Source organism: Exilibacterium tricleocarpae, from assembly GCF_007004655.1.
Lineage (GTDB): Bacteria > Pseudomonadota > Gammaproteobacteria > Pseudomonadales > Cellvibrionaceae > Exilibacterium > Exilibacterium tricleocarpae.
In genome coordinates this window covers 1-371513 of the sequence record NZ_ML660091.1, presented here as the reverse complement: position 1 = coordinate 371513, position 371513 = coordinate 1, and the positions used below count along the sequence as shown (strand labels likewise).

The 371513-nt window shown below is 57.4% G+C and carries 294 protein-coding genes and 3 tRNA genes; 157 read left to right on the top strand and 140 right to left on the bottom strand.

Annotation, left to right across the window (positions count from 1 at the left end):
- Positions 1-224: 224 nt before the first annotated feature.
- Positions 225-836: a hypothetical protein gene (locus tag FKG94_RS09805; protein WP_142904034.1), complete on the bottom strand. Its 612-nt coding sequence runs from the start codon at positions 834-836 to the stop codon at positions 225-227.
- A 105-nt stretch (positions 837-941) separates the two neighbouring features.
- Positions 942-2987: a transglycosylase SLT domain-containing protein gene (locus FKG94_RS09800; RefSeq protein ID WP_142904120.1), complete on the bottom strand. Its 2046-nt coding sequence runs from the start codon at positions 2985-2987 to the stop codon at positions 942-944.
- A 416-nt stretch (positions 2988-3403) separates the two neighbouring features.
- Between FKG94_RS09800 and FKG94_RS09795 the strand changes: the two genes are divergently transcribed.
- Positions 3404-5302: an ATP-binding cassette domain-containing protein gene (locus FKG94_RS09795; RefSeq protein WP_142904033.1), complete on the top strand. Its 1899-nt coding sequence runs from the start codon at positions 3404-3406 to the stop codon at positions 5300-5302.
- A gap of 34 nt (positions 5303-5336) precedes the next feature.
- On the opposite strand, the gene FKG94_RS09790 is transcribed toward FKG94_RS09795, so the two are convergent.
- Positions 5337-5783 carry a universal stress protein gene (locus FKG94_RS09790; protein ID WP_142904032.1) on the bottom strand — a complete coding sequence of 149 codons (447 nt, stop codon included), beginning with the start codon at positions 5781-5783 and terminating at the stop codon, positions 5337-5339.
- 230 nt (positions 5784-6013) lie between these two features.
- On the opposite strand from FKG94_RS09790, the gene FKG94_RS09785 reads away from it, so the two are divergent.
- The 4 genes from FKG94_RS09785 to FKG94_RS09770 all read left to right on the top strand — a co-directional run bounded on the left by FKG94_RS09785 (position 6014) and on the right by FKG94_RS09770 (position 10739).
- Positions 6014-6529 (top strand): hypothetical protein, encoded by a 516-nt coding sequence (locus FKG94_RS09785; RefSeq protein ID WP_142904031.1) that lies wholly within the window; start codon positions 6014-6016, stop codon positions 6527-6529.
- A gap of 602 nt (positions 6530-7131) precedes the next feature.
- On the top strand, positions 7132-9786 hold the full coding sequence (topA, locus tag FKG94_RS09780) for a type I DNA topoisomerase (RefSeq protein ID WP_142904030.1): 2655 nt from the start codon (positions 7132-7134) through the stop codon (positions 9784-9786).
- A gap of 59 nt (positions 9787-9845) precedes the next feature.
- Positions 9846-10349 carry a DUF6586 family protein gene (locus tag FKG94_RS09775; protein WP_142904029.1) on the top strand — a complete coding sequence of 168 codons (504 nt, stop codon included), beginning with the start codon at positions 9846-9848 and terminating at the stop codon, positions 10347-10349.
- A gap of 132 nt (positions 10350-10481) precedes the next feature.
- Positions 10482-10739: a hypothetical protein gene (locus tag FKG94_RS09770; RefSeq protein ID WP_142904028.1), complete on the top strand. Its 258-nt coding sequence runs from the start codon at positions 10482-10484 to the stop codon at positions 10737-10739.
- A 174-nt stretch (positions 10740-10913) separates the two neighbouring features.
- Here FKG94_RS09770 and FKG94_RS09765 read toward each other — a convergent pair whose 3' ends face one another.
- From FKG94_RS09765 to FKG94_RS09755, 3 genes are all read right to left on the bottom strand, one after another.
- Positions 10914-11339, bottom strand: a complete 426-nt coding sequence (locus tag FKG94_RS09765; protein ID WP_142904027.1) for a cell division inhibitor SulA — start codon at positions 11337-11339, stop codon at positions 10914-10916.
- A 29-nt stretch (positions 11340-11368) separates the two neighbouring features.
- Positions 11369-11974, bottom strand: a complete 606-nt coding sequence (gene lexA / locus FKG94_RS09760; protein ID WP_142904026.1) for a transcriptional repressor LexA — start codon at positions 11972-11974, stop codon at positions 11369-11371.
- Between the two features lie 404 nt (positions 11975-12378).
- Entirely contained in the window at positions 12379-12825 is a 447-nt protein-coding gene (locus FKG94_RS09755; RefSeq protein ID WP_142904025.1) for a pyridoxamine 5'-phosphate oxidase family protein, read from the bottom strand.
- 154 nt (positions 12826-12979) lie between these two features.
- On the opposite strand from FKG94_RS09755, the gene FKG94_RS29505 reads away from it, so the two are divergent.
- Entirely contained in the window at positions 12980-13276 is a 297-nt protein-coding gene (locus FKG94_RS29505; protein WP_142904024.1) for a DUF1801 domain-containing protein, read from the top strand.
- On the opposite strand, the gene FKG94_RS28725 is transcribed toward FKG94_RS29505, so the two are convergent.
- The 4 genes from FKG94_RS28725 to FKG94_RS09740 form a co-directional block, all read right to left on the bottom strand.
- Positions 13184-13465 carry a hypothetical protein gene (locus FKG94_RS28725; RefSeq protein ID WP_179957550.1) on the bottom strand — a complete coding sequence of 94 codons (282 nt, stop codon included), beginning with the start codon at positions 13463-13465 and terminating at the stop codon, positions 13184-13186. The two genes, FKG94_RS29505 and FKG94_RS28725, sit on opposite strands and share 93 nt — an antisense overlap.
- Positions 13462-13605: a hypothetical protein gene (locus FKG94_RS28720; protein ID WP_179957571.1), complete on the bottom strand. Its 144-nt coding sequence runs from the start codon at positions 13603-13605 to the stop codon at positions 13462-13464. The genes FKG94_RS28725 and FKG94_RS28720 overlap by 4 nt, the downstream gene beginning before the upstream one ends.
- A 361-nt stretch (positions 13606-13966) precedes the next feature.
- Complete coding sequence (locus FKG94_RS09745) at positions 13967-16582, bottom strand: TonB-dependent receptor (protein ID WP_142904023.1); 2616 nt, start codon at positions 16580-16582, stop codon at positions 13967-13969.
- Positions 16583-16851: 269 nt separating this feature from the next.
- Positions 16852-17694 (bottom strand): MurR/RpiR family transcriptional regulator, encoded by an 843-nt coding sequence (locus FKG94_RS09740; RefSeq protein WP_142904022.1) that lies wholly within the window; start codon positions 17692-17694, stop codon positions 16852-16854.
- 175 nt (positions 17695-17869) lie between these two features.
- On the opposite strand from FKG94_RS09740, the gene FKG94_RS09735 reads away from it, so the two are divergent.
- Positions 17870-18691 carry a hypothetical protein gene (locus FKG94_RS09735; protein WP_142904021.1) on the top strand — a complete coding sequence of 274 codons (822 nt, stop codon included), beginning with the start codon at positions 17870-17872 and terminating at the stop codon, positions 18689-18691.
- Here FKG94_RS09735 and FKG94_RS09730 read toward each other — a convergent pair.
- Positions 18669-18986: a DUF6763 family protein gene (locus FKG94_RS09730; RefSeq protein ID WP_142904020.1), complete on the bottom strand. Its 318-nt coding sequence runs from the start codon at positions 18984-18986 to the stop codon at positions 18669-18671. The two genes, FKG94_RS09735 and FKG94_RS09730, sit on opposite strands and share 23 nt — an antisense overlap.
- A gap of 435 nt (positions 18987-19421) precedes the next feature.
- Here FKG94_RS09730 and FKG94_RS09725 point away from each other — a divergent pair, with 435 nt between their 5' ends.
- The 6 genes from FKG94_RS09725 to FKG94_RS09700 all read left to right on the top strand — a co-directional run bounded on the left by FKG94_RS09725 (position 19422) and on the right by FKG94_RS09700 (position 24798).
- Positions 19422-20072, top strand: a complete 651-nt coding sequence (locus FKG94_RS09725) for a TetR/AcrR family transcriptional regulator (protein ID WP_142904019.1) — start codon at positions 19422-19424, stop codon at positions 20070-20072.
- Positions 20073-20082: 10 nt separating this feature from the next.
- Entirely contained in the window at positions 20083-21123 is a 1041-nt protein-coding gene (nagZ, locus tag FKG94_RS09720; RefSeq protein WP_246125064.1) for a beta-N-acetylhexosaminidase, read from the top strand.
- A gap of 396 nt (positions 21124-21519) precedes the next feature.
- Positions 21520-22719, top strand: coding sequence for a mechanosensitive ion channel family protein (locus tag FKG94_RS09715; RefSeq protein ID WP_142904018.1), 1200 nt, complete (start codon positions 21520-21522; stop codon positions 22717-22719).
- A gap of 194 nt (positions 22720-22913) precedes the next feature.
- Entirely contained in the window at positions 22914-23486 is a 573-nt protein-coding gene (locus FKG94_RS09710; protein ID WP_142904017.1) for a hypoxanthine-guanine phosphoribosyltransferase, read from the top strand.
- Positions 23487-23491: 5 nt separating this feature from the next.
- On the top strand, positions 23492-24238 hold the full coding sequence (locus FKG94_RS09705; protein WP_142904016.1) for an S-methyl-5'-thioinosine phosphorylase: 747 nt from the start codon (positions 23492-23494) through the stop codon (positions 24236-24238).
- Between the two features lie 344 nt (positions 24239-24582).
- Positions 24583-24798 (top strand): cold-shock protein, encoded by a 216-nt coding sequence (locus tag FKG94_RS09700; protein ID WP_142904015.1) that lies wholly within the window; start codon positions 24583-24585, stop codon positions 24796-24798.
- Between the two features lie 157 nt (positions 24799-24955).
- On the opposite strand, the gene FKG94_RS09695 is transcribed toward FKG94_RS09700, so the two are convergent.
- Together FKG94_RS09695 and mfd are read right to left on the bottom strand one after the other, a co-directional pair.
- Positions 24956-25909: a CsiV family protein gene (locus FKG94_RS09695; RefSeq protein ID WP_142904014.1), complete on the bottom strand. Its 954-nt coding sequence runs from the start codon at positions 25907-25909 to the stop codon at positions 24956-24958.
- Complete coding sequence (gene mfd / locus FKG94_RS09690; protein WP_142904013.1) at positions 25906-29376, bottom strand: transcription-repair coupling factor; 3471 nt, start codon at positions 29374-29376, stop codon at positions 25906-25908. Before mfd ends, FKG94_RS09695 begins: the two co-directional genes overlap by 4 nt.
- A gap of 330 nt (positions 29377-29706) precedes the next feature.
- On the opposite strand from mfd, the gene FKG94_RS09685 reads away from it, so the two are divergent.
- The 10 genes from FKG94_RS09685 (at position 29707) to sthA (ending at position 40335) form a co-directional block, all read left to right on the top strand.
- Entirely contained in the window at positions 29707-31161 is a 1455-nt protein-coding gene (locus FKG94_RS09685; RefSeq protein ID WP_142904012.1) for a glyceraldehyde-3-phosphate dehydrogenase, read from the top strand.
- A 502-nt stretch (positions 31162-31663) separates the two neighbouring features.
- Positions 31664-33007: a Na(+)-translocating NADH-quinone reductase subunit A gene (locus FKG94_RS09680; protein WP_142904011.1), complete on the top strand. Its 1344-nt coding sequence runs from the start codon at positions 31664-31666 to the stop codon at positions 33005-33007.
- Positions 33008-33010: 3 nt separating this feature from the next.
- The gene (locus FKG94_RS09675) at positions 33011-34213 is read left to right on the top strand and encodes an NADH:ubiquinone reductase (Na(+)-transporting) subunit B (RefSeq protein WP_142904010.1); all 1203 of its coding nucleotides are present in this window, start codon (positions 33011-33013) and stop codon (positions 34211-34213) included.
- A complete protein-coding gene (locus tag FKG94_RS09670) occupies positions 34206-34970 on the top strand; it encodes a Na(+)-translocating NADH-quinone reductase subunit C (protein ID WP_142904009.1) in 765 nt (254 codons plus the stop codon). The genes FKG94_RS09675 and FKG94_RS09670 overlap by 8 nt, the downstream gene beginning before the upstream one ends.
- A gap of 3 nt (positions 34971-34973) precedes the next feature.
- Entirely contained in the window at positions 34974-35630 is a 657-nt protein-coding gene (locus FKG94_RS09665; RefSeq protein WP_142904008.1) for an NADH:ubiquinone reductase (Na(+)-transporting) subunit D, read from the top strand.
- A 2-nt stretch (positions 35631-35632) separates the two neighbouring features.
- Entirely contained in the window at positions 35633-36241 is a 609-nt protein-coding gene (gene nqrE, locus FKG94_RS09660) for an NADH:ubiquinone reductase (Na(+)-transporting) subunit E (RefSeq protein WP_142904007.1), read from the top strand.
- 21 nt (positions 36242-36262) lie between these two features.
- Positions 36263-37486, top strand: coding sequence for an NADH:ubiquinone reductase (Na(+)-transporting) subunit F (gene nqrF, locus FKG94_RS09655; protein ID WP_142904006.1), 1224 nt, complete (start codon positions 36263-36265; stop codon positions 37484-37486).
- A gap of 67 nt (positions 37487-37553) precedes the next feature.
- On the top strand, positions 37554-38546 hold the full coding sequence (locus FKG94_RS09650) for an FAD:protein FMN transferase (protein ID WP_142904005.1): 993 nt from the start codon (positions 37554-37556) through the stop codon (positions 38544-38546).
- An 18-nt stretch (positions 38547-38564) separates the two neighbouring features.
- Entirely contained in the window at positions 38565-38798 is a 234-nt protein-coding gene (gene nqrM, locus FKG94_RS09645; RefSeq protein WP_142904004.1) for a (Na+)-NQR maturation NqrM, read from the top strand.
- Positions 38799-38916: 118 nt separating this feature from the next.
- Positions 38917-40335, top strand: coding sequence for a Si-specific NAD(P)(+) transhydrogenase (gene sthA, locus FKG94_RS09640; RefSeq protein ID WP_142904003.1), 1419 nt, complete (start codon positions 38917-38919; stop codon positions 40333-40335).
- A 107-nt stretch (positions 40336-40442) separates the two neighbouring features.
- Here the strand turns inward: sthA and FKG94_RS09635 are convergent, their stop codons facing one another.
- A complete protein-coding gene (locus tag FKG94_RS09635; RefSeq protein ID WP_142904002.1) occupies positions 40443-40754 on the bottom strand; it encodes a hypothetical protein in 312 nt (103 codons plus the stop codon).
- A gap of 68 nt (positions 40755-40822) precedes the next feature.
- A complete protein-coding gene (locus FKG94_RS09630) occupies positions 40823-41449 on the bottom strand; it encodes a PilZ domain-containing protein (RefSeq protein ID WP_142904001.1) in 627 nt (208 codons plus the stop codon).
- A 247-nt stretch (positions 41450-41696) separates the two neighbouring features.
- Between FKG94_RS09630 and FKG94_RS09625 the strand changes: the two genes are divergently transcribed.
- From FKG94_RS09625 to FKG94_RS09610, 4 genes are all read left to right on the top strand, one after another.
- Positions 41697-42950 carry a lipoprotein-releasing ABC transporter permease subunit gene (locus FKG94_RS09625; protein WP_142904000.1) on the top strand — a complete coding sequence of 418 codons (1254 nt, stop codon included), beginning with the start codon at positions 41697-41699 and terminating at the stop codon, positions 42948-42950.
- Positions 42951-43381: 431 nt separating this feature from the next.
- Entirely contained in the window at positions 43382-44092 is a 711-nt protein-coding gene (lolD, locus tag FKG94_RS09620; protein WP_142903999.1) for a lipoprotein-releasing ABC transporter ATP-binding protein LolD, read from the top strand.
- Between the two features lie 15 nt (positions 44093-44107).
- Positions 44108-45340, top strand: coding sequence for a lipoprotein-releasing ABC transporter permease subunit (locus tag FKG94_RS09615; protein WP_142903998.1), 1233 nt, complete (start codon positions 44108-44110; stop codon positions 45338-45340).
- 200 nt (positions 45341-45540) lie between these two features.
- A complete protein-coding gene (locus FKG94_RS09610) occupies positions 45541-47151 on the top strand; it encodes a S41 family peptidase (RefSeq protein ID WP_142903997.1) in 1611 nt (536 codons plus the stop codon).
- 332 nt (positions 47152-47483) lie between these two features.
- On the opposite strand, the gene FKG94_RS09605 is transcribed toward FKG94_RS09610, so the two are convergent.
- Positions 47484-48017, bottom strand: coding sequence for a DUF2062 domain-containing protein (locus FKG94_RS09605; protein ID WP_142903996.1), 534 nt, complete (start codon positions 48015-48017; stop codon positions 47484-47486).
- A 337-nt stretch (positions 48018-48354) separates the two neighbouring features.
- Between FKG94_RS09605 and FKG94_RS09600 the strand changes: the two genes are divergently transcribed.
- The 5 genes from FKG94_RS09600 to FKG94_RS09580 all read left to right on the top strand — a co-directional run bounded on the left by FKG94_RS09600 (position 48355) and on the right by FKG94_RS09580 (position 54217).
- Positions 48355-49122 carry a GntR family transcriptional regulator gene (locus tag FKG94_RS09600; RefSeq protein ID WP_142903995.1) on the top strand — a complete coding sequence of 256 codons (768 nt, stop codon included), beginning with the start codon at positions 48355-48357 and terminating at the stop codon, positions 49120-49122.
- On the top strand, positions 49119-50009 hold the full coding sequence (prpB, locus tag FKG94_RS09595; RefSeq protein WP_142903994.1) for a methylisocitrate lyase: 891 nt from the start codon (positions 49119-49121) through the stop codon (positions 50007-50009). Before FKG94_RS09600 ends, prpB begins: the two co-directional genes overlap by 4 nt.
- 90 nt (positions 50010-50099) lie before the next feature.
- Positions 50100-51224: a bifunctional 2-methylcitrate synthase/citrate synthase gene (prpC, locus tag FKG94_RS09590; protein ID WP_142903993.1), complete on the top strand. Its 1125-nt coding sequence runs from the start codon at positions 50100-50102 to the stop codon at positions 51222-51224.
- Positions 51225-51302: 78 nt separating this feature from the next.
- A complete protein-coding gene (locus FKG94_RS09585) occupies positions 51303-52787 on the top strand; it encodes a bifunctional 2-methylcitrate dehydratase/aconitate hydratase (RefSeq protein WP_142903992.1) in 1485 nt (494 codons plus the stop codon).
- 323 nt (positions 52788-53110) lie between these two features.
- Positions 53111-54217, top strand: coding sequence for a M14 family metallopeptidase (locus tag FKG94_RS09580; protein ID WP_142903991.1), 1107 nt, complete (start codon positions 53111-53113; stop codon positions 54215-54217).
- 155 nt (positions 54218-54372) lie between these two features.
- Here the strand turns inward: FKG94_RS09580 and FKG94_RS09575 are convergent, their stop codons facing one another.
- Positions 54373-55242, bottom strand: a complete 870-nt coding sequence (locus FKG94_RS09575; protein WP_142903990.1) for a hypothetical protein — start codon at positions 55240-55242, stop codon at positions 54373-54375.
- A 94-nt stretch (positions 55243-55336) separates the two neighbouring features.
- Positions 55337-55792, bottom strand: a complete 456-nt coding sequence (locus FKG94_RS09570) for a flavodoxin family protein (protein ID WP_142903989.1) — start codon at positions 55790-55792, stop codon at positions 55337-55339.
- Between the two features lie 108 nt (positions 55793-55900).
- Between FKG94_RS09570 and FKG94_RS09565 the strand changes: the two genes are divergently transcribed.
- From FKG94_RS09565 to FKG94_RS09480, 18 genes are all read left to right on the top strand, one after another.
- Positions 55901-58201, top strand: a complete 2301-nt coding sequence (locus FKG94_RS09565) for a DNA internalization-related competence protein ComEC/Rec2 (RefSeq protein ID WP_142903988.1) — start codon at positions 55901-55903, stop codon at positions 58199-58201.
- Between the two features lie 140 nt (positions 58202-58341).
- On the top strand, positions 58342-58935 hold the full coding sequence (locus tag FKG94_RS09560) for a MotA/TolQ/ExbB proton channel family protein (protein ID WP_425460042.1): 594 nt from the start codon (positions 58342-58344) through the stop codon (positions 58933-58935).
- A 16-nt stretch (positions 58936-58951) separates the two neighbouring features.
- Positions 58952-59374 carry an ExbD/TolR family protein gene (locus FKG94_RS09555; protein ID WP_142903986.1) on the top strand — a complete coding sequence of 141 codons (423 nt, stop codon included), beginning with the start codon at positions 58952-58954 and terminating at the stop codon, positions 59372-59374.
- Between the two features lie 81 nt (positions 59375-59455).
- Positions 59456-60514: a tetraacyldisaccharide 4'-kinase gene (gene lpxK, locus FKG94_RS09550; RefSeq protein WP_179957570.1), complete on the top strand. Its 1059-nt coding sequence runs from the start codon at positions 59456-59458 to the stop codon at positions 60512-60514.
- Positions 60511-61269, top strand: a complete 759-nt coding sequence (gene kdsB, locus FKG94_RS09545) for a 3-deoxy-manno-octulosonate cytidylyltransferase (RefSeq protein ID WP_142903985.1) — start codon at positions 60511-60513, stop codon at positions 61267-61269. The genes lpxK and kdsB overlap by 4 nt, the downstream gene beginning before the upstream one ends.
- A gap of 458 nt (positions 61270-61727) precedes the next feature.
- The gene (locus tag FKG94_RS09540; RefSeq protein WP_142903984.1) at positions 61728-62432 is read left to right on the top strand and encodes a sterol desaturase family protein; all 705 of its coding nucleotides are present in this window, start codon (positions 61728-61730) and stop codon (positions 62430-62432) included.
- A gap of 106 nt (positions 62433-62538) precedes the next feature.
- Positions 62539-62967, top strand: coding sequence for a hypothetical protein (locus FKG94_RS09535; RefSeq protein WP_142903983.1), 429 nt, complete (start codon positions 62539-62541; stop codon positions 62965-62967).
- 128 nt (positions 62968-63095) lie between these two features.
- A complete protein-coding gene (locus tag FKG94_RS09530) occupies positions 63096-63584 on the top strand; it encodes a low molecular weight protein-tyrosine-phosphatase (protein ID WP_142903982.1) in 489 nt (162 codons plus the stop codon).
- A 52-nt stretch (positions 63585-63636) separates the two neighbouring features.
- Complete coding sequence (gene murB, locus FKG94_RS09525) at positions 63637-64656, top strand: UDP-N-acetylmuramate dehydrogenase (RefSeq protein WP_142903981.1); 1020 nt, start codon at positions 63637-63639, stop codon at positions 64654-64656.
- A 35-nt stretch (positions 64657-64691) separates the two neighbouring features.
- Positions 64692-65336: an alpha-ketoglutarate-dependent dioxygenase AlkB family protein gene (locus FKG94_RS09520; protein ID WP_142903980.1), complete on the top strand. Its 645-nt coding sequence runs from the start codon at positions 64692-64694 to the stop codon at positions 65334-65336.
- Between the two features lie 129 nt (positions 65337-65465).
- Positions 65466-66122 (top strand): response regulator, encoded by a 657-nt coding sequence (locus FKG94_RS09515; RefSeq protein WP_142903979.1) that lies wholly within the window; start codon positions 65466-65468, stop codon positions 66120-66122.
- A 144-nt stretch (positions 66123-66266) separates the two neighbouring features.
- Entirely contained in the window at positions 66267-68123 is a 1857-nt protein-coding gene (gene uvrC, locus FKG94_RS09510; RefSeq protein WP_142903978.1) for an excinuclease ABC subunit UvrC, read from the top strand.
- Positions 68124-68257: 134 nt separating this feature from the next.
- The gene (gene pgsA, locus FKG94_RS09505; RefSeq protein WP_142903977.1) at positions 68258-68818 is read left to right on the top strand and encodes a CDP-diacylglycerol--glycerol-3-phosphate 3-phosphatidyltransferase; all 561 of its coding nucleotides are present in this window, start codon (positions 68258-68260) and stop codon (positions 68816-68818) included.
- A gap of 143 nt (positions 68819-68961) precedes the next feature.
- Positions 68962-69035 (top strand) — tRNA-Cys (locus FKG94_RS09500).
- A 288-nt stretch (positions 69036-69323) separates the two neighbouring features.
- Entirely contained in the window at positions 69324-69929 is a 606-nt protein-coding gene (locus FKG94_RS09495) for a hypothetical protein (RefSeq protein ID WP_142903976.1), read from the top strand.
- A gap of 414 nt (positions 69930-70343) precedes the next feature.
- Positions 70344-70430 (top strand) — tRNA-Leu (locus tag FKG94_RS09490).
- 513 nt (positions 70431-70943) lie between these two features.
- On the top strand, positions 70944-71357 hold the full coding sequence (locus FKG94_RS09485; protein WP_142903975.1) for a hypothetical protein: 414 nt from the start codon (positions 70944-70946) through the stop codon (positions 71355-71357).
- A 13-nt stretch (positions 71358-71370) separates the two neighbouring features.
- Positions 71371-71892 carry a MerR family transcriptional regulator gene (locus FKG94_RS09480; protein ID WP_142903974.1) on the top strand — a complete coding sequence of 174 codons (522 nt, stop codon included), beginning with the start codon at positions 71371-71373 and terminating at the stop codon, positions 71890-71892.
- 245 nt (positions 71893-72137) lie between these two features.
- Here FKG94_RS09480 and FKG94_RS09475 read toward each other — a convergent pair whose 3' ends face one another.
- The 4 genes from FKG94_RS09475 to FKG94_RS09460 all read right to left on the bottom strand — a co-directional run bounded on the left by FKG94_RS09475 (position 72138) and on the right by FKG94_RS09460 (position 79229).
- Complete coding sequence (locus FKG94_RS09475; protein WP_142903973.1) at positions 72138-75065, bottom strand: ricin-type beta-trefoil lectin domain protein; 2928 nt, start codon at positions 75063-75065, stop codon at positions 72138-72140.
- A 406-nt stretch (positions 75066-75471) separates the two neighbouring features.
- Positions 75472-76374 carry a helix-turn-helix domain-containing protein gene (locus tag FKG94_RS09470; RefSeq protein ID WP_142903972.1) on the bottom strand — a complete coding sequence of 301 codons (903 nt, stop codon included), beginning with the start codon at positions 76372-76374 and terminating at the stop codon, positions 75472-75474.
- Positions 76350-77351 (bottom strand): ketoacyl-ACP synthase III, encoded by a 1002-nt coding sequence (locus tag FKG94_RS09465; protein WP_142903971.1) that lies wholly within the window; start codon positions 77349-77351, stop codon positions 76350-76352. Before FKG94_RS09465 ends, FKG94_RS09470 begins: the two co-directional genes overlap by 25 nt.
- Positions 77352-78323: 972 nt before the next feature.
- Positions 78324-79229: a ParA family protein gene (locus FKG94_RS09460; protein ID WP_179957569.1), complete on the bottom strand. Its 906-nt coding sequence runs from the start codon at positions 79227-79229 to the stop codon at positions 78324-78326.
- Between the two features lie 364 nt (positions 79230-79593).
- Here FKG94_RS09460 and FKG94_RS09455 point away from each other — a divergent pair, with 364 nt between their 5' ends.
- Positions 79594-79974: a PH domain-containing protein gene (locus FKG94_RS09455; RefSeq protein WP_142903969.1), complete on the top strand. Its 381-nt coding sequence runs from the start codon at positions 79594-79596 to the stop codon at positions 79972-79974.
- Positions 79975-80009: 35 nt separating this feature from the next.
- A complete protein-coding gene (locus FKG94_RS09450) occupies positions 80010-80396 on the top strand; it encodes a RidA family protein (RefSeq protein WP_142903968.1) in 387 nt (128 codons plus the stop codon).
- A 23-nt stretch (positions 80397-80419) separates the two neighbouring features.
- On the opposite strand, the gene FKG94_RS29180 is transcribed toward FKG94_RS09450, so the two are convergent.
- Both FKG94_RS29180 and FKG94_RS09440 read right to left on the bottom strand, forming a co-directional pair.
- On the bottom strand, positions 80420-81400 hold the full coding sequence (locus FKG94_RS29180; RefSeq protein WP_246125063.1) for a helix-turn-helix domain-containing protein: 981 nt from the start codon (positions 81398-81400) through the stop codon (positions 80420-80422).
- 16 nt (positions 81401-81416) lie between these two features.
- Complete coding sequence (locus tag FKG94_RS09440; RefSeq protein WP_142903967.1) at positions 81417-82334, bottom strand: helix-turn-helix domain-containing protein; 918 nt, start codon at positions 82332-82334, stop codon at positions 81417-81419.
- A 441-nt stretch (positions 82335-82775) separates the two neighbouring features.
- Here FKG94_RS09440 and FKG94_RS09435 point away from each other — a divergent pair, with 441 nt between their 5' ends.
- Positions 82776-83042: a hypothetical protein gene (locus tag FKG94_RS09435; protein ID WP_142903966.1), complete on the top strand. Its 267-nt coding sequence runs from the start codon at positions 82776-82778 to the stop codon at positions 83040-83042.
- 9 nt (positions 83043-83051) lie between these two features.
- Here the strand turns inward: FKG94_RS09435 and FKG94_RS09430 are convergent, their stop codons facing one another.
- The 3 genes from FKG94_RS09430 to FKG94_RS09420 form a co-directional block, all read right to left on the bottom strand.
- Positions 83052-83513 (bottom strand): hypothetical protein, encoded by a 462-nt coding sequence (locus FKG94_RS09430; RefSeq protein ID WP_142903965.1) that lies wholly within the window; start codon positions 83511-83513, stop codon positions 83052-83054.
- A 96-nt stretch (positions 83514-83609) separates the two neighbouring features.
- Complete coding sequence (locus FKG94_RS09425; protein ID WP_142903964.1) at positions 83610-84533, bottom strand: alpha/beta fold hydrolase; 924 nt, start codon at positions 84531-84533, stop codon at positions 83610-83612.
- A 48-nt stretch (positions 84534-84581) separates the two neighbouring features.
- The gene (locus tag FKG94_RS09420) at positions 84582-86303 is read right to left on the bottom strand and encodes an N-acyl-D-amino-acid deacylase family protein (RefSeq protein ID WP_142903963.1); all 1722 of its coding nucleotides are present in this window, start codon (positions 86301-86303) and stop codon (positions 84582-84584) included.
- Positions 86304-86504: 201 nt separating this feature from the next.
- Here FKG94_RS09420 and FKG94_RS09415 point away from each other — a divergent pair, with 201 nt between their 5' ends.
- The 3 genes from FKG94_RS09415 (at position 86505) to FKG94_RS09405 (ending at position 89436) form a co-directional block, all read left to right on the top strand.
- Entirely contained in the window at positions 86505-87104 is a 600-nt protein-coding gene (locus tag FKG94_RS09415; RefSeq protein ID WP_142903962.1) for a TetR/AcrR family transcriptional regulator, read from the top strand.
- Positions 87105-87123: 19 nt separating this feature from the next.
- Positions 87124-87924 carry a glycerophosphodiester phosphodiesterase gene (locus FKG94_RS09410; RefSeq protein ID WP_142903961.1) on the top strand — a complete coding sequence of 267 codons (801 nt, stop codon included), beginning with the start codon at positions 87124-87126 and terminating at the stop codon, positions 87922-87924.
- A gap of 93 nt (positions 87925-88017) precedes the next feature.
- Positions 88018-89436, top strand: a complete 1419-nt coding sequence (locus FKG94_RS09405) for an HDOD domain-containing protein (protein WP_246125062.1) — start codon at positions 88018-88020, stop codon at positions 89434-89436.
- A gap of 37 nt (positions 89437-89473) precedes the next feature.
- On the opposite strand, the gene FKG94_RS09400 is transcribed toward FKG94_RS09405, so the two are convergent.
- Both FKG94_RS09400 and gloB read right to left on the bottom strand, forming a co-directional pair.
- Positions 89474-91126: a lytic transglycosylase gene (locus FKG94_RS09400; RefSeq protein ID WP_142903960.1), complete on the bottom strand. Its 1653-nt coding sequence runs from the start codon at positions 91124-91126 to the stop codon at positions 89474-89476.
- Between the two features lie 216 nt (positions 91127-91342).
- Positions 91343-92152, bottom strand: a complete 810-nt coding sequence (gloB, locus tag FKG94_RS09395; protein ID WP_246125060.1) for a hydroxyacylglutathione hydrolase — start codon at positions 92150-92152, stop codon at positions 91343-91345.
- 230 nt (positions 92153-92382) lie between these two features.
- Here gloB and FKG94_RS09390 point away from each other — a divergent pair, with 230 nt between their 5' ends.
- The 8 genes from FKG94_RS09390 to FKG94_RS09355 all read left to right on the top strand — a co-directional run bounded on the left by FKG94_RS09390 (position 92383) and on the right by FKG94_RS09355 (position 100733).
- Positions 92383-93285, top strand: coding sequence for a class I SAM-dependent methyltransferase (locus FKG94_RS09390; RefSeq protein ID WP_142903959.1), 903 nt, complete (start codon positions 92383-92385; stop codon positions 93283-93285).
- A gap of 54 nt (positions 93286-93339) precedes the next feature.
- Positions 93340-93774, top strand: a complete 435-nt coding sequence (gene rnhA / locus FKG94_RS09385; RefSeq protein WP_142903958.1) for a ribonuclease HI — start codon at positions 93340-93342, stop codon at positions 93772-93774.
- Between the two features lie 14 nt (positions 93775-93788).
- The gene (gene dnaQ, locus FKG94_RS09380) at positions 93789-94514 is read left to right on the top strand and encodes a DNA polymerase III subunit epsilon (RefSeq protein ID WP_142903957.1); all 726 of its coding nucleotides are present in this window, start codon (positions 93789-93791) and stop codon (positions 94512-94514) included.
- A 788-nt stretch (positions 94515-95302) separates the two neighbouring features.
- Entirely contained in the window at positions 95303-97012 is a 1710-nt protein-coding gene (locus tag FKG94_RS09375) for a FimL-related protein (RefSeq protein WP_142903956.1), read from the top strand.
- A gap of 5 nt (positions 97013-97017) precedes the next feature.
- Positions 97018-97839, top strand: coding sequence for an NAD(+) diphosphatase (gene nudC, locus FKG94_RS09370; protein WP_142903955.1), 822 nt, complete (start codon positions 97018-97020; stop codon positions 97837-97839).
- 9 nt (positions 97840-97848) lie between these two features.
- Entirely contained in the window at positions 97849-98502 is a 654-nt protein-coding gene (locus FKG94_RS09365; RefSeq protein ID WP_142903954.1) for a cation/multidrug efflux pump, read from the top strand.
- A 138-nt stretch (positions 98503-98640) separates the two neighbouring features.
- Positions 98641-99705: a protease SohB gene (sohB, locus tag FKG94_RS09360; protein ID WP_142903953.1), complete on the top strand. Its 1065-nt coding sequence runs from the start codon at positions 98641-98643 to the stop codon at positions 99703-99705.
- 11 nt (positions 99706-99716) lie between these two features.
- The gene (locus tag FKG94_RS09355) at positions 99717-100733 is read left to right on the top strand and encodes a YhdH/YhfP family quinone oxidoreductase (RefSeq protein WP_142903952.1); all 1017 of its coding nucleotides are present in this window, start codon (positions 99717-99719) and stop codon (positions 100731-100733) included.
- Here FKG94_RS09355 and FKG94_RS09350 read toward each other — a convergent pair.
- The 3 genes from FKG94_RS09350 to FKG94_RS09340 form a co-directional block, all read right to left on the bottom strand.
- Positions 100730-101896, bottom strand: coding sequence for a cation:proton antiporter domain-containing protein (locus FKG94_RS09350; RefSeq protein WP_142903951.1), 1167 nt, complete (start codon positions 101894-101896; stop codon positions 100730-100732). The genes FKG94_RS09355 and FKG94_RS09350 overlap by 4 nt on opposite strands.
- Positions 101897-102072: 176 nt before the next feature.
- The gene (locus FKG94_RS09345; protein WP_142903950.1) at positions 102073-102558 is read right to left on the bottom strand and encodes a DUF934 domain-containing protein; all 486 of its coding nucleotides are present in this window, start codon (positions 102556-102558) and stop codon (positions 102073-102075) included.
- On the bottom strand, positions 102542-104209 hold the full coding sequence (locus FKG94_RS09340; RefSeq protein WP_142903949.1) for a nitrite/sulfite reductase: 1668 nt from the start codon (positions 104207-104209) through the stop codon (positions 102542-102544). The genes FKG94_RS09345 and FKG94_RS09340 overlap by 17 nt, the downstream gene beginning before the upstream one ends.
- Positions 104210-104961: 752 nt before the next feature.
- Here FKG94_RS09340 and FKG94_RS09335 point away from each other — a divergent pair.
- The gene (locus FKG94_RS09335; RefSeq protein ID WP_142903948.1) at positions 104962-105441 is read left to right on the top strand and encodes a MarR family winged helix-turn-helix transcriptional regulator; all 480 of its coding nucleotides are present in this window, start codon (positions 104962-104964) and stop codon (positions 105439-105441) included.
- 127 nt (positions 105442-105568) lie between these two features.
- Here FKG94_RS09335 and FKG94_RS09330 read toward each other — a convergent pair whose 3' ends face one another.
- A complete protein-coding gene (locus FKG94_RS09330; protein WP_142903947.1) occupies positions 105569-105787 on the bottom strand; it encodes a DUF2970 domain-containing protein in 219 nt (72 codons plus the stop codon).
- Positions 105788-106046: 259 nt separating this feature from the next.
- Here FKG94_RS09330 and FKG94_RS09325 point away from each other — a divergent pair, with 259 nt between their 5' ends.
- Positions 106047-106457, top strand: a complete 411-nt coding sequence (locus FKG94_RS09325; protein ID WP_142903946.1) for a hypothetical protein — start codon at positions 106047-106049, stop codon at positions 106455-106457.
- Positions 106458-106832: 375 nt separating this feature from the next.
- On the opposite strand, the gene metH is transcribed toward FKG94_RS09325, so the two are convergent.
- Positions 106833-110537: a methionine synthase gene (metH, locus tag FKG94_RS09320; protein ID WP_142903945.1), complete on the bottom strand. Its 3705-nt coding sequence runs from the start codon at positions 110535-110537 to the stop codon at positions 106833-106835.
- Between the two features lie 180 nt (positions 110538-110717).
- Here metH and nfuA point away from each other — a divergent pair, with 180 nt between their 5' ends.
- The gene (nfuA, locus tag FKG94_RS09315; protein WP_142903944.1) at positions 110718-111305 is read left to right on the top strand and encodes a Fe-S biogenesis protein NfuA; all 588 of its coding nucleotides are present in this window, start codon (positions 110718-110720) and stop codon (positions 111303-111305) included.
- 268 nt (positions 111306-111573) lie between these two features.
- On the top strand, positions 111574-111810 hold the full coding sequence (locus FKG94_RS09310) for a GrxA family glutaredoxin (protein WP_142903943.1): 237 nt from the start codon (positions 111574-111576) through the stop codon (positions 111808-111810).
- A gap of 31 nt (positions 111811-111841) precedes the next feature.
- Here FKG94_RS09310 and FKG94_RS09305 read toward each other — a convergent pair whose 3' ends face one another.
- The 3 genes from FKG94_RS09305 to FKG94_RS09295 form a co-directional block, all read right to left on the bottom strand.
- Positions 111842-112912, bottom strand: coding sequence for a 3-deoxy-7-phosphoheptulonate synthase (locus tag FKG94_RS09305; protein WP_142903942.1), 1071 nt, complete (start codon positions 112910-112912; stop codon positions 111842-111844).
- 51 nt (positions 112913-112963) lie between these two features.
- Positions 112964-116473, bottom strand: a complete 3510-nt coding sequence (locus tag FKG94_RS09300) for a UvrD-helicase domain-containing protein (protein WP_142903941.1) — start codon at positions 116471-116473, stop codon at positions 112964-112966.
- Positions 116474-116552: 79 nt separating this feature from the next.
- Positions 116553-119261, bottom strand: a complete 2709-nt coding sequence (locus FKG94_RS09295) for a PD-(D/E)XK nuclease family protein (protein ID WP_142903940.1) — start codon at positions 119259-119261, stop codon at positions 116553-116555.
- Positions 119262-119621: 360 nt separating this feature from the next.
- On the opposite strand from FKG94_RS09295, the gene FKG94_RS09290 reads away from it, so the two are divergent.
- Together FKG94_RS09290 and trmH are read left to right on the top strand one after the other, a co-directional pair.
- On the top strand, positions 119622-120419 hold the full coding sequence (locus tag FKG94_RS09290; RefSeq protein ID WP_179957568.1) for an NUDIX hydrolase: 798 nt from the start codon (positions 119622-119624) through the stop codon (positions 120417-120419).
- A gap of 455 nt (positions 120420-120874) precedes the next feature.
- The gene (trmH, locus tag FKG94_RS09285) at positions 120875-121564 is read left to right on the top strand and encodes a tRNA (guanosine(18)-2'-O)-methyltransferase TrmH (protein ID WP_142903938.1); all 690 of its coding nucleotides are present in this window, start codon (positions 120875-120877) and stop codon (positions 121562-121564) included.
- Here the strand turns inward: trmH and FKG94_RS09280 are convergent.
- Together FKG94_RS09280 and FKG94_RS09275 are read right to left on the bottom strand one after the other, a co-directional pair.
- Positions 121561-121800, bottom strand: coding sequence for a helix-turn-helix domain-containing protein (locus FKG94_RS09280; protein WP_179957567.1), 240 nt, complete (start codon positions 121798-121800; stop codon positions 121561-121563). The genes trmH and FKG94_RS09280 overlap by 4 nt on opposite strands.
- A 692-nt stretch (positions 121801-122492) precedes the next feature.
- Positions 122493-122569 (bottom strand) — tRNA-Pro (locus FKG94_RS09275).
- Positions 122570-123065: 496 nt separating this feature from the next.
- Between FKG94_RS09275 and FKG94_RS09270 the strand changes: the two genes are divergently transcribed.
- From FKG94_RS09270 to FKG94_RS09260, 3 genes are all read left to right on the top strand, one after another.
- The gene (locus FKG94_RS09270; protein WP_142903936.1) at positions 123066-124562 is read left to right on the top strand and encodes a hypothetical protein; all 1497 of its coding nucleotides are present in this window, start codon (positions 123066-123068) and stop codon (positions 124560-124562) included.
- Positions 124555-125226, top strand: a complete 672-nt coding sequence (locus FKG94_RS09265) for a vWA domain-containing protein (protein WP_246125058.1) — start codon at positions 124555-124557, stop codon at positions 125224-125226. The genes FKG94_RS09270 and FKG94_RS09265 overlap by 8 nt, the downstream gene beginning before the upstream one ends.
- 105 nt (positions 125227-125331) lie before the next feature.
- On the top strand, positions 125332-126366 hold the full coding sequence (locus FKG94_RS09260) for a Gfo/Idh/MocA family protein (RefSeq protein WP_142903935.1): 1035 nt from the start codon (positions 125332-125334) through the stop codon (positions 126364-126366).
- Here FKG94_RS09260 and FKG94_RS09255 read toward each other — a convergent pair.
- Entirely contained in the window at positions 126363-126692 is a 330-nt protein-coding gene (locus FKG94_RS09255) for a hypothetical protein (RefSeq protein ID WP_142903934.1), read from the bottom strand. The genes FKG94_RS09260 and FKG94_RS09255 overlap by 4 nt on opposite strands.
- Positions 126693-126958: 266 nt before the next feature.
- Here FKG94_RS09255 and FKG94_RS09250 point away from each other — a divergent pair, with 266 nt between their 5' ends.
- The 3 genes from FKG94_RS09250 (at position 126959) to FKG94_RS09240 (ending at position 129023) form a co-directional block, all read left to right on the top strand.
- Positions 126959-127588: a TetR/AcrR family transcriptional regulator gene (locus FKG94_RS09250; protein ID WP_142903933.1), complete on the top strand. Its 630-nt coding sequence runs from the start codon at positions 126959-126961 to the stop codon at positions 127586-127588.
- 49 nt (positions 127589-127637) lie between these two features.
- A complete protein-coding gene (locus FKG94_RS09245) occupies positions 127638-128270 on the top strand; it encodes a DUF4823 domain-containing protein (RefSeq protein ID WP_142903932.1) in 633 nt (210 codons plus the stop codon).
- Between the two features lie 129 nt (positions 128271-128399).
- Complete coding sequence (locus tag FKG94_RS09240) at positions 128400-129023, top strand: DUF1285 domain-containing protein (protein WP_142903931.1); 624 nt, start codon at positions 128400-128402, stop codon at positions 129021-129023.
- Between the two features lie 3 nt (positions 129024-129026).
- Here the strand turns inward: FKG94_RS09240 and FKG94_RS09235 are convergent, their stop codons facing one another.
- Entirely contained in the window at positions 129027-130673 is a 1647-nt protein-coding gene (locus FKG94_RS09235; RefSeq protein WP_246125054.1) for an electron transfer flavoprotein-ubiquinone oxidoreductase, read from the bottom strand.
- Positions 130674-131175: 502 nt separating this feature from the next.
- Here FKG94_RS09235 and FKG94_RS09230 point away from each other — a divergent pair.
- Together FKG94_RS09230 and FKG94_RS09225 are read left to right on the top strand one after the other, a co-directional pair.
- Positions 131176-131925, top strand: a complete 750-nt coding sequence (locus FKG94_RS09230; RefSeq protein ID WP_142903930.1) for an electron transfer flavoprotein subunit beta/FixA family protein — start codon at positions 131176-131178, stop codon at positions 131923-131925.
- Positions 131925-132854: an electron transfer flavoprotein subunit alpha/FixB family protein gene (locus tag FKG94_RS09225; protein ID WP_142903929.1), complete on the top strand. Its 930-nt coding sequence runs from the start codon at positions 131925-131927 to the stop codon at positions 132852-132854. The genes FKG94_RS09230 and FKG94_RS09225 overlap by 1 nt, the downstream gene beginning before the upstream one ends.
- A 116-nt stretch (positions 132855-132970) precedes the next feature.
- On the opposite strand, the gene FKG94_RS09220 is transcribed toward FKG94_RS09225, so the two are convergent.
- Complete coding sequence (locus FKG94_RS09220; protein WP_142903928.1) at positions 132971-133357, bottom strand: hypothetical protein; 387 nt, start codon at positions 133355-133357, stop codon at positions 132971-132973.
- A gap of 264 nt (positions 133358-133621) precedes the next feature.
- Here FKG94_RS09220 and FKG94_RS09215 point away from each other — a divergent pair, with 264 nt between their 5' ends.
- A complete protein-coding gene (locus tag FKG94_RS09215) occupies positions 133622-133822 on the top strand; it encodes a DUF2788 domain-containing protein (RefSeq protein ID WP_142903927.1) in 201 nt (66 codons plus the stop codon).
- A 45-nt stretch (positions 133823-133867) separates the two neighbouring features.
- Positions 133868-136081, top strand: coding sequence for a response regulator (locus FKG94_RS09210; protein ID WP_142903926.1), 2214 nt, complete (start codon positions 133868-133870; stop codon positions 136079-136081).
- Between the two features lie 327 nt (positions 136082-136408).
- Here FKG94_RS09210 and xthA read toward each other — a convergent pair whose 3' ends face one another.
- The 3 genes from xthA to FKG94_RS09195 all read right to left on the bottom strand — a co-directional run bounded on the left by xthA (position 136409) and on the right by FKG94_RS09195 (position 141041).
- Positions 136409-137218: an exodeoxyribonuclease III gene (gene xthA, locus FKG94_RS09205; protein ID WP_142903925.1), complete on the bottom strand. Its 810-nt coding sequence runs from the start codon at positions 137216-137218 to the stop codon at positions 136409-136411.
- A gap of 146 nt (positions 137219-137364) precedes the next feature.
- Complete coding sequence (locus tag FKG94_RS09200; protein WP_142903924.1) at positions 137365-139464, bottom strand: carboxy terminal-processing peptidase; 2100 nt, start codon at positions 139462-139464, stop codon at positions 137365-137367.
- Positions 139465-139628: 164 nt separating this feature from the next.
- Positions 139629-141041, bottom strand: coding sequence for an aminotransferase-like domain-containing protein (locus FKG94_RS09195; RefSeq protein WP_142903923.1), 1413 nt, complete (start codon positions 141039-141041; stop codon positions 139629-139631).
- Between the two features lie 293 nt (positions 141042-141334).
- Here FKG94_RS09195 and FKG94_RS09190 point away from each other — a divergent pair, with 293 nt between their 5' ends.
- The 4 genes from FKG94_RS09190 (at position 141335) to FKG94_RS09175 (ending at position 145366) form a co-directional block, all read left to right on the top strand.
- Positions 141335-142123, top strand: a complete 789-nt coding sequence (locus tag FKG94_RS09190; RefSeq protein WP_142903922.1) for a PhzF family phenazine biosynthesis protein — start codon at positions 141335-141337, stop codon at positions 142121-142123.
- A 74-nt stretch (positions 142124-142197) separates the two neighbouring features.
- Positions 142198-143544: a class II 3-deoxy-7-phosphoheptulonate synthase gene (locus FKG94_RS09185; protein ID WP_142903921.1), complete on the top strand. Its 1347-nt coding sequence runs from the start codon at positions 142198-142200 to the stop codon at positions 143542-143544.
- Between the two features lie 147 nt (positions 143545-143691).
- Complete coding sequence (locus FKG94_RS09180) at positions 143692-144741, top strand: class I fructose-bisphosphate aldolase (RefSeq protein WP_142903920.1); 1050 nt, start codon at positions 143692-143694, stop codon at positions 144739-144741.
- Positions 144742-144793: 52 nt separating this feature from the next.
- Positions 144794-145366 (top strand): HD domain-containing protein, encoded by a 573-nt coding sequence (locus tag FKG94_RS09175; protein WP_218943489.1) that lies wholly within the window; start codon positions 144794-144796, stop codon positions 145364-145366.
- A 147-nt stretch (positions 145367-145513) separates the two neighbouring features.
- Here the strand turns inward: FKG94_RS09175 and FKG94_RS09170 are convergent, their stop codons facing one another.
- Both FKG94_RS09170 and FKG94_RS09165 read right to left on the bottom strand, forming a co-directional pair.
- Positions 145514-146596, bottom strand: coding sequence for a GGDEF domain-containing protein (locus FKG94_RS09170; RefSeq protein ID WP_142903919.1), 1083 nt, complete (start codon positions 146594-146596; stop codon positions 145514-145516).
- Between the two features lie 394 nt (positions 146597-146990).
- The gene (locus tag FKG94_RS09165) at positions 146991-147686 is read right to left on the bottom strand and encodes a Crp/Fnr family transcriptional regulator (protein WP_142903918.1); all 696 of its coding nucleotides are present in this window, start codon (positions 147684-147686) and stop codon (positions 146991-146993) included.
- A 378-nt stretch (positions 147687-148064) separates the two neighbouring features.
- Here FKG94_RS09165 and FKG94_RS09160 point away from each other — a divergent pair, with 378 nt between their 5' ends.
- The 7 genes from FKG94_RS09160 (at position 148065) to FKG94_RS09130 (ending at position 158411) form a co-directional block, all read left to right on the top strand.
- Positions 148065-150527: a TonB-dependent receptor gene (locus tag FKG94_RS09160; RefSeq protein WP_218943488.1), complete on the top strand. Its 2463-nt coding sequence runs from the start codon at positions 148065-148067 to the stop codon at positions 150525-150527.
- Between the two features lie 86 nt (positions 150528-150613).
- Positions 150614-152920, top strand: coding sequence for a TonB-dependent receptor (locus FKG94_RS09155; RefSeq protein WP_142903917.1), 2307 nt, complete (start codon positions 150614-150616; stop codon positions 152918-152920).
- A 449-nt stretch (positions 152921-153369) separates the two neighbouring features.
- Positions 153370-154803 (top strand): flavin monoamine oxidase family protein, encoded by a 1434-nt coding sequence (locus FKG94_RS09150; protein WP_179957566.1) that lies wholly within the window; start codon positions 153370-153372, stop codon positions 154801-154803.
- A gap of 139 nt (positions 154804-154942) precedes the next feature.
- Entirely contained in the window at positions 154943-156529 is a 1587-nt protein-coding gene (locus FKG94_RS09145; protein WP_142903915.1) for an FAD-binding oxidoreductase, read from the top strand.
- 4 nt (positions 156530-156533) lie between these two features.
- Positions 156534-157457, top strand: a complete 924-nt coding sequence (locus FKG94_RS09140; protein ID WP_218943487.1) for an alpha/beta fold hydrolase — start codon at positions 156534-156536, stop codon at positions 157455-157457.
- Positions 157458-157666: 209 nt separating this feature from the next.
- The gene (locus FKG94_RS09135; protein ID WP_246125052.1) at positions 157667-158032 is read left to right on the top strand and encodes a hypothetical protein; all 366 of its coding nucleotides are present in this window, start codon (positions 157667-157669) and stop codon (positions 158030-158032) included.
- Positions 158025-158411, top strand: coding sequence for a hypothetical protein (locus FKG94_RS09130; RefSeq protein ID WP_142903914.1), 387 nt, complete (start codon positions 158025-158027; stop codon positions 158409-158411). The genes FKG94_RS09135 and FKG94_RS09130 overlap by 8 nt, the downstream gene beginning before the upstream one ends.
- Positions 158412-158822: 411 nt before the next feature.
- On the opposite strand, the gene FKG94_RS09125 is transcribed toward FKG94_RS09130, so the two are convergent.
- Both FKG94_RS09125 and FKG94_RS09120 read right to left on the bottom strand, forming a co-directional pair.
- Complete coding sequence (locus tag FKG94_RS09125; protein ID WP_142903913.1) at positions 158823-159758, bottom strand: DUF1838 family protein; 936 nt, start codon at positions 159756-159758, stop codon at positions 158823-158825.
- A 65-nt stretch (positions 159759-159823) separates the two neighbouring features.
- Positions 159824-160732, bottom strand: coding sequence for a hypothetical protein (locus FKG94_RS09120; protein WP_142903912.1), 909 nt, complete (start codon positions 160730-160732; stop codon positions 159824-159826).
- A 280-nt stretch (positions 160733-161012) separates the two neighbouring features.
- Between FKG94_RS09120 and leuC the strand changes: the two genes are divergently transcribed.
- Positions 161013-162419, top strand: coding sequence for a 3-isopropylmalate dehydratase large subunit (gene leuC, locus FKG94_RS09115; protein WP_142903911.1), 1407 nt, complete (start codon positions 161013-161015; stop codon positions 162417-162419).
- Entirely contained in the window at positions 162416-163042 is a 627-nt protein-coding gene (gene leuD / locus FKG94_RS09110; protein WP_142903910.1) for a 3-isopropylmalate dehydratase small subunit, read from the top strand. The genes leuC and leuD overlap by 4 nt, the downstream gene beginning before the upstream one ends.
- Before the next feature lie 56 nt (positions 163043-163098).
- Here the strand turns inward: leuD and FKG94_RS09105 are convergent, their stop codons facing one another.
- On the bottom strand, positions 163099-164289 hold the full coding sequence (locus FKG94_RS09105; RefSeq protein ID WP_142903909.1) for a CaiB/BaiF CoA transferase family protein: 1191 nt from the start codon (positions 164287-164289) through the stop codon (positions 163099-163101).
- Between the two features lie 457 nt (positions 164290-164746).
- Here FKG94_RS09105 and FKG94_RS09100 point away from each other — a divergent pair, with 457 nt between their 5' ends.
- The 3 genes from FKG94_RS09100 to FKG94_RS09090 are packed head-to-tail and all read left to right on the top strand — an operon-like array spanning position 164747 to position 168225.
- The gene (locus FKG94_RS09100) at positions 164747-165682 is read left to right on the top strand and encodes a hydroxymethylglutaryl-CoA lyase (RefSeq protein ID WP_142903908.1); all 936 of its coding nucleotides are present in this window, start codon (positions 164747-164749) and stop codon (positions 165680-165682) included.
- A 24-nt stretch (positions 165683-165706) separates the two neighbouring features.
- On the top strand, positions 165707-166810 hold the full coding sequence (locus FKG94_RS09095; RefSeq protein ID WP_142903907.1) for a nitrilase-related carbon-nitrogen hydrolase: 1104 nt from the start codon (positions 165707-165709) through the stop codon (positions 166808-166810).
- A complete protein-coding gene (locus FKG94_RS09090; protein WP_142903906.1) occupies positions 166807-168225 on the top strand; it encodes an aldehyde dehydrogenase family protein in 1419 nt (472 codons plus the stop codon). Before FKG94_RS09095 ends, FKG94_RS09090 begins: the two co-directional genes overlap by 4 nt.
- 12 nt (positions 168226-168237) lie before the next feature.
- Here FKG94_RS09090 and FKG94_RS09085 read toward each other — a convergent pair whose 3' ends face one another.
- The 3 genes from FKG94_RS09085 to FKG94_RS09075 all read right to left on the bottom strand — a co-directional run bounded on the left by FKG94_RS09085 (position 168238) and on the right by FKG94_RS09075 (position 171619).
- On the bottom strand, positions 168238-169062 hold the full coding sequence (locus FKG94_RS09085; RefSeq protein WP_246125050.1) for a GntR family transcriptional regulator: 825 nt from the start codon (positions 169060-169062) through the stop codon (positions 168238-168240).
- 18 nt (positions 169063-169080) lie between these two features.
- On the bottom strand, positions 169081-170019 hold the full coding sequence (locus tag FKG94_RS09080) for a LysR substrate-binding domain-containing protein (RefSeq protein WP_142903905.1): 939 nt from the start codon (positions 170017-170019) through the stop codon (positions 169081-169083).
- A 217-nt stretch (positions 170020-170236) separates the two neighbouring features.
- Positions 170237-171619: a hypothetical protein gene (locus FKG94_RS09075; protein WP_142903904.1), complete on the bottom strand. Its 1383-nt coding sequence runs from the start codon at positions 171617-171619 to the stop codon at positions 170237-170239.
- A gap of 990 nt (positions 171620-172609) precedes the next feature.
- Between FKG94_RS09075 and FKG94_RS09070 the strand changes: the two genes are divergently transcribed.
- Complete coding sequence (locus FKG94_RS09070) at positions 172610-173170, top strand: carboxymuconolactone decarboxylase family protein (protein ID WP_142903903.1); 561 nt, start codon at positions 172610-172612, stop codon at positions 173168-173170.
- A gap of 209 nt (positions 173171-173379) precedes the next feature.
- Here the strand turns inward: FKG94_RS09070 and FKG94_RS09065 are convergent, their stop codons facing one another.
- Genes FKG94_RS09065 through FKG94_RS09055 form a run of 3 tightly spaced genes read right to left on the bottom strand, consistent with a single transcriptional unit; the run spans position 173380 to position 175918 of the window.
- A complete protein-coding gene (locus FKG94_RS09065; RefSeq protein WP_142903902.1) occupies positions 173380-174306 on the bottom strand; it encodes a polysaccharide deacetylase family protein in 927 nt (308 codons plus the stop codon).
- A gap of 2 nt (positions 174307-174308) precedes the next feature.
- Positions 174309-175229, bottom strand: coding sequence for a polysaccharide deacetylase family protein (locus tag FKG94_RS09060; RefSeq protein WP_142903901.1), 921 nt, complete (start codon positions 175227-175229; stop codon positions 174309-174311).
- Positions 175230-175231: 2 nt separating this feature from the next.
- Positions 175232-175918 carry an isochorismatase family protein gene (locus tag FKG94_RS09055; RefSeq protein ID WP_142903900.1) on the bottom strand — a complete coding sequence of 229 codons (687 nt, stop codon included), beginning with the start codon at positions 175916-175918 and terminating at the stop codon, positions 175232-175234.
- A gap of 383 nt (positions 175919-176301) precedes the next feature.
- On the opposite strand from FKG94_RS09055, the gene FKG94_RS09050 reads away from it, so the two are divergent.
- The 19 genes from FKG94_RS09050 (at position 176302) to FKG94_RS08955 (ending at position 201478) form a co-directional block, all read left to right on the top strand.
- Positions 176302-177012: an urease accessory protein UreH domain-containing protein gene (locus FKG94_RS09050; protein ID WP_142903899.1), complete on the top strand. Its 711-nt coding sequence runs from the start codon at positions 176302-176304 to the stop codon at positions 177010-177012.
- Between the two features lie 56 nt (positions 177013-177068).
- Positions 177069-177968, top strand: a complete 900-nt coding sequence (locus FKG94_RS09045) for an amidohydrolase family protein (RefSeq protein ID WP_142903898.1) — start codon at positions 177069-177071, stop codon at positions 177966-177968.
- A gap of 51 nt (positions 177969-178019) precedes the next feature.
- Positions 178020-179216: a CaiB/BaiF CoA transferase family protein gene (locus FKG94_RS09040; protein WP_142903897.1), complete on the top strand. Its 1197-nt coding sequence runs from the start codon at positions 178020-178022 to the stop codon at positions 179214-179216.
- A 110-nt stretch (positions 179217-179326) separates the two neighbouring features.
- Positions 179327-179617 carry a hypothetical protein gene (locus FKG94_RS09035; RefSeq protein WP_142903896.1) on the top strand — a complete coding sequence of 97 codons (291 nt, stop codon included), beginning with the start codon at positions 179327-179329 and terminating at the stop codon, positions 179615-179617.
- 47 nt (positions 179618-179664) lie between these two features.
- Positions 179665-180687, top strand: a complete 1023-nt coding sequence (locus FKG94_RS09030; protein ID WP_142904107.1) for a DUF4437 domain-containing protein — start codon at positions 179665-179667, stop codon at positions 180685-180687.
- A gap of 30 nt (positions 180688-180717) precedes the next feature.
- Positions 180718-181377: a glutathione S-transferase family protein gene (locus tag FKG94_RS09025; protein ID WP_142903895.1), complete on the top strand. Its 660-nt coding sequence runs from the start codon at positions 180718-180720 to the stop codon at positions 181375-181377.
- A gap of 33 nt (positions 181378-181410) precedes the next feature.
- On the top strand, positions 181411-182130 hold the full coding sequence (locus tag FKG94_RS09020; RefSeq protein ID WP_142903894.1) for a DUF3108 domain-containing protein: 720 nt from the start codon (positions 181411-181413) through the stop codon (positions 182128-182130).
- Between the two features lie 36 nt (positions 182131-182166).
- Positions 182167-182730: a VOC family protein gene (locus FKG94_RS09015; RefSeq protein WP_142903893.1), complete on the top strand. Its 564-nt coding sequence runs from the start codon at positions 182167-182169 to the stop codon at positions 182728-182730.
- Between the two features lie 12 nt (positions 182731-182742).
- The gene (locus tag FKG94_RS09010; RefSeq protein ID WP_142903892.1) at positions 182743-183747 is read left to right on the top strand and encodes an NADP-dependent oxidoreductase; all 1005 of its coding nucleotides are present in this window, start codon (positions 182743-182745) and stop codon (positions 183745-183747) included.
- 145 nt (positions 183748-183892) lie between these two features.
- Positions 183893-185041: an AraC family transcriptional regulator gene (locus FKG94_RS09005; protein ID WP_142903891.1), complete on the top strand. Its 1149-nt coding sequence runs from the start codon at positions 183893-183895 to the stop codon at positions 185039-185041.
- Between the two features lie 268 nt (positions 185042-185309).
- On the top strand, positions 185310-187112 hold the full coding sequence (locus tag FKG94_RS09000; RefSeq protein WP_142903890.1) for a glycoside hydrolase family 9 protein: 1803 nt from the start codon (positions 185310-185312) through the stop codon (positions 187110-187112).
- Between the two features lie 148 nt (positions 187113-187260).
- A complete protein-coding gene (locus tag FKG94_RS08995; protein ID WP_142903889.1) occupies positions 187261-189798 on the top strand; it encodes a glycoside hydrolase family 3 protein in 2538 nt (845 codons plus the stop codon).
- A gap of 789 nt (positions 189799-190587) precedes the next feature.
- Positions 190588-191616, top strand: a complete 1029-nt coding sequence (locus tag FKG94_RS08985) for a chromophore lyase CpcT/CpeT (protein WP_179957565.1) — start codon at positions 190588-190590, stop codon at positions 191614-191616.
- 290 nt (positions 191617-191906) lie between these two features.
- Complete coding sequence (locus FKG94_RS08980; protein WP_142903887.1) at positions 191907-192587, top strand: hypothetical protein; 681 nt, start codon at positions 191907-191909, stop codon at positions 192585-192587.
- Positions 192588-192939: 352 nt separating this feature from the next.
- Complete coding sequence (locus tag FKG94_RS08975) at positions 192940-194052, top strand: hypothetical protein (protein WP_142903886.1); 1113 nt, start codon at positions 192940-192942, stop codon at positions 194050-194052.
- Positions 194053-194070: 18 nt separating this feature from the next.
- Positions 194071-194877 (top strand): MotA/TolQ/ExbB proton channel family protein, encoded by an 807-nt coding sequence (locus tag FKG94_RS08970; RefSeq protein WP_142903885.1) that lies wholly within the window; start codon positions 194071-194073, stop codon positions 194875-194877.
- The gene (locus tag FKG94_RS08965) at positions 194874-195518 is read left to right on the top strand and encodes an OmpA/MotB family protein (RefSeq protein WP_142903884.1); all 645 of its coding nucleotides are present in this window, start codon (positions 194874-194876) and stop codon (positions 195516-195518) included. The genes FKG94_RS08970 and FKG94_RS08965 overlap by 4 nt, the downstream gene beginning before the upstream one ends.
- A gap of 42 nt (positions 195519-195560) precedes the next feature.
- Positions 195561-199892: an AAA domain-containing protein gene (locus tag FKG94_RS08960; RefSeq protein ID WP_142903883.1), complete on the top strand. Its 4332-nt coding sequence runs from the start codon at positions 195561-195563 to the stop codon at positions 199890-199892.
- 152 nt (positions 199893-200044) lie between these two features.
- Positions 200045-201478: an OmpA family protein gene (locus FKG94_RS08955; RefSeq protein ID WP_142903882.1), complete on the top strand. Its 1434-nt coding sequence runs from the start codon at positions 200045-200047 to the stop codon at positions 201476-201478.
- A gap of 255 nt (positions 201479-201733) precedes the next feature.
- Here the strand turns inward: FKG94_RS08955 and FKG94_RS08950 are convergent, their stop codons facing one another.
- The 5 genes from FKG94_RS08950 to FKG94_RS08930 are packed head-to-tail and all read right to left on the bottom strand — an operon-like array spanning position 201734 to position 206568.
- On the bottom strand, positions 201734-202132 hold the full coding sequence (locus FKG94_RS08950) for a DUF6746 family protein (RefSeq protein ID WP_142903881.1): 399 nt from the start codon (positions 202130-202132) through the stop codon (positions 201734-201736).
- Between the two features lie 31 nt (positions 202133-202163).
- Positions 202164-202430 (bottom strand): hypothetical protein, encoded by a 267-nt coding sequence (locus FKG94_RS08945; protein WP_142903880.1) that lies wholly within the window; start codon positions 202428-202430, stop codon positions 202164-202166.
- Positions 202427-204049 (bottom strand): PepSY-associated TM helix domain-containing protein, encoded by a 1623-nt coding sequence (locus tag FKG94_RS08940; protein ID WP_179957564.1) that lies wholly within the window; start codon positions 204047-204049, stop codon positions 202427-202429. The genes FKG94_RS08945 and FKG94_RS08940 overlap by 4 nt, the downstream gene beginning before the upstream one ends.
- 1 nt (position 204050) lies before the next feature.
- A complete protein-coding gene (locus FKG94_RS08935; protein ID WP_218943486.1) occupies positions 204051-204359 on the bottom strand; it encodes a hypothetical protein in 309 nt (102 codons plus the stop codon).
- A gap of 31 nt (positions 204360-204390) precedes the next feature.
- Positions 204391-206568 carry a TonB-dependent receptor gene (locus tag FKG94_RS08930; RefSeq protein WP_142903878.1) on the bottom strand — a complete coding sequence of 726 codons (2178 nt, stop codon included), beginning with the start codon at positions 206566-206568 and terminating at the stop codon, positions 204391-204393.
- Between the two features lie 652 nt (positions 206569-207220).
- Between FKG94_RS08930 and FKG94_RS08925 the strand changes: the two genes are divergently transcribed.
- Positions 207221-208945: an SLC13 family permease gene (locus tag FKG94_RS08925; RefSeq protein WP_246125048.1), complete on the top strand. Its 1725-nt coding sequence runs from the start codon at positions 207221-207223 to the stop codon at positions 208943-208945.
- Positions 208946-209008: 63 nt separating this feature from the next.
- On the opposite strand, the gene FKG94_RS08920 is transcribed toward FKG94_RS08925, so the two are convergent.
- The 4 genes from FKG94_RS08920 to FKG94_RS08905 form a co-directional block, all read right to left on the bottom strand.
- The gene (locus FKG94_RS08920) at positions 209009-209830 is read right to left on the bottom strand and encodes an RHS repeat protein (RefSeq protein ID WP_142903877.1); all 822 of its coding nucleotides are present in this window, start codon (positions 209828-209830) and stop codon (positions 209009-209011) included.
- A gap of 477 nt (positions 209831-210307) precedes the next feature.
- Positions 210308-211801 carry a flavin-containing monooxygenase gene (locus FKG94_RS08915; RefSeq protein WP_179957563.1) on the bottom strand — a complete coding sequence of 498 codons (1494 nt, stop codon included), beginning with the start codon at positions 211799-211801 and terminating at the stop codon, positions 210308-210310.
- Between the two features lie 36 nt (positions 211802-211837).
- The gene (locus FKG94_RS08910; protein WP_218943485.1) at positions 211838-212758 is read right to left on the bottom strand and encodes an alpha/beta hydrolase; all 921 of its coding nucleotides are present in this window, start codon (positions 212756-212758) and stop codon (positions 211838-211840) included.
- Between the two features lie 49 nt (positions 212759-212807).
- Entirely contained in the window at positions 212808-213641 is an 834-nt protein-coding gene (locus FKG94_RS08905) for an SDR family NAD(P)-dependent oxidoreductase (RefSeq protein ID WP_142903875.1), read from the bottom strand.
- A 181-nt stretch (positions 213642-213822) separates the two neighbouring features.
- Here FKG94_RS08905 and FKG94_RS08900 point away from each other — a divergent pair, with 181 nt between their 5' ends.
- Positions 213823-214488 carry a TetR/AcrR family transcriptional regulator gene (locus FKG94_RS08900; protein WP_179957562.1) on the top strand — a complete coding sequence of 222 codons (666 nt, stop codon included), beginning with the start codon at positions 213823-213825 and terminating at the stop codon, positions 214486-214488.
- A 14-nt stretch (positions 214489-214502) separates the two neighbouring features.
- Here FKG94_RS08900 and FKG94_RS08895 read toward each other — a convergent pair whose 3' ends face one another.
- The gene (locus FKG94_RS08895; RefSeq protein ID WP_142903873.1) at positions 214503-215264 is read right to left on the bottom strand and encodes a helix-turn-helix domain-containing protein; all 762 of its coding nucleotides are present in this window, start codon (positions 215262-215264) and stop codon (positions 214503-214505) included.
- Positions 215265-215639: 375 nt separating this feature from the next.
- Here FKG94_RS08895 and FKG94_RS08890 point away from each other — a divergent pair, with 375 nt between their 5' ends.
- Both FKG94_RS08890 and FKG94_RS08885 read left to right on the top strand, forming a co-directional pair.
- Positions 215640-216254: a TetR/AcrR family transcriptional regulator gene (locus tag FKG94_RS08890; protein WP_142903872.1), complete on the top strand. Its 615-nt coding sequence runs from the start codon at positions 215640-215642 to the stop codon at positions 216252-216254.
- Positions 216255-216856: 602 nt separating this feature from the next.
- The gene (locus FKG94_RS08885; RefSeq protein WP_179957561.1) at positions 216857-217270 is read left to right on the top strand and encodes an OsmC family protein; all 414 of its coding nucleotides are present in this window, start codon (positions 216857-216859) and stop codon (positions 217268-217270) included.
- Positions 217271-217477: 207 nt separating this feature from the next.
- Here the strand turns inward: FKG94_RS08885 and FKG94_RS08880 are convergent, their stop codons facing one another.
- The 5 genes from FKG94_RS08880 to FKG94_RS08860 all read right to left on the bottom strand — a co-directional run bounded on the left by FKG94_RS08880 (position 217478) and on the right by FKG94_RS08860 (position 226958).
- Positions 217478-220597 (bottom strand): efflux RND transporter permease subunit, encoded by a 3120-nt coding sequence (locus tag FKG94_RS08880; protein ID WP_142903870.1) that lies wholly within the window; start codon positions 220595-220597, stop codon positions 217478-217480.
- Between the two features lie 27 nt (positions 220598-220624).
- Positions 220625-221722 (bottom strand): efflux RND transporter periplasmic adaptor subunit, encoded by a 1098-nt coding sequence (locus tag FKG94_RS08875; RefSeq protein ID WP_142903869.1) that lies wholly within the window; start codon positions 221720-221722, stop codon positions 220625-220627.
- Positions 221723-222502: 780 nt separating this feature from the next.
- A complete protein-coding gene (locus FKG94_RS08870; protein WP_142903868.1) occupies positions 222503-222913 on the bottom strand; it encodes an efflux RND transporter permease subunit in 411 nt (136 codons plus the stop codon).
- Positions 222914-223330: 417 nt separating this feature from the next.
- Entirely contained in the window at positions 223331-224431 is a 1101-nt protein-coding gene (locus FKG94_RS08865; RefSeq protein ID WP_142903867.1) for a glycerol dehydrogenase, read from the bottom strand.
- A gap of 178 nt (positions 224432-224609) precedes the next feature.
- A complete protein-coding gene (locus tag FKG94_RS08860; RefSeq protein ID WP_142903866.1) occupies positions 224610-226958 on the bottom strand; it encodes an oxidoreductase in 2349 nt (782 codons plus the stop codon).
- Between the two features lie 192 nt (positions 226959-227150).
- Between FKG94_RS08860 and FKG94_RS08855 the strand changes: the two genes are divergently transcribed.
- Together FKG94_RS08855 and FKG94_RS08850 are read left to right on the top strand one after the other, a co-directional pair.
- Entirely contained in the window at positions 227151-227636 is a 486-nt protein-coding gene (locus FKG94_RS08855; protein ID WP_142903865.1) for a MarR family winged helix-turn-helix transcriptional regulator, read from the top strand.
- Positions 227637-227638: 2 nt separating this feature from the next.
- Positions 227639-228346: a Type 1 glutamine amidotransferase-like domain-containing protein gene (locus FKG94_RS08850; RefSeq protein ID WP_142903864.1), complete on the top strand. Its 708-nt coding sequence runs from the start codon at positions 227639-227641 to the stop codon at positions 228344-228346.
- A 69-nt stretch (positions 228347-228415) separates the two neighbouring features.
- Here FKG94_RS08850 and FKG94_RS08845 read toward each other — a convergent pair whose 3' ends face one another.
- The 6 genes from FKG94_RS08845 to FKG94_RS08825 form a co-directional block, all read right to left on the bottom strand.
- Positions 228416-228751: a hypothetical protein gene (locus tag FKG94_RS08845; RefSeq protein WP_142903863.1), complete on the bottom strand. Its 336-nt coding sequence runs from the start codon at positions 228749-228751 to the stop codon at positions 228416-228418.
- A 108-nt stretch (positions 228752-228859) separates the two neighbouring features.
- Positions 228860-228988 (bottom strand): hypothetical protein, encoded by a 129-nt coding sequence (locus FKG94_RS29360; RefSeq protein WP_281284228.1) that lies wholly within the window; start codon positions 228986-228988, stop codon positions 228860-228862.
- Between the two features lie 127 nt (positions 228989-229115).
- The gene (locus tag FKG94_RS08840) at positions 229116-229724 is read right to left on the bottom strand and encodes a GyrI-like domain-containing protein (protein ID WP_142903862.1); all 609 of its coding nucleotides are present in this window, start codon (positions 229722-229724) and stop codon (positions 229116-229118) included.
- A 102-nt stretch (positions 229725-229826) separates the two neighbouring features.
- Positions 229827-230522 (bottom strand): aspartate/glutamate racemase family protein, encoded by a 696-nt coding sequence (locus tag FKG94_RS08835; RefSeq protein ID WP_142903861.1) that lies wholly within the window; start codon positions 230520-230522, stop codon positions 229827-229829.
- 920 nt (positions 230523-231442) lie between these two features.
- Positions 231443-232219 carry an SDR family NAD(P)-dependent oxidoreductase gene (locus FKG94_RS08830; RefSeq protein WP_142903860.1) on the bottom strand — a complete coding sequence of 259 codons (777 nt, stop codon included), beginning with the start codon at positions 232217-232219 and terminating at the stop codon, positions 231443-231445.
- 10 nt (positions 232220-232229) lie between these two features.
- Positions 232230-233423 carry an acyl-CoA dehydrogenase gene (locus FKG94_RS08825; protein ID WP_142903859.1) on the bottom strand — a complete coding sequence of 398 codons (1194 nt, stop codon included), beginning with the start codon at positions 233421-233423 and terminating at the stop codon, positions 232230-232232.
- A 186-nt stretch (positions 233424-233609) separates the two neighbouring features.
- Here FKG94_RS08825 and FKG94_RS08820 point away from each other — a divergent pair, with 186 nt between their 5' ends.
- The 4 genes from FKG94_RS08820 (at position 233610) to FKG94_RS08805 (ending at position 237732) form a co-directional block, all read left to right on the top strand.
- On the top strand, positions 233610-234437 hold the full coding sequence (locus FKG94_RS08820) for an enoyl-CoA hydratase family protein (protein ID WP_142903858.1): 828 nt from the start codon (positions 233610-233612) through the stop codon (positions 234435-234437).
- Positions 234437-235606, top strand: a complete 1170-nt coding sequence (locus FKG94_RS08815; protein WP_142903857.1) for an acyl-CoA dehydrogenase family protein — start codon at positions 234437-234439, stop codon at positions 235604-235606. Before FKG94_RS08820 ends, FKG94_RS08815 begins: the two co-directional genes overlap by 1 nt.
- A 26-nt stretch (positions 235607-235632) precedes the next feature.
- Positions 235633-236028 (top strand): RidA family protein, encoded by a 396-nt coding sequence (locus FKG94_RS08810; RefSeq protein ID WP_142903856.1) that lies wholly within the window; start codon positions 235633-235635, stop codon positions 236026-236028.
- A 603-nt stretch (positions 236029-236631) separates the two neighbouring features.
- Positions 236632-237732, top strand: a complete 1101-nt coding sequence (locus tag FKG94_RS08805; protein WP_142903855.1) for a cupin domain-containing protein — start codon at positions 236632-236634, stop codon at positions 237730-237732.
- A gap of 62 nt (positions 237733-237794) precedes the next feature.
- Here FKG94_RS08805 and FKG94_RS08800 read toward each other — a convergent pair whose 3' ends face one another.
- Positions 237795-238544, bottom strand: a complete 750-nt coding sequence (locus FKG94_RS08800; protein ID WP_179957560.1) for an SDR family NAD(P)-dependent oxidoreductase — start codon at positions 238542-238544, stop codon at positions 237795-237797.
- 96 nt (positions 238545-238640) lie between these two features.
- On the bottom strand, positions 238641-239921 hold the full coding sequence (gene hisD, locus FKG94_RS08795) for a histidinol dehydrogenase (RefSeq protein WP_142903854.1): 1281 nt from the start codon (positions 239919-239921) through the stop codon (positions 238641-238643).
- Positions 239922-240240: 319 nt separating this feature from the next.
- On the opposite strand from hisD, the gene FKG94_RS08790 reads away from it, so the two are divergent.
- The 6 genes from FKG94_RS08790 (at position 240241) to FKG94_RS08765 (ending at position 248079) form a co-directional block, all read left to right on the top strand.
- Positions 240241-241386 carry an ester cyclase gene (locus FKG94_RS08790; RefSeq protein WP_142903853.1) on the top strand — a complete coding sequence of 382 codons (1146 nt, stop codon included), beginning with the start codon at positions 240241-240243 and terminating at the stop codon, positions 241384-241386.
- A gap of 1 nt (position 241387) precedes the next feature.
- Positions 241388-242377 (top strand): nuclear transport factor 2 family protein, encoded by a 990-nt coding sequence (locus FKG94_RS08785; RefSeq protein ID WP_142903852.1) that lies wholly within the window; start codon positions 241388-241390, stop codon positions 242375-242377.
- A 300-nt stretch (positions 242378-242677) separates the two neighbouring features.
- Entirely contained in the window at positions 242678-244960 is a 2283-nt protein-coding gene (locus FKG94_RS08780; protein ID WP_142903851.1) for a TonB-dependent receptor, read from the top strand.
- Positions 244961-245047: 87 nt separating this feature from the next.
- Positions 245048-246658, top strand: a complete 1611-nt coding sequence (locus tag FKG94_RS08775; RefSeq protein ID WP_142903850.1) for a sodium:solute symporter family protein — start codon at positions 245048-245050, stop codon at positions 246656-246658.
- A gap of 198 nt (positions 246659-246856) precedes the next feature.
- Positions 246857-247489 (top strand): helix-turn-helix domain-containing protein, encoded by a 633-nt coding sequence (locus tag FKG94_RS08770; RefSeq protein ID WP_142903849.1) that lies wholly within the window; start codon positions 246857-246859, stop codon positions 247487-247489.
- On the top strand, positions 247486-248079 hold the full coding sequence (locus tag FKG94_RS08765; protein WP_142903848.1) for an RES family NAD+ phosphorylase: 594 nt from the start codon (positions 247486-247488) through the stop codon (positions 248077-248079). Before FKG94_RS08770 ends, FKG94_RS08765 begins: the two co-directional genes overlap by 4 nt.
- Positions 248080-248091: 12 nt before the next feature.
- Here FKG94_RS08765 and FKG94_RS08760 read toward each other — a convergent pair whose 3' ends face one another.
- The 3 genes from FKG94_RS08760 to FKG94_RS08750 form a co-directional block, all read right to left on the bottom strand.
- A complete protein-coding gene (locus FKG94_RS08760; protein ID WP_142903847.1) occupies positions 248092-249099 on the bottom strand; it encodes an ester cyclase in 1008 nt (335 codons plus the stop codon).
- On the bottom strand, positions 249096-249644 hold the full coding sequence (locus FKG94_RS08755; protein WP_142903846.1) for an ester cyclase: 549 nt from the start codon (positions 249642-249644) through the stop codon (positions 249096-249098). The genes FKG94_RS08760 and FKG94_RS08755 overlap by 4 nt, the downstream gene beginning before the upstream one ends.
- Before the next feature lie 197 nt (positions 249645-249841).
- On the bottom strand, positions 249842-250630 hold the full coding sequence (locus FKG94_RS08750; protein WP_142903845.1) for an HpcH/HpaI aldolase family protein: 789 nt from the start codon (positions 250628-250630) through the stop codon (positions 249842-249844).
- Positions 250631-251267: 637 nt separating this feature from the next.
- Here FKG94_RS08750 and FKG94_RS08745 point away from each other — a divergent pair.
- Both FKG94_RS08745 and FKG94_RS08740 read left to right on the top strand, forming a co-directional pair.
- Entirely contained in the window at positions 251268-251864 is a 597-nt protein-coding gene (locus FKG94_RS08745; RefSeq protein WP_142903844.1) for an AHH domain-containing protein, read from the top strand.
- A 5-nt stretch (positions 251865-251869) separates the two neighbouring features.
- A complete protein-coding gene (locus FKG94_RS08740) occupies positions 251870-252472 on the top strand; it encodes an imm11 family protein (protein ID WP_142903843.1) in 603 nt (200 codons plus the stop codon).
- A gap of 131 nt (positions 252473-252603) precedes the next feature.
- On the opposite strand, the gene FKG94_RS08735 is transcribed toward FKG94_RS08740, so the two are convergent.
- The 8 genes from FKG94_RS08735 to FKG94_RS08700 form a co-directional block, all read right to left on the bottom strand.
- Positions 252604-253689: a LacI family DNA-binding transcriptional regulator gene (locus FKG94_RS08735; protein WP_218943484.1), complete on the bottom strand. Its 1086-nt coding sequence runs from the start codon at positions 253687-253689 to the stop codon at positions 252604-252606.
- A gap of 140 nt (positions 253690-253829) precedes the next feature.
- A complete protein-coding gene (locus FKG94_RS08730; protein ID WP_142903842.1) occupies positions 253830-254849 on the bottom strand; it encodes a nuclear transport factor 2 family protein in 1020 nt (339 codons plus the stop codon).
- Positions 254850-255046: 197 nt separating this feature from the next.
- Positions 255047-255760 carry an alpha/beta fold hydrolase gene (locus FKG94_RS08725; RefSeq protein WP_142903841.1) on the bottom strand — a complete coding sequence of 238 codons (714 nt, stop codon included), beginning with the start codon at positions 255758-255760 and terminating at the stop codon, positions 255047-255049.
- A 226-nt stretch (positions 255761-255986) separates the two neighbouring features.
- Positions 255987-257366: a cyanophycinase gene (locus FKG94_RS08720; protein ID WP_142903840.1), complete on the bottom strand. Its 1380-nt coding sequence runs from the start codon at positions 257364-257366 to the stop codon at positions 255987-255989.
- A gap of 196 nt (positions 257367-257562) precedes the next feature.
- On the bottom strand, positions 257563-258858 hold the full coding sequence (locus tag FKG94_RS08715; protein WP_142903839.1) for a cyanophycinase: 1296 nt from the start codon (positions 258856-258858) through the stop codon (positions 257563-257565).
- A gap of 762 nt (positions 258859-259620) precedes the next feature.
- Positions 259621-260814: a beta-aspartyl-peptidase gene (gene iadA, locus FKG94_RS08710; protein ID WP_142903838.1), complete on the bottom strand. Its 1194-nt coding sequence runs from the start codon at positions 260812-260814 to the stop codon at positions 259621-259623.
- A gap of 21 nt (positions 260815-260835) precedes the next feature.
- Positions 260836-262350, bottom strand: coding sequence for a putative basic amino acid antiporter YfcC (yfcC, locus tag FKG94_RS08705; RefSeq protein WP_246125046.1), 1515 nt, complete (start codon positions 262348-262350; stop codon positions 260836-260838).
- A gap of 54 nt (positions 262351-262404) precedes the next feature.
- Complete coding sequence (locus FKG94_RS08700; protein ID WP_142903837.1) at positions 262405-265215, bottom strand: TonB-dependent receptor; 2811 nt, start codon at positions 265213-265215, stop codon at positions 262405-262407.
- Positions 265216-265782: 567 nt separating this feature from the next.
- Between FKG94_RS08700 and FKG94_RS08695 the strand changes: the two genes are divergently transcribed.
- Complete coding sequence (locus FKG94_RS08695; protein ID WP_142903836.1) at positions 265783-267450, top strand: Na/Pi cotransporter family protein; 1668 nt, start codon at positions 265783-265785, stop codon at positions 267448-267450.
- Positions 267451-267493: 43 nt separating this feature from the next.
- Here FKG94_RS08695 and FKG94_RS08690 read toward each other — a convergent pair whose 3' ends face one another.
- From FKG94_RS08690 to FKG94_RS08675, 4 genes are all read right to left on the bottom strand, one after another.
- On the bottom strand, positions 267494-269257 hold the full coding sequence (locus FKG94_RS08690) for a Kelch repeat-containing protein (RefSeq protein WP_142903835.1): 1764 nt from the start codon (positions 269255-269257) through the stop codon (positions 267494-267496).
- A gap of 12 nt (positions 269258-269269) precedes the next feature.
- Positions 269270-270190 (bottom strand): peptidylprolyl isomerase, encoded by a 921-nt coding sequence (locus FKG94_RS08685; RefSeq protein WP_179957559.1) that lies wholly within the window; start codon positions 270188-270190, stop codon positions 269270-269272.
- A 54-nt stretch (positions 270191-270244) separates the two neighbouring features.
- Positions 270245-279421, bottom strand: coding sequence for a hypothetical protein (locus tag FKG94_RS08680; protein ID WP_142903833.1), 9177 nt, complete (start codon positions 279419-279421; stop codon positions 270245-270247).
- Positions 279422-279504: 83 nt separating this feature from the next.
- Positions 279505-281226 carry a hypothetical protein gene (locus tag FKG94_RS08675; protein WP_142903832.1) on the bottom strand — a complete coding sequence of 574 codons (1722 nt, stop codon included), beginning with the start codon at positions 281224-281226 and terminating at the stop codon, positions 279505-279507.
- 627 nt (positions 281227-281853) lie between these two features.
- On the opposite strand from FKG94_RS08675, the gene FKG94_RS08670 reads away from it, so the two are divergent.
- Positions 281854-282168, top strand: coding sequence for a hypothetical protein (locus tag FKG94_RS08670; protein ID WP_142903831.1), 315 nt, complete (start codon positions 281854-281856; stop codon positions 282166-282168).
- A gap of 117 nt (positions 282169-282285) precedes the next feature.
- On the opposite strand, the gene FKG94_RS08665 is transcribed toward FKG94_RS08670, so the two are convergent.
- Entirely contained in the window at positions 282286-283680 is a 1395-nt protein-coding gene (locus FKG94_RS08665) for a DUF6880 family protein (protein WP_142903830.1), read from the bottom strand.
- Between the two features lie 471 nt (positions 283681-284151).
- Here FKG94_RS08665 and FKG94_RS08660 point away from each other — a divergent pair, with 471 nt between their 5' ends.
- Positions 284152-284559, top strand: coding sequence for a hypothetical protein (locus FKG94_RS08660; protein WP_142903829.1), 408 nt, complete (start codon positions 284152-284154; stop codon positions 284557-284559).
- A 133-nt stretch (positions 284560-284692) separates the two neighbouring features.
- Positions 284693-286186: a cardiolipin synthase gene (gene cls / locus FKG94_RS08655; protein WP_218943483.1), complete on the top strand. Its 1494-nt coding sequence runs from the start codon at positions 284693-284695 to the stop codon at positions 286184-286186.
- A 1-nt stretch (position 286187) separates the two neighbouring features.
- Here cls and FKG94_RS08650 read toward each other — a convergent pair whose 3' ends face one another.
- From FKG94_RS08650 to FKG94_RS08640, 3 genes are all read right to left on the bottom strand, one after another.
- Positions 286188-288275 (bottom strand): alpha-amylase family glycosyl hydrolase, encoded by a 2088-nt coding sequence (locus FKG94_RS08650; RefSeq protein ID WP_218943482.1) that lies wholly within the window; start codon positions 288273-288275, stop codon positions 286188-286190.
- A gap of 423 nt (positions 288276-288698) precedes the next feature.
- Complete coding sequence (pulA, locus tag FKG94_RS08645; protein WP_246125067.1) at positions 288699-294602, bottom strand: pullulanase-type alpha-1,6-glucosidase; 5904 nt, start codon at positions 294600-294602, stop codon at positions 288699-288701.
- Positions 294603-294772: 170 nt separating this feature from the next.
- Entirely contained in the window at positions 294773-301918 is a 7146-nt protein-coding gene (locus tag FKG94_RS08640; RefSeq protein ID WP_179957558.1) for a SpvB/TcaC N-terminal domain-containing protein, read from the bottom strand.
- Positions 301919-302985: 1067 nt separating this feature from the next.
- Here FKG94_RS08640 and FKG94_RS08635 point away from each other — a divergent pair.
- Entirely contained in the window at positions 302986-303537 is a 552-nt protein-coding gene (locus tag FKG94_RS08635) for a hypothetical protein (protein ID WP_142903826.1), read from the top strand.
- A gap of 270 nt (positions 303538-303807) precedes the next feature.
- Here the strand turns inward: FKG94_RS08635 and FKG94_RS08630 are convergent, their stop codons facing one another.
- The 7 genes from FKG94_RS08630 to FKG94_RS08600 all read right to left on the bottom strand — a co-directional run bounded on the left by FKG94_RS08630 (position 303808) and on the right by FKG94_RS08600 (position 313528).
- Positions 303808-306384 carry a serine/threonine-protein kinase gene (locus FKG94_RS08630; RefSeq protein ID WP_142903825.1) on the bottom strand — a complete coding sequence of 859 codons (2577 nt, stop codon included), beginning with the start codon at positions 306382-306384 and terminating at the stop codon, positions 303808-303810.
- An 18-nt stretch (positions 306385-306402) separates the two neighbouring features.
- Positions 306403-307368 carry an FHA domain-containing protein gene (locus tag FKG94_RS08625; protein ID WP_142903824.1) on the bottom strand — a complete coding sequence of 322 codons (966 nt, stop codon included), beginning with the start codon at positions 307366-307368 and terminating at the stop codon, positions 306403-306405.
- 392 nt (positions 307369-307760) lie between these two features.
- The gene (locus FKG94_RS08620) at positions 307761-308510 is read right to left on the bottom strand and encodes a cytochrome b/b6 domain-containing protein (RefSeq protein ID WP_142903823.1); all 750 of its coding nucleotides are present in this window, start codon (positions 308508-308510) and stop codon (positions 307761-307763) included.
- Positions 308511-308694: 184 nt separating this feature from the next.
- Entirely contained in the window at positions 308695-311058 is a 2364-nt protein-coding gene (gene lon / locus FKG94_RS08615) for an endopeptidase La (RefSeq protein ID WP_142903822.1), read from the bottom strand.
- Positions 311055-311423, bottom strand: coding sequence for an Hsp20/alpha crystallin family protein (locus FKG94_RS08610; protein WP_179957557.1), 369 nt, complete (start codon positions 311421-311423; stop codon positions 311055-311057). The genes lon and FKG94_RS08610 overlap by 4 nt, the downstream gene beginning before the upstream one ends.
- A 124-nt stretch (positions 311424-311547) precedes the next feature.
- Positions 311548-311910, bottom strand: coding sequence for a DUF4405 domain-containing protein (locus tag FKG94_RS08605; RefSeq protein WP_142903820.1), 363 nt, complete (start codon positions 311908-311910; stop codon positions 311548-311550).
- Positions 311911-311965: 55 nt separating this feature from the next.
- Positions 311966-313528 carry a bifunctional aminoglycoside phosphotransferase/ATP-binding protein gene (locus FKG94_RS08600; protein WP_179957556.1) on the bottom strand — a complete coding sequence of 521 codons (1563 nt, stop codon included), beginning with the start codon at positions 313526-313528 and terminating at the stop codon, positions 311966-311968.
- A 284-nt stretch (positions 313529-313812) separates the two neighbouring features.
- On the opposite strand from FKG94_RS08600, the gene FKG94_RS08595 reads away from it, so the two are divergent.
- On the top strand, positions 313813-314265 hold the full coding sequence (locus FKG94_RS08595) for a CBS domain-containing protein (protein WP_142903818.1): 453 nt from the start codon (positions 313813-313815) through the stop codon (positions 314263-314265).
- An 89-nt stretch (positions 314266-314354) separates the two neighbouring features.
- Here FKG94_RS08595 and FKG94_RS08590 read toward each other — a convergent pair whose 3' ends face one another.
- Positions 314355-315125, bottom strand: coding sequence for a Crp/Fnr family transcriptional regulator (locus FKG94_RS08590; RefSeq protein WP_179957555.1), 771 nt, complete (start codon positions 315123-315125; stop codon positions 314355-314357).
- A gap of 232 nt (positions 315126-315357) precedes the next feature.
- On the opposite strand from FKG94_RS08590, the gene FKG94_RS08585 reads away from it, so the two are divergent.
- Positions 315358-317202 (top strand): PAS domain S-box protein, encoded by a 1845-nt coding sequence (locus FKG94_RS08585; protein ID WP_179957554.1) that lies wholly within the window; start codon positions 315358-315360, stop codon positions 317200-317202.
- The gene (locus FKG94_RS08580; protein WP_142903815.1) at positions 317189-317854 is read left to right on the top strand and encodes a response regulator transcription factor; all 666 of its coding nucleotides are present in this window, start codon (positions 317189-317191) and stop codon (positions 317852-317854) included. The genes FKG94_RS08585 and FKG94_RS08580 overlap by 14 nt, the downstream gene beginning before the upstream one ends.
- A 71-nt stretch (positions 317855-317925) precedes the next feature.
- Here the strand turns inward: FKG94_RS08580 and FKG94_RS08575 are convergent, their stop codons facing one another.
- The gene (locus tag FKG94_RS08575) at positions 317926-319434 is read right to left on the bottom strand and encodes a thymidine phosphorylase family protein (RefSeq protein ID WP_142903814.1); all 1509 of its coding nucleotides are present in this window, start codon (positions 319432-319434) and stop codon (positions 317926-317928) included.
- 36 nt (positions 319435-319470) lie between these two features.
- Positions 319471-320778, bottom strand: a complete 1308-nt coding sequence (locus FKG94_RS08570; RefSeq protein WP_281284230.1) for an MBL fold metallo-hydrolase RNA specificity domain-containing protein — start codon at positions 320776-320778, stop codon at positions 319471-319473.
- A 479-nt stretch (positions 320779-321257) separates the two neighbouring features.
- On the opposite strand from FKG94_RS08570, the gene FKG94_RS08565 reads away from it, so the two are divergent.
- Entirely contained in the window at positions 321258-322211 is a 954-nt protein-coding gene (locus tag FKG94_RS08565; RefSeq protein WP_142903812.1) for a ferredoxin reductase domain-containing protein, read from the top strand.
- A gap of 35 nt (positions 322212-322246) precedes the next feature.
- On the opposite strand, the gene adhP is transcribed toward FKG94_RS08565, so the two are convergent.
- The gene (gene adhP / locus FKG94_RS08560) at positions 322247-323284 is read right to left on the bottom strand and encodes an alcohol dehydrogenase AdhP (protein WP_142903811.1); all 1038 of its coding nucleotides are present in this window, start codon (positions 323282-323284) and stop codon (positions 322247-322249) included.
- Positions 323285-323457: 173 nt separating this feature from the next.
- On the opposite strand from adhP, the gene FKG94_RS08555 reads away from it, so the two are divergent.
- Positions 323458-325863 carry a PAS domain S-box protein gene (locus FKG94_RS08555; protein WP_142903810.1) on the top strand — a complete coding sequence of 802 codons (2406 nt, stop codon included), beginning with the start codon at positions 323458-323460 and terminating at the stop codon, positions 325861-325863.
- 3 nt (positions 325864-325866) lie between these two features.
- Positions 325867-326490 carry a response regulator transcription factor gene (locus FKG94_RS08550; RefSeq protein WP_142903809.1) on the top strand — a complete coding sequence of 208 codons (624 nt, stop codon included), beginning with the start codon at positions 325867-325869 and terminating at the stop codon, positions 326488-326490.
- Between the two features lie 55 nt (positions 326491-326545).
- Here FKG94_RS08550 and FKG94_RS08545 read toward each other — a convergent pair whose 3' ends face one another.
- The 3 genes from FKG94_RS08545 to FKG94_RS08535 form a co-directional block, all read right to left on the bottom strand.
- A complete protein-coding gene (locus tag FKG94_RS08545) occupies positions 326546-327793 on the bottom strand; it encodes an MFS transporter (RefSeq protein WP_142903808.1) in 1248 nt (415 codons plus the stop codon).
- 18 nt (positions 327794-327811) lie between these two features.
- On the bottom strand, positions 327812-329041 hold the full coding sequence (locus FKG94_RS08540) for an aminotransferase class III-fold pyridoxal phosphate-dependent enzyme (RefSeq protein WP_142903807.1): 1230 nt from the start codon (positions 329039-329041) through the stop codon (positions 327812-327814).
- A 539-nt stretch (positions 329042-329580) separates the two neighbouring features.
- The gene (locus FKG94_RS08535; protein ID WP_142903806.1) at positions 329581-330285 is read right to left on the bottom strand and encodes a class II aldolase/adducin family protein; all 705 of its coding nucleotides are present in this window, start codon (positions 330283-330285) and stop codon (positions 329581-329583) included.
- Between the two features lie 372 nt (positions 330286-330657).
- Between FKG94_RS08535 and FKG94_RS08530 the strand changes: the two genes are divergently transcribed.
- Positions 330658-331599, top strand: a complete 942-nt coding sequence (locus FKG94_RS08530) for a carbohydrate kinase family protein (protein WP_179957553.1) — start codon at positions 330658-330660, stop codon at positions 331597-331599.
- A 39-nt stretch (positions 331600-331638) separates the two neighbouring features.
- Positions 331639-332313 (top strand): TetR/AcrR family transcriptional regulator, encoded by a 675-nt coding sequence (locus FKG94_RS08525; protein WP_142903804.1) that lies wholly within the window; start codon positions 331639-331641, stop codon positions 332311-332313.
- A 59-nt stretch (positions 332314-332372) separates the two neighbouring features.
- On the opposite strand, the gene FKG94_RS08520 is transcribed toward FKG94_RS08525, so the two are convergent.
- Entirely contained in the window at positions 332373-334811 is a 2439-nt protein-coding gene (locus FKG94_RS08520) for a TonB-dependent receptor (protein WP_142903803.1), read from the bottom strand.
- Between the two features lie 833 nt (positions 334812-335644).
- Between FKG94_RS08520 and FKG94_RS08510 the strand changes: the two genes are divergently transcribed.
- Positions 335645-338917, top strand: a complete 3273-nt coding sequence (locus tag FKG94_RS08510; protein WP_142903802.1) for a glycoside hydrolase family 2 TIM barrel-domain containing protein — start codon at positions 335645-335647, stop codon at positions 338915-338917.
- Positions 338918-338960: 43 nt separating this feature from the next.
- On the opposite strand, the gene FKG94_RS08505 is transcribed toward FKG94_RS08510, so the two are convergent.
- From FKG94_RS08505 to FKG94_RS08495, 3 genes are all read right to left on the bottom strand, one after another.
- On the bottom strand, positions 338961-339371 hold the full coding sequence (locus tag FKG94_RS08505; protein ID WP_142903801.1) for a RidA family protein: 411 nt from the start codon (positions 339369-339371) through the stop codon (positions 338961-338963).
- Positions 339372-339550: 179 nt separating this feature from the next.
- Positions 339551-340225, bottom strand: coding sequence for a VOC family protein (locus tag FKG94_RS08500; protein ID WP_142903800.1), 675 nt, complete (start codon positions 340223-340225; stop codon positions 339551-339553).
- Between the two features lie 70 nt (positions 340226-340295).
- Positions 340296-341222 (bottom strand): alpha/beta hydrolase, encoded by a 927-nt coding sequence (locus FKG94_RS08495; RefSeq protein ID WP_142903799.1) that lies wholly within the window; start codon positions 341220-341222, stop codon positions 340296-340298.
- Positions 341223-341657: 435 nt separating this feature from the next.
- Here FKG94_RS08495 and FKG94_RS08490 point away from each other — a divergent pair, with 435 nt between their 5' ends.
- The 6 genes from FKG94_RS08490 (at position 341658) to FKG94_RS08465 (ending at position 345619) form a co-directional block, all read left to right on the top strand.
- Positions 341658-342047 (top strand): hypothetical protein, encoded by a 390-nt coding sequence (locus FKG94_RS08490; RefSeq protein WP_142903798.1) that lies wholly within the window; start codon positions 341658-341660, stop codon positions 342045-342047.
- Positions 342048-342333: 286 nt separating this feature from the next.
- The gene (locus FKG94_RS08485; protein WP_218943481.1) at positions 342334-342753 is read left to right on the top strand and encodes a cupin domain-containing protein; all 420 of its coding nucleotides are present in this window, start codon (positions 342334-342336) and stop codon (positions 342751-342753) included.
- A 65-nt stretch (positions 342754-342818) separates the two neighbouring features.
- Positions 342819-343274, top strand: coding sequence for an SRPBCC family protein (locus FKG94_RS08480; RefSeq protein ID WP_142903797.1), 456 nt, complete (start codon positions 342819-342821; stop codon positions 343272-343274).
- Between the two features lie 662 nt (positions 343275-343936).
- Positions 343937-344443 carry a T6SS effector amidase Tae4 family protein gene (locus tag FKG94_RS08475; RefSeq protein WP_142903796.1) on the top strand — a complete coding sequence of 169 codons (507 nt, stop codon included), beginning with the start codon at positions 343937-343939 and terminating at the stop codon, positions 344441-344443.
- An 8-nt stretch (positions 344444-344451) separates the two neighbouring features.
- Entirely contained in the window at positions 344452-344700 is a 249-nt protein-coding gene (locus tag FKG94_RS08470; protein WP_142903795.1) for a hypothetical protein, read from the top strand.
- A gap of 25 nt (positions 344701-344725) precedes the next feature.
- A complete protein-coding gene (locus FKG94_RS08465; protein ID WP_142903794.1) occupies positions 344726-345619 on the top strand; it encodes a hypothetical protein in 894 nt (297 codons plus the stop codon).
- A gap of 119 nt (positions 345620-345738) precedes the next feature.
- On the opposite strand, the gene FKG94_RS08460 is transcribed toward FKG94_RS08465, so the two are convergent.
- The 23 genes from FKG94_RS08460 to FKG94_RS08350 form a co-directional block, all read right to left on the bottom strand.
- Positions 345739-346293: a BMC domain-containing protein gene (locus FKG94_RS08460; protein WP_246125042.1), complete on the bottom strand. Its 555-nt coding sequence runs from the start codon at positions 346291-346293 to the stop codon at positions 345739-345741.
- 2 nt (positions 346294-346295) lie between these two features.
- Entirely contained in the window at positions 346296-347630 is a 1335-nt protein-coding gene (locus FKG94_RS08455; RefSeq protein WP_142903792.1) for a 4Fe-4S dicluster domain-containing protein, read from the bottom strand.
- 30 nt (positions 347631-347660) lie between these two features.
- The gene (locus FKG94_RS08450; protein WP_425460041.1) at positions 347661-347939 is read right to left on the bottom strand and encodes a BMC domain-containing protein; all 279 of its coding nucleotides are present in this window, start codon (positions 347937-347939) and stop codon (positions 347661-347663) included.
- A gap of 54 nt (positions 347940-347993) precedes the next feature.
- Entirely contained in the window at positions 347994-348650 is a 657-nt protein-coding gene (eutL, locus tag FKG94_RS08445; RefSeq protein ID WP_142903790.1) for an ethanolamine utilization microcompartment protein EutL, read from the bottom strand.
- A 255-nt stretch (positions 348651-348905) separates the two neighbouring features.
- On the bottom strand, positions 348906-349820 hold the full coding sequence (gene eutC / locus FKG94_RS08440) for an ethanolamine ammonia-lyase subunit EutC (RefSeq protein WP_142903789.1): 915 nt from the start codon (positions 349818-349820) through the stop codon (positions 348906-348908).
- Positions 349821-349831: 11 nt separating this feature from the next.
- On the bottom strand, positions 349832-351196 hold the full coding sequence (locus FKG94_RS08435; RefSeq protein ID WP_142903788.1) for an ethanolamine ammonia-lyase subunit EutB: 1365 nt from the start codon (positions 351194-351196) through the stop codon (positions 349832-349834).
- A gap of 55 nt (positions 351197-351251) precedes the next feature.
- A complete protein-coding gene (locus tag FKG94_RS08430) occupies positions 351252-352685 on the bottom strand; it encodes an ethanolamine ammonia-lyase reactivating factor EutA (protein WP_142903787.1) in 1434 nt (477 codons plus the stop codon).
- Positions 352675-353982 carry an ethanolamine utilization protein EutH gene (eutH, locus tag FKG94_RS08425; protein WP_142903786.1) on the bottom strand — a complete coding sequence of 436 codons (1308 nt, stop codon included), beginning with the start codon at positions 353980-353982 and terminating at the stop codon, positions 352675-352677. The genes FKG94_RS08430 and eutH overlap by 11 nt, the downstream gene beginning before the upstream one ends.
- Before the next feature lie 15 nt (positions 353983-353997).
- Positions 353998-355299, bottom strand: coding sequence for an iron-containing alcohol dehydrogenase family protein (locus FKG94_RS08420; RefSeq protein ID WP_142903785.1), 1302 nt, complete (start codon positions 355297-355299; stop codon positions 353998-354000).
- 1 nt (position 355300) lies between these two features.
- Positions 355301-356143, bottom strand: coding sequence for an ethanolamine utilization protein EutJ (gene eutJ, locus FKG94_RS08415; RefSeq protein WP_142903784.1), 843 nt, complete (start codon positions 356141-356143; stop codon positions 355301-355303).
- 9 nt (positions 356144-356152) lie between these two features.
- Positions 356153-357559 (bottom strand): aldehyde dehydrogenase family protein, encoded by a 1407-nt coding sequence (locus tag FKG94_RS08410; protein ID WP_142903783.1) that lies wholly within the window; start codon positions 357557-357559, stop codon positions 356153-356155.
- Positions 357560-357595: 36 nt separating this feature from the next.
- Entirely contained in the window at positions 357596-357898 is a 303-nt protein-coding gene (locus tag FKG94_RS08405) for a EutN/CcmL family microcompartment protein (RefSeq protein ID WP_142903782.1), read from the bottom strand.
- A 7-nt stretch (positions 357899-357905) separates the two neighbouring features.
- Positions 357906-358247, bottom strand: coding sequence for an ethanolamine utilization microcompartment protein EutM (gene eutM / locus FKG94_RS08400; protein WP_142903781.1), 342 nt, complete (start codon positions 358245-358247; stop codon positions 357906-357908).
- Positions 358248-358370: 123 nt separating this feature from the next.
- Complete coding sequence (gene eutM / locus FKG94_RS08395; protein WP_142903780.1) at positions 358371-358664, bottom strand: ethanolamine utilization microcompartment protein EutM; 294 nt, start codon at positions 358662-358664, stop codon at positions 358371-358373.
- 28 nt (positions 358665-358692) lie between these two features.
- Positions 358693-359673, bottom strand: a complete 981-nt coding sequence (locus FKG94_RS08390; protein ID WP_142903779.1) for a phosphate acetyltransferase — start codon at positions 359671-359673, stop codon at positions 358693-358695.
- Positions 359670-360491: an ethanolamine utilization cob(I)yrinic acid a,c-diamide adenosyltransferase EutT gene (gene eutT, locus FKG94_RS08385; protein ID WP_218943480.1), complete on the bottom strand. Its 822-nt coding sequence runs from the start codon at positions 360489-360491 to the stop codon at positions 359670-359672. The genes FKG94_RS08390 and eutT overlap by 4 nt, the downstream gene beginning before the upstream one ends.
- The gene (gene eutQ / locus FKG94_RS08380) at positions 360488-361147 is read right to left on the bottom strand and encodes an ethanolamine utilization acetate kinase EutQ (protein WP_142903778.1); all 660 of its coding nucleotides are present in this window, start codon (positions 361145-361147) and stop codon (positions 360488-360490) included. The genes eutT and eutQ overlap by 4 nt, the downstream gene beginning before the upstream one ends.
- Positions 361148-361598: 451 nt before the next feature.
- A complete protein-coding gene (locus tag FKG94_RS08375; RefSeq protein ID WP_142903777.1) occupies positions 361599-362186 on the bottom strand; it encodes a EutP/PduV family microcompartment system protein in 588 nt (195 codons plus the stop codon).
- Positions 362165-362527 (bottom strand): ethanolamine utilization microcompartment protein EutS, encoded by a 363-nt coding sequence (eutS, locus tag FKG94_RS08370; RefSeq protein WP_142903776.1) that lies wholly within the window; start codon positions 362525-362527, stop codon positions 362165-362167. Before eutS ends, FKG94_RS08375 begins: the two co-directional genes overlap by 22 nt.
- A 133-nt stretch (positions 362528-362660) precedes the next feature.
- Positions 362661-363398, bottom strand: coding sequence for a TorF family putative porin (locus FKG94_RS08365; protein ID WP_142903775.1), 738 nt, complete (start codon positions 363396-363398; stop codon positions 362661-362663).
- Positions 363399-363508: 110 nt separating this feature from the next.
- Positions 363509-365917: a phosphoenolpyruvate synthase gene (ppsA, locus tag FKG94_RS08360; RefSeq protein WP_142903774.1), complete on the bottom strand. Its 2409-nt coding sequence runs from the start codon at positions 365915-365917 to the stop codon at positions 363509-363511.
- Positions 365918-366198: 281 nt separating this feature from the next.
- Positions 366199-366657, bottom strand: a complete 459-nt coding sequence (locus tag FKG94_RS08355) for a CBS domain-containing protein (RefSeq protein ID WP_142903773.1) — start codon at positions 366655-366657, stop codon at positions 366199-366201.
- A gap of 5 nt (positions 366658-366662) precedes the next feature.
- Positions 366663-369059 (bottom strand): phosphoketolase family protein, encoded by a 2397-nt coding sequence (locus tag FKG94_RS08350; protein ID WP_142903772.1) that lies wholly within the window; start codon positions 369057-369059, stop codon positions 366663-366665.
- Positions 369060-369243: 184 nt separating this feature from the next.
- Here FKG94_RS08350 and FKG94_RS08345 point away from each other — a divergent pair, with 184 nt between their 5' ends.
- Positions 369244-369672 carry an Hsp20/alpha crystallin family protein gene (locus FKG94_RS08345; protein WP_142903771.1) on the top strand — a complete coding sequence of 143 codons (429 nt, stop codon included), beginning with the start codon at positions 369244-369246 and terminating at the stop codon, positions 369670-369672.
- 97 nt (positions 369673-369769) lie between these two features.
- On the opposite strand, the gene FKG94_RS28715 is transcribed toward FKG94_RS08345, so the two are convergent.
- Entirely contained in the window at positions 369770-369946 is a 177-nt protein-coding gene (locus tag FKG94_RS28715) for a hypothetical protein (protein ID WP_179957552.1), read from the bottom strand.
- A gap of 246 nt (positions 369947-370192) precedes the next feature.
- Between FKG94_RS28715 and FKG94_RS08340 the strand changes: the two genes are divergently transcribed.
- Positions 370193-370588, top strand: coding sequence for a response regulator transcription factor (locus FKG94_RS08340; protein WP_142903770.1), 396 nt, complete (start codon positions 370193-370195; stop codon positions 370586-370588).
- A gap of 103 nt (positions 370589-370691) precedes the next feature.
- A complete protein-coding gene (locus tag FKG94_RS08335; protein ID WP_142903769.1) occupies positions 370692-371210 on the top strand; it encodes a GNAT family N-acetyltransferase in 519 nt (172 codons plus the stop codon).
- Positions 371211-371513 lie beyond the last annotated feature (303 nt).

Here is a 371513-nt window from a genome sequence, read left to right as displayed (position 1 = left end):
TGGTGTGGTTCTCCTCGAAGGGGTCGGGGTGCTTGAATTTTAACCAGAAAAGACCTGGTCAAAATTCAAGCACCCCGACCCCGCACTCCCAGCGGCACGGTGCGGGGACGTAACTTCAGTTGCGTCCCCTTAGAATGGTGCCACTCCCTTCCTCAGGGCCCCCACCTCCGGCGGCACGGTCTTTAAACAATAAGAGCCGTCCCATTCAACGGGACAATCGCCGGCTAGAACAATTCCACTTCATCACCGTTATCCTCGCGCCCCACATCCTCGGCATCGAAGTGGTGACGGTAGATTTCCAACGCTTCCTTCACACTGGCGCCCTGCATAATATGCTCAAACATAATGCGCTCGGCTTCCATCGAGTAACTGGATTTTACCTCCGCCTGAATCTCCTCCCAGGCCTTGGGGTCGTGGATTTTATCCGTCGTACCCATGATCTCCGTCATCCGCTCCAGGCTGCGCGCCACATGATCGAGCCGCTGGCTGATGCGGTCATAGAACTGAAATGCGGTGACCGCCTCGCTGACCCGACCATCGGTTTCCTCGGCATTGAGACTCACAGAGTGTTTCAGTTGGCCCAGTTGGTCCGGTTCGGAAACCTCCTGCAAGCGTCGATTGACCTCCTTGGTATGCTGCGCCAGCTTGGTAAACGATAAGGTGAGTTGATCCATGGAGTCGCCACTCTCCACCACGGCCGTCTCGATCTGACAAACCGCCAGGTACAGCATGGTGATGGTTTCCTGTATGTGACACCAGTTCTGCTCCAGGGACTGGGTCGCCGACATTCCTGGGGCTGGGGTGGGGTTACCGCTTTCGACGATATTGGTGGCCATATTACATCCAACCGTTTGACTGTTTATTCAACAAGCATAGCAGGCAAATGCCGAGATGCCGCCCAGTTTGGCGGTTTCGGGCCTATCCGTGATTAAAAGCGGCGATTAAAAGCGGTGATTGGCTTCAGACGGGGTGATGAAGGGGGCTTCATTACCCAGGCGGTGACCGTAAATCACTGAAAATGCCAGTACGTTTTGCACGTAGTGGCGGGTTTCTTTGAAGGGGATGGTCTCGATCCAGATATCGTAGGGAAGCTGCCGATCGCTTTTCGCCAGCCACTGCTTGACCCGGTGGGGCCCGGCGTTATAAGCGGCGGCGGCCAGGATACGATTGCCGTCGAACTGATCCAACAGTTGGTTCAGGTAGCTGCTGCCGAGAGTGATATTGGGTTCCGGCTTCAGCAGATCCCGCTCCCGGTAACGCACCCCAGCACGGCGCGCGGTCTGGCGCGCGGTGGTGGGCATCAACTGCATCAGGCCCAGGGCGCCGGCCGGCGAGCGGACATCGGCGGCAAAGGCGCTCTCCTGGCGCGCGATGGCGAACAGCAGGGTCGGTGCGATCGAAGTGCGGCGGGCCGCCGCCTGCATCTGGTCGCGGTAAGCCAGCGGGAAGCGCACTTGCAGGTCATCCCAGTGGCGGGCGGCGATCATGGCCTGAATGCCCTTGTTGTACCAGCCCCAGGTTTCGGCCAGTTTGCCGGAGGCCACCAGGGCCGGCGCATCGAGATTGCGGGTGGCGAACAACCACTCGAGGCGCGCATGGTGGATTTCGCCCAGCTCGAACAATTCCCGTGCACGCTTAATGCCGGGGAGGTTGGCGACAGCGTTGATCAATTCCCGCGGGGGATCGACAGGACTGTTGACCAGCGTGTAGTCGCGCCCCAGGGTATCGGCGGACAGGAACCCGTAAAAGCTCCGTTTCAGCGCCAGGCTGGCGTAGATTTGCCGCGGTGTCGGGTAGGCCGGGTCATCCAGCCCCAAGGCCTCCATAGCGCGGGCGCGCCAGTAGATCCAGCGGTCGCTGCGTTGCACCTCGGCGGGCAATTGCCGCAACCAGCGGTAGACCTTGTCCCAGTCTTGTTGGTGCAGGGCGTCCCGCGCCAGCCATTCGATCAGGTCGAGACTGGTGATATTGCCACTTTGCAACAGCAGTCGCTCGGCGTCCTGCAGGTGACCGGCGCGGGCCAGCCGGGTGGCGAGGTACTGCTGGGTGGCGCTGCGCTCGGTGTCGGGGAACAGTTGCTGGGCATCGTAGCGTTGCCACTGGTAAAGCGCTGCCTGGGGATCGCGGCGGGCATAGCGGCGGATGCCGTGCTGGATGATTTCCTGCATCTCGGCACTCTGGTCGGCAAAGCGCCGGCGCTGCCCGATGCGTTGCGGGTAGCGGTCCACCTCCTGATAGAGTTGTGCCAGTCGCTGCTGCGCCGGCTCCATCAGTCCGGAGATATACTTGGCCAGGGCCCGGCGCCGGTTGTCCAGCGCCTTGCCGTGGCGCTCCCAGGCCACCGCCGGTGTCAGGCCGCCGGCCTTGAGCCAGGCGTTGAACAGCGGGGTGCAGGCGTCCGGTTGCGATTTGCCTACGTTCCAGAGTTCGGCCACCTGGTCCAGCGCCTCCTCTTCACCGTTGTTGAGACGCGCCTGCAAGTACTGGCAGCGCAGCTCAGTACTGCCCAGCCGGGGTTTGTAGTAACTCTGAAACTCATGCCAGCGCTGGCGCTTTGCCAGTACCGCCAGCCATTTTCGGAGCAACTGCCGGGCCAGATAACTGTGTTCGTAACGGTCCAGGAAGCGGTCCACCTCCAGGTAGGGCAACAGGTGCAGGCGGCGGGTCAGTTCACTGTATTCGAGATAGGGTTTGAGGGGGTAGTCACCCAGCTTGCGATAGTGCTGCCGATAGGTTTGCAGGTGGCCACTGCGCAATGCCGCCTTGGCAGCCCGGTAGTGCTGGCGCTGTTCTGTCTCGAAGTAGTTGCCGGTGGCGAGCAGCGCGGCGCCGGTGGTGGTGGCGCCGGGGTCGGCGACAGCCAGCGAGGAGAGACCGAGCCACAGCCAGCACCACAGTAACGGGTGCAGGGCTCGCTGGTGATGACCGGCCGACACCGCGCTAGGTGCCGGGGATGAGGGGGGAAACCTGCTGTTACTACTGAGCATCACCGGTTAGCCGTCTCTTCGCCGTTTCTTTAACCGTACCACTGTCATGACTTGCCCTGACTTCTAGTGACTGCATATTAATGGGTCGCTTATCGACTCGCTTGGTTCCGGCCCGTTTTTTCACTTTGCTGTCTTTGGCTGGGGCTGGCCGTTTTGTCGGCCAGTTGAGCCGCTGTCCGAATTCAGTGTCGCGACGGTTCATCGTTGAGACCGGATCGCGGCGGATTAATTTCACCGGGCCGGTCAGCGTTCATTATTAGCCAGCTTGCCGCGCTCGACTAGTCCAGATTGCCATTGCATCGACCAGTGGTCGAGTGACGGTTGTGACCTGGCGCAGCTTTGGGTTTATCATCCGCCTGCGCCGGCGTTGCCTCCGCGCCTCTCAACAATTACAACTGATGTTAAGTTATCTTTTTATGTCATTGATTTCAATAGAAAACGGTCATTTAAATTACGGTGAGCAGGTATTGCTTGACGGCGTTGACCTGAATATCGAGAAAGGTCGCCGGCTGTGTATCCTCGGGCGCAACGGCGCCGGTAAAACCTCACTGCTGAAGGTAATTGACGGCGAGTTGGAACTCGATGACGGCAGCTTGCGCCGCAGTGGCAGCCTGCGGGTGGCGCGCCTTGAGCAGGCATTGCCGCCGGCGGACGGGACCTCGGTCTACGATGCCGTGGCCGCCGGTATCCCCGAGGTCGGCGACTTGCTGGCCCGCTACCAGCATCTGGCGGGGGCGGCCGACGCGGCATCGCTGCGCCGCCTGGGCGAGTTGCAACAGGCGCTGGATCATGCCGGCGGCTGGGCCCTGCAGCAGCGGGTGGAGACCACTTTGAGCCGCCTGGCACTGCCGGCTGAGCGCACCATGGAGCAGCTTTCCGGCGGCTGGCGCCGGCGCGTAGCCCTGGCCCGCACTCTAGTGGCGGAACCGGATGTGCTGCTGCTCGACGAGCCCACCAATCATCTCGATATCGCCGCTATCGAATGGCTTGAGCAGCAGTTGCAAAACTTTGCCGGAGCCCTGGTATTTATCACCCACGATCGCAATCTGCTGGCGGCACTGGCCACGGATATCGCTGAACTGGACCGCGGTCACCTGCGCCTGTGGCGCGGCGATTACCGGAGTTTTCTGGATTACCGGGCCCGGCAACTGGCCGAAGAGGAGCGTCACAACCAGCTATTCGATAAGCGACTGGCGCAGGAGGAGACCTGGATCAGACAGGGGATCAAGGCCCGGCGCACGCGTAACGAAGGGCGTGTGCGAGCCCTGAAAAAGATGCGTGAAACCCTGCGCCAGCGGCGCGGGCAGGTCGGTAACGCCAGGTTGCGGCTCAGCGATGCCGAGGCGTCGGGCAAGCTGGTGGTCGAAATGAGCGGCGTCAGTTTTGCCTGGCAGGGGGCGCCGGTGGTGGCAGATTTTTCCGCGCTGGTATTGCGCGGCGATCGGATTGCCCTGGTGGGACCCAACGGCGCCGGCAAGACGACCCTGCTGAAGCTGATGCTCGGGCAGTTACAACCGCAGGCCGGTCAAGTGCGTCGCGGCAGCGGTCTCGAGGTTGCCTATTTCGATCAATTGCGCGAACAGCTGGCATTGGATAAGAGCGCGGCGGACAATGTGGCCGAGGGCCGCGAGCAGATTACCCTCGACGGCAAGACGCGCCACATCATCAGTTATCTTAACGACTTTTTGTTCAGCGGCGAAAGGGCGCGCACACCGGTGCGGGCGCTGTCGGGCGGCGAGCGCAATCGGGTGTTGCTGGCGAAACTGTTCAGCAAACCCAGCAACCTGCTGGTGCTCGATGAGCCCACCAACGATCTCGACGTTGAAACCCTGGAGCTGTTGGAGGAGGTGCTGTCGAATTACAACGGGACCGTACTGCTGGTCAGTCACGACCGCGCTTTTATGGACAATGTTGTCACCAGTACCTTTGCCTTTGAGGGTGAGGGGCGGGTGCGCCAGTACGTGGGCGGGTACGACGACTGGCTGCGCCAGGGCGGCGGCTGGAACAGCGGCGAGGAAGACAGTGGCCGGCGCCGGTCGGACCCTCGTGCCGAGAACCCGGCGGCGGGCGGCGCGAAAAAAGCCAAAAAACTCAGTTACAAACTCCAGCGCGAACTCGACCGCCTGCCGGCGCAGATAGAAACACTGGAACAGGAGTTGTCGCGCTTGCAGGAGGCGATCGCCGCACCGGCGTTTTACCAGCAGCCCCACGCCGAAACCAGTCGGGCACTGCAACAGTTGGCGGATGGGGAAGCGGCGTTAAATCAGCTCTACGAGCGCTGGGAATTGTTGGAAGCCGGCAGCAGTGCGGACTGATGCGCGGTGCCGCCGGCCGCCGGTGCCGTCGTCCTTACTCCGGGTCGGAGTCCCGCACCCGCACCGCCAGCACATCGCATTTGGCGCCGTGCAAAACACCGTTGGCGGTGGAACCCAACAACAGCGCCAGGCCCTGGCGCCCGTGACTGCCGACCACGATTAAATCGGCATGCTGTAACTTTGCCAGGTGGTGGATTTCGCTGGCGGGTTGTCCGATCACCACATGTTGTCGCTCCGGTGGTATCTGAGCTTTTGTGGCCAGGGTAGTGAGTTGTTCGGTCGCCTGTTCCTGCAGTTGGTCTTGTACCTCGGAGAGGTCCATGGGAATATCGCCGCCGTAGGCAAACGTCAGCGGCTCTATAATATGGGCAATGCTCAGGCGGGCATTGCAGGCCGCCGCCATACTCACCGCGCGATCCAGTACCTGCGCTGACTCTTCGGAGAGATCGACACCCACGATAATATGCTGGTAATGCGCCATATTTTTTGTCCTTTTGTGGCCACAATCTTGTAATGTTAAACCGAATTTGGGACCCTGCCTAGCGTCCGTTGACAGTGGCTGGACCGGTGCGCTTGCAAGCGCGTCTCCCGATGGAGTCAATAACCCGGTTGGCCAATGTCGCCTGGCGATGCAGCGGAGCCAACTCACTGCGTGTCCTCGGGCAGTATTCCCCAAACGGACACCTACAACAATTGACAGGGATCAACTGCATGTGGATACCGGTAATAATCGTCGCCCTGGCGGTGGTGATGGTGGTGGGACCGGTGATGCTGATGCGTCCCACCAACCTGCAACGACGCCAGAGCCGGTTGCGCGCTTACGCCGGCGGCAAGGGCCTCAGAGTTCGGCTGCAAGCTGTTCCCGAGGGGGCGAAGTCGCCGGATGCGCGACAACTTCTGCCGGTTTACATTCTGCCCGCAACGGATGCCGAGGCCGGCACTAAACCGCCACCGCCATGGTTACTGGTCAGGCGCAGTCTGAGTCACGAGATACATTTCAGCGGTCACTGGGACTGGCAGGGAGACCAGCGGGCCGCCCCCTGCTGTTGGGATGGTCTGCGCGAGACGCTCGAACGTCTGCCCGCTGACGTGATTGCTCTGGGAAGGGGCCCCCAGGGTGTCTATGTGTTTTGGGCGGAGGAGGGTAGTGAACAGTCGGTGGACCGGTTGTGTGATCTTTTGTTGCAGGTGAGTGAACTCCCGCACCGCGGAAACAGCCCGCCTTGAATTCCTTGTCTGTTTGTGGGCTGCGGCTCGTCCCCTTGGCTGACTGCTGTCCGTCTTCGAACTCGGGATTGGCGTGTCTTTATCAGTGGTTGACTGCGCTGACGCAGATCCGAAAGCGAAATTGTCAGCACAAAAAACAGTCAACATGATTTTTGAAGACAGCGTGACACTGGGTTTGGGGTGTGCCGTTGTTTTGTATTTTCTGAATATAGTGCTAATCCTATTTATCGAATATCCCCCGGCGGCAGGAATCCAATCGGCGCCGTGGCGGCGCTTGGCGCTACTGTGTAAGTGTATGAAAATCAAAGGGATAGAGGGTTTTTTAGATCGTGCTATGGGGTCGTCATGGAATTCACCGAGAGCCGATTCACGGGGGTTCGGCAATGTCTACCAGTCGAAATAATCGGCGGTTATTACTTGACCCTCGATCGAAACAGACTTATATATGCGCTCCGCGGGGTACTGACCCGATGGACGATCAGGCGGCCTCAGCCGCCACAGGATAAGCGACGGTAAAGTGTAAAACGGATTTGCTTTTAAGGCTTTTTTGAATTATCGATAGTGTTACCCACAGGTTATTGCAGAGGTTTTCAGAAGGAAGTATGGGCAAATCCTTAGTGATTGTTGAGTCGCCGGCCAAGGCTAAAACCATTAACAAATATCTGGGTAAAGACTACGTCGTCAAGTCCAGTGTCGGGCATATCAGGGATTTGCCTACCAGCGGTGGTGCCAAAAAACCGGTCGACGCCAAGGAGAGAGCGCGGCAGGCGGCCATTACCCGCAAGTTGTCGCCGGATGAAAAGGCCGCTCACAAGCAGCGCAAAGCGCGTGAACAACTGATCAACCGCATGGGCATCAATCCGGAGGATGGTTGGCAGGCGCAGTACCAGATTCTGCCCGGCAAAGAAAAAGTCGTGGACGAATTGCGCAAGCTGGCCGCCGATGCCGAAGCGATTTACCTGGCGACGGATTTGGACCGCGAGGGCGAGGCGATCGCCTGGCATCTGCGCGAAGCCATCGGCGGCGATGAGAATCGTTACCGCCGTGTCGTGTTCAACGAGATTACCAAGGGCGCCATTCAGGAGGCGTTCAAAAATCCGGGCCCGATCGACCACAACCGGGTCGATGCGCAACAGGCGCGGCGTTTTCTCGATCGGGTGGTGGGTTATATGGTCTCGCCGCTGCTGTGGGAGAAGGTGGCGCGAGGTTTATCCGCCGGCCGCGTGCAGTCGGTGGCGGTACGGCTGGTGGTGGAGCGCGAGCGCGAGATTCGCGCGTTTATACCGGAGGAATACTGGGACCTGTTTGCGGACCTGAAAACAGCGGCCGGCGATAAGCTCCGTGTGGAGGTCAAGAAGCAGGCCGGCAAGGCGTTTAAACCGGTCAATGAAGCCCAGGCCATGGCGGCGGTCAAAGCGCTCACCGATGCCCGTTACGAGGTGGCCAAGCGCGAGGACAAGCCGACCCAGTCCAAACCCTCTGCGCCTTTTATTACCTCGACTCTGCAACAGGCGGCCAGTACCCGCCTCAGTTTCAGTGTCAAAAAGACCATGATGCTGGCCCAGCGACTTTATGAAGCCGGCTATATCACTTACATGCGCACCGATTCCACCAACTTGAGCCGCGAGGCGGTGGATACCTGTCGCGATTACATTCTCGACAACTACGGCAAGCGTTATGTGCCGGCACAACCGAACGGCTACTCCAATAAAGAGGGCGCCCAGGAGGCCCACGAGGCTATTCGCCCGTCTGACGTAGCCGTTAAACCGACTCAACTGAAAAGCATGGAGCGCGATGCAGAGCGCCTCTATGCGTTGATCTGGCAGCAGTTTGTCGCCTGCCAGATGACGCCGGCGGAATTTACCAGCACCTCGATCGTGATCGCCGCCGGCGAGTTTGAATTGCGCACCCGGGGGCGGGTGATCCGCTTTGACGGCTACATGAAGGTGCAGCCGCCGGTGGCGAAAAAAGACGAGGACGTTGTGCTGCCGGAACTGAAGGTCGGCGATGTGCTGTCGCTATTGAAACTCGATCCGACCCAGCATTTTACCAAGCCGCCGGCCCGCTACAGTGAAGCCAGCCTGGTGAAAGAGTTGGAAAAGCAGGGCATAGGGCGGCCCTCGACCTATGCCTCTATTATTTCGACGATCCAGGACCGCGGCTACGTACATTTGGAAAACCGGCGTTTCTTTGCCAAAAAGATGGGCGACATCGTCACTGAGAGGCTGGTGGAGAGTTTCAGCGACCTGATGGACTATAGCTTTACCGCCAATATGGAAGAATCGCTCGACCAGGTCGCCGACGGGCATACGAGCTGGCGGCAATTGCTCGATGAGTTCTACCAGGGCTTTACCCAAAAGCTGACCCAGGCGCAGGCCGCGCAGGGCGGTATGCGCTCCAACGAGCCCACCGATACCGATATTGTTTGCAGCAACTGCGGCCGGCATATGCAAATTCGCACCGGCAGTACCGGTGTGTTTTTGGGCTGCTCCGGTTACGCCCTGCCGCCGAAAGAGCGCTGTAAAAATACCATGAACCTGGTCTCGGGTGACGAGGTCGTGAACGTCGAGGAAGACGATGAGGCGGAGTCTAAACAACTGCGTGCTAAGCGGCGCTGCAAGCTGTGTCACACGGCGATGGACAGTTACCTGGTGGATGAGACACGCAAGCTGCATATCTGCGGCAACAATCCGGATTGTCCCGGGTTTGAGGTGGAGCAGGGCACCTTCAAGCTGAAAGGTTATGACGGGCCGGTGATCGAGTGCGACAAATGCGGCAGCGAGATGCAGTTGAAGTCGGGTCGCTTCGGTAAATATTTTGGCTGCACCGGGGAGGACTGTAAGAACACCCGCAAGTTGCTGAAAAACGGCGAGGCGGCACCACCGAAAATGGACCCGGTGGCGATGCCGGAATTAGAGTGCCAGAAAGTTGAAGATCACTATGTGCTGCGAGACGGCGCCTCGGGGTTGTTTCTGGCTGCCAGTCAGTTCCCTAAAAACCGGGAGACCCGTGCACCGCTGGTGGCCGAAATCTTGCCGCATCGCAAAGAGATCGATCCCAAATACGAGTATCTGTTTTCCGCGCCCACCGAGGATGACAACGGTGTGCCGACACTGATTCGCTTCAGCCGCAAGACCAAGGAACAGTACGTACAGTCGGAAGTTGACGGCAAGGCCACCGGCTGGAAGGCATTTTACCAAAACGGCAAGTGGGTGGTTAGCGAGACGAAAAAATCCACCCGTAAAAAATCCGGCTGAATGCTTGAAGCCGGGGCGCTGTGCTGGCGTCAGGCACCGGGGTCGGAGGTAGCGAACCTATGTCAAATCCCTATCTGCCGCGGGTAAACCGCGCGCTGGCCTATGTCAAAGTGCAACTGGATGCCGTCGACCGTGCCGCTGCAACGCCGCCGGACCAGGGGCTGCACATCGAGGCGGCGCTCAATGCAGCCGTGTTGCAACTGTGGCTGGCGCTCCAGTTGTATTGGCACGAGATTGCCGGCAACTACCGCATCAGGGAACCGGTACCGACGCTGGAGGGCCTGCTTGTGCAACTGGACAGGGCTTCCCTGGCCGCTGCGGAGGCACATGAGCTACAGACGCTGGCCGCGACCGAGGGCTCCTGGCTTGCCGATTTAACCCGCTGGCAGCGCGAGCTGATACCTGGGAGTGAATCATCGCCTGCGGTGACGACCGGTGCAATAAAGACCATTGCGTCAGTAAATTTAGATCGGGCCCCACCCGAAGTAGCGCAATTGCGTCACTGCCTGGCAGCGATGAAAGAATTGTTAGAGCGCCAGCGTCAGGGAATGGCGGAATATTGACGTCTTCAGATCCCCGCTTTCAGTCGTCGTCCAAGGCGCTGTCGCCCGCAGGCATTCAATGGTAAAATACCGCGCCAGAGGTATCGAAAAGGTCCCGCATAGCGTATTGTCGGACCTCTGCGTGGAGTTTATATGCCGTCTTCTTTGTTTGAAATCATCGAGTTGCCCAACGGCGATATCGCGTTACAGCGCGCCGGGGAAGAAGGCGAGCCGGTAGTCTGTATACGTTTCTCTCAGGAATCTCTTTATTTTCTTCGTGAATCCAAGTTTGAAGTCGCCAAGGCCATGATCGAGGCCGGTCTGGAAGCGGCCAGTGAAATGGCCGAGCGCGACGAATCGACGATTGAATTTGAAGTTGATAGTGACAGTGATACGCAGACCATCCACTGACGTTGTGACGCCTCAGTAGTCTTATAGCGCTTTTTTATTACCCCAATATTTTCTCTCTGCCCCTTGTCTGCTCCTCGACGAGCCCCGGTGGCGGCGTATTTTATTCCGTTCCGGCGGGGACCCGATCTACATTTGCCGTCGCATCAGTCAGTACTGTGCCAACCATTGCAGTCCTTACCGCAACCGCAGCATGATCCCTCTGGCATCGCCGCGCTCGGCTGCCTCATCCAGTCTGCGAAAGTGGGCCTCGCTGATTTTACCGGGACTGGCAATAACAGTGTGGCTGTTGCCGGCCGCCAGGGCATCCCAGGTGATCCAGAGCACGTCTTCCGCTCGAGGCGGGTAAACCAGCCTGAGTTTGCGACTGTCGACGCCATAAGCGTCGAGCTGACGCCGGTCGAGCCGGTGGTCGCCGATCCAGGTAATCCAGCGGTAATCGTCGAGATGGCTCATATGGGCGAGCATCGGCAGTATCAGCTGTAATTGTGCCGGACTCTCGCCGGACAGGACCACTTCGGTGACGCCGCTGGGGGTTGGCGCGGGCTGGGGCCGCCGCGGCTGCTGATAAGCGGTGGCGGTTGCAGTTGCTCCATAACGCATGGGAATTCACTCCAAATCAGTCGGGAGTATCAGACGCCCTGGCGCAAGACACCGACACTCAAACCCTCGATATTGAAATCCTGGTCGCGCAAATCGACCTCGATCACGTCGAAATCCTGGTTTTCCGGCAGGAGTTGTACTTGATGACGATTGCGTTCGCGCTTGAAGCGCTTGACGGTGACCTCTTCGCCGATACGGGCCACCACGATCTGCCCGTTGCGCGCCTGGTTGGTTTTGTGCACGGCCAGCAGATCGCCGTCGAGAATACCGGCGTCTTTCATACTCATGCCTTTTACCCGCAGCAGGTAGTCGGCGCTGGGATGAAAGAAGTTGCTGGGAATATCACAGTAGTCCTCGATATTCTCCTCCGCCAAAATCGGGTTACCCGCTGCTACCCGTCCGACGAGAGGCAGGCCGTGGTACTGCTCCGGCAGCCGAATGCCCCTGGAGGCCCCGGCGATCATTTCGATCGCCCCTTTGCGCGCCAGGGCTTTCAGGTGTTCCTCGGCGGCATTGGCGGAGCGAAAGCCCAGTTCCCTGGCGATTTCGGCGCGAGTGGGGGGGTAGCCGGTGTCCTCGATATTGCTTTTGATCAACTGCAATACCTCTTCCTGACGTGCAGTAAGCTTGCTCATGGGGTTGCCTCTGTTTTTTTATACAGTAGCTGGGATTATATACAGTAAATCGATCAGTGCAAGTACTGGGTGAGGGGGAGGGCTCAGGCCTTGGGGCAGATTTGTCCACATTGAACTGAAAAATACAATGAATCAAGTAGTTACCGCAGAAAGTCGCGCCTTCTTTCTGCCAAATTAGGGTGATCAATTGCTAGAGAGGGATCGCCTGGTGGATGTACGACAGGAATTTCCCGCCCCCACTCCTTCCGAAAACGGGCAGGACGGCGCTGTTTCGGGTTGTTACCCCAATGGTATACCCGTGTCGCGATCGTAGCGATACCCCAAAAGACATCGCATTACACTTGACGCCAAAATCAATCGCGTTTTATTTCCGCCGGCAGGATGAACGGATAATCAGGAGGCCGCTACAAGCTGACCAGCTCCGTATGGCCAAAGCCCTTCCTGTAATCGAGTAGTGAAATCACCTTGGGCTCTACCCGAAAGAAAACGAGATCGAGGTTATCACCCATTTCATACTCCACTGCCTGCGGGAACTTTTCCATCAGTAGGGTTCCAATTTTTTCGCGTTCAGCCGGATCATCAACGGCGACCGCCAGGGCGCCCATGGATAGTGACTCGATATCGTTCCAGCTTTTGTATTCGCGGTTAATGGTCAGGGAAACCTTGTTGTTTTTCGCGATGTTTTGCGCCTTCTGGCTATTTGCCGGTGTTATAAAATAGACGGTGAGACCTTCACTGAGATAACTGACCGTTGTCGCTTGTGGAAAGCCATCCTCCCGGACTGTGGCAATTGTCATATCGTTTACATCAGTGATAATCGATGTGATTTGGTCGCGCAGTTGCCGGTCCATTGTATTCTCCCGCTGCGGATTTTAAGGCTTATGTTGATAGAAATTGAGGGCGGGGTATTGACGCAGGTCAAGTTGCCACCAGTTGGTAACCCTACTATAGCGGTGTACCGAAACAGGTAGGAAGCGAGACACGCATGGCAAAGCCGCACAGACAATGGACAGTTATATCGCCGCCCGAAATCCGGCGGTGCGCACCACGCTGGCGGCACTGCGAGCACTGGTTCAACCAACGCTGCCACAGGTCACAGAAGGTATGAAATGGGGCGCGCCCATATTTTTAGACCCGCAAGGGGAGCCGGTTGTCTATCTATATGGCGGTAAGGATCACGCCAATCTGGGGTTTATCCGTGGTGCGGAGTTAAGTGACCCCAAAGGTATTCTGCAGGGACGCGGGCACTTGGGACGGCACGTTGCGAGTATTGGCGATGCTCGGTGCCATGACGGCGGTTGAACTGTTGCGATGCCGCAGGCCGCGGGTATGCCCGTGCTCGTGTGCCCAGAGAATGCCCTCCAGGCTGGAGGTGAACCGCACCACCAGTATGCCGTTGCCGGGCGCCGGTGCGCAGCCGATGATATTGGGAGAAAACCCACCACACCAGTTAATACGATTGACCGCCTTGACAAAGCCGGGAGTGTTCAATCGATGCTGCCGTCACCCGTGCTGACGGTGCCGCTGCGGCGCAGCGTCAGATCGCAGGCGACATCGCCGAAGCCGTCGTTCGTTTTGAGTACGTTGCTGCCATTTCTAAGGATAGAATCAAAAGAATTATGTTTTAGCATACTGCTGATTAAACAGGTTCGTTGAAAAATCAGGCTGCGCAATCGATGTCGTTGCTAGCCTGAATGATTCTAGTACTCTGACCAGCCAATCTTTTCACCTGCAATGGGTTTTGGTGTCCGTAAACGGCCGGTCTCGATCCGGGCCTAGCCCTTTGGGACACGGGCTAGCCCCCCCCCCGATAAATACATTCCTGTGGGCTCTGCGCCAGCATCCCTGCTGGCGAAGGTCCCGAAGGGCTATAGGCTAGGCGCCCCCCCCTGATCGAGACCTAAGTGCCGCCGAAATAAAAACATTTTCTGGTCGAAGCACTAGCAGGGTATTGCAAAGAGAAGCCCGCCAAATCCCCTGTCCAGGGTGATATCAGAAATTGACTGTTAACCCCAGATAAAAAGTCTGACCGTACACTTCATAGCCGGTGTTCTGCCGTTCCCGCAAACCCTGAAACTCGGTGTTGGGCTCGTCGTTGATATTCTGCCATTCGAAAAACACCGAGTAGCGATCGTCAACCGCATAGCTCGCCTTGAAATCCAGGCGCCCGTATTCCCCATGTTGCAGGTCCTCCTCCCGCGAATCCAGAATGTCGGCCAGGAACGCGTCGGATTCATCCAGCGATAGCGACGCCTCAAAGCCGTGGGCCTGGTAGAAAAGGGTATAGCTGCGGGTCCAGTCGGGCTGCTGAATCAACGGCAGTTTATCATCGCGGCCTTCGATTTCGATCTCAGAATCAATCCACGCGAAAGACAGTGCTACACCGAAGCCGCTCCAGGGCGAGGGCAGGAAATCGAACTGTTGCTGGTAACTCAGCTCCACCCCCTCAAGTTCTGCCGCGGTGGCGTTTTCCAGGGTGGTAACGGTAAATTCGTCGAACAGCTCGCCGTTGAAGGTGAAGTCCCGTCGCTGTTCGCTGCGCTCAACGATAAAGTTGTCAATATCTTTGTAGAAAACGGCGAGAGATAAAAGCGCATCTTGCGCGAAGTAGTACTCGAGTGACAAATCGAAATTAGCCGACTCCCGGGCTTCCAGGTCCGGGTTGCCGATAAACAAAGCGCCCTCGCTGCCCTCGCGACTGAGTGAGGAGATGGGGGCGATTTGATTGAAGTCCGGGCGACCCAGGGTGTTGGTCCAGGCGGCGCGCAACACCAGGTCGTCCTCCAGATTGACCCGGTAGATGACGGCCGGCAACAGGTTAGTGTAGTTGCCGCTTTGGGAGATGGGAATCGCGGTGAGATTGTCTGCATCCCGTTGTAAGCCTTTCGAGTCCACCTCCGTGTGCTCCAGGCGCAGGCCGGCGATAACCTCGTGCTCACCCCAGGCCCATTCACCCATCAGATAAACAGCACTGATGTCCTCGGTGATATCGTAGTCGTTTTCGAATTCGTTTTCGAACGTGTCTTCGTCATCGAGTTCGAAAAACGCGGTGTTGTTGCGGTTGGCGTTTAGAAACGCCGTGGCGGCACCGATATCTACCGCCAGGTTGGGGAAGTCGACGCCGTCGATATCATTCACCAGCACTCCGCCGAAGTGACCAAAGTCAGACAGGAACCAGTCGTTGTCGCCCAGGTTATAGCGGGTATTGGCGGCGTCATTGGTGCGATCGGTGGCGGTGTATTTTACGCCGAATTTAAGCTGGCCGGCGTCGCCGAAGGCGGGCAGTTGACGGCGTGCGTTGAGCCCCAGAATCAGCGCGTCTTCCTCAGTCTCATTGTCCTGGAGTAACACCCGGCGAAAGCGCAGCCGCGCGGGGTCCAGTACGTCCGTCGGCCCCGATTGAATCAGCGCGAAGCCGCGACTGTTCAGGCGCCAGGTGTCCGGGCCGTAGCCGTCGCCGCGAAATTCCCAGCGACGGTTTGGCTCTGTTTGCCGGTTTTGGTTGTACTGCGCTACGTAGTCGAGCAGCCAGGTCTCACCGATGGCATTCTCCCCGCCGATGGCGATATTGAAAAACTCTTTATCTTTCTCCTCGTAGCGGGCGTCCTGTTCGCGGCGATTGTTAGTGCCGGAGGTGCCGCCGGTGGGGGTCAGGGCCGTGATATCGCGATTGAAGAAGTGCTCGTAGCGCTGGCGCACCTCCTCCTCTTCAAAGCGGCTGAAAAAGGCGCGCGCGTAGTAGCGATCGGCGTCGGTGGGGCGCCACTCCACTTGGGCGTTGACGCCGGTGCGGATGCGCTCCAGGGTATAGAAATTGTTCTTGGCGTTTTCCGGCAGGCGTGCGCTGACCCCGTCGAGGGTCTCCTCGCGCCAGTCGTCCTGAAATACCCCGCGGGACTCGAAGTCCCGGTAGGAGTAGGACGCACCGAGCAACCATCCCCAAGTGCGTGAGCTGTCGAGGCCACCGAGGGTAAACTTGGCGGCATAGGGGCTGTCCTTCGATAGGTCTTCATAGCCGAATTGCCCGGTAAAGGTGCCGAACAGGACCTCTTCCTGGTCGAAGGGGCCTGCGGTCACCACATTGATCGTGCCGCCTACGCCCTGGGCGTCCATATCCGGGGTTTGTGCCTTCACCACCTCGATCGCTTTTAGAAAGTCGCCGCCGATGACATCCAGCGGCGCCAGGCGGCCGCCATCGTCAGCTTCCGGCGAACCTGTGGTTACACCATTGATGGTGAGGTTGTTGAGCGCGGGGCTGATTCCGCGAATCGATACGAACCGCCCCTCGCCCTGGTCGATGCTGATGGAGACGCCGGGCAGCCGGTCCACCGCTTCGGCGGCATTTTTGTCGGGCAGTTTGCCGATGTCGTCGGCGGAAACGGCATCCACGATGCCGTCGGCCAGGCGTTTAGCCTCGATAGCGCGCCGCTGGGACAGCCGGGTGCCGGTGACCAGGATCTCCTCATCTACGCGGTCGTCCGTCTGTGACCAGACATCTGGGGCGGGCAGGCTCAATACCAGGGCGCAGAGTGCCGCAGATGTGCCAGGTCTGCAGATCGCTATTGACAGGTTGGTATTGCACTGTTTTTTAAATTTCTCAGTCTTCATTTTTGTCTCCCCAGTAATAAAAATTACAGCATCACGTAAAAAAACTCAGCCGCAAGGGTACGGTTGGAAAGTTACCGTGGTGTGTCAGTGCCCCTCAGGGCGGGCTGGCGGGTAAAGTGCGAGCCGGACAGCGCCCGCGACGGGCGTGTGGAGTGATAGAGAGGCAAAGCAACAGAGGGACAAATTGCCGGTTGAACAAAGCACCGGGTGGGCAGACAGGGGTTGAGGCGCGAGAGGAGTGCCGGACAGAGACGATCGCGAGCGGGGTTTTAGGTGTAGATCTGCCGCAACTCGCGCAGGCGCTGGTCGGCGGATCGGCCAATTAATCGTTGGGTTTCAGCAAGCAGGGCTTCGATCAGGCAGGTGATTGCCACGGTAGCGGCGTAATCTGCCGATGGCGCCGGCGTTGAGAATACGAACTTCGCCTGTCTGGCGACGGGCGGCGTTTCGCCATCGCTAAACAGAATGATCTGGGCGCCGCGTTCGGCCGCCAGACGCGTGAAGGCGCCCAGGTCCGAATCATAGGGCGATGGATCGAAAACCACCAGGGTATCGCGCCTGCCGGTGGTCATCAGCTTTTCGGTGCGTTCCAGCGGATCGGCGCTGAGCGGTGTGCACCCCGGGCGCAGCAGCATTAGGCGCCGGTACATGCCGTGGGCCAGGGGGGTAGAGACTCTGCCGCCGATAAGGGATACCTCGTTTGACAAGTCGGCGAGCATTCGTGCCGCTCCCACCAACTCAGCTTCTTGCAGTCGCGAGAAGCCGCGCTGTATATCATCCACCAGGTGTGTGCAGAGCCCGGTAATGCGGCCGGGAAGGTGGCGCACAGATGCGGCCGGTGCGCCGGGGGAAAACTTGTTGTCGAGGAGGTCGGCAATTTCCAGGTGCAGGGCTTTTTGAAATTCGGGGTAGCCGGCAAAACCGAGCTTTTTCACAAATCGCATCACGGTCGGCGAACTGACGCCGGCCTGTTCCGAGACCGCTGCCAGAGTCTGCAGCCCCGCCATGGGGTAATTGCCCAGCAGCACCCGACCCACTTTGCGGTCGGTAGTGCTCAGCTCTGCCCAAAGGCCGTTGATCGATTCAGAAATAAGTGTCTTGGCTCGGGTCATACCGTGTCGGTCCTGGGTGTTACCGCAGCACTATAGGTTTCCCGGCAGACTTGGGTGGAGCTGTCGGGACGAGGTTTACAGGCTTTCAAAGTCAAGTAGGATAGCCCTTTTGTAATATTATTTACAACAGAGATCGGTAGTATGGCGCGGTTAATCTAGATTGTTGGAGTACGATGTGACGGGTTCAGTATTGCCTGCAGGCGCACTTTTGCTGTTTGTCTGTTTATCGGTTTCGGTAGCTGCGGCGGACAAGTCTGTGGAGCCGCTCACCCAGTTTGTTGCCGAGGAGGCGCGCCAGGCGGTGGCCGTGGATGACAGTGCCGTCTATGTGATCGACAACCGGGCTATCGGCAAATATGACAAGCTGACCGGCAAGCGGTTGCGACAGTGGCGGGGTGAGAAAGCGGGGCCGATCCAGCATCTCAACAGTGGTGTGGTTATCGAGGGTCGGTTATACAGCGCCCACTCCAACTATCCCCGACAGCCGATGACAAGCACCATTGAAATCTGGGATACCGAGACGCTCGAGCATATCGGCACGCACAGCTTTGGTATTTATCTGGGATCGGCCACCTGGGTGGATTTTCACCGGGGGCACTGGTGGGTGGTTTTCGCCAACTACGGTACGCGAGGTGGGACGCCGGGCAGGGGGCCCGAGTGGACGCAACTGGTGAAATTTGACGGGCAGTGGCGGCGGCAGGCAGCCTGGGTATTGCCACCGGAACTGGTTACCCGGTTCTCACCCTACAGCAACTCCGGTGGCGGTTGGGGACCCGATGGCAGCCTGTACCTGACGGGTCACGATGAGGCGGCGCTGTTTCGTGTCGAGTTGCCGGCGGCAGGCGCCGCCCTGGTGTATAAAGGGCGTCTGCCGGCGCCGATAGAGGGGCAGGGTATCGCCTGGGAGCGCAATGCCGAGCGGTTGAGGTTGTACGGCATTCGCCGTTCATCGCGAACGGTAGTGGCGGTGAACCTTAGAAATCATCAAACCCGGTAAAACTCTCCGGTTCGATCGAGGCGAGGGGACTGGACCAGCTTTCCGGCACTATGGCCTGGTCGTTGTGCCAGTCGTCTTCGCGACTGAGTTCATAGCCGGCGCCGGCATCCTCCGGCGCCTCTGCGGTGGTCAACGCCAGTTGCGACCAGGCCTCCAGATCAAATTCACTGACTTCACCGCCGAGATATTGCACTTCGACAGTGCCGGCCTGTTCATCGACGGCCACAACCTCGAACATCTGGTCTTCCACCAGGTCTTGAAACCACGCCCCAACGATTGGAATCTGTGTTGCCATAATGCCCCATCCTGTGTCGCACTTCGACAGCCTGTTACATCGATCTCACCCAGCTTTCTGCATTGCCCGATACGCCTGTTGGTGGCGCCCCGACACTGGCCTGGTTCGAGACCCTGTAGCTCGAAACTATCACGCTGATCTGGTTTTGGCACTATCTAGACAAACGCCTCGATTTTTGGCAGGCTCCGCCGCCGGTGCAGAGGCGTGCCGCTAATACCTTAATTTATAAGGATCTTTGACGGCGGCAGTGGCCGGGTCTGTAGTACTTATCTATCCATCGGCATATTACGGTTTGGGGAAAGAAGGAATTAGTCTAAAAATAAAATACTTATCACCCGACCAGAGGTACCGCGGCGGCGCCTGCGGTTTCTTGACATCATCCGGTGGTAAACGTATGTTCCAAACGAGTGTTTAACAACCTGATGAGAAAGCGACATGGCGCAGAGCGACACCGTTGAACGGATTCTGGACGCGGCGGCGGCACTGTTTGCCGAGCGCGGTTTCGCCGAGACTTCACTGCGCACGATCACCAGCACCGCCGGCGTCAACCTGGCGGCGGTCAATTATCATTTCGGTTCCAAAAAGGCGCTGATCCAGGCGGTATTCGGCCGCTATCTGCAGCCGTTTTGTGAGGTGTTGGAGCAAAATCTGGATGCGCACATTGCCGCCAATAACGGCGTCGATCCCGATGTCGATCAGCTCCTGCAGTGTCTGTTCACCGCCATGTTGGAGGCTTCCGCCCGGGTCGGTGAGCAGCCGCAGCGCTTTATGCGCCTGTTGGGGCTCGCCTACAACCAGTCCCAGGAGCATTTGCGGCGTTTTATCGTGGCGGAATTCGGCGCCTATTACTCGCGCTTTACCGGGCTGTTGAAAGCGGCCCTGCCGCACCTGGACCCGGTGGCGTTTTACTGGCGGCTGTACTTTATGCTCGGCGCCACTGTGTTCACGCTGTCGAGTTTCGACTCGATACGCGCCATTCTCAACAGCGAGTTCGATCGCGACACCTCGCTCGACCAGGCGGTGGGTTTACTGGTGCCGGCCATTTCCGGCATGCTCAGCGTCGACAACAGCACTACCACCCACTGAGGTTCTATCCATGTCCGTTTCCCTTTCCGCCGCGGCGTCGGCGGCGCCCGGTAACTTGATGCTCGATATCGAGGGCACTGAACTCGATGCCCAGGACCGCGACGTTTTGCTCGATCCCCAGGTCGGCGGTGTCATTTTCTTTGCACGCAACTTTGTCAGTCGCGCACAGATTACCGCGTTGAGTACGGAAATTCGCGCCCTGCGACCGACGTTGTTGTTGGCAGTGGATCAGGAGGGCGGTCGCGTGCAGCGCTTCAAGGAGGGGTTTACCCGGCTGCCGCCGATGCAGTGCTTTCACCAACTGCACTGTGACGATACCGCCGCCGCCCTGGCGCTGGCGCGAGACAGCGGCTGGTTGATGGCTGCCGAGCTGATCGACAGCGGGCTGGACTTCAGTTTTGCGCCGGTGCTGGATGCCGACGCAGATCGCTGCGGGGCTATTGCCGACCGTGCGTTTTCAGCCGATGTCGAACGGGTGACGGCCCTGGCGGGGGCGTTTATAGAGGGGATGCATGAGGCCGGTATGGCCGCCACCGGCAAGCATTTTCCGGGTCACGGCGGGGTCGTGGCCGACAGCCATCTGGAGCTGCCGGTGGATGGGCGCTCCTGGGAGGCGCTGGCGACAGCCGACTTGGTACCTTTCGCGCGGCTGGCCGACAGGCTGGATGCCGTCATGCCCGCCCACATCCTATTCTCTGAAATTGACAGTCGCCCGGTTGGCTTCTCGCCGATCTGGCTGCAGCAGCGGCTGCGTGGTGAACTGGGTTTTACCGGGGTTATCTTCAGTGACGACCTGTCCATGGAAGGCGCCGGCGCCGCCGGCGGCTATGCCGAGCGGGCGGAGGCGGCGCTGCGGGCCGGCTGCGATATGGTTCTGGCCTGTAACAATCGCCGCGGCGCGCTGGAGGTCTTGCAGCATTTGCACAACCTGGACTGGCCAATACCGGCGCGAGTGGCTACCATGCGCACCGAGGGTCGTAACGGCCTCGCGCTGGCTGCGGCGCCGGCGCGCTGGGAGCGTACGGCCGCGGCCCTGGCGGTCCTGGGCTAAAACGCCGGAAGTGCTTGCAAGTGCCAGTGGTTCTGCCTGGCCTTATGGTTTATTGATAAAGGCGAGGGCTGTGGGCGGCGCAGGCGGCTTGGTGCTGACGGTAGAGGTTTTGTGCTGAAATGGACAGCGCTTGCCGGCGCTGGAGGCTCTTTGTTACCGCTGACGGCTCTATGTTGACGCTGATGGCTCTACGTTGACGCTGATGGCTCTACGTTGACGCTGATGGCTCTTTGTTGACGCTGATGGCTCTACGTTGACGCTGATGGCTCTTTGTTGACGCTGATGGCTCTTTGTTGAGGCTGATGGCTCTACGTTGACGCTAAAAGCCCTGGTTTACCGCTGGAGGCAGCGGTGTGGTGGTGCGGGTGGTGGACCCGCGGGACGAGGAATATTCATATGACGCTTCCATCCTGGCTCGAGCGCCTGACCGGCAAAGAGGATCTCTGGATCGTCGAAGTCTTTGTGGTGGTATTGCTCACACTGCTGGCGGCGTTTGCCGTCAAGGTGATACTGGGCCATCTGGTCAAGCGGGCGGAGAACACGAAGAACCTGTGGGACGACGCCCTGCTGTGCGCGGCGAGTCAGCCGTTAAAATGGTTTATCTGGCTGGTAGGTTTGAGCTGGGCTGCGGAAATCGCCGGTACCGTCTCCGAGAGCGTTATTTTTTCCGTGGTGGATACGGTCCGCCGCGTGGGCGTCATTGTTGTCCTCAGTTGGTTTATCGTGCGGTTTATCGTCCGTGCGGAAAAAAATCTGATGGACCCGGATTTTACCGCCAAGCCGATGGACGAAACCACAGTACTGGCGATCGGTAAACTGCTGCGGATTTCCGTGATCGTCACCGCCGGGCTGGTGATTCTGCAGTCGTTCGGCTACAGCGTATCGGGGGTGCTGGCGTTTGGCGGCATCGGCGGCCTGGCGGTGGGCTTTGCCGCCAAGGACCTGTTGGCCAATTTTTTCGGCGGCCTGATGATTTACCTGGACCGACCGTTTGCCGTGGGCGACTGGATTCGTTCCCCGGATCGGGATATCGAGGGCACGGTGGAGGATATCGGCTGGCGACTGACCCGCATTCGCACCTTCGACAAGCGCCCGCTGTATGTGCCCAATGCAACCTTTACCCATATCTCCCTGGAAAATCCCTCGCGCATGTACAACCGGCGCATCAAAGAGACCATCGGCATTCGCTATGATGACGCCGGCAAAATGGCGACCATTATCCCCGCGGTGAAGGAGATGCTGGCATCCCACCCGGAGATAGATACAGAGCAGACACTGATCGTCAATTTCAATAGTTTCGCACCCTATTCACTGGACTTTTTTATCTATACTTTCACCAAGACCACCGACTGGGTGAAGTTTCATGACATCAAACAGGACGTACTGCTGAAGGTGCTGGAAATTATCGAAGCGCAGGGTGCCGAATGTGCCTTCCCGACCTCCACCGTCCATATCCCCGACGATATTCACCTGCAAAATCCGGATCGCCACTCGGGCAACGCCCCTGGCGAAAGCAAAAAAGCCAGTGTTGAAAAGGTGAGTGCCGACCAGGCAAATCGCGATAAGGCAAGTACTGACAAGGCGAGTGCGGGTTAAGGCGATGCTGAAAGCCGGGCGTTGAAGACCGGCCATGGAATTGCGATCACTGAAAAGTGCGCACCACCCGTGAGCATCGAGAGACAAGCGCGCTGAAGGGCAGGTACTGAAAGGCGAGTACCACCAGCGACCGCTAAAAAGACGGCCACCGAAACTGCAAGTATCGAAACAGCCGGTAACAGGAATCACTGACATTGAAAACTCTGCAATCCGATATTGACGCCGTTTGGGCGGCGGCTGACTGCCTTTACACTGAGGCGCAACTTGAACCGGCGATCGAGCGTCTGGCGGCCTCTGTCGAAGCGCAACTGGGTGCGACCGACCCGGTGGTGATCTGCGTACTCAACGGCGGCCTGGTGACTACCGGGCGCCTGTTGCCGAAGTTTTCCTTCTCGATGCAACTCGATTGCGTTCACGCCACCCGCTATCGCAACGGGACCCGCGGGCACACTGTAGAGTGGTTGTGCAAGCCGCGCACTGAATTGGCCGGGCGCACGGTGCTGCTGGTCGACGATATCTATGACGAGGGTGTCACGCTGGCGGCGATCCAGCGCTACTGCCGGGACGCGGGTGCGGCCCGGGTCTACACTGCCGTGCTGGTGGATAAACAGCACGACCGCAAGGACCCGCAGGCGCAGGTGGACTTTACCGCGGTGAGCGTGCCCGATCGTTACGTCTTCGGGTTCGGCATGGACTACTGCGGATATCTGCGCAATGCGCCGGGGATTTACGCGGTCAATACCAATAACAACTGCGGCGGAGGTTGAAGTCCATGGCGCGCCTGGCAATAGTGGGGGGGACCGGATTATCCCAGTATCCGGAGTTGCAGCGTGTCGACAATGCGGCACTCGATACACCCTACGGAGCGCCTTCCGCCGCGGCTTTGATCGGCCGCCTGGGCGGCCACGAGGTCGTTTTTTTGCCGCGTCACGGTGAGGGACACACACTGCCCCCGCATCGCATCAACTACCGGGCCAACCTCTGGTGCCTGCAACAACTGGGCGTGAAAAAAATTCTCGCCGTCAATGCCGTCGGCGGTATTCACCCGGCCATGGGGCCGGGACATCTGTGCATCCCCGATCAGATTATCGATTACACCTACGGGCGCGAACACACCTTTGCCGACGGTACTGCAAAGACGGTACAACATATCGACTTTAGTTATCCCTACGACCCGGTCGCACGCCAGATACTGATCCGGCAATTAACGGCGCTGCAGATGCCTTACAGTGACTTTGGTGTCTACGGTTGTACCCAGGGGCCGCGGCTGGAAAGCGCCGCTGAAATTCGCCGCCTCGCCGCCGACGGTTGCGACCTGGTGGGTATGACGGGCATGCCCGAAGCGGCGCTGGCCCGGGAATTGGAAATTGACTATGTATCAATTTGTATGGTGGTTAACTGGGCCGCCGGGATCGAGGCGGCGCCAATCGATATGGCGGACCTGATGCGTACGCTCGAAAACTGTACCCGGGAGGTCAAGCGGTTGATCGCCGCGGTCGCCGGGGCGTTAATCGTCTGAAAAAGTTTAGAAATTCGCATTTGTCAACGTTTTTACTGGACACTGACGTTAATTTGGCTTAAAAATGTGCCGGTCGGCTGTTTCCAGCTGCAGGCATTGCGCAGTGCAAAATCCTGGCTGCGTATGGGTCGTTTATTATTTGCAGTGTAACGGTTGAGTGATAGCGGTTTAACAGATACCAGTGTTAACAGTTGTTGCTTCAACAGTTTTCTAATTAATAAATACAACAGTTGCCTGAAGTGTCGGAGCAGTCTTATCGGTTGGCGATCATAGATCAAAACAAAGGGTGAGATCGTCAGGTTTTCGATGGTTAGTACAACATAAAAATAATGAGGTAGTTGGTTATGACAGTTCGCGAGTCAGGCACCGTTAAATGGTTTAACAACGCCCGGGGGTACGGTTTTATTACCCGGGGGGAAGGCAGCGACGATGTCTTCGTGCACTATCGCAATATTCGCGGAGAAGGCTACAGGTCTCTCAATGAAGGGCAGGCGGTAGAATTTAATATTCTCGAAGGGGACAAGGGTCTCCAGGCGGAAGATGTCGAGTGTACCACCTAGATCGCTTTAGCCCGGATATCGCACCATTAACGCGATCTAACGGCCTAAAACTGCGCCCGGCGCACAATTTTAGACGTGTTATCTTCGCGCCAACTGGTTGGTTCGACACCTCGGCCGTATCCGGGTTAACGATCTAAACATTCAACATCGGCACGACTTATTGGGGTACTGCCGGCGTCGCCTCGACGCCGGCAGCGCTACCGCTGTTGGGAACGTTTTCCGGTGCAGGCTCCACCTCGGGCACCTCGTAAGGTTTCATTTTGATCAGCAGGCCCATCAACGGGTGGTCGAGGTAGTGTACTTCGCCGCTGCGAATACGGCCGCGTTTTTGCCGAAAAGTGACAACCTTGTTTACCAGGTAACGATTGGCCAGAATGCTCTCGTACTCGCCTGCGGGGTTGAGCCGGTTGTCCCACCAGTCCGCCGCTGTTTTGTCGGTTCCGAGCGCCAGTGCCGGGTCGGCCTGGCGCACGCTCGGCCGGCGCGGCAAATCCGGCCAGCCGCCGGCTTCCTGGCCGTAGTTGGCGCTGAATTCAGACAACCATAAATTGGTGTGCAGGTGCAGGTAGCGGGCGATGCTGATATTAATGCTGCCCTCCAGCTCAGTGTGCTCGTCGTAGCTGTTGCCGCCCTGAATCAGGATCGCCGGTGATTTTCTAATACCGATCATCGGCTGGCGCCAGGCCTGGTGGAACAGCACGCGGTAGCGGCCATCGCGACGCAGGTCCCGGGCCTGGGGTGCCAGTTCCAACTCGGCCGCCGGCAGCTTGTAATAAGGCTCGCGCGCCAGGTCCGCCGGGGTGGGCAGCGGTGCCGCAGTGTCCGGGGTAGCGGAACTGCTTACCAAAGCGGCCAGCGGCGCGTCCGGGTCTTTCAGTTCAACCCAGTTCGGCGGGTAGGCGAGGGGGATATCCCGTGGCCAGATTTCCTGGGGGGCGTTTTCGGGCAGGCGCTGGGCGAAAATAATCAGCTCGACCTGGTACCAGCGCGGCTCCTCGGCCGCGGCGCCGCCGGGGACACCCAGCGCGGTGCCGAATGCCAGCGCCGTCCAGGTCGCGGCAGTGAATCGTCGTGCCAGGCGGCGCAGGTAACTGCTGTGAATCTTCATCATGCGGCCTCTTCCTTCGGCGTTAGTTGGGTGAGGAGAGCGTCAACGGTTTCGATACGCTGCTCGCTATTTTCCATATCGAGCGAGAATTTTAAATGGTTGGCGCCTTCCAGGCGGTAAATCTGTGGCTGAGTTTGCACCATTTTAACAATAGTCAATGGATCGACGCGGGTATCCCTGGCAAATTCCATCCGTCCGCCGGCGGCAGACGCCTCTAATTTCTCGATACCGAGTTGCTGGGCCCGCAGTTTCAGCGCCGTCACCCGGAACAGGTTTTTGGTGGCCTCGGGCAACAGACCAAAGCGGTCGATCATTTCCACCTGCAGTTCCCGCAGGCCCGCTTCGGTTTCCGCATTGGCCAGGCGTTTGTACATAATCAGGCGAGTGTGTACGTCGGGCAGGTAGGCATCGGGAATCAGCGCCGGAATTCGCAGGTTCACATCGATACTGCCGTCCAGCGGCTGTTCAATATTGGGCGTCTTGCCGGCTTTGATGGCTTTGACCGCCCGATCCAACATGTCCATGTACAGGGAAAAACCGATCGCCTGCATCTGCCCGCTCTGGTCCTCGCCGAGCAGTTCGCCGGCGCCGCGAATTTCCAGGTCGTGAGTCGCCAGGGTAAAGCCGGCGCCCAGGTCTTCGGCTTCGGCGATGGCCTCCAGGCGCTTGACCGCGTCGGCTGTCATGGCCTTTGGCTGCGGCGTCAGGAGATAGGCGTAAGCCTGGTGGTGGGAGCGCCCGACCCGCCCGCGCAACTGGTGCAGCTGTGCCAGGCCGAACTTGTCCGCCCGGTTGATGACAATGGTATTGGCGCTCGGCACATCGATACCGGTTTCGATAATGGTGGTGCACACCAGGATATTGAAACGCTTGTGGTAGAAGTCCGACATCACCTGCTCCAACTCCCGCTCGCGCATCTGCCCGTGGCCGACGCCGATGCGCGCCTCGGGAATCAGCGCCTGCAGATCGCGGCCCGCCTGGTCGATGGTTTTGACTTCGTTGTGCAGATAGTAAACCTGGCCGCCGCGCAGCAGTTCACGCAAGATGGCTTCCTTGACCAGGGCGTTGTCGTGTTGGCGCACGAAGGTTTTCACCGATAAACGTTTTGCCGGCGGCGTGGCGATAATCGACAGATCGCGAATGCCGGCCATGGCCATATTGAGGGTGCGCGGAATCGGGGTCGCCGTCAGGGTGAGGATATCGACTTCCGAGCGCAGTGACTTCAGGCGTTCTTTCTGCTGCACACCGAAGCGGTGTTCCTCATCGATGATCAATAACCCCAACGATTTATAACTCAGGTCCGACTGCAACAGCTTGTGTGTGCCGATAATGATATCGATTTTGCCGTCGGCGAGTTTTTTCTGTACCGCCGTGCTCTCACGACCGGTTCTGAAACGCGACAGCACCTCCACGTTGACCGGCCAATCGGCAAATCGGTCTTTGAAATTTTCATAGTGTTGTTGCGCGAGCAGTGTGGTGGGCACCAGCATGGCCACCTGTTTGCCGGATTGCACGGCGATAAAAGCGGCGCGCATGGCGACCTCGGTTTTGCCGAAGCCCACATCGCCACAGACCAGGCGATCCATCGCCGCCGGCGAAACCATATCGGCGTAGACTGCGGCAATGGCATTTTGCTGGTCGGGGGTTTCCTCGAACGGAAAGCCCGCGGCAAAATTGCGGTAGGCCTCTTTGGGGTCGTCGAACGCGAAGCCGGCGCGGGCAGCGCGGCGGGCGTAGATATCCAACAGTTCCGCCGCGGTATCGCGGATCTGTTCGGCCGCTTTGCGTTTGGCTTTCTGCCACTGTTCGCTGCCAAGGCGGTGCAACGGCGCCAGGTCCGCCTCGGCGCCGCTGTAGCGACTGATCAGGTGCAGGTTGGCGACCGGCACGTAGAGCTTGGCGCCGGCGGCGTACTCGAGCATCAGCAACTCGTTGGGTTCGCCGTCGATATCCAGAGTTTGCAGGCCGCGGTAGCGGCCCACGCCGTGATCGACATGCACCACCGGGGCGCCGAGGCGCAGCTCGGTCAGGTTTTTGACGATCTGGTCGCTGCTGTCCTGGGCGCGCTTGCGCCGGCGCCGCTGCTGCACCCGGTCGCCAAACAACTGTGATTCGGCAATCAGTGACACGGCCGGTGTACCCAACTCCATGCCGGCTTCCAGCGGCGCCACAGTGATGGCGACGGCGTCGCTGCCGTCCAGGAACGCCTGCCAGCTATCGCACACCTGCGGCTGCACGGTGATGCGTTGCAACAGTTCGATCAGGGTTTCTCGCCGCCCGGCGCTCTCGGCGCAGAACAGTACCCGTTTACGGGTGTCCAGCAACTGTGCCTCCAGCGCCGCCAACGGCTGGTCCGCCTGGGCGTTTACCGGCAGGGCGGGTGGCGGCGCGGTGTCGAAGTTGGTGCGGCCGACCCCGGTTTCCAGTGGCGTCTGCTGTACCTGAATGCGGCGGTAGCGCTTGAGTGCGGCAAATACGTCGCCGACGCCCAGAAATACTTCCGCCGCCGGGACCAGCGGTCGCTGCGGGTCGACGCGGCGGCTCTCATAACGCTGGCTTAACTCGCGCCAGAAATTTTCCGCTGCACTGTCGAGCCGACCCAGGCTCAGCGCCAGGGTGGCTGCCGGCAGGTAGTCGAACAGGGTGCCGCACTGTTCGAAAAACAGTGGCAGGTAATATTCGATACCCGGCGGCGCTATGCCGTCGCTGATATCTTGATAAATAGGGCAGGCGCGGTGGTCGACATCGAAGCGCGCGTGCCACTGGTCCTTGAAGAACTTGATGCCGGCGGCATCGAGCGGATACTCCTTGGCCGGCAGCAGGTCGATGGCCCCGACTTTATCAATAGTGCGCTGGGTGTCCGGATCAAAGGTACGCAGGGTTTCAATATCGTCGTCGAACAGGTCGATCCGATAGGGCAGGTCACTGCCCATGGGAAAGATATCCACCAGCGCGCCGCGCACGGCGAATTCGCCATGTTCATAGACGGTGTCGACACAGCGATAGCCGCTGTCCTCCAACTGCCGGCGCATCAACGCCAGGTCGAAGCGCTGGCCGCAGCGCAGCACCAGGCTGTTGGCGGTCAGGTAGGCCGGCGGCGGCAGGCGCTGCAGCAGGGTGGTCACCGATACCACGAGGATGCCCTGTTTCACCGCCGGCAGTTGGTAGAGGGTGTAGAGACGCTCGGAAATGATGTCCTGGTGCGGCGAGAAGGTGTCGTAGGGCAGGGTTTCCCAGTCCGGGAAGTGCAGAATAGGCAGCGGCTGGTCGCGGTCGTTAAAAAACCCCAATTCGGTTTCCAACTGGCTGGCTTCGCTGCTGTTGGGGGCAACAATCAGGGTGAGACTGGGGTGGGCGCGTGCCGCCGACAGCAGGGCCAGGGCCCGGGCACTGCCGTGCAACTGGCCCCACTGGTGTTTATCGCCCGCGTTGGCGGGCAGGGGTGGGGCGCTGGGGTTTGATAACGTCATGAACAACAATCGATAACGGCAAATGAAGGTGGGCTATTGTACTGACCTTTGGCGCATTTGAGGACGGCTTGCGGTCGATTCCCTCGACTTTGTCATACAAATGGCCGGCGGCGGCGCCCGGCGGTGATTTTACCGCCGTTGTATTGCGTCCCGCTGGTTGAGTCACCATAATACCCCCGCCCACGGCGGTCGGGCCGGCTACTCTATTCATACTAATCATACTAATGCGGCATTGAACGCCGCGGCGGGCCTTAACGACGCGGGCTGAATGACGTCTTTAGATACGTCTATAAAATGTAGAGAAGCCACTTAAACACGAAGGGTAATGCTGTGAACCGACCTAAGCCGGATGATTTCTTCAAAGATTGGAAAGAGCGGGAGGCCTTGGCCGAGGCCATGATTCCGATGATTGGCAAACTCAATCGCGAGCGCAATGTCGCCGTCTATATATATGGGCGGCCGCTGGTGAATCGCTCGGTGATTGACATCATGAAAGCGCACCGGTTCGTGCGCCAGGTGGAGGCCAACGAACTGTCGGAGTTCGAGAGCTACCCGATTCTGGAAACCATCAGCCGGCTCAATATCGGCCCCGCCCATATCGACCTGGGTCAACTGGCCGTCAAATATATGAAGGAGGCCAACGGCCTGGATATGGAGGCCTTCGTGGCCAATGAGCTGCAGCACTTTGTCGGCAGCAGCCATAAGCCGCTGCCCAAGGCGCAGGATGTGGTGCTCTACGGGTTCGGTCGAATCGGGCGGCTGGTGACCCGACTGCTGGTGGAGAAGGCCGGCAGTGGTGACGTGTTGCGACTGCGCGCGATCGTGGTCCGCAAAGGCAAGGGCGCCGGTGATCTGGTCAAGCGCGCCAGTCTGCTGCGCCGCGATTCGATTCACGGCAGTTTCAAAGGCACCATTCGGGTCGATGAGGAAACCGATACGCTGGTGTGTAACGGTAATGAGATCAAAGTCATCTATGCCAACTCGCCGGCCGAGGTGGATTACACCCGGCACGGTATCCACGACGCCATAGTCGTGGACAACACCGGTGCCTGGCGCGACGCCGAGGGGCTGAATCAGCACCTGCAGTGCCCCGGCGCCGGCAAAGTCATTTTGACAGCGCCCGGCAAGGGCGATATTAAGAACATCGTCTACGGCATCAACAATGGCGACATCGAGGCGGGGGATAATATCCTCTCGGCCGCTTCCTGCACTACCAACGCCATAGTCCCGGTGCTGAAGGCGCTGCTGGATAAGTACGGCATTGAGCACGGCCATGTGGAGACGGTGCACGCCTATACCAACGACCAGAACCTGATCGACAACTATCACAAAGGGGAACGCCGCGGGCGCAGTGCGGCACTGAATATGGTGCTCACCGAGACCGGTGCCGCCAAGGCCGTGGCCAAGGCGCTGCCGGCGTTGAAGGGCAAGCTCACCGGCAACGCCATCCGCGTGCCGGTCCCCAATGTCTCCATGGCGATTCTGAACCTGCGTTTGGGCGCCGACACCACCGCTGCGGAACTCAATGAGTATATGCGCGATGTGGCGCTGCACTCGCCCCTGCAGCAACAGATCGACTTCACCAACTCGCCGGAGGTGGTGTCGACAGACTTTGTCGGTTCCCGTCACGCCTGCGTATTCGACAGTAAAGCCACTATCGTCGAGGGCAATAATGCGGTGCTCTATTGCTGGTATGACAATGAATTCGGCTACAGCTGTCAGGTGGTGCGCTGCCTGGAGGACATGGCGGGCGTCAGTTATGACGTCTACCCCCAGCCCGAATAAACCGGCGTTTTGAGTTAATAAACACGCCTGGGTTGTGTGTGGCACGACAAGGCGGCTGACCGCGGCTGTTAGCGGTAAGTCGCCGATTTCGCGGTTCGTCCTTGTCGCTTCGATCATCAACTGAGCACTTTGCCGTCCAGCCGTTCTAAGATCTTGAGATTCTTAGGTTTTTACTCGCCTAAATCAGTAAAAATCGCGTTTTTGCTCTGGTAAGGGGCCAGCCTCATCTTTATAATTGCGCCGGTTTGATCGCAGAGTGAGTGCGCTCCAGGCGCAGTCGTCTACACTAGTTAGGGAACTTTTGCTACCTGTTGGACAGGTTTTGGCTGATATTCCCCGAAATTTGACGGGTTTTTAACTTGGGGCCGAAAGGCTGACTGACAGCCGCGTGCCCGCCCGCCGTCAAACCGACACCTGGTCGCCTTACCGGGCCAGAGTGAGCAGATGCATGGGGTTCACTGCACAGCGCCCCTTATCCAACCAGTGATTAGGCAGAGGACGTATGATAAAGATCCGTCGGGGCTTGGATTTACCTATATCCGGCACTCCCGAGCAGGCCATCGAAGAGGGTCCCAAGGTTCGCTCTGTCGCCGTAATCGGATTCGACTACCATGGCATGAAGCCCACGATGGCGGTCCAGGTCGGCGACAAAGTGAAACTGGGCCAGTTGTTATTCACCGATAAAAAGACCGCCGGCGTCAGGTACACGGCACCGGCAGCGGGGACCGTAGCCGCCATCAATCGCGGCGCAAAACGGGTCCTTCAATCTGTTGTTATCGATGTAGAGGGGGACGAGGCCGAGCACTTTACCCAGTGCGACAGTGGCCAACTTGCCACCCTGGACAATGCGACCATCAGGGAAAATCTGATCAACGCCGGTCTCTGGACCGCACTGCGCACGCGACCCTACAGCAAGGTGCCGGCCCCCGAGGCCACTGCCAACTCCATTTTTGTGACCGCGATCGATACCAATCCGCTCGCCGCCGATCCGCAGCGGGTGATCGCCGCACAGCCGCAGGCGTTTGCCGACGGCCTGTTGCTGCTGAGTAAGCTTACCGAGGGTAAGGTTTTTGTGTGTAAAGCGACCGGCGCGGAGCTGCCGCCCGGCGGCGACGAGCGCATCGAGACCCACGAATTCGGCGGCGTGCACCCGGCCGGTAATGTCGGTACCCATATACATTTTCTCGACCCGGTCAGCACTGACAAGTCTGTCTGGACCATCGGTTATCAGGATGTTATCGCCATCGCCAAGTTGTTCACCACCGGTAAACTCTATACCGATCGGGTGATCTCCCTGGCCGGCCCGGCGGTGGAGCGGCCGCGACTGCTGCGCACCCGCCTCGGCGCCAATCTGGAGGAACTCACCGCCGGGCAACTCAACCCGGGCGATAACCGTGTGGTGTCCGGATCGGTGTTCGGCGGCCGCACGGCGCGCGGTGCCTTTGCCTACCTGGGGCGCTATCACAACCAGGTCAGTGTGCTCGGCGAGGGGCGCGACCGTCCCTTTATGCATTACCTGCGTGCCGGCTTTGACCTGTTTTCGACCATGGGTATTTATGTGTCGAGCCTGTTTGCCGATAAGAAGTACAGTTTTACCACCACCACCAATGGCAGTGAGCGCGCTATGGTGCCGGTGGGCAACTACGAGCGCATCATGCCGCTGGATATTTTGCCCACGCAACTGCTGCGGGCGCTGATTGTCGGCGACACGGAACAGGCGCAAAAGCTTGGCTGCCTGGAGTTGGACGAAGAGGATTTGGCACTGTGCACCTATGTGTGCCCGGGCAAATACGAATACGGTCCTATTTTACGCGATAACCTGACGCGCATTGAGAAGGAGGGTTAAAGCATGGCGTTGCGCAAGTATCTCGACAGTATCGAGCCCCATTTTCACAAAGGTGGCAAGTGGGAGAAGTGGTATGCACTGTTCGAAGCGGTGGACACCATTTTCTACCGGCCCTCGGACGTCACCAAAACCACCGCCCATGTGCGCGACGGTGTGGATCTGAAACGGATCATGATTACCGTCTGGATGTGTACCTTCCCCGCCATGTTCTACGGCATGTACAACCTCGGTTGGCAGGCCAATACCATTATGGTGGATATGGGCATTGCCGCTGTGGAGGGCTGGCGCGGCGGTTTGATCGAACTGTTTGCCGGCTACGATCCGAACAGCGTCTGGGATTGCCTGTGGCACGGTGCCGCCTACTTCCTGCCACTTTATATGGTGGTCTTTGTGGTGGGCGGTTTTTGGGAAGTGCTGTTCGCCATGGTGCGGGGACACGAGGTGAACGAAGGCTTCTTTGTCACCTCAGTGCTGTTTGCCCTGATCTGTCCGCCCGATGTGCCCCTGTGGCAGGCGGCGCTCGGTATCTCTTTCGGTGTCGTGATCGGCAAGGAAGTGTTTGGCGGCACCGGTAAAAACTTCCTCAACCCGGCGTTGACCGGGCGTGCGTTTCTCTTCTTTGCCTACCCCGCCGAGATGTCCGGCGATGCCGTTTGGACTGCCGTCGACGGTTATACCGGCGCGACGGGCCTGTCGGTTGCCGCCTCCCAGGGCATGGCCGAACTCCAGAGCCAAATGACTTGGCTCGACGCCTTTCTGGGTAAAATGCAAGGCTCCATCGGCGAGGTCTCGACGCTGGCCATTCTGGTGGGCGGGTTTTTCCTGATCATTACCCGTATCGCGTCGCTGCGTATCATCCTCGGCGTTATGCTCGGCATGTTCGTTACCTCGACACTGTTTAACTTCACCGGCGATGTCGACAGTAACCCCATGTTTGGTATGCCCTGGTACTGGCACCTGGTGATGGGCGGATTTGCATTTGGCATGATCTTTATGGCGACCGATCCCGTGTCCGCTTCTATGACCGACACAGGTAAATTGTGGTACGGCGCGCTGATCGGCTTCATGGTGGTGCTGATTCGGGTAGTGAATCCGGCGTTCCCAGAGGGTATGATGTTGGCCATCCTGTTCGCCAATCTATTTGCCCCCCTGATCGACCACTTTGTCGTTCAGTCGAATATCAAGCGGAGGCTTGCCCGTGGCTAACAACGACTCGATCAAGAAGACCATGTTGGTGGCGGTGTCACTGTGTTTCGTCTGTTCAGTGGTGGTCTCCACCGCTGCGGTGCTGCTGAGACCGGCGCAGGTTGCCAACAAAGCGCAGGACTTCAAGCGCAATATTCTCCAGGCGGCGGGCATGCGCGATGAGAGTGTGGCGGTCGAAGAGCAGTTTGCCGAGATCACCACCCGGGTGGTGGACCTGAGCACCGGCCGGTTTACCGATGCGGTGGACCCGGACAAATACGACCAGCGCAAAGCGGCCAAGGACCCGGCGCTGTCCGAGCGACTCAATCCCGATGACGATATTGCCAAGATTTCCCGCCTTGAGAAGTATGCGGAGGTGTACCTGGTAGAAGGTGATCAGGGATTGGAAAAAATCATTCTTCCCATTCGCGGTTACGGGCTCTGGTCGACGCTCTATGGTTTTTTGGCGTTGGACAGTGATCTCAATACCGTAGTCGGCCTGGGGTTTTACGAACACGGTGAAACGCCGGGTCTCGGCGGCGAAGTGGACAACCCCAACTGGAAAGCCTCCTGGCCCGGCAAGCAGGTGTATGGCGACGACGGCGGTGTTGCCATTGAAGTGGTCAAGGGTAAGGCCGACCCCGATGCCCGCTACGAGGTGGATGGGCTGTCGGGGGCGACTCTGACCGCGCGCGGCGTGCACAATTTAGTTCAGTTTTGGTTGGGCGAGAACGGCTTTGCCGAATTTCTCGACAACCTGAAAAGAGGGGAGGCCTGATTGATGAAGACAAAAGAACTCCTGTTTAACCCGATCTTTAACGACAACCCCATTGCCCTACAGATTTTGGGGATTTGTTCAGCGCTGGCGGTGACCAGCAGTTTGCGGGTCACACTGGTGATGTGTGTGGCACTGACCCTGGTGACCGGCTTCTCCAACTTTTTTGTCGCCCTGGTGCGCAACCATATCCCCAACAGCATTCGTATCATTGTACAGATGACGATTATTGCCTCCCTGGTGATTCTGGTGGATGAGGTGCTTAAAGCGGTAGCCTACGATATCAGCAAGGAGTTGTCGGTATTTGTGGGCCTGATTATCACCAACTGTATCGTCATGGGGCGCGCTGAGGCCTTCGCGATGAAAAACCCACCGCTGCCGAGCTTCATTGACGGGATCGGCAACGGCCTGGGCTACAGCGTCATCCTGATCGGGTTGGCGGTGATCCGCGAGTTGTTTGGCGCCGGCAAGTTGATGGGGTACGAAATTCTGCCCCTGGCCACCGAAGGCGGCTGGTTTGTCTCCAACGGCCTGCTGCTGTTGCCGCCCAGTGCGTTCTTCCTGATCGGCCTGTTTATCTGGGCGATCCGCGCCTGGAAGAAAGACCAGGTCGAAGAGCCCGACTTTAAAATGTCTGCCAATACTGTGGCGAAGGAGGCTTAATCGTGGAACATTATTTAAGCCTTTTTATCAGGGCCATCTTCACGGAAAACATGGCGCTGATGTTTTTCCTCGGCATGTGTACCTTCCTGGCTATTTCCAAGAAAGTCGAAGCTGCCCTGGGGCTGGGTATTGCGGTGATTGTCGTACTGACCATTACCGTGCCGGTGAACAATCTGCTGTATACCTACCTGCTGGCCGACGGCGCCCTGGCCTGGGCCGGCCTGCCGGAAGTGGACCTCAGTTTTCTCGGACTGATCAGCTATATCGGCGTGATCGCCGCGCTGGTGCAGATTCTGGAAATGGTGCTGGATAAATACGTGCCGGCCCTGTACAACGCGCTGGGTGTATTCCTGCCGCTGATTACGGTGAACTGCGCGATTCTGGGCGCATCGCTGTTTATGGTACAGCGCGACTACAACCTGGGCGAGAGCGTCGTGTTTGGTGCCGGCTCCGGGGTCGGTTGGGCGCTGGCGATCACCGCGCTGGCCGGTATCCGTGAAAAAATGAAGTACAGTGACGTACCCGACGGGCTGCGGGGACTGGGTATTACTTTTATTACGGTGGGCCTGATGTCTTTGGGCTTTATGTCGTTTGGCGGCATCGACCTGTAATCGGCGAGGTAAAGACGAAACATGAATATCGAGATTGTGTTCGGCGTCATTATGTTTACGGCCATTGTGCTGGCACTGGTGTTTGTGATCCTGAGTGCCCGCGCGCAACTGGTGAACACCGGCGAAGTCAGTATCGAAATCAACGGCGAGAAAACCCTCAAGGTTCCCGCCGGCGGCAAATTGCTGCAGACATTGGCGGGTAACGGTTTGTTTTTGCCGTCAGCCTGCGGCGGTGGCGGCAGCTGCGCGCAGTGCAAGTGTAAGATCAGCGCCGGCGGTGGCTCCATGTTGCCCACCGAGGAAGGGCATTTCACCCGTCGCGACGCCCAGGACGGCTGGCGTCTGTCCTGCCAGGTGCCGGTCAAGCAGGATATGGTTATCGAGGTGCCCGAGGATGTCTTCGGGGTCAAACAGTGGGAGTGCACCGTCGAGTCCAATCCCAATGTGGCGACATTTATCAAGGAGCTGACCCTGCGCTTGCCCGAAGGTGAGAACGTCGATTTTCGCGCTGGCGGCTATGTGCAGTTGGAGGCGCCACCGCACCATGTAAAATACAGCGATTTTGAGGTGGAAGAAGAGTACCGGGGCGACTGGGAACGATTCGGTTTCTTTAAGTTGGAGTCGAAGATCACCGAGCCGGTCATCCGCGCCTACTCCATGGCCAACTACCCGGAAGAAAAGGGTATCGTCAAATTCAATATCCGCATCGCCACGCCACCGCCGGGCAGCCAGGGTATTCCGCCGGGGCAGATGTCCTCCTATGTATTCAACCTCAAAGCCGGTGACACTATCACTGTATACGGGCCGTTCGGTGAGTTTTTTGCCCGGGACACCGATGCCGAGATGGTATTTATCGGCGGTGGTGCCGGTATGGCGCCGATGCGGTCGCATATTTTCGATCAACTGAAGCGGTTGCAGACCAAGCGCAAACTGTCTTTCTGGTATGGTGCCCGCTCGTTGCGGGAACTGTTTTACCAGGAAGACTACGATATGCTGGCGGCGGAAAACGACAACTTCGACTGGCATATCGCCCTGTCCGATCCGCAGCCGGAAGATAACTGGGAAGGCATGACCGGCTTTATTCACAACGTGCTCTACGACAATTATCTGAAGGATCACCCGGCGCCCGAAGATTGTGAATACTATATGTGCGGTCCGCCCATGATGAACGCCGCGGTGATCAAGATGCTGCAAGACCTCGGTGTCGAAGAAGAAAATATCATGCTCGACGACTTTGGTGGTTAAGCGCCGCCGCTTCTCAGCCGTTGCATTGTCAGTGATTACATTGTTAGCAGTTACGAGGGGGTCGGCAGTGCCGGCCTCGTTTTGGTTTTTGTGTGCGCTTTTGCTCACCGCCTGCGCCGACAGCGGGCCCGGTGTTACCAAGCTCGAAGGCAATACCATGGGCACCCGCTATCACATTACGCTGGTGGGACTGCAAGCCGATCGGGTGAAACTGCAAAAAGCCGTGGAGCGGGAGCTGGAAACTGTCAATCGGCATTTGTCCACCTACCGGCCGGATTCTGAACTCAGCCGCTTTAACCGGGCGCCGATCGACCAGTGGATTGAAGTGTCACAGACGCTGTTCGATGTCTTGCGTATCAGTCACCGCATCAGTGAACTCAGCGGCGGCGCTTTTGACCCGACGGTGGGTCCGCTGGTGGACCTGTGGGGCTTTGGACCCGAGCCGCGCACGCAGGTACCGGCGCCCCAGGCCGTTGCGCGGGCGTTACAGCAGGTGGGTTACCGCGCTGTTGCCATACACCCTGACAGGACCGCGCTGCGCAAGACCGCGCCGGTGTCGGTGGACCTGTCCGGCGTCGCCAAAGGCTACGGTGTGGATCGCCTGGCCCGCTTATTTGATACAATGGGCGCGTTGGATTATCTGGTGGAGATTGGCGGCGAACTGCGGCTGAAAGGGGTCAACGCCGGCGGCCGTCACTGGCGTATCGGTATCGAAACGCCGTCGCTGGCAGGTGGTGCGGGCAAAGCGTTTAAAGTGACCAATGCGGGTGTGGCCACCTCGGGTGATTATCGAAATTATTATGAGATAGACGGCAAACGCTACTCTCATACCATCGATCCGCGCACGGGATATCCCATCGATCACCCGCTGGCGTCGGTGACGGTAGTGGCACCCACCAGTGCCGAGGCCGATGCCCTGGCCACGGCACTGAACGTGCTCGGGCCGACGGCAGCCCTGGCGTTGGCCACCAAGCAGGATATAGCGGCATATTTTATTGAAAAGGTGGATGCGGGCTTTCGCGAGTATTACTCGCCGACATTCGAGCCGTATCTGCCGTGACCTGAGCGAGGTGTTGGTATGACTGTGATCATCGTGAGCTTCCTGGTGTTGCTGTTGATAGTGGCTGCCATGTCCATCGGCGTGATCCTGGGACGTAAACCCATCACCGGTTCCTGCGGCGGCGTGGGCGCGGCGCTGAAGGAAAAAGACTATGTCTGTGAACTCTGCGGCGGTGACGAGGCCAAGTGTGAGGAAGCACAACAACAGAACAAACCGGCGTCGACCGACCTTGCTTACAATGCTGATAAGTGAGTGCCGGCCAATAAGTTGTTGAGAAACGACTGGCCGGCAGACAAAGAAAAATTTGGAGAGCCCGTGATCACAGAGGATATGGCTGAAGCTGGAGTAAGCGGAGAGGGTACGAGCGCCAATGGCCGACTATAGCGGCAGCCCCGCATACAACTACGACGTCCTGGTTGTCGGTTCGGGTCCGGCGGGAGAGGGCGCCGCCATGGCCTCGGTAAAAAACGGCCTGCGGGTGGCAGTGGTGGAGGACCGGCCGCTGGTGGGCGGCAGTTGTGCCCACAAAGGCACTATTCCCTCCAAGGCGCTGCGTCATGCGGTCAAGCAGATTAGCCGTTTCAACGGCAACCCGTTGTTTCGGACCGTCGGCGATACCCGCTGGCTGAAGTTTCCCCAGGTGTTGAAAGCAGCGGTGCGGGTGATTCCCAAACAAGTGGCGCTGCACTCCGAATTCTATGCGCGCAACCGCGTAAAACTTTATATCGGCGGGGCCCGCTTTGTCGATGCTCACACCCTCGAGCTGCAACTCCCCGACGGCGGCACCGAGACGGTGACCGCAGCAAACATCATTATCGCCACCGGTTCACGGCCCTATCATCCCGACGATGTGAATTTCAAGAACCGTCGCATTTACGACAGTGACACCATACTGGATATGCAGCACACGCCCCGGCATCTGATTATTTACGGTGCCGGCGTGATCGGTTGTGAGTACGCCTCTATCTTTGCCGGATTGGGGATCAAGGTCGATCTGATCAACAGCCGCGAGCGGCTGTTGACGTTTCTCGACGATGAAATATCCGATGCGCTGAGCTATCACCTGCGCGAGATCGGTGTGATGGTCCGCCATTGCGAAGAGTATGAAGCGGTAAATGCCGATAAACACAGTGTGACCCTGCAACTGCAGTCCGGTAAACGCCTGCGCGCCGATGCCCTGCTGTGGTGTAACGGCCGCACCGGCAACACCGAAAAGCTGGGGCTGGATAATATCGATCTCAAGGCCGACCACCGCGGCCAGTTGCGGGTTAACCAAACCTACCAGACAGATGTCGAACATGTCTACGCGGTGGGCGATGTGATCGGCTGGCCGAGTCTGGCCAGCGCCTCCTATGACCAGGGTCGCAGTGCCGCGGCGGCGATACTCAAGCAGCCCTGCCGCTACGTGGAGGATGCTCCCACCGGTATTTATACGCTGCCGGAAATCAGTTCGATCGGCCAGACTGAAAGTCAACTCACCGCCGCCCGGGTGCCTTACGAAGTCGGCAGGGCGTTTTTCAAAAATACCGCGCGGGCGCAAATCAGTGGTGAAGATGTCGGTATGTTGAAGTTACTGTTCCATATCGATACCTGGGAAATCCTGGGGATTCACTGTTTCGGCGCCGAGGCCTCGGAGATCATCCACATTGGCCAGGCCATTATGGCGCAGGCGGGTGAGGCTAACGATATTCGCTATTTCGTGAATACCACGTTTAACTATCCGACCATGGCAGAAGCTTACCGGGTAGCGGCGTTGGATGGCGTGAATCGAGTGAATCGGTTGCAGTGAGTGTAGCTGGGGTTTAGTTTCCCCCGGTGGCACGGTGCGGGGACGTAACTTTAGTTGCGTCCCCGCACCGTGCCACCGGAGGAGTAGTGTCTGTAAGAGATGGCTCCTTACTGTGTCTGAGCCTCGCTCGACAGATGCTTCAGCACGGTGTGAATAACATGTTCGTACTCGAAGTAGACCACGAACTCGTTATACACCCAACTGGAAATCGGCGGATCACCGGTGGGATCATTCCACACCTGGGGGCGGCCAAACAGCGCTTCGACCTGCTGCTTGTTCATACCCTTTACCGGCCGGTCCAGCGACCACTTTTCCTGGGCCTGCTGCCCCACCGGAATTTCGATGGTCTCTGCCGTTACTGCCGCGCTGCCGGCCAGTATTGCGGCCAGTAGCAGGTTGGTACCTATGCGTTTGTTCACTGTTACCCTGTGCCTCCCATTGCTCGGCTTTTTATCTAACTCGCCATAAAACTGCTCGATAAACCCACCTAGTCAGACGCCTGCTGCCGGCGTTTTGCCTGTAACTGCGCCTGCATAATCTGCCTCGACAATACCTGCGCCTGCGCCTCCTGTACCCGCAAGAACTTGGCCACCAAGTGGTGGTGGTCGTCCGCTGTGGTTTCGCTGCGAATCACCTGCGCAAAGAGTACCACGCTCGTATAGCTGGGTAAAAACATCATACGCAGCGCGACAAAACTGCCTTTGTAAAGCGGCTTGTTGGTGGCAAAGGCAATACCCCCCTCACTGAGGTTGACACTAGTGGTGCGCACCGGCTGCTGTTGCGTCTCCCCCAGCAGAATATGCTGGGTCAGCAGCTCGAGTTTTTTGTTCAGATTGCTCAGATAGTCTGCGATTTGCCGATTATTTTCTGTGATGGAGTGCAATAATTGGCCTGATTCACTGTCGAGTCGGCGCAGACCGGACAGGAGATCGGTCAGTCGCGATGCCGGGAACAGGTCGGTGCTGTCCCCGCCTTTGGCGATGTCGGCACTGACCGCGCTATAGTCCAGCACGATATCCTGGTTGATGCGAAAGAAGCTGCGCCGCTCGGAGGTTTTACCGGCGCCGGTTGCGGGTGGGGGAGTGTCGTTTGGATTATTATTTTTCTCACTCATGGTCAACTTGTGTCCTTTGCTCGAGCCCCGGGGCTGTCTGCCCGGCTGCCGTATCAAGGCCGCGCAAACCGCGGCGCCGGCGGCGAGGGATATAAAAGAAAGTAGCGCATTAAGAATAGTCTAACAACACGGTTGCCGGTGTCCGCAGGCTCGGCGGTCGTGGCTCGATATCAATAAAAAACATGAATTTTCAATCCCTTAGCGAGCCGTGGTGGATTTAGCGGGGCAATTTAGGTTTAATGCGCAGATGCACAGTTCCGTACCCTTATTTATCGGTTTGCGTTACACGCGTTCAAAGCGTCGCAATCAGTTTATTTCCTTTGTCAGCGGGTTTTCCCTGTTTGGGATGGCGATCGGGGTGTTTGCCCTGATTGTGGTCCTGTCGGTGATGAACGGTTTTGACCGGGAACTGAAAAACCGTATTCTGAGTGTGATTCCTCACGGGTTTATCGATCAAACGCCGCGCTTGTCGGACTGGTCCGGGCTGGCTGACCGGGTCGCGGCACACCCGGAAGTGGTGGCCGCGGCGCCTTATATCGCCGGTTTCGGTCTGATCTCAAGGGATTACGGTGTGCAGGGGGTCAGTATTCAGGGCATACTGCCGGCGGCCCAGGGCCAGGTGTCGGTAATCGGCCGGCATATGGTGTTGGGGGCGGTGGAGGATTTGCAGCCGGGCCAGTACGGTATCGTCCTCGGCAACCTGCTGGCCCGCTATCTGGGCGTGGCGCGCGGCGACAAGGTGGCGCTGACACTGCCGGAAATTACGCTGACTCCGGCCGGGGCGTTTCCGCGTATGAAGCGCTTTACGGTGGTTGGGGTGTTTGAGGTGGGTGCCCAGGTCGATCAGAACCTGGTGATGATCCATCTGGCCGATGCACAAAAACTCTACCGTTACGGCGACGGGGTGCAGGGGTTGCAGCTCAAGGTGGACGATATTTACCGGGCCGGGCCGGTAGTCGCGGAACTGTCGCAGGCGCTGTCGGCCGAGGGCGCCGGCCGTTATGTCAGTAAAGACTGGAGTCGCACCCAGGGCAGCCTGTTTCAGGCGGTGAAGATGGAAAAGACGGTGATTACCGTGCTGTTGATGATTATCGTGGCGGTGGCGGCGTTCAATATTGTCACCAGCCTGGTATTGATGGTGGCGGACAAACGCAGTGATATTGCGGTGCTGCGCACCCTGGGTCTGTCGTCGCGTCAGGTGATGGCGATTTTCATCGTCCAAGGCAGCGCAGTGGGTGTGATTGGTGTGGTGATCGGGGCTGTGCTGGGCACGCTGGCGGCGCACTTTGTCGGGGACTTAGCCAATTGGCTGGAGCGGATACTGGGTTTGAGCGTGTTTGATCCGAACGTTTATTTTATTAGTCGGTTGCCGTCGCAGTGGCGCCTGGCCGATGCGGTTCTGATTGCCGGTTGTGGTTTGGTGATCAGTGTGTTGGCGACGTTGTATCCGGCGTTTCGGGCTTCGCGGATAGAGCCGGCTGAGGCGTTGCGGTATGAGTGAGGGGCGCTATGTCTAATGGCACTCGCCTCAGGTGCCTGCTTTTGGTGGTTCTTTAGCAAAAAGCGGTTAAGGGGACGGAGGGAATGGCACTTCCTTAAGCAAATGTGTGCCAACTGACCGGTCTGGCTCTGGCTAGGGCCTTCAGAAACACGTCGTGAACCCGTCAGTTTAAGGGGACGGAGGGATTATTTTTGGTTAAGGGGACGGAGGGATTATTTTTTATTCCCTCCGTCCCCTTAACCGTATTCCCTCCGTCCCCTTAACCGAACCGTCCCTTAACCGGTGCCGCCGGAGGCGGTGCCCTTAAAAAAGGGAGTGGCACCATTCTAAGGGGACGCAACTGAAGTTACGTCCCCGCACCGTGCCGCTGGGAGAGGTGCCCTTAAAAGAGGGGAGTGCACCCGGTTGAGCGCGTACTAAACGGAAACCAGATGAATCAGAAACCTATGCAGTTAGAAGTATTGTCGTGCCGGCAATTGAGTAAAACCTATACCCAGGGGCCGCAGGATGTGGTCGTGCTCGACAATGTCGACTTTGCCGTTGCCGCCGGTGAGAAAGTGGCTATCGTGGGCGCCTCCGGTGCCGGTAAATCCACGTTACTGAACCTGCTGGGCGGGCTCGATAAACCCAGCGGCGGCGAAGTTCTGGTCAGGGGACAGGCCTTCTCTTCTCTCACCGACAATCAGCGCGGCGCCATCCGCAACAGTGATCTGGGTTTCGTCTACCAGTTCCACCACTTACTGGGCGAGTTCACCGCGCTCGAAAATGTCTGCATGCCACTGCTGATCGGCAAAGTAACGCCTGCCACCGCTCGCCAGCGCGCCACTGAGATGTTGGCCCTGGTGGGGCTGGCGCCACGCCTGAGCCACAAACCCGCCGAGTTGTCCGGTGGGGAGCGCCAGCGGGTGGCCATCGCCCGCGCCCTGGTGAACCGGCCGGCCTGTGTGTTGATGGACGAGCCCACCGGTAACCTGGACAGCCATACGGCCCAGTCGATTCAACGATTGATGGACGATCTCAACCGCGAACTCAACACCAGTTTCATTGTGGTGACCCACGACGAACGTTTCGCCAGTAACATGCACCGGGTTTTACATCTGGAGAACGGGTGTCTGGGCGCCCGTCACCCGGCACCGGCATGAGCTGCGGAGGGGCAGGTGTTTAATCCGTTTCCACTGTTTATCGGGTTGCGCTACACCGGTTCGCGACGCCGCAACCAACTGGTTTCATTTATCTCCGGTATCTCCATTGCCGGTCTGGTCTTGGGGGTCGGTCTGTTGATCGTGGTGTTGTCGGTTATGAACGGCTTCGAGCGGGAGCTGCGCGAGCGAATTCTGGGCATTGTGCCCCAGGCTGCCGTCTATCACCGCGAGGGCGTGGCGGACTGGGAGGCCCTGCGACGCCAGGTGCTGGCGCAACCGGCGATTGTCGATGCGGCACCCTTTGTGCAACTACAGGGCATGGTGGCCCATCGCCGCAAGGCCACACCGGTGTTGCTTTACGGTGTGGACCCGGTGCGCGAGGCGGCTATATCCGTGGTGGAAAATTATCTGGACCCGGGACTGCTAAGTCGTCTGGAAAGCGACGGCGGCGTGATTCTGGGCGCGGGGGTGGCGGCGGAACTGAGTGCCGGTATCGACCAGCGGGTGAACCTGTTTGTGCCGGCATTTGGTGGTCAAAGCCGGACTCCCAAAGTGCTGGCACTGCCGGTGTTGGGAATACTGGAGTCCGGCACCGAGTTGGACAACAGTCTGGCACTGGTAAGTCTCGCCACCGCCTCGCAATTGTCGTCGTTTCCCGGCCGGGTTTCCGGCCTGCGGCTGCGTGTCGATAATCTGTTTCAGGCCGCCGTCACCATTCGCGATCTGGTGCGCAGTCTACCCGCCGGTTACTACGGGTCGGACTGGACCCGCACGCACGGCAATCTCTATCATGCGATTCAAATCTCCAAAAACCTGGTGGGATTACTGCTGCTTTTGATCATCGCCATTGCCGCCTTTAATGTGGTATCGACACTGGTCATGGTGGTGGTCGATAAACACGGTGATATTGCTATTTTGCGTACCCTCGGCGCCAGTAGCGGTGAAATCATGGCGGTGTTTATGGTACAGGGCAGCCTGATTGGCCTGGTCGGTACCGTGCTTGGGGTCGCGGTTGGCTTGGGGCTGTCGCTGTGCGTGCAGGACCTGGTGGCCTGGCTCGAGCAGGTGTTGAGTATCCAGTTTCTAAAATCCGATGTGTATCCCATCAGCTATCTGCCGGCAGAAATTCGCGCCGCCGACAGCGTTTTGGTGGCGGTGACTGCGTTGTCGATGAGTTTTATCGCCACGCTCTACCCGGCCTGGCGCGCCAGCAAAGTCAATCCGGCGGAGTCGTTGCGCTACGAATAACCCGCTGATTGTCACGTGTCTTATCAGTCACTCATACCGCTACCACCGAGGCGTCTATCGCCAACGGGTCTGTCACAAACCGTCACTAAAACCCCACTGATCATGACGGTCTCCCTGCCTACACTGGCGTCTTTCTGCAGGTAGCCGGGTTCTGTGGACCCGCGCCTCAATCGTATTACTAACAGTTCGAGGAAAGCGCTATGGGTACTCCGCGCCATTATTGTTACCGTTATTTGTCCTGGTTGATGTTATCGGCGGTGGTTGGCATTGCCGGCTGCGGCGACGGCGACAAGGATATTATTAATAAACTGACCGTTAAAAAAAATGGCGACGGCAGCGGCCGGGTAGTCAGTTCACCGCGGGGCATTAGCTGTGGCAACGATTGCTCGTACTATTATGCCGATGACAAGCGGGTAACACTGACGGCGAACGCGGCGGAGGGGTCCGTGTTTGCCGGTTGGGACCACGACGACTGCACCGGCACCGGTGTCTGTGTGGTCACGCTGGATGAATCCACTCGCGTGACAGCCAAATTCGATCGCAGCCTGGCCGGTGTCTGGGAGGTCAAGGGCAACGGTTTTGCTGTCGAGGTCAATGCGGCGGGAACGGCCTATGACTGGTATGAGTTTACGCCGCTCAGCCGACTGCGGGTCGGGCAGGGCACGATTGCTGACGGCAATATGTACTACCGCGACAATGTGGCGATCAGTTTTGCCGAAATGCTCGCGTTGTCGGAGGAGGCCGCCGCGCTGCCGGTGGCGGATGTTACCGGCCCGACCACCGACCCGGAAGTGAACTTTGAAATCTTCTGGCAGACATTCGAACAGTACTACGCGTTTTTTGATTTGCTGGAGGGCACTTCCTGGCAGGCGCTATACGATCAATACCGCCCGCAGATCGACCAGCACACTACTGCGGACGCTTTGTGGAGTGTGCTGGCCGCCATGATTGCCGAACTCAATGACGGTCATACACGGCTGTATGATTTTGCCGGCGAAAGAGTTGCGGTATCGCGAGATGTCGCGACTGCGCCGTCGCGCTGGATGATGGAAAACCAGGAGGCTTATCAGGGTGTTATCGCAGCGTATCTGGATAGTTTTGATGCCGATACTAACGTGCTTGGCAACGGCAATGTGGTGATAGGCACTGTCGATGAACGCATCGGTTACCTGAATATTTTTGCTTACGATGGTTACGCCGATACGCCCTTGGCGCCGTTTGAGTTTTCGCTGTTGTACCTGCTCAGTGCCGGGCGCAGGGATATCGAACCCTACGCCGATATGCTGGATACGGTGTTTAGCCGATTTGCGGATATGGATGCCCTGGTTATTGATTTGCGTTTTAATATTGGTGGTTCGGGGGATCTGACTAAGATGCTCGCCGGGCGCCTGACTGAAGAGCGGTTTCTCGCCCTGTCACATCGGGTGCGCGACGGTGGTTATGACGATTACCATGCGCCGGTGTCGCATTATATCGAGCCGGAGGCAGTGGCTTTCCTGGATAAGCCTGTGATTGTGTTGACCAGCAGCAATACGGTCAGTGCCGGGGATTGGCAGACGCTGATTTTGAAGTCGCTGCCGAATGTGACGGTCATGGGTGAGAAGACCTTCGGTATTTTTTCGGAGGGAATTCCAAGGCAGTTGCCCAACGGGTGGCAGTTCACGCTTTCCACTCAGCGGATTTACTCGGCCGAGGGGGAGTTTTTTGAGCAGAGAGGGATAGCGCCGGATATTGCGGTGACGCCCGATGCGGACCTGTTGGAGAGTGGACGGGATAATATGTTGGAGGCTGCGTTACAACGGTTGCGATAGGAGGCGCCGGGTCAATGGATTGGCTGGCTTGTTAGAAGGTCTTGTTATTGGCTGGGATTTTGGGGCGTGCCACCCGGCACGGGCCGCGCCGGTACAGGGTATTTTTCAGCCTTCCGGAACCGCGACCTCTGCCATCGGGCACTGCCTGCTACTACACCCTACTGTTGGCACGGGGTTGAAGTGTGGGGCTGAAAAACACCCTGCACCACCCCGTCCCTGATTGGGCAGATTGCTGCGAGTTAAAACCTCGATGGTGCCAGCGGACTAGGTTCACTTCCGGTGTGAACCGATCAGGGTGGCAAGGTCTTATACAGCTTGGACGGTGCAAGCCCTTAGCGATTCTCCCTGGTATCATTACGCATCTGCTGGCGCTTGCGCCAGTTGCTCACCACATGCCAGCGCCAGAACAGTTGCATGGTCACATAGCCCAAGGTGCCAAAAAATATCCCCGACAACAGCGATCCCACCAATAGCGGCTGCCAAAGTTTTACCAGTTTGGTGGTCACCCATTCCCAGGACAACTCAATGGAAAACTGGATTTCCGGCGTTTGTAAAATCCAGCGGCCAAGTTCGTAGGTAGCGAAAAAAATCGGCGGAATGGTCACAGGGTTGCTGATCCAGACCAACGCCACCGCCAGCGGCAGGTTGCAGCGCACCAGCAACGCGGCGATGGCGGCGATAGGCATTTGCCCGGGTATAGGGAGAAACGCGCAAAAAACGCCGACAAAAAATGCCACCGATACCGAGTGCCGATTGAGGTGAAACAGGTTGGGGTCGTGACGCAAATCTCCCAGAAAGTGCAGGGAGGGGTTCTTCTTTACATTCGTCGGGTCCGGCATCCAACGCTTGAGCAGCTTTCGGGCCATGCGTATTTGTCACTAACTTCTCATCGAAGGCCGGCATTATGCCTGTAAATGCCGCTTGGCTCCACCAGCGCCACCGCAGTTTGACCGCAATATATGACAGGTAGAGGCCGCCCCCTCCATGCCCGGGATAGCGACCTCTCTAATACCTGAGATGACGGCTCACCTAAACCTAAATAGACAAGCACTATAAGAGGGCGATTGCTAAGATTGTCGACATATAAAGGACTTTGTCGATTGACTGGAGTCTATATTGGCAATAGAATGGCTGCGCTTTTCCAGATTGTCGACAATTTAAACGCCGAAAGGGAAGTTTAAACCTATTTCCACAACCACTGAAATGCAGCAATCTGTGTCCGCCGACAGCGCCGTACCCGGGTCGCCGGTGACTATTGCCGACAAGGTCTTTGAGCAGATCGTCAGGGCCATAGTCGAAGGTGAGATCGCCGCCGGCAGCAAAATCAGTGAGCCGGAGCTGGCCAGGGCCTACGGTATCAGCCGCGGTCCTTTGCGCGAAGCCCTAAGCCGCCTGGAAGCCTGCCGCCTGATTGTGCGCAAACCGAATGTCGGTGCCCGGGTGATCGTGCTGAACACCACCGAACTGTTGGAACTCTATCTCGTGCGCGAGGCGCTGGAGGGCATGGCCTGCCGGCTCGCGGCCGAGCATATGAGCCAGGGAGAGATCGACGAGCTGCGGCGCCTGCTCGAGGCGCATATGCAAAATGCTGACTTACAGGAAGGGCGCGCCTATTTTCAGAAAGAGGGGGATCTGGATTTCCACTACCGGATCGTGCAGGGTTCCAACAATGCCAAACTGATCGGCCTGCTGTGCCATGACCTCTACCACCTGGTACGGTTTTACCGCTACCAGTTCGGCATGCCCAGTCCCCGCGCCCGCCGCGCCTTCAGTGAGCACAGCCAGATTATCGACGCCATCGAGGACGGGGACGGCGAACTGGCGGAAATACTGATGCGACGCCATATCCGTGCCTCCCGGCAAAATATCGAAAAACGCCTGCAATCCGACCCGCCCGCCGACGCCGCCCGCCTCGCGGACAGCGCACGGCCGGCCGGGCCCCGCAATGATCACAGAGGACTCGCTCAATGACACAACCGCTCAGCCCCGGCGCCAGGTTTCGACTGGCCCTGCGCAATAACAAACCCCTCCAGGTCGTGGGGGCCGTCAATGCCTACGCCGCCATGATGGCGCAGGCTATCGGCCACCAGGCCATCTACCTGTCGGGCGGCGGTGTCGCCAACGCATCCTACGGACTGCCCGACCTGGGTATGACGTCGTTAAACGATGTGCTCGAGGACGTGCGGCGCATTACCGCCGCCACGCCACTGCCGTTGCTGGTGGATATCGATACCGGCTGGGGCGGTGCGTTCAATATTGCCAAAACCATTCGCGATATGGAGAAGGCCGGCGCGGCAGCGGTACATATCGAGGACCAAGTGGCGCAGAAACGCTGTGGTCACCGGCCCAACAAGGAAATTGTCAGTCAGGCGGAAATGGTGGATCGGGTCAAAGCGGCGGTGGATGCCCGCACCGACAGCGACTTCTTTATCATGGCGCGCACCGACGCCTTTGCCCAGGAGGGACTGGAGAAGGCAGTGGAGCGGGCCCGCGCCTGTGTCGAGGCCGGTGCCGACGGCATCTTTGCCGAGGCCGTTACCGAAGAGCCGCACTACCGGGCGTTTCGCGCGGCGCTGGATGTGCCGCTGCTGGCCAATATGACGGAGTTTGGACAAACCCCGCTCTACCACAAGTCACAACTGGCGGACTGGGGTGTGGACCTGGTGCTCTACCCGCTGTCGGCGTTTCGCGCCATGAACAAAGCCGCCGAGCAGGTCTATAAAAACATTCTGGCGCAGGGTGACCAGACCGCAGTGGTTGACACCATGCAGACCCGCATGGAACTCTACGATTATCTCGGTTACCACGCCTATGAAGAAAAGCTCGACGAGCTGTTTTCCCAGGGTAAAAACAAGTAAACCCAATTAACAGGCTTCAGGGTCAGATCAAAGAATCCTGTTACAGCGCTTCATTCATACATTCAAACATTGACAGTCAGGAGAACTTCCATGGCAGAAAAACAACTCGGCGGCGCCGGTCTCAGAGGCCAGGTCGCAGGTAAAACGGCACTGTCCACCGTCGGCGTGTCCGGTTCGGGTTTAACCTATCTGGGCTATGACGTTAAGGACCTGGCAGAACACTGTGAGTTTGAGGAAGTCGCTTATCTTATCTTTTACGGCAAATTGCCCAACCGCGGTGAACTGGCCGACTACAAAGCACTGCTGAAAACCAAGCGCGGCTTGCCGGCGGCATTGCGCGAGGTGCTCGAGCGCATTCCCGCCGACGCCCATCCGATGGACGTGATGCGCACCGGCTGTTCCATGTTGGGCAACCTGGAAACCGAAGCGGATTTTTCCCAACAACTGGATCAGGCCAACCGGATGCTGGCGGCGTTTCCCAGTATCATCTGCTATTGGTACCGCTACAGTCACGACGGCGACCGCATCGAGACCGAAACCGACGACGACACGATCGGCGCGCATTTTCTGCACATGCTGCACGGGAAAAAGCCCAACGCACTGCATGAGCGGGTGATGAACGTGTCGTTGATTCTCTATGCCGAACACGAGTTCAACGCCTCGACCTTCACGGCCCGGGTCTGCGCCTCGACACTGTCGGACCTGCACAGTTGTGTGACCGGTGCCATCGGCTCGTTGCGCGGACCGCTGCACGGCGGCGCCAACGAGGCGGCCATGGCCATGATCCAGAACTGGACCTCGGTGGAAGAGGCCGAGGCCGGCATTATGGGCATGCTCGAGCGCAAGGAGAAGATTATGGGGTTCGGCCACGCCATCTATCGCGAATCCGATCCGCGCAACGAGATCATCAAAGGCTGGTCCGAGAAGCTGGCCAAGGAGGTGGGTGACGACGTGCTCTATCCGGTGTCAGTGCGCTGTGAAGAGGTTATGTGGCGGGAGAAAAAACTGTTTTGCAACGCCGACTTCTTTCACGCCTCGGCCTACCACTTTATGGGCATACCGACCAAATTGTTTACCCCGATTTTTGTCTGCTCGCGCTTGACGGGCTGGGCGGCGCATGTGTTCGAGCAGCGGGCCGACAACCGCATTATCCGCCCGTCTGCCGAGTACACCGGCGCAGACCTGCGCCCCGTGCCGCCGATCGAATCGCGCTGACGGCGGCCGCCGATCGCTATTCAAACCCCGTTGCACCGGAATTGTTGAACCCACAGTTAGAGGTTAGAAATCGTTACTATGAGTGCTAATGTTGATATCGCCAACCGTCCCGACTACGACCAGGTCATCCAGGATATTGCCGATTATGTGCTGAACTACAAGATTGAATCCCAGGAGGCGCTGGACACGGCGCGCAACTGCCTGATGGATACCCTGGGTTGCGGCCTGCTGGCGCTGCGGTTTCCCGAATGCACCAAACATCTGGGGCCGCTGGTGGACGGCACCCAGGTACCGCACGGCGCCCGTGTGCCCGGCACCCAGTTCCGGCTCGATCCGGTCAAGGCGGCCTGGGATATCGGCTGTATCATTCGCTGGCTCGACTACAATGACACCTGGCTGGCGGCAGAGTGGGGACATCCCTCAGATAACCTGGGCGGTATTCTCGCCGTCGCCGATTACCTGTCGCAGGTGCGGGTCGCGAACGGACAGGCGCCATTGACCATGCGCGATGTGTTGGAAAGCATGGTGATGGCCCACGAAATCCAGGGTGTGCTGGCACTGGAAAACTCGTTTAACCGGGTGGGCCTGTGTCATGTGCTGCTGGTGCGGGTGGCCTCGGTAGCGGTAGTGACGCGGCTGCTGGGCGGCGATCGGGAGCAGATCATGGCGGCGTTGAGCCAGGCCTGGGTCGACGGCTCGGCGCTGCGCACCTATCGCCACGCGCCCAATGCCGGCTCGCGCAAATCCTGGGCCGCCGGCGATGCCACCTCCCGGGCCGTGCGCCTGGCGGATATGTCGATGCGCGGTGAAATGGGTATTCCCGGCGTGCTGACGGCACCACAGTGGGGTTTCTACGACGTGTCTTTTTCCAAAACCAACGCCGATCAGCAGGTAAAAGCCGAAGCGGACCGCGTCTTCAAGTTCCAGCGCGACTACAGCACCTATGTGATGGAAAATGTACTGTTCAAAATTTCCTTCCCGGCCGAGTTCCATTCGCAAACCGCCTGTGAGGCCGCCGTTACTTTGCACCCGCAGGTGAAAGACCGCCTGGCCGATATCGATCGCATCGTTATCACTACCCACGAATCGGCCATTCGCATCATCTCCAAGGTGGGCACCCTAGCCAACCCGGCCGACCGGGATCACTGTCTTCAATATATGACGGCAGTGCCGCTGGCATTCGGCGATCTGGTGGCCGAGCACTATGAAGATGGTTTCCACGCCGCTAACCCGGTTATCGACGCGCTGCGCGAAAAAATGGAGGTCGTTGAAGACAAGCGCTACAGCGAGGAGTACCACGATCCCGACAAGCGCTCGATTGCCAACGCGTTGCAGGTCTTTTTCAAAGACGGGACCGCCACCGAAAAAGTCGAGGTGGAGTATCCCATCGGCCACCGCCGCCGCCGCGAAGAGGGTATTCCGGTGCTGGAGGAGAAGTTCAAGCGCAATCTGGCCACCCGCTTTCCGGCCGGACGCTGTGCGGCGATCTTTTCGCTTTGTAAGGATCAACAGGCACTGGAGGCGACACCGGTCAACGCGTTTATGGACTTGTTTGTTATTTAACCACCCGGCCTGGCGCCTGGTTGCCCACACGGGCGGCCGGGCCTCAAGCCAGACCGGCTCAGCCAAGTCGTGTTCTCTGTCATCTCCCCGCAATAGTGATGCTGCCCTGAGTGAGTTTCCACACGGCATTTGTCCGCGCTTGAGGTTGTGGCCTGTTAGCGGCTATAGTCTTGCCCCGGCAGTACCGAAGTTTACCGGGGTGAGGCGATCGTGAAAAATTACCCCTGTAACTGCCGGGGACAATTTGATTTTTTGCAATCCGTTTTGTTGCAGTTGTCTTTACTGTCCCGAACATCAATCCACAAATCCGGTAATCCCGTGTTATGAAAATCTCCAGTGATTTTACCAGTGGCAATATTCATTGTATCGCCGCGGCCGCGCCCGACAATATCCGCCTCAGTATCCTGCCCGACCACGACAGCAAGGAAATGCAGTGGTTTTATTTCTGCCTGACCGGGGCGGCGAACGCGTCCTGCCGCATGGTGATCGAAAATGCCGGGCAGGTATCCTACGTGGATGGGTTCCGGGACTATCACGCGGTTGCCTCCTACGATCAGGATACCTGGTTCAGGGTGCCGACCGATTTTGATGGCGAGTCCCTGACCATTCGTCATCAACCGACCCGGGACGAAGTTTATTACGCTTACTTTGCGCCTTATACGCTGGCGCAGCACCGCCAGCTTATCAACCGGGCCCGAGAATCCTCGCTGGTCAGTTATCAGAGTTTGGGAAAGACGCCCGACGGTCATGAGATCGAGTTGCTGACTGTCGGTGAGGCCGGCGCCGGTAAAAAAACCGCCTGGATCATCGCCCGGCAACACCCCGGCGAAACCATGGCCGAGTGGTGGATGGAGGGATGTATCGGGCGTTTGTTAGACAGCGACGACAGCGTGGCCGGTAAACTGTTGTCGCAATACGTTTTCTATCTGGTGCCGAATATGAATCCCGACGGCAGTGCCCGCGGCCATCTCAGAACCAATGCCTGCGGCCGCGATTTAAACCGCGCCTGGCTGGAACCAAGTGAAGCGGCGACACCGGAAGTTTTCGTCGTCAGGCAAAAGATGCAGCAGACCGGGGTGGATTTCTGTCTCGATGTGCACGGTGACGAGGCGCTGCCTTACAACTTTATCGCCGGCGCCGAAGGGGTCCCCGACTGGAGCCCGACCCGGCAGCAGGAACTCGATGGTTATCGCCATCACCTGGCTGAATTGAATCCCGAATTTCAAACCCGTTACGGTTACCCGGTCGCTGCGCCGGGGCAGGGTAACCTTAGTATGTGCACCAACTACATTGCCCAGCACTTCGGCTGCCTGGCGATGACGTTGGAAATGCCGTTTAAAGATGCCGCCAACGCGCCCGAGCCGCAACAGGGCTGGTCGCCGGCGCGCTGTAGAAAACTGGCTCGCAGCTGTTTGGAAGCCATGTTGTAAGCTAGTTATGTAATCGAGACTGTGCCACCCGCGCCGGGCGGCACCCCCTAAAACAACGCTTTTATCCCAACTTAACCCAAACACTAACCGCATCGGGTCACATGCGCTTGGAGGCAGCTCATCGAATTGAGCCGGGCTTGGCAAATGGCAGCGGTTCAGTGCAGGTGTTTGCGATCGTCGTCCAATCCTTTCCAGAAGGCATAAATCCCGTCGAGCATTTCGTAGCCTCTTGTCATATACAGTTGTTCGTCCAGGTTGTTGGTAAAGTAACTGTTCTCCAACTTTTCCTTATCATAGAAAGGCGTATCGTCGGCCAGCCGTTCGAACACGGCGGTCGGCAGGGACACACAACGGCTGGCCTGGTAGCGTGTCATGCCCTCGACCAGGTCGCGCCAGAAAACCGTCGTTGACCAGTTGTCGACGGCAAACGCCGCCGCCTCGGCGGTGGTGATATCGGTGCTGGCGTAAAGTCGCAGCAACTCGTCGCATAAAAACAGCGTGCCGGGAGTGCCCTGGTCGCGATGGCCGAGATCGCCACAGCTCAATCCCAGTTGTTCGGCCAGCGCTACCAGACCCTCGAACCGGCTGGTAGCGGGAGTGGCACTGACACCGGCATCACCGATCGACGGCGCGCCGGCGGGATGGGCCTTTGAATCTTCGCCCGGTACGCCCAACATCTCCAGCAATAGACACTGGCCGTCGCGCACCTGCTCTGCGGTGCCGGCATTGACGACCCGATGCGCGCGGGCGATCAGAAGCTGGTTGATTACCACCGAAAACTGCACCAAAAAGTGGCGCACTTGAGCATCGCGCAGGTCTGCCTGCCTGAACCAGGTCGTATAGGGATTGTTGGCGATTGCCGGGTGCGTCAGTAGTTCGGCCTCGATGCGGCGGTAGAAACGGATAAAGTCGTGGGCCTTATCGATACTGAAATTGCCGTCATAAAGATGTTTGAGGGTTTCGTCGGTCAGATCTTCCAGCGAGTGCCGGGTGGCGAATTGATGCATGACATCGGCGTATTGCATAACGGGACTCCACAGCGAGGTCCTGATGGCTTTTCAGCTTACACCAACGGGGAAGCCAGGCAACCGGAAATAGGGGGCGAGGCGGCGCCTGACGTCAAAAAATACCGAAGGCCAGGCCGGCGGCGAGAGTCAGCCCCAATTCCGAGGCTGCCGCCAGGTGCGCAGGGGTGATATCGCCTTTGGCAATGACCGGGTCGGCCACTTTTTTCATTGGATAGCCGCGCAGAATGCGGTCCATTTCCCGCACCGCCCCCGACCCGTCATTGCCGGCGGAGACAAACAGGGCGTAGGGCAATTGCAGGTCCAGCGGTTCGGCGTCGGTGTAGGTGCGATCGAAAAAATCCTTTATCGCGCCGCTCATATAGCCGAAGTTCTCCGGGGTGCCGAGCAGCAGCCCGTGACACCAGAGCAGATCGTCCAGCCCGGCATCAAAGGCCCGCAACAGCCGGGTCTCAGTGTCCGTCTCGGCACCGGCGCCGGCCAGCGCCGCTTCGGCCAACCTGGCGGTATTGCCGGTCTGGCTGTGATAGACGATCAACAGATGTTTCATAGCGGACCCGTCGGTGCAGCGGTCGGTGCCCGCAGCATAGCGGCTTTTTGACCCCGGCTCAAAAGCCCGGCAGTATGAGTGACTGTAACCACCTCCAGGGACGGAATTATGTTACTGATGCTAGCCGCTGCCGGCGGTATTGCTCTGATCGGTGTTTTACCGGCGCTGCCGCCGCCATGGGTACTGATACCCTTGTCTGTGCTGGCGGTTGTACTGTGGCTGGCGCCGTTGCTGCGGGCGCTGGCGACATTTGCCGCGGGACTCGGTTGGGGGTTGGCCAGCGGGTACCTGTTATTAGCGGATCAATTGCAACCCGCTGCGCAGGGGCGCGATATCAATGTTACCGGCGAGATCGTCGGTCTGCCACAGGCGCGCGAAACAGGACAGATGTTGCTCCTGCGACCCGACGCCGCCAGCGCCGCCACTCTACCTTCATTAATCCGCCTGTCCTGGTTCGGCGGCCCGCCCCTGGGCACCGGCGATCGCTGCCGGCTGACCGTCAGGCTGAAAGCGCCGCGGGGGCTGTCGAACCCCGGCGGTTTCGATTACCACACCTGGCTGGTGGGGCAGGGTATCGGCGCCACCGGTTATGTGCGCGACAGCCCCGATAATCACTGCAGCGGCACCGCGACGGCGCTGTCGGTGGGGCGCTGGCGGCAACACCTGGGCCGCTTTCTGGCCAGGGAATCCGGCCAACTCAACCATGTGGCGTTTCTGCAGGCACTCACCATCGGTGACCGGCAGGCTATCAGTGAAACCCAATGGCAGGTGTTGCGGCGCACCGGCACTCAACATTTAATGGCTATCTCGGGTCTGCATATCGGCCTGGTGGCAACGCTCGGTTATCTGCTCGGCGGATTGCTGGGTCGCGTGCTGGTGCTGTGTCGACCGCTGTCCGGTGCGGTGCGCTATACGTCGGTGGCCAGCTCCCTGTCACTGGCCGGAGTCTATGCGGCGCTGGCGGGGTTTTCCCTGCCGACGCAACGGGCGCTGGTCATGGTGGTACTGGTGCATATTTGCCTGTTGCGGCGCCGGCCGGTGCCGATCTTTCATATTCTTTCCCTGACATTATTACTGGTGTTGTTGTGGTCACCGCTGGCGGCGCACAGCGCCGGCTTCTGGCTGTCGTTCGGTGCCGTGGCGGCTTTGTTGCTGGGTTTTTGCGGGCGCCGGTTGGTGGCGACCGGCCGCGGTTGGCGTTACCTGCGGCAGACAGTGTGGTCGCAGTGGGTGGTGTTGGTAGGACTGCTGGTGCCACTCAGTTGTCTGGGGTTGCCGGCAGCACCCTTGGCACCGCTGGCTAACACTGTCGCGATTCCGCTGGTGTCCTGGCTGGTGGTGCCGCCCCTGCTATCGGCCTGTCTGCTCGCCGATATCGCCCCCGGTCTCAGTCGTGCGGCACTGGCGTCGGCCGATGTTGCTTTTGACGGTGTCTGGCGCTATCTGCTCTGGGTCGATGCCCTGGCGCCGCCGGTGCAACCGCTGGCTACAGGACCGGTGGTTTTGATGTTGGCCTTGTCGGGCGGCCTGCTGTTGTTGGGACCTCGCCACCTGCCGCTGCGCTGGCTGGGGCTGTGTTGTCTGCTGCCGCTCTGGCTGCCGCCGACCGGCGATCAACCGCCGCTGCGAATAACCGTGCTGGATGTGGGGCAGGGGCTGGCGGTGGTGATTGCCACCCCCGGCCGCACCCTGGTTTACGATGCCGGCCCCCGTTTCAGCGAACGCTTTGATGCGGGCAGTGATATTGTCGCCCCCTTTTTACAACACCGGCGTATCCGCACTATCGATCGGTTGATTGTCAGCCATGGCGATATCGACCACAGCGGCGGGGCGCGGGCACTGGTGGCGGCGGTGCCGACCGGTCTGGTGCTGGCCGGCGAAGCCGATCCCATGCCCGGGGCGGTACTGTCACCCTGTCGCGCCGGTACGAGTTGGCAGTGGGACGCGGTGACCTTTACCCTGCTGGCGCCGGCGCTGGCCTGGGACGAAGCCGATAATATCGGGGCCGGCAACGACCGCTCCTGTGTACTGCTGGTGGAATACGCAGAGCAGCGTATTTTGTTGCCGGGGGACATCAGCGTCCGCTCGGAGGTGAAACTGCTTGCTGCGGGGTCGGTGGCGGGGCCCCTGAGTGTACTGGTCGCGCCGCACCATGGCAGCAACACCTCATCGAGTCCGGCTTGGGTGGACGCGCTGCAGCCGGCGTTTGTCGTTTTCAGCACCGGCTACGGTAACCGTTACCGGCATCCCCACGCTGCGGTCGTGGAGCGCTACCGTGCCGGCGGTGCGGTGTTGTTGAATACGGCAGTGACCGGAGCCGTGGAATTCGTGTGGCATGCCGACACTGCCCCGGCGGTGATCCGCTACCGGCAGCGACAACGCCGCTATTGGTTTGCCGAGTCGCCCTGAGTGGCAATGATAACGACAGGCAAATTATGTGACAGGACCGATTTACTTCCGGTTGGCGGATTATGCTAAAGTTGCCCCCTGAAAGATTGGGTATATGGGAGCGGAGTGTGTTCGAAGTATTAGCGGCCGGCGGCTGGTTGATGTTGCCGATCATTTTGTGCTCGATAGCGGTTATCGCCATCAGCATTGAACGTTACTGGACTTTGAATCCTCAAAAAATTGCGCCCAAGCACCTGCTGGCGCAGGTGTGGGGCTGGATCAAGGGCAATCAACTGGACGGCAACAAGCTGCGGGAGTTAAAGCAGTCCTCGGAGCTGGGCAAGGTACTGGCGGCGGGGCTCAGTAACTCGCGTCACGGCCGCGAGGTGATGAAAGACAGTATTCAGGAAGCGGCCAACCAGGTCATTCACGATATGGAGCGTTACCTCGGTGCCCTGGGCACTATCGCCGCGACCGCGCCGCTGCTCGGACTGCTCGGTACCGTGTTGGGCATGATCAAGGTGTTCACCGCCATTATGTTACAGGGCACCGGTAACGCCGGAGTGCTGGCCGGCGGTATCTCCGAAGCGCTGATCACCACCGCTGCCGGTCTGTGCGTGGCCATTCCGGCGATGATGTTCCACCGTTTTTTTCAGCGCCGGGTCGATACGCTGGTGGTGACCATGGAGCAGGAAGCGATCAAACTGGTAGACGCGCTGCACAGCGACCGCCGCGTCGACGTAAAAGCCGTTTGAACGGCGGGCGGTTGCGGTGAAATTCAAACGTCAGTTGCGCACCGAGGAAGGCGTCAATTTAACACCCTTGATCGATGTGGTGTTTTTGTTGCTGATCTTTTTTATGGTTTCCACCACGTTTACCAAAGAAACCCATTTGAATATCGATCTGCCCGAAGCCAACGGCGAGTTATCGGTCGATGACAAGCAGCAGATCGAAATCTTAATCAATGCCGACGGCAGCTATGCCGTCAACGGCCAGAGTCTGATCAATAAAAAGCTGACCACCTTGATGGCGGCGCTGGAAGAGACCGCCGCCGGTAAAACCGATCGGCCGCTGATCATCACCGCCGATGCCAACAGTCCCCACCAGGCGGTGGTAACGGCGATGGACGCCGCCGGGCAGTTGGGATTTGTGAACCTGAGTATCACCACTATCAATCCCAAAGCGGATACCTGAACGCCGCCATGCCGTGCCGCCGCCCTCAGTTTCGACGCTGGCACCGACTCGCCGTGCGGCGCGGCGGAGTTTAAGCGCGTTTTGCCTGCCAAGACTGAAAATATCTGGTTGTCGGCCTGGTATCGGGGGCGCTGGTGGACCTGGTTGTTGGTGCCGGTATCCTGGCTGTTTCGGGGCCTGGCGCGGGCGCGCAAATTCTATCTGCAAAACCTGGCTCCACAGCGCAACAAGAGACCCGCGCCGGCGGTGCCCATTGTGGTGGTGGGTAACATTACGCTCGGCGGCACCGGCAAAACCCCGCTATTGATCGCTCTGGCACAACGATTGATGGCTGAAGGCTGGCGGCCGGGAATCATCAGCCGCGGTTACGGTGGTCGCGGGGGGGATTACCCGCTGGCGGTGGAGACTTCCACCAGCGCTGCAGTGGCGGGCGATGAACCGGTGTTGATCGCCCGGGCCACCGGTTGTCCGGTGGTGGTCGGCGCCGATCGTCGCGCCGCCCTGAAGCGGTTGCTGGCAGATTACCCGTGCGACCTGGTGCTCAGTGACGACGGCCTGCAGCACTATCAGCTGCCGCGCGATATTGAAATTGTGGTGGTCGATGGCCGGCGCGGTCTCGGCAATGGTCACTGTCTGCCGGCCGGCCCCCTGCGCGAACCCCCCGCGCGGCTGCGCTCGGCGGATTGGGTCGTGATCAACGGTGAGATTGCGACGCCGCTGGTAGCGGCTCCGGTGCCTATGCGTCTGGTACCACGCCACTTTTGCAACCTGGCCAGCGGCGCCCGGCGGGCGCTGAATGATTTGGGGGACTGGCGGCAGGTGAGGGCAGTGGCCGGTATTGGCCACCCGGAGCGGTTTTTTGACACGCTGCGCCAACTCGGCCTAACGGTGAGCGAACACCGGTTTGCCGACCACCACCGCTATCGCACTGAAGACCTGCAGTTTCCCGCTGATCAGCCGCTGTTGATGACGTCGAAAGACGCGGTCAAGTGTCGCGAGCTGGCAACCGTGTCCGATAACTGGTGGTATCTTGAAGTCGCTGCCGAATTGCCCGAGCGTTTCTATCTCGCATTCGACCAACAAATCCGCCGCCACCGCAGTCGTCTCGCCACTGATCGAACCGAGGTTCAACGCCGATGAAATTTTATATTGTGATTCCCGCCCGCTATGCCTCCAGCCGCCTGCCGGGCAAACCGCTGAAAGAGATTGCCGGCAAGCCGATGATTCAACATGTCTACGAGCGCGCGCAACAATGTGCTGCCGAGCGGGTGATCGTCGCCACCGATGACGAGCGAATCAAAGCCGCGGTGGAGGGGTTTGGCGGCGAGGCGGTCATGACTGCGGCGACCCACGCTTCAGGCACCGATCGCCTGTACGAAGTGGCGCAGGCGTTGAATTTTTTGCCGTCCGATATCGTCGTTAATGTACAGGGCGATGAACCGCTGATTCCACCGGCGGTCATCGATCAGGTTGCCGGACTTCTGGCCCGATGTGACGGCGCCAGTGTGGCGACTTTGAGCGAGTCCATCACGCGGCTGGATGATTTTCTCGACCCCGGCGTGGTCAAGGTGGTGACCGATGCACAGGAACACGCGCTTTATTTCAGCCGCGCACCGATACCCTGGCCGCGCGACGGTTTCGCCGCCGACAAGACCCGACTGCCCGACAGTCTCAATGCCCGGCGTCATATCGGAATCTACGCCTATCGCGTCGAGCTGCTAAACCGTTTTGTCAGTTGGCCGCTGGCGCCGCTGGAAGCGACAGAGAGTTTGGAACAGCTCCGGGTTCTATGGAACGGCGAAAAAATAAAAGTGGCCCTGGCAGCGGCAAGTGTGCCGGGGGGTATAGATACAGCGGCTGATTTACAGCGGGTTCAACGGCTGTTGGCGCCATAAATGTTTTGTGCGCCTATATCATGAATATTTGTTTCATAGCGTTAACATTTGGTTTTCTCCCTAATCTTTTTCTGTCACCTTGTTAAACCGGCATTGACATGACCGTGAAGGGAGTTTCATGTCGCTGTTAGGTGCATTTCAAGGTTAGGTTCCTTCCCCCGCTGCTCGGTCAGGAGTGGAATCTGTCGCTGGCTACTGGTCTCTGTGTGTCTCTAGTGAACTAAGTCTTTTTCAATCTTTCTCGGTATTTCATCCGCACCCGAAGCAATGCTTCCGAAGATAGGCCTGACAATCTGTCTGGCAGCGCTTCTGACCAATGCTTCTGATCAATGCTTCTGATCAGTGCTTCCGGTAATACCTCAAGCACTACCTCAGGTCAGTGATTCTGACAATACCGCGAGTCGGATTACCTCCACCTTCGTGGAGCGACCAAAGTATACCATTACGGAGAGATCATCATGCTACAGCAACTATTTATCATCCAAACTCTGGTGTTTGCCTTTTTTTTCATCCTCGAGCGCCTGATTCCCAATCGAAAACAAATCCGACCGCCTTTTTTCTGGCAGTGGTGGTTCGCCATAACCCTGTTTGCCGTTGTCTGGTTGCGGGTATTGGTCTACTACTGGGCGGATATACCCATTGCGGTCGTAGAACACAGCCTGTCCGATATACAAGCCGGTGTGGTGTTTTACATTTTTTATTCCTTTGGCAACTACTGGCTGCACCGCTGGAAACACGCCAATCGCTTTTTGTGGAAGTTTATCCACCGGTTGCATCACAGTCCCCCGCATATGGAAACCCCGGTAGCATTTTTTCGCCACCCCGGAGAGATACTGGTCAATACGATGTATCTGATACTGTTGGGCCAGTTGCTGGGTGTATCGGCGCTGGCCCTGTGCGTCGCCCTGACCATAGAGGGGTGCCTCGAGTGCTTTCACCACAGCAATATAAAGACACCTAAGTCATTGAGGTTTCTGGGGAATTTTATTCAGCTCCCGGAAATGCATCTGGTGCATCACGAATATGGGCTACACCGATACAACTATGCGCCCATATTCTGGGACGGATTGTTCGGCACGGCGCGGGTGCCCCGGGAGTGGCGCGGGCGTCTCGGTTTTGACAGCAGCCGCGACATTGCAGGCATATTTCTGTTCAAAAAATAGATAAACAATATATTCACTATATAGGCTGGCTACTCCAGTCGCCAATACCGGCGTGAATGTTGTAAATTATTGACGACTCAGAGTAGCCAATAACAAGGAGATTCTTATGGCTTCTACCAACGTAACACCGATAACTGCTGGGAAGCCCAAAAAAATAAAGAGCAGTGATGCACAGTTACGCGCTTCGATAACACCCTGCCAGCTCGATCAGGCTCTGTATGTGAAAATACAGCGCTATGTCGAAGAAAAATCCTGGCGACAGCTTGCTCAAAATCTTGAAAAAATGGTTCGCCATCAGTTTGCACCAGCATTGGAACTGGTGGATTCTGAGCGGATGTTGATTGAAGAAGTCGAGCGCCAGATCAAGCTTAATGTGCCATCCAAAAAGTACATTCAGGATTATGTACAGGGGCGCCCCATCTGCTATCGATACACCAATACACTGGCTAACTTTTTTGCCCACGAGTACTCCCTGCGCAATCACAATCCCTGTGACGACTACATCGCCAGGCTAACAAGCAAAGCCAAAACCTAAACAACACCGCCACAGGCCACGCAGGGTAGTCGGCGGTACAGGTTCCGCCCGGCTCGTTTTCTGGTGCTCGCCAGAACCTGCCCCGGCGTGTATAATCACCCGAAATTTATCATAAGTCATTGATAATAATGGAAAAAGTGAGTGTTCTGTTCGTCTGTCTTGGAAATATATGCCGCTCGCCTACGGCCCATGGGGTATTTCAGCACAAGGTGGCCGCAGCGGGGCTTGATCATGCCATCCGCGTTGACTCGGCCGGCACCGGCGCCTGGCACCTGGGTAATGAGCCGGATTCCAGGGCAGCGGCGGCGGCTCAATCCCGCGGCTACGACCTGAGCGGCCTGCGGGCGCGCCAGGCCGATGCCGGGGATTTTGACCAGTTTGACTATATACTGGCGATGGATCGGCAGAACCTCCGCGAACTGAAAAGTCTGCGCCCGGCGGCCTATGACGGGCGTCTGGACCTGCTGCTGAACTTCGGCAGTCACCCGGACTTTGCCGAGGTGCCGGACCCCTACTATGGCGGGGTAAAGGGATTTGAACTGGTGCTGGATCTGGTGGAAAACGCGGCGGATGGCTTGCTGGCGGATATTCGCCGTAATTTCTCCCTGGAGCCCTGAACACGGCGGCCGCGCCGCTGAACGCCAGCCCTGAACAGGCCCGACGCTGACGATGCTACAGATTATTCCGCAGGTTGACCTACAAAAGTACAACACCCTGGCCATACCGGCCAGTGCCGCCCACTTTGCGGACATCCATACACTCGAGGACTTACTTGAAGCGCTGGCCTGGAATAAAGAACGGCAGCTGCCGCTGCTGGTACTGGGCGGGGGCAGTAATATTGTATTGGGAGAGCATTTCCCGGGGTTGGTATTGCGTATCAGGCTGCCTGGTATCGAGGTTGTCGCCGAAACCGATGAACATGTGTTTGTGCGCCTCGGTGCCGGTGAAAACTGGCACCGGGTGGTGTGCCACTGCCTGGACTTTCACTATTGGGGGCTGGAGAACCTGTCGTTGATCCCGGGCACCGTCGGGGCGGCGCCGATGCAGAATATCGGCGCCTACGGCGTTGAATTGCAGGAGGTGTTCGCCGAATTACAGGCGGTGGAGATCGCCTCCGGGGTCGTGGTCACTTTCGATCGCGATGCCTGCCGGTTCGGTTATCGCGACAGCGTATTTAAAAACCGCCTGCGCGATCGTTATATCATCACATCGGTGACGCTGCGGCTCTATCAGCAGCCACGAATCAATCTCAGCTACCCGGCATTGCGCGATGCCCTGGGGGAGGGGGTGGAGACACCCACACCCCATCAAATCAGCGCGGCGGTGTGCGCCATTCGCAGCCAGAAGCTGCCCGATCCTGAAAAGTTGCCCAATGTCGGCAGTTTTTTTAAAAATCCGGTGGTCAGCGCCGATACCTTTGCCAGGTTGCAGGATGCCTATCCCGGTATTGTCGGCTTTGTGATCGATCCGTCTCAGGTCAAGTTGGCGGCCGGCTGGCTGATTCAGGCGGCCGGTTGGCGCGGCGTCGAGCGCGACGGTGTGGCCGTGCACGACCGCCAGGCGCTGGTGGTGACCAATCCGGGCGGTAAACCGGGTGGTGACATCTTGAATTTTGCGGCGGATATTGCGATGTCCGTGCGACAAAAGTTTAACCTGGAGCTGGAGATGGAGCCCCGTGTCTACCCCTAGACCCGCTGTCTCCAGGGCTTATCGAGGACCGGTCCGTGCAAGACTCACTGTTTGACGCCGCCGCCCCCGAGGTGCTGACTCCCGCCGACGCGGAAGTCAGCCTCTATCGCACCTGGCTCGACGCCGCGACGGCCGATGTCCTGTATGAACAACTGCGGCGGGAGTTGGCCTGGGAGCAATCGGTTATCCGCATCCACGGGCGACAGGTACCCATTCCGCGCCTTAATGCCTGGTATGGCGATCCGGGCAGTGACTATGGGTATTCCGGCATTGCCCTGGCGCCGCAGTCGTGGACTGCGTCTTTGCTGGAAGTCAGGGCGCGCCTGGAAGACACCCTCGGACAGCGTTTTAACAGCGTGCTGGCCAATTTGTACCGGGATGGTCGTGACAGTGTGGCCTGGCACAGTGACGATGAGGCGGAATTGGGCCGCAACCCGCTGATAGCCTCGGTGAGCCTGGGCGGCGAAAGACGTTTTGTTTTGAAGCACAAAAAACGCAAAGATGTGCCAAAATTAGAAGTGTGGTTACCGCACGGTTCTTTGTTAGTAATGAGTGGTACTACACAACATGCTTGGGTCCACCAGCTGCCAAAAACTGCCAAGCCGGTAGGGCCGCGAATCAACCTGACTTTTCGACAAATCGTCAAGTCACAATCGGCACCGCAGCGTAATGCAAAGTAGTGGTTTTTGTACTAGGAAAGTGTAATGGGGAGTGGTAAATTGGCGCCTTAGCCAGTTCCACCCCTGCCACAACAACGCTAACCATGAAAAAAACGCGATAGTGCCGGAGAGAGTTTTGGGGAGTCTGAAGTGATAAAGATTCTGGTTGTTGACGATCATGACCTGGTGCGCATGGGGATCGTTCGCATGTTGTCCGATGTCAAGGATTTCGATGTCATAGGCGAAGCCACCTGTGGTGAAGATGCGGTAAAAATGGCGCGTTCCCTAACTCCGGAAGTTGTGTTGATGGACGTGAAGATGCCGGGTATCGGCGGCCTCGAGGCCACCAAAAAACTCCTCGGTATCAACGCACAGATGAAAATCATTGCCGTTACCGCACTCGATGACGATCTCTACCCCGGGCGTTTGATGCAGGCCGGCGCGGTCGGTTACGTCACCAAGGGCGCTGATCTCGATGAAATGATTGATGCCATCAAGACCGTTTACCGCGGCGACCTCTATATGAGCAACCGTGTCGCCCAGCAGTTGGCGTTAAAGAGCTACGCCGGCAATAAAGGCAGTCGCTCGCCGTTTGAAAAGCTTTCTGAGCGGGAGTTGCAGACCGCCACGCTGATTGCAAACGGTCAAAAAGTGCAGGAAATTGCCGACACCTTTTGTGTCAGCCCGAAAACCGTCAACAGCTATCGCTACCGCATTTTCGAAAAACTCAATATTCACAGTGATGTGGAGCTGGCCCTGCTGGCCGTCAAGCACCACGTGCTGGATGTCGAATCCATGCCGGAATAAGGCGAACCCCACCGCCATCGCCGCCGGCAATCGTGACGAAACCGGGCGCTTGCTTCGCTCGCCGCCAACACAGAGGCGCTGACGCCGGCCCTGTTTGTCGCTACAATTACCTTTTTAGTTTTAGCGCCTATATTTCTATCCCCTATGAGTGCAGATAAAACCGCTACGGGTTTTGATTCCAAAACCTTTCTCAAGACCCTGACACGGCACCCGGGCGTGTACCAGATGTATGACGGCGCCGGCAAAATACTTTATGTGGGGAAGGCAAAAAACCTTAAGAATCGGCTGTCCAGTTACTTCCAGAAATCAGGCCTGCCGGTAAAAACCGCCGCCCTGGTCGCCCGTATTCATCACGTTGAAGTGACGGTGGCGCCCAGCGAGGCCGAAGCGCTGGTATTGGAACAAAACCTGATTAAGGCTCAGCGGCCGCCGTTTAATATTTTATTGCGCGATGATAAATCCTATCCCTATATTTTTGTCTCCAAAGGTGAAGACTTTCCCCGTATCGGTCTGCACCGCGGCGCCAAGAAACGCAAAGGTGAATACTATGGACCCTTTCCCAACGTCGGTGCCGTGCGGGAGAGCCTGAGTTTTTTGCAGAAGGTGTTTCGGGTACGACAGTGCGACGACAGTGTCTTTCGCAACCGCCAGCGACCTTGCCTGCAATACCAGATCAAACGTTGCAACGCCCCCTGTGTGGGCTTGGTGACGCCGGCGGAGTACGCCGAGGACGTGCGCCGCACGGAGATGTTTTTGCAAGGAAAAAACCAGGTGCTGATGCGGGAGATGGCCGATGCCATGGAGCGGGCGGCGGCCGAGCTGGCATTTGAACAGGCGGCGGTGCACCGCGACCAGATTGCCGCCCTGCAAAAGATACAGACCCAGCAAATTGTGGAGGAGGGCAGTGGCGATGTCGATGTGATTGCGCTGGCCCGCGAAGCGACGGTGGCCTGTGTGCAGGTGTTGTACATTCGACAGGGGCGCATACTGGGTAGCAAAAGTTATTTCCCGCAGCCGAAACTGGCCGAGAGCGAAGCCGAGGTACTGGCGGAATTTATCCCGCAGTTTTATCTGGGCAGTCGCACTCGCGACCTGCCCCGGGAAGTGTTGTTGAGTCACGATTTTGAGGGCACTGAAGTGATCGTGGAGGCCATTCGCCAACAGCGTCATAAAGTGCTGAGTTTCCATCACCGGTTGCGCAGTCATCGCGCCAAGTGGCTCAACCTGGCCGCCAATACGGCGCGCCAGAACCTGGCCGCTCATCTGGCCACCAAACAGTCCATGCTGCGCCGCTATGAACTGTTGCAGGACGCACTGGGTCTGGAGGAGATGCCGCAGCGGCTGGAATGCTTCGATATCAGCCATTCCGGGGGTGAGTTGACTGTTGCCTCCTGTGTGGTATTCGATCAGAACGGCCCTGTGAAGTCCGATTACCGTCGTTTCAATATCGACGGGATTATCCCCGGCGATGATTACGGCGCCATGGAACAGGCCCTGACCCGCCGTTACACACGGCTGCAGGAGGGGGAGGGGAAATTACCCGATATTCTGTTTATAGACGGTGGCAAAGGGCAGTTGAGCCAGGCGCAGGCGGTGCTGGCGGAATTGGGGGTCAGCGACGTCAACCTGATTGGTGTGGCCAAGGGCACCACCCGCAAGGCCGGCTTCGAAACCCTGTTTATCGACGAACGCCAGGGCGGTGGTCACTACCGGGAACGGGTATTGGATGGAGACTCCCCGGCATTGCACCTGATTCAGCAGATTCGCGACGAGGCTCACCGCTTTGCCGTTACCGGCCACAAGCAGCGGCGCGACAAACAGCGGCGCACGTCCAGTTTGGAGCAGATACCCGGGGTAGGGCCCAAGCGCCGCCGGGAACTGCTGCGCTTTTTTGGCGGTTTGCAGGAGGTGTCTCGCGCCAGTGCCGATGAACTCGCAAAAGTGCCTTCCATCAGCAAAAAAATGGCCGAAGATATTTACAGTGCCCTGCACAGCGAGTAAGTTGCACACTCCCGCAGGCGCCGGTCACAAGGGTGGTCTGGGGATTTGGCGGTTCAGGGCATGGGGCCGTATATAAAGTAGGTAGACGTGGTTTTTATCTAATTAATGACGAGTAGTAGAGTAAGCGCCTGTTTATGACCTTAGCCAACCAACTCACCCTGTTGCGGATTGCCCTGATTCCGCTATTGGTCATTGTTTTTTACCTGCCCTATAGCTGGGCTCACCCCGTCGCGGCGGCTATTTTTACGTTTGCGGCCATCACCGACTGGCTGGATGGCTATATTGCCCGCAAGTATGACCAGTCCACGGCGTTTGGTGCCTTTTTGGATCCGGTAGCGGACAAGTTGATGGTCGTGGTGGCTTTGGTGTTGTTGGTCGAGATGCATGCGTCGCCCTGGTTTGCAGTGCCGGCGGTGGTGATTGTCGGCCGTGAAATCGTCATATCGGCGTTGCGGGAGTGGATGGCGGAGTTGGGCAAGCGCGCCAGTGTGGCGGTATCCATGATGGGCAAGGTCAAGACCACGGTACAGATGATAGCGATTATCGTGTTGTTGGCTTTTTATCCACAGGTGGGTTCCTGGCAAACCACCCTGGGGTATATTTTGCTGTATGCGGCCGCATTGCTTACTTTGTGGTCAATGATAATTTACATCCGCGCGGCCTGGCCGGAACTGATGGCGGGCGAGGGTGAATAGCCAATAAGCGCTTGACTCCTGTGGGTCAGCCCCTAGAATAGCGGCTCGCTTCAGACGTTGAAGTGGTTTGTCCGAAATGGTGGTAAGTATCAGAAAGTCCTAGGATTTTTCGACTGTCTCCAGTAGAATTTCGGGCCTTGAAAGGCGCGGTGGCAGAGTGGTTATGCAGCGGACTGCAACTCCGTGTACGCCGGTTCGATTCCGACCCGCGCCTCCAACTTCTTAGTCCGATCACCCTCGGAAGAGGCAATCAGCACCGCAGGCGTACAGTACGCCGCCGGATGGCCGGCCCGTTCGATTCCGGTCTACCAACTTTCCTCAGTATGTTTAACACCCTATAGGTAACGCTGCGGTGGAATAGAGTGGAGATGCGGCTGGCCGGGAGACGGTTAAGCAAAACTCATGGGAACAGAGATCAAGCTCCTGGCACTATTATCTTCATGTAATATATGCTCCGTATAGTCTGTTGACAGAAAAAACACCAATAACAACTGGGAGTTAGACCATGGAAATAAATTTGTTCGAAAATGAATTTGGCTTTTCCGACAGCAAACTCAGCTTCCCAAGTATTTCTGCCTGCCGTGCCATCGTCTATCAGACTGCAAATGGCTTGTTTGGCGTGCACCAGGCTTCGGGGCCGAGTCCGGAGAAGTTCGAGGCCTTTGGCCGCAAGTTCGCCAAGTTCGTTAATGACCATCGTCTTGGCAATGGTGGGGGGGTGAATATGTATGGGATTACCTATCTAGGTATACCCAATACCGGCTATGGCCCCAGGGCCAGGCAGGAGCATTACGGCGAAATGGGAGCCATGGCCAAAGCGCTACAGTTTACGGGGTCGATCCGCAGCTACGACTTGTCCCCAGCGTTGGGTCAGGGCGAGCAGGGCAGCGCCTATGTCGAAGTCGTTGTCAACGGCGGCGGTTGCGACGTGTTTGTAAGCAAGTGGCCCACCACCAGTCCGGCTCAGGCGCCTTTTGATCCAGCTCGCCGCGATGATCATAAGTTCGGTTTATACAACAGAGATGACTTTAGCTCCCCAAAAACCATGTTGGTCAAGATGGACGCGGACAATCCGAAAAAGCTTGAGCCCTGGAGCGTGGTTACTGCTTAGCGGGAGTAACTCGGGGTTTGGACGGTTTATCTCCGAGCGATCACCGCAGGGCAGTAATGGGGGACCGATTGGCAGGAGCTGGAAGCTTATTTGAGCAACTGCTGATTATGGGTAGCGGTAGCGGGGTGTTTTATACGGTTCTGTAAATATAGCGCCGTGGCCCTGATCAAGTGCTTGATATCGTTCGGTATTGTCTGTAACATTTCGACCCTGTTGAAGGTCGCGAAAAGTATTTAACTGTTTGATTTTTATAGAAAAATACTGATTTAAAACAGACGGGTCAAAGCGGTCCTGGTTTCATCCATACCTTCAATGATTGTCTTCGGCTGCCGCGGGTAATAGGGTTGTGTCTACCCGTATCGGCTGGCCGAAAAACGGGGAAGCCAATCCCCGGTCAAAATTACCCCCCAATATGCCCGGGTGGTGGAATTGGTAGACACAGGAGACTTAAAATCTCCCGGCCTCACGGCCGTGCCGGTTCAAGTCCGGCCTCGGGCACCACTAAAAATTCCTATTTTTATAGTCTCAAATGCGCTTTTTAGGGTTTCGGAAAGGGCCAACCAAAACAGAAAAAGCGCAATGTCTCAACATTTCCTCAACGCAAATTTGTATTAGTCTCATAGACTTGTGTTTGAGGGCGTCCTGCGGGTAGTTGAGAGCCAGATAGGGCACAGCATTGTCATAAAGAAGGCCCTTCAATGAATTCATAACGCACTCCCGTGCCGTAAAAGGTTTTGCCGATGAAAGCATCACCCGCTTCTCGCAAATTATTATCGCGGCCTGATCACCACTGTGATGGGGCGTGAAATGGAGCCCCTTGCATCGTTCAGGGACGGTGAATTTGTACCCTTTGCCGACTGTTCAGATTAGTCTACGGCACGCCGAGAGCTGATGACCGGCGCGTCATCTCCGAGATTGTGCATCTGCTGAAGTCGGGTGCCGATGGTTTGACCTGTCTATAGCTTCATACTTTACCCTTCTTCTCTTTAACCACCGATGCTATTGGAGAGGAAAATGAGCTCACAACCTGTTTTATTGAGCGATACAGCGTTCATAGAACAATTCGAAAACAAGACACTTGATCCGGCACATTTTAACCACCTTGGCCACTTGCGCCTCGGCTGGCTTTATCTCAATGAAAATAAGCTGGATGTCGCCATTGAGCGTATTTGTCGCGGGATCAAGGCCTATGCTGAAAGCCTGGGCGCCAGCGAGAAATTTCATCTGACAATGACCGACGCTATCATGAGAATAATGGCCAGGCGAATAGACGCTATGGCAGATAAGAACTGGCACTTATTCCTACAGCAAAATCCTGATATCGTTGAAGACTTTAAATCTGTGCTGCATAACTATTACAGCAAGGGTGTACTGTCGAGCACGGCAGCGCGCACATCCTTGATTAGCCCGGATATTAAATCCATCTGAAACAGGTTTTGGTATGTACTCTATCGGCCAGTTGGTAAAAGAATTTTCGGTGTCTCGCAGTACATTGTTGTATTACGACAAAATCGGTCTGCTCAAGCCATCTGGCCGAAGTACGGCAAATTACCGGCAGTATACCCAACGCGATTTTGATCGAATGGCGCAAATAGCAACCTACAAGGAAGCGGGGTTACCGTTGGATTCAATTGCTGAAATTCTAGATTCAAGCAACAATGAACCCTCTGAAATACTTGAGAAAAGGCTCCGGCACCTGAATTCGGAAATAAGTAGAATAAGGCAACAACAGCAACTTATTATCCGGCTCTTAGGCAAACGTTCTCTGTTGAAAACTACAAAAGTGATGAATAAGCAGCAGTGGGTAAAAATTCTTAGAGCCTCCGGCATGGATGACCAGGCGATGCGTCAATGGCATATCGAGTTTGAGCGTGACCTGCCAGAGGTCCATTCAGATTTCCTTGAATCCTTGGGAATCGACAAAAAAGAAATAGCGGAAATTAAAGCATTTTCCCAAAATTAGGCATATGGATTGACCCGTTCTCCGGCTAATGACGGTAATATTGATGAAGCGATTGGATAGGTACTACGACGATAAACCACTCACCAGAAGCCGATGGGTTGCGACAGAACGCCAATGGACATTTTTCTGGATGATAAGCCTATTCGGGCTGGGCATATTCACCCCAAATTCAATCTGGCAGGCACCGGATAAAAACGAGTGCCTGCCAGATCACGTCTAAGCGACTAAAGCCTGGAACACCTTACTTACTGTAAGATAGTTTTCCAGCGCTGGTTACCGCCACCGTGGCTACTATAGATAACAATATTTTCGCTATTGGTAACATCCCAGACCTTATTGCTATCAATACGCGACCGGAATACACCGTTGTCAAAGTCCCATTGCTGGCTGATATCACCGTTGCAATCCCAGATAACCAGACGGTTTCCATTGGACACATTACCATTTGGAACCGTTACGCATTTGTTGGTATCCAACTTGGTAGTGACGGCGCCCGTCGCCGGGTTGTACAGAAACTGTTGGCCATCGATCGGATCACAGCGTTCAAACCTGAGAAAGGTTCCGTTTGCGGTGTTTTCGTCTTGCACATCGATGCATCCGTCACGATTGTAAGGCCTGAGCGTTATCCAGTTGTACACCTCTCTTTCAGTACGTAACTCCCAGTCTTGATTGTCCCGGCCATGGTATCCGTAGAGCAGCACATGACCCACTCTTTCCATTGCGTCCAATACCCAGGAACTGTCGACGGCGCTTCTCAGTGTGTAGTCAGCGTACAACCAGCGTGAATTATTGGTGTTTTCACAAGCGAGCAACCTTGGTATTCCGCCGCTAAACGCTTCTCTGGAATCGAGGCATAGGGAGGGGTTCGCACTATTTTTGAATGTGCCTTGTGCCCCGTCATAAATCCAGTGTTGATCAGCCTGCCGTGGCCTGCTAAAACAAGGCGCATGCCTGGCCGGTACCCCCGGCACAACGTCCTCGTCTCTACCGGCAACGCCCAGGCAATCACCATTGAGCTGCGTGACAACTTTTACTGTTTGCTCAAGCGAGTTGTGGTAAGCGCTGTTGTTTGCTGTGGCGCGTTCCCACATTTGCAAATACGCTTCTGTAGAGTTCATCACGGCTTCGTAAATTCGACTGGATGTCTGCTCGCGTATATCCTGCACATGATCGGCCAGCATACCGTAGTGAGCCATCCCTTCGGCATTGTAATCCAGTACTCGATTACCGGACTTTTGTTTATCAAAAACCAGTCCGAATTCATTCGTGAACGGGTATTGCAGTGGATCGGTTTGCGCATCGGCGCGAGGCCCGGGCTGATTGGCCAGGCCCGTCATATCAGTACCGAAACTCACACCATGAGCAAATGCTGTCGTTTCCACTTCGGATAAGTATTTGTCAATATCCTGTGCAAGATCATAAGCACTTTTGTTGTAGGGAGATACAAAACCACCCGTTTGCACCAGGCGTTTAAAGTTGACGTGCAAACCATTGTCCGGTCTAGCGGACAAGTGGCTATGGGCGCTTATCACGCCGCTATAATTGCGGGTTTCAACGATATCCAGAATACTGGCAGCCGTTTTTTCAGCGGCATGGTCCAGTTCAATCAGCATGCCCATATCGATCATGCGATTGATCAGGTACACACCTAATTCCGACAGCCCTTGTCGGTTACAGTGCCTGATATTAGGATCATAGTCAGGTGCGTTACTGATGCCACCAATAATATCACCTAACACGGGAATACCTTCAACGACAGGGAAACCCGGCTCGAGTTGGGCACCCCTGGTACCCGCATCGCACTCTTTAGTGTCAAAGAGGTACCCGGCTGACAACCACTGTCCGGCGTTAAGAAAACCACCTTCGAGCTTGGCGCCGCCGATCTTGTTGTCAAAGCGGTGCGTCGGGAATATCCCCCGAATGCCCAAATCGTACACTTCCTGCAGTTGCTGTTCGACGGAGTGACGGGTACAGCCGCCCTGTATACCGCAATCGAATAATTCAGAGACTTCGATACCCATGAACACAGCCAATTTGCCGTCGGCAATGACTTGCCTGGCCTCTAAAGGCGAGGTAACAATTCTGAAGAAGCCTTTACCCGGTCCACCGTGTTGCGCGTCGATATAGTCCTGCATTTCATGTAACCGCTGTACCTGCAGGCGAACGCTGTCCATTGCTTCACAACTGTTCGGGCTGTTTTGAGCAGCGGGATTGACCAGACTTTGTATGCTGCACAGCGCTTTGTTTTCAACCATATGGCTGACGACCATACGCAACCCGCCCAGGTACGCTCTTTCAATCCACTTGTAATAATAGCCGGTGTGGCTTACGTCCCGGTGGGTTGGCCAATGGGGAAAGTCGGGCCAGCCGCGCGTGTCGTAACGGAAACCGGGATCATCATACGCAAAAATATTGCCAAGTAAGTCAAGTGAGCCATTTTCCCCGTGAATAACAGCACTGTCGTTAAGGGCTTCGGTCACGCCAAATCGATGAAACGGATCGCCATGTACAAACTTCCCACCCATAAATTCATAGGAGGCGATATGTGCATGGGCATCGACAAAACCGCGCACAGGCAGGTTTGCGTTACCTTTGAGCAAATCAGGGCTGCCGGTGACATTTGTCTCTATTTCCGGATACGCCACACAGTTGGCAGCCGGAATAAGTTCAAAGGCGGTCTCGCTATCGTTATTCGGGTTTAATGTCGTAAAGAAAGTAAGGTCATCGGTTGCATAATTGTGGTGCAGCGTGCGGTTGAGTCCAATCGCCTTAAAGCGATACCGGAATTCATTTTCCCCTTGCTGAATCGCCTCAATGTTCCATTCGGCCGACTCTCCGGGCGAGGTACCGGCCGTCGAATTCGCCGGCGATGTCGTTGCCATGTAGCGACCATCGGCATTGGTCATCATAAAGTGCTTGAACCGGGTGGGTTTGAAAAAGAAACTGTTGGCTTCTGCAACACTGGCTGCCTTAAAGCCGAAGCGCTCGCCACCATTGGCAGTGCCACCCGATTGATATTGTTTGATGTATTTGTTGACCGTCGGGGACTTGATGACATAACAGCCCTGAGCCAACCCATCGACAGCCTCCGCTGCTGAGACAGCCGCCGCTTGGATTGAAACAGATGTCAGGCCGCAGAGAGTCAACATCGACAATAGATTTCTTTTTATCATCTCTATATCCTTTGATTATTATTTGAACACTGCTGCCGCTGTGTTGCTTATTCGGGCAATGCTTACCTTCTTGATGGATACAGTGCTGTTTTCCTCTTGCGGCGGATGCCCGCAATTTCTATCCCAACCAATGATAAAGCACCATAACCAGCGGCAACTGTGAGCCGATGGAGCGTTGAAAGTCCTACATATTTTGAAATTCGTCAGAGAAAAGTGTTATTAATCTGATAATTGTTGATTGGCCGTCGCTGGATTTAGAAGAAAATCATATAAAGCCGTGTTGTCTTATATTAGCGGACGCTAAACAACGTATTGATGTGAGGTCAACAGGCAGCCAGAAACAATGGGGGCGGCTATAGCCAGAGGTTGCCTGCCACTGTCATGGGTTTTACGCTAACGCCGGCTATTATTCCTTTAACTTTCTCAACAGCGTATTGCGCGAAATGCCCAGCATATTCGCCGCATGGGTCTTATTGCCGCCGCAGCGTTCAACAGCGTTTTTAATCACCTCACGCTCAAAAACGGCGCTGGCCTCTTTGAGATGCACAGGCCCATGGCCAAATATCAACGGGCTGATGATCCCGGCAGACCGATGCTCTTTGGTCGTCGGTATAATGGACAGGAACCGGAACAGCCGCTCGGTAGTTTCGGTATAGACCAATACCATCAACAGAAACGTTATTAAAAGCGAAACCAGCACGGCGGCGTTAAAATTGAACCCCACTTGCATAGCCGCTATGACCGCGACCACCATCAGCACCATGGGGCCGCTGCCAATCAGGAGCACGAAAGCCCGCCGCCGGCGCAACGGGTCCTGATTGCGCCGCCAGCAGTGGGCGAGAACCACGAGGCTAGACAGCAGCGAGACAACGGCGGTGATCTGCCAAACCCAATAGTAGGGACCTGCCACGCGGGTGACGGAGTAGCCGATACTCTCAACACCGGCAATCACCAACCCGGGCATTCCTACGACGACTGAGGCCAGCACACCATAAACGATTATGGGCCGATTAAAGTAGCGGGACGGGCAGCCGCTTACATCAAGCGACAAGCCCAACAGCGACAGGCAGGCTAGCAGGGCGCAGATATAATAGCCCAGCATATAGTAATAGGAAGGCGCGGGGTTATCGGTATAGTAAAACCCGGTTAACTCAGCAAGATTGGCCCCGAACAATGACAGCAGAAAGACCCACAACCAGGGTCTTATCTGCCGCAGTGAGTGCCGTGCCATCAGAAAGATGACGATCTTTAATGCCAGCGCCAATACACTGGGTATTGCGTAGACTAAAACACCATTCCCGCTTGACATACGCTAATGCCACTCCCCGCTCCAAAGATCAATAACCGGTCACCGCGCTTGGGGCGATTCAGCGCGATGTTGACCGGAATGGTTGCACTGGCCAGGTTGCCGTAATAGTCATAGGTGATGGGCGCATAGTCAGGCGCCATGCCTGCTACTTTGACCAGTTCCTGGTGAGGTCCGGCGCCGGCCTGGTGGCAGTACAGCCAGTCAGCGCTACCGGGTGACCAATCCAGTTTTTCATAAGTCGCGTCGATCATGCCGCGATGCAGGTCCACAACGGTTCGGGATATTCTGTCCATTACCATTTCACCTTCCAGACCGCCTTCCTCTTTGTGACGCCACCAGCACAGCTCCGCGTGCTCTCCCTGGGACTGGAAACCGACCCACCGGAGTCCGTCACCCGCCGCAGAGCGCTGTACCACCATGGCGCCCCCGGCGTCGCCAACCGTCAAGCTGCCAAGCCACTTTCTAAACTCTGCTTTACTGTTGGTATTTTTTATTCTTTCCATAAACGAGTACATGACATGACTCGTTTTCTCGCCGGTACACACCAGCGCATTGTCGATGCCGCCTTTGGCGATAAAGGCATCGGCTACCGAGAGCCCGTTCATAAAACCGTGGCAGGCGTTGGACAGGTCGAAGCAGGTGGCTTTTTCCGCACCGATGATCGACTGTACCCGGTGCGCTGTGGCAGGTTCCTGCCAGTCCCTGTCGATGCCGCAGTAGACAACCAGGTCGATATCACCAGGGCTGACCCCGGCATCCTCAAGCGCGTTTTCAGATGCCCTTATCGCCATGTCGGAAGGTAGCATATTTTCATCGGAAATGCGCCGCTCCTTGATACCCGCCAGTCGGTCTATATAGGTCACGGGGGTTCCGAATCTTGTCGAATTCACCTCCTCCATAAGCGAGCGGGACGTGACCCGGTTGTTGGGGAGATAGGCCCCGACGCCTGCGATACGTGAACTGCCTGAAAATTCCATGCTGTTAACCTCATAATCAATTTGTTGAACGGAAAAAACGAACCTACTTCAATTTTGAAGTGGCGCCCAATGAGGTTTAGATCGTGGCAGCAGTGAGAGCCAGGTAGTGGCGCGGGGAGGTGGTAACAGGGTTAGGACCAGACAGGGGGCGTCGCCACGCCGGTCAGTCGACTGGTGGTTTTCTGCGCGTTTTAGGGGAGGTGATTGGCCATTTTAGACCGAAGTGTACGGCCCTTTCTGAATCTGGTTACTACATTACCGGTCGCCGGGTACCGGGCATTGCAAGGCCCTATCAACCCACAGCGTCCGGTCGGTCTATCGCCGTTACCATCTACCATGCCGTTATTAAATTCTTGATGGCCGGCGTAGAGACCCAGGTAGTTTTCAGTGTCCGGGGCTTAGGCCATCATGATCGGTCATCCGGCAATTCGTTTTCTGGGCAGCATGGTGTAGTCGTGATGTTACCGTCTTAAAGCTGTCGGGCAATGACCGTCAACTTTACCCGACACCTAACAGCGTTTCGTTCACCAACGGGTTTGACTGTGCAGGTGCTGTCTGGCTTAGGTCGGCTCGACTGATCAGCCATTGCAGTCCGGCCTTCACTTGCATAAACTGATTGCACAAAAACACATATGACAAGTTTTATGTTTAAAGACAGTTTTCCGATTTTTCCGGTATGGATAGTGCTGATTATTGCAATGTTTGTACAAAAAACCGCTGCTTATATTTTTGCGCTTTACTTTTATATCGCCTGGCTTTTTATCGGTTTGCTGGTGGAGTTTAAACGCGGAGTTATTTATGACCGCTGGGGGAGGGAGGTGGTTTGCCGACGCAGTTTCGAGCCGGCAAAGTTTCACCGGTTGTTATTGCTTAGGTTTTGCCTGTACGCCTGCTTCGGGTTGTTTTTAAAGTTCTTTGTCTTTGACAATATGGCGACCAGCGCCTGGTAACGACCGCGATATGGCCGGTTTCTCAACGCTGTCCTCCGTGGCGCAGTGATCTTCGATCCTTGGTTGCCTCTTCCAGCCAGCTCGACAGTTTATCCCATTGTTCCGCTTCATAGCCGCCGCTACCGGACTGCAGCTCGTGAATGCCCAAGCCGATCTCCGCTGCGTTGAGGTAATTGGGATTGTCTTTGAACTGCACGACAAAGGGAATGTTCAACGCGCCCAGAAACGACTGCAATTTCTTATAGGCCTGGGTTTTTTTGGGCACTCGGTTGGCCACTATACCCACTGGAATATTGCGGGTCCTGACCTTGCCGATCAGCAGCAGATCCCGGATAAAGCGGGCGGTTGCATGCATATCGATGGAGGAGGGCAGTACCGGAATCACGACTGCATCGACATTTTTCAACAAGCCGATCAGCTCTGCGCCGTCGACGCCGGCGGGTGCGTCAATCACCACCCGTTGGGTGCCGTGGGGGATGCGCAGTTGCCAACTGCGAGTGACGGAACCACCGGCACTGGGATGCGCGGCAATGCCGTGAATGGACGGCGCGGTCCGGCTTTCCGCATCGCGCAGTTTCAACCAGGTCAGACTCGACTCCTGGGGATCGTAGTCCATGATGGCGGTTTTCAATCCCTGTACCGCAAAGTAGCTGGCGAGATTGGTGCTGATAGTGGTTTTTCCACAGCCGCCCTTGCCGTTGAGCACAAGAAAACGGCGGCAGTCGTCCCGGCCGGCAACCGACGTCACCCGGGTGGATGCAGCCACAGCTCTTCCAGGCGCAGGCGCGGCCAGCGGGTCGGGGCCGGTAGCGAGCGGGGTTGTCGATAAATCGCGGGCATAGACTAGATTACCTGTATCGGGCTGATAAACGGGCGGTACCGGCGGCAACGCAGGCCCGGCGTCCATTACCGAATGACGACACTTCATATCTGAGCCTCCCGGGGCTCCCATTAGAGACGTGACAAAGCCTTTCATGCTGTAGGGCACCGTTCTCAGTAAGCTCTGGCAGCCTAACAGCCTGAAATCCGGTCGGCGTTGAAACAGCTCACATAATTGATGCGATTATTTCCGTAAGTATTTGATATGGCTGAAAATGGCCAAATTTGAAGCAGCCGGCAAATTGGCTGAAACCGCAACCCCGGCCAAGCTTTCGGCCGGTACAAAGTATGACACCGTTTTTTTGGGCTAATCAGGTTTAATTTGTTAGGCTTGAGCGGTCATGGGGTTTGCGAAGTCCCGTATTCTCATGTCGACTATTCAGGCGTACGCAAAACGTTAGGGAGTTAAACAGGTGAGTTATGTAGAGGATTCACTGTCGGCCGGCGAAGAAATTCGGGCCGTGTTCCATCATCACTGGACGACTTATATCCCGGTTTGGGTGCTGGTATTGACAATTATCCTGCTCCCTTTCGGCCTGTATAAATGGCTGGCGCTGCGGGGTATTGAGCAGGCCGTTACCAACAAACGGGTGATTCGCAAAACCGGCATTATCTCCCGCAACAGTGAAGAGATGAAAATCACCTCCATCGAAACCGTGGAGATTCTACAAAGTATCTGGGGGCGGATAATGGGTTACGGAACCGTCAAGGTCACTGGCCGTGGTATCAGCGACGTCGTGTTTCCGAGGATAGACAACCCGATGCAAGTGAAACGGGCCATCGAGTCGGCTTGATCGGCAACCGGCTCTGTATTTGTGAGGTAGTCCACATGCCAATCATTGCACATAACCCCGCGGCGTTATTCCCGCGGTATCGAAACTATAGCCATGCCGTTGAAGTAACGGCGGATTCCCGCTTGCTGTTTATCAGTGGGCTGAATGGTTATCTCAAAGACGGTACCTCCATGCCGGAAACCTTTGAGGCTCAAGCAGAAATCATCTGGCAGCATATCGGGGCAACCCTGAAGTCGGCGGATATGGAGTACGGCAATATCGTATCGCTCAGGACCTATCTCGCGGACCCGCAATATGACCAGGAGAATGTGCGCTTGCGAGTCAAGTACCTGGGCGATAACCAACCGGCATTGACGGTGATTTGTTGTCGATTGCTGGAATCAAAATGGAAGCTGGAGATCGAAGCGGTGGCGGCGGCCTGAGGTTTCGAGGCGTTGCTCGAGATTTAGTCGCGGCGACCCTGGCGCGACTTGATATTGGCCTCGGCGTTTTTGGGCAGCTTTATTTTGTGCAGTTTTATCTTGTCCAGCAATGTTGCACGGGAAATGCCGAGTATTTCCGCGGCCCGGGTGTCGTTGCCATCGCAACGCGTCAGGGCTTCGCGCACCAATTCATTTTCAAACATCGTCCGTGACTCTTCCTGCGGCAGCGGTGTCGGGTTGAGAATCAACGGCCGCAGGTTGTTGATCGTTTTGTACTCCTCAGTACTGGGAATGACCGACAGGAAGTTGAACAGGCGCTCGCTCGCCTCGGTGTAAATCAGTACCATCAGCAGAAAGTTGATAAAAAACGAAATCAGCACGGCGGCGTTGATCTTGAGTCCCAATTGCATAGCGGCAATGATGATAACCACCATCGCGACCATGGGGACGTTACCCACCAGCAGCACCAGGGCGCGGCGCCGGCGCAACGTGTCCCGGTCGGTGGCGTAACAGCGGGCCAGTATCGCCAGACTGCTGAACAGGATACCGAGAATACTCACCGGCAGTATCCAGTAGAACGGGCCCGGGACCCGGGTCAGGTGGTAACCGATGCTCTCCACACCGGCCACGGTAAAGCCCGGCACCAGTAGTGCCAGGGTGCACAGGGTACCGTAGCCGATAATGGTCAGGTTCAGCGTGCGACTGTTGCAGCCGCTGGTGTCCAGTGACAGACCCAGTAACGCCAGACAGGCGCAGATGGCAAAGAAGTAGTAGCCAAGCAGGCAGGGCAGCGCATCCTCCGGTCGGGTCAGGTAGGTGAACGCGACCAGCTCCAACACATTCAAACCGCACAGAAACAGCAGCAGTGCCCGAAACCAGGGGCGGATATTTTTCAGGCTGTGCCGGGCCACCCAAAAGATCAACAGCTTGGTTGCCAGCGCGAGGATACTGGGCAGGGCGTACAACGACGCCAAATGTACCAGAGCACCATCCCCGTCTGACATACGCTTATCCCTGCCTTTAATAAGTCTGTGGCCGGCTTTTCAATTTGCGCAGCAAGGTTGCGCGCGAGATGCCGAGCATGTCCGCCGCGTGGGTTTTATTGCCGCCGCAGCGCTCCACCGCACCCCTGATCAACTCCCGCTCGAAAACCGCCTGGGCGTCTTTTAACGGTGTCGGTGTATGGCCGAACAGCAGCGGGCTGATGGTCTTGAAGGTACGGTACTCCCGGGTGGCGGGAATCATCGACAGGAAGTTGAACAGCCGGGCCTGTTTCTCCGTGTACAGCAGCACGATCAGCAGGAAGTTCATACTAAACGATACGAAAACCGCCCCGTTTATCTTGACGCCGAGTTGCATCAACAGGGCCACCAACAACACGATCGCTACTGCCGGTACGGTGGCGATCAGCAGTACAAAAGCGCGGCGGCGGCGCACCGGGTCGGCGTTGCAGCGGTAGCTGTACCACAGTACGCCGAGGCTGCTCGCCAGCGTTGCCAGGATAGTCACTTGCAGCACCCAGTACAGCGGGCCCGATACCCGGGTTATCGAATAACCGATACTTTCCACGCCGGCAACCGCAGCGCCCGGGATGATCAGCACCAGGGCGCAGGTAAAACCCAGCACCAGCAATACCTGACTCAAAAACAGGTTTAAATAGTTACCAATTTCCAGGGACAGACCCAGTAGCAAAATGCAGGCGCCCACCGCAAACAGGTAGTACAGGGTGAGGTAGCCGGCAGCGGCGTAGGGCCTGTCTACATAGGCGAAAGTGATCAATTCGATCAGATTGATGCCGCACAGGGCGATTAAAAACGCCAGAAACCAGGGGCTGAGCGACCTCAGGGTATGGCGTGCCATCCAGAAAATGATGATTTTTATCGCCAGTGCCGAAACACTTGGCAGTGTGTAAATTATTATTCCATCCCAGCCTGACATAAATCGACAATCCGCTGCCCGCCCCCCGTAGCCATAATCTCTTGCCTCGCTTGAGGCACTATAATGCCCTGAATAGCGCCATAAATTGACTAAAATAATGGCGCCGGTCAGGTTATCCAGATATCAGTAGATAATTGGCGCACATTTTACCCCTATATCCGCCAGGGTAGTCAATCGCCGGTATGTTGCAACAGACAACTGGTCGGCTGGCCCGGACGGGATCGCTTCATTAAGACCGTCAAAGGTGGTGTTGCAACTGAGGGTGCGCGCCGTGACAAATCTGGTGCACTCCTGTCGGGGCGGGGTGTTCAGCCGTACCAGAAATAAACAGTTGACGCCGAATTCAGGCCTAATATCTTGGCTGGCAGCAGCCGTTTCGGATCGCCTGTCGTTCCAGGTCGCCTGTCTTTAAAGGTCATATTCAGGGGAGGGGAATCGCCAGTGGGGCAGATTATCAACTTCAGTTTTACCGGCAAGCCCTGTGTCGGAAACAACAGCGACGAAAGCAGGTTGTCGCCGGCTTTGACAGACCGGCCGGCGGGTGTCATTGCAACCCACCCTGCTGGCGGACAACACAGCTGGAACGCTGCCGGTCGCACTGAGGTGCGCAGGCTCGGGGAGCGGCGCCGAAATCTCAACGAGCCGCACGTGAGGGCGTTTCGCAATGCCCACTACCGCGCGGAACTGGAAAAGCTGGGGCTGTTGTAAAAGCTTCTGTCACTGCTCGGGAAACAGATGGGGCTCGATGGGCGACCGGGTTTCCTCATAGTTGATCCGCAACGCAAAGTCCTGCTTTTTACCGAGATAGATAATGATACCGCTGCGGTTGGGATCGCGCGGGTTATAGATTTCGAAATTGCGAGGCTGTCTGGCGGCTTTCGCCTCGAGTTTCGGTTTGTTGGGTTTGGCAATAACCACCACTTCCTCGATTTCGGTGTCCGCTTTCGGGACCGTCAGTTGTATTTTGTAGACTTCTTCCTCCCCCTCAACTTTTTCCACCTTCATGACCTGCGCCCCCAGTTTCGACTCCTTGTGCCCGGCAACCGGTTCGATCCACAGCGTATCGGAGGCGTCCTGAGCGAGGGCGGCGCCGCTCAATAACAGCAGCCACAGGCCGCACCACAGCGGCAGGCGGTCGGTGCAGTCAGGTGTGCGACAAAGGCGTTTGATTGAAAACATGTTCGACTCCTCGGGCTGTTGTGACAGAGCAATTATGCTGCGAATCGCTAAGTATACTCCAACTGACCGCGCCGGTATTGCCGGCCCGGCAGGACTTTATGCCCTGGCTGCGAGTTCGGGCTCCGCGGTGCTGAGGCGCTGCAAAAATTCCGTGTAGGCCTCGAGTACCTGCTCCGGCGCTTCCACTTGGGGATAGTGACCGATGGCGGGCAGTGCCCGAATGAAGTGATTGTTGCCCACCAATTGTTCAAAGCGCGCCACCATATGGGCGCCGGAAACCGGATCGACAGAGCCGTTGATCAGCCCCAGGGGCACGGCGCTGTCGCGCAGCGCCTCCAGCCAGCGCTCGCGATGCTGGCGCCGGTCACGTATATAGGTGATGAGGTTGTGAAACAGGTGTTTGCCGTTCTTGGTGTTGATCAATTGCCAGAAACCGTCGAGTTCGTCGCGCGTGGCTTTGGTATCGGGACCGAACACACTGTTCATGGAACGTTCGAAGGCCGGTTTGGACAAGACCCGGTTGATAAGTGGGCCCAGCGGGCTCAACAGCAGTTTTTGGATCAAGCGGGCTCGGTGTGTTTCCGGAAACAGCCCCCCGTTTAAAAAACATACCGACAGCCAGTTGCCGCTGCCGGTGCCGGCGTTTTGGCGGGCGAGCAGCTCCTGTGCCACGGTATCGCCGTAATCATGGGCGAGCACGTGAAAGCGGCCCAACTGGAGCTTTTCGATCAGCCCTTCGCACAGGTCCGCCTGCTCCATAATGCTATAGGTGTGGGGATCGGGCTTGTCGCTGAAACCGAAGCCGAGCAGGTCCATGGCCACCAGGCGGTAGTGTTGGGCGAGGCCGGGCCAGATCTTGGTCCAGTCCCAGGACGCCGTGGGAAAACCGTGGATCAACAACACCGTGGGTTTGTCGTGGTCGTGGGTGTCCATGTAAAAGATTTCGTAGCCCCGCAGCCGGGTGAATTCGCCGTGAGCTTTCCAGGTATCGACGGATATCAAAGGTTTGTCTCCAGTCATATTTCCATCAGTGACGGTTTGCTTCAGCGCTGCCGCGGCCACCGCGATTCAGTGCAGTTGGCTGCGCAACAGGCGGCCGAAAGGCCGCTGTTCATAATCGTCGCAGAAACTGCCGTGACGGCACACCGGTTGTCCCCGCACGATTACCTGTCGCACTGCCGCGCCGGAGCCGCTGACCATGCGCATGTCGCCGTTGAAGCGCGGGTCGTTGATCTCGGTGGCGCCGGTCAGGTCCGTCGCCAGTGCAGCCGGATCGACCACGGTGATATCGGCAGGCTTACCGGTTGCCAGAACGCCGGTGTCCAGTCCCAGCCAGGCGGCGATGTCGCCGGTGAGCCGGTGAATGGCCGCCGCTACCGAAAGCCCGTCGCGGTATTGGTTGGCATCGCGCAGCAGACACAGGTGGGCGTTCTGAAAACCCATATTGCGATTGTGCGCGCCGGCGTCACTAAAGCCAATCTGATTGAACGGTCTTTTCAAAATTTTACGTAACACGGCGGGTCTGTCGTTGGCTACTACCGAATACCAGCGCAGCTTCTGGTCGTGTTCCGCCAGCAGGTCCAGCAGGCAGTCCACCGGGTCGCACCCCTGGTCTGCGGCGATATCGCTGAAGGTTTTGCCCACCAGTGAGGCGTCGGGGCAGGCGACCACGGTCATCTCCGTGAGGTCGCGGTGAAAGCTGCGGTTGAATACGCTCAGCCATTCGCGGCGAAACTGGCGGCGCCAGTCGGGGTCGGCAAACAGTTGTTGCCGCTGGGCCCGGGTATCGGCATTCATCAGCCGTGCGCCGGCGTGAAACTCCTCGAAAATGGGTGTGTTGTAGCCGTCGCTCCAGAGTTCGAACGGGCAGGCGAGGGATTGGAAGCGCAAATTGCCTCTGCCCAGACGGTTGATCACACTGCACAACAGTGCCGGCAACTGCCCGAGGGCACGGTTGCCCTTGAAGTCCAGCGACGCCAGCATCGATAGCTTGAGCGGCGCGCGCAACAACCCGGTGCTCAACAGTGACAGCAACAGAGTACTCGCTTTGCGGTTGGCGTTGGGCGTGGCCTGCATCACCCGGCCGTGGCGGCGCAGGATGCCGGCCAGGTAGCGATACTCGTCCATATGGGCATACTGGGAGGGGATGCTGGCGCCGTTGTATTTGTAACCCATCCAACGATGCCAGGGCAGCATATCGATACTCATCCCCAGGTAGCCCGCCTCGATGGCTTCCTGCAGATGGTTGCCCATGGTGTGTTTGTCGGCGTCGGTCACCGGCTCCCGTTGCAGGCAACGCTGCTTGCCGAGTGCGGCCAGACGCACATTGGAGTGGCCCAGAAACGAGGCCACGTTGGGTCCCAGGTTCAGACGCTCCAGATGGGTGTAATACTCGGCCGGTGTGCGCCAGGTCATGCGCTCGCCGACCCACTCGCGCAGCAGCTCCCGGGGCAGGTTTTCCACCCGCGCGAACAGGTCCACCACATCGGCCGGTTCGCCCATGGCCAGCGACAGGGAACAATTGCCCATGACGACGGTGGTGACGCCGTGGCGCACAGATTCGCGCAGACCGGGAAACACCTCCAACTCGGCGTCATAGTGGGTATGCAGATCGATAAACCCGGGCAGCACCCAGTGACCGCGGGCATCGATCACCTCGGCGGTGTCGCATTGGAGGGCGGGCCCGACGGCCTTGATGCTACCGGCGTCGATAAGGATGTCCGCCGGTACTGGCGCAGCGCCTGTGCCGTCATAGACAGTGCCGTTTTTGATCAGTAAGCTTGCGGTCATTTTTTAGCTCCGGATACGGGCTGGGCCGGATTGACGTCCGCTCGGCGGTTCGCCCGGGTCTGTCTCAGGTCTGTTTTCAGGTTTATTGTGGTTTTACCTTAGAATCAGCCGCACCGGGGTGTCACGGCTGCGATTTTAAGCCTAAGCTAACGCGTGTTAGCTTGCAACCGATTTTGACCGCCTGCGCTCACCGGAGGGGATATGTCCGATACCCAAAGCAGGATACTCGATGCCGCTCTGGCCCTGTTTGCGCGCCAGGGGTTTGAGGAGACCGGGATGCGGGAGATCGCCGCTCAGGTGGGGATCAGGGCGCCGTCCATCTACAAACACTTCAAAAGCAAAGAGGCGATTCTGGTGGCCTTGCTCGACGCCTGCGGCCCCGGCCCCATGACGCAAGCACTGGTCCATATCGAGCCGGGTGTAACCGCCGACCAGGCGGTTGCGCAGTTGATGGACATTCTTTTCGGCCTGTTCGGCAACGAGCGGGACAACCAGCTTATGCGTATCGTGCTGGGCGAAAGCCTGCGCAATCCGGTGGTGGCACGACTGGTCAAGGAGACCATATTCGGACAGGAGCGGGAGGCTCTGGTGGCCCTTTTTCAACAGTGGCAGCAGCAGCATCTGGTAAAACCCTACGATCCCGGTTTGCTGGCCGATGAGTGCCTGAGCCGCGGCATTATGCGGCGCTACCAGTTGCTGGTGTGTGCCGACGACCCCGACAGCCTGGCGCTGGTCAAGGAAGCGCTTGGCCGCCAGGTACAGTTTTTCTGGGATTGGATCAAAGTGGAGGCGCAACCGTGAAGGCGGGGCGCAGGGGCTGATGGCGATATCTTTTGGCTTGGATCGCGCGGCCTTGGCGCTGGTGGACCTCTGGTTCGCGCTGCTGCCCCAACCGCAGCCGGCGGCGGCAAAACTGCGCCGCTGTAAACTGGTCTCTCACCGCGGCCAGCACGACAATATCCGGGTGTTTGAAAATACCCTGGCGGCTTTCGATGCCGTGTTGGCGCGGGGTGTGTGGGGGATTGAATGTGATGTCCGCTGGACCCGAGACCTGCAGCCGGTGGTGTTCCACGACCCCGATGGCCGGCGCCTGTTCGGCAGTGACCAGCGTATCGACGGGCTGACCCTGGCTCAACTGCGCGAGGCCATGCCGTTGATCCCGACCCTGGCCGATGTGGTGACCCGCTACGGCGGCAGGTTGCATTTGATGGTGGAAATCAAAGAGGAGACCTATCCCGATCCGCCGCATCAGACTGCCCGCCTGCAAGAGATCTTTGCGCCGCTGGTACCCGAGCGCGACTACCATTTTCTCAGTTTGAACCCGGCGCTGTTCCGCTACCTGGATTTTGTCTCGCCCCGCGCCCTGCTGCCGGTGGCGGAGTTGAACCTCCGGCGTCTCAGCCAGGAGGCCATCGACAGCGGCTTCAAAGGCATCACCGGACATTTCTGGCTGCTGTCGGCGGCCTATTTGCACAGGCATCGCAGTGCCGGCCAGGCGGTGGGCACTGGGTTTATCCGCTCCCGGCGCGCGCTGTTTCGCGAGGTCAACCGCGATGTCGACTGGGTGTTCACCAATCACGCGGTACAATTGCAGGCCATCATCGACCGGCTCAGCGCTTGACGGCGGTCGCAGCCCGCCGCTGGGTGCGGGCCCGATGCACTACACTAGAGTAGTGGGGCGCGCCCACAGCCGTTAACGTCGGGTTGGAATACTATGTCAATAAAAGGTGTGGATGCCTGGGTGGAACGCCTGAGTCGGATCGATATGCCGGTGTTGGCCCAGGTGGTGAGAGAACTGAATGAACTCACCGGCAGCGACGAGGCCGAAGTCAACCAACTGGCGGATGTGATCCTGAAGGATGCCAACCTGACCTCCCAGGTGCTGCGTATCGCCAACAGCGTGCAGTACAACCCCTCCAACTTTCCTATCAACACAGTCAGCCGCGCCATCGTGCTGATCGGTTTCACCGGTGTCCGAGCCACCTGCATATCCCTGATGGTCATTGACTCCCTGCTCGGCAAGGAGCCGCGCGAACGGCTGCTGGCGGGGATGGCGCGGGGGTTTCACGCGGCTGCCCAGGCAAAAAACCTGGTCCGCCGTGCCGGTCGCCAGGTGCAGGAGGAGGTGTTTATCGCCGCACTGCTTTACCATCTGGGGGAAATGTGCTTCTGGGCCTGCGGCGCCCAGTTCGCCGATCAGTTGGACAGCGAGGTGCCGGCGGGGCAAATGCCGGACGATGAGGCCACTGAAGCGGTGCTGGGCACCAGTTTCAGGGCCATTACAAGGGGGCTGGCCCGGGTCTGGAAGCTCGGCGACACCCTGGAGCAGGCGCTCTATCCGCCCAAGTCGGTATCGGCCAAGATTATGGCGGTGCGGCTCGGTGACCAGATCAGCCAGCAGGCGCTCTATGGCTGGCACTCTGCGGAAATGACAGCGACGCTGCAAAAGGTGGCCAACTACGCCGGCATTGACCTGGAGCAGGCCCGCAAAATGGTTATGGCGGTGGCCGGCGAAGCGGCGGCGGTGGCGGTAAGCTACGGCGCCAGCCGGGTCTGCCACCTGATTCCCACTGTCGAACTCAGCGATCCGCCCGCGGCCAGAACGCGGATCGAGGCCGATCCGCAATTGCAGTTGAACATTCTGCGCGAGCTGTCCAATGCCCTGGCCGAGGGGCTGGATGTGAATACGGTATTTCAAATGGTGCTCGAAGGTATGCACCGCGGTATCGGACTGGAGCGGGTGATGGTCGGTTTTTTCCAGCGCCAGCGTATCAAGGCTCGCTATGTGCTGGGCGAGGGCACCGAAAGCTGGCGGCAAAAGTTCGACTTCCCGATCGATAAACAGGTCGAAAATATCTTCACGGATGTGATCGACACCGGCGAGGCGCAATGGATCAACCGCCGCCCCGACCGCCAGTCGCGACACCTGTACTCGACGGATATGCTGCGCCTGATAGGCTGCCGGCCGGCACTGCTATCGGTGGTGCGTATCGCCAACCGCGATGTAGCCCTGTTTTACGCCGACCGCGGCGACGGAGGCGGCCAGCTGGATAAAGACCAGTTTGCCAGCTTTCGCCACTTCACACTGCAGACCGGCATCAGCCTGGGGATGTTGACACAGAAGGACGCCTGAGCCGGGAGCCCGGTGTCCCGGGCACGGTCTGGCGGGCTCAGTTGACCTGGGTGACGTCGACAAAGAGGGTCAGCGACTGTCCCGGGTGAATATACTTGCTTTTGTTAAGTGTATTCCAACTGAGAATGTCCTTGACCGACAGATTGAACTTGCCGGCGATGCGCGCCAGGGAATCCCCGCGCCTGACGCGGTAGGCTACCTTGCGAATGACCGGGTTGTCGAGCCGGGCCACCGGACGCTGGGCCTCGCGACCGGGCCGGGTCCAGAGCACCAACTCCTGACCCGGGTGCAGCAGGTCCTTGGGTGCCATGCCGTTCCAGCGGGCGATGTCCTTCACCTGAATGTTGTGGCGGCGGGCAATTTTCCAGAAGCTGTCGCCGGGCTGCACGCGGTAGCTGACCCGAGCCGTCCCCTCGCCGCCGCGGGAGCGGGCCTGCTTGCGCCGCAGGCGCTGGTCGGCGCTGAAGGCATAGTGCTTGGCCGGTTGGGTCGCCACCGGAATCAGCAACGGCTGCCCCACTCGAATCACATTGCCCCGCAAGCTGTTGGCTTTTTTCAGCGACTCCACACTGGTGTTGAAGTGCCTGGCAATAATCAGCAGCGAGTCGCCGGACTTAACGATATAGCGCTCCCAGCCGATTCGCTCGTCCCGGGGCAGTGCCTGCAGCTTGGCACTGAAGCGTTCGGCTTCGGCGACCGGCAGCAGCAGGTGGTGGGAACCCTGGGGGTCGGTGGCCCAGCGGTTGTAACCCGGGTTCAGCAGGTAGAGTTCGTCGATATCGATTTCCGCCAGTGTCGCTGCCTGGGCCAGATCAATCTGAGAATTCACATTGACCCGGGTGAAGTAAGGGCGATTGGGTATTTCCTTGAGACTGATCTGATGTTGGGCCGGGTCTCCCACCAGTACCGCCAGCGCCAATAGCTGGGGCACATAGGCGCGGGTTTCGCGGGGCAGCTTGAGGGCCCAGAAGTCGGTCGCTTTACCCTGGCGGCGGTTGCGCCGAATGGCCCGTTGCAGATTGCCCTCGCCGGTGTTGTATGCGGCCAGTGCCAGCAGCCAGTCGCCTTTAAAGCGCCGGTGCAGGTCGCTCAGGTAATTGATCGCCGCCTGGGTGGAGGCCTCGATGTCGCGGCGCCCGTCGTACCACCAGTTTTGCTCCAGCCCGTACTGGCGCCCGGTGGCGGGGATAAACTGCCACATACCGGAGGCGCGCCCGTGGGAGTAGGCAAAGGGATCGAAAGCGCTTTCGACGATCGGCAGCAGGGCCAGTTCCAGCGGCAGTTCACGGGCCTCCAGTTCCTCGACGATGTGAAACAGATAGCGGCTGGCCCGCTCGCTGATGCGGTTCATATAGCCCTGGTGGCGGGCGTACCAGTCCAGATGCAGCTTGACCCTCTCGTTCATAACGACATCCAACTGGTAACCGGCGCGCAGGCGGTCCCAGAGATTGCCGTGATGTTCGGGCTCGAACGCAGCCAGTGTCGGCGCCGTTACTTCGCACTCCGGCGCCGGCGCCAGCGGCGCCACCGGCGCTGGCGCTAGCACCGTCTCCGGTATCGCCGCCGGTGTGGTTTCCGGTTGGGGAAGAATCTGATTGCAACCACTGAGGAGACTGGTGAGTAAAACGAAGAGGCTGATGTGAAAACGGGTTTGAGGGCTTCTTGTGTGGCTTTTGTAATGACTCTTCATAAAGGCTTCTTCATCAATGATTCTTCCATTTAACGTCGCGTTCTTCTCAGCGACTGGCACCCGTAAAATTCCCGCGATTTTAAGGACAAGCTGACAAGCGGTCAACAATTGGTCAGGAGATGCCGCAAAAAACTGACCGGATAGCAGTCGACCGGCACTTTGCAGCCGGGATAACGGCGTGCAGCGCAAATGAGTGTAAACCCGGGTGGTTCCCGCTCAAAAACCGTCTTTCCAGGCCCTTACCGCGGCCAGTACCTCGGCCGGCTCGGCCAGGGTGGCGCGGGCATGCGCCTGGGCCGCGTTGATAATCGACGGTTGGTGGCTGCGCAGAAACGGGTTGGTCGCGAGTTCCAGCGCCAGGGTCGAGGGCAGGGTGGGGTGCTGGTCCCGGCGCTTGGCCTGCTCGCGGGTGAAGCGCGCCTGCAGCGCCGGATTGTCCGGCTCCACCGCCAGGGCAAAGCGCAGGTTGGCCAGCGTGTATTCGTGGGCACAATAGACCCGGGTATCCCCTGGCAGCGCCGCCAGCTTGCCGAGAGAGTCGAACATCTGCGCCGCCGAGCCCTCGAACAGCCGGCCGCAGCCACCGGCGAACAGGGTGTCGCCGGAAAACAACAGCGGCGCATCGCCGCCGTGGCCAAAGTAGGCGATATGGTCGAGGGTGTGGCCGGGGACTTCGATAACCTCGAATTCCAGCCCCTCGGCCAGGGTCAGGCAGTCACCTTCACGCAGTGGCCGGCTGACCTGGGCAATGGACGGCGGACCGTACACCGGCACCCGGCCTGCGGCCAAAAGCTGCCCGATACCACCGGTGTGATCGCCATGGTGATGAGTGACCAGGATACCGGCCAGCGTCAGATCGCGGGCGGCCAATGCCGCCAGCACTGGCTGCCCGGCGCCGGGATCGACCACAAAGGCCTGGCGTTGCCCCTGTTGGTGAAACAACCAGAAATAGTTATCCTCGAACGCGGGAATGGGGTGGACTTGCAACATCGATCGCTCACTGTTGTTGGATGTCGAAGGATTCATAATAATAGGCCGACCGGTGCGGGTACAGCCCGGTCGGCCCGGAAAGCTGTCCCGCGCCAGCGGTGGCGGTTCAGTGGCGCGGGCGGGGTGGGCCTGGTAGATTGATGGCCGGGCGGACGAGCAGTCGGCGCGGTAACCGGCGACACGACGGCGGGTAGAATTCTTTGACCGCCGTGCAGGTGACAGCGGGCCGACTATCAAATCAAGCGAATCAATGGGTTGCGGCTAGTATGACAGCAGGTTGGTTGCGAGCGATCAAAACAGGGGCCCGGCGGCGCCACGGCATCGTACCGCTGTCCGCCGCCATAGCGGCGCTGGAGTCCTGGCTCGATTCCCCTTTCGGCCGCGCCCTAATGGAACGGGAACAGGCATCGGTGGATCGGGCCCTCAACTGCCTGTTTGGCTACCACCTGATGCAACTCAGTATCAGCCGCCGGCTCGATCTGAGTGCCGCCAGCACCATCAATCACCGCTTTGCCCTGACGCCCGGCGATTTGAACGACGATTCCCGCATCCAGGGGCGAGCGGAACTGGACAGCCTGCCGCTGCCGGCGGAGTCCATCGATGTGGTGCTCCTGCATCACGTCCTCGAATACTCCCAGCGCCCGCACCAGTTATTGCGCGAGGCCTCGCGGGTCATTATCCCGCGCGGGCATATGGTGATTCTGGGTTTTAACCCCTGGAGTGTGATGGGAATGTGCAAGCCGTTTGCGCAACTGCTCAACCGCAAACAACACTGGCGCTACCACTCGCTGCGCCTGGGACGCCTGCTGGATTGGTTGCGACTGTTGGATTTTGAGCCGATCAGTGTGGAGCACGGTTTTTATCGACCGCCGCTGGCCCGGGCCAGCTTTCTGGATCGACTGGGCTGGATGGAGCGGCTCGGACACGCCACAAACTTCCCCGGCGGGGCTTACTACTGCGTGGTGGCGCGCAAGGAGATTGCCGCCATGACACCGATTCGCCCGGTCTGGAGCAACGTCAATCCCATTGTCCGCTTGACGGCGGGCAAGCCGTCCTCTAGTGTCCTGACTCAATCTGTTGATGAGACAGCGCCGGCAGACGTCACACACCGGCAGCCGCAATCCGGTAGCCGCAAATCCACAGTTGCACAACACAGTCGTACAAGCTAGACGTACAACTTATTCTTACAACTTACTTCATACAACCACAGGGACCGAAACCGATTGAAAACCATTGAAATTTTTACCGATGGCGCCTGCCGGGGCAACCCCGGTCCGGGGGGATGGGGCGCGTTGCTACGCCACGGTGATGTCGAAAAATCGCTCTATGGCGGCGAACAGCACACCACCAACAACCGCATGGAGCTGATGGCAGCCATCGAGGCGCTGGCAAGTCTGAAACAGACCACTCAGGTCGAACTCACCACCGACTCACAATATGTGCGCCAGGGCATCACCCAGTGGCTGGCCAACTGGAAGCGCAACGGCTGGAAGACTGCCGCCCGGCAGGCGGTGAAAAACGCCGACCTCTGGCGCCGCCTGGATGCCGAAGTCAGCCGCCACCAGGTAAACTGGCACTGGGTCAAGGGCCACAGCGGCCACCGCGAAAATGAACTTGCCGACCAACTTGCCAATCGCGGCATCGATGAACTGAGCTAGCGGACCGGCGACTTATGACACGTCAAATTGTTCTGGATACCGAAACGACCGGCCTGGAGCCGTCCCAGGGGCACAGGATCATCGAGATCGGTTGTGTCGAACTGGTTAACCGCCGCCTGACCGGGCGCCACTACCACCAGTACATCAATCCCGAGCGCGAGGTTGATGAAGGTGCGATCGAGGTGCACGGCATTACCAATGAATTTCTCGCCGACAAGCCGCTGTTTCACACCATCGCCGAAGAGTTTATGGCGTTTATCAAAGGTGCGGAGCTGGTTATTCACAACGCCCCGTTCGATATCGGCTTTATCAACCACGAACTGCAATTGCTCGATCGCGGTTATGGCGCGGTCGCCGATCACTGTTCGGTGATTGATACGCTGGTGATGGCGCGACAGAAACACCCCGGCCAGAAGAACAACCTGGACGCATTGTGCAAGCGCTACGAGGTGGACAACTCCCAGCGTGACCTGCACGGCGCGCTACTGGATGCCGAGATTCTGGCCGATGTCTATCTGTTGATGACCGGCGGCCAGACCGCGCTGTCGCTGGGGGGACAGCAAAGCGATGGCCAGCAGCAGGGCGTCACCGGTATTCGACGCCTGGGGCCGGAGCGCGAGCGCTTGCCGGTTATTCGGGCCGCGGCCGGCGAGTTGGCCGCGCATCGGGACAAACTTGCCGCCCTCGAGCAGGCCAGTGGCGGCAACTGTCTGTGGTTGCAATCAGATGCGGTCGGCTAGATGCGGTCGGCTAGATGCGGTCGGCTAGATGCGGTCGGCTGGATGCGGGCGGCCAAGTACAATCGTGCAGAGCAGTGCCATCTACATCCTGCGCCGTTAGGACAGCCGGATGAGCGGCGCCAGCGCCGAGGTCGGCAAAAGAAGTTAAAGGCGGCCTGGCCGAGAAAACTGCGGGATAGTGCTTGGCTCAGGGTTTGTGCCATGGGTTTTAGTCCTTACTGCTAGGCTTATCGCCGCCGGACTCGAATCGCGTTGATTAAACAGTCGCAGACACGGACGCCGTCGCCTAAAACGCTTTCCAGATATCTTTTATCATTACGCTGCTGGCTGTTATCAGCTGCCAGTGAACCTCACAGCCTGGCACAGGTTCCTCTCGTTTCTGCCTTACCGTCGCTGCAGTTCAGCTCGACCTGGGTCACCGTCGTGCATCGGCGCTGGAAAAATCCGGGGCAGAAACTACCTTGATTGGTAATAATTTCAAGTATTTCAATAAGATCAGGCGGCTGATAAGTAAGACCCTCAACTGGCACAACGTCATTTGGGTATAACCGGCTATAGTAAGACTGCGAATTTGAGTGGGTTTTGAACAATTCGATGAATATTTAGACGACAAGACTAAATTCACGAAAGATCGCAGGTTCTTACGCTAAGCTGCCGAAAAATAAAGTTTTTTTTTATATCCCACGGCACCATTAGTTAGTGCATAATTAGCCGCGAGAGCCCTAAGAGGCCCCTGACCAAGATAAAAGGCAAAAATAAAGTCGGCACACGTTCGAAGGAAGTCAGCTGTGAGGCAAACCGAAACTGTCAATCTAACCTCTTTAAACCTGGTGCGCGATGAACTGGTGGCCACCATTGAGTCGGCCGCCAGCAAGCTGGAACAGTTTGTCAGCGACCGGGAAAACGGTGAGCTGCTGCAGGCCTGTATTGAGGGTATACAGCAGATTACCGGCACGCTGAATCTGATCCAGTTGCAGGGCGCCGACCTGCTGGCGAAGGAGCTGCTGGCTTTGGCCAACGAAATCACCCTGGGTACCGAAGACGACATCGACGAGCAGCTCAGCGTCATGACCAGTTCGTTTTTCATCCTGCCCAGGTACCTGGAATATGCGCAGCAAACCCGCCGGGGCTTGCCGGTGCTGCTGATTTCCCCCATCAATGACCTGCGCCGGGTGCGCGGCGCGCCGCCCCTGCCGGAGAGCCAGTTCTTCCAGGTCGGCACCAACGTCGAGCGCCGGTCCGCCAACCGCAGCAGCAGTGTGTTCGGCGAGGACCTCGAGGCGTTGAGCCGGCGCCTGCGTCATATGTACCAGGTGGGGTTGGTCGGTGCCCTGCAGGAAAAACAGGTCAAAGCCTCTCTCGGTATGATGCAGCGGGCGGTGGAGCGGCTCGATGCCATCACCGGTGACCGTCCGCTCGGCAAACTGTGGTGGGTGGCTGCCGTCGCGCTGCAGGTACTGGCGAATGAGGGACTGGAGCTGACGCTGTCGCGCAAAATGCTGTTTGGGCGGGTCGACCGGCAAATCAAAAAGGTGCAAAAGTCCGGGCAGGCCGCTCTCGATGTGGAACCCAACGCCAGTCTGCTGACCGAACTGGTCTATCTCTCCGCCCTTGCCGCTAACGATGACCCCGCCGTGCGCCAGGTGCGCGATGCCTTCAAGTACACGCCATTACCCTATACCGGTGCGGAACTGGCGCGGGAACGCCAGGCCATGCAGGGGCCCAGCGCCAGCACCGTGAGTTCGGTGGCGGCGGTTTTGAAAGACGAGCTGCGCAGCACCAAAGAAATCCTCGAGCTGGCCTCGCAGGGCGGCACTGCCACGGTGTCGGAATTTGAAGAGCTGATTAAAACCCTGAAGAAGGTTGCCGACATACTGGCCGTCGTGGGATTGGCTGTGCCCAGCCAAACCCTCAAGCAGGAAATCACCAAAGTCGAGGGTTGGCGGGATGCGGGAGAAACCGCCGACGCTAAAGCCATGCTCGATGTTGCCGACACGCTACTCTATGTCGAGAGCACCGTGTCGGGCCTGGATCAACTGAATCTGTCCGACGATAAACTGTCGCAGGCCAATGAGATGGCGCGCAAACAGGTCATTGCCTCCAATCAACTGGCAGAGGCGGAAATGGTAGTGATCCAGGAGGCTGAAGCCGGGCTGTCGCTGGTGAAGCGGGCGTTGAACTCCTTCGCCGAGTCCAACTATGACCGCGGTCATATTAAAAATGTGGCGGCCACCCTCAATGCGGTGCGCGGCGGCATGGTGGTGATGGACTTCCAGCGCGCCGGCGGCGTGGTTGCCAGTTGTGTGAGGTTTATCGAAGAGAGCCTGATGGTTAACGACAAACCTGCGGCGTTGCAACAGTTGCTGGAGACCTTCGCCGATGCGGTAATCAGCCTGGAGTATTATCTCGATGCGGTAAAAACCGACAAACAGGCCGATGATTCCGTGCTCGAAGTTGCCGAGGAGAGCCTTGCCGCCCTGGGGCACAAGGTGCGGTAGGGCCGATGATAGACTTTGTCCCGGCGAGCAACCCCCAGCCCCCGAGCGCAGGCGCCTGCTTTATCGTAATGGCCGGCGGCCGGTTGCTCAGCCGGCGGGGCAAGACCTGGGTGCCATTCAGTCACGGGGAATACACGGCGCTGCAATTGAGCGTAGTCAGTCAACACTTTCTGGGCCTGCTGGACGGGCAGCCCTGCCATGTACTGGAAGCCCGACCTCGCGAATACCCCGACTCCGAGCTGGAATGGTTTGGTCTGCGCAGCTTTCTCGGCCGCGTGGACGACGCTCTGTTTGAGGTACTGGGCCGCGCGCAACAGGTCTTGAATTGGCACAATGACCACCGCTTTTGCGGCCGTTGCGGCGGCGCCACCGAGTCCCACGACGCCGAGCGGGCCAAGCTGTGCCGGGTCTGCGACCTGCAGTTCTATCCGCGCCTGGCGCCCTGCGTGATTGCCATTATTACCCGCGGCGACGAGTGCCTGCTGGCCCGCAACAGCCGCTTCCCGGCCGGCTATTACAGCGTGCTGGCGGGTTTTATCGAGGCGGGCGAGAGCGCCGAGCAGGCCCTGTTTCGCGAAGTCAAGGAGGAGGTGGGTATCGATATCCGCAATCCCCGCTACTTTCGCAGCCAGCCCTGGCCGTTTCCCGGCCAACTGATGCTGGGTTTTCACGCCCAGTACGCCGGCGGGGAGATAGAAGTGGACGACGAGGAGATTGAAGAAGCGCACTGGTTCCGGTTTGACCGGTTGCCCTCGGTGCCGCCAGCGAGTACGCTTTCGGGCCAACTGATTCAGGATTTCGTGGCGCAAGCGAAACAACGCAAATAAGGGTTGGCCATGTTCTACAGTGCAATAGCGATCGTCTTTATCTTACTGGGGTTAGTGGGGTTGCTTGGTGCCGCCCGGGTCCTGTTGCATAGAGGCTGGCTGCTGGGGTGGCTGCGCGGCATGCTCGGTTTGGGTATCCTGTCGGTCGGCCTGCTGATCGGCTTAATGGCGTTCGATATCTTCAGCTACCAACAAATTTTGACGGAAAAATCCCTCGCCACGATCAGTTTTGAAAAAGTGGCATCGCAAAAATATAATGCGACGCTGGTGGATGGCGACGGCAATGAGCAGCGTTTCGAACTCTACGGTGACCAGTGGCAGTTGGATGCCCGTCTGGTCAAATGGTCGGGGGCGCTGGCCGGGTTCGGCATCAAACCCGGCTACCGGCTCGATCGTATCAGCGGGCGCTATTTCTCTCTGGAAGACGAACGCAATGCAAAGCGCAGTGTCTATGCCCTGACCGAAAGCCCCTATGGCATTGATTTGTGGGCGTGGCTGAATCAAAGCACCTCGACGCTGCCCTGGATCGACGCCGTCTATGGCAACGCCGCATTTGTGCCCATGGAGGACGGCGCCCTGTTCGAGGTGACACTGTCCCACACCGGTTTGCTGGCGCGCCCGCTGAATGATCCGGCGAAAGATGCGGTAACTCGTTGGCAGTGACTCAATAGTAGCAACGTAATAGAAGTAACGTAATAGAAGTAACGTAGTAAAAGTAACGTAGTAGAAGTAACGTGAGAGTAGTAAAAACGGTCGGCGAGCGCGGACCCGTCAACGGCCATTCAATAGCGGAGTGATATCTTGGAGTTTTTAGCAGAGTACGGGATGTTTTTAGCCAAAGCGGTAACTGTCGTCGTGGCCGTGGGCGTTATTGTGGCGCTGATCGTAGCGGCGGGACAGCGCGGGCAGCGCAAGGAAAAAGGCCATATTGAAGTCAGCAAGATCAACGACAACTACGCCTCGATGCGCGACGCATTGAAAGCGGCGGTGTTGCCGCCGGAACAGCTCAAAACTGAAGAAAAAGCCGAGAAGAAACGTCTCAAGAAAGAAAAAGCCGACACCAAAAAGGCGCTCAAAGAAACACCGCAAGACCAGGCGGCGCCACACAAGAAACGTATGTTTGTACTGAGTTTTCACGGCGATATCAAGGCGTCGGCAACCGCCAGCCTGAGAGAGGAAATCAGCACCGTGCTGAGTCTCGCCGGCGCCGATGACGAGGTGGTCGTGCGTCTGGAGAGCGGCGGCGGTCTGGTGCACAGCTACGGCCTCGCGTCCAGTCAATTGGCACGTATTACCAAAAATAATATTCCGTTGACGGTCTGTGTCGACAAGGTGGCCGCCAGCGGCGGCTATATGATGGCCTGTGTGGCCGACCGCATACTGGCGGCGCCTTTTGCGGTGATCGGCTCTATCGGTGTGGTGGCGCAGTTGCCGAATTTTCATCGCCTGTTAAAGAAAAACGCTATCGATTTCGAGATGCTGACCGCCGGTGAATACAAACGCACCTTAACCGTATTCGGCGAAAATACCGACAAGGGTCGGGAAAAGTTTATCGAAGACCTGGAAGATACCCACGATCTGTTCAAAACCTTTGTGTCGGAGCACCGCGCCCAGGTGGATATTGCCGAGGTCGCCACCGGCGAAGTGTGGTTTGGGCAGCGCGCCCTCGAGCGCAAACTGGTGGATGAGCTGCAGACCAGCGACGAATACATCACCGCCCAGCTGGAGGACGCCGATATCTACGAAGTGGCCTTTGTACATAAAAAGAGTCTGCCGGAAAAACTGGGGCTGGCGGCTCAACAGTCCGTGGATCGACTGTTGCTCGCCTGGTGGGACAGGCTGCAGTCGACCCGCTTCTTTTCCTAGATGAGGTTGCTATGAGTGACGGCGGTAAGAGTGAAACGTTTCTGGCGCTGCGGGTAGCAGACGGCGAGCACGGCGGCTTCAATCAGACGGTAGTGGAGAGACGTCTCGACGAGCTGCCGGCGGGGGAACTCCTGGTGGAGGTCGATTACTCCTCGCTGAATTATAAAGATGCGCTTTCCGCCCAGGGTAATCGCGGCGTCACCCGCAGCTACCCGCACACCCCCGGGGTCGATGCGGCGGGTCGGGTGCTGGTCGATAGCAGTGGCAGTTTTCAGCCCGGCGATCCGGTGCTGGTGTGCGGCTACGACCTCGGCATGAATACTGACGGCGGCCTGGCCCAGCGAATTCGCGTACCCTCGGCCTGGGCCTGCCGGTGTCCGGCGGGGCTGTCGCTACGCGAAGCCATGATCTACGGCACGGCCGGTTTTACCGCTGCATTGTGCCTCGAAAAACTGCAGTTGCTGGGCGCGCAGCCCGGGGACGGTGAAGTGGCCGTTACCGGCGCCAGCGGGGGCGTCGGTAGTTTCAGCATCGCGCTGCTGCATTACCTGGGGTTTTCTGTGGTGGCCCTGACGGGCAAACTCGAACACAGCGAAAAACTCGCCGCTTTAGGTGCCCGTCGGGTGATTGACCGGGATACCCTGCAGGAACTGGTTCGCAAACCCTTGGCCAAGCCGCAATGGGCGCACGCGATTGACAGTATCGGCGGCGACTATCTGTTTAGTGTGATCAAATCCATTCAGTACGGCGGCAGTGTTGCCGCCTGCGGTCTGGCGGCGGCTGCCGAGTTTGCCGGCAATGTGTTTCCGTTTATTTTACGCAACGTCAACCTCCTGGGTGTGGACTCGGTGGAGCTGCCGCGCTCGCAAAAACAGCGCGTGTGGGACAAGTTGGCCGGGGAGTGGAAGCTGCCCGGGCTCGACACCATGGCCGAGGAGATCTCCCTGGCGCAAACGCCCGAGTATCTGACACGTTTGTACAATGGTCACGCCATCGGGCGGTATCTCGTCAATCTGAACGCCACCTAATCCCGTCGCAGCCGGTCGCTCACGGCGATGGGACTGGGGTAGTTGAATATCACGATATAGCTAGACACCAGGAAAGTGATAATGGCTGTTGCCTGAATCAGGTGCGATGCTTTTTGACCGATAATGGCCGCGTTGGTGGCCACAAACGCAATCAATAGCGAAAATTCACTGATCTGCCCGAGTCGAAAACCGATATCCCAGGCCAGGCTGTTTTTCTCACTCTGGTGGCGTAGCAACACCCGGAACACCACCGGTTTGATAACCAGCATCGCCGCGGCCAGTACCACACTGGCGACAATGACCTCGGACAACAGGTTCAGGTTGAAACTGGCACCCAGGGAGAAGAAAAACAGAATCAAAAAGAAATCCCGCAACGGTTTCAAACTGATGGCGATATATTGCGATATAGGGCTGGTGGCGATGGTGATACCGGCGAGAAACGCCCCGATCTCAGCCGACAGGCCCAATGCCTCTGACAGCTCCGCCAGCCCCAGGCACCAGCCGATGGCGAGCAGAAAAATATATTCGTGAAAGCGGTCGAACGCCTGGATTAGTTTCAGCAGCACATAGCGCACAAACGCCACCGAGAACAGCGCCAGCAGCGGCAGCGCCACTATGGTGAGCAGGAACTGGCGCATATCAACTCTGCCGACATCGCCGCTGAGCAGCAACATCAGGCACAGGATGGCGAGAAAGTCCTGTAACAACAACAGCCCCACCATTAACTCGCCGGTGTGCTTGTGGTGGAGCACTGTGGTCGGCAACAGCTTGATACCGATAATGGTGCTGGAGAACATCATGGCCATACCGATAACCATACTTTCCAGCAGGCCATAGCCGAACAGGTAACCGATGGCAAAGCCCGTGACGGCAAACACCAGCGAACTGATCAGCGCCACACTGGTCGCCTTGCGCAGCACACTGAGCAGGGCCCGGGGCTGCATGTCCAATCCCAGCAAGAACAGCAGAAAGATAATACCGATATGGGAGATTTCGGTGATCAGGTGAACATTGGTGATCAACCCCATGCCGTAGGGACCCAGGACGGCACCGAGCACGATATAGGCAACCAGCAGCGGCTGGCGGGTGTAGAGCGCTATGGACGCGAGCACAGCGGCGCCGGTAAAAATCAGAAAGAAGGTCTGAACAACAGGCTCGCCCATGTTGCGCACCGGATTTGCGTATTATTGTCTGTCAGAGAGTCCGGCAAAAATCTGCGGCGGACTCTGGCTCCCCCGGCAGCCCGCTGGCAGCCGGGCCACTGTGGTTATTTTAGGGGCTCGCGGGGATATTGCATCAAAAAAACGTAGCCGGCCCCGAAAGGGCCGGTGACAGGGGGTCAGGCGCGGCGACGAAACAGGGGTAAGGGTTGGTCGGTGCCGGCCTGGTAGTACTCGGTAAAATCGTCGAGCGACTGCAGCGCAGCATCGAGATCCACCGGCTCAGCGAAGTGAAAGGCAGTAAAGCCGCAACGTTTCAGGTAACAAAGCTGATCGCGCATAAAGTGGCCGACGGCGCGCAATTCACCGCTGAAGCCGTAGCGCTCGCGCAACAGGCGGCCGGTGGTAAAGCCTCGGCCATCCATAAACCCGGGGAAGTTGACGGCGATAAGACTGAGCGTCTGCGCGTCTGCCCCCAGTTGATCGGCAGTCTCGTCGGTATCCAGCCACACGCCCAGATGATCGCGTTGTTCCAGCATTTCGCGCCGGGCTTGCCACAGCGCCAGTGGCGCAATGACCTTGCCGGCGGGGATATCGGTGGCATCGGCGTCCAGCAGCGTCCAGTCGTCAGTGACGATAGCGCCGTTTTTAATGAGATTTGGCATAGACGCGCTCCTTAAACGGCTCCAGCCCAAGTCGCTGGTAGGTGTCGACAAACTGCTCGTCGCCATTGCGGTTTTCCACATAGACATCCAGCAGTTTTTGAATCACCGCCGGCACTTCGAGGCGGCCGAAGGAGGGCCCGAGAACCCGGCCCAGGGCCGCGTCGGTACCAGAGCGGCCCCCGAGTTGTACCTGGTAGAATTCCTCGCCCTTTTTATCGACGCCAAGAATGCCGATATGACCCACATGGTGGTGGCCGCAGGCGTTCATACAACCGGAGATGTTCAGGTCGATATCCCCAAGATCGTAAAGGTAATCCATATCGTCGTACTGGCGCTGGATGGCCTCGGCGACAGGAATCGATTTGGCGTTCGCCAGCGAGCAGAAATCGCCGCCGGGGCAGCAGATCATATCGGTGAGGGTGCCGATATTGGGCGTGGCGAAGCCGGCGGCCTTGGCGGCTTGCCAAAGCGCCGGCAAATCCGCCTGTTTGACATCGGCGAGCACAATGTTCTGCTCGTGGGTGGTTCTCGCCTCGCCGAAGGAATAGCGGTCGGCCAGGTCGGCAATAATCTCCAGTTGCCGATCGGTCACATCGCCCGGTGCCACCCCAGTGGGCTTCAGCGACAGCACTACCGACGCGTAGCCGGGTTGCCGGTGGCCGCGGGTATTGCGCTCGAGCCAGCGGGCGAAGGCGCGCTGCTCAGACGCCTGCGCCTGCAGTTGCGCCGCGGCTGCGGCGGCGTCAATATCCTCGTAGGCGGGGCGGGTGAAAAAATGCTTGGCGCGATCGATTTCCGCCTGGGTAAGGGTCGAGTAACCGTCTTTTAACTGCTGCCACTCAGTCTCTACTTTCTCGGCGAAGGCCTCCGGGCCCATAGCGCGCACCAGTATTTTGATCCGGGCTTTGTATTTGTTGTCGCGCCGGCCGAATTGGTTGTAAATGCGCAGAATCGCCTCTAAATAGGACAGCAGGTGTGCTTCGGGCAGGAAGTCGCGAATCACGCTACCGATCACCGGTGTGCGCCCCAGGCCGCCGCCTACCAGTACTTTGAAGCCGACACCGCGCTGCGGATCGTCCAACACCTGCAGGCCGATATCATGCACCTGGGTGGCGGCGCGGTCACTGGCCGCAGCACCGGTCACGGCAATTTTGAACTTGCGCGGCAGAAAGGCGAACTCCGGATGAAAACTGGACCACTGGCGGATGATCTCGCAGTAGGGGCGGGGATCGATAACTTCGTCTTCGGCGACTCCGGCAAACTGGTCGGAGGTGATATTGCGGATGCAGTTGCCGCTGGACTGGGTCGCATGCATCTCGACTTCCGCCAGTTCCGCCAGAATATCCGGCACCTCCGCCAACTCGGGCCAGTTGAACTGGATATTCTGGCGAGTACTGACATGACAGTAACCCTTGTCGTAGAACCGGGCGATGTGCGCCAGCTTGCGCAGTTGGGTACTGTTTAACATGCCGTAGGGGACATTGACCCGCAACATCGGCGCCAGGCGCTGAATATAGAGGCCGTTCTGCAGCCGCAGGGGCAGGAACTCGTTATCTTTCAGCTCCCCCGCCAAATAGCGCTGGGTCTGGCCGCGAAACTGCTGGACGCGTTGGGTGAGTATCCGGCGATCGAATTCGTCGTAGACATACATGGGGAATAAAAACCTATATAGCTTACGGTTATTGGCTTGCGGTTGGTGTCTATAGCTGGTGGCCATCTGCTGGCGGCCACCGATAGTCGGTCGCCCAAAAGCAGACCAAAAAAATGCGGCGAAGCTTACACTAGTTTTATCGGCGCTGCGAGCCACGTCCCGAGGCTCGGGAAAGCCAAGATACCAGCGGCAACTAAGATCACATACTAATTCTTTTTTATACTCTAAGAACAAATTGGAATAAATGGTCCGTTGGGCTTGCAAGCCACCCGGGTGGTGACGGTAGAATCGATGCTCCCGGAAAGCTGAGAGCCGGTAAGAGTTTCAGCATTTTCGGGGGACTTTATCGGGGGGGATGTCATCTGGCTTGCCAGGCCGTACATTGCCAAATTGAGTCTTAATTCTATTCTAACGATAATAATGCGGAGTAAAGCAACAATGAATGAAGAACTTCAGATGCAAGAGCAGGGCGACAGCACCGCCGACGCGATAGCAGCCATAGCACTGATTGCCATTTTTGTCACGACCTGTATCTTCTGGGTAAGCGGTCAATAGCGTCCTGATACCTGATAATTATTTCGGCCATTCCTCGCGGGTAGCCTAGCTACCCGCTTTATTCTTTGTACCCACACTGATATCGGCGACCCGATCCGGTCCGGCTGACGGCAGCGGCTGTAGGGCTTGACATGTGTTGCCTAGTCAACTAATTTGCCAGGCTATTCTGTTAGCGCGACTTCAAGGGCTCATCTTCTATGGTAAGCGGCAAGCAAGCGGACAAAGAATTTCATCTGCACAATAGTTTCACCTACTGGATTTCACGTCTGGCCAGCCTGATGCAGGAGCACTTTAATGAGTCCCTGCAGCAGCACGATGTGACCTGGCCCCAGTGGATGGTACTCAATGTGTTGTATCACCGACTTGCTACCACGCCCGCGCAGGTGGCTGCGAATATCGGTATCGACCGATCGGCGATTACCCGGTTGGTCGATCGCCTGGAGAAAAAGGGGCTGGTGCAGCGCCAGCACGACGGCCTCGATCGACGCTCCATACGGCTGCTGTTGACCGAGCGGGGCAGCCGCCTGATTCACACACTGAACGATTCTGCCAACGCCCACCAGCGGCGGTTTTTAGAGCATTTGCCAAGTACGGAATACCGCGGTTTAAAGGGTAATATCCAGAAGATGCTGCGCGCCGGCGGTTTGGATACCACCACGTTATGGCGGCGGATATAAACGGGTTAAGTCGATAAGATCGGTGCTTCCGAGATTATTGTAGACCGGGCAATGATTTCAAGTAATATAGCTGCCCGATCTACAAAGTGGTTTTCTGAATCTGGTGGCGATGGAGATAGCCGCAGAATTACTTGCCGGCGCCGCTGAGTACCACCTGGACCACCAGGACAACCGCCAGCACAAACCCGACGGTGAAGATAATGCCGGCAACAATGTAGGGCAGCACGCTGCCGTGTTTAAAGTCCCGCTGGCGATTTTTGTCGCTTTGTACACCGAAGGCAGCGGCGATGGTGGATAACACGATTTGGAAAAAGCTCGGTTTTTCGTCGATATCGCTGTCGCTCATAGTGTCCCTCCGAAAGTCATGGGGCCCAACCGGGTAGGGCGAGGGTATGATGCACCAAACAGCGGCAAGTTGAAAGCCGGGAGGATTGGCGCTTTTTTCATTATTTGAAAGGGTTCCGGTGGAAGTATCACACTGTATCAGCGCCGATTGCCTGAACGCGGGAAGATGTCGGTGTTTGTCAGCCAGGTGTCGGTCAGCGCTATGTAAGCGGGTCGAGTCGGGTTGTCGGTTGAGTGAGAACGATAAAGAGGAAAAGCGGATGTATTGTAAAGCCCTGGCGGTAGCCGCCACTGTGCTGATGGTGGCGGCCTGTTCGAACCTGCAGGAGGCACCTGGTGAGGATATGGACGAGCGGTTTTATACCGAGGTCACGGACCAGGGTTTACAGCAGTTTACTTACACACTGCGCAAGCGGGGTGCCAGCCGCAATGATGTGGGTCCGGTCCTGCGTCAGAGCGGGGTGGACGCAAACCGTGACGGGGCGCGCGGCAGTCGCAAGGATCGGCAGCGTTTTGAGGAACAGGTGGTGGCCTGGATGGAGACGCAGTTGGCCGATTCCGGGTTTTGCCGGCATGGATATTTTCTGATTGATAAGGATATCGCCCTCGGCGAGGCGCGGATCAAGGGGGAGTGTAAAGCCGTCAGCCGCCGGGCGGGGGCTGGGCTTTGAGGGACCACACCCCTCTCAAACGGCGCCTCCTCCGGCGGCACGGTGCGGGGACGTAACTTCAGTTGCGTCCCCCTCGAGAGGGACCACTCCCAGTGAACGAAGGCACCACTATCCGTTTACTACGATCCCGCCTACCGATCTTCCTTATTTGAGAAATAAAAGGAAATAGCAGTGCGCTGAACGGGTGGCTTTGAGGGAGGGGAGTGGCACCATTCTAAGGGGACGCAACTGAAGTTACGTCCCCGTATTGTGCCGCTGTAAGTGGTGCCCCTAGAAAGGGGAGTGGCATCATCGTGCCGCTGGGAGCGGTGCCACCACAAAAATAACAATACTCCTAACTCCGATTTAGATATGGCACTTTTTTCATTAGGTCGTTCAAGTGTCATAATTCAACACCGGCTGCAGCCAGCGCTCCATCTTTGACAGGCTCCAGCCCTTGCGCCGGGCCAGGGATTCGACCTGGTCCTTCTCAATCTTACCGGTAGCAAAATAACGCGCCTCAGGATGGGAGAAATACCAGCCGCTGACCGCCGCCGCCGGCAACATGGCGAAATGCTCGGTCAGGCTGACACCGCAGTGGGCCTCAGCGTCAAGCAGCTTGAACAAGGTCGCTTTTTCGGTGTGGTCGGGGCAGGCGGGGTAACCAGGAGCGGGGCGGATACCGGCGTAACGCTCCTTGATAAGTTCTTCGTTCGACAGCGCTTCATCGCGTGCATAGCCCCAGAACTCGCGTCGCACCCGCCGATGCATATGCTCGGCGAAAGACTCTGCCAGACGGTCCGCAAGTGCCTTGACCATAATGCTGTTGTAGTCATCGCCGGCGCGTTCATAGTCGCTCGCCAACGCCTCGGCACCCAGTCCGGCAGTCACCACAAAACCGCCGATATAGTCCGCGCGACCGCTGTCCCGGGGGGCGACGAAGTCTGCCAGCGAGTAGTGAGGCTGGGTGTTGCCGGGCTTGTGGGCCTGCTGGCGAATCTGGTGAAGGGCGGCGAGGGTGCTGCTGCGGGTCTCATCGGTATAGACATCAATATCATCACCATCGACGCGGTTGGCGGGCCAGAAACCTATCACCGCGCGGGCCTGCAACAGCTTTTCGTCGACCAGCTTGCGCAGCATCGCCTGGGCATCATCGAACAGATTGCGAGCCGCTTCCCCGACTACCTTGTCATCGAAAATCCGCGGGTACTTGCCCGCCAGGTCCCAGGAAATAAAGAAAGGTGTCCAGTCGATGGTCTCTACCAGGGTTTCCAAGGGATAGTCTTCGAACACCTTCACCCCGGTAAATTCAGGCACCGGCGGCGTATACCCGGCCCAGTCGGTCTGCCAGCCGTCCTTGACCGCCTCGGCATAGGGCAACACCGTGCCCCGGGGTTTGCGGTTGGCGTTGCGCTCGCGCACCTGGTCGTACTCCTGCCGCACCCGGTTGACAAAATCACCGCGCTGCTCGGCAGACATCAGCGTGGAGGCGACCCCCACGGCGCGCGAGGCATCGGCGACATAGACCACCTGATTGCAGTCGAAGTGCGGATCGATTTTGACCGCCGTGTGGGCCTTCGAGGTGGTGGCCCCGCCGATCAACAAAGGTTTGTCGATGCCCTGGCGCTGCATATCCTTGGCCACACTGACCATTTCGTCCAGCGACGGGGTGATCAACCCCGACAGACCGATAATGTCGCAGTTTTCACGCTGCGCCACGTCGAGAATCTTCTCGCCCGGCACCATAACCCCGAGGTCCACCACCTCGAAGTTGTTGCACTGGAGCACCACCCCGACGATATTCTTGCCGATATCGTGAACATCACCTTTCACCGTAGCCATCAGGATTTTGCCGTTGGAGGCGGCTTTGGCATCTTTTTCCGCCTCGATATAAGGTTGCAGGTAAGCCACCGACTGCTTCATCACCCGCGCCGATTTGACGACCTGGGGCAGAAACATTTTACCGGCCCCAAACAGATCGCCCACCACGTTCATACCGTCCATCAGCGGACCTTCAATCACATCCAGCGGCCGGGCACTCTCACATCGGGCCAGTTCGGTATCTTCTTCGATAAACGTGGAGATACCCTTGACCAGCGCATGTTCCAGCCGTTTTGCCACCGGCCAGGCGCGCCATGCCAGGTCTTCTTTCTTCTCGCCGCCGCTGCCGTCGCCGCGGTATTTTTCGGCGACAGCCAACAGGGCTTCGGTGCCCTCATCACTGCGGTTGAGAACGACGTCCTCGACCCGGTCGCGCAGCTCGGCGGGCAGGTCATCGTAGACGGCCAATTGACCGGCATTGACGATACCCAGGTTAAGGCCGGCCTTGATCGCGTGGTAGAGGAATACCGAGTGAATCGCCTCACGTACCGGGTTATTGCCGCGGAAGGAAAAGGAGACATTACTGACGCCGCCGGACACCCCCGCGTGAGGCAGATTTTGACGAATCCAGCGAGTGGCCTCGATAAAGTCGACGGCATAGTTGTTGTGCTCGTCGATGCCCGTGGCAACAGCGAAGATATTGGGGTCGAAGATAATGTCCTGAGGGGCAAAGCCGACCTTATTGACCAGCACGTCGTAGGAGCGCCGGCAGATTTCTATTTTGCGCTCGCGGGTATCGGCCTGGCCCTGTTCGTCGAAGGCCATGATCACCACCGCCGCGCCATAGCGGGCGCAGCGGCGGGCTTTGTCGATAAAGTCCGCCTCGCCTTCCTTGAGGCTGATCGAGTTGACGATGGGCTTACCCTGGATGCATTTGAGCCCCGCCTCGATCACCTCCCACTTGGAAGAGTCCACCATCACCGGCACCCGCGCGATATCCGGCTCGGCGGCGATCAGGTTGCAAAAGCGCACCATCGCCGCCTCGGCGTCGAGCATACCCTCGTCCATATTGATATCGATAACCTGGGCGCCGTTTTCCACCTGTTCCAGGGCCACTTCCAGGGCGGTGTCGTAGTCCTCCTCCTTGATCAGCCGCTTAAAGCGGGCCGAGCCGGTGACATTGCAGCGTTCGCCGATATTGACGAACAGCGAGTCGGCGTCGATGGTAAACGGTTCGAGGCCGGCCAGACGGCAGGCGGGCGCGATCTCGGGCACCTGCCGGGGGCGATGCTCGGCCATGGCATCGGCGATGGCCCGGATATGGTCGGGCGTGGTGCCGCAGCAGCCGCCGATAATATTGACAAAGCCGCTGGCGGCGAACTCCGCCACCACCGCTACCATTTCCGCCGGCGTTTCATCGTATTCACCGAACTCGTTGGGCAGACCCGCGTTGGGGTGGGCGGAGACATAGCAATTCGCGATCCGCGACATCTCCTGTACATAGGGGCGCAGTTCTTTCGCACCGAGGGCGCAGTTCAGGCCGATCGACAGGGGTTTGACATGGGCCAGGGAATTGTAAAATGCCTCGGTGGTCTGGCCCGACAGGGTGCGGCCGGAGGCATCGGTGATGGTGCCGGAGATCATGATTGGCAGCGCCGATGCCGCCCGCTCGAAGTAGGTCTGCACCGCGTAGAGCGCCGCCTTGGCATTGAGCGTGTCGAACACCGTCTCCACCAGAATGATATCGGCGCCGCCGCTCACCAGGGCTTCTGTGGACTCCAGGTAATTCTCCACCAGTTCGTCGAAAGTGACGTTGCGGGCGCCGGGGTCATTGACGTCGGGGGAGATGGAGCAAGTGCGACTGGTCGGCCCCAGCACGCCGGCGACAAAGCGGGGTTTGTCCGGGGTCGCCGCGGTCATGGCATCGGCAGCTTCGCGCGCCAGCCGCGCCGAGGCCAGATTGATCTCGTGGGCCAGGTCTTCCATTTCATAGTCGGCCTGGGAGATGCGGGTGCTATTGAACGTATTGGTTTCGATAATATCGGCGCCGGCATTTAAGTAAGCCGTATGGATATCGCGGATAATCGCCGGCTGGGTGAGGGAGAGCAGGTCGTTATTGCCGGCAATATCGAGATGGAAATCCGCGAAGCGCTCGCCGCGATAATCGGCTTCCTGTAGCTTGTGGGCTTGAATCATGGTGCCCATGGCCCCGTCGAGTATCAGTATGCGGGCTTCGATGGCCTGTTGCAGGGCCTGAATGCGGGCGGCTCTCTCTGTCATTGGTTAACCTATATCAAAATATTTTGATCTTGTAAGGCGGCGCAGTTTAGCAGAAATCGGGCCTTTGTGTGCCGCCGGTAACAACCCTGAAATGCTTCCGGTTTTTTCTCGTCTTAATTTACCTTAGAATACCTGAGTAAATTTATCAGGTATGAGGTCCTAATCCAGGTAATAAGGTCTATGGTTAACGTAACGATTACCGAATCCGCCCAGGAATATCTGCTCGAGCTGCTGGAAAAACAGGACAGTGAGGGCATCTCGATTCGCATGTTTGTCGCCAATCCCGGCACGCCCCAGGCGGAAACCTGTATCGCCTACTGCCGGCCCGGTGAAGAACAGGAAGACGATGAAAAGATGGCGCTGAAGGGTTTTGACGCCTACTTCGAGCAGCGCAGCATACCCTTCCTGGAGGAGGCTAAAGTCGACTATTCTCCCGATCGCATGGGCGGCCAGTTGACCATTCGCGCACCCAACTCGAAAATGCCGAAGATCACCGATGACAGCCCCATCGAAGATAAAATCAACTATCTGCTCTACAACGAAATCAACCCCGGCCTCGCCGCCCATGGCGGGATGGTGAGTTTGATGGAAGTGACCGAAGATCAGTATGCGATTTTAAAATTCGGCGGCGGCTGCCAGGGATGCAGCGCCGTGGACTTGACCCTGAAAGACGGCGTGGAGAAAACCCTGACGGAGCAGATTCCCGAACTACAGGGCGTGCGCGATATCACCGACCACTCCGATCGTTCACAGGCTTACTACCAATAGTGGCGCGGTCCGCTCTGCCTAACCGGGCCGGCATGCCGTGATTTTAATATCAAGTCTAACTATCGATTGAATAGAATTAATTAACTACAACAATTTATTTGTGCTCACTATACTCGCCCTGTTCGTTAGGCAGTGGTTGGGTGAAATGACTTTGTACCCGTCAAACCAGCCCCTGCCGACTGTGGGCCGTCCGGTATCATGTTGGACATCCGCCCACTAAACCCGCATTTTTCCCCGCGGAAAAGTGCCTCTGACAACGGAGGAAAGTATGGCTCAATACACCATTTTCGGCCGCCAGGGCTGTGGTTTTTGCGTCCAGGCCCAGGCGATATTGGATCAACGGCAGTTGCCTTACCGTTACGTCGATATCCACAAAGCGGGAATCAGCCGGGAAGACCTGGCGACGACCATTGGACGGGAGGTGAAGACAGTGCCCCAGATATTCCACGGGCAGACTTATATCGGTGGCTTCACCGATCTGCGCGAGCATCTTTCAGCGGCTTGATACAAGCCGCTTTTCTTTAGAATTCAATAGATTAAGCTCTTTTAGGTAGAACTTCCTTTAACTTCTGGTGCATGCTGCGCAGAGTGTCTTCAGTCTGCTCCCAGCCGATACAGGCATCGGTTACCGAGACACCGTACTGCAACTCATCCAGGTTCTCGGTGATCTTCTGGTTGCCCGCACCCAGGTGGCTCTCCACCATGATACCGATAATCGACTGGTTGCCCTCGATGATCTGGTTGGCCACGTTATCCATCACCAGCGGTTGTAATTCATGGTTCTTGTTGGAATTGGCGTGGCTGCAGTCGACCATAATATTGTTGGCGACGCCGCCGGCGGCGAGCTGTTGCTCGCACATGGCGACGCTGACCGAATCGTAGTTGGGCTTGCCGTTGCCGCCCCGCAGCACGACGTGGCCGTAGGGGTTGCCGCGGGTGTGAATAATGGCCACCTGGCCTTCCTTATTAATACCGAGAAAACGGTGTGGGCTGGAAACCGACTGCAACGCGTTGATAGCGACGGTCAGGCTGCCGTCGGTACCGTTTTTAAAGCCGACGGCACAGGACAGGCCGCTGGCCATCTCCCGATGGGTCTGGGATTCGGTGGTGCGCGCGCCGATCGCCGACCAGGCGATCAGGTCCTGCATATACTGGGGCGAGATAGGGTCGAGGGCCTCAGTGGCCGTCGGCAGGCCCAACTCGGCGATATCCAGCAGCAACTGGCGGCCGATATGCAGGCCCTCCTGAATTTTAAACGAGTCGTTCAGGTGGGGATCGTTGATCAGCCCTTTCCAACCGACGGTCGTGCGGGGTTTCTCAAAATACACGCGCATCACGATAAACAGCGTATCGGCCACTTCGCCGGCCAGGGTCTTCAGGCGCCGTGCATACTCCTTGGCGGCGGTAACATCGTGAATCGAGCAGGGCCCGATCACCACCATCAGGCGGTGGTCGCGACGGTCGAGAATGTCGCGCACCACCTGGCGTCCACCGGTGACGGTTTCCCGTGCGGCTTCGCTGATCGGCAGTTCCCGTTTGATATCGTTGGGCGACACCAGAACTTCCTGGGAGACTACATTTAAATCTTCTACTGCTATTCGTGTCATGGGGTCCGAAATCCGTCGCTGGCTTGGGTCTTGCGATATTCTACTGGAATTCTAATAGTTTGGGTCGCTTTCTTGACCCGTCTGTGACGGCGGTAATTCGGCCAGACATTGCAACAGCGGAAAATACAGCGCCAGGCGTACCGGTTCGGCGTGCCCCCGATAAAATAATTCCCCATAGCCCTCGAGTTGGGAGCGGTAGGTGTCGAGGGCGGCGGCAATAAAATCGGCCTGCGTTTCTCCCGCCGCCGGTTCACTGCTTTTGTAGTCGACAATCCACCGGTAGCCGCCGTCGATAAATGTGCGGTCGATAATGAACAGCCGCTGGCGGTCGGCGCTGGTCTGGTATAACGGCAGCTCGCAGGCGCTGTCTTTGTGATCGGGGTCGAGCAGCCAGCGGCCGGTGGCGTCGGCCAGCATGCTGGCCACGGCGGTTTGAATTTTGTCGAGGCTGCGGGTCAGGTCGTCGCCGTCGATACCCAATTGACGCAGTTGCTGGTGCCAGAAGTGTCGCTGTCGATCCAGGCGGCCGGAGTCCCATAACGCCAGGCCCTCGCGGGTGATCTGACACAGGCAGCGATGCAGCACCGTACCCGTATGCCGCGCCGCACGGTTCAATAAATCCGCCGGGCTCGGCAGGTTGGCATCCTCACCGGTATCGAAGTCGCGGCCCCGGTAGGCAGCCAGGCAGCCGGTATCCGCCAGCGGTGGCATGTTGAAATCAGGCGCCAGGCGCAGGATATGACGGCTGGCCCAGTCCGGTTGTTGCGCCGCTTCCCGGTCCGTATCAGACCGTACCTCGGATGCTGTGTCAGGCGAGACGGCGGGCGTATCGGTCAGCAATTGGTTTTTTACCGCCGGCCAGATACCCGCCAGCAGACTTTTCGCCGGCGGCGGTTTGAGGTCGTCGCCGGCATCATCAGTGGTGACATTGGCAACCAGGTGCAGGCGCTTGATGGCGCGGGTACAACCCACATACAGCAAGCGGGTGGACTCCAGTTGCGCCCGCTGGCTTTGTTCCCGGCGCAGATAACGGTAGATAGGGTCCTGATCTTCACCGGTGGCGGCAAGCGGACCGAGCAGCAGTTGTTTATCACCGGATCGGGTAATGTATTCCTGCCACAACAGCAACTCGTGATCGTCCTGTCGGGGCAGGCGGTCGAGGCCGGGAATAATGACGGTATCGAACTCCAGTCCCTTGGATTTGTGAATGGTCATCACCTGCAGGCGCGCATCGGCGGTGGGCCCCGGCGCCGCATAGAGTTGCTCCACCGCCCGATAAAAAGCCTGCCAGTCGTCGAGGCCGCCCGGCCGGCTGTGGTGTTCGAGGAGGTCGAAGTAGCGCGGCACATTCTCCAGATCGGTATCGTCGAGCAGCGCGGCCGGGCCACCCAGCGCCAACCAGATGCCTTCCAGCCACAGGCGCAGGGGTTTGCGCCCGCGCCCGGCCCAGGCCGGTTCCAGCACCCGGCACAGTTTGTCCAACTGCTGCCGGCCGCCGGCACTGAGGGTGGCGATTGCGCGGTGATGGACAATCTGCTGCCACAGCAACGGGTAGGCGGCGCCTTCGGCGGGCGGGTTGAGAGCGCCGAGATCGGTGGTGGCGAGCGCCAACAGGTCCGCGAGGTCGAGCCCGCACCAGGGTGCCCGCAGTACCGCCAGCCAGGCGATGCGGTCACCCGGGTCGAGCATGGCTCGGGTCAGCGAGATAAGGTCCACAATCGCCATACGCCCGGCCAGGGGATCGATATCGGTGGCTTGCCAGTTGATACCGGCGCGGCTCAGGGTTGCCAGAATATCTCGCAGGTGGTTGCGGTTTCTCACTAAAATGGCGATGTTGTCGTCGGCAAAATGTTGCAGGCAATGCGCTACCAGTTGCACTACCCGCTGCGCTTCCGGCTGGCGGTCAGCAGCGTCCGGGCACGCCCATACCGACACCTCACTGCCGCCGGCGTCGGGTTTGAAGGCGGTGGAGTCCGTGTAGTGAACCGCTCCCCGGTTAATGTTGTTCTGCGCCGGAAGTGCCTGGGAAAAAACCTGGTTGACCCAATCGACAATGGTTTTGTGGGAGCGGAAGTTGACGTGCAGATCGAGCGACTGCAAAGGGATGGCGCCGATACCGTGCTCCCGCGCATCGAGAAAAATACCGACGTTGGCGTTGCGAAAACCGTAGCACGACTGCATACCGTCACCGACGATAAACAGGGTGCGACCGTCGCCGGGCTGCCACCCGGCCATCAGTTTTCGCAGCAGTGTCAATTGCGGGGTGGCGGTATCCTGGAACTCATCGACCAGGATATGTCGAATGCGATAGTCGAGCTTCAACGCCAGGTCCGAGGGTTGTTCATCGTCGCCCAGTGCGGCGCCGGCGGCCTGGGTGATTTCGACAAAGTCGGTGGCGCCGAGCTGGCCGAACACCAATCGCAACTGTGCCACTAACACCGGTAGCAGACGGGTCAGGCTGTCGAGCAGTTGCCACTGGTCCTCGGCGTAACGATGCGGGGGCAAGTGTCGCACGGCCTGCAGGCATTGCAGTAAACCAGGTCGCTCGCGCAACTCGGCGATCAGTGCCAGCAGTGCTTGCTTGCGCGCCTTGGCGGCGGCCTTTTCCGCTTTTGTGACGCCCGGCGGAAAGCCCGAGCGCTTGTCGATACTGGCGCGCCAGGTTCCCGCTTTGGTCAGCAACAGTTCCAGCAGCGCCGTCCATAGCGGTTGTTGCTCGGCGCTGGCCGCGGGCAGCTCGTCGAGCCCCTGGCAGGCGGTAATCGGTGATGCCGTCGCCGTTGCCAGCAACTGACCGGCGGCGTAGTCAGCCAGCGCCGCCAGCTCCGCGCCGACCGGTGCGAGTTCGGCCGCCGCTGCGTCCAGGGTTTCTTCGGCCACCGTCGTCAGCACGGCCTCGAGGTAGGCGCGGGCATCGCGAGCGGCAAGCACTGAGCCCAGCCACTGATCGCGCTTGCGCAATAGCGCGATCAGCAGTGACTGGACGGCATTCAAATTATTGTCCAGATGTGCCAGCAGGCGTTGCAGATCGGTGTGAAACGGTGTATCCGACTCGAGCAGATTCAGGGTTTCCGCTACCGCCGTTTGATAAGCGATCTCCGGTTGTTCGAGTGTATCGGGTTGCGCGCCGAGGCCGCTGGCGATGGGCAACTGCCGGGTCAGGCTGCGGGCGAAACCGTCGATGGTATGGATGCGCAGCCGGTTCGGCGCGAGTAACAGATGCCAGCCCAACTCGCGGTCCCTGGCCAGTACCGCCAGTGCCAGTTCACGGGTCAAGCGCTGGTGCGGGTCGGCGTTATCGGCAGGGGGAGCCGCCGCGGTCACCAGTGCCGAGACGATCCGGTGTTGCATTTCCGCCGCCGCTTTGCGCGTGAACGTAATACACAACACTTCCTCCGGATGATCGCAATGGGCCAGCAGGCGCAGAACCCGCTGGGTCAATAACCCCGTTTTACCCGAGCCGGCGGGTGCTACCACGGCGAAGGAGTGACGCGGGTCCAGCGCCGCGGCGCGGGCCTCGCCGTCTACGGGTGTTGCAGGGTCGAGTAAGGTTTCGCTCACGGGTCAAAAATGGCTCACGGTCGGTTGTCTCCCCGGGTTTTTGTGCAGCCCCTGACTGTTGTTGGCTCGAGCGTCGGGTTCACGATGCGGGCGCCGCCAGCGGCCATTTTTCGGCGGCGCGGACCCGGGCCAGTTGCGGTTGTTCCAAAATCCTGTTCAGGCCGACAAAATCGGTATAGTAGCGCTGCACGACTTTATCACTGTAGATAACACCGGCATCGCCCCGTAAAAACTCCTGCGCCAGGGTCTCGAGAACCTCGCGCCAATGGGCCATGGCCGCAGGCCAGTTATCGGGCAAATCGAGGTTGGCGGTGTCGAGGGCACGAATGCCCGCGTGTTCGCCGCCGAGGTCGCCGACCCCGTGCAGGCGCTGCTCGCCGGCATTGATCTCGGCAAACGCTATCGCATCAATCTGCGCCTCCAGGCTGATGGCGTAGAGGGGTAACTGCGGTTCCTGCGGGCGCGGACCCTGCCAGCGCTGCACTGCCGGTTTGCCGGCTTTGTAGTCGATCAGCAGGCGCCGGCCATCGTCAAACTGATCCAGGCGGTCGAGTCTCAACACCAGTGGCAGGCCGGCGACAGTGGTCTCAAGTCGCTCTTCAACGGCCAATACAGAAAACGGCGGGCGTTTTTTTTCGAACGCCAGCCACGCCAGCACCAGGCGTGACTGGCGCTGCTTTTCCAACTCGCAATAGCGCTTGCCGAGGTAGTCGGGCCGGCGCCGGGCCCAGCCGGCAATAATATCGTCCAGGATACCGTCGACCCGTTCGGTCAGTGCCGTGGGGGCTAACGCCAGCAGTTCGCCCTGCGAGTGCAGTTGGCGCCAGATCGCCGCCAGGGCTTCATGCAGAATCATCCCTTTCTCGATCGCAGAAAATCCCAAGCCGGGTGGCACCGGTGCCTGAGCGCCCAGACGGTGGATTGCGAAGGCATCGAAAGGGCAGGCGGCCTGGTGCTGCAGGATACCGCTGCCACCGCGCAGCGTTTCGCGGCGCGGATCGAATGCCGGCCCGCGGGCGCTATCGACCCACTGTAATTGCCGGGTCAGGCGCAACCCTGTCTGAAACTGCTCCAGCGCCGTCGGCTCCGCAACCACCACGTCGTCCATGGGGGTCAGCGCAATATCGGCAATCAGTTGACTGGGGGCTTGTTCGCTGTCGCCGTCGCGGCGACAGGCACTGAAAATCACCTGGCCGGCGCAGGCGCGATAGCCGTCGGTCAGCGCCTGGGCAAACGCCAGCTCCCGGGCGCTGTCGGCGTGGGGCATACGCTGTTGTCGCTGTAAATCGATCGGAAGTAAGGGATGAGGCGCCGGCGCCGGTGGCCATGCATTTTGTTGCAGGCCGGTGACCCAACAGTGGGTAAAGTTAAGACCGGCGCCTTCCAGCGCGCCGAGAATCTGTACGGGAGAATCGGGCACCTGGGCCTGGAAGTGGGTGGTAAGTGCCAGGTGCTGCAGTGCCTTGAGCGCGCCCGCGAGATCGAGTGGCACACCGGCGACGTCCAAACCCGCAAAGGCTTCCAGCACCTGGTACCACTGTGTCACCTGCTGGTATTCGTTACTGTCGAGACGCCGCTGACCGGGCCAGTCCAGCGCCGCCAGTTGCGCTGCGAACAATGCCAGCCAGGCCGAGGGGGATTGCCTGGCCGTGGCGCGCCGGCGCAACTGCTCGAACTGTTGCAGTTGCCCGGCCAATACCGCGCCGACCGCTTCGCTGCAATAACGCAGGTCCGCGCCGCTGACTCTGGGTTTGGCCAGTTGGCGCAGGCGTGCCGCCAGCGCTGTGCGTTCAGCCAACTCAGCCTCGGTGGCGCCGAGGAAAGGTGACAACAAGAGCGCACAAAGCGGTTCGAGATCGATACGGTTGCGATTCAGGTTCAGCAGTTGCAAAGCGCCGGCAACCGGTGCGGTGGTGGCCAGGGGAACGCCGGCGGAGAAATTGAAAGGCAGCGTATAGCGCGCCGTTTCAGGCAGCAGCGCCCGGGCCTCAAACACTTTGGTGAAGCAGGTTTCCACCTGCTGGCGACATTGGCCGAGGTTGGGGACGATGATACCAATAGTGGCAGCGGGTTCATGCCGCAGCACCTGCAGGGCCCACTGTGCCGCGCAGTGCAACTCCTCGCCGGCGGTCTCCGCCTCGGTGCGCCGCAGTCGCGGGGCGGGGTGGCGCGCTGCCGCGCCGCGGGTCAGGGTGTGGCAGGCGGCACTGACCACCATTTCGAACAACGGCGGCAGATCGTCGAAACCCTGCAAATGAATAACCGGCTCAGGCGCCAGCAACTGCTCGTTATAAGCGGCTCCGATAATGGCATAACTGTGTTCCCGATAAATAAGCTGTCGCTGCGCCAGGCACTGCTCAAACGCTTTTGCCCACTGCAAAAATTGGTGCGTGTCCGGGTCGTTGAAGCTGTCGAGACTGGCCAGTGGCAGTTGCCACAACGCCAGATTCCGGTAGGCCAGGTCGGCCAGGCCCGCCATCTGTTCGATATTCAGCAGTGGCGCCTCGGCGAGTACCTGTTGCCACAGCAGCTCGGCCTGCACGGTGGTGATCACACAACCGCGGGCGCTTTCACAACCGGCATCGAGCAGGCACTGCCACTGTTCCGCCAGCCAGGCGGCAATGGATTCGACCCTCGGTTTAGTCAATACAGTGGTGCCGGCGGCGGCCTGTAAGCGGCCGTAGGCTTCGAGTATTTTGTTTCGCAGGCGGCTGTTCGGTGTCAGTATCAGGGTGTTACTGGCGATGGCCGGGAGCAGGGGGGAGATATCGAAGAGAGGCGCAACCATGCCGCTGAGTGTCTGGTTTGGGTGTCAAAAGGTGGCGCTATGATCTCACAGCCGTGTTTCTTTGGCCACGACACAAACGGCAGCGGACGCTAATCCACACCTTTGCGGACAAGGATTTCGGAAACTTTCGACTGCGGCCGTGCCGCTGTGTTTCGAACGAGTGGTGCCGATGTGGTTTATGGTACTCTTCAGGTTGCAGCAAGTCGTCATGTTGCAGTTGGGTGGTCATATCGACAGCGGCTAGTCGCGTTGCAGGCGGGGGCATCGGGGGGCAACCGAGTTCAATGCCGCGCAGCCAAACGTGGCGGGAAGCTGCCGGGCTCGGTAATGCTCGAATGGCGTCAGCAAAGGAGTTCAAAGATGATGAGTGGCACATTGGATTCTGGTGCGGTTGGTGGCAGCGCTGACGCCGGCGGCGTTACACCGCGACCCTCCGCCAGCGTTATGATTCTGCGTGACGGACGCGACGGCATCGAAGTGTTTATGCTCAAGCGCAGTCCGCAACTCGATTTCTCGCCCAACTATCTGGTGTTTCCCGGCGGCGGTGTCGATCCTGCCGACGAATCACCGGCGCTGTTGGATGACTACGATCGCAGTGAACTGCTGGTCTATCAATTGACGGCGATTCGCGAGGCGTTCGAGGAAAGCGGTTTCCTCTTCGCTGAAGGCGATATCGAGCCGCTGCTGCGACAACGTGTGCTGGCGGCGGTCAGGCGCCAATTGCTGGCTGGGGAGGGGCTGTTTTACGAAGAGATAGCGCGCAAGGGCCTGCAGTTAACTCCCGCGCAATTGCACCCGGTGTCTCACTGGATTACACCGGTGCCGGCACCGCGGCGGTTTTCCACCTACTTTTTCCTGGCCCGGCAGCCATCCGGACAAGAGGGCAGTCACGACGGCATGGAGGCGGTCGATGCCCTGTGGATGAGCGCGGCGCAGGTGTTGGCCCTGTGTGATCGCGAACCGTCGCCGATCATGTTTCCCACCGAAATGAATTGCCGTTGGCTGGCGCGCTTCGACAGCGTGACCGAGGCGCTCACCGCAGCGCAAAGCGGGTGTGAATTAGCCAGCGTGACACCGCGTATCGAATTGCGCGATGGCGCCCGCTGGTTAACCCTGCCGGCCGACGCCGGCTATGGCGAGGTGGCGCGTAAACTATAGCTTGACGCCGCAGTGGCGGGTTGTGGGGCGGGCCCGGTGGATATGTCAATTTTATGTCAGTTTTATGGGAGCAATCTGACATATTTGTGACTGCGGCTATTTCCGGGTTAAGGCGCACTAACCGTTTATACACATGTTCGAAGTTGATTTGCCCATCGCCGCTGCCGGTCTGACAGGCGAGCATAAATAATACTTATAAAATACCCTAGGTTATTGATATATATAGAAATATAGCGCCAAGGTTATTTTTTGTACAATTTGAGATGGGACAAGTAATTCTGCGGCATTGCGTGGTTTTCCCAAATCCTATCCACCAACTTATCCACAGATTATGTGGACAACCGCCACCGTTATTGAAGGCTCGACCTTCATAAAAAGGTAACCGAAACATGTTTAGGACCGGGTGCCTATAATGTGGCGGAAAAACTGCACAGGAACTTTGGCAGAACGCTGTTATGACTCCAGACCGTTACCGAACCATTCGCCGGGTGCTCGATCGGCGCCAACCCGATCTCACCCTGATTACCGATGAGGTGCACAAGGGTCGCAATCTGTCGGCCCTGGTGCGAACGTGCGATGCCGTGGGCATCGATACCATCCACTGTGTTATTCCAAAAGCCGGTTACCGGCCTTATCGCGGCACGGCGCTTGGCAGTCACAAATGGGTGCACACTGCACTCCACGAACAGGTGGATGCACCCGTTGCGCAATTGCGGGAGCAGGGCTTCACCATCGTGGCCGCGCACTTGTCGCCGCGGGCCCGGGATTACCGCGACCTCGATTACACCAGACCCACGGCATTGCTGCTGGGGACAGAGAAGTGCGGTGTCAGCGCCGCGGCCCTGGCCGCGGCCGACCGGGAAGTCGTGATACCCATGATGGGAATGGTGGCGTCCTATAATGTGTCGGTGGCCGCTGCCATCATTCTCGCCGAGGTGCAGCGCCAGCGTCAGTCTGCCGGTTTGTACGATCGCTGTCGGCTGCCGGAAGCCACTTATCGGCAGCGGCTGTTTCAGTGGTGCCAGCCGGCGGTTACCGCATTTTGCGAGCGGCGGGGACTCGCTTACCCGCCGCTCGACGAGACCGGAGAAATTGTGGATGCGCCCCATTGGTATCGTCGTGTGAGGGAAACGGTGGGAGATTAGTGGTCGGACGAGTCCAGGTTTTTCTGCCAGACGGTTTTTACCAGTTCGTCTGCCTCGATTCCCAGCGCCAGGGCCAATCGAAACAGCTCTTCGAGTCCCGGCTCCACAACGCCGGCTTCGATGGCATCGATAGTGGCAGTATCCAGCTTGCTGCGCAGCGATAACTGCTCCTGCGTCAGTGCCGCTGCGAGGCGTGCCCGTTTCAATTCACTACCCCATAGACCCTTTTTCATCATCGCTCCCCAGTCTCCCTGACCTTTTAGTGACTTATATGTATTAACGCAGCCCGGGCCGATTCCATCACCCGGGCAGTTGTTTGTCATGCCGCGATACCCGCGTCGACATTGAAACCGCTGTGGTCCAGCCAGGTGAGATTGTGAGGCGTCATTTTTTGCTGAAAACCTGCAAGGTCCTGTTGCCGCGAGTTTGCGTTTGTGTGAGAAAGCGTCTGGCACGACAGTCAGTAGTCAGTGCCTCGATATCCATGGCTTATTGCGCGCTGGGAAGAGATTGTCGCGAAGAGACTCCAGCAAAGAATCATGGGTCACCGGACAGTTGCCGTCGCAGTGTCCCATTCTATATTTATCCATTACTTCAATGTCTCGAAATTAAAGGTGACGGCCGTAACACGCGAAAAACTTTCTGCAGTCACCGTATTCGGGTGTTCGACACCGCAGGCATCGGCCGGCACTGAATTGCCCGCCAGTTATTCTGCTACGCATCGGTAGCATCGCCAATTCGTGGCTGGATTTAACTGAAAACGGAGCGAGTGGCGTCTCTCCAGTCTCACAATCCTGGTGGGAACGCAGTAAAGGTTAGGGTCCGGCACCCGGTGTCCACCCATCGACAAGCGAAACCGCAGAGGGCTATCGTCACCTTGGTAATTTATTGATTTATTTGGCTTTTTTGGGTGCAAATGGGGAATTATTGGTCGGAGCGAGAGGATTTGAACCTCCGACCCCCTCGTCCCGAACGAGGTGCGCTACCAGGCTGCGCTACGCTCCGATACCTTGAAGGGCGCGAATTATAACACTTGGGCCAGCGGAGTAAAGCCAATGAAAGGGGATATCGAGGCCAAAAAAAGAGGCCGAAAAAAAAGAACCCGACGTCTGGGGGAGAGCGTCGGGCCAAGACCATTAGGAGTGAAACATTAAGGATAACTTCCTTAAAAAGACGAACCGCTTTCGCAGCTCTAACCGGTGTCTACTTACACTTGGGGGGATGTGTGTCACCAGTTACTGTTAAGTATTGGTCACCGATCTCAAAGTGCCAGTTTTCCGGTGAACAATTTTTAAACCGATTAGCAATAGAGCCGTTTAAAACTTAGTCGCTTAGGCTATATCCTGCCCTAAGGAAGGCTATCGTGACATGTGGCACATTTTACGATTTCAACGTCTGTTAGGCTTACCGCGTCATATTCTTTGCCGGTTGATCACCGGTCTATGAACGGATTTTGTCCCGCTACGGACGGCTTTATTACGCGAATCTCAAGGTTGCTTCTATGTCGACAATTTACAGTGCTTTTCCCACGCCGCCTTGGGCGACTACCCTTATTCTGTTGGGTATTGCCATAGTGCTGCTCTATATGGCGAGAAGCTCTGCGCACGGCGCCATCAACAGTCTGTTTCGCGCGCTCTATAATGGCCTGCGTATGGGGTCGCGCTCAGTGGCACTGGCCGAGCAGCGCTTGAGCGTGCGCAATCGCGATGTTCTGTTGGCGCTCGGACGCGATCATGCCGAGCGGGAATTGAACCGTGAGTTTTTTCGTATCAATAAATTCGTCGAACGCGATCTTGGTGGTTATCCGCAAGTACAGCGTACCATTCAAGAGCAGATCACCCAGATCAATGAAGACTACAAAGCGAGCGCCGAAGTGCCGCCGCCGTCGCCGGAGTGGGTGCACGCGGTGGAGTCGGTGGCAAAGCTGCATGTGGAAAAGGGCAACAACAGCCTGACCGCACAAATACTCGAGGATATCTACAAGGCCTCGGAGGATCAGCATCGCGATACCCTGCAGGAATACCGCCAGGCCATGGCCGAGCGCCATACCCGCTTGCGACAGATGGCGCCTTATTGGCGCAAGCTCAGCAATTCGATCGACCAGGTGGGCAAACACCTGCAGGAATTGGTGACCCGTGCACAAAACGTCGATCGGCAAATGGAGCAGTTTCAGGAAATTGATCGCGGTACCGACAAAGCCGCACGACGTTTAAAGGCATCCAATTCGATTCAGTTTTGTGTCGCGTTGTTATTTGTCTTGTTCGGCGTTGGCGGCGCTTTCTTTAACTTCCATCTGATTGCCCTGCCGATGTCGGAAATGGTCGGTGCGGCGGCGCGTGTCGGTGGCGTTAAAGTGTCCGATGTCGCCGCCCTGGTGATTATTTTCCTGGAGATAACCATGGGCATGTTTCTCCTCGAGTGCCTGCAGTGGACCCGGCTGTTTCCCATTATCGGCGCTATGGATGATAAGGTCCGTATCAGAATTGCGATTGCCTGCGGTACGATTTTGCTGGTGCTGGCGGGCGTCGAGGCGGGCCTGGCGTTTATGCGCGATCAGATCGCCGCCGATCATGCCGCCCTGCGTGCCTCACTGGCCGGTACGGCCATCCCGGCGGGGGAGGCGGTCAATACCTGGATTCCCCAGGTGACCGGTATGTTTCTCGGATTTACGGTGCCGCTGGCGCTGACGCTGATTGCCATCCCGCTCGAGTACCTGATCAACACCGGGCGCAACGTCTTTGGTATGTTGCTCGAGTATCTGCTGCGCCTGTTGTCTATCGGCCTGCGTTTGCTGAGCGCGGTAAGTCGCAATGCCGGGCGCCTGGCGATTCATCTGTATGATATTTTGATCGTGTTGCCGCTGTGGCTGGAGGGCATCTGGCTGGCCAGCCGCCGCGCGGCACGCGCCGCCAACGACGGGGCCGAACTCAGCCGCCTCGACAGCGTCGATTCGACAACCAATTTTTACTCGGGCACCAAGGTATCTAAAAATGCATAACAGGTATCTCAGCATGCGCAACTGGCTGGTAGGGGTGATGTCACTGCTGTTGTTCGGCTGCAGCGACGGGGGCCAACAGATCAACAGTTATCAACGCGGTGTCTATCTGCTGCTCGATACTTCGGGTACTTACACCGAGGAGTTGGTAAAGGCCAAGCAGATCATCAACTATCTGCTGGCTTACCTCGAGCCGGGCGACACGTTTGTAGTGGCCCGTATCGACAGCGCCAGCTTCAGTGAAAAAGACATCGTCGCCAAGGTGATTCTCGACGCCCGCCCCTCCACTGCCAACAAACAGAAGCGGGAGTTCTCGCAGACCGTCAATGACTTTGTCGCCAATGTGAAGAGCAGTGCCTATACCGATATATCCGGCGGGGTATTGCAGGCCATCGAATACCTCAATGAGGCGCGGGTGGGCAGAAAACATATCTTTATTTTTTCCGACCTCAAAGAAGATTTACCGGCTAACTTCAAACGCGATTTCGATTTCACCCTGGACGGTTTTACCGTGCGGGCGTTGAATGTGACCAAGCTGCGTTCGGACAATGTCGATCCGAAGGAGTATCTGGAGCGGGTCGCCGACTGGCAGGCGCGGGTTGTGCAGGGGGGCGGTACCTGGGGCGTTATCAACGACCTCGACCGGGCCGATGCGCTGGCGCTCTAGCCGGCCTGAGTGGCGCCGGCCACTTATGTTTTGGGTCGGGACTTGCGCACACCGGGGGTAGAGGCCGGACTTGACCCCGCCGCCCAATCTCTTTAGCGTTCGTCCATGACCGACAGCCCCACCACCGACAGCTCCACCACCAAGAGACCCGCGAACAAGATACGCTGGGGCATTTTGGGCCCGGGCAAAATTGCCCATGCCTTTGCCGCAGACTTTCAGTACGTCGCCGACGGCCGGCTCAGCGCGGTGGCCTCGCGCAGCACCGAGCGGGCGCGTGCCTTTGCCGCGCAGTACGATATTCCCTTTGCCTATGGCAGCTACGGCGAACTTGCGGCCAGTCCCGAGGTCGATGCGGTGTATGTCGCGGTACCCCATTCCCACCATTATGAAGCTGCCAGTCTATGCCTGGAGGCGGGTAAAGCGGTGTTGTGCGAGAAACCCCTGACCGTCAACAGCGGGCAGGCCGAAGCGCTGTTTGCACTGGCTGAGCGTCGCGGCAGCTTTCTGATGGAAGCGTTGTGGAGCAAGTTCAATCCCGTCATTGTCCACCTCGGGGAGCTGATCGCCAGCGGTGCAATCGGCGAGGTGCGGCGTATTCACTGCGATTTTGGTTTTGTGGCACCGCCCGATCCCGGCTCGCGTCTGCGAGCCCCGGGCCTGGCCGGCGGCGCCCTGCTCGATATCGGTATCTATACGCTGTTTTTACCCCATATGTTGTGGGGTTTACCGGCGCAGATCGACAGCCACGTTGTGCGCGGGGAGACAGGGGTTGATGTCCAGGAGCAGATTATCCTGCAGTGGCCCGGCGCGCGTATGGCGGTGGCGGAAGCCTCGCTGGACAGTTATTATCCAACCACCGGCGTTATTTCCGGTACCGAAGGCTATATTCAGCTCGCGGCGCCGTTTTTTGCCGGGCGCGAGTTAACGTTGTGGCGCGAGGGTAGCGAGCCGCGCCAGGTAAGGCGGGAATTTCCCGGTAAGGGGTATCAGTTCCAGGTCGATGAGGTCAACGCCTGCCTGCGCGCCGAACGGCTGCAAAGTCGCCGTCATTCCTGGGAAGATTCCCTCGCGCTGTGTCAAACCATGGACCGGTTGCGCAAGACCTGGGGCATTACCTATCCCGGCGAGCGCGCGCCCTAACGGTCGCTGGCGAGCGCGATCGCGTCGCTGAGCAATGCCTCCAGTTTCGTCGCCGTGCGCGAGCGCAATACACATTCGTCAAGCAGCTTGCGCAGATTGCTGAGCTTGGTGCCGGCCTCGCGCAGCTCGACGGTAATCGGCTCGTACTCGAGGTTGTGGTCCTGGACGCTGAGTTTGGCCAGCTCTGACAACTCATGGTTAACGGCGCTGATAATGTCGTAAAACAGGTCTTTGCGTTCCATCGTGGCGGCCTCCCAGTAGGCGTTGTCCAGACTGCTGAGCAGCTCCTCCAGGGTCGATATGGCGTCGGATATACTGGTTTGCACTGTTACGGGGCCTCTCGAGGGTGTGGCGGTAGAGTGTCATTTTCAGTATAGACGGATTTTACTGCCGACTCGGAGGGAAATAGCCCGGATTGCGCCCCCCTGGCTCTACCGGTGAACTACACTTAGGAAAGCTCAATGGGGGGCGAAATCTTCGCTGTAGCCGGCGCCCCGGCACGGCGGCCGGATATTCGCACTGGTAAGGTACAGCGCACTTTTAATTGAATGGTCCTGGGGTAAAATGGACGGCGCAACACGAGGCAAGTGATATGGATAAAACAAAACAAAAAGTACAAAAGTTCCGCGAACGTGAGCAAAATATCCTTGATGCCGCACTTAAGCTGTTGATAGAGCGTGGAGAGGAAAAGGTCACTGTCGAGCAGATTGCCGACTATGTCGATATCGGTAAAGGGACTATCTATAAACATTTCACGTCTAAGGTGGAAATATATCTGCGGCTGTTGTTCGACTATGAGCGATCAATCGCCGAGCGGCTCAAAGAGGGGGTCAAGGCGGCGGAGGAGGGCGATCCGGCGGCGCCGGCGCGCGCCTATTTTGAATGCCGTATCTCCAATCCGGAAAAAGACCGCCTGTTTCAGCGCCTGGAAGAAAAGATTATCGCCCTGAACCAGGCGCCGGAAAAGATGGAGGAGCTGCACCAGCTCAGGAACTCGATAGAAGATGGCCTGAAGAATTTTATCAGCCGCCGCATCGCAGAAGGCCGTCTCCAGGACGTGCCACCTTACTTTTATTATGCCGCCTACTGGGCGCTGACCCAGGGGGCAGTGGAGCTCTACCACTCCAAGTCCTTCTCCCCGCTGGTGGAGGACATGAAAGGGTTGATGGACTTCATCAAGGACATCGGTGTCCATATGGGGAACCAGGAAGACAGAAGCTAAAGCGGCGGGCGCCGGTGCCGATACTCTAGGAGAGAGAGGAGGCTTCCAAGTGAACCGGTCCGGACCATTACTGTCGCTGCGCCGCGGCTGCACACTGCTGCTGTTGTCGTGCGCGCTTGCCCAGACCGGCTGCACCCTCAATCACAGCCTCGCGCTTAGCCGGGAGTGGCTGCACACGGCGGAGGTTGTCGACCACCACCAGTTGTCCCGCCGGCAACAGTGGACGCTGCCTGTCAGTACTTCTTTGTACATTGCCTTTCCCGATAGCCACTATCGGGATGTGATAGACCTGCGTATGCAACAAACCCTGGCGGAGCAACTGGGTCGCCATTTCCCGGTGCTCGAGCGCGGCCAGCGGGCCCAGACCCGCAGTGCCGCGTTGCAACAGGCGCGCATTCTCGGCATTCCCTTTGTGGTTTACCCGCAGTTGTTACAGTTGCGTGACAAGACTGACAGTGGCGAGGCGCTGGCGACCGATGTGGATATCGATCTCGGCCGCGACCGGGTGCAGGTGCAACTGCTGATATTCGACAGCATCAACCAGCGACTGCTGGATAGCGCCATTATCTCCAGCCGCAGCAGTTGGCTGGCCTGGTTTCGACGCGCACCCGAGGATATGTTTGCACCGGCTTTTGCTCTCTTTGCACAGTCTCTTAGTGGTGCTCCGGCATCCCCGCAGTAAATCTGAATGACATTCGTTTCAGATGTCTACTCCCGCCTGAAGCAGGCGCCATTACAGTAATTCCCACATCTTTGCAGTAAACCCAGAATCTTTGCAGTAAACCCAGAATCTTTGCAGTAAACTTAGCCGATGCCTTCATTCCCCAGCCACCGTGATCCCCAGGCGCTGTTTGATTTTCTGCAACAGCAACAAGCCGAACAACACTCGGGTCTGCCGCCGGTCGAGCAGTGGCAGCCGCCGTTGTCCGGAGAAATGGACATGCGTATTGCAGCCGACGGCACCTGGTACCACCAGGGCAGCGCCATTCGGCGCCAGGCCATGGTCAAGCTGTTTTCCCGGATATTGAAGCGTGAAGACGAGGACTATTTTCTGGTAACGCCGGTGGAAAAATGGCGCATTCGGGTAGAGGATGCCCCGTTTGTGGTGGTGGACTTCCGAGTGGAGCGGGCGGGCGGCGATGACTACCGCGACCCCGCCTCAGGCCAGGCGCTGGTATTTAACACCCAAGTCGAAGACGAGGTGGTGTTGGGGCCCGACAACCCCCTGTGGGTGCGGGAGGCAGAGACCCGGACCGGGTCGCCGCGCCCTTATCTCCGCGTGCGCCCCGGCCTCGACGGGTTGCTGCATCGCAACGTTTACTACCGCCTGGTGGACCTGGCGCTGCAGCAGGCCGAGGCGGGCAAAAAGGCGGAAAAAAAAGCCGATGAAAAAGTAGGTGTATGGAGCCTGGGCCACTTTTTTGGGCTCGGTTGACCCTTACATATTCGGGTAGTTGGGCCCGCCCGCACCCTCCGGTGTCACCCAGGTAATATTTTGACTCGGGTCTTTGATATCACAGGTTTTACAGTGCACACAGTTTTGGGCATTGATCTGAAAACGCTTTTCCCCTCCCTCCGCTTCCACCACCTCGTAGACACCAGCCGGGCAGTAGCGCTGCGCGGGTTCGTCGTAAAGCGGCAGATTTTTGTCGATTGGCACCGTCGGGTCGACCAGTTGCAAATGGCAACGCTGATCTTCCTCGTGGTTGGTATTGGAGAGAAAGACGGAGGAGAGCTTGTCGAAACTGAGTTTACCGTCGGGCTTGGGATAGTCCGGCTTTTTGCACTGCGCCGCCGGTTTCATCTGTGCGTGGTCCGGCTTCGGATCGGACAGGGTCCAGGGTGCCTTGCCACCGAGTAGTTTAAGGTCGATAAACGCGTAGGCGGAGCCCAGCAGATATCCCCACTTGTGTTGGGCCGCGCCGATATTGCGCTGGGTGACCAACTCCCGGTAAGCCCAGGAAGACTGGTAACGCTCGGTAAACTCGTTCAACTCGTCGCCGCTGCGCTGCGCTGCCAGCGCTTCCACAACTGTCTCCGCCGCCACCATGCCGGACTTCATCGCCGTATGGGAGCCTTTGATCTTGGCAAAATTCAGGGTCCCGGCGTTGTCGCCGAGAATCAAGCCGCCGGGAAACGTCATTTTCGGTTGCGACTGCGGCCCGCCTTTGGTGATGGCCCGGGCGCCGTAGGCGATGCGCTCACCTCCTTCCAGATACTGCTTGATCACCGGGTGGTGTTTGTAGCGCTGGAATTCATCGAACGGACTGACGTGGGGGTTGTCGTAGGCGAGGTCGGTAATCAAGCCCACCACCACCTGGTTGTCCTCGAGGTGATAGAGAAAACTGCCGCCGGTGGTACCGGTCTCCGCCAGGGGCCAGCCCAGGCTGTGCAGCACCAGGCCCTGCTGGTGGCGCTCGGCCGGCACCTTCCACAGTTCTTTGATGCCGATCCCGTAGTGTTGCGGTTCGCGGTCGCGATCGAGTCCGAACCTGGCAATCAGTTGCTTGCCCAGATGGCCGCGGCAACCCTCGCAGAACAGCGTATATTTGGCGTGCAGCTCCATGCCGGGCATATAGGTATCTTTTTGCTCGCCGGCGGCCGATATGCCCATGTCGCCGGTGGCGATACCCTTGATGCTGCCGTCTTCCCGATAAAGTATCTCCGCCGCGGCAAAACCCGGGAATATCTCCACACCCAGATTCTCGGCCTGTTCCGCCAGCCAGCGGCACAGGTTGCCGAGACTGACGATATAATTCCCCTCGTTATGGACGGTGCCCGGCACGAAGAAACCGGGCACTTTGATCGCTTTCTCGGCGCTGCGCAGTACGTAGACGTCATCGCCGGAGACCGGGGTATTCAGTGGCGCGCCTTTTTCTTTCCAGTCCGGGAACAGCTCGTTCAGGGCCGTGGGTTCGAAGACTGCGCCGGAGAGAATATGGGCGCCTACCTCGGAGCCTTTTTCCACCACACAGACACTGACGTTCTCGTCGAGCTGGCGAATGCGGCAGGCGGCGGCAAGACCGGAAGGGCCGGCGCCGACGATGACAACGTCGTACTCCATATATTCACGTTCCACAGGCATTTTTCTCCGAGGCTGTTGTAAGGGCTGTTGTAGGGGCCATTGTAGAGGTTATCTCCGCGACCGCGAGACCTGGCAGCGCGGCCGGTCAATGCTCCGGCCCGAAGCGATCAAAAAACGTCCAGTCAGGCCCTGCTGTGTGATGCCGCGGCATTATATAGTGGCGAAATAGCGATCTCCAATGGCATTTTCGCGTATTTTACTGGCAAAAACGGCCCCTGGCGGGGTCCTGTCAAAGGCCGCCGGCGAGCCTGTTTCAGACCGTTTGGATTATATGTGAGAGGGTGGCAATTACCAGAAAGTCTAAGCTGATCCGGTGCAGGCCATATGCTTAAAGGTATTGATTTTGCGAGGCGAAACCGTCACCATACTCGCCGCTCAAACGGCCGTTTAACATTTTCTATGTAGACGAGCCGGTCCTTCGGGACCTGTCTTTCGGGACTGGGCAGCGAACACCGCCGGCGGTGTCGCTGATATCCTCAACAGATAAACGAATGTGACATCCATGAAGATTCTTGTTGCCGTTAAGCGCGTGGTGGATTACAACGTCAAGGTGCGGCCGAAGTCCGACGGCACCGACGTCGATATCGCCAACGCCAAAATGTCCATCAATCCCTTTTGTGAAATTGCCGTCGAAGAAGCGGTGCGTTTGAAAGAAAAGGGCGTGGCTACTGAAATTGTCGCCGTATCCCTCGGTGCAAAACAGTCCCAGGAACAGATACGTACCGCCATGGCGCTGGGCGCCGATCGCGGTATCCTGGTGGAATCCGATACCGAGCTGCAGCCGCTGGCGGTGGCCAAGTGCCTGCAGGCCATAGTCGCAAAAGAGTCCCCGGACCTGGTGATCCTGGGCAAACAGTCGATCGACGGCGACAACAACCAGACCGGCCAGATGCTGGGTGCCCTGACCGGCATGGCCCAGGGTACCTTTGCCTCCGAAGTCGACGTCGCCGGGGCCAAGGTCAAAGTCACCCGCGAGATTGACGGCGGTCTGCAAACTGTCGAGTTGCAGTTGCCGGCCATCGTCACCACCGACCTGCGCCTGAACGAACCCCGCTATGCATCGCTGCCGAATATCATGAAGGCAAAGAAAAAGCCGCTCGATACCACCACCCCGGCTGAGTTGGGTGTGGATGTCGCGCCGCGGGTGCAGACCCTCAAGGTCGAGCCGCCCGCTGAGCGCCAGGCCGGTATCAAAGTGGCTGACGTTGCAGAGCTGGTGGAAAAACTGAAAAACGAGGCAAAGGTGATCTGATGAGTATTCTAGTCATTGCGGAACACGACAATACCGGCCTCAAAGGCGCAACCTTCAACACCGTCGCCGCCGCCAGGGAAATTGGCGGCGACATCGACCTGCTGGTGGCCGGTGCCGGCTGCGGCAGTGCCGCCGAGGCGGCAGCCAAGGTCGATGGCGTAGCCCGGGTTTTGGTGGCGGACAACCCCGCTTACGAGCATCAGTTGGCGGAAAATACCGCCCTGTTGATTGCTGAGATCGGCAAAAACTACACCCATATACTGGCCCCGGCCACCACCACCGGCAAAAATACCTTGCCCCGTGCTGCCGCCCTCCTGGATGTGCAATCGATATCCGATATCGTCAGCGTGGAAAGTGCCGATACCTTCAAGCGCCCCATCTATGCGGGCAATGTGATCGCCACGGTGCAAAGCTCCGATGCCATCAAGGTGATTACGGTGCGCGGCACCGCTTTCGACCCGGTTGCCGCCGAGGGTGGCAGCGCCGCCCTGGAAAATCTCGACAGCGCCTCTGATGCGGGCCTGTCCGCTTTTGTCGGTGAAGAGCTGGCCAAGAGCGATCGCCCGGAACTGACCGCCGCCAAGGTGGTGATCTCCGGCGGCCGGGGTATGCAAAACGGCGAAAATTTCGAATTATTGTACAAGGTGGCCGATAAACTCGGTGCCGCGGTGGGCGCTTCGCGCGCGGCGGTGGACGCGGGTTTCGTCCCCAACGATATGCAGGTGGGGCAAACCGGTAAGATTGTCGCTCCGGATCTCTATGTCGCAGTCGGTATTTCCGGTGCTATTCAGCACCTGGCCGGTATGAAGGACAGCAAGGTGATTGTCGCTATCAATAAAGACGAGGAGGCACCCATCTTTCAGGTAGCTGACTACGGTCTGGTGGCAGACTTGTTTGAGGCCGTGCCGGAACTCGACACCAAGCTCTGACGGTGCGGGCACCAGGCATAAAAAAACCGGCTAACGCCGGTTTTTTTATGCGCTGCCTGCGGACTGTCGGCAAGCAGGGCGGGGGCAGGCAGAGTGGCGCCTGCACTGGTACACAGTTACTCTTTTTCCTCTTCTTCGCCGGCAGCGGGGGCTTCATCGGGCAGTTGGATAGCCTCTTTGGCCGCCTCAGCGGCGTCGCCTGCGGCTTCCACCGCCTGTTCGGACGCTTCGACTACCGCCTCGGAGACGGCCGCCGCCGTTTCTCTGGTGTGATCTACGGCTGTTTCAGCAACTGCTGCCGCATCCTCTGCCATCTCGCCGGCGGCTTCGGCGGCATCGGCCGCCATGTCTTTGGCCTTGCTGGTCGCTGCTTCAACGGCATCGGCCGCCTGCTCGGAGACGCTCGGATCGGTTGCCGCTGAACTTGAGGGTTCTTGTGAACACCCGGTGAGTAAGGTGGTGGCTACCACCAGTGCCGAGGCTGCACTTGTGAAGACTCTCATGATGTTGCTCTCTATTTTTTGTGTGAGTAGTGAGTGCGATCCATCTATATCCCCAGATTTTCGCACGACCCAGTCTACTGGGGCTGCCGCGGCCGGAAAAGGCGCAGTTGGCAAAAATGTTAGCTCGCGCGCATTTTACAGGCCATTTTATCCCTCGAATGCCGTTATAACGGCGCGAACGGCCACAATTGCGGTTTTATCTTCGGATAAATTCATTAAAATGCCCGCCAGTTGTACGGCACGCGTTTAAAGAGGTATTCGCCGGTGAGTATAGAAGTGTTTGAAACCTGGTCCCTGTACCTGGGTATAGGCGGCCTGATTTTGTTTATGGCCTTTATCATGTGGGATTTGGCCCGCAAGTCCGGAGCGGGCAAATTTGGTACTTTTGTGCTATTTACTGCGCTGGGGCTTGGTCTGATGGGCTTTTTGATCAAGACCGTTATGGTGGAGGTTTTACTGAGTTAAGGCCGGCGGCAGGGTTGTCGTTACCCGCCGGCTACAGGGCAGAACATGCTGCAACTACAGTTGTTTGTACCCCAGTCAAAGGTACAGAAAGACCGCAAAGTCATGCGGGATACGGACTCCCGCATGGCGAAATACAGCCGGCGGGGGATAGTGCTCAATTTCCTGGCGTTTCTGCTGTGCCTGGGGGCCGGCTCCTTTCTCGAGCTGGCGCAGGAACTGGCCATGGTGTTGTTGCTGGGGTTGCTGTTGATCACCCTGGTGCGGGGCTACTTTCTGTTTCGCTTCGATGCGCTCTATCCGCGCGCCCCGGCCCGCTGGCGCAACCAGTATTTTATCGTCTCGTTTATCGGCGCCGCCTGGTGGAGTTTTATCCTGGTCAGTGTTACCAGCGTGGTCGGTATGCGCAACGAAACGCCGCTGCTGTGGCTTTATACTGTCGTGTTTTACTCGGCTACCGCCAACGCCTTCGCCCCCTATCGCCAGTTTGTCACCTACTACCAGTTTATCGGCCAGGTCCCGGCGGCGGTGGCCGCGCTGTTGCTCGGAACACCGGAGGGCTATCTCTACGGCGCCATGATGCTGGTGTTTTACCTGATGCTCTATCACCAGGGGCGCGGAGTCTGCGACGCTTTCTGGGATCGGCTGGAAGCCAACTATACGCTGAAGCAAAAGGCCGAGAGCCTGGAAGAGGAGAAGCGGGATACCCAGGCCACGGTGGAGTTGAACAACGAATTCATGACCAACCTCGGGCACGAGTTTCGCACCTCGCTCAACGATGTCATCGGTGCCCTGTCGCTGCTGGAGGACAGCCAGCTTACCCCCAAGCAGCGCGACCTGTTGACGCTGGCGGAAAAAGCCAGCGAGCGGCAATTACACCTGGTCAACAACGTGATGGACTTTTCCCGCATTACCGCCCGGGAGCTGGTGTTGGATGTGAGTGTGTTCAACCTGCGCCGCCATATCGAGACGATTATCGCCGAGGTGGCCAGTGAAGCCCACCAGCAGGGTGTGGCGCTGAATCATATCATCGATCCCGCCCTGCCGATGCGCGCCCGCGGTGACGCCGAGCGCCTGGGCCAGATGTTGAGCCACCTGATCAGCAACGCCGTCAAATTTTCCGAACGTGGCGAGGTGACTGTCGAGGCGGGTTTCAAGTTTTCCGGCGCCGATGAGGGCGAACTGTCGGTAACGGTGAGCGACGAGGGCCAGGCGATCCAGATCGCCGACGAAGAGGAGATGTTCGACGCTTTCGCCACCGCCGATACCACCAATGCCGGCACCGGTCTGGGATTGGCCATCTGCAAGGGACTGGCGGAGTGCATGGGCGGCAGTGTCGGCACCCGGCGCGAGGAGCAGGGCAGCAGCCTGTGGTTGAAAGTGCGCCTGCAACTGGCCGGCGAACAGCCGCAGGTGCTGGTCACCAACCCCAAACTGAAAGGGCGGCGCATATTACTGGTGGGCACACCCGCCAAGATTGTCGACAGCACACTGCAGGAGCTGGAGAGCTGGGGGCTGGCGCCGGAGGCCGTCGACAGCCACGAGACCGCCCTGCGGCGCCTGGACGCCGCCAGTGATTCTGAGCATCCCTTCGATGCCGTTCTGATTTACAATCAGCTGCAGCGACTCGACGGCCTGACTCTGAGCAATACGTTGTGTCGGGATACACGTTTGGCAGATCTCAAGCAGATACTGGTGATTACTGCTTTGCAAAGCGAGGACGACGATCTGCGCGCACTCCTGGCGGCCCAGCCCCAGGTGAGTACACTGACCCGGCCGCTGTTCCGCCAGCCGCTCCACGACCTGCTGAACCAGCTCCTGTTTGACACCGCGGCGGCGGATAAGGCCGCGGCCAGCGCCGGCCACAACCACAGCCAGGGGCTTGGGCAAACGGTTTTATTGGTGGAGGATCATCGAGTTAATCAAATGGTGGCCGAGGGTATGTTGAAAAAGCTCGGTTACGGTGTGAAGGTGGCCAACAACGGCCGCGAGGCACTCGACCTCTTGGCCGGCGCCGAGGTCGATCTGGTGCTGATGGATTGTCAGATGCCGGAGATGGACGGCTTTGTGGCGACCCAGAGAATCCGCAACCTGGAGGCCCGGGGCACCGAGGACAGGCATATTCCGATTATCGCCATGACCGCCCACGCCGCAGAGGGCGACGAAACCCGCTGCCTGGCGGCAGGTATGGACGACTATCTGCCCAAACCGGTTCGTTACGATCAGTTGGAAAGCCGCCTCAAACGCTGGCTTGGGGGCTGAGTGGGGCGGCTCTGGCCCCGGGAAACCTTACAGCTGCCACCTGAATGGCACTGCTTTAAGCAAATTTGCGCAGTTTGTCGACCTCCACACTATCCCTAACGATCTTGGTTAAGAATATCGGAAGTAGGTTTACCGCTGGGTGGGGCTTTCAGAAACTCTCGACAGCAGGGATGCTGTCGGGAAATCCCCAGGGATGGGTTCACGATGTGTTTCTGAAAGCCCCACCCAGCGGTAAACCGGCCAATTAGCACACTTTTGCTTAAAGCAGTGCCATTCCAGGCGTCCCTCAACGGCGCACTACAGCATCTGCCATTCCAGCCATCACCCTTATTTGAACGTCGCCCAGATAGGACAGTGATCGGACGGTTTAGCCATCCCCCGAATGGTGTAGTCGATACCCGTCTCGATACAGCGGCTCAACAGCGTCTCGGTCGCCAGGATCAGATCGATGCGCAGCCCGCGTCGCGGATCGCGCTCAAACCCCTTGCTGCGGTAGTCAAACCAACTGAACCGATCGGTGGTGGCAGGGTTCAACTCCCGAAACGTATCTTTTAGCCCCCAACTCATCAGCGTTTCCAACCACTGTCGTTCCTCCGGCAAAAAACTGCACTTTCCGGTTCTGAGCCAGCGTTTGCGGTTGTCTTCGCCGATACCGATATCGCTGTCCTGTGGTGAGATATTCATATCACCCATAACGACAACCGGATCGCCGGGAGCGCAGTGTTCGCGTAAAAATACCTGCAAGTCCGCGTAAAACTTCTCCTTGTTGGGAAACTTGGTGGGATGGTCGCGGTTCTCGCCCTGGGGAAAATAGCCGTTGATGACAGTCAATGCACCCAGAGGTGAATCGAACTTGCCGCAGATAAAGCGTCGCTGGGCGTCGCCACTGTCGGTGGGATAACCTTTGTAAAGTTCGACGAAGTCGTGTTTACTCAGCAGGGCCACGCCGTAGTGGGTCTTCTGGCCGTGATAGGCGACCTGGTAGCCCAGTGCCTCTATGGCTTCGCGGGGAAACTCCTCATCGGTGACCTTGGTTTCCTGCAGACCGATAAAGTCCGGGGCGTGAGAAGTTACCACCGCTTCCAGTTGGTGCAGCCGCGAGCGCACGCTGTTGACATTGAATGACACCACTTTCATTGCAAGTTCCTTATTTTTTCGACAGAGACGTTCAACACGTTCAATCAGTTACCGGCAGCAAGCCCGGGCAGAACAGTCGGGCAGAAAAAAGGGTTGGTGTGAACCAACCCTTTATCGTTGCCCTGTTACGGGCATCTGGTCAGACCTTAAAAATTGGCAACCTGCCGGGTCTCGTGATTTTTCAGCGCGCGGATAAAATCCACCAGAATATAGCCGCTTTCCGACAACAGCGGGTCTTTGTCGGGGTTGATATCCCGCTGCCCGGCGAGACTTGCGGCCGGTGTCTGCTCGGTGTCGTTTTCCGCTTTGTAGTCGGCAAAGGTTTTGTAGGGTTCCAGCCCTTTGGCTTTGCGCCGTTTGTTCTCCAGCGCCAGGGCCCGTTGCTCCATCTCTTCCTGTTCTTTTTTGCGCGCCGCTTCATTGAGTGAGACGACCGACTTACTGCGGCTCTCCTTCAACATTTTCAACTGGTCGAGCAGATAGACGAAATCGGGGTCCTGTTTCACCCGCTTGGTATGCGCCTTGTTGATTTCCGGTAACAGGCTGGGCAGGTCGAAATACTGCGGGTGCGGCACGGCGTGAATCTGATCCCAGGGCAGGGCATTGTCGTAGGAGCTTTCGCCGACCTCCTTCGCATCGACCATGGTCGGAAACTCGATATCCGGCAGCACACCGCGGTGTTGTGTGCTGTCGCCCGACACGCGATAGAACTTCGACTCGGTAATTTTCAGCTGCCCTTCGTGCACCGGTGTCAGCGACTGCACGGTGCCCTTGCCGAACGACTGGGCGCCGATGACCAGGCCGCGTTTGTAATCCTGAATCGCGCCGGCAAATATCTCGGCGGCCGAGGCGCTGAGGCGGTTGATCAGTACGACCAAGGGCCCGCGATACTTGGCGCGGCTGCGGGAGCGGTGGTGGCGGGAGATGGTCTGGTTGGTCTGGCGTATCTGCACCACCGGCCCCTGGTCGATAAACAAATCGGTCAGTGTAGTTGCCTCCTGCAGGGAACCGCCGCCATTGTTGCGCAAATCGAGAATGATGCCGTCGACGTCCTCCTGTGACAGCTCATTCAGCAGGCGGCGCACGTCGCGGGTGGTGCTTTTAAAATTGGGGTCGCGGTTGCGATAGGCGTCGAAATCGATATAAAAGGCGGGCACGTCGATAACCCCCAGGCGATACAGATCCTTGCCGTCACTGAGTTCGAACACCGACTTCTTCGCGGCCTGTTCTTCCAGTTTTACCTTGCCGCGGTTGATACGGATTTTTTTGCTGACGTCGTTGGTGGTGCTGTTGGCGGGAATCACCTCCAGGCGCACCACGGTATTCTGCGGACCGCGGATAAGCTGCACGACTTCATCCAGGCGCCAGCCGACCACATCCACCATATCGCCCTCGTCGCCCTGGCCCACGGCAATGATCTTATCCGCCGGCGCCAGTTCGCCCTGTTTGTCGGCGGGACCGGCCGTCACCAGACTCACCACTTTGGTGAACTCGTCTTCGGTTTGCAGCACCGCACCGATACCCTCCAGGGAGAGTGACATATTAATGTTGAAGTTCTCCAGCGAGCGCGGTGAAAAATAGTTGCTGTGCGGATCGTAAAGCAGGGTGAAGGCGTTGATCACCGCCTCGAATGCATCCGCCTGGTCCTGCTGGCGCACGCGTTTCAACTGATTTTTGTAACGGCGTTTGAGCGTCTTTTTAATCTCGGCGGTATCTTTGCCCGCCAGTTTCAGGCTGAGACTGGCCGACTTCAGGCGCTTGCGCCAGAGTTCGTCCGCCTCGGCCCGGTTGCGGGGCCAGGCGGCCTGGTCGCGATCGATCTCGAGGCTCTCATCTTTCTTGAAATCGAAACCGAAGTCCTCGCGCTCGAGCACGGCGATCACCGCCTCCAGGCGCTCCACCACCCGCTCGCGATAGCGGTGAAAGATGGCGAAGCTGGCATCGAGTTTACCGGCCTTGAGCTGGTCGTCGAGGCGGTAGCGGTAGTGGTCGAATTCTTTGATATCCTGAGCCAGGAAATAGCTGCGGGCGGGGTCCAGACTGTCCAGATACTGATCGAGGTAGCGGCTGGAGAGGTCGTCGTCGAGAGGCTGGTTGCGGTAGTGCCGCTCGGCGAGTTTATCGACGATCTCCACCGTGGTCTGCGCCTGATCGCGGGTGAATGTCAAAACCTCAGGGGCTTTACTCCAGGCGGAACTGCCGATGACCAGGCCAAAGCCCAAAACCAGGTGTAATGCTTTGCGCATAAAAAGAGCATCTCTTAAAAGTGTCCGGTTGGCTGACTATAGCATACTCAGACCGATTCAGACCGGTTAAATTCACAATATTGAACGGGTGCTACGCGCGCCTACCAAAGGGAGTCGGAGCCATCCAAAAAGTAGATAGCTTTCAGCCAGTTGCAAAAAAAAGTTCAACCTTTTTCTAAGCCTTTGGCAAGCCCTCCGAGACGCTCGAGTGCAGTGTTGACGGACGCCGTCCAGGGCAGGGCGCAACTCAGTCGAAAGCCGTGTTCAAAACCACTGCGACCAAATACCCGTCCGGGCATGATACTGATTTTTTCCCGCAGCGCGTACTCGTAAAGTGTATGAGCATTGAGAGGCGGCGGAAGTTCCACCCAGATGAGAAACCCGCCCCGCGCCCGGGTCGCGCGAGTGCCCGTCGGAAAGCTGCGGCCGATGGTCGCCAGTGCCACGTCGAGATTGTGCCGGTAAGCCGCCCGCACGCGGTGCAGGTGTTTGTCGAAATGGCCACTGCGTAAATAGGTCAGCAGCAGTAACTGACTGAAACCGCCGGCACCGGTGGTGCCGGCCATGGACAGCTCGCGGATGCGGTTGCACCGGGTCCCGGCCGCCACCCAGCCGACCCGGATACCGGGCGCCAGGCTCTTGGTGAACGAGGCACAGTAAAGTACCCGTTCGTTGCTATCGAACGCTTTCAGGGCCGGCGGCCGCGGACCTTCGTGGCCGAGTTCACCGAGGATATCGTCCTCGATGATATGGAAGTCGTAGTGCTCGGCCAGTTGCAGCAGTCGGGCCCTGGCGGCCGCGTCCATACTGCCGCCGGTGGGGTTGCTGAAACTCGGGCTGCAAATACAGGCTTTCAGCGGCCAGCGCCGCGCCGCCTGTTCCAGCGCGTCCAGGTCCAGGCCGGTGACCGCGTCGGTGGCAATGGTGACGACCCGCAGATGCAGGCTTTCCAGCGCCAGTAAAAAGCCGTAGTAACAGGGCGACTCCACCGCCACCACATCCCCGGGTGAGGTCAGGGCCCGCAGGCTGAGCGCCACCGCTTCCTGGCAGCCGCTGGTAATTACGATATCCTCCGGCGCCTGCAGGCAACCGGCGCCGAGCATGCGGATGGCGATCTGCTGGCGCAATTCGAACAAGCCCGGCGCGGTACTCAATTCGAGGCTGCGGGCAAACTGCTGGCGGCGCACGGCGTTGGCAGCACGCCCAAGTGCTGCCGCCGGCAGGTAATCCGCCGCCGGCAATGCCACGGCGAAAGGCGTAAAGGCGGGATCGCTGACGGTGTCGAAGATCGCCGCCACACTGGCGCTGAGATGCAGGCGGGCGGGACTGGAGCCCGGCGCCTTGGCGGGGGGCGGTAGCTTGGGACCACCCGGCGCCACCACATAAAAACCCGATTTATGGCGCGCCGCGACCAGGTTGCGTTGCTCGAGCAGACCGTAGGCCGCCACCACCGTCGACAGGCTGACTTCCATGCGCCGTGCCATATGCCGCAACGACGGTAGCCGCTGCCCCGGTTGATAAGTGCCGGTGGCGATCTGTCGGGCGAGCCGGTCGGCGAGATGTTGGTAAAGGGGCATGGGTTATCATCTGTACTGCACGTTATTTCAAAAAATTGTATCTGTATTGCAGTCTAAAAAAAACCTAAAGTGGAGGCTGTATTAAATGAAGCCTAAGCGAGTTTGCAGGATTAATCAGTAACCACACTATCCCCTGGTAGATCGTGATTAAGAATACCAGGGGTAGGTCGGCTGGCACTTTCTAGCTTAAGCACCAATAGCAGGTACTTGAAGCGGGCGTTGTTCGAGCTTGTGCTCACCGGCAGCTGCCGTGCCAGATTTCACTCACGTCCAACACAAAGCAGGAGGTCACCGTGCAATTACCCCTCTATCAAATCGACGCTTTTACCGACCAGTTGTTCAAAGGCAACCCGGCCGCCGTGGTGCCCCTGACACAGTGGTTGCCGGACTCGCTGATGCAGGCGATCGCCGCTGAAAACAATCTGGCGGAGACGGCATTTTTCGTCCCTCTCGAAGATGACACGGAGGATTTTCAGTTGCGCTGGTTTACCCCGGAGCGGGAAATGGACCTCTGCGGCCACGCCACCCTGGCCAGTGCCTATGTCCTGTTCGAGTATTTGCTGCCCCAGAGTGAAGCGATTCGCTTCAAAACGCTCAGCGGTACCCTGGTGGTCACCCGAAGCAGTGCCGGTCTTACCATGGATTTTCCCGCCCGTCCCGCGCGGGCCGAGCCGCTGCCGGACGCCATAGCCCGGGCGCTGAATGTGGAACCCCTGTGGAGCGGCGCGGCGCGCGACTGGCTGGTGGTGCTCGACAGCGAGCAACAGGTGCGGGAGCTGGCGCCGGACTTTGCAACCCTGCTGAACGTATCCGAGCGGGCTGTGATTGTTACCGCACCGGGCACCGAAGCGGATTTCGTCTCCCGCTTTTTCGCACCGAAACTGGGTGTGTTCGAGGACCCGGTGACCGGCTCCGCTCACTGCACACTGGTGCCTTACTGGGTCGAGCGACTGCAAAAAAATCCTCTGCACGCCCGCCAGATATCGGCGCGCGGCGGCGATATTCAGTGCCTGTTGCAAGGGAAACGCGTGTTTATGACGGGCACCTGTACCCACTACATGACGGCTGAGATCAGCATTTGACGGAAGGCTCCACCTCGGCGCCGGGTTTGCGCTACTATACGCCCCCCACAGACCAGTAGAGCAGACCCTTTCCCATGTCCAACCCCGCATGGTCGCCGGCATCCTGGCGCCAGCTGCCGATCCGGCAGCAACCCACTTACATCGACCCCGAGGCCCTGGCCGGCGTAGAGGCCGTGCTCGGGCGCCTGCCGCCACTGGTGTTTGCCGAAGAGGCGCGGGAGCTGCAGCGGCAACTGGCGGAGGTGGCCGCGGGTCGGGCGTTTTTACTGCAGGGCGGCGACTGTGCCGAGAGTTTTGCCCAGTTTGCCGCCGATCATATCCGCGATACCTTCAAGGTGATCCTGCAGATGGCGGTGGTGCTCACCTACAGCGGCCGCCGCCCGGTGGTGAAGGTAGGGCGTATCGCCGGCCAGTTTGCCAAGCCCCGCTCGGCTGATCTGGAAGAACGCGACGGCGAGGCGCTGCCGAGCTATCGCGGCGATATTGTCAACGGCATCGACTTCAACGAACAGCAGCGGCGACCGGACCCGCAGCGTCTGCTGACCGCCTACCACCAGTCGGCGGCGACCCTGAACCTGGTGCGCGCCTTTGCCCAGGGCGGTCTGGCCGATTTGCACCAGGTACACCAGTGGAACCAGAGCTTTGTCGCCGCCAATCCGCTGCGGGATAAGTACTGCGAAATCGGCGACCGCATTCAGGACGCGCTGGCGTTTATGGAAGTGTGCGGCGTATCCTCCACCACCACGCCCTCGATTCGCGAGACACAGTTCTACACCTCCCATGAAGCCCTGCTGCTCAACTATGAACAGGCGTTGACCCGCCGCGACAGTCTCAGTGGCGACTGGTACGACTGCTCCGCCCATATGCTCTGGATCGGCGAGCGCACCCGCGAGCCGGGCGGCGCCCATGTGGAATTCTTTCGCGGTATTCACAACCCGATAGGGGTGAAAATTGGCCCTGCGTGTAGTGAGGACGAATTGCTGCGCCTGATCGAGGCACTCAACCCGGCCGACAACGCCGGTCGCCTGACCCTGATTACCCGCATGGGCGCGGATAACCTGGCTGAGAAACTACCGCGCTTGGTGCGTGCCGTGCAGCGAGAGGGCCGACAGGTGGTGTGGTCGTCCGACCCCATGCACGGCAACACCGTAAAAGCCGCCAGCGGTTACAAGACCCGATCCTTCGATCGCATCCTGCGCGAGTGCCAGCAGTTCTTTGCCATTCACCGGGCCGAAGGCACCCATGCCGGCGGTATCCACCTGGAAATGACCGGCGATCACGTCACCGAATGCACCGGCGGCGCCTACGACATTTCCGAGGCCGACCTGGCGAGCTGTTACCGCACTCAATGCGATCCGCGCCTGAACGGACAGCAGGTGCTCGAATTGGCATTTCGCGTCTCTGAATTTCTGTCGGCCTGACCTTGTCGGCTGGCCAGGAAAGAGTAATATTCCCCTGGGACCGGCCGCTTCAAACGCCGCTATTTAAACGTCGTTGGTTTGAACGCCGTTAATTCAAACACTGCCGGTTAAAAGTCACTGGCAATCGGGGTCGAAAAGGGGAAAAGCATGACGGATATCCAGACACTGCTCGGTAGTGAAGCCGAGAGCTTGTTGAGCTATCGCTGCAGCGGTATCGACAGCGCCGCACTGCACCTGCCAGGGGAGGACTACGTGCCCCGGATCATGAGTGACATGGACCGCAGTCCCGTGGTGTTGCGCAATATGCAAAGCCTGCTCGACCACGGGCGCCTGGGCGGCACCGGGTATCTGTCGATACTGCCGGTGGATCAGGGGGTGGAGCACTCCGGCGCCGCCTCGTTTGCGCCCAACCCGATTTATTTCGATCCCGCCGCAATTGTCGAACTGGCGTTGGAGGGGGGTTGTAACGCCGTCGCCTCAACCCTTGGCGTGTTGGGCGCCGTAGCCAGGAAATACGCGCACCGCTTGCCGTTTATCGTCAAACTGAACCACAACGAACAACTCACCTACCCGAGTATGTACGACCAGACCCTGTTCGCCTCGGTGCGCCAGGCGTTCGATATGGGCGCGGTCGCCGTGGGCGCGACCATCTATTTCGGTGCCGAGAACTCGCGCCGCCAGATCGAGGAGGTGAGCGAGGCGTTCAGTCACGCCCATGAACTCGGCCTGGTAACCATCCTCTGGGCCTACCTGCGCAATTCAGCGTTTAAAACCGAGCAGGGCGATTTCCACACTGCCGCCGATCTCACCGGCCAGGCCAACCACCTGGCCGCCACCATCGGGGCGGATATCGTCAAACAGAAACAGGCCGAGCGCAACGGCGGCTATACCGCCCTGAAATTTGGCCACACCCATCCGCGCGTTTACAGTGAACTGGCGCCGGAGCATCCGATCGAGTGGGTGCGTTACCAGGTGGCCAACTGCTATATGGGGCGTATCGGTTTGATCAATTCCGGCGGACCCTCGGGCAGCGATGATCTGCACCAGGCAGTGCGCACTGCGGTTATCAACAAGCGCGCCGGCGGCATGGGATTGATTTCCGGGCGCAAGTCGTTCCAGAAGCCGATGGGCGAGGGGGTGGCATTGCTGAACGCCATTCAGGACGTCTATCTCAATAGCGATGTGACCATTGCCTGAGAGCGGCGCCCGACATTTTTAAGGCGCGTGCCAAACGCCTCTTGACGGCCAAGTGCGCTTTGACAGCAAGGAGGAGGACCCGGTGGAGTTTGCCCGCGCCGAAGCCATTCTGCACGATATGACCAAAGGCGACAGCCTGCTCAAACATGCCTATGCGGTGGCGGAGGTGATGGCCGCCTACGCCTGCCACTACGGCGAAGAGCCCGAGCAGTGGCGCATTGCCGGCCTGCTGCACGATGCGGACTACGAAGCCTGGCCCGACCAGCACCCCGACCGGATCGTGCAGGTGCTGCGGGCGGCGGGAGAGGAGCAGATCGCCTATGCGATCTCCGCCCATTATACCCGCTGGGGGGTGGAGCACCGTTCGTTGCTGGACAAGGCGCTGGTGGCCAGCGATGAGTTGACCGGTTTTATCGTCGCTGCGAGCCTGGTACGACCCACCGGCATCGATGATATGCCGGTCAAATCAGTCAAGAAAAAGCTCCGCGATAAAAGCTTTGCCGCCTCTGTCGACCGCAATGAGGTTTACGCCGGCGCGGCGCTGCTGGAGCGGGAACTGGATGAACATATCCAATTCATTATCGATGTGTTGAAAGACAACAAAGCGAAACTGGGACTTGCCTGAGAGCGGCCGCCCCGGCATCAATTGGCAATATCAAGTTACTGTATCAAGTCGCTATATCAAGTCACTGCATCAAGTCACTGCATCAAGTCACTGCATCAAGTCACTGCATCAAGTCACTGCATCAAGTCACTGCATCAAGTCACTGTATCAAGTCACAACGACACAGTTTCTGCCCCGTTCCTTGGCCTGGTACAAGCGCTTGTCGGCGGTCCTTAAAACACTGTCGTAGTCGACCCCAACGGTGTCCGAGGCCGCAACGCCGAAACTCATGGTCAGTTTTATTTGATGGGACTGGTACTCGATTTCCAGCGCCTGCACCACCGCGCAAAGCTTGTCGGCCAAGCGCTTGGCGCCGACTAAATCGGTGTTGGGGAGGATGATCAAAAACTCTTCTCCGCCCCAGCGCGCCACCACATCCTCGTTGCGCATATTGTCCCGCAGGCATTGTGCAACCCGTTTTAATACCTTGTCACCGCACTCGTGGCCGAAGCTGTCATTGACCCGTTTGAAGTAGTCGATATCGCCGATAATAATGGCGTAGCCGTTGTCGCCGATGGTGCGGGTATCGTCGCCGGCGGAGAGCAACAGTTGCGTACTGCGGCGATTTTTGAGTCCGGTCAGCACATCGGTGTTGGCGATATGCTCAAGCCGTCGCGATACCGAGATAAATTTTCGCTGCAGGCGAAAGCTGGCGAAATCATGAATGGCCGACAGGGCCACCAGAAAGCCGTAGGCGGGCAGAAAGCGATTTTTGGCAGCGAGGTCGTAATTCGCCTGCAGCACGCTGTTATCGGTGTAGAGCAGCAAAAAGGCCACCGCGCCCACCAGGCAGGCGACCGCGGTGCCGGTGCGATATCCCCACATATACACGAAGATCGGGGCCAGCGATAAATTCCACATCAGGGCGGTGCGGTTGACGCCGCCGGAGACCAGCAGGTAGAAAAACAACAGACAGATGGCAAAGGTGGCCACGCCCGCCGACAGGATATAGCCGCGGGTGCTGTAGAGGATGGCCAGTGACAACAACAGGGCAGTGGCGTAGCTCAACAGGAAGGTCAGTATCCCTGTGTCCTCTGACAGATAGGCAATACTGGCAAACACCAGCGTATACCCGAGACTGACCCAAAGCACTATGCGGGTCACATAAATACGACGGTTTTCTTCAGCGGCTTTGACTTCCCCGAACGGGTGATGGTGATCGATAGTGTCTTGGGATGCATCCTCTTGCATGTTTACAGCGCCTAAATGACCGGTATATATAGATTTTTTCCCACAATAGTAGTGGTTTCGGCTAACGTGGGTCCAGCGCCAGATGTCAAGAAAAAGCAGAAATCCGGCGCAAGACTACTTATGAGTGGCATCTACAGCCTCTGCGGGGTAAGAGTCATCCGACTACCGCACTACAGGGTACTGGTTGATGACCAACGTTTGCCGACTTTGGTAACCGGCAACCCCTTGGATAGAGTCCGGTGCCTGGATGCGGGCGATGGTTTTGCGAGAGGGGAAGGAAATCCGTTCCGAACGGGTATTAAAAAACAATCCGGCGAGAGCTGTTGCAAACCTGGCGGCCAGACTCTTCAGTGGTTGGAAGGTCTGACTGGGATGGTATCAGGTTCACGCAGTTTCAATCGGCACTGGCCAGTGCCCGGGTGTGTTCGAGGTCCACAATCTGCAACCGCTGTGGCGACGGCGCGGCAATCAAACCCTCCTGTTTCAGGCGCGCCAGCGAGCGGCTGACCGTCTCGATAGTCAGGCCCAGATAATCGGCGATATCCTGGCGGCTCATGGGCAGGTCGATGCGCGCCGGCGAGGCGCCCGGCAGGCGTTCCAGCAACTGCATAAACAGAAAGCACAGTCGCTCGTGGGCTTTCTTCTTGCCGAGAATGTAAATCTGGTCCAGCGCCCGGGCCAGTATATTGGCCCCCACTTGTTTGACATTGGTTTTGAGGATTGGCAGTTCCTCGGCCAGCGCCAGCAGTCGCTGCTGCCGGAACTCGCAGAGCCGGGTAAGACGCAGGCTCCGGACACTGTATTCGAGATGATCGGAGTGGGTCATACCGACAAAATCACCGGGGAACAGAAACGCCAGTATCTGCCGCTGGCCGCCGCTGGAGGTACGCTCCACCATGGCCGCGCCCGAGATCAGGTTGTAAACCCGCTGGCTCGGCGTGTGCTGGTGAAACAGATAGCAGTGCCCCTCGATTTCCTGTAGCTGCCCGATAGCGGCCACCCGCTCGAGTTCCACGCCGCTCAGCCCGCGAAACAGGACACAGTCACTACTCAGCATATCCCGGCTCAGCGGCTCGGCGCGTTTCGACATGGGCCTCGGCCTTCTCCTGCTCGATAAGGGTTCAGATTATTTGCCGCCGGCGGCGGTCCGTCAATCCACTGTGTGTTCAGGAACGTGTTTTCAAAACCGCTGTAAAGACGATTTTTTCATAGGCCGGGGGTTGCATTTCTCTACGATAAATGATTAATTACATAATGATATAGATATATAACATTTAAAGCGAAAAACAATAACATGCAAAACAGGGAGGCGCGAAACAAGCGTGCCACCCGGCTGCGGCAGGGTCGGCGGGATCATTACCACCGGCCGGGGTACACCGCAAGTCGTCGCGGGGCCGCAAGCAGTTACAGCGCTAAACCAGGGACGGGCACTAGCAGGCCGGCGAGAGGCCTGCGGGAGGAGAGCAGCATGAAGAACAACCAAACACTGTCCGGGTTGCCCGGCAGGCTGTTTTGCGGCGCCGGTTTGGCCGTTGGGCTGATAAGTCCTGTCCCGGTAGAGGCCAACGCTGAGACCATCGAGTTGGAGGAAGTGGTGGTAACGGCGCGCAAGCGCGAGGAGTCGTTGCAGGACATCCCCATGGCGGTATCCGCCTTCGATGCCAGTACCATCGACAACCTCGATATCAACAGTATCGACGATGTCGCCCGCTTTGCACCGGGGCTGAGTTTTTCCAAAGCGTTCGGGCGCGCCACCGAGCGGCCGGTGATCCGGGGTCTCGGCAATGTGCTGGCGGGCGTGCAGTTCGGGGTGGAATCCGGTGCGGCCTATTTTGTCGACGGCGTCTACTACCCCGGCGATATCCAGGGCCTGGACCTGGGCGACGTGGAGCGGGTCGAGGTGATCAAAGGGCCCCAAAGTGCTCTCTATGGCCGTAACACCTACTCCGGTGCCATCAACTTCGTCACCCGCAGTCCGGCCGCTGAGTTCAGCGGCAACGGTATCGTGAAAATCGTCGAGGACGGCGAGCAGGATATCCGCCTCACCTTCAGCGGCCCGTTGATCGAAGGCGTGTTGGGGGCCGGCTTGAGCCTGCGCCGCTACGAGTTTGACGGCCAGTGGGACAATACCGTGACCGGCGAGGCGGTGGGGGATGAGTCGACCCAATCGATCAGCGGCGTACTCGACTGGTCGCCGAATGAGAACCTGCGGATACGCTGGCGCACCCAGTACCAGGAAGATGATGACGGTACCCGGCCGCTTTTTTTACAGTCGGCGGCGCGCAACAACTGTTTTCCCGGGCTGCGTTCGCTCGCGTCCTTCCCGTTTAGCGGCAGCAGCAACAACTTCCAGTATTTTTGTGGTGCCCTGCAGCCGGCGCCGATAGCACTCAACGACGGCGACGATGCCGACGGCGTGCCCAACCTGGTGGCCGGCGTGCCGGCCACCGGCAGCACGTTCTTCGGCAATGCTTATGCGCTCACCGACGGCACCGCTTTCGACGGCGTGGAGCGCGAACTGTTGTTGACGAGCCTGCTGGCGGATATCGAGTTGCCAGGGGGGTACAGTCTCACCGGCGCGCTTGCCTGGCGCGACGAGGAATTGAAAACCGGCTCCGACAGCGATCACAGTTCGCTCAGCTTCAAATTTACCCCGCCGGCCATTGACGCCCTCGAGGAAAGTTTTTTTGCGCTTTCGAGCGGCGCCGATACCGAGGACTACTCCGTCGAGTTGCGCCTGCAGTCGCCGGCGGAAGAGAATCTGCGCTGGATGCTTGGGGCTTTTTATTACGATGAAGAGCGGGACGGTTTCGATATCACGTTTACCGACGGCAGCGGTTTGCCGGACAGTGAAGAGCAGCTGGAGAACCAGGCGGCATTCGCCTCCGTTGAGTACGATGTTAGTGAGGCGCTGACCGTCACCGCCGAAGCGCGCTACGCGCAGGAGACCAAGGCGCTGACGGATCTGGACACCGACAGCGGCGCCATTGACTTTGAAGACAGCGACACCTGGTACAGCTTTACCCCGCGGCTCACGCTCAATTACCGGCTCAATGAAAACGTCATTCTCTACGGTATCTACTCTGAGGGCGCCAAGCCCGGTGGCTTTAACGGCGCTGACGGCGCCAGTGTCGGCCAGCCCACCTATGAGCAGGAAGAGTCCACCAACTATGAAGCCGGGATCAAGTCCATTCTCTGGGGCGGGCGGGTCAAGGCCAATGCGTCGTTGTTTTTTATCGAGGTCAGCGACGTGCAGTTGACCACACCGCTTGCCGATCCCGGCGGCGCTTTGAATTCCATCGCCACCAACCAGGGGGAAGGAGAGGTCAGCGGTATTGAGATCGAACTGCGGGCGGCCTTGGCCCGGAATTTGGAGGCCGGGGTGACCTACGCGCTGGCCGACACCGAATTTACCGATGGCTGCGACGAATTTCAGTGGACCCTGACCAGCGGCGGCGGCCGTTTTACCGGCGACGAGGCGACCTCACTGGACCTGACCGGCAACGGCAGTTGCTCCATTGAAGGCAAGCAGTTTCCCCTGGCGTCAAAACACCAGGCCAGCGCCTTTATCGATTACCGCCGGCCGGTATTCGGCGGCGGTATCGCCTTCTTTGCCGGCGTCGATGTCAGTTACGAGTCGAAAAAATTTGCCCAGGTACACAACTTGATTTACGCACCTGCAGCCACCTTGGTGGGTGCCCGTATCGGCCTGGAGGCCGACAACTGGAAACTAATGTTGTTCGGTCGCAACCTGACCGACGAGGACGCGGTGCCCATGGTGACGCGCTGGCTGCAGGTGCCTTACTTCGCATTCAGTTCACTCAATACCGCAACCCAGGTCACCGGGGCCGATACCGGGGCGCCGCGGGCCTACTTCGGGGCGCTGCGCCGGCAGCGCCAATACGGGCTCGAACTGAGTTATTCGTTTTAATCGCGCATCGATTTCCCAGCGTGAAAAGTGGTGTAAAGATACCGTTAAAAAATACAGCTAAAAAAGCACAGAGAGTGGGGAGCAAAATGAACATCAGTAGAAAACGTGTCAGCGTTGCCGTCGGCGCGGTGATCGGCATCCAACTGGCCGCCGGTATCGGCGCACCGGCATTGGCACAGGGCGATGAACAGGCGGAAAACCTGCTCGAGGAAATCGTGGTCACCTCCCGTAAACGATCCGAATCACTGCAGGAGGTGCCGCTGGCGATCTCTGCGTTTTCCGCAGCGGACATTCAGGCCAACGGCATGATGGATATTCGCGATATCGCCAATGCCACGCCCGGACTGACCTACGGTGCGGAATTCGGCCGCGCCGCTGAGCGCCCGACCATCCGCGGCATGTCCAACACCGCCACCGCCATCGAACAGCCGGTGGCGGTGTTTATCGACGGTGTCTACCAAACGACTTCGGTACTGGCCACCAGTCTCAGCGACCTGGAGCGGGTTGAGGTCGTGAAAGGCCCCCAGAGTGCGCTCTACGGCCGCTCGACATTCGGCGGCGCGATCAACTACGTGCGCAGGCGTCCCGACAATGAGATGGATGCCCGCTTGTCCGTCTCCGCCGGCGAAGATAACTACGAGGCCTATCTGGGTGGTGTCAGCGGTGCGATTATTGCCGACACCCTGTATTTTCGCGCCGGCTTCGATGTCAACAGCGTTGACGGCCAGTATCGCGACCCCGACAGCAGCTACCTGTTCGGTTCCGAAGAAACCGACAGTTTCACGCTCGGCATCGTCTATGCCGCTACCGAGGATCTCGAATTTATTCTCAACTACGGCAATGAAAGCGTCGACGATTCACTGTTTGCCGGTCGCAATATCAGCAGCCCCGCCAATGCCTGCGAACTCGGCGGCACCGTTACCTGGTGGTGCGGCGAACTGCCTGCCAACGATGCCGGCCCCGTTTCCGCCGATACGGACTTGCTCGGCGGCAAGGCGGGCACCGCCCGCGATACCGAGCGCTGGGACCTGACCGTTAACTACCTGCTGCCCAACGCGATGGAAATGACGGCCATTGTCGCCCGCACCGATATTCAGCAACGCCTGGGTAACGATCAGACATACTCCTCCACGGAAGTGGATGGTATGCCCGATGTGGGCGGGGTGTTCGTGCCCGGCGGCCCCAACCCCGGTTTTTACATTCGCGGCGCCGAGGACTGGAATTCTCTCAGTTGGGGTGATACCGAATTCAATTCGGCTGAGCTGCGTCTGGCGTCGGCCGCGGAGCAGCGGTTGCGCTGGATGCTTGGCCTCTATTACTACGACGAAAAGGAACTGGATGCGAGCGCCGGCGGTGCCGGCCCCAGCTTTTCCCTCGAGCGGCCCGCCTACGACCCGGCTTCCAACCGCAAAGGCGAGGCGGTATTCGCCTGGACCGAATACGACATTGACGATCGCATGACCCTGAGTGCGGAAGTCAGGGTCCTGACCGAGGAGTACAGCACGGTTCTGGTCGCGCCTCTCAACGGCAGTGAGAATATCGACGAGGATTGGGATGAAACCACCGCGCGCGTGTCTGTGAGCTACAGTCTTATCGAAGAGGTCACCCTTTACGGTTCCGTGGCGACCGGTTTTAAAGCCGGTGGCGTCAATAACAGCGCTACCGTTATCGCCCAGGCACCGGAGCTGGTCGCCTACGATCCGGATACCGTAACCACTTATGAGTTAGGCGTGAAAAGCGACTTACTGGATAATCGATTGCGAGTCAATGCCGCGGTCTATTACAACGACTGGGAGGAGCAACAATTATCGACGGCAGTGATCAGCAACCAGGGCAACGTGGTGTCGGCGATCACCAATGTGGGTAACACGGATATTTACGGCCTCGATCTCGATATCACCTGGCTGCCGATCGAGGGTTTGGAACTGTCGTTGGCCTACGCTTATGTCGATGCGGAGATTCAGGAAGGCATCGATGCCCGGCGCCATTTTTCAGCCTACGGCGACAGCGATATTGCCGGTTTTGAGCCGCCGTTTGTGGCCGATCACCAGTATACCCTGACCGCTGCCTACCGCCGTGCGCTGTTGAATACCGGTTTTGATTTTTATGCCAACACCAACTATTCCTACACCGACGACGGCCGCTACCTGCAGATTCAAAACACCATGGACCTGGGCGAGGCGAAGATTCTCAACGCCCGTATCGGCCTCAGCAATGAACACTGGGATATTGCGTTTTGGGGCAGAAATCTCACTGATAACGACAATGCCATTAGCGGCATTCGCTATGTCGATACCAATGTGTTGTCGCAGACATTTGCGACGGTGCGCCAGCCGGTGGCGCTGTTTGGCAAAAAAAGGCAGGTGGGGGCGACGGTGACTTATCACTTCTGATAGGGAATTTTTCGATCCGGGTTTGCCGGTAATGGCACTTACTTAAGCAGAAACGCGCCAGTCGATCGGTCTGCCGCGATATTCTTAAACTAGTTCGACAGAGAGAGTTCAGGGGTCGATTAATTGTGCAAGTTCTCTTAACCCAGTGCCATTCGGGCCTGCTGGGAATGGCACTGGGTTAAGCAAATATGTGCCAACTGACCGGTCTGGCCCTGGCTAAAGCCTTCAGAAACACGTCGTGAACCCGTCCGTGGGGACTTCCCGACAGCGTCCCTGCTGTCGAGAGTTTCTGAAGGCTTTAGCCAGGGCCAGACCTACCTTCGGCACACTTAACCGAGATTGATGTGACTGGGGCGGTAACCAATCAACTGGCACATTTTTGCTTCACTAAGTGCCATTCGGGTCCGCTGGTATTTGCATCAGCAGGTGCATAGTCTATGGAGACGGTAATGCAATCCAGTGGTCTATCCAGGCGGCGTTTTCTGCAGAGTGCCGGCGGGCTCACCGGCGCGGTCCTGTTGCCGCTGCCGGTGTTGGCCCGCCGCCGCGAAGACGTCATTGTCATAGGCGCGGGCCTGGCCGGGCTCTACGCCGCGTCGCTGTTGCAGGAGCGGGGTTACCGTGTCACGGTATTAGAGGGCAGCGACCGTATCGGCGGGCGTCTCTATACCCTGGATAACGTGCCCGGAGGCCCCGAGGGCGGCGGCAATATTGTCGGTCCCAGCTACGCCCGTTTTCTATACACCGCAAATCGGCTCGGGGTAAAGATGCTACCGCTGCGGCGTGCGCCCGGCGACGAACCCGAGCGACAAATACTCCATATCGATCGCCACAGGATTATGCCGTCGGCATGGGGGACTTCGATCCACAATCCGTTCCCCGCCGACCGCAAGCAACTGCTGCCGGGACAGCAACTGCGGCGCCTGCTGGAGCCCAACCCGATCGTCGCGCTGGACGAATGGCTCGCCCCCGGCAATCACAAACTGGACGTTCCCGCCGAGACCTGGCTGCGGGCGCGGGGTATCGACGCGGCAGGTCTGCACCTGCTCGATATCAATAACAGCTACGGCCGCACCCTGGCAGAAACCTCGGTGTTGAACCTGCACCGTGTCTACGCCAATTTAAAACTGGGTTTCACTACGCCCGGCGGCGCAAAAACCGTGGCCGGCGGCAACCAGCGTTTTGCCGAAGCGCTGGCGGAATCGCTGCGCGACGGTGTGCAGCTCAATAAAGCCGTCACCGCCATAGAACAGACTCGTGGCATCGTAGTCGTGCGCTGTGCCGATGGCACCAGCTTTCAGGCCCGCCACGCCATCGCCGCGGTGCCTTTCAGCGCGCTGCGGCACCTGGACATCAAACCCGGGCTGCCGCCGTTGCAGGCCGAGGCGGTGCAACAGCTTTCCTACGCCGCGGTTTTTCAAGTGCACCTGGTGGTGGAAAAGCCGTTCTGGGAGGGGCGTGGCTTCCTTCCCAACGTTTGGTCCGACAGCCCGCTGGAGCGGATTTTCGCCAGCGATCCCGGCGCTACCGGCACCATTACCAATCTCACCGTCTGGATTAACGGCAAGGGTGCGGAAGTGTTTGACCGCCTGCCGCGAGCAGAGGTCGCGCCGCGAGTGCTGGCGGAACTGGCAAAGGTACTGCCGGAATCCAAGGGCGCCGTGCGGGTGGCGCAAACGGTTTCCTGGCAGCAGTCGCGCTTTGCCGGCGGTGCCTGGGCCGACTGGCGCCCGGGGCAGATTCGGCGCTACGGGGCGGCGCTGGCCAAACCGGCCGGCAACCTGCATTTTGCCGGCGAGCACACCGCGCGGGCCATGTCCGGTATGGAGGGCGCCATGGAGTCGGGCGAGCGGGCGGCTTTTGAAATTTTGGATAACGTGTAGAGTAACCCTTCATCAAGCTCCTGGTCGGAGGGACGAGCTTGCGGTCGCAGCGCTATATCGGCACCGGGTCCGGTTTCTGAGGCCGGGCTGTGTTGAGAACCTTTGGTGGTAAGCTTTATGGTATTGAGGAGATATTTCTATGACTGCGCACGCACCCCCGGAAAGTGAATTACCCAACGCCCTGGCGACCATAGTCGGCCCACAATTCTTACTGACCGATGCGCAATCCTGCAGCTTTTACGCCCAGGACGTGTTTACCAAAGACCTGCCGGCGCTGGCCGTGGCGCAGCCGGCCGACACCGGCGAACTGGCGGCGCTGGTCAAGACCACCGTTGCCGCCGGTCATGCGGTGATTCCTCGCGGTGGCGGTATGTCTTACACCAGCGGCTATGTGCCCGCCGGCGCCGGGGCAGTCATTATCGATATGAGCCGTATGGATCGGGTGGTGGAAATCAATGCCGAGGACATGTATGTCACCGTAGAGTGCGGTTGCACCTGGAAGGCTCTCCACGAGGCATTGCAGGGGACCGGCCTGCGCACCCCCTATTGGGGCACGCTGTCCGGCAGTAAAGCGACCGTCGGCGGCGGGTTGTCGCAAAATTCGGTATTTTGGGGTTCCGGGCAGTACGGTTCCGCAGTCGATTCGGTGATTGGTCTCGAAGTGGTATTGGCGGACGGTTCGATCGTAAAAACCGGTTCCGGGGCGCAGCGCAACAGCACGCCGTTTTTCCGCCACTTCGGTCCCGACCTGACCGGCTTGTTTACCTGTGATACCGGCGCCCTGGGTTTCAAGGCCGTTGCCACCCTGCGCCTGATACCGGAATTGCCCGCCAGGCGGTTCCTGGCGTTTGACTTTAAAACCGCCGCCGATGCCCTGGCGGCCATGAGCGCTGTCGGGCGTCGCGGCCTGGCGATGGAGTGCTTTGGTTTCGATCCCTTTTTACAGGCCCAGCGTATGAAGCGCGAGAGCCTGGCCAAAGATGTGAAAGCACTGGCCGGCGTTATGAAGTCGGCCGGCTCGGTGCTGGGGGCGCTGAAGGAAGGGGCCAGAATTGCCGCCGCCGGTCGCGGTTACATGGACGATGTCGATTATTCCGTGCAGATCATTATCGAAGAGCGCAACGAGGCTGCCGCCGCGGCCCTGGCTGCCGAGGTGCGGGTGGTGGGCGAGCAGTTTAACGGGCGCGAGATAGAAAACAGCATTCCCAAAATCACCCGTGCCAATCCCTTCGGGCCGGTCAACAATATGCTCGGGCCGCAGGGCGAGCGCTGGGTGCCCATCCACGGTTTGTTTCCCCATTCAAAGATTCGCGCAGCCTATGAAGCGGTGGAAGCGTTGTTCGCGCGCCATCGCGCGGCGATGGACAGTTACGATATCGGTGTCGGCTACCTGTTTGCCACAGTATCGACCAATTGTTTTGTACTCGAACCGGTGTTCTTCTGGCCCGATGCCATGACTGAAATCCATCAGCGCAGCCTGGAACCGGACCACCTGGCGCGGTTGCAGGGTTTTCCGGAACATCTCGAAGCCCGCGCGGCGGTGACAAAGATACGCGATGAGATGACGGCACTGTTTACCGAACTGGGCGCGGTGCACTTGCAGATCGGCAAGCACTATCAGTATCGCGAGGGCATCAGGCCGGAGAACTGGCAACTGATACAGGCGATCAAAGCGGCGGTGGACCCGCGGGGCTGTATAAACCCGCAGTCACTGGGTTTGGAGTAGCACGGTGAGCCGCCGCAATTATGTGACGCTCGATGTAAATACACCTCCCAGTGTCTCGCCTGGCAGCCGGGGGGCCCAACCGGCGGACAACGGCCACTGGCAGATTCACTATCGGGAAGCGGGCGAGGGTGTCCCGTTGGTGTTGCTGCATCCCTCGCCGCTGTCATCGGCGTTTATGGAGCCGCTGTTGTCGCTGTTTGCCCAACGGGGACGGGCCATCGCCTGGGACACCCCCGGTTACGGCCAATCGGACCCCCTGCCGGCGCCCGGGGTTGGACTGGCTCCCTATGTGGAGGCGCTACACCGGTTTATCGGGATTCTCAAACTCGACCGGCCGGTAATCTACGGCTCGGCGACGGGAGCGCAGATTGCCATTGAATACGGTAAAGCCTACCCGCGCCACACCCGTGGCCTATTGCTGGAGAATGTCGCCTGGTTTTACGACGATGAACGGGAAGCGATGATGGAGCCGTATTTTCCGGACCTCACACCCCGCGCCGACGGTAGCCATTTTGCTGAAACCTGGCATATGGTCAATCAGCTCTACCGCTACTTTCCCTGGTACGATACTTCGCCGGAGACGCTGGTTAACAGCGCCGCTGTACCGGTAGACGTGTTGCATAAAACCGCGCTGGACTACCTGCGGGCGGGGCCGGACTACGACCTCGCTTATCGTGCGGCGTTTATCAACGAGCGGCCCGAGCAGTTGCAGCCGTTACGGGTGCCGACGCGTATCCTGCGCTGGCGTGACAGTCTGTTGAAAAAATACAGTGATCGCCTGGATGCTGCGGAGTTGCCGGTGTCTATTGAGATGCGCTTTGCCGACAGCGGGCTTGAGGCGCGTTTTGACGGGCTGGATACTGCGCTGGGGGAGTTGTTGGGTGGGGCCTCGTGTAGGCACACTGGCACCAATTATCGAAAGAATTAAGCAGCAGATTGGTAGTACTGACATGGTGTCACAGCGAGCTTCCGATAATCGTATAAAGGATTTGCGTGCCGTGTCGCTGCTAAGTGACCGCTTTGTTCCACAATTCCTGGCCAATAACGAGGAGGAAGGAGGGCGCCGTCTACCGAGTTGCAAGTTTCCATTCTGCCGACGCAAGGCCTTTAATGCGGTGGTCGAGTGATTGAAATATAATGCAAGTTAATATCGAGCATCCCTCTCGGGGTAAAGTAGAAATGGCATCTAACCACATTCCCGACCAACGCACTTACGCCTTTCACCTGAAGGCCAGTGAGATATTGCGGGAGAAACCTGAACGAATGGATGAAGTACGCAGTGTTTTAGATCACTGGCGAGCAATGACTGGAACACAAGCAGAAGGCTGGGCTGAAAAATGGCAAGCGCTTATCAAAGATTTAGAGGTATCTGAGATCGCAGACTTAATTTGTAACTCTGGCGAAGAAATGGACTTTTATCGAAAAAGCAGTCCCTTCGCTTGCCTGCTATCAGATGCAGAGCGTATGGAAATAATACAAAGGATTAAATTCGACTATGAATAAGGCACAACTCGAGCACATTCTTCTTTCTGCCGCTAAAGTGGGAGGTGGTCGAGCTGTAACTGGATATTGCCTCGAGGTTCACGGCCTTGCCGTAGCTAAATATGCGGCAGGTAGAGAGAAAGATCATATTTTTCTGGCTGTTATGATCAACAAAGGTATGTTAAGAAAAAAGGAATTGATGAACCGCGTATGTAAGACTAAATGCATTCAACTACAATGCATTATTGACCGAATAAAGCGCGATTTTAAGAAATACGCAAGTAAGCATCATGACTTTGGAAAATATGTGCCATCGTCTGCGCAAGTATTGCCGAGCAAAACTGACATAACCAAGCAACAGTTTATTGCAGCAGTAAAGGAGAGGAAAAATATAATTTGAAAAGCTTAGCTACCACTGATATTGAAGCCCGTGGCTTACCTTCCGGCTCCTGCTCTAAGGTAGGGTGATGTCGTTGCACTGTGGATGTAAATTCTAGTGCTTCGACCAGGAAGTAATTTCACTTCGGTGGCACTTAGGTCTCGATCCGGGCTGATTAAGGAGACCAAAACCCGTTTTGAGGTGAAAAGATTCACTGGTCAGAGCACTAGCTTACTAAACTGCAAACTGTAGCAGCCTGGTGGCAAGCAGGCGGAGTGCGCTATTGGGCGAGTGCCTCTTTTAATGGTGTCTGTTTTTACCTCGCCATTTGCATCAATTAGATAGAAAAACGGCGAAAAAATCCCGAAAATCAAGTTGTTCACGCCAATAAAAGAGCAGCTTCGCCGTCTGACTGATTAGTATAAACAGGACTTAGTGGCCACCCGGTTTACCGTCACTTTTATCGCCACGCTTGTCGATTATCTTCCTCATATAAGTCCAGCTGGTCTCATTCGGGCGCTGGTCGTCCACCGGCGGCGCGTGGCGGTAGGCCGGATAATTCGCGGCGATTTCCCGCTTCATCAATTCCGGCAGCTCGTCCCAGCTTTTTAACTTTGCCCCGACCGCATTGAAATAGAGCAGGCCGGCCCGGTCGCCCATTTCCATCCAGGGTAACCAGCGGGAGATACGCACCCAGGCGATATTGGCGTAAGCCGTGTGCCGGTCAGCATCCAGTAACTCATCGATATCGCCGTTGAAATCGAAAATTTCAGTGGCATGGTAAGTACCGCCCACATACTTCTGGTAATCGCCGCCGAGCGGGTTGGTATAGAACAGCGGCACTTCGAAGTTCATAAACCAGGTCTTGTTGATGACCCGGGGTTTGAACGCCCTGGTTTTGCCGTCGGCGGTTTTGCCAAAACTCGGGCGCTGGTTGACCGGATCGTTGGCAACGTGAATCACCGCCACTTTGGCATCGGTCCAGGGGTTTTCCCACTCGCGCAGCACCGCGCCGGTAACGGGGTCGAGATACAGCATGATTTCCCGGGATACCAGCCGGTAACCGATGCCCCGCTGTTGGTCCGTGACGGTGCCGCACTGACGCACGTTCATCCCCAGCAGGTTAAAAAGGTGCTTGTCCCGCTCGCCGGGTACCCGGGCGTAGGCGCGGCCGTGCCAGACGTAGGTCATCTCCTTGCCGTCCTCCAGCGAGCAGTGCAGCTTTCGCTGTGCTTGCACATAACCCTCTGCGGTATTGAAATCAATTTTGTCGGCGGCGGCGATTGTCAGCGGTGATAGCGTCACTGCCAATAACACGTTTTTTATCAGGGTGAGTCGTTTGCGACCCGCGCCTCGTTTGCTCTTCATGTTTCATCTCCAGCAGTTTTGTGGGATTTCGTTAGACGGCTCTTTATTTGTTACACGGTTCTCTGTTATGCGGTGTCTTGCCAGGTGGCGCTTTCAATCAACTCAATCACTTCCCCGGCCGCACCGCGCAGACAGACCGTTCGCGCGCCACCATAGGGCGGATCGAATTGCACCGATGGTGTGTCCGCCAGCCCCGGCACATCGTCCAGGTTGCGCACACTGAAGCTGACCATGGCAATGCCCGCCGGCAGGTGGCCGGGACGGGGCAGGGCGGGGGTAGCCGCGGCGAGTTGGTCGATTTCGATCAAAGTGTCTCCGGCCAGTTGTAGAGTTGCGACCGGATGGCGTTTATCGACCGGGTAACCATAGGCGCGATTGACGACGGTAATCTTGGTTTCGAAGCACAGCCCCCGGTTATCGGCGATGGCTTCATACTCCGCCAGCGCCCGATGGCGCTCGTGGCAGCACAGTACCGGAATAAACAGACTGTCGACCGGGCAGCGGGCCCGGGGCAACCGGAACGGCGGCGCTTCACCGTTGATCTCAGTGAGGTAGAGCACCTCGCCGGCCAGGCCGGCCACCTGCATGGCGCGGATATTATCGCTCACATCCAGGTTTGCCGGCGGTCCGATAATCGAAAACGGCGCCACCCGTAATTTCTGCCCCAGTGTGTCGACGTCAGTCACACAGACTTCCAGCGCCAGCCAACCCGTGTGACGCAACGGCTGCGGCGGCGGGCACTCCGGATCTTCGATAATTCGCAACCAGGGTTTACCCACCCGGTTTTCCAACACCCAGTAGCGACACCCCGCCAGTGCCGGAGCCCCCCAAACTGCCGCCAATTCATGACTCAGAACACCCCGGTGCCCGACCTGTTGCCCCAGGTGATCGGTGTAGCTGGCAACTGTTTCACTGCCGCGGTCGGTGACGAGTGTGCCCATCAGGGCAGTCAGACTCGGACTCGTTTCGCTCATGGATGGTTAATTGTTAAGGCTTTTAAATTTAAAAGTTATAATACTATATCAATAATTCATAAATCCAATATTTTCTCAGAGCGATTTCATCCGCAGCCGAGGTCCAATTACTAACAGGGCAGGTAAAAGTAAGTTGCCGGGCCAATTTTATGAATAAAGACTCTACTCTTATAAAATACTAAAATATAATGATATGTATATATATCAAAAATGGCACTTTAAATACTATGTGCCTCAAATACAGCGCCGACAGTGATTGTGAAGGAGACCAGCCGCAACCATGGGCAAGACCTTGTTCGAGAAAATCTGGGATGACCACCTGATCGAGGCGGCGCCGGGCGATGCCGGGCTGCTTTATATCGATCGCGTGTTTCTGCACGAACGCACCGGCGCCATTGCCCTGCAAAGCCTGGCGGAGGAGGGCCGTTCGGTGCATTGTCCGGAGCAGGTGTTTTGTACTATGGACCATATCGTGGATACCTTTCCCGGTCGCGGCGACCGCACCCGGATGCCCGGCGGCGAGGCTTTTATTCAAACCACCCGCAACAGCAGCCATGCCGCGGGGATCAATCTCTTTGATATCCACGACCCCCGCCAGGGTATCGTCCATGTGGTGTCGCCGGAACAGGGCATAGTGCAGCCCGGGTGCACACTGGTTTGTCCCGACAGCCACACCTGTTCGCAGGGGGCACTGGGCGCGCTGGCCTGGGGTATCGGCTCCAGCGAGGCGGAGCACGCGCTGGCCACCAAGACGCTGCTGATCAACCGTCCCCGCACTATGCGGGTCACCTTCGAAGGTGAAGTCGGGTTCGGTGTCGGCGCCAAAGATTTGATTCTGCATTTGATTGCGAGCCACTCTGCGGCCGGCGGCGCCGGCTATGCCATCGAGTTTGCCGGTGCCGCCGTGACGGCGCTGGATATCGAAGCCCGGCTGACACTGTGCAATATGGCGGTGGAGTTTTCCGCATTTACCGGGCTGGTGGCACCGGATGAAAAAACCTTTCGCTTTCTGCAAGGCCGGCCCTATGCGCCCCGCGGCGCGGCCTGGGAACAGGCGTTGGCGCACTGGCGCACACTGCGCAGCGATGCCGATGCCCGTTTTGATCGGGAGATCACGATCGACTGCACTGGCGTTGCCCCTACGGTGACCTGGGGCACCAGTCCCCAGCAGGCCTGTCCCGTCAACGGCGTGGTACCGGCTCCCGCCACCACCGGTGACAGCCAGGCGGCGAAGTCCGCACAGCGGGCGCTGGTTTATATGGATTTGCAGCCGGGGACCCGGTTGACGGATATCCCTATCGATGCGGCATTTATCGGCTCCTGTACCAACAGTCGTCTCAGCGATCTGCGCGCTGCGGCTGCCGTCTTGCGCGGGCGTCGGGTGGCCGCCGGGGTGAAAGCGATCTGTGTGCCGGGGTCCTCCCAGGTGAAACGCGCCGCCGAGGCCGAGGGGCTGGACCGGGTGTTTACCGATGCCGGGTTCGAATGGCGCGAGTCGGGATGTTCCATGTGTTTCTATGCCGGCGGTGAGAGCTTTGGTTACCGCGAGCGCGTCATCAGCAGCACCAATCGCAACTTCGAAAGCCGCCAGGGACCCGAGACGCGCACGCACCTGGCCAGCCCCACCACGGTGGCGGCTTCGGCAGTGGCCGGCCGCATCGCCGATGTGCGGGAGTTTGCGGCATGAGAAAATTTACTCGCCACACCGGCATCGCCGCACCCTTGCTGCGGATCAATATCGACACCGATGCCATTATCCCCTCCCGGGAAATGAAACGGGTTTCCAAGCACGGGTTGGGGGAGGGACTGTTTGCCGGTTGGCGCTATACCGAACCGGGCGGGCGGCAACCGCAGCCCGACTTTGTCCTGAACCGACCGGAGTACAGCGGCGCCAGCATTTTGTTGTCCGGTGCCAACTTCGGCTGCGGCTCCTCCCGCGAGCACGCGGTCTGGGCGCTGAAAGAGTACGGCATTCGCGCGATTATCGCCGCCGGGTTCGGCGCGATCTTTTACGGCAACTGCGTGCGCAACGGCCTGCTGCCCATCGTGCTGCCGGAGGCCGCGATCAAAGAACTGGCAGCCGAGGTGACGGTCGATCCCCGGTGCCGGCCGCTGACTATCGACCTGCAACAGACCCTGGTGCTGACTCCAGGCGGCACCAGCCACCGATTCACCATAGAGCCGGCTCCGCAGGCGATGTTATTGGAGGGGCTCGATCCGATCGCCGTGACCTGGCAGCAGCGCGAGCAGATCGCGGCTTTCGAAACGCGGTATCGACGGCGCCGGCCGTGGTTGGTTATCGAGACTTGAACAGCGGCAAAAAAAAGCGGGCGCAAAGCCCGCGGTAAGCAGTCGGAAAACAGTTTTTATAAAGCGTGCACGATACCGTCGCGCACCAGTTGATCGATATCGGTTGTCTCATAGCCCAGTGCCGCCAGCGCTTCACGCGAGTCTTGCCCGGCGCCGGGTAAATCGCGCCGCAGGCCGAAGCGCTGCCCATCCACTTCCAGCGGCAGGGCCGGCAGTTTGGTCTGCTCGCCGCCGGGCAGTGTTACCGGCAGCAGGCCGTCGCCGTGGTTGAGGTGGGGATCGGTAAACAGATCGGCCGGTTTGTTGATAGGTGCGAAGGGCAGACCGCTGCGATCCAGTTTCGCCATCAGCTCGGCCTTGGGCAGGCGGGCAAACAGCTCACTGATCACCGGCAGAATATGTTCGCGCCGGGCGACGCGGCCGTTGTTGGTGGCGAGACTGGCATCGGCGGCGAAGTCGTCGAGTTCGAACGCGCTGCAGAACAGCCGCCACTGGGTATCGCTGACCACACCGACAAACACCTGCTCGCCATCGGCGCAGTGGAAGATATCGTAGATTGCCCAGGCGGAGCTGCGCACCGACATGGGCGGCGGCGGCGTGCCGGTGACCGCCTGCTGCGCCATATGCTGGCCCACCATAAAGGCGGTGGTCTCGTAGAGCGAACTGGTCACCTGGCGGCCGCGTCCGGTGCGGTGGCGCTCCTGCAGTGCCGCCAGGATACCGATGACCCCGAACATACCGCCGGTAATGTCGATAACTGAGGAACCGGCGCGCATAGGCCGCTCGGGCAGGCCGGTCATATACGCCAGGCCGCCCATCATTTGCGTCACTTCATCGAGGGCGGTGCGGTGTTCGTAGGGACCGCTGAGAAACCCTTTCAGGGAACAGTAAATCAAACCGGGGTTGAGCGCCGCCAGCTCGGCATAGCCGAGACCCAGCTTGGCCATGGCATCGGGGCGGAAATTTTCGATCAGGATATCCGCCTTCGCCGCCAATTCGCGGGCGATACGGTGGCCGGTCTCGGACTTCAGGTCGATACAGAGGCTCTGCTTGTTGCGGTTGTACATGGCGAAGTAGCCGGCACCGGAGCCCTGCAGGCGCCGGGTGTTGTCACCGCGGAGCGGCTCCACTTTGATGACCCTGGCGCCCAGGTCCGCCAGGATCACGCCGGCGGTTGGCCCCATGACCATATGAGTGAATTCCACGACCTCAATGCCGTCCAGGGGGAGCGTCTGTGTGTCTGTCATAATGCCTCTGTCACCGTGCCTTACTGTATCCTTGTCGCGCGCGCCCTGTCTCTAGCCAAATCCTATAGGCCCCCGATATTCGGGGCGCCGGTTGCCACGTCTTTCAGGTTTGGCTGTGCGCTTTCTTGAATTTATGATATAACAATATATCAATAGGTTTAAATTGTAAAATGCATCTGTGGCGACTGGATGAGAAGTGGGGGTTGGTTGATGCGGTATGTGGTTGTTGAGGGAGTGAACTCAGAGAGGGGCTCGAAGAAACGAAGTGGCACCATTCCAGGGGGACACAACTGAAGTTATGTCCCCGCACTGTGCCACCGCGAGAGGGACTTCGACCGCCACCATGGCGATTTGGAGTTATTTGCCTTGAGTACTATTCAAGTCAGATGGCGGTTGAGTGAACGGGTGAGAATTTACCTGGAAGTCGGGTTAGAAATCAGATGGGAAGTCGGGTTAAATGGCAGAGATAGATATTGAAATCAGCGAGGTGGCGCCACGGGACGGTTTGCAGAGTATTGCACCCATCATGCCGACCGCGGCTAAGAAAACATGGCTCAGCGCCCTGGCCGCGGCAGGCATTCCCGAGATCGAAGTGGGCTCCTTCGTGCCCGCCAGATTGCTGCCGCAACTGGCCGATACCGCCGAACTGGTGGCCCACACCCGCGTATTGGCAGGGCCGAAGGTGGCCGTGTTGGTGCCCAATCTGCGCGGCGCAGAAAACGCTGTCAAAGCCGGTGCCGATAAGATTACCCTGCCACTGTCGGTCAGCGAAACGCACAGCCTGCGCAATGTCAACCGCACCCACGCCCAGATGCTGGAGGAAGCCAGGCGTATTGCCGAATTGATTGGGACACTGCCGCCAACCCGACGCCCGAAGTTTGAGGGCAGCCTCTCCACCGCGTTCGGTTGCACCCTCGAAGGGGAGGTACCTGAGTCCCGGGTGGTGGAGCTGGCGGAAGCACTGATGGCGGCCGGTTGCGATGAGGTGGGACTGTCGGATACCACCGGCTACGCCAACCCGGTACAGGTAAAGCGCCTGACCCGCAAGGTTTGGGCGGCAGTAGGGCGCGAACGTCTCACCGGTATCCACCTGCACAATACCCGCGGCCAGGGCCTGGCCAACGCACTGGCGGCGGTAGATGTCGGTCTCACCACGGTGGATGCCTCCATGGGTGGTATCGGCGGCTGTCCCACGGCGCCGGGTGCCAGCGGCAATATCGTCACCGAGGACCTGGTGTTTCTGCTGGAGGCCATGGGTCTGAGAACCGGCATCGATTTCGAGGCGCTGCTGGCGGCCCGGCGGGTACTGGCCGAGGCGTTGCCGGAGGTGCCGCTATACGGTTTTACGCCGGATGCCGGCCTGCCCAAAACCTTCGCCCCTGCGAATGCCTGATCCGCTTGTTTGAGGAGCGCAACCATGCCCGTAACCACGTCTGTCCAGTCTACACCCGGCGCGTCAACCCAGGCCCCGCCAACCTATACCGCCCTCGCTTTACAGACCACGTGCCAGGCGGTCAATCGCCTCAATTCCCGCGCCGAGGCGCGCAAGCGGATGGCGACCACGATTGCGCACCTGGCGCAACTGATCAGCGGCAGCAAGGGTTTTATCACGGCCTTCAACGGCACCGATACCCGGCTGGTGGTATTGCCGGAATATTTCCTCACCGGCTTTCCCATGGGTGAAAGTATCGAGGGCTGGTCGGCAAAAGCCTGCCTGGATATGGACGGCCCGGAGTATGACGCCCTGGGCCGTATCGCCCAGGACAATGCGCTTTACCTGTGCGGTAATGCCTACGAACTCGACCGGCATTTTCCCGATCTCTATTTCCAGACCAGCTTTATTCTCAATCCCGGCGGCGACGTCATACTGCGCTACCGGCGCCTGGTGTCCATGTTTGCCCCGACGCCCCACGATGTGCTGGATCGCTACCTGGATATCTACGGCGCCGAGGCTTTGTTTCCGGTCGCCGATACCGAGATCGGTTGCCTGGCGGCGGTGGCTTCCGAGGAGATTCTCTATCCGGAAATCACCCGGGCGCTGGCCCTGCGCGGTGCCGAGGTTATCTGCCACAGCTCCAGCGAAGTGGGCAGCCCGCTCGCCACGCCCAAGAATATTGCCAAGCGCGCCCGCGCCTACGAAAACATGGTGTATGTGGTGTCTGCCAACAGCGCCGGTATCGCCGGTATTGCCTTTCCGGGGGCCTCCACCGACGGCCACTCGCAGGTGGTCGATCCCCACGGTCGTGTGCTGGGGGAGGCGGCGGGTGGCGAGTCCATGTGCGGCAACGGCGAGATCGAACTCGAGGCGCTGCGCTGGGCCCGGCGCCGGCCGGGTATGGCCAATGTGCTGGCGCGCCAGCGGCTGGAACTGTTCGCCTCGACCTACGCCGAGAGCAGTATTTATCCGGCCAACAACATGCTCGCGGCCGGCGAGCCGATCAAACCCGAGCGCTCTCATTTTATGGAGACACAGCGGCGGGTCATCGCCAAACTGATTGCGACAGGAGTGATTAAGGCATGATCCAAACGGTGAGAAACCCCCGCACCGGCGAGCGGGATTACACGTTTGAACCCGCCGATGGGGCTCGCATAGCCGCTACCTGCGAACGCCTGCGCCGGGGTCAGGCGGCATGGGCGGAGGCAACGCCGCCGGCGCGGGCGGCGGTGTTGCAGCGCGGGAAGGCGGCGCTGCAGGCGCGTCGAGACGAGATTGTCGCAGCGCTGTTTTGCGATACCGGACGCATGCGGGAAACGTTGCTGGAATTCGACGGCGTCTGCCGCGCCATCGACCGCTGGTGCGACTGGGCACCGCCCTGGCTGGCGCCGCAGTCGCCGGTAGCTACCACTGTGCCGTTTCTGCAGGTCGCCGCCCAGGATGTCGCCTATCCACTGGTCGGTGTTATCAGTCCCTGGAATTTCCCGCTCCTGCTGTCTTTAATCGATGCGATCCCGGCGCTGCTGGCGGGCAGCGCGGTGGTGATAAAACCGAGTGAAGTAACCCCGCGCTTTATCGAGCCGGTGCGCCAGGCCATAGCGGCAGTGCCGGAATTGGACGCGGTGCTGGCTTATGAAGCGGGTGCCGGCGCTACCGGCGAAGCCCTGATCGGCGCCGTGGATACGGTGTGTTTTACGGGCAGTGTGGCCACCGGCCGCAAGGTGGCTGAGGCGGCGGCAAGCGCGTTTATTCCCGCCTTTTTGGAATTGGGCGGCAAAGACCCGGCGCTGGTGCTGGCCGATGCCGATGTCGAGCGCACCAGCGCGGCCCTGGTGTGGGGCAGCATGAGTAATGCCGGCCAGGCGTGCCAGTCGATCGAGCGGGTCTACGTCCAGGCACCGCTGTTCAATACGTTGGTCGAGAGCCTGGCTGAGCGCCTGTCGTCATTGCGTTTTTGCACCGGCACCGACCCTGCCGCCGGTGAACTGGCCCCGGTGATTGCCGCCAGCCAGGCGGGGATACTGCAGGCCCACCTTGACGACGCCGTCGCCAAGGGCGCCAAGGTAGTCTGCGGCGGCAGGATAGAAAATATCGGCGGTGGCCTCTGGTGCCAGCCCACATTACTGACCCGGGTCGACCACAGTATGCTGGTAATGACCGAGGAAACCTTTGGACCGATTTTACCGGTGATGGCGTTTGGCGAAGAGGAGGAGGGTATAGGTCTGGCCAACGACTCGCGTTTCGGGCTCTCCGCGGCGGTATTCAGCAGTGACCGGGCCCGGGCCCGGGCGGTGGCGGCGCGCTTGCAGGTCGGCGCCGTCAGCATCAATGACTCGACGCTGACAGCGGTTATGCACGAGGGTGAAAAACAGGCCTTCAAGCTGTCGGGTATGGGAGGGTCACGCATGGGGCGGGTTTCGCTGCGCCGTTTTGTGCGCCGCAAGGCGCTGCTGGAAAATACCGAGCTGGCCTGGGACCCCTGGTGGTATCACCAGGCCTGAGGACGGGGTATCTCAGCGCGTTTTTTTCAACGTGTCTTCAGGCGTGAGATCCATCTGGTACTGGAATCGATCAGGCCGATAGAGCACGTGCAGGTAGTCCACCAGTTGCTCGCCGGGATCGAACGAGCGGCGCACCAGGCATAACAGCGGAACGCCGGACTCGGTGTCCAGTGCCGCCGCCACTTCCGGCGTCGCCGCCATGGCCGTCAGCGTCTGGGTGACGTGGGCAATTTCCAGCCCCTGGTCGCGAAAGATTTCCAGGCGCGGCTTGGTTTTCAGCGTTTTCGGGCCGATCTTCCTGGTGATACCGCGGGTCCAACTGGAATAGTAGCCAAACGGCTCGCCGTCGCGGCTGCGGACCCGGATCACCCGCAGCGCAGTTTCACCGTCGGGCATTCCGAATTCGCCCCGTATTTCGGCCGGCGGCTGTAACTGGTCGAGCACCAGCACCTCGACATCAGTGCGCCGCGCCATACTCTCGATTTCCTGCAGCATGCCGATCAGCGGCGCCTTTACCGGCTGCGGCCGGTATTCGTAGGTTACGTGGGTGCCTTTGCCGCGGCGGCGTTCCACCAGGCCCTCGGCGGCCAGCTCGTCCATGGCACGCTTGGCGGTGATACGCGAAATATCGAAACCCTGGGCCAGTTGCTGCTCGGTGGGCATCTGGCTGCCGTTGGGCAGGGTGCCGTTGAGTATATTGTTTTTCAGCAGGGTGTAGAGCTGGTGGTAGAGGGGAGTGGGGCTATCCTGGCGCAGTGAGCGGCGCTGCTGCTCACTGAAAAGCGATGTAATGGGGTCCATAGTGGTGTCGGCCAAATGTTCGGTTGTGCTAATCATATAACAAAGGCCGGGTTTTTAGTACATTTGCGGTGTCTGGTTCGTATCGTTGTTCTGACCGCATAAATCTATATGTTCAGCGATGTAATCAATCAGGCTGCGGACCCGCTCACTGGCGGCGTTATCGGCGTAATACACCAGCGAGACGGGGATGGGCATATCGAGCAGTTTGTTTTTCAGCAGCGGTATCAAGCGACCGGCTTTGACATCACGCCTGACCGTAAAGGCCGACAGACAGGCAATGCCATTGCCTTGCAGCGCCAACTGTCGAAGCGATTCGCCACTGTCGGCCAATACGGCGGGGGTGACGGCCAACGGGGTTTTATCGGGGCCCAGGACGGGCCAGGTATTCAATTTCTCGGGTTTGGTAAAGCCCAGGCAACAGTGATCCCGGAGGTCCGCGGCGCTGCCGGGGACACCGCGGCGCTCGATGTAGCCGGGGGCGGCATAGATACCGCGGTAAGTATCGCCGATCTTTCTGGCTGTTAAGCTGGAACTTTCCAACTCGCCGATACGAACGGCGATATCGACTTTGCGCTCAATCAAGTTGATCGTCGATTCGCTGGACTCCAGCACCACCGTTATATCCGGGTAGCGTTCATTGAAGCCGGCGATCAAGGGGGCGATGGCGTGCAGGGTGAAAGGGGTGGCGGCATCCACCCTGACAATGCCCCGCGGGCGACCCGTTTCCTCCAGGAAATGTGCCTCGATGGCATTGATGCCGGCAATAATCCCCGCAGCGCGATCAAACAGCCACTGGCCCTCCTGGGTCAGGCTGATATTGCGGGTCGTGCGGTTTAGCAGGCTGCTGCCGAGCTTGGTTTCCAGCCGCTTCAGGCTGCGGCTAACCACGGAAGCTGCCAGGTTGAGGCTGTCTGCGGCACGGCTAAAACTGCCGTTTGCGACAATGGCGTTAAACAACACCAGTTCGTCTATGGTGACCTTGGTTGTTTGCACGCCTGCTACCTCGACTGTTGCCGTTAAAGCAATAGATTTTTAGCATTGCGGGCATTTTTGTCAATTAGACGCAATTCGGGTCTGATAGAGCGCTATCAGGGCTGGTAGGTTTGAAAGGAAGTCGAACAGGGAAATTCTATTCGTGGCTACCAGCGGAAGTGGGACATCCACCTCCGCTTGCACTGTTTATCCCACCGTGAACAGGTCGGATAAGTAATTACGGCAACTTGAAAACACGATGTTCGGTATCGCCCTCCAGGGACTGCGGTGCCATTTCAATCCCATCAACCTGGAAACGAAACTCGCCTGCACCAGTAAAGTCTTCATAGAAACGATACTCGCCTCTTGCATTAGTGAATGTACGGTATTTGATACCGTCCGCGATCACAACCACTTCTTTTCCGCCCAGGGCTTTACTGGATCGACTGACTAGCGAGCCCTGTAATCCCGGTGCAAAGCCGGTTTCTATCGGGGCAAATGCAAACGTTTTATAAATAACGTCGTAGTAAACCCGCATGGAGGTTGGACCTGTGTAGCCATAGGCTGGACCACCAATTGTTACCGACGCCGATTCCGACGTGCCGTTTGTATTGGAGCGGGTATCTGTATCGGTCCAGGTCCATTTTCCCGATACCTTAATTTTTGTTTCAAAAATGGTGATGAAGTTCAAAGTGCCTGATGTTGATAATCCAACACTGTATTCATTCTTTACGGAAGATGAACTCACGTTGCCATGGGAGTAGGTGGCTGTAAAACTTAAGTTCGATACGGGATCTCCGGGCGCATAGGGCGGCTCGTAGGGGAATGTGGTGTACAGTGATTTAAATCGTGAGGTGTCTATCGGGGCTGATTCATCACTAAATGCGTAGGCCGCCAGTATATCGTCATAGTCGTCTGTCGTAATACCATAAGCTGCCAGTCGGTTTACTACACCCGGTGGCATTTGCGCGGGGTTCCGCAAATGTCCTACGTATACGTATTGAAGTTCCATAACTGCATTTTCATCCACGGTCCATTCCCCGGCGGAGGGTTCCATGGTTAAATCCAGCGTAGGGCCAAGCCACAACCAGATCTGATCGCGATTGTGATCGATGCCATCCACCGCGGGGCCACCACGGCTGATTTGCAGCGAAGCTGTTTTCTTGATGTCCATAACTTCGCTGTCTGTAGTACCTCTCCCATAACCAAAACTTCCACTCGTCGAGCCGCCGGAGCCGAGAAACCCCACTTTTGCTTCCACAGTAACAGAATAATTGTGGTTAAAGGAGTTGCTCGATGACATACTGCTACCCAGCGAGCTTTGTGAGCCATAACTCACAGAACTTGTGCTGCCGCCTCCCTGTGTTCCCGGTGGTGCGTAAACGGTTGTCATAATTTTATATTTCGGTGTGACCTCGCCTGACGGCGGCGGTGGGTCTGCAGGCACCAAGCATGGGCCGAACATAGCATTTTCGCCACATATTTTGATGCCCTGCTTGCCATCTTTAAAACAGGTAACCGTCCACCCCGGTGGCGTACAAAACGCAAATACTTGCTGCGTAAAAGCAAATAGTGCAATCAATAGCACAGCGTGTAGAAATCTTACATTGATGTTTTTCATGACTTGCATCCTCCTGCAAACGATCAGATGGGATACTTCAGAATACATTCAAATTGATTTGATCAGTTGATTATTAACCTCCTTTGTTATTTATGACGCTGTCAGCATTACTCATTGGCAAACTTTACGGCGAGACTAAACGGTCGAACAAATAGCAGGCAATTTAAGTGTCAGCACTTAAAGGACGATTGATATTAAACATCGAAATGACATTAGATTTAGAAATCTTCGCAGTGAGATTCCGTGATCTATAATGGAATGTTGTAGTTTTAATAGATTGTCAGAACGTACCATAATTTATTCGAGCCGTCTTGCAACTATTTTTAGACATGAAACCTTATTTTTAATTTATTTTTGAATAACAGGTTAATAGTTGACTTTACCCTGGCGCTTGCTTCATTTTCTCGAGCAGGAGTAGTGTTAACCGGTGCAGTAGAAAGCTATCGCAAAGAAAGCCGTTATTGCATCCAAGGTAAAACCTTGACTCAGCGAAGGCACGCTGTTTTTAATACATTTGAATGCACTATTAAAGTTCACCACAGAATCAGAGCAAGTTCAGCTCGTCAGAATTTCCGTTATCATAGACGCCACCACCTCTCCCGATGGTAGAGTTATGCGACTAAAAATTTTCTTAATTGAGTACCCACTATCGCTTCTTGAAGCATTCTCAAAAATATATTCTTCGACATCAATTGTGAGAGAGAATGAAAAAATCCAAGACTTTTTAACATGTCGCTGTCCAGTATTTTCTCTGGTCAAAAATGCACATCTGATTGTTTTCTGAGAATAAAGTTGGATCGGAGTAACTGTTCAAGAATTTCAAACAAAACACAGCTATTGCTTTGTTGGCTACAGAGCATGCATATTCGGTTCTTTTAAAAATAGCATTGATCTAAAGACTCAACAATATTACATTGCAGATGTTTTCGGCCGGACTGGCGCCGGTCTGCCCGTTCCGACACGGCAATTCAAAATTTCAAGGAGCCGCCCATGTCTCGTATTGAGCCTTTGACCCTCACTCAATTGGACGCCGAGCTACAGGCAATCATGTCCGCCGGTGAGGACATGATGGGATTCACACCCAACGACGGCCTGATTATGGCCCGCAAGCCGGCGTTGCTGAAAGCGCTGCTCGGGTTGGTGCAGGCGGTGTACGAGCCCGGCTCGGTCCCCATAGGGTTGAAAAAGCTGGTGGCATTGATGACCAGTAGTGCCAGCGGCTGCCGGTATTGCGAGGCCCACACGGGGTTCGGCGCACTGCGCGTCGGTGTCGATGAGAACAAAGTCGCCGCCATCTGGGAATATCCCACCCACCCGCTGTTCGACGCTGCCGAACGGGCGGCGCTGGACTTGGCCAGGAACGCCGCCATGGTTCCCAACGCCGTAACCGACCAGGATTTTGCGGCGCTGCGCGAGCATTTTACCGATGAACAGATTATCGAACTGGTGGGCGTTATCTCTCTGTTTGGTTTTCTTACCCGCTGGAATGCCACGCTGGCCACCGATCTCGAAGCGGAGCCCGAGGATGGTGTGCAAGGGCTTATAAAATAACCTGCCCAATGGATCGGCGTTACCTGATGACAGAGGTCCTGGTTTCGGAAGGTCTAACACAGTCACCCCCGGCGTGAACCGGCCAGGGTGGCACGATCTTGCCCTGTTAAAAAGCCTTATTAAAGCCCGCAATAAACCGGAGCCAGCCCGAAATGGTACTGATTGAAGTGACATGGAATCCGCGCATGAGTTGATTCAGTTTTTTGCAGTTATCCCTGTTGAACGTTAAAAGCATCCAAAATCTCACCGGCAGTGGCCGACCAGACGCTGTTATGCCCGGTGATATAGGCCAGCACCTGCTCCAGCCGGCCAATACGATGCGGTTGGCCCAGCATCCACGGGTGAATGGAAAGCGACAGAATACGCCCGCCTTCACGCTGCGCTTCCTCTAACAGGAAATCAAAGGCATCGATAACCTGCTCTTTGTAGGCGTCTTCGGAATGTAGGTTATTCATCAGGATAAACCGGTCTTCCAGTTCCATCGACAGTGGCATCGCGGTCAAGACACCATTGCGGGTGGTAAACGGATAGGGCATATCGTCATTGACCCAATCGCAAAAATACTCGATCCCGTTGGCGGCCAGTAAATCCGGTGTCTGTTCGCTTTCATTGCGGGCCGGGCTGATCCAGCCGCGCACCGCCCGCCCGGACAGTTGTCGCAGCCGCGTCACGGCACGCTCCACCTGCTCGGCTTCCTCGGTCGGGTCCTGGCCGCCGTAGTGCAGGGCGTCCATATGCCAGCCGTGACAGACGATCTCGTCGCCGCGGCTGAGAATTTGCTCCAGCAAATAAGGCGCGCGCTCGGCCAGGCGGGTGTTGATGGCCATGGTCGGCTTTACACCGTACTGATCGAACGCCTGGAAAAAGCGATAGATGCCCACCCGATTGCCGTAGTCGCGCAAGGTAAAGTGGCGCAGGTCGGGGTAGGGCATGGTCATGCCGCCAGGCGCTTTAAACGGTTGGCCGCGCTGATTGAGCGGGAAAAATTGCAGTGCGACATTCACCCAGAGCGCAATCTTTTTGCCGCCGGGCCAGGTGACCGGTTTGCGATCCGCCAGCATCGACCAGGTGTAACGATCATGGTCCATACCGTAGCGGCGCTGCGGGTATTGCAGGTAGTTGTCATCCAGCGCCATAGTCAGCGAACCTCCGGTGTGCGGGCGGCAATATCGCCCAGCGCCTGATCGTAGCAATGCTCGAGAAAGTAATCGGCAATCTCGCGCCCGGTGGTGACCCAGACATCGCTGTGCCCGGTGATATACTCGAGCGCTTCTTCAAAGGCCCGCAAACGGTGCGGGCAGCTCACCTGGTAGTTGTGGGTGGGAATGCACATCACCGTGCCGGACGTCGCCCCCTCGGCGTACAGACGGTCAAAGTTGTCCTTTAACATCTGCCCGTAGCGGCGCGGTTCCACTTTGTTGACGACGTAGGCGATGGTGTCGTTCATCTCCAGCGAGTAGGGCACCGAGATAAAACGTTTGCCGCTGCGCACTTTCACCGGTGTCGGCTGGTCGTCGTGAAACAGATCGCAGGTATAGATACCGCCGACCTCGGCAAACAAGTCCAGGGTGTGCTCCGAATGCGACAGCGCCGGCGCCAGGTAGCCGGCCGGCTTGCGTCCCGTATGGTGTTCGATGGTGGCCACCGAATCCTCGATCATCTGCCGCTCCTGGGCTTCGCTGAGGCCGTAGGTGTAGCGGGTGTTATAGATACCGTGGCTGAAAAATTCCCAGTCCCGCTCCAGGCACTGTTCGATAATTTCCGGGTGGTGATCGCACAGCGCGGTGGACAGGGAAATGGAACCGCGAATACCGTACTTGTCCAGCAGCCGCATCTGCCGCCGGTGGCCGACGCGGTTGCCGTAGTCGCGAATCGCATAACCCGGCACGGCCGGCGCCGGTTGCGGCCAGGGCGCCCGCTGCGGATTGGGCGGCGGGTTCAGTTCGTAAAACTCAATATTGGGTGCGACCCAGAACGCCAGCCTGGCACCGCCGGGCCATTGCAAGCGGGGCCGGTTTTCGTAGGCCCAGTAATCGTAAAATCCCGGTTCTTCGCCCATAGTCACTGCCCCTGGCCAGACCCTGCCGGCTGCCGGTTGAGCCACTCGAGAACCTCCTGCACATCCAGCACATCGGCATATTTCAGCGCCAGGTCGGTAAGGTTGGCGTAGTGGTAACTTTCGTGTTTATCGGCCACGCACTGCTCCGGCACTATGGTGCGGTAGCCGCGGCTGAGACTGTCCACGGCGGTGGCGCGGATACAGCCGGAGGTGGAGCCGCCGGTAATGATCACGGTATCCACCTGGTGCCAGACCAGTAACGACTGCAGCGGCGTTTCAAAAAACGCCGACGGCATTTTCTTCACGTACACGGCATCGCGCACCCGGTCTATGTCCAGGCGATCGTCAAACTCACTGCGCACGGAATCGAACTTGATATTTTGCAGCGAGTCGGGCGTATCGGTGCGGGTACCCCAGACGCCGGCGTCCTCACCGGAGGCCATATAGGCCACATGGGTCCAGACCACCGGCCAACCCAAGGCGCGAAAGCGGGTTGCCAGCGTGTTGATATAGTGCATTTGCTGCGGGTCGGTTTCGTAAGCCGTTTTGAACAGATCGGTGCGGGTATAGGCTTTTTGCGGATCGACATTCACCAACGCCGCCTTGCTGCCAAAACCGAAACGGGCGCGGGTGGGGTTTGCCTTGATATCCAGGTAAATCGCCTTGGCGGTCTTGGTGGTGGTTTCCATTAGCTCTCCGGAATCATGCCTGCTGGCATAAAAGTTATATAGCTATAACTATATAGCGTAGACTTGCATGGGTAAAGTGCGACTGAAGCCATTATAGAGAAGATCGGCCGCTACCCGGTCGCCAGTTGCGTAAGGGCCCAGCCACGCTACTGCGGGGGTTTGATAATTATCAATGCGACGGGCAGTGGGCTCCAAGTAGGGTGAAGGCAACCATTCGCCATTCGAATGATGAAAACCATAAAAATATTAATGTTATAGATATAGGACAATAGAGTGTATACAATGCCGGTAAACGGCCCTACTGCGAAGATAGCCGCCCGAGATAAGGAATATCTGAACAGGAGGAAAATCGCAGAGGCGAGGCACATCCATAGAGCTGCGTTATGACCCCTGAAATTCAAATCCTGATTGTCACCGCCGCGACCATCGCCTTTGTCCACACGCTGCTGGGGCCGGACCACTACCTGCCGTTTGCGGTAATGGCCAGGGCACGCGGCTGGAGTCTGCGGAAAGTGACGGGCATTACCCTGGTGTGTGGTCTGGGCCATATCGTCGGCTCTATCGTGCTGGGGTTTGTCGGCGTGGCCCTGGGAACCGCCATCGCCACCCTGGAGTGGATCGAGACGGTACGCGGAGAACTGGCAGCCTGGGGCCTGATCGCTTTCGGCCTGGTCTATCTGGCCTGGGGGCTGCGGCGCGCCCACAAGGGCCGCCCGCATTCCCATCTGCACGCCCACGGCGACCTGGTACACAGTCATGCCCACAACCATCACGGCGAGCACGCCCATGTTCACACAGCGGACGACAGCAAAAGCCTGACCCCCTGGGCGATCTTCCTTATTTTTGTATTGGGCCCGTGCGAGCCGCTGATTCCGCTGTTGATGTACCCGGCCGCCCGCGAAAGCATGCTGGGTGTGGTGCTGGTCACCGCAACCTTCGGCCTGGTCACGGTGGTGACCATGTTGGGTGCAGTCATCCTGACGGTGTGGGGACTCCAGCGCGTCAAGGTGCCGGGCCTGGCGCGGTTCGGACACGCCCTGGCCGGCGGCACGGTGCTGGTATGCGGTGTATCCATCCACCTGGTGGGACATTGACGGGAAGACTGGTGACCACGGATGCAAAGCGGCTGAGAGTGCAATGAGGCAGAGCGATGAGTGACTTGAACGCCAGTGTCGATAACGATCGCAATGACCGTCCTGACTACGGCGCGATCGATGCCGTAGTCAATATCTGGACCGCCGAGGCACTGGCTCAACGCCCGGACTGGACCGACGATTTCTTCGTCGGCAAGGTCAAGGGCCAACACGACAGCAGCGGTATCCCTTTGACCGCGATGCTGGCGCAGATGGATGCGGCAGGTATTGAAAAAGGTCTTCTGGTGGCGGCCAAAACCGGTCGGCCGGGCCTGCCGGGGTCTTACCATATGCCCTACGAGATTGTGGCCCGCGCCTGTGTCGAGTACCCCGGCCGCTTTTACGGGCTGGCGGGAATCGATCCATTCCAGGGTATGGACGGTGTCAGGGCACTGGTGGACGCGGTCGAAAACATGGGTTTCGTCGGTGCCCATCTCTACCCGCACTGGTTTGAGCTGCCACCCAACCACGCGAAATACTACCCGTTCTATGCCAAGTGCATCGAGCTGGATATTCCCGTTCAAATGCAGGTGGGCCAGTCCCTGATTTATTCGAAGGAACAGCGCTGCCGCAGCGTCGGGCGCCCCATCTACCTGGACGATATTGCCTGCGATCTGCCGGAGTTGAAACTGATCGGCTCCCACGTGGGTATTCCCTGGCACGACGAGATGATCGCCATGGCCTGGAAACACGAGAACGTCTATATCTGCACCGATGCCCACAGCCCCAAATACTGGCCGCAGAGCCTGGTGCAATACATCAATTCCTACGGGCAGGACAAAGTTATTTTTGGCACCGACTTTCCGGTGCTGCGCTTCGAACGCACGGTCGGTGAGATCGATGCGCTCGGTCTCAAGCCCCGGGTGCGCAGAAAATTTCTGCGCGACAATGTGCAAAAGCTCTACAAAATTGCCTGACCCGGCGGCGGGGTCCGCCCCGCACCGGAAAGGTTTGCAGGAGTCGACGTTATGGCCGGACCGCTAGCCGGTGTGCGCATCCTCGAGCTGACCAGCGTGGTGCTGGGCCCCTGGGCCTGCCAGATGCTCGGCGACCTGGGCGCCGAGGTGATCAAGATCGAACCGCCCGGCGGCGATACCAATCGCAACCTCGGGCCGCACCGTCACGATAAACAGATGTGCTCTCTCTACCTGACCTGCAATCGCAATAAACAGAGTGTCGTGCTGGATTTAAAGGCGGCCGAGGGCAGGGAAGCGGCCTTGCGGCTGGCGGCCGGGGTCGATGTGTTGATTCACAATTTTCGCCCCCGGGCCATGCAGCGGTTGGGACTCGACTACGAGGCGGTACAGGCGCGCAACCCGACGATTATTTACTGTGCCACTTACGGTTACAGCAAAGACGGACCCTACGGTGACAAAGGCGCCCTCGACGATTCAATCCAGGCCGCCAGCGGCATCGCCATGCTGCAAAGCATGGTCGAGGGTGAGCCCCGTTACCTGCCGACTATTGTCGCCGATAAAACTACCGCCCTGACCGTGGTGCAGGCGGTCCTGGCGGCACTGTTTCACCGCGAGCGCAGCGGCGAGGGGCAGGCGCTCGAGGTGCCCATGTTCGAAAGCATGGTGTCTTACGTGATGACCGAACATCTCTGGGGACTGACGTTCGAACCGCCGATCGGGCAGGCGGGTTACACTCGCCTGATGAGTCAACAGCGCCGCCCTTACAAGACCCAAGACGGTTACCTGGCGGTCTTGCCCTATTGGGACAACCACTGGAAAACCTTCTGCGAGTGCGCCGGACGTCCCGACCTGCTGGCAGACCCGCGGTTTATCAATATGCGCGAGCGGCTGAACAATATCGACGCCAGCTACGCCGCCACCGCTGAGGTGATCGCCACCAAAACCACACAGGCGTGGATCGACCTGCTGGGGGAGACCAATGTCCCGATGATGGTGGTCAACACCCTCGATGGCTTGATCGACGATCCGCACCTGAAAGCCTCGGGGTTCTGGCAATTGTTCGAACACCCCACCGAGGGCACTCTGCGCATGAGTAAACCGCCGATCAATTTCGAGAAGACGCCGGCCGAGATTCGCAGTCTGGCCCCGGCGCTGGGCGAAAACAGCCGGGATGTTTTGCGCGCGGCGGGCTACAGCCCCGAGCAGATCGAGGCGCTGGCTGCCGCCGGTATTACGACAATCAGGTGACCGTTTAGGGTCGCCGCAAGTGACTGCGGGCTGGTGGCGGTAAAACGCCGCCTTGTCAAAACAGTTGTTTCCCACTTGTTTTCAGTTTGTTTTAACGACAGGAGCCGACCATGACATTTAAAAATCTCTTTATCGAGCACCGGCGCACGCCCGAGGCGCAGGCCTGGATCGACGAGGAAGTCGCCGCGCAGGAGCAGCGGTTCCAGACTATCGAAAAGCAGATGCGCGACCTGGCGCCACAGCGTGAAATCTGGTACCGGGAGTTTTTCGATCGCATCAGCACCATCGGTTTTAACGCCGACGGCGACGACAAGGTCCGCATCAAACCGGAAGATCTGCCGGTACAACCTGAAGGTCGCCGGGATCGCGTGGTGTGGAAACACGGCACCGACACCGACTGAACCCACGACAGCGGCAACCGACGTATTGACCTATTTGGAGAGAGATCATGGCCCGTCCCCATATCGAACCGTTTTGTGATCGCGATGTTAACTTTAAAAACATGCTGCTGCCGGGTTTTGGCCGCGGCATGGGTTACAAGATGCTCAGCCTGGACAACGACACCGGCGCCTGCAGCATGACTGTGCAATTTGACGGCGGCTACAGCCAGGCGCCGGGATTTTCCTGGTCCGAACTGGAGATGATCGTCATCGAGGGCGAACTGCAGGTCGGTGCGCGCAAGGTGCGCAAAGGGCACTATTTCTTTGTGCCCGCCGGTTACGCGTTGCCGGCGCTCAGCAGCACCGGCGGCGCCCAGGTGTTAATGATGTACAACACCGGCGAACCCAGCCACGTCGAAGCCACCGAGCACCACCCGCTGAGCCAGGTGGACCTTTACCACGATATCGATTCCTATATGGATATTCCCTGGGCCGTGGGCAATGTGACCAAACCCTCCGTGGCCAGCGGCTGTATGATCAAACTGTTGAACTACAATCCCATCTCCCATGCGATGACGTTTTTGTATTGCATGACGCCCAATTTCTACCAGGACAATATTTCCTATCACGACTGTGCCGAGGAGTCTTACCACCTGTGGGGCACCTCCTGGATGATGCAGTTTGGCGACCTGCCTTCCGGCGGTTACTTCTGGCGCCCGGCTTATATCAACCACGGCGCTTTCGCCAGCGAGTTCGGCTGTATCGCCCTGGGGCGCACGGATTCAAAGCTGTTCAATCACTTCCACTACAACCCCTGGACCACGCCGGTGGAGAACCGGGCGCGCTCCGCGGCGCGCATTTACCAGCGCGACCCGCTGTTGTACCGGTGGATGATGAGTAAGGATCATAACCATCCGCACAGCCCGCAGGACTTCGAGCAGACCATGGCCAGGCGCGGTCCCGATTACGACCACGCCGCGGCGGCGGTCTCTGACGGCAAAGAGCATCATCACTGGCACGGCCACCACCACCGTCATGATGGCGATCATGATCACAGTCATAGCCATGAACACGGTCACCGGCACGACTGACCGCGGTGCAAAACAGGAGCAGCGACAACCATGCAACTGGTCAATATTGATCACTCGCCCTATGCCGCGCGGGTGCGTATACAGATTCGCAAAAAAGGTCTGCCGATCACCATGACAGAGTCGCCGGTGCCGCGCAAAACACCGGCGTTTCTGCAGGCCTTTCCGCTGGCCAAGATACCCTTGCTGGCGCTGGACAACGGTGACCACCTGCCGGAATCGGTGGCGATCATGGAGTACCTGGAAGACAGTTTTCCGGCACCGCCACTGCGCCCGCAAGAACCGCTGGCGACGGCCCGCATGCGGGTGTTGAGCTGTTTTACCGATACGCACCTCGGTCCGGCCCTGGCGCCGCTGTTTCGCGCTTTGCTGCTCTCGGACACCGGCGTCGACACCGGCCGGCAGATGGATATTGTGCGCAACGAGTTGGACAAGCTGGACCGTTGGCTGGCGGCTGACGTGCCATTATCGCAGCGGTCGCTGCACTTGGGTGATCTGGTACTGGCACCGACGTTCTGGTACGTCCTGGCTTTGGCGCAGCAATTCGGCGCGGCAGATATTGCCGGCGGTTTCGAACGGGTGCAAAGCTGGTGGACCCAGGTTAATGAGGACCCGGAAGTCAGTCGTGCGATGGGAGAGATGGACACCGCATTTCGCGCTTTTACTGATACGCTGCAAAAACCGGTACCCTGAAAGCGTCGACACACCGAAACAACAGGAACCACCATGAACCACCGCACCCTGCGAGGAAAGATCCTCTACACCAGTAAGAAGCCGGAGCAGGTGGATGCCGAGCGCGGCCGCGAGTATTTTACCCTCACCCAACAGGCCGACGGCACCGATGTGCTGCTGGCCCATTGCGAAATTGACGACGCGCCCAATGTCGTGCGCGACGTGTGCCTGTCGCTGCACCACAGCGACGCCCGCCCTATCGATTGCAGCGTGCGGCTGAGTGTCGGCGACCGTTTCGAAGGCAGTGGTTGGATGCGGTTTACCGAGACTTATGCCGAGTGTGAAACCCACAACCGGCGCGACGGGCGCCTGCACCAACGCCTCGATCTGCAGCGCCCGGTGCGCTGGCTGCAGGCGCACCCCATCGCCGGCGACGCGCTGCTGATGCGACTCTACGATCTGGCCCGGGGCCCCGGCAAGCAAATGCAGTCCGACCTGTTGCTGACCTCGCCGGATCACCGCGGCGCCACCGGGCCGCAGTTGTTTCCGGCCGGTTTCGGCATCGTCTATATCGGCGAAGAGGAGATCACCGTCGGCGCCGGAACCTTTGCCGCCCGGCACTTCCAGGTGACCGATACTGCCGGCAGCCTGCCGGAGGAACACCCCCCGTACGATATCTGGTGCAGCGCCGATGACGATTATCTTTTATTGCGCGCCGGCGCCGGCGGTTATATGCAGACTCACTATGAACTGGTCGAACTGGAGCGGGGCTGAAGGGCGCCGGTCCGCACGGGCAACGGGAGAAACCCTATGAAAACAATCGTTGTTGCAGTCATTATCTGGACACTGGCAACCGCCGCCGCGGCCAAACCGGTGCCCGAGGCCGAGCGTATCCCGGTGGATGTGCGCCGCACAACATTTATCGTCAAGGACGCCGGGGCGTCGCTGCCACTTTACCGCGATGCGCTGGGGATGAAAGTCATCTACGACCAGGTACTCGAATCCGGTGATCCAAAGGACACCGAAAATTATAAAAAACGTCGCCTGGTACTGTTGCGGGCCAACGACGATTTTATCGGCGTGCTGGGGTTGTTACAGTATATGGCACCGGTCAAGCCCGAGCATCGGGATCGTTTCGACGTGCCGGTGCCGGGCGATCCTATTGTGGTGATCAACGCGGACAATCTGCAACAGGTGTGGCCGAAGGTTGTGGCGGTGCCCGGATTGGAAGTGATCAGTCCGCCGGAGCGGATCGAGTACCCGCGGGCCAGTGGCGGCACCATCGCCGTGATGCAGTCGATGATCCGCGATCCGAACGGCTACTGGATCGAAATCAATAAGATTCTCGACGCGCCGGCCGGCCTTGAAAAGTGATGAGACAAGCCTATGAACGATAATCTGCAAGTGCAGCTGGCCCGCAATCCGGCGGGCGTGCCGGTGCCGGAAGACTTCACCGTGGTGACCGCCGCGCGGCCGCAGCCGGCGGCGGGCGAGGTGCTGTGCCAAACCCTGTATCTGTCCCTCGATCCTTACATGCGCAGCCAGATCGCCGGACGCCACCTGTCCGGCGCGGTGGCGCCGGGCGAGGTCATGCGCGGGGAGACGGTGAGCCGGGTGGTGGAATCCCGGCACCCCGGCTTTGCAGCCGGTGACACCGTGCGTTGCTTTGGCGGTTGGCAGTCTTATTCAGTACACGGGGCAGGGGAGTTATACCGGGTAGACGAGGCGATCCAACCCGTCTCTTACGCACTGTCGGTCCTGGGAATGCCCGGTTTGACCGCCTATGCCGGACTGATCTGGCAGGCCGAGCCGCGGGCCGGCGACGTGGTGGTGATCCCTGCCGCTATCGGTGGCGTCGGCGCCACCGCCGGGCAGTTGGCCAAGATTCACGGCTGCCGCGTGATCGGCATTGCCGGCTCCGACGAGAAATGTCGCTACGCGGTCGATGAACTGGGTTACGACGCCTGTATCAACCGCCGCACCGAGGATATTGCCGCGCGACTGGATCAGCTCTGTCCCCAAGGGATCGATATCTTTTTCGATCTGGTGGGCGGCGAGATACTGCAGCTTGCCTCACAGCGCCTGGCGGTGGGTGCCCGGGTTATTCTCTGCGGCCTGATGGCCGAGTACAACAGCAATACCCGGGCAGCGGGGCCCGAGCCCGGGCTCTGGATCAAGGCCCGGGCCCGGGTACACGGGTTGGTGGTATATGATTTTGAGCCCCGGCGCGCCGAGTTCATCAATGCCTGCCTTCCCTATGTCCGCGATGGACGCCTGCAAATGCGCGAAGATATCGCCGCGGGACTGGCGGCGGCGCCGGTGGCGTTTTGCCGCCTGATGCGCGGCGAGAACCTGGGCAAGGCACTGGTGAAAATAGCGGAGGAGGGGTAACGGGGGTATCGACAGACCGCCGGGTAATAGCATAAGGTGCGGAACTATATACTGGTAAGGCACCGGGATCATAAGCATCATAAGCCCCAGGGGAGCTGGAGGCAGTGAGGTCCGCCCGGCTGCGCGGGGTCGATGAGCTGTCTGCATGAAAAGCCACCTGTTTAACATCCACGATATCGTCCTGATCATGACGATGAACGCCTGCATACTGCTGGCGCTACTGCAGAGGTTGATTCTCACCCAAAGGCGGTTGTCCCACTATTTGTTGAGTGGGTTTTTCCTGTTGATTTTTATCAATACCGCCAGCACCCTGGTGCTTTGGAGCGAAGCCCTGCAGGACCTTCCGCTGCGCAACCAGACATGGCTGCCGCTGGCACTGGCGGCGTCCTATCTGCTGAAAGGGCCGGCGCTGTATTTCTACCTGCGCTCGATCTGCCTACCGGCCTTTACCTTCGATTACCGCCACTGCGCCCATCTGGTGCCGGCGCTGCTGGCAGTGGCGGCCATCGCGTATTTCGGCATCGATGCCGGCGACTTGTCGGGGAGCACCAACCCCGTGAAGAGCCAGGCGGTGCTGTGGTTGTGGACGACGTTGAAGCTGCTGCCGGTTATCTATGCTGTGGTTTGTGTCTACACTGTGCGCCATGTCAGCACCACCCTGATGAACCACTACTCCGACCTCGGTGAAATGGGTGCCGGCTGGGCCAATATCCTGGCGATGGGGTATCTCGTGCACTGGGCCTGGTCGCTGTTGACTCACCTGATCGGCGGCCGGATAGCCCTGCGGCTATCCGATGCCTTTGGCATTGTCGACAATTATCTGGCTTTTATCATGGTCAACCTGCTGTTTGTCTACAGCCTGTTCTATGCCCGCCGGCTGGCTGCGGTCACCGCGCCGGAGGACGGTCGGCATCAGGACCCGGATAAAAAAGCGGCCAGCCCGGCACTGCCGGCAAGCGCTATCGACAAAGTCGAGGGCGGTATCCGAGACGCCAAGCTGTACCTGGAACACAATATCACCATCGAACAATTTGCCCGGCGCATCGGTTTGAGCAGTCGTGATACCTCGCAGGTGATCAACGCCCATTTCAATGCCAATTTTTTCGAGTTTATCAACAAGTATCGGGTCGAGGAGGCACAGCGTCTGCTGGCCTTGGAACAATACCGGGACGCCACCATTCTGGATATTCTGCACCGCTCCGGCTTCAACAGTAAATCCGCCTTTCACCGTTTCTTCAAGCGCATTGCCGGCGTGTCCCCATCGGAGTACCGCCGGGCCCACCTCAACCCCTGACACCCCCGCCGCCGGCCCGGGCGGGTAAGTGGCCCGCCCGGAACGCCCCAGTTTCGGTGTTTTGCACAATCTGGGACGACCGGCGCCGGCGGGCTCGTTAGCATGATGGCAAAATGGCACTAGACGCCGCGCCGGTACCCGGCTTCACCGTCGCTGAACGCCGGACCACAGCCGCAGCGCCGCAGGTCGTCCAGAGGCAGTGAATAATGATACTGAATAGCGCCCATTAGTTAGTTGCACCGGATTGGAGTCCGCTGGAGTGATTACCGTGAATCATCGAATACTGTGCTTGATTGCCTGCCCCCTTGTTGTTGCCTGTCTCGCCGCCTGCGGCGGCGGCAGTTCGTCCGGCGCCGATCCCGCGGCACCGGTAGGCGGGGGTGTACCCACCGCGCCCGAGCAGGCCATCAGCCTCAACCAGATCGGGTTTTACACCGGCGGCCCCAAAATTGCCGCAGTACCCGTTCCAGTGCCAGTTCCAGAGACCGCAGCTGCAGCCGAAACCTTTGCCCTTGTTACGCTCGATGACAAGGAAGTTTTTCGCGGCGACCTGTCCGTTGCCCGGCGCTGGCCCCACGCACAGGGTCGTGTGCGCCTGGCCGATTTCTCTTCTTATACCGACGCCGGGCGCTATCGCCTGCAGGTGGAAGGACTGCAGCCGTCCGATCCTTTCACCATTGCCGATAACGTGCACAATGAACTGAACCGCTCGGCGCTAAAGGCGTTTTATTTCAATCGCAGCGGTATCGAGCTGACCGCGTTTTACGCCGATCGCTGGGCACGGCCCGCCGGGCATCCGGACACCGCGGTCGCCGTGCACAGTTCAGCCGCGTCGGTCAGCAGGCCGGAGGGCACTTTGATCAGCGCGCCGATGGGCTGGTACGACGCCGGCGACTACAACAAATATATCGTCAACTCGGGGATTGCCACCTTTACCCTGTTGGCGGCCTACGAACACTTTCCCCAATATTACGCCGCTCGGGAAGGCGCCATTCCCGAGAGCGGTAACAGTCTGCCGGATATTCTGGACGAAGCGCTGTGGAACATTCGTTGGATGCTGAGCATGCAGGACCCGGCCGATGGCGGCGTGTATCACAAGCTTACCACTTTGCGATTTTCCGACCGGGTGATGCCGCATCGGGCCACCGCCGCGCGCTATGTGGTGCAAAAGTCTACCGCTGCGGCGCTCAACTTTGCCGCGGTGATGGCCGTGGCAAGTCGGGTGTTTGCCGATTACGACGCGGAACTGCCCGGCTTCGCCGCTACCTGCGCCGAGGCCGCAGAGCGAGCCTGGCAGTGGGCCCAGGATCACCCCGACCAACCCTATGTGCAGCCGCCGGATATCAACACCGGCACCTATGCGTTTCCCGGTTTTGACGACGAATTTGCCTGGGCTGCGGCCGAACTCTATATCGCCTCGAACGACGACAGCTATTACACCGAGTTCACCCGTTACCGGGCGGCGTCCGGTCTGGCGCTGGGTGTCCCGAGCTGGACCCGGGTAGATACGCTTGCATACGTCTCGCTGCTGCATCACCAGCAGCATCTGAGCGGCGCTGCCGATATTGACGGCCTGCGCGCGGCCTTGCTGAATCTGGCGGATACGCTGCGCGACGGTGCCGTAACTTCCGCCTACGGTGTTGCGATGGGCGGCGGCGCCGGTGACTTTGTCTGGGGCAGCAATGCCGTGGCGCTGAACCAGAGTCTGGTATTGATTCAAGCTTACCGCCATACCCGCCGTATCGACTACCTGCACGCGGCCTTGGCAAACCTGGATTACGTCTTGGGCCGCAATGCACTGGCGATGAGTTTTGTTACCGGTATCGGCCAGCGCAGTCCACAGCATGTTCACCACCGGCCCTCCGCCGCCGATAACGTGGTGGAGCCGGTGCCGGGCTGGTTGGCGGGCGGGCCGCACGCCGGCCAACAGGATGGTTGCAGCTACCCCTCCGACCTGCCGGGCGCCTCCTATCTCGACGACTGGTGCAGCTACAGCACCAATGAAGTTGCCATCAATTGGAACGCGCCGCTGGTTTATGTCAGTGGGGCTTTGGAGGCGATAAGCTGGTGACGCTATTTATCCCTTTCTTCGCCTTTTGCAGCCGGCTCAGTTCAAACGGACGCGACCGGGAGGTGTCGATGACAGGCGCAGCGACATTCATGACAGACGCAGCGGCGCTCCCGTCAGTCAACCATAACGACAACAGGATTTTTTAAGAATGCGTACTCTTCTCTATTTTGTAGGCCTTGTAGTTCTAGTGCTGGGCTGTAGCGGCGAGCGGAGCGAAAGTCCCCGGCTCGACAGCCACCAGGCCGCCGGTGCTGCGCCGGCGCCGCGTATCAATCCGGCTATTTGGCCGCAGCAGTCACCGCCGTTGCCGCAGGACCCGGCGCTCGAGCAGCAGATCGCAGCACTACTCGCACGTATGACGCTCGAGGAAAAAGTCGGCCAGGTGATTCAGGCCGATATCGCCTCGGTCACGCCCGCCGAAGTCAGAGAATACCACCTCGGCTCGATACTGAACGGCGGCAACTCGGCACCAGGTGGTGACAACCGGGCACCGGCGTCGGCCTGGTTGGCACTGGCGGATGAATTTTGGCAGGCCTCTACCGATACCGGGGATGGCGGCGCCGGCATTCCGACGCTCTGGGGTACAGACGCGGTACACGGTCACAACAATATCGTCGGTGCCACCATCTTCCCCCACAATATCGGCCTTGGGGCCGCCAATGATCCCGACCTCATGTACGCGATCGGTCGCGCGACCGTCACCGAGATGCTGGTGACCGGGCTCGACTGGACGTTTGCCCCCACCATTGCCGTGGTGCGCGATGACCGCTGGGGGCGCACCTACGAGAGCTACTCCGAGGACCCGGCTATCGTCAAAGCCTATGCCGGCCGTTTGGTGGAGGGCATTCAAGGCGCTATCGGCAGCGACGACTTTCTCGGCGATACGCAATTGATCGCCACGGCCAAACACTTTATCGGCGACGGCGGTACTGTCGACGGGCGCGACCAGGGAGATAACCGCTCCAGCGAAGCGGCGTTGCGGGATGTCCAGGGCGCCGGTTATCCGGTGGCGATCAGGCACGGCGTGCAGGTGGTGATGGCGTCGTTTAACAGTTGGCACGGGCGCAAACTGCACGGCCACAAAGCCTTGTTGACCGACGTGCTGGTACAGCAGATGGGCTTCGACGGTTTTGTCGTGGGCGACTGGAACGGTCACGGGCAGGTAGCGGGTTGCAGCAACGTCTCCTGTGCCGCGGCGTTTAACAACGGCATTGATATGTTTATGGCGCCGGATAGCTGGCGCGGGTTGTTTGCCAATACCCTGGCTCAAGTCAGAGAAGGCACCATCAGCGAGCAGCGTCTGGACCAGGCGGTGAGCCGCATTCTGCGGGTGAAATTCAGGGCCGGTTTATTCGATGCCGGCCTGCCTTCCAAGCGTCAATACGCCGGGCGCTACGAGTTACTCGGCGCGCCGGCTCACCGTCAACTGGCGCGTCGGGCAGTGAGACAATCACTGGTGCTGCTCAAGAACGAGGGGCAACTGCTACCGGTGTCGCCCACTGCGCGCATACTGGTTGCCGGCGACGGTGCCGATAATATCGGCAAGCAGAGCGGCGGCTGGACCCTCTCCTGGCAGGGGACGGGCAACAGCAATGCGCATTTTCCCAACGGCACGTCTATTTATGCGGGCATCCGCCGGCAGGTAAGCGCCGCCGGCGGCACTGCGGTGTTAAGCGAAGAGGGGGACTACAGTATCAAGCCCGATGTGGCTGTGGTGGTGTTTGGTGAGGACCCCTACGCGGAATACCAGGGCGACCGGGCCCATCTGGACCTGCCCGGGCAAACCGGCCTGGCGCTGTTGCAAAAATTCAAAGCTGCGGGTATTCCCACGGTGGCGGTATTGCTGTCCGGTCGCGCCCTGTGGGTAAATCCTGAAATCAACGCCGCCGATGCGTTTGTGGCGGCCTGGCTGCCGGGTACCGAGGGCGGTGGGGTAGCCGATGTTTTGTTGCGTGGGCCGGACGGCGGCATACAGCATGATTTTACCGGCAAGCTGTCGTTTTCCTGGCCCCGCAGCGCCAGTCAAACCGCCGTCAATATCGGCGACGCCGATTACAATCCGCTGTTTGCCTACGGTGGGGGACTTACCTACAGCGATCGCGTCAGTCTCGGCACCTTGTCGGAGGACCCGCAACTGGCGGTGCGCGCCGGCCTGGCCGACAGTTTCCTGAGCACCGGCGATCCGGTCGCCCCCTGGCGGCTGGTGATCAGGGATACCGGCGGCACCGTACAGGTAACCACCGGCAAGGCGCTGAGTCCCACCGGCGCGCTGGCGGCCACCGCTGTCGATCACAAAACCCAGGAAGACACCAGCTTGTTTGTCTGGAGGGGGCGGGCGCAGCTATCCATCGAAGGCGAACCGATTGATCTGTCAGGGCAAGCCGCTGACGGCGTGGCGCTGGAAATCGGTTATCAGGTTATCGGCGCTGGTGTCAGTCAGACCCGGCTCAGTCTGGGCTGCGGTCCTGATTGCGCCGGTGGTGTCAACATCACCGAGCAGCTCGCCGGCAAACTTAACCGGGGGTGGCAACTGGCACACTTGAAACTCAGTTGTTTCGCCCGAGCCGGCACGGATATGGCCAGTGTCAATGTGCCGTTGGAAGTGCAGGCGGCGGGCCCGTTAAGCCTTCAGCTCAGTCATGTCAAACTGGTGCCCGGCCAGGCCGATGCCGGCTGCACGCTATAGTGGTTGCAATACCTGGGGGACGCCTGCAACCCAGCAACTTAGACGCCCAATACCTGGGGGACGCCTGCAACCCAGCAACTTAAGCGATTAAACGTTAAATGATTCCATAACAAGGATCGAGCGCCGACAGTTATCGTATCTACTCGGCAAACACTACCGGATAATGAGTTTCTGTGCACTAAGTTGCTAAGTTGCAGGCGTCCCGAATGGCACTGCTTTAAGCAAAAGTGTGCTAATTGGCCGGTTTACCGCTGGGTGGGGCTTTCAGAAACACATCGTGAACCCATCCCTGGGGATTTCCCGACAGCATCCCTGCTGTCGAGAGTTTCTGAAAGCCCCACCCAGCGGTAAACCTACTTCCGATATTCTTAACCAAGATCGTTAGGGATAGTGTGGAGGTCGATAAACTGCGCAAATTTGCTTAAAGCAGTGCCATTCCAGGCGTCCCGTTGCTACTCGGCCGTTGTTAACCTAGGTGGCCAACTTTGACATAAATCAATGCGCCATCCTCTTTGGTGTAAGGGCTGTGTTGGCTGAGATGCAGACTGCGTAACCATGATCCTTATCCTTGCCGCTAAATGCAGGGGACCCGGAAGTGGAGTCACTGCGGCCGGACACTTGCGGTATGACAGGGTAAATAGCGGGCATATCTATCGACGCCACGATTCACCACAAAAGACCTATAGACATAACAATAAATTTTATTGTACTGTCCTAATTAGTCGTCGGCCCGACTATCGTAACGGCTTATCATTTATATCAAATTCAATTGAGAGAGCAGGGGTAGCAATGACTCGCAGAACCGTATTTGGGGCCGCGACCGCGGCACTACTACTACTGGCAGTTACAGCCGGTTGCGCCGGCCCTGCGGGCCAGACCGGCAAAGCCGTTGGCGAGCAGAGCCTGGAGGCGGATTTCGCGCGTTTGCTAAGCTGGTTTGGCGGCGAGTACAACAACTACGAACAGGTCTGGCAACAACAGGTTGACGGCCTGGAGGGCGATGCCCTGCACGAACATATCCACCATATTTTCCTGCCGGTCTCGGCGCCCAATATCGGCACGCATACCTACTTCGTAAAGCAGTACACCGACGGTGATTACGAAGCGGTGTATCGCCAGCGCCTCTACCATTTCACTCAAAACCCGCGCCAAGGGGCAATACAGTTAACGATTTACAGTTTCAAGGAAGAGCACAAATATCGCTATACCGATCGCAACCCGGATCTGATCCGGGCGATTACGCTCGAGGAGCTGCGCACGGTGCCGGGCTGTGAAGTCTACTGGAAATACAACGGCGAGTATTTCGATGGCCATATGCAGGCGCAGGCCTGCCACTTCTATTCAACGCGGTCGAAGAAAGAAATCTACATCACCGACACCTTGCGACTGACGGCAACGGAAATCTGGATCGGCGACAAAGCCTACGACGCCGGAGGCAATAAAATATTCGGCCGCGACGAGCCGCATAAAAACCGTAAAGTGCGTTATTTCAAAGGCTGGATGGGGCTGCAACGGCAGAAAGTCGATCCCGATGCAGCCCCTGAGGAATGGGTGTTTGTGAAAGAATTCAGTATCCACAACGAGGGTCAGATAGTACCCATCTTCGATGACGTCGGCAATAAAACCGGCTACTCGGTGCAACTGGCCAGGTTGACCTACCAGAACACCCGCCAACCCATTCTGAAACTGGGGCTGATTGAAGACGCCAGTGGCAAGACAGTGACCTATATCTGGTCCGAGGTGGGTTCCCGGCGCTTGGGTATGAACCTGCGCTGGATGCAAGTGGGATTGACGGCGCAGCAGGCGGCCGCGCTCTAACACCCTCATAGGTTGTCTGCCGGAGAATAGGACTGTAAAGCCGAAGGTCGCTGGGGCCGATGGTAGCTGTGCCGGTTGGAGAGTGCGGGAGATACAGACAGCGTCTATCCGACATGTCACCAGGTGGTGAAGTGGTACAAAATTTACCCAGTTGCAGAGAGGCAGACAAGGTTACCAGCCATCGATGGCAAAGCCCCGCATTTGACAATTGTTAAAGCCGAGGCCGACACGCGCGGCTATGCTGGTTCGCTACTGCAATCCGGATTAGCGCTGAACAAGGGGACATACTGATGGGTATCACAGAGCTGGCCGTACTGAAGTGGCTCCACATTATCGCCATGGTCTACTGGCTGGGCGGTGAATGGGGCGTATTCCAGACCTCCTACAACGTGGTAAACCGCAAACTGCCCATGGATGAACGCCGCCGGCATATGGAAACGGCCTACCGGATCGATATTCTCGCCCGCACCGGTATCATTCTGTTGCTGCCCCTGGGCCTGCATATGGGCGTGATCTGGGGTGTACAGCCGTTTGGCGGCGGCTACCTGATCGCCACCTGGGTGTTCTTTGCGTTCTGGCTGGGGCTGTGCTGGGCGGCGTTTGTCTACCGGGAGACCGATCGCGGCATTCGCCTGACCCGGATCGACGAGGCCATTCGCTTTGTCGTGATTCCGCTGTTGCTGATCAGCAGCTTCGCCTCACTGATGGGCTACGGACCCTTTAACGCCGAAACGGGCCAGAAGTGGTTTTCCGCCAAGGTGTTGATTTACGCACTGCTGTTGGTGATCGGCCTGAAGCTGCGGTTTATCATGCGCGAGTGGACGGTGATCTTTCGGCAGTTGGCGCAAAAAGAAGACCCGGTACTGGAGAGCACCCTGGAAAAATCCATACAGACAGGACGCAACCTGGCCTATGTGTATTGGATAGGTATTGCCACAGTGGCGTTTTTCGGGGCCACCAAGCCATTTTGACAGCCGCTGCAAGCCACCGCCAAACCCCGTCCATCTTCCCGATATCACACCCGGCGTGCTTTGTTCCAGGCGTCGGGTTACTACTGTGATCTGCCCCAGGTTTTTGACATCTGCCGCCCAAAACCATTAGAACCCGCGGCAGATTTGGTGATAGTCTGCCGCAGGGAATCTCTGAAAATGTCTCGGATGACAGGTTGATCAGGGTGAAAAAGTCAGGATGAAAAAGACCGGCACCGGACTGTATCGTCACCTCTCCGGAAACACGTTAACGATGTTTCACTGATGCGATAGCCTTTCTCAGACTCCCGCACTTAAACCAATATGTTTTGGTAAACCGCGCGAGCAGCAGACTATGGCTATCTTTGATAAAGAAAAGCTACAGATCATATGGGAGGAAGAGGGCGCGGACCTGTCAAAGGCCTCGCTCAGCAAGAACCTTTCCGCCGTCGACTACGACAGCGAGGGCAAATATTTTTATATAACCGTCGACAAGGTTTTATTTTCCAACCCGGCCGCGATTATCAAATCGGTGCTCGACGCCCACGGCTATGTATCCAACCTGGAAAACATCCTTTCCTGCCTCGACAGCTTTGTATTTTCAATCCGCGCCAGGGTGCCCGATAAAGAGGAACCGCAGTCGCAACCTGCCCGAGTCAATGAATACCTGCCCTGTATCCGTTTCGAATTGCCGCAAACCAATAAAGTCGGGCATGTCCTGCAGAGTTTCTACGACGAAATTGCCAAATACGAAGCCACCCTGACCGATCCGAAAAAAGCGTTTTGGTCCACAGACGGCGGCGACAAAGAGAGCGACCGGGCGTTGAAAAAAGAAATCCGTCGCCTCGAAGCCGACAACAAAGCACTGCAGGAACAGGTCACCGCACTGACCCAGCGACTGATTGCGGAGCAGAAGTCCCTCAGTCGCGCCTCCCGCGCACTGGATTCGCAGCAGAACCTGCCGGAAAACACCAAGATATGCAGAGTCGAGCAGGTAGACCTCAAGCGCAGGATTATCAAAGTCAAAGCCTTTCGCAAGCTTATCGATGTGCCCACCCATATGCTCGATCGGGTGCCGGAGTTCCAGGCCCGCTGCCTGATTATGTTTGATGACGACGAACAGGTGCCGCTGGGTGTCTTGTTTTTTGACAATGAGGAGTTGGACAGCATCGAGAAGCGCACCGCCGAGTTGCTCTATGTCGAAGGGGACAGCTTCAAGGCTCGGGATTCGCTGCGTAACGAGTTTCAGATCAAAGCCGTCAACGAACTGGAAGCGGACAGCATCAAGTCTCTGCGCCGCGGTATGAAGGTACTGATCTCGATTGCCGACGACTACGTCGTGCGCTTTTCCGTGCTGAATTCGGCCAACGCCAATCATTTTACCCGCACGCTGCAGGAACAGTTTACGGTCTACGAGATCGGCCGCAATCAACTGATCGACGTGAACGACGACGCCACCGACCCGTAACGCCATGGAGACGTTTGCATGAATGGTTTGAAAGAACACAAATACCTGGTTGCATCAGGTAAACGCTTTGACCCGATAACGGTATTTTTCAGCGCCGGCCTGTTGATCGCCGTGCTAGTCTCGGCCGTCAACCTCGAGGGCGGTATTGAATCGGGCAGCACCATTATGTTCAACGACTTTCGCAGCTTTTTCTTTGTGGTCGGCGGCACCTTCGGCTGTTTGCTGTTCCAGTTTGATCTGGCCACGCTGCTACATACGTTTCTGTTGACGATACGCTCGTTTATCAGCAGCCCCTCACGCCAGCTCAACACCACTATCGATGAACTCGACGAGGCGATTATCAAAGGCAGCAGTATCATGACGCTGCGCGAAGGGGAGGAGATCACCGGGGAACTGCTCAACGATATCGTGCATATGATCAAAGAAAAACTCTTTTACGAGGAAATAGAAGAGTTTGTGACCAACCGTGTAGCCTCGGTGTTTTTGACCCGCAAGGTGGCTGTCTCGCTGCTGAACAAAGGCGCAAAAATAGCGCCGGCACTGGGTCTTCTTGGTACCGTTATCGGACTGATCGAAGTGTTACAGTCTCTCGAGGACCCTTCCCGCATAGGGCCGGCCATGTCTCTGGCGCTGATGACCACCGCGTTCGGCTCCGTCCTCGGCTCCCTGGTGTTCACCCCGCTGGCGGGGCGCCTCGAGCACCACAACAACCTCTACCTGGAGACTCATAAACTGCTGATGAATCGGGTCAGTGTGCTGATCCGACGCGAGGAACGCCGGCTTAACCCGGTTGTCGCCAATAAGAAACTGGACGCTGAACCATGAGCCTGGAGCAACTGGCCGGCGAGCACGACGAGGAGGGGCTCGACGCCTTTTACATCAGCTTTGGCGATTTGATGGTCATCTTGTGTGTGTTCCTGGTGATGTTGCTGACCATGAGCAAAATCGAGATAGGCTCGTTTGAAAAAATCAAAAGTGTTATGACCGGCACCACGGAGAATACGCTGGTCGAATTGACCGATTCCCTGGAGGAAATCATCGAGGGCATCCCCGGTGTCCCCGGGGCCTCGGTTCACCTGGGCAAAGACGGCGTGCGGGTCGATCTCGATACCGGTGTGCTGTTCGACCAGGGTAAGGCGATTATCAAAACCGATGCCCTGCGCGCTATCGATCCGGTGCTGCGGGTCATATTGAAAACCGACTACCTGGTTGATGTGGAAGGGCATACCGACGATGTGCCTTACTACCGCATTATCGACAATGAAACCGTGACCAACTGGAGCCTGAGCGGAAAGCGGGCCAGCAGTATGATACTGCACCTGGGTAACCTCGGTTTTGCGCCGGAGCGACTGCGGGCGGTCGGTTACGCCCACACCCGCCCGGTGGTGGACGTCACGGGTAAGCGCGGACCGGAACTCGAAGCCGCCAGGGCCCGCAATCGCAGGGTTTCCCTGTTAATCCGCTAGTGCACTATTGAAGCAGGCAGAAAAAGACCATTAGGATAAGCTTTGAAAAACTCTATTTTTAAACGGGCTAACACGGACACCAGACTGTCGAGAAAGGGCGATCGCCACAATATATTTCATATCCAGCGGTTTAAAAACGACCATGGGTTCTATGTCTACACGCTGGAAAATGCCGCCGAACAAAAGAAAATCTTTATTCCACGCTTTATCTTCGGTCGCTTTCGGGCCATCCTCAGAACACTGCTGAAAACTGAGTTGAGCAAAGCAAAACCCGAACCGTTCGAAAGTTCAGCGGTGTTCCTGAATCGCGAGTATTTTTATTTCAAATCGTCCAGAATGGACCTGGACCATTTGATCATTCAGGATATCGAGGAGCGCCAGGGCTCATCCGGCTATATCACCGTCAGCCGCCGTTGCCTGCCGGCGCTGGACCAACTGTTGTATGACGAGAAACTGCAACATCCCAACGATGTACTCGAGGAAATCATCTCCTACCACAAACTGTTTCAATTTAGTTTTGTAAAAGGCAGCACCAGCATTACCAGCGATCTGGCCCTGCGTAAAGATGTGCTGCAAAAAACCGGCCGGTATTACCCAAAACTGGCCGAAAAGTTGGCGCCCGATGGGACTGCCCAGGCCACTGCCGCCAAATCGAGTGCCAGGTCGACTCCGCAACGGGGTGCCTCGGGTCGCAAGGCCGATGTGGAGCTGTACCGGCCGAAGCTGGGGGAAAGGCTGCACGAGAAGAATATCACCGTTGACTATCAGGAGATTTTCGCCGACAAAAACCTGTCGTTGAAGGTGGCTGCCGGTAACGGAGACGACCAGGAAGCAAAAAAGGGTGGCAGTAAAGAGTCCCTGTCCCAGTTTTCGATTCCACTGTCTGCTCACGACGTCAAAGCCTTCGAAAAAGATCAGTTTTACTTTGAGCTGGGCACTACAGAGTCCACTGAGTTTCGCGACCGCTTTATTGCCGATCGTTCCAGCGAGTTTTATCTGGGCTTCGAAATCGTCGACGCACTGTTCACTTATAATCGGTCGTTGCGTAGCTTCCAGTTTCCACTGTATTACATGAAGGTCAGTATCCGGGAGTCGGGTCGGGGAGTTCACTTGACCTCGAAGCAGGACGGCCGCTTTTACCTGAACCATCTGGCCCTGGCCCATCTGGTGGAAAAGTTCAGCGAGACCGCCGCCGGTGTCGACCAGGTCGATAAGTTCTTTCAGACCCTGCTGGCCCAGACCATCAGCATCGATCAATTGAACGATCGCATCCACCTGGTCCGCCACCTGCCGGTAAAAGAAGATATATTCGACCGAACCCGGGAAATTCTTTTCGGTTACCGGGATGAAAACGGTAAAGGTGGTATTCTCAGCGAACTCAAGGTCAGCGGTATCGAGTGCGACCTGCAAGGTGTCTACCTCTACCGGGCGCAGAAGCTGCTGAGCCCCATCGACCAGGCACTCGAGCACGATCTGGATCATATCAACCTGATCGCCCATCAATCGATGCAACGCTTTTATAATTCCTTGCTCGGCAGGTTCCTGACCCCGGAACTGGCCCGGGACCTGCCCCCCGAGCGACAGCCGCGGGCCGGCGCTGACGGCAAGCGCAATACCACTATCTGGATGCCCGGCAGTCCGCCGCAGAGCACCCGCAAATTGCTGGATGGGCTGGATCACCACGATCTGGTGCTGCTCGAGGGCCCGCCGGGTACGGGTAAGACCCACACGATTATGAACCTGCTGATTCACTGTATAAGCAGTAACCAGCGGGTGTTGGTGGTCAGCGACCAGCAGGCGGCTATCGAGGCGCTGATGGAAAAACTGCAGCAGTACCTGGTGGGCTCCGATCGCGGCACACCCGCCGAGCGGCGCTGGAAGGAACTGCTGCTCAGCGCCGTCAACGTGGTCGATGACGTGCAGGTGGGTGAGCAGGCGCTGGCGGATTGCGTGGCCGGCCTGACAAAGGCTTTCAAAGTTCAGGAGCTGGGGTCAGGTGCGAGTCACAGAAGCGGCAATCTGGAGAAAAAAATGCTGGCGCTGCGCGAAAAAATCGCTGGCCTCACCGCACAGATCGCCGACAAAATGCTCGCCCATATGGGCGAGGAAGTGCCTTTTGCACAACGCGAGCCGAGCAAGCACAGCGACGGGTCGCCGACTCGGGACCTCCTTGCGTTTTTACAGCTACTGACCGCGGGAGAGGGGCGGTCGCGGGCATTGATAGACGCGTTCGTTGCCAATCGAGACAGCCTTATCAGACACCATATGGAAGCGTGTTATCAATTCTTCAAGCTGCCTGCCGGCAGCCGTGCCAGTGAGATGGCCAGGTTGCAGGATGACGAAAAGGTTTTATCTTTGATCTTGGAAAAAAAGGTCGAAGACCTGGCACAGTTCCAGGTTATTACCGCCGACCACCCGCGCCATGAACTTATTCGCTATCTGGAAGAAGTGATTCAGCTCGAAACGGCGGATCAGGGCGGCGAGCTGACCAGGATTACCCGCAAAATCCGCGCCGGTTTTCGGTCTCACCTGATGGTCAGGACAAAACGCTTACAGCGGATGGTTCAAGACCAGATAGCGCTGCTGGACTGCGCAGGGAACTGGTCCGATGGAGTCTGGGCCCTGTTGCGGGATATCCACGAGTGTATTCGAACCGGAGAGGAACCGAGTCGCGCCCTGAACCTGTATCGCGGTATTGCCCGGCAGTCGGGCGCCACCGGCAAGTCCTACCAGGGCGGCTCGATCCAGGGCGATCTCGAGCAGATTGAGGACTTATATCAACAGCAGGATAAAGTCGTCAAAGAACGCTTCGCCGGCAATCTGCGCAGGATTATCCAGGCGGCGACAGCGCCGAAGCGCGGAGGCGGCACCAATGCCGTCACCAGTATCATGGCGCTGGTTGACAACCTCAAACAGTTTACGTCAATTGCTGACAGCGGCAGTGTATTCGAAGAACTCCGGCAAAAACTCTACGACACCTTCCCGGTATGGGTGGTCAGAAAGCAGGTAGTGCCCTTTCTGTTGCCTTGTACCGAGCAGAGCTTCGATCTTGTGATTGTCGATGAGGCCACCCAATGCCGGGTCGACGACGCTATCTCTTTGCTGTTCAGAGCTAAAAAAATGCTTGTTGTGGGTGACGACAAGCAAACGGTTCTGCAGAAAGATTCTATTATTGACGATTATTTATTTAAAGACCATGAATTGGACGAACACCTGAGGTCGACCCAGGCGCGGGGGTTCAAAGGTGGCGGTTCGCATATTTTCGCCCTGGTCAAGGCGATCAAACAAGCGGCAGTGATGTTGGACGAACACTACCGTTGCCCGGCCGATATCATCGAGTTTTCCAACAAATACGTCTACGACGGTGAATTGAAAGTCATGCAGTGGCAATTGCCGGAACAGCCACCATCCGTGGCAGTGGATTACAGCGAGCAGGCGGTTACCACCTCTAAGAAACCGCGCAGCGGTAAGTTCAGAGGCATCGAAACCGAGATGATCGACCGCTACCTCGATTACGTGGCCCGCAGCATCGGTGAGATAGAAAAGTCCACCGGGACTACTGTCAATTTGGAGACCGACGTAGCCTTGTGTTACTTCCTGCTGAAAAACCAGCCCTATGTCAAATCCGTCAAAGACAAATTTTTACGAAAAGTCAATCGGGGTGAGGATATACTGGACGGCGCCGGAGCCGCCTTACAGGGCAAGGAAAGAGACTATGTATTCTACTTCTGGGATATCACCCGTTACAATTTGAGTGCTTACAAGCAGGGCGATGACGCCGACAAAAGAAAAGGGGAGCTGAATGTGCTGATGAGCCGCCCGAAAAAGAAAGCGTTTCACTATTTACACAACAATTTCGAGCAGCTCGAACACGGCAGGACCCAGATTACCCGCTACCTGTGGCAGTCCCTTATGCGCCAACAAGAGGCTACTGAGACTCCCGGCAGCGATGCCAAAGCCAGCGCCCAGCCGCTGATCAGCGGTCTGCTCAAATTCACACTTGAGCACGCCAGCAATCGCAGTGCCCAGGATATTCGCCAGAGTATACAGGGTGACCATATCGACTTTCGCGAAGACATTGCCATCGGTGATACCCGTCATATCGTCGATGTTATCGCTTTTCCCCGCGGTGCAGTCGAACAGGTGGTGGGACTGGTCGATCTGTCCGGGTTTGACGCCAAAGTGGAAATCGGCCAGGAGATCGTCGACTATTTTTTCCAATTGAAACGCGCCGCACCGGCCATTGATCCGGTCTTTGTTTTCCCCTATGAAATCATTGATGAGAACAGCCAGACCTTTCGTTCCCTGATTTACAAACTCGAACATATGGAGACCGAGCACAACCGCAAACAGGCGCGTCGCAAAGAAGCCTAATCGGACCGGCCCCGGCGAACGAAGTGACTGATATAAAGAACCAGTTCTCAAAAAAAGGGGGACGTTGATGAAAAAGCCCCGAATTCCGGTACTATCCGGCCATAGTTAGGCGCAATGCGCGTTACTGATTTGTAACCACCAGGAGGCAACCCATGGGCAAAACTATAATGACCAGCAACCCATTTGCGACAGGGCTACTGCTGCTGTTTTTAAGCAGTGCGGCAGCGGCCGACAGCAGTGCTATGCGCGCTTCCCTTTTTAGCGAAGCGGATAAAATCTACAGCACGGCAAAGGACGCCCGGGCCGATATTCTGGCGCCACGCAGCTATGGCGAGGCCACCAAACTTTACCAAAAGGCCGAGGGCCGTCTGAAACGCGGACAGAGTATCGAGAGAATACGCCAGGACCTGGATAGGGCCATCGAGTATTTCAACACGGCGGTGGAAGCCACGCGCCTGGCCGATGTCACCTTTACCACGGCCGTGCAGGCCCGCAACAATGCCGAGGCAGCCCAGGCCAACGATTACGCCAAAGACAGTTGGAAGGAGGCGGAAGAGCAATTTGCCACTGCCGCCCGCGCGCTGGAAAGCGGTAATGTGAACCGGGCCAGAAAGTATGCCGATACAGCCGAGGCGACCTATCGCGACGCCGAGCTGGCAGCCATCAAGGTCAACTACCTGAGTGAAGCGCGCAAACTGATCGCCAGTGCCAAGAAAGCGAAAGTGGATCGCCTGGCACCGAAGACGTTGAGTAAAGCGCAGGCGCTGTTGAAGGACGCTGAAGCAAAACTCAGTGCCAGCCGCTACGACACCGATGAGCCGCGGCTGCTGGCCAAACAGGCCAAGTACGAAGCCAAGCATGCCATCTACATCGCCGATATCGTCACCGACTTGCGGAGCAAAAAAATCTCACCGGAGGACCTGATTTTGCAATCGGAAAACCCCGTGGTGGAAATCGCCAGCGCGCTGGATCTGGTCGCGGAGTTTGACGAAGGTCTGGCGCCACCCACCGAGCAGATCAGGCAGGAAATCGGAAAACTGCGGCAACAGGCGTTTGAGTTGGCGGAGCGCCAGAATCAGATACTCGCCCTGGAAACGGAAATGCAGTCGATGGAGCAAAAGCTGGGGGTTCAGTCGCAACGGCTGGAAAAACAGGAGCAACACCGCCAACGACTGCGCCAGGTGGAAAGTCTGTTTTCACCGAGCGAGGCGATCGTGCTGTCCCAGGGGGATAATGTGGTCATCCGCACGATAGGTTTGAATTTTGGCTCCGGCAGCGCCAATATCGAGTCCCAGTATTTCGGTTTGCTCAAGAAAGTTCAGCAGGCATTGCGCCAATACCCCAATGGCACCGTGGTGGTGGAAGGGCATACAGATTCTTTTGGCAGCGACGCGCAAAACCTGGTGCTGTCGAAAAAGCGCGCCGAAGCGGTCAGGGACTATCTGTTGGCCAACCGTCCCAGTGATGTCACCGGCCGTATCGACGCCGTGGGTTACGGCGAATCGCGCCCCATCGGCAATAACGAGACGCCGGAGGGCAGGGTGAAGAATCGGCGGATCGACCTGCTATTGATTCCGAAGGTCTAAGTTATTGTAACTTTGGATGACTTTGACTATGGGTCATCATAGTTCTAACTTTCTGTAGCTATAGACTTAAGTAGACCACCCGTCCTCCGGCAGGTGGTCTACTTCCCGCCTGTGCACCTTTCCCTGCCTCTTACAGCTGGGCCGACCCGGATATGAAGCGCTAGGGACACTAAAAACTCAATTAGTGTTAACAGGCCCTAGCACACGGAAATCGCCTGCCGCGGCTCGGCTGGCCAAACGACTGCCGTGGTTTTTTTAAAAAGTTAACATTTGATTGCTTCTCGATAGGTAATCATTACCGAATTTTTTCATTTTATCGACATCATTGCGTTCAGACGAAAGGTGAAGCTCCTCTAAGATCTCAGCGGTCTTGACAATATCAGACCGCATCTTTTCCAAGGCATTTTCAAGTGTGTAGGTAAGCTTGTGAATATTGCCGGCATCTGTGCTCGTTAGCGTTTCTTTTTTTAATATAGCCTGCAGTGTTTCATTGTAAGTTTTCAACAGAGAAGTCGCTTGCTGATAGTCGCCGACATCTGCGCCTTTGTAATGACGGATGCTAGTTGAATCAGTGTCGGCATGGGTATTACCTACAAATAGGGACAGAATTAAAACGAAAGGCAAAGCGATTTTTTTGTTTGTCGATACAGTCATATGGATATTCTCTAGATATAGGGGAGGGTAGTTAAGTCAGTCTTCTGGGCAGCAGGGCAATCAACCAGCCGCTAACAGTGATAGCACCCAACCAGACCAGCAGGCTGGATACCAACCCTGTAAACCCGAGGGCAAACCCCGGCAGCAACACAGCAACCACTGTCAGCCATCGAATGGACTTTGGCAAAGGCCAGTGCTCAGAATCTTTTCGATGCCGCTTGGCATCGCTTTTTGACAGGACGACAAGTCCGATGCCGCTACACAGTACGGCCAGCAAAGAAGATATCAAAGTGATCATACACTGCCCCCGGAAATCGGCTCTATGGGTAAGCCGTTGGTGGGGCGATCAGGTGATTTTTGGGCCGGTAAAGAAATATCATCGTGGCTTTTCTTTCTCAGCCAAAGAGCAAAGCTGCCGCTGACAACTAACATCGCATCGACGAGAATAACGGCAGTATTTTGACTGCTTATGGCTTCGAGCCAGCCGGGACCACCTGTTACCATACGCAGGACGGGAAGCGCAAAACAGAGTAAGCCACACACAAGTAACAAATTGCGTTGGAATACCTGGGGCGACTTGACAATCATCGCCGGCATCACTACCAGCGCAGAGGCTGCCAGAAAACTCACCGGCACCCAGAATACCGCACTGGCAGCCGAACCCAATGCCACAAAGTATCCCATTCCCGCCGCAAGCATGGCCACCGGCAGTCCGGTCCCAAGGGCGTAAACAAAGCATAAAAATCTATGCCATCGCTTGCCGCGCCTCGCCACCCACAGCGACAAGCCGCTTAAAATGACATAACAGGACGCAAATCCCAACGCCACCCAGACAAGGCGGGAAAGCAGCCCCGCAAAATCGCCGAAATGAAGGGGGCCGACCAGGGAAAAAGCGACCGACCCGGCCGACTGCACCAGACCTAAAGCCGGCTTTTGGCGGCTGAACTCGCCGGTTACGCCATCGTATTCCAGTTGAATGGGCTCAATAGTCGTCTCTGGCGGTTCCAAAAACACCAAAATGTTGGCGTCGCCCCGGCCGTAGTGCGATACCAGCATAAAAGTCGGGTATTGCTCGACCCGACGGGCGCTGTCACTGACAACGGTGTTTAGGTTGGCCGTTGCAGCACTTTCATTGTTCTCGGTTTCAGGCATACCGACAACCGTGCGCATCATCGCCTCTTGATCACCGCCGAAAGCGACCATTGCCATCGCGGGGATACCAAAAGCGCCGGCAAAGCTAAAAAAGCTGCCGGTAAACGCCAGAATAAAGGCGAAGGGAAGCCCCCAGGTACCCGCTACAATATGGTTGTCGCGTTTTTTTAGTACAGTATTAGCCTTTTTGCGCAGTACGAACATGTCAGCAAACAGGTGACGGTGCATCATAAAACCGGAGACTGCGGCCACCAGCATCCCCAATCCAAGGATACCTGTCAATAGCAAACCCCAAGGGCGGGGCAGGTGTAGCTCTGTGTGAATATCGATAAGAAAACGGCTTAGAGTTTCAAACTGATTAGTATTATGTAACTCAGTAGCGGTGCCTGTCCTTTCTTGTAAAATCGCTTTTGTAGCTGGGTCGACTTCAAACTGCACGCCGTAATCTTCCAGTTCGCCATTGGGGTTTTCCCGGTGAGTATGAAAAAAGACCTCCAGATTCCCACGGGGTGACGTGCTGTAGACAATTTCTTCATGAAATTTCGGCTCTACTTTTTCTGCCAGACTGCGAGTGATCCCGTTTACATCGTATTGGAATGGGTTGGCGGGCTTAACACTACCGACTGACCAATGCAGAATCTGATCGGCCAGCACCGCAACCGTGCCTGTCGCAACAACGGCGTAGAGTAAAAACCCGAGCACAACGGCGGTCCAGCCATGCAGGGCGACAAGCGACTTTGTTTCTTGTTGCGGTAGCTTAATCACGCTAGTGTGTTCCCATAAAATGATAAGTCAGCAGGGCAATATGGCTCACCAACAGAATAGCAAAAACAGTCGTGACATACGCAATACGGCGCTCGAGGTAGGCATAGAAAAGCAGTATTGCCCATATCAATGGAAAGCTGAGCAACGGAAACACCAGGTTATCAATGCCTGCCACCCCGGCGGGGAACCAAACAGCCATACCCAGCATGATAAGGATGGCGAGCGCAAACGCCAGCGGCCCACAAAACCAGAACCGAAAGGACTTAACTACATTAAAGAGCGCGTTAAAAACCACGTTCGTATTAAACATCGCGTTTGCTCTGCTCTTTAGCATGGCGTTTTTACCAGTGTGTCTCCAGATTTATGCTCACCAATCTGGGATCACCCACAACGGCATCGGTGTCGATTCCATTAGGGCCGGTGTAGCGTTCGGCAACGTAGTCTTCATCAAAAAGGTTGTTCACTACGATATAGGCAGACCACCGTTCGTGTCCGTAGCCAAGCTTAGCGTTCATCAAGGTGAATTCGTCAAGCTTTAAAGTGTTGAATGAATTGCTATAAGCGTCACTGGCGTGGTTGATATTCACACTGGCGAAAAGTCCCGTCGAGTTTTGATACAACAATCCGGCTGCAAACGTCGTGTCGCGCGCAGCCCCAAACTCGTTGCCGCTGAAAACCGACTCCGTTAACGGGGAGTTGTCGTCAAAGAGTTCTGCGGTATTGATTTCAAACTGGTCAAACTCTGTTTTTACTAAGCCGATCGACGTATAAAAAGTCCAACGATCACGTGTATAGCGTGCCTCCAGCTCCACCCCCTGTACTGAAGACTCAGCCGCGTTAACGATGTAGTCATCGAAATTGCCCAGTGGGCCTTCGATATTCACTTGCTGATCCTGCCAATCGGTGTAGAAGAGGGTGGTGTTGACGGTGAGCGAGTTGTCCAACCAATTGGCGCGCATGGAGAACTCATAATTAGTCGTGAATTCAGCGTCATAAGCCCGGGCGATGCTGCGGGTGACATTTACCGACACTCCCCCCGGACGATACCCGCGCTGGACCAGAACGCCCGTCGCGAGATGCTCAGACCAACGATAGTCAATCCCCAATTTCGGCAATACATTCGTAAAGCTATCGTTTCCTGTAGATTCACCGGATCCTGAAATTTGCTCGTCGATACCGGCATCGAAAACCGGGTTACCGGTTGATGTCAGGCGCTCACCACTGGAGTTTATCGCGTTTTTACGCTTTTCATGGTCAATGCGCAAACCGCTGATAAATGTCCACTTATCGGACAAGGCGTAGTCGGCGTTATAGAAGATAGCCGCAGTATCGAATTTCTCGGTGGATTCACTGCCAAAATTAAGGAACACTCCGGGAAGAGGGCCCGCGCCGTCCAAGTCCAACAATGCGTTTTGCGTGGAAAATGTATCTTTTAGAGAGCCGCCGGCAAAATAGGCACCGACAACCGCTTGTGTCTTTGTTCCGTCGTAATTAAAGAGAAATTCCTGACTCCAGTTTTCATCGAGTGTATCCTGAACAAGCACCGCCTCGCCAAGCGCACCGTCGGGATCACTGTCGCGATCGAAAACAGCATCGGAATGAGCCGTTATTGCTGAAAACAGCCAGGCCTCGCTGATTTTGGCTGCAAATTTCAAGGCATAATTCCTGGTATCTGTGAACCAGGTGGCGGGATAGTCCCAGTTCGATTGCCTGTCGAAGGGGTCGCCTTGCACGGTATCGTCGCCGTAATCACGAAAATTGCTGTCGTTTACGGTGAAGAGCAGACTCGTGTCGGCAGAGAATTCGTAGAGTAGTTTAGCGCGAGAAGTGGTATTGGTTTCACGATCGTAGTCACTCTGGTTCAATACAGAGTTCTCGCTAAACTTATCACTGTGTTGTCTGTCTACGCTCAGGCGAAATGCCAGCTTTTCGGTTATCCCTCCGGTCTGCGCTATGGCCGTTTGGTAGGTATTATAGTCCCCATAGCTGGCTTTTATGCGACCACCGTGTTCGAACTCCGGATCTTTGGTTTTTAGTATAAAAGCACCTGCAAGGGAATTGCGACCGGCTGTGGTCGATTGTGCTCCCCGAAGAATCTCTACCTGCTCTACGTCCCAAAGCGACACCGACCCGGCCTGTGTTCCTCGGCTATTTTGATTAACGCCGTCGATAAAAAAGCCGATGGTATTTGCGCCATTATTAGCCCCGGTGGGTCCATTGCCGGCGATACCGCGGATCGAAAAATCAAAACTACCATTGCGGGTTACATTGGCGGCTTGTTCCAGAATATCGAAAAAATTATCGGCCTTCGAATTCATCTCCAGACTGTCCGAATCGAAAACACTTACGCTTTCCAAAGTGTCTTGTCGAGAACGGCTGATTTTTTGGCCGATTACAGTGACTTCTTCGACAAAAGTCTTTTCTGTTTCTGTATCCAGCTCCAAGGTCCAAGACTTAATTGAAACAGAGGCCCAAAAGATCAAAATCAGACCTTTCTTTAGTTTTCTTATTCTTTTCATCTGTTTATGACGGCATTAATTACATGAATATTAGGAGTAAAGTAGTTTTTACGGTGTAAATATCTGAGCTGAAAACGAAAACAGGAAAACGGCGTGTTTTGAAAGGATGCTTGTTGGTGGAACATACGAATCACTCACGCCTGATATGCCAACAGAAGTACACAGCCGCCAACTATCAGGAATCGACTGGAGTAGACGGACAGAAACTTACGCGCAATAGTAATGATAATGATTCGCAAAAGCAATAACTTAAATCGATTCGTGCTCGAACATTAACCCAGGGGACTAATATTATTTATTATTTAACATAATATGCATTATGCGCAATTTCGGAGATCACAGGCAGTAGACCGGTACCGTATGGTTATCAATCACCAGCTCTACGCGGCATGGTGACAAGGATCGGATGGTTGCACCCATGGACAACAAATCACGATTGTTATAGACCGCATCGCCAGACTCATCTCAGAAAAGGATTGTGTCAAGCAACAAACTCACCGTAAACCTTATGATTTGATATAACTTTATGAATTTATCTTACTTGGTTATACAGGCGCCAATGCTTAAACTCCGCACTTTTAAAATAAAGGCGCATATGCTGGAGTGGGAAGCTTGGCTTTCGTTGGCTCTGACGGTCGGAGCCCTGGGGATTTTGACGTTAACGCGAATCGGCCCGCATCTGGTGATGATGGCCGTGCTGACTATACTCAGCACCTTTGGGATTCTCTCCGGTACTGAGGCCCTGGCAGGCTTTGCCAATGCCGGATTGATTACAGTGGCCGCCATGTTTGTGGTGGCCGCCGGCATTCACGGGTCCGGCGGCATCGACCTGCTGGTAAACAAGGTTCTGGGGCAACCCTCATCAACAAGAGCAGCCCTGGGCCGAATTTTCGCGCCTGTGATGCTACTAAGCGGCTTTTTAAATAATACCCCCGTGGTGGCCACGATGATTCCCGCTGTCCACGCCTGGTCGCGCAAAATCCGCATACCACCGTCCAAACTGATGATTCCCCTGAGCTATACCGCCATCCTCGGGGGAACTTTAACGCTGATTGGCACCAGCACCAACCTGGTTGTCAACGGCCAGTACCAGAGCTTGACCGGTGAAGCCGGCTTTTCCCTGTTTTCGATCGCGGCGGTCGGTATCCCCGTGGCATTGGCCGGAGTGGCTTTTATCTGGTTTTTCTTCCCCCAATGGCTGCCCGATCGCAGCGACAAACAAGCATTTGGCAATCTGCGGGAGTTCACCCTTGAAGTCACCGTGGCTCCGAACGGACCCCTGGTGGGCCAGACAGTCGCACAAGCCGGGCTTCGTCACCTGGAGCGCGTGTACCTGGCGGAAATCGAACGCCAAGGCACGATCGTGACAGCGGTACCGTCGGAAGAAATCTTACACGGCGGCGACCGCCTGGTGTTTGCCGGCGATACGCAGGCCATCTCGGATTTGCTGCGTATCAACGGCATTGTCCCCTCCCCCGAAAACGGTCATGCCGATACCCTGAACCAGGATCGCGCGGAACGCCGGCTGGTGGAAGCCGTCGTTTCGCCCCACTGCGCGGCGCTGGGGAAAAATATCCGCGATGCGAAGTTTCGGGATCGCTACGGTGCGGTGGTATTGGCTGTGGCCAGAAACGGAGAACGTATAAAAGGTAACCTCGGAACCATTCGCCTGGCAGCCGGCGATACCCTGCTGCTGGAAGCGAGGCCGGCATTCGTCAGCCGGCAACGCTATAACAAAGACTTCCTGTTGATCAACGATCTGGACGCTGAACCGCCCAGACACGAGCGCGCTTACCTGGCCTGGACCATTCTATTCGCAGTGGTAGGAGCCGCCGGGCTCGGGTTTATCAGCATGTTAAATGCCGCGCTGATCGGCGCCGGCCTGATGATCATTACCGGTTGCTGTTCCGTCAGCCAGGCCGAAAAAAGCCTGGATTTAACCGTTATTGTTACCATCGCCGCCGCCTTCGCACTGGGCGCTGCGCTACAAAAAACGGGCGTGGCGCAGTGGCTTGCCAACAGCATTATCGACCTGAGTAACGGCACGCCTTGGTTGATGCTGATCTTCACCTACCTCGCCGTTTCCCTGCTGACAGAAACCATCACCAACAACGCCGCCGCGGTACTGATGCTCCCCATTGTGTTGGAAATGACTGAGACGGCCGGGCTCAACAATGAGCCTTTCGTATTTGTCATTATGATGGCCGCCTCGGCGAGCTTTGCTACACCGCTTGGGTACCAGACAAATCTTATGGTGTATGGGCCAGGCGGCTATCAATTTAAAGACTTTTTAAAGGTGGGCCTCCCCATGAACGTATTTATCGCTGCAGTGACCTTGTCTGTTCTGCTACTGGGGTGGCCGTTAACACGTGGCTAGTCGGCCAACTCTTTGGGCGACGCGCCGCCCGCCGCCATCGGCCGATTCTCCGCCGCTGCAAAATCATCGTCTCCGATCCGGCCTTCCGCCTAGATCCGGCCTTCCGTCTATATATTCCACCGCAGAATCCAAAAGATCCTCATAGCCCTCATCACCTGGAAACACCTTTTCGCCCAGCCCCTCACCCAGAACCGTGCCCTGATCCCGGATAGCATCTTTCAAACCCTGTTTATCGATAAAGCTTTGTGGCACATCCGGCTTGCTGGGCGGTGGGGGAGGAGGAGCGTCGATAAGATCGCTGAGTATTCCTTTAGCCGCATCTATGACATCTTGAAGCAGGCCACCTTTTTCCTCATCAGCAGGTTTCTCGCCAGGTACATCAGGCCTACTCTCCTCATCCTCGTCTTTGTCATCGGCTGCGGCGGTGCTCTCGCCCGGAACCTGCGCACCGCGATCCGGGTCATCGGTTACATCTGCGTTGCCAAGTCCTCCATCATTGTCAGAAGCCTCGTTGGCGTCGCTGTCTCCACCGTCGGGATCATGGGCTTCGGCAGACAATCCGCTGGGGTCTCTGACATACACCGGATTGTTGAACGCATAAGTGTAGCGGTTGAGCCCGACGCCTGGTGTCAGGGGGTCAGAAGGGTCAGCCGAGACAAAGCGAGCAGGCATCGGATCATAGTAGCGCGTATTCAAAAGCGGCGGTCCGCTGTCGTCGAGATGCTCGCTGATCAGTTTACGGGGTTCAACCGGCATCGCCTGGCTGGCACGCGCCTCACTGAAATCCGTGTCAGTGACCAACAGGTTATTGGCACTTTTGTCACCTGCTGTCACCTGACTGGCCCCAAAGATATTCACTATTAAAGCCATTGCCAATACACGCATTTACTTCAACTCCCTAACGGTTTCTTTGCGGGCGTTCACTTATAGCAATAGTTGCTATTGCTTAGTCTATAAACTGCATTGCGATGTATATCCGGGATGGTGCGGGCAGTGGCAATTCTGCATCTTCTTCTCGGGAAATCGCCTTACTCGATCCAGTGAGACTTTTTTTGGCTATTTGTTGATCCAGTTAACACAATAAAACTACCTGGCCTTGATGTGATTACAAACTCTGAACAAAAGGGTCTGTCCGCCGCCAAATACTAGTGCTTCGACCAGGAAGTAATTTCACTTCGGTAGCACTTAGGTCTCAATCCGGGCTGGCTAAGGACACCAAGACCCGTTTTGGCGTGAAAAGATTTACTGGTCAGAGTACTAGCACCGGAAAAGGCCAGAGAAACGGCGAGACTGTTAAAAAGTGGCGTAAAAATCTGTCGGGAAAAAAGCGCAAACAATATCACTATCACAGTTAAAGCAGACTCAACTCGTCGCCTCATAAACCTGCGGTGCCAGCTTACGCATCCGCGCTTCGTACTCGTGCACAAAACCCGGCCAGATGGTTGTGTTACGCCCGTCTTTATTGAGGTACCAACTGCGACATCCGGAGGACCAAACCGCAGTGCCCACCCGCGCCTGTAACTCGTCATTATACGCATCCTGCTCTCGCCGGCGCACATCCCAATGGCGGACACCGTGCTGATCCATATAATCCAAACATTGCAAGATGTACTGAATCTGCGCCTCAATCATCAAAATCATGGAGTTGTGACCAAGACCGCTGTTAGGCCCGATCAGGAAGAAAAAATTCGGCAGGCCGGCAACCGAGACACCTTTATAGGCCTGGGCGCCCTCTTCCTGCCAGCGCCGATACAAATCCAGGCCACCGGGGCCGTAGAGAAAATCCGGTTGCAGCGGATCGGCCGCCGCAAACCCGGTACCGAAAACAATGGCATCCACGTCCCGTTCACTGCCGTCTTCCGCCACTACAGTATTGCCGCGGATTTCGGTGACCGGCGAGGTGATCAGGTCCAGATTATCGAGGCACATGGCCGGATAGTAATCGTTGGAAATCAGAACCCGTTTGCAACCGAGGGAGTACTGCGGTGTAAGTTTTTCACGTAACACCGGGTCTGCGATCTGCGCTTTAAGATAGTTGGCCGCCATTCTTTGCGCGTGCTTGTGTATCCACGACTTTTCATTTAAGGCGCGACCACGGAACTCATGGCGCCAGTACAAGAGCCTGCGGTATAACTGTTGGGTGACAGGTAAATGCGTAAAGCACCATTTTTCAATATTGGTCATCTCCCGGTCCGGCCGCGGCATAATCCAGGGCGGTGTGCGCTGGAACAAATGCAGCGCTTTCACCCGCGGCGCGATTTGCGGTACAAACTGGATGGCACTGGCACCGGTGCCGATCACCGCCACCCGTTTGTCATTGAGGTCCGCCGCGTGATTCCAATGGCTGGAATGAAAGCGCGTACCCTTGAAACTCTCCAGTCCCGGCAGCGCCGGAATCGCCGGGCGATGCAGCGGCCCCATGCCGGCCATCACCACCCGTGCAGTGAGGCGTGTGCCGCCATTGAGATGTAGCTGCCAAAAACCACTGGCATCACAAAAGGTGACTTTTACCACTTCGGACCGATAACGCACATGGGGTTGAATGCCGTACTTGTCGGCGCAATGGCGCAGATAGGTATGGATTTCCTCCTGCCTGGGGTACTTTCTGGTCCAACTGGGCACCTGTTCAAAGGAGAAGGAGTAGAGGTGAGACGGGATATCACAACAACAGCCCGGGTAGGTGTTGTCACGCCAACAGCCACCCAGGTCTTCGTCTTTCTCCAACAACACAAAATTGTCCCGGCCCGCTTGTTTTAGCTTGATGGCCATACCGAGGCCGGAAAAACCGGTGCCGATAATCGCAACATCTACATGTGTTGGTATCGGGTCGGCCCCGGTTTGGGTCCCATCGGACATTGTCGATTCCCCCTGGGTCAACTGCATTTGATGGTTTTAGATCATACGTTGCCGAGCAAATTCGGCCATCTCCGCCACACAGCGTTTGGCTTCCGGCAACAGCGGATAAAACACGGGCCATACGTGGGGTTGTCGCGGCCACACGCGCAGGCTGACGTCGACGCCGTGATCCACAGCGCTCTTTGCCAGACGTACAGCGTCGTCGCGTAAAAGCTCGCTGTCGCTCACGTAAACAAGCAGCGGCGGCAAACCCCGCAAATCGCCGTAAAGCGGTGAGGCTAAAGGCTCGCGGGTATCGCCGCCGTTCACATAAATCCCTGCCGCCCGGCGAATGGCCGCAGCAGTGAACATGGCGCAAGTGCTTTCATTTTCCTGCAACGATTGGCCGGTAGTTGCCATATCCGTCCAGGGGGATAACAACATAGCCCCGGTAGGCAGAGGCTCGCCCAGCGCTTTTAATTTTAACAACAGCGCCAGGCTCAGACCGCCGCCGGCGGAATCCCCCGCCACCAGTATGCTGGAGGCATCAATGCCCTCCTCCAACAAATAGCGATAGCCCTGCAGCGCATCCTCCACCGCCGCTGGAAACGGGTGTTCCGGAGCCAGCCGGTAGTCCAGCGAAAACACACGGCAGCTGGCCGTTTTTGCCAGACCGGTAGTCAGCGGGCGGTGCGTTAGCGGCGAACAAAACGCATAGCCACCGCCGTGTAAATAAAGGATCACCGGTGCCGGCGCGGCGGCGGCGGGAAGCTGCCACTCACCCTTCACCTGCCCCCTGTCGACGGATTCGATCTGCACACCGGCCGAGCTGCGCTGGAACCGGGCTTGTTTTTCCAAGCGCTGGCGCAGCCGCGCCAGGTCCAGTTCCCTGGCAGACACCAGCGGCTTAAACTGACGCTTTAGCATGGCGCTGATAAAGCGCGAGCGCAAGCTGGGGGCGTTTTTACCGAACCACATATTTACCAAACCGCATAGTGTGTAACCTCCTGCACGGGCTGTAATACGGTTAGCGAGTCGATGACCTCGACAAACCGCTGGACAGCAGAGCCAGCACCCGCGGGTAGGCTTTTGGAAACAGGCGCTGCACGCCGGCGATCAGGCGGGCGTCGCCGCCAATCAGAATACGCGGTGAGCGCCGCGCGATACCTTTTAGAATAATGGCCGCGGCTTTATCGGCAGGCATCTTCAAGGCGTCCTTTTCCAGCCTCGCCACTGTCTCATCCTTACTGTCGGCACCCTGGTCGAACACGGCACTGCGGGCAATGGCGGTGCGTATTCCGCCGGGATGCACCGCCGCCACATGCACGCCGCTGGCATACAGTTCCTGGCGCAGAGATTCGGTAAAGCCACGCACCGCGAACTTGCTGGCGCAATAAGCGCTCTGTCTCGGCACCCCGATCAAGCCGAAGACGCTGGAGATATTGACCAGGGAGCCGCGGCTTTGCAGCAGCGCCGGCAGAAAAGCGCGGCTGCCGTGGACCACACCCCAAAAGTTGATATCCATAACGGTCTTGAAACCATCCGGGCAACTGTGGGTAAACTCCCCGACGCGGGTGATGCCGGCATTATTGATCACGACATCAACCGTGTCGAAGCGCTCTAACACCCGCCGGGCAAACTCGTTGATATCCGCTTCGCTGGCGACATCCAGCCGATAGGTTTCTATTTCACCGCTGCCACTGCGGCGCGCCTGCTCGGCCGCCGCCTGCAGAGACTCACGGTCAATATCGGCAGCGGCGACATTGTCCCCCGCCGCCGCTACCTGCAACAGCAGCTCCCTGCCCAGACCCGACCCGGCGCCGGTGATTACCCAGGTTTTATCCGTGTTGCTAACGTCCATAATCCACCTGTGGTTTGGCTGTGCGGTTGTCCAGCAGTCGGCCGGCAACGGCTGTCGATAGCCAGCATATCAGCGCGATTCACTTTAACTTGTCAATTGACCAATGACAAGTCATTCGAACGATTGGCGGTTTTTAGCTATACTCCGACTTTCCCTAGCATGCCGTGTCGTTCAAATCACCATGACTGCCAAGGCCACTACCGGCGCCACCCTGCCGGTCAAAACCGGCTTGCGCGAGCAGCGCAAGACCGAAACCCGCGACCGTATCGTCCAGGCGGCGGTGGCCTGCTTCGCCGAATTGGGATTTGACGGCGCCTCGACCCGGGATATCGCCCGGGCTGCCGGGGTCGGCCAGGGGCTGGTGACCTATCACTTTGAGTCTAAAGATGCGCTCTGGCGAGCTGCTGTGGTGCGAGCCTTCGAACACTTTCCCGAGCCACAGGAGGTGGTGCCGGTAGACGGATCAGAATCGCCGGCGCAATTGAAGACGCTGTTTTTAGAGCTGGCGCATTTGTATGCCAATCACTGTGTCGATGCGCCGTTCGTGGCGATGTTGATCTACCACCAGGCGGGCCAGCGGGATGAACGCCTGCAGTGGCTGATCGAAACCCAGTTCATACCGAACATCGAAAAACTGCGGCCCCTTTACCAGGCGGGCACCGATGCGGGCGTGATTCGACCGATCCCCTTCGTGACCTTTGCATTCGCTTTCACGGGGGTGATCAATACCCATTTTGCGCTCTATGAAGTCTATCGCCGGGTGAGCGGCGACGACCCCAGGGAACCGGCTATCGCCGATGCTATTTTACAAAGCATCGGCGCTATGTTTTTGCTCGACGACAATTGAAACCGTGACCACCGTCAGGCGTGGATCAATGGGGAAATTTTTTTCCTGTAGGCAGAGGGCGTCATCCCCGTGATCTCTTTGAATATCCGGTTGAATGATGCTTTGTTACCAAAACCTGCCGCATGGGCAACCGCCAACATGTTCATAGCGGCACTCTCCGGTCGACGCATGATCGCCTTGGCCTCCGCAACACGATATTCGTTGATGAATTCGTAGTAAGGTTTGCCAAGAGTCTGGTTGAGCAGTTCGGACAACTGGTGAGAGCTTAACGACAGCATCCCGGCCAAGTCCTTCAGTCGCAAACCGGTGTCGAGATAGGGTTTCTGCTCCTGCATCAGTGTAAACAGCAGGTCGGCATAACGCTGTTGTTGTTCTGGCTTGAAGGCCGAGGTGGCGTACTTCCCGGAGCCTTTGCGCCGCCGGCCGGTATCGGAGGTTGTCTCTTGCCGCGGTGAGTGTTTCTGCGATTTTTCTTGTGGCTGCCTTTGTGACTTTTGCTGTAGCTGTCGTGGTGACGGCCCCCGTCGGCGCTGCCACCAGCGCCAGGCCAACCACAACGCGGTGATTGTGAGAGTAACGCCGACCACGACATAGAGCACCTCGGCAGCATAAGTCTTATCCGCACTGCGGTTCTCAGCTACTGCAGCTTCTATCGACCTGCCTTGTACCGCAGTAATCAGCAAAAAACTGAATGCCGCGATCCGGTGAATCAACCGGCGCCGCCCCATAAGGGCGGTTGTTTCAACTCCCGCCCGACCGCTCGACTGTTCCTTCATAACCCAGTCCCCTGCCCCATCCAAGTTACTCCCCCGGCCTGTTGCAGTCCTCTGGCGTTTGCCGCCACGAACGCAGTGTCGTCCCTCTGGGTTAACTACGGAGCGACACTCTGAAAAGTTGCAGCGGCCGGGTTCGTAAAAGCGTTCAAAAATCTTGATACAGTACAAAAATAATAATTGGCCAATCTTATCAGCAAGTTAAATCGTGAGTAGAGAAAAGTGCCGCAATTCCGTCTGCAGTCTGGCGCGTCAGCCTTTCTACCGCCGGGAGGGTGTAGAACCTTTTTCCATTGAGTTTGCAAAAAAACTTGATTTGTCGCCTCGAGGTGTCTACGGTGTCACTAGCCGGTGACTCTTTGCTCATAGAGGTAACAGATGACAAGGGATCGAAAGAAAACTGAGCGACAATTAATTGATGCGGCGGGACGGGTTTTGGCCCGGGATGGCTTCCGCAAGTTCGGCGTCAATGCCATAGCCCGGGAGGCCGGGTTGGACAAGGTATTGATCTATCGCTACTTCGATGGCTTGCCCGGATTGGTCCGCGCCTATGCCCTGCAAGGGGATTTCTGGCCCGATATCGACGAGCTTATCGGTGAACCCACTGAGACTTTTCTCAAGAAACCTTTTGCCGACCAACTGGCGCTGTTGATGGAAAATTATGCCGCTGCTATTCGCCGCAGGCCGCTGACAATGCAAATTCTCGCCTGGGAAATACTGGACCGCAATGAGCTTACGGTATTTTTGGAAGAGATCCGCGAACAGATGAGCATTAAACTGGGCGAGTTGTTAAGCCAACAAACCGGTACGGGCAGCCGAGAAGAAAACCCGGTCGATACAGTCGCGTTAACCGCTATTTTTGCCGCCAGCATCAATTACCTGGCCGCTCGCAGTCTGGGTGTTGATATCTTCAATGGGATAGATATCCAGACAGACGACGGTTGGAAACGTATTACCGATATGATACGGCGAATTTGTAAAAAAACGTTCTAGAAGCTATTTCAAAACTACCAGGCTTCTCTTCTTGTGATCCAGACTAACGTCGCATGCAACGTCGACGGCACCCAGTGCGTTGCAATCGAGATGCTTGCCACCAGCGCCGTTATTCAAACTGTCTTTTCACAGAGCGGCACCCTTTGTCAGCGACTCTGAGGCTGTGGCCAGATTGGCAGTGCTTGAATGAGGTGAACGACAAAGACCTTGTCGGCCTATTTTCATATTGCCAGACCGCTGCACTGAAGTTTGACACGGCTACTCGATTGCTTTAGCCAAGTTACAGTCGCCAGTCGTTGAAATTGCGCACGTTTTTCGATCTTTTATATACCGGTATACGAACTGTTGTGTGAAAAATTAACCCGCAGGTTATGATACAGTCGAAACAAACATAGTCTGCTGCTTGCCTGTGAAACCTCTCTCTAAATAACCCATGTCGATCAGGTAAACTACTACGCACTGATGCCTGCTTGGCCGTTGCCCTATAAAAAATTGGGTATATTGCCAACCTGGCACCTAAGATCATAGTAAGTGTTAGCATGACATCGAGTCGCAACACATGCAGCGATACTCGCAGTAGAGAAACTAAAGTATATGTAGCTATGAAAATCGAACTCAAAAATATCCTTAACTACCAGTTCGAAGTGAGCAATCTGCTTGGAAAGACACTGAGACTGGATGCCCAAAAAGAAATAGGCGGCTTTGAGGAAGGCTTTCGTCCGATGGAATTGGTTTTGGCCGGAGTAGCCGGCTGCAGCGCGTTCGGAGTCGTCTCTGCGCTACAGGAAATGGATACTGAGTTCAGCAATCTGGCAATCAATATAGAGGGCAAGCGACAATCCGAACCACCCGCTATTTTCACAGAAATTCATTTACATTTTGTGCTCTATGGAAAGTTGTCAAAAGATACTTTTTACACAACCGTTGAAGATATTCTCAACAACTCCTGTTCCGCTATCGCCCAGATTGAAAATAGCACCGATGTGAATTTTTCCTGTGAGGTGAAAACCGGATAGATTTTATTAACCCGGTGTAGTCCGCGGGCCTCCAGCGAAACGCTGGTAATTGTTCCCTTAATCGGATCAAGCAGCCTCTGTTCGACCCCGCCAGGGTATCTTGTACCCACAAGCCGCGGCACCCTGGCCACAGGCGCCAACAGCCTGGTCTGCCCATGAGCCAGGGCAAGGCATTGGCCGCCCCATGCAAATGGCTGCACAAGCCGCCTAGGTGTCTCCCTGTAGCGTCATCTGCCGCTCCAACTCACGACTGACATCGTTTACCGAACCGGTGCGGCGCGCGATAAGGTGATAAAACACCGGCACGATAAACAGGGTAAACAACGTCGCGGAAATCACGCCCGTCAGCACCACGGTACCGATCACCAGACGTGTTTCAGCGCCGGCGCCGCTGGAGAAAATCAGCGGCAGCGAACCGGCGGCAGTAGTTATGCCGGTCATAATGATGGGCCGTAACCGCACCTCGGCGGCCTGCAGCAGCGCGGTACCAAACTCTATACCCTGATCGCGCAGTTGATTGACAAACTCCACAATAAGTATGCCGTTCTTTGCCGCCAGGCCCACCAGCATAATCAAACCTATTTGCGAATAAAGGTTTAACGAACCACCGGTAAAATACAACCCCGCCAGGCCACCGCCGATGGCAAGCGGTACGCTGGTCATAATGACAAAGGGGTGTACCCAGCTTTCAAACTGGGCGGCCAGTGCCAGGTAGGTTACACAAATCCCCAATATAAACACCCACAGAATCGACTGGCCGGCATATTTGAAATCCTGTGACTGGCCTTTGTAATCGACGATAACATTGCCGGGCAGATGCTCCTGCACCAGCATCTCCAGATGGTCGAGAGCCTCACCCAGGGTATAGCCTTCGGCCAGGTTTGCCTCCAGGGTGATAGAGCGAATACGGTTATAGCGGTTCAGTTGGTTACTGCCGGCAAATTCGTCAAGGCGTACCAGGTTCGACAGCGGAATCAGCGCCGCACTGGTGTCGGAACGTACATAAATATTCTCCAGGCTGGAAATGGTGCGCTGCTGGCCCCGCTCGCCTTCGAGCAGTACGTCATACTCCTCACCCTGGTCGATATAGGTGGTTACCCGACGGGAGCCGAGCATGGTTTCCAGGGTGCGGCCGATATCACCGATGGTGACGCCGAGTTCGGCGGCGCGGTCGTAGTCGATAGCCACCTCCAGTTGCGGCTTGGTCTCTTTGTAGTCCCAGTCGAGGCCGACAAAACCGGGGTTATCCGCGTTGATTTTGTCCACCAGAATATCGCGCCATTCGGCCAACTGCTCGTAGGTGCCGCCGCCGAGCACAAAGCGCACGGGTTTCGACAGAGACGAGCCAAATCCCTGCCGCATCACCGGAAACGCGCGCACACCCGGCAGGTCGGAAAGCGTGCTGCGCACCTCATTGACTATCGTAAAGGCATCTCTGCGGTTGGCCCAGTCGTCCAGTATCGCGATAACAATACCGGTGTTATAGGTCTCCGTGCGCCCGAACGCACGCGGCGCGCGCACCAGCAGGCGCGTCATCTCGCCGCTGTCGACATAGGACATCATGCGCTCTTCAACCTCATCCATATAGTCCTTCATATAGCTGTAGGTGGCACCTTCGGGTCCGTTGACGATCACGAAGAAAGCCCCGCGATCCTCCGGCGGCGCGTACTCCTCCGGCAACTGCTGGAACAGCCAGACCACTGCCAGAATCAGCGCGGCAAAACCGGCAAGCACGCGACCGGGGTGCCGGATACAACTGCGCAAGGCGGTCAGGTAGCCGCGCCGGCAGACCTTGATGGCGGCATCGATGCGGTTGACGATAGCATTGCCGTCACCGGCCGGGCGCAATACTTTCGAGGCCAACATCGCCGACAACGTCAAAGCGACAAAGGACGATATCATGACCGCGGCCGCCATCGTCAGTGCGAATTCACTGAACAATCTGCCCACATCACCCCGCTGAAAGGCGATAGGTGTAAACACGGCGACCAGCACCAGCGTCGTCGCCACCACCGCGAAACCCACCTGCCGGGTACCGCGAAAGGCAGCCACCAGTGGTGACTCCCCATACTGGTCAATACGCCGCTTGATATTTTCCAGCACCACTATCGAGTCGTCGACGATCAGGCCGATGGCCAGCACCATAGCCAGCAGCGTCAGCAGGTTGACGGAAAATCCCAGGATGTAGAGCGCAACCGAAGTGGCGATAACGGACACCGGCACAGTGACCGCCGGCACCAACATGGCCCTGACACTACCCAGAAAGGCGTAGATCACCAGAATCACCAGGCCGATGGCAATGATCAGGGTACGGTAGACTTCCCGAATCGCCCCCTCGATAAACACCGAGGTATCATAGCTCTGCTCGAGCGCCATACCGTCGGGCAAACTGTCGTTGACTTGCGCCCCGACCGCTTTGGTGGCGCGGGCAATATCGATGGTATTGGCGGTGGATTGCTTGATAATACCGATGCCCACCTGGGAAATACCGTTGCCGCGAAAGAAGGTGCGGCTCTCCTCGGTGCCCTTCTCCACCCGCGCCACGTCGCCCAGGCGTACCAGGTACTGGCCACTGCCGGCCTCGGGCTGGGAGATCACCAGACTGGCAAAGTCCTCGGCGGTGCGAAACGCGCGTTTTGTGCGAACGGTGAACTGGCGCGCATCACTGACGATACTACCCGCCGGCAATTCAACATTTTCCGCCCGCAATGCCCGTTCCACATCGTTGACAGCCAGGTTTCTGGCCGCCAGCGCCTGGCGGTCGAGCCACACGCGCATGGCAAAACGCTGGCGCCCGCCGATACGCACCCGGGATACGCCGTCGACCACGGAGAAGCGATCGACCAGGTAGCGCTCGGCATAGTCGGTCAACTGCAATACCGTCATATTGTCGCCGGTCAGGTTGAACCAGAGCACCGCATCGTCGTTGCTGTCTTCTTTTTGGATTTCAGGCGGGTCCGCCTCGACCGGCAGGTTGTCCAGAACCCCGCTGACCCGGTCACGGATATCGTTGGCGGCGGCGTCCACATCGCGGCCGCTGTTGAATTCAATGGTGATACGGCTGCTGCCATCGCGCGACGACGACTCGATAAAGCGGATACCCTCGACACCGGCGATACGCTCCTCGATCACTTCGGTGATGCGCGACTCCACAACATTGGCGGCCGCGCCCGGATAATCGGTCTCGACACTGACGATCGGCGGATCGATATCGGGGTACTGGCGCAGCGGCAGCCGGTCAAAGGCCAGCAGGCCAAAAATAATCAACAGGACTGAAATGACGGCGGCAAACACCGGCCGGCGGATAGACACATCGGAAAGTACCACAGCGCACCTTTTGTTAGTGGGTGGACATTACGGGTTGGATGTCGGCGGCTTGACCAGCGCCGCGGCCTCCCCGGCGCCGGCGTTGACCAGCACCGGGCTGCCGTCCTGGACTCTGAAGGCGCCGTGGGTGATCACCCGCTCCCCGATCGCCAGGCCCTGGCTGATTTCAACTTCGCCACGGCGCCGGCTGGCAACGGTTACCTGCCGCTTTTCGGCGATAAGCTGATCATCCCGCGGGCTCGCCACCATGACATAGTTAGTGCGCCCCTCCGGCAACAGGGACTCCTCGGAAATCACCAAACCGCGACGCTCATTCATAAAAAGCGTGATCTGCATCAACATGCCCTGCCTCAACAACTGCTCATCGTTAGGCAGGATGGCGCGCACGGCAATGGCGCGGGTGACGGGGTCCACCTGGTTATCGATACTCACCACCTGGCCGCGAAACTCTCGTTCCCGATAGGCCCGGGTGGTGGCGACGATGGGCAGCGCGCGCTGCAGCGACGGCAGGAATACCGCCGGCACGGTAAAATCCAGCTTCATCCGGGTGTCATCGGTCAGCGTGGTGATCAGATCGCCGGGCCGCACCAGAGCACCGGCGCTGATATTACGCAACCCCACCTGGCCGGCAAAGGGTGCCTTGACAACGCGGTCTTTGAGTCGTGAGCGCACGGCAATCAGCCGTGCCTGGGCGGCGTCGTAGTCGCGCTGGCGTTCGTCCAACACCGACTCCGAGGCAGTACCGGCTGTGACCAGCCGCTGAATACGGTCCAGCTGCCGTTTTGCCTCGCGCACATTGGTCTGCTCCTCCTGCAACTGGGCGCTCTCCTCGGCGCTGGTCATTTCCACCAGCACCTGGTTGGCCTCCACCCGCTGGCCGTCTTCGAAGTGGAGCGCGGTAATGGTCTCGGTGACATTGACTGTCAGCTCAACGGACTCATTCGCACGCAGGGTACCGAGTGCCTCCGCTTTGTCGCGGAAGACATCTTCGCGCACGGTTTCCACCAAGACCTGAACCGGGCCCGCTACCTGAGCCAGAGACAGGCTGGCATTTGCTACCAAAACTGCGATCAACCCCAAGGCAGTGATCCACCGGGCCGGCCAATGCGTATACTTTCGGTTCATCTGTACGCGCCCGATATTACCCTGACTCGTAGGGGCATATTTTCGTACTCCTAAGCTTGGAACTGACTGGGAAAAGTGATTAAAGATAAGAGCTGAGTTTATCAGGAAAGTTCACCGGGAAGATACGACAGGTTGAGATTGTGCCGTCAACGGCGGCCGTTTTAAGTGGTCGAAAGTAATGGGCTGAAGTTGATAAATGTCAATCCGCACAGGTTGCCAATTGGCTGCAGAGATTGCTACCCCAGGCAAAGAGCCCTGTCACCAGTCTGAACTGGATTTTTGTTACAAACCCGAATCGACAATGAATAGGGTTTACATCTTTAATCGATAAACCGCTAAAGAGATAACTGATCGATTTTTCGCCACCTGTTTGTGTGGCGCTGTGCAGGACAGTTACCAATGACAATCGCTTCAAGCGCCTAACTCCGGTGCTTTGTGCCATTTGACCGGTCTGGCTCTGGATGGGGCTTTCGGAAACACGGACTAGGCGTCCCCTCGATGAACCCATCCCTATGGACTCCCCGACAGCTGCCCTCTTTTGACAAATAGCGGTTAGCCAAAAAATATTTGCGGAAGGCCTCCCGGTTATGTTCGTGTAAACACCGATGGCATCGGTCCCGCCTGTTTTTCGCATAAAAAAACAGTTAAATACACTTAAAAAAAATAAAGGGAAGTTACACTGTCGAAATATTCACGGAAATTTACTACTTAATTATAATTTTCCAATTAAAAACGATTTCCAAGTTCACACTCTGATATCTTTTAAGTCGCTCGAATTTATCATAAAAACTTATTGGATTTTTGTGCTTTACAATTCACAGTGACCGAGGAAGGTCCCGGTGACTGTGCCAACGTGGACCCCGGCTCGGTTGAGGGCGCAGTCGACTGCGACTGAAACAACAATCCCGTTCCATCCGAGCCCCGCGCCACCCAGTTTTCCATACCCCGCGTGCGCCACAACCAATAGACGGCGGGAATCACCAGCAGCGCCAATACCAATGTAGATGCAACGCCGCCAATCATCGGCGTCGCGATATGCTGCATAACTTCTGCACCGGTGCCGGTGCCGGTGCCGGTGCCAAACATGATCGGCACCAACCCCACGGCTACGGTGGCAACCATAATGACAATCGGGCGCACACGCCGTCCCGCTCCCGCCAAAACGGTCGCAGTAATGTCGTCACGGCGCATCGCGCCGGTAGCCGGGTTCCATGGGCGCGACCCAGTACAGCGGCGCCTGCTGCGTTTCGGTGCCGTTGGCGGGAAGGCCTGCGCCGGTCAACAACGCTTCAGGCGCACCAATCCCGTATCAGATCAAAATCGGCGGGCGGAAATGGTACGTCACTTAAACGCGAGGTGGGCTGCACGGTCAGGTCGGGGGTCGGACCAGTGCCGTGCTGGAGGGGGTGAAAAAGCGTGTCGGCGAGCACAGCTGTGGCGCCACCTGCCAACCTTGATAGAAAACAGCCTCTAAGCCAAGTACAGTGGCCGACGTATCGCGAACAAATCGAAAACCGCTATAAATATAAAATAAAACCATTATTTATCAATAGCTTAAAAGCTAAAATTAATGTAATTTCTAACTTTTAATTGATACCAAATCTGTAGCTAATCGGCACGTTTCTTACGCCGTCTGCCCTCCGCGTCGGCGGCCTTGATGGCGTGCAACACCCGCCGCGGGGTGACCTCCACCGGCTCGTTGTGGATGGTTTCGCCCTCGGCACAGGCCGTTTCTGCGACCCGCAGCAGGTCCGTATCACTGGCCTCCGGTAAGCCGATATCCCCCAGTGTAGTCGGCAGACCGATCGATTCGGAGAAATCGTATACCAGGTCGATCGTGTCGCTGGACTTGTCGGCCAGGAACATCATCGCCTGAATACCTATCGCCACTTTTTCGCCGTGCCAATAGCTGTGAGTCCCCTCGAGTGTGGTCAGGCCGTTGTGGATGGCATGGGCGGCGGCCAGTCCGCCACTTTCGAAACCGAGCCCGCTCAACAGGGTGTTGGCCTCGACAATATGCTCCAGCGCCGGAGTGACAATATTCTCCTCGCAGGACAGTTTCGCCAGCGTGCCGTACTCGAGCAGGGTCTCGTGACACAGATGCGCCAGGGCGTATGCCGTCATCGGCCCGACCCTGCCGGTCATATTGGCACCGCGCTTCAAACGGCAGTCCTCCGCTTCAAACCAGGTGGCAAACGCATCACCCATACCGGCGACCAGCAGCCTCACCGGCGCTGCGGCCACGATAGCGGTATCCACCAACACGATATCGGGATTGTGAGGCAGCACCAGATAGCGATTAAAGGAGCCGTCGTCGTTGTAAATCACCGACAGGGCGCTACAGGGCGCATCGGTGGAGGCCAGGGTGGGCGCGATAAGCACTCGCTGGCGCTGGTAGTAAGCCACGGCCTTGGCGGTATCCAGGGTTTTGCCGCCGCCGACGCCGATCACAATATCTGCCTGCTGTTCCCGCACCAGTGCGCCGAGGCGCTCAATTTCACTGTCGCTGCATTCGCCGCCGAAAGCTTCAATATGAAATTCCAGGCGATCCGCCAGTGCCTGCTTCAGCGTATCCTGCAAATGATCGACGACGAATTTGTCGGCGATAACAACCGCCCGCTCGCCGAGGGTTTTAGCTTCTTCAGCCAGGACGTCAAGCGCCTGGTCGCCCTGGACGTAACGCCCGGGAAAAATGGAGGTGGTAATCATAGTAAGACCTGCCGTATCGACAACCATTGACTCGCGGCAGTCTAACGGCACCGGGCCGCGGCGGTGTTGATCTGGGTCAGCTTCTCACGGCCTGCTGCCCGAGCGCCGCCGGTACGCTTTGGACATTATGTTGGCCGGCCATCCACTTTGCCCGCCAAGGCCAGGTAAAGCTGGTGTCTTAATCTTTATAATGCCGCAATGGCTTGGCTTTTTTCTGTAAATCCAGTTGCGCCTCGCGGGCCTTGCCCAAGACACTGTAAGCCTGCTGCTGCCCGGCGAGGTAGGGTTTCTCCCAACCCTGCTCCACCTCGACACCATAACTGGCGGCCGCCTGACGGGTAAAATACGGATTCCAAAGGTGCGGCCGCCCCACTGCTACCAGGTCGGCGCGGCGGGTGTGCAGGATGGTATTGATTTGTCCGGCGTCGGTGATGCTGCCCACCGTCATGGTCGCCATCTTGCGCACATTGCGAATGGCCTCGGCGAACTGTACCTGGAACATGCGACCATAGACCGGTTGTTGATCGGGCACTGTCTGCCCGGCGGAGACATCGATCAGGTCGCAACCGGCGTCGCGAAACGCATCGGCAATGGCAAAGGTGTCGGCCTCGGTAATACCGCCGTCTTTCCAGTCGGTGGCGGAAATACGCACCGACATCGGCTTGGGATCAGGCCAGACTTCGCGCATGGCCGCAAACACCAGCAGCGGGAAACGCAGGCGATTTTCGACACTGCCGCCGAATTCGTCTGTGCGCTGGTTGGTCAGCGGTGACAGGAAAGAGGCCAGCAGATAGCCGTGGGCACAGTGCAGCTCCAGCATATCAAAACCGGCCCGGTCGGCCCGCTGCGCAGCGGCGCGGAAGTCGCCGATTATCCCGTCCATGCCGGCGCGATCCAGGGCCGCCGGAACCTGAGAAGTGTCTTCAAAGTACGGCAGCGGCGAGGCCGAGCAAAGCGGCCAATTATCCTGCGCCTCGGCAATCGGGTAATCCATTTTTTCCCAGCCCAACTGGGTCGAGCCCTTGCGGCCGGAGTGACCGAGCTGCATACATATTTTGGTGTCCGTGTGCCGGTGGACAAAATCCACGATGCGGCGCCACTGTTCTTCCTGGGTATCGCTCCACAGCCCCGGACAACCCAGGGTGATGCGCGCCCGTGGCGACGGACAGGTCATCTCGGTATAGATCAACCCCATGCCGCCTTTGGCGTGCCCGGCGTAGTGCACCAGGTGCCAGTCGGTGAGATCGCCGTCTCTGGTGGCACTGTACTGCGCCATCGGCGACATCACTACCCGGTTGCGCAATTCCATATCGCGCAGTTTGAACTTGGTGAACATGGGGGTCGGGCGACTGTCGCGGTAATCGTAGCCGGTCTCGCGGTAGTAGCGCTCGTACCATTCGGTATCGGCTTTTTCCACAAACTTGGGATCGCGCAAAATCAGGTTGTCGTAGGTCACGGACTTGGCGCGACACATAACCACAGTGGCAAACTGCATCGGCTCCATATCCCAGGAGCGGTCCATATGTTCGAACCAGGCCAGGGAGACATCGGCGTTGTGCTGGACAATTTGTGCCGGCACGCGGCGCAACTCGTCGTATCGGCGAAAGGCCGCCTCGACACTCTCTTCACCGCGCTCGATCACCGCGTCGTGCAGACCGATCGCGCACTCCATCGCCAGCTTGGTGCCGGAGCCGATAGAAAAATGAGCCGAGGCTTTGGCGTCGCCGAGTATGGCGATATTTTTGTGATACCAGTTATTGCAAAAAATACGCGGGAACTGCCGCCACATCGAGCGATTTAAAATCAGCGGGTGGCCCTCCAACTCGGCGGCAAAAATGGCCGCGAGTTTTTGTTTCGAGCCTTCCTCGTCGAACGCTTCAAAGCCCCAGCCCTGCCAGCAGGCATCGGACATTTCAAAAACCCAGGTGGAAAAACCCGGTTCGTATTGGTAAGTGTGGGCACAGATCAAACCGTGTTCGGTCTCTTTGAAGAAGTAAGTGAAGTCTTGCAGCGGTCGCGTCGATCCCATCCAACAGAAACGGTTGGCCTTGACGGTAATGGAAGGTTTGAAATAGTCCTGGTAATACTCGCGGATTGATGAGGCAATGCCATCGGCAGCCAGGATAATATCGGAATCCGCAAAGCGGGTTTCCAGCTCCGCCACCTCGATGCGCGCCTCGAAGTTGAGTTTGACCCCGACCTCCCGGCAGCGCTCCTGCAGCAGTAGCAGCAGGCGCACGCGGGAAGTGCCGCAAAAGCCGTTGCCCTCGCAGCGAATCTCTTCGCCCTTGTAGCGGATAACGATATCGTCCCAATACGCGAAGTCGTCGCGAATACGCTCGTAGGACTGCGGATCGCGAGACAGGAACTCGCCCAGGGTTTCATCGGAGAATACCACGCCAAAACCGAAGGTATCGTCGGCGCGGTTTTGCTCGAAGACCTCAATCTCCCAGGCGGGTCGTGCCTTTTTGGTCAAGAGCGCAAAGTACAGACCGCCGGGCCCACCGCCGATTACCGTTATCTTCATGGGGATATCCTCACCGCGTTGTTGTCAGCGGATTATCTTACCGGGTTTTATTTTACGCGTAATATATTTATATTTGATACATGCGGTGATTTATATGCAATAAATGCATATACGGAGACGCTTATAACCCATCAAACGGCTGTGGCCTTTGCGCTACAATAGCCGCCAGTCCAGTAACCGGATCGACACCCTATGCAGAGCCTCGAAGACCCAGCCGCAGATGATACGGACAATCTCTATCTCAAGCTGTGGTTGCAACTGGCAAAAAGCTCCAAAGCCATGGAGCAGGAGATGGAGGCCCGCTTTCAGAGGAACTTCAAGCAGAGCCTGTCCCGTTTCGACGTGATGTCCCAGTTGCAGCGCTACGATCCGCAGTGGCTGCCGATGGGCAAGCTGGCAGCCCAGCTGATTGCCTCCAAAGGCAATATTACCCGCCTGATCGACCGCATGATTGTCGAAGGGCTGCTCAGCCGCCGCGCCAGTCCGGAGGACCGGCGCATGATCCAGGTGGGCCTGACCGATAAAGGCCGGGCCCTGTTCCATGAAATGGCGGCTGCCCATGCCAACTGGGCCGGCCTGCTGCTGGGCAACCTGGACCGGGAACACGGCCATCAGTTACTGGAGCTGTTACTCACCGTGAACAGCGCGTTGAAAGCCGGTATTGAGGAAACCTCCTGACTATGAGCAGCTTCAATCCGATCTATCTTCTGGCCGACAGCCAGCTGTTGTTTTGGAAACACAACGACACGTTGTTTTTGCGCTCGCTGCTGAAGTTCGTCGACGCTGCCGAACCGAGTGCAGCCTATATCGGTGCCGCCAATGGCGATCAAGAGGTGTTCTATGAAATATTTGTCGCCGCCATGGAGGGGATCGGTATTCAGCACTGCCATATGATTCGTGCCGACTTCTCCGATGCGGATCGACAAAAACTCGAAGCGGCGGACGTTATTTTACTGGCGGGCGGCGATGTCAAAACGGGCTGGGATGTCTTTGTGGAGACCGGTATAAAGGAAATCGTACAACGGCGCTACAGCGAGGGCGCGGTTTTGATCGGCGTGTCGGCCGGCGCGGTACAGTTGGGCACCTGCGCAATGCAGACAGACGCTCGCGGGAAAGACTATGTGCTGGACACCTTTCAGATATTACCGTTTATTGTCGATGTACATGCTGAACAAACCGATTGGCGCAATCTGAAGAAAACGCTGACCTTGAGAGAGGGATTTGAACAGGGCATCGGTATTCCCACCGGCGCAGGCGTGGTGTACCACCCTGATCACACCGTGGAACCCGTGCGCTACGACCTGGCAGAGTTCACCTGCAAAGAGGGGCAGTTGACCCATGGACTGATCTGTCCGAAAACGGGACAGGCAGAGGCTCCGCTGCATTAGACGCGACTAGCGTACAGTAATACCTGCGGCAGCGCGGTGCAGCACTCCGACCCAATAACGTGCTGATGTCTACTTATGCACGAATAGACTCCATTTAAAATCACCTACTTGTACGCTGCCCTCGTTTCCGGGCTCAATCGTTATAGAAGGTTGATACACTTTGTCTCGAAGGCTGATGTTCGAGGTAATATTTACCACACCTGAGTCCTCTGCTGCGAGTATCACCTCAAAATCATAAGTACCGCTGACAGAAACACCTGCCTTTTCATTGTCCCCCAGTTGCACCACCGGGGCGCCGAGTAATTGGTCTTCAAGATAAAGCTTTGACTGGATAGTATAAGTATTCCCGGCGAACACTCGACTTGAAAGTAACAACAGCAAAAAGACCCAAATTAACTTCTTCATATTTGCATCACTCCGTAAGACTGTGGAGATGGCCAGGCGGATACGACACGTATCTGACCTCGAGATACCTGGAATATACCTGGCTTTGCAGGTTTATCACTTTGCGTGCTAACTCTTGTCCAAAACACCTTGTTCTCTGAGCTGCTTCTCCAGCGCAGAAATCTTGTTTAGGGCATGTAAGGCAAAGATAAACCCTATGGTGCCCAGCGACATACCCAGTATTCCAAAAACATCCATTCTGCTTACTCCTTTCTAAAGTGGGTGGTGATTTAGCCGCCGCTTGCCTAATTACAGTGGCGAACGATCTGGTAGGCTGGCATCACCGTTATTTTGTGTCAGGACAATGCTATCCGAGCGACCAAGCTTAGCACATCGGTTGCCTGATCACCGTCTTCCAGTTTTCCGGCGCCGCCCGGCGGATATCGGTCAGGTAAATCTCGTGGTGCTTGCCCGCCAACTCTGCGCCACTTTCCCGTATAAACTCATGCACTCGCTCTACCGTGGGTCCCTCTTGCGAAAACGGACCGACATGCAGCGTCTGTGCGGCTCGTCCCTCTGAGAAAGATTCAAATCGAACTTTCTCCAACGCCGGAAGATCCTTCTTTTCCGCCACTTGGCTAGCGGCCGTTTGCACCAGCTTGTCGGTGATCAACTCCGGTTGCATTATCATCAGCTTCCATATCCAGTTCGACTTATTCCCCTTGACAAAATCCGACATATCCTCAGCCCACCAGAGCCCCTCGAGCGGCAAGACGCCGTAGTCTATGGCCTGCTCACCTTGCTTGATCATAAACTTCAACGTGTAGGCTACTGAAAAGAGCGCCGCCACAGCGTCCGTATAGTCTTTCGAGCCGGGTTCGCCCTTGCCGTCAACCATTAAGAAGTTCATCGCCGGCACATGTACTTCTACCACTTGCTTGGCTGAAGGCCTGTACAGTTCTTTCAGTTCTTTTTTGTAGTCAATTTTTGACATTCAATACCGTCTCCATACTTAAGCCGTGCGACGCAACCGCAACGGCTTACCAATAGCAGATATGGCTTTATAAAAAGCACCTGTTAGAAAAACAGCAACCGATTATACGGCAATTGCATACTCAACGGCTTTTTGCGCATGAATAAGCGTGGTATCAACCAGTTTTAAGTGGCTGTCGCTCTGTTTGATCAACAGACCAATTTCAGTGCAACCGAGAATAACTGCTTCGGCCCCTCGATCCGCCAGTTCCTCAACAATGCGTAAATATTCCGTTTTTGAACGGTTTTCAACTTTACCCAAACAAAGCTCTTCGTAAATCACCTTGTGAACCAACGCTCGGTCGCCCTGTCCCGGCACAAGCACATTGAGGCCGTGGTTATCTGCCAGTCTACCTTTATAGAAGTCTTGCTCCATGGTAAACGCTGTACCGAGGAGGCCAACCGTGCTGACCCCGGCGGCCGATAGCGCCTGTGCCGTTGCATCGGCTATATGCAACAACGGAATTTGAATCGCACTTTCTATCTGGGGCGCTACCTTATGCATGGTATTTGTGCAGATCACCAGAAAGTCCGCCCCCGCAGATTCAATGCGCCGCGCCGCAGCAATCAGTATTTTTGCCGCGCCGTCCCAATCGCCTCGATGCTGTAGTTGCTCTATGGAATCGAAATCGACACTGACCATGGCAATCTTGGCAGAATGCAGCCCACCCAGTGATTCCTTCACACCTTCATTGATAAGCTGGTAATAGACAGCGGAACTTTCCCAGCTCATGCCGCCCAGAAGGCCGATTGTCTTCATACCTTTTTTACCTATGATCTACGCCCTTGCCGCCACTTGTTGACAGGAAACCTTCACGCTCAAGTGGATATTTACGCAACTATTTTTTCACAAGTATCCTAGCCGCGGCTCGCGATAGACGCCACTGTAGCGACGCATCAATTAAAACGATGCCAAATAGTTTGCCAGAAGGGGAGTATCTTACACTGTCGCCGCCCCCAAGCTTTTTGCCCGCAAAGTGACCAGCGCTAAAGAGTATACTGCCCCCTTTACCAAAATGCTCTCATTGCAACTGCATTCAATTGTAAAAAATATGTAACAGCGATTACAGTCATCGAAGGCAGGGTATTCAGACAGAATCGCTGCTACAGGCGAAGACTTGCGCTAACAAACCGGCTGATTCACTCGGGGGTCATTGGATTGTGAGGGTGCCGTTTTACTTGGGTAGATGGCGCAGATGGATGACTGCAGGGGGAAAGAGTAGTCTCGTTAAACGGCTGATCCTAATGGCGCGCCCTTAAGCCGGGTACGGAGCGAATTCAAAACCGGCCACGATGTGACGTCAGGCCCGAATGGCATTCGCCTTAGGCGCCTGCTTTCCCTTAAAGCGCCTACTTTGGTGGTGGTAGTTCTTAAGGGGATTTGTGCCAAGTTATCGACCACTGCTCTAGCCGTGTCGGTCTTTATTAAGAAGACTGCAGGTAGGTCTGCCTCTGGCTGGAGCTTTCAGAAACTCTCGACAGCAGGGATGCTGTCGTGAAGCCCCCATGGACGGGTTCACGGCGTGTTTCTGAAAGCTCCAGCCAGAGGCAGACCGATCAATTGGCATTCTTCCGCTTAAGTATCACCACCTTCAAAGTAGGCGCTTTAAGGGAAAGCAGGCGCCTAAGGCGAAGATGGTCGCTCAAAGCTAGTGCTATTAGTCGCAGGTCCCAATATTTCTACATCACCTCGCCACCGGCCACCGCCACCGCCTGCCCGGTAATCGCCTCGGCCCCCGGCGCACAGAGCCAGAGCACGGCATTGGCCACTTCTTCAGGCAAAACGAGTCTACCTTGCGGGTTGGATCGGGTTAGTTCTTCAAGCGCCTGAGCCTCGCTGCGGCCGGTTTTCTCGACAATGGTTTTAATGGCATCGTGAACCAGCGCCGTTTCGGTGTAACCGGGACAAACGGCGTTGACGGTAATATTGTGACCGGCATTCTCAAGCGCCAGGGCCCGGGTCAGGCCCAGCGCACCGTGCTTGGCGGCACAGTAAGCCGAGACATAACCATACCCTTTTACGGCTGCAGTGCTGGCCACGGTAACGATGCGTCCGCGCTTTGCCTGACGCATTGCCGGCAGCACTTCACGGCAGCAGAAAAATACACCGTCGAGGTTTACCGCGAGCATCTGTCGCCACTGCCGGTCGTCGGTTTTGTGGGCCGGCGCGGTGAGCGCCTGGCCGGCATTGTTGATCAGGATATCGACGGCACCAAAGGTATCTCGCGCCTGTTGAAACGCCGTTGCCACGCTGTCGCTGTCGGTGACATCCACCGCAATCGCCCGCGCCTCGTCAAGACCGGAGGCGCCCGTTTCGAGCGTCGCCAGGGTGCGCCCCATCAGGCTGACTCTGGCCCCTGCCTGGGCCAGCGCTGCCACGATAGCGGCACCAATACCGGTACCGCCGCCGGTGACAACAGCGTGTTTGCCCGCCAGCACCGGTTGCGTCTGTTTCATACCCGAGCCTTCACTGAAACGCCTGCAAGCCCGTCTGTGCGCGGCCCAGAATCAACGCGTGCACATCGTGGGTACCTTCATAGGTATTAACCGCCTCCAGGTTCATGGCATGGCGGATCACATGATACTCGTCGGCAATGCCGTTGCCGCCGTGCATATCGCGGGCCGCGCGGGCAATCTCCAGGGCCTTGCCGCAGTTATTGCGCTTTAACAGTGAGACGATCTCCGGCGCGGCCCTGCCCTCGTCGATCAGGCGACCGAGCCGCAGACAGGACTGCAGACCCAAGGTAATCTCGGTTTGCATATCGGCGAGTTTTTTCTGCACCAGTTGGGTCGCCGCCAGCGGCCGCCCGAACTGGATGCGCTCGAGCGTATACTGCCGCGCCGCCAGCCAGCAGAATTCGGCCGCCCCCAGCGCCCCCCAGGCGATCCCGTAACGGGCGCGGTTCAGGCAGCCGAAAGGTCCCCGCAAGCCTTTGACATTGGGCAGCAGGTTCTCTTCCGGCACCAAGACATTGTCCATCACGATTTCACCGGTGATCGAGGCCCGCAACGAGAATTTGCCCTCGATTTTCGGTGCCGACAGCCCTTCCATACCTTTTTCCAAGACGAAACCGCGAATTGCGCCGTCATCGTCCTTGGCCCACACCACAAACACATCGGCGATGGGGGAATTGGTGATCCACATCTTGGCGCCGCTCACGCGATAACCGCCGTCCACCTTTTTGGCCCGGGTTTTCATACCGCCCGGATCGGAGCCGTGATCGGGTTCGGTGAGTCCAAAGCAGCCCACCTTTTCGCCGCCGATCAACCCAGGCAGGTACTTGCGCCGCTGGGCCTCGGTGCCATAGGCGTAAATCGGATAGATCACCAGGCTCGACTGCACACTCATGGCGGACCGGTAACCGGAGTCGACCCGTTCTACTTCCCGCGCAATCAGCCCGTAGCTGACGTAGTTCAAGCCCGCGCCGCCGTAGGTATCCGGCACCGTGGCGCCGAGCAGGCCCAGGGCCCCCATCTCGGTCATAATTTCTCGGTCAAAGGTCTCGTGGCGGTTGGCCAGCAGCACCCGGGGCATCAACTCGCCCTGGCAGTAATCCCGTGCCGCATCCTTGAGCATACGCTCCTCATCACTCAATTGGTCGTCCAGCAGCAGCGGTGACTCCCAATTGAACTCCCCTTCTACTTTAGCGGTTGCCGCCATGGTTCTACCTCCCGGGTGGGCCTATCGGCACAAGTGCCGCGCTGGCCGGTATTTTAGATTACACGTAATCTATTTGCTAGTCATTGTTCTTGCCTCTACAATGAGCCCCTGCGCACCACTGATTCGGGCAGCCTTTACTGCTTTAATGGGCACTGCCGTATTCTAACCGTACAGGAGCCGCTCAGCATGACAGAAAGGAACCGTTTTGATCCCGCCGCGTTTACCCCGCAACACTTTCTATGGGATTACGACCAGGGTGTGGCCACTATCACCCTCAATATTCCCGAGCGCAAAAACCCACTGACGTTTGATTCCTATGCCGAGCTGCGCGATACGTTTCGCGATCTGGTGTATGTGGACGCGGTCAAGGCGGTGGTGATCACCGGGGCCGGCGGCAACTTCTGCTCCGGCGGCGATGTGCACGATATTATCGGGCCGCTGACGCGCATGGATATGCGCGAACTGCTGGCCTTCACCCGTATGACCGGCGATCTGGTAAAAGCCATGCGCCTGTGCCCGCAGCCGATACTGTCGGCCATCGACGGTGTCTGCGTCGGGGCCGGGGCCATTATCGCCATGGCCAGCGATATGCGCTACGGCACCGAAAACGCCAAGGTGGGGTTTCTGTTTACCCGGGTCGGCCTGGCGGGTTGTGATATGGGGGCCTGCGCCATCCTGCCGCGTATTATCGGCCAGGGTCGCGCCGCCGACCTGCTCTACACCGGTCGCATTATGGGTGGTGACGAAGGCGAGCGCTGGGGTTTCTTTAATCGCCTGTGCAGTCCGGAAAGCGTGTTGGCAGAGACCCGGACCCTGGCCCTCAAGCTGCTGGAAGGTCCCACGTTTGCCCACGGTATCACCAAGACCATGTTGCACCAGGAGTGGAATATGAGTATCGACCAGGCGATCGAAGCCGAGGCCCAGGCCCAGGCCATCTGTATGCAGACCGCCGATTTCGAGCGGGCCTACAACGCGTTCGTCAATAAAGAAAAGCCGCAATTCGGAGGCAACTGATGGCCGAGAAAACCTATCTGAGCTGGCCGTTTCTCGAAGATCGCCACCGGGAATTGGCAGGCGCGATTGAAACCTGGGCCGGACAACATATCGACAGCGCGCCCCACGGTGATATCGACGTCGACGCCGCCTGCCGCGAGGCGGTGCGGAAACTGGCCGCCGGGGGCTTTCTGCACTACGCAGTAGCCCTGCGCCAGGCGGGGGAAAAACTCGATGTGCGCAGCATGTGCCTGCTGCGCGAGACCCTGGCCCGCCACGCCGGTCTGGCGGATTTTGCCTTTGCCATGCAGTGCCTGGGCAGCGTTGCCATCAGCCTGTTTGGCGACGATGACTTGCAACAGGAATACCTGACCGGCGTGCGCAACGGCGACAAAATTGCCGCGTTTGCCCTCACCGAACCCGAAGCGGGTTCCGATGTGGCCGCCATGACCACTCGCGCGGAAGCCGATGGTGAAGACTATATCCTCAACGGCGAAAAGACCTATATCTCCAACGGCGGTATTGCCGATTTCTACACGGTGTTCGCCCGCACCGGCGGCCCCGGCGCCAAGGGCATCAGTGCGTTTATTCTGGATGCCGATACGCCCGGTCTGGAAATTGCCGAACGCATCGAGGTCATGGCGCCCCATCCGCTGGCGCGCCTGACATTCAACAACTGCCGGGTACCGAAACACAAAATGCTCGGTGAGAGCGGCCAGGGCTTTAAGGTCTCGATGGCGAGCCTGGATGTGTGCCGCTCCACCGTGGGCGCCGCCGCACTCGGTTTTGCCCGCCGCGCGCTGGACGAGGCGCTGCAGCGCACCGCCACCCGCAAGCTGTTTGGCGCCCCGATGGCGGAGATTCCCGGCGTCCAGACGCAACTGGCGGAGATGGCACTGAATATCGACACCAGCGCCCTGCTCGTCTATCGCGCCGCCTGGACCCGCGACCGTGTCGCCGAGCGCGTCACCCGCGAGGCGGCCATGGCCAAGCTGCATGCCACCGATTCCGCTCAACTCACCATCGATGCCGCGGTGCAGTTGTTCGGCGGGATGGGCGTGACCTGCGGCGTCAAAGTCGAGGAACTCTATCGCGAAATTCGCGCACTGCGTATCTACGAAGGCGCATCGGAAGTCCAGAAACTGATTATCGGCCGGCAGACATTGCTCAGTGCCGATATAACCGGTTAACAGACCGTCACTAAGGAATCCACGCTATGCAGATCATTCAACCCGAAGGCTGGCCGCGGCCCCGAGGCTACTCCAACGGCGTCCTCGCCAACGGCCGAACACTGTTTGTCGGCGGCCAGATTGGCTGGGACGAAAACGAGGACTTCCAGAGCGAGGATTTTGTCGACCAGGTACGGCAAACCCTGCTCAACACAGTCGCGGTCTTGGCCGCGGGCGGCGCCGGGCCCGAGCATATCACCCGCATGACCTGGTATATCACCGATAAGCGCGCCTACCTCGATGCGGCAAAAGAAATCGGCCAGGTCTATCGCGAGGTGATCGGCCGCCACTACCCGGTGATGGCAATGGTGCAGGTGGTGGCACTGATGGAGGATCGGGCCAAGGTGGAGATTGAAACCACGGCGGTGATTCCGGAGCAGTGATAGCGGGTTCACCGCGAAGGTAACCATGGACTTGGAATACATGGTGTTAAAATAGTCTATTTAAAACAGATAGTTACCTTCAAACAGAAACTCTCCACAGCAGGGATGCTGTCGTGACCAACAGTAGGCGCTTTAGGCGAGCCCCCAGGGATGGGTTTACGGCGTGTTTCTGAAAGCCCCACCGGAGGCAGACCGGTCACTTGGCACTCTTTCACCTAAGCACCGTCAAGTAGACGCTTTATGCGGAACGCAGATGTCTGAAGCAAGTGTCGTTAAACACTGTGCTGGAAGTCATTTGAGTTTTGTAGTTGGCCGTCTAGCTGCTACTTCTTACGGTGAATCGAGATTCTCTCGATTCAACGCCGCTTAGCAGGCAGCCTGTACTGCGAAGTCATAAAATTGTATGACTTCCCGCCTGAGTTGAAACTCACCCTACATAAGGGTATTCAGTAAGGTGAATCGTTCTCCGGGAAGTAAACGCCTTGCAGCTCATGAAAAACATTTGCTTTTATTTTGCATTCGAAGTACAAATACCGCTTCCACCGACGCGAGGCCGGATCGAGAGGTCCGGGCCGTCCTCAGCCCCAGGAGAAACAGAAACCCATGGCGACTCACTACACGCGCGCAGAATTGGCCAAGCGGGTTATCCGCAAAGCCGACTACACCCCTTGTGAAGAGGCCTTTGTCGATACCCGCCTGCCGGGACGCGAAGGCAAGTTGAACTACTGCATTATCGGCGCCGGTGTCAGTGAGAACGAAAACCAGGTTGTCAATCTGAGTGAGCCCCACGGTTTCAATCTCGGCGGTGTATCGCTGCCCACCGGCAAGATCAACTCCCTGCACTCCCACACCACCGCCGAGGTATTCCTGGTGGTGCGGGGCGACTGGCGCTTTTTTTGGGGCCACAACGGTGATGACGGCGAGGCGGTGCTCAGCCCCGGCGATGTCATTTCTATTCCCACCGGTACCTTTCGCGCTTTCGAGAGCGTCGGCAGCGACGACAATTTTATGATCTCGTTTCTGGGCGAAGACGACCCCGGCCATGTCACCTGGGGCAATGACGTTATCGAGCAGGCGGCGGCCTACGGCTTTTATCTCGCCGAGAGCGGTATGCTGATCGATACCACCAAGGGCGACAGCGTGCCCGAGGGCACCCCGGTACTACAGTCGCTGACGCCGGAGCAACTGCGCAGTTACAACCGTACCAGCCAGGCGGAAATGGAGGCGCGCGTCTACAATGTCGAGCGTTTCCCCGGCCGCACCGACGCCTTCGCAGACTGCGCGCTGGCCGGCGGCGCCAAAACCTATCACGCCATTATCGGTGAAGGGGCCCACGAAATTGATACCTGGCGCGCCCATATCCTCAATCCCCATTCATTCAGCCTCGGTGCTATCGCGGCTGATCCGGGCAACGGTTTCCTGCCTCACCGCGCCGAGGTCCCGGTGGTGCTGGTGGTCGGTGCCGGTAGCTGGCAGGTCACTATGGGAGAGCCGGACGATGAGACGAGCTTCGAGATCGATACCGAGGATACGCTGTCCATTCCGGCGGGCATCACCCGCAGCATCCGTTGCCGTGGCGATCAGCCAGGCCTGATTTATCTGGCCTACGGCGGCGACCAAAAGGTGTCGATCACCTGGTCGGACGCAGTGCGGGAAGCACTCGATTCGGCCGCAACCGGCGCGCCGCTCAAAGCCGATTCATAGAGGAGCCGGCGGCGACACCGCCGGCAGACACCGGACCTGCAGGTCCGGCAATTCAGCGGCAGCTATAACAGCGGTCGGCCACCATCCACCGGTATCACACTGCCGGTAGTAAATGTCAGGCGAGAAGCCAACGCAATCACGGCATCGGCGACATCGGCGGCGGCAGCCAGTCGAGCCAGTGGTGTTTTATCGATCTGCTGCTGGAGATATTGCGGATCGGCGCGCCTGGCATAGTCGCCGTCCACCCAGCCCGGTGCCACTGCCACCACCCGAATGCGCGGCGCCAGCGCCCGGGCCAGGGACCGGGTCATGGAATTCATCGCGGCTTTCGATGCGCAGTAGGCGATATTGCTGCCCACCGCCGTCGTCGCCGCCACGGAAGAGATATTTACAATCAGGCCATTGCCGGCGCTTTCCAGCAACGGCCTGAATGCGCGCGCACAGGCAAAGGCACCGCGAAAATTGGTGGCGAAAATGCTGTCGATCAATTCGTCGTCGAGCTGATCGAGATCATCGTGCGGCACCACCCGGGTCATGCCGGCGTTGTTGACCAGAATATCCAGCCGCCCGATTTCCTGCTGCAATTTTGCCGCCAGCGTCGCCAGCGCCACGCTGTCCAGCACCGGCGTCGCCTCGGCCCTATGGCCGTCGCCGGGCAGTCTGTCGCACAGTGCCCGGGCGCGCTCGCGGCTGCTGTTATAACCGGCAATGACACGGCCCCCGGCGGCGGCCACCGCCCCGGCAATCGCCGCACCTATACCGCCGGCAGCGCCCGTTATCAGCACCACTTTGCCCGCCAGTTCTTCATTCATCTCTTTGCCTTTTTCATAACGACAAAAAAGCCTGCCGCCACAGTAAACGGCAGACCTGTTACAAGCGGCACAGACCGCGGCGCGAACTGTGCTCGATCAGGTGTTTTTGTAGCGCCGCACCCGCAAATCTGCCTGCGCCTGGTGGCCGGCAAAGCCCTCGAGCGCACACAGCCGCGAACAGTATTCACCGATCTCCACACTCGCCGCCGGCGTCACCCGCTGGTAGGTACAGGTTTTGATAAACTTGCCGACCCACAGCCCGCCGGTGTACCGGGCGGCCTTGCCGGTGGGCAGCGTGTGGTTGGTACCGATAACTTTATCGCCGTAGGAAACATTGGTTTCCGGCCCCAGAAACAGCGCGCCGTAGTTGGTCATATTGTCGAGAAAATAATTCGGGTCGGCGGTCATTACCTGCACATGCTCAGAGGCGATTTCATCGGCGACCTGCACCATCTCATCGACACTGTCACAGACAATGACCTGGCCGTAGTCGCGCCAGGCCTGCCCGGCAATGTCCGCTGTCGGCAGCGTTTCGAGCTGGCGCTCCACCTCCGCCATCGTGTCGCGGGCGAGCGCCTCGCTGTCGGTCAACAAAATTGCCGGCGAATTGGGACCGTGCTCGGCCTGCCCAAGCAGATCGGTGGCGGCCATCTCGGCGTCACAGCCGGTCTCATCGGCAATGATCAGGGTCTCGGTAGGACCGGCCAGCAGATCGATACCGACGCGGCCGAACAACTGCCGCTTGGCCTCGGCGACAAAGGCGTTGCCGGGGCCGACAATCATATCCACCGGCGCAATACTCGCCGTGCCCAGGGCCATGGCGGCGACCGCCTGTACGCCGCCGAAGCAGTAGATTTCATCGGCGCCCGCCAGCGCCATGGTGGCGACGATGGCGGCATTGGGCGCCCCGTTGAACGGCGGCGCGCAGGCGATCACCCGCTTGACCCCCGCCACTTTCGCGGTGGCGACACTCATATGGGCGGAGGCCACCAGCGGATACTTGCCGCCGGGAATATAGCAACCCACACTGTTGACCGGCAGGTGTTTGTGGCCGAGGGTTACGCCGGGACGCGTTTCCACCTCGACATCGCGCAGGGAATCGCGCTGAATGCGGGCAAACTGTTTCACCTGCGCCTGGGCAAACTTGATGTCATCCAGCGTCCGGGCCGGCAGGCGGTCGATACAGGCCGCAATCTCCGTCTCGGTCAACCGGAAGCTCAGCGGCGACCAGTTGTCGAACTTCTCCGACAGGGCACGCACCGCCTTGTCACCGCGCTCGGCCACGTCGGTGAGAATGTCCTCCACCACCTCGCGCACCCGGGTGCCGCTTTGCAGCGCCTGCTCTTCGGATATGCCCTCTTTCAGGTATCTGGCCATCGAATTATGCTCCTGTCGGTCGCCCGTGTCGGGCCCGTCAATTAAAAAAATACGGTGCCGCCGTCCGCGACGGGCACCGTCAAACAGAGAGTTAGTGCGGTACTGCGATCCAGGATTCAACTGAAATTGCATTCGAAGTCATATTATCATTGCCTTTGCCGCTGTCAAGCCGCACCAGCGCTGGTGAAGCCGTGTTGTATCGGCATTAATACCGGCCCTGAACTTGGTCTGGCCGCGTTCTTACGTTACGGTCTCTGTTGACTTCGAATTCAGCCGATGCCAAAGTCGCCCTAAATCTACTATCATCAGCACACCGATAATGAACCAAGACAACCGCAGCCGAACCCCGAAGCCCTCCATGTCCGACACCGACCACAGCATCGAACAGCACAAACCGCTCGCCGTGACCACCACCCGGCACACCGATATTTCCACCCTGCTGCAACCCGTCCCCGGCAGGCGCCAGGCCATGGCGGGTTTTGATAGGGAATTTGTCGATATCGTCGACTACATCATTCGCATCACGCATCGGATCTGGGAAGAGAAAAACGTCGGCCTGATCTACGACTATTACTCCCACAACTGCCCGATCCATACACTGGCGGGCCAGAGCTTCGGTGCCGAGGCGGCGGTCCAGGGCACACTCAAGGCACTCGGCGCGTTTCCCGATCGCACCCTCTACGGCGACGCCGTTATCTGGGGCGGCGACGATAAACAGGGCTTTTACTCATCGCACCTGATAACCAGCACCGCCACCAACACCGGTGACAGTGAATTCGGACCGGCCACCGGCAAAAAAATCACTTTCAACACCATTGCCGACTGCGTGGTAAAAGCCAACCGCATCGTCGAAGAGTGGCTGCTGCGGGACAACCTCAGCATCGCCCTGCAACTCGGACTGAATCCCCATGCGATCGCGCAACGGCAGGCTGCGGCAGACCGCGAACTCAGCGAGCCGTTTCACGACTGGCGCCTGGGCGAGATAGACCGGGTACGGGCCCAGACCGCCCCCGGCAAACTGCCTATACCCGACAACCCGGTGCGCGAACCCGAAGCGTTTGCCCGCGCGGTGATGCATGAGATCTGGAACCGCCGCATGTTTGGCAAGGTGCGCGACATCTACGCCGCCAATGCCGTTTTCCAGGGTCCGTCGGGTCGACGGCTTTACGGCCACGGCGAAATTATCGGCAACGCCATTGCCCTGATGGCCGCGCTGCCCGACGCCCGCATCAGCGTCGACCATGTCTGTGCAGTTGCTACCGATACAGGGGAAATCGATATTGCGCTGCGCTGGACCCTGGCCGGCAACCATGAAGGCGGCGGACTTTACGGCGCACCGAGCGGTCGCCGGATCATGCTGCTGGCCGCCAGCCACTGGCGCCTGAACGAAGGAGGCAAGATATGTGCAGAAAGCACCATCTACGACGAACTGGCGGTACTGCGCCAGGTCTACGGCGGAGGTTAGCTTGCCCCCCGAGGACAAGACCGCTACCGAAGCCGGCGGCAATGAGACCGCTATAAAGAGTGCCGCAGAGCTGCTGCTGCTGGAGAAACGACTGCGCGAACAAGCCGCCGTCGGTGCCGTTTACGATGCTTGCATTCACAATTGCACCATCCATCGCTCCCGCCCGGGCAGCCGCCCCGCTTGCGATCGCGACACCTGGACCGCCGACTGGCTGGCGGAGCTGCACGGCTTCAGCAACCAGCGCCTGGAAGACGGCCGGGCCTTCGGCACCGATACGCTAATGACCGGCGGTCGTGTCCACGCGATCCACAGCGGCGAAAACCACTTTGGGCCGGCCACCGGCAAGCGCGTTCACTATCGCGCGTTAACCGCCGCCAGGGCCGCCGGCGGTCGTCTGATCGAGCTTTGGCAGTTTACCGACAACCTTCATCTGGCCCGGCAGTTGGGCATTTCACCGCAAGCGCTGGCACAGCGACTAGCCGGCACTGAGGGCGACAACCTGCCCTGCTGGGACCTGGGTGAAGCGGACGCCGGTCGCAGCCAGACCGGCCCCGACACGGCGGCACTCGACGCACCGGGACTCGCCGGCTGGCTGACAGCCATTAACGGGCGTCGCTTCGACAAACTGGCAGCGCATTATTGCAAAGACGCCCGTGTTTACGGACCCGGCGCCCGGCAACTGGACGGACCCGCCGCGCTGGTGCGGTTCTGGCTTTCGGTAACGGCCGCCCTGCCCGACTGTCGCCTGCAGGTACGGCTGAGCACGACCGCCGGCGACAGCGGACAATCCGGCATGGTCTGGTCGTTGTGCGGCCGTCACACCGGCCCCGGGCTGACGGCGCCGCCAAGCGGCGAACGCCTGCGGCTGCAGGGAATCAGTCAATGGCAACTGCACGAAGGCAGAATACGCAAAGAATGGCTGCTGTTCGATGAAATCGATCTGCTGGTGCAAATTTGCCGGCGCCGTCAGCGACCCAAAAACAGGCTCTAATTCGCTGGAGATACCCAAAACAGCGATAAAACCATTGCCGAAGGACCAGCATCAAAGTTTTTTATACTTCGAACACACAAATTTTCCGCATATAACATATTGATATTCATTTGTTTTTGTTATGGATCAAGTGAATTCTGAATTAACAGTTGCATTATTTTTGCATCCGAAGTACAAATATCACCCAACAAAACCCATAAGCAACGACAACTGGCGGCTGAGGGTAGAACATCGATTGCCCGTGCCAATTCCCACCCGCATAAAAAGACCGAGTATTGAGCGTTAGAGAGGAGACCAAACATGTCATCAAAAAAACTGCTGGCCCGGCATATGGCTGCCGTCACCGCTGCGGCCGCGCTACTGCCCGGCCCTGCCGGGGCCGACACCGGGGCCTTTGAGCTGGAAGAAATCGTGGTGACCGCACAAAAGCGCGAACAGAATCTGCAGGATGTGGGTATCTCGGTAACCGCCATCGACAGCCAGGCCATGTCCCGCGCCGGGATTGAAGACGTCAGCCGCCTGGAACTGGTTACCCCGGGGGTCAGCTACGGCTTTATCGGCTCCGATGCCAAGATCGCCATCCGCGGCGCCAACTCCAATAACACCTTTGCCGACAACTCCTCCATCGCCGGCTTTTTTATCGATGGCGTGTACCGCCCGCGGGCCTCGCAACAAAGCCAGGCTTATTTCGATGTCGAGCGCATCGAAGTGCTCAAGGGCCCCCAGGGCACGCTCTACGGTCGCAATACCTTTGCCGGTGCGGTAAATCTTTACACCCGGCGCCCGGATACCGAGGCGTTGAGCGGCGGCTTGAAAACCAGTTTTTCCCGCTTCAGCAAATTTACCACCGAGGCGTTTATCAACGCGCCGGTCAATGACGAGTTGGCCCTGCGCTTTGCCATCAATACCAAGGACAGCGACGGCTGGATCGAGAACCGCGGCGACGGTGAGGACTACGGCCAGGACGACGCCCTCAACTACCGCGCGTCGCTGTTGTGGACCCCGGCCGATAACCTCGAAGTCCTGGTGCGCTACACATCGCTCAGCGAAGAAGGCATTACCGCGGGCATTTTTGCCGCCGAGGGGATTTGCCAGCCGGTCAACGAAAACGGCATTACCGATGCCTTCGGCCGCTTCGTCAATTGCGACAATCCCTACCCGGGTTCTGATGGCGACAGCTTTTTCGACGAACCCTACGAAGTCGCCACCGATGTCGATGCCAAGCGCGATAACGAAGAAGAGAATATCACCCTGGATATCGGCTGGGACATCGGCGACAGCCTGACTTTACGCTCCATTACTTCCTACACCGAATTTGACAGCGAGTTCGATTGGGACGGCGACTGGAGCAACGTCCCCGGCTATGTGTTCTATTGGGATGAGGAAGTCGAGTCGGTAACCCAGGAAGTGCAGTTGAGTTCCGACAACGACGGACCTTTTACCTGGACGGCGGGCCTGTATTATTCCGTTGACGACATCGGCTTCGGTTTCTCCCAGTACCGCGTCGCCCCCTTCCCCTTCAGTGACTTTGCCGACTTTCAGGAAATCGAGACCACCACCAAAGGCGCTTTCTTCCAGGGCGAGTACGCGCTGACCGATACGCTGCGGCTGATTGCGGGGGTGCGCAACAACGAAGAGGAGAAGGATACCAAGACCTTTGCCGGCGCCTCTACCGATGCCGGCGGCGATCCGCTGCCGGGGGTCAATCCCACCAGCCTCGACGGCCGGCCCCGCGATCTTTACCGCTACACCCTGCGCGAAGACCGCTCGGCGGTGCGCGAGTTTGATATCGTGACCTGGAAAGCCGGCGCCGAGTGGGATGCCACTGACAACGTTATGGTCTATGGCAACGTGTCTACCGGCTTTCTCTCCGGCGGCGTCAACTCCGACGGCAGTCCGTTCGAACAACAGGAGTCAAAGGCGTTTGAGGTCGGTTTCAAAAGTCGCTGGGCCGACAATACCTTGCAGCTCAACGTGGCGGCCTATCGCAACGAGTTTACCAACCTGACGACCCAGGAATTGATCCAGTTGGGTGGCGCCGATGTAACGATTACGGTCAACGGCGGCGAAATCGATGCCCAGGGTCTGGAGGTGGAGTTGGTCTGGTTGCCCACCGAAAAATGGCTGATATCAGCCGGCGCTTCGTTTATGGACAGCGAGTTTGGTAAGTTCGGTGTCGCCAATCCGTTCGAGCAGGCCAATGGGGTCGAACAGGCCTTTCTCGATCTCAAGGGCGACACACCGCCCTGGTCGCCCGATATGACACTTAGCGTCAGCGTCGGCTACGATATCGATCTGGGCGATATGGGACGTTTGACCCCCTTTCTGCAGACCTACTACTCAGATGAATACAGCACCGACGATGTGGTAACCTACCGCACCCAGCGCCAGGACGCCTACAGCAAAACGGATTTGCGCCTGATCTGGACCTCGCTCAGTGAAAAACTCAGTGCCGAGGTGTTTATCGAGAACGCCGAAGACGAAGAAGTACTGGCGCGCACCAATGTGGGCGGCTTTGACCTGGTGCAGAGCAGTTACCTGTATCCGCGCAACTATGGCGTCAAGTTTAACTATAATTTCTAAGCGCCGGCAGTCGCAGTTGCGCCGGCGCGAGCCCCACGCTGTGGGGCTCCACCGGTGCGGCACCCCTGGATAAAGGGAACCCAACCTATGACCGAATTCGGCACGCTGAACTGGTCGATTCTACTCGTCTATATTCTCGTCAACCTCTATATCGGTTTCCTGCTGGGGAAAAAAATCAACTCCGCCGAGGACTTTTTCCTCGGCGACAGAAGCACACCCTGGTGGGCCATTGGCATTTCCGTGCTCGGCACTTATGTCAGTGCCCTCACCTTCCTCGGCGCGCCGGCCTGGGCTTATACCGATGGCCTGTCGGTGATCGCCATTCACCTCAACTACCCGCTGGTTATCCTGCTGGTGGTCACGTTTTTTCTGCCGTTTTTCTTTAACAGCGGCGTCGCCTCTATTTACGAGTACCAGGAAAAGCGTTTCGGCCACACCTCCAGGGCGATAATATCGGCTATCTTCCTGGTCTCCCAGGCGTTGACCTCGGCGGCAGTGCTTTACGCCACCGCACTCGTGTTGGAGTTTATCACCGGCATCGATGTCGAATACGCCATCGTTATCGTGACCATCATTGCCCTGGTTTACACTGCCATGGGCGGCATCACCGCGGTAATCTGGACCGATGTGGTACAGGCAACCATTTTACTGCTCGGCGGCGGTATTATTTTCTATGCGCTGCTGACCCAGTTGCCGCTGTCGCTGGGCGAGACACTCGCACAATTAAAGGCGCAGGGCAAAACCGATCCGCTGAATTTTTCCTTCGACTTTTCCAGCGTTACCACCATCTGGTCCGGTGTAATCGCGATGACGCTGTATCATGTCACGGTTTACGGCACCAACCAGATGATGGTACAGCGCACCCTCGCCGCCAAAAATATCGGCGACGCCAAGAAGTCGTTTATGATGATGGGGTTCGGCGCCTTCTTTATTTACTTTATGTTTATCCTGCTGGGCATTTTGTTCTACCACTACTACGACGGCGCCCGGTTTGACAACGGCAACACCATTATTCTGCGCTTTGCCACCGACTACGGTCTGCCGGGCCTGATGGGCATCATCGCCGCGGCGGTACTGGCCGCCTCCATGTCCAGCCTCGACTCGGCTTTCAACTCCATGGCGACCGTCTCCACCATCGATTTTTATCAAAAGTACTTCAAGCCGACCGCTTCCGGCGCACACTATCTGAATGTATCCCGGCTGTTTACGGTGTTTTGGGCAATAGCGATTATCGTGCCGGCGATTGTGTTTTCCAAAAGCCAGGGCTCCATTCTGGAAACCCTGAGCAAAGTGGGCTCTTATTTTGTCGGCGCCAAGTTGAGTATGTACGCACTGGGGTTTTTCTCCAAGCACGCCACTGAGAAAGGGGTGTTGATCGGCATCGTGTTCGGTTTTGCCACCGTCTGGTATGTGGCCACGCAAACCGATATCGCCTGGCCCTGGTTTTGCCTTATCGGCGCCAGTGTGAATATTGCGGTATCGCTGGCCGCCAGCCTGCTGCTGGATGGGCGCCAGGCCGAGTATTCCGCCTATACCGTGAAAGGCCAACTCGACAAGTTTCGCCGTGACGGTTTAGCGGAAAAAGATGGCGGTTGGTATCTGGTGCCCGGCAGGATCGATCGCCCCGCTTATCTGCTGTTGGTGTTCTTTGTCCTTTCACTGGCTTTTTTGTTTCTTTTCGAACGGGTCATTGCGTAGATTCTACAGCGAGACAAACCCTTGTAGCATGTTGACCCGACCCCGACAGACACACTCCACCAGGCCGGGCTGGCCGCTTGTTTTGGCAGCAACAACGCTCATCCGGTAGACCGGTGGACAGCATGGCAGGCCAATTTGACAAATTGGATGAAATGGACCATATTGCCTCGACGTTAGCCGGTTGTCGGGAGAGGTATCGTGGGCCACGCCAAGCGCAAATCCGTCGAGGAGTTAACATCTGTGGTAGAGGACGCCGCCAAAGACTTAAGTGACAGCGTAGTAGAGGCGCTGATCGCCCACCCCGGTGCCGTGGTCTCGGCGCTGGCGGTGGCGGGCAATGCCCTGGTTGGCAGGGGTCCGGTTGACGAAGCCGCCCCGGCCGAAGGGACAACGGACAAACCGCCTATCGAGGCCATCGGCAGCGAGCCGGACCCACCGGTGGATACCGCCGAAGCCGAGCGCCGGCTGCTGGCGCTGACACGTCCCGGCAAGAGAGAGAAGCTGCTTACCTCAGATGAACTCGCGGCCCTGGCCGGACTCAAGAGCCGCCAGACCGTCCATAACTGGCTGAAGAAAGGCCGGCTGATCGGCTGGGAGAGCGCCAAGCGCGGCTATGTCTTTCCGGCGGTCCAGCTCGACAACCGCCGCCGACCGCTGCCAGGTCTGGCGCGGATCATCCCCCTGTTTGACGACGGCTACTCGGCCTGGCTCTGGCTCACTACGCCGAGCCCTGCGCTGAGCGGCGCGACCCCGCTGAGCAGACTGCACAAGGGCTGTATCGATGAGGTCGAAGCCGCTGCGATCGGGTACGGTCACGGCGATTTTGCGTGAGTGGTAGTTACGACCCCGTCCAGATCAGTCGGCAACTCAAATCCTTCCATCTCACCAGCCTGTATCGCGTCACCCACGCACGCCACCGCGACACGCCCCTGGGGGTCGCGGTGGCGCCGAGCCGCTTCAGTGATCACCGCGGCAAATTCGCGGTGCTCTATGCTGCCGACAATGTCGCCTGTGCCGTGTGGGAAAGTATGATTCGCAATCGCTTCACCCGGGTCAAGCGGCGCCTTCTCGCCCTGCGCGAAGTCCGCACCCGCCTCGTCGTGAGGCTGGCCGCGACCGCGGCGCTGCCGCTGGTAGACCTGCGTGGCGACGGCTTGATTCGCATCGGCGCGCCAACGGCGGTAACCCACGATGCCAACCACGCCGCCGGCCGCGCCCTGGCCACCGCGGTCCAGAACACACTGCCCGAAGCCGCCGGGTTTCTGTACCAGTCGCGGTTCACCGGGCACAACTGTGCCGCCATCTTCGATCGGGCAATCGATAAACTGTCAGTGCTGAGTGTCACCCCGCTGATCACCCATCCGGCGCTGTGGACGGCCCTCGACGACTACCAGGTTGTGCTGGCCGAGCCGTCACACTAGGGCCCGTTAACGCTAACCGGTTTTCGCAAATTCCCGCAGCCGGGCAAATACATCGACACCGAGTTGGCGGTAGGCATCCAACAGGTCCACCAGTACCCAGTTCTCCCGGATCATACCCTGCTCGCAACGCCAAAAGTCAAGGCTGCGCAGGGTGATCTTCTGACCCGCCGGCGCTATCCCCAACCAACCATCGCCGGTGATGCTCATACGCATCCCGGGCCAGGCCGTAAACCCAACATAGTCACCCTCGGCAAACAGGTTGCCCTCGCCGGCATTGCCGACCCGATCGGGCATGGCATTTAAGAAAGGTATCTGGTGCCGGTTGCGAAAGCCGTCTATACCCCGGGCGGAGCCAATGCCCGCCGGCCCGTACCAGTTGCAGCGCGGATGCCAGTAGTCGGCCAGCCGCATCGCCGCCACACCGCCGGCGGCAAAATTGCCAAGTGCTGACAGCATATCGGTAACCAGTTCCAGACTGCGCCGGGAGTGCGGGGCCGCAGTCGGGGCTTGCACCAGTCCGTCCTGGGTGGCCGGGCCCGGCACCTGCCATTCGCGTCCGAGTGCGGGCACCATCGGCCAGGCATTGGCCTGCATCATCAATTCGGGGATATCCCAAAGCGCCTGCATCTCCACTACCCGCTCCCCTTCAAAACGGAAAAACTCGTGGCAGCGCATGGCGACCTGGCGTCCGGTCGGTGCAATATCGAGCCAGGGACCGACAAAGGTGCCGGTATAGAAACCGCAGCAACCGACCCAGTGCCGATCTCCGACAGCGCCGGCAATCACGATGGTATCGCGACGCTCCAGGTCGGGCAGCGCCTTGTGCAGCGGTGCGAATACTCGCGCATAGAGTTCACCGGCGCCATCCAGGTCGTCGAAAGGGTAAGCCAGGTGGATATCGGCTGCGCGGTGGAAAGTCCGGGCGAGAACCTCTTTGACAGTGGCGGGATCGAAATCGTATAGCGCCCGGCGCAAGGGTTCCAGGTAGCGTTTATGGGCGGAATGACTATCGCGGGTCACACGCTGCCCGCCTCTGAGTCAGCGCCGCTGCGCACCGGCATGCTAGCCGCATCGAGGCGCTCCCAGCCGCGGCCGTTGAACGGGTCGACACCGAGTTGCTGCATCACATAGGGGAAGTCCACCATGACCCAGTTGTCGACGATTTTGCCGTCCTCCACTTTCCAAAAATCCATATAGCGAATTTCCACCCGTTTTTGGGTCGGCGGGATGCCCATAAAGTTGCCCGTATGGACAGCCTCCTGCCGACCGAAGGCCGCGCACCACTGGCCCTGCGCGATACGTGCTTCATCGATACAGACCTTGTCGGAGAAGGCAGCCTGAAACGGGCGTTGCCAATGGTCCTGAAATTCGTGCAGCCCCTGTTTGAAACCGCAGCCCGCATTGCCAATCCAGCGGAAGGACTCACTGAAAAAGCGGTGCATATGATCGATATCGTGGTCGTTCAGGGCGTCGACCATGGCATCGACAACCTGGAGGGTTTCCTGCGTTTTACTCAGATCGTTGTCTTGCGTTAGTTGTGCCTGCGGCGGTCGCGCGCCTTTCATGGCTTTACCTCACATCATTATCAGTCATTGTGACAACCTATCACTGCAAATCATCTTTACGGCTTGCCTCCTTGTCTTGCTGGAAACGGCTTCATCAGTGTCGGACCTGGCGAGGCGTGTGATAAACCGATCAGCGCAATTGAATGCACCGCAGTGACTTGACAGTTATGCAGCGGCTACCGGGAAGCCGGGCGGCGCTATCGAGCCTCACTCCCGCGAAACGACGCTGCCAGATCGCCGGCGCCACGCAGCATAAATATGTGATCAGAGGACAATAAGAACAGACTCGCGCCCTGTTTGCGCCAGTGTGCGGCCTCCTCCACGTTGGGCACGAACATGCCCACCGGCCTGCCGGCGGCGCGGCCGGCAGCACAGACTTTTTCTACCGCGGCTATCACCGCCGGATCATTGGGGCTGTCGGCACCCAGGGCAACGGTCAGGTCAATACGCCCCACAAACAGACAATCGATACCCGCCACGGCGGCAATCTCATCGATGGCATCGACGGCCTCGATATCCTCGATCTGCGCAATCACCGTGGTTTGCGCCGCGCTGTCTGCTTTGTGAGCAGCCATGGATTTGGTAGTGTAACCGGCCGCCCGGGGGGAACCGGCGTAGCCGCGCCCGCCGCGCCCATAGCGTGCCGCTTGAGCCAATGCCTGTGCTTCGGCGGCGCTGCATACATGGGGCACCACCACGCCGGTGGCACCGCAGTCGAGGGCATTGGCCAACTCGGCCGGCGCCGCCGAGGGTACCCGCACCAGTGCCGGCATCTGTGCGGCGCGCAGCGCCAGCAGGCAGCCGTCCAGTTCCAGACGGCCGAAAGGTGCATGCTCAGCGTCGATGCAGATCGTATCCAGCGGAGTCAGGCCCAGGATCTCGCAGACAATGGGCGACGGAGTCTTCACAAAGGTGCCGATCAGCGGCTCTCCCTGTAACAGGCGCTGGCGGAATGCCGGTTTGGTGTCAGTGGTGGGGTTGTCCATTGCAGGGGTCTCCAAACCTTCTCTAAAACCGTAGGGTTAACCGTACATAGGCTTTGTATTGCGGCTAGTGCGTTGCTGCTATTGAAATGTACTTCGGATGCAAAATCAAGTATTAAAAGCAGCTTGGGCCTGACTAGCATTCTCTGAATCAAATTTATGCTATCTGACCAGTCTGTTGGTTCTAGCCATCGTTACGATTGGGGATGTGGCGGCCGTCGCTTCAAATACTGCTGCTTAGCCAACATTTATTTTAAAGTCAACAGTTTAAATCCATGCTGAGTCGCAGGCTTTTTTTGTCTGTAAGATATGGGCCATATGTGGGCCAGAAATAGTATGCACACTTGGAAGATAGCCGTTCAAATATTGTTTTACTGGCGTCTGATAAAGTGATACTCGGTGTTCTTTGTCGGATTGTAACCGCTCAACCTTGCTGTATTGCGCCAGATATATGATCTGTGTCGTCACAATTCATATATAGGGTGTGCCCCAATGAGCTAGTATGAATGGCCGACATGCTTTTGCTGGGATGAAGCTAAGCAAACGGACGATAAGCCCTGCAATATCACAAATTGTAGGGGAGGCAAGATGAACTGCATCGGAGTGCCTTATACTCTCAGTTGGATAATAGGAACGTTATATGCCCATTCCAGCCTATACCTTGAAAGCTTACGAGAAAACCCGCGTTGATCTGGCAATAGAGCATTTTTCTACCCTTGAAAACCCTACATTGTCCGATCTTAATGTTGTACGAATACAAGCAAGCGTTCAGGATGGTATCGACTCATACCGTGTTTGTGCCGTCGATATGACAGAGACGGATCTAGAGAATGAAGGCCACAGTTCCAAACGCATGGCCGGGTATATGGAGGCATCAGGGGATACCCGACCTTGCTCTTCCTGTGATTGTCACGCAATGGTGTCAGGCAAACACAAGCTTGCAGCGCCCATGCGCGCAGTAATGGCTTGGTGTCTGATGCGTATTGATGATCCTCGTAACGGTTGCTGGTTGCCCCGCACCTATGATACGCGCCGATATATGCCAAAATGGTTGAGCGAAGCAGTTCCACACCAAGGGCTTCACAATCCCCGGTACTATGCGTGGCTGGAAAAGTATATTAATGTTCAGGTGATTAATGGCCTGGATGATTTAATAGTAGCACTCAGGCAAGTTCGCACCTTCTTGCAATCCGGTGCGTTACCCCCCGAAGCATGGCCTAAGAGAAAGGTGGCGTAATTCCTATGGCACTATATTCAATGTATCCAGATACGGATCACTATGCTTTTATCGGTTTTGACCGTCAAGAAGTGCGGGCCAAGCAGGGCCGCAATCCTAAAAAGCATATTGACCTGACGTGTGAACCGCTAGTTTATAAAGACAGATGGCAGGGGTTGAGCGTCAATTTATCGGATAATAGCGAAGGGCTAACTGGAGATAAGATCGCTGACATTATGCCCTTTAAGGGTAAATTGTTCTTGAGCACTAAGGCGTATGAAGTGCTCAAGCCTTTAATTGAAAATGACGGAGAGTTTTTGTCTGTGACCTATGAACGGGGGCAGGGTTATATTTTTAACCCGTTGAGCGTTGCCGAAAGCGTCGGGGGTCTAAATACAGATGTATCTCGCAAGAATGAATGGAATGATACCCTCGCAATAGCGTTTCACGAGGACTGCGTAAAAGATTTTGCTATTTTTAAAACAGAGTTTGATCTCTATCAATCGGTTATTTGTCAGCAAAGCGTGAAAGATGCGATTGAAGCCGCAGGGTTAGGCGGTGCTTATTTTACGCCTGATTTGGGCAACCCCTTTACCACGAGGATGAGTGAAGTTTCACGAACGAACTAAGTGTTACTATTTTTAACGCGGATTGTCTATATCATATGCGGTGTGTTTGTTTAAGGTTAAATTAAAGCTTCAAATAAACCAGGGATTATCAAGTTGTTGCCGCTCAGATAGTCCCAGCGCCATTGTCTGATTTAATCTAGACGCGCCGACTCACCCTCCAGCAGAACGCCGCTGAAGGTGCGCTGCTCGGGAGGCAGCTCCGGGTTTTCGACCCGCTCCAACAGCATATTCACCGCCGCCTCGGCCATGATTTCCAGGGGCTGGTCGATAGTGGTCAAACGGTAGCTGGACCAGGCGCCGGTGGCGGTACCGTCAAAACCCACTACCGACAGCGCCTCCGGCACGCTTATGGCGAACTCATGGCGCGCCGCATCCATGCAGCCGATCGCCATCACATCGTTGGCGCAGATCACGGCGTCCGGCGCCTTTTTCATACCCTGCAGCAGTTCGCGAAAAGCGGCGCGACCACTGTCGTAGCTGTAATCGCCTTCAACCACCGGCACATTTTTAACACCCAGCTCCCGCAGCCGGTCGAGGGCGCCGTGGGTGCGCTGGTAACTGACCACGGAATCGGTGGGCCCGCCGATCACGCCAAAGGAGCGATGACCGGCGGTGTGGAGCCTGTTGACCAACAGCCGCTCCCCCTCCTCCTGGTTACAACAAATAGCGCTGACCGGAAAATCTTGCAGCGCCCGGTTATAGAACACCAGCGGCACGCCGCGCTCCTCGAAAAAAGTCACCTGCTCGCGGGACAGGCGCGCCGCGGAAATAACACCGTCGACCTGGTACTGCCAGACCTGGTCCAGCATCTTGTCGACATCGCTCTCCTGCTCGAGGGTAAACAGCAGCACGTGCACGCCGCGCCGATCGAAGCCGCGGCTCAGTTGCACCAGCAGTTCCGGGTAATAGAGATTGGTGAAATTATTGATAATCACCGCCACCATATTGGAGCGGCGGGTGATCAGGCTGCGGGCGATGGCGTTGGGTTGAAAGCCCAGCTCCCTGGCGACGGTCATAACCTTGTCGCGCATTTTCTTTGAGACGCTGGCGCCGGGTTTAAAGCAGCGCGACACGGCCGACTGCGACACGCCCGCCACCCTGGCCACATCGTAGGATGTCACCCGCTTACCCGACTCGGTCATCCCCGGCTTGCGGGACTGGGTCGCCGACTTGCCGTTGCGGGCGCTGCGCCGGTTCTTTACGCTGGTGTCGGTCATACTCTCAACCACTCAGTTCTGGGTTTCAATCGCAATGTCCGGCTTGAATTGCCCACCCCAAATGCGCCGGTGCCGCAGGCAGTTATCACGGCATCCTAATACAACCGCAATACAATGGGAATGGCCACACCAAGACGCCCCTAGGTACCCGCCAGTGCCCGCATGCGGGCCAGAATATCCAGGCCCTGCTGTTGCAGCCAGTAAGGCAGATCGATCAGCACCCAGTTCTCCGCCAGTTTGTCGCCCTGGCGCCGGTAGATATCGACCACCCGCATATCGGCCTGAACATCGTTGCCCGGCAGGCCGAGGAAACCGCCACTGGCAGTGTTGGTGAGATTGGGCCAGCCGAAAAAGCCGGCGTAGTTGCCCTCGGCAAATCGGCACACGTGGCCGTTGTAGGTTTTGCCCGTCAGGCCCTGGCGAAACGGGTACTGGTGCTGCGCCTGGTAGCGGGGAATGGTGTAGGTGGCGCCGATGCCCGCCGGACCGTACCAGCACATATCCTTATGCCAGGTGCGCGCCAGGTATTCGGGCGGACAGCGATCGTCGCCGCTGAGGTTGAGTTCACTGAGATCGCCGATCATGCGGTTGACCAGCGCCAGGGTCTGCGCCGATGCGCCGGCATCCTGTTGCTCGTAAAGCAGGCCGTCCTGCGTTCTGGGCCCAGGGCACACAAATGCCGCACCGGTCTGCGGCGGCAGCGGATTGACGCCCGCCTGTTGCATCACCCCGATAAGGTCGCAAAAGAAACCGGTGCGGCAGATACGGCCGTTGCGGATACAGTTGAAGTCCGCATAACGCAGCAGTGCCAGCCGGCGAGTTGCCGGAATTCCCAACCACGGCTGGTCCAACAGGCCCATCAAATGGCCCATGCTGGTAACCCATTGGGCCCCGTCAATTTCGCTGGTGCCGGCCATAAAGATATCCTGGCGGCGCTGCACGTCCGACCAGGCGCGGTAGAAAGGTTTCCAGAACACCTCGGCAACCGCCTCACTGCCGCGTTGTTCGTGAAAGGGGTGAACGCCGAACCACTGGTAATCGTCGCTGGTATATTGCGCCAGCACTGCGCCTACAGTTTCCGCCGTGGCGTCTTCCAGTGCGCGGTAATAGTCCAGAACCAACGCTTTGTGGTCCTGATAATTGTCTTGATGGTCACTCATACCGGAACTTCGAAATCGCCTGTGTTGTCGGGTTGTAGAGGGCATATTCCGACAATATGACTGCGAATGCAAGAAGGCGTGGAATCCTGTCTGGCGGCAGATATATGACGGCAAGAACGCTCACAGCAGGTAAGCAACGCTGCGCCGGGACGGGGCTTCAAAGTGCAGTAAACCTTTCCCTGTGGTGGAGCAACAACTTACCGCAAAGGTTTACGGGTTAACCACTCACGCAGCGCCGCGTTCACGGCGGCAGGCTGCTCCAGAGTCGACAGATGGCCGCAGTTTTCCACAATGCACAGGTTTGCATTGGGTATTCGGGCCGCCATTTCCTCATGTCGATCCGGTGGGCACAGACCGTCTTGTCTGCCGCACAACACCAGGGTCGGACAGTGGATACCGGCGAGATCGCCAAGGCTGTCGGGGCGTTCGACAACCGCCTGCACCTGGTTTTTGAAGACGTCGATACCACTGTCCAACGCCATATCCACGATGGTTTGCACCAGTTCGTCGTTTGCCAGGTGCGCGGGAAACAGATAAGCAGGGATCAGTTTTTCCCGCAACAGCGTTTCCAGTCCGCGCTCGGCGGCGAGCTCCAACTGCTCGCGCTTGGCCTCGGTGCCCACGCTCGTATCGGCACGGGCATTGGTGTCCAGCAGTGCCAGATGGCTGATGCGCTGCGGGGCTCGGCGGAGAATCTCAAACGCCAGGATACCGCCGAATGACAGCCCTGCCAGTGCAAATCTCGGCGGCGCCTGTCGGAGAATATTTTCAGCCAGCGCGCCCAGACTGGAGTCTGTGCCCACCGGCATTACTACAGCGGCGGCCAGGTCCGCCAGGGCCTGTTGTTGATGCCGCCAGAGCCGCGCATCGCAAAGCGTGCCCGGCAATAGCAACAGCGGTATTCTCTCCATGCGCTTACCCTCCGAATGATTGTCGGCCAGCTACCGCAGGGGAAAAGCCTACGAGCCTCAAAACGCCTAACTCTGGCACAAAATGACTTCGAATGCAAAACTCTCTGACGCCGTCATTGAGATCAGTTTGCAGATCCTAACCAACCGGCGAGGCAGTGCGTTACCGGTTTGCGAGATGTTAGACTGTGTCCGGACCGCTGAATCGGAGTACCCATTCAATCGTCTATCAATAAGGGTTGGACGGGGCATAGAAGTTCGATAAACGACCATCGACAGATACCCTGACGGGAGCCACCGCCGTGTTCCCTGTTATCAGATTGAAAGTATCCCCCGCCCCCAGCCGGTACCGCAATAAATCCCGGTAAAGCACAGGCTGCCGGCAAGTCGTCTGCAGCCGCTGCGATTGACTGTCTTCACGGATCACATAAACATACCCGCTGCCGTCGACGCTGGCCTGCCCGCCGGCACTGACAAATAAAGCGGTGCCTTCATCGATACCGATACCCGTGGTGCCGGGTCGATGACTGGCCATAAACACCAACAGGCGGCCGAGGCGGTCGCGCTCGTAAAAATGTGTGTCGTTAACAATACCGCGCATCAGCGGAATATCGAGAAATCCCGTGGAGAAGTTGAGGTAACTGTGACAAAAATCGGTAACCGCCTCCGCGCTTCTTATCCCCGGCGTATTGTCGGGGTCGTAGATATATTCACCCAACACCGCAGCACCGGCCGAGGTGCCCCCGACCACCCCGCCCCGGGCATAGACCGTGGCAACAGCCGTTTCAAGCTTGGTGTTATCCCATAGATTCAGGTAGTCCGACTGGTCGCCGCCGGCGAAGAAAACAAATTCGGCATGGCGTATTTTGAAGTCGACGTAGTCGCTATTGGCCTTGGCACGGCTGTCGACCCGCAGCGTGGTCACGGAGTTGGCATGCAGCAGATTGCGCAGGTATGTGTTGTAACCGTCACTGCCGGTGCTGCGCAATACCACTACGTCGCCCCCTTTCATATGAGGTTTTACCCGCTGGCTGAATGCGGCATCCACATCGCTGCCGCCCCCCGCCAGCAACAGACCCGGTGTGCCTGCCAGTGCCGGGCAGGCATCGATGTCGCTGCCCACCGACCAGCTAACAAGATCGGCGGGGATTGCCGGTGTCGCTCCGGTTTCGCAGTTTGCGGTCTGGCTGTATTGCACCGTCAGGTCGTACCAACCACTACCGGAGTAACTGTTCACGCGCAGGTAGTAGCGACCCGGCGCCACTGCCACCGTTCCTGTTTCCGGCACTGCGGCTGTCGCCGCTGCAAACACTACGTCGCCGGCCTCATTTTCAAGCCGCCAGTCAAAGTCATCGGCCGTGCTGTGATCGAGGGTAATATGCAACGCCGTGCCGGCATCAATATCGAGCCAGAACCAGTCGCTATCACGTCTACTGCCAAGCGCGGCCTGCACCGGCTGCCCATCGCACAACGGACCATCTGCACGGCTGGTGCGATCGTTGTTTTCCGATTCACTCGAAATACAGGCGAGAGCATTGAGTGACGACAGAAAAAACACGAATACCACAGTTAAAAACCCGGGGAGCTGCTTTAAAGAAAACCTGATCATAGTATTCCACCTGTTTGTTATTAATGTTGATGGTAGCGGCCTGTCGGAACGACTCGCGCTAACGGTGACTGCCCTCCAGCCCGAATAGTGCGCCGGCAAGCGCTAAAACTGCCGCTTGGTGCCTGTGTTGTGGATCGAGTGACGTGTCAGGCTCGTCGTCTTCCCGCCGACGGATGGGTTCGACACATCGGCAGCATCAGCGCTGGGGCAGCGGCTCGACACTCAGGTTGACCGGGATAATATCGAACAACACATTCAGTGCCGTATACTGATCCCTGCCGGCGTTGTCATAGCGCCAGTAGCCCATGCTGTGATCCGTCTGGCGAAACCGGTAGATAACGCCATGCCCGGCACCGGTAAAGCTGTAGCGCTCAACACGGGTGGTGCGGCTGTTGTCGAGCAGGTCAAAACCCAGAATCTGGTCGACACGCGGGTTGCCGACGGCAATACCTCCACCGCTGTGGGGCCGATAGGCAAAAGCTTCGTTGCCCACCACCGGTTTTTTATCCGCGGCGATCATTGCCTGAGCGTTGGCGATATTGAAAACATCGCCGTCGGACAACACATGTATTTGCAGGTGTTCCGCTTTCAGTCGGTTGTCATCAACGCTGAAAACGGCGCGGCGCCCATCGAGTACGGTAACATTGCCGGGACCGATAACCCGAAAACGGCGCGCCTTGATACTCACCAGCATGGCGGAATTTTCGTCAACACCAAACCCCAGGCGTCGCGGCGACGGCATTTTTGTCAACGCCAGCGCCAGCCGACCGAGTCGGGCCTTGCGATCGAAATGTTGATCCACCAGGCCAGCGGTGAAAAAGCCCAGGCCCGCACTCAAAAACAGCCTGCCTTTCTCCTGCTCATCGATAGCGGCATAGCTACTGGCAAATCCGAAATTCAATGCGGTCAGGCTATCGCCGGCGGCGATCATCGGATCGCTCATCATCGCGGCGCCGGCGCTGGTGCCGCCGATAACGGCGCCCGCCGCCAGCATCTCCCGCAGGCGCCGCAACAGCGGCGAATCGCTGCTGTTTTGGTCGAGCAAGCTGGTGGCGATACGCATTTGATCGCCGCCGGTAAACCAGACGCCTCCCACCCCCTGCAGACGCCCGACCACTTGCTGATCGTAGGCGGCCTTGCGCCAGGCCGACTCATTGACCGCGGCGGTCGATGGATCATCCTTTACTGCAAGCGGCACTATAATCACACGCTCGGGTGCAACACCGTAACCGATCAGGTGTTCGCGAAAAGTCTGTGCGGACTTTACGGGCTGGCCTGAAGCCACCGGCACAATTGCAATAGGGTCGCCGTCGGGGCGAGGCAAACTGTTGAGAAAGGCCCGGTAAATAGCTTCGTTATCCCGCTGCAGGGCACCGCCCACGATAAGCAATTTGCCGATCGAAACCGGACTATCGGTTGCGGCGGTTGCCGCGCCGGTGCCGAGCAACGCCAACAGCAAACTCCCGATAGCGGTTAATTTGTATAGCGACATAAAACAACTCTCCCGGTGGACTGCGATCAATGGCACGGCTTTATCCTTACTGATTATTGAGTTAAAAATCGGAACTAAGGCTCACTGCTTTAACGCGGTCGGCCTGCCTCTATCCCGTAATGCGCCACGCCACGGCTCGGTGGGGTGCGCGGCCCCGATCGGGCGCAAGCTTGCCTGTCGCCCCGGCGGCTGCGCGTCTTGAGGGACGCCTGGAATGGCACTGCCTTAAGCAAATATGTGCCACTTGAACGGTCTGGCTCTGGCTGAAGCCTGCAGAAACACGCTGTGAACCCATCCCTGGGAGCTTCCCGACAGCATCCCTGCTGTCGAGAGTTTCTGCAGGCTTCAGCCAGAGCCAGACCTCCCTTCAGTACGCTTAATTGGGGTCGATCAATTGGCACACTTTTGCTTAAGGCAGTGCCATTCGGGACGCACCCCCGTCGGGCCTTCCCGCCTGCATCTTGAGGGACGCCTGCAACTTAGCAACTGACTAAGATTTACCGCATTGTGCTAACCCGGCGACATGCGCTTAAGTAGCAAAGTTGCAGGCGTCCCTCGATTGTGTGCCGACTTGCAGCATCTGCCCAACCAGGGGCGGGGTGGTGCAGGGTGTTTTTTAGCCCCACACTGGAATCCCGTGCCAGTAGCAGGGTGTAGTAGCAAGCAGGTCCTGACCGCAGAGGCCCACCTACCGGAAGGCTAAAAAATACCCTGTACCGGCGCGGCCCGCGCCGAGTGGCACTCCCCTGGCTCGCACCCTTCCTAAAGCGACGTATCACCGCCACGCTCAAACGGTGTGCGAACTGTCAGCTCGCCCTCTTTCAACAACCAGTTTCCCCGCGCCATCACACTGTCCACAACCAATGTGGCCGGGTCCAATAACTGTAAATCCGCGTCTCTACCCACCGCGATACACCCTTTCTCACCCAGACCCAGTATGCGGGCCGGATTGGCTGTAACCGTCGCCAAGGCGCTGGCAAAGGGTACGCCTTCAAGGGTTACCGCCTCTGTTACCGCCCTGTGCAAGCTGCCGATTGCGCCGACTTCCAGCCCGTCCAGGTTGCCTTGCGCATTAAAATGCGGCAGCGAACCCTGGGCATCCGACGACAGGGTAATCTGCTCCAGTGCAACCCCCTGCTCCAGTGACCGGCGCAAAGCCGTGCACGCTTTAATCTCACCCATCTCGAGGATCACCTCGGTAGTGCTGGTGGTAAAATCAATCGCCCCCCCCCGTTTGGCAAAAGCCCAGCCTGCGGCCAGCAGTTCTTTACTGCGGTTGATATGGGTCGGATAAAACAACCTGATCGGCAACTCGGTGTCGTCGAGTACCTGATTGAGCAAAAGCAGATGCTGGCGGCCGTCACCAACGTGGACACTCACCACCGCCGGCTTGCCCGACAACAGACCGGCCACATGCACATCCGCCGCCAGTTTTGCCAGCTCCGCCACAGTTGGTTGGGAAGAACGGTGATCGGCAATCGCCACCTCGCCGACGCCGATAACACTGTCAATCAAAACGATATCGTCCCTGGCCGAGCCGGTCAGGGTGCGCGGTGGAATTTCATAGGAACCGGTATGGATATAACACGTCAAACCGTTGTCGCTCAATTGCCGTGACTTGCCATAGAGGTCGCGCAGACTGCGGGTACAGGCGTCGGTGCCCAGCGCCCCGACCACGGTCGTGACACCGGCGCGCACAGCATCTTCAAAGCGTAGGCCTTCGGTGCGAGTGCCAAAGCCCCCTTCGCCGCCACCACCGGCGATATGGACCAGGGAATCGACAAAGCCCGGCACCAGCAACCGGCCTTTTGCATCCACGGTTGTCACGAGTTCGCCGTGCAGGTTCTGAGACAAATTGCCGCCCACGGCAGCGATGGATTTGCCGGCGATCAAAACATCCTGACACCCCAGAGGGGCGGGGGAAAATACCTCGGCATTCCTAATTAACGTCAACATAGCTTTCCGTAAACCCTCTATTCAGTAGGCAACCACAACGGCACCGATCACACAGACACTCGCCATGGCCACCAACAACAACATAAATTTATAGATAAACTTCAACCAGATTACCCAGTCCAGTCGAGCCGCGCCCAGGCACCCCATCAGGGCCGCCGATGTCGGCACAAAAATATTGGTCAAGCCGTCGCCTAGTTGAAAGGCGAGCACCGCCGTTTGCCGCGACAGGCCAACCAGGTCCGATAACGGCGCCATCAGCGGCATGGTCAGCGCCGCCTGCCCGGAACCGGAAACGATAAAGAAGTTGAAAACACTTTGGAAAAGGTACATACCCCAGGCGGCCAACCAGTTCGGCAACTCCCCGACCAGCGCACCGACGTGATGCAAAACCGTATTTAGCACGCTGGGCACCTCGGGATCGTCCCCGCCCAGCATCAATACGATGCCCTTGGCGATGCCGACCACCAGCGCCGCCGGCAATAGTTGCTGGGCGCCTTCGCGAAATCCCGCCGCGGCATCGTTGGCGGTAAAGCCGTTGAGGCGAAAGGCGACCGCTATCAACGCGACGACTAGCCCCATGGTAAAAAACTGGCTGGCGATTTCCGGCAGGTAATAACTTTTGTACGCCACACCCCAGACAATCCAGCCGACGCCACCGGCAACAGTCAATAGAATCAACCAATGCGCCGGCCCCAGGGCCGCGCCTGCAATCGGGGCCGGGCTGCGGCGGCGAAATTCGGCATCCGACACATAGGCAAGCGAGTGTTGCGGGTGGCGCTTGATCCGCGCGGCATAACCCATGACATAGAGCATGCCCACACACGTAAACAAACTCCACACACCGATCCGAAAACCGGCGCCCGATAACAGCGGCACACCGGCGATCCCCTGGGCAATGGCAACCCCAAACGGGTTCATCCACGATGTAGAAAAGCCGATCTGGGTGGCCACATAGGTGACCAGCACGGCGGTAATGCTGTCGTAGCCGATCGCCACCATCACCGGCACCACCAGCAGCGTAAACGCTATCGCCTCTTCACTCATACCGAATACGGCACCGCAGAGCGAGAAGACAAAAAACAGCGCGGGAACCAAATATTTACCGTCACCGCCGCCGCGCGCAATCAGCTTTAACAGGGCCTGCTCAACCACACCGGTTTTCAGGATAATGCCAAAGGCGCCGCCGGTGATCAGGATAAACGCCATAACACCGATGGCGGCCCCCCACTTGCTGCCCGATACCAGCCCCTCAAAGACAAAATTCAACAGGCCGATCCCACCGCCCTCGGCAAACAGCGGCAAACCGCGCGAGTCGCCGTCGGCCAGGTAGCGAAACGACGCGGGATCGACCACAGTGCGGGAAACGCTCTCCCCGGCGGATGTGTAAACGACGGCTTCCACATTAAAACGCCCGGCCGGCAACAGGTGGGTCAGGGCAAACGCCAACAGCGCCACAAAAAACAGAATCACATAGGTGTCGGGCATCTGCCGGTTGGCAGGTACCACATGCCCACTGCTGTCGGTGGCGTTTATCACTGTCGGTTCCTCTTGCTGGCGGCTTCTCGTGCGGGACAAACCCGCAGGTACCGATTAAAAACTATAGGTATAGCGCAGGCTGATAAAGCGGCCCAGTGAATCGTGGTTGATATGATCGACATTGGCGCTGGAACCCAGCACCCGGGGCGGCTCGCGATCAAACAGATTATCCACATTGAGCTGCAGGTAGTTGTGGTCGTCAAACTCGTAACTGAGATTCATATTCCACAACGTCCAGGACGATACGGTGACCTCCGTGCCCCGGGGTATGCCGAGCGTATCGAGTATCCGGTTGGGCGGGTCGTCCCGGTAACTGTGGGTGTAATTAGCGCTGAGGGAGGCACGCCAGTCCTGCAGGCGCCAGCGCAGCTTGGCATTGGCGAGCCAGCGCGGATAACGAAATGCGCCCGCCCGACTGTCGATGTCCGCCGTATCGCTGGCCCGGCGGTCAAACTCGTTGACGTAGGTGGCATCGAACAGCAGGGTAAAATCGCCGTAGCCGGTTGCGTCGAAGTAATGGGTATAGGCGATATCCACACCGTCCGTTTCCTGCCAGCCGAGGTTGGTGAGCTGGAAGTGGGCATCGACCACGAAGCCGTCTCCGTCAACCTCCACACCCGGCACCCCGGTGGGCAGCAACCCTACCTCGGCAACAGTGAATTCGCCGTTTAATGCGCGGTCAATAAAGTTGTCTTCGTCGATACCCACCAGATCTTCGTGACGAATATTCCAGTAATCGATCGATACCTCGATATCCTCGGTCGGTGTCAGCAGCAGGCCGAATCCCCAGCTCTCTGCCTCCTCCGGCTCCAGATCGCGGTTACCTAATTCCTCTGAGAAAAGCGGCTCCCCGTTGGCCGTGTTATCACCACCGCAGGCCTCTGGTGTTTCTTCGCAGTCGACCGTATAGCTGCCCAACAATGTACCGGCTCCGGCCTGTGCCAGTGATGGTGCACGAAAGGAAGTGGACCAGTTACCCCGCAAAGCCACTGCCTCCACCGGCGCATAGCGAAAGGCTACCTTCGGATTAAAATCACTGCCAAAATCCTCGTAGTCGTCGAAGCGTCCCGCCAGTTGTACCTCGATGTTATCGGCCAGCGGCAGATGCAATTCGACAAACGCGGCCCATTGGTCGCGCTCGGCATCGGATGAAGTGGAGCTGAAGCCGAGAATGGGTTCGGGGTTGAGCGTATCGGCAATGGCGATACCGGCCGGTATATCTTCAACCTCCTCGTGTCGATACTCAATGCCCACCGCCGCTTTGGCATAGTTGCCGCCGATCGGGAAGAGATCGCCCGACGCTATGGCATCAAAAGACCACAATTGGGATTCGCCCTCACGCCTGGCCGTGGTGCGGATAAAGTCGTCAATACCTTCCGCCTGCGTCGTCTGACCGCCAAAGGGATTGTACCAGAGCGTGGTTTTACCGAGGTCTTCACAGGTGGGGCCGCCGTTAAACGTCGCTGTCGGGCGGTTTAAATCCAGCGTCCAGCGCTCGACCGTGGTGCCGTCGCTGCAGAGGTTGCCGAGGTTGGCATTGTAGAAGTTTTCCGTTACCACCAGACCGGACAGGCCCCGTTGTTCCGATTCGCTGCGACCGTAGGTGACCGCGGTTTCGAAACTCCAACCTTTGATTTCCGTTTCAAAGCCACTGACCAGTCGCATGGTTTGCGTGTCCACCGCCACGGCTCGCGGCTCGATATATTTACCCCACATAAAGATCGGAAACCCGTCGAAGTCCGAGAAGTCGTCGTGACCGGCCTCCGCCACCAGGTCGGCGCGGAAGCTGGCGGGAAAATTGGGGTTTTCCGGCGCTACCGGGGTGCGGGAAAAATTCGCCGGCGAGGAGGTGCCCCTGGACTCGGTGTTTTGATACATCAATTCGTTGAACCAGGTGGTCTTATCGCTGAGTCGCAGATTAAAAGTACCGACAGCCCCCAGACTCTCGTAGTCGTCCACCGTGGAGACGAAAGCATTGGTGTTTACCAGGCAGAATTCGCCGAGTCTGGCGCTGCCGAAGTCCGCCGTCGGGCAACCGCCGTTTTGGGGTTCTTCCGTCTGGTCGAGAGGCATCCTGAACAGGTCGTTGAAACTGGGATAAAAACCCTGTTGGCTCGGGCGCACCGAATTGCGACTGACGGCGCGATCGCGATCGAACAGCGCATTGCGATCGAAGTAATCCACCACCACCATAGTGTGGGTGCGCTCGGTGTTTTTGCCCCAGACCCAATTGATATTCTGTCTACCCTCATCACTGCCGGCGCTGGAATTGCCGTAGTTGATGGAAAACTCGCTGCCCTCGTAGTCGTCGCGCAACACATAATTCACCACCCCGGCCACGGCATCGGCACCGTAGGTGGCTGAGGCGCCCCCCGGCAGTATCTCGACCCGCTCTATAGCGGCGAGGGGAATGGAATTGACATCGATAAAAGACTCCTGCCCGCGGGCAAAGGAGCTAACTGAAGCGCGGCGGCCGTTAATCAGCGTCAGGGTGGAGCTGGTACCGAGCCCGCGCAGGGAGACGCCGGCGGCACCCACCGGCGTGTCGCTGGACAGGGCCCCGGCCGTCGACGTACTGAACGTGCCGCCACCACCGCCGGTGACGCTGATATCGCGCATCAGATCGATCAGCGAGTCTGCGCCCGACTCCTCGATAGCACGCCGGTCTATTTGAATGGCCTGTACCGCGCCCTTCAGGTCCAGCCCCTTGATATGGGTGCCGACCACGGAAATCTCTTCTATTGCCTCGGTCGCGGTGAGATCTTCGGCGCGCGCGGCGAGACTTGCGGTGAGGGCGGCAAGCCCCCCGAGTCTAACGGCCGCGGTGACGGCGGTGGCGAGTTTGTGCTTGGTTTGCGGATTCATCTTGACCTCCATAAGAATGCCTGCAGCTTTTATTGTTTTAACTGTTTTAACTGTTTTAACTGTTTTGACGAACGACGTTGTCGACGCTCAGACTGGTAAGGCGCCCGCACAGAAGCCGGCACTGATGACCGGAGTCAATATGACCCGCATCAAAAGATTACACTATTGCCGCTGTGTTTATAGAGGTAAGTGGTGGTAACCGCGACGGACACACCCAACCAATCGGATTTATCCGGATCGGGTTATTCGTCAAACCACTCGCTGAGAAGATAGTCAGTAGAGCAATCTGCTTTTGTGGTGGTGTTTTGATACCGCAAATAGCACATATCGACAGCGTTCTTAGGAAAGCATGGAGTTGCTAAATCAATTTTTATGCGTGTGTAATTATTACTACAGCCGCCTGTGTATTGCAACTTTTTATTTCGCCTCAATAAACATATGGGTAATAACGACTTGTTCTCGACATGCCAATCCGGCACCGCGCGGCGCTGACAGCGGGCTGGCATTTCGCCGGTGAACATTGCGTTATAATCGGGACTGACAAAACAGTAGCGGAGGTAGAAACACTTGGATTGGAGTCAATTTGGCGCCCTGCTCGGCGGCATCGGGCTGTTACTGTTGGGTATGGGTATGATGACCGAAGGGTTGCGCCTTGCCGCCGGCCGTTCGCTACTGCACCTGCTCGAAACATCGACACGCACTCCGGTGCGGGGAGTGGCCACCGGTTTTTTGATCACCACCAGCGTGCAGTCTTCCAGCGCGGTTACCGCCGCCACAATCGGCTTTGCCAACGCCGGTATACTCAAACTCAAACAGGCGGCCTGGATCATCTACGGCAGCAATATCGGTACTACCATGACCGGCTGGCTGGTGGCATTGATCGGCCTCAACCTGAAAATCGAGGCCTTCGCCCTGCCCTTTATCGGTATCGGTATGGCCTTGCAACTGGCCAAAAAGCGTGAACGCCTGGCGGCTGTCGGCACGGCCCTGACGGGCTTCGGCGCCCTGTTTCTGGGCATCAGTTTTCTGAAACATGCGATGGAGGGCAATACCGGGCTGCTGGACTTGTCTCAACTCGACGCCCTCGGCATACCCGGCGTGGCACTGGGCGTAGTCGCCGGTGCCCTGATGACCACGGTGATGCAATCCTCCAGTGCCGTGCTGGCCATTATCCTGACCGCCAGCGCCAGTCAGGTCGTCTCGCTGCATCTCGGTGCGGCCCTGGTGATCGGTGCCAATATCGGCACCACCTCGACGGCGTTGCTGTCGGTGATTGGCGCCACCGCCAGCGCCAAACGGTTGGCCTGCCTGCACCTGGTATTCAATACGGTCACCGCGGCAGTGGCCCTGTTGTTACTGTGGCCGCTGCTGGCTCTGCAGGTGTGGTTGATGGGGATATTTGATATCGCACCCATGCCGGCCTCGCAACTGGCGGTGTTTCACACCCTGTTCAATGTGCTGGGCGTCATCATTATGTGGTACCCGACGCCCTACCTGATCAAGTGGTTGAAACGCAAGGTGGTCGAGCCGACCGACAACAACAAGATAAAACCCAAATATATCGACAACACGGTTTTATCGCTGCCGGAGTTGGGGGTCAATGCCCTGTACTATGAACTGGTCCATGTCACCGCCTTGATGCGGCAGTTGGTGGAAGAACTTATGGACAGTCTTACGGCGCCGTCCGCGACCCCGACAGATTGGACCAGACTGCAAAAGCTGCTGAACAAGATCGCCAACTTTGCGGTTAAACTCGGGCGCACCAACCTGCCCCAGGAGGCCGCCGCCGATCTGATGGTGCTGACTCGGGTCAGTCATAACTTTCGCACCGCCGTTCACGATATTGCAGAGATTACCAGCGCGGCGCAAAAGCAGGCCAACTATCCGTTGTTCAACGCCGCTTATACGGATCTGTTGCGCGTATTTGTCGCCAGCCTTGATATGACCGCAAACACCTTCGAAATGCCCGCGACCCACGGCCTGAACAAGCAACTGTCTGACGCCCGTCACGACCAGCGCGAGGCGTTGCTGATCAAGGGGGCTGCCGGCGAAACGGATATGGCGGGTATCTCTGCGGTTTTGCAGCAATTGAATATTACCCAGCGTTTGTGCGAGCAACTGTATAAAGCGACACAATTGCTGAACCGGTTTGGCGCCAGTCGCGGACTGCCGGCGGACGTCGGTGATGCTGCGGCTGCGCAACCCCCGGCGGAGTCTGATCAGTCTGCGAATTAGAGGCTCGCTGGTCGGTAATGCTATCAACCAACCAGCTTGCGACTCAACGATAAATAGCGTAAAGCTTCGTTCCCCGCTGCCACTTAAAACCATCATTTGATGACCAGACATCGTGTATCGGCTTACCATCGTTGCCACCGAGAATAAACAACTGGCCATTTAACTGAACGGCATGGTGTTGCTCGCGTGCGCTAAACGCAGCATCGCTACTGCGCCAGTTCAGACCATCCTCAGAGAACCATATATCGTCAAAGTAAGTGTCTGAGTCTCGCCCGCCAAGTAACAAAAGACGATCATTAAAAGTTACCAAACGATGCCCGGCCCGGGAAGCGAACGCATCAGCGAGTGACACTTGTACCCATTCACGGGCATCGGTTGATGACCAGACATCACTGTAAAAGGTACCATTCTTTTCACCCCCTACCAGCCAAAAACGGTCTTTGAAGGGAATTACCTGAAAACCTTCGCGGTCCGCCGGCATAGAGCGTGTCTCGATCTGCTCCCAGTTGACACCATCCCTTGAGGTCCACACCTCGGCTTTGCGGCCCAATTCATCTCGACCACCAAACAGCCATAACTGCCCCTGATAGCTTAACAATTGGTGATGCGCACGGGCAGAAAAGCCGGCGTGACTGCTTTCCTCTTGCCAGTGAAGACCATCTTCTGATGACCAAATAGCTTTACTGAAATTTCCATCCTCAGTTTTTCCGCCAATTATCCATATACGTTGAGAAAAAACCGCTACAGCATAACCTTCTTTCATGCCGGGAAAAGGGGTAGCGAGGTCCATTTCGCGCCATGAAATACCATCGGCTGATGACCAGACTTGAGCTTGGTTCTGCGGGCCCCTGGCAAACAACCACAGTTTGCCATTAAAGCTGATTACCTGCTCGGTCTTTGGCGGTAGTACAGGAGACCCTTCCCGGGCATCCAATGTCATAACTGAGGTAGACGTGGCGTTGTTTTGTAGAAAGTAATAGGCTAAATTCTTAAGGGTGGCGGCACTGTCTTTGATCGCGGAACTACCCACAATATCCATCTGCCCGTTATCACAACTGGTGTAACTGGCCCAGTCACAGTCAGCTTCGCGGCTACGGTAAAACTCATAACCATAAACGCTCTCAGGTAAGCTCAGAACGCTGTACTCATTGCCAACCCAGGCCGAGAACTCAGCCGCGCTCATCAGATCAGCCTCAGATGTAGCCGTCGGCGCTAGCACAACGGTCGATTTTCCACCGGCTGTCATCGATGCGAACTGCGGTTGCGCAGCAGCCAACGCAGTCGAGCGTCCATCGCTGGATGCAGACTGAATCGAGGTACCTGTCACACAGGTATCGCTACTGGTTTGATCAAAACAGCCGCCAGGCGATTCCTCCACGCTATTGGGAGCGGTATTCACTGTTCCCAGCTGCAGTGGTCGAATCAAGCCGCGGCGTCCCACATAGTCACTGGCAAGCCATTGCTCTGACCCGGATGGCGTGGTGAGGTAAAAATCAATCTGGTCACCTTCGCGGGCAACATCCTGCGATTGTTGTCCCAGCGTATCGACCGGCACCCGAATAACATAGTTATCCGCCGCCGAGGAACTCGACCCCATAGAGTAGCTATCGAGCACGACGTTATTTAACTTAAGCACAACGCTGTAGCCACTATCGGCGGCGGTTAGCGCTTGACTATCTACCGTTACTCGCCCATAAAAAATATTGGGCGGCTCGGTGAGCGCGGCATGGGCGCTGATATTAATTGCCAGTGCAAGCCCGGTTATCACACAATTTTTTTTCATTGATGCAACCCTTCCTAAATTCATAAAGCTAGTCGATTATTTCAGTGCCGGCCCAGGGAGTTCCACGCTGGTTGAGTCACCGGAAGGTAAACGCAAGCTCGCCAACAGCGCTTCGTTGCGATCAACCGCCAAGCCTTCCAGCAGCTTTGCTTCAACACGCTGTTTGATAGCATCAAACTTTTCCGCTGCCAGCTCTTGCCGTAGGGTACTGCGCACAGCGGCCAACGGCTCAGTAAACGCGGCCTGGTGTTCAACCAGCTTCACAATGTACAAGGCACTATTGGCTTCGATCACCGGGGAGAGTTCACCCACCGTTGTTAATGTAAAGGCTTGCTCTACTACAGCTGCGGGCCAGTGACTTTGTTCTCCCTGCACCAGATAACCAATATCACCACCGCGATAACGCGAGGCCCTGTCCATCGAGTGATTGGCCGCCAGGCGCTGAAACTGCATATCGCGCTTATCGCCTTCGAGGGTGCGCAACTCATCAAGATACTCGGCCACTCGTTTGGCTGAGTCTTGAGCGCTGCGTTCAAATACAATAAGGGCTACGCGCGCCTTGGCCGGGCGAAAGAAACGCGTTTGGTGCTGCTCATAGGCCGATGTAATTTCTGCCTCTGTCACCTCCAGCGAGGTGTGTTGCAGCACCTGTTGCTTATAGCGTTCGCGCAACACTTCTAATGACAACAAGCGCACTTTGCGCCGATAGTCGGGGTCCTCGTCCAAGTTCAACGCTTTGGCCTGATACTCGGCTGCGTGCTGCGTAATAAGCCGGCCGAGCAGTAGTTCCAGGTTTTGCTTGCTGGCAGGTAGCCCCGCGTGTTCAAGTTCTTGTAACAACGCTGCCGCCGAAATGGTTTGGCCACCCACCTTGGCGACAAACGCGTTGCGTTCACAGCCGCTGATGACCAACACCATGGCTAGCAAAGCGGTCAGTGTACACCCGATATGCTTCATCTGTTTATATCCTGTCATTTGATTAAGGTCTATCCGATACCTTGTACTCGACCCCTAGCGGGCCGAGATACTATAGGTTTCAAATACCAGGCGGATATCGGAGATGCCCTTATCGAGCGAGTTCGTCGGCTCGCCATTGATAAGAATATCCAATCCCAGATTGTCATCGGCCATAAAGCTGTAGCCTGGAATAACCAGCAGCCACTCGGTATTCCACACTGAGCGTCCCACTAAACGACTGCTGCGATTGACCGCACTAAAATCAAAGACCTCTCCCGTGCTCACCTCCAGCTCACTGACTCGTCGACGCTGAGTCCAGTCCTGGCCATTGGTCGGCAGCCATATTTCATCATTATTAGTGGCACTGGCGAGCAAATTGGTGGGCGCGGGAATGTATTGATCCATTACCTGATAGGAGCGCAGTTGATTGATATCCGTTGGCGAGCGCAATAAATCGGTACCCACCGGTACAAGGTACGCATAGGCGGTCGACAAGGCCGGGCTGCCACTGACTGTCTCAGGATAGTCGTCAAAGTGCAAACCAACCCGGTACAGTTTAGTTGCGGAGTAACTGCTGGGATAGGTCGTATCGCCCGCGCCTTTGGGCCAACCAAAGAAATTGTGATCAAAATCAATCATCGTCCCAAAACGCAATACAATGCCCGGTAACGCACTGTTTTGTGAGCCGCCAGGCGGCACCATAAATTGACTGAACTGCGGCAGATCCCAGAGGTTTGCCACCCGCGCATTTTGCAGCAACGCCCGCCAGCGGTCGCGACCTGACTCATCGTCGACAATACGGAAGGCTTCACGGCGCAACGAGAAATCAAACTTTTGCACCAGAGGATCGACACTACCCAAGATACCACCGGCGGCCTGATAGGCATCGCGCATCGCCGCCAGCGGTGCAGACAACCCTTCAACATTCGCTACCGGTTCGCCGCCGGTGAACTGTCCCAGTGCCCGCTGGCGAATCAACTGTTCGTAGAAAGACTGATCCACATCGGTATTATCGGAGAGCAAGCCCGTTTCGTAGTCAAACGCCGTGGCTGCCATATAGGCGTACTTGGTGGCCAAATCAAAACTGGCGCGGTATTTTTGTAAGGCATCATTGCGGAACACACGATAGGTCATATCCTCGTAGCGCCGCGCCGTGGTACGGCTGGCCACTTCCTTGCGAAACGCGGTGCGCTCAGCCCAAATACCAAAGCCTTCAGAAACTAACTGATCATAGCGTGTCCGCGCATTGGTGGCCTCCTGCAGTAATTCGACAATGTTATAGCGAATCTTTGCTTCTTCGTGCATCAGGTTTTCGATAACGGTAAGTTGTCGCTGGATTTCTACCGGAAAACCGTCTTCTTTCAGCTCTATCGATTGGTTAAAGGCGGCATTTTGTACATCGTCCTGGGTGGCTGCAGCGGCTGCAGAGAAGGCTGCGGACGACACGATTAACGCACCGGAGACCATCGACCAGTTTGACGATACAACCATTTTTCCGCCAGTAGACGCATCGTTGCTCATACCAACGGCCGTGGGCCCGGTTGCGTTACTGCCCAAAATCCCGATAGTGCGATAAATCGCTTCACCGGCCAACACCGACGCTTGAGCAGACCCTTGCAAGCCCGCCAGACGATCCGTGAGGATTCTGTAGTCAGCATTCAAAAAATCGTAGCTAATGAGATCATCGGCCCTAAGCACTGAGATCGCTTCCAGCAAATCGATCTCGGCTTGAATCTTGCCAATCAGGCTTTGCTGTGTCGCCAGTGCTGTATTGACTTTGGCCTGAATCAACTGCAACTGACCGGCTTGCAACTGCACCTTGCCGGTTGTGGCCCGACTGACCCAGGATGCGTCCGGTTTCACATAGGGGTAGCCCGATGTGCTTAACGGATAGTCGATGGCAATCTTGTCGGCAATACCAAAGTGATTTTCCAACTCTTCCTGGCCGTTGAGATTGTTAGGGTATAACAGCTCTCCATAGAGATCGTAAGGGAAAAAGAACTGTCCGATCCCTTCACCACGATCAACATCGAGCTCGACAGTCACCGTTTGCAGTTGCGAGGCCGGCAGTGCGGGCAGGTCGCTGTCCACATAGTCAAATTGATAAATATCCGGTCCGCTATACCCTGCCGGGTAGAGTTTGCCGGGGCCGATATTACCTTCATACGGCGTGCCGAAAATCTCAATCATCCGCGTTTTAAACGCGCGCTCTTTAGCTTCTTCCAACAACTCGAACTCTTGATCGGTCAGTTGTTTGGCACGAATCTGTTGGCTGATCTGACTGGCATAATCAAACAGGTTATGGGTATTGTTGGCAGCGGCTATCGCTCGATCATACACTTGTTCAAAATGGCTTTTTCCCTCCAATAGCTCGCTGGCGCTGATATCAAAGGCAATGGCATCGCCCGCCAAGCCCACCGGCAAGTTACCTCGATCGGCATTGCTGACAATACCTTCTATTTCCTGCAACGCGAAGCTAAGCTGTCCCAGGCTGGGCACGTTTTTACGATCCAATCGTTCAATATCGCTGTCGGCATCACTGTCCTCATAAGGCAGTAGGGCATTGGCCAGGGCCCAATCCAGCACGACTCCCTGGCCGGCGCGGCGAGCCCAGCCATCCATACCCCAGGCGCGTTCGGCAATATTGTCCTTGTAGCCCTGCCAGCGGCCGGAGGCAGCATGGCTGTAGTGTTTGCGAAATACCAGATCAACGATACGCGCACCGGTGCGCGCCTTGGCGGCCGCGCTTTTTACAAAGAGCTCTTCATCTTTGTAATCCACAGTCAGGTCCACACCTAATACGTTGGCGCTATCGGTCAGCGGCGTCCACTCATAGTTGGGGTGGCGCACCAGTGAATAGTAAAGTTTGTTGGCACTCAGATAATGCCCCCAGGCATCACCATGGCCCTGGGGATAATTGATGCGCGCATCATCCTCAATGTAACCATCGCCATTGCCGTCGGCCAAGCCGTATACCTGCACATAGGTGGGCTCGCCGTCGCCACCGGTAAAGTTCCATAGCAGGCGATTACCGGTTTCGCTGTTACTGTTATCGACACCGCGCAACAGCGCCAACTCTTCGTCCAGCAACGACGCCAACTGGTTTTCAAAGGCAAAGCGGGTCGGCGGCAAGGTGTTGGTATTACCCCCGTTGTCGATAACACCTACCGTCGGGTCCATCGCATCCGAGAAGGCTTCGTTACCAATCAGGGTGTATAAACTGGCAATGCGGCTGGCGGCAAACAGCAATTGATTGTATACCGCCGTTTCTCCGGCGATAGGGACATCGGCATCAATGCTCAGGCGTCGCGCTTCATTGAGCAGGGTTTGATAAAGCTCAATCAAACCAATCTGGTTGAGATGATCATTGTCTTGATTAAGCGCTACATCACCACCGTAAGCACGCCCCGCCTGTTGCAGCATACTGGTGTAGCTATTCACATTGTTGTTGTGAAAATCACTGTAGCGCTGCTCATAGGCATTGATACTGGACATGACGCGTTTAATCCAGCCCTGCATACGTTTTGGCTGTGTTGGCTGACCGGGTACTATCGCCTCGCCTGCCAGAGCTGTCCAACCGTGATAGGGACTGTTTAGCAAGGTGCGGTCTTTGAGTCTGTAACGCGACAACAACCAACCATCGGCCAGCAACGGCAATCCGGAATCCACCACGCTGGTGGCAGTGTCGCCGACCAGCCTGCGCCAACCGGTATTTGTGCCTTGGCTGTCGTAAGTCGACTGCGGCGAACCATCGGTATTGAGTGCGATATCGGCAATGGCCGGTGGTTCGCCTACATCGGGGTGCCAGTACCATTCGAACATCATCTCCTCACTGCGCCCACCCAAGTCCATGGCTTGCCGCAAAATCAGCTGGCGGTCGAGCTTGTTTAGTTCATTGTGAAAGATATTAACGTGACCCTGCTCTACGGGCTGCACAATATCCACCACCGTTAACGTCACCGGTCCGGTGCTGTCTTCATCGATATTACTGGCCACCACCACGCGTGCAGGTTGCCGTGCAAATGCGGCCGTCAGTGCGCCGGCGCCGGTTACCGTGGTGTGTTGTAGCAACGGTTTGCCGTTTGATGTCACCAGTTGCGTATTACCCTCGTCATCGATTGTGGTGACCGGTTCGATGCCAGCGTAAATGCCGTCATCGATTTGACCATCGCCATCCAGGTCCAACAGGTGCGGATTGCGCGACTGAATATATAAAGCCTGTACCACAGCATCCCACGGCGTAATCTGCTCATCTGCCACATTGTTGAACGGAAAGGCACCACTGTTATCCAAGCGTTGCAAAATAGCTCTTTCATTGGCGTTGATCACATTGAGCATATGAAAATCGCTGCTGACATCCGCTTGTCCGCTTTGTGGACTGAATTGCCCGCCGACAAAGTAGAAATAACCCTTGTTATCAGGTAAAAATTTAAAACGCAGACGATAGCGCACATCCGATGGCAGGGCGGGAAAATCATATTCCTGCAAACCACCGCCCTCGGTAGTTACCCGCGCCGCCAGGCGAACATCAGCAATCACGACGCCTGCGCCATTGACTTGTTCGACCACAATCACCGGCCCCTGACTGTCACTGCTTCTGACAAAGCGATAGCTGTGACCATTGGGCTGCGTCGGCAGCTTACCGGCAAAAAGCCGCACTGGGGCTGCAGAGTTAAACAAGCGCACACTGGCGTTTGCCAGGCGTTCAGTGCTGGCGCGCGCCTGTTCGTCAAACGGGTCGCTGGAGTCGTACACCACGCGTAAATCGGCACCGGTGTATATGGCATCAAACAAGGTATCACCGATAGCCAACTGTGGAATGGTATCAGGCCATCGGGTTTGATAAGTCAGTGTATAAGCGCCCAGATCACTGCAATCACTATTCGGATTTTGTTGTTGGGCCTGTTGACAATTGTAGATATCCAGCCACGAGGTTTGCGCCTCGCCATCGGCTTGCCCATCGCCATCCAGGTCCAGCCAAAAGCCATCCTTGGCACTGATGTGATACCGATAATTGACTTGCAAGGGTGTATCACCCGAACGCGACCATATGCTATCGGTATGATCTATCCAGAAGGCTTCGCCATTGGCACCGTGGCTGGTCAATGCGGAGATGTAGTGTTGGAAGTACTCGGGAATGCCGGCCTTGGACCCGGCGGTAACCGCTGCCAGGTTAAAATCCGGATAGTCGCTGCTGTTAAAGGCGACACGGTAAACGCGATAGGCATAGTCGGTTGACGCCTGTTGCCAATAGCGCACCAACACATAGGGGTCCGAGGTCTTAGTGCCTTGTGGATAATGGTTCAAATCCATCCGTAAAGCGTGCACCACGGCCCTGTCGCCCTGGTAAGGATCGATAAAAGCATGCTCTTCGTTGGGATTGTAGCCGGGCAAACTGCGATCGTTCTGCACATAAACTACCGGCTGATTGTTGCCCTGGTTCAACCCCGTTAGTTGGTCTTGCTCGCTGGCGTTATGCAAACCTTTTGAACCGAGCATACTGGTTAAGGCAATTAAACCGGCATCGCTGGGCCACTGGGGCATATAGCTGCGCGCTTGCACCGGCCAGTTGCGCCCCAGCGCACCGGTTTGATACCAAGTGACATAGAGGTCATCAGTGCGGCCGTCGTCTCGGCCGTCACCACTGGAGTCACCCTGGCCGTTTTCGTTGACTGGAAAAATCTGTCCCTGCTGTGTTGCGCGATCATACACAACTATGTCCTTGCCGGGATCACCCACATCATAGCGCGCAAGCTCTGTCATCACATAACCACCCGCCGCATTATTGCTAACAGGCGAGTCCAGTGCCTTGCCGATATCGACGACAAGATCAGCGGTAAACTTATCTGTGTGATGCCATGGATAACTGCGGGTTGCCACAATGCTTGGCTGCGCCTGTAGGCTGTCATCTTCGGCAAAAAACACCAGCGAAGCCATACGCTCAGCCGATGCTTGCAAGAGATTATTGGCGGTGCTGACGCCGGTGGTGCTCGGCGAGCCACCGTTGCTCGTCGCAACTGTGGCATTATAGTGTAACCAGGCGAATTGCTGTGGGTTATCCTGTTGCGTATCCTGATTTAGCGGCACGGGCAATAAGCCAACATCCGTATCGACAGAGTAAAGGTATTCCTGCAAGCCTTCAGAGACCGTTGGCCAGCGAATCTTCACTGCTCGGCCAGTCAGCGGCTGATTAACATTGGCGGTGCTATTATCGGTTGGCCACAGCAGCAAGGCGCGCTCGACAGGACCCGCCGCATAAACATCATACAGTGAGTTAACCGTCAGCAAAGGCGTATTAATAGGCGCTTGACCGCTACTGGCGCTTATCGGGGCGTGAAAACCAATATCTGTGCTGGCCGCTGTGGTATTGATCCAGGACTTGCGCAGGGAAATCGAGTTTTGCGCTTTGACACCACCTGCGGGTAGATCAATACGCTGGCCAACAATATATTCCCGATAATTTTGAAATTCGGGCAGAAAGCTTCCTGTTATGGGGTCCAACACATTGAGCAGGCTTCCCCCCGCGATTAGCTCATCGGCGCTACTGCTATCGCGATGTGTTACCGCAAAGGTTTGCCCATGCCCCGCCACGCTTGAAGCGATAAAATACAGCGTATTGAGATTATTCAGATGCAGTGATTGGCCATAGGCAAGCGCTGCATCGTTATTGCCCTGCTTGCGCCAGCTGATCGTTACGCCGCTGGCGTCATCTTTTTCGCGAAACCCCAGCAGTAGCGGCTTGCGACCTGTGATGGTGCGTTTAGTGTTATCTACGCGGCTGACTTTAAGCGCCATGCCGCCGCGATTATCATTCGGCCTGGGATCAGCGACGGCAAAACCGACAACGCCATCACTAGATAAAGTAAACGCAGTCAAACGGCTGTTGGCGAGCGCAGACTGCTCATCAGGATAACGCCCCGCGCTCCTGACACTCAGTTGTTGTCGACTTGAAGAGTACCGTCCTCCCACTGCATGGGCCATCTGTGATGAAGACACTTCATAGCCATGTAACCAGCCCGGTTGATTCGAACACCCATTGTAATCAGTACAGTGAGTCTGGCGCCAGGCACTCCAGGCAGTATACCGTCCACGGATCGCTGTTATCGTGTAGGTACCGCCGGCAAAGTTATAGTTTTTCCAGGTGTTTAAATTTGATGAATACACTGCCGATGAAAACTCAACAACTTGATTTTCTGCTGTCGGTTGTGTAGTGCTGCCATCTATCGCGAATGCGTCTTCAGTTGGCATAAAACCACTGAGCACATAATCACCAGAGCGGCTTTTAACGACGTCCAGACCCTGCCCCTGCTGACTGATATCACCCCAGTCCCAACGGCCACCGGTGCTTACTTTAGCCACCAGTACATTGGATGGACTACTCTGGTTGTTGTCCCATTGTGGGTGGAGTGTTATATCACTGGCAGAGTCAAAAGAGTCGAGTACAATGGGGGCATTCGCATCTGGCGTTGGTTGTACATAGCCGGCGGCTATCAGCCGGCTATCAGTCTCACTAAATAACAGGCTCTGCACGGAAGACTGACCACCAACGGTGGAAAAGAACTTGCGTTGGCCGTTTGCTTTAATGGCGCCGACAAAGCCGTTGTACTGCCCAGCCTCACTGTGAAACTCAGTAGTCGAACTCAAACGGATATTACCGCGAAACTTACCGCCGAAATACAAGTCGCTGTCCAAGCCGGCCCCTGTATCGATCGCCATGGTGTTAATTTGCTGGCGATGGCACAGTTCAACAGCGTTAGGGTCGCCCATCACATAGTGAAAAACGATGGAATAACTGCGTACAAAAACCGGCGTCACTAAGGCGAATAGCGCAAGGCTGTTGGTGCCGCCATAACGATAGTTCGACAAGTCTGCATCGGTACTATAATAAAGCGTTCTCCAATCCGATGAAGCCTTGGTATCACGTGTACCAATACTATCACCGTTGATATTAACAAAATGCCAAGATCCAAAAGTTGTACCTTCCCACAAAAAGGCACCGAGCTCTACTGTGGTGGATATTATTTTGGCACCCGCCGGCAGCGGGTCCTGAAAATCGAATCGAGGAAAAGCCATGAGATCTACACCGCCATAGTCATCACTCCAATGAGGATCATCACTGTTGAGGGTTCGGCTCACCACAGCAGCACCCAGCGCTCCCCCCTTCAACAGACTGCCCGGCGCCTGATTCTCACAATTGCTAACAGGCGTCAACTCGACACCCTGCGGGCCCGCTTGTTGCGTATCTATTCGGGTGAGCCAGCGCCAATTCCAACGCTGCTCACCCAATGCACCGTTTGGCTCGTCGATGTAATCCAAACGTACTGCAAACGCCCAGTCACCCGCCGAGACGGTGCTCTTCTCTTTGTCGGCCGGACGGTAGAATGTCGCCAAGTGCTCACTTGCCTGCCCTTGCAATCCCAGGCTTGCGGACCAAACTTGCGAACCGATTGGCGTACGGCTCGGTGATATTGTGTGGCTATTTAGGACTTGACCTTTTAGATATAGGGCAATCACCGACTCGGAGTTGTCAGTATTGGCGGCCATAACCAAACCATTGCCGAGCGTGTCATCATCGCTACCCAGGCGCAGCCCCTGAACCAGCGCGTTAAAAGAATCCCCGCCAAAGTCTATACTGACGCCAATAGGCAGGGCTTGTTGCTCAAGCCACTGGCCATCGACCGGATTGAGTGTGGCAACAAACAGGTTGCTGGTGCTCAATGGTTGCAGACCCGCATCACCACTCACTGCATGCAGCTCCTGCAAACCAAAGCTGGCTATATTGTGAAAGAACCCGGAGATAAACAGTTTGCCACTGCGGCGGTCATAAACCACACCGGTGGCAACATCGTTGCCCTCACCACCAGCGGTTTTCAACCAGACCAACTCACCCTGCCAATCCAGTTTCGCTACAAACAAATCCCGTCCGCCGCGGTTTTTACCCGCGAGCGTGTGCATATCGGTGGCGGCGCTCCCTCCGGCGACCAGCTCCCTTTGGCCATCGTTATCAGTATCTTCAAACAAGCTGATAGAGGGCGTCTCGTCCCCGGTACTCTGTGCATCCTCAAAATAACCCACCAGGTACAGGTTACCGTCGTCGTCGGACACCGATTCGACGATACGTTGATTACCCGCGCCATCGAGTTTGAGTGTATAGGGGGCGATATCGCTGGTATCAAAGGCCCAAGCGACATTGAGCGATAGCGATAACAAGATCAATAACAGGTAACGCACGGTGATAGGCCTTTGAGTGTTGGTTAATTGGGTGAAGACTAAGTACAGTGGTTTTTTGGTTGAATAACGTCTGCATAATTTCATCATGGTAGTTGACATCCGTCTTCGACCAACCGGGCGACACGGCTGATACGTTGCAGCAAGTACCGTCCGTTAACGGTGATGGCATCTTTATGAATGCCGGCGATGGTTTCACTGTAAACACCCGTTAGTTGCCCCATACCCGCCTCTGGCGAGGGTGACAGGGTTTGATCCGGGGTCATGCTGATACTGCGGGTGATATCCCAGACCTCATCGTAAAAAGGAGAAGTATTGCCGTCGTCATTGATAGGTTCGCCACTGTAGTTATCCTTGTCATCATGGCTCACGTGATATCTATGTTTCATCGGATGGGTGGGCAACTCCTGCTCAATGAGCAGTTGCGCAGTCAGTGCACCGCCCTGAGTGATATTGCCCGTTAACGGCAAGCTGCTGGTTGCAAAATCAAATGCCGATGTGCTTAACCGGTGGCCTTGGCCTTCTCTATTAGTCAGGTTGAGCGGTTTAAAGCTGCCTAAACAGGCATCACTGGTCACTAACACCGCCTCCGTGTCTACTCCCTGGTTTCCCGGAAGGTCTATCACCTTGGACATCAGGTAGACTTGCTTCAACAAACGAGCACTCCCGCTATCATCCACATGAAGCAGTAGCTTAAAGTGCAGCGGTGCCGGCGCAGGCTCTGTTTGTTGCGTGGCTGAGTGTACATTCGTCACTTCATCGAGTATCGCAAGCCCCACCCACAAACCGGCTTGGCCCTCGGAGGGAGCGGCACTTAACGGCAGGCGAATACGCATACCACCACCACGGATGGTTAACACCGAATCATTGCCGCCTGCTGCCAAGCGCCCCAGATCGACGCTGACCATTTTGCGAAATGCTTTACCGGGGTCAACGCTTGGTGTTAACTGGCCAATGTCTTGCCAGCGCGGCATGACATCCTCGTCATCTGAGCCGGTGAAATACAGCAAAGGGAAATTATCATCTACCGAGAAACTCATGTTGGTGGTCGATGCTAAGCGGTTTATCAGCGAGAGCTGAGCGATTCTGTTGTCTTGTTGAAAAGACAAGCCATTTTGCAGGATTTGTGGAATGTGCAATGTGCCGGTTTGGTAAGTCGAGCCGTCATTGTATACCCAGTACCCTTTGCCCGATTCAATTACAGTGTTTTTGCCATTGGGAACGAGAGTCCACTGGCTATTGTTGCCCAGAGTATAAATGCTTGGGGTTTGTCCACTCGACAACCCCAGCATGTCGGCAAAAGTCACCGGTTGATCTGGATCAACATAAAAACCCACCAAGTTGAATTGTTGCTGCTGCCACTGGATAGGACGGTAACCAGGTTTGCCGCGTACGGTAATATTGATCGCCGAACTACCTGTTACCTTCACCAGATAAACTTGGCCGGGAATCACCGCATACAAATTCGTCAAAAATGACTCGTTATTACTCCCTGGCTGGTCGGGAATAAAGAGTTTCCAGCCGGCCTCGTTAAACCCTTTATCTGAAGGTGATTGAATATACTGGGCGGTTGTCGAGGCATAAGGGTGCGACCAAACTCTGGAAATTTCTGGTGCAGCAAACACCTTGCCAGGTGCTCTATCATTTTCAGTTTGCGGATCGCCATCGTCGGGGTCAACTTCCAGATAGAGCGCATTCCAACCCGGATGCAGAGAGAATGACTGATCAACAATAGAGTCGGAAAAAGTTAGTGGCGACATCAGCAACAAGAAAAACGCCGTCGATTTATTTGGCTTGATTACTTTCATTTTCTAATAAATCCCAGTATTAGCGTAAAAAAACTCTACTCAACAGTCGAGCATGACCGATTTTTACAAAGCTCACAGCCGTGCAGTTGCCTGCGACAGCTCGCCGGACGGTTCTATCAAGATGGCATTGATTTTAAAAGATGTAGAAACAACAACTTATTTCATTAGTTACTTTCATTTTGTTAAGTCGTTATATATCACGAGAAATTTTGTGTGGCTGATGATAGAGTCGATTGTAAGGAAAATGATTGCACTAATATGAATTATTTGTGAATTTTCGTCCATATAGAGCGACTCTTTTAAGACGCACTTATCAACAGTTAACACAACTCGTTATTTGTAAAAAATTGTGAGTGCAGTGTCTTGCACTATCAACATATTATTGGTAGGACTGCGGACATGACAACGCCAGCCTTGAAAAGGGCTCCGGCCTGTTTTATGCCCGCAGTGATTGACTGGGATAATCCGCTTAATTTATTGAGAAAACACCTTCCGGCTCAAAGTGAGGTTAAGGCATGAGCTGGCTGAAAGAAAATTCGCTTTACAATAAGCGGCAAAAGTGATATTAAACTTCGGCTTTTGAATACACTGTTATGACTCAGGATCTATTTAGAGAAGGAGTATAAATTGAAGTATTTCACGAAGTTAGCTACTACTTTAGTTTTTCTATTACCAATGTATGCCAATGCCTGGCAAAAAATCGGAGCAGGAACAGTCGATTATATCGACATGAGGCAATGGGAAAATAACAATATTGCTGTTAAGTTGTCATCAATGACAAATGGCTGCTCGCTGGGCTATTTTGGTTCAGAGGAAACTTATATCAGAGAATTTTATAGCACTTTATTAGCAGCACTGCACTCGGAAAAAACAATAACACTTCACGGAGAAACAGGTAGCGGATCATCTTGCTTAATTAAAAGGCTGCGTATCACAAAGTAAACTTACAAAAAGTGGGCCGAATTAAAGCCTGACGCTCAGCTTCAATTTAGCCGAGCGTTATGAATTTGGTGATCGCCAAGAACCAGAATCGGTGTGAATCGACATAAAGATAATGGCTTATTTTTCTGTCTCAAGCTTTGTCCAAAACGCTTTTTTGCGGCCATGGGTCTCTTTAAGGTTAATCATATATTCCGCTTGAGTGGGGAAGGACTGCCAGTCCGTCACCTGCCCGGCATAACGACTAGCCAGTTTTAAATCACTGACGGCATAACGGTAATGTGTTGATAAGGCACGACCAAGGGTGCCGTCCACCAACGTCCTCCGCAGTATACAGGCGGCCAAATAATAACCCGTATTAGCTAAGGTTTTCGATAAGGGTCGATAATCACAATAATTATTGGGATCTAAGGATTCATGCCGCTCAAGCACTACTTGAGAAGCCCGATCCAGGGCATTAACATCGACAAGAAAGCTTAATAGTGTGCTTAGGCTACCGGTGTATTGTTCTAAAGCGAAGTCTAATGCCTGTTGTTTTAAAATGGCAGCCTGGTCCGCAGATTGGTGCTTTATCAAACTCAGGTAATAGTCCTGGCCCAATGTGGTTTCAAATAACCGCCAGCGTAGCGTTTGTGCTTCTTCCAGCAGCGTTTCTGCATCATAGGCTTTGAGTAACAGTTTGTAGCGCTCAGAGGGGATGGCTCTCGCTAAGTCACACCGGGTATCGCTGTCGGGTTGGCTGATATCATTGGGTTTGTACAGTAGCCACTGAATGGCCTCTTCACTGCGCCACTTGTCGATTAAGCGCGTTGCAATCTCGCAAACTGTCTTTTCATTCAATTCACGCTTATTGGTCGCTATAGCGATATATTTATCCACATCATCGAAGGCATCGGCAATATCTTCTAAAATACCAGGTAGCGCATAATCATTGAATTGATCGCGATTATCTGTAATAAGCCCCTCCAGTTTTTCTAAACCAGTATTACCGAGGGCCACTTTAAAGTGATGAACCAAATCATCCTTAAGGCCGTACTCATTGTTGGCAAGGTGCCGAAATAGCTTTTCCGCCAGGGCATTACTATCACGCGTTTCAGTGTGTACCCACGCCTTACCCCATGCAGCCATGATTTCGTCAAATAAAAGGCGTAGGTCACCACCGGAGTCATCCATACGTTCACACAGGTGGCCATCTAGCTGCAACATTAACTCCAGCAAATCACCGGCGGATTGGGCGTCTTGTGGCAATAAGTCCTGTTCAATACAAGTGACTAGCTGATAAAGACCCTGTGTAAATTCACCGGCTTCACGCCAGTCAATAAATCGACGGCTGCGTTTAATACTTTGAATTTGCCGCTTAAGAGTTTTGCTGAGTTGCTTAGGATCACTTTGGGCAATAGCCAGCTCCAGCGTTTTTCTCAAGGCTGTATTAATCGACGCTTCATCGGCCAATAACTGGGCCAGTTTGTTGATGCTTAAAGCGGCTAGCTGTTTTTCCAACTCGCTGGGTTTCATCTCCGTGTAGGACCTATAGACTAAAACAGGAGTATCAGGGGTGTTATCCTTTCATAACGTGCCCCCAAGTTGTCAGTGGTGGGCGCTATTATACGCGTATTGGTGATTTCCGTTAACGGCTGCCACGTTATCACAGGCTAGCAAACCTAAGACCTGGTTGCGTGCTTTCTAAGCAGATAACTTGCTCCCTTATCTTCCAGCTCAGAGCAGGATGTTTTCACCCTACTCCTCAGCATCGAATCGGCCCAAGGCTGGGCCGATTCGATGCTGAGGAGCAAGGCGAAAAAATCAATATTTTTGGATAAAAATCATTCAAAAATGGGCAAAGTCTAAGTCACCATTTTTTAAAAACAACAGTATTTTCAAGTGCCAAAACAAGCCGTTTTCATGCCACGGTTTTATTTTAACTCATTGAAAAATAGAGAGTTTTAGACTGTACCTGATGTGTATTCAAGTGTATTTTATGCCTGAATGCTTACTGTAAAAAAGTCGCCCAACCCGGGTTGGAGCACCGATGCCGAAGCCCCCTACCGAGGTAATATCACCCAACGGCTGTTCCAGGTTATTGTCGAGTTAAATGCGGAGATGGGAGCTGCTTATGGCCAGGGTATGAAAATACGAGAGGCAAACAGGTACCAGACTGGTGTCGTCAACCAGCGGATGCACCGCAATGCCGAATCCGGGCGTCCGTTTGCACCCGCAGCGGATAACGGTTTTCCGCTGACGCTGATTCACCCGAACAGACAAATCGGCCAGTATAACTTTCGCAGTGCTGTAATTGACAATTGCGCCGACATGAGGCGCTATTTCGAAGGGCTGCACAACAACGGTTATCAAGTGCCACGCAATCACTCGTGGAATATCAGTGCGCTGTGGTAGCCGTGCGGGATTGAAATACGGCCGGCCCTGGCCGTTGCGCGGGTAACAGGCGGTGTGTGACGCCCGGCGCCCCGGCAGTGGGCAATGACTAATTCAGCCTTATTGGCATAGCAACGGGTTTCCAGTACGCTGTGTGCCGCATATTTGCGGATCGGCAGAGGGGGACGGCGCTATCAGCGAGGTATTGCAACAGTTTTTGGCCGAATGGACGGTGTGGGTGCCGGTTATCCTGCTGGCGGTGATGGCGCTGGCGGCCGGCGGCCATGCCCTGCTGCACAAAAACGACAATGTCTCTGCGTTTGGCTGGATCGTCACCTGTCTGCTGTTTCCGCTGGCCGGCCCCCTGCTTTACTATTTGTTCGGCATCAACCGCATTCGTACCCGGGCGCGACGACTGAATATTCCCTCCACCCATACCTCGCCGCAGCGGCCGCAGAAGGCCAGCGCCACCAAGGCCATGTTGCGCCAGGCCGGCCTGCCGTTGCGGGCACAGACCACCGCCCAGGTGTCGTTTGCCACACCGTTTCCCCTGTGCGACGGCAATCAGGTGGCGGTGCTGCACAACGGCGAGCAGGCCTACCCGGCCATGTTGGGCGGCATTCGCACTGCGCGCCGGCAGATTCTGTTGTCGAGCTATATTTTCGACAACGACGAGATCGGGCTGCGGTTCGCGGAGGCGCTGGTACAGGCCGCCGGTAACGGTGTGGAGGTCAGGGTCCTGGTCGATGGGGTCGGCGAACGCTATAGCTGGCGCCGTATCGGCACCCAGTTACTAAAGCGCGGCGTCAAAGTCGCGCGTTTTTTACCGCCGCAACTGCTACCTCCCCAGGTCAATTTGAATCTGCGCAATCACCGCAAAATTCTGGTTATCGACGGTTATACCTGCTTTACCGGCGGTATCAATATCAGCGCCCGGCACTGCCTGGAGGATAATGACCGGAAAAGCGCGGTGCAGGATCTGCACTTTCGCCTGCAGGGACCCGCCAGCGCCCATTTGTGGCAGGTGTTTGCCGACGACTGGTTCTTTGCCGCTCGCGAGGCATTGCAGATACCCGATGAGCCGGTGGAGCATCAGGGCACCGCCATCTGCCGGGTGGTGGCTGACGGGCCCAACGAAGATATCGACACCCTGCCCATGCTACTCAACGGCGTGCTGTCCAGCGCCCGGCGCCGGATCGTGATAATGACCCCCTACTTCCTGCCGCCCCAGGGCTTGATCAGCGCCCTGCAGGCGGCGGCCATGCGCGGCGTCGATGTCAGGATTATCCTGCCGAGCCGCAACAACCTGCCCTATGTGCACTGGGCCACCCGGCGTATGCTGCCACAGTTGCTCCAGCGTGGCGTGCGAATCTATTATCAGGCCCCGCCCTTCTCCCACAGCAAACTCTGCCTGATCGACGACTACTACTGTCTGTTGGGGTCGGCGAATCTCGATCCCCGCAGCCTGACCCTGAACTTCGAGGTTGTCGTGGAAGTCTTTGACCGCGCGCTGGTGAAGACCTTGGGCAAACACTGCAACAAGGTGTTGAAAAAGTCCCGCAAGCTGACGACCGAGGATTTCGCCCGCCAGGGATTGGTGAGCCGCTTGCGGGACGCTGTGTTCTGGTTGTTTTCGTCGTATATGTAGCCTATTGCGGTGCAGCCACAGCCGGCAGGGTAAACACTTCTACACCACGACTGCCCGCCAGATTGCTCACTGTCACGCGGATTTCGGCGCCGGGCGTGACTTTCTGCGCGGGTAGGTAGGCGGAAAACGACGCGGTGTAGTCTTTGGCAATTAAGGTGTAGCTACCGTCCGCGTTTCTGTACTCTGTCATCACCTCATACAGCGGCAGCGGATTGTCCCGTTCGCCGCCCAATGTGTAGCGCACCTGCAGCCGCGAGTCTTGCGCCGTCACACCGGCCAACTGCACACTGACATCGGTGCTGGCGCGCAGCGGGGCGCCGGCTTTGTACACGGCAAAACTCAGCGGTGGCAACTCAGTGCGCGCCTGCCCGTCGGTTACCGTCATATCCTGTTCGCCCATCAGCGCCGTGTAGTGCCGGGCCGCAGCGGGTAGTTCCACGGTTACAGGGGTGGTCGCCGTGTTGAAGACCACGAGATACTCCAGTTGCTCCTCGGGATCAACCCGCGCGAACGCAAGGGTGCCCTGCGCCGGGTCGAGATGGCGGTGGATATGGATACCGCGGCGCAGCGCGCGGTGATTCTTGCGCAACTCGGCAAACTCCGCCAATGCCGTATAAAGTGGATGGGACGGGTCAAAATTATCATCGGCCGTAGTCTTTTCGGTGCCCAGCAGCGTATTGTCATTGTAGCTGGCAACCCGGGAGGGAAACATATTCTCGCGCGCATCCACATCATTGCCATCGCCGGTAAAGCCCTGTTCGTCGCCATAGTAAACCACGGGAATACCGCGGGAGAGGTACATAAAGGCGTGGGACAGAATACTGCGCTGCAACTTCTCCGCCGGGTCTATCGCCGCCATATCCCGATTGATAAAGTAGCCGGGCCTGCCCATATCGTGGTTGCCGAGAAAGTTGAGCAGCAGGTCCGCCTGGCTGTCGGCATCGTTGTAGTAGTCGTCGTTGTCAAACAGCGTTTTGAGAACCTCCACATCCTTGCCGCGATAAAATACCTCAGCAGCGGCATGCTGGAAGCCGAAATCCAATACCGCGGGCAGTTTACCTTCGGTGGTAAAGCGACTGAGCACCGCCGGGTCCGGATCGTAAACCTCGCCGAAAATATGGAAGTTGGGTATCCCCTGCTCCCGGGCGTAATCCATAATCGCCGGGCCGAACGCCTGCCAGAACGGCATTTGCACGTGGCGGACCGTGTCGATACGAAAGCCGTCGGGTTTAAATTCCCGGATAATGTTTTTATAAATATCGATCATGCCCGCCAGTACTCGCGGGTCCTCAGTGTTGAGGTCGTCGAGGCCGACGAAATCGCCGTACAGGGAGTTCTCCCCGGTAAACGTCGTATCGCCCTGATTGTGATAATACTGCGGATCATTCAGCCAGGCCGGAAATTTAACGTGCTGTTCCGCCTCCGGCACAAACGGGGTATAGGTATCACCGGCGGCAACCTGGGCCAGGCTTTTGTATTCACAGCGGCTCAGCCCCGCCTTCATGCGCCCGTCCGCTTCATGGCATTCGCGGTACTTGATAACGTCGGCGGTGTGGTTGGTGATAATATCGAAAAATATTTTCATACCCTTGGCGTGGGCGGCCTCGATCAGGCTTTTCAGATCGGCATTGGTGCCGAAGTGGGAATCGATCTCGGTGAAGTCCACAATCCAGTAACCGTGATGGGCAAAGCCGCCGTCCTGTACCGCTTTGTTGCGCAGGATGGGAGTCATCCAGATAGCGGTAATGCCCATCTCCTTCAGGTAATCCAGTTTTTGCTCCAGGCCCTGCATATCACCACCGTGGAACGCCCACTTGGAAGTGACATCGAGACCGCCGCGGGAAATGGCATGTTCTTTCGAGCCGTTGTCATTGTCGGGATTGCCGTTGTTAAAGCGGTCGGGCATCACGAAATAGAAGATATCGTCGCGGACGTCGCGGTTGAGGTAGTCTCGGTAAATATCGCCGGCTGTGCTTTTCTCGCTGGCTTCCTTTTCTACCGGTGGGGACTGCCGATCTCCATCTTGGGGTGAACAGGCAATGGTGGTCAAAGCGATTAGGATAACCGCAAATGTATTGGTTAGTTTCAATCTGAACCCCCTGTAAAGTCAGTGCCGACTACCGAGCCAGTCTACACCGGCGTGAAGAAACGACGATAGGATATTTTTTAATAGGGTCGTGCCAAATGATCCGGTTCTTGGCAGAGGGCGCGGGCCCTTATCCGAGACCCGCCGTAAACCCATCCCTGGGGGCTTGCCTGCCGCATCCATGCGGCAGACAGTCTCGGATAAGGGCCCGCGCCCTCTGCCAAGAACCTGCCACTGTGGTTCTATACAAATTTTTTTTAGACTGCAGTGGTAGGTCCGGCTGGCGGTAGCGTCTCTGGAAACTGTCTGCCGCAGGGATGCGGCAGGCAAGCCCCCAGGGATGGGTTTACGGCGTGTTTCCAGAGACGCTACCGCCAGCCGGACCGGGTCGGACAGCACGCTCTCCACTAATAACTAAAACAGCATTTAAGGATGAGCACAAGAATCCTCCCACCCACGATCAAACGAATAACACCCACTGGCAGACCGACTCAAATCGCTGGTCTGCTCCCCGGTACCGGAAGCCGCATCATTGAAAATCAAATTGGTCTGCCGCACGCCGTCGGGCATCTGGAAAAAGAACCAGCCATCGCCCCGGTTCTCCATCGGCAGGCCGGGCCAGGCCGGCCCCGGTACTGACGCGCCCCAAAAGTAAAACTGCACATCATCACTCCAATTGGCCGGCTTGCGAAACCAGAACTGAAGTCCCGGCAGGTCGCAGGTGTCCGACCAGATGGCGGTGTTGTAATCGAAACAACCGTCGCCTTCGCGGAATAAGTCTGCCGTCTGCTCACCGGCGCCGTTATTGTTGAATATAAGGTTGGCCGCCGTCACCCCGTCGGGGAAAGTAAACGTATACCAGTCGTTGCCGATTGCCTCCATGGCAATGCCGGGCCAGGCGACATCGGGGGTGGCCGGTGTGGTGTTCCAGTAGTAGACACTGACCTCGGCCCAGGCCGCCGGTTTTTGGAAGTAAACCGTAAAGCCCGGCTCCACGATCAGGCCGTTCTTGTCGTTGCAGGGGAATTCACCCTGCCCGCCCGCCTGGTCTGCAACAAATACCGCCGCGGTTCGCGCCGGTACGCTGAAGGTGCCCGTGCCCGTATCGAAACCCGCCCCCTTCACGACGTCGTCAACACCGGCCTGCTGAATAGCGTGCAGGCCCATGGCAGTGCCCGCCAGGGCGTCCACCGTCATGGAAACAGTCTCATCGTCGGTGTTAAACACGACGACCAGGCCGTCCAGGTTGGCATCGAGATCGGCGCCGGCACACTGACCGTCGCTGACACTCATCACAACAACACCCGGTACCTGGTCCGCGCCGGTATTCCAAAAGCCCAGACGCTGCTCGACATCAGCCGCTGCATCCAACCGGAACAAGGGTGTGGAATAACGCAGCGCCAGTTGCTCCCGGAACAGGGTCGCGGCCAGCTCAATATGCTGCGGCTGCGGATCGATATTGGCATTGCCCATAATCTGCCGCATCACCGGCCAGCGCTCGCCGTTCTTGTCCTGGGACGGCAGGCCCACCGCCCAGTTGTTGTCCTGTTTACTGAAATCGACCTTGTTGAACCAGTCGCCGGAATCGAAGCTGTCGCGGTCCATGGACTTGGAGCGCAGCAAATCCGAGCCCATCTGGTGAAAAGGCACACCCTGGGCCAGATTGACAAACGCCTGGCTCAGCGCGTGCACCCGCACCCGCGCATCCATATCCAGCGCATCCGGCAATTTTGCCTGGGTGTTGTCCCACAGGGTTTCGTTATCGTGCTTGTCGACATAGAGGATATTTTCCTGTGGGTCGAGGTTGTAACCCACGCCGGAATAGCCGAGCCCGTTGCTGATGCCGCCGCCGTTGTCCTCAAACGTATAGGTCTGCAGGTTACCGGCCAGGCCAATGCGGATGCGGTCGCCCTGGTCGCCGACGCTGCCGGCGCCGTCCGCCACCCCGTTGGGATAAGTGGCGTTGCCGTTGGCAAATCCCTGGGCGCGGCCGCGATCGGTAAAGTTGCCGCCGCGCACGGCATCGCGCAGCCGGTCGTTAAAGGTGCCGACCCCGGTGCCCGCCATATTGAATTGGGTGGCCTGCTCGAAGCGTTGGTTGCCGGAGACTTCGCCGAAATCCCAGCCCTCGCCGTAGAGGTAGATGCGATCGCCCTGTACGCCGTGTTCGGCCGGGGTCAGGCCCGCCAGCGCCGCCTGGATATTTTGCAGCGATGTCTTCGGATGGTGGCCCATCAGGTCAAAGCGGAAGGCGTCCACTTTATAGTGCTGCGCCCACAGCTTGACCGCGTCGATCATCAGCTTTTCCATCATCGCGTGTTCGGCGGCGGTGTTGTCGCAGCAGGTGGAGTTTTCCACAGTGCCGGTCAACGGATTGAGGCGGTGGTAATAGCCGGGAACCACTTTATCGAGCACCGACTTTTCCCCCAGGCCGGAGGCGAAGGTATGGTTGAAAACCACATCCACCACCACGTTCAAGCCGATCTCGTGCAGCGCTTTCACCATCTGGCGGAACTCGCGAATACGCACCTTGCCATTGGCATCGGAAGCGTAGCTGCCTTCAGGCGCGAGAAAGTGGAACGGGTCATAGCCCCAGTTAAAACTGTCCACCGCGGGAAAGCCCAGGGTGCGGTCATCGTAGTTGATGGCCTGGATATCCGTATTGAGCGGATCGGCGGCGCGCAGTTGCTCGTATACCTGCCGAATCGGCGTATCGCCGTATTGTGCACAGCCCTCTTCGATGGCGATCACATTGGTTTTTTCGCACAGTCGACTGTAGGGATCGTCCAGTTCAACACGGTCGGCCGGGTTTTCCCGAATCGAACCCAGGTCGTTGACCGGCAGCACATGGAAATGCGTCAGGCCCGCCTGTTGCAACGCCTGCAGATGCGCCATGCCGTCAGAGCGGGGCATGCCGTTGAGCCCGTTGTAGACAAAGGCCAGGTACTTGCCGCGATGCTCCGGCGCCACCACCTGATCGTGGGCACTGAAGTCCCGCACATGGCCTTCATACAACGTAATGTCTTTGTGGGCGGGCAGCGATTTTACCAGCGCGTCCCAACCGGCCGGCTTGAGTGTGGCGTCGCCGGCGAGATCGACGATCTGGCTAAAGCGGCTGTCCTGACTCAGGCCCACGGAATAGGGATCGGTGACCTCGAAGATTTCGATGCGACCGCTGGCCGGATGGTAAACCGTGATTTCATAGCGGTAGTACTGGTCCAGCCAGCCGAGGTTGCCGCTAAAACTATAGCGACCGTTACTCACGTCACTGGGTGGTGACGTGGCAATCAGGTTAAATGCCGCGTCGTAGCGCTTCAGCATGACCGACTGTGCGGTGGGTGCCCACAGGCTCAGGGTAAGGCCACCATTGGCAAGCACCGGACCGAGTTGCCCCGCATAGGTATAAAGCTCATCGACAACGCCGGGAATCTGCACTTTTGTGGCTTCCAGCAACCGGCTTTCACTGTCGAACGCCGCTGCCACAAGCTGTGCGCGCAACGCGGTTGCCACCGTTGCCGTATCGGCACTCAGGGCATAGGCGGGCCAGTCGGCCAGATGGCGAAACTTGGCCGTTACCGCATCACTGAGCAAAGCGCCCGGCGTCAGGTCGAGGATTTGATCGGCGCCGCTGAGGGTATCGCCATCGATAGCGATTGCGGCTGTAGCCGAGGCATAGAGTTTAAACGTCGCCGCCTGCGCACTGGCGGTCTGCCAGGCCAGGGTGCCACTGTCGACCCAGTGGGCACGGGCACCGCTGATGGTTACCGCAGTGGGAAGCTCGCAGGTATCGGTCCAGTTGTCGCCGTTGTCACCGTAGCAGCCACCGGCATCGCGGAACAGGTCGGGAGTTTGGTTGCCCTCACCGTCGTTGAAGATAATATTGGCGCTGTCCACAGCGGCCGGCATACGGAAACGGTACCAGCCACCGGGCAGCGCCTCCATCCTGATACCGGGCCAATCCACCGCCGGGGCCGGATCGGCGTTCCAGTAGTAGATATTGATATTGTCGCCCCAGCTTGCGGGCTTTTTGAAGAAGAACTCCAGGCCCGGTTGCGGCAGGTTGCAGGTGTCGGTCCAGGCACCGTCGACAAAGCAGCCGTCGCGGTCGCGAAACAAATCCGCGGTTTGATTCTGGCCATCGTTGAAAATGATATTGGCCTGGCGCACGCCGTCCGGGAACTGGTAGCTGTACCAGTCGGCGCCCAGTGATTCGATGGCAATACCGGGCCATTCGACCGGCGGGGCCGGATCGGCATTCCAGTAGTAGATATTGATATTATCGCCCCAGTCCGCGGGCTTTTGAAAATACACAGTCATCCCGGCCACGGCGCCCACTTCGACAGTAACCGGGTCGGCGCTTAAGGTGTTGCCAGCCAGATCGGTGGTGCTGGCGCGAAACGTTAATTGCGTGCCGTCTGCATAGGCGTCGGCGTTAAAGAAAATACGGTAGTCCGCGGCCGGATCGCGCCCCGCCGCGACGAAGTCACCGCCGTCGACACTGACTTCGAAATCCACCGCCGTCAACGGCAGCGGATTCGCCTCAGGCCAGCTGACATCAGCCGGGACTTCGAAGCGGCCGCGCACCTTGCCGCCATCCACCAGGCCGAGGGAGATAGCGTCCGGGGACGCCGCAGCAAGTGACTGCCGGGCTTTATAAATAGCCAGCGACAGGGGCGGCACCTCCAGGGTTATCGTGTCGTCCGCATCGGCACGCAGCCTGCCGCCGCGGGGAAAGACTTGTCTGTAACTGTCGCTGGTTGCGCCCAAGGTAACGCTGCGCGCCTCAGTGGCGGTATTCATTACCACCAGGTATTCCCGCGGGTTGTCGCGATCAACGCGAGACAGCGCCAGGATGCCCGGTTCTGTGTCGGCATGGCGCAGGTACTGGTCGCCGCGGCGCAAGGTCCGATGCCGGTCCAGCACTTTTTTGTAGCGCTTGAACATCCGATACATCGGATGGCGGCGATCAAAGTTGGCATCGGCGGTGGTGCTGTCCGTGCCGATCAGGTTGTTGTCGTTGTAGCTCGCCACCAGGCTCGGCATCATATCCTCGCGGGCGTCCTTGTCGCCGCCGTCGCCGACAAACCCCTGCTCGTCACCGTAGTAAATCACCGGCACGCCGCGACCGAAGTACATCAGTCCATAGGCCAGTTGCAGGCGTTTGAGATACTCTTCATCCGCCGCATCGGGGTTGGCATCTTTGATCGCGCGACCGAGGCGGCCGATATCGTGGTTGCTGGCAAATGTCATCAGGGTCGAGGCATCGCTGTCGGCGTCGCTGTACCAGTCGTCGTTGTCGAACATGGCCGCCAGGCGCGCCGGCGCAACATTGTCGGCGAACACATCCTTCAGGGCGAAATACAGGCCGAAATCCAGTGCCGAGGGCAACTTGGCCTCGGTGGTAAAACGACTGACCCCGCGCGGATCACCGTCGAAGATTTCACCGAAGATATGGAAATTATCGATACCTTCGGCGGCGGCGTGCTCGAGAATGGCCGGGGTCCACTGCTGCCAGAAAGCCACGTCGACATGCTTGACGGTATCCAGGCGAAAACCGTCAATAGCGTATTCGCTGATCCAGTACTTGAAAATATCGATCATCCCCGCCACCACCACGGGGTCTTGCGTGTTGAGATCGTCAAGCCCGAAGAAGTCGCCCAACAGCGACGACTCGCCGCTAAAAGTGCTGTTGCCACGATTGTTGTACAAGGCTGTGTCGTTCAGCCATTCCGGCTGCTTGATCTGTTCGAGTCCCGCCGGCACAAACGGCGTATAGGGTTGCTCGGATGTGGGGCGATAGGGACAGTCGGCACCGCCCTGGCACTGTTCGTACTGAATAACGTCGGCCGTATGATTGATAACAATATCGAAGAAGACTTTGATGCCCAGTTTATGGGCCCGTTGTATCAGTCGTCGCAGCTCCGCCTCAGTGCCCAGATGGGGGTCGACGCGGGTGTAGTCGACAGCCCAGTAGCCGTGGTAGGCGGCGGATTCGCCGGAGGTGGGCAGGTTCTCGAAGATCGGCGTCATCCAGATAGCGGTCACACCCATCTCTTTCAGGTAGGGCAGCTTGCGCTTCAGGCCCAGCAGGTCGCCGCCGTGGTAATAGGCCTTGTCCGTGGCATCCAGGCCGTGATCATCGCGGGTACCCGACAGGTTGCCGGTATCGTTGGCGGTGCTGCCGTTGGCAAAGCGATCCGGCAGCACGAAATAGACGACATCGTCTTTGATATCGGCGGTGCGATCGTCACAGGCGGTCAGGCCCACGGTCAAAATACACAGCCCCAGCACGCGGGTTACCAGGCGCCCTACACTCTCTGCTACCATCATCACTCATCCTCACCGGCTTTATTCTTATCAGCGTCCGGTCGGCCGACCGGCAATAGGGGTTAGCCTATTGGATCGGCGGTATCAGTGGCAATCTTCTGCATACGTATTCAAAGAGTGTGGACGGCCGATCCCCGCAGGTGTATCTCCCGCGGGGATGGGTCACTGGGGTCTCAGGGGTTGCGCAAGTGGCCGTTGCCGTAGTCCCTGCGCACAGTGCCAGTTATTCCCGCCATCACCGTATCGGTAATTTCCGTAATGCGTTGCTCGCTCAGGTTTGGCCATCTCAGGTGACCGATCTCATGGGCGATGATACGCACCGGCGACATCGTTTTGACGGACGCCGGATTGGTGCCGTAGTCAACGAAAACCGGCGCGTGCCCCGGATTTATATCAAGGTCCATATAACGCGTGACCGTTTTAGCGTAACAACCACTATCGCAGCCATCATTCAGATTGATCGCCAACCCCATTTGCTCGGCACCCAAAATATAGCGCTTATACTCGGCACCACGGATACCGCCTTTGTTAAACACCAACTCCAGGCTGGCGACCACCGTCAGGTACTCGTCTTCTGTAATCGGTAAAAACTCACCGTTTTGTTTACGGAATATCACCACCTTGCTGTCGTAGGCAAACCGCATGTTGCCGCTCACGATATCGCTATACGGTGAAGGCTGTGTCTGCTGTAGGTGCGCCAGATGATTGAACGTGTGGACAAAAGCCGCCATTTTCATCCCCTCGGCGAAATTTCCCCGAAATGCCGCAGCGGTCATACCGCCCTGCACAGCAGCCACCGCAATGTGGGCCGCGCGCTCACTCCAGTGCATCGAGGAGCGCATTTCCAGCCCTCCGAGGCTGGAAAAGAAACTCATACCCGCCGTGCGCCCGGCCTCGCCGATGCTCTGGCCTTTGAACAGGGCCATGACACCACCCTTGGCGCCGTGCACCAGGGCGCGGGAATCGCCGGACATATTTTTCAGTCCGCCGATTCTGTTGGTCGCCAGACCCGAGGCGCCGCCGACCACCGCCGACATAAACACACCGCTCCAGTTGCCGTAAGCTGCAGCCCCCTCGATAGCGCCGGAGATAGCACCCATAATCGCCGCCGCCGTCGCCCCGCCGTCAGGAAATATCAACCCCGTGGCGATAGTCAGAGTCATTTGAATCAGCGAGGCGGCAGTGGGGTTTTTGCGCAACCAGGCGCCGAATTTCTTCGCGAAATAGCCACTGGGGTCAGTGTAACTCAGTGGGTTGTTCAGCACGTAGCTGTAGCGGTTGAAGTTTTGCGGATCATCGGTAGCGCCGATATAGGGGTCGGCCTGCAGGAAGCGCCCTAACTGCGGATCGTAAATCCGCCCGTTCATATGGACGACATTGTAACCGTCTACATGTTCGTGGCCACTAAAGCCCCGCGGGGTAAAATCGCGCATAAAGGCACTGAACGCGTTTAATTCGAGGGGTGTAAAAGCCGTCCAGTCTGCAGCGTCGCGCCTTTGCCCAAACGCATCGAAACTCAGTGAATGCACCACCCGGCCGTTGTTATCGATAATCTTGTCGAGTGAGCCGAGGTGATCTTTCAGCAGATACTCGGTTTTGGTGGAAATGATTTCACCGGTATCTTTATTCTGCTCGATAACTTCTATTGCCGTGTCGCCGATATAGCGGCGATGTACAATCACCGGGGAATAGGTCTGCGTGGTAGTTTCAACGTTGCCGATATAATAAGTCAGCACGGCGCCGACACTATTGCGCTCATCGCGGCGCGAGTAGCGCTCGCCTTTGGTGTCGTAGCGGAAATCAGTGCGGGCCCCCGGTTTACTGACCGTGTGAAGTTTATCGAAAGTGTTGTAGTCAAAGAGCCGCTGCGTGCGCGGGCCGATATGTTCCCCGGTCAGATTACCGTTGGCGTCGTAACTCAGCTTGCGTACCTGGGTGCCGTTGTCGACTTCACACACCGCGTGGGGGCCGGCGGCGACGGCACAGTCGTCACCGTAGCGGTAGCTGCCGACATCGGACTTGTTAAGCAAGTTGCCCAGGTCGTCGTAGACATAGCTTTCTACCCCGCGCTCGGATCTCAGCGTGGTGAGCCGATTGAGCACGTCGTAGGAAAAGTTCTCCTCCAGCGGCCGGCTGCCACTGCTGTCGCGTCGCAGGGTGACATTACCGAGCACATCATAGTCAAAGTGCAGGTCCTGCAGTCTGCTGACGCCCAGGGCACCGGTACTGATGATATCGGTAAGACGTCCCATCGCCGGATCGTAGCGGCGCTCGGTTCGGACACCGTTACCGTGCAAGCTCGAGGTGACCTGTCCGCGCGCATCGACCGCCAATGTCTGGTAATACGCATCACCGGTCAGTTCGTGGGTGATGGCGCTGAGATAGCCGTAGGTATTGTAGCGATTGCGCAGCACCGACACCGGGCCGGCGATATCATACTGTTGAAATACCCGGCTAAACTCGTCGTAGGTGGTGCGCTGGGTGTAAACAGAGCGATTGGCGATACGGGTTTTGCGGGTCGAGATCCGACTCTGTCCGTCGTAGCTCCACTCGCGGCTGAAGGCACCGATCAGCTCCTCCTCCCGATGAATCTTGTCGATACCGTTGGCGGCGGTGTCGAACGTCCAACGCCGGTCATAGTCAGTGCCGCCGTTCGCCCTGAGACCGACCTGGCGGACCAAGCGCCCCAATTCATCGTAGTAGTTGCGCTGGACCTGCCCCTTGGCATCGGTTTGTTCGATCAGTTCACCCAGAGCATTGTATCGATACTGCCAGGTGCCCTTGTCGGCGTCGGCGGTACGAATTTTGCGGCTCAGCCGATCGTAGGCAATACTGGTGACAGTGCGCTGCGCACCCACCATCGTCGCCGTCAGGTTACCGAAGACATCGTATTCATAAAGAATGTCCGTCTGCGCAGGACTGCCCAGGGCATCGGCAACGGATATCAGCTCACCCAGCGCATTGCTGCGCTTGACCGTAGTCTGGTTTTTCGCATTGGTGGTGGTGACAGTAAAGCCGTCATAAGCCATGGTGGTACGGGTACCGTCCGGCATCGTCAGCTCAGTGTTGCGACCCATAAAGTCGTAACGGGATATCGATTCAAATACCAGGTCACCATCAAAATAAGGTTCGGTAATCACTGTCGGCTGTGAGCGATTGTCGTAAGTATAGTCCACGTGAGACCAGCGGCCGTCGAAGCTTTGGGTCGACTCTCGCACCGTGCGCCGCAGCGCATCGTAAAACGTCCGCGTAGTGGCCGTGCCACCACCGCGCGTTTCAATGTAATTGCTGGCAGCGGCCGGACATTCCTGCCGCCAGGCTTCACAGTAGCGTTGCAGCAGGTGCTGGTGGGTGCCCAGTGTCGTGGCGGTGAAGTACAGTCGGCCAAAGCGATCGTAGGCATTGTCCGTCACCACGCCATTGGCGGATCGCTCGCTCAGTATCCCAAACGGGCCGCGCATCACGATCTCACTGGTGATGTGGCCCTTGGCATCAATAGTTGCCGCTCTATAACGGCCATAGTTATCGTAAGTTACTTGATCACTGCGATTGATAAACAGGGGGTTATTGTAATCCTGTGTCAAGTCTTGACCACAGTCGGTTACTTCTGTGGAGCAAACTGTCGTTGCGATCACATTGCCGTAGACATCGTACTGGTAAGCTTTGCTCAACTGCTCCTCGACCTTGCCCTCAGGTTCAATGACTTCTTTGGTAAGCGAGCCGCTGTCGCTGTCGTAAAAAAATTCGGAAACCCGGGTTTGAGCCGGCTGTCCGGTTCGCGAGTGGCTCACTTCGGAGCGTTGCAACTGCCCGAGCCGCCAGCGCTCCAGATCGTCGGCGTAGTAGGTGTGCTCAGCCCGTTTCTCCGCTGTCGTAGTATTGACATGATCTTCGATGATCTGCCGGTGCAGGCTGGGCCGTTCACCATAGCGGTTGTAACTGTACACATTGCTGGTGGTGGATAACAGTTGTTCCGTGTAAGGCTCGAAAAGCGATTCACGGCTGCGGCTTATGCGCATCTGCACGATAGGCGGCGTCTGACAGGCATTGACATAGGGGTATTGCCACTGCGTCTCCCCCCGGTTGAGCAGCCTGGCCGTAACCGGCACCTCGACCGGCATAACCGCAGGCGCCGTCGACAGTCGGTAAAGTTCCGTGCGCTCAGCCAGCCCGGTGTAGGGGAAGTGTTGGCCGTACTGGGTATACGAGAGGATATTGGATTGGTGATCCAGACTGAGCCGTTCCCGATAACCCAATACGCCCCGGCCCCGGGTGTTAACTTTTAAATTACGATAGTGATAGGAAACACGCGCCGGTTCGCTGCTGTCAGAGGCGCCCGGACTGCTGACAGCGGCCACCACCGTCAGGGCTCCCGTCACCTGGTCGCGAACCCGAAACCGCTCCTGCCTATCACACAGGTGGGAGTCGGCCTGGCTGCTGACTACCGGCGAGTAAACCGCGCCGTTGCTGAGCGGCTGATAATCTACCGCGTAGTAGTTATCGAGACCGGTATCAACACGAGTGATCAGTTCGTGGACCAAAGGCACAGGTGACAGCTCCGGGCGGTAGACCAGCAACCTGTTACCGGTTCTCGGCTGGGGGCCGATGGCAATCGCACCGGGTCGGCCGTTGCCCTTGGCATTGATAAAAAAGCCGCGCCGCTGGGTGTCATGGGAGGACAGGTGCAGCGCACTCAGGCCGGTATCGTAAACCTCGTCGCTGAAATAGCCGCGTCCATCCCATAATTTTACATGAATCCGGGTGTTGTTGATTCCCTCACCACCGAAGGCAATATCGGTAAAACCATCGCCGTTGTAATCGATAAACTGTACTTTCGCGTAGTCACTCCCAATACCGTCAATCGGGACCGGCTCCAGGAAAAGCTTGCCGGTATTGATGCGCAGCAGCCATTGCCCCTCATGCCTGTAAACCAAATCGCTCAGACCATCACTGTTTAGGTCAACCGGAAAAATGTCCTCTCGCTCCACCGTGGCCGGTATCACCTCTTCCGGCACCGGTCGAATAGCACTAAGACGACCCTTGCGCTCTCTCAGCACGACATCGTTATTACCGCCGCTGGAGTCAAAGACCGCCCAGTATTTTCTCTCCCGGGTGTTGTCGTAGCGCCGGGTGACCAATCCCAGCCAATCGGCGATACCGTCGCCGTTGTAGTCACTGACACCGGTAATATGGTCGGCCTGCACGCTGGAGCGGGCGTTGGAGACAGGTACATATTCGTACCGCACAACAGGGTGGACCAATTGACCGATGCGAAATACACCGGTGCTGTCATCGTGACCGTAGAGAATATCCGAGCGCCCGTCACCGGTGACGTCAACCAGAGTGGTGTTTTCAAGAATGTCGTAGGCCCTGTTCGGATCGCCGGATGAATCAATGGTAAAGCTGAGATTCCCGGCTATCTCCAGAGACTGGCTTTCCGCATCCCAACTACTGTAGAAATAGCGCCACTTGTGATGGAAGTATAGGGGTCCGCTGCTTGTGTCGTTGTACATAAAGGCGATATCACACCGGCCGTCGCCATCGAAATCGGCGATGCGCAGGCTGTCGTTGGCCAGGCGGATATCGTCACTGTCGAAATGGCTTAAAGAGGTCGTGCCGGCGCCAAGCTGCAACTCTTGGAAACCATTGCCGGTCGAGAGATAGACCGCAAACCGACCCGGCCACTTGATGGTAACCAGATCATCCCTGCCATCGAGGTTGAAGTCACAGGCCTGCACTTCATCCCAGTGAAAACCCACTTGCTGGCCGCTCCCGTATTCCGGCGCATCGCTCAATGCCCATTGGAAAACCGTGGGCGCCAGGCAATTGGTTCTATACTCGTCGACACACACCTCCACCTGAGTTAACCGGTGCCGGGAACTGCTCAGGCTGTTGTCGTTTGCGTAGGTCAAATGGTAGGCCCGCAGCAGTTGGTTAAACTGGTGGTCGATAATGTCGATTCGCTCCAGCAGATGACTCATTGCATATTTGGAACCGGCGCTGTAGCGCACACTGGTATCGCTGCGGCTATGCTGGTAGATAAAGGCAACCTCTACCAACCGCTGCTGCCCCAATGACGGATTGCCACCGTAACTGATGCCCGATAACAGCAACTCACCGCGGCCGCTGTAGTTGGTATATTGGTAGTCGATGGTATTGCCTCGGGTATCGGCACTGCGGTTAAGTGCCCAGTTGGTAATGGCGGGCAGTAGCGAGCCGCTACTGTTGGCATTCAGGCGCGAGTCCCGCGTTTCGCCATACCACTGCACAGTGCCGTCCTGGCGCCAGGCTTGGAAGTACTGGGGGCCGTTACCGGTATCGCCGTAGGAGACTATCTTGGTATAACTGTCTATCTCAGTGCGATACTCAGCACCGTCGGCGCCATAGGCACCGGCGTACAGGCGCAACCGCTGGCCATCCAGGCAAAAGCGATCGCTCTCGGTCATCGTCAGCGGCAGATTGCGGCCGTCCTGGGCGCTGGTTTGCCGGCAGCGGGTAATCATTGAGGTGGCCTGCAACGACCAGCCGACACCCATCACGCCGTTGCCGGCCTGGCTGTTGTACGCCAGGCTCACCGACGGTTTAACGCCGGCGACACCCTGTGGCAGGGTGATGGGAATCGTGTAGGCCATGGCCCCGGCGGCAGTGACCTGCAGCTCGCCCTCGAGCTTGCCCACGGCCTCGGAGTCCTGGTCAATCAGGGGAATGGGTTCAATATGGGGCGCCGGCGGGTCCACCGGCTCGGTTCTCGGCTCCGCTATCGATACACTGACGGTACCGCTGTAGGGGCTGCATCCAACCTCATCGTGGCAGGCCCGCACTTTGAAAATATATTCACCACTCTGATGGTTTGCGCCATAGCGCACTTGTTGCGTGTCATATTCAATATTCCTGGTCGTCCAAACGCCATCGGGCAACTCGCGTTTAGCCAGTTCATAGTAGTGAACGATGCCGTTGGATGGATTCCAACTCACCACGAAGCTGGTTTTACCATCGGTGGCACTGGGTGCGGTGAGTCCAGCCGGTGTAGTGGGCACGTTAACGACCGCGACCGAAGCCGTTGCCGGATCACTACACCCCCGGTAATTGCACGCCTTGACACTGAAGGTATGGTAACCGTCGGGCAGTGGAGTCGGATTGCCGACCGTAAAGCGCTGCTGCGGCCCACTATACAGGGGCTGCCAGGGTTCCTGGTAAAAGCGCCCCTCCAATTCATAGCGCGATGCGGAGGCGGAAGCACCCCAGGTTATTTCAAACGTCCCCGGCGCTATAAACGGCAGATCAAATTGGGGCGGGGCGGGCACGGATTGCAAACTCACCGACAAATCACTGGTATTAACACCAGCATCGTCACTCTGAGCAACTTGTGCTGAAGTCACTGATATCGCTGCAAGAGCCAGAATAAAGGTGAAAATCCGATTTGCGTTCGCAATCGACAGTAACAAGCGTGAACCACCCATAAGTACAACTCCCTCGTTGTTATGGCGTACCTAAACAAAGTTAAGCTTGAGAAAAATGGCAATTTTTGACAACAGAGTAACTACTCGACCTTTGAAGCCGAAAACCAAATTATGAAAGTGCTTACACTCTAAGGAACTAGTTTTTTCTATTTACCGAAACAGCTTTTTATCGACATAGTTTGCTGTCAAGTACTGCGGTGAAACCTCTTTGCGAAAATTTATTACTGACAACCATAGCGATCCTGTTGAGAGTTTTTTGTATTGACTTACATCGATCACCTGACTGCTGCAAGATAAATCATTGCGAATTTTATCGTCAAGCTAATCTCTTTTTATTTTACAATTCGTTACAACAATACCGCGCCGCCCTCTATCTCGCACCGCAAACGCCGATTTGGATTTATCAAAACCCGCTACTGTAGAGGGACATTTAAATGCAGCCTATGTCGATACTGCGCAGCTTGGGCAAGTGTCACGGTCAAACACTCGCTATTGTGACAGCCCTGTAACAAGGCTCAGGTGCATTGCGCCTGAAGACTGGAAAATAGGCTATTCGAATTGGTCTGCCAGAGGCGTTATCTCAGGACTTTTTGGGTAAAATACCCTCTGGATGTCTGAGGTGGGCCGGTATGGAGACATTCGATACAACACAACGCCAATATCGGCCAGCCTTTGTAGCACTCTGGGCCATACATTGAGCCTGCCCACCAGTAAAATAGTGAAGCCAGCCAGACAACCGTTTGTTTGATAGGGAATATAGTCTCTGACAGCGATAAGAAAGCAGAGAAATTTACGCGACACAATATAAAAAATGACGCCAAGGATCTGTTGGCACAGCCTGACGATCAGAAAGCACTGTGCAAGCAAAGGGTCCGGCTGGCCTCGCCCCCACCACCAAGCGCTATTGATAAACCAGGAGAAAGACCATGAAAAGCTGCGACGATGCCTCGACGATTTGTGTCCCAAGGGGCAATGGTGCCATAGCATACTTTGAGCTGACGCCAAAACTGCCTGAAGACGGCAAGCATCAAAAATGGCAATTGGATATCATCAGGTGTAAGTGCAAAGCTCAGCACGGCGAAAAATGTGATTGCGAGCACCACGGTGAGTCAATTGACAGTCTGGACATTCAATTCTGTTCCACATCAAGCAGTTATCAGTGTCAGTATGAGCGCTGTGTCCTGGTCGTCTATATCAGTGAAAGTGCGCATCGGGACTGGAGTTTCGCACTGGGCGGCATTCAGCTCGACGACGACCCCAACAGCGACGACAAAAACCTGTACGGTGTACAAACCATAATGGCGGCGAATAAACGAAGTATGACAGCGATTGTGCAAAGCCCGGGGCCGGAACGACTCTCCGCAAGTTTCAGCTTTGTCGCTCAACATATCGACCCCCAAACCCGGAGGGTAAAAATCTATGCCTCCAGCGATCCGGCTATTGGTGTTGGAAGGGGGCGAGATGTCATCCAGGATTGACCGGGCTTCCTTAGGCGCAGACTATGCTTGAGTCTGACAAATAGCACACTGGCGCCGGCGAGACCTCGCTCGTCAGTAGGGTTTCCTCACCCCGATATGGCTCTTGCCTTGTTGAGTCTCGACAACGGGTGTAGAGGAAACCTTTTTATCGTCTGCCGCCGGCGGTACTGTTGTAAGCGAAATATCGTGGCGATAGGTATGAAAAGCATCGGTTTGCCAGGTGCCCGCACTGACGCCGGCGTTCTTTGCTCAGCGTAACGGGTAGCCAATTCATGGTTTCCTGGGACAGTGATCCCGATAACCCAGCCGCAGAAATATATCGCCGTAAGCCGGCAGCAAACACAGCGAATCAAACCAGGAAAAACTAAACCACACCGGGCCGACACCGCGGCCCACCGCGTTTTCCACCTGCACCAGCGCCGAGGACAGTTCTCCGGCCAGGGTATAAACCAGCGCCGCATTGTAAGCCACCTCGGCATTGTCCGGCGCCAGTCGCTGTGAGAGTTCCACAGCTTTTATCGCCCGCACAAAGTCTCCCATTTGGGCGTAGGACAAAGCACGATTTCGAACCTGGGCCCACTGGCTGTCGTCGGCACTAAGCGCAATAACCTGGCTGTAATAAGCGTTAGCGCTTTCGTAATTGGCCAGCAGCTTTTCTGTATCAGCCAGGTTAAGCAGCCAGTTTGAGTGGTTTGGCGACAACGCCACTGCTTTCAGGAACGCCTCCCGGGCAGCGCCATATTGCTTTTGCAGCAAATAGGCCAGGCCAAGGTTGTTGAGATTGATACTTGAGGGGTTCGTTTCAGCCAACTGGCTGTACGCCGATACAGCCGCCTGGAGGTCGCCGCTCGATAGCGCCAGGGTCGCACGTAATTGCCGGCCATGGTAGTCATCCGGGGACAATACAAACAATTTGTCCAGACTGTTTTTTGCATCGGCCACATGCCCCATGGACCAGTAATTTAAAGCGAGGTTGTAGTAAAGGCTTCGCGTCTGCCTGATCGCCAGTGCTTTTTGATAAAAAGGTATCGCCTCTTCATATTGACCGCGGTGATAGTATAGATAGGCAGTCAAACCAAATAACACGCCGTCGTCCGCCTCCAGCTCCCGCATTTTGTCGATAGACGCAAGCGCCTGGTCGTAGCGCCCTTGCGCCAAATTCAGTGCGAACCACTGCCGGTATACGCCAACGCTCTCAGGCAGCAGTGCCTGTTGCGTTAAAAGCACTTTTCTCAACTTTTCCAAATAAGCGCTGTTGTAGCTGTCTTCATACAGGTCTAAGGCCAAAAGTGAATACAAACGATAAAGGGGCGGAAACCTTGGAGCCCTGACCAACAGCGCCTGCAGCTCTTCGAAGATTTTCAGTTTGTCACCACCGTCGATCTCAAAGGCTTGGTAGAGAGACAAATAATGCAAGTAATCTGCCTCCTCAATATACTCCGCTACCGGCGCCGCCCTGGGTTTGTCAGCAAACAAACCTCGCAATTGCCGTTGAGCCGTATTGGCTATTTCGAGATAAGAGTCCGTTAACACCGGAACTCGCTTTTGATCAAAAACACTCCATCGCTCTCCCTGCAAGCGGCTGACGGTTAGCACGCATTTTCGCTCAGCACAGTCTACATGCGAAGTCACCACCACATCCGCGCCGAGTGCTTGGGCGAGTTTTGCCGGAGTGTCACTGCCGGCGCGAATTTTCTCTCTCGAAATCAACTCCAACCCCTGAATGCGAATAGCCTCTTGTTCCAGTGAATCGTATACCACACCCTGGATCAGCTTAAGCTGCCCTGACGACGGCTCTCTATCATCGTTCAGGCCTGGCGGAAGCACAGCCACATAGGTCGAAACCGATGGCGTTGGTAAAAATCCGTTTAATACAACCAGTAATGCAGCGAGAGCAAAAAAAGCAACAGCGACTCTCGACAAACTGCTGTGCTGTTTAGCAAAGTCGAGACATGTTTTTTTGCTGACCTCGATATCGGCAGGCAATAAGCGATGGGTACTGCGGGTGTCACACGACTCGGCCTGCAACTCCGTCGTTATTTGCCGCGCGACAACGGCGGCGCTGGCGGGACGATGGCCGGGCTCTTTCTCCAGCAGCGAAGCAATGAGGTCAGATAGCCGCTCGGATAGCTGGGGATTGACCTGCACCGGCGCAAGCGGCTTATCATGCAGTATCCGCTGCGCGGTCAGCAGATGGTTAGACGACTGCGCGAAAGGATGAACGCCACAAAGCACTGAGTAAGCCACTGTTCCCAAGGCGAATAAATCGCTGCGCTTATCGAGGCTGTCACCTCGAATCTGCTCGGGCGACATGGCGCTGTAGCTGCCACAGATAACACCCGCTTGACTATGTTGAGTCTCAGAGGGACCACTGAGCTTTGCTATCCCAAAATCGGTGAGTTTTGCCGTGCCATCTCGAGCAACAAGGATATTTTCAACTTTTAAATCCCTATGGATAATCCCGGCCCGATGCACAGCATCGAGCCCCCTGGCCATATCGGCCACCCAGCCAAGCCGCTGCGACAATGGAGGATTCTGTTCTTTTAGATGAATACGCAGGTCGGCCCCGGCGATATATTCCATCACCAGGGCAAATTGGTCGCCGCAGTCGATCAAACTGTAAAGTTGAACGATATTGGGGTGGCTGAGCCTGGCCAGCAGCCGGCCCTCCCGCAGCAGCCGCTTGCGTTGTGCTTGCGCTAACGCGGCATGCCTGACAAATTTTATCGCGACGTGCCGCTGCAGTCGGATATCCCTGGCGAGATAAACAATACCCATACCGCCCTGGCCCAGGGGCTTGAGAATCTCATATTCATTGAGCTGAGCGCAGCTTGCTACACAGGACATGATGCTTACTGATACTTTTTAAACCAGCAACGGTAATTCGCAGGCTTTTTTACTGCCGTGGTGAATAACAAAGCTGGAACTGCCAAAGCGAACATATCCCCTCCTTCGCTCAATAGGGGTAACATCATCGGGTATGTGTAGCTCCGCAAATTGCTTGCGCGCGCGAAAGATCAACATATTAATATGCGCCGCGTCTATCCCGAGTTCCCTCGAAAGTCGCTCACAGTCCACCCAACCCTGGCTTTTGTCACCGATATCGCTCGCCGCATCCTCGGCCCGACAGCGCGCCAGATGCAACAAGAGGTAGTGATGGATACGCTCGCCGAGATCGACAAGCTCGCGCCCGGTTTGCAGGCGCAAATGCGTGCTCTCTTCATCCAGACTCAAGTCGAATAAAAACTTCCAGTCACAGCGCCCTTCTTCCCGCGCGACCTCCTCGGTCTCTTTACTCGTCCCAACCAGGAACAGCCGCCAGTGTGACCCTGAAAAACAAATAATATCGCCGTGTTCCAAACTCCGGCTTTCATAGAACTCGCCTTCATTCGTATTGGCGTCGAGTATCCACTGGGCTCGGCGAGAACAGAAATACAAGGCCGTTTCGGGGTTTTCGCTCGCGGGCAGCAATTGATAGTTTTGCAGGGGAATGGCTTGCGCTGACGGGTCGAGCGGCACCAGTTGGTCCCGCGGCGCCGAGAGGTCTTCGATCACCCAGCCCGATAAACCGGGCTCGGCAAAGTAAATGACCTGACCGGTTTTTACGTCATGGTTGCGGCCGTTTTCAAGGCTTTCTTGATCCAACCAGGTTCCGTTGCGACCCAGATGCCTCAACTGCCAGCACTCACCATTCCACTCCATGGCGGCATGAATTTTGGATACATCCGGTCGATTGACACAGGTGTCCACCGCATCACTGCGCCGACCGAAAGTATGGTGGGTGCGTAAATGAACGATAATATCCTTATCGGTCTGCCTGAGATAAGCCATTCTTCCCTCCGAAAGTGCCCACTATTATCGAGCAACACAGAACAGGATAGCAACCGGCACTAGGTCACTGAAACACCATGAAAAGATGTTATTGATTATATTTGCGCCATTTATTGAAAATTCATGTCACTTATTTTTCAAACCACTTAGCAGAAACTACCATTTTGGCGATTTTTTTTATAACAATATATGCAGAGAATAGGATTTGATCGATAGACCCCGTTGCGGGGCCGCAACCACTTACACCAGAGTCGGTGCCGTTAAGCCGCAGGTTTTCTTGCTAATGATTTTATCTAAAGCACTACTATTTGACGACGTAGATTCAGGGGTGCAGACAGCCGGACCGCCAGCACAGTAGCATCGACACCCTTCACGCCGAAAGGGGTTGGGTCTCACCCATCAAGCGGCGGTTTTGTCAAGGTTTTGCGGCCGGAAAACAACGCCGATACCAGGTTACTGCGCTCTCGGACTTCGGCCGTCACCACGCCGGTGATATGCAAAACAATCAATACCATCAGGGTGTAAAAACAGTATAAATGCACGGTAACCACCGGCTTCCTGTAGCGGCGCATTTCCTCATAGGCAAGCGGGTCGACAAACGCCTTGGAGCCCGGCCGCAGTCCGGCGAGGTTTTCCGCCTCGCCCCCGGTTACCCAGGTGGCGATAAAGGACCCAAACGGCGGCTTATATAAATCGGTTCCGGCCAGCACCAGGCCGGTCAGCCCCTGCACCAACAGCAGCAACAACAGCATTCCCACCATTAGTCGCCCGAGCGGGTTGTGCCCCAGGTAAGCCGGGGGCTCACCGCGGCGCAACCCTTTGATATAGTCCGCCAACGCTTTGCCGTAGCCCCGCCCTCCCGGCAAAATCGCCCGCCAGCGGGCATATCGGCCGCCGACAAAGGCCCAGGTAAAACGCCAGAGCAGGTTGAGGAAAAACACATAGCCGGTGTAGGTGTGCAGCTCCTTCAAGAGTATCTTGCCGCCACCGCTCACGCCCAGTATTTCGGTATTGAGTATGAGTGTGCCCAGGATCGCCAGCAAGAGGACGCAAATCACATTGATCCAGTGGAACCAGCGGATGTTTCGATCCCAGACTGCATAGGTTTTGACAACTTCACCGGTAATCGCTTTATCTGCCATGGTGCCAGTACTCCCCCTTCACCGCTTTCACTTCCTAGCGACATTCACCTTGTCCGTGCAGGCGGCAACCGCGCAAGAGTGGGCAACAACTCTCTCTACCAACACTGTCGGCCCGGTTAGCTGTCAGAAGGCCACACCCGGCATACACATGGTAATGGCGTATATTATTTCAGTGAGTTTATGATCAAACACTTCCTTGTCCCACACTCGCCGGCCGCGACGTCAACTCCGGTATGGCTGCATCCAGGAGTGCCTCGATGCGGCTGACGTAAATAAACGCCATCTTGTTCCGCACCTGTTCCGGCAGCTCTGCAAGATCTTTCTCGTTTTCCGCGGGCAGAATAACCCGAAAAATACCGGCGCGATGGGCGGCCAGCACCTTCTCTTTAATGCCGCCGACCGGCAACACCAAACCACTCAGCGTAATTTCTCCGGTCATGGCGGTATCGTTGCGCACCACAACGCCGGTATACAGCGAAGCCAGCGCTGTAACCATGGTCACACCGGCCGAAGGCCCGTCTTTGGGCACCGCACCCGAAGGCACATGAATATGTACACCGGCATCGAGAATTCGCTTGCGGTCGATCCCGAGACCCTCGGCATGGGACCAGATATAACTGCGCGCGGTTTTCGCCGATTCCTGCATCACATCGCCGAGCTGGCCGGTCAACATCAGCTCTTTTCCCTCCGCCAGTCGGGCGGTTTCGACATAGAGCACTTCACCACCGGCCTCGGTCCAGGCCAGCCCCGCAGCGACACCCACGGCGGGATACTGGCGCAGCGACTCGGTGTGGAACATCTCCGGGCCCAGCAGCTCAGCCAGGTCCGCCACCGCCACACACAGCTCCCCGCCCCCGCCTTTGACGATGCGCGCAGCCAGTTTGCGAGCCAGGCGCCCCAGCACCCGCTCCAGTTCGCGCACCCCGGCCTCTCGTGTATAACGCCGAATGATGTGGCGCAAGGTCGCATCCGGCAATTGCAGTTGGCGCGCTTGCAGACCCGCCTGCTCCAGCCGGCGCGGAATCAGGTAACGGCGCGCGATTTCAAGTTTTTCTTCGTCGCTGTAACCGGCCAGGCGCAACACCTCCATGCGGTCCAGTAACGGGGCGGGAATGTTTTGCAGGGTATTGGCGGTGACAATAAAGAATACGCCGGACAAATCGAAAGGCATATCCAGATAATTATCGTGAAACTCCGTGTTTTGGGCCGGGTCGAGAATTTCCATCAGGGCCGCCGCCGGATCCCCGCGAAAATCCCGACCGAGCTTGTCAACCTCATCCAGCATCAACAGTGGGTTGCGCACACCGGCGCGCCGCACCGCCTGCAGGATGCGGCCCGGCATGGCGCCGATATAGGTGCGACGATGCCCGCGCAACTCCGCCTCATCGTGCAAACCGCCCAGGCTCATACGCTCAAAACGGCGCCCCATGGCACGCGCGATAGACTGGCCCACCGACGTTTTCCCCACTCCCGGCGGCCCGACGAAACACAGGATCGGTGCCTTGCTGGCCGGATTGAGCTTCATAACGGCCAGGTGCTCGACAATGCGTTCCTTGATTTCTGTCAGGCCGAAGTGGTCGTCATCGAGAATCCGCTGCGCCCGCTCCAGATCGAGCAGGTCGTCGGTGCGCCGCTGCCACGGCAATTCCAGTACCAGTTCCACATAGGTGCGGGTAAGTTGGTAGTCCGGCGCCACCGGCGACATACGCTCCAGGCGTTTCAGTTCTTTTTGCAGCACCCGATCCACCGCTGCCGGCAACTCGGCGTCCGCCGCCCGCCTGCGCAGCTCCCCCACATCGGCCTGTTCCGGTCGCTCCTCACCCAGTTCTTCCTGAATCGTGCGCATCTGCTGGCGCAGAAAGTATTCCCGTTGCTCTTTACCGATTTTCGATTCCACCTCGCGGTTGATCTGGTCGCGCAATTCCAGCACTCGCACTTCGTGTTCCAGGTGTTCGTGCATCAGTGTGAACAACTCGACTTCGGTAGCCGCCGACAACAGAGCCATCTCCTTTTTGGTATCGATAGGCAGTATCATCGTCAACAGGTAGATCTGTTTCAGGGGATTGTCGATTTCCGACAGGATCATATTCAAGCCGGTTTGCATCTCCGGCTTGATCAGGTTCAACATTTTGCCGATCAGCTCCAACACCGCCCGGTAGAGCGCTTCGTTTTCGGCACTGCCATCGGCCTTACGCGGTTCCGGCAGATACTCGAAACTGTCATTCAGGTAGGGCATCTGCCCGGCCCGGCCCGCGCGTTTGATACGGGTGACGCCCAACACTTCCACATGCAGGAAGCGGTCGAGACGGGCCATTTTTTTTATCACCCCGAGCGTGCCGATATCATACAGGTCGGTCAGTGTCGGTTCTGATACTTGGGGATCTTTTTGAGTGAACAGCGCAATGAACTTGTCTTCGCTGGCCAGGGCAACATCCAGCGCGGCCACCGACGCCGGCCGATTGATCACCAGGGGCATGGAGATAAAGGGGAATAAGACGCTGTTTTTAACCGGCAGGATGGGTAAGTTGCCACTGGGGTAATCGGTCATCGAATATCTCCCACGCGCAGATGAATGTACAGCATGCCGTCGCGATACTCCGTCTCGATCCGTGCGGCTTCGACATCAAAAGCAAAATCGAAGACTCTTTCAAAACGGTTGTAGGCGATTTCCATCGATTGGGAAATATGGATACACGGCGCCAGCTGATCCCGCCGCAGCCCCCGCAAGAGCAGGCGCCGGCCTTGCGGCCTTAGCTGCAAGTCCTCGGCCCTGACGCCGGCCAACTCGACTTTCAGCAACCACTCATTCTCACCGCGATAAATATCGGCGAGCGGTTGCCAGGCGACGCCGCGGTGGGATTCGGCATCGAGCCGCAACAGGGACTTCATTAACGCTGACAGAGAGGTAGTCATCGCCATCATCACCGGTGGAGACGCGTGTAGTCCCCATCATAGAGGTGGTAATGGTTCACATGTTGACTGCCGTCAATAACGCACCCGAATACGGATTCGCTGTACCGGCAACTCGCGCAACCACTCAGCCGGGCGTCCCCAGGGGTATAAACGGACTGATTCCCAGTAACAGGATCGCCAGCAGACCTATCACGCCCAGCGCCAGGCGCAGGGAAAAGCCCTGGCGCGGGCCGCCTCTGATCAGATTGACGATAAAGTGGCGATGCAACCCCAGGTGCAAGACCAGCACCGCAAAAAAAACAACCGCGATCCAAAAGTGCAGCTGTCCCCAGTCGTGCCGGTGCAGGCCCCAGACCTCGAGCCGCCGCCCGCTGCGCTGGGGCAGGACATAGTGCAGGAGAATACCGCTGGATGTCAGCAGGGTAAACAGCGCAAAGGCAATCACATCCACCATCTGTACGAGCCGAGTTCGATTTGAGCTTTTCATATCGCTATCTCCCGTGTGCGGCTGCCGGAACCGCCGCTCGCCCAACCCTGCGCGATCAACCGGCCAGCCGCGCGGCGATGCTCGCCAGATTGAGCGGTTGCTCGGTATTGACCGTTATCGTGGCACTCTGCTCTTCATCGGCCAGAGGTGTCTGGTTGCGCTGTTGTGCATGCATCACCTCGATGCCGGCTTCCGACACGCTTTCCGGCAGCCGCGCGCGCGCCTCCAGGCGAGCGGCAAGCGTATCGGGATTGGCCACGCAATCGACAATCGCAAACGACACCCGATTAACCTCGGCCAGCTGTTTGAAGCGCCGGCGCCGATCGCGATCCAAAAAGGTGGCATCGACGATAACCGCCTGCCCCATTTCGAGTAAACGGCAAGCCAACTGTGCCAGCCGGTCGAATGTTTTCGCCGTGGCCTCACGGGAATAGATATCGATACCGGCAACAGCGCTGCTGTCCTGTTGGGGCCGCAAACCAAACAGTCTTTTGCGCTCGACATCGGACCTGATCCGGATGGCGCCGGTCGCAGCCGCCACAGCCGCGGCGACAGTGGACTTGCCGGTACCTGCAACACCGTGGGTAATGGCGAGAAACGGCGCCGGCGGGCGGGTGTAACCCTCCGCCAGGGTCATGTAATGGGAATAGGCCGACAGCACTGTCTCTTTTTCCGCCGCCGTTGTGTCCGCCTGGGCCAACCGCAGTATGGCAACCTTGGCGCGTACCAGGGCGCGGTAAACCTTGTAAAACGGCAGTACCTGTAAGCCGCGGTAGTCGCCGCTAAACTCCATATAGATATTCAACAAGCGGCTGGCCCAGGCGGTGCGGCCTTTGTCCTCCAGGTCCATCAACAGAAAACCCAACTCCGCCATGGTGTCGATCCAACGCAGTTGGTCGTTAAACTCCAGGCAGTCAAACAGTGTGATCTCGCCGTCAATAATGGCAATATTGCCCAGGTGCAGATCGCCGTGGCACTCGCGGATAAAACCATCGGCCTGCCGTTTGCTGAAGTTCGCGTCAAGCCGCGCCAACTGGCCCTGGGTCCAACCCTGAAGATGTGACAACTGCCGCAATTGCCCGCGATTTTCCAGCAGGGGCCCAATGTGCTCGAAGTTCTCCAGCGCCGCCTGGGTCACCGCCTTCAGGGAGCCGTAAACGGGCGTACCGGCGCCCTCAGCGGCCACCGTCGCGTCCTGGTGAAAAGCCGCCAGCCGCGCGGCCAACTCATCTATCTGCCGTTCGCTGACCTCGCCCCTGTCCATGCAGTTTTGCCATAAACTGCGCTGGGGAAACTCCCGCATCTTGACAGCGTAATCCAGCACCTCTCCCACACCGCCGATCACCGGCGCGTCCGGTGTGCCGGTGATCGCCACCACCGCCAGATAGAGATCGGGCGCAAAGCGCCGGTTCAGGCGCAACTCCTCTTCACAATAGTGCCGGCGTTTGGCCAGCGTTGAAAAATCGAGAAAGCCGAAATCGACCGGTTTTTTCACTTTGTAGACATAGTCGCCGGTGAGAAAAACCCAGGAAACATGGGTTTCGATCACCCGCACGGACGCCACCGCATGGGGATAGGCAGCCGCCCGCCGGAGAGATTCAATAAGCTGATTATTCACACTGGGTACCATAGGAACTGACCGTTTAATGTATACACCGCAGGATGCAACGGGAAATTGATTTCAATCAAGCTAAATCCTCTGCGCAATCGTATTTTGTATCGCGCCCCATGGGCCAAGCGGGCATCGTCAAGGCAGCACCTTCTTCCACCAGCTTGCAGCCGGGTTATCCGACCGGGATGTTTGCGTTCTGCCCCAAAAACTGACACCCGTCAATGCCAAAAAAACTGTAACGACCATCCTTGGGGCGATGTAAACAGAAACCGCACAGGAGACTTTTCACCATGAAGATTCAGGAAACAATGGTCAGCAACGTATCCACCTGCCATGCGGATGCACCGCTGGACCAGGTCGCGTTGATGATGTGGAATCACGACTGCGGTTGCATACCGGTAGTCGATGACGAGCACAGACCGCTGGGCGTGGTCACCGACCGGGATATCGCCATGGGCGCAGCGCTGGGACACAAACCCCTGTGGGATATGAAAGCCGGCGATATCACCGCCGCCAAGCCGGTGTACACCTGTCGGGAAACCGATGACCTCAGCACGGCACTGGAACTGATGCAGGAATACAAAGTGAGGCGTCTGCCCGTCACCAATGGCGACGGTACGATTACCGGTATCGTTTCAATGGGCGATATTATCGCCTGTGCTAAAACCGGGAGAAACGCGTCGCTAAAATACGATGCGACAGCCGGTATGCTGAAAGCTGTCTCGGGACATCACCGTAACTGACAGCCGCTGTCTCGGCCCTGCGCTGTAGGGCCGTCACTACGGATACCGCAGTGACGGCCGACTCCCGATCTGCGGTTCTCGCAGCAGTCCTACGCCGTTTTCTCCAACGGCAGTTCGATGGATGATTCGGCACAGTTCATAACAAGCTTCAGTTTTTGCATATCCTTGATGGTGATATGCCGGCGGTTGACTCGGATAATGCCCTCGTTTTGAAACCGGGACATCCAGCGGCTTACCGTCTCCGTCGCCATGCCCAGGAAATTGGCGATATCGCTGCGGCGCATGGAGATATTGAGCTCACCGTCGTCCGCCTGGTGGCAGCGTTCCATGCGGTCGGAAATATCGATTAAAAAGGCCGCCAGTCGCTGTTTGGCATTCATCTTGGTGAGTACGAACATCTGCTCGTGCTCGCGGCGCATATTGTAGCTGAGCTTCTCCAACACTTTTTGAATCACGGTCGGGTAGAGACTGCTCAACCTAAACAATGCCTCCAGCGGAATAATGCAAACACTGCTGGTGTCCAAAGCCTCAACGTTGTAGGGGTATATACCGTTGCATAAATCATCGATACAGACCAACTCCCCCGGCATGTAAAAACCGATGACCTGGGACTCCCCCTCTTTGTTTACCGTATACGCTTTCAGGCAACCGGAGCGCACCAGGCACAGTCCTTCGGACTTCTGCCCCGCCATCACCACATGCTGGCCTCGACCGAAAGGTCGCTTGTGGGTGATCAAGCGTTCAAATTCAGGCAGTTGCTCGGTGAGATATTCGCCCCAAAGACAGTTTTGAAACTGGAAGCAGTTTTTGCAGCTCGATTTGCCCGCGGGCTGAGCCACGGACGTAGCTATGATTTTCATACCGGGTCCCTTGACTGTCGTTTTGGCACCGGCCATTTTTCGACGCGCACCTGTCCAGGCCGGTTACCCCTCCACGCTCCCAGTGATTCTACTGCCTGGCCCCCAGTCAGATAAATACAGTAATTACTATTAAGTAAAACTACGTATATGCCTGCGGATAGCCCCATTGCCGTTGCCTGGCGCGACACATATGACTAGTATCAACCCAGGTCTCGCCAGTGGAAGCAACCCCATGAACCCAACCTTGCTCGAAGCCTTCCCCTTCGAAATTGTGGTTATTGACAAACAATTCGAACGCGTTTGCTACGCCAATGCCAACATCGGCAGGAATCTGGGCTACTCGCTTGAGCAGTTCCAAAAAATGACGCCGGATGAGTTGCTCGGTAAACAGCAAGCGTCGAGCCTGTACCGCCAGCTCGAACCCATGTTGCGACACAGCCCGCCCGAGACGCCGAGCCGGGAAGTCGACTATCTGCGCAAGGACGGCTCCCACTACCCCGTCAAGGCCTACTTTAAACACTGCACTTACGACGGCGATGACTGTATCATGTTCACCTCGCTGGACAGCAGCGACCGCCGCAGCCATATCGAGCGGCGGGCGATCGAGCACCTCCCGGCAGGTGCTGTGGTGACCACTCCGGACACTCTCTATATGAATAAGGCGGCCACGGCCATCACCGGTTATAACCGCAAGGAATTCGATTCCATCGACCAGTGGTACGCCCTGTTTCCCAAAAACATCGTTACCGGCTTCAAACACAAGAGTAAAAGCTGGGACTGCATCGACCGCTCGACCCCGATTATTGTGCCAATTACCACTAAAACCGGCGCGCCACGACTGCTGGAGCTGTCTCATCACGGCATTGATGAATCCATGTCAATCTGGATGTTTCAGGATGTCACCGAGCGCGAGACCCTGTTAAACAAGCTGCGCTGGTCCGAAGCCAAAGCCAGCGCGGTTTTAAACACCGTGCCCGACGGTATTGTCAATATCGATCTGCGCGGCGAGATCACGTCATTCAACCAGGCGGCGGAAAAGATTTTCGGCTACCGCAGCGAGGAAGTACTGGGCGGCGATATAACCCGCCTGCTCCCCGACGCCCACCGCCACGAGGACATTGCCCGCTACCTGCGCACCGGTCACCCCAAACTGTCGGGCAACACCATTGAAGCTGAAGGCCGCCGCAAAAACGGCGACGCTTTTCCCGTGCAATTGACCGTTATCGAAGTGGCCGTCGGCAATCAGATTATTCTCACCGGCATTATCAAGGACCTGACCGAACAAAAAGAGATGGAACGCCTGACACGACAACACAACGAAGAGGTGCGCCAGTACCGCGAGGATATGGTGCACATTTCGCGCATTATGACGCTGAGCGAAATCGCCACCGAAATTGCCCATGAAATCAACCAGCCGCTGGCATCGATTTCCACCTACGCCCAGGCCTGCCTGCAACTGATGGAAAATACCACGACTGCGCAGCCGGCGGAGCTGAAAAACGCCTTGCAACAAATCAGCAAGCAATCGCGTCGTGCCGGCGGGGTAATCTCACAATTGCGTGTCCAGGTGAAACAGCGCGAAATCGATCCCATTCCCATCGATATCAACAAACTCATTGACTATACGCTAACCCTATTAGCCGATGACCTGAAAGATCAAAATATTATTTTGCAAACTGTACTGCAGCCGCACCTGCCCGAGATCAACGGCATCACCGTACAGTTGCAGCAAATCCTGTTCAATCTTATTCTTAACGGTATTGACGCCATCAATGCCAAAGGTGACGGGCAACGCCTGATAAAAATAAAAACCGGGTTGACGGAAGACAATTGGGTGCGGGTTTCAGTCAGCGATACCGGTGTCGGTATCGCCAAGGCCGATCGGGACAAGATTTTCACCTCCTACTATTCCACTAAGGAGTCCGGCATGGGCATCGGCCTGTCCATCTGCCAATCGGTTATCAATGGCCATGGCGGCAAACTGGATTTTAATCATCGTAAACGCAAGGGTGCCGAGTTTTACTTTACCCTGCCGGCTTATAAGATCTTAAAAGGCGCTGACCATGGGGACGACTGACAGAGCAACGAAGGCGATAGCGAGGGGAACCGTTTTTATCGTCGATGACGATACGGCGGTGTTGAACGCCATCGACCTGTTTTTGCGCTCCCACGGTCTGCAAACGCAAATCTTCGCCGACGCGGCGTCTTTTCTCGAGGTATTCAAGCCACACCCGCCCCAATGCCTGTTGCTCGATGTCCGCATGCCGGAGATCGACGGCCTGGCGCTGTTGAAAACCCTCAAGGCGCGCAGTGTGAGCACGCCGGTCATTATGCTTACTGGTCACGGCGACGTACCCATGGCAGTGCGCGCAATCAAGCTGGGCGCCTATGACTTTTTTCAAAAGCCGTTTAACGACAACGATTTACTGGGGTGTATACACAAGGCGCTGGAGCGCGATGGCCAAACCACACTGCCCGGTGACATGCCGGCAGACGTGCGCCGGCGCCTGCAGGAGCTTACCCCGCGGGAACGCCAGGTGCTGGACGGCGTGGTCGCCGGGCGGCAGACCAAGGTCATCGCCGCCGAATTGGGTCTGAGCAGCCGCACTGTGGATGTGTACCGCTCCAGTATGATGCGCAAAATGAAAACAAAATCGCCGGTGGAACTGTTATCGTTGTTGACCGGCTACAAAATCGGCGAGTATGAGGAAGACAACCATTACCAGTAGCGACTGTTTCACCCTGGCCAGGCTACTGTTGCAATACGCTATCACCCGCCCGCCCTGCCCTTAAACAGCCGCTACTCAATCCGACACACATTCTCCACCCGGTGGTAAAAATTTTCCGCATAGCGCAGCTCGCCCTGGGTTTCGGCGTGAATTGTCATCAACAACTCACCCGCCGTTACGGTATCGCCGAGCTTTTTGGCGAGTTGAATACCCGCCGCTTTGGCCTTGGGCGCACCGGCCAGCTTGGCGATCTGCGCCAGTTGCCGGTTGTCGAAACTTTTCACCCGACCACCGGTACGGGCGCAGATCCGGCGTTGATAAGGCGCTGTGGGAATGCTTTTCAAACCACCCTGGCGGCGGCACACGGCACGAAACTTTTCCCAGGCGCTGCCGCTGTCGAGCAGCGACTCGGCCACCGCGCGGCCCTCTCCCGGGGCATATTGGTCCGACAGCTCCAGCAGCAGGCCGGCCAGGAACAACGCACGCCGGCGCAAATCCACCGGGGCCTGCGGGGAACGCTGCAGCACCGCCATCACATCCGCCGCCTCCAGCGCCGGACCAATACCGAAGCCGACCGGCTGGCGGCCATCGGTAATGACCGGCAGCACGCGGATACCCAGTTCATTGCCCACCGCGGCGAATAACGTCGACAAGTGCCTGGCGCGCTTCTGGCTGCGGACCTTGGCGGACTCTCCCACCGGGATATCAATAATGACATGGGTGGCCCCGGCGGCGATTTTTTTCGATAACACGGAGGCGATTAACTGTCCTTCACCGTCGAGATTAATGGCCCTTTCCACCCGGATCAGCAGATCGTCGGCAGGGCTGATATTGATACTGCCGCCCCAGGCCAGGCAGGCCCCTTCGGCGCCGACTACCGCCTGTAGCTGCTCCAGGCTGAGTTCCACCCCGGTCAAGACCTCCATGGTGTCTGCCGTACCCGCCGGGGACGTGATGGAACGCGATGAGGTCTTCGGGATAGTGAGCCCCGCCGCGGCCACAATCGCCGCGACGATCGGCGTCGTGCGATTGCCCGGCAGACCACCCACACAGTGCTTGTCGAGCACCGTCGAGCGCCCGGGCCAGGACAGTACCTTGCCGACGCTGACCATCGCCTTGGTGAGATCGATGATTTCCGGCAGGTCCAGACGATCGCCGGAACAGGCGGTCAGAAACGCCGCCAGGTGCACATCGGAATAGCGCCCGGCGGCGATGTCACCGATAATATGCCTGATGGCCTGGGCCGACAGACGGTTGTTGAATATTTTGCTGCGCACAAAACTGAGCGAGGTCAGGTAGTGAGGATGCTCCACCCGCAGCCTGTCGCCCTCCGCGGCGCCGAGCTTATGCCAGGCACTGTCCGACAGTCCGATGCTGCCCGGCGCCAGCAGCGCCGCCGAGACCAGGTTCAACTTGGCGATGATATAGCGCTCCTCGAGGCGCAGTCTCACGCGCGTCTGCGCCACAAAGCCCTCAGAGCGGCAGACCTGGCAGTCTGAGCGCATATAGACCACCAGCTCCTGTTGGGTGTCGATACCCATACGGGTGGCTGTCAGGCCACGAGAGCCATTTTCCAACATACTCAGGCGTCCAGTCTCTGCAAGTTCACCCGGCCCTCAATCCAATACCACACTGTCGAGATATTCCGGCACCGAGGCCGACCACCCGAGTTGATCCTGGAGGTGGAGCCGCAAACTGTCCGCCGCCGCCTTTTCGCCGTGGGTGACGAACGTATGGCGGGGCGGTTCCTCCCGCAGCGGTTGTAACCAGTCGATGATTTCCCGGTAATCGGCGTGGGCAGACAGGCCTTCGATATCGACGATTTCCGCATTCACATCGTAGTAGTGGCCGTGCATTTTAACCGCGTCAGCACCTTTGACGAGGGCATCGCCGCGGGTGCCGGGCGCCTGAAAGCCGACAAACACGACGCTGTTGCGATGATCGCCGACCAGTGCTTTCAAATGATGTATCACCCGACCGCCGCTGGCCATGCCGCTGGCGGAAATAATAATCGAGGGGTAGACCTGGTTTACCAGCGCTTTGGACTCCTCCACCGAACCGACAAAGTGCGTATTATCGACAATCTGCCGGCAATCCTGCGCCGACAGCTTGTGTTCGCTGTGGAAGCGGTTGAACACCTCAGTGGCCGCCAGCGCCATGGGGCTGTTCAGATGCACCGGCACCCTGGGGATCGCCTCCGTCGCCATCAACTCCTGCAAAAGGTATAAGATCATCTGCGCGCGGCCGACGGCAAACGCGGGTATCAACACGACGCCGCCCCGCTTCACTGTGCGATTGATCACCGCTTTCAACGACGCCATCGGATCGACCGGCGCGTGCCGGCGATCGCCGTAAGTCGACTCTACAATCAGATAATCGGTTTTATCGAGGGGGGCCGGGGCGCACATCACCGGATCATTGGGGCGACCGATATCGCCGCTGAACACCACACTGCGCCCCGCCGCCGTGATACGTGCAGAACAGGCGCCGATAATATGGCCGGCCGGGCTGAACTGCAGCGTCATGCCGTCGCCGAGTGCCACCGATTCATGGTAGATCGCGGGGCGGAATACCCGCAGCGCGCGCCGCGCGTCCTGTTCGGTAAACAGCGGCAGGGCCGGGTGGTGTTTGCTGACCCGGTGCTTATTCGCGTAGCGGGCGTCCTCTTCCTGCAGGTAACCGGCGTCGGGCAGGAGTATTTCGCACAGCGCCAGCGTACCCTCACTGCAGTAAACGGGGCCGCGAAAGCCTCTTTTCACCAGGGCCGGGATATAGCCGCTGTGATCGATATGGGCGTGGGTGAGGACGATGGCGCTGATCTGGTCTTCCGCCACCGGCAACTGCTGCCAATTGCGCTGCCGGTAGTTTTTAGTCCCCTGGTAAAGTCCGCAGTCCACCAGTATATGAGTGTCCCGGCAGCTCAGCAGGTACTTCGACCCGGTGACCGTTTCCGCGGCCCCCAGAAACTGCAGTGTCGGCGCCGGCGCGGCGCCCGTTGTTGTTCGCTTTTTGATACCGGTTCTCTCTCGACTGTCTTGTATTGTTGTTTTCTCTTACCCTGGTTTTTCCGCGCTGTTGCGCTCTATACGACACGCCTCCCATACCGGCTGACGTCCCGGTTTGGGGCGTCGCGGCGCCTCAAAGACTCGACAACGCCATCTGACCACACCATCTGAAAACACAAACCCGATAACAACGGGTAACCCGAGCAGCCTTGCAGTTTAAAGGTTACAGGTTCACCATTGTTGACCTGTGTCAAACAGGGTTCCGGCGGGGATGGGATAATTCGATACCCCGGCTACCCTGCGGACAGTCTTCGGCTACCCTGCGGACAGTCTTGGCGGGTGTTACCGGCGCGGGCCGGTGACCGGGGGGCGGACGGTGGTAATAAAGGGTGGTGGCTATGCCCAAGTTCAAACAAACGCCGAGCGGGCGAGTTAGCGGTGGTACAGTCACCGACTTCGCCGCCGGGCGTACCAGGCTGGCAACGCGGGCTGTGCAACTGGTGGACTACTACAGCGACGGCGGGCAGACCCGCCATTTTCTGTTTCGCTTTCCCGACTTCGGCCGGCCCGGCGACGACGTCTGGCGGGGAATATCGCCCGGAGAATTCCTGGTGCTGGACATACCGGGAATCGGCGCGGCACCTTTCAGCTTCACCTACCCTCCCAATCAGTACGGCGAATTTTGCGTCCTGGTTCGCCATCAGGACGGCGTCGACCGGGCCCTGTTCGATATGGAGGTCGGCTCGACCCTGGGTGCCCGCGGCCCTTTCGGCAAACCCTGGCCGCTCGCCGCGCTGCGGGACGAACGGGTGCTGGTGGTGGCCGCCGGCGACGGGCTGGCACCGCTGGTGATGTTGATCGACCATTTACTGACCGAACACTGGTGTGAGCGCCTGGCGCTGGTCTACGGTGCCCGCGACCCCGAAGCGCAGATGTTGACACCGGAACGGGAGCGCTGGCAAAAACAGATCGATGTATTCGACACGCTCGAACAAGGCGCCGGATACGCGCCGCCGGCAGCGGCCGTCACCCCCCCCTACGCCGACGCCAACATTATGCCGCGCTACCCGGCCACCTCCATACGCCGGCGGTTGTCGGGCACAGCCACGGAGGCGCTGCCCGGTGTGCTGGCCCGATTTGGCCGGCCCAGCCGGGCACTGCTGTGCGGCTCCGTCACCATGATGCGGGCCGCAGCCGCTTACCTGGTGGCCCAACGACTGCCGCCGAGCGCTATCTGGGTATCGGCGCGGGAGCAAATGTCGTGTGTGGCGGGTTTGTGCGCCCACCGCTACCAAACCCGATGCGCCGAAGGCCCGACTTTTCGATGGGATAAGGCCGGCACATGGTTGTAAACCCCAGTGCCAAACATGCGCCGGCTGCCCGCCTCTCACGCCGCCGCGTTATCGATATCGAGCACTACGCGACCGCTCACCTGTCCTTCCCGCAAGCGCGTGAAGACATCGTTGACCGCTGCCAGCGGCTCGGTGCGATACTCGGTCTGCACCGCCCCTTCGCCGGCAAACTCCAGCGCTTCAGCCATATCCCGGCGGGTGCCGACAATCGACCCGCGCACCGTCAGGCGCTTGAGCACCACATCAAAGATAGGTGTGGCAAACTCGCCCGGCGGCAACCCCACCAGGGCGCAGGTGCCCCCTTTGCGCAACATGCCGATAGCCTGGTTAAACGCCGGCGGCGACACCGCGGTCACCAGCGCACCGTGAACGCCGCCAATGGCATCCTGAATGGTTTTGGCCGCATCGGTGTCGGCGGCGTTAATGGTTTGCTGCGCGCCCAGGCGACGGGCCAGCTGCAATTTATCGTCGGCGACATCGATGGCGATAACATGCAGCCCCATTGCCTTGGCGTACTGCACCGCTAGATGGCCAAGTCCACCGATACCGGAAATCGCCACCCACTGGCCGGGCCGGGCTTCAGTCTCTTTCAAACCCTTGTAGGTGGTGACGCCGGCGCACAGAATCGGCGCGGCATCGCTGAAGGCGAGGCTGTCAGGCAGTCGGCTGACATAGGCAGCGGGCGCCAGTACGTACTCGGCAAAACAGCCATTGACGCTGTAACCGGTGTTTTGCTGGGCGCCGCACAAGGTCTCCCAACCGGTCACACAATAATCGCAGTGACCGCAGGCGCTGTGCAGCCAGGGAACCCCGACCCGGTCACCCTCACTCAGCTCACCGACCTCTTCACCCACGGCCGCCACCACACCCGCCCCCTCATGTCCGGGCACGAATGGCAGCGCCGGTTTCACCGGCCAATCGCCGTCCACGGCATGCAGATCGGTGTGGCAGACGCCGCTGGCGACGATATTGACCAATACTTGTCCCGGGCCCGGCTCGGGCACGGGAATCTCCTCGATATGCAGCGGCTGGCCAAACGCGTGGGCCACTGCCGCCAACATTTTGTCCGCCATCTTTCTCTCCTCCGATACGCAATCTGGATTAGGGCTTGGACTGCGGTCTGGATTGACAATAACGTAAGTGCGAATAGCCACCCCAGGCAAACTAGCAACCCGCACCACAGGGGTAAATTGGGGGTTTCCCAAACCGCCCTGCGGCGATCCCGTAGCGCCCGGCAGCAAGCGCAATGCCGGTGTTAAGGCAGCGCTGGTACCGGCCGCTGCAGCACGCCTGGAGCAAACGCCGGGCGCTGTGGCTGGCGCTGTTGGCCGGTGCTCTGATGGCCGTAGCGGTGGCTGCGTTGCGGCAATCACTCAACGAACGCGCCCGCGAGCATATCGGCGCCGCCACCGGTTACGCCGGCCACACCATTGAGCTGCTGATTCGCGAGGATATGGCGCAGCGCCGGGCGGCGCTCGCTCGGCTGGCGCAGCGCTGGACCGCCACCGGCGGCATGCCGCGGCCGCTCTGGGAGGCGGATGCGGCCAGTTATGTGGCGGATATGCCCGGTGTGCAGGCCATCGAATGGGCCGATACCGATATGCGGGTGCGCTGGATTTACCCACTGGCCGGCAACGAGGCCGCCCGCGGTCTGCATATCAGTCCGACCCATCCGGCGCGTGCCGCCGCCGATGCCGCCCGCGCCAGCGGCACGGCGACCGTGAGCCAGCCCTTCGAACTCGCCAAAGGCGGACCGGGAATAGTCGCTTTTGCGCCGGTGATGCGCAACGGTAGCTTTGATGGTTTGGTGATTATCGTGGTGCGCCTGCAGGCCTGGCTGGAGCAGATTTTTAACCGCCTGCAGTTCGAGGAACATGATGCCCGGATTTTTCTGACCGGACAGGAGGTCTATCACCATCATCCCCCGGGGGAAGCGGCGGCAGCCCGCTGGCAAAATCCGCGGGCGTTCACCGTTCAGGGATTGACCTGGGCCGCCGCCGTGACCCCAAAACGCGAGTTTGTCGCCGATATCTATACACGTCGCGCCAATCTCGGCCTGGTGGTTGGTTTACTGCTGAGTCTACTGGTGGCGGCAGCGGTCTATCTTACCGTGACCGCACGACTGCGCGCGTTTCAATTGCACGACACCGCCAGCCGCCTCGCGGGCGTATTCCAGAATCTGCCGGGCATGGCCTATCGCTGTATCAACAAACCGAGCTGGCCGATGGAATTCGTCAGCGAAGGGTGCGAACACCTGTCGGGCTATCGGCGCAGGGATTTCGAGACGCAAAGGATATTTTGGGGAGAATTGATTCACCCCGAGGATCGTCCGCCTATCTGGCAAAAAGTACAGCGCGCCATCGATGCGAGGGAGAGTTTCGAGATCGAGTACCGTATTGTCACCCGTGAAAATGAGGAGCGCTGGATGTGGGAGCGGGGCCGCGCCGTTTCGGTGGCGGCAGATAACGGGATTCATATCGAAGGCATTATCAACGACATCACCGATCGCAAGCGCGCCGAGCTCGCCCTGGAGGAGGCCCGCGCGTTTTCCGAGGCCGTGGTGGATACCGCCGCCGAGGCGGTCATTACCATCGATGCCGGCGGCGCCATAGAAACCTTCAACCGGGCCGCCCAGCAGATGTTCGGCTACTCTGCACAAGAAATCCGCGGCCGCAATGTGCGCGAATTGATGCCCGACCCCTATCGCGGCGAGCACGATCACTATATGGCCGACTATCTGACCACGGGGCAGCCGCGCATGATCGGCCGCGATCGCGACGTCGAAGCGCGCCGCGCGGACGGGACGGTGTTTCCGATCTCGCTGTCGGTCAGCGAGTTGCCCCACCCGCCGCACCACCGCTTCGTCGGACTGATTCGGGACATTTCCCGCCAGCGGGCGGCTGAATTGGAAGCGCGCGAGCACCGGGCGCAACTGGCCCACGTCGATCGCCTTAATATGCTGGGTGAAATGGCCACCGGTATCGCCCATGAAATCAACCAGCCGCTGACGGCCATTTCGCTGTTCGCCCAGGCGGGCAAGCGCCTGTTCGAAAGCGGGGAGCGGGACCAGGTGGTCGATATCTTCGACAAACTCAGTCAACACGCCCAGCGCGCCGGCAATGTGATCGAGCGGATGCTGACGCTGGCGCGGCGCGGCGAGAGTGCCAAGGAAATCACCGACTGCAACACCCTGGTAACGGAAGTGGCAAAGCTCGCTGAGGTCGACGCCCGCCTTATGAATATCACAATTGAGGTCAATACCGGCGAGGGTCTGCCGCTGGTTGCGGTCGATGCGGTGCAGATTCAACAGGTCGCCCTCAATCTACTGCGCAACGGCATGGAGGCCATGCGCTCGACCGATTGTCGCCATGGCCGCACGATCAGGCTGCAAACCCAACCCGGCGCCGACAGCGGGGTACAGGTAGCCGTAGTAGACAGCGGTTGCGGCGTCTCGAAACAGGCGGCGGAAAAAATCTTCAGCCCGTTTTCGACCACCAAGGATTCCGGCCTGGGTCTGGGGTTATCCATCTGCCAGGCCATCATCAGCGCCCACGGCGGACAGCTGGGGTTTTACAACAACACCGCGGCCGGGGCGACATTTTTTTTCTCATTGCCTCCGGCAAACAGTTCTTCAACGCTTCAGGAAGCCTAACGGATGGACAGCAAACAAACCGTCTTTATCGTCGATGACGACCCCGGTATTCGCGAAGGCCTCGGTCTGTTGCTCAACAGTGTCGGTCAACCCTGTGAGCTCTACAGTTCCGCGCCGGCTTTTCTCGACGCTTACGACCCGCATAAAAGCGGCTGCCTGCTGCTCGACATCCGCATGCCGCGTATGACCGGCCTGGAGCTGCAGGCCAGGCTCAACCAACAAGGCTGTCTGCTGCCGGTGATTTTTATCACCGGTCACGGCGATATCCCCATGGCGGTGGAAGCCATGCGCCACGGCGCCCTGGATTTTATTCGCAAACCGTTTCGCGAACAGGAACTGCTCGATCGCATCAACGAGGCCCTCGAGGTCGATGCCGGCAAACGCCGCCATCAGCTCGATCGCCAAAAACTGCTGAACAAGATAGCCGCCCTGTCGGAGCGTGAACTCGAGGTTTTTTATCGCGTTGCCGCGGGCGAAATGAACAAAGCCATTGCCCTCGACCTCGGTATCAGCGAACGCACCGTCGAAGTGCACCGCTCCCATGTCATGAAGAAACTCGAAGTGCGCACCCTCGCGCAACTGGTGCGGATGAAAATCGAGGCTGACGCCTCTGCCGATATTTTATAAATATGTTGAACGCTAACCTTTGCGGACAACCGCGTCCCCGGACAGCTCCGGGCTGTCACACGCTACCGTCAGACAGAACCGCCGGCGCGGCGGTATCGCGACGGCTCTCGGTCGGTTCCCGCAGTTGCAGTGCAATGAAAAAACCGAGCAGGTAGACGGCCATCAGCACCACGGCGCTGTTGTGCCAACCGAACCACTGCCCGACCCGCTCCATCAACACGGCGATAATCAGCCCGCCGAGACTATTGGCGAACATCAGTATGCCGTTGGCGAGGCCGGCATGGGCGGGACCGGCAATCTGCGCCGCCAGTGCCACCAGCAGTATGTAACTGGGGAGCTGGAAGATACCGCCGGCGCCGGCGATGCCGGCGGCCAGGGCAAAGCTCGAGGTGTTTAAAAACAGATAAGTAAAGGACAGCCCGAACACCGTGGCCATCAGAATGAAGGGCCGGCGGCGGCGCCAGCGATCGGACAGCGCCGGCACCACGGCGGCGCCGACCACGGAACAGAGCAGACTGACACCGATGATGGCACCGGCTGTGGCCGGGTCGAAACCGTTGCCGCTCATGATTTTTTCAAACCAGGCATTGATACCGTTGGTGGCGCCGATAATCAAAAATGACAGCCAAAACACCCGGCGCAGGTTTGTTTGCCCCCATAAATACCGCGCCTCCTGCAAACCCGTCACCTCGGCCGCCAGAGTGGTATGACGCTGTTCCCGCGACCACAGCGCAAACAGCACCGTTGCCGCCAGGGCCAGCACGGCGAAACTCAATAGCGTCCGCTGCCAACCGATCCACGCCATAAAGCTCGGCGTGGCTCCCATACCGACACCGGTGCCTAGTAACATCAATGCCATGACGATACCGGTGGCGAGGCCTATATGTGCCGGCGCAAACCAATCGGAAACAAACTTACCGATGGCGCTGGTGATAAAGACACCGGAAACAGCCACCAGCGTATGGGTGGCGAGCAGCACACTATAGCCCGACTCCAGCGAGCGACCGAAGGCACCCAGGGTCATAACCGCCGCCGCCGCGGTGACGACCGTTTTATACCCGTACCGGTCGAGCGCGGTGCCGGCGTAAAACCCGAACACCAGATAGGTAATGGGGTTCATCAGCGTCAGCAACCCGGCCGGAAAATCGCTGACCCCGTACCTTGCCTGCACGGTGGTTACCAGGGGTGCAAAATTGAGCACCAGCATCTGATTGACCCCGATCAATATACCGAACAGCAACAACATTCCCCAGGCGTCGCGCCGGCGGCCGGTCACGGGGTCAGTGTCTCGCGTTGCGGGCATTGTCGAATGCAAGCGGATTCAACCGAATTTTTTCTTCAGCGCGGCAAAGGCGGCGTCGGTGCGCTCGAGCGCCGCGCGAATATCGCTCTCGGTATGCGCCGCACAGACAAACATATTGTGCCAGGGGTGCAGGTAGACACCGTGCTGGGCGGCCTGACTGCAGAAGAAGATGTTTTTCTCCCAGTTGGGATCGTCTTCCATCAGCATCAGCGGCATCTGCACCGGGCCGGTCTGGCGCAGTTGAAAACCGTAGGATCGCGCCTGCTGGTCCAGGCCGTCGCGCAACAGATCGCCGGCGACTTTCATTGCCTCGATCGCCCCCTCCTCTGCCACCGCGGCAATGGTGGCCAGGGAGGCGGCAAAGGAAACGCCGGCAAACCAGAAAGAACCGGTGGTATAAATCTGGCTGGCGCCGTGGCGAAATTTGTCGTTGCCGGTGACCACCGCCAGCGCGTAGCCGTTAGCCACGGATTTGCTCATGGCGCACAAATCGGGCAGTACATCGAGTGTCTCCCAGGTTGCGCCCATCGTAAAGCGCAGCGCGCAGCGCACATCGTCGAGCACCAGCGCGGCGTCCTTTTGATCACACAGTGCCCGGGCCGCGGCGGCAAACTCGGCAGTCGGCCATTCCTGATCGACGAACACATCGTGTTTAAAGGGCGAGACCACGATCGCCGCCAGGTCATCGCCCGCCTCGGCCACCGCCGCGGTCAGGCTCTCGACATTGTTGTATTCATAGGTGAGCTGGTGCTGGCGATCGCCGGGTGCGACGCCGCCCGGTGCCGGCGTACACCAGGGACTGGCGCCGTGATAGGCGCCGTCGGCCACCAGGATAGTGTTTTTACCGGTCTGGGCCCGGGCCGTCATAATACAGATGGTAGTGGCATCGGTACCGTTTTTGGCAAACAGGGTCCAGTCGGCGTGCGCTACCAATTCGTTAAAGGTCTCGGCCAGCTCCACCATCAGTGGCGAGGGGCCGGTGGCACAGTCAATCACTCCCTGCTGCCGGCGCGCCGCCTCATCGACTTTCGGATGCCGGTAACCGAGCAGGTTGGTGCCATAGCCGCACATAAAGTCAATGTATTCGTTGCCGTCCACATCCCACAGGCGACACCCCTCGGCGCGGGAAAAAAACTGCGGGTGTTCGGGCGACAGCAACGCCGAGTTTTGGTGGCCGTAAACCCCATTGGGGAACGCCGTTTGCGCCCGCGCGCGCAGCGCGTGATCCTGCTCCAAGTTGTAGACCATAGTTGTGTTCCTTAAGTTAAGTAAACTGTCGTTACTGGCACTCGCCTCAGGTGCTTACTTTTCCTTTCGGCACCTCCTTTTGGTGGTGGTGCTAGAGCAGGGGTGCCAATCGATTCGGTCCTAACCCGGTGTAGGGGTTCGAGACACGTTGCAAGTACGTCCCTGTAAACTTCCCGACAGCATCCCTGCTGTCGAGAGTCTCGAACCCCTACACCGGGTTAGGACCTACCACCGTAGTACAAATGCTATCGGTATCGGTTAAGAGTACCGAAGGGAGGTCTGCCTCTGGGGTGACGCTTTCAGAAACTCTCGACAGCAGGGATGCTGTCGGGAAGCCCCCATGGATGGGTTCACGGCGTGTTTCTGAAAGCGTCACCCCAGAGGCAGACCGTTAATTGGCATGTTTTCTCCTAAGCACCACCACCAAAAGGAGGTGCCGAAAGGAAAAGTAAGCACTTTAAGCAAGTGCCACTCTAAACGGTCTTCGTAAACTCGGTTGCCCGCTCCAAGCGAGATCGGATGATTCCCACCGACTTCTTCTACTGATCTTTTTGCTCGCGATCTTTCTCCTGTTGACCATAGGTGACAAAAGCCTCGAGCACCGCATCCATCTGTTGTCGTTGCAGCAACCGCGGCGCGCCTATAGCGAGTACACCCCAGTACCAAAAGGCCTGCTCCTCGACCAGGGCGGCCAGTTTCAGAGCGCCGTCCAGATTCAACCCCAGTGCTAACTGACCGTGATTTGCCAACAGGCAGGCCATACTGGTGGAGAGCGCTTTGAGGCTGGCGTCCGACAGCGCCTGACTGCCGAAGGTGGCGTAGTCGGCCACCGGGATTTCGTAACTGCCGGTGGCGGCAATCATATAGTGCTGCGCCGGAATCGGCTTGTGCGCACAGGCCATCATGGTGGCGTAGTTGGAGTGACAGTGCACCACGGCATTGATACCCGGCTTGTGGCGGTAGACGTCGGCGTGCATCCGCCATTCACTGGAGGGCGTCAGTTGCTGCGCCGCCACGGTGCCGTCCAGCGCCATATGGACGATATGCTCGGGCCGCATCTGCTCGGGGTGAATGCCCGTGGGGGTAACCAGCATACCGCCTTCGACCCGCGCCGATACATTGCCGGATGTACCTGTGGTCAGTCCCTGCGCCACCAGGGAGCGCAACGTCTCTACCACTTGTTGCCGGATTTGCGCATTCAGGCTGTCATTGTCTTTGCCAGCGGTCTGCGCAGAGTCATTCATAACACACCCCTGTTGGGAGAATGATTGAGAAAACGACCGCTGGAATCTCTCATAGATCTCACGATGAAGTGACTGGCTATAGAACCTTTGACGGCATTGTTTGTGGGTTTATTCATAAAGCTATGGATGGCACTGCCTATAAGACCGCTCTTGTCAGTTATAAAGCTGCTTTTGCAAGCATTAGGGAGAATGTTAATGGGATTGCTCGATAGTACACTCATGTAATGTATCTCACCGGCAGCACCCGCCTCATCTATACCGGAAGACCCGGAGCTACACGTCAAATGCTAGTTGTTGTCTTGCGATATGTGTACTATGGTACATCTTCTTGTAATCCGCAAACAAGCACTCATTCACAAGCAGGAAATAACTATGCGCAAATTCGTCAGTGTCGGGGTAACCATTCTGGATATTCTGGGGCGTCCCATGAATGCAATTGCTGCAAACCAGGGTTCTGAGCTGATTGAGCAGATACGGATCACGGCGGCGGGCACCGCGGCGGGACCGGCCGTTATCGGCGCCAAACTCGGCCTCGATACTACGCTGATAGGCGCCATCGGTAAAGACGATATGGGTGCGATTCTGAACACCATGCTGGTCAATCACAAGGTCGACACCCGCTATCTGCAGAGGTATGGAGAAATGCCCACCTCGGCCACCATCCTGGCGATCAACAGCGCCGGCGAGCGGCCCAACTTCCACGCCCTGGGCGCGGCATTTTCCCTCACTATCGACGCCCCTATGCACAACGAAATCGTCGCTGCCGATCATATCCACTGGGGCGGGGTCGGCTTGATGCCCGGCGTGCCGGATAGCCTGGGCGCCGAAATTCTGGCCGAGGCAAGGGCCAACGGCGCCACCGTCACCGCGGATTTGATCGCCCCCGGCGACCACACCTGGCCGGCGCTGGAGCCGCTGCTGCCCCATATCGACTACTTTATGCCGGCCGCGGAAGAGGCCATGGCCATCAGCGGTGCCACCGGCGTGGAAAGTGCGGCGGCCTGGTTTCTCGACCGCGGCGGGCGCGGCTGTATCTTCAAAATGGGCGCCGAGGGCTCGTATCTGGCGACCGCCGGGGAGACCGCCTATATCCCCAGCTTTCCGGTGCAGGTGGTAGACACCACCGGCTGTGGCGACTCTTACTGCGCCGCCCTGCATGCGGGCCTCAGCCATGGCATGACACTGTTGGAGGCGTGCCATTTTGCCTCCGCCACCGCCGCGCTGGTGGCCTCGGGACTGGGCTCCGATGCCGGCGTCAAAGATTTTGACAGCACCCTGGCCTTTATGAACGCGCACCGGCCGCAGGCTTCGTGATATGCTGGGCACCTGCAGTAACTGTGAGGACTCCCCCCGATGGCCGAGAGCGCCAAAAGACGTAACCCGGCGTTGAAATCCGGCGGCAGAAAACAGACGGGCAACACCCGCGACAAGATTATCAACGCCGCACTGCGCATAGTCACCCGTGACGGAATGCGCGGTGTCAGACACAGGGCAGTAGCCCAGGAAGCCGGTGTGCCGCTGGGTTCGACCACCTACTATTTCAAGAGTATCGATGACCTGATCAGCACGGCATTTGAATACTGGCGCGAAAAGGCGGACAGTATCCGCTCGTCCTTTGCGCAGGAATTGGGCGGGATTGCCGCGCGCTACGACAGCGACGACAACTATGATATGCAGCAGGCCGTGACCGATGTGTATCGCAGTGTACACGCTTATTTGCTCGACCAGATCGATGCCGGCAAAGACGACCGGGTTATCGAACTGGCGTTTTACCACGAGGCGCTGCACTGCGAGCGGCTGCGCAGTCTGGTGGAGCGCTACTGGGCTTCGGAGTTGGCCGGGCTGAGGATGCTGCATGAATTTTTCGGCAGCGCCGACCCGCAGGCCGATGCCGAATTGAGCCTGGCGCTGATTCACCAGATTGAGCGGTTTTCGGTAGTGGAGCACAATTTGAAGGCCAGCAGGCAACGTCTCGACACGACGCTGAAACACTATTTTGAAATGACGTTCCAGGTTTCCATTTCCTAAAAAAGTCCGGGGGGTATCGCCGCCCCCCGGAGTAAACTCACGTAGAGTAGAGAGCCTCGCTAAAAGTTGTAACGCAGATCGACGCCGTAGGTGCGCGGGTCTTCGATCGTCGCCAGTGGGGTGTTGATGGTGCTCAGACCCAGACCACTGATACTGGTAACCAGTTCACTGTCGGTCAGGTTCCTGCCCCACACCGCCACCTCGTAATCACCTCCATCGCTCAGCCAGGAGATGCGTGCGCTCAGGATTTCACGATCGTCCCCGTAACCATCGACAGTAGCGAAGGAGTCGAGAAAATCCGGCGTGCCGCGCAACCGGTCTTCGGTGACAATATAATCGAGGTGTATATTCAGCTCACCCACAGGGATCGCCGGCGACCAGTCCAGTTTGGCCGTATAGTTGTCCTGAGGGCGGCGGGTCGAGGTCGACTTATCGCCGGGCACCAGTTCACCTCTGTCGTTGAAGGTATCGGGGAATGTCTCCTCCTCATCGGCAAAGTAGGTCAACAAGCCCAGTTTGAGCGTATCGGTCACCAGCCAGTCGAGCACGATCTCCACACCGCGGTTATCGATATCGCCGTTGATCAGGTAGAAAGTCGATCCCGTATCGCCGGGACGCTGACCGAATACGGTTCGCTGTGCCCCGTCAACAGTCATATCGTAGTAGCTGACTTGCGCCCGCAACCGCTGGTCGAAGAAATCGCCTTTCAGGCCTAACTCGAAATTGGTGATCTCTTCGGGGTCGAGCGGCAGCTCGGCCGTAGCCGGTTCGAGCGAGTCGTAACCGCCGGCTTTATAGCCGGTGGAAACCGAGGCAAACGCCATCACATCGGCGCTCAGCCGGTAGTTGGCCACCAGGCGGCCGGTGGTTTTGGTCCAGCGGTCGGAGGCTTCGGCTTCAGCCTGGGGTATAAAAATATTAAACAGCCCTAACTCCGGGTTTTCCTGCGCATAGTCACTCAGCGGTGCATTCCAGGTAAAATCTTTCTCATCCACACTGTAGCGTATACCGACGGCGATATTCAGGTCCGGCGTCACGGTGAAATCGGCATCGGCATAGATGCCGTAATTGGTAAAATCGCCGGTGTTGAACATAGATTCGGTATAGAAATCGCCAGCGGTGGACGGGGCGAAGAAGTGTGGTGGTACCTCTTCATTGCCGGCCCTGATCCGCCCGATCGCCGTTGTGTAACCTTCCGCCGTCTGGGGCAGTGGCGTGCCTCCATTCAGACTGGCAGAAAAGCCTGCCCATATGTCGGGATTCCAGAGATGCGCCCCTTCGGGCAAATCCAGCAGTTCCTGCAGATTAAGAACACTGGGCCCCGCCATAAACGACATAATAGAGCCGGTCGACAATGTGGTCGGAATCTCCTGAAAGGTATCCTCCTGGCTGTAATTGGCCCCCGCCACCAGATTGACCGAATCACTGTTAAAGTTGACCTGCAGTTCGGTATAAACGATATCTGAATCTTCGATATTGTCAGTATCGATATAGCGCAGCGGATCGGCGGTGCCGTCATCGTCAATACGGTTGCGGGTTTCAAATTCCCGGTAATTGGCGATATATTTCATCGACCACTGATCGTCGAACTCGTGATTGACTTTGGCAGTGACCGAGTACATATCGCGAGCTTCACCACCGTCAATTACATCGTTGGCCACGCGACTGGCAAACGCGTCTCCGGGCGTCAGGGCGAAGGGGCCGACCCCAATTCCCTGGGGCGCCGCCTGATCGATCTCGTCCCAATCGTAAGACAGTTGCAGATCGGTGCGATCCGTGATTTCCCACAGCATCGCCACCCGGACAGTCTGGTTATCCTGGCCGCCGGGATCACCGCCGGAGCCCAGGTTATCTTTAAAACCATCGCGCTCGTTAACTAGCGCATTCACCCGTAGAAACAGATTATCACTCAGCGCTACGTTGCCCATGCCCTCGACACGCACCAGACCCAGGTTACCGATCCGAGTGCTGATAAAGCCCTGGGTTTCAGCCTGGGGACTGTTGGGAACGATATTAACCACCCCCGCCGCCGCATTGCGACCAAACAGCGTGCCCTGTGGGCCTTTCAGAATTTCCACCCGCTCCAGGTCGGAGAAGGTTACCGTGGTGGCAGCACGGGGCACATAGGCGCCATCATAAAATGTGGCCACCGAGGGATCACCACCGGTGCTGATATTGGGGCTGGTGATACCCCGGATCGTGAGATTGGCCTGGGTCACCTGGCCCTCTTTGACTTCAAACCCCGGCACAAAGTGATGCATCTCCATAATCGACTGAGCGCCGGTGTCCCTGATATCCGCCGGTGTGAAAGTGCCTATGGCGATAGGCACATCCATCGCGCTTTGCTCGCGCTTTTGCGCGGTAACGATTATCTCCTCGAGCTTGAATCCCCCACCCGTCTCCTGGGCGTAACCGGTCTGGCCGGCACTGAATAAAACGGCCGCAGCCAACAGGCCTCGGGTGAATGGAAGGTCGCACGTGTATTTGTTCGAAATCATAGTCCAGCTCCCCACGATCCTTATTTATTTATCTGGTTTCATCTCGCTAAGTTGATTGGCTTACTGCTTATACTTTTTGATCTGCTAGCTACTGCTTGCTCTGTTATCTACTGATTTACCTTTTATTATTGTCTTGCTTAATGCTTCTACGTATTACTTCGCCTGATACCTCCTATCTACTGCTTGGCGTTTTACTTTTCTTATTTTGTTTTGCTTTTGCGTCTATTGCATTACCACTCCTTTTGCCCATCACTTTTAATTACCTATTTTAATTACCTATCGCTTTATCACTTTAATTTTTATAGCGCTACGTTGTTATGGCACTTATGTTGTTATGACATTTATGTTGTTATGGCATTTATGTTGTTATGGCACTACCTCTATCGTTCTGCTCTCATCTCTCACCACCACCGGCTGTTGCCGGTCACCTGGAAAGAATGTTGCGATTAAAAAACTTGAAGTGTACCATGGTACAACCGAGGCTACCCCAGTGGTGTCGGAAATACAACTATTTTTTAATTATGAAGTAGGTTGAATTTTGTGCATGCCGATATAAAAACAGCGCGCAATTACCCTTGACGCAATGGCTGTCAACAACCGGACCCGTCGCCCAGGCAGAAAAAGGGGGTTGCCTGCAGATTGCAGTTCGCTATTTTGCCACTGGTGACAACCCTGTTGCGATTGAATATATACTTTTGCATCGCCGCGAGACGGCGCCACCGGCCGGCGCCGATAACCCGGCGGGTACCCAAGCCGGCCAGGCACCTAACCCCTATTCACTCGGCCCCCAATAAGCAAGCTATCGATAATTTATAAGCGATAAAACTATTGATATGAAACCCATAAAAACAATTCTCCTGGCATTTCTGGTCCTCCTTATCACCGTGCCCAGTATGTACCTGGCCGGCATCGAATGGCGGGCACCGGGTCCCGCCGACACCCACCACGATTGGGAAGACGCAGGCGTTTTCCGCATCAACAAAGAGCCCGCCCGGGCTAGCGCCGTCCCCTACCCCGACCTGCCATCGGCGCTGGCAGGCACGGCGGCGGCATCGCCGCTGGTGCGCTCGCTGAACGGCCCCTGGCGCTTTTTTTGGGCACGGCGCCCCGATCAGCGCCCGGCGGATTTCTTTCGCACGGATTTCGACGCCGGCCACTGGCCGACGATTCCCGTACCCTCGAACTGGGAGCTGCACGGCTACGGTATTCCCATCTATGCCAACACCCATGTGCCCTGGGCCCGGGTCGGGCGCATGGCCAGTGCGACGATACACGGATACCCCCCGCAAATGGCGCTGTTCAGCGGCACCAATCCACCTTATGTGCGCAAGGATTACAATCCCGTCGGCAGTTACCGGCGTACCTTCGAGTTGCCCGCCACCTGGGATGGGCGCGAAATTTACCTGCAGTTCGGCGGTGTGAAAAGCGCTTTTTATGTCTGGATCAACGGCACGCGAGTGGGCTACAGTCAGGACAGCTTTACGCCGGCGGAATTTAATATCACCAATTACCTGAAACCGGGTACGAATCTGGTGGCGGTGGAGGTTTATCGCTGGTCCGACGGCGCCTACCTGGAACTGCAGGATATGTGGCGGTTGAGCGGTATCTTCCGCGACGTCAATCTGATTGCCAGGGCGCCGACGCATATCCGCGATTTTTACCTGACCACCGAACTGGCGCCGGACTATAAATCGGCCACCCTTAACCTGGACGCCTGGATTGCCGGCTACGAGAGTCTTCCCGGCGCCTCCCTGGCGCTGGTTATTCAGGGACACCAGTATGCATCGCCTACGGAGTTGGCCGCGACCGTCATCAACGGCGGGAAAGTCTCGTTCGCAGTGCCTGTCGACCGGCCGCAACTGTGGTCTGACGAAACCCCAAACCTTTACACTTTGGCGCTGCTCATTCGCGACGCTGAAGGCAGGCATGTGGGCGCCGTCGCGCAACAGCTCGGTTTTCGCGATGTCGAGATCGCCGGCGGGCAACTCTTGGTCAACGGCAAGCCCGTTTACCTGAAAGGGGTCAATCGACACGACATGCATCCGGATGTAGGGCAGGCAATCACCCGCGAACAGATGCAACAGGATATACGCTTGATGAAGCGCCACAATATCAACGCCGTGCGCACTTCACATTACCCCAACCACCCTTACTGGTATCAGTTGTGCAACCAGTACGGACTTTACGTGATCGATGAGGCCAATCTCGAGACCCACGGCTTGCGCGAAAGTATACCCGCCAGCGATCCTGACTGGACCGCGGCGGCAGTCGATCGCATGACCAATATGGTGTTGCGCGACCGCAACCACCCCGCCATCATTATTTGGTCGCTCGGCAACGAGGCCGGACGCGGCGACAACTTTGTGAAAATGAAAGCGGCAGCCGTCGCCCTGGATGCCACCCGCCCGGTTATCAGCGAGCAGATGCCGGAAATCAGCGATATCGTGGCGCCCATGTACGCCACCTACTCCGCGAAGGACGCAGCCACCCTCCCCGACCACGCCGCCATCGAGAGAACGTTTGGTATGACGCCGTTCTGGAAATACCTGATAAAAGCAGAGAGCACCGATGCCGGACGCTATATCGATCACTGGGGCGAACATCCCGCCAACGACAAGCCCCTGATTTTAGTGGAATATGCCCACGCCATGGGCAACAGCAGCGGCGGTCTCAAGGAATACTGGGAGGTGTTCAAGCGTTACCCGAATATACAGGGAGGTTTTATCTGGGACTGGGCCGACCAGGCGCTGCGCAAAACCGAAGCCGGTGTCACGTTCTGGGCCTACGGTGGCGACTATGAGCCGCCGTGGATGGCCCACGACGGCATCTTCAACAACAACGGCCTGGTGTTTCCGGACCGCACGCCGCAGCCGGCGTTGCACGAAGTCAAAAAAATACAGCAGTGGGTAAATTTTCAACGCCGCGGCCAACAGTTGCAAGTGGTGAATGAATACTTCTACACCGATTTGAGCGAGTTCGATATCCGCTGGCAACTGCTGCAGGACGGCCGCACCGTCGATGCGGGCCAATGGGCACTGGCGCTGCCACCGCAACAGCAAACCGCTGTCGACCTGCCCGAGTGGCCGCAAAGCGGTGAGGTACTGTTGAATATCGAGGTCGCCTTGAAAACACCACGCCTTTGGGCCGAGGCCGGTCACCGGGTCGCCAGCGAACAGTTGCTGCTGCGTGAACAACCACCGCTGCCACCGGTGCAGAGGCAAGTAGTTAACGGCTTGAGCGTTGAACAACGCACAGACGCGCTACTGGTGCGAGGTGAAGGGTTTGTACTCGGTGTCAGCAAGGACAACGGCTTGATCAATCACTATCAAATAGCGGGAGTCGATAGTCTGATCGGTGAACTGACCCCCAATTTTTGGCGCGCGCCGACCGACAACGACGATGCCTTTGCCGCGCATGTAGAAGGCGCCTCGGGCTGGCGCGATGCCTATGCAAACAGACTGACAACCGACGTGGAACTGGTGGAAAACACCGACCGGCGCGTGCGCATTGTCACTCGTTTCAGGCTCGCCCAGCGGCGCGCCAGCGGGGAGTTGAGTTACACCATCTACCCGGACGCCCGGGTGCAGGTCGACTTTGCCATCGACCTGAGCGGTGCCGAAAGCGATCGGGAAATATTTCGTATCGGTTTGCAGGGACCGATAAATCCGACCCTCGATCGTATTACCTGGTACGGCAGGGGTCCGTTTGAAAACTACCAGGATCGCAACCAGGCGGCCAAGCTCGGTACTTACCAACTGGCCTTGGACGACTTCTTTGTGCTCTACGTCAAACCGCAGGAGAGCAGCAATCGCACCGACACCCGCTGGCTGGTGCTGTCCGGCCGGGAGCCCGGCGGCTTGCAGGTAACCGCCGCGCCTCAGTTCGACTTCAGTGTCTGGCCCTACAGCCAGGCGGCCATCGAGGCCGCCACCCATAGCCATAAGTTGCCGGAAACCGGCATCCACACACTGAATATCGATCTGGTTCAGCAGGGCGTCGGCGGCGATACCGGCTGGGGGATGGATTCCCAGGCCCTGCCCGACTACCGAATTCGGCCGGGCCAATATCAATTGACATTCTGGTTGTCGCCACCGGCGCCGCGATGAGTTTTCATACCTTGCGCCTTTCGCGCAGTGACACCGGGTTTATTTATCCCTCCGGTACAATGGCCATCGCCTCGATTTCAATACGGAAGTCGGGGTTGGCGAGGCAGTTTACGCCGATCCAGGTCGCTGTTGGCTCCCTGCCTTCCGGGAAAAAAGCCTTGAGTGCTCGACTGATAGATTCAGATTCCTCAAGTTTGTAATCAACGATATAGATTCTTAAAGAAATAACGTGCTCCAGCCGGGCTTGTACGGATTCCAGTGCAATCTTCAGGTTCTCCAACGACTTGGACGTCTCGGCATACAAGTCGCCAGCACCGATTAACGTCTGTCCGGCATCCCAGGCCACCTGCCCGGAAATAGAGACAATCCGTGTACCTTCAGATGACACAGCCTGGGAGAAACCATATTGGGTGCTGTTAAAGAGTTCTTTGGGATTACCTCTCGTAATACGCATTGTTGTAAAGCCTCAAATAACGAAAATATTAGATAATCAGTGTTGTAATGCGAAGTGAACTTGCGGGTGGAAGTGGCAGTCGTCTTTATAGACGACGCTTGCGGTTGTCTTATCTTCTGGCTCTCATCAACTAGCAGTAGAATACTGCACACCAGATCAATACAAAATCAGCTCGTCCGCTACATTGCTTTGTTAAACACTCTATGACTAGATAATTTCCTGATTCCCAAAGGTGTGCTGATATGGGCTATCAGACAAGGGGTAACATTTTTTGGCAAGTCTTTGACCTCTACAAGACCAGAAGCGCCAACAGATTCCAGGGCATGTTTCAACCACAACGAATTCGGGTGATAGATTTCCAAACCGCGAAGTTTGCAACCTAAATCTGCCATATCAAGCGAGGGATGGATGTCTGTTTGCCACTCGATCGCATAGGGCAACATACCTCCAGCCAGTAGCCTGCCGTCTTCGGGAAGCCCAAAATACCAACTTAATTCTCCGCGGCTAATCAACTCCGCTCGCCCAAGTGAAAAGACTGCTCGCTTACCTAATTCAATCAGGTTTTTTGTATTTATCACCCAGGTCAATAAAGTTGGCTCTATATCTATCTGCTGTCGTACAAAAGGGTCATCGAGACCATACCACCTCGGATGATCAGGTGATTCAAGGTCATGGTCTATTGCTATTACTTCAAGAAATGTATGATTCCCGAGTTGCATTAGGTGGTTATGTGTTCCCATTTTTATATGGGCACCACCATAAGGGATATCAACACCCAATAAATCCTTCACATAGTCAACGCCCTGTTTTAGGCTGGCAGCCCCGATAACGAGGTGATCCATTTCAACACGCATATTGCCCACACTATTGCTAAGTTAAGCTGCCCCAACCGGGTTGACAGAGGACCACAAACCGCTTTGGCGGCTATATTTTTTCCGGAAAAGCATATTTTCTAAAAAAGTCCAGGGAAGCGCTGAAAACCTCAGAGGCTTCTTTTGGTCGCGATTTCTTTAAACTGTGCTTACCACCCTCTACTTCGATATATTCAAATACATGTCCTATAGCTTTTAATTCAAGGGCAAACTCGCGAGACATAGCAACAGGCACTCTTTCATCAGCAGTCCCGTGCGCCAAAAAGAAAGGCGGATCGTTTTTATCCAGGTAGGTTATTGGTGATATTGCCGCAAGCGCCGCTTGTCTATCTGGATTGTCGGTGTCAATAAACCGCTTCACCACGGCAAAATCTCGATACTTAACCCGCGTAAAATCAGCAATATGCGCAGATTGTGAAATGACCGCCCGTACAGAAGAATCAAAGTCCGGATATATTTCGTGGTCAGAAAATCCGCCGGCATTTCCAGTAACCCCAACCATGGTAGCCAAATATCCTCCACTCGACACACCACTAACGATGATGCGATCAGTATCAAGATTGAAAGTTTTAGCGTGTGCCTTCAAAAAGCGAATCGCCGCTTTTACGTCTTCTACGGGGGCTGGAAAACGATACTTAGGCGCAAAACGGTACATTACGCTAGCGGCAACAACACCTCGCTCAGCCATTGCCTCAATACGTTTGTTGAACTTACTCTTATCGCCTTTGATTAGACCCCCGCCGTGTATTAGCACGAGCGCCGGGCGCGGCTCGGCACTCTCATTGCTGGGCAGCGCGATATTTATACGCAACATAACCCCATCTACTTCGCCAATTGGGATATCTGTCTTTAGGCCAGTAAATGCACCTATATTTTTCACTCGAAAATCTATGGAGTCTGAGGCCTCTACTTCAGATTTCGAATAGGCGGCATTAGAAACCGCAATAGTTAAAATAAACAGCAGAAAATATTTTTCCATTAGATTCTAACCACTCTATGTTACCTACTTTTCACGGTTTTTGACGATGTAGCAATTTCTTAAAAGACACACAAGTTTTATAGCTGGCGCACGCTCGAGTTACCGGCGCGATAGCATATATACCTGTAAAAGGGGCCTGCTATCCTTACGTACCTTACCTGTACACACCGAAAAAACTGTCTATTTATACAGCTTATAGGGTTATTGTCAAATGTATTTCTCCCCTTATACTAAGACCTTGCTCGTTATCTGCCAGAGCACAGCGGCAGAGACCAGGACTTGGGTACTTAAGACGACAGAAAAATCCGCTGTGCCCGGGGCGGCAATAGCGCGTTTCCATAAACCCTTTTCTGATCAGAGACTTAGACCGCATAGCGGATATCACAAGAAGCAACGCGAGCATGCGCAATATACAAACGTTATGGTTTACAAAATATGAAAATATTAGTCACTACCTTGCTACTTCTGATCGCTAACGGGTCACAGGCATGTAATGGTGATCAAGGTATTGCGTTGGCTGAAAGGGCAAAACACTTTGTGAAATACTATGATTATGTGGCTCAGGTCAGACTGTCTGAACTCGGCAAACTGACGGAACAGGTTCAGCTGGCCACGTTTGAAGTCATTCATACTTACAAAGGTAATGAATCCAAAACGGCTACCATAGAGAATCGTCTAAATACAAGTTGTTCGAAGGAATTTTTAGACAAGGGTGAAATTTATTACGTATTTGCCAAGTTAGGTGTTTCCAATTACAAAATCACAGGGGGTACGTTTGCCAGCGAGCGACGACTCAAAGCAGCTAATATTGAGTTTAACCCATAAAAAATGGTCGGTATGCCTTAGACCGGGATTCTAGTTGAGATAGACAGATTGCAGTTTTTTATAACACCGAGGATGATATCCGCAACGGCAAGCAAAATGGCGAATATTTAAAAACTCAACACCGCAGCAAACAAAAATGGTGTAAATCCTACACTGGTCAAGCGGTAGCGATGCAGTGTGAATCCAGCCACAGTACGTAATCAGTCCGTCAACCGAATCCGCTACAGTGCACTTGTCCGATTACACAAAGGTCAAGGCAATATCCAAGTCAACTTCAGAGGCAAATATGAATCGAAAGGCCGGACTAAAGCCCCTGGTTCTAGATCCTAACGATGGTCGTACTTACCCAATGGGTCGAATGTCTGCTGTTTTTAAAGCAGACCTCCAAGAAACAAATTCAACGTTATCCGTATCCGAGTGGTGGCTTGAACCCAATACAGAAGGCCCTCATATTCACAAACATCCCGAAGCCCATATTTTCTATATTATAGAAGGCCGCCTGGCGGTCTACCTCGAAGAAAAAAACTGGTTTGAAGCAAAGAAAGGTTCATATATTTATATACCCGGTGAAACTGAGCATGGCTTTGAAAATCGAAGTCATGACAAAGTTGGTTTTATGTCTATTAACACGCCGGGTGGATTTGAAGAAAGCATTCCGCATATTGTGAATTATTTCAACGAAAACCCCCTCGGTGATGCCAACTAATCACTTGGCAGGGCACATCAATTGCCAGCCTAAGACCTAAAAGCACCAATCTGGGGATTCGTAAAATGGGAAGAAACGATTCAATCGTCGTAGAGGCTCAAATGCTTATTCACAAACCGGTTGCTCAGGTTTTTGAAGCATTTGTCAATCCGAAAATTACCACAAAATTCTGGTTTACAAAGAGCAGCGGACGGCTTGAGCCGGGGAAGAAGGTGCGCTGGGACTGGGAGATGTTCGGCGTTGGCGATGATCTCACGGTCAAAGAGTTCGAAGAGAACCGACGCATAGTGGTTGAGTGGAACAATAATCCGACTATTGTCGAATGGCGCTTTGAGCCACGTAAAGACGGTGCGGCATTAGTAAAGATATCCAACAAAGGCTTCGGTGACGAAGTGTTGCCCCTGGTTGTTGACGCGAAGGGCGGTTATACCATGGTCCTTGCCGGGCTTAAAGCATGGCTGGAGCATGGCATTGAGCTTAACCTGGTTCGTGACCAGTTCCCGGATGGATGTCCAAGCTAAAAAAGCCACAATACGCCCGCTGCCAAAATCCATTCGAGTGAAGCCAAAACTGTAGATCGTGACGGCAGCCTATAGCCTGGCCTGAGCATAATCTGAGTGACTATAGGATCTACCAGCGTTAATATCCGGCCTGATCATCTGCAATCCAGGTACCATTGTAAAGTAACAGATTTATGCGAAAGCAACTCGTAGGTCCTCTAGGATCGAGAAAGAGACCAAACTGTACTTGATCTCTACGGGTGAAAAAGTAAACAATACCGGCATCCATTATTGCTCCCCGGTCTTACAAAAATCCTTTTTATTTCAGGAGAATATTTAAAGAAGCGACACTATCGATACTGAAAAGGCCTACCTCGGTGACTTATCGCCCGGCGGGGCAAATAGCGCCACTTTTGAGGTTAATTTTGCGATTCAAAAAGCAACAAAAGAGGCGCGGACTCGCGGCTACCAGTCGCTTACTGGTCAAACTAATTCTGCTCGCCCTGCTCGGTGAACACTCGACACGGGCGACTTTATCAATACCGACGATTCATATAGGCAAGCTGCGCTTGCGGTAATATCAACCGAAACCTAATTGGATAAAAACGATTCGCCTTTTTTTGACTCAAAGTAGCCGCGGCTTATTCTTGCGTGTAAAGCTAATAACAAAAGAGGATATATTCGTGAAATTTAAAACGTTATGGGAAAATTTTCCAGATAAAAGCACAGTTTCCTCACGATGCTTTAATAAACAAAAAGCGAGCGAGAAACCCTTTGGGAATTATTGTGCTATATTGCTTAGCGAAAGCTTTATAAAATCTGGAATAAATATAACCAGCTTAAGTGGAAAACGATGTTGGTCACATGCCGGCATGAAGCATCTACTACTTGCTGAAGATTTTGCAAACTCCCTCAAAGGAAAAGTTATTCCCGGCATTGAGAGTTTTCAAAAGATTCAGCCAGAAAGCTTTCAGTTAACACTAAAGGAAAAAACAGGAATAATATACTTTAAAGATTACTGGCAGCGCGGGCGAGAGAGTTTTGAGCAAAGAAGCGGAGATCATATTGACCTATGGAACAAGAATGAAATTACGAGTAGTGGTATGTTTATTCGGTCAATCCTTGAGTTCTTCGGGCGAGTAAGTGATCTAAACAAGTCTCGCGAAGTATGGTTTTGGGAAGTAAAGTGAGATAAATCATGAAAACATTCATTACCTATGCGTTTTTAACCCTCTTAAGCTTTATGGTTAATTTTGCAATTTATAACTACTCGTTCAATACTCAAGCAACACCCTATTTGCACGAAGAGCAAAGAGTGGATAGCGGTATTTTAATGCTAAAGATCACGATGCCTGCCTTTTTAGTTTCGTCAATTATTTTTGCAATTATTTTTTATATGCTTTCCAAGAAAATTATGACAAAAAAATCCAACCAGCGCGATACATAATTTTTATAAACCCAGGATCAGAACCGTGAATAATTACTGGACGATAATATTAGGCTTTTTAGCCGGAATACATCTGGCAGCCGCTGCTCATGCCGAAGATTTATTAATACCCATCGACCTCAAGACAGCCGAAAAAATAGTCGAATATAATGGAAACGCACTAAAAATAGCGCTCTATTTTTCGGCGCGCCACAAAATTGTAACAATCAACGAAAGACTGCTCTTGGATGAAGAAAGAAGAGAGCCATTTATTTTATCATTGTTCGATGGCGAGAAGCTTATGGTAAGGCCCCAGGCTATTCGAGAACATAACTTTAGGCGGACATCCTGGACAGGTGAAATACTGTACCCGTCAGTAGAGGATAAAATTCAGCAGACGAAGCAGATGAGTCCAGAACATGCAGATTTGGTCAGATCATTAACCATACTGAATTTGAATTTGTTGTCCTGGAATATCAACAACGTATCTGGTGAAGCGGCTTTAGCGTCTAAACCTGCAGAAGAAATGGCGTCAAAAAAAATAGTAGCGACTGAGGTAAGGACTGCTATAAGAACTGCGAACCAATTTGAGAATAGCAATTACGCTGAAGTAGAAAGACAGGCGTTTAAAACGGTGAGAGGATCATTTAGATCATTACGAACAAACAGAAAGTACAATATCGAGAGTCTTCAGTTTACACCAAGATATCACATTCTATATGAGATCGATCCAGAAAAAAGTTATCATGGAGTAAACGAGATTCCTATAGAACGCGTAGCCAGAAAAAAGCAGTTACTCTTAGATGTGGATAAAGGTGAAGAGTTGCGCCGCCTCGTGGAATCAGAGAGGAAAAACGAGGAAAAAATTCTACGTTTTGAGCAGTTTTTAGACGGTCTCGTCAAGGACAACTCAAACATAAAAGTTATGGGACGGTTATGAAGAGCGGTTATGAAATTCCTGTTTTTGGAAACTATTTTTTTGTTGTCAGCACTCATACCAGTTGAAGGAATAGAATGAGAGTACTGGACCAGGTATTGCACAAGCCCTCCACAAAACGGCTAAACTCTGTCGCGCAGTATCTCCTCCCGGGGCTGGGGTATAACGACTTTATCCACCAGCACACCCTTGTCGCGGATATGGGCGGTACCCGCCTCCACCGCGGCGTTAACGGCCGCCACATCGCCGGTAATGGTGACATAACCCTTGCCGCCGATCGCCATCGCCAGGTGCACGTCGATCAACTCCACATCTGCCGCTTTCACCGCGGCGTCGGCCGCCTCGATAATGGAGGCTACCGAAAACGTCTCAATAATACCGAGCGCCGCCGTGTGCTCGATAACCCGCGTGCCGCTGATAGCAGCAAACACGGAGCGGTGTACATTGGGAATAATCAGCTCGTCGACGATGGTTTCGCTGCCCAATGCCAGCCCGGCATCCATAGCGGCCTCCACCGCCGCCACATCGCCCGCCACCATCACCATAAACTTGCCGGGGCAAATCGTACGGTTAAACAAAATATCGATATTGGCAGCCTTGAGCATGGCATCGCCCACCGCATAGCCTTTGGCAATGGAGTTTAACTCGATCATACCGATCGCACTGTTGTCGTTCATCATCACTTTCCGTCCGGTAAAATATCTATCCGCTCGGCTACCGCCGTTACCTTGCCGCTGACACTGGCGTGCACCGGCACACCGAGACCCGAGGCCGGCGCCGCCGCAATCACATCGCCCCGGCTAACCCGATCGCCCGGCTTCACTGTCGCCACCGGCGCAGTACCGAAGCGCGCTTGCAGGGTAATGGCAACACGCGCCGGTACACCCCCATAGGCCAGCCAGGGCGCCGGTTTCCTGGCGTAGCTCTCCAGACCAAGACGCCGCACCAAGCGGGCGGTGGGTACACCGCGATACTCGCGCATACTGTGCAGCGGACGGGTTTGTGCCTGCAACTGCGCGGCACTCTGCCACAACCCCGCCTCTTTCAGGTTGCGCTTGGTGGCAACGCAGACATCGCGCGGGTTGAGTTGCTCGGGACAGGCCCACAGGGTACACACATTGCACTCACAGCACGCCTGGGCATGCACCGAAAGTGTTTCGCTGGTGGGCCCGGTGGTCAACAGGGAGCGCATCACCAGATGCGGTTGAATGGGATAGCCCAATAAATAGCGCGGGCACATTTCCGTGCACAGGGTGCACTGGTCGCAGGCGGCCTTGCCGATGCGCGTAAACTGCGGCTCCGACTCCGACTTTATCTTTACCACATGGGCCTCGCGCGGCACCACCAACAGTCCGCTGGTGGTGGCCGTTATCGAGGTGGAAAAATCTTCCACAATGTCGCCCATCATGGGCCCGCCGTCCATAATCACCGGTGCCGCGCAGGTAACGGCGCCGGCGAGCGCCAACGCTTCGGCAAAGGGCATACCGATCGGCAGCCAGGCGGTAAACGGTCGTTCGACTTCTCCGTGCACGGTCACCATCGTGTGGGTAACAGGTTCACCGCGGGCGGCGCGCTGCACATTGACCAGTGTCTCTACATTTTGTACCAGCACGCCCACATCCCGCGGCAGACCGCCGGCCGGAATACGTTGTCCTGTGATCTCGTAAACCAGTTCGTATTCGTCACCGGCGGGATAGACATTGGGCATGACTTTCAGTTCGATGTCCGCCGGCAACCGCGGCCGGAGGTGTTCAATAGAAGCCTGATGTTTCTTTTTTACAGCCAGCACCATACGACCGGCGCCGGTCTCGCGCTGCAGCAAGCGCATGCCTTCCAGCAGCGCTTCGGTAAACTGCTGAATAATCACCTGATCCTTATTCAGCAGGGGCTCGCACTCGGCGCCGTTGGCAATCAGGACATCGACCGGACTACCGATTTTCACGTAGCAGGGAAAACCGGCACCGCCGGCGCCGACCACCCCCGCCTGCCTCACCTGCTCCACCAGTTTACTCATGGCTTGTTCGCCCTCGCTGATATCGATACATTAACTGGCGTTAAACGGCGTCGCCTGTGTCAACCAGTCAGCCAGTCCGCTACCGGGTCTGGCGATTACATGGGCCGCCTGCAATTCACCCAGCCCGGCAGCCGCAGCGGCACCCGCCGCCACCGCCACCTGGCAATCGGCCAGTTCGCCGACGCACAGAATCAGGGTCAATCCGGCCCCCGGTTGACGGCGCCGGTACAGGCGCACCCGCGCACTTTTCACCATGGCGTCGGCCGCTTCCAGCGCTGTCGTCAATCCCAGGGTTTCGACAAAACCCAGGGAAGTTTCATCAAGTTCGCAATCGGGCTGCGGCTCATCCAAGATACGCAGCACCTAAATATCGAGCGGCTGCGCAGCCACATCCAGCACTGCCTGCTGAAACGCATCGCAGGCGGCTTTACAGGCGGCCTGGGAACCGGTCAGGTAACCGCCGCCGAAGTTGGTTTCCGAAGGCGGTGCAAAAAATGCCGCTATCTCGACATTCGCCGCCTTCAGCGCCGCATCCATGCCGAACATGGCCTCCAGGGGCGGCGCAATCAGGTATGCCAGCGCCTGCCCCCGCGGCACATTACCTTCTTTCGACAGGTAACCGCCGGTAGCTGAGACCAGGTGGGCGAAGAACGCCAGACTGCCGTCTGCATTGGCGGCTTTGAAACAGGCTTCGTGCTCGATAACTTCCCGCGCACGTTGCAAACCGGCGCGCACATCGGCGGGCCCGGGGCCGGCCAGCACGCCGATCACCTCGCCCGACAAAGGCCCGGACGCGTGGGCGGCGCCGGCGTAGAACGAACGCCCGTAGACCACTTCCACATCGGCCGCTTTGGTGGCCTCGTCCAGCGCCACATAGGTCACATCGTCACAGTCGGCGGTCAACATACCGATACAACGCTGGTTTTTAGTGAGCTTGAACTGCTCAGCCATGGCCGGGTCCACCGCAGCAATAACCCGCGTTGCCAGCACTGATGCTTTGATATCGTCTAAAACAGCCATGGTATTGGTCCTCTTGTCATCTTTGGCTGATAGGGTTGCTTACTGCTTAGGAATACATTCGTGCTAATCAATCCGGTCCGTAACAGGAAGTAGGGGTTTAAAGTTTCGAGACCTTGTGAGGCATGGATGCCGAACCAGCCAAAAGTAGGTGCTTTAAGCAAGCCTACAGGGAAGTATTCACAGCGTGTTTCTAGAAGCCCTACGCCTTGCCGGACCGAATCAGTTAGCACCAAACTACAATTACAATCCCAAAAACTACCGCTTCAAATTAAGCCCACTGGCCTTCTGCTCAAGCATCTTCCCCGCCAGATCGACAATCACCGCCGCCGCTTCCACGGGTGGTGTACCACCCTGGTGAATATTGGCAATCACCATCCGATCGGATTCCACAGTCTTTTCCGTCGGCGCGTAAACACAGTAACAACTCAGGCTTTCCGACTGTCCCAATCCAGGCCGTTCACCGATCAACAGCAAATTGGCCTGCGCCTGCAACAACTGCCCGATTTCATCCTGCGCTTTCACCCGCCCATAGCGCAAAAAGAAAGGCGTGCCCACATCGAAGCCGGCGTTTTTCAGCCCCTTCAACAACGGCGGTATGATTTCATCGAGATTGTGGGTAATCGCATCGGTGCTGAGACCGTCCGATATCACCACCTGTACCTGCGGGGCCTTCTTGCAGCGCTCTGTAATAGTCTTGCGCGCCTCGTCCGAAAGCTGGCGACCAAGATCCGGGCGGGTCAGGTATTCGCTCTTATCCGTTATCTTGGATTGCACTTCCCACAAGTCGTGCTCGGCCAACCAATCGGCCGGCACCTCCTTCACCACCGTGTCCTTGGAACGGGAGTGGTCGGCGACAAAACGCAACAGGGAAATCGTGCGCGGCCTCGGCCCCGCCCGCCCCTGGCAGACCCGGGCGCGGGTCTGGCCGATCATATCGTTGTTGATACTCTCGTTGACAGCGGCGCGAATCCCGTTCCAGCGGATAAATTTTTCCAACCCCAAATCTTCCAAGCCGGCACCGGCCTGCGTATCGACAGCGCCGGACGTTGCTTCTGCCGCAGGCTTTACAGCGCCCGGTTCCACCTGCATGATACGTCCGGGAGCAGGATTTTTTTCACCCAGCTCTCGCAACACCGAATCCACAATACTCTGAATTCTTTGCTCGTCCATTGTATCGCCCCTTATTCAAAAAAAATCGACGGATCGCCGGCCCGGGCGGTCAGCTCTCCCCGCTCCATCAGCCCCATGGATTCCATCCACGCCTCGAATTCCGGCGCCGGACGGTAGTCCAGCAGCCGTCGCACCGTAGCCACATCGTGATAACCGGTGGTCTGGTAGTTCAACATGATATCGTCACCCATCGGCAGCGACATAACATAGTTGCAACCCGCAGCGGCGAGCAGCACCGTCAGGTTTTCATTGGAATTCTGGTCGGTATCGGCGTGGTTGGTATAACAGGCATCACAGCCCATAGAGATGCCGGTCAGTTTACCCATAAAGTGGTCTTCCAGCGCCGCGCGGGTGATCTGCTGGTGATTGAACAGATATTCCGGTCCGATAAACCCAACCACAGTATTGACCAGGTGCGGCTTATAACGTTTGGCCAGACCGTATTTACGCGCTTCAATAGTCACCTGGTCGGCCCCGAAATGGGCGTTGGCCGACAGTGCGGTGCCCTGGCCGGTCTCGAAGTACATCATATTGGAGCCGGCCAGCTTGCAGTAGTGTTGCCCCAGGTCATAGGCTTCATCAAGCAATTCCACAGTTACGCCGAATTCACCCAGACCTTTTTCGGTGCCCGATAAACTCTGGAAAATCAAACCGGCCGGCGCGCCCTTCTCGATCGCCTCCATCTGGTTGGTGACGTGGGCCAGCACACAACCCTGGGTCGGTATCTGCCATTTGTCGATCACCTCCTGCAAGGCATCGAGGATACGGCGGGTGTTTTCCACCGACTCGGTCACCGGGTTGACACCAATGACGGCATCGCCGCAACCGTAGGCTAGGCCCTCGTAAGTCTGCACCAGAATACTGTCGACATCATCGCGGGTATCGTTGGGTTGCAGCCGCGAGGAAAAGCGCCCGGGCAATCCCACGGTACTATTGGCCTTGGACACCACCCGCAGTTTCTTACCGCCGACCATGAGATCGCCGTTGGAGCAGATTTTACAGACCGCCGCCACCATTTCCGAGGTGAGTCCCTTGCGCAGTCGCTCATAGTCTTCATGGGACGGGCCGTCACCGAGGATATACTCGCGCAGTTCGCTGACCGTCCAGTGTTTGATGTCGTTGTAGACACCGGTGTTGACCGCGTCCTGAATCACACGGGTCACGACATCCTGTTCATAGGCCACTACCGGGTTCTCGCGCAGCGTCTCCAGGCGCATTTCGCTCAGCACCTGTTTGGCGGCGACCCGCTGCTGCGCCGTCTCCGCGGCAATCCCGGCCAGGACATCGCCGGAGCGCAGTTCGTTCGCCTTGGCCAGCACGTCTTTCACATCGCGAAACTGGTAGACCTGGCCGAAAAGTGTGGTCTTTAGTTGCATCGAATACCTCCTTGGTGCGCCTTGTCTATACAGAAAAGGTGTATGCGGAAAAAATTTACGCCGGAAAAGCCAACGACTTAATGGTCAAAGGCACCACATCGCCGCCGAAGAAACTGCGCCCGATATCCAGGTAGTCGCCCTCTTGCGCCCGCACTTCGTCAATAACGATCAGCGGCTGCGGATCGAGCAGCGGCTGCAGTTCCATACCAAGCACCTTGCCCAGATCGTTCTGTGTCACTACCACGGCCAGCGACGAACGGTTGCCGTGCTCGCGGTAAAAATCCGCCAACTGTTGCGCCGTGTGATGAACCGTCCGGTAGCTGACCGGCATGCCGCCGTCGAAGGCGATTACATAGCGGTCTTCGCGCAACCGCAGATCCAGTCGCCGCCCCGCCGCCAGCGTGCCGCCGCAGATATCCGGTTGCTCCTGCTGCCAGTCGATATCCGGTTGCAGCACCGGCAGGTTGCGCACCGGCAATTCACCCCGGTGCACCCAGATGGAGCTGCCCGACAGCGACAGTGAATAGGCACCGGCGCCGATCACCGTGGCCTGTAACGTTTGCACCGGTTTTTTTATCGGCAGCGCGCTGAGCTGCGCATTGTCCAGCAGGCTGCGCGCAAGCAATACCCCGATATCGCTCCACTGGTAAGTGTCCAGTTCATTCCCTTCGCGCAGCCGGTAATAAGCATCGCCGACACCGCCGCTGATAAACACGGCATCGAAGGTCCGGTGCGGCGCCAGCGGCGGTGTCATTAGCAGCCCCTCACAGAGGGTCGAGCGAGCACTGCCGAGTGCTTCGACAATCAACCCGGCCATCCGGCGGGCGATATCACGGAGCTGTTCGGCACCCAGCTGCCGGGGCGGCGGCGGCGCGCCAAACACATCGTCCAGCACCCGGCGGGCAGGTTCGTGAACGGCGCTGACCACGCCGGCGCTGTCGGTCTCAATCAGGTGGCCGCCGATATTGAGGCAGGCAGTATCCACTACCCTGCCACTGTCAAACACCGCATAGTTGCTGGTACCACCACCGATATCGATATTCAACACCCGCAGGCGGTGACGCTTCGAATACTCGCCGGCGCCGCTGCCGCGCCCGGCGATCACCGACTCGAGATTGGGGCCGGCCGTCGCCACGACAAAATCGCCGAGGCTGTCGGCCAACGCCAGCACCGCCTGGCGCGCATTTTTTGCCTTGGACGTCTCACCGGTGATGATAATGGCCCCGGTTTCTATATCGTTGTGGCGCAACCCCGCGGCGGCGAACTGGTCGTCAATAAACTCCCGCAAACGCCCGGCATCGACACAGCCGTCGGCGGTCAAAGGTGTGCGGCACACGGGCCCCTGAAAACAGATCTCCCGTTCCACAAACTCGTAGCGCGGCACCTGCGTTACCGGCGCCCGGTTCACCAGCGTCAGCCGCGAAAAGATCACCTGGCTGGTGGTCGTGCCGATATCGATGCCGACACTGTGGATCGTTTTACGATTCACCGCGGACGCCGCTCGGCTGCTGTGCATCGCTGTCAACCGCAGCGTCGTCGCTGGTCTTCTCAATGGAGTCGATCATTTTCCTGGCCACCAGCATGGCAAATAAAACCGCGGTAATACCGCCCACCAGCTTGCCGATAATAACGGCCATAATCATGTCCGGCTTGTTGGCGGCGGTGAAGCCCAGGTGATCGCCAAAGGTAAAAGCGGCACTCACGGCAAACGCCGAACACAGAATCTTGCCGCGGCTGTCCATATCCCTCATGACCTGGAACATGGGAATATTGTTGGCCAGGGTGGCGATCAGGCCGGTGGCTGCGGTGGGATTGACATGCAGCGCACCGCCCATTTTCAGCAGCGGTTTTTCAAACCAGCGCGTCAGCAGCAACACCATCGGGTAGGCGCCGAGCAGGATGATGGCAATCGAGCCGATCACTTCGATCGCGCGCATATCGAGGCCGGGTACGTCGCCCTCGACCATGAAGATCGGGTCCATACCGGGGATCAGGGCAAAACCGAGCGTGCGCTCCAGCACCGCGGCGGTCAGTCCGACCGTGATAAACGCCACCAGAAACTTGGCAAAGATGGAAAACCCGTTGATCATCCGCTCCGGTATCAACCACAAACCGGTGGCGATCAAGGCCGACACAATAATGACCGGTATTAAGTTCATAAAGATCAACGGCAGGTTGAACTCGATCACCTGTTCGGTACCGGGCACGGTTACGGTCGACGCCATGGCGCTCAAGCCGCCGGCGATGCACCCCAGCGGAATGGTCACCATGCCGGCCAGCACCCCGGCGGCCAGGTAAGGGCGATCCTTGACATCGATAATGCCCACCGCCACCGGAATCGAAAATACGATGGTCGGCCCCATCATCGCGCCGAGTATCAGGCCGGCGTACATCCAGGCGCCGTAGTTAATCGTGCCGTCGGCCGCCGTGGCCATTTCTTTGGCGAGAAAGTAACCGCCCATATCGTTGGCCAGCAAGGTCGTGGCGAACATGGCGGGATCGGCGCCGAGGGCGGTGTATACCGGCACCACCACCGGCGACAACAACTTCGCCAGCACCGGTGCGATGGCGATGATCCCCACCATCGCCAGCGCCAGCGCACCCATGGCGTTGAAGCCCTCTTCAAACTGGTTGCCGGCGCCGGCAATGGATTTTCCCACGCCCCCCAGACCCACTTTGCCCAGTAAGTGTTGCGAACCGCCGAATTGCTGCATGATGCGATCGAGGGCACCGATGACCATAAATGTCATCATGATGTAAAGAATTATTTGATTTAACATTTCCATCAGCTTGTCTCCAGTTTAAAAACCACTCGCCGGGGACTGAGGCCCGGGCGGCTGCATGGCTTTTTGCAGCAGTGGGATAATGTCGGCCGGCGCTACATCGCGGGGGTTGGTTTGGATGCAGATATCCTGCAGGGCCCCGTCGGCCAGCTCCGCAAAGTCTTCCACCCGCGCACCAAACGGGACCAGGTTGTCGGGCAGACCGATATCCGCCAACAACCGTCGCACCGCGGCGATCGTGTTGTCGCAATCGCGTCGCTCGTTGTTACCATTACTGCTATAACTACTGTTACAACCACTGCTACCGGCGCCGGGCACACCCAACACCGGTGCCATGGCGGCGTAGTCCGTGCGGCAGACCAGGGCGTTAAACGCCATCACATGGGGTAACAAAATACCGTTGGCCACACCGTGGGCGATGCCGTAGCGGGCACCGATTTGATGCGACAGCGCGTGCACTAACCCAAGGCCGGCGTTGCTGAACGCCAGTCCCGCTTTGTAAGCGGCGACCGCCATGGTCTGGCGCGCCGCCAGATCACTGCCGTTGCCCACCGCCACCGGCAACGCCCGCGCGATCTCGCCGATCGCCGACATGGCAAACGCCTGCGACAGCGGATTGCCGGCACTGGCAACACAGGCCTCGATGGCATGGGTCAGGGCATCGATGCCGGTGGCGGCGGTCACCGCAGCCGGCAGGGTCACCATCAGCGTCGGATCGATAACCGCAACATCGGGCATCAGGGTCGCGTGCTTGGCGACGATTTTGTGGTGCTGGCTGCCAGTCATAATGACGCTGATATCGGTCACCTCAGAACCGGTGCCGGCGGTGGTCGGGACAGCGCCCAGGCCGATACGGCGGCGGCCTTCGAAACCGGCGGCCGTAAGCGCGTCGAGATCGCAACCGCAACTGCCCAACACGGCAATGGCCTTGGCCGCATCCATCGCCGAGCCGCCACCACATCCGAGCACGAAGTCGGCGTCGCTTTGCGCCAGCGACGCCACGCCGCGCTCGATAACTTCAACTCCCGGCTCCCGCTCAATGCCGGTGAACAGCTCCACCTCGATGGTCGCCCGCGACAGGCTGCGCAGCGCCGGCGCCAGCAGGCCGCGCTGGTGTACCGCCTGATCGGCAACGATAAATACGCGCCGCACCGACTGCGATTGCAGCAACTCACCGAGTTTCAGCGTCGCCCCCGCGCCGACCAAGGTGTGCCGGGGTGCGCTGAAGTGAAACAGGTTTTGCGCCGCGAGCGCATCTACCGTGCGCGTCGCCGTTTGCGTAATCAGCGCGGCGGCGGCTTGATCGAGTGCGGCCGGCATATCAAACGGCCTGCAGTCGGACGTCGGGCGCATCGGCGCAGGCCGCAATCGCCAGCGGCGTCAGATGCAGTGGCCGCTCGGGAACGACCACCTCGGTATCGGCAAGTTCGGCGGCGAAAACCTCGGCAAAGCCGTGCAGCGCACAGCAGCCACCGGTCAGGTAAATCACCGGCGGTGCATGGGCGGCGATATGCCGGCGCACCAGGTCGGCCATCTTGGCGATCACCGGTCGCACCACCGCCAGGACATCCCCGGAGTCGTCCATACGCTTCAACCACTCGGCCTTGTCGTAGGGCAGACCGTAGTGGCCCGCCAGCGCCAGGGTAATATGATGACCGCCGGTGGGATCGTCGGCGGACGCCACCACCCGGCCCTGCTCTACAATCGCAGTGCCGGTAGTGCCGCCGCCGATATCGACCACGGCGGCGTGTTGCAGAGACAACAGTTGGGCGACGCTGCTCGGTTCATCGATCACCGTGCTGACTTCCACACCGGCCGCTTCCACCACATTGACGGAGATACGCGGATCGGTGCCGGGCGGAAACGCGGTGGCGACCCGCTCGATGTTCACATCCAGGCGCTGTGCCGCGCACTGCAACTGCTCGCTGACAATTTCACGGGCGCCCTGGTAATCAACCACGATGCCGTCGCGCACCACCTCCGCCCAGCGCAGATAGCAGGCCAGCGGGCGGTTGTGCCGGTCCAGCACCAGGGTTTGAATATCCGCGGTACCGAGATCGACGCCGACTTTTACAGCACCGTGATAAGGCGCAAAACCGGTATCGTTGAGCATGGCGGCGATCGCCGCCGACAATTTGTTTACCGTCTCAATCGGGGTATGCATGGGCGGCCTCTACACGATCCGAAACGCATCGACCAGCGTACAGCGGCGTTTGCGCACAAAAGTGGCGGCGCTGGTGACCCCTTCGCCGGTCGGCGTGGAGATGGTCATCGATGTCCAGCCTTCACCGCCGGCACCCAGGCCGGCCAGACAGGGCCCGTTTTTGACAAACAGGCTGGTGTTTACCTCAGCCGCCATACGCGAGAGATTGTCGATATTGCGCGAGTGCATGGCCGCGGTATGGCGGTTGCCTCGCTCCAGGGCGATGCCCCAGTCGATCGCCTGGTCGGCATCGGCGGCTCTGACCAGGGCGATCACCGGCAGCATCAGCTCGGTGACGGCGAAGACATGATCCCGCGGTGTCTCCACCACCAGCAGGCGCGTTGCCGGCGGCACCTCGAAACCGGCGGCAGCAGCGATCTTGGCGGCATCGCGGCCAATCCATTCGGGTTTCGGGCGGGCCTTGGGCCCGGGGTAATCCTGCAGCACCAGTTGCGCCACGGCGGCGCCTTGCTCGGCACTTATCTTCACCGCGCCGTTGCGCTCCATTGCCGCCAGCAATGGATCGGCAATCGCATCGACGGCAATGATTTCCTTTTCATCGACACAGATAATATTGTTATCGAAAGAGGCACCCTGAACGATACTGACCGCGGCCCGCTCGAGATCGGCGGTCTCATCGACCACCACCGGCGGATTGCCGGGTCCGGCTGCGATCAGGCGTTTGTCGGTAACCCGCCGCGCCGCCGTCACCACCCCCTCGCCGCCGGTAACGGTAAGCAGGCGAATCCCCGGATAGACAAACAGCTCATTGGCGCTGTCGAGGCTGGGATTCTCCACGCAGGTCACCAGCGCAGCCGGACCACCGGCGCTCGCCGAGGCCTGATTGACCAGTTGAATGGCTCGTTGCGACACCGCTTTGGCGGACGGGTGCGGCGAGAAGACCACCGCATTGCCGGCGGCAATCATGCTGATACTGTTGTTCAATATGGTGGCCGACGGATTGGTGGAAGGTGTGACCGAGGCGATAACTCCCCAGGGCGCGTTCTCCACCAGCGACAGGCCATGATCGCCGGTCATGGCCGCGGGCACTATGGCCTCCGGTCCGGGCGTTTTGTCGAGCACCAGTTGGTTTTTGCGTATCTTATCGGCCACCCGGCCAAACCCGGTTTCACTGACACCCATTTCGGCGAGTTCACGCACATGGCTGCCCGCCAGTTTGCGAATCGCCGCGATAATGGCTTCGCGCCGCGCCAGACTGTGCAGTTGCTGCTGCGCCGTTTGTGCCGCGGCAACCGCATCGTCGAGGGTCTGGTAAATGCCGCCGCGTTCGCCGTCCGGTTGCGGCGCGTGCAGTTCCTCAATCACGCGCCGGACAATGGTTTCCACCTGCCGGCTGTCAATCTGTTGCTGTGTCATGACCTACCTCGCTTGCCTGTCAAACGCCGGGGACACTCAGGACTGCCCGTTTTTGTGAAACCAGGACTGTCGCTCACTGGTGACTTCATCGACGATACCCACCACACTCAGGTCCACCGGTGTCTGTGCGTCGGCGCCGGCGGCCACCCGCGCGGAACTGCCGGCGACAAGCAACACCCACTCCCCTTCGCCGGCGCCCAGCTTGTCCACCGCTACCGCCACGGCCGGGTCCTCGGCGCCGGTCTGATCGATAAACTTCACCAACACCAGCTTATCCATGCCCAGGCGGTCGTTGCGCACAGTGGCAACCACCTGTCCGATGACTTTTGCCAGTTTCATAGCGACCTCACGGGTTGGCCGGTGGTTTGTTCGCCGGGGCTTTTTTGGCCGGGGCTTTTTTAGTCGGGGTTGCGGCGCGTCGGATCGGGAAAATAGTTTCCAGGTCTTCATGAGGACGGGCAATCACATGCACGGCAATCAACTCGCCCAGACGCTCGGCCGCCGCGGCCCCCGCATCCGTGGCCGCTTTACAGGCCGCGACATCGCCGCGGATAAACGCCGTTACATAGCCGTGGCCAATCTCCCGGTAGCCGACCAGTTCCACGCGGGCTGCTTTGACCATGGCATCGGAGGCTTCTATCAACGCCGTCAGCCCTTTGGTTTCTATCATACCTAACGCTTCCATCATGGTGCTGTCCCCTTGTTGCGCCTGTTGTTAAAGCGCCTGTTGTTAAAGCGGCTGTTGTTGAAGCGGCTGTTGTGTTTGTTTTTACCCGGCATCTCACACCGGGCGTCCTCCCAAAAACGCCACTCAGTCATCGGTGCCGGCTTTGCCGCCGATGGGGAAGATACGCTCCAGGTCATCGTGCGGCCGCGGAATCACATGCACCGCGACCAGCTCGCCCAGCCGTTGCGCAGCGGCGGCACCGGCATCGGTGGCCGCCTTGCAGGCGGCGACATCGCCGCGCACCATGGTGGTCACCAGGCCGCTGCCGATTTGTTTATAGCCCACCAGTTTTACCCGGGCCGCTTTGACCATGGCATCGGACGCTTCGATCAGCGCAGTCAGACCTTTGGTTTCGAGAATTCCCAGTGCTTCGTTCATTGTTGTTTCTCCTCAGGGATGGAATGGGTCACGGTCTGTTCAGGCATGACGCCAACACCGCGATATTAACAATATCGTCCGCGCTGCAACCGCGAGACAGATCGTGCATGGGGCGCATCAACCCCTGCAGCAAAGGCCCGAGTGCCTGGTAGTGACACAGGCGCTGGGCAACTTTGTAGGCGATATTGCCGGCGTTGAGCGACGGAAATATCATGACATTCGAGTTCCCGTGCAGCGGGCTGTCGGGAGATTTTTGTTGCGCCACCGCCGGCACCACGGCGGCGTCAAACTGCAGTTCGCCATCGACGATCAAATCCGGCGCTTTGGCCCGCACCTGCTCGAACGCCTCGCGCACCCGTCGCGCCGCCGGATGATCGGAACTGCCCTTGGTGGAAAACGACAGCATCGCAACCCGGGGGACGTCCCCGGTCAGCTTGGCATAGTTGCGCGCCGCATCGATGGTGATATCCGCCAGTTGCGCAACCGTAGGCTCGGGCACCACACCGGCATCGGCAAACAGGCGCACGTCTTTGCCGTCCGGCGACGACATCATAAAAAAGGAGGAAACGGTTTCATGCTGCTCGGCGACACCGATCACTTTCAACGCCGCCCGCAGCACCGCGCCGGTGGTGGACAGATTGCCGGCGATACAGATATCGGCCTGTCCGCTGCGCACCAGCATCGCCGCATAGAACAGCGGATTACTTAACGACTGGCGCGCCCCCTCGCTATCAAGGCCGCTGTTGTCGAGCGCCAGGTAAGCTTCTGCAAACGACTCAAAATTATCGCAATGCAGCGGGTCGATAACCGTCAAGCCGGGCAAGGCCATGCCGGCGCGCCCGGCACAGTCGCGCAGGGCCAGGGGGTTGCCGATCAAAATCGGTTCGGCCAGGCCCTCGCGTTTCAAGACGCCGGCGGCGTCCAACACGCGCGGGTCCAGCGCATCGGCAAAGACGACTTTCTGAGGTGCCGCCCGGCATTGGGTTTGGCATTGCTGTATGACATTCACGGTGCAGATACCTGTTCCGGTAGTTTGCCGGCGCCGGTCTCACTGACCACCGTCATCAGCATCAACACGTAAAGCGCACTGCTGAGGCGATTGAGCCCGCGCACGATATCGGGCCGCAGCAATTCGAGATCGTCGTTGATAAAAGCCCGCACCGCCGCCAGCTCCGCCTCCCGCACCAGGGCCCGCAGCAAATTCAACAAGGCAACATTGTCGCCGTGGTCGGCCTCCGGCACGAGATGATCGTGGCCCAGGTATTTGAGTGGATGGTGCGACAGCGCGTGCAAGGTTTGGCAATCCATATCCCCCATACCGAGCGGTGGCAGATCTGCACCGGTGACCTCGCTGCGCAATACGTTGCCCATGTAAGACCGCAAATCGGCCAGCCACTTGTGCAGCACCGGGTACTGCTTCGGTCTGTCAAACTGTGTCTGCACCCATATAGTTTGGGCGATCAGGGTATCGAGCTTACCGCGCAGTGCGATGCGGGCATGGGTTTTCGGCACCAGCAGTTTATCGTCGAGCAAGGTCAACAGTTCGCCTTTGTCGCGCACCTCACCGGCACAGGCGGCGCAGCGGTTTCCCGGGCGCCGGTTGGCGCCGGTCAGCGGGTGCACAGGCGCCTTCGCAGCGCCGGCCTCGCCGCCGACATAGACCTGACCGGCACTGTCGATATGCTTGACCCGGATCTGCCGCTCGCCCAGTAACTGTTCGGCGGCGGGCGTCAGCCGGGCTGTGGCCGGCAGGTGCACCTCGCTGCCCGGGGCCAGACCGAAGTGCTGGCGCAGCCAGGTTTCCGTGACGAAGCCCGGCACTTTCACGCCGACTCCGCCGCCGACCAGTCGGCCGGATAAGTAACATAGACAAAGCGCACCTGCTCCGGTGCGGAAAATTCGATGGCGGCGCCTTTCGGTATGTAAAAAACATCGCCGGGTTTGCCGATATAAGTCTGACCGTCGCAGCGAATATGCAATTCACCTTCGAGCACCACATCGATTTCGTCATAGGTGAGCGTCCAGGGAAAACTGGCGTTTTCCCACTGCATAAAGCCGGCGCTGACGGCGCTGTTGTCGGCCGCGCTTATGACATCGGTCAAACCGATAGACTGCGCGGGCGCCCCGTCAAATTTACCGAACCGGACGGAGTTGCCGCGCACCAGCACCACACCGTTGGCGGCCACCTGACGCTCACAGCGGGGGCCGTCGAAGCCGTCTTTGACTTCACTCAATGCTTTGCGAACCAGTTGTTCAAGCAGCGCCGGGTCGTGTTTGCCCGCCGGCAGGCGCGCCTTCAGCGTCTGCTTGATAGTCTCTACGGTGGTTGACTCCGCCGGGCTTTCGGTGATGGCGACGCCCAGTTTAGCAGCCAGGTCCCGGGCTTCGGGGGTGATAATCGTGCGCCGCGCGACAATATTCAACACAGTGTCGCCATCGCGGTGAAGTTTCTTGATATCCTCGGCGGTTACCAGGGTTTTCATGCGCTGTACCTGTTATTAATTTTTCCATTCACTGTGTTTAATGTCGCTCCCTTCAGGCACCTACTTTCGCTTAAAGTGCCTACTTTTAATGGTGGTACTTAAGAGAGTTTGCTCAGCTTATCGACCCTCATACTCTCTATTCACCAATCTTGATTAAAAGTACCGAGGGTAGGTCTGCCTCTGGATGGGGCTTTCAGAAACTCTCGACAGCAGGGATGCTGTCGTGACCACCAACAGTAGGCGCCTTAAGCGAAAGTAGGCGCTTTAGGCGAGTTCCCATGGATGGGTTCATCGAGGGGACGCCTAGTCCGTGTTTCTGAAAACCCCATCCAGAGGCAGACCGATCAATTGGCACTTCCTTGCTAAAGGTACCAATCAAGTAAGCGCCTGAAGCGAATGCTAATGTTCACTGTGTTTCCGTCTCCGTTTTTCAGCTATACATGCCGGCTAATTAGGCGACACCTCGCCCTCTGTTCGCCTTTTTCGCCGCCCCCTGTTGCAAACCGAGCAGGTGGGTACTCAGTTGCTCGATACCGGCGCGGGTAACTGCAGACGTTTCAAAATAAGGCTCGGGAATACCGTTGTCGCGCAGTACCCGTCGCGCCGCGTCGATATCGGCATCGGCCAGGTCGATCTTGCTGATCACACCCACTAACTGCTTGCCGGGGTAAACCGTCAGCACTCCCGCCGGCAGCGAAAACAAGTGGCTGTTTGCCGCTTGCAGGTAGACGATGGTGGCGACGTCTACCATAGTTGCCAAAAGTGCGCCGTAGTAAGTGCGCCGGCCGACGAACTCCCCGGGTGTATCTATGACGTTGTGGCTGTGAAACTCCGCGCTCTGGGTCTTGCGCGGTGCGGCGCCGGTTTGCAGCAATGCATTGACCAGCGCAGTCTTACCACACCCGACCTCGCCGATTACCACGAAGTCCGCCGGTGTTGCCACAGTCTGTGCCGGCAGTTGCGACACGTCGTTTTCTCGTCCCGGGCTTTGGTTCAATTGTGCGTCTAAGTCTCGACTCAAGTCTTGGTCGCGGCACATACCCGATACCCCAATATCGTCTGCAGCGTGGTCAATACAGCATCCATGGCTTCGTCCACCGCGCCGATACTGCCGGTAATAACCAACGCCCCGGAGAAGCGGTCGAGAAATCCTATCTCCACTGCCGCAGACTTGGTGGCGATATCGCCGGCAATCATCGCCGTCTCACCCGGCGTCAGCGTCAGTATGCCAATGGCCTCGGCGTGCTCGACGCCGACTTTCTGACACAGTTCAACAGTGGGGTTGGCCAGCAAGTGCGCCAATGTCACCTGCTTGCCCGGTACGTACTCTTGAATAATCCGTTCGATATCGGTGGTGTCGCTATGGCTGAATTTGCCCATAAAGTGTTATGCCCCAACAGATATCGAGCCGGCCCCTCGGCCGTAACTTCAGCTTATCCTAGAGCAACGCAACAGTGCCGGATTGACCGGGGTCAATATCCGACACGATACCGAGGTTTTGTCGATGCGGGATTTAATTTCCAAAGACTGCCGTCACGCTGAATACTGCGCGCGATTCGGCAGCGTCTCCAAACAGATCCTCACCGTTGCTGTCCGTGTCGACATAGGCAAGGCGGGCGGTGAACATACCGAGGTCAGTTTCAACACCGATACTCCAGTCGGTGTAGCTATCGTCGAGGGCGTCGTCGAGGTCGTAGTAACCCACCGAGCCGGTCAAGCGCAAGTTGTAAGGCAGCGGCAGGTTACCGGAGATTGTGTAATAAATCCCGTCCTCGTCGCTGTTGAAAACATCGTTGGAGTAACCGAGCGTGGCACTGAGCAGATCGCGAAAGTTGACGGTGGCCAACAGCTCGTTGTAATCGAGGTCCGAGTCACCGGCTGTACCGGGGTAGATATAGCGAATGAAACTGGCATCCACCGACCAGTCGTCGTTGATAGCGGTGCCGTAACCCAGGTAGACATCAATCTCCTGATCCGCCTGGTCATCACCCGGCCCGCGATCCTGGAAATCGACGTTCGAACTCCAGACACCGCCGCGCAGTCCGCTCAGGTGGGAAAAATCAAAACCCGCCTGCACTGCCGGGTCTTCCAGGGTTTGCGAGACACCGCGAAACAGGTAGTCCGATGTGAGAGTCGCGTTGGCGGTAAATGAAAAGTCATTGGTGGTTGCGCCTTGTTGTGCATTAGACGCGAGAGAAAAAGTGGTGGCGGCGAGAGACAAGCCAACCACCAAAAAAGTTTTTGCCGGCATCGCGGTAAACCTCCTCAAATACCTGTTGTAGGGTAGCGGGTATTGTCGGCGCTTACCGCGATAATTGAAATTGGGAAAATCCCTTAAGGGGTCACGGCTACCACGTAGTTTTATTTTTGATCACTCCCCTCCTCCCGCTCCGCCGCGGCAATAAACTGACTTGCCGCCACAATAGAGTCCGGATTGAGTGAAATGGAGTCGATGCCGCAGTGCACCAAAAACGCGGCGTACTCCGGATGTTCCGACGGCGCCTGGCCGCAGATGCCCACTTTGCAATCGTGCTGGTGAGCGATAACGATTACCTGCTCGATCATGCGCTTTACCGCCTCGTCACGCGCGTCGAACAGATCTTTCAGTTCCGCCGAATCCCGATCGATACCCAACACCAATTGGGTGAGGTCATTACTGCCGATAGAGAAACCATCAAAGCGCCGGGCAAACTCATCGGCGAGAATCACATTGGAGGGGATTTCGCACATCACATAAACCTGCAGCCCTCGCTCACCCCGCACCAAACCTGCCGTCGCCATGGTTTCCAACACCCGGTCCGCTTCTCCGGGGGTGCGGCAAAAAGGAATCATCACCACGACATTGTCAAACCCCATCTGTTCGCGCACGTATTTAATCGCCTGACACTCCAGTTGAAACGCCTCGCGGTAGAGCGGATGGTAATAGCGCGAGGCGCCGCGCAGACCGAGCATGGGATTATCCTCTTCGATCTCGAAAAATTCGCCGCCGAGCAGCCCCCGGTACTCGTTGGATTTAAAATCCGACATACGCACGATAACCGGGTGCGGATAACGCGAGGCGGCGATCTTGCCGATCCCCTGCGCCAGGTTGTCGACAAAGTAAGCGGCCGGATTGTCGTAACCGCGAGTCATCACCTCGATACTGTCCGTCACACTCTGGCGAGTGATTTTTTGCGGATGCAACAGCGCCATCGGGTGCACCCGAATCTGGGTGGAAATAATAAATTCGATACGCGTCAGGCCAATTCCCGCCACCGGCAACTTCCACCAGGACAGGGCGCCGTCGGGTATGGCGGCGTTAATCATCAGTTGAGTCCGGGTCGCGGGAATTTCATCGACATGGGTGGTATGGGTTTCGTAGGCTAGCTCGCCGGCATAGATTTTACCCACCGCACCCTCCGCGCAGCTTAGGGTCACGACGGCGCCGGGCTGCAACGACCGGGTGGCGTTGCCGGTGCCCACCACCGCCGGCACTTTCAGCTCGCGGCTGACAATCGCCGCGTGGCTGGTGGTGCCGCCGCTGTCGGTAATGATACCGGCGGCCTTGCGCATCAGCGGCACCCAATCAGGGTCGGTGCGTTCGGTGACCAACAGCGCCCCGTCGGGAAAGCCGTCGACATCCTTCGGGTTGTCCGTGTAGTACACCGGGCCGGTGGCGATGGCGCTGCCGACACTGGCACCCTGCAACAGCACGGTCGACTGTTCTTTGAGTTTGTAGCTCACCAGGACAGAGCGGTCTTTTTGCGATTCGATGGTCTCCGGACGCGCCTGCACGATATACAGTTTGCCGTCGACACCGTCTTTGGCCCACTCGATATCCATCGGGCGGCCGTAGTGTTTTTCGATACGGCAACCCCAGCGCGCCAGGGTCAGCACCTCCGCATCGCTGAGCGTCAACCCGATTTGCTCCGCGGTATTGGTAGCTTCGATCAGCGTGGGGGAGGAGCCGGCACCATAGATCATTTTTTCCAGCTTACTGCCGCGGCTTTTTTCAATAATCGGCTTCAGTCCCACCCGCTCCGGCGAGCCGTCGTCCAGCAACGGTTTGTACACCATATAGCGATCCGGGTTGACGCGACCCTTGACCACGGTCTCACCCAGGCCCCAGGCGCCACTGATCAGTACCGCATCGGGAAAACCGCTTTCGGTATCGAGGGTAAACATCACGCCGGCGCAGGCCAGGTCCGAACGCACCATCTTCTGCACGCCCACGGAAATCGCCACCTGCTGGTGGGCAAAGCCCTGCTCTTCGCGGTAGACGATAGCGCGATCTGTATAAAGTGAGGCAAAACAATCGCGACAGGCCTCAAGCAAAGCCGCGTTACCGCTGACATTGAGGTAACTCTCCTGCTGGCCGGCAAAGCTTGCCTCCGGCAGGTCTTCGGCGGTGGCGGAGCTGCGCACCGCCACGCTGCACGGCGTCTCACCCTGTGCGCACAGGCGCTCGTAAGCCTCGCCGATAGCCGCCGCCTGGGCGGCGCTGAACTCGCCGTCGCCGATCAGTTGCCGAATCGCCGCCCCGGTTTGCGTCAACCCCTGTTCGCCCCGGGTCAGGGCCTCGAGCTGCAGGTCAATCGGGGTTTGTAAGCTGTTGTTGTCGATAAAATCGCGGTAAACCTGTGCGCTGATCGCAAAACCTGCCGGTACGTTGATACCGATCTCGGCGATGGCTTGCAGCATCTCACCGAGGCTGGCGTTCTTGCCCCCCACCCGGGCAATATCGTCGAGGTTCAGTTGCTCGAACCAGAGAATATCGGCATCTGTTGGCATTGATCGTCGTCTCCTTTATTCAAAGTACTGAGAATGATTCAAACTATTGAGAATTGTTGGCGGTCCACAATAACCTCGGCGGTACATGGGAGGCTTATCCATCGCCATCGTGAGACTGAGTGCTCTGGCCAGTAAATCTTTTCACCCAAAGCTGGTTTTGGTGTTCATAATTGGCCCGGTCTCGAACCGGGCATAGCCCTTCGGGACCTAAGTGCCACCGAGGTGAAAATATCTCCCGATCGAAGCAATAGTCTCCCCGCGCCAGCATGCAGCGCCGGCACTCAAGTCGCGAGAACTTCCTGTTCCGCCTGAAACCCCACCAGGTCGGCAAGATCGGAAAGTTGTTCGGCGAGAATTTCGAGAATGTCGTCAACGGCGATAATGCCGACCAGAAACCCCTCCTCATCGACCACCGGCGCGCGACGCACCCCTTCGCGCTTGAGCAGGCTGATGCATTCGGATAAATCGTCGTTCTCACTTACCACCACCAGGTTCTTGCGACACACATCCAATACCGAGACCTCCGTCGGGTCTACCTCTTCGGCCACAATTTCGATGGCGATATCGCGATCGGTCACAATACCTATCGGCACTTTTTTCTCGCCGTGCTGGTCCACATGATCCTCGATAATCACCACGTCGCCCACATGCTGCTCGCGCATAATGCGGGCGGCCTCCAACGGTGTTTCCTGGCCGTAGACATACACGACGGTCCTGCTGCAATAAGCCCCCACATTCATGGCATTCAACCCTCCCAGCGCCAGTTCAGTATTTCCGGCATATCCTCGCCATGGGCGCGGATATAGTGGCCGTGTTCAATCAGTTTGTCCCGAATCCACTGGCGGGTGTAGGCCGCCTGGTAACCCAGGGCCGGCACCCGATCGATAACATCCGCCACCAGGTGAAAGCGATCCAGGTCGTTGCGCACCGCCATATCGAACGGCGTGGTGGTGCTGCCCTCTTCTTTGTAACCGCGCACATGCAGATTGTGGTGATTGGTGCGCCGGTAGGTGAGGCGGTGAATCAGCCAGGGATAGCCGTGGTAGGCGAAGATAATCGGTTTGTCGGTGGTAAACAGGGTGTCGAAGTCGCGATCCGATAAACCGTGGGGATGCTCCTCCCGCGGTTGCAGCGTCATCAGGTCAACCACATTGATAACGCGGATTTTCAGGTCCGGCACCTGGCGGCGCAACAGCCCGACGGCCGCCAGTACCTCAAGGGTGGGCACGTCGCCCGCCGCCGCCAGTACCACATCCGGCTCGCCGCCCTGGTCGTTGCTGGCCCACTCCCAGATACCGATGCCGGCGCTGCAGTGTTTGACGGCCGCATCCATATCCAGCCACTGGAGCTGGGGCTGCTTGCCGGCGACCACGACGTTGATAAAGTCGCGGCTGCGCAGGCATGTGTCGGTAACACACAACAGGGTATTGGCATCGGGCGGCAGGTACACGCGCACTATATCGGCTTTTTTATTCACCACGTGATCGATAAAGCCGGGGTCCTGGTGGGAAAAACCGTTGTGCTGCTGGCGCCAGACGTGGGAGGTAAGCAGGTAGTTGAGCGACGCCAGCGGGCGTCGCCACGGAATTTCCTGGCTGACCTTCAGCCACTTGGCGTGCTGGTTGAACATCGAGTCGACGATATGGATAAACGCTTCGTAGCAGGAAAAAAAACCGTGACGCCCGGTTAACAGATAGCCCTCAAGCCAGCCCTGGCAGGTGTGTTCGCTCAACATTTCCATCACCCTGCCGGTTGGTGCCAGGTGTTCATCGGCGTCGAGGGTATCGGCCAGCCAGGTCTTGTCGGTGACTTCATAGAGCGCATCCAGGCGGTTGGAGGCGGTCTCGTCCGGCCCCATTACCCTGAAGTTGGCGGCGGCGAGATTGCGTTCCATAACATCGCGCAGGTAGTTGCCCATCACGCGCGTCGCCTCCCCGAGCACTGCGCCCGGTTGTGTCACTGCAACGGCGTAGGTTCGGTAATCCGGCAGCCGCAGTTCCCGCAACAACAGGCCGCCGTTGGCGTGGGGGTTGGCGCCCATGCGCCGGTTGCCGGCCGGCGCCAGCGCCGCCAGTTCCGGCGCCAGCGCACCGCCGGCATCGAACAGTTCTTCGGGGCGGTAGCTGCGCAGCCAGCGCTCCAGCAGACCGATATGGTCGGTCTGCTCCGACATATCGGCAAACGGCACCTGGTGCGAGCGCCAGGAGTCTTCCGATGCCAGGCCGTCGACGGTTTTCGGCCCGGTCCAACCCTTGGGGCTGCGCAGAATGATTACCGGCCAGCGGGGGCGCTGCACCGCGCCGGCGCCGGCGGCGCGCGCCTCGCGCTGAATCGCCGCGATGGCATCGGTAGCCGCATCCACAGTAGCGGCCATCAACTGGTGCATGATGTGGGGATCGGTGCCCTCGACAAAATAGGGCTGATAACCGTAACCGTTAAACAGTTGCTCCAGTTCGTCGCGCCCGATACGCGCCAGCAGAGTGGGATTGGCAATCTTGTAACCATTGAGATGTAAAATCGGCAATACGGCGCCATCGCTGGCGGGATTGAGGAATTTGTTGGAGTGCCAGGCGGTGGCCAGCGGACCGGTTTCCGCCTCGCCGTCGCCCACTACACAGCAGGCGATCAGGTCCGGGTTGTCAAACACCGCGCCGAAGGCGTGGGCCAGCGAGTAGCCCAACTCGCCGCCCTCGTGAATCGAACCCGGCACTTCGGGCGCGCAGTGGCTGGAGATACCGCCCGGAAAGGAGAACTGCCGGAACAGTTTTTTCATGCCCTCGGCATCGGCGGATATATCCGGATATATTTCGCCGTAGCTGCCCTCCAGGTAGGTGTTGGCCACCAGCGCCGGACCGCCGTGACCGGGACCGGCGATATAAATCATATCCAGGTCCCGCGCTTTGATAACGCGGTTCAGATGGGCATAGATAAAATTGAGACCCGGGGTGGTGCCCCAGTGGCCGAGCAGCCTCGGTTTGATATGCGCCGCCGTCAGGGGTTCGCGCAACAGCGGGTTGTCCAGCAAATAGATCTGTCCCACGCTGAGGTAATTGGCGGCGCGCCAGTAGCTGTCGAGCCGATGCAGTTCCTCGGCGGACAGCGGGCCGTCGGCGCTTGCCGTGCCGGTGGTTACTTCTTTCATAGCAGCGGATTTCCTATCGGGTTCGGAGCGGAGATGACGCATTTTTACCACGGACGCCGGTCGACCGGGTTGACCTCTGTCAATACGAGACTGTCAGTTGCCGTTGATCCAGTTGACCGCGGTCATTATGCAGCCGCATTGGGCTGGCTAAGATACGGCGAAATCAACCACAAGGAGACATGCCATGAGCCTGATACCACGCAGTTCTCTCTTTAATTTCGACAATATGTTTGAAGACTTTTTTGCCCCGTCCAGACTGTTTTCGGATACCGACCGCGGCTTTTTTTCACCCCGCGTGGATATAAAGGAAGGCAAGGATCACTATGAGATCACAGCGGAGTTGCCGGGCGTCAGCAAAGACGATCTGAATGTCACGCTACAGAACGGCGTCCTGACCATCGAGGCGCAGACCCAGGAGGAGAAGAAAGAGGAGAAGGAAGGCAAGGTGATTCACCGGGAACGCCGCTATGGCAAGTTCGTGCGCAGTTTTAACCTGGGCGGCGACGTCCAGGAAAAAGATATCGACGCCGGCTTTAAGGACGGTGTGCTCACCCTGACAGCGCCCAGGCGGGAAGCCGCCCAGCCCGAAACCCGGCGTATTGCCATTCAGTAACAGCCAGGCCCGGGTCCGCCGGCCGCATCACAGATGTGCGGCCGGCGCCGGGCCGGTCTCCCGGCGGTGCCTGGTATTGCATCCATCGAAACGGTCTTCAAGCCGTGGCCGGCGCCGTGTCTCGACGGCGGGCGACACGGCGTAAACCCGGAGCTGTCCCGCGCAGGTTAAACCCCGCCACCTGTTCCACGCCATCGGCACCTGAAGAGGCCGCGGCGTTGCCGTTCCTGACCGCACAATTCGACTGACCGCAACCCTGGCTGGTAAACAGCATCCGCTACAGAACACTACGTAATGCATTAGCCCTACGCGGGTGGCGAGCCATCGGTACCGCCGTTGGCACACTTGACGCAGACGGGTCCGTGTCGAACCTGTTGGGGGGCTGTTCAATTAACGGATTAGGTCGCGGTTGATCCACGACAAGTCAACTACGTGTTTGTACGTATGCCCATCGCCAACCAATGGATGGATACTGAAGTATATTTAATAACAATACCGATTTAAGCTGGCCGGGTAGTCAATGAAACGGAAAACAGGTGAAGACGGTCACCTACTCTACGTACTTGATAGCGATGCAACGGTGCTGGCCGCGCTCCAGTCCCTGCTCACCCTAACGGGCTACCGGGTTGAATGTTTCACATCCGCCCGGGGGCTGCTAAAGCGACAGCGCCGCACCCCCCCTGACTGTATAGTGACAGAATGGGAGCTGCCGGATATGACGGGCCAGCAATTGCTGGCGGCGGTCACCGCCCGGATACCGAGTCCGGCGGTCATCGTCCTGACAGCGCAAAACGATTTAAGCGAGGCGGTCAGGGCCCTGCGCAACGGCGCCTCCGATTTTATCGGCAAGCCCTATGTCGACACCACCCTGATCAATCGGATCAGGGAGGCCATTGACGACAACCCCACCGATTAGTGCCCCGCGCCACCGGGCGCAAATTGACCCAGGTCATTTCCCGCTGAAGGCGGGGGCGTATGATAAGACCAGATTCGCAACACTTGACTAAGGGTTACCCAATATGGACAACGAAACCACCGATCGTATCGACATCGAGGGACACCAGGTTACCATACGCCCGCTCAGCGCCGCGGATATCGATCTGGAGCGCGACTTTATCGACAAGCTGTCGGCGCAGTCCAAACATTACCGGTTTCTCGGCGGGGTCAACCACCTCTCCACCGCACAACTGAAAAAGCTCTGCGATATTGACTTCGATCACCGCATGGCCTTTATGGCATCGGTGACAACGCACGGCAGGGAAGAGGAAATCGGTGTAAGCCGCTATGCCGTCGATGCCGGGGGCAACGGCTGTGAATTCGCCGTCACTGTGGCCGATCAATGGCAGCACAAGGGTCTCGGTACCCTGTTGATGCGCAAGCTGATCGAGTTTGCCCGCACCCACCATGTCAAACGTCTCTATTCCATCGACCTGGCCGATAACGCCCATATGCGCCAGCTCGCCGGGGACCTGGGGATGCAGGCGGAGCGCGATCCGGAGGATGCGCGGCAGGTTATCTACTCGCTGGTGCTGGAGTGACGGCAGGTGCCGGCGACCCGTCTCTCGACAGTGATGTGTTCCAAGAGTTGTTGTAAGAGGACCTCACACTGGCAGAGATGCCGGTGTGGGAGGGGCGCATGCGGCCGCTATAAGTTAGGGGCTGTTCCATAACTGCCTGGTTCTATACCGCCACTTGTGGTGATTCAAATTGCGGTCGACAAATATTAAAAACCACCGTATACAACACCGGCACCACCACCAGCGTCAACACACTGGCAAACGATAACCCCGCCATAATCGTCACCGCCATACCGACAAAAAAATCATCCCGCAACAGCGGCA

What these genes read in the sequence shown, in the direction of transcription:
- FKG94_RS09585 (WP_142903992.1), top strand. Translation starts at nt 51,303, where the DNA reads ATGAGTGCTAATGTTGATATCGCCAACCGTCCCGACTACGACCAGGTC.
- FKG94_RS08820 (WP_142903858.1), top strand. Translation starts at nt 233,610, where the DNA reads ATGACAGAAAGGAACCGTTTTGATCCCGCCGCGTTTACCCCGCAACAC.
- FKG94_RS08410 (WP_142903783.1), bottom strand. Translation starts at nt 357,559, where the DNA reads ATGACACAGCAACAGATTGACAGCCGGCAGGTGGAAACCATTGTCCGG.
- FKG94_RS08525 (WP_142903804.1), top strand. Translation starts at nt 331,639, where the DNA reads ATGGCCGAGAGCGCCAAAAGACGTAACCCGGCGTTGAAATCCGGCGGC.
- FKG94_RS08625 (WP_142903824.1), bottom strand. Translation starts at nt 307,368, where the DNA reads ATGGCTTATCTCAGGCAGACCGATAAGGATATTATCGTTCATTTACGC.
- FKG94_RS09365 (WP_142903954.1), top strand. Translation starts at nt 97,849, where the DNA reads ATGTTCTACAGTGCAATAGCGATCGTCTTTATCTTACTGGGGTTAGTG.
- FKG94_RS09680 (WP_142904011.1), top strand. Translation starts at nt 31,664, where the DNA reads ATGATAAAGATCCGTCGGGGCTTGGATTTACCTATATCCGGCACTCCC.
- FKG94_RS08870 (WP_142903868.1), bottom strand. Translation starts at nt 222,913, where the DNA reads ATGCGCCGTGACGACATTACTGCGACCGTTTTGGCGGGAGCGGGACGG.
- FKG94_RS09470 (WP_142903972.1), bottom strand. Translation starts at nt 76,374, where the DNA reads ATGTCAAGCGGGAATGGTGTTTTAGTCTACGCAATACCCAGTGTATTG.
- FKG94_RS08995 (WP_142903889.1), top strand. Translation starts at nt 187,261, where the DNA reads ATGCGTACTCTTCTCTATTTTGTAGGCCTTGTAGTTCTAGTGCTGGGC.
- FKG94_RS08970 (WP_142903885.1), top strand. Translation starts at nt 194,071, where the DNA reads ATGAATGGTTTGAAAGAACACAAATACCTGGTTGCATCAGGTAAACGC.
- FKG94_RS08565 (WP_142903812.1), top strand. Translation starts at nt 321,258, where the DNA reads ATGCCCAAGTTCAAACAAACGCCGAGCGGGCGAGTTAGCGGTGGTACA.
- FKG94_RS08830 (WP_142903860.1), bottom strand. Translation starts at nt 232,219, where the DNA reads ATGAAACAGACGCAACCGGTGCTGGCGGGCAAACACGCTGTTGTCACC.
- FKG94_RS08955 (WP_142903882.1), top strand. Translation starts at nt 200,045, where the DNA reads ATGGGCAAAACTATAATGACCAGCAACCCATTTGCGACAGGGCTACTG.
- FKG94_RS08605 (WP_142903820.1), bottom strand. Translation starts at nt 311,910, where the DNA reads ATGAAAAGCTCAAATCGAACTCGGCTCGTACAGATGGTGGATGTGATT.
- FKG94_RS08420 (WP_142903785.1), bottom strand. Translation starts at nt 355,299, where the DNA reads ATGCCGGCCGCACTCGATCAAGCCGCCGCCGCGCTGATTACGCAAACG.
- FKG94_RS08745 (WP_142903844.1), top strand. Translation starts at nt 251,268, where the DNA reads ATGCCCATTCCAGCCTATACCTTGAAAGCTTACGAGAAAACCCGCGTT.
- FKG94_RS09340 (WP_142903949.1), bottom strand. Translation starts at nt 104,209, where the DNA reads ATGTATGTCTACGACGAATTCGATCGCCGGATACTCACCCAACGCGTC.
- FKG94_RS09410 (WP_142903961.1), top strand. Translation starts at nt 87,124, where the DNA reads ATGGCGATATCTTTTGGCTTGGATCGCGCGGCCTTGGCGCTGGTGGAC.
- FKG94_RS09495 (WP_142903976.1), top strand. Translation starts at nt 69,324, where the DNA reads ATGGAAATAAATTTGTTCGAAAATGAATTTGGCTTTTCCGACAGCAAA.
- FKG94_RS08725 (WP_142903841.1), bottom strand. Translation starts at nt 255,760, where the DNA reads ATGGAGAGAATACCGCTGTTGCTATTGCCGGGCACGCTTTGCGATGCG.
- FKG94_RS08575 (WP_142903814.1), bottom strand. Translation starts at nt 319,434, where the DNA reads ATGTTGGAAAATGGCTCTCGTGGCCTGACAGCCACCCGTATGGGTATC.
- FKG94_RS09715 (WP_142904018.1), top strand. Translation starts at nt 21,520, where the DNA reads ATGACGCTTCCATCCTGGCTCGAGCGCCTGACCGGCAAAGAGGATCTC.
- nagZ (WP_246125064.1), top strand. Translation starts at nt 20,083, where the DNA reads ATGTCCGTTTCCCTTTCCGCCGCGGCGTCGGCGGCGCCCGGTAACTTG.
- FKG94_RS08775 (WP_142903850.1), top strand. Translation starts at nt 245,048, where the DNA reads ATGACCGAATTCGGCACGCTGAACTGGTCGATTCTACTCGTCTATATT.
- eutH (WP_142903786.1), bottom strand. Translation starts at nt 353,982, where the DNA reads ATGGAAATGTTAAATCAAATAATTCTTTACATCATGATGACATTTATG.
- FKG94_RS09695 (WP_142904014.1), bottom strand. Translation starts at nt 25,909, where the DNA reads ATGATGAAGATTCACAGCAGTTACCTGCGCCGCCTGGCACGACGATTC.
- FKG94_RS09335 (WP_142903948.1), top strand. Translation starts at nt 104,962, where the DNA reads ATGGTAAGCGGCAAGCAAGCGGACAAAGAATTTCATCTGCACAATAGT.
- FKG94_RS09400 (WP_142903960.1), bottom strand. Translation starts at nt 91,126, where the DNA reads ATGAAGAGTCATTACAAAAGCCACACAAGAAGCCCTCAAACCCGTTTT.
- FKG94_RS28715 (WP_179957552.1), bottom strand. Translation starts at nt 369,946, where the DNA reads ATGCTGTTTACCAGCCAGGGTTGCGGTCAGTCGAATTGTGCGGTCAGG.
- FKG94_RS08915 (WP_179957563.1), bottom strand. Translation starts at nt 211,801, where the DNA reads ATGTCCGATGGGACCCAAACCGGGGCCGACCCGATACCAACACATGTA.
- FKG94_RS08345 (WP_142903771.1), top strand. Translation starts at nt 369,244, where the DNA reads ATGAGCCTGATACCACGCAGTTCTCTCTTTAATTTCGACAATATGTTT.
- FKG94_RS09295 (WP_142903940.1), bottom strand. Translation starts at nt 119,261, where the DNA reads ATGGTTGCGCCTCTCTTCGATATCTCCCCCCTGCTCCCGGCCATCGCC.
- FKG94_RS08535 (WP_142903806.1), bottom strand. Translation starts at nt 330,285, where the DNA reads ATGAATGACTCTGCGCAGACCGCTGGCAAAGACAATGACAGCCTGAAT.
- FKG94_RS08755 (WP_142903846.1), bottom strand. Translation starts at nt 249,644, where the DNA reads ATGAAAGGCGCGCGACCGCCGCAGGCACAACTAACGCAAGACAACGAT.
- FKG94_RS08850 (WP_142903864.1), top strand. Translation starts at nt 227,639, where the DNA reads ATGAGCAGCTTCAATCCGATCTATCTTCTGGCCGACAGCCAGCTGTTG.
- FKG94_RS09415 (WP_142903962.1), top strand. Translation starts at nt 86,505, where the DNA reads ATGTCCGATACCCAAAGCAGGATACTCGATGCCGCTCTGGCCCTGTTT.
- FKG94_RS08790 (WP_142903853.1), top strand. Translation starts at nt 240,241, where the DNA reads ATGAACCAAGACAACCGCAGCCGAACCCCGAAGCCCTCCATGTCCGAC.
- FKG94_RS09045 (WP_142903898.1), top strand. Translation starts at nt 177,069, where the DNA reads ATGAGTGACTTGAACGCCAGTGTCGATAACGATCGCAATGACCGTCCT.
- FKG94_RS09355 (WP_142903952.1), top strand. Translation starts at nt 99,717, where the DNA reads ATGAGTGACGGCGGTAAGAGTGAAACGTTTCTGGCGCTGCGGGTAGCA.
- FKG94_RS09425 (WP_142903964.1), bottom strand. Translation starts at nt 84,533, where the DNA reads ATGACTGGAGACAAACCTTTGATATCCGTCGATACCTGGAAAGCTCAC.
- topA (WP_142904030.1), top strand. Translation starts at nt 7,132, where the DNA reads ATGGGCAAATCCTTAGTGATTGTTGAGTCGCCGGCCAAGGCTAAAACC.
- FKG94_RS09330 (WP_142903947.1), bottom strand. Translation starts at nt 105,787, where the DNA reads ATGAGCGACAGCGATATCGACGAAAAACCGAGCTTTTTCCAAATCGTG.
- FKG94_RS09090 (WP_142903906.1), top strand. Translation starts at nt 166,807, where the DNA reads ATGATCCAAACGGTGAGAAACCCCCGCACCGGCGAGCGGGATTACACG.
- prpC (WP_142903993.1), top strand. Translation starts at nt 50,100, where the DNA reads ATGGCAGAAAAACAACTCGGCGGCGCCGGTCTCAGAGGCCAGGTCGCA.
- FKG94_RS09805 (WP_142904034.1), bottom strand. Translation starts at nt 836, where the DNA reads ATGGCCACCAATATCGTCGAAAGCGGTAACCCCACCCCAGCCCCAGGA.
- FKG94_RS09770 (WP_142904028.1), top strand. Translation starts at nt 10,482, where the DNA reads ATGCCGTCTTCTTTGTTTGAAATCATCGAGTTGCCCAACGGCGATATC.
- lolD (WP_142903999.1), top strand. Translation starts at nt 43,382, where the DNA reads ATGAATCAGAAACCTATGCAGTTAGAAGTATTGTCGTGCCGGCAATTG.
- FKG94_RS09200 (WP_142903924.1), bottom strand. Translation starts at nt 139,464, where the DNA reads ATGCGCAAAGCATTACACCTGGTTTTGGGCTTTGGCCTGGTCATCGGC.
- FKG94_RS09100 (WP_142903908.1), top strand. Translation starts at nt 164,747, where the DNA reads ATGGCAGAGATAGATATTGAAATCAGCGAGGTGGCGCCACGGGACGGT.
- FKG94_RS09465 (WP_142903971.1), bottom strand. Translation starts at nt 77,351, where the DNA reads ATGGAATTTTCAGGCAGTTCACGTATCGCAGGCGTCGGGGCCTATCTC.
- FKG94_RS09085 (WP_246125050.1), bottom strand. Translation starts at nt 169,062, where the DNA reads ATGATTAGCACAACCGAACATTTGGCCGACACCACTATGGACCCCATT.
- FKG94_RS08665 (WP_142903830.1), bottom strand. Translation starts at nt 283,680, where the DNA reads ATGAAACCCAGCGAGTTGGAAAAACAGCTAGCCGCTTTAAGCATCAAC.
- FKG94_RS09460 (WP_179957569.1), bottom strand. Translation starts at nt 79,229, where the DNA reads ATGAAGTGTCGTCATTCGGTAATGGACGCCGGGCCTGCGTTGCCGCCG.
- FKG94_RS09485 (WP_142903975.1), top strand. Translation starts at nt 70,944, where the DNA reads ATGAGCTCACAACCTGTTTTATTGAGCGATACAGCGTTCATAGAACAA.
- FKG94_RS09630 (WP_142904001.1), bottom strand. Translation starts at nt 41,449, where the DNA reads ATGAGTGAGAAAAATAATAATCCAAACGACACTCCCCCACCCGCAACC.
- FKG94_RS09195 (WP_142903923.1), bottom strand. Translation starts at nt 141,041, where the DNA reads ATGCCCCTTTACCAACATCTCGCCGACCGGCTCGCCCGACAGATCGCC.
- eutC (WP_142903789.1), bottom strand. Translation starts at nt 349,820, where the DNA reads ATGGACGAGCAAAGAATTCAGAGTATTGTGGATTCGGTGTTGCGAGAG.
- FKG94_RS29505 (WP_142904024.1), top strand. Translation starts at nt 12,980, where the DNA reads ATGGACAGTTATATCGCCGCCCGAAATCCGGCGGTGCGCACCACGCTG.
- FKG94_RS09675 (WP_142904010.1), top strand. Translation starts at nt 33,011, where the DNA reads ATGGCGTTGCGCAAGTATCTCGACAGTATCGAGCCCCATTTTCACAAA.
- FKG94_RS09560 (WP_425460042.1), top strand. Translation starts at nt 58,342, where the DNA reads ATGTTGCCGATCATTTTGTGCTCGATAGCGGTTATCGCCATCAGCATT.
- FKG94_RS09020 (WP_142903894.1), top strand. Translation starts at nt 181,411, where the DNA reads ATGAACCACCGCACCCTGCGAGGAAAGATCCTCTACACCAGTAAGAAG.
- FKG94_RS09450 (WP_142903968.1), top strand. Translation starts at nt 80,010, where the DNA reads ATGCCAATCATTGCACATAACCCCGCGGCGTTATTCCCGCGGTATCGA.
- FKG94_RS09035 (WP_142903896.1), top strand. Translation starts at nt 179,327, where the DNA reads ATGACATTTAAAAATCTCTTTATCGAGCACCGGCGCACGCCCGAGGCG.
- FKG94_RS09060 (WP_142903901.1), bottom strand. Translation starts at nt 175,229, where the DNA reads ATGGGCGAAGAACCGGGATTTTACGATTACTGGGCCTACGAAAACCGG.
- FKG94_RS09700 (WP_142904015.1), top strand. Translation starts at nt 24,583, where the DNA reads ATGACAGTTCGCGAGTCAGGCACCGTTAAATGGTTTAACAACGCCCGG.
- FKG94_RS08935 (WP_218943486.1), bottom strand. Translation starts at nt 204,359, where the DNA reads ATGTTTAATACGAACGTGGTTTTTAACGCGCTCTTTAATGTAGTTAAG.
- FKG94_RS08690 (WP_142903835.1), bottom strand. Translation starts at nt 269,257, where the DNA reads ATGAATTTAGGAAGGGTTGCATCAATGAAAAAAAATTGTGTGATAACC.
- FKG94_RS08985 (WP_179957565.1), top strand. Translation starts at nt 190,588, where the DNA reads ATGACTCGCAGAACCGTATTTGGGGCCGCGACCGCGGCACTACTACTA.
- FKG94_RS09125 (WP_142903913.1), bottom strand. Translation starts at nt 159,758, where the DNA reads ATGAAGAGCAAACGAGGCGCGGGTCGCAAACGACTCACCCTGATAAAA.
- FKG94_RS08860 (WP_142903866.1), bottom strand. Translation starts at nt 226,958, where the DNA reads ATGAAGATAACGGTAATCGGCGGTGGGCCCGGCGGTCTGTACTTTGCG.
- FKG94_RS08555 (WP_142903810.1), top strand. Translation starts at nt 323,458, where the DNA reads ATGCCGGTGTTAAGGCAGCGCTGGTACCGGCCGCTGCAGCACGCCTGG.
- FKG94_RS08890 (WP_142903872.1), top strand. Translation starts at nt 215,640, where the DNA reads ATGACAAGGGATCGAAAGAAAACTGAGCGACAATTAATTGATGCGGCG.
- FKG94_RS09570 (WP_142903989.1), bottom strand. Translation starts at nt 55,792, where the DNA reads ATGAAACATCTGTTGATCGTCTATCACAGCCAGACCGGCAATACCGCC.
- FKG94_RS09795 (WP_142904033.1), top strand. Translation starts at nt 3,404, where the DNA reads ATGTCATTGATTTCAATAGAAAACGGTCATTTAAATTACGGTGAGCAG.
- leuC (WP_142903911.1), top strand. Translation starts at nt 161,013, where the DNA reads ATGGGCAAGACCTTGTTCGAGAAAATCTGGGATGACCACCTGATCGAG.
- FKG94_RS09535 (WP_142903983.1), top strand. Translation starts at nt 62,539, where the DNA reads ATGGCTTCTACCAACGTAACACCGATAACTGCTGGGAAGCCCAAAAAA.
- FKG94_RS29360 (WP_281284228.1), bottom strand. Translation starts at nt 228,988, where the DNA reads ATGGATGTTTTTGGAATACTGGGTATGTCGCTGGGCACCATAGGGTTT.
- ppsA (WP_142903774.1), bottom strand. Translation starts at nt 365,917, where the DNA reads ATGCCAACAGATGCCGATATTCTCTGGTTCGAGCAACTGAACCTCGAC.
- FKG94_RS08675 (WP_142903832.1), bottom strand. Translation starts at nt 281,226, where the DNA reads ATGAAAGTAATCAAGCCAAATAAATCGACGGCGTTTTTCTTGTTGCTG.
- gloB (WP_246125060.1), bottom strand. Translation starts at nt 92,152, where the DNA reads ATGAATCCTTCGACATCCAACAACAGTGAGCGATCGATGTTGCAAGTC.
- FKG94_RS08490 (WP_142903798.1), top strand. Translation starts at nt 341,658, where the DNA reads ATGAAAATATTAGTCACTACCTTGCTACTTCTGATCGCTAACGGGTCA.
- FKG94_RS08825 (WP_142903859.1), bottom strand. Translation starts at nt 233,423, where the DNA reads ATGGCGGCAACCGCTAAAGTAGAAGGGGAGTTCAATTGGGAGTCACCG.
- hisD (WP_142903854.1), bottom strand. Translation starts at nt 239,921, where the DNA reads ATGGCCAGATACCTGAAAGAGGGCATATCCGAAGAGCAGGCGCTGCAA.
- FKG94_RS08685 (WP_179957559.1), bottom strand. Translation starts at nt 270,190, where the DNA reads ATGAAGCATATCGGGTGTACACTGACCGCTTTGCTAGCCATGGTGTTG.
- FKG94_RS08470 (WP_142903795.1), top strand. Translation starts at nt 344,452, where the DNA reads ATGAAAACATTCATTACCTATGCGTTTTTAACCCTCTTAAGCTTTATG.
- FKG94_RS09580 (WP_142903991.1), top strand. Translation starts at nt 53,111, where the DNA reads ATGAAAATCTCCAGTGATTTTACCAGTGGCAATATTCATTGTATCGCC.
- FKG94_RS08595 (WP_142903818.1), top strand. Translation starts at nt 313,813, where the DNA reads ATGAAGATTCAGGAAACAATGGTCAGCAACGTATCCACCTGCCATGCG.
- eutS (WP_142903776.1), bottom strand. Translation starts at nt 362,527, where the DNA reads ATGGGCAAATTCAGCCATAGCGACACCACCGATATCGAACGGATTATT.
- mfd (WP_142904013.1), bottom strand. Translation starts at nt 29,376, where the DNA reads ATGACGTTATCAAACCCCAGCGCCCCACCCCTGCCCGCCAACGCGGGC.
- FKG94_RS08545 (WP_142903808.1), bottom strand. Translation starts at nt 327,793, where the DNA reads ATGCCCGCAACGCGAGACACTGACCCCGTGACCGGCCGCCGGCGCGAC.
- FKG94_RS09070 (WP_142903903.1), top strand. Translation starts at nt 172,610, where the DNA reads ATGTCTCGTATTGAGCCTTTGACCCTCACTCAATTGGACGCCGAGCTA.
- FKG94_RS08885 (WP_179957561.1), top strand. Translation starts at nt 216,857, where the DNA reads ATGAAAATCGAACTCAAAAATATCCTTAACTACCAGTTCGAAGTGAGC.
- FKG94_RS09250 (WP_142903933.1), top strand. Translation starts at nt 126,959, where the DNA reads ATGGATAAAACAAAACAAAAAGTACAAAAGTTCCGCGAACGTGAGCAA.
- FKG94_RS09790 (WP_142904032.1), bottom strand. Translation starts at nt 5,783, where the DNA reads ATGGCGCATTACCAGCATATTATCGTGGGTGTCGATCTCTCCGAAGAG.
- FKG94_RS08945 (WP_142903880.1), bottom strand. Translation starts at nt 202,430, where the DNA reads ATGATCACTTTGATATCTTCTTTGCTGGCCGTACTGTGTAGCGGCATC.
- FKG94_RS09210 (WP_142903926.1), top strand. Translation starts at nt 133,868, where the DNA reads ATGCTGCAACTACAGTTGTTTGTACCCCAGTCAAAGGTACAGAAAGAC.
- FKG94_RS09170 (WP_142903919.1), bottom strand. Translation starts at nt 146,596, where the DNA reads ATGCAAGAGGATGCATCCCAAGACACTATCGATCACCATCACCCGTTC.
- FKG94_RS08700 (WP_142903837.1), bottom strand. Translation starts at nt 265,215, where the DNA reads ATGAATCCGCAAACCAAGCACAAACTCGCCACCGCCGTCACCGCGGCC.
- FKG94_RS09405 (WP_246125062.1), top strand. Translation starts at nt 88,018, where the DNA reads ATGTCAATAAAAGGTGTGGATGCCTGGGTGGAACGCCTGAGTCGGATC.
- murB (WP_142903981.1), top strand. Translation starts at nt 63,637, where the DNA reads ATGCTACAGATTATTCCGCAGGTTGACCTACAAAAGTACAACACCCTG.
- FKG94_RS09265 (WP_246125058.1), top strand. Translation starts at nt 124,555, where the DNA reads ATGCATAACAGGTATCTCAGCATGCGCAACTGGCTGGTAGGGGTGATG.
- FKG94_RS08975 (WP_142903886.1), top strand. Translation starts at nt 192,940, where the DNA reads ATGGCTATCTTTGATAAAGAAAAGCTACAGATCATATGGGAGGAAGAG.
- nqrM (WP_142904004.1), top strand. Translation starts at nt 38,565, where the DNA reads ATGACTGTGATCATCGTGAGCTTCCTGGTGTTGCTGTTGATAGTGGCT.
- FKG94_RS08510 (WP_142903802.1), top strand. Translation starts at nt 335,645, where the DNA reads ATGAAACCCATAAAAACAATTCTCCTGGCATTTCTGGTCCTCCTTATC.
- FKG94_RS09165 (WP_142903918.1), bottom strand. Translation starts at nt 147,686, where the DNA reads ATGTCGAAACGCGCCGAGCCGCTGAGCCGGGATATGCTGAGTAGTGAC.
- FKG94_RS09705 (WP_142904016.1), top strand. Translation starts at nt 23,492, where the DNA reads ATGGCGCGCCTGGCAATAGTGGGGGGGACCGGATTATCCCAGTATCCG.
- FKG94_RS08355 (WP_142903773.1), bottom strand. Translation starts at nt 366,657, where the DNA reads ATGAATGTGGGGGCTTATTGCAGCAGGACCGTCGTGTATGTCTACGGC.
- FKG94_RS09005 (WP_142903891.1), top strand. Translation starts at nt 183,893, where the DNA reads ATGAAAAGCCACCTGTTTAACATCCACGATATCGTCCTGATCATGACG.
- metH (WP_142903945.1), bottom strand. Translation starts at nt 110,537, where the DNA reads ATGACAGAGAGAGCCGCCCGCATTCAGGCCCTGCAACAGGCCATCGAA.
- xthA (WP_142903925.1), bottom strand. Translation starts at nt 137,218, where the DNA reads ATGAAAGTGGTGTCATTCAATGTCAACAGCGTGCGCTCGCGGCTGCAC.
- FKG94_RS09800 (WP_142904120.1), bottom strand. Translation starts at nt 2,987, where the DNA reads ATGCTCAGTAGTAACAGCAGGTTTCCCCCCTCATCCCCGGCACCTAGC.
- FKG94_RS09130 (WP_142903914.1), top strand. Translation starts at nt 158,025, where the DNA reads ATGAATAAGGCACAACTCGAGCACATTCTTCTTTCTGCCGCTAAAGTG.
- FKG94_RS09475 (WP_142903973.1), bottom strand. Translation starts at nt 75,065, where the DNA reads ATGATAAAAAGAAATCTATTGTCGATGTTGACTCTCTGCGGCCTGACA.
- FKG94_RS08480 (WP_142903797.1), top strand. Translation starts at nt 342,819, where the DNA reads ATGGGAAGAAACGATTCAATCGTCGTAGAGGCTCAAATGCTTATTCAC.
- FKG94_RS09350 (WP_142903951.1), bottom strand. Translation starts at nt 101,896, where the DNA reads ATGGGCGAGCCTGTTGTTCAGACCTTCTTTCTGATTTTTACCGGCGCC.
- FKG94_RS09480 (WP_142903974.1), top strand. Translation starts at nt 71,371, where the DNA reads ATGTACTCTATCGGCCAGTTGGTAAAAGAATTTTCGGTGTCTCGCAGT.
- nqrF (WP_142904006.1), top strand. Translation starts at nt 36,263, where the DNA reads ATGAATATCGAGATTGTGTTCGGCGTCATTATGTTTACGGCCATTGTG.
- FKG94_RS08365 (WP_142903775.1), bottom strand. Translation starts at nt 363,398, where the DNA reads ATGCCGGCAAAAACTTTTTTGGTGGTTGGCTTGTCTCTCGCCGCCACC.
- adhP (WP_142903811.1), bottom strand. Translation starts at nt 323,284, where the DNA reads ATGGCGGACAAAATGTTGGCGGCAGTGGCCCACGCGTTTGGCCAGCCG.
- FKG94_RS08920 (WP_142903877.1), bottom strand. Translation starts at nt 209,830, where the DNA reads ATGCGTGTATTGGCAATGGCTTTAATAGTGAATATCTTTGGGGCCAGT.
- nfuA (WP_142903944.1), top strand. Translation starts at nt 110,718, where the DNA reads ATGGTTAACGTAACGATTACCGAATCCGCCCAGGAATATCTGCTCGAG.
- eutQ (WP_142903778.1), bottom strand. Translation starts at nt 361,147, where the DNA reads ATGAAAACCCTGGTAACCGCCGAGGATATCAAGAAACTTCACCGCGAT.
- uvrC (WP_142903978.1), top strand. Translation starts at nt 66,267, where the DNA reads ATGAGTGCAGATAAAACCGCTACGGGTTTTGATTCCAAAACCTTTCTC.
- FKG94_RS08335 (WP_142903769.1), top strand. Translation starts at nt 370,692, where the DNA reads ATGGACAACGAAACCACCGATCGTATCGACATCGAGGGACACCAGGTT.
- lexA (WP_142904026.1), bottom strand. Translation starts at nt 11,974, where the DNA reads ATGAGCAAGCTTACTGCACGTCAGGAAGAGGTATTGCAGTTGATCAAA.
- FKG94_RS08875 (WP_142903869.1), bottom strand. Translation starts at nt 221,722, where the DNA reads ATGAACCGAAAGTATACGCATTGGCCGGCCCGGTGGATCACTGCCTTG.
- FKG94_RS09765 (WP_142904027.1), bottom strand. Translation starts at nt 11,339, where the DNA reads ATGCGTTATGGAGCAACTGCAACCGCCACCGCTTATCAGCAGCCGCGG.
- FKG94_RS08715 (WP_142903839.1), bottom strand. Translation starts at nt 258,858, where the DNA reads ATGTCGCTATACAAATTAACCGCTATCGGGAGTTTGCTGTTGGCGTTG.
- FKG94_RS08435 (WP_142903788.1), bottom strand. Translation starts at nt 351,196, where the DNA reads ATGCAACTAAAGACCACACTTTTCGGCCAGGTCTACCAGTTTCGCGAT.
- FKG94_RS09390 (WP_142903959.1), top strand. Translation starts at nt 92,383, where the DNA reads ATGACAGCAGGTTGGTTGCGAGCGATCAAAACAGGGGCCCGGCGGCGC.
- FKG94_RS08720 (WP_142903840.1), bottom strand. Translation starts at nt 257,366, where the DNA reads ATGATCAGGTTTTCTTTAAAGCAGCTCCCCGGGTTTTTAACTGTGGTA.
- FKG94_RS08375 (WP_142903777.1), bottom strand. Translation starts at nt 362,186, where the DNA reads ATGTGCCGCGACCAAGACTTGAGTCGAGACTTAGACGCACAATTGAAC.
- FKG94_RS08350 (WP_142903772.1), bottom strand. Translation starts at nt 369,059, where the DNA reads ATGAAAGAAGTAACCACCGGCACGGCAAGCGCCGACGGCCCGCTGTCC.
- FKG94_RS09775 (WP_142904029.1), top strand. Translation starts at nt 9,846, where the DNA reads ATGTCAAATCCCTATCTGCCGCGGGTAAACCGCGCGCTGGCCTATGTC.
- kdsB (WP_142903985.1), top strand. Translation starts at nt 60,511, where the DNA reads ATGAAATTTTATATTGTGATTCCCGCCCGCTATGCCTCCAGCCGCCTG.
- FKG94_RS09135 (WP_246125052.1), top strand. Translation starts at nt 157,667, where the DNA reads ATGCAAGTTAATATCGAGCATCCCTCTCGGGGTAAAGTAGAAATGGCA.
- FKG94_RS08845 (WP_142903863.1), bottom strand. Translation starts at nt 228,751, where the DNA reads ATGAAGAAGTTAATTTGGGTCTTTTTGCTGTTGTTACTTTCAAGTCGA.
- FKG94_RS09325 (WP_142903946.1), top strand. Translation starts at nt 106,047, where the DNA reads ATGTATTGTAAAGCCCTGGCGGTAGCCGCCACTGTGCTGATGGTGGCG.
- FKG94_RS28720 (WP_179957571.1), bottom strand. Translation starts at nt 13,605, where the DNA reads ATGCTAAAACATAATTCTTTTGATTCTATCCTTAGAAATGGCAGCAAC.
- FKG94_RS09220 (WP_142903928.1), bottom strand. Translation starts at nt 133,357, where the DNA reads ATGAGAGTCTTCACAAGTGCAGCCTCGGCACTGGTGGTAGCCACCACC.
- FKG94_RS08635 (WP_142903826.1), top strand. Translation starts at nt 302,986, where the DNA reads ATGAAAAGCTGCGACGATGCCTCGACGATTTGTGTCCCAAGGGGCAAT.
- FKG94_RS08550 (WP_142903809.1), top strand. Translation starts at nt 325,867, where the DNA reads ATGGACAGCAAACAAACCGTCTTTATCGTCGATGACGACCCCGGTATT.
- FKG94_RS08895 (WP_142903873.1), bottom strand. Translation starts at nt 215,264, where the DNA reads ATGAAGGAACAGTCGAGCGGTCGGGCGGGAGTTGAAACAACCGCCCTT.
- FKG94_RS09240 (WP_142903931.1), top strand. Translation starts at nt 128,400, where the DNA reads ATGCCTTCATTCCCCAGCCACCGTGATCCCCAGGCGCTGTTTGATTTT.
- FKG94_RS08740 (WP_142903843.1), top strand. Translation starts at nt 251,870, where the DNA reads ATGGCACTATATTCAATGTATCCAGATACGGATCACTATGCTTTTATC.
- FKG94_RS08910 (WP_218943485.1), bottom strand. Translation starts at nt 212,758, where the DNA reads ATGTGGTTCGGTAAAAACGCCCCCAGCTTGCGCTCGCGCTTTATCAGC.
- trmH (WP_142903938.1), top strand. Translation starts at nt 120,875, where the DNA reads ATGACTCCAGACCGTTACCGAACCATTCGCCGGGTGCTCGATCGGCGC.
- dnaQ (WP_142903957.1), top strand. Translation starts at nt 93,789, where the DNA reads ATGACACGTCAAATTGTTCTGGATACCGAAACGACCGGCCTGGAGCCG.
- FKG94_RS08630 (WP_142903825.1), bottom strand. Translation starts at nt 306,384, where the DNA reads ATGTCCTGTGTAGCAAGCTGCGCTCAGCTCAATGAATATGAGATTCTC.
- FKG94_RS08620 (WP_142903823.1), bottom strand. Translation starts at nt 308,510, where the DNA reads ATGGCAGATAAAGCGATTACCGGTGAAGTTGTCAAAACCTATGCAGTC.
- FKG94_RS09010 (WP_142903892.1), top strand. Translation starts at nt 182,743, where the DNA reads ATGAACGATAATCTGCAAGTGCAGCTGGCCCGCAATCCGGCGGGCGTG.
- sthA (WP_142904003.1), top strand. Translation starts at nt 38,917, where the DNA reads ATGGCCGACTATAGCGGCAGCCCCGCATACAACTACGACGTCCTGGTT.
- FKG94_RS08530 (WP_179957553.1), top strand. Translation starts at nt 330,658, where the DNA reads ATGCGCAAATTCGTCAGTGTCGGGGTAACCATTCTGGATATTCTGGGG.
- FKG94_RS08840 (WP_142903862.1), bottom strand. Translation starts at nt 229,724, where the DNA reads ATGTCAAAAATTGACTACAAAAAAGAACTGAAAGAACTGTACAGGCCT.
- FKG94_RS09305 (WP_142903942.1), bottom strand. Translation starts at nt 112,912, where the DNA reads ATGACACGAATAGCAGTAGAAGATTTAAATGTAGTCTCCCAGGAAGTT.
- FKG94_RS08750 (WP_142903845.1), bottom strand. Translation starts at nt 250,630, where the DNA reads ATGGACAACCCCACCACTGACACCAAACCGGCATTCCGCCAGCGCCTG.
- FKG94_RS09430 (WP_142903965.1), bottom strand. Translation starts at nt 83,513, where the DNA reads ATGTTTTCAATCAAACGCCTTTGTCGCACACCTGACTGCACCGACCGC.
- FKG94_RS09345 (WP_142903950.1), bottom strand. Translation starts at nt 102,558, where the DNA reads ATGCCAAATCTCATTAAAAACGGCGCTATCGTCACTGACGACTGGACG.
- FKG94_RS08900 (WP_179957562.1), top strand. Translation starts at nt 213,823, where the DNA reads ATGACTGCCAAGGCCACTACCGGCGCCACCCTGCCGGTCAAAACCGGC.
- FKG94_RS09180 (WP_142903920.1), top strand. Translation starts at nt 143,692, where the DNA reads ATGACGGATATCCAGACACTGCTCGGTAGTGAAGCCGAGAGCTTGTTG.
- pgsA (WP_142903977.1), top strand. Translation starts at nt 68,258, where the DNA reads ATGACCTTAGCCAACCAACTCACCCTGTTGCGGATTGCCCTGATTCCG.
- FKG94_RS09725 (WP_142904019.1), top strand. Translation starts at nt 19,422, where the DNA reads ATGGCGCAGAGCGACACCGTTGAACGGATTCTGGACGCGGCGGCGGCA.
- FKG94_RS09150 (WP_179957566.1), top strand. Translation starts at nt 153,370, where the DNA reads ATGCAATCCAGTGGTCTATCCAGGCGGCGTTTTCTGCAGAGTGCCGGC.
- FKG94_RS08810 (WP_142903856.1), top strand. Translation starts at nt 235,633, where the DNA reads ATGCAGATCATTCAACCCGAAGGCTGGCCGCGGCCCCGAGGCTACTCC.
- FKG94_RS09605 (WP_142903996.1), bottom strand. Translation starts at nt 48,017, where the DNA reads ATGGCCCGAAAGCTGCTCAAGCGTTGGATGCCGGACCCGACGAATGTA.
- FKG94_RS09310 (WP_142903943.1), top strand. Translation starts at nt 111,574, where the DNA reads ATGGCTCAATACACCATTTTCGGCCGCCAGGGCTGTGGTTTTTGCGTC.
- FKG94_RS09040 (WP_142903897.1), top strand. Translation starts at nt 178,020, where the DNA reads ATGGCCGGACCGCTAGCCGGTGTGCGCATCCTCGAGCTGACCAGCGTG.
- FKG94_RS09270 (WP_142903936.1), top strand. Translation starts at nt 123,066, where the DNA reads ATGTCGACAATTTACAGTGCTTTTCCCACGCCGCCTTGGGCGACTACC.
- FKG94_RS09610 (WP_142903997.1), top strand. Translation starts at nt 45,541, where the DNA reads ATGGGTACTCCGCGCCATTATTGTTACCGTTATTTGTCCTGGTTGATG.
- FKG94_RS09730 (WP_142904020.1), bottom strand. Translation starts at nt 18,986, where the DNA reads ATGGCAACACAGATTCCAATCGTTGGGGCGTGGTTTCAAGACCTGGTG.
- FKG94_RS09540 (WP_142903984.1), top strand. Translation starts at nt 61,728, where the DNA reads ATGCTACAGCAACTATTTATCATCCAAACTCTGGTGTTTGCCTTTTTT.
- FKG94_RS09225 (WP_142903929.1), top strand. Translation starts at nt 131,925, where the DNA reads ATGAGTATTCTAGTCATTGCGGAACACGACAATACCGGCCTCAAAGGC.
- FKG94_RS08505 (WP_142903801.1), bottom strand. Translation starts at nt 339,371, where the DNA reads ATGCGTATTACGAGAGGTAATCCCAAAGAACTCTTTAACAGCACCCAA.
- prpB (WP_142903994.1), top strand. Translation starts at nt 49,119, where the DNA reads ATGACACAACCGCTCAGCCCCGGCGCCAGGTTTCGACTGGCCCTGCGC.
- FKG94_RS08805 (WP_142903855.1), top strand. Translation starts at nt 236,632, where the DNA reads ATGGCGACTCACTACACGCGCGCAGAATTGGCCAAGCGGGTTATCCGC.
- FKG94_RS09785 (WP_142904031.1), top strand. Translation starts at nt 6,014, where the DNA reads ATGTGGATACCGGTAATAATCGTCGCCCTGGCGGTGGTGATGGTGGTG.
- FKG94_RS09575 (WP_142903990.1), bottom strand. Translation starts at nt 55,242, where the DNA reads ATGCAATACGCCGATGTCATGCATCAATTCGCCACCCGGCACTCGCTG.
- FKG94_RS08735 (WP_218943484.1), bottom strand. Translation starts at nt 253,689, where the DNA reads ATGACCGACACCAGCGTAAAGAACCGGCGCAGCGCCCGCAACGGCAAG.
- FKG94_RS09160 (WP_218943488.1), top strand. Translation starts at nt 148,065, where the DNA reads ATGAAGAACAACCAAACACTGTCCGGGTTGCCCGGCAGGCTGTTTTGC.
- FKG94_RS08815 (WP_142903857.1), top strand. Translation starts at nt 234,437, where the DNA reads ATGGCCGAGAAAACCTATCTGAGCTGGCCGTTTCTCGAAGATCGCCAC.
- FKG94_RS09185 (WP_142903921.1), top strand. Translation starts at nt 142,198, where the DNA reads ATGTCCAACCCCGCATGGTCGCCGGCATCCTGGCGCCAGCTGCCGATC.
- FKG94_RS08855 (WP_142903865.1), top strand. Translation starts at nt 227,151, where the DNA reads ATGCAGAGCCTCGAAGACCCAGCCGCAGATGATACGGACAATCTCTAT.
- FKG94_RS08930 (WP_142903878.1), bottom strand. Translation starts at nt 206,568, where the DNA reads ATGAAAAGAATAAGAAAACTAAAGAAAGGTCTGATTTTGATCTTTTGG.
- FKG94_RS08485 (WP_218943481.1), top strand. Translation starts at nt 342,334, where the DNA reads ATGAATCGAAAGGCCGGACTAAAGCCCCTGGTTCTAGATCCTAACGAT.
- eutL (WP_142903790.1), bottom strand. Translation starts at nt 348,650, where the DNA reads ATGGCTGTTTTAGACGATATCAAAGCATCAGTGCTGGCAACGCGGGTT.
- FKG94_RS08800 (WP_179957560.1), bottom strand. Translation starts at nt 238,544, where the DNA reads ATGAATGAAGAACTGGCGGGCAAAGTGGTGCTGATAACGGGCGCTGCC.
- FKG94_RS09095 (WP_142903907.1), top strand. Translation starts at nt 165,707, where the DNA reads ATGCCCGTAACCACGTCTGTCCAGTCTACACCCGGCGCGTCAACCCAG.
- FKG94_RS08905 (WP_142903875.1), bottom strand. Translation starts at nt 213,641, where the DNA reads ATGGACGTTAGCAACACGGATAAAACCTGGGTAATCACCGGCGCCGGG.
- FKG94_RS08865 (WP_142903867.1), bottom strand. Translation starts at nt 224,431, where the DNA reads ATGATTACCACCTCCATTTTTCCCGGGCGTTACGTCCAGGGCGACCAG.
- FKG94_RS08835 (WP_142903861.1), bottom strand. Translation starts at nt 230,522, where the DNA reads ATGAAGACAATCGGCCTTCTGGGCGGCATGAGCTGGGAAAGTTCCGCT.
- FKG94_RS09565 (WP_142903988.1), top strand. Translation starts at nt 55,901, where the DNA reads ATGTTACTGATGCTAGCCGCTGCCGGCGGTATTGCTCTGATCGGTGTT.
- FKG94_RS09420 (WP_142903963.1), bottom strand. Translation starts at nt 86,303, where the DNA reads ATGACCGCAAGCTTACTGATCAAAAACGGCACTGTCTATGACGGCACA.
- eutM (WP_142903780.1), bottom strand. Translation starts at nt 358,664, where the DNA reads ATGAACGAAGCACTGGGAATTCTCGAAACCAAAGGTCTGACTGCGCTG.
- FKG94_RS09745 (WP_142904023.1), bottom strand. Translation starts at nt 16,582, where the DNA reads ATGAAGACTGAGAAATTTAAAAAACAGTGCAATACCAACCTGTCAATA.
- FKG94_RS09230 (WP_142903930.1), top strand. Translation starts at nt 131,176, where the DNA reads ATGAAGATTCTTGTTGCCGTTAAGCGCGTGGTGGATTACAACGTCAAG.
- leuD (WP_142903910.1), top strand. Translation starts at nt 162,416, where the DNA reads ATGAGAAAATTTACTCGCCACACCGGCATCGCCGCACCCTTGCTGCGG.
- FKG94_RS09015 (WP_142903893.1), top strand. Translation starts at nt 182,167, where the DNA reads ATGAAAACAATCGTTGTTGCAGTCATTATCTGGACACTGGCAACCGCC.
- iadA (WP_142903838.1), bottom strand. Translation starts at nt 260,814, where the DNA reads ATGTTGACGTTAATTAGGAATGCCGAGGTATTTTCCCCCGCCCCTCTG.
- FKG94_RS08405 (WP_142903782.1), bottom strand. Translation starts at nt 357,898, where the DNA reads ATGAAACTGGCAAAAGTCATCGGACAGGTGGTTGCCACTGTGCGCAAC.
- FKG94_RS08590 (WP_179957555.1), bottom strand. Translation starts at nt 315,125, where the DNA reads ATGAAAATCATAGCTACGTCCGTGGCTCAGCCCGCGGGCAAATCGAGC.
- nudC (WP_142903955.1), top strand. Translation starts at nt 97,018, where the DNA reads ATGATAGACTTTGTCCCGGCGAGCAACCCCCAGCCCCCGAGCGCAGGC.
- FKG94_RS09260 (WP_142903935.1), top strand. Translation starts at nt 125,332, where the DNA reads ATGACCGACAGCCCCACCACCGACAGCTCCACCACCAAGAGACCCGCG.
- FKG94_RS08580 (WP_142903815.1), top strand. Translation starts at nt 317,189, where the DNA reads ATGGGGACGACTGACAGAGCAACGAAGGCGATAGCGAGGGGAACCGTT.
- FKG94_RS09145 (WP_142903915.1), top strand. Translation starts at nt 154,943, where the DNA reads ATGACTGCGCACGCACCCCCGGAAAGTGAATTACCCAACGCCCTGGCG.
- FKG94_RS09740 (WP_142904022.1), bottom strand. Translation starts at nt 17,694, where the DNA reads ATGACCCGAGCCAAGACACTTATTTCTGAATCGATCAACGGCCTTTGG.
- FKG94_RS08455 (WP_142903792.1), bottom strand. Translation starts at nt 347,630, where the DNA reads ATGAGTAAACTGGTGGAGCAGGTGAGGCAGGCGGGGGTGGTCGGCGCC.
- FKG94_RS09155 (WP_142903917.1), top strand. Translation starts at nt 150,614, where the DNA reads ATGAACATCAGTAGAAAACGTGTCAGCGTTGCCGTCGGCGCGGTGATC.
- FKG94_RS09065 (WP_142903902.1), bottom strand. Translation starts at nt 174,306, where the DNA reads ATGGCGCTGGATGACAACTACCTGCAATACCCGCAGCGCCGCTACGGT.
- FKG94_RS09530 (WP_142903982.1), top strand. Translation starts at nt 63,096, where the DNA reads ATGGAAAAAGTGAGTGTTCTGTTCGTCTGTCTTGGAAATATATGCCGC.
- FKG94_RS09280 (WP_179957567.1), bottom strand. Translation starts at nt 121,800, where the DNA reads ATGATGAAAAAGGGTCTATGGGGTAGTGAATTGAAACGGGCACGCCTC.
- FKG94_RS08585 (WP_179957554.1), top strand. Translation starts at nt 315,358, where the DNA reads ATGAACCCAACCTTGCTCGAAGCCTTCCCCTTCGAAATTGTGGTTATT.
- FKG94_RS09625 (WP_142904000.1), top strand. Translation starts at nt 41,697, where the DNA reads ATGCACAGTTCCGTACCCTTATTTATCGGTTTGCGTTACACGCGTTCA.
- FKG94_RS09055 (WP_142903900.1), bottom strand. Translation starts at nt 175,918, where the DNA reads ATGGAAACCACCACCAAGACCGCCAAGGCGATTTACCTGGATATCAAG.
- FKG94_RS08780 (WP_142903851.1), top strand. Translation starts at nt 242,678, where the DNA reads ATGTCATCAAAAAAACTGCTGGCCCGGCATATGGCTGCCGTCACCGCT.
- FKG94_RS09665 (WP_142904008.1), top strand. Translation starts at nt 34,974, where the DNA reads ATGAAGACAAAAGAACTCCTGTTTAACCCGATCTTTAACGACAACCCC.
- pulA (WP_246125067.1), bottom strand. Translation starts at nt 294,602, where the DNA reads ATGATGGTAGCAGAGAGTGTAGGGCGCCTGGTAACCCGCGTGCTGGGG.
- FKG94_RS09290 (WP_179957568.1), top strand. Translation starts at nt 119,622, where the DNA reads ATGATGAGTGGCACATTGGATTCTGGTGCGGTTGGTGGCAGCGCTGAC.
- FKG94_RS08500 (WP_142903800.1), bottom strand. Translation starts at nt 340,225, where the DNA reads ATGCGTGTTGAAATGGATCACCTCGTTATCGGGGCTGCCAGCCTAAAA.
- FKG94_RS08965 (WP_142903884.1), top strand. Translation starts at nt 194,874, where the DNA reads ATGAGCCTGGAGCAACTGGCCGGCGAGCACGACGAGGAGGGGCTCGAC.
- FKG94_RS09025 (WP_142903895.1), top strand. Translation starts at nt 180,718, where the DNA reads ATGCAACTGGTCAATATTGATCACTCGCCCTATGCCGCGCGGGTGCGT.
- FKG94_RS29180 (WP_246125063.1), bottom strand. Translation starts at nt 81,400, where the DNA reads ATGTCAGACGGGGATGGTGCTCTGGTACATTTGGCGTCGTTGTACGCC.
- FKG94_RS09600 (WP_142903995.1), top strand. Translation starts at nt 48,355, where the DNA reads ATGCAGCAATCTGTGTCCGCCGACAGCGCCGTACCCGGGTCGCCGGTG.
- FKG94_RS08980 (WP_142903887.1), top strand. Translation starts at nt 191,907, where the DNA reads ATGGGTATCACAGAGCTGGCCGTACTGAAGTGGCTCCACATTATCGCC.
- FKG94_RS08495 (WP_142903799.1), bottom strand. Translation starts at nt 341,222, where the DNA reads ATGGAAAAATATTTTCTGCTGTTTATTTTAACTATTGCGGTTTCTAAT.
- FKG94_RS09235 (WP_246125054.1), bottom strand. Translation starts at nt 130,673, where the DNA reads ATGCCTGTGGAACGTGAATATATGGAGTACGACGTTGTCATCGTCGGC.
- FKG94_RS08660 (WP_142903829.1), top strand. Translation starts at nt 284,152, where the DNA reads ATGCTTACTGTAAAAAAGTCGCCCAACCCGGGTTGGAGCACCGATGCC.
- FKG94_RS09120 (WP_142903912.1), bottom strand. Translation starts at nt 160,732, where the DNA reads ATGAGCGAAACGAGTCCGAGTCTGACTGCCCTGATGGGCACACTCGTC.
- eutM (WP_142903781.1), bottom strand. Translation starts at nt 358,247, where the DNA reads ATGATGGAAGCGTTAGGTATGATAGAAACCAAAGGGCTGACGGCGTTG.
- FKG94_RS09050 (WP_142903899.1), top strand. Translation starts at nt 176,302, where the DNA reads ATGACCCCTGAAATTCAAATCCTGATTGTCACCGCCGCGACCATCGCC.
- FKG94_RS08730 (WP_142903842.1), bottom strand. Translation starts at nt 254,849, where the DNA reads ATGAGTGACCATCAAGACAATTATCAGGACCACAAAGCGTTGGTTCTG.
- FKG94_RS08610 (WP_179957557.1), bottom strand. Translation starts at nt 311,423, where the DNA reads ATGACTACCTCTCTGTCAGCGTTAATGAAGTCCCTGTTGCGGCTCGAT.
- lon (WP_142903822.1), bottom strand. Translation starts at nt 311,058, where the DNA reads ATGACCGATTACCCCAGTGGCAACTTACCCATCCTGCCGGTTAAAAAC.
- FKG94_RS09075 (WP_142903904.1), bottom strand. Translation starts at nt 171,619, where the DNA reads ATGAAAAACATCAATGTAAGATTTCTACACGCTGTGCTATTGATTGCA.
- FKG94_RS08340 (WP_142903770.1), top strand. Translation starts at nt 370,193, where the DNA reads ATGAAACGGAAAACAGGTGAAGACGGTCACCTACTCTACGTACTTGAT.
- FKG94_RS08460 (WP_246125042.1), bottom strand. Translation starts at nt 346,293, where the DNA reads ATGAACGACAACAGTGCGATCGGTATGATCGAGTTAAACTCCATTGCC.
- FKG94_RS08540 (WP_142903807.1), bottom strand. Translation starts at nt 329,041, where the DNA reads ATGGTCTACAACTTGGAGCAGGATCACGCGCTGCGCGCGCGGGCGCAA.
- FKG94_RS08950 (WP_142903881.1), bottom strand. Translation starts at nt 202,132, where the DNA reads ATGACTGTATCGACAAACAAAAAAATCGCTTTGCCTTTCGTTTTAATT.
- FKG94_RS09105 (WP_142903909.1), bottom strand. Translation starts at nt 164,289, where the DNA reads ATGACAGACACACAGACGCTCCCCCTGGACGGCATTGAGGTCGTGGAA.
- FKG94_RS09440 (WP_142903967.1), bottom strand. Translation starts at nt 82,334, where the DNA reads ATGTCAGGCTGGGATGGAATAATAATTTACACACTGCCAAGTGTTTCG.
- FKG94_RS09755 (WP_142904025.1), bottom strand. Translation starts at nt 12,825, where the DNA reads ATGGACCGGCAACTGCGCGACCAAATCACATCGATTATCACTGATGTA.
- FKG94_RS08520 (WP_142903803.1), bottom strand. Translation starts at nt 334,811, where the DNA reads ATGATTTCGAACAAATACACGTGCGACCTTCCATTCACCCGAGGCCTG.
- FKG94_RS09030 (WP_142904107.1), top strand. Translation starts at nt 179,665, where the DNA reads ATGGCCCGTCCCCATATCGAACCGTTTTGTGATCGCGATGTTAACTTT.
- eutJ (WP_142903784.1), bottom strand. Translation starts at nt 356,143, where the DNA reads ATGCATACCCCGATTGAGACGGTAAACAAATTGTCGGCGGCGATCGCC.